This is a genomic window from Delftia sp. DLF01, from assembly GCF_014852125.1.
Classification (GTDB): domain Bacteria; phylum Pseudomonadota; class Gammaproteobacteria; order Burkholderiales; family Burkholderiaceae_C; genus Comamonas; species Comamonas acidovorans.
The window spans coordinates 173,015-628,309 of the sequence record NZ_JACVAZ010000001.1; the positions used below are offsets into that span (position 1 = coordinate 173,015).

Sequence of the window (455,295 nt, forward strand, 5' to 3'; positions counted from 1 at the left end):
GGCCGCCGTGGTCAGCAACAAGGCCGAGGCTTCGGGCCTTGTTTTCGCGCGCGAGCAAGGCATTGCCACCGAGGTGCTGGACCACCGCCCGTTCCCCAGCCGCGAGGCGTTTGACGCCGAGCTGGCCCAGGTGATCGACCGCCACGCGCCTTCGCTGATCGTGCTGGCCGGCTTCATGCGCATCCTCACGCCGGGCTTCGTGGCGCATTACGAGGGACGCATGATCAACATCCACCCCTCGCTGCTGCCCGCCTTCACGGGTCTGCACACGCACCAGCGGGCGATCGATGCAGGCTGTCGCTTTGCCGGCTGCACCGTGCACCGCGTTACGGCCGAGCTGGATGTGGGCCCCATCCTGGAGCAGGCCGTGGTGCCCGTGCTGCCCGGCGACACGGCCCAGACGCTGGCCGCGCGCGTGCTGGTGCAGGAGCACCTCATCTACCCGCGCGCCGTGGCGCAGTTGATGCGGGGCTAGGGTCTGCTCACAGGCCTTCGCTCTGAAAGGCCTGCTGCTCCGGCTCGGGGCAGCGTGCAAAGCGGGGCTGCTTCACGCCGTCGATGACCACGGTTTCATTGAACATGGCGGCAGGCCGCACCCACAGGCCGCGCTCGCCATAGAGCGCGCGATACAGCGTCATGGACTCGCGCGTCTCGCTGTGGCGCACGGTGGCAAGCACTTCGTAGAGGGCGCCCTTGTAGTGGCGGTACAGGCCCGGGGGCGTGGGGATCAGGGGTGGCAGGTCGTCGTCGGTCATGGTGCGCCATGGTAGCTGCGCCAGCCGGGGGCTGCTGCGGGTTCCGACCTGTGGCCCTCTCGGATTTGCAAGGCGGTGGGACAATTGCGCCCATGCATCCCAAACAGCTTCTCGACGCCTGCGCCGAACTGGTCAAGCGCACCCTGACTTTCGAACACCCGGCAGACGCCGTGGTGTCACGCTTTTTCCGTGAAAACCGCAACCTGGGCCCGCGCGAGCGTGCCGCGCTGGCCGAAACCGCCTACACCGTGCTGCGCAAGAAGCTGCTTTTTGAGAGCCTGGCACGTTCTGGCAGCGGCTCGCGCGAGCGCAGGCTGGCCATCCTGGGCTTTGCCCATAGCCAGGAAGCCCTGGCCCGCGTGGCCGGCAAGTCCGAGCAGGGCGTCAAGGAGGCGCTCGGCTTTGCGCGCGCAGCGCTGTCGCCCCAGGAACTGCAATGGCTGGACGCCTGCGATGCCGTGCGCCCCGATGAGCTGATGGAGCCGCACCGCCACAACCTGCCCGAGTGGCTGGTCGCGCCGCTCAAGCAGCAGCTGGGCGAAGATTTCTGGGCCTTTGCCCAGAGCATGGAACAGGCCGCACCGCTGGATCTGCGCGTCAATGCGCTCAATGCCAAGCGTGCCGATGTGCAAAAGGAACTGGCCGTTGCCGGCATCGCCGCCGAAGCCACGCCGTACTCGCCCTGGGGCCTGCGCGTGCAGGGCAAGCCTGCGCTGGCCCGGCTGGACGCCTTCACGCGCGGCGCCATCGAGGTGCAGGATGAAGGCTCCCAGCTGCTGGCGCTGATGCTGGACGCCAAGCGCGGCGAAATGGTGGTCGATTTCTGCGCCGGCGCAGGCGGCAAGACCCTGGCCATTGGCGCGTCCATGCGCAGCACGGGGCGCCTGTACGCCTTCGATGTGTCCGGCCACCGGCTCGAAGCCCTGAAGCCGCGCCTGGCGCGCTCGGGTCTGTCGAACGTGCACCCCGCGGCCATCGCCCATGAGCGCGACGACCGCGTCAAGCGTCTGGCCGGCAAGATCGACCGCGTGCTGGTCGATGCGCCCTGCTCGGGCCTGGGCACGTTGCGCCGCAATCCCGACCTCAAGTGGCGCCAGTCGGCCAAGGCCATCGAGGAGCTCACGCAAAAGCAGGCGGCCATCCTGGCCAGTGCAGCGCGTCTGGTCAAGCCGGGTGGGCGCCTGGTCTATGCCACCTGTTCGGTCCTGCCCCAGGAAAACGAAGCCATCGCCGAGGCCTTTGCAGCGGAGCACTCTGACTTCGTAGCCATGGATGCCGGCGAACTGCTGGCCCAGCTTAAGGTGGAGCAGGGCGATGCGCTGTGCAGCGGCGGCGAGACCGGCACGCAGTACCTGCGCCTGTGGCCGCAGCGCCATGAGACGGATGGCTTTTTCGCCGCCGTTTGGACCCGGAAGCCGTAACTTGCAGACGCAATAAGCTGTAAATCGCAGGAGATTGCCGAATGCCTTTGTAGGCGCATCGCCTAAAATTGAGGCATCGGTGCCACTGGGCGCCGCCTTGCCAAAGGCTTCGGTTATGTCGCTGGATTTCGGATCGGTTTGGAACCTCGCCGTGGATTGGATGGCCCATGGCCTGTGGCAGCTGTCGTGGTGGCAGCTGCTGCTGTACGCCCTGGTCACCACCCACATCACCATTGCGGGCGTCACCATCTTCCTGCACCGCTGCCAGGCCCACCGCTCGCTGGACCTGGGGCCGGTTCCTTCGCACTTCTTCCGGTTCTGGCTGTGGCTGGGCACGGGCATGGTCACCAGGGAGTGGGTGGCCATCCACCGCAAGCACCACGCCAAGTGCGAAACCGAGGACGACCCCCACAGCCCGCAGACACGCGGCCTGGACACCGTGATGCGCCAGGGTGCGGAGCTGTACCGCGAAGAGGCGGCGAACGCCGAGACACTCAGGAAGTTCGGCCACGGCACGCCCGACGACTGGATCGAGCGTCATCTCTACAGCCGGCATTCGATCTGGGGCCCTTCGCTGATGCTGATCATCAATGTGCTGCTGTTCGGCGCCATCGGATTGACGATCTGGGCCGTGCAGATGGCCTGGATTCCGTTCTGGGCTGCCGGCGTGGTCAACGGCCTGGGCCATTTCTGGGGCTACCGCAACTTCGAGGCCCAGGATGCCAGCACCAACCTCGTGCCCTGGGGCCTGATCATTGGCGGCGAGGAACTGCACAACAACCACCATACCTACCCGACCTCGGCGAAGTTCTCGGTCAAGCGCTATGAGTTCGACGTGGGCTGGGTCTACATCAGCGCCATGCAGAAGCTGGGCTGGGCCAAGGTCAAGAAGACGGCGCCGCGGCTGGTCATGGGCGCCGTCAAGCCCGTGGCCGACGAAAAGACGCTGGAGGCCGTGATCGCCAACCGCTACGAGGTCATGGCCCGCTATGCGCGCGGCGTGCGCGCCGCCGTGCAGATCGAGCTCGATGCGCTCAAGCAGCGCAAGGCCCGGCAGGCCGACCTGTCCCTGCTCAAGACGGCGCGCCGCTGGCTGCACCGCGATGCCGACAAGGTGCCCGCCCAGGCGCAGGGGCAACTGGCCCAGGCGCGCGCAGCCCACCCCGTGCTCGACCAGATGCTGGTCATGCGCGAGGAGCTGCGCCAGCTGTGGCTGAACACCTCGCTGTCGCGCGAGCAACTGACAGCCCATCTGCAGGCCTGGTGCCATCGCGCCGAGGCCAGCGGCATTGCCGCGCTCAAGGAGTTTTCCGTCAAGCTGCGCGCTGCCCACGCCTGAAGCCGCGAAGCCAGCCGGCAACCGACCATGCCCGGGGCCGCATCCCCTCTTCGGAGGCGATGCGGCTTTTTGCTGTGGGGCTCTGCCGCAGTTCCAGGCTTGCCATGGCCTGGGACAAGGAGCGGACCCGTATCTGCAGATCGGCGCCCGCACGCCAGCCCTGGCCCGGCTGCAGCCTGAGGGCCGGCGCGGGCACCCCATCCGCCCAGGCCTGTTGCGGGGCGGTGATTTCCAGCGGGCCGTGGCGGCAGAACAGTTCACTGCCCTCCAGCACATGCAGGTGAATATCGTTGCCGGGGGCAAGATGGCGCAGTTCGAAGGAGCGGGTGTCGGCGTTGTGCATGGTCTGTGTCCTGTGATTCCAGGCCCTCAAGCGTAGGCATGCGGCCTTCATCGGCACAGGCACAGCCCGCGGCTTGTTGCATCGCAGCAGTGCAGATGGCGGTGGATCTGTTCTGCTTTGTGGTCGATGGATCTGTATCTGTTGCGTAACAGCGTCTTGGGGCAAGATCGCGGGCAAGTCCTCTCGTCCCTGATTCGTTCTCCATCTGTTCCATGACCCTTGCAAGCGCCTCGCCGACCCTGTACCGCCGCCTGGCGGCCGACTACAGCCTGGCCATGGAACTGGGCACGCTCAAGGCGGGCGAGCGCATGCCTTCCGTGCGCGAGCTGATGCGCCGCCATGAGGTCAGCCTGTCCACGGCGCTGCAGACGCTGCGGCATCTGGAGGACCTGGGCCAGCTCGAAGCCCGCCCGCGCGTGGGCTACTTTGTGCGCGATGCCCGGCCTGCAGGCCTGGCCCCGGCCAGCGAGCCCGACCTGAGCCAGCCGGTGCAACCGCTGCCGCAGCCGCACTTCGCAGGCATCAATGAACACATTTCCCTGATGCTGGAGCGCGGCCGCCAGGCCGATGTGCGCGTGGACCTGGGCGGTGCCACGCCGCCGCCCGAACTGTTCGATCGCGGCTACCTGAACCAGGCCGCCGCCCGGCTGCTGCGCGAGCAGCCTGACCTGTTGGTACTGGGGCGCTCCATGATGGGCAGCCACCCTGATTTCCAGCGCGCCATGGCGCGGCGCGCGCTGGCGGCGGGCATCCATGTGGCACCGGCCGACGTGCTGGCGACCACGGGCAATTCCGAGGCCGTGAGCCTGGCGCTGGCCGCCGTGGCCTCGCCCGGCGACGTGGTGGCCGTGGAGTCGCCGACCTACTACGGCCTGCTGCAGGTGGTGGAGTCCTTGCAGATGCAGGCGCTGGAGATTCCCTGCAGCCCGCGCACCGGCCTGTCCATCGAGGCGCTGGAGCTGGCCCTGCAGACCCAGCCGCGCCTGAAGGCCGTGGTGGTCGTGCCCGAGCTGCAGATGCCGCTGGGTACGCGCATTCCCGATGAGCACAAGGCCAGGCTGGTCGATCTGTGCGGCGCCCACGGCGTGGCATTGATCGAGGACGACTCCTATGGACTGTTCGTGGAAAGCAGCCAGCCCGTGCGCCCCATCAAGGCCTGGGATCGCCTGCCGGGCCATGTCATCTATTGCGAGGCCTTCAACAAGAGCATGGCGCCGGGCCTGCGCCAGGGCTGGATGAACGCTGGCCAGTGGCATGGGCGGGTGCAGATGCTCAAGTTCGCGCGCAGCCGGGGCACCCAGACCCTGGCCCAGTTGCTGGCGGCCGCCTGCGTGGGCTCGCCCGCGCATCTGCGCAATCTGCAGCGCCTCAAGCAGCAGTTGCGGCGCCAGCGTGAAGGCATGGCGCAGCTGGTGGCGCGGTTTTTCCCGCTGGGCACGCGGCTGAGCCTGCCGCCCGGCGGGCTCAGCCTGTGGCTGGAGTTTCCGGCTGGCGTGTCCACGTCCGCGCTGTTCACGCAGGCGCTGGCGCGCGGCATCCGCACGGCGCCGGGCAGCATGTTCTCGAACTCGGGGCGCTACGAGCACTGCATGCGCCTGGGCTGCACCCTGCCGGTGGATGCCGTGATCGAGCAGGCCTGCCGCGAGCTGGGTGCCATGGCCTGTGCGCAGCTGGGTCAGCCGGCGCGCAGTGGGTGACAGGCGAAAAACAGACGAAAAACGGACGCAAAGCGGGCACAAAGCCAACACAAAGCGGACGCAAAAAAACCGCCGGGCTTGCGCCGGGCGGTTTTTTGTCGGTACCGGGAACAGGCTGAATTACTTCAGCTTGATTTCCTTGTACGTGACGTGCTTGCGAGCCTTGGGATCAAACTTCATGATCGCCATCTTCTCGGGCATTGTCTTCTTGTTCTTGGTCGTGGTGTAGAAGTGGCCGGTTCCTGCAGTGGATTCCAGCTTGATCTTTTCGCGTCCGCCTTTAGCAGCCATGGTGTTTCTCCTTGAGGGATTTAGGCTTGGCCACGGGCACGCAGGTCTGCGAGCACGGAGTCGATACCGTTCTTGTCGATCAGGCGCAGAGCAGCGCTGGAAACGCGCAGGCGCACCCAACGGTTTTCGCTCTCAACCCAGAAACGGCGGTATTGCAGGTTGGGCAGGAAACGACGCTTGGTCTTGTTGTTGGCGTGGGAAACGTTGTTTCCCACCATGGGCTTCTTGCCCGTTACTTCACATACGCGTGCCATGAGGACACTCCGATAGTTGTACAGCCGCCGACGCTGATGCCCTGCATTTGCTGCATGGCTTGCCGGCAACCTCACCTCGCCATAAAGGGTGGCGGTAACCCCATGCTGAAAGTGTCCTGGCCATGCAAGCAAGGCGCGCTTCAAATTCAGCAAAGCCACGGATTATAGCGTCTCCATGAGAAAAGCCCCTGGGCCAGCCAAACACGGCTGCAGCCAGGGGCTTTTGCCACCCTGCGGGAGAGCAGGGCGGGCGGGGTGGCGTCCTGCTTATTCCTGTTCGAGGAAGCGCTGGGCGTCCAGCGCGGCCATGCAGCCCGTGCCGGCGCTGGTGATGGCCTGGCGGTAGACATGGTCCTGCACGTCGCCGGCCGCGAACACGCCGGGCACGCTGGTCTGCGTGGCAAAGCCCTTGAGGCCGCCCTGGGTGATGATGTAGCCGGTCTCGTCCATCTCCAGGTGGCCCTTGAAGATCTCGGTATTGGGCGCATGGCCGATGGCGATGAAGCAGCCCTGCAGCTGGATATCCTCGGCATGGCCGTCCTGGGTGCTCTTGATGCGGATGCCGGTCACGCCGGACTGGTCGCCCAGCACCTCTTCGAGCACGAAGTGGGTCTTGAGCTCGATCTTGCCGGCCCGGACCTTGTCCATGAGCTTGTCCACGAGGATGGGCTCGGCCTTGAACTTGTCGCGGCGGTGCACCAGGGTGACCTTGCTGGCGATGTTGGACAGGTACAGGGCTTCCTCGACGGCCGTGTTGCCGCCGCCGACCACGCACACGGGCTGCTCACGGTAGAAGAAACCGTCGCAGGTGGCGCAGCCGGAGACGCCGCGGCCCATGAAGGCCTCTTCGGAGGGCAGGCCCAGGTACTTGGCCGAGGCGCCGGTGGCGATGATCAGGCTGTCGCAGGTATAGGTGCCGGAGTCGCCGGTCAGCGTGAAGGGGCGCTTGGAGAAATCGACGCTGTGGATGTGGTCGAACACCACCTGGGTCTTGAAGCGCTCTGCGTGCTCCAGAAAACGCTGCATCAGCTCGGGGCCCTGCACGCCGTTCACGTCTGCAGGCCAGTTGTCCACCTCGGTCGTCGTCATCAGCTGGCCGCCCTGGGCCATGCCGGTCACCAGCAGCGGGTTGAGGTTGGCGCGCGCGGCATAGATGGCGGCCGTGTAGCCGGCAGGGCCGGAGCCGAGGATCAGGACTTTGGCGTGTTGGGTAGAAGACATGGATGCAGTTCTTGAAAAAGGCGCACGCCGGCAGTCGGCGTGCAGAAAAAAGATACATCGGGAACAGCAATGGAGTATCGCTCCGCAGTCAGGTTCCCGTTGCCATATGGATCAATGGCCCGGATTGTCAAAAATGATCGACGTGGCGCCGTCATGCGGCGGTGTCATGCTCTGTTGCAAGTGCTTGCATTACGCTTGCGGGTCGCCCTGGCTGTTTTTGCGGCCAGTCCGAGGGGGCTGGGGTAAGCTCCCGCCTGCGTATGACTTACTCATTGAACGCTCTGAACGCTTCCACATCCGCCAAGGGCAAATCCAGGTCTGCGGCGCGCCCCGGCATGGTGGCGCGCTTCGGCCACGAAATGCTGCTGCTGGCCGGGCTGCTGGCCCTGGTGTTCTGGCTTGCCTCCATGCTCAGCTACTCGCCCCAGGATCCAGCGTGGTCCACCTCCGGGGCGGGACACGCGCGCCTGGTCGCCAACTGGATGGGCCGCGTCGGAGCCTGGCTGGCCGACGCCTGCTATTTCGGTTTCGGCATGTCGGTCTGGTGGCTGGTGCTGGCCTCGCTGCAGACCTGGCTGTCTTCCTTTGCGCGCTGGCTGCGCGGCGGCGTGCCGCGCGACGGTGTGCCACTGCCGCCCCTGTGGCGCCGGCGCCTGCGCTTTTGGGGCGGGCTGCTGCTGCTGCTGGGTGCGAGCTGCGCACTGGAGTGGACGCGCCTGTACCGCTTTGAGAGCGTGCTGCCCGGCCCGGCCGGCGGCGTCTTCGGCTACATGCTGGGGTACCACAGCCTGCAGTGGCTGGGCTTCATGGGCTCGGGCCTGATCGGCATCTGCGTGGCCGTGATCGGCCTGGCCATGGTGTTCCGTTTTTCCTGGGGTCATCTGGCCGAATCCATGGGCGCACGCCTGGACGGCTGGGTGCTCTTTCTTTTTGCGCGCCGTGAAAAGGCCCGGGACGAAGCCGCTGGCCGCCGCGCTGCGCGCGAGCGCGAGGAAGTGGTGCAGGAAGAGCGCACGGAAAGCGCCGTTCAGCATCCGCAGCCCGTGCAGATCATCGAACCCGTGCTCCAGGAGGCAGCGCTACCCAGCGTGCGCGTGGTCAAGGAGCGCCAGAAGCCCCTGTTCTCCGAACTGCCCGACAGCAAGCTGCCCCAGGTGGATCTGCTCGATGCGGCGCAGCAGCGCCAGGAAAGCGTCTCGCCCGAAACGCTGGAGATGACCAGCCGGCTGATCGAAAAGCGCCTCAAGGACTTTGGTGTCGATGTGCATGTGGTCGCCGCCATGCCCGGCCCCGTGATCACGCGCTACGAGATCGAGCCGGCCACGGGCGTCAAGGGCTCGCAGATCGTGAACCTGGCCAAGGATCTGGCGCGCTCGCTGTCCCTGGTGTCCATTCGCGTGATCGAGACGATTCCCGGCAAGAATTTCATGGCGCTGGAGCTGCCCAATGCCAAGCGCCAGTCCATCCGCCTGTCCGAGGTGCTGGGCTCGCAGGTCTACCACGACGCCAAGAGCATGCTGACCATGGGCCTGGGCAAGGACATCGTGGGCAATCCGGTCGTGGCCGATCTGGCCAAGATGCCGCACGTGCTGGTGGCCGGCACCACGGGTTCGGGCAAGTCGGTGGGGATCAACGCCATGATCCTGTCGCTGCTGTACAAGGCCGAGGCCCGTGATGTGCGCCTGCTGATGATCGACCCCAAGATGCTGGAAATGTCGGTCTACGAAGGCATTCCGCATCTGCTGTGCCCCGTGGTCACCGACATGAAGCAGGCCGCCAATGGCCTGAACTGGTGCGTGGCCGAGATGGAGCGCCGCTACAAGCTCATGAGCAAGCTGGGCGTGCGCAATCTGGCGGGCTACAACACCAAGATCGACGAGGCCAAGGCGCGCGAGGAATCCATTCCCAACCCCTTCAGCCTCACGCCCGAGGAGCCGGAGCCGCTGCAGCGCCTGCCGCACATCGTCATCGTCATCGACGAGCTGGCCGACCTGATGATGGTGGTCGGCAAGAAGATCGAGGAGCTGATCGCTCGCCTGGCCCAGAAGGCCCGCGCGGCCGGCATCCACCTGATCCTGGCCACCCAGCGCCCCAGCGTGGACGTGATCACCGGCCTGATCAAGGCCAACATCCCCACGCGCATCGCCTTCCAGGTCAGCAGCAAGATCGACAGCCGCACCGTGCTTGACCAGATGGGCGCCGAATCCCTGCTGGGCATGGGCGACATGCTCTACATGGCCAGCGGCACGGGCCTGCCCGTGCGCGTGCACGGCGCCTTCGTGTCGGACGAGGAAGTGCACCGCGTGGTGGGCTACCTCAAGGAGCAGGGCGAGGCCGACTACATCGAAGGCGTGCTCGAAGGCGGCACGGCCGAGGGCGACAGCGAGTTCGGCTCGGAGTCCGGCGATGGCGGCAACGGCGAGAAGGACCCCATGTACGACCAGGCCGTGGAAGTGGTCCTCAAGGACCGCAAGGCCAGCATCTCGTATGTGCAGCGCAAGCTCAGGATTGGTTACAACCGCTCGGCGCGCCTGCTGGAAGATATGGAAAAGGCGGGCCTCGTCAGCGGTCTCACGGCCAGCGGGCAGCGCGAAGTGCTGGTGCCCGCGCGCGCCGGGGAATGAGCCCGCTTCCCCGCAATCATGGAGAAAGAATGAAACGTCTGTTGACTGCAGTTGTGATCGCGGCAAGCGCGACGGCCTCGTGGGCCGATGGCCTCAAGAGCCTGGAAGCATTCATGAAGAATTCCCAGGCCGGCCGCGCCGAATTCACCCAGGCCGTCACGGCCCCGTCCAAGGATGGCCAGCCGCCGCGCACCAAGAACTCCAGCGGCCAGTTCGAATTCCAGCGTCCCGGCAAGTTCAGGTTCGTCTACACCAAGCCGTTCGAGCAGACCATCGTCGCCGACGGCAAGACGCTGTGGCTCTATGACGCCGACCTCAACCAGGTCACGCAGCGCCCCCAGGCCCAGGCCCTGGGCAGCACGCCGGCCGCCATCCTGGCGTCGGCCAACGATCTCAAGGCGTTGAGTGCCGACTTCGATCTGCAATCCGCGCCCGAGCAGGATGGCCTGCAATGGGTCCAGGCCAGCCCCAAGGACAAGAACGGCCAGCTCAAGAGCGTGCGCGTGGGCTTTGCGGCCGATGGCCAGCTTTCGGCGCTGGACATCCTGGACAGCTTTGGCCAGCGTTCGCTGATCCGCTTCAGCCAGCTGCAGACCCAGGCGTCCCTGCCGGCCTCGACTTTCGATTTCAAGGTGCCAGCGGGCGCCGACGTGCTCAAGCAGTAAGCCGCGCTGCTGCGCGGGGCAACCCTTCAGGCCGGTCACAGCTGCAGTGCGCAGTTTGTGAGGTTTTGTAATGGTTTTGCCTAATATCGTCGAGACAATGGCGGCCTGCGGCCAGCGATTGTTTCGACGTCCCTCCGAGGACATGCTGGCCGGCTCTCGCATGCCTTTATGAACCTCAGTCGCAAGTTGCCGCTCGCCATTGCCATGGCGCTGCTATTTACCCTCGCTGCCGGATTCTTCGGACTCTGGTCGGCCCATCGATCCCTAGGCGTCTTTCACGGCGATGTCCAGCGCCACATGGCGGCGGAACGCCTTGCCGCCGAGGTGGAAGGCCACTTCAAAACCCAGGTCCAGGAATGGAAGAACGTGCTGCTGCGCGGCTCGGACAACGCGCTGCGCGAGCAGCACTGGAAGGGCTTTCTGGCCGATGAGCGCGCCGTGCAGGACAAGACCGCGGCCTTGCTGGCCCTGGTGGACGATGCCTCCCTGCGCGAGATTGCCCAGGGCTTTGTGGCGCAGCACCGCAAGATGGCCGAAGGCTACCGCGTGGGGCTGGACAAATTCGAGGCCACGGGCTTCGACCCCTCCGTGGGCGACATGGCCGTGCGCGGCGTGGACCGCGAGCCGGCCGAGCTGCTTTCCCAGCTCAAGGCCGGCATTGCGGCGCAGAGCAAGGCGGTGGCCGACGATGCCTACAGCAGCGGCAAGCACGCCACGGAGCTGAGCCTGGTGCTGATGCTGGTGGCGGCCGTGGCCGGCGTGGCCATTGGCTGGCTCATCACACGTGCCGTGGTGGCACCGCTGCGCAGCGCGGTCCAACTGGCCGAGAAGGTGGCCCAGGGCCATCTGACCAATGCCATAGCGAGCGGCGGGCCAGACGAACTGGGCCAGCTGCTGCGGGCGCTGGGCGCCATGCAGGAGCAGCTGCGCAGCATCGTCGTGGAAGTGCGCGGCAATGCGGAGCAGGTGGCATCCGCCAGCTCGCAGATCGCGGCCGGCAACAGCGACCTGGCCCAGCGCACCGAGCAGCAGGCATCGGCCCTGCAGATGACGGCGTCGTCCATGGACCAGCTCGACTCCACCGTGCGCGGCAATGCCGATCACGCAGAGAAGGCCAACCTGCTGGCTTCGTCCGCCAGCGACATCGCCACGCGCGGTGGCGATGCCATCTCGGCCGTCGTGGGCACCATGCGCAGCATCCAGGATGCGTCCGAGCGCGTGGTCAGCATCATCGAGGTGATCGACGGCATCGCGTTCCAGACCAATATTCTTGCGCTCAATGCGGCCGTGGAGGCCGCGCGGGCCGGCGAACAGGGCCGGGGCTTTGCCGTGGTCGCCGCCGAGGTCCGCACGCTGGCCCAGCGCAGCTCGGGCGCTGCGCGGGAAATCCGTGACCTGATCCAGGCCAACGCCCAGCGCGTGGCCCTGGGGGCCGAGGAGGTGGACAGCGCGGGTGCGACCATGGCCTCGGTGCAGGAGGTGATTGCGAAGGTCTCGCGCATGATCGGCGCCATCAGCCACTCCAGCGGCGAACAGAGCGCTGGCGTGAGCCACGTCAACAGCGCCATCGTCCGCATCGAGGAGGGGACCCAGCAGAACGCCGCGCTGGTGGAGCAGACCAGTTCGGCCGCCGAGAGCCTGCGCAAGCAGGCCCATCAGCTGGTCGAACTCATGGCGCGTTTCAGGACGGCCTGAACGCGGTGGCCGGGGCCGGGCGCAGCCGGTCGTGGAGCGCCGCCAGCACCAGGGTGGCTGCCACGGGCAGGGCCCAGCCCATGCCGTTGCCCGGCAGGCTGTTCAGGAAGGCCGGCAGCCAGTCCTGCCAGCCGGCCGCCTTGGCGGCATCGACAAGACCGAACACCAGCGCCACGGCCAGCACCGGCGCGAACACGCGCTGCGCATTGCGCCACAGGCCTGACAGCAGGCTCAACACCACCAGGGCGATGGCCAGCGGATAAATGCCCACCAGCACGGGGCCGGACAGGGCGATCAGCTGGGCCAGGCCCTGGTTGGACACCAGGATGCACGCCAGGCCAATGGCCACCACCACCGCGCGGTAGGGCAGGCGCAGCATCTCGCTGAAGTAGGCGCCACAGGCGCTGACCAGGCCCACGGCCGTGGTCAGGCAGGCCAGGGAAATCACCACGGCCAGCAGCAGGCTGCCGATGGGGCCGAAGGTGTGATCCACATAGCGCGTGAGGATGAGCACGCCGGTCTGCGCCTGCGGGGCGATGGACTGGCTGGTGGCGCCCAGATGGATCAGCGACAGATACACCAGGCCCAGGCCCACGGCCGCGATCACGCCCGCGATGATGGCGTAGCGCGTCTGCAGCCCGGTGTGGGAGATGCCCCGGTCCCGGATGGCGTTGACGATGACGATGCCGAAGGCCAGGGCGCCCAGCGCGTCCATGGTCTGGTAGCCCTCCAGAAACCCTTCGGTCAGGGGCGCGACCAGGTAGTCGCCGCTGGCGCTGGTGGCGGCACCGGCCGGCAGCAGCACGGCGGCGGCACCCAGCACCACCAGGGCCAGGATCAGCACGGGCGTGATCAGCTTGCCGATGGTGTCGATCAGCTTGCCGGGGAACAGGGACAGGCCCATGACCAGCACAAAGTACACCGCCGAGTAGATGAACAGCGCAGTGCTGCTGTGGCCCACGAAGGGCGCAAAGCCCATCTCGAACGACACGGTGGCCGTGCGCGGCGTGGCAAACAGCGGGCCGAGGATGAGATAGATCAGCAGGCCCAGCACCATGCCGGCCTTGCGGCCCACGGGCGAGGTCAGCGCATCGAGCCCGCCGCCCACGCGCGCCAGCGCCACCACGGTGAGCAACGGCAGGCCCACGCCCGTGAGCAGAAAGCCCGTGGCCGCAGCGGCCGCGTGCTCGCCGGCGCCCTGGCCGACCATGGGCGGAAAGATGATGTTGCCCGCGCCGAGGAACAGCGCAAAGGTCATGAAGCCTAGGGCGATAAGGTCCCGGGTCTTGAGTGTTTGCATGGATGTAGAAATGAAAAGGTCCCGCCTTGCCGCATGGCAGGCAGTTCCGGAAACGGTGGGAGGCGCGGAGCGATGGGGCAGCAATGGCGCAGGCCCTATGGCCGCGCATGCCGCGCGGCCGGCTCCGCAAAGGGCAGCATTTTAGGGCGGCGGCCCGAAGCGGGTGAAAAATGTCAGTGATTGCTCTTTATGAGATGCATGCAAACCATTCATGTCATGTGAGTGACATGCCTGCAGGCGATGGCCAGGCTCCCGGCTGGCGATCCATGGCTTCATCCCCCGCGGCCAGGTACAGGCATCAGGGGCCGGCGCACCCGCTGCCGCCATGGCGTGGACAATGGCGTCATGGTTTTGCAACTGCATCTGTTCCCCTCGGCAGCGAATCCGGCACATGGGCTGCCGAACGCCTTCTGCGCGGCGCTGCCTGCGACGGAGCTGGCCCATGGCTGATCTGTTCACCCAGGAGCCCTCCGCACCACTGGCCGAAGCCCTGCGGCCCAAGACCCTGGACGAGGTCGTGGGCCAGTCCCATCTGCTGGGCGAGGGCAAGCCGCTGCGCCTGGCCTTCCAGTCAGGCAAGCCGCATTCCATGATCTTCTGGGGGCCGCCCGGCGTGGGCAAGACCACGCTGGCACGGCTCACGGCCACGGCCTTCAAGTGCGAGTTCATTGCGCTGTCGGCGGTGTTCTCCGGGGTCAAGGACATCCGCGCGGCCATGGAGCAGGCGCAGCAGAACCTGGCCATGGGCCGGCACACCATCCTCTTCGTGGACGAGATCCACCGCTTCAACAAGTCCCAGCAGGATGCGCTGCTGCCCTATGCGGAAAGCGGGCTGGTCACCTTCATCGGTGCCACCACGGAGAACCCTTCCTTCGAGGTGAACTCGGCCCTGCTGTCGCGTGCGCAGGTCTATGTGCTGCAATCCCTGACCGACGATGAACTCCGGCAACTGCTGCTGCGGGCGCAGGAAAAGGCCCTGGGCGGGCTGGAGTTCGACGACCTGGCGCGGGACACCATCGTCGGCTATGCCGATGGCGATGCCCGGCGGTTCCTGAACCTGCTGGAGCAATGCCAGACGGCGGCCGGTGCTGCGGGCGTCACGCGGATCGATGCCGAGTTCGTGCAGAACGCGCTGACCTTGAATGCCAGGCGCTTCGACAAGGGCGGCGACAACTTCTACGACCAGATCTCTGCCCTGCACAAGTCCGTGCGCGGCTCCCATCCGGATGCTGCGCTCTACTGGCTCACGCGCATGCTCGATGGCGGCGCCGATGCGCGCTACCTGTCGCGGCGCATCGTGCGCATGGCCTGGGAGGATATCGGCCTGGCCGATCCGCGTGCCATGCAGATCGCCAACGACGCAGCCCTGACCTATGAGCGCCTGGGCAGCCCCGAGGGCGAGCTGGCGCTGGGCCAGGCCGTCATCTACCTGGCCATGGCCGCCAAGAGCAACGCCGGCTACAACGCCTACAACAAGGCCCGGGCCTTCGTGAAGCAGGACAGGAGCCGCGAGGTGCCCGTGCACCTGCGCAACGCTCCCACCAAGCTCATGAAGGAGCTGGGCTACGGCCATGAATACCGTTACGCGCACGATGAGCCCAACGCCTACGCGGCCGGCGAGACCTATCTGCCCGAAGGCATTGCGGAGCCGGGCTGGTACCAGCCCGTGCCCCGGGGCCTGGAGATCAAGATCGGCGAGAAGCTGGCCGTGCTGCGCAAGTGGGACGAAGAGGCTGGCGGCGCATAGCCGAAGCCGGTGAGGGCAGGCCGGTGCCGGGGCTAGGCGCCCGGGCCGGGCTCCACCGCCACGTCCCGCGCGTGCAGGGGGGCGTGGCACTCCGAGCAGACGACCAGGGGGTCGAACGTGTGGCCGCACACCGTATGCCGGTGCAGCAAGGGCCGGCCTTCCTCGCCGGACATGTGTACATCGCCCCAGTGCACGATGGCCATGACCACGGGATGCAGGTCCAGCCCCTTGGGCGTGAGGCGGTACTCGTGCCGTACCGGCGCCTCCTGGTAGGCCACCTTCTTGAGCACGCCTGCCTCGACCAGCCTGGCCAGCCTGTCCGACAGCATGGGGCGTGAAATGCCCAGGCGCCCCAGGAATTCATCAAAACGGCGTACGCCCAGAAAGCAGTCGCGCAGCACCAGCAGTGTCCAGCGGTCGCCGATGACCGAGACCGTGCGTGCGATGGAGCAGCGCTCCTCTTCCAGTTCGTTCCATTTCATTGGGCAGTTCCCCGCTTGACGAGTTCAGATTTTAAACCTACCGTGAATAAAGTTCAAAAAATGAACTGACTTCTTCATCCACGGAGATTCCATGACCGACAAGAAAGCCATCCTCGTCATCGGTGCCGGTGACGCCACGGGCGGTGCCATCGCCCGGCGTTTTGCGCGCGAAGGCTATATCGCCTGCGTCACGCGCCGCGACGCGGACAAGCTCCAGCCCCTGGTCGAACAGATCCGCGCCGCCGGTGGCCAGGCCCATGGTTTTGGCAGTGACGCGCGCAAGGAAGAGGAAATGGTGGCCCTGGTGCAGAAGATCGAGGCCGAGATCGCACCCATCGAGGTCGCCGTCTTCAACATCGGCGCCAACGTGCGCTTCGGCATCACCGAAACCACGGCGCGCGTCTACTTCAAGGTCTGGGAGATGGCCTGCTTCGCCGGCTTCCTGATGGGGCGGGAGGCGGCCAGGGTGATGCTGCCGCGCGGCCGGGGCACCATCATCTTCACGGGCGCCACCGCCAGCCTGCGCGGGCGCGAGGGCTTTGCGGCGTTTGCCGGCGCCAAGCACGGCCTGCGTGCGCTGGCCCAGAGCATGGCGCGCGAGCTCTGGCCCAAGGGCATCCATGTGGCCCACCCCGTGATCGACGGCGCCATCGACACGGAGTTCATCCGGAGCAACTTTCCCGAGCGCTATGCCCTCAAGCAGCAGGACGGCATCCTCAATCCCGACCACATCGCCGACCTCTACTGGCAACTGCACCAGCAGCCGCGCGATGCCTGGACGCATGAAACCGAAATCCGCCCCTGGATGGAGTCCTGGTAGGCCCTTCAGCCATTTGCGTCCCTTCAGCCCCTTCGCTTCGATGTTCCATCCCATTTGATGCAGGCCGCGCCATGAACCCCAACGTGCAATTCCTCTTCGACTTCGGCAGCCCCAACGCCTATCTCTGCCACCAGGTCATCCCCGCAATCGAGGCGCGCAGCGGCATCCGCTTCGACTATGTGCCGGTCCTGCTGGGCGGCCTGTTCAAGCTGGCCAACAACCGCTCACCGGCCGAGGCGAATGCCGATATTCCCAACAAGCGCGCCTATGAGGCGCTGGAACTGCAGCGTTTCGTGCAAAGGCATGGGCTCACGCGCTTCCGGATGAATCCGCACTTTCCCGTCAACACCCTGCAAATCATGCGCGGGGCCGTGGCGGCGCAGGGCCTGGGCTGCTTCGAGCGTTATGTGGATGCGGTGTTCTCCAGCATGTGGGAGAAGGGCTGCAAGATGGACGATGCCCAGGTGATCGGCACCGAGCTGTCCGGGGCGGGCCTGGACGCCCCAGCCCTGATCGCCGCAAGCCAGACGCCCGAAGTCAAGGCCCGGCTGCTGGCAAAGACCGAGCAGGCCTTCCATCGTGGCGCTTTCGGATCGCCCACCTTTTTTGTTGGCGACGAGATCTACTTCGGCAAGGACCGCCTGCGCGATGTGGAGGAACAAGCGCTGCGGGCCTGAAGCCAGCCTCAGGCCGATCGCCCGTCGTAGCGCGTGATGCGTAGCGCCTCGGGGTCCACGCCTTCCAGGCAGCGCACGTTGACGGCCGCCATGTGCCGGCCCTGGGGATCGATGGCCTCGCCGAACGGATGGATGCCGCAGGTCGGGCAGAAGCGGTGCTGGATCAGGTGCCGGTGGAAGGTGTAGGTCCGCATCTGTTCATCGGGCGTCTGCAGCTGCAGCTGTTCGCGGGGAACGAACCACATGAGCGCGCCCTTGCGCGCGCAGATGGAGCAGTTGCAGGCCATGGCCTGCGTGAGTTCGCCTTCCACATCGAAAGCGATGCCGCCGCAGTGGCAGCTGCCGTGGTATTTCATCGGGGTTCTCCGTGGCCACCGCGGGCTGGCGGCACTGCCGCTGATGGTAGGAGTTCATGCTGGCTACGGCAAATTGCTGCAGTGCTACATAAGAGCACGTGGCTTGTAAAGCCTCGGGAAACCCCCCTGCAACAAGGCGTTGCAGGCCACCGGGGGGTGCCTAGAATCGCCAATCCCCTGCGGTTTCCGGGCCACAAGCCAGGATGCGGCGGGAGAGCTTCCACCACCATGGCATTGCTGGCTCCGTTCGTTTGGATGCGAGGCACGCTGAATGTCTCCATCCTGGACTAAAGGGGAGAGCGCATATGGACATACTGCTTCAGCAGGTCATCAACGGATTGGTCCTGGGCAGCATGTACGCCCTGATCGCCCTGGGCTACACCATGGTGTACGGCATCATCCAGCTCATCAACTTCGCCCATGGCGAGGTGCTCATGGTCGGCGCGCTGACCAGCTGGAGCTGCATAGGCCTGATGCAGGAGGCCATGCCCGGTGCGCCGGGCTGGCTGATCCTGCTGCTGGCGACCGTGATCGCCTGCGTGGTGGCCGCGGCACTGAATTTCGTGATCGAGAAAGTGGCCTACCGCCGCCTGCGCAGCAGCCCGCGCCTGGCGCCGCTGATCACGGCCATCGGCGTCTCGCTGCTGCTGCAGACGCTGGCCATGATCATCTGGAAGCCCAACTACAAGGCCTATCCCACGCTGCTGCCGAGCACGCCCTTCGAGATCGGCACGGCGGTGATCACGCCCACCCAGATCCTGGTGCTGGTGGTCACGGCGATCGCGCTGGCATCGCTGACCTATCTGGTCAACTACACCAAGCTCGGGCGCGCCATGCGGGCCACGGCCGAGAATCCGCGCGTGGCGGCCTTGATGGGCGTCAAGCCTGACGTGGTGATCTCGGCCACCTTCATCATCGGCGCCGTGCTGGCGGCCATCGCTGGCATCATGTATGCCTCCAACTACGGCACGGCCCACCACACCATGGGCTTTCTGCCGGGGCTCAAGGCCTTCACGGCGGCCGTGTTCGGCGGCATTGGCAACCTGGCCGGCGCCGTGGTCGGCGCCATGCTGCTGGGGCTGATCGAGTCCATAGGCTCGGGCTACATCGGCGACCTCACGGGCGGCGTATTGGGCAGCCACTACACCGATATCTTCGCCTTCATCGTGCTCATCATCATCCTGACGCTGCGCCCCTCGGGTCTGCTGGGTGAGCGTGTGGCCGACCGCGCCTGAGGAGAACCGCATGAACAGCAAGAAGACCGTGCAATGGATTCTGGGCGGCCTGGCGCTGATGGTGCTGCCGCTGGTGCTGCAGTACTTCGGCAATGCCTGGGTGCGCATCGCCGACCTGGCCCTGCTCTATGTGCTGCTGGCACTGGGCCTGAACGTGGTGGTGGGCTATGCAGGCCTGCTGGACCTGGGCTACGTGGCGTTCTACGCCGTGGGCGCCTACATGTTCGCGCTGATGGCCTCGCCGCATCTGGCGGAGACCTTCGAGGGCTTTGCCGCCATGTTCCCTGACGGGCTGCATACCTCCATCTGGCTGGTGATACCGCTGGCGGCGCTGCTGGCGGGCATCACGGGAATACTGCTGGGCATCCCGGTGCTCAAGCTGCGCGGGGACTACCTGGCCATCGTCACGCTGGGCTTCGGCGAGATCATCCGCATCTTCATGAACAACCTGGACCAGCCGGTCAACATCACCAACGGCCCCAAGGGCATAGGCCAGATCGATTCGGTGAAGATTCTGGGCCTGGACCTGGCCAAGCGCCAGGAGATCTTCGGCTACGACATCAGCTCGGTCACGCTGTACTACTACCTGTTCCTCTTCCTGGTGCTCGTCAGCATCGTGATCTGCTGGCGCCTGCAGGACTCGCGCATCGGCCGCGCCTGGATGGCCATCCGCGAGGACGAGATCGCCGCCAAGGCCATGGGCATCAACACGCGCAACATGAAGCTGCTGGCCTTCGGCATGGGCGCTTCCTTCGGTGGTGTCTCGGGCGCCATGTTCGCTGCCTTCCAGGGCTTCGTCTCGCCCGAGTCGTTCAGCCTCATGGAGTCCATCATGATCGTGGCCATGGTGGTGCTGGGCGGCCTGGGCCATTTGCCGGGCGTGATCCTGGGGGCGGTGCTGCTGTCGGCCCTGCCCGAGGTGCTGCGCTATGTGGCCGGTCCCTTGCAGCAGATGACCGACGGGCGGCTTGACGCCTCCATCCTGCGCCAGTTGCTGATCGCGCTGGCCATGATCGTCATCATGCTGATGCGTCCGCGTGGCCTGTGGCCGTCGCCCGAGCATGGCAAGAACCTGCCGCACCAGTCCTGAGCATGGAGACAACGCAGATGGCGAACACGGCAGACAACGGCTCCACCTCCCCGGTGCTCAGGGTTTCGGGCATTTCCAAGCGCTTTGGCGGACTGCAGGCCCTGTCCGATGTGGGCATGACCATTGGCCGTGGCCAGGTCTACGGCCTGATCGGTCCCAACGGCGCGGGCAAGACCACTTTCTTCAACGTGATCACGGGCCTGTACACGCCCGACAGCGGCAGCTTCGAGCTGGCCGGCAAGGCCTACGAGCCCTCGGCCGTGCACAAGGTGGCCAAGGCCGGCATTGCGCGCACCTTCCAGAACATCCGGCTGTTTGCCGAGATGACGGCCCTGGAGAACGTGATGGTCGGGCGCCATGTGCGCACGCATTCGGGCCTGATCGGCGCGGTGTTCCGCACGCCAGGCTTCAAGGCCGAGGAAGCCGCGATCCGCGCGCGGGCCCGCGAACTGCTGGACTACGTGGGTATTTCCAAATACGCCGACTTCAAGGCCCGCACGCTGAGCTACGGCGACCAGCGCCGCCTGGAGATCGCGCGGGCGCTGGCCACCGACCCGCAACTGATCGCGCTGGACGAGCCGGCCGCCGGCATGAACGCCACCGAGAAGGTGCAGCTGCGCGAGCTGATCGACCGCATCCGCCGGGACCAGCGCACCATCTTGCTGATCGAGCACGACGTGAAGCTGGTCATGGGCCTGTGCGATCGCGTCACCGTGCTGGACTATGGCAAGCCCATCGCCGAAGGCACGCCGGCCGAGGTGCAGAAGAACGACAAGGTGATCGAAGCCTATCTGGGCACCGGAGGACACTGAACCATGGGTGAGCAAGTGCAAGACAAGGGCGTGTCCGCGCCGGTGCTGTTGAAGGTCCATGGACTGAAGGTGGCCTATGGCGGCATTCAGGCCGTCAAGGGCGTGGACTTCGAGGTCCGCCAGGGCGAGCTGGTCTCGCTGATCGGCTCCAACGGTGCGGGCAAGACCACGACCATGAAGGCCGTCACGCGCAGCCTGCAGATGGCGGATGGCGACGTGCACTACCTGGGCCGCAGCATCCGCAACGTGGGCGCCTGGGATCTGGTGGCCCAGGGCCTGGTCATGGTGCCGGAGGGGCGCGGCGTATTCGCGCGCATGACCATCACCGAGAACCTGCTCATGGGCGCCTACACGCGCAACGACAAGGCCGGCATTGCCGCCGACATCGAGCGCATGTTCGGCATCTTCCCGCGCCTGAAGGAGCGCCGCGACCAGCTGGCCGGCACCATGTCGGGTGGCGAGCAGCAGATGCTGGCCATGGCGCGCGCGCTGATGAGCCAGCCCAAGGTGCTGCTGCTGGACGAGCCCTCCATGGGCCTGTCGCCCATCATGGTGGACAAGATCTTCGAGGTGGTGCGCGATGTGCATGCGCTGGGCGTGACGCTGGTGCTGGTCGAGCAGAACGCCAGCCGTGCGCTGGCGCTGGCCGATCGCGGCTATGTGATGGAGTCCGGCCTGATCACCATGACCGGGCCCGGCCAGACCCTGCTCAGCGATCCGCGCGTGCGGGCCGCCTACCTGGGCGAGTGATCACCGGAGTCGCCGCCTGCGCACAGGTTGCTGGAATGTCCCGTGCCATCGACGGGATATGGCAAAAATATGACGATTTGATGAAGATTCATCGAATGCCTATTGATGCGGGATGTTGCGTATCTGTGCGATGAAGCAGGTTTTTCAAGAAAATTCGCGCAAAAAAGCAATTTTTGGAAAGCAATCGAAAACCCGGCTTCTGGCACTGCGGGCGCGATAATTCAGGCCTTCCAGCACCCGGGCGCACCTCAGATGAACTGGCTCCAACACATCCCCGTCGGGCTGCAGACCGTGGTCCTGCTGGCCATGAGCAATGTCTTCATGACGTTTGCCTGGTATGGGCACCTGAAGAACCACGCCTCGTCGCCCTGGTACGTGGCAGCCCTTGTCAGCTGGGGCATTGCGCTGTTCGAGTACCTGCTGCAGGTGCCCGCCAACCGCATAGGCCACACGCAGTTCAGCGTGGCGCAGCTCAAGATCATCCAGGAGGTGATCACGCTGTCGGTGTTCGCGCCTTTTGCCGTGCTCTATCTGAACCAGCCCCTCAAATGGGACTTCCTCTGGGCCGGCCTGTGCATGGTGGGCGCGGTGTATTTTATTTTTCGCAGCGGCTGACAAGACGGCGCGCCGGCGCGCAAAAACGCGCTTGGGACTCAAGAGTACACTTCGCCCCGTTCAAGCCGGGAAGCCATGCCAAGCATCCGCAATGTGACGCAGTGAGTCGCCTGGTTCCCACTTTTCCCGGTAAGGAGCATTCATGCTTTTTGGCAAACTATTGCCACGCGAAGGCAATTTCTTCGAGATGTTCAACCAGCATGCCGACCGCATCGTCGATGCCGCGCATGCCTTCTCGCAGCTTGTCGCCAACTACAACGATCCTCATCTTCGCGAGAAGTACAACGAGGACGTGAACAACGCCGAGCGTGCCGCCGACCGCGTGACGCATGACGTCACCAAGGCGCTGCACAAGACCTTCATCACGCCGCTGGACCGCGAGCAGATCCACTCGCTGATCAACACCATGGACGACGTGGCCGACCTGATCCAGGACTCGGCCGAGACCATGGCGCTGTACGACGTGCGCCACATGACGGATGAGATCACGCGCCTGACCGACCTGTGCGTGCGCTGCTGCGAGCGGCTGCGCGATGCGGTCAAGCTGCTGTCGCGCATCTCCGATCCATCGGTGGTGGACGCGGCGATGAAGACTTGCGAGGAAATCGACCGCCTCGAATCGGACGCCGACCGCGTGATGCGCTCGGCCATGAGCAAGCTGTTCCGCGAAGAGCCCGATGTGCGCGAAGTCATCAAGCTCAAGGCCATCTACGAGCTGCTGGAGACGGTGACCGACCGCTGCGAGGACGTGGCCAACCTGATCGAGGGCATCGTCCTCGAGAATTCCTGAGCCCTCGCGGAGTCGTTTCGTTATGGAATCCGTACAAGCGGCCCTGTGGGTCGTGATCCTGCTGGTGGTGCTGGCCTTGCTGTTCGACTTCATGAACGGCTTCCACGATGCTGCCAACTCGATCGCCACCGTGGTCTCCACGGGCGTGCTCAAGCCCACGCAGGCCGTGGCCTTCGCGGCCTTCTTCAACGTGGTGGCGGTCTTTGTCTTCCACCTCAGCGTGGCGGCCACCGTGGGCAAGGGGATCGTCCAGCCCGGCATCGTGGACACGCACGTGGTCTTCGGCGCCCTGGTCGGCGCCATTGCCTGGAACGTGATCACCTGGCACTACGGCATCCCCAGCAGCTCCTCGCATGCGCTGATCGGCGGCATCGTGGGCGCCGTGATCGCCAAGGCCGGCGCGGGCGCACTGATCGCCAGCGGCATCTGGAAGACCGTGGCCTTCATCTTCGTCTCGCCGCTGCTGGGCTACCTGCTGGGCTCGCTGATGATGGTGCTGGTGGCCTGGATCTGCCGCCGCGCCGCTCCCAACCGGGTGGACCGCTGGTTCCGTCGGCTGCAGCTGGTCTCCGCCGGTGCCTACAGCCTGGGCCACGGCGGCAATGATGCGCAAAAGACCATCGGCATCATCTGGCTGCTGCTGATCGCCACCGGCTATGCCAATGCCGGCGACGCGGAGCCGCCGCTGTGGACCATCGTCAGCTGCTACCTGGCCATCGGCCTGGGCACCATGTTCGGCGGATGGCGCATCGTCAAGACCATGGGCCAGAAGATCACCAAGCTCAAGCCCGTGGGAGGCTTCTGCGCAGAAAGCGGTGGCGCGCTGACGCTGTTCTTCGCGACCTTCCTGGGCGTGCCGGTCTCGACCACGCACACCATCACGGGCGCCATCGTCGGCGTGGGCTCCACCCAGCGTGCCAGCGCCGTGCGCTGGGGCGTGGCAGGCAACATCGTCTGGGCCTGGGTGCTGACGATCCCTGCCAGCGCCTTCGTGGCTTCCATTGCCTACTGGATCAGCCTCCAGCTGTACTGAGCTGCGACAACTGCCCCAAAAAGAAAGACCGCCATTGGCGGTCTTTCTTTTTGGGTGGAGGCACGCGCTGGCGCACCACAGCGAAAACTTCACTGCGAAATCTTGCGCGCTTCCTCCACCTGGTGCTCGAAGTAGTGCTGGAAGCTGTAGGCAATGCTGGCCATGAGCACGGCGGCACCCAGCATCAGGGACAGTGCAATGGCAAAGATGGTTGACCAGCCCGTGCGCCCGGCCTGCGCCTGCACGTCAATGCCGGGGTTGTGGCGCCGGTTCCAGGCTTCAGTGTCGGTCAGCCCGTAGAGGATGGCGCGCAGCGCGCAGCCGGCGATGGTGAAGCCCAGCAGCGGAATCAGCAGCCAGCTGAGCTGGTCGTCCTGCCCCAGTTGCTGGACGCGCTCGATGCCGTATACGCCCAGCGCCGTGGGCACGGGCAGCAGCCAGCCCAGCCAGTCGCCGAAGCCATGCAGATAGAAGCGGTGCAGCCCCAGCGGCCCGCCGACAAAGGCCAGCCAGGCCGTCAGGGTCTTGCTTTTGGAGCGCGCAGCCCCCTGCTGTGCTTGGGCGGGCTGAGGCAATGGCGTGCTGGGTCGGTTCATGCGCCCATTATTCGGGCGAACTGCGGTTGCCGTCTCCCAGGGTCTTCTCCATGAGAACGATGTTCAGCCAGCGGCCGAACTTCCATCCCATGGAGCTCAGCGTGCCCGCCGGGGTGAAGCCCGCGGCGCGGTGCACGCCGATGGAGCCGGCATTGGCCGAGTCGCCGATCACCGCCAGCAGCTTGCGCACGCCGGCCGCCTCGCATTCGCGCGACAGCGCATCGAGCAGCAGGCGGCCCACGCCCTGGCCGCGCGCCGCGTCATGCACGTAGATGGAATCCTCGGCGGAGAAGCGATAGGCCGGGCGCGGCTTGAACCAGTTGGCGTAGGCAAAGCCCAGCACCTGGCCCTGTTCGTCCACGGCGACCAGATAAGGCAGGCCCTTGGCCAGCACGTCCGCGCGGCGCGTTGCCATGTCCGATTCGGCAGGGGGATCGGTCTCGAACGTGCCCGTGCCGTGCAGCACGTGGTGGCGGTAAATGGAGGTGATGGCGGCGAGATCGCCGTCCAGGCTTGAGCGAATGGTAGGCATGGAAAGGGAAGTTGGATATAATCGCTGGTTTTACGGCGTGTCGCTGGCCGGGTGGCCATGTCGCGTGTCTCAAACGCCGCAAAACATGTGCAGCCATTCATTGTCTAGTTAATTGTGTGGTGGCTGCGCCCACCCGAAGGAAAATCATGGTCGTCATTCGACTCTCTCGCGGCGGTTCCAAGGCCCGTCCGTTCTACAACATCGTTGCCGCCGACAAGCGCGTGCGCCGCGATGGTTCGTTCATCGAACGCCTGGGCTTCTACAACCCCAACGCCCGTGGCGGCGAAGAGGGTCTGCGCGTTGCTCTGGACCGCGTGAACTACTGGAAGGGCGTTGGCGCGCAGGCTTCCGAGACCGCAGAGCGCCTGATCAAGCAGGCCACCCAGAAGACTGCTGCCTAATCCAGCATCCCTTCTGAAATCGGGTTCCGTTGGCTTGTCTGACGGAGCCCGTTTTTGTTTTCCCCTCTGGATCGCCTTGCACGGATCTGCAACGATCTGCATTGACTGTCCATCTACTGCCTACCGACTGCCATGAGCCACATGCCTGAACTCGAAGCCAGCGTCCTGCCCGCCGATGCCGTGGAGGTCGGGCGCATCGCCGATGCCTGGGGCATCAAGGGCTGGTTCAAGGTGGCCGCCTTCAGCGCCGACCCCGAGGCCCTGTTCACCGCAAAGCAGTGGTATCTGCAGCCCCCCGATAAGGGTGCGCGGCAGTTCGCCGGAACCGTGCTGCTGCCGGTCAAGCAGGCGCGCGTCCACTCCGATTCCGTCGTCGCCACATCGCCTGTCGTGAACGACCGCAATACCGCCGAGGCCCTGCGTGGCGCGCGCATCTTCGTGGCGCGCAGCGATTTCCCGCAGCCCGAAGATGGCGAGTATTACTGGGTCGATCTGCTGGGCCTGTCCGTGGTCAACCGCGAGGGCGTGGCCCTGGGCGTCGTCCGCGACCTGCTGTCCACCGGCCCGCAGACCGTGCTGGTGCTGGCCTATGAAGAGGATGGCAAGGAGCGCGAGCGCATGATTCCCTTTGTCGATGCCTATGTGGACAAGGTGGATCTGCCGGGCAAGACCATCGTTGCCGACTGGCAGCCCGACTATTGATCGCCGACCTCCATGCGCTTCGACATCATCACGCTGTTCCCTGAGCTGTTCACGCCGTTTCTTGAAAGCGGCGTCACGCGCCGTGCCTATGCCTCGGGCCAGGTCGGCGTGCACCTGTGGAATCCGCGCGACCATGCCCAGGGCAACTACCGGCGCGTGGACGATCGCCCCTTTGGCGGCGGTCCGGGCATGGTGATGATGGCCGAGCCGCTGCAGCGCTGCCTTGAGACGGCGCAGCAGGCGCGCCGCGAGGCCGGCGAGCCCGAGCCGGCTCCCGTGGTGCTGTTCTCGCCGATCGGCACCACGCTGCGCCATGCCGTGGTGGCCGACTGGGCGCAGGGGCAGGGCGCAATCTTGCTGTGCGGCCGCTACGAGGGCCTGGACCAGCGCTTCATCGATACCCATGTCACGCACCAGTTGAGCCTGGGCGACTTCGTGCTGTCTGGCGGCGAGATCGCTGCCATGGCCCTGCTGGATGCCGTCGCACGGCTGCAGCCCGGCGTGCTCAATGACGAAGGCAGTTTCCAGCAGGACAGCTTCAATCCGGCGCTCGACGGCCTGCTCGATTGCCCGCACTACACCCGTCCCGAAGTCTGGGAAGGGCGGGAAGTGCCGGCGCCACTGTTGTCCGGCCACCACGCGCAGATCGAGCGCTGGCGGCGCGACCAGCGCCTGTCCATCACGGCCAGGCACCGGCCCGAGCTGATAGAGCAGGCGCGCGCCCAGGGCCTGCTCAACGCCAAGGACGAGGGGTTTTTGGCAAAAAACGTCTCCGGGCTATAATCCGCGATTCTTCGATCCTCTATCCGGCCGCTGCTACGAACAAAGCAGCCATGGCGCCAATCCCGGCGCTTGCCAATCCTGGCGCGGACAAGATCGATTGGATGTTGACCATGAATCTGATCCAGATCCTCGAGCAAGAGGAAATCGCCCGTCTGAACAAGACCATCCCCCAGTTCGCCCCCGGTGACACCGTCATCGTGAGCGTGAACGTGGTCGAAGGCAGCCGCAAGCGCGTGCAGGCTTACGAAGGCGTGGTGATCGCCAAGCGCAACCGTGGCCTGAACAGCGGCTTCACCGTGCGCAAGATCTCCAGCGGTGAAGGCGTGGAGCGTACGTTCCAGACCTACTCGCCCCTGATCGCCGGCATCGAAGTCAAGCGTCGCGGTGATGTGCGTCGTGCCAAGCTGTACTACCTGCGTGAGCGCAGCGGCAAGTCGGCCCGCATCAAGGAAAAGCTGCCGTCGCGTGTCAAGGTTTCTGCCGAAGCCTAAGCACCTGCGTCACAGCTGGAAAGCCGCTACAGTCGCCTGTAGCGGCTTTTTTGTTGTCCGGCCGTTTCCCATCACAAGCCTTCATTCGTGTCCTCTCTGCCCGATACCGCCATTCCCGTGCCGACCGGCGGGCCAGTGCCCGCAGCCGTGCCGTCGATCGCAGACCCGCGCATGGCGCAACTGATTGGCAAGGACAGCCACCTGCCTGCCGTGCCCCCCGAAGCCCGCACGCCCGAGGCCCTGCGCCAGCGCTTTGCGCTGCCGCCCCAGTGGGCTCCCGAGGTGGTGCGCGAGAAGCGCTTCAGCGATCGCCAGCCCACAGATGCCGCCGTGCTTGTGCCCATCGTGATGCGCCCCGAGCCCACGGTGCTGCTGACCGAGCGCACGGCCCACCTGTCCACGCATTCGGGGCAGGTGGCATTTCCGGGCGGCAAGCGCGATCCGGAGGATGCCTCTGCCCAGGCCACGGCCCTGCGCGAGGCGCATGAGGAAGTCGGACTGGCCGCCAGTGATGTGCAAGTGCTGGGCACGCTGCCCATCTACATCACGGGCACGGCCTTCCTGATCACGCCGGTGGTGGCCCTGGTCGATCCCCGGGCGCACCTCAATCCCAATCCCTACGAAGTGGCGGATGTGTTCGAGGTGCCGCTGGCCTTCCTGCTCGATCCTGCCAACCATGAGCGCCACTCCATGGTCTGGAACGGCGTGCCGCGCGAATGGTTTGCAATGCCCTACCAGGATGGTGATCGCCAGCGCTACATCTGGGGCGCCACGGCCGGCATGCTGCGAAATCTTTACCGATTCCTGTCGGCCTGACGCCCGGATCGCGGGCCGTGCCACCCCGGGGTCACTGACCTGTCTGCATGCGCCAGTATGATGGCCGGATGAGTTTCTTTGCCATTCTGATCGCCTTGCTGATCGAGCAGGCGCGCCCGTTGACGCCGGCCAATCTCGTGCACACAGGCTACAGGGCCTGGACGGTTTCGGTGCGCCGCAACTTCGATGCCGGCCAGGCGCACCATGGCTGGCTGGCCTGGACCGTGGCGGTGGCATTGCCCTGCGTGCTGGTGACGGGCATCTATCTGCTGCTGCTGTGGGGCGTGGGCTGGCCGCTGGCCATGGTCTGGAATGTGGCCGTGCTCTATGTGACGCTGGGCTTTCGCCAGTTCAGCCACCACTTCACACGCATCCGCGATGCGCTGGATGCAGGCGATGAGTATGCCGCGCGCGAGGCGCTGGCTCACTGGCAGCAGGTCGATGCCAGCGAGGTGCCGCGCAGCGAGGTTGTGCGCCATGTGATCGAGTACTCGGTGCTGGCCGCGCATCGCCATGTGTTTGGCGTTCTGTTCTGGTTCTCTGCGCTGGCAGCGCTGGGGCTGGGTCCGCTCGGCGCCGTGTTCTACCGCATGACCGAGCACCTGTCGCGCTCCTGGTCGCGCAAGGGCCTGGTGGGCGGCACCCAGGTCAGCCCCCAGTTGCAGCACACCTCCCGGCTGGCCTGGACCGTGATCGACTGGTTGCCTGCACGGTTGACGGCGCTGTCCTTTGCCGTGGTCGGCAGCTTCGAGGAAGCCATCGAAGGCTGGCGCTTCCATGCCCAGCGCTTTCCCAACGACAACGATGGCGTGATCCTGGCCGCCACCTCGGGTGCCATCAACGTGCGCCTGGGCGGCGAGGCGCTCAAGCGCCGCGAAGGCATCTCGGTGACCCGCGACGACGGCGAGGAGATCGATCTCGATGTGGACAGCGAAGCCACGCCGGGCCGCGAGCCCGAGATCGGCCATCTGCGCAGCGTGGTCGGCCTGGTCTGGCGTTCGGTCGTGGTCTGGCTGCTGCTGCTGGCCCTGCTGTCGCTGGCGCGTTTGCTGGGCTGATCGCTGCGCCGCAGAAGGCGAGCCCTGCCTGTCTTGCCAGGCAGCAGCCCGCCCTTCCTGATGCAGCCGGGTCGTTGTTTTGAGGAGGTCAGTACTTCTGCGCCTGGCTCAATTCATCGAACAGCTCGGCGTAGATGTAGTAGCGGTTGGCGCTGATGTCGTGGTCGGTATCCATTCCGGTTTCCTCGTCTTCCACGCGCGGCATGACGGCGCATCCCGGCTCGTGCAGGTGGGTGCAGTTGTAGAACTTGCATTCCTGCGCGTGGGCGCCGATGTCGGGCATGCAGCGGGGCAGGTCCGTGGGCTCTATGTGGCGCAGGCCGAATTCCTGGAAGCCCGGTGAGTCGATCAGCGCCGTGGTGCGCTCTTCGTCCATCCAGTACCAGCTGGTCGTGGTGGTCGTGTGCTTGCCGGAGTTCAGCGCCTGCGAGATCTCGTTGGTGGCCGCGCGTGCGCCGGGCACCAGCAGGTTGATCAAGGTGCTTTTGCCCGAGCCGGAGGGTCCCAGGACCAAGGTGGCCTTGCCCTTGAGGTGTTGCATCAGCAACTGCCGGTCGGCCTCGCCTTCGTTGGCCAGCGACAGCGACAGCACCTCGTAGTGCGGCGTTTCCTGGCCCAGGTACATCTCGCGATAGGGCTTCAGGCGCTCCCAGGCATCGGCGAAGGGCTCGGCCAGGTCACGCTTGTTCAGGGCGATCAGGGGCTTGATGTGGGTGGCTTCGGCGGTGATGAGGGCACGGGCCAGCTGGCTTTCGGAGAACACCGGCTCGGCCGCGATCAGGATCAGCACCTGGTCGATGTTGGCCGCAAAGGACTTGGTGCGTATCTCGTCCTGGCGGTAGAACAGGTTGCGCCGTTCCAGCACCTTCTCTATGGTGCCTTCCTCGCCCTGGCCGGCGGGTGGCAATTGCCAGCGCACGCGGTCGCCGACCACGGTCTGGCTCTTCTTGCCGCGCGGATGGCAGATGTGGCGTGCGCCTTCTTCGGTCTCGACCACGCAGTGGCGGCCATGGCTGGAGACGACCAGGCCTTCTCGCAATGCGGAGCGCTCAGCCATGGGATGCCGGGGTGGGATTCATGGACGCTCCAGCAGCGCATCGATGCGCCGGGCGCACTCGATGTCGGTGGACGAGATGCCGTTCACGTCATGCGTGTTCAGGCGCACGCCGCAACGGCCGTAGCTCACGGTCAGGTCGGGGTGGTGGTCCTGCTGGTGGGCGATCAGGGCCAGTGCGTTCACGAAGGCCATGGTCTCGTAGTAATTGGCAAAGGCGTAGCTCTTGGCGATGGCATCGCCATCGAGCTGCCAGCCCGGCAGGGCCGCCAGTGCGGTGCGCAATTCGTCCGGCGTCAGCGCGCGGCGCTGCTGCGTGGACCAGTCCTGTTGTTGCAAGCGTTGTGTGCTCATGGTGGATGTGAAAGGGTCAGGTCGGAGAAGGCATGCGCGCCAGCCGGGCGAGGGCGGGCGGATGCGAGTAGTAAAAGCCCACGTACCAGGGATCGGGCGTGAGCGTTGAAGCATTGTCCTCGTACAGCTTGAGCAGGGCCGAGGCCAGATGGGCGCCGCTGGCCTGTTGCATGGCATAGGCATCGGCTTCGAACTCATCGCGGCGCGACAGGGCCGAGAACAGCGGGGTGACAAAGAAGCTGAACACCGGCACGGCCAGCAGGAACAGCAGCAGTGCCACGGCTTCGTTGCCGGCGCCTATTCCGCCATGGCCCAGCGCAAGGTCCAGGCCGGGGCGCACGCCCAGGCCCAGGTAGAACCACAGCTGCTGCGACAGCCAGCCCAGCAGTGCGAAGCCGGCCAGGCTGGCAGCGAACATCAGCAGCATGCGCTTGAGGATGTGGCGGTGCTTGAAGTGGCCCAGCTCGTGCGCGAGCACGGCCTCCACCTCGTCGGCGTCGAGCTGCTTGAGCAAGGTGTCGAAGAACACCACGCGCTTGGAATGGCCGAAGCCCGTGAAATAGGCATTGGCATGGGCCGAGCGGCGGCTGCCATCCATCACGAACAGGCCTTTGGCCGTGAAGCCGCAGCGCTGCATCAGCGCGCTCACGCGCTCCTTGAGCGTGCCTTCGGCCAGCGGTTCGAACTTGTTGAACAGCGGTGCGATGAAGGTCGGAAAGATCCACATCAGCAGCAGGTTGAACGCCGTCCACACGGCCCAGGCCCACAGCCACCACAGGTCGCCGGCCGAGCCCATGAGCCACAGGATCAGGGCCGCCAGGGGAAGGCCGATGGCCGCGCCCATGGCGGTGGACTTGATGGCATCGGTCAGCCACAGCCGCAGCGTCATCTGGTTGAATCCAAAGCGCTGCTCCAGCACAAAGGCCTGGTAGAGCGACAGCGGCAGCTCCACCAGCCCGGAGATCAGGGCAAAGCCGGCCAGCAGTGCCAGTTGCTGCCACAGGCCGGCACCCATCAGTTCCAGCAGCCACTGGTTGAGCGCGTCGAGCCCGCCCAGCAGCGTCCATGCGAGCAGCACCACGGCGCCCAGCGTCATCTCGATCAGGGCGATGCGGGCCTTGGCCAGCGTGTAGTCGGCGGCCTTTTGATGGGCCGCGAGGCTGATGCGTTGCGCAAAGGCCTCAGGCACCTCGGCCCGATGGCGGGCCACATGGCGGACCTGGCGCGAGGCCAGCCAGGCGCGCAGCAGCCACTGGGCGAGCACGGCTGCGGCAAACAGCAGGGACAGCGTCGAGGAAAAATCGGGGTTGAAGGCCATGTGGCCGCAGTGTAGGCGACAATTTGGGCCATGTCCGAAGCCTCCGAAGCCGCCAGCGCTTGCATTCCCGTCCCCGCCGAACCCGGCACGTCCATCACCCTGGCCAAATCCGATCTCAACCTCGTCTGGCTCGACTGCGAGATGACCGGGCTGCAGCCCGATACCGATCGCATCATCGAGATCGCCGTGGTCGTCACCAGTCCGGACCTGGCCATTCGCATCGAAGGGCCGGTATTTGCCATCCATCAGGCAGATGCGCTGCTCGATGGCATGGATGCCTGGAACAAGGGCACGCATGGCAGGAGCGGCCTGATCGATCGCGTCAAGGCATCGACCACCAGCGAGGCCGATGCGGAGGCTGCGCTGATCAAGTTCCTCTCGCAGTACGTTCCCAAGGCCAAGGCCCCGCTGTGCGGCAACAGCATCGGGCAGGACAGGCGCTTCATGGAGCGCTACATGCCCAAGCTCAACAACTTCTTCCACTATCGCAATGTCGATGTCAGCACCCTCAAGGAATTGGCCAGGCGCTGGAAGCCCGACGCCTATGCTTCCTTCAAGAAGGCCCAGCGCCACACCGCATTGGCCGATGTGCACGAGTCCATCGATGAGCTGGCGCACTATCGCGCGCGCCTGCTGAGCGTCTGAATCTGGCGGCCCCGGCCATTTTTTGTGCCAGGGGCTTGCGGGAAAACCCGGGGAGTGCGACAATCTACAGCTTGCCCCCATCAACAAGGGGCAATTTGCACATCTCCATCACACAAGGGCCCCTGCGCTATGTGTCTGCGGTCGGTGTCCATAGACCACCATGAAGGCTTTCATGGATGGCGGGACCACCGGTTTCGGACCAGCCGAAAATGCCCATCCGCCCTTTTGCGAAGGGCCGGTTAAGTCTGACGGTGGATGTTGACCCAACCGTCGAGAAAAGCGTGCCAGATCGCTGACTGCGCGTGCTTTTCGTTAGAGCCATTCATGAACGATATCTCTCAAGAGCAGGGCATCATTGCCGCTGCCGATTCCTCTTTTGCTTCCGCCGCTGAAGCATCTTCCGTGCTGAACGCCGCCGTTGCCAGCGCCGAGCAGGCCGCCGAATCCCTGGCCGCCGCCGAAGTCGTGGAAATCGCCGAAGGCGCCGAGGCTGTTGAAGCAGCCCCCGAACTGCCCAATGCCTTCATCGAGCTGGGCCTGGCTGAAGAACTGGTCCGTGCCGTTGCCGATCTGGGCTACACCCAGCCCACGGCCGTGCAGGCGCAAGCCATTCCCCTGGCCATGGGCAGTGATGACCAGGCCTTCATCGACCTGATGGTGTCCAGCCAGACCGGCTCGGGCAAGACCGCTGCCTTCCTGCTGCCCGTGCTGCACACGCTGATCCAGCAAAAGGCTGACGAAGAAGCCGCCATCCGCGCCGAATATGACCGCCAGTGCGCCGAAGCAACGGCCAGCGGCCAGCCCACGCCCAAGCGCAACAAGCGCAAGGACCCCACGAATCCCCGCAATTTCAAGGCAGCCGTTCCCGGCGCCCTGATCCTGTGCCCCACGCGCGAGCTGGCACAGCAGGTGGCGCATGACGCCATCGAGCTGGTCAAGCACTGCCGCGGCATCCGCATCGCCAACGTGGTGGGCGGCATGCCCTACCAGCTGCAGATCGCCAAGCTGCAGAACGCCAACCTCGTGGTGGCCACTCCCGGCCGTCTGCTGGACCTGCAGCGCTCGATGCAGATCAAGCTCGACCAGGTGCAGTTCCTGGTGGTGGACGAAGCCGACCGCATGCTGGACCTGGGCTTCTCGGACGATCTGGCCGAAGTCAACGACCTGACGGCACAGCGCAAGCAGACCATGATGTTCAGCGCCACCTTCGCGCCCCGCATCCAGCAACTGGCCATGCGCGTGATGCATGACGGCGGCTCCGGCGTGAAGAAGGTCACCATCGACACGCCTCAGGAAAAGCACGCCAGCATCAAGCAAGTGCTGTTCTGGGCCGACAACTCCCAGCACAAGCGCAAGCTGCTGGACCACTGGCTGCGCGACACCACGATCAACCAGGCCATCGTTTTCGCATCGACCCAGGTCGAGTGCGACGGCCTGGCCAATGACCTGCAGCAAGACGGCTTCTCCGCCGTGGCACTGCACGGCGCCCTGAGCCAGGGCCTGCGCAACCGCCGCCTGATGGCGCTGCGCAGCGGTCAGGTGCAGGTGCTGGTGGCTACCGATGTGGCGGCACGCGGCATTGACGTGCCCACCATCACCCACGTCTTCAACTACGGCCTGCCCATGAAGGCAGAGGACTACACCCACCGTATCGGCCGCACGGGCCGTGCCGGTCGCGAAGGTGTGGCCGTCACGTTCGCGGAATTCCGTGACCGTCGTCGCATTTTCGATATCGAGGCCTACAGCCGCCAGCAATTCAAGGCCGAAGTGATTCCTGGCCTGGAACCTGCACAGCGCGCACCCAGCAGCAACGAAGGCCGTGGCGGCCGTCGTGGCGGCGGTGGTTTTGAAAGCCGTGGCGGCGATCGCCGCGGTGCCGGCGGCGGTGGCCGTGGCGGTTTCGGTGGTGATCGTGGCTTTGGCGGCGATCGCGAGCGCAGCTTCGGTGATCGCGGTGGCGATCGTGGCTTCGGCGCACGCCGTGATTCCGAAGGCTATGGCCGCAAGGCTGGCTTCGGTGGCTTTGGCGGTGGCCAGCGCGAAGGCGGCTTCGGCCAGGGCCAAGGTCAGCGCGAAGGCGGCTACAGCCAGGCTCCGCGTGAAGGCGGCTACAGCCAGGCCCCGCGCGAAGGCGGCTTTGGCCGTGGCGGTGAAGGCCGTGGCTTCAGCGGCGACCGTGGTGCTCCGCGTGGCGGCGATCGCCGTGACGGCGCTCCCCGCGAAGGCGGCTTCCGTGGTGCATCCGGCGAGTCGCGCGGCTTTGGCGGTGGCGAATCCCGTGGCGGCTTCGGCGGCGGCGAGCGCCGTCCTGCCTTCGGCAAGAGCGCTCCCAAGCCTTACTCGCCCCAGGGCGGTGATCGCAAGCGCGTCGTGCGCTGATCGATCTCGGCATTGCATGCAGACCGGCCCTTCGGGGCCGGTTTTTTTTCGGCCATCTGCGTCCTCGCGTGGTGCGGCCTGTCCTTGATGGTGCAGAACCTGCTGTCTGGCGGGCTCTGTGACTGCCATAATCGCGGCGCGGAGGTGCCCTGTGGAGTCTTTGATCGCGTCCAGTGTGGATTTTGAACACATGTTCGAACTGGCCCCCGTCTCGCTATGGCTGGAGGACTACAGCGCGCTCAAGCGGCTGCTCGACCAGTGGCGTGCACAGGGCGTGACCGATCTGCAGGCGCATTTCCTGGCCCACCCTCAGGCGCTGCAGCAGTGCAGCGCGGCGCTCAAGGTGGTGCGCGTCAACCAGCGCACGCTGGACCTGTTCGGCGCCAGTGACCAGCAGACCTTTCTTGCCAGCCTGGGTCAGGTGTTCCGCGATGACATGCATGCGGGCCTGGCCTGCGAGCTGGAGGATCTGTGGCAGGGCTCTCTGAGCTTTGCCAACCGCACCGCCAACTACACGCTGGACGGGCGACGGCTCGATGTGCAAATCCGTGGCCGCATCCTGCCCGGTCATGAAGCGCTTTGGGACTGCGTGCTGGTGTCGCTGGAAGACGTGACGGCCGAGATGCGCAGCGCGCGCCAGCTGCACCGCAGCGAACAGTACTCGCGCGACCTGTTCGAGTACTCGCCTGTGTCGCTGTGGGTCGAGGATTTCAGCGCCATCAAGCGCCTGCTCGACGATGTGCGCGCCCAGGGCATCAGCGACTTCGCCACCTTCCTCAAGGTGCACCCGGAATTCGTCTCGCGCTGCATGCAGGAGATTCGCGTCGTGGACGTGAACCGCCAGACGCTGCGCATGTTCGGCGCCACCGACAAGCTGCAACTGCTGAGCCGGCTGGGCCGCATCTTCCGTGACGAGATGATCGACTCCTTTGCCGATCAGTTGCAGGACCTTTGGAGCGGCAAGCTCGTGCAGCACCGCGAAGTGGTGAACTACGCCCTGTCAGGCGACGCTCTGCACATCCACATGCAACTGGCTGTGCTCGATGGCCATGCCGATGACTGGGGGCTGGTGCTGCTGTCGCTAGTGGACATCACGGCGCGCAAGAAGGCCGAGGCCTACCTCGAATACCTGGGCAAGCACGATGTGCTGACCCAGTTGCGCAATCGCGCCTTCTATATCGAGGAACTCAATCGCCTGGCACGCAAGGGGCCCTGGCCGCTGGCGGTGATTGCCATCGACATGAATGGCCTCAAGGAGGCCAATGACGAGCATGGCCATGCTGCAGGTGACGACATGCTGCGCCGCGTGGGCGAAGTGCTGACCAAGGCCGTGGATGCGCCTGCCTGCGCGGCGCGCATAGGCGGCGACGAATTCATGGTGCTTTTGCCGGCTTCGGACGAGCGCGGCGCCGAGGCGGTCAAGGAGCGCATCCTCTCGCTGCTGGAGCTCAACAACCAGTTCTATCCGGGCCAGGCGGTCAGCCTGTCCATGGGCGTGGCCTGCTGCGATTCGGGCAGCCAGGTCGAGGCCACCGTCTCGCGCGCCGACCAGGCCATGTATGCCGAAAAGGCGCGCTACTACAAGGAAAGAATGCTGGACCGCCGCGCGGGCCGCGCTTAGCGGTCTTGCACCGCAGTGCCTGTCAGGTCTCCGAGGCGTGCCGCCCGATTTCGGGCCAGCGGTGGTGCAGGTAGATCCAGGACGCCAGCCCGATCAGCATCATGCTGATCGAGCCCAGGGCCAGCAGTACGGTCGAATGCATCACCAGCGGCGCAATCATGCCGGCCACGATGCCATTGGCCGTGGAGCCGACCACGGCCTGCAGCGATGAGGCCAGGCCGCGCCGCTCCGGGTGGATGTCCAGCACCAGCAGCGTGACCACGGGCACCATCATGGCCCAGCCGAAGGCGAACACCCCCACGGGAATCAGCGCCCAGCTCACGTGGGCGGGCCAGATCAGGTTGGCGACCAGGTTGATGATGGACACGACGAACATGATCAGAAAGCCATGGCGGATCTGGTGCTTGGGCGGAATGCGCCCGGCCAGACGGCCGCTCACCCATGCGCCGCCCATGATTCCCGAGATCGAGATCACGAAGAACCAGAAGAACTGCTGCGGCTGCAGGTGCAGCAGGTCGCCCAGGAAGGCGGGCGCCGACAGCACATACAGAAACATGCCGTTGAACGGCACGCCGCTGGCAAAGGCCAGCAGCACAAAGCGCGGATCGCTGCACAGCTCCTTGTAGCCGTGCATCAGAGGCTTGAAGCGGAAGGGCTGGCGCTGCGCCTGTGGCAGGGATTCCGGCAGGAATCGCCAGTTGATGCCCCACAGCAGCACGCCCACCAGGGTCAGGAACCAGAACACTGCCGCCCAGCCCAGGTGTATGAACAGCCAGCCGCCCATCACAGGGGCCAGGGCTGGCGCGATGCCAAAGAAGATGGTGATCTGCGCCATCACGCGCTGGGCCTGGGCGGGTGGAAACAGGTCGCGCACCACGGCGCGCGACACCACGATGCCGGCACCCGTGGACAGGCCCTGCAACGCGCGAAACAGCACCAGTTGCGTGATGTTCTGCGACAGCGCACAGCCCGCCGATGCCAGCGTGAATACGGCCAGCCCCCACAGCACCACGGGGCGGCGGCCAAAGCTGTCGGCCATGGCGCCGTGGAAAAGGTTCATGAAGGCAAAGCCGAACAGATAGGCCGACAGCGTCTGCTGCATCTGCAGCGGCGTGGCGTTCAGGGCCTGGGCGATGCCGGAGAAGGCGGGGATGTAGGTATCGATCGAGAATGGCCCCAGCATGCCCAGGATGGCAAGCAGGACGGCCAGGGCCCAGCGCGGGCCCTGCCAGAGCGGGGAAACATTTTGTGGCATGCAGGCGAGGCGGTTGTGCGCTGCGGGAGACCGCAGGCGCAGAAAAAGGCCGCGCGCCCTTGCGCCTGCGGCAGGGTGACACTGTAGCGGCTTGGCTGGAATCCGGTGTGACGGATGGCTTGGCGAATGACCTGGGCGATGGAATGGGTCGATAGTTTGTATCTAAATGATGTAAATATCGATAGAATTTATCTTTTGCGCCAGCATGCACAGGTCCGCCGTGGGGGGATGGCATGGTTCTGGGCGCTCTCGCCAAGGATCTTTCATGACTGTTTCTCGCCGCACGTTGATATCGGGCCTGGCCCCGGCTGCGTTGCAACTGACCGCCGGCGCTGCCTGGTCCAAGGGCCGCCGACTGCAGCTCTCGGCGGCCTATGGCGATGGCATCTTTCACACGCAGAATCTGCGCAACTTCGCGGCGCGCGTGGGTGCCGATACCCAGCAGGCGCTGGAGATCGATGTGGTGTCCAACTCTGCGCTCAAGCCCATGGCGCAGGTGCTTCCTGCGCTCAAGCGCAATGAAATCCAGTTCGGCGAAGTTCTCATGTCGTCCTATGTGGATATCCATCCGCTGCTGGCCATGGACTCGCTGCCTTTCATCGTGCGTGGCTTTGACGAGGCTGCGCACCTGTGGCAACTGACCCGCCCCGTGCTGCAGGAGTTTTTGCTGGCTCAGCAGGGTGTGCGCCTGCTGTTTGCCGTGCCTTGGCCGGCGCAGGGCCTGTTCTGCCGGCGCCCGGTCAACAGCATCGTGGATCTCAGGGGGCTCAGGCTGCGGGTGCAAAGCGATGCGACCAAGCGGCTGGCGGAACTCTGGGGAGCGCAGCCGGTGGTGCTCGCGGCCGGTGATCTTGGCATGGTGCTGGAGCAGGGAGGTATTGACGCCATGGTTTCATCCAGTGCCACCGGCGTCGACAGCCAAGCTTGGAAGACCATGAAGGTGTTTCTGGACATCAAGGCCTGGATTCCCAAGAACATGTTGTGCGTCAGCGAACTTGCCTGGAAGGGCTTTGCCGAGCCGGAACGCCAGGCCATCAGCCGCGCCGCCGCGCTGGCCGAGAAAGAAGGCTGGGCGCTGGCCCAGCAGGCCGATGAGCTGGGCAAGAAGGTTCTTGTCGACAACAAGATGTCCGTGGCCGCGCCATCGGCGGACCTGCGCCGCATGCTGGATTTGATGGGGGAGCGCTTTGGCCGGGAGTGGGTGGCCAAGGCTGGCAGCAGCAATATGTCTGTGCTGATGGAATACAACAAGAAAAGGCACTGAGCGCTGTCGCGCCGAGTGCCTTGTTCTGGGTATTGGTGGTGGGCCCTGAGTGATTCGAACACTCGACCAACGGATTAAGAGTCCGCTGCTCTACCAGCTGAGCTAAGAGCCCACGTATTTCTGCGTGGATGCCTGATGAGATCAGGCAAAAAAATTCTTGGTGGGCCCTGAGTGATTCGAACACTCGACCAACGGATTAAGAGTCCGCTGCTCTACCAGCTGAGCTAAGAGCCCCCTCGGGTATTCCGAAGGAATCAGCCTGGATGAATCCAGGCTGAAAAGGAATTTTTGGTGGGCCCTGAGTGATTCGAACACTCGACCAACGGATTAAGAGTCCGCTGCTCTACCAGCTGAGCTAAGAGCCCCAAAAACAAGTCTGCGCTGCAAACGAGACCGCAATTATGCGGCATTTTTTGTGCGCTTGCAGGAAGACGCGCCAAATTTTTAGTTCATGGCCTGGTGGCACTGAGCCGGGCCCGCGTGCCACGCGGTGCGCAGCCGCAAAAAAGGCGGCCGAGGCCGCCTTTGGGGTGCTGGCGCGCAGCGCGCTTACATCAGCAGATGTTCGCCTGCGTTGTCACCGCCCAGGATCACGTAGTTGACCTTGCGGATGTCCATCAGCTTCTTGCCGCCGGAGTAGCTGATCGAGCTTTGCACGTCCTGCTCCATCTCGATCAGGGTGTTGGCCAGAAGGCCCTTGACGGGTTCGAGGATGCGCTTGCCCTCCACGTGCTTGTACTCGCCCTTGTTGAAGTCCGAGGCCGAGCCGTAGTACTCCTTGAAGCGTTGGCCGTTTTCCTCGACGGTCTGGCCCGGCGATTCCTCGTGGCCCGCGAACAGCGAGCCGATCATCACCATGGTGGCGCCAAAGCGCACGCTCTTGGCGATGTCGCCGTGGCTGCGGATGCCGCCATCGGCAATGATGGGCTTGGTCGCCACGCGCGCGCACCACTTGAGCGCCGACAGCTGCCAGCCGCCCGTGCCAAAGCCCGTCTTGAGCTTGGTGATGCAGACCTTGCCGGGGCCGATGCCGACCTTGGTGGCGTCAGCGCCCCAGTTCTCCAGGTCGATCACGGCTTCGGGCGTGCCCACGTTGCCGGCGATCACGAAGGACTTGGGCAGCTTTTCCTTGAGGTAGCCGATCATGTTCTTCACGCTGTCGGCATGGCCGTGGGCGATGTCGATGGTGATGTATTCGGGGCACAGGCCTTCGGCGACGAAGCGGTCCACGGTGTCGTAGTCGGGCTTCTTGACGCCCAGCGAAATGGAGGCGAAGCAGCCCTTGCCCTGCATCTCGCGCACGAATTGCACGTTGTCCAGGTCAAAGCGGTGCATCACGTAGAAGTAGCCGTTCTGGGCCAGCCAGGTGCAGATGCTCTCATCCACCACCGTCTTCATGTTGGCCGGCACGGCCGGGATGCGGAAGGACCGACCGCCCAGCTCCACGCTGGCATCACACTCCGAGCGGCTTTCCACGCGGCACTTGCGCGGCAGCAGCAGGATGTTGTCGTAGTCGAAGATTTCCATTTGATTCCAAGCTCCATGAAAGGTCGCGGCAGGAACATCCCTCCGCGATGGGGCGCTTGGCTTGGAGGCCGGTCTTGCGGGCGGCGCGGGCGGGCCGCGTCGCCAGGGCGGCTGTGGCCCGGGCACAAAAAACCGGACCGCAAGAAACTTGGGCCCGGTGATTGATTCTATACGTTGCCGGCGACGGGCCTGGGCACCCTGTCGATATAGCGGTTATAGGGATGGCGTTATGAACCTGCAAGGGCGCGCCGCGCGGGCCTATTGTGGGCAGATCGCGGGCAGATTTCGGGCCGATTGCGGGAAATGCGGCATCGGTTTCCCTGGGGAGCGAGGTGCTTTCTACAATGCCAGGATGTTCCCGATCGATCTGCTCGACGGCGCCTCCGGTGCCGCGCCCGCCCCCAACTCCCCTTTGCTGACCCACCTCAATGAGGAGCAGCTCGCTGCCGTCACGCTTCCGGCCGGCCACGCGCTGATCCTGGCCGGCGCGGGCTCGGGCAAGACGCGGGTGCTGACCACGCGCATCGCCTGGCTGCTGCAGACGGGCCAGGCCACGCCGGGCTCCATCCTGGCCGTGACCTTCACCAACAAGGCGGCCAAGGAAATGCTGGCCCGCCTGTCGGCCATGCTGCCCTACAACGTGCGCGGCATGTGGATCGGCACCTTCCACGGCCTGTGCAACCGGCTGCTGCGCGCCCACCACCAGGCGGCAAAGCTGTCGTCCACCTTCCAGATCCTGGACACGCAAGACCAGCTGTCGGCCGTCAAGCGCCTGTGCAAGCAGTTCAACGTGGACGACGAGCGCTTTCCGCCCAAGCAGCTGCAGTACTTCATTGCCGGCTGCAAGGAAGAGGGCATGCGCCCCGGCGACGTGGTGGCCAATGACCCGGACACGCGCAAGAAGGTCGAGATCTACCAGCTCTACGAGGAGCAGTGCCAGCGCGAAGGCGTGGTCGATTTCGGCGAGCTGATGCTGCGCTCCTACGAGCTGCTGCGCGACGATGCCGCGCTGCGCGCCCACTACCAGCGGCGCTTTCGCCACATCATGGTGGACGAGTTCCAGGACACCAACAAGCTGCAGTACCAGTGGCTCAAGCAGCTGGCGGGCGACATGGTGGATGGCCGCCTGCAGGCCACGGGCAGCGTGATCGCAGTGGGCGACGACGACCAGAGCATCTACGCCTTTCGCGGTGCGCGCGTGGGCAACATGCAGGACTTCGTGCGCGAGTTCGACGTGCGCCAGCAGATCAAGCTGGAGCAGAACTACCGCTCCTACAGCAACATCCTCGACTGCGCCAACGCGCTCATCAGCCACAACAGCCAGCGCCTGGGCAAGAACCTGCGCACCACCCAGGGCCCGGGCGAGCCCGTGCGCATCTACGAAGCGCCCACCGACATGGCCGAGGCGCAGTGGATGGTCGAGGAAATCCAGCAGCTTGTGAAAAAGGACGGCTGGCAGCGCCAGGAAATCGCCGTGCTCTACCGCAGCAATGCGCAAAGCCGGGTGATCGAATCGCAGCTGTTCAATGCCGCCATTCCCTACCGCGTGTATGGCGGGCTGCGCTTTTTCGAGCGCGCCGAAATCAAGCATGCGCTGGCCTACCTGCGCCTGCTGGAGAACCCGCACGACGACACCAGCTTTCTGCGCGTGGTGAACTTCCCGCCGCGCGGCATCGGCGCGCGCAGCGTGGAGACGCTGCAGGACGCGGCGCGCAGCGCGGGCTGCTCGCTGCACGATGCCGTCTCGGCGGTGCCGGGCGCGCCGGGCACCAAGCTCGCAGGCTTTGTCGCCAAGATCGACGTGCTGCGCGAGCAGACCCAGGGCCGCACGCTGCGCGAGATCATCGAGGCCATCGAGGAAGAAAGCGGCCTGCTCGAGCACTACCGCAACGAAAAGGAAGGCGCCGACCGCATCGAGAACCTGCAGGAACTCGTGAACGCGGCCGAGAGCTTTGTCACCCAGGAAGGCTTTGGCCGCGATGCCGTGGCCCTGCCGCTGGACGAGCACGACGGCGCCAGGGCGCTGACGCAAAGCCCCGCCAGCCAGGGCCTGGACCCTGCGCTGCCGCTGCTGGACACGCCGCTCACGCCGCCGGCCGGCACCGTGGCCGGCATGGTCGATGCCGATACCGGCGAGACACTGTCGCCGCTGGCCGCCTTCCTGACGCACGCGGCGCTGGAGGCTGGCGACAACCAGGCCCAGGCCGGCCAGGACGCCGTGCAACTGATGACCGTGCATGCCTCCAAGGGGCTGGAGTTCGACGCCGTCTTCATCGGCGGCGTGGAAGAGGGCCTGTTCCCACATGAGAACGCCATGATGGACCGGGGCGGCCTGGAGGAAGAACGCCGCCTGGCCTATGTGGCCATCACCCGCGCACGCAAGCGCCTGTACCTGAGCCATTCGCAGACGCGCATGCTGCACGGGCAGACGCGCTACAACGTCAAGAGCCGCTTCTTCGACGAGCTGCCCGATGAGGCGCTCAAGTGGATCACCCCCAAGCAGGGCGGCTTTGGCAGCTACGCGCCCCGCCCCGGTGGCGGCGGTGGTGGCGGCTACGGTTCACGCGATCGCGGCGGCTTCGGCAACAAGGCCGAAGGCTGGCGCAGCGAGGTCTTCGCCAGCCCGCCCGTGCCGCCGCAAAAGGCCGCTCCGGGCCACGGCCTGCGCGTGGGCCTGAACGTGTTCCACAACAAGTTCGGCGAAGGCAAGGTGCTGGCCCTGGAAGGCACGGGCGACGACGCGCGCGCCCAGGTCAGCTTTGGGCGCCACGGCACGAAGTGGCTGGCGCTGTCCATTGCCAAGCTCACGGTCGTTGAGTGAGGCGCGGGCTGCCGCGCCCGGCGCTCAGGGCTTGACTTCGAAGCTCAGCGTGGTGGTGTGGCGCACGTCGGTGTACTTCTTGCCGTCCAGCGTGACCGAGCCGTTGTCCACGCGCGCCGTCACCTCCAGCACGTACAGGCCCGGGAAGTAGGGCTTGAAGCTCACCGTGCCGTCCTGCGATGGCGTGAGCGTGCGGTACCAGCCCTCGCTGGTCTGTACGTTGACCTGGCTGGCTGCGACCTTGCGGCCCTTGAACACCAGCTGGAACGTATCGCCGCCCGCCGTGGTCGGCACCAGCTCCAAGTCGTTCACGGCCTTGGTGTCGTTGCGGCCGAAACGGGCCTGGTAATAGGTCAGCACGCCATTGGCGCCGGGGCGCGTGGCGGCGATGCGCACATCGCCCTGGCCTGCGTCCGCGGTGAAATGATTGGCGTCGGCCTTCAGGGGGAGGCTCTTGCCGTCGGGCAGGACCTGCTTGGCGTCTTCTAGGGCCGGCAGCTGTTCCAGCGGCTTGCGCAGCTCTCCGGCATAGGCCCGGGCCTGTCCTGCGTCCTGCTGCAGCCAGAGATAGTCGGCATGCGCGGCCGGCACCGCCAGTGCGGCGGCGGCGGCCAGCCATGCGGCGGTGCTGCGAAGGATGCGGGAAGGTTCGGTCATGGAGTCTCTCCTGTGGTGTGGCTCTGCGTGCGCCTGCCGGGCCTTGAGGGGCGTGATCCGGCGGAGCTGAAGATGGTGCGATGGCGGGCGAGCGACGCCGCAATGCATCAGAAATTATAGCGATCAGGTGAGAATGACTCTTGTTTTGCACGCTAAGAGTCGGGTTCATGACATCCATGCAATTGCGGCGCAGACATGCAAAAAGGCCATGGAAATCCATGGCCTTTGTGTGGCGGCGTCACTCGCCGCAGGGCGGCGGGGCGACGGGGCGCTATGGCGGCGGTCAGGCCGACAGCTTGGGCTGGGCAGCGGAGCCGGTCAGGTAGCCGACGGCGGCGCCGAACTTGCCGCGATAGTTGGCGCTGATCAGTGGGTCCAGCGTGGGCTTGACCACGTTGTGGATGGCGCCCCAGTCACCGGCGTGCTGGAAGTTGCTCATGATGTAGGTCCAGCCGTTGATCTCGTCCACGGCATGCAGGCCGGTGGATTCGCCGCCGGCGGGAATCGACATCAGGCGCGACAGCTGCTTGGTGTCGATGTTGTAGGCCCACAGGAAGTTATTCACGTGCTGGCCGCTGTCCTCGCCGATGAACAGGGTGCGCATCTTCTCCGAGAACTTGAGGTTGTCGGGGTTGCAGATCTTGTTCGGGTTACCGGTGTTGCCCAGCGCGTCGGCGCTGATGTCTTCGCCGGCCAGCAGGGCCTTGGTGTCCACGGGCATCCACTCGCTGTTGATGGCGGCGCCTGCCGTGTCCTTCTGGCCGCCGCGCAGGTTCAGTGCCATCACGGCGCCGGCCTTGAGCTGCTTGGGGATGGACACGCCGTTGCCGGCCACGTTCAGCGCATCACCGGCCACCATGGACTTTTCGCAGTTCTGCAGGGCCGAGTAGGCCACCTTGTCCTTGGCGTTGACGGTCGTGCCTTCCATCTTGGTGAAGCCCATGCTTGCGCCCTTGAAGGCGGCGTAGCGGTGGGTTTCCAGGAAGGCGGCGGCCTTGTCCATGCCGGGGTTGATCTTGATCCACTCGACCTTGCCGTTGGCCGTGATCTTGGTGTAGCTGGCGTCGCCCGGATCGGTCTTGGCCACGGTCATGATGTCCGTGGGCTTGAGCGTGTTGGCCAGTTGCTCGATCTCGGCGCTGGTGGCCGAGCCCAGCTTGATCCAGGTCAGCGCGGCGGCGCTGCCCGATGCGGGGTCGATGGAGAAGCCCGCGCCCACCTTGGCCACGTACAGCGAACCCGAGGACAGGTCCTTTTCCTTGTCGGCCACGAAGACGAAGTAGCCGCTGTTGGTAGCGTCGTCGCCCATCAGCGCCGTGCGCTGGTCGGGCATGACCTGGACCAGCTCGTGCGAGATGCGGCCCATGCAGAAATGCTTCTTGATGCTGGCCGTGCCGTCCGCGTTGACCGTCACTTCGGGCATGTGGCCGTAGTGGTAGGGGTTGGCCTTGTTCTGGTCGCCATACAGGTTCTGGCTGAAGGCCAGCAGCTGGGCATTGCCGGTGGTGAAGGCGTCGGGCTCGTACTCTTCGCTGGACAGGTGGGTGCCCCAGGGCGACAGGCTGGCGCCGCAGGTGATCCACAGGCCGTGCACCTTGGAGGTGTCCACGTTGTGGTACTTGACCAGGCTGAGCTTGCCGGTGGTCTGGTCCTGGTCGAGCGTCAGCACGGCGATGGGCGAGGGCAGCTTGCCGTACATGTCGGTCTTGCCGTCCTGCGCCCAGGTGGTGTATTCGAACTGCACCACGGCGAACACGGGCTTGCCCTTGACGCCGTCCACCTTGGCATTGGGCACGGTCAGCAGCGAGGTGCCGTCGGGCGAATCGGAGAAGAAGTGGCGCTCGCTGCCGGCCACGGTGCGGTCGATGATCTTGTTGTTGTTGATGTCGTAGTAGCCGCCGGCCAGGATCTTGCCGCCCTTGCCGTCGGACACTTCATCGCCGGTGACGAAGAACGGCTGGTAGCCCAGGTCGAAGCTCTGCTCGCTGTTGTCGCTGAACTGCACCTTGAGCTGCGAGGCCACGGTCATCCTGGCCATGGCCTGGGGGTTGGCCAGCGTGGGCGCTGCCATGGAGGTGAAGCTGGCCGCCACATAGTTCTTCGCGGGGCCGTCGTCACCGCCGCCGCAGGCGGTCAGCAGGCCGGTGGCGGACACGGCGGAGCCGAGCGGCAGCAGGGGGGCGCCGGTCAGGAATTGCAGCGCCTTGCGGCGGGAGAGCATCGTGGATTGGGACATGGGGCTTCCGTTATGGGTTTGTCAGCGTCAACCCATCGGGGGCGGGATGGGCCGGGATGCCGCCGCGCACTCGCTGGCTTGACATCCGCACGGCATGCTAGGCAGCCGGTGTGACAGAGCGATGGCATCCGCATGACGGAACCGTGACAGCGTCATGTGACAGCCGCCAGGCGAGGGGTGCCAGGCGATACGGCCAGTCAAAAAACCAAAGAAGAGGCGCGAAGAAGGGCTGAAGAAAGGTCCAAAGAAAAAGCCCCTTGAAAGGGGCTTTGTGGGGTGCAGTGGCGAAGCGCTCAGCCGGACAGTCCGGGCGGCGCAGGCGGCTCGGTGCCGATGGCGTCGCTGCCATCGCTTTCATCGGGCGCTGCAAAGCAGTCGCGGAAGGTGAAGACGATGGAGGTGAAGAACATGGCGGCCAGCAGCATGGCCGTGCCGATCATCAGGCCGTTGGCAATGCTGCCCAGCACCTGGGCCAGCACGGCCGAGATCAGGGCCATCACGATGCCGGCCACGATGAACACGCCCATCCAGCTCAGGCCGAAGACCACCAGCGCGCCGATGTTGCGCACACAGGCCACCAGGCTGAAGAACACGGCCTTGACCGGGGGCACGTTGTGCCAGTGCACCAGCCCCGGCGCGTGCCAGAACAGCAGGGACAGCGGCAGGTACAGGCCCATGCTCAGCCACATGGCGGCCTGGAAGTCGGGCGACTCGGCGATCTCGCGCGTCAGCGGCTCGCCGCCCAGGTAGACATTGGCAAACTGGCCGTCGTCCACCAGCATGGACAGGCCCATGATCAGCAGGAAGCCTGCCGCATACATGGCGCCCAGCGTGAGCATGGAGTTCAGGCGCTGGCGCCCGGTACGAAAGGCCACCAGCAGCAGGGCCGGCGTGGGCGCACGCCCGTGCGATGCCTCGGCCGCCGCCACCATCATGGCCAGCGAGGTGGCCGGCAGCAGGCCCAGCGCGATCACGGGGCCGATCAGCGGCAGCACCGTGACCAGCGACATGGCCGCCATCGACAGAAAGAACAACGCCGCCAGTGCCAGCGGCTGCTGGCGGAAGGTGCGGATGCCCTGCTGCACCCATTGCAGGCCGGTACGGGCGGGAACGATGAGAAGTTTCATGGGGTGAGGAAGTCGGGGCGCCTGGATGGGGCATGGCCTCTGGCATGGGCCGCGCCGCTGGCGCCCGAACGGGGACTGTACCCGAGGACGCGCGGCCCGTGGACCGCAAAGCCCTCTGTCGGCCGCGCTGTGGCGGTCTTCGGACGTCAGTCCAGCGCCACCGGGTGGGCCAGGCGCTGGCGCAGCACGCGCTCGAAATGGGTGGGGTCGTGGGGCACGAGCATGGAGGCCTCGCGCGGCAGGTGGAAATCCCACAGGCGGGAAATCCAAAAGCGCAGCGCGCCCGCGCGCAGCATGGGGTTGAACAGCTCGCGCTCGGCGGCGGTCAGGGGGCGCACCGACTGGTAGGCGTCGATCATGGCCTTGGCCTTGGTGGCGTCATGGGCGCCGGTGGCGTGTTCGATGCACCAGTCGTTGAGGCACACGGCCAGGTCGAACAGCCAGCTGTCCACGCCTGCGAAGTAGAAGTCGAAGAAGCCGGTCAGGCGCTCGCCATCGAACATCACGTTGTCGCGGAACAGGTCGGCGTGCACGGGGCCGCGCGGCAGCGCCGCATAGGCGGGCGAGGCGGCCACATGGTTCTGGAAGGCCAGCTCGGAGCGCAGCAGGTCGGCCGTGGGTGCGTCTATGTGCGGGATGACCGTGGGCACGGTCTCGTTCCACCAGGGCAGGCTGCGCAGATTGGGCTGCTGGCGATCGTAGTCGCGTCCGGCCAGGTGCATGCGCGCCAGCATCTCGCCCACGGCGGCGCAGTGCGCGGGCTGGGGCGCCAGCTCGCTCTTGCCGGGCAGGCGGTTGACGATGGAGGCCGGCTTGCCGCACACGCTCAGCAGGATGTCGCCGCTGCGCGTCTCGGCCTGCGGGTCGGGCACGGGAATGCCGGCCTGCGCCAGGTGCTTCATCAGGTACAGGTAGAAGGGCAGTTGCTCGGCCGTCAGGCGCTCGAACAGCGTCAGCACCCACTCGCCCTGTTCGGTGGTGAGAAAGTAGTTGGTGTTCTCTATGCCGCCCTGGATGCCGCGCAGCTCCTTGAAGGAACCCAGGGACATGCGGCGCAGCAGCTCGCGCGCGTCTTTGTCGGAGACTTCGGTGAAAACGGCCATGTTGCATTGCCGGCCTTCAGGGCGCGGCGGAAATCGTTGTCGTCAGATATGGAAAGAGGGCAGCGCCGTCAGGTGCTGCCCCCTGGGATGCCGCCGGGCCGGGGGCCCGGACAGTCCGGTGAGGATCAGAACTTCTTGAGGTTCCAGACGCGCGTGCCATTGGTGCCGTCGCCATCGCCGCGGTTGCGCGAGGAACGGGCGCCGTCGTTGGACTGCACTTCATAGGAGGGCATGTCGCCGACCTTGGGCTGCACGGTGATGCTGCGGGTCTGGCCGCCCACGCGCAGCTCGTCAACGCGGCTGCCGCCATCTTCCACATGGATGTGTTCCACGCGTTGGTTGGTTCGGTCGCGGCCCTCGGGCTTGGCCGTGTCCGGCGCGGTCTGCTCGGTCGCCGTCGCAGGAGCGGTTGAGGCAGCCGGGGCAGGCGTGGGGTTCTGGGCCAGCACGGAGCTGGCGGCCAGGGTCAGGAAGATGAAAAGTGGAGCGGCGCGCATAGGCTCCATTGTAGAACTTGCAGCGGGCGCTGTCCCGCCCTGTCACCCTGCCGGCGCGTGCACAATCGGCGCATGAGCAATTCCAAGACCCTGGTGCTGATCGACGGCTCCAGCTACCTCTACCGCGCCTACCACGCCATGCCGGACCTGCGCGCCGAGCCCGGCAACCCGGAAAGCCCTGCCACGGGCGCCATCCGCGGCATGATCAACATGCTCCAGGCGATCAGGAAGGAAGTGGCGGCCGACTACGCCGTCTGCGTGTTCGATACCAGCGGACCCACCTTCCGCGACACGCTCTACCCCGAATACAAGGCGCACCGCTCGCCCATGCCCGACGATCTGCGCTCGCAGATCGAGCCCATCCATGAAGTGGTCCGCCTGCTGGGCTGGCCCGTGCTGGCCATCCAGGGCGTGGAGGCCGACGACGTGATCGGCACCCTGGCCAAGACGGCCGCCGCCCAGGGCGTGAACGTGGTGATCTCCAGTGGCGACAAGGACCTGTCCCAGCTGGTGGACTCCCACATCATGGTGATGGACACCATGAGCGGCAAGCGCCGCGACGTGGCCGGCGTGACGGCCGAGTTCGGCGTGCCGCCCACGCAGATGATCGACTACCAGGCCCTGGTCGGCGATGCCGTGGACAACGTGCCCGGCGTGTCCAAGGTGGGCCCCAAGACGGCCGTCAAGTGGCTGGCCGAGCACGGCTCGCTCGACGGCCTGATTGCTGCGGCCGACGGCATCAAGGGCGTGGCCGGCCAGAACCTGCGCGATGCCATCGCCTCGGGCCAGCTGGCGCTGAGCCGCCAGTTGGTCACCATGAAGACCGACTGCGACCTGAGCGCCGAAGTGCCCACCCTGCCGGTGCTCGACGCGCTGGCGCCGCGCGAGCCCGATACCGCGCCGCTGCGCGACTTCTATGAGCGCTACGGCTTCAAGGGCCTGGCGCGCATGCTCGGCGGTGCCGCGCCCGAGCCCGATGCGCTGGAAGCCGTCAAGGCCGGCCGCAAGCCAGCGGCCAAGCCGCGTGCCGACCAGTCCACGGGCGACATGTTTGCCCAGGAGCAGGCCGAATCCGACGACGCCACCACCGAGGCCGAGGCCGTCCAGCAGCGCCCGCTGGACTATGACGTGGTGCTGACCTGGGAAGCGTTCGACCAGTGGCTGGCCAAGATCAACGCCGCCGAACTCACGGCCCTGGATACCGAAACCACCTCGCTGGACGAGATGCGTGCCGAGATCGTGGGCATCTCGCTGAGCGTGGAGCCCGGCGCCGCTGCCTACATCCCCCTGCGTCATGCCGGCCCCGATGCGCCCGAGCAACTGCCGGCCGACGAAGTGCTGCAGCGCCTCAAGCCCTGGCTGGAGGATGCGGCCCGGCCCAAGCTGGGCCAGCACGTCAAGTACGACCGCCATGTCTTCGCCAATGCCGGCATCGAGGTGCAGGGCTATGTGCACGACACCATGCTGCAAAGCTATGTGCTGGAAGTGCACCGCCCGCACGGCCTGGCCAGCCTGGCGCTGCGCCACACCAACCGCACGGGCATCAGCTATGAAGACCTGTGCGGCAAGGGCGCCCACCAGATCCCGTTCGCCCAGGTGCCCGTGGACAAGGCTGCCGCCTATGCCTGCGAAGATGCCGACCAGGCCCTGGACGTGCACCGCGTGCTGTGGCCGCAGCTGCAGGCCAACGACGGCCTGCGCGGCGTCTACGAGCTGGAGATCGCCACCAGCGAGGCCCTGTTCCGCATAGAGCGCAACGGCGTGCTCATTGATGCCGCCACGCTGGCCAGGCAGAGCAACGACCTGGGCCAGCGCATCGTGCAGCTGGAGCAGGAGGCCTATGACATCGCGGGCCAGCCCTTCAACCTGGCCAGCCCCAAGCAGCTGGGCGAAATCTTCTTCGACAAGCTGGGCATGCCCGTGGTCAAGAAGACGGCCACCGGCGCACGCAGCACCGACGAAGAGGTGCTGGAGAAGCTGGCCGAAGACTATCCGCTGCCCGCCAAGCTGCTGGAGCACCGCAGCCTGTCCAAGCTCAAGGGCACCTATACCGACAAGCTGGCCCAGCTGGCGCTGCCGCGCACGGGGCGCGTGCACACGCACTACGCCCAGGCCGTGGCCGTGACGGGGCGCCTGTCCAGCAACGACCCCAACCTGCAGAACATCCCCATCCGCACGCCCGAAGGCCGGCGCGTGCGCGAGGCCTTCATTGCCGCGCCCGGCCATGTGATCGCCAGCGCCGACTACTCGCAGATCGAGCTGCGCATCATGGCCCACCTGTCGGGCGACGAGTCCCTGCTGCGCGCCTTCCACGAAGGCCGCGACGTGCACCGTGCCACGGCATCGGAAGTCTTCAACGTGGAGCTGGAGCAGGTCAGCAGCGAGCAGCGCCGCTATGCCAAGGTCATCAACTTCGGGCTGATCTACGGCATGAGCAGCTTTGGCCTGGCCAAGAACCTGGGCATAGAGACCAAGGCCGCGGCCGCCTACATCGACCGCTATTTCCAGCGCTATCCGGGCGTCAAGCGCTACATGGACGAGACGGTGGAATTCGCGCGCGACCACGGCTATGTGGAAACCGTCTTCGGCCGCCGCCTGTACCTGGTGGACATCAACGGCGGCAGCGGCCCGCGCAAGAAGGCGGCCGAACGGCAGGCGATCAACGCGCCCATGCAGGGCACGGCGGCCGACCTGATCAAGAAGGCCATGGTGGCGGTGCAGGCCGAGCTCGATGCCAGACAGTCCGAGGTCCGCGTCATCATGCAGGTGCACGACGAACTGGTGTTCGAGCTGCCCGAAGGCGAGTCGGACTGGGTGCGCACAGAAATCCCGCGCCTGATGGCCGGCGTGGCCGACCTGAAGGTGCCGCTGCTCGCCGAGGTGGGTCTGGGACCCAACTGGGACAAGGCACATTGAGCTTCACTCAGGCATCGTAGACTTGGCCGGTTCTCAACCACCACCAAGGAGAGATGCATGCGTGATGATCAGCAGCAAGACCTGAAGGCCCTGGTTCCGGGGCGCAGCAGCGAAGAGGGGCCCACGCGGCGCCTGGCATTGCAGACGGCCCTGGGCCTGGGCTATGCCGCAGCGGCCACGCCGCTCATGGCGCAGACCGCCATCTCCACGCCGGCCGACGGCCTGACGGCCGGCGAGGTGCATTTCACCGTGAACGGCTTCAAGGTGCCCGCCTACCGCGCCGCGCCCGCGGGCAAGAAGAATGTGCCCGTGGTGCTGGTGATCTCCGAGATCTTCGGCGTGCACGAATACATTGCCGACACCTGCCGCCGCCTGGCGCGTGCCGGCTACCTGGCCATTGCCCCCGATCTGTATGCGCGCCAGGGCGACCCCAAGACCTATACCGACATCGCCAAGCTCATGAGCGAGCTGGTCTCCAAGGTGCCCGACGAGCAGGTCATGGCCGACCTGGACGGCGCCGTGCAATGGGCCGGCACCCAGGGCGGCGACACGGCGCGCGTGGCCATCACGGGCTTTTGCTGGGGCGGGCGCATCACCTGGCTGTATGCGGCCCATGGCCCGGTCAAGGCCGGCGTGGCCTGGTACGGCCGGCTGGAAGGCGCCAAGACGGCGCTGCAGCCACGCCATCCGCTGGAGCTGGTCTCCAGCCTCAAGGCGCCGGTGCTGGGCCTGTATGGCGGGCAGGACACGGGCATTCCGCTGGAATCCGTGGAGCGCATGCGCGAGGCGCTCAAGCAGGGCTCGGCAGCGGCCAAGGCCTCGGAGTTCGTGATCTACCCGGAGGCGCCGCACGCCTTCCATGCCGACTACCGGCCCAGCTACCGCGAGCAGGCTGCGCGCGATGGCTGGCAGAAAATGCTGGCCTGGTTCAATAAGCATGGGGTGACCCCCTGAGCGGCTGCGCCGCTTCCCCCGTTGCACGGCGCCCTCTCTCGCTTCGCGGGAGGGGGGCGTCCGGGCAACCGGCGACACCCTCGGTGCGGGGCGGCGCGGCCGGCGTAGGCCCTTCCTCGGTGTCCCTGGTGTGAGGACGCGCCAGTTTTTAAGGTATTGCTGACTGGCTTTCAACTTTATTCGCGCAGGGGGGCTTGACAGCTTCTGTAGGCTGAAACCGAGGGCACCCGACACCGTGGCCTGCTTCCTTCATGGGATCGCAGGCCACGGCTGCGATGGGTCCTGTCTTTCTGCGAGAATTCGCGGGTTTCGCCTGCAAGGGCATACGGTTGAAGCACAAATCGCTATGACATTGGTAGCAATCATTCTGGCCACCCTGGCCGCCGGTATTGGCAGCGTCTGGGTGGCCGCGTTGTTGATGGGGCTGGGAGGCAATCGCTCGCCGGGCATGATGCCGCAGCGGCTGTTGAGCCTGGCGGCGGGCGCGCTGCTGGCCACGGCCTTCATGCACCTCTTGCCCGAGGCCTTCGAGAGCGAGGCCGGGGCGCATGACCTGTTCGTGACGCTGCTGGTGGGCCTGGTGTTCTTTTTCCTGCTGTCCAAGGCCGAGCTGTGGCACCACGGGCATGAGCACGGCGCACCGCCGGCCCATGAGCACGATCACCACGGCCACGATGGCGACCATGGCCATTCCCACGAACACCACCACGGCCACCGCCACGGCGGCTGGGCCGTGCTGACCGGCGACAGCGTGCACTGCTTTGGCGATGGCGTGCTGATCGCCTCCGCCTTCATGGCCGACATGCGCCTGGGGCTGATCGCGGCGGTGTCGGTGCTGGCCCACGAAGTGCCGCACCACATGGGCGACATCGTGGTGCTGCGCCAGTCCAGCTCCAACCGGCGCGTGGCGCTGATCAAGGTGTCCATGGCCGGGGCCGTGACCACGCTGGGTGGCATTGGCGGCTATTTCCTGGTGGGACAGCTGCAGGAACTGCTGCCGTACTTCCTGGCCGTGGCCTCCAGCAGCTTCATCTACGTGGCGCTGGCCGACCTGATTCCCCAGCTGCAAAAGCGCCTGAGCGCGCGAGAGACCGTGGCCCAGGTGGGCTGGCTGATGCTGGGCATCGTGCTGGTCACCGTGGTCAGCCGCGCGGCGCACGCGCACTGAGGCTGAGGCGCGGGTCCTAGCCTGCGCGGGCCTCCTGGGGTGCCGGCCCCAGCAGGTCGGCGTAATCCACCGCGTACTTGATGAAGGCCGCATGGCCGTCGATGCGCAGCTTGCGGCGCAGGTGCAGGCGGTGGGTTTCCACGGTACGCACCGAGGTGCCCATCAGCGCCGCAATCTCCTTGTTGGAGCGGCCCTCCGAGATCCACTGCAGCACGCTGGCCTCGCGCGGCGTGAGGGCGCGCCGGGGCCCGGACGCGCTGCCGTCGTCCTCGGCCACGGGCTGCAGGCCGGGGCTGAAATACAGGCCGCCGGCGTAGACCCGGTCTATGGCCTCGATGAGCTGCTGCGCAGGCGCGTCCTTGAGCACATAGCCGCGTGCGCCCAGCGCCACGGCGCGCCGCACGTATTCGGGATCCTCATGCATGGACAGCACCAGCACGCGCACCAGCGGGAACTGATCGCGGAACAGCGCGGCCAGGTCGATGCCGCTGGCGCCCGGCATGCGGATGTCGGTGACCACCAGGTCAGGCGACAGCTCGCGGGCCAGCGGCAGGGCCTGGTCCACGCTGGCGGCCTCGCCCACCACACGGATATGGTCCGTGGCCTGCAGGCGCATGGACACGCCGTCGCGCACGAGAGGGTGGTCGTCCACCAGGAGGATGCGGATCATGGGGTTCATGCAGCGGCCCGTGGGAGTTCGAATTCCGGTGAGGGAGACAGCGGCATGCCGCCATCGCGGTAGAGCACGGCGACCAGCCGGGTGCCCCGGCGCCCCGAACTGATGGACAGGTGGCCGCCCAGGCCTTCGATGCGCTCGCGCATGTTGCGCAGGCCGATGCCGCCCTGGCGGTCGCGCTGCACGCGGCGCATGTCGAAGCCCTGGCCGTCATCGCTGACCTGCAGCACCACGCGGCGGCGCTGAAAGTGCAGGCTGACATCGATGCGCGTGGCCTGTGCATGGTTTTGCGCATTCGTCACGGCCTCCTGGGCCACGCGGAACAGGGCCGTGGCGTGGCTGGGCGGGAGAAAGCGGGTCTCGCCGCGGCAGCCGAACTGCATGCGCAGGCCGTCCTCGGCCTGCATCTGCTGGCTCATCAGCGCCAGGGCCGGGGCCAGGCCCAGGTCGTCCAGCAGGGCGGGGCGCAGGCCGTGGGAGACGCGCCGTATCTCCACCAGCGCGTGGTTGAGCTGCTCCAGGCCCTGGTCCACCATGCGCTGGGCCGTGGCCGGGTCCTGCGCGGCCAGCCGCCTGAGCTGGGCCTGGGCCGTCTCCAGCAGGAACTTGGAGGAGACCAGCACCTGCACCACGCCGTCATGCAGGTCGCGCGCCACGCGCGTGCGTTCCTCTTCCTGCGAATGCACCACGCGCTGGGCCAGCCGCTGCAGCTTGTTGCTGGACACGCGGTGATCGCTGAGATTGAAGACCAGCCCCGCCACGCCGATGAGAACGATGCACAGCGCCGCAATGCCGAAGATGCGCCAGCGCGTGGCCGCGATGTTGGCCTGGGCGCTTTCGTCGATCTGGCGCAGCGCCTGCTCCACATCGTCCAGGTACAGGCCCGTGCCCAGCGACCAGCCCCATTCGGGCACCGTGGCCACATAGGCAAGCTTGGCCTCGGTACGCAGCGATGACGGTTTTTGCCACTGGTAGCGCACCAGGCCGCCGCCGCTGCGCGCGGCGTCCAGGATGATCCTGGCGGGTCCTGCGCCGCCCGGGCTGTTGGGATCGCACAGGTCCACGCCCGACAGGCCCATCTGGCGCGCATCCAGCAGCACGTTGCCGTGTTCGTCGTAGACAAAGAAGTAGCCGTCCTCGCCGAACTGCATGCGCGACAGCATCTCCAGCGCCTGGCGCCGCTGCACGGATTGCTCCTCGCCGCTGGACTTGATGCGCGTCAGCGCCGTGGTCGCCAGCTGGACGTAGTGGCGCAGCTCCGTCTCCTTGCTGTGCAGGTATGCGGTCTCGACCAGTTCCCGTTCCTGGTGGGCCAGCTCCAGGGTCTGGTGCTGCACGGTCGCCGCGACCAGGCCCAGGGCGAGCGCGATGGCGGCAATCGACAGAAGTGCAAGTTTCAGCGGAAGTTGCATGGAAGCCTGTGTGGGATGCACCGACGATCTTTTCCGCCCAGTGGCCGGGCCTTGTCAACAGGGCTTGCGCGCATGCCGCCAGCGCCAGGGCGGCGGCCTTTGAATGGCAGGCGCTGTATTTTCCAATGGCCTGCGCGCCCCGTATATCCACACGGATTCACGCGCGCGTGAAAAGGCGTTTGAATATCCCAAGGGAAACACCATGGAAAATAGTTTTTGGGTGCGAAACAATATCCCATGGATACTGGAAATCCGAGATGCATTTTCTTGGTGCGTACTCCCCTTTTTGGGGTTTTGGATAATCGTTTTGCCGTATTGTGGTGCGCCGTCCCTCTGATGCCTGATGTGCTGCTTGTTGTTGAGCAGATTCCGTGCCAAACCATTGTTTTCAAAGAATGTTGAAGGGCTGCGTAGCACTGCGTGGGTCCGTGTGCGTAGTGGTGCGTAGGGGAAAATTCATTATCGAATGCTCCAGATCCCTGCCTAGAATTTCTCCGTGAAATCACGAATTCGAATCATTTTGTATCGATGATTCAGGTCACCTCTGAGGACTGGGTTAATGGTGACAAAGTGTTTCCATAACGCCAATGCAGTAATGCGTGGCACGGCAGTGGCAGCTTGTATTTTTGTTTGAGAAGGGCAATACCATGGATATTCGAACGAACCTGGGGCGCATGGCGCTGGCATGCGGGGTGGCGGTGACGGCGGCGGCGCTGGTGGGTTGCGCTGCGCCCAACAAGCGCGAGGTGCTGTCCACCACGCAGATCTACCCGGCCATCGGCCCGTACTCGCAGATGGTGGCGCATGGCAACACCATCTACTTCTCGGGCGTGCTGCCGCTGAACGCACAGGGCACGGCCATCCAGGGCGCCACCATCGAAGAGCAGACGCGTGCCGTGCTCGACCACATCGGCGCCAAGCTCAAGTCCCAGGGACTGGGCTACGAGGATGTGCTCTCGACCTCGGTCTTCATGAAGGACCTCAACGAGTTTGCCGCCATGAACAAGGTCTATGGCGAGTACTTCAAGACCGGCGCCCCCGCTCGGGCCACGGTGGAGGTGGCGCGCCTGCCGCGCGATGTGAAGATCGAAATCTCGGCCATCGTCGGCCGCCGCTGACCGCTTGCGCAACGACAGGAGGACCGCATGAACGCACGACACCCCCAGATCGCGGCCGAGCAGGCCACATCCCTGACCGCCACTGCGGCCGCCGGCGAATCCGGCTATCCCGCGCGCTGGACTTCCAAGCGCCGCGACTTCCTGCGCATGCTGGGCTACGGCACCGGCGCCGCCACGCTGGGCCCGCTGCTGGCCGCCTGCGGCAGCGGCAACGCCCAGACCTCGGCCGCCGCGCTGCGCGAGCAGCTCATGCGCGACGAGGCCTTCTGGACTGACGTGCAGAGCATGTTCATCCTCAAGCCCGAGAAGACCTACATGAACATCGGCACGGCCGGCTCCATGCCCAAGCTGGTGCTCGATGTGTTCGATACCGAAAACCGCAAGAAGGCCGCCGACTCGGGCAACGGCTACAGCAACCTGCTGGACCTGCGCAAGCAGGTGGCGCCGGGCTTTGGCGTGGATGCCGATGAGCTGGCCTTCTCGGCCAACACCTCCTCGGGCATGTGCCATGCCATCCTGGGCATCGACTGGCAGCGTGGCGACGTGGTGGTCACCACCAACCACGAGCACGGCGGCGGCGACACGCCGCTGAAGATCGCCCAGGACCGCTACGGCATCGAGGTCTCGCGCATTGCGCTGCCCGTGGGCAACAACCAGACGGCAGCCACCTACGTGAACCTGTTCGACGAGCGCATCCGCGCGCTCAAGGCCCAGGGCAAGCGCGTGCGCGCCATGATGTGGTCCTCTCCCACCTACAAGACCGGCACCATGCTGCCCATTGCCGACCTGATGGGCGTGGTCAAGGCGCATGGCCTGATCAGCATCGTGGACGGCGCCCACCTGCCGGGCATGATGGCCTACAACTATGCGGAGCTGGGCATGGACTTCATGTCCGGCGCGGGCCACAAGTGGCAGTGCGGCCCGGGCTCGACGGGCATCCTCATCATCCGCAACAAGATGCGCGCCTCCAACCCGCTGCCCCTGCCCAAGTGGTACCCGGTGCACACCAGCGCCTACCCGGCGCTGGAGCGCACGACCACGGCCAAGGAGACCTACGACATCGCCGCCTCGGTCACCTCCTGCGGCAGCGTGCACACGCCCATGTTCATGGCGCTGGCCCAGGCCTGCGCGCAGTGGGACAGCATCGGCCGCAAGAAGATCGAGACCTATGACCTGACGCTGTCGTCCTACCTCAAGGAAAAGATCGTCGAGCGCTGGGGCGTGGACTCGCTGTACTCGCCCAAGGACGATCCCAAGCTGCTGTCGGCGCTGACCTGCTTCAACCCGTTCCAGAACAAGGACGACGTGATGAGCGGGACCAAGTCCTCGACCTTCGTGGCGCGCATGCTCAGCGACTATCCGCAGGGCTTTGTGATCCGCAACTCCAACTTCCCCGTGATCGGCGCGGCGGCAGACCACTACGGCGTGCGCGTGTCCACGCACCTGTGGCATGACGCGCGGGACGTCGATCTGCTGGTGGATGCGATGTGGGATCTGTCTAGAAAGATGGCTTGACCCCCTGAGCCGCTTCGCGGCTTCCCCCTTCTCGCTTCGCGGAGGGGGACGACACCCTCGCTGCGGGGCGGCGCGGCCGGCATAGGCCCTTGCTCGGTGTCCCTCGCGTTGGGCCATGCTTGTGTTGGGGGCGCGCTCTCTGGCGCGGAGCGCTGTCCTCAGCCTTTCATCGTCAGCCGGGCTGTCCTTCGTCGCGGATGGCGGCGCGGACCTGGGGGAGCTGGCGGCGGGAGACCATGAGCAGTTCGGGGATGCCGTGCAGGCGCAGGGCCCAGCCTTCGCCTTCGGTGGGGTCGTCGTGGCGTTCCAGGGCGCGCAGGGCGCTGCGGGCCACCAGCGCGTTGCGGTGCACGCGCAGCAGGTGGTCGGCGTGGCGGGTTTCCAGGTCGGCCAGGGCGCCGTCGAGGATGTAGCTGCGGCCCACGGTGCGCACGGTCACGTACTTCTGTTCGGCCTTGAGGTAGAGCACTTCGGACAGGGGTAGGCGCACGGTGGTGCCCCGGTCCTGTATCAGCAGCACGGGGCCGCTGTCGCGCTCGGCCGTCTGGTGCACCGCCGTGCGTGCGGCCTTGGCCAGGGCCTGCTGCAGGCGCTCGCGGCGCACGGGCTTGGTCAGGTAGTCGGCGGCGTCCAGGTCGAAGGCCTCGACCGCATGGCCGGCATGGGCGGTGACGAAGACCACGGCAGGCGGCAGCGGCAGGCGGCGCAGTGCGTGCGCCAGGGCCAGGCCGTCCTGGCCCGGCATGTGGATGTCCAGCAGCGCCAGTTCCACGGCGCGCGGGCCCGGCGCCTGCAGCACGGCCATGGCCTGGCGCGCGTCTGCCGCTTCACTGACTTGGTGCGGGCCGGTGCCCGTGCAGGCTTCCACATCGGCCAGCAGGGTGCGCAGTCGCGCGCGGGCCAGGGCTTCGTCGTCAACGATCAGGATGTGCATGGTCCTTCTTCTTCGATACGGCCTTCGTGGGGTGGCTGGCAGGCGCAGCCAGCGGCAGGCTGATGCGCACCACGAAATGGCCCTTGAGCGTGCGCGCCGTGAGGTGGGCCTGCAGGTCGTGCAGCAGCGACAGCCGGGCGCGCACATTGGCCAGCGCAATGCCGTTGCCGCGCGTGCCAGCTGCGCTGGCGGAATCGATCTCGGTGGGCAGGGTGTTGGTGATGCGCACCTCCACCAGATCGCCACGGCGCTCGGTGCGCACCTGCAGCTTGCCGCCGCGTGCGCTGGGCTCCACGCCATGGCGTATGGCGTTTTCCACCAGCGGCTGCAGCAGCAGCGGCGGCAGCAGGGCGCCGTGGGCGGCAGGGTCCAGTTGCCAGCGCACCTGCAGCCGTTCGCCGAAGCGCACTTGCTCGATGGCCAGGTAGCGCTGGGCCAGCTCGATCTCCTCGGCCAGCGTGGTCGTGCTGTGCGGCTCGGCCAGCGCGTAGCGGAACAGGTCGCTGAGGTCTTCCAGCAGGGCCTCGGCCTTGGCGGGCTCGGCACGCACCAGGGCGATGGCGCTGTTGAGCGTGTTGAACAGGAAATGCGGACGTATGCGCGACTGCAGCTCGGCCAGCCGCGCCTGCGTGTCGGCGGGGGTGTGGCCGCGTGCGCGCAGCACCAGGGCGGCCACCAGCAGGGCCGCCAGCAGTCCGCCGGACATGGCGCTGGCCAGCCAGGGGGCGCTGGTGCCGCCGGCCAGTTGCAGCATGGCGCAGGCATACAGCCCGGCCGCCATGCCCAGCAGCACGCCGGCCGCGTACTGCCCGGTGGACGGCAGGCGCTGCAGCGGATGCTTGAGCAGGCAGGCCGCCACCAGCCAGACCAGGGTGCCGGGCAGGCTGGCGCCGGTCAGCAGGGCCATGTTCTCCAGCCACTGCAGCAGCGAGTCGGCGCCGAACATCGCAGCCGTGGCCGCCACGGCCTGCACGAAGAGCACGGCGCGCAGTACCACGCCGACGTTGCAGGCGTCGAAGACCAGCGCCGCAGGCAGGGGCGGCGGGGCGGCGGAGGTGGATGGCTGGGGCGGCAAGGGGCGGGTGATGGGGTGTTGTGGCGAAAATGCGGCGGAGTTCGGCGGGCATTCGGCGGAAATGGGCGGAAATTGGCGGAAATGAGCGTAATGGCTCCGCGTCGCATGCCCGGATTATGGTCATGCCGGGCCGGCCTGCACAGCCGCTGCCCGGCCCCTGCACGGGCGTGGCGCCGCCCAGGTCGATAGAATCTTCGCTTCCTGCCCGCGCGGGGGCGTGCCGCCCGCCGCCTGCACCGCCTAATCGAAGATCGCGTCCTCACATGTCTGCCAATCAACCAACGTCCGCCTCGCACAACCAGCTCGACACCAAGGCCCAGGCCTGGTCCGCTCTCTTTGAAGAGCCGATGAGCGATCTGGTCAAGCGCTATACCTCCAGCGTGTTCTTCGACAAGCGCCTGTGGCAGGCCGACATCACGGGCAGCCTGGCGCATGCCGAGATGCTGGCGGCCCAGGGCATCATCGCCGCCGCCGACCACGAGTCCATCCGCAAGGGCATGGCGCAGATCACGCAGGAAATCGAGTCCGGCCAGTTCGAGTGGAAGCTCGACCTGGAAGACGTGCACCTGAACATCGAGGCCCGCCTGACCCAGCTGGTGGGCGACGCCGGCAAGCGCCTGCACACGGGCCGCAGCCGCAATGACCAGGTGGCCACCGACGTGCGCCTGTGGCTGCGCGGCGAGATCGACCTCATCGAAGGACTGCTCGGCGAGCTGCAGCTGTCCCTGGTCGAAGTGGCCGAGAAGAACGTGGACGTGATCCTGCCCGGCTTCACCCACCTGCAGGTGGCCCAGCCCGTGAGCTTTGCCCACCACCTGCTGGCCTATGTGGAAATGTTCAAGCGCGACGCCGAGCGCATGCTGGACCTGCGCCGCCGCGTCAACGTGCTGCCGCTGGGCAGCGCGGCCCTGGCCGGCACCACCTACCCGCTGGATCGCGAGCGCGTGGCCCGCACCCTGGGCATGGAAGGCGTCTGCCAGAACTCGCTGGACGGCGTCAGCGACCGCGACTTCGCCATCGAATTCACCTCGGCCGCCAGCCTGTGCATGGTGCACGTGAGCCGCCTGTCCGAAGAGCTGATCATCTGGATGAGCCAGAACTTCGGCTTCATCCGCATCGCCGACCGCTTCACCACGGGCTCGTCGATCATGCCGCAGAAGAAGAACCCCGACGTGCCCGAACTGGCACGCGGCAAGACCGGCCGCGTGGTCGGCCACCTGATGGGCCTGATCACCCTGATGAAGGGCCAGCCCCTGGCCTACAACAAGGACAACCAGGAAGACAAGGAGCCGCTGTTCGACACCGTGGACACCCTGAAGGACACGCTGCGCATCTTCGCCGAGATGATCGGCGGCCAGGCCGACCCGGCCACGGGCGGCAAGAAGGGCGGCATCACCGTCAACGCCGAAGCCATGCGTGCCGCCGCACTCAAGGGCTACGCCACCGCCACCGACCTGGCCGACTACCTGGTCAAGAAGGGCCTGCCCTTCCGCGACGCGCACGAGACCGTGGCCCATGCCGTCAAGCTGGCCTCGCAAAAGGGCGTGGACCTGACCGAGCTGCCGCTGGCCGAACTGCAGGCCTTCAACCCCGGCATCGAGGCCGATGTCTTCGAGGCGCTCAGCCTGGAAGGCTCGCTCAATGCGCGCAACACCCTGGGCGGCACGGCGCCGGCCCAGGTGCGCAAGCAGCTCGCAGGCCACCAGGCGCGCTTGAATGCACGCCTGAACGCACGCCTGGGCTGATCCCCCCGTTCGCCGGAGCCGCGCCATGACATCTTCCCGCCGCCAACTGCTGACCGGGGCGCTGCGCGCCGCCGGCGCAGTGACTGCCGTTGCCGCCTCGTCGGCCCTGGCTCCGCTGGCCTGGGCACAGCCCGGGCAAGCCATACGCATCCTGGTGGGCTTTCCGCCGGGCGGCGGCACGGATGCCATCGCACGCCTGCTGGCCGACCGGCTCAAGGACGTGCTGGGCACCACGGTGCTGGTGGACAACCGCCCCGGCGCGGGCGGGCAGATCGCGGCGCAGCAGCTCAAGGCGGCTGCGGCCGATGGCCACACGCTGTTCCTCACGCACGACCACACCATCTCCATCCTGCCCCAGGTGGTGAAGAAGCCGGGTTTCGACCCTGGCCATGATTTCGTTCCCGTGGCCGGCTTTGCCACCTTCGTGAACGCGCTGGCGGTCTCCGCCAACACGCCGGCGCGCAACCTTGCCGAGTATGTGGAGTGGGTGCGCCAGGGCGCAAAGCGCGGCAGCATCGGCATTCCCGCGCCCGCGTCCACGCCGGAATTCCTGGTCAGGCTGCTGGGCGAGCACTACAAGCTCGACCTGGTGGCCGCACCCTACCGGGGCAGCGCGCCCATGCTGGCCGACATGCTGGGCAACCAGATTCCGGCCGGCATCGCCTCGGTGCAGGACTTCATGGAAAACCACAAGGCCGGCAAGCTGCGCGTGATCGGCGTGCTGGGTACGCGCCGCCAGGCCACCATGCCCGAAGTGCCCACGCTGGCCGAGCAGGGCGTCAAGGGCTTCGAGGACACGCCCTACTACGGCATCTACGCGCCGCGCGGCACGCCCCAGGCCTTCATCGACCGCTTCTCCGCCGCCGTGGCCACCGTGCTCAAGCAGCCCGATGTGCACGAGCAGCTCACCGCCCTGGGCCTGACCGTGGGCCACATGCCACCCGCGCAACTGGCCGAGCGCGAGCAGGCCTATACCCAGGTCTGGAAACGCATCATCCAGACCAGCGGCTTCCAGCCGCAGTAAGCGCGCGTCCAGCGGTCCCGCATGTTCTACGCGATTCCGCTGGAGGACCGGCCCCGCTGGAGCAATCCGCCGTGGATGACGCTGCTGATCATCCTCGTGAACGTGCTGGTGTTCTTCGGGCCGCAGCGCTCCGAGGAGCGTGCCCAGCAGGCGGCGTCGCAGTTCTATGCCGCCAGCGCGCTGCCGGGCATCGAGTTGCCGCGCTTCGTGGACTGGCTGCAGCGCACGGATTCGCCGATGGCAAAGCAGGCAAAGGCGCTGCAGAAGAGGGGCCTGGTCGAGCCGCTGTTGCAGCGCATGGAGCGGGAGCCGAAATTCCTGGCGCTGCTGCGCAGCGGGCAGATCGTGCCCGCAAGCGATCCCCTGCACGAGCGTTGGCAGACCGACCGTAGCCGCTACGAGGCGTTGCAGCCGGAACCTTTCACCACGCGCTGGGCCAAAAACTATGCGCTGGACGCGCCGATGCGCCCGGTGACCTGGATCACCGCAGCGTTCCTGCATGTCGACACCAGCCACCTGGTGGGCAATATGCTGTTTCTCTTCATGTTCGGCTTCTCGGTCGAGTTGATGCTGGGGCGCGGCACCTATCTGTTGTTTTATCTGCTGGGCGCCGTGGGTGGCTCGGTGCTTTCGGGCTGGGCCTATGCAGGCACAGGCAGTTACGGCTTGGGCGCCTCGGGCGCCGTGGCGGCCCTGATGGGCATGTACGCCGTCATGTACCGGCTGCGGCGTGTCCGTTTCTTCTATCAGCTGTTTTTTTATTTCAACTACGTCACTGCGCCCGCCTTGATCCTGCTGCCAGCCTGGATCGCCAATGAAGTGCTGCAGCATTTTTTCAGTGGCCAGAGCGCAGGCTACATGGCCCACCTGGGCGGCCTGCTCACAGGAGCGACCCTGATGGCCCTGCATCTGCGCCGCAAGCCACGGGCGGCGTTGGCGGGCCGCCATTCGGCGCCGGACGATGGCTTCGACGCACATGTCGCCAACGCGCGACGCCTGGGCCAGGCGCTGGACATGGAGGGCGCCCTGCGCGCCTGGCGCGCCGCCGCCCAGCTGCGGCCTGCCGACACCGAGGTGCTGCGGGCCTGGTTTGCCGCGGCCCGCTATGCGCCTGCCAGCGAGGACTTCCACCGGGCGGCCCGGCGCATCTTCAGGCTGCCGGCCCGTGATGCCGCCACCCTGGCCTGGCAGCACGACAGCTACCGCATCTACCTGGACCTGGCCCGCCCAGGCGCCAGGATCGCGCCCGAGGACATGGCCAGGCTGGTGCGCCGTTTCACGCGTGCCCGTGCGTTCGACGATGCCGAGAAGCTGTGCCACGCGCTGCTGCAGGCAGCACCCGGCCAGCCGGGCCTGGGCGAGACGCTGTGCCTGCTGGTCAACGGCCTGCTGCAGCAGGGGCTGGCACAGCGCGCCCGCGCCTGGCTGCCACAACTGCAGCGCTGGGCGCCCGATGAGGCCGTGACCCGGCTGTTGCTCGACGGGCAGGCCCGGTCCCAGGCCACGGCGTGATCAGTGCGGGGCCGGGCGCGGGTCCGGTCCCTGTTCCGGTTCCGGTTCCGGTTCCGGTTCCGGTTCCGGTTCCGGTTCCGGTTCCGGTTCCGGTTCCGGTTCCGGTTCCGGTTCCGGGTCACGCAGCAGCCACCGCACCTCCTGCGTGGCCTCGCTGTCGGGATGGCGCGCCTGCAGCGTGGCCAGGATGCCCTGGGCCATGTCCCGGCGCCCGAATCCCTGCAGCATCAGGCGCGCCGCCAGTTCATAGGCATGGGGCACGGCGGCATGGCCCTTGAAGCGTTTGTCGAAGCCCGAGATCAGGGTCAGCGTCGCCTGTGCATCGCCCGCGCGCCAGGTGCTGCGCGCCAGGGCCAGTGTCTGGTCGGCATCGTCCAGCGCAAAGGTCGATTCCTTGGCGCGGCAGGCCTGGAACACCTTGAGCGCCTCGGCGGTCTGGCCCTGGCGCAGCAGCAGGGCGATGAAGCGCCGGCCGTGGTCCAGCAGCGTGGCCGTCTTGTCCGACAGCAGCAGCAAGCGGTGGTAGCGGCGCTGGGCATGCGTGTCGTCGGGGTGGGTGCGCTGGTCCTCGTAGGCCAGGCCCAGCGCGGCGGCCAGGTCGCCAGCGGCCACATGCTCGGCCACGTCCTCGTCCAGCTGCTGGCGGGCGATCTGTTCGGGCGTGCGCGCAGGCGCCCCGTCGGGGCCGCTGTCTGCCTGGGGCACGGCGTCGATGCCCAGAGCCTCATGGTGCTGGTACATCACATAGCCCAGCAGGCTGGCCATGACCCAGCCGAAATAGATCATGGCGAAGTTGAACAGCGGCAGCAGGATCAGCCCGCTGAACAGCGGCAGCAGCAGCGACATGGCAATCTGCGCACCGCTGCTCAACAGGAACAGAAAAAAGCACAGCAGCGCATAGGGCTTGCCGATGATGCGCACCGTGTCCAGGATCAGCAGCGGATTGAGTGCGGAGAAAAAGCCCGTCGTCTGCACCAGCACGATGATGCTGGCCGGCAGCAAAAAGGACAGCAGCAGCAGGGCCAGCTGCGCCATGCCCAGGCTCACCCGCGCACACCAGCCGACGATGATGCCGTGCACCACCAAAATGGCGAACAGCTTCCAGGGCAGATGGGTCCAGTCCGGGTCCAGGTGGCGAGGATAGTCCGCAGCGCGCGATATGCCCTGCGAACCCAGCGCTGCCACCTTGAAACCATAGCGGCTGGCGGCCAGCAGGATACCGATCTGCACCAGCCCGATGGCCAGGGGTGCGGGCAGGAAGAACAGCGCCTTGAACAGCAGGCTGCCCAGCGACAGCAGCAGCGCATAGCCCAGCGGCTGTGACTGGAACGGAAAGGCGAAGAACTGGTTGATCCGGTGCCAGAACGGCTGAGGCACGGCAACGTGGTTCGGCTTCATGGACGGACTCTCTCCCTGTGTTGTATCCGCGCAGTATAGGCAGCACGCTGTATGTAGTCTGACGGGACCTGTGGTGGGAGGTGAGCCCTGTGATCGCACGGATATGACGCGTTGATGCGCCGATGTCTTACAGATGGATACACCGCAGACCCGGTTCCGGGCACCCGCAGCAGGGCCTGCAGCGGATGCGGCCCGGTATCATCCCGCGCAGTGGTTTTCAGCCGCAGCGGATGCGGCCCTGCATTCGGTGCATGCGGGCGACAGGCCTGCGCCTTGTTCCAGCCCTTGCCGCCGAGCCCTGCCTGCAGCGCAGGGTTTTTCATTTGCAGCGTGTCATGCGGACAGCTCGCGTCGCAGTGCTGAAAGCCTGCTCATTCCAAGAAAACAGCGGGCCATCTGAGCCCGACAGAAGGGATTGCCATGGGGGTGCTTCGCACGAAAGCGATCAGTGGGTTGCAGGGGGCTCCGGCGCACAGCCGGCCCTGGAGCCGGTGGGGGTTGGGGCTGCTGCTGGGATCGGCGGCGCTGACGGCGCAGGCCGTGGGCGTGCGCCAATTCAGCCCGCAGGGAGAGGTGGCCAAGGTCGAGCAGGTGGTGGTGCAGTTCGATGGCACGGCCGTGCGCTTTGGCGACCCCAAGGCGGCCGCGCCGGTCACGCTCAGCTGCAGCGATGCGGCGGCCACCCAGGGCACGGGCCGCTGGAACAGCGACCGGGAATGGGTGTTCGACTTCAAGCAGGCCCTGCCGCCCGGCGTGCGCTGCACGGCCCAGCTGGTGGCCAGCTACAAGTCGCCTGCGGGCACGGCCGTGACGGGCGCTGCCAGCTACCAGTTCCAGACCGGCGGCCCGGCCGTGCTGGACATGGCGCCCGACACCTATGAACAGATCGACGAGGAGCAGTACTTCGCGCTGCGCCTGTCGGGCCCGGCCACCGTGCAAAGCCTTCAGCAGCACATGTGGTGCACGGCCGAAGGCGTGGGCGAGCGCATACCCGTGCGCCTGATCGACGGCAAGGAGCGCGACGAGCTGCTCAAGCACCGCGGCTGGGACAAGGCCGCCGCCAAGAACCCGCTGCAGTACGCCACGCTGGCCTGCAACCGCCGCCTGACGGCGGGCACGACCATGAAGCTGGTTTTTGGCGCCGGCATCGCCACGCCCAATGGCGTGGCCAGCCGCCAGGACAAGCGCTTCGAGTACCGCGTGCGCGAGCCCTTCGCGGCCGAGTTCAGCTGCGAGCGCGAGAACGCCCAGGCCGCCTGCCTGCCGATCCGCCCCATGCGCCTGAGCTTCAACGCACCCGTGCCGCGCAAGCTGGCCGAGGGCATTCGCCTGAGCAGCGGCGCCTCCAAGGTGGCGCCCGTGATCGACGGCGAATACGGCGAAAAGCTCAGCGAGGATTCGCTGGTGCAGAACCTGAGCTTCCCGGCCACCATGCAGGCCCAGGCGCGCTATACGGTGGAGCTGCCTCCGCAGTTCAAGGACGCGGCAGGCCGCAGCCTGAGCAATGCCGACATGTTCCCGCTGCAGGTGGCCACGGGCGCGCTGCCGCCGCTGGCCAAGTTCGCGGCTTCGCCCTTCGGCATCGTCGAGCGCTATGCAGAGGGACCGGACGGCCCGGCCCTGCTGCCCGTGACGCTGCGCAATGTGGAGTCCGAGCTGGCCACCAAGTCCCTGGATGCCAGCCGCGTGAGCACCAAGCAGCCCGGCAGCGATGCCGAGATCATCGCCTGGATGCGCCGCGTGGCCGACTACGAGTCCTCCGACATGGACCGCAAGCGCGCCTCGCGCGACATCAAGGGCCCGCTGCCGCCCGTGATCGACAACGAAAACCGCGACTATGTGCAGACGCGCATGCTGTCGCTGCTGGCCGGCCAGGGCGACGTCAAGACGCTGGAGCTGCCCAAGCCCGTCAAGGGCGATCCGCGCCCCTTCGAGGTGGTGGGCATTCCGCTCACGCCGGGCTTTCACGTGGTCGAGATCGCCTCGCCGCTGCTGGGCCAGTCGCTGCTCGATGAGCGCTACGGCTCGGCGCGCAGCATGTATGTGCGCACCTCCGCCCTGGTGACCAATCTGTCCGTGCACTTCAAGCTCGGCCGCGAGAACGCGGCCGCCTGGGTGACCACGCTGGACAAGGGCCAGGCCGTGGCCAATGCCAAGATCCAGGTCTCCGACTGCAATGGCAAGGTGCTGACCTCGGCCACCACCGACGCCAGTGGCGTGGCGCGCCTGGACGGCCTGTCGCCCGAGCCGCCCCAGTGCACGGGCGGTGTCGGCTACCGCTCGCCGGCCTACTTCGTCAGCGCACGCGCCCAGGGCAAGGACGGCCAGCAGGAGCTGGCCTTCACCTGGAGCGACTGGCAGCGCGGCATCGAGTCCTGGCGCTTCAACGTGCCCACCAGCCGCAGCGCCCAGCGCGACGAGGTGGCCCACACCATCTTCGACCGCACGCTGCTGCGCGCCGGCGAGACCGTGTCCATGAAGCACCTGATGCGCACCCAGACCGGCATCGGCCAGGGGCAGGGCGGCTTTGCGCTGCCCGAGCAGCGGCCCACGCAACTGGTCATCACCCATGAAGGCAGCGGCCAGCAGTACACGCAGCCGCTGCAGTGGCGTTCCACGGGCACGGGCGGCCTGAGTGCGGAAAACAGCTTCTCTGTGCCCAAGGGCGCCAAGCTCGGCTCGTACTCCGTGGAGCTGCGCGGCGATGGCAATGGCTCGCGCGGGCGCAACAACCGCTTCGGCACGGGCAGCTTCCGTGTCGAGGAATTCCGCCTGCCCGTGCTCGAAGGCCGTGTGGGCCCCGAAAGCAAGCAGGCCCTGGTCGGCGTCTCCAGCCTGCCGGTGCAGGTGCAGGTGAACTACGTCTCCGGCGGCCCGGCCGCCAACCTGCCGGTGCGCGTGTCCGCCCTGGTGCGCTCCACCTGGATGGACCGCAGCGACTGGCAGGGCTTCAGCTTCTCGGCACCGCGCAGCGCCCAGGAGACGGGCCAGAGCGATGACGAGGAGGCCACGGCCTCCCAGGACAGCAAGGTGGTGGCCGACAAGCTGCCCGTGACGCTGGACCGTGAAGGACTGGGCAAGCTCAAGATCGAGAACCTGCCCAAGCTGCGCGAGCCGCGCGAGCTGCTGATCGAGGCCACCTATGCCGATCCCAACGGCGAGGTGCAGACCCTGCGCAGCACGCAGATGCTGTGGCCCGCGGCCATCGTGGCCGGCGTGCGTGCCGAAAGCTGGATCACCACGGGCCGCAAGCTCCAGTTCCAGGCGCTGGCCCTGGGCGTGGACGGCAAGCCCCAGGCCGGCGTGCCGGTCAAGGTCGAGGCCATCTCCCGCGTCACCACCAGCAGCCGCAAGCGCCTGGTGGGGGGCTTTTACAGCTACGACAACCAGACCACGCTCAAGTCCATGGGCACGGTGTGCACGGGCAACAGCGATGCCCAGGGCATGGTGCAGTGCGAGGCCCAGCTGTCGCAGCCCGGCGAGGTGGAACTGATCGTCACCGCCTCCGACAAGGACGGCCGGCCCGCCCAGGCCGCCTCCAGCGTCTGGGTCACGCGCCAGGGCGAGTTGTGGTTCGGCGGCGAGGACCATGACCGCATGGACGTGCTGCCCGAAAAGCGCAGCTACGAGCCCGGCGAGACTGCGCGCTTCCAGGTGCGCATGCCCTTCCGCTATGCGACGGCCCTGGTCGCCGTGGAACGCGAAGGCATCGTCAGCACCCAGGTCATGCAGCTCAATGGCCAGAACCCCACCGTGGAGCTGAAGGTCCAGCCCGACTGGGGCCCCAACGTCTACGTGAGCGTGCTGGCCCTGCGCGGGCGACTGCGCGAGGTGCCCTGGTACAGCTTCTTCACCTGGGGCTTCAAGGCGCCGCGCGAGTGGTGGAACGCCTTCTGGCACGAGGGCAAGGAGTACATCGCGCCCACGGCCCTGGTCGACCTGTCCAAGCCCGCCTACCGCCTGGGCATGGCCGAGATCCGCGTGGGCACCAAGGCCCATCGCATCGACGTCAAGGTCACGGCCGACCAGGCCAGCTACCAGGTGCGCGGCACCGCCAAGGTCACCATCAGCGCCACGCTGCCCGACGGCAAGCCCGCCGCTGGCGCCGAGGTGGCGCTGGCGGTCGTGGACCAGGCCCTGCTGGAGCTCATGCCCAACACCAGCTGGCAGCTGGCCGACGCGATGCTGCGCCGCCGCGAGTGGGGCGTGCAGACCTCGACCGCGCAGATGGAGGTGATCGGCAGGCGCCACTACGGCCGCAAGGCCGTGGCCGCTGGCGGCGGCGGTGGCCGCAGCCAGACGCGCGAGCTGTTCGAGACGCTGCTGCTGTGGAATCCGAGCGTGGTGCTCGATGCCCAGGGCAAGGCCCAGGTCAGCGTGCCGCTCAACGACTCGCTGACCACCTTCCAGGTGGTGGCGGTGGCCGACCATGGCGTGTCGATGTTCGGCACGGGCCAGGCGCCCATCCGCACGGCCCAGGACCTGCAGATCATCAGCGGCCTGCCGCCGCTGGTGCGCGAGGAGGACCAGTTCCGTGCCATGGTCACGCTGCGCAACACCTCGGCCAAGGCCATGAAGGTGCAGGTCACGCCGCGTGCCACGCTGCTGGAGCTGGCAGCGCAGACCGTGGAGATTCCCGCGGGCGAGGCGCGCGAGGTGACCTGGAACGTCACGGCCCCGGCCCAGCTGGGCCAGACCCGCGCCGAGGCGCTGATCTGGGAGATCGAAGCCCGCGACACCGCAGGCGGTGACAAGCCGGCCAGCGACAGGCTGAAGGTCAGCCAGCGCATCATCCCGGCCGTGCCGCTCACGGTGCAGCAGGGCACGCTGATGCAGGTCGATGGCAGCATCAACCTGCCCGTGCAACTGCCGGCCGATGCACTGTCCGGCCGCGGCGGCCTGCGCATGTCGCTGGCGCCCAAGCTGGCCGAAGGCCTGCCGGGCGTGCGCGACTGGTGGGCGCGCTATCCCTACAGCTGCCTGGAGCAGGTCACCAGCAAGGCCGTGGGCATGAGCGACGCCACGCTGTGGCAGTCCACCATGGGCCAGCTGCCCAGCTACCTGGACGGCGACGGCCTGGCCAGCTACTTCCCGCTGGCAGGCGACGGCTCGGGCCGTGCGGCCCGCGGCAGCGATACGCTGACGGCCCACCTGCTCAACCTCTCGGCACTGGCACAGGGCGTGGACAAGCGCTTCGTACTGCCGGCGGCCGAGCGCGAGCGCATGGAAAACGGCCTGATCGCCTTCGTCGAAGGCCGCATCCAGCGCAGCTTCTGGAGCCCGCGCAAGGATCTGGACATGCGCAAGCTGGCCGCCATCCAGGCGCTGGCGCTGACGGGCCGCGCCAATCCGCGCATGCTCGACAGCATCACCATTGCGCCCAACGACTGGCCCACGCATGCCGTCATCGACTGGGTGGCCCTGCTCAAGCACATGCGCGAGCTGCCCCAGCGCGAACAGCAACTGGCCCAGGCCCAGCAGATCCTGCGCGCCCGCCTGAGCTACCAGGGCACGCGCGTGGCCTTCAGCAACGAGCAGGACGACCAGTGGTGGTGGCTGATGCAGGGCCCCGAGGTCAACCTGGCCCGCCTGATGCTGGTCAACATGGACGACCCGACGTGGAAGGAAGAGCTGCCGCGCCTGGCCAATGGCTTCATCTCGCGCCAGAGCAACGGCGCCTGGGGCACGACCACGGCCAACCTGTGGGGCGCGCTGGCACTGCAGCGCTTCTCGCAGCAGTTCGAGGCCACGCCCGTGACGGGCGCCACCCAGGCGGCTTTGGGCGCGTCCCAGGCCCGCGTGGAGTGGAGCCAGGTCACGCGCATGCGCGCCAGCGACACCGAGGGCGCGGCGCACCAGGCGTCCAGCTTCGGCGCGACCACGGTGGTCGGCGGCCTGCGCAACAACACCATGTTCCTGCCCTGGAGCGCGGTGGGTGATGCCCGCAAGGGCCAGCTGACGGTGACCCAGCAGGGCACCGGCAAGCCCTGGCTCACGCTGCAGTCTGTGGCGGCCGTGCAGCTCAAGGCGCCGTTCAGCGCCGGCTACACCGTCACGCGCACGGTCAAGCCCGTGGAGCAGGCCGACAAGAGCCTGCCCGCAGGCCAGTACTCGCGCGGCGACGTGCTGCGCGTCACGCTGGAGGTGCAGGCCCGCACCGACATGACCTGGGTGGCCATCACCGACCCCGTGCCCACGGGCGCCACCATCCTGGGCGGCGGTCTGGGGCGCGACTCGGAGATCGCCTCGGGCGGCGAGCGCGCGGAAGGCGCGGGCTGGCTGGCTTATGAAGAGCGCAGCTTCGAGGCCTACCGCGCCTACTACCAGTACCTGCCCAAGGGCAATACGCGCGTGGAGTACACCGTGCGGCTGAACAATGCCGGCGACTTCGCGCTGCCGCCCACGCGGGTGGAGGCGCTGTATGCGCCCGAGATGTTCGGCGAGGTTCCCAACGCCCGCATCAAGGTGAGCGACAAGCGCTGATGCAGCGTTGATGGCGCCCTGACAAGGGGGCGGCCCTGCGGCCTATGATGGCTGCAGGACCGCCCCCTTTTTTCATCACCCTCCGCTCCATGGCACAAGTCATCCTCTCCCCGGTTCCCGCAGGCAGCGCCCTGCAGGACCGCCTCAAGACCGCCTATTTCCACGACAGCTACCAGCTGCAATTGCCGGACGACGGCAGCAGTCCCATGGCGTTGTACCTGCGCTGCGTGGGCCGCACACCGGGCTGGATCGACTTTCTGATGCGCCTGCGCAACCGCGTGGTGGCGCCCTTCGGCATCAAGGACCTGGGCACGCTCAGCGGCGTCGATGCGCAACGCCAGCCATCGAGCTACCGCGTGGGCGACCGCGCCGGCATCTTCCGTGTCCATGCCCTGAGCGACAGCGAAGTGGTCCTGGGCGACAGCGACAGGCATCTGGACGTGCAGGTCTCCCTCATGCGGCTGCCCAGCCCCGAGGGCGCGCCGTCCGGCACCTTCACCGCCGCCATGTCCACTGTGGTCCATGTGCACAATGCCTTGGGCCGTATCTACATGCTGGGCGTGGCGCCGGCCCACCGCGTCATCGCCCCGGCCGTGGTGGCCAAGCTGGCCGGCTGAAAGCTGCGGATGGAGCCGTCGGCTGTCCAGGCCATCAAAATGGCCGTCGTGGGTGCCTCGGGGCTGTCCAAGGACGCCTTGCATATCTACGTGGGCCTGACGGTGGCGCTGGCCGCCTGCGCCGTGCTGCGCAGACCCCTGGGCAGCTGGACGCCCCTCCTGGCGGCCCTGGCGGTGGCCATGACGGGCGAGCTGCTAGACATGCGCGACGATATCGCGAGCCTGGGGTATTGGCGCTGGGGCGCCAGCCTGCACGACATTGCCAATACCGTGTTCTGGCCCTCCGTACTGGCTGCGCTGGCGCGCTGGAGCAGCGTGCTGGGGCGTCGGCCCTGAAGTCAGCAAATCGGAAGCCTTTGGCGTTGGCGTCCGACGCCTGCTTCCACGCCGCCCTTGCATACTTGCGGCCTTTGCCCGGCGGACATCCCCCGAGCAGGGAACGCGGCCCGCCCCACAAGGGCAGGGCCGCCACCATTGCGAATCGGTTCCCGGGCACACCATTGATCACAAGAGAGAGGGTATATGCCAGACACGACCACCGATCCCCGACCGGCGCCACCCGCGCCACCAGTGGCTCCGCCACCGGATGCACCGCAGGCGGCCACGCCATCGCCTGCCGAGCCTGCACCGCGCATCACGTTCTCGGGCCCCGTTGTCATTCCTTCCCTGCTGGTGCTGGGCCTGTTGCTGCTGTACTGCGGCCTCATGCCCGACAGCGCCGACCGGCTGTTCTCCAGCGCCCAGGACTGGGTGGTGGGGCACATGGACTGGTTCTATGCCGTCTCGGTCACGCTGTTCCTGGTCTTTCTGATCTTCGTCGCGTCCAGCCGCTTCGGCGATATCCGCCTGGGTCCCGATGATGCCGAGCCCGAGTTCAGCTTCATCTCCTGGACCGCCATGCTGTTCGCCGCCGGCATGGGCATCGGTCTGATGTATTTCGGCGTGGGCGAGCCGCTGCAGCATTTCCTCAAGCCGCCCACGGCCGTGCCTTCCACGCCGGCCGCCGCACGCGAGGCGCTGCAGTCCACCTTCTTCCACTGGGGCTTTCACGCCTGGGCCGTCTACGGGACCATGGGCCTGGTACTGGCGTACTTCGGCTTTCGCTACAACCTGCCGCTGACCATGCGCTCGGGCCTGTACCCGCTGCTGGGCAAGCGTATCAACGGCCCCATCGGCCACAGCGTGGATGCCTTCGCGCTGGTGGGCACCATCGCGGGTATCGCCACCACGCTGGGCTATGGCGCGCTGCAGCTGGCCGCCGGCCTGCACACGCTGACGGGATGGGACACCTCCACGGCGCTGTTCCGCATCTCGGTCATTGTCATCGTGGTCTGCCTGGCCGGGTTGTCTGCCGTCTCGGGCCTGGACAAGGGCGTGCGGCGCCTGAGCGAGTTCAATCTCGTGCTGGCCTTCATCCTGCTGGCCTTCGTCATTGTGGCGGGGCCCACGGTCTTCCTCTTCGAGGCGCTGAGCGAGAACATCGGCAACTACCTGTCTGGCCTGGTCCAGCTGTCGTTCCGCACCTTCGCCTACGAGCCGCCCAGCCAGGAAGGCTGGTTCGGCGGCTGGACCATCCTCTACTGGGCCTGGTGGATCTCCTGGTCGCCCTTCGTGGGCATGTTCATCGCGCGCATCTCGCGCGGGCGCACCATCCGCCAGTTCGTGACCGGCGTGCTGCTGGTGCCCACGGCCTTCAACCTGCTGTGGATGACGGCCTTCGGCAACAGCGCCATCTGGATAGACACCCACGTGGCCATGGGCGCGTTGGGGCAGACGGCCTCGAACGTGGATGCGCTGCTGTTCCGCTTCTTCGAGTACCTGCCCTGGTTCAAGCCCGTGGCCTGGCTCACCATCGTGCTGATCGCGGTGTTCTTCGTCACCTCGGCGGACTCCGGGGCCTTCGTGGTGGACAACATCGCCTCGCGCGGCCATGCGCGTTCGCCGGTCTGGCAGCGGCTGTTCTGGGCTGCCGTGCTGGGCGTGACGGCCATGGTGCTGATGCTGGCCGGCGGCCTCAAGGCGCTGCAGGCCATGACCCTGGTGGCGGCCCTGCCGGTGGCGGTCATCATGCTGGCGCTGTGCTACGGGCTGTGGCGCGGGCTGCAGGCCGACCGCGCGCACTTCTCGCCCGACCTGGCTCCGGCCACCAGCTTCTGGAGCGGCCAGCATTGGCGCAAGCGCCTGGAGCAGATCGTGCATCAGCCCTCGCGCGCCGACGTGCGCAGGTTCCTGGCCGGCGTGGTGCTGCCGGCCATGAACGAGGTGGCCGCCGAGATGCAAAGGCGCGGCGTGCAGGCCGTGGTCACCGAGGACCTGGATGGCGAGGGCGCCGTGCGCCTGACCGTGCCCGATCCCTCGCTGCGCGACTTCGTCTACGGCGTGCGCGCCACGCGCCGCACGGTGCCCACCTTCCTGGTGAGCGAGGCGGCCAGCGAGCAGGAGCGGCGCCATGTCTACGAGCCCATCACCTTCTTCGAGGACGGTCGCCTGGGCCACGACATCCAGTACCTGCGCAGCGAGGAAGTCATCGCCGACATCCTGCGCCACTACGAGCGCTACCTGTCGCTGAGCGCCGACCAGCGCACGCATCTGCTGAACCGGGCTCCGGGCCACAGCTGAGCCGTGCTGCGCAGTGCCGCCGTCGCGGCACCCCGGGCCTTTGGGTAAACACCGGGGTGCCAGCCGGCGGCCGCCTGCGGATACTGGGCGCTGCCATGCAGCTCGAATACTCTACCCATTCGCAGGAGCCACGCCATCGTTTCGACTACTGGCACGAGGTGGTCTGCCGCCACTGCATCCCGGCCGACAGCCACCGCGCGCAGGGGGATGGTGCAGGTCCCGGCGGCTTCGGGGCCACGCTGTCCGTGCGGTCCCTGGGACTGCTGGAGATCAGTGCCATGTCGGCACCCAGCCACCGCTGGGTGCGCAACGCGGCCCACCTGCGCCTGCATGCCCGCGACGAGCTGTGGCTGGGCTATCTGCTCCAGGGCCAGGCCGAGGTGCGCCAGGGCGGGCAAGTGGCCCGGCTGAGCGCGGGCAATCTGGTGCTTTATGACGCTGCGCAGCCTTTCGAATTCTCGGTGGCGCCCCGCGATATCCTGCTGATGCGCATTCCGCGCAGCGAATTGTTGAATCGCTTTGCCCGTGCACCCTTGCACGCGGGCCGGGTGCTGCATGGCCATGCCCCGGCCGTGGCGCCGCTGCGGGCCATGCTCGGCGAGGCCATCGCCATGCCGCCTGCGCCGCACGGTGATGCCTTGGCGCAGCGCTTCGGCATGGCGCTGCTCGACGTGCTGGCCCTGGCGCTGGAGATGCAGGAGATGGCCGTGCAGCCCCGCTCGGAAAGGGACCTGCACGGCCGCATCCAGGCGTTCATCCAGGACAACCTGGGCTCGCCCGAGCTGTCGCTGCAATGGCTGGCGCAGCAGCACAACGTCTCGCCGCGTACTGTGACGCGGGCCTTTGCGCGGCGCAACCAGACGCCCATGGGCCTGGTATGGCAGCTGCGGCTGCAGGCCAGCCGCCAGGCCCTGATGCAGGGGCGCTGCTCCAGCGTGACCGAGGCGGCCTTCGCGCATGGGTTCTCCGATGCGGCGCACTTCAGCCGAGCCTTTCGCAAGGCGTTCGGCTGCACGCCCCGCAGCCTGCTGGCCGCCTGAGCAAGGTCGCTGTCCCTCACGAACAAGCGTCGGGGCTGCCGGCTCCCTAGCATGGATCTGCCGTGCGTCCCGTGCGGCTTTTCCAGTGCAACAACGGTGGCGCCCCGGAGCCGGGCGCCGGGAGACATGCCATGAACGACAGCGAACTGCACCATCTCGAACTGCTGGAGGTGGGGCGCGAGATCCAGTCCCGCCGTATTTCCTCGGAAGAGGTGACCCGCCACATGCTGGCGCGCATCGAGGCCGTGGACGCGCGGCTGCACAGCTACGTGACGGTGATGGCGCAGCAGGCGCTGGAGGACGCCCGCCGCGCCGACGCCGAGATCGCGCAGGGCCGCCGCCGCGGTGCGCTGCACGGCGTGCCGCTGGCGCTCAAGGACCTGCTGTGGACCCGGGGCGTCCCCACCACGCATGGAATGACGCTGCACCGCGACCATCGCCCCACGGAAGATGCCACCGTGGTGCGCAGGCTGCGCGAGGCCGGCGCCGTCATCCTGGGCAAGCTGCAGCAGACCGAAGGCGCCTTCGCCGACCACCATCCCGAGATCACTGCCCCCGTCAACCCCTGGGGCGCCCAGCTGTGGCCCGGGGCCTCGTCCAGCGGCTCGGGCGTGGCCACGGCGGCGGGGCTGTGCTTCGGATCGCTGGGCACGGACACCGGGGGCTCCATCCGCTTTCCATCGGCCGCCAACGGCATCACGGGGCTCAAGCCCACCTGGGGCAGGGTGAGCCGCCACGGCGCCTTCGAATTGGCCGCGTCCCTGGACCACATAGGCCCGATGGCGCGCAGTGCTGCCGATGCCGCAGCCATGCTCGCGGCCATCGCCGGGGCGGACCCGCTGGACCCTACAGCCAGCCAGTGCAGCGTGCCCGACTATCTGGCCATGATGACGCGCGGATTCTCCGGCCTGCGCCTGGGCATGGACCGGCAATGGGCACTGGACGGCGTGGATGCCCCCTCCCGCCAGGCGGTGGAGCAGGCCCTGGCGGTGGCGCAGCGCCTGGGGGCCAGCGTGCAGGAGGTCCGCTTTCCCGATGCCACCCAGGCGGTGGAGGACTGGCCGGCGCTGTGCGCGGTAGAGACCGCCGTGGCGCACGGCGCCACTTTCCCTGCACGGCGCGAGGCCTATGGCCCCGGGCTCGCCGGGCTGATCGACCTGGGGCTGGGCCTGTCCGCCACCGACTACCAGCGGCTGCTGCTGCGCCGCGCGGACTTCACGGGCCGGGTGCGTGCACTCTTCGCGCAGGTGGACCTGCTGCTGGTCCTCGCCACGGCCTTTGCGGCCCCCACGCTGCAACGCATGGCGCATTTCGGCTCCGATGCCGAGCTGTTCTCGGGCATGCTGCGCTACACCTGCCCGTTCGACCTGACGGGCAGCCCCACGATCACGCTGCCCGGCGGACGCACTCCTGAGGGCGCGCCCGTGGCCTTCCAGTTCGTGGCCCCCGACTTCCGCGAAGACCTGCTGGTGCGCGCGGGCTGGGCGTTCCAGCAGGCCACGGACTGGCACAGACAGCACCCTGCTGCCTGAGCTGCATGGGGCGCCAGTCCGGTGGCGCGACACGGGCCTGTCACACAGCCTTCCTAGACTGGCGTGATGTCCTTGATCGAGATGGAAGGTGTCGCCAAGTCCTGGGGCGGCACCACGGCACTGCAGGCGCTGGATCTGCGCATTGAACCCGGATCCTTTTGCGTGCTGCTCGGTCCCTCGGGCTGCGGCAAGTCCACCACGCTGCGCATCATCGCGGGCCTGGAAAGCGCCACGGCGGGCCGCGTGCGCATCGATGGGCAGGACGTCACCCAACTGCCGCCCGCACGGCGCGGCATTGCCATGGTGTTCCAGAACTACGCGCTGTTCCCGCACCTGACGGTGGCGCAGAACATCGGCTTCGGCCTGTCCGTGCGCAAGGTCCCGGCGGCCGAGGCGCGACGGCGCATCGACGAGGCCGCCGCGCTGCTGGGCCTGGACGCGCTGCTGGCACGCCGGCCCGGCCAGCTGTCGGGCGGCCAGCAACAGCGCGTGGCCTTGGGCCGCGCCCTGGTGGCCCGCGCCCGGGTCTGCCTGATGGACGAGCCGCTGTCCAACCTCGACGCCCAGCTGCGCCAGGAAATGCGCATCGAGCTGCGCGAGCTGCAGCGGCGCCTGGGCCTGACCGTGGTCTATGTCACGCACGACCAGGCCGAGGCCATGGGCATGGCCGACCAGGTGGTGCTGCTCAGCCAGGGGCGCGTGGAGCAGTGCGCTGCGCCCCAGGAGATCTACAGCCGGCCCGCCACCACCTTCGCCGCGCGCTTCATCGGCACGCCGGCCATGAACATCGCACGCCTCGACGGCCTGCACATCGCGGGCAGCCATGCCAGCGCCGCGCCCGCCGGCCTGCAGCAGCCGGGCCAGGCGCGCTGGCTGGGCGTCAGGCCCGAGGACATGCGCCTGTCGCTCCATGGCGATGTCGGCAGCGGCCCCGTGGTGGCTGCCGACATCGAAAGCCTCGAATACCTGGGCGCCGACCTGGTGCTGCGCTGCCGCGTGGGCAGCGAGCAACTGATGGTGCGTACCGCTGGTAGCCAGCTCGGCGGCCTGCAGCCGGGCCAGCTCGTGGGCCTGTGCTGGGCGCGCGAGGCCACGCATTTCTTTGACGAAAAGGGGCGGCGCTGCACGGCCTGAGGCCGAGGCACCGGCCCCCAATTCCTTCGCCATCCACCGTTTCAGCCGTTCCGGCTTTCGCACCCGAAGCACCTTCCAGGAGAGTCCGCCATGCAACGCCATGCCTTCCTCAAAACCCTCGCAGCCGCTGCCGCCGTGGCCGCCACGGGCCTGCTGAACACCGCCAGCGCGCAGACGCCGCTGGAGGTGCCGTTCTACTACCCCGTGGCCGTGGGCGGCCCTATCACCAAGGTGATCGACGGCTATGCGGCCGAGTTCAACAAGGCCCATCCGCAGTACCGGATCACGCCCGTCTATGCGGGCACCTACCAGGAGACCATCGTCAAGGCGCTGACGGCCCACAAGTCGGGCAAGCCGCCGGCCAGCTCGGTGCTGCTGTCCACCGACATGTTCACGCTGATCGACGAGGACGCCATCGCCCCCATCGACGACTTCGTGAAGACCGATGCCGACCGGGCCTGGCTCAAGGGCTTCTACCCGGCCTTCATGGCCAACAGCCAGACGGGCGGCAAGACCTGGGGCGTGCCCTTCCAGCGTTCCACCGTGGTCATGTACTACAACAAGGAAGCCTTCAAGGAAGCCGGCCTGGACCCGAACAAGGCGCCGCAGAACTGGAAGGAACTCAAGGAAGCCGCCCACAGGCTGACGAAGAAGGACGCCAGCGGCAAGGTCGTGCAGTACGGCATACAGATCCCGTCCACCGGCTTTGCCTACTGGATGCTGCAGACCCTGACCACGCCCAATGACGTGCTGCTGGCCAACGAGGCCGGCACCCAGGTCACGCTGGACAGCCCCAAGGTAGTGGAGGCGCTGGACTTCTGGGTGGGCCTGGTCAAGGAGGGCGTGCACCCGGCCGGCGTGGTGGAGTGGGGCACTACGCCCAAGGACTTCATGGAAAAGAAGGCCGCCATCATCGTCACCACCACGGGCAACCTGACCAATATCCGTGCCAATGCCAAATTCGACTTCGGCGTGGGCCAGATCGCAGGCAACGTGCGCAAGGGCTCGCCCACGGGCGGCGGCAATTTCTACCTGTTCAAGAAGGCGCCCCGGGAGCAGCAGGAGGCGGCCTTCCAGTTCATGAAGTGGGTCACCCAGCCCCCGCTGGCCGCGCAGTGGAGCATGGACAGCGGCTACGTTGCCGTCTCGCCCGCCGCCTATGACACGCCCGCGCTCAAGAAGTACGGCCAGGACTTCCCGCAGGCCCTGGTGGCGCGCGACCAGCTGCCGGTATCGGTGGCCGAGTTCTCCACGCATGAGAACCAGCGCGTGACCAAGGTGCTCAACGACGCCGTGCAGGCCGCCCTCAACGGCAGCAAGACCTCGGCCCAGGCCCTGCAGGATGCGCAAAAGGAAGCAGACCGCATCCTGCGCCGCTACAAGTGATGGCGCAGTGCCGCTGACCGCATGAGCTCCGCTCCCGCCTCCCTTGTCCGCGGCCGCCAGGCTGTCCACGCCTGGCTGATGCTGCTGCCGGCGCTGGTGCTGCTGGTGGCCTTCACGCACTGGCCGGCCGTGGCCACGCTGATCGACAGCCTGCATGCCACGCCGCGCGGCGGCCAGCCGGGGCCATGGGTGGGGCTGGAGAACTACGCCGTCATGGTGGACGACCCGGTGTTCTGGCAGGCCGTGCGCAACAACCTGTGGTTTGCGGCGGCCACGATTCCGCTGTCCATGGCGCTGGCGCTGGCCATGGCGCTGTGGGTCAACGAGAGGCTGGCCGGCCGCGCCTTCGTGCGCATGGCGTACTTCACGCCCACGGTGCTGCCCATGATTGCCGTGGCCAACATCTGGCTGTTCTTCTACACCCCGCAGTACGGGCTGCTGGAGCAGCTGCGCGGCGCACTGGGCCTTCCCGCGCACAACTGGTTGGGCGACCCGTCCACGGCGCTGGCCTGCGTGACCGTGGTGGCGGTGTGGAAGGAGGCGGGCTTTTTCATGATCTTCTACCTGGCCGCGCTGCAGACGCTCAATCCCAGCCTCAGGGAAGCTGCGGCCATCGAAGGCGCCTCGCGCTGGTACTTCCTGCGCCGCGTGCAGTGGCCGCTGCTGATGCCGACCACGCTGTTCGTGCTGGTCAATGCGGTGATCAATGCCTTCCGCCTGGTGGACCATCTCTTCATCCTCACGCGCGGCGGGCCGGACAACGCCTCCACGCTGCTGCTCTATCACCTGTACGAAGTGGGCTTCAAGTTCTGGGACACGGGCTATGCGGCGGCCCTGACCGTGGTGCTGGTCGCCGTGCTGGCGGCCGTGGCGCTGCTGCAGTTCTTCGTGCTCGACAAAAAGGTGCACTACCAATGAGCGCCGCACCCATTGCCCCGCGCCATGCGCCGCCCGGGCTGTACGGCGCCACCTGGCTGGATACGCTGGCCGCCTGGCTGCTGGCCCTGCTGTGGATACTGCCGCTGGCCTATGCGTTCTGGACGGCCTTCCATCCGCCCGAATACTCGGCACGCTTCGACCTGGCCGCGCCCTGGACGCTGGAGAACTTTCGCCGTGCCTGGCAGGCCGCGCCCTTTGCGCGCTATTTCCTGAACACGGCCGTGCTGGTGGTCATGATTTTGGCGGCCCAGCTGGTGCTGGGCACGCTGGCCGCCTATGCCTTTGCGCGCTACCGCTTTCGCGGCCAGGGCCTGGCCTTTGCCCTGGTGCTGGTGCAGCTGATGATCATGCCGGACATCCTGCTGGTGGCGAACTACCAGACCCTGTCGCGCCTGGGCGCCGTCGATACGCTGCTGGGCATAGGCCTGCCGTACTTCGCATCGGCCTTTGCGATCTTCCTGCTGCGCCAGACCTTCCTGGGCATTCCCCGGGAGCTGGACGAGGCCGCGCGGGTGGAGGGCGCCAGCACCCTGCAGATCCTGTGGCGCGTCTACGTGCCGCTGGCGCGGCCCGTGTACCTGGCGTTCGCGCTGGTGTCGGTGAGCTTTCACTGGAACAACTTCCTGTGGCCGCTGATCATCACCAACAGCGTGCAGGCGCGCCCGCTCACCGTGGGGCTGCAGGTGTTCTCCAGCGTGGAGTCTGGCGTGGAATGGGCCACCATCACGGCCGCCACGCTGATGAGCTCGGGCCCGCTGCTGGTGGCCTTCGTGCTGTTCCAGCGCCAGTTCGTGCAGAGCTTCATGCGTGCGGGGATCAAGTGAGGGCGGTGCTAAAGTTCCTTGTCCCAGCCTTTCACCCCGAGGTCCACCATGTCCGGTCCCGCATCCGCAGGTCTGTTCATCTACGCCAAGCAGCCTGACCGGCTGGCGCTGTTCTACATGGAGGTGCTGGCCATGCGCATGCTGCACCACACGAGCGAGCTCATGGTGCTGCAGTCGCCGGACCTGCAACTGGTGCTGCACGCCATTCCCGAGGCGATTGCGCGGCACATCACCATCACCGAGCCACCCCAGCCGCGCGAGAACGTGGCCCTCAAATTCTTTGCCACCGTGACCAGCTTCGCGGCCGTCCGTCCCCTGGTCATCGCCCATGGCGGCCAGCTGTGGGAGCAGTCCTGGCAGGGTCCGGGCTTTCGCGTCTGCAACGCCATGGACCCCGAAGGCAACCTGTTCCAGCTGCGCGAGCCGCTGCCCGCATGATGCAGATCCTCACGTGGAACACCCAATGGTGCCTGGGCCTGGACGGCCGCATGGACCCGGCGCGCATCGTGGCGCATGCGCTGTCCATGGCCGATATCGACGTGCTGTGCCTGCAGGAAATCGCCGTCCACTATCCCGGCCTGCAGGGCGCGCCCGGCGACCAGGTGGAGCAGGTGCGTGCGGCCCTTCCCGAAGGCTGGAAGGTCTTCTTCGGCGCCGCCGTGGACGAGTTCACGGCCATGGGCCGGCAGCGCTTTGGCAACCTGGTGGCCACGCGCCTGCCGGTGCTGCAACTGGCCCACCACCGCCTGCCGTATCCGCACGATGGCGGCGTGCGCAGCATGCCGCGCTGCTGCACGGCAGTGACCGTGATGGATGCCGCACTGGGCCCCGTGCGGGTGATGAGCACCCACCTCGAATATTTCTCGCGCCGCCAACGCATGGCCCAGGCGCTGGCGCTGCGTTCCCTGCAGATCGAGGCCCTGGGCCAGGCCGAGGCGCCGCCCCAGCCCGCCAGCGACGGCTCGCCCCAGCAGACCAAGCCGCACACGCCGCATGCCGTGCTCTGCGGCGACTTCAACTTCGAGCCGCATGAGGACGAATACGCCGGCCTGTCCGCCCCCTGGGCGGCCGGCGAGCAGGGAGCCCTGAGCGCCGGCCAGTGGCACAACAGCTGGAGCGTGCTGCACCCGGACCAGCCCCAGCCACCCACCTTCCGGTTGTTCGACCGCCAGTGGGGTCCCGAGCCCGGCGCCTGCGATTTCGCCTGGGTCAGCGACAGCCTGCGCGGCCATGTGCGTGGCTGGGCCGTGGACAGCGACACAAGGCTCTCCGACCACCAGCCCGTGCTGCTGCAACTGGATTGATCCAGGTCAGGGTCCGCCGCCAAGCCGGCCTTCGCCTACAGACAGTGTGGCGGGCCTGCTCCAAGGTCATGGGGACTGTTTTGAAGGAGCATCCATGAGCCCCAATCCGCTGTCCACGATTCTTCACCGCACCTGGTGGGTGCTGCTGCTGCGCGGCCTGGTCGCCATCGCCTTCGGCGTGCTGACCTGGGCGCAGCCGGCGGTATCGCTGGCGGCGCTGGTGCTGACCTTCGGTGCCTTCACCTTTGTGGATGGCCTGCTGGGCGTGTATTCGGCCATCCAGGGGCGCGACCAGATGCGCCATTGGTGGGTGCTGCTGCTGTGGGGCCTGGCCGGCGTGGTGGTGGGCGTGCTCACCGTGGTCGCGCCCGGCGTCACGGCGCTGGTGATGACGCTGTACATCGGCGCCTGGGCCCTGGTCACGGGCCTGCTGCAGATCGTGGCGGCCGTGCGGCTGCGCAAGGAGATCACGGGCGAGTGGCTGCTGATCCTGGGCGGCGTGCTGTCCGTGCTGTTCGGCGCCTTCGTGCTGGCCCAGCCGGGCGCGGGCATGATGGCCATGCTCTGGGTGCTGGCCACGTATGCGGTGGTCTTCGGCGTGCTCATGGTGCTGCTGTCCTTCAAGCTCAAGAAGGGCATACGCCATTCTTCCTGAGCCGCTGGTGCAAAGGCGGACAATGCCGGCTCCATGATCGAATCCCGGCGACCTTCTCCCTTCATGCGTCTTCCCCGCGCGGCCCTGGCGGCCGCGCTGCTGTTCGCGGCGGCAGGTGCCGCCCAGGCGCTGCCCAGCTTTTCCGAGGTCCGCGAAGGCCACCGTTCCTCCGAGACAGAACTGCTCTCGCGTGAGGGCGAGGTGCTGCAGCGCCAGCGCACCGACGCCAGCGTGCGCCGTGGCGACTGGGTGGCCCTGGCCGACATCTCGCCCGCGCTGCGCACGGCCCTGGTGCTCAGCGAGGACAAGCGCTTCTACGAACACAGCGGCGTGGACTGGACTGCAGTGTCCTCCGCCGCCTGGGGCAACCTCTGGAACCAGCGCACGCGCGGCGCCAGCACCATCACCATGCAGTTGGCGGGCCTGCTCGACGGCGACTGGCGCCAGGGCCCGGGCGGGCGCAGCGTAGTACAGAAACTGGGCCAGACCGTCTCGGCCCAGGTGCTGGACCGGCGCTGGCGCAAGGACCAGATCCTGGAGGCCTACCTGAACCTGGTGCCCTTCCGGGGCGAGATCGTGGGCATCGATGCGCTGTCGCGTACCCTGTTCGGCAAAGCCGCGCACGGGCTGGACGCGCGCGAGGCCGCCATTGCCGCCGCCCTGGTGCGTGCCCCCAACGCCTCGCCCGATCGCGTGGGCCGGCGCGCCTGCGGCGTGCTGCAGTCGCTGGCGCCCGAGGATGCGGCGGCGCGGGATTGCACGGCCATGGAACTGCTCACCGCCAGCGTGCTGCTGCGCCGGCAATGGGCGGCCAGCGAAGGCCAGGCCCCGCATCTGGCGCGCCGCCTGCTGGCCGAGCCGCAGTCCAAAGGCCAGGCCCGCGTGCGTTCCACGCTGAGCGCGCCCGTGCAGCGCTTTGCCGTGCAAAGCCTGCAGCAGCAACTGCGCGAGCTGCAGGGCCGCAACGTGGAGGACGGCGCCATCGTCGTGCTGGACAACGCCACGGGCGAGGTGCTGGCCTGGGTGGGCTCATCGGGCGAATTGAGCCAGGCGGCCGAGGTGGACGGCGTCACGGCCATGCGTCAGCCCGGCTCCACGCTCAAGCCCTTTCTCTATGCCCAGGCCATTGCCGAGCGGCGGCTGACGGCGGCCTCGCTGATCGAGGATTCATCGGCCCACATTCCCACGCAGAACGGGCTCTACATTCCGCAGAACTACGACCGGCGCTTCAAGGGCTGGGTCTCGGCGCGCACGGCGCTGGCGTCGTCGCTCAACGTGCCTGCCGTGCGCACCCTGGTCATGGTTACGCCCGATGCCTTCTTCTCGCAACTGCAGCGCCTGGGCCTGCCACTGCGCGAAAGCGGCGGCTACCACGGCTTCAGCCTGGCGCTGGGCAGCGCCGAGGTGCCGCTGCTGCAGCTCACCAATGCCTACCGCGCCCTGGCCAACGGCGGGCAACTGACGCCCGTGCGCTGGGCGGCGCAGCCCACGGGCGCGGGGTCCGCAGCGAAAAAGTCGGCTGCGCCCGTGCAGGCCATCGACGCACGCGCGGCCTTCATCGTGGGCGACATCCTGTCCGATCCCATGGCGCGCGCGCCCACCTTCGGCACGGACAGCGTGCTGGCCACGCGCTTCTGGTCGGCCGTCAAGACCGGCACCAGCAAGGACATGCGCGACAACTGGGCCGTGGGCTGGTCGCAGCGCTACACCGTGGGCGTGTGGGTGGGCAATGCGCGCGGCGAGGCCATGCACTCGGTCAGCGGCACCAGCGGCGCGGCACCTGTCTGGGCCGCCGTGATGGGTTTCCTGCATGCCCGCACGCCCAGCCGCGCGCCCAAGGCGCCGGCGGGCGTGCTGCAACAGGCGGTGCGCTTCGGTCCCGATGCCTCGGGCCTGCCGCTGGAGAGCGCGCGCAGCGAATGGTTCGTGGCGGGCACGCAGCAGAGCCTGTTCGCCATGGCGGGCAGCGGCCTGCCTGCCGCATCCGCATCGGCACGCGGGACTTCGGCGGCCTCGCCCGTGCGCATTGCGCGCCCGGCCAACGGCACCATCCTCGCGCTGGACCCCGACATTCCGCCGGACCGCCAGCGCGTGCAGCTGTCGGCCCGGCCCTCGGGCACGGCAGCCACGCAGGAATGGCAGGACGCCAGCCTGCGCTGGCGCATGGTCAGCGCCGCCCCGCCCGGCGCGGCCGAGCCTGCGCCCAAGGAGATCGGCCGGGGTGCTGCCGCTGCCTGGATGCCCTGGCCCGGCCGCCACCGGCTGGAGCTGGTCGATGCCAAGGGGCAGGTGCTGGACAGCGTGCAGGTGGAGGTGCGCGGCGCCGGCGTGGTGGCTTCGCGCGCGGGCGGGCGCTGATCAGGCGCCGGTCGTGATCACTGCGCCGCGCGGGTGCCCGCCGCGCGGATGCCCGCCGCACGGAAGCCCGCCGCAGTGAAGGCCACCAGCTCGTCGATCACATGCTCCACGGGGTCGGCGCGGTGGCCGCCGCCCAGCATGCGGCTGACTCGGCCGTTGTCGGAGCGGATGTACATCATGGCGCCGTACATGCATTCCAGGCGCCACTGGAAATCGTGCTGCGACAGCTGCGGCAGAGCCTGGCGCAGCAGGGCCGCAAAGCGTTTGGCAGCCTCGTCGTAGGCGGCAAACACCACCTCCCTGACTGCCTGGTCGGGATCGACCGAGCACAGGGCCGTGACGCGGTTGAAGTCGGCCTCGCCCTCGCTATGGGCGGCGCGCAGCGCAGGGGCGATGAAGGCCCGAAGAATGTCCTCCACGGCGGGCTGCGGCGACTGCTGCTCCAGCCTTTGCAGCAGCGCATGGCGCTGTCCGTTGACGGCCATCACGCGCTGCTCGAACAAGGCCTTGAGCAGGCCCAGCTTGTTGCGGAAGTGGTAGTGGATGGCGCCCGTGTCCACATCGGCCAGCGCCATGACGGCGCGCAGCGACGTGCCCGCGTAGCCATGCCGCGCAAACAGCTGCTCGGCGGCTTGCAGAAGGCGTTCGCGGGCCTGGGCGCGGGGTTCCTCGGCCGCGGTGTCATCGGTGCTGGACGTCATGGCTGCGGATCATAGACAGCGCCAGGCCCTTGCCGCACCAAACCATGGCATGGTGGTGACATGGATTGATTCAGTCGACTGACTGAATTAACATGCGCAGCCATCACACAACGACAAGGAGACACAGCATGACCACCCGCAAGTGGCTCGGCGCCCTGATGGCGCTGGGCTGCACCCTGGCCACCGCGCAGGAGCCGTTCCCGTCGCGGCCGCTGACCCTCATCAACCCCTGGGCGGCGGGCAGCTCCACCGATGTGATGGCGCGTACCTTGGCCGAGGAGTTCCGCAAGCAGCTGGGCCAGAGCGTGGTCGTGGTCTCGCGCGACGGGGGCTCGGGCGTGATCGGCATGAATGTGCTGGCCCAGGCGCCGGCCGACGGGCTGACGCTGGCCTTCACGCCCATGACCCCCATCACCGTGCAGCCCCACTACGTCAAGGGCCTGAAGCTGGGGCCCGACAGCGTGCAGCCGCTGTGCGGCGTGACGGAGAACATCCTGGGCGTCAGCGTGCGCGCAGACAGCCCTTTCAAGACGATAGGCGAGCTGGTGGCGGCGGCGAAGAAAGGCTCGCTGAGCTACGGATCGCCGGGACCGAACTCGGCGCCCTTCCTGGCCATGGACCAGCTGGAGCGCGACCAGGGCCTCAAGCTTGTGCATGTGCCCTACAAGGGCGATGCGGGCTCGATACAGGAATTGCTGGCCGGGCGGCTGGACTTCGTCAGCAGCATCGCGGCCTCGGCTGCGCCCCAGATACGCGCGGGCAAGCTGCGCCTGCTGGCCGTGGCCTCGGAGCGCCGCCACCCTGCCTTCCCCGAGGTGCCTACCTTCAAGGAACTGGGCATGGCGGTGCAGGAGGAATCGTTTGCGGGCCTGTTCGTGCCGCGTGGCGTGCCCGAGGCGGTGCTGGGCCGGCTGGACGCCGCCTGCGCCGCCGCAGCTCGGTCCGATGCCGTCAGGCAGGTGGCCCAGCGCGGCGACCAGGTGGTCTTCCACCAGGACCGCCGCCAGTGGGACCGGCGCATCCACGACGAATTCCGCAAACAGGGCGCAGCGGCCGAACGCCATGCGCAGTGACCTCCTTTCCGCCATCTCTTCATCCATGACCGATTCCAGCCTGCCCCCCATCCGCCGCGTGATCACGGCCAACGACGCACAGGGCCGCTCCTTCATCGCCGAGGACGGCGCCTCGCCCGCCGTGCGCCTGGTCGAGGAACGCCCCGGCTACCGCATAACCAACCTGTGGCGCACCGATGCCTCACCCGCGCAGATCAATGCGCCCGACACCATTGCCATCCACCAGGGCGTGGCACCGCCGCCCTATGGCACGGTGCTGCGCATCCTGGACATTCCGCCCGAACCTGCCGATCCGCAGGAGCTGGCGCGCGCCCTGCATGCCACCTTTACACGCATGTACGGCGACGCCCACCGCAACGTGCAGCCCGGCGAGCATCCGGGCATGCACCGCACGGATACCGTGGACTACGCGCTGATGCTGGAGGGCGAGCTGGTCGCCATCCTGGACCGCCAGGAAACCGTGCTGCGCGCCGGTGACGTGCTCATACAGCGCGGCACCAACCATGCCTGGGCCAACCGCTCGGGCCGGCCTGCGCGCATTGCCTTCGTGCTGGTGGCGGGCGAGCAGGGCTCCTGACTCAGGGGGCCTGGCCAGCCCATGCCGCCACGGCAGGGCGTGGCCGCACGAACCGCTGCTCGATCACTGGCTCGCCCCATTGCTGGCCCGGCCATTCCTCGGCCAGGGTGAAGCCTGACGATTCGTAGAGCCGGCGCGCTGCATCCAGGCCCCGGAAGGTCCACAGCTGGGTGGCCTCGAAGGCCTGCTGGTCGCAGAACGCCAAGGCCTGCTGCAGCAGCTGGCGCCCCGTGCCGGCGCCGCGCAGGCCGTCTTCCAGGATGAACCAGCGCAGATGCGCCTGGCGGTCCTCGGGGTGCTTGCCCAGGTCCTCTCCATCGATGGCCACGGAGCCCACGATGCGGTCGCCGTCCAGCGCCGTCCACAGCTGGTTGCAGGGCTTGTCCAGCCGGCCTGCGAACTCGGCCAGGCCGCTGGCCACGCGGCTTTCGAAGAAGACGCCAAAGCCTGCGTGGCGCGCATAAAAGCGCGCATGCATTTCCACGATGCGGCCCAGGCAGCCGGGCCGGTATCCGGGCAGGACCTGTATCTGTGCGGGTACGGGAACGGGCAGGGGCAGGGGCTCCTCCTGCCGGTGCGCCTGCAGCGCCCGGGCGTACAGTGCCAGCCCTTGGGCGACGGCCTGCTGCTGCGGCGCCTGCATGCGGTCCAGCGCCGCCGTCACCTGCTGGCGCCCGAAGGCCTCGATGGCGGCCAGCGTGCGCCGGCCCTTGGCGGTCAGGGCCAGCTGCTTGACGCGGCCATCCTCGCCATCGGCGGCTTCCTTCAGCTCGCCCGCCTCCACCAGCTTGCGCACCATGCGGCTGACGCTGGATTTCTCCAGCCCCAGGACCAGGGCCAGCTGCGAGGCCGGCATGCGCCCCTGCGCGCCGATCTCCAGGATGGCATGCACGGCCGAGGGCGGATAGTCCGTGGCCGCCAGCGTGGCCTGCATGAAGCCCAGCTCGCGCACCATCAGGCGCGAGGCGGCGCGGATGCCATCCACCAGGGAAAGATCGTGCTGCGGCATGGGTGCTCCTTGGGGCCGTGCAGGGTTTGAATATGGTTGCATGGTACAACCATAAATGCCGCTGCGCATCTGTTGATGCAGCGATGCGTACCCCAGGCGTAAAAAAGCCGCCCGGCGCATGCGGGCGGCTGGGGCCTGGCGCAGATGCGCAAGGCTCAATTGACCATCAGGCGGAACGGCCAGACATAGGCCTGCAGCGTCACGAAGATTCCCATCAGGCAGGCCAGGGCGACGGAGTGGAAGAACACGTAGCGCAGGATGTCGCCCTCATGGTTGAACCAGCGCGTGGCCGTGGAGGCGACGACGATGGACTGCGCATCGATCATCTTGCCCATCACGCCGCCCGAGCTGTTGGCCGCGCCCATGAGGTTGGGCGACAGGCCCAGCTGCTCGGCCGCCACCTTCTGCATGCCGCCGAACAGCACATTCGATGCCGTGTCCGAACCCGTCAGCGCCACGCCCAGCCAGCCCATCAGGGTGCCGAAGAAGGGGTAGAACACGCCCGTGTTGGCGAAGGCCAGGCCCAGCGTGGTGTCCGTGCCCGAGTAGCGCGTCAGCGTGCCCAGGGCCAGCATCAGCACGATGGTGATGAGCGAATAGCGCACCAGCCAGATGGTGCGCACGAACTGGCTGACCAGTTGCACGGGGTTGTACTTCATGACCAGGCCGCCCACGATGGCCGACAGCAGGATGCCCGTGCCTGTGGCCGACAGCAGGTTCAGCGTGTAGATGGCGCCTTCCTTGGTGGGCTGGCGCACGACGGGCGGCACCTTCTCGATCAGGTTGTGCAGGCCTTCCATGGGAAAGGCCGGGGCGAACAGGCCGTTGAGCGCGGCCTTGACCGAAGGCAGGCCCCAGATGAAGACGAAGACCGTGAGGATGGCCCAGGGCGTCCAGGCGCGGATCACGTCGGCGCGCGGGTGCTGGGTCACGGCGCGGGGCGCCTGGGCCTCGCCGCCGCTGTTCTCATGGCCCTTGAGCGAGGTCGAGCGCCAGATGGTCCTGGGCTGCCACATGCGCAGGAAGCCGACCGTGCAGACCATGGAGACGATGGCCGCGATGATGTCCACCAGCTCGGGGCCGATGAAGTTGGACACCAGGTACTGCGGAATGGCGAAGGACACGCCGGTCACCAAAATGATGGGCCAGATCTCCATCATGGCCTTGCGCCCGGCAAAGGCCCAGATCAGCCAGAACGGCACCAGCACCGAGAAGAACGGCAGCTGGCGGCCGACCATGGCGGTGACCTCCATCAGGTCGTAGCCGTGCACCTTGGCCAGCGTGATCACCGGCGTGCCCAGCGCGCCGAAGGCCACGGGCGCGGTATTGGCGATCAGCGACAGGCCCGAGGCGGCCAGCGGCGAAAAGCCCAGCCCGATGAGGATGGCCGCCGTCACGGCAACGGGCGTGCCGAAGCCGGCCGCGCCCTCGAAGAAGGCGCCGAAGGCGAAGGCGATCAGCAGCAGCTGGATGCGCCTGTCCTCGGTGATGCCGGCAATGGAGTCCTGCAGGATCTTGAAGCTGCCGTTCTTCTCGGTCAGCTGGTGCAGGAAGATGATGTTCAGAACGATCCAGCCGATGGGCAGCAGCCCCGTGAAGCCGCCGAACAGCGCCGCGCGCCCGGCCATGCCTGCCGGCATGTTGTAGACGAAGACCGCGATCACCAGCGCCGCAATCAGCCCGGCGCCGGCCGCCAGGTGGGCCTTCATGTGCAAAAAGCCCAATCCCACCAGCATGACCACGACCGGGATGGCCGCGAGCAGTGTGGACAGCCACATGTTGGAAAGAGGGTCGTAGACCTGCTGCCAAACCATAGGAGCGTCTCCTGAAGAGTTTTTAGGATGTTGTGCGGGGCGGATCGTCGCTCTCATGGCTGGTTGGCACACTAGCGTTAGCCCTCGGTTGGGCTGCGAGAGAGAAAATTTCAATCGGCGCACAAATCACTTCAAACCCGAACGGGTGACTGGAACGCGCACTGCGCACTACCATGCTCGGCAGTCCCGCGGCATGCGGGTTCCAGAAAGCCAGAAAACGTGTCCACCGACCTTTCCAAAATCACCTGCATCGAAGACCTGCGCGTCGTGGCCCAGCGCCGCGTGCCGCGCATGTTCTATGACTACGCCGACTCGGGCTCCTACACCCAGGGCACCTACCGCGCCAACGAGGACGACTTCCAGAAGATCAAGCTGCGCCAGCGCGTGGCCGTGAACATGGAGGGGCGCAGCACGCGCACCACCATGATCGGCCAGCAGGTGGCCATGCCCGTGGCCATTGCGCCCACGGGCCTGACCGGCATGCAGCACGCCGACGGCGAGATCCTGGGCGCGCGCGCGGCCCAGGCCTTCGGCATTCCGTTCACGCTGTCCACCATGAGCATCTGCTCCATCGAGGACATTGCCGAACACACGGCCCGCCATCCGTTCTGGTTCCAGCTCTATGTGATGCGCGACCGCCGGTTCATGGAGCGCCTGATCGAGCGTGCCCGTGCCGCCAACTGCTCGGCCCTGGTGCTGACGCTGGACCTGCAGATCCTGGGCCAGCGCCACAAGGACATCAAGAACGGCCTGTCCACGCCTCCGAAGCCCACGCTGCGCAACCTGGCCAACCTGGCGACCAAGCCGCACTGGTGCCTGGGCATGCTGGGCACCAAGCGCCGCACCTTCGGCAACATCGTCGGCCATGTGGATGGCGTGGCCGACATGAGTTCGCTGTCGTCGTGGACCGCCAGCCAATTCGACCCCAGCCTGAACTGGGGCGATGTGGAGCGCATCAAGAAGCTCTGGGGCGGCAAGCTCATCCTCAAGGGCGTCATGGACGCCGAGGACGCGCGACTGGCGGCCGACAGCGGCGCCGATGCGCTCATCGTCAGCAACCACGGCGGCCGCCAGCTCGACGGCGCACCCTCGTCCATCGAGGCGCTGCCCGGCATTGCCGAGGCGGCGGGCAAGGACATCGAGGTCTGGATGGACGGCGGCATCCGCAGCGGCCAGGACGTGCTCAAGGCGCGTGCCCTGGGCGCCCAGGGCACGATGATCGGCCGCAGCTTCCTCTACGGCCTGGGCGCCTATGGTCAGGACGGCGTGACGCGTGCACTGCAGATCATCCAGAAGGAGCTGGAGACCACGATGGCCTTCTGCGGCCATACGCAGATCGATACCGTGGACCGCAGCATCCTGCTGCCCGGAACCTATCCGGGCGCCGTGCGCTGAACCGGCAAAAGCCGCACGAGAAAAGGACCGCCTCGGCGGTCCTTTTTCCTTTCAGGCTGCGCCTCAGGCTTGGGCAGGTACGCGCCGGCTTTCCGGCTGCGCCGCCACCAGCCGGCCCGCCGCATGCAGCACGGCCAGGATGGACGCGGTCACGATGTTGGCATGGCGCCCCGCACCGAAGCGCGTGCCCGCCACGCCGGGCAGGGCGGCCTCGACGATGGCCAGCGCCATGGCCCCGGCGCCCTGGCCCAGGCTGCGCTCCTCGTAGTGGTCAATGCGCAGCGCCACGCCCAGGTGCTGGCCGAGGGCGGCGGCCACGGCATCGATGGGGCCGCTGCCTTCGCCATACAGCTGCAGTCGAAGGCCGTCTGGCCGCACCACTTCCAGCGCAATGCCCTGGCCCTGGGCGCTGTCGAACAGGTGGTGGCTGCGGTAGTGCCAGGGAAGCTGCAGGGGTGCGAGGTAGGTCGCCTCGAACAGCTTCCACAGGTCGTCGCTGGCCAGCTCGGCCTCGCAGGCGTCCGCCTGTTTTTGCACCACGGCGCTGAACTCCACCTGCATGCGGCGCGGCATGGTCACGCCATGGTCGCGCTGCAGCAGAAAGGAAATTCCGCCCTTGCCCGACTGGCTGTTGACGCGAACGATGCTGTCGTAGGTGCGGCCCAGGTCCTGCGGGTCGATGGGCAGGTAGGGAACGCGCCAGGGCGCATCGGGCCGCTGCGCCGCAAAGCCCTTGGCGATGGCGTCCTGGTGCGAGCCCGAGAACGCCGTGAACACCAGGTCGCCCACATAGGGGTGGCGCGGGTGGATGGGCAGGGCCGTGCATTCCTCCGCAATGCGCGCCACGGCGGCGATGTCCGAGAAGTCCAGTCCCGGCGCGATGCCCTGCGTGTAGAGGTTGAGCGCCAGCGTCACCACATCGAGGTTGCCGCTGCGCTCGCCATTGCCGAACAGGCAGCCTTCCACGCGCTGGGCGCCGGCCAGCAGCGCCTGCTCGGCGCAGGCCACGCCCGTGCCCCGGTCGTTGTGCGGGTGCACGGACAGCACGATGTGCTCGCGCCGTTCCAGGCGGCGGTGCATCCACTCGATCTGGTCGGCGAAGACATTGGCCGTGCTCACCTCCACCGTGGTCGGCAGGTTGATGATCATGGGCCGCGCGGGGCCTGCATCCCAGGCGCGGATGGCCGCGTTGCACACGGCCAGCGACACGTCGAGCTCGGCCATGCAGAAGGTCTCGGGCGAGTACTGCAGCACCCATTCGGTCTCGGGGTGGGCATCGGTCAGTTCGCGCAGCAGGGCGATGTGGTGCTCCACCATGGCGATGATCTCGGGCACCTGCATGCCGAAGACGATCTCGCGCCAGGCCGGGGCAATTGCGTTGTAGAAGTGCACGATGGCGCGCCGCGCTCCGGCCACGCTGTCCACCGTGGCGCGGATCAGGTCCTCGCGCAGCTGGGTGATGACCATGGGCGTCACGTCGCCGGGGATCAGCCCGTTGTCGATCAGGTGGCGCACGATGCCGTAGTCGGTCTGCGAGGCCGAGGGAAAGCCCACCTCGATCTCCTTGAAGCCTATGCGCACCAGTTCGTGGAACAGGCGCAGCTTGCGCTCGCGGTTCATGGGCTCGAACAGGGCCTGGTTGCCATCACGCAGGTCGGTGGACAGCCACACGGGCGCCTGGCTCAGCTGGCGTGAGGGCCATTGGCGCTCGGGCAGGTCGATGGCAGGGAAGGGAAGGTATCTGGACGCGGGATTCTTCAGCATGCGGGCCTCGCAGGAAACGCTGGGGTTTGCAGCCACCGGATCGGCCGGCGGCCCCGCTCTCCTGGCTTCCCGGTGTGGGGAAGCTGCGCCAGGCCGGGATCAGGGAGAGTCGGTGCGAAATGCGGCGCCTGCGCAGGCGCCCGGACCCCGGCCATGGGCCAGGGGTGGTAGGGAGGGCGAGGGCAGGCGGTGCATGGTGCGATGGCGGTGAATCACAGGGAACAGGTGCCAGTTTGCGGGCAGGGTGCTTGTCTGTCTTTATAGAATTTCTCATTTTCTATATGAATCTGGACAATATGCGCACGACCCATGTCCCGGCTTCTGCAGCCGCCGTTCCCTGCAGCCATGCCGGGCTGCCCGAGCTGCAGGCCGCCGCACCGCTGCCGGTCACGGGCGTGGCCGCCGACTATCCGGCGGGGCTGGAGGTGGAGGAACACTCCCACGAATGCTGCCAACTGCTCTACGCCGTGCAGGGGGTGCTGGAGGTGCGCGCAGGCAGCGGGCGCTGGGTGGTGCCGCCCACGCGCGGCGTCTGGCTGCGATCGGGTGTGCCCCACGGCCTGCGCATGCGCGGCGCGGTACAGGTGCGCAGCCTGTTCGTCGATGCGCAGGCTGCTGCAGACCTGCCGGGTACGGACTGCGTGATCGAGGTCTCTCCCCTGCTGCGCGAGCTCATCAGCGAGGTGGCGCGCTGGCCTGCATCGGCACCGCCGGGGCGGCGTGAATCCATGGTGGTCGAGCTATTGCTGCAGGAGCTGCGCCAGCCGCCCGTGGTGCCGTTTCACCTGCCCTGGCCGCAGGATGCGCGCATGGCTGCTGTCTGCCATGCGCTGGCCGACGGAGACGGGGCGGATGGCTTTGCCGCCACAGCCGCCGCAACTGCCACAGCCGCCGACTGGGCCGCACGGCTGGCCATGGGCGAGAAGACCTTCCACCGCCATTTTCTGCAGGCCACGGGAATGAGTTTTGGCCGCTGGCGTCAGCGCGCACGGCTGCTGTCATCCATGCAGGCGCTGCTGGCCGGAAGGCCCATCGTGCAGGTGGCGCTGGAGGCCGGCTATGAAAGCCACAGCGCCTATTCACTGGCCTTCAGGCGCCAGTTCGGCATGCCGCCCTCGGCCTTCGGGGCCAGGGGCGACAGGCTGTAGGGGGCCGGGCCGTGTCAGGCAGCCTTCCAGATGATGTAGTCGGCCTGGTACTGGACGACCTGCTTCTGGCCCAGCGTGGAGCTGTTGCAGGCCATGGCAGGGGCCACGCCGCCGCGCGTGGCCACGCGCTGGATATAGGTCACGCCCTGCATGGCGCCCATGCCGGTGGCGGGTTCGGCCTTGACCAGTTGCATGGGGATGTTGCCCGCGCTGGACGGCGCCACGGCGACCTGGGTGGCCGTGACCTTGGAGCCATCCTGGTGCGCCCAGGTGGCGGGCGGGCCGAAGTAGCGGCCGATGACGCGGCCCTGGCGGTCCGTCAAACGCGCATCGGGGCCGACAAAGGCCCATTCCTGCTCCATCGCCTGGTCCTTCTTGGCGCGGCATTCATAGGTGATCTGGCCTATGCCCACCGTCTCCATGGCAACCTTGTGGCCTGCGGGCACCTGCACGGCGGCCGGCAGGTCGGACTGGGAATAGCTCTTGCCCATGTCCATGGAGGAGCAGGCGCCAAGGGTCAGTGCGGCCATGGTGGCCAGGCCGAGGGGGAGGATGTAGCTCATGAAGGTCTCCAGGTCGATGGGTTGAGGGGTGTCGCCTTGGACCGCTTTCCGGGGCGCGACACAGGGAATACGCAGCAAGGCAGCGGCTGGATTCACCTGAATGGAAAAAAAATTTATCCGCATCCGGTTCGCAATGCGCTGCGTATTGCTCACGGAGGGCCGGTGCAAGCCGGGAGACCCCCGCCAGACCTTCTGCAACCCCCCGGCTGAGCACCGATATGCCCCTTGAATCCGATCGAAAGACAGAACAAGCCCCCGGGCGGCCACGCAACAGTGCGGGCCACGGGGCCGCCCGCTCGCCCACAATGCGTGCATGGGCACCACACCAACCGACCAAGAGCTGATGGACCTTCTGGACCGCATCGCAGCGCAGGACGAGCCCGCGCTCCGCAGCCTTTACGAGGCCACCTCGTCCCGGCTGTACGGGCTGGCGTTGCGCATCCTGCGGCACAAGGACTGGGCCGAAGACGTGCTGCAGGACAGCTACCTGCACATCTGGCGCAGCGCCTCGGGCTACCGGGGCACGCTCAGCCCGCCGCTGGCCTGGATGGGCCTGGTGGTGCGCAGCCGGGCCCTGGACTTTCTGCGCCGGCGCCGCGCCGAACGCCTGCACCTGAACGAAGAGTTCGACGAGGCGCAACTGGCGGCCCATGGCGGTGGGGACGATGAAAGCCAGGGCCCGCTGCAACTGGCCGAGGCCAGCGAACAGGCCGTGGCGCTGTACCAGTGCCTGGAGCGGCTGGAAGGCCGCCAGCGCGAGGTGGTCAGCCTGGCCTATCTGCGCGACCTCAGCCATGGCGAGCTGGCGGGCCAGCTGCAACTGCCGCTGGGCACGGTCAAGACCTGGATACGGCGCGGCCTGGAGCAGCTGCGCCGCTGCCTGTCACGCCATGCGTGAAGCAGTTGACATGCTCTGAGCGGCCAAAGGATTTGCCATGAATATTTCCCGACACCCCGAACTGCTGGACCGGCTGGCCGCCGCTTACGCCCTGGGCACGCTGCGGGGCGCGGCACGCCGCCGCTTCGAGCAACTGGCCCGTGACCAGGCCCCGGTGCGCGCCGCCGCCCTGCTGTGGCAGGGCCGCTGGTCGGCCCTGTCCGAAATGCAGGCGCCCGTACGCCCTGACGATGCGGTCTGGGTCCGTATCGACAACCTGCTGCAGGCCGAAAAGGCCCGCGCCGCCCAGGCGCACCGGCGGCGCGCCGACGATGCGCCTGGCATGGCCCGGCGCACGGAATCCGCCGTGGGCCGCGCCCTGGCCTGGTGGCGCGGCGCCGCCGTGCTGGGCGCCTGCGCCACCGTGGCGGCCGTGGCCGTGGGGCTGTGGTCGCACCAGGACCTGCGCCAAAGCGGCGAGCGCCAGCTGGCCGTGCTGAACAACCAGTTGCAGGCCACCCAGGCAGCGCTGCAGGCCGCGCCCCAGATCCAGTACGTGGCCGTGCTGGCCGACGACAAGGCCGATGCCTCCATGCTCGTGACCTTCGACCCCGGCAAGAACACCCTGGTGCTGCAGCGCGTGGGCGACTTCCATGAGGCCTCCGACAAATCACTGCAGCTGTGGGCCCTGCCGCCCCAGGGCGGCCCGCAATCGCTGGGCGTGCTGGGACGCGACAAGCTGGTCAAGCTGACCGCCGCGGCCGCCGAGGTTCAGGGCGTGCCTGCCCTGGCCATCAGCCTGGAGCCCAAGGGCGGCGTGCCCAGCCAGACCGGGCCCACGGGGCCGGTGCTGTTCAAGGGCGCTCTGATCCGGCGCGACCTGTAGCGCGCAGCGCAGGCCCGCTCGCCATTGGCGACGGCCGTGCTGCTGCACAACGCAGCCTGCTTGCCCTGGCCAGAGCAGGGCGCGCGTGCAGCGCTGGCTGGCCGGCCTCTGTTTCGCTGCCGGGCGCGGCAGCCTTCTCCAAGCGCGTGCGCCTGGTGCCCGACCGGCGGCTATGCTGGCCGGCACTCAGTCGCCCGCGCCTTGCCGGCGGTGCCTTCCCCTTTTTGCCGACATGCTTTCTTCCCTCCAAGACCTGACCTGGCTGTGGGTGCCCGTGGTGCTGTTCGCCGCAGCCGCCCAGACCGTGCGCAACACGGCCCAGCGCTCGCTGACCGCCGAGCTCGGCACCCTGCCGGCCACCCTGGTGCGCTTTCTGTACGGCCTGCCGTTTGCCGGCATCTACCTGCTGGCGCTGTACCTGGGAGGCGATGGCGCCTGGTCGCTGCCCCGATTCTCATGGGCCTACCTGGGCTGGATCGCACTGGGGGCCTTCTTCCAGGTCGCGGCCACGGCGGCGCTGCTGCTGGCCATGAAGGAGCGCAACTTCGCCGTGGCCGTCACCCTGTCCAAGACCGAGGTGCTGCAGGTGGCCCTGTTCGCCGGCATCTTCCTGCATGAGTTGCCCACCGCCGTGGCGCTGGCGGCCATGGCGCTGGCCACCTTCGGCGTGCTCATCCTGTCGCTGCCGCCGCGCGGCCAGATGCTGTCGCTGTCGGCCTGGGCCAGCCGATCGGCGCTCTACGGCCTGGCCTGCGGTGCCTGCTTTGCCATCGCCACCGTGGGCTACCGGGGCGGCGCCGTGGAACTGGCGCGCCTGGGCGAGATATCTCCCTGGCTGTCGGGCGCCTGGGGCGTGCTGATCGCCCAGCTCATGCAGACCCTGGGCCTGGGCGCCTGGATCGCGCGCACCCACGCGCAGGGCCTGCGCCCCATCTTCCGCGCCTGGCGCGTCTCGCTGCTGGCCGGCGGCATGGGCGCGGCCGCCTCGCTGGCCTGGTTCACCGCCTACGCCATGCAGGGCGCGGCACCCGTGCGCACGCTGGGCATGGTCGAGGTGGTGTTCAGCTACATCGTCTCGCGCCGCGTGCTCAGCGAAAGCCTTAGCCGCCAGGAAATGATCGGCATGGGCCTCATGGTGCTCGGACTGGTGCTGATCTGCCTGCAGGGATGAATGGTCCAGGGCCTGTGTGAACAGGCCCTGCAGGCTGTATGAATGCACAGTTGCCGCAATAATGGCGGCGTGCCTGAAACGACACCCACGACACCCCCGACACCCGCAAGCCCTGCCGATGCTGCGCCCCCGCGCCGCATCGCCCACCTGGACATGGACGCCTTCTATGCCTCGGTGGAGCTGCTGCGCTATCCGCAGCTCAAGGGACTGCCCGTGGTCATCGGCGGCGGACGCCGCGCGCACGACGAGGCGCTGGACGCACGCTACGCCGGCCGGCTGCACGAGATTCCGGTGGACGAGTTCTCGCGCCTCAAGGACTACGTGGGCCGGGGCGTGATCACCACGGCCACCTACCCGGCGCGGCAGTTTGGCGTGGGCTCGGCCATGGGCATGATGAAGGCCGCGCGCCTGTGCCCCCAGGCCATCCTGCTGCCCGTGGACTTTGCCGAGGTGCGGCGCTTCTCGCGCATGTTCAAGGAAATCATCGTCTCCATCGCCCCGCTGATGGAGGACCGCGGCGTGGACGAGGTCTACATCGACTTCACCGACGTGCCCGGCGGCCAGCGCGAAGGCGGGCGCGTGCTGGCGCGGCTGATCCAGAAAACCATCACCGACGCCACGGGCCTGACCTGCTCCATCGGCGTGGCGCCCAACAAGCTGCTGGCCAAGATGGCCAGCGAATTCAACAAGCCCAACGGCATCTCCATCGTCCAGCCCGACGATCTGCAGGCCGTGATCTGGCCGCTGGCCTGCCGCAAGATCAACGGCATAGGTCCCAAGGCCGATGCCAAGCTGCAATCGCTGGGCATACAGACCATTGGCGAGCTGGCCAAGCAAAGCCTGCCCCAGCTCGTGCAATGGTTCGGCCGCGCCTACGGCAACTGGCTGCATGGCGTGTCCTGGGGGCGCGACGAGCGGCCCGTGGTGACGCACAGCGAGCCCGTCTCCATGAGCCGCGAAACCACCTTCGAGCGCGACCTGCACGCCGTACGCGACCGGGCCGAACTGAGCGCCATCTTCACCGACCTGTGCGAACGCCTGGCCCAGGACCTGCAGCGCAAAGGCTACATGGGCCGCACCGTCGGCATCAAGCTGCGCTACGACGACTTCAAGACCGCCACGCGCGACCACACGCTGGAGCTGCCCATGGCCGATGCCGCCACCCTGCGCCGCGCCGCAGGCCAATGCCTCAAGCGCGTGCCCCTGGCCAAGCGGCTGCGCCTGCTGGGCGTGCGCGTGGGCAACCTCGTTCGCACGGCCGACTGGAATGCCACCGCCCACGACCCGCTGGCGCGCGAGCAACTGCTCAGGGGACCGGCCCAGCCCGCGCCGGACAGCGATCCCTTTACACCTCAACTGTTCTGAATCATCACCACAAATCTGGCGCACACGCTGTAAAACCATGCACCAGTTCCGAGCATGAGACTGCGGTTGCCGTGCTGTGAGATGATTTGGAAATGTGAATTTGTGTTTCCGTTTGATGGATTCCGGTGGCTTCAGAGCGTTTCGCCATGCCATTTCACAAGAACAAGAGACATCCCAAAGGAGTGGTACCCATGCGCGTGAATTTGCCCGTCAGCCAGCTCAACTACGACTTTCCGGGCGATGAGCTGCTGGTATCCGTCACCAACACCAAGGGCGAGATCACCCATTGCAACCCGGCCTTCGTGCGGGTCAGCGGCTATTCCTACGAGGAGCTGATCGAGCAGCCGCACAACCTGATCCGCCACCCGGACATGCCGGCCGCCGCCTTCAAGGACATGTGGCGCACCATCGCCCACGGCTACCCGTGGACTGCCCTGGTCAAGAACCGGCGCAAGAACGGCGACCACTACTGGGTGCGCGCCAACGTCACGCCCATCATGGAAGGCGGCCGGCCGCGCGGCTACCTGTCGGTGCGCACCAAGCCCCGGCCGGACGAGATCGAGGCCGCCGAAGCCCTCTATGCCCGCATGCGCGCCGAAGCCGATGCCGGCCAGGAAACCCTGCGACTGCGCGGCGGTGAACTGCGCCGCCTGGGCCTGGCAGGCCTGTGGGACCGCCGCAGCGACCTGGGCCTGACAGCCCGCATGGCGCTGATGCTGGGCGGCGTGGGCCTGGCCGCCATGCTGCCCGACCTGCTGGGCTGGCAGGGCGCCGCAGCCTGGGGCACGCGCCTGGCCGCCTTGCTGGCGGGGGGCAGTTTTGTGGTGTGGCGCTTCCAGCAGCGCTGCGTGGCGGGCCTGGAGCAGGCCAGCGGCTTTGCCGCCGACATTGCCAGCTGCCAGCTGGGCACGGACATGCAGCACGACTACAGCGGCCCCATGGGCGCCCTGATGCAGCGGCTGCAGCAGATCCAGATCAACCTGCGCGCCGTGGTCGGCGACGTGCGCACCGAAATGCGCGGCTTTGCCACGACGGCCCACGAGATCGCCCAGGGCAGCTTCGACCTCGCGCAGCGCACAGAATCCCAGGCCACCAGCCTTCAGCAGACGGCGGCCTCGATGGAAGAGATATCAGGCACCGTGGCGCAGACCGCCGACACGGCCCAGCTCATGGCCCATGAAAGCGACCAGAGCCGTCAGGTCGCGGGCAAGAGCGGCGCCGCCATCCAGGAAGTGGGCTCTGCCATGGAGCACATCCGCGGCTCCTCGCGCCGCATGGGCGAGATCATCGGCGTCATCGAAAGCATTGCCTTCCAGACCAACCTGCTGGCCCTGAATGCCGCCGTCGAAGCGGCACGCGCAGGCGAGCAGGGCCGCGGCTTTGCCGTCGTGGCCGGCGAAGTGCGCGCCCTGGCCCAGCGCAGCGCCTCCGCCGCCAAGGAAATCAGCGGCCTCATCAACCGCACCGTGGACGGCATCAACGACGGCAACGCCCGCATGGACGCCGCAGGCCGCACCATTGACGGCATGGTCGACGCCGTGGGCCGCGTCAGCGACCTGGTCCACCAGATCAGCATCGCCACGCGCGAACAATCCGTAGGCATCGCCCAGGTCAACGACGCCGTGGCCCAGCTGGACTCCGTCACCCAGCAAAACGCCGCCCTGGTCGAACAATCGGCCGGCGCGGCGGGCTCGCTGCGCGCCAGCGCCCAGTCGCTGGAGCGGTCGCTGGAGGTGTTTACGTTGCGGTGAGGGGAAGGGCCGGCCGCCTCTTTTACTGCCGCGCCGAGCGCACGTTGGCCGGCAAGGCGCCAGGATGGCTGGTGCGGAATGGGTTGATGTCCAGGCCGCCACGGCGCGTGTAGCGTGCGTAGACCGAGAGCTTGAGGGGGCGGCAGCGCCTCCAGATGTCCATGAAGATGCGTTCCACGCATTGCTCATGGAATTCGTTGTGGTTGCGGAAGCTCACCAGGTATTGCAGCAGGCCTTCCTGGTCGATCTGCGCGCCGCTGTAGCGGATCTGCACGCTGCCCCAGTCGGGCTGGCCCGTGACCAGGCAGTTGCTCTTGAGCAGGTGGCTGACCAGGGTTTCGGTGACGGGGCCTTCTTCATGGTTGGCGCGCAGCAGCTCGGGGGCGGGCTGGTAGTGCGTGCACTCCACATCAAGGCGGTCCAGCAGCAGGCCGTCGAGCTCCTGCACCATTTCCTGGTCGAAGCGGTCCAGGCCGATGATCTTCACGCCGATGCTTCCCTTTTGCTCGCTGCCGCGCCACAGCGCTTCGGCCAGGTCGGTGCGCAGGCGTGCCTGGACTTCGGCCGCGTCGGCCAGGCGGGTGTTGTTGAAGCTGTTGAGGTAGAGCTTGAAGGACTTGCTTTCGATGAGATTGGGGGTCTCGCAGGGAATCGTGAAATGCACAAGCGCCACCTGCGGCTTGCCGCGCAGGTTGAGCCAGGACAGCTCGAAGGCCGTCCACAGGTCGGCGCCGAAGAAGGGCATCTGTCTGCCCTGAATGCCGATTTCTTCGCGCTTGGGCGCGCGGGGCAGGGGAAACAGCAGCGAGGGGGCGTACTGGTCGATGTAGGCGGAGCTTTTGCCCAGCTGGGATTGTTCGGGAGTGTTCATGGAAAAAGGGCCGGCCGTGCCGGCGCTGGTCAGGCCTGGACGGTCCGCGCGGAGCGCGTGGACCCAGGCTTTGAAGCTAACTGAATTTCCATGCCCGCAGGCATGGGCGGCCATATAAGGTCAATAAGGGTCGGGGCGCCCGGGTTCGCTGGCTCTTCAGTGGAACTCGCGCTCGCGCAGCCATTTGGTGGCGATCCATTTTTCGCCGGCCAGCACGGGCGCGCCGCCGTGCAGGGTACGCGTCGAGGGGTCGGGGCGCTCATAGCTGAAGAAGACGGCGTTGCCCCGGCGCGGCACGACCTGCAGCGGCACTTCGGGAAAGATGGTGGCGCCACCGCGCTCGGGCTCGTTCAGGTAGATGACCAGCGTGCCCACGCGCTGGCCGCCGCGCTTGAGGATGGTGGGCGTGCCGGGTTCGCCAGGCGCGAAGTAGTCGTGGTGGGGCTTGTATTCGGCGCCCGGGCCGTAGTGCAGCACCTGCAGGCCTTCGCCATGGTCCAGCGGCCAGCGCAACAGGCGGGCAATGCGTTCTTCCAGCTGGCTGACGATGCCGGTTTCCCCGCGCTGGAAGAACATGCCGTTGCTGGTTCGGTCGTCATTGATCTCTTCGCCGCCGCTTTGCGTGGCCACGGTGAGCGAGCGCGCCATGCGCGGGCGTGCGGCGGCGATGATGGCGTCGCACTCCTCGTGCGAGAGCAGGTTGCCAAAGACCACGATGCGCGGGTTGCGCATGCTGACCAGCACCTGGACCTGGCGGTCGCCGACATCGATGCTGCTGGGGTCCTGGGCAAGGTCCGGTTCGGGCAGGCTCGAGGCCGAGACGACGACGGCCGGTGGCGACACCTCGCCCTGTTCGGGCAGGTCCAGCGCCCGCCTTGCCAGTTCTTCGCTCCAGCCCACGTCGCGCATGGAGCGCAGCAGGGCTGCAGGCCCTATGCCGGATGCGCGCTGGTCGCGCACCCATTGCATGAGTTCAGGCGTGAGACCGACGGGCAGGTCCTGCGCGGCGGTCTGGGAATCTGGTGAGGATTTGAGGCTCATGGCGTGCAGTGCGGCCCTTGCCGCAGTGAATGGACTCCAAAGGCATCGAGGCCGGGGCCGGCCGGTGGGGCCGGCGAGGCTCAGTCAGCGGTCTTGCGGCGGAACACCAGGCGCGCAGGCGTCGAGGAAGCTGGTGCCAGCGCGTAGCCCTCCAGATCGAAGGCTTCGAGTTCAGCCGCGCTGCGAGCGCGTCGTTGTATGGCAAATCGTGCCATCAGCCCGCGCGCACGTTTGGCATGGAAGCTGATGATCTTGTAGGCGCCGTTCTTGTAATCCTCGAATGCGCATTCCACCACCGGGGGCTTGAGGTGCTTCAAGTCTACCGATTTGAAGTATTCCTGCGAAGCCAGGTTGACGATGACGCGCTCGCCCGCCGGCTGCTTGGCCGCGCGCTGGTTCAGGTGCTCGGCAATGCGACTGCCCCAGAACTGGTAGAGGTTGCTGCCATGCGCGGTTTCCAGCCGCGTGCCCATTTCCAGGCGGTAGGGCTGCATGCGGTCCAGCGGACGCAGCACGCCGTACAGGCCGCTGAGGATGGCCAGGTGCTGCTGTGCCCAGTCCAGGTCCTCGGCATCCAGGCTGCGTGCCTGCAGGCCCTCGTAGACATCGCCGTTGAAGGCGAGCAGCGCCTGCCGGGCGTTGGTGGCCGTGAAGCGCGGGCTGAAGGCCTCGTAGCGCGCCACGTTGAGCGCGGCCAGCTTGTCGCTGATACCCATCAGTTCCGACAGTTGCTGGGGCGACTGGCGGCGCAGCACTTCGATCAGCTCCAGCGGCTGTTCGGAGAAGACGGGCAGCGTGTGCGGCAGTTTCGGGGGCAGTGGCGTGTCGTAGTCCAGCGATTTGGCGGGGGAGAGCAGCAACAGCATGGCGGGACGGAAGCTCCTGGAAAGAGGTGGACGGAAGGCGTGGGGAGACGTATGAGGTGAGGGCGGAGGCGGAAACAAACAGGGGCCGCGAGGGCCCCTGTGTTGTCACTGTCTGTGGTCAGACCTGGGCCGCGCCCTGTGGCTGCGGCTGCTGCTCGAACGGCAGTTGCAGCTCGCTGAGGTCCTTGCGTGTTTCCACGAGGATCAGCGGGCCGTCATCCAGAGCGACCACGGGCGGGCGCTCGCGCACGACGCGCTCGGGCTGCGGTTCGGCGGCGATGGCCGCCTGGGCTGCCGCCACCTTGTCGGCATCGGAGCCCACCCATTGCAGGCCCGAAGCGGCGGCCAGCGCCTGCAGCTCGGACATGGGCAGCTGGTAGGCCTGGACCTTGGGCAGGCCGCGTTCGGCGGTTGCTTCAACGGCCTTGGCTGCTGCGGGCGCGACTGCCACTGCGGCAGGAGCGGCCACGGGTGCAGGTGCTGCCACGGGTGCCACCACGGGGGTGGGTGCGACCGGCGCGGGGGTCACCGCAGCCACGGGCACGGGAGCGGCAACCTGCTGCTCGGGCACGGGGGCCGCGACGGGTTGCTGCACCGCTTGGGCTGCTGCGGCTGCTGCGGGCTGCGCAGGCACTTGCGCTTCGGCCATGGCTTCAGGAGCCTGGGCTTCGGCGGCAGGGCTGGCTGCGTTGAAGTAGCTGCGGCGGGCAGGCTGGTCCTGCTCGGGAGCGGCGGCTTCGAAGGATTGGACGGCTTCGCCCTCCGCTTCGCGCGGTGCGCGCTCTGCACGGTCACCGCGATCGCCACGCTCGCGGCGGTCACGACCATAGCGGTCGCGCGAACGGCGCTGGCGCGGCTGCTCTTCACCGGAGGCGGGGGCAGCGTTGTCCAGGGACGGGTCCTGTTGCTGGGCCTGGTTGTCCAGGTTCTCTTCGGTCTCGGGAGCGACTTCGAACTGGCGGGGCTGGCGCTCGCTGCGTTCGGCGCGTTCACCACGTTCACCGCGCTCGCCACGTTCGCGGCGGCCTTCACCGCGCTCCTGGCGCTCGCCACGCGGGGCGCGCTCGGGACGCTGCTCGATGGTGCTGCCATCTGCAGCGACAGCGGCCACGCCGTTCACGGCTTCCAGCGGCTGGCGGCTTTCACCGTCACGGCTGCGTTCGCCACGGCCACGGCGTTCGCCGCGGTCGGCGCGCTCACCACGGTCGGCGCGCTCGCCACGATCCGGGCGCTCTCCACGCTCCGGGCGTTCACCGCGTTCAGTGCGCTCGCCACGCTCGGCATTGCGGCGGTTGCGGTCACCGTTGCCGGCCTGGCGTTCGGCATTGGGGGCGCCAGCGCGCTCGCCATTGCGCTCCGAGCGTTCGCCACGCTCACCATTGCGTTCGTTGCGGCGGCCACGGTTGTCGTTGCGGCCGTCACGGCGTGCTTCGCGAGCGGGGGCTTCGGCGGCCGGAGCGGGCGCTGCGACCGGCGCAGGTGCCGCGCTAAAGCCGAACAGGCTCTTGAGCCAGGCAAAGAAGCCTTGCTCGCGGACCACGACGGGGGCGACGGCCGGTGCGGGTGCTGCAGCGGTTGCAGCGGGCTTGGCATCGCGCTGCTGGCCGTTGGCCGGGCGGTTGCGGCTGCCTTCGGGACGGGGCTCGGCGATGGGGGCCGGCATGTCGGGCAGCACGCCCTTGATCATGGGCGTCTGCTTGTTGGTGGGCTCCTGCGAGCGGCGCGTCACCGTGGTTTCCGCGTCCAGCTCCTCGGCCAGCTTGTAGCTGGCTTCCATGCTTTCCAGGCGCACGTCGTCGTGCTTGAGGCGCTCGAGCTTGTAGTGCGGCGTGTCCATGGACTTGTTGGGAACCATGATCACGTTGACGCGCTGCTTGAGTTCGATCTTGGTGATCTCGCCGCGCTTTTCGTTGAGCAGGAAGCTGGCCACTTCCACGGGCACCTGGCAGTGCACGGCGGCCGTGTTGTCCTTCATGGACTCTTCCTGGATGATGCGCAGGATCTGCAGCGCCGAGCTTTCCGTGTCACGCACGTGGCCGGAGCCACCGCAGCGCGGGCAGTTGATGTGCGCGCCTTCGGACAGGGCCGGCTTGAGGCGCTGGCGGCTCATCTCCATGAGGCCGAACTTGCTGATGGTGCCGAACTGCACGCGGGCACGGTCCTGGCGCAGCGCGTCACGCAGGCGGTTCTCGACCTCGCGGCGGTTCTTGCTCTCCTCCATGTCGATGAAGTCAATGACGATCAGGCCGCCCAGGTCACGCAGGCGCATCTGGCGCGCGACTTCGTCGGCGGCTTCCAGGTTGGTGCGGGTGGCGGTTTCCTCGATGTCGCCGCCCTTGATGGCGCGGGCCGAGTTCACGTCGATGGAGACCAGCGCTTCGGTGTGGTCGATGACGATGGCGCCGCCCGAGGGCAGGGTCACGGTGCGCGCGTAGGCCGATTCGATCTGGTGCTCGATCTGGAAGCGGCTGAACAGCGGGGCGTCGTCACGGTAGCGTTTGACGCGGGCGGCATGCTCGGGCATGACGTGCTGCATGAACTGCTGCGCCTGCTCGTAGATGTCGTCGGTGTCGATGAGGATGTCGCCGATGTCGCCATTGAAGTAGTCGCGGATGGCACGGATCACCAGGCTCGATTCCTGGTAGATCAGGAAGGCGCCCTTGGCCGACTTGGCGGCGCCGTCGATGGCGTTCCACAGCTTGAGCAGGTAGTTCAGGTCCCACTGCAGCTCGGGCGCGGTGCGGCCGATGCCGGCGGTGCGCGCAATGATGGACATGCCCTTGGGGTACTCAAGCTGGTCCATCGCCTCCTTGAGTTCGGCACGGTCCTCGCCCTCGATGCGGCGCGAGACGCCACCACCGCGCGGGTTGTTGGGCATCAGCACCACGTAGCGGCCGGCCAGCGAGATGAAGGTGGTCAGGGCCGCGCCCTTGTTGCCGCGCTCTTCCTTCTCGACCTGGACGATCAGTTCCTGGCCTTCGCGGATGACTTCGTTGATGCGGGCCTGGCTGGGGGAGACGCCTTCGGCGAAATACTGCTTGGAGATTTCCTTGAAGGGCAGGAAGCCGTGACGGTCCTCGCCGTAGTCGACGAAGCAGGCCTCGAGGCTGGGCTCCACGCGCGTGACCACGGCCTTGTAGATGTTGCCCTTGCGCTGCTCGCGCCCTTCGATTTCGATTTCGTAGTCGAGCAGCTTCTGACCATCGACGATGGCAAGGCGACGTTCTTCCGACTGCGTGGCGTTGATGAGCATCCGTTTCATGATGCGTTTCCTTTATTCGTTTTCTCTGGGGCGCGCCGGAGTGCAGCCTCTGCTGCCAGACCGTCACGCCTTTGACTTGTAATCAAAGACAGGCTCGCGAGGGAGCCGAGATGCCGGACTGACGCGTCGAAACGAAAGGAATCGCCGGATGCCTTGATGCTTGAGACCTGGCTCAAGTCAGCAATGGGGGCAAGGGCAGGGGGACGAGAGCGATGAGAGAGGCACGCCGTCCAGCTTCAAGCGAAGCTGCTGCACGTGCGGGGCAGGCGGGAGGCTTGGGGGCGGCAATGATCCTGGGCGCAGGCGTTTTCCTGCTCCACAGCGTGACCATCCATGCCCAAAAGATCCACATGCTCGCTTTTGATCCGCTGGCAGCGGTGGACGCCGGGTCCGACCCCTTCTGCCAGCTTGAGATTCCGTATCAGTGTTTCAATTCGTCAGCCACAACCGATGCAACGACGAACTTCGCAGGCCATCTTTTCCTGCTGTTTCGCGTGCATGACACCGGATGGCATCGACCTGCCTGTGCGGGGAAATGGTTGTTTGGACTAAACTCCATGAGAATCAACCACTTATAAATAGTTCGGCACAGGTGAAACACATTATAGAGGGCAAACCGGCAGACGACCGTTCCCTGAACGCAGCCACTGCCGCAGTGCGGCTGATCGAAGTCGATGACGATTCGGCCGGACAGCGGTTGGACAACTTTCTCATACGCCATCTCAAGGGCGTTCCCAAGACCCATGTCTATCGCATCATCCGCAGTGGAGAAGTGCGCATCAACAAAGGGCGCGTCAGTGCGGAGACCCGCGTTTCTACCGGCGATATCGTCCGCATACCGCCCGTGCGCATTTCCGAAAAAGTCGCCGAAAAGGCCGAGCGGCCAGCGCCAGCCAGGGATTTCCCCAGTCTGCTGGAAGACGAGCACCTGATCGCCATCGACAAGCCCGCCGGTGTGGCCGTGCATGGCGGCTCGGGTGTGAGTTTTGGTGTCATCGAGCAACTGCGCCAGGCGCGGCCGCAAAGCCGTTTTCTGGAGCTGGTGCATCGGCTAGACCGAGAGACATCCGGCATCTTGCTGGTGGCCAAGAAGCGCTCGGCGCTGACGCATCTGCAGGACCAGTTCCGCGAGCGCGAGACCGGCAAGACCTACCTGGCCCTGGTCCAGGGCACCTGGCCGGCCAACCACAAGGTGATTGATCTGCCGCTGCACAAATACCTGCAGGCCGACGGCGAACGCCGCGTGCGGGTGACCACGGCCGATGATCCTGACGGCATGCGCTCCGTCACGCTGGTGCGCGTTCGCAGCACGCTGGCGCCCCAGCCCCTGCTGGGACTGCCGGCCATGAGCCTGCTGGAGGTGACCATCAAGACCGGGCGCACGCACCAGATCCGCGTGCACCTGTCCAGCCAGGGGCACCCGATTGCGGGCGATGACAAATATGGCGACTTCGACCTGAACCGACGCCTGCAGAAACAGGGGCTCAAACGCATGTTCCTGCACGCATGGCGGCTACAGTTCACCCACCCGGCCAGTGGCGAGCGGGTGGAGCTGCGCGCCGAGCTTCCCGAAGAACTGGCCCGTTTCGCCGGCTGATGCTGGCTCCGACTCCTTGTAGATATGACAAATCCTGGTTCTTCCGAGATGCACCGTGCGCGCCGCTTCGATCTCATTGCCTTCGACTGGGATGGGACGCTGTCGGATTCCACCGCGGTGATCGTCAAGTGCATTCAGGCGGCCGTGGCCGATGTGGGGGGCACGCCTCCCAGCGATGAGGCGGCGTCCTATGTGATCGGCATGGCGCTGATGCCCGCATTGGCGCGTGCAGCGCCCGATGTGCCTCCCGAAAAATACCCCGAGTTGGGCAACCGCTATCGCCACCATTTCATCAAGCACCAGGACGACATCAGCCTGTTCGCCGGCGTGCTGCCCATGCTGGCGGCGCTGCGCGAGCGAGGGCACCTGCTGGCCGTGGCCACGGGCAAGAGCCGCCGTGGTCTGAACGATGCGCTGCAGGACCCGCAGTTGCGCGGCATGTTCGACAGCTCGCGCACGGCGGACGAGACCGCCGGCAAGCCGAATCCGCTGATGCTGCAGGAGCTGATGGCCGAGTTTGGTGCGGATCCTTCGCGGGTGCTGATGATCGGCGACACCACGCACGACCTGGAACTGGCCCGCAATGCAGGCTGTGCCAGCGTGGGCGTGGGCTATGGCGCGCATCCCACCGACGGCTTTGGCGTGCTGAAGCCGTTGCATGTGGCGCAGAGTGTTGCGGATTTGCATCAGTGGCTGTTGGCCCATGGCTGAGTCGTCATGCCCGCGTCAGCGCGTGGATTCATGCTCGTGAGGTGTGCCGTTGACCGTTGAACGCATCGTTCTGTGCGCCAGCGATGCCCTGCAGGAAGGGGCGAATGCCGTGCCTTTCGACGTGGTCTACGCGGGTCATGCCTGCCGCGCATTCGCCATCCGCTTCGAGGGACAGGTGCATGCCTATCTGAATCGCTGCACCCATGTGGCCATGGAGATGGACTACCAGCCGGACCGCTTTTTCGATGACACCGGACGCTGGCTGCTGTGCGCCACCCATGGAGCGGCCTACGCGCCCGACAGCGGCGCGTGCGCTGGCGGACCCTGCCGTGGCGGCCTTGTGAAAATCTCCCTGAGCGAAAGCGCGGGGGTGGTGCACTGGCATACTGCCGATAACCTGAAACCCGTCGAGTTCTGACATGACTTCCCCCATACCTCCGGAAAATCCTGGCTCCGCATCGCACCCATCCCCGGGGGCGGACCTGTGGGCCCGGGCCACGCCCGCCACGGCGGCTGCCGATGCGCGCACGGCGGCATCGAGCGGCTGGGAGCGGGAGGTGCTGGAAAAGCTGGTCTTCGCCACCATCAACGAGCAGCGTGCCTCGCGCCGCTGGCGCCTGTTTGGCCGCCTGCTGTGGACGGCGCTCATCCTCGTGGTGCTGTGGGTGCTGTTTGCCAAGGACACGGCGACCACGACCAGTTCCTCCCCGCACACGGCCGTGGTCGAGGTCAAGGGCGAGATCGCCGCAGGTGCCGACGCCAGTGCGGAATTCGTGGTGGCCGCCATGCGCAGTGCCTTCGAGGATTCGGGCTCGCGCGCCGTGGTGCTGCTGATCAACTCGCCGGGCGGCAGCCCTGTGCAGGCCGGCATCATCAATGACGAAATCGTGCGGCTCAAGGGCAAGTACGACAAGCCCCTGTATGCCGTGGTGGAAGAAACCTGCGCTTCGGCCGCCTACTACATTGCCGCCGCCGCCGATGAGATCTTTGTGGACAAGGCCAGCATCGTGGGCAGCATAGGCGTGCTCATGGATGGCTTTGGCTTCACCGGCGCCATGGAAAAGCTCGGCGTGGAACGCCGCCTGCTGACGGCTGGCGAGAACAAGGGTTTCCTGGACCCGTTCAGCCCCATGTCCGAAGGACAGCGCGAACATGCCCACAAGATGCTGGGCCAGATCCACTCGCAGTTCATCAACGTGGTCAAGGCTGGCCGTGGTGACCGCCTGCATGAGACGCCCGAGACTTTCAGCGGCCTGTTCTGGACCGGCCAGCAGGCGGTGGAGATGGGCCTGGCCGACAAGCTGGGCAGTCTTGACTATGTGGCCCGTGAAGTGGTCAAGGCGGAAGAGGTGGTGGATTACACGCGCCGCGACAACGTGGCCGAGCGCCTGGCCAAGCGTTTCGGCGCGGCCTTTGGCGGCGGTGCGGTGCAGGCACTGCGTTCCAGCCTCCCGGCTCTGCGCTGATTCTTGCGGGGTCTCCCGCTCGGTCTGCCAAGACGAAAAAGCCCGCCTTCCTGTCGAAGGCGGGCTTTTTCGCTGGTGGGCGGCTTCAGCGGCCGATGGAGAACACCACCGGCGTGCGGTTGTCCGGCGCTTCCTTGTGCTGGCGCCATTCGCGCACCAGCCGGCTTTCGATGCGGGCGCTCTCCAGTGTCAGGCCGCAGGCCAACGCCAAACGGGTATGGGGTTGCAGCGTCTGCAGCAGGGCTTGCCAAAGCGCGGCGTTGCGGTAGGGCGTCTCGATGAACTGCTGGGTCTGGCCTTGGCGCAATGCCAGTGCTTCAAGCTCCTTGATGCGCTGCACCCGTCCGCCGGCATCCTGGGGCAGGTAGCCCACAAAGGCATAGTTCTGTCCGTTGAGCCCGCTGGCGGCCAGTGCCAGCAGCAGCGATACGGGTCCGATCAGCGGCACGACGCGTATGCCCAAATCGTGCGCGGCGCGCACGATGGAGCTGCCGGGGTCGGCCACGGCGGGCATTCCGGCCTCGCTGACCAGTCCCATGTCGTGTCCGGCCAGCAAGGGGGCGAGCAGTGGCTTGGCGTCAAAGACGGCGGCACCCTTGTCGCCATGGTCCCCCTTCTTGTGGGCCTCGCGCGGCAGCTCGGTGATCTGCTGGGTCTGCAAGGGCTGGGCCAGTGCATGCAGCGCGTCGATGCGCTTGAGATAGGCGCGTGTGCTCTTGGCGTTTTCGCAAATCCAGTGGGTCAACCGTGCAGCGGTGCGCAGTGTCCCATCGGGCAGGACCTGCGTCAGCGGCGTTTGCTCATCGCAGCCGAAGTCCAGCGGCGCGGGCACCAGGTAGAGCGTTCCTGTCAGGGGCTTGGTAATGGCATCACTCATGGCAGCACGGCTCCTGCGGCGCGCAGCAACTGGCATGTGCGGATCAGCGGAAGGCCGATCAGTGCCGTGGGGTCGTCGCTGACGATGGCGTCGAGCAGGGCAATGCCCAGGCCCTCACTCTTGGCGCTGCCTGCGCAGTCATAAGGCTGCTCGGCGCGCAGGTAGCGCTCGATTTCCGCATCGTTGAGATCGCGAAAGCGCACCTGAACCGTCACCACGTCGGTCTCGGAAAAGCCGGTTTCCTGGCAGACCACGCTCACGGCAGTGTGGAAGTTCATCTGGCGCCCGCTCATCTGGCGCAACTGTTCGGTGGCGCGTTCATGGTTGCCGGGCTTGGACAGCGGCAGGCCATCGAGCTCGGGCACCTGGTCGGAGCCGATGACAACGGCGCCGGGGTGCAGCGCAGCCACGGCCTGGGCCTTGGCCAGGGCCAGGCGCAGGGAAAGGGCGTGCGGTGTCTCTCCGGCCAGAGGTGTTTCATCGACTTCCGGGGAGACGGTCTGGAATGGCAGCCGCAGCCGTTCCAGGAGTTCGCGGCGGTAGCGTGAGGTGGAGCCAAGGATCAGGGCACGCGCCAGGCCGGGAGCCTGGGCTAAGGCGGGGTGGGGAGCTTGCATGCCCGGATTCTCTTACACTGCCCGCATGAGCAAGGAATTTTCTGCGGCCCGCCTCGATGTTCGCGCTTTCGCGCAATCGCAGGGCCATCTTCAGGACCAGACAACACTGTCAGTCTTTCCGCGTCTGGCCCAGGATGCGCAGCCGGATGCCGGTGACACGCACGGCCAGGTGCACTGGCAGGCGGACGGCGAGCTGGTCGAGCAGACCGGCGGCCCCGGTCAGGTGTGGCTGCATCTGCAGGCCGATGCCGTCGTGCCCATGGTGTGCCAGCGCTGCCTGGCCCTGGCGCCCATCACCCTGCAGGTTGATCGGTCTTTTCGCTTTGTTGCGGATGAAGCCACAGCCGAGTCCGAGGACGATGAAAGCGATGAGGACCTGCTGGTGCTCAGCCGCGAGTTCAATCTGCTCGAGCTCATAGAGGACGAGTTGCTCATGGAACTGCCTGTGGTGCCGCGTCACGATGTCTGCCCCGAGACTGTGAGCTTGCAGTCCAGCGACGCGGACTTCGAGCAGGCCATCGAGGACAAGCCCAACCCGTTCGCCGTCCTTCGCGGCCTGGATGTGGGCAAATCCGCAGACTGATCGAGATGCCCGGAAAAAAGGTCGAGGCCGGGAAAAGCGATTGCGCTATAATCAAGGGCTTCGCGCGAAACCCCCTCGTGTCTTTAATGGGCTGATCGCGTTTTTTACCAACCCTTTTCAGATACACAGGAGCCATCATGGCTGTTCAGCAGAACAAGAAGTCCCCCTCCAAGCGCGGTATGCACCGTTCGCACAATGCACTGAATGTGCCTGGCATCGCCGTGGAACCCACCACGGGTGAAACCCACCTGCGTCACCACATCAGCCCCAACGGCGTGTACCGCGGCCGTCAAGTGCTGAAGAACAAGTCCGAAGCCTGACCTTCGACCGTTCCCGCAGAGCCCGCGGCTACAGTTTTCGTAGCGCGGGCTTTTGTTTTTTCTGATGGCCGTTCCTATCTTTCCAGGCCTTGCAACAGGCTTGCCAGTCGCTCATGATCACTTTGGCCGTTGACTGCATGGGGGGTGATCACGGCCCCCGCGTCACGCTCGCGGCGTGCCGCCAGTTCCTCGATTCCCATTCCGACGCCCGGCTGCTGCTGGTCGGTCAGCCCGATGCGCTGGCTGGCTTTGCGCATGAGCGCGCCAGCGTGGTGCCGGCCTCGGAAGTCGTCGGCATGGATGACCCGATCGAGGTGGCGCTGCGCAGGAAGAAGGATTCCTCGATGCGCGTCGCCATCCAGCAGGTCAAGGATGGCCAGGCTGCTGCTGCCGTGTCGGCTGGGAATACGGGTGCGCTGATGGCCATCTCGCGCTACCTGCTCAAGACGCTGGATGGCATCGATCGTCCCGCCATCGCTCCCCAGTTGCCCAACGCCAAGGGTGGTGCCACCACGGTGCTGGACCTGGGTGCCAACGTGGATTGCTCGGCTGAGCATCTGCTGCAGTTCGCCGTCATGGGCTCGGCTCTGGTGTCTGCGCTGAACAACGAAGAGGCGCCTTCGGTGGGCCTGCTCAATATCGGCGAAGAGCAGATCAAGGGCAGTGAAGTCATCAAGCGTGCGGGCGAACTGTTGCGTGCGGCCGGCAAGGCCGGTCACCTGAACTTCTACGGAAACGTCGAAGGCAACGATATCTTCAAGGGCACGACCCAGGTCGTGGTCTGTGACGGCTTTGTGGGCAACGTGGCCCTCAAGTCTTCCGAGGGGGTGGCGTCCATGATCTCCAATGCCCTCAAGCAGGAGTTCAAGCGCAATATCTTCACCAAAATGGCTGCAATCGTTGCCTATCCGGTGCTAACTGCGCTGATGAATCGCGTGGACCATCGGCGTCACAACGGTGCGGCGCTGCTGGGCCTTCGTGGGCTGGTGTTCAAAAGCCATGGGTCAGCCGATGCCTTGGCTTTCGAGCACGCGCTGAACCGCGCGTATGATGCGGCCCGCAACAACCTGCTCGACCGTGTCCGTACCCGCATCTCCGCAGCCCTGCCTCTTTTGCTGGCTGCGCAGTCGGAATCAGGACCGTCGGCGCCCTAATACAGATGAGACGCTACGCACGCATCACCGGCACGGGCAGCTACCTGCCACCCCGCCGACTCACCAATCACGATCTGGCAGCCGAACTGGCCCAGCGTGGCATCGAGACCTCGGACGAGTGGATCGTCGAGCGCACCGGCATCCATGCCCGTCACTTTGCCGCGCCCGACGTGGCCAGCAGCGATCTGGCCCTGGAGGCGTCGAAGAAGGCGCTGGAGGCCGCTGGCTGCCAGCCACAGGACATCGACCTGATCATCGTCGCCACCTCGACGCCCGACATGGTCTTCCCGTCCACTGCCTGCATCCTGCAGAACAAGCTTGGCGCCAATGGCTGCGCGGCCTTTGACGTGCAGGCTGTGTGCAGCGGCTTTGTCTACGCTCTCACGGTGGCCGATGCCATGATCCAGTCCGGCGCCGCAACCCGCGCGCTGGTGGTGGGTTCCGAAGTCTTCAGCCGCATTCTTGATTTCAACGACCGCACGACCTGCGTGCTGTTCGGCGACGGCGCCGGCGCGGTGGTGCTGGAGGCGTCCGAGCAGCCTGGGATCCTGGCGTCCGACCTGCATGCCGATGGCAAGCATGTCGGCATCCTCTGCGTGCCGGGCAATGTGTCCGGCGGACAGGTGCTCGGCGATCCGCTGCTGAAGATGGATGGACAGGCCGTGTTCAAGCTGGCGGTCGGCGTGCTGGAAAAGGCCGCCCGCGCGACGCTGGACAAGGCCGGGCTCACCGATGCCGACATCGACTGGCTGATCCCTCACCAGGCAAACATCCGCATCATGCAAAGCACGGCGCGCAAGCTCAAGCTGTCCATGGACAAGGTGGTGGTGACCGTGGACCAGCATGGCAATACCTCGGCTGCCTCGATCCCGCTGGCGCTGGACCACGGCGTGCGCAATGGCCAGGTCAAGCCCGGGCAGACCGTGCTGCTGGAAGGCGTGGGCGGTGGCTTCACCTGGGGTGCGGTGCTTCTCAAGATGTGATGCGGGATGCCTGCCTGTCGGCAGGCTCCCATGGCGCGGCTTTTATTTTTGAAAATATGAAGAAGTTTGCATTCGTCTTTCCCGGCCAGGGTTCGCAATCGGTAGGCATGCTCGACGGATGGGGTGACCATCCTGTCGTGGCGCAGACGCTGGCCGAAGCGTCCGAGGCGCTGGGTGAAAACATCGGCCAGCTGATCCAGCAAGGACCGAAGGAAGCCCTGGCGCTCACCACCAACACCCAGCCCGTGATGCTGGTGGCCGGTGTGGCCGCCTGGCGCGTGTGGCAGGCCGAAGGCGGCGCGCTGCCCGATGTCGTGGCAGGCCATTCGCTGGGCGAGTATTCCGCCCTGGTCGCCTCGGGCGTGCTGACGCTGGCCCAGGCTGCCCCGCTGGTGCGCCTGCGTGCTGCAGCCATGCAGGAGGCCGTGCCCGTGGGCACGGGCGCCATGGCGGCCATCCTGGGCCTGGACGCCGACAAGGTGCGCGCAGGATGCGCCGAGGTCACGGCTGCCCTGGGTGGCGCTGAAGTCGTCGAAGCCGTCAATTTCAACGATCCTTCGCAGACCGTGATCGCCGGCAGCAAGGCTGCTGTCGAAAAGGCCTGCGAAGCCCTCAAGGCCGCGGGCGCCAAGCGTGCCCTGCCGTTGCCCGTGTCGGCGCCTTTCCACTCCAGCCTGATGAAGCCTGCGGCCGAAAAGCTCAAGGCGGCGCTGGCTGCCACGGCGCTGGCTGCGCCGCAGATTCCCGTGCTCAACAACATCGACGTGGCGGTCGAGCAAGACGCCGACGCCATCCGCGATGCGCTGTATCGCCAGGCCTTTGGCCCGGTGCGCTGGGTGGAATGCGTTCAGGCCATGAAGGCGCGCGGCATCGTGCATCTCGTCGAATGCGGTCCCGGCAAGGTGCTCATGGGCCTGACCAAGCGGATTGACGCGGACCTGACGGCCGCTGCCCTCTATGATCCGGCCACGCTGGCCGACGTGAAAGAATCCCTCGCATGACTGACAACCAGAACAAGCCCCAGGTTGCCCTGGTGACGGGCGCCTCGCGTGGCATTGGTGCTGCCATTGCCCAGGAGCTGGCAGCGCGCGGCTATCGCGTGATCGGCACGGCCACCACCGACGGTGGCGCGGAAAAGATCGGCCAGGCCCTGTCGGCCCATGAGGGCTGCCGCGGCGTGAACCTCAATGTCACGGATGGGGCGGCCGTCGATGCCTTGATCGACAGCATCGTCAAGAATGACGGCGGCCTGCATGTGCTGGTCAACAACGCCGGCATCACACGCGACACCCTGGCCATGCGCATGAAGGACGACGACTGGGATGCGGTGATCGACACCAATCTCAAGGCGGTTTTCCGAGTCAGCCGTACGGCCATTCGGCCCATGATGAAGCAGCGTTTTGGCCGCATCATCAACATCACCAGCGTCGTTGGCGCCTCCGGCAACCCCGGTCAGGCCAACTATGCAGCCGCCAAGGCCGGCGTTGCCGGCATGACGCGCGCGCTGGCCCGTGAACTGGGCAGCCGCGGCATCACGGTCAACTGCGTGGCGCCTGGCTTCATTGCCACCGACATGACGGCGGAGCTGCCCGAAGAGCAGAAGAACGCGCTCAAATCGCAGATCGCCATGGGCGATCTGGGCCAGCCCAGCGACATCGCCCATGCCGTGGCCTACCTCGCATCTGCGGGTGCGGGATACGTCACCGGCCAGGAATTGCACGTCAACGGCGGCATGTACATGTAAGTGCTGCGGCGGCTGCGGGCAGACCCCTGCCAGAAGCCGGCGTTGCTTGCAACAGAAGAGGCCGTTTCCTCGCGACGGCCGGCTGAAGAGGGCCTGAGGCCCGAAGCAGCTAGAATCGCGGGTTCATTCACAACCCCCAGAGGGAAACCATGAGCGATATCGAAGCACGTGTCAAAAAAATCATTGCCGAACAACTCGGCGTTGAAGAGTCTCAAGTCACCAACGAAAAGGCCTTCGTGGCTGATCTGGGTGCTGACTCCCTGGACACGGTGGAGCTGGTGATGGCCCTGGAAGATGAATTCGGCATCGAGATCCCCGACGAAGACGCGGAAAAGATCACGACGGTGCAAAACGCCATCGACTACGCCAACACCCACCAGAAGGCCTGATAGGGCCCTGACCCGAGCGATCAGCAGAAGGTTTTACGCATGAGCCGTCGTCGCGTTGTCGTGACCGGCCTGGGTTGCATCTCCCCCGTGGGTAACACGGTGGGCGACGCCTGGGCCAATCTTTTGGCCGGCCAGTCCGGCATTGACCTCATCACCAAGTTCGATGCCTCGAACTTTGCCTGCAAGATTGCGGGTGAGGTCAAGGGATTCGATGTGGAGTCGTACATGAGCGCCAAAGATGCGCGCTCCATGGACACCTTCATCCATTACGGCATCGCTGCTGCGGCGCAAGCCGTGCAGGACTCAGGTCTGCCCACGGGCGAGGCCTTGTCGGATGATCTGGCCACGCGCATCGGCTGTGTGATCGGTTCGGGCATCGGCGGCTTGCCGCTGATCGAGAACACCCACGCGGAACTGGCTGCGCGCGGACCGCGCCGCATCACGCCGTTCTTCGTGCCTGCCTCCATCATCAACATGGTGGCTGGCCATGTGTCCATGCGCTTCGGCTTCAAGGGGCCGAATCTTGCTGTTGTGACTGCCTGCACGACCGGGCTGCACTGCATAGGCGAGGCGGGACGCATGATCGAATACGGCGATGCCGATGTGGTGGTGGCTGGTGGCACGGAAGCCACGGTCTCCCCCCTGGGCGTCGGCGGCTTTGCCGCCATGCGCGCCCTGTCCACGCGCAATGATGATCCCAAGGCCGCTTCGCGCCCCTGGGACAAGGACCGCGACGGCTTCGTGCTGGGCGAAGGCGCGGGCGTGCTGGTGCTGGAAGAGTACGAGCATGCCAAGGCCCGCGGTGCCAAGATCTACGCCGAACTGTGCGGCTACGGCATGAGTGCCGACGCCGGCCACATGACGGCACCCAACATGGACGGCCCGCGCCGCGCCATGCTGGCAGCTTTGCGAAATGCCGGCATCAATGCCGACCAGATCGACTATCTGAATGCGCACGGCACTTCCACGCCGCTGGGCGACCTCAACGAGACCAACGCCATCAAGGCGGCTCTGGGCGATCACGCCAAGAAAATCGTTGTCAGTTCGACCAAGTCCATGACAGGTCACCTGCTGGGCGGTGCTGGCGGCATCGAGAGCGTCTTCACCGTGCTGGCACTGCACGAGCAAAAGATTCCTCCGACCATCAACCTGGACAACCAGGACCCGGAGTGCGATCTCGACTACTGCGCCAATACGGCGCGGGACGCGACGATCGAGGTGGCGGTGAAGAACAACTTCGGCTTCGGAGGCACCAACGGAACGCTGGTGTTCAAGCGGATCTGAGGCCTGCGCAACGCACATGAAAAGCCCGCCCCGCAAGGGAGCGGGCTTTTTTATTTCGCGCATGTGCCAGGTGAAAGCAGGATAAATGTCGGTCATGCTGCGGTTTTGCGACACTGCAGGCATGCCGTCTCGCCATGCGCCGCCCGCAGTTCGCCATCCGCTGAAGCCATCGCGCACCGTGGCAGTGTGTCTTTGTGCGCTTTGGCTGCTGGCCGCCATGCTTTTGCTGGCATGGGCCTTGAATCTCCAGTCAGGGTGGTGGCCTGCAGCCGTGGCCGTTGCGGTTTGCCTGGTTGCTGCTGCAGGCATGTGGCATGGATGGCACAGCCTGGGTAAAGGTTTCATCGCCTGGGATGGCGTGCAGTGGTCGATCTGCGAGGCGGACCCAGGCCAAGCTGCGCAGCCGGTGCTGCTGCAGGTGCGAGCCGATGGTGGATCGTGGTTGTGGGTGCAGGTCCGTCCCCTGGTTTCCATGGTGCCGGCGGGGCCCTTGCGTTGGCGCAGCTCCCGCTGGCTGCTCCTGTTGTGCAGGCAGAGTCCGGAAACCTGGGGTGATTTGCGGCGTGCTGTATATTCCCCGGCCAGACCTACAGAACGGGCGCAATGACTGCGCCAGGGCCGCCGCGGCCCGTCTTCACCGATTTCATGACGCCTCCCGAATTCCCGCCTTCTTCTGCCGATAGCGACCTGGCTCTGGTCGAGCGCACCAACGCAGGAGACATGCGGGCCTTCGAGCTACTGGTCATCAAGTACCAGCGCCGCATCGAGCGCCTCATCGGCCGCATGGTGCGCGATGTGGACCTGGTGCCGGACATTGCGCAGGAAACCTTCATTCGCGCCTATCGGGCCCTGCACCAGTTTAGGGGCGATGCCCAGTTCTATACCTGGCTGTACCGCATTGCCGTGAATACTGCCAAGAAGGCGCTGCTGGACATGAAGCGCTCGCCGCTGATCACCGAAAGCGCGTTACACAACGGGGATGACGATGATGAAACTTCCCGGGTCAGCCAGGAACTAACCACCGAAGAAACGCCCGAAACGATCCTGGCAGCCCAGGAAATTGCCCAGGCAGTCAACGCCGCCATGGAGGCTTTGCCCGAGGATCTCCGACAGGCTGTCACGTTGCGGGAAATCGAAGGCCTGAGCTACGAGGAAATCTCGAACGCCATGGGTTGCCCCATCGGCACCGTGCGCTCACGGATTTTTCGCGCACGGGAAGCGATTTCAGCCAGGGTCAAGCCTTTGCTGGAGCGCCAGTCGGGCAAGCGTTGGTAGGCGTGATGGGTTGTGGCCGCCGGTGGCGCATTTTTTGGGTACAGGGTCTCAAAGCAGACAAGCAGGTGATTGATCATGAATGACGATCTGACGAAGCGCGAACAATTGTCGGCATTGGCTGATGGTGAACTCTCTGCCGCAGAGTTGCAGGCCGTGCTGGCCTATGCGGAAAGCGATGCAGGCCAGCAGGAGTGGCGCATGTATCACCTCGTGGGCGATGTGCTGCGTTCCCCGGAATTGGCGCATCACAGCCGGCACGATGTGCTCTCAGGAATCCGCGCCCAACTGGCCAACGAGCCTCGCCGTCCGCTGGTTTCCGTGGCCACTGAAGAGCTGGCGCAAATTGCGCATCCGGCGCAGGACCGCGCTGTGATCAATGGCGCGCCGCTGCGCGATGCGGCCAATGCCTCGGTATTTCGCTGGAAGATGGCGGCGGGCTTTGCCTCCGTGGCAGCCGTAGCTGCCATTGGTTGGAGCGTGATGCTGGGCGCGCCTGCCGGTCCCGGCGCGGCGCCGGGCCGGGCTCTGGCTGCTCTTGAGACGGGTGCTCCGTCGGCGCCGGTTGCGGTGGCTGGCAATGCCCAGGACTTCCCGCTTGGCGATACGGCCCAGTCTTCCTCGGTCGTGGCGGTGGCCGGACCCTACGGGCAGAGCGTGATGCTGCGTGATCCGCGCCTGGATGCGCTGCTGGCCTCCCATCCGCAATACAGTGGCCCGGCCACGTTGCAGATGCCTGCCAGCTTCTTGCGCAACGCCAACTTCGCCTCGGCACCGCGCGCCAACCAGCGCTGAATCTCACAGGAGAGCATTGCTCTCCTGCCTTCTTTTGCACCCGCGTCCAGCCTTTCGGCATTGAAATGGACGCGGGTGCAGTCATTTGTGCTCCATGCACGGCGGCTCGCGCCCCATGCATGCTGCCGATTCGGGAACTAACCGCGTCTTTCAGGCTTCTGAGCCATCGTCTGGCCGATGCTCGCCAGGACTGCGCCAGAATGTGACGTTCGTCCGAAAGCAAGTCGGCTGCCATGTGTCCGAACAAACCGCCTGGGCGCGATGGCGTCGGGGCAACGTAATGATTGAGATGGAAAGGATGACCATGACCACTGTTCGATGGAAGACGCTGCAGTCCTGCACACTGGCCGGCGTTCTGGCGCTGGCTGCAGGCAGCGCAGGAATGCTGGTGCCGGTGAGTGCCGCCCATGCGCAAAGTGGCGCCGTGGTGCGGGGGCTGCCGGACTTCACCGATCTGGTCGAGCAGGTCGGCCCTTCCGTGGTCAACATCCGCACGTTGGAGAAGGTGTCCGCCAACTCTGCCGAGGCGCTGGGCATGGACGAGGACATGCTCGAATTCTTCCGCCGCTTCGGGCTGCCCGTGCCCAATGTGCCGCGCCAACGTCCCCAACCGCGTTCACAGCCTGACGAGGAGCAGCCGCGCGGCGTGGGTTCCGGCTTCATCCTGACGGCCGATGGCTTTGTGATGACCAATGCCCACGTGGTCGAAGGCGCTGACGAAGTCATCGTCACGCTGACCGACAAGCGTGAGTTCAAGGCCAAGATCGTGGGCAGCGACAAGCGCACCGACGTTGCCGTGGTCAAGATCGACGCCACAGGGCTGCCGGCCGTGAAGATCGGCGATGTGAACCGCCTCAAGGTCGGCGAGTGGGTGATGGCCATCGGCTCGCCCTTCGGCCTCGACAACTCCGTCACGGCGGGCATTGTCAGTGCCAAGCAGCGCGACACGGGTGACTATCTGCCCTTCATCCAGACCGATGTGGCCATCAACCCCGGCAACTCGGGCGGCCCGTTGCTGAATATGCGCGGCGAGGTCGTGGGCATCAACAGCCAGATCTATTCGCGCTCCGGCGGCTTCATGGGTATCAGCTTCGCGATTCCGATCGATGAGGCCGTGCGTGTCAGCGATCAGCTGCGCGCCACCGGCAAGGTCACGCGAGGCCGCATTGGCGTGCAGATCGGTCCGGTCACCAAGGACATTGCCGAATCCATTGGCCTGGGCAAGGCGCAGGGCGCACTGGTGTCGGCGGTCGAGCCGGATTCGCCCGCTGCAAAGGCGGGCGTCGAGGCCGGTGACGTGATCATCAAGTTCGACGGCAAGGCCATCGACAAGGTGGCCGACCTGCCGCGCCTGGTGGGCAATACCAAGCCCGGCACACGCAGCACCATCACCGTGTTCCGGCGCGGCGCAGCCAAGGATCTGACCATGGTGATCGCCGAGGTCGAGCCGGACGGCGCGGCTCCGCAGGCCAAGGCCACCGGCAAGGGCAGCACCCTGGTTTCCCAGCCCCTGGGCCTGACGCTGGCCGAGCTCACGGATGCCCAGAAGAAGGAGCTGGGCATCAAGGGCGGCGTGCGGGTGACGGCGGCCGTCGAGGCTGCGGCACGTGCGGGCCTGCGCGAAGGCGACGTGATCCTGCAGCTGGCCAATGTCGAGATCACGGGGCTCAAGAGCTTCGAGGCCACGCTGGCCAAGGTGGACAAGAGCAAGCCGGTGAACCTGCTGGTGCGCCGTGGGGAATGGGCACAGTACGTGCTGATCCGTCCGACGCGCTGAGGCCGCAGGGGAGGGCGGTTTTCCGGATCCTGGGGAATACCCTCGGAATCCTGACCCGGAGCCGCCCATGCCCCTTGGGGCATTGGGTAAAATGCCCCACCAAAGCGTGACGGCTCAAGGCGTCAGAAACCTGTTTTCAAAGGGGATTGTTGCGGTGCAAAAGCACCGCACTATCCGGTGATCGACGGGCGAGAAATGGCTCGGCGGTTCTGTTGATAAACTGTTGATAAATAATTGTGACAGATCAAGCCCGGACCTTTGCAGGCCTTGTCAGGGCTTGGTTTTCAGCCCGTTTTGCCTACAATAAAGTCCCAACTATCGCAGTTGCCAGAGATTGTTGGTTCGGGGCGCGTCGTTCATGGACGCGCCCTTTTTTCTTGCGCGCCGGCCCTGTCGTTTTCCACTTTCACTAGCAGTCCTTCCCGTTGATGAACCACATCAGAAATTTTTCCATCATTGCGCACATCGACCATGGCAAGTCGACGCTGGCTGACCGCCTCATCCAGCGTTGCGGAGGCTTGGCTGACCGTGACATGGAAGCCCAGGTGCTGGACTCGATGGATATCGAGAAAGAGCGCGGCATCACCATCAAGGCGCAGACCGCAGCCCTGCAGTACAAGGCCAAGGATGGCCAGGTCTACAACCTCAACCTCATCGACACGCCCGGCCACGTGGACTTCTCGTATGAAGTCTCGCGTTCGCTGTCGGCCTGCGAGGGAGCGCTGCTGGTGGTGGACGCCTCGCAGGGCGTCGAGGCGCAGACCGTGGCCAACTGCTACACCGCGCTGGAACTCGGCGTGGAAGTGACGGCTGTTCTCAACAAGATGGATCTGCCCCAGGCCGATCCCGAAAATGCCAGGGCCGAGATCGAGGATGTCATCGGCATCGATGCCAGCGACGCCATTCCCTGCTCGGCCAAGACCGGCATGGGCATCGATGAGATCCTGGAGGCGGTGGTCGCCAAGGTGCCGCCGCCAAAGGGCGATCCCAATGGCCAGCTGCGCGCCATGATCATCGACAGCTGGTTCGACACCTATGTCGGCGTCGTGATGCTGGTGCGCGTGGTCGATGGTGAACTCAAGCGTGGCGAGCGCTTCAAGATGATGGCCTCGGGCGCTGCCTATGAAGCCAACAACCTGGGCGTGTTCACCCCGGCCGACGTACCGCGCGACGCGCTGCGCGCAGGCGAGGTGGGCTACATCATTGCCGGCATCAAGGAGCTCAAGGCAGCCAAGGTGGGCGACACCATCACGCTGGAAAAGAAGCTTCCCAACAATCTGGGTCCTGCCACCGAGGCCCTGCCCGGCTTCAAGGAAATCAAGCCCCAGGTGTTCGCTGGCCTGTATCCCACCGAAGCCAGCGAGTACGACCAGCTGCGCGATGCGCTGGAGAAGCTGCAGCTCAACGATTCGTCCCTGCAGTTCGAGCCTGAAGTCTCGCAGGCGCTGGGCTTTGGCTTTCGCTGCGGCTTCCTGGGCCTGCTGCACATGGAAATCGTGCAGGAGCGCCTGGAGCGCGAATTCGACCAGGACCTGATCACCACCGCGCCCAGCGTGGTCTACGAAGTGGTCAAGGGCGATGGCGAGGTCATCCAGGTCGAGAACCCGTCCAAGATGCCCGATGCCGGCCGTATCGAGGAGGTGCGCGAGCCCATCGTCACCGTCCACCTGTACATGCCCCAGGACTATGTGGGCCCGGTGATGACGCTGGCCAACCAGAAGCGCGGCGTGCAGATCAACATGCAGTACCACGGCCGCCAGGTGATGCTCACCTATGAGATGCCGCTGGGCGAGATCGTGCTGGACTTCTTCGACAAGCTCAAGTCGGTCTCGCGCGGCTACGCCTCCATGGACTATGAGTTCAAGGAGTACCGCGCCTCCGACGTGGTGAAGGTGGACATCCTGCTCAACGGCGAGAAGGTCGATGCGCTGTCCATCATCGTGCACCGCTCCCAGGCCACGTATCGCGGCCGGGCCGTGGTGGCCAAGATGCGCGAGATCATCAGCCGCCAGATGTTCGATGTGGCCATCCAGGCCGCCATCGGCGCCAACATCATTGCGCGGGAAACCGTCAAGGCCATGCGCAAGAACGTGCTGGCCAAGTGCTACGGCGGCGACATCACCCGCAAGCGCAAGCTGCTGGAAAAGCAAAAGGCCGGCAAGAAGCGCATGAAGCAGATCGGATCGGTGGAAGTGCCCCAGGAGGCCTTCCTGGCCATCCTGCAAGTGGAGGATTGATGCAAGCCATGCAATGGATTACGGCCGTCGTACTCGCGGCCTTCGTGGGCTATATCGGCGCCTGGTACACAGGCTTCATCGAGGGCAACTTCGCGCTGCTGCTGTTCCTGGCCACCGTGGTCACGGGCCTGTACTGGGTGGCCGAGCGGCTGTACTTCCTGCCGCGCCGACGCCGTGCTGCCGTGGCCATCGAGGAGGCTGCCGTGGCACGCCGCGCAGAACTCGACCGCATGGGCATCGCCAAGACCGACATCGAGGTGTCGGAGGAGGCCAAGGGCCGCATCCTCATGCAGCCCTGGTGGCTGGACTGGACGGCAGGCCTGTTCCCGGTGATCGCGATCGTCTTCGTGCTGCGCTCGTTCCTGTTCGAGCCGTTCAAGATCCCGTCTGGCTCCATGATCCCCACGCTGCTCGTGGGCGACCTGATCCTGGTGAACAAGTTCACCTATGGCGTGCGCCTGCCGGTGATCAACACCAAGATCACGCAGGGAACGCCGCTGCAGCGTGGCGATGTGGTGGTGTTCCGCTACCCGCCCCAGCCCAGCCTGGACTACATCAAGCGGGTGGTGGGCCTGCCGGGCGACGAGATCGCCTACCTGAACAAGCGGCTGACGATCAATGGCAAGGAAGTCCCGGTCAATGCACTGCCCGACTTCTTCGACAAGGATGCAATGCGCTACTTCAAGCAGTACGAGGAGTCGCTGGGCGACAAGCCGCACCGCATGATCGTGAACCAGGACGTGCCCGCCTTCATCCAGGGCGCCAGCGGCTTCGAGTTCCGCGAGAACTGCCGCTACAGCGTCGAAGGTATCACCTGCAAGGTGCCGGAGGGCCAGTACTTCATGATGGGCGATAACCGCGACAACTCGCTGGATTCCCGCTACTGGGGCTTTGTGCCCGACAAGAACATCGTGGGCCGGGCTTTCTTTGTCTGGATGAACTTCGGGGATTTCAAGCGCATCGGCAGCTTCCATTGATCAGGTGCATGCCTGGAGACCGGATCGGACCGGGCATGCGCGAGGGATTCGCATCGGAGGAGGAAAAAGCATGTTGACATCGAACAACCGGCGTTCGCGCCAGCGCGGCCTGTCCTTTCTGGGACTGGTGTTTGTGATTGCCCTGGGCGTGGGCGTGGTGGCCGTAGGCGCACAATCCGTGCCTGTCTTCCTGGAATACCAGGCCATCGTCAAGGCCGCCAACAAGGCGGCCCGCGAGGGCAATTCCGTGGCCGAGGTGAAAGCCAGCTTCGAGCGTTCCGCTGCCATCGATGACTTCACGTCCGTCAAGGGTGGCGATCTCGAAGTGACCAAGATCAATGACCGCGTGGTGGTGGGGTTCGAATATTCGCGCGAGATCCATCTCGTGGGCCCCGCGTACCTGACTTACCGTTTTAAGAAGCAGACCCAATAGGTGCCTCCCTTACTGAATGCGCTGCAGCTGAGGCTGCAGCATCAATTTGCCGAGCCTGCATTGCTGCAGCGTGCCGTCACGCACCGCAGCTTCTCGGCAGACAACAACGAGCGCCTGGAATTCCTCGGTGACTCGGTGCTGAACCTTGCCATTTCCAGCCTGCTCTACCAGCGGCTCAGTTCCATGCCCGAGGGCGATCTGTCCCGCGTGCGCGCCAACCTGGTCAAGGAAGGCACGCTGCACCAGATCGCGCTGAGGCTGCAGTTGCCCGATCTGCTGCGCCTGGGCGAGGGTGAATCCAAGTCGGGCGGCAAGCAACGCCCCTCCATCCTGGCCGATGCGGTCGAGGCCCTGATCGGCGCGGTCTATCTGGATGCCGGCTACGCGGCGGGCGAGAAGGTGGTACACCATCTTTTCGAGGGCGTGGACATCAATCCCCACATGCGCGCAGCCGAAAAGGATGCGAAGACGGCCCTGCAGGAATGGCTGCAGGGACGGCGCATGAAGCTGCCGCAGTACGAGGTGGTCGCCACCACGGGAGCCGCCCACCGCCAGACCTTTGAAGTGGCCTGCGCGATTGCCGAGCTGCAATTGCAGGCCCGGGGAACGGGTGCCTCGCGCAGAGCCGCAGAGCAGACGGCTGCCACAGCCATGCTGGAACTATTGAAAGCAAGACACGCATGAACCAAGACAAACCTCCGGCGCCGGCACAGACCGCCGCCGAACTCGATGCCCTGCTGGCTGCGGCCAAGCCCGGCGCCGGCGCAGCACGCACGGCATCCGCCCCTGATGAAGCCCAGGCGCCCGAGGTGCCGACGGGCCCGCAGCGCTGCGGCCTGATCGCCATCGTCGGCAAGCCCAATGTGGGCAAGTCCACGCTGATGAATGCGCTGGTGGGCCAGAAGATCAGCATCACCTCGCGCAAGGCGCAGACCACGCGCCACCGCATCACGGGCATTCGCTCGCGTGCCGCGACGCAGTTCATCTTCGTCGATACACCGGGCTTCCAGACCAAGCACAGCACGGCGCTGAACAAGTCGCTCAACAAGACCGTGATGGGCGCCATCGGCGACGTGGACCTGATCCTGTTCGTCGTGGAAGCCGGCCAGTTCACGCTGGCCGATGCCAAGGTGCTGTCGCTGTTCAAGCCCGGCATTCCCACGCTGCTGATCGCCAACAAGCTCGATACCGTGGGCCGCCGTGCCGAGATCGCCCCCTGGCTCAAGAGCATGCAGGAGCGCCATCCGTTTGCCGAGTTCGTGCCCATGTCGGCCAAGAGCAAGGGCGACATCGAGCGCCTGTTCGGCATCTGCGAGAAGTACCTGCCCGAGCAGGACTGGATGTATGCGCCCGACGAGCTGACCGACCGCAGCGAGAAGTTCCTCGCCTCGGAAACCGTGCGCGAGAAGCTGTTCCGCTTCACGGGCGACGAGCTGCCCTACACCTCCACGGTGGTCATCGACAAGTTCGAGGAAGAGGCCAGCAAGCAGCACAAGCGCTTCATCCGCGTGGCGGCGACCATCGTGGTCGAGCGCGACGGACACAAGGCCATGATCATCGGAGAGAAGGGCGAGCGCCTCAAGCGCATCAGCACCGAGGCGCGCCAGGAGCTGGAAAAGCTCATGGATGCCAAGGTCTTCCTCGAAGTCTGGGTCAAGGTGCGCTCCGGCTGGGCCGACGACGAGGCCCGCGTGCGCTCCTTCGGCTACGAGTGAGAAACCTTCCCGCAAGGCCCTCTGTCCATGGCTAGCGCCAAGCGTGTCTCGGATGAGCCGGCCTATGTGCTGCACAGCTATGACTGGAGCGAGTCCAGCCTGATCCTCGAGGTCTTCACGCGGCACCGGGGCCGCGTGGCGCTGGCGGCCAAGGGCGTCAAGCGCCCGACCTCGAACTTTCGCCCCGTGCTGCTGCCGCTGCAGCCACTGAGCCTGAGCTACAGCCTGGGCGGCGAGGGCAATGCCGAGATCCACACCCTCAAGGGTGCCGAATGGGTGGGCGGGCATGTCATGCCCCAGGGCGACGCCCTGATGTCGGGCCTGTACCTCAACGAGCTGCTGATGCGCCTGCTGGCGCGCGACGATCCCTATGCGGCGCTGTTCGACATCTATGCCGGCGTGGTGCGCGTGCTGGCGGGCCAGCATGGCGATGCCATCGAGCCCGTGCTGCGCACCTTCGAGCTGCTGCTGCTGCGCGAACTGGGCCATCTGCCCGCCTTGAATGAGGAAAGCGCCACGCTGGCGCCGCTGGCCGAAGGCCGCCGCTATGCGCTGGTGGCCGAAGGCGGCCTGCGCCCGGCGCTGCAGGGCGAGCGCGCCGTGCTGGGCGCTGCGCAATGGCAGGCCATTGAAAGCGCGCTGCAGGCCCGGCAGGCCTTCAATGCCACGCTGCATGTGGTGGCCCAACCCGAGCAGGCGCTCGCCCTCAAGCCCCAACTGAGGGCCCTGCTGCAATACCATTGCGGCAGTCCCATGCTGCGCACCCGCCAGCTGATGATGGATCTGCAATCGCTATGAATCTTTCCCACGCTTCGCAGCGCACGGCGCTGTCGGTCAATGTCAACAAGGTTGCGCTGCTGCGCAACACGCGCCACCTGGGCATTCCCAGCGTGACGCGCGCCGCGCGCATCTGCCTGGAGGCCGGTGCCCAGGGCATCACCATCCATCCGCGTCCCGACCAGCGCCATATCCGCAGCGAGGATGTCTATGAACTGCAGGCGCTGATGACACAGTGGCCGCAGGCGGAGTTCAACATCGAGGGCAACCCGACGCAGAACCTCATGGACTTCATCCGCGACACGCGCCCGCACCAGGCCACCTTCGTGCCCGACAGCGAGGACCAGTTCACCAGCGACCATGGCTGGAACTTCCCGCAGGACGCCGAGCGCCTGAAGCCGCTGATTGCCGAATGCCGCCAGCTGGGCGTGCGCGTCAGCCTGTTCATGGACCCCGTGCCCGCCCAGATGGCCGCTGCGCGCGCCGTGGGCGCCGACCGGGTCGAGCTGTATACCGAACCCTACGCAGCTGCCTGGGGCACGGCAGACCAGGAAGCGCAGCTGCAGGCCTATGCGGCGGCGGCCCAGGCGGCTTTGGATGCCGGGCTGGGCATCAATGCCGGCCATGACCTCAGCCGTGACAACCTGGCCGCCTTCGTGGCGCGCGTGCCGGGCCTGCTCGAAGTCTCCATCGGCCATGCGCTGATCGCCGACGCGCTGGAGCTGGGCTACGCCGAAACCGTGCGTGCCTACCAGCAGTGCATAGACCAGGGCATGGCGGCGCGCGCCTGAAGCTTTCGCGGAGCGAATCCATGATCTACGGCATCGGTACCGACATCTGCGACGTGCGCCGCATCCGCGCCAGCCTGGAGCGCCATGGCGACCGTTTCGCCGAGAAGGTGCTGGCCGAGGGCGAGCTGGCCACCTGGCGTGCCCGCCGCGCGCGCTGGCCTGAGCGCGGCATCCGCTTCGTGGCCACGCGCTTTTCCGCCAAGGAGGCCTTTTCCAAGGCCATAGGCATGGGCATGGTCATGCCCATGACCTGGCGCAGCTGCGAGGTCATCAAACTGCCCAGTGGCCAGCCTGCCATCGTGCTGCACGGCGCGCTCAAGGAATGGTTCGAGGCGCGCAACCTGCAGGTGCACCTGTCCGTGACCGACGAGAGCGACTACGCGGCCAGCTTCTGCGTGGTCGAGCGCCGCGCCTGATACCCGGCCAGCGTGACGCTGGCTTTTTTGACTCCACAGGATTCATAGGAACTCCCGGCATGACCGAGCACGCACCCCTCATCATCGACATCGCCGGCAAGGCACTCACCGATGTGGATCGCCAGCGCCTGGCGCATCCGCTGGTCGGCGGCATCATCCTCTTTGCCCGCAACTGGGAAAGCCGCGACCAGCTGGTGCAGCTGTGCGCCGATATCAAGGCGGTCAAGCCCGATTTGCTGATCTGCGTGGACCATGAGGGCGGGCGCGTGCAGCGTTTCCGCGCTGACGGCTTTACGCACCTGCCGCCCATGCGCGCCTTCGGCCAGATGTGGATGGACGACGGCAAGGGCGGCAAGCACCGTGAAGGCAGCGGCGCCCTGGCCGCCATGAATGCCGCCACGGCGGCCGGCTACGTGCTGGGCACCGAGCTGCGTGCCTGCGGCGTGGATTTCAGCTTCACCCCGGTGCTGGACCTTGACTACGGTGCCAGCAGCGTCATCGGCGACCGCAGCTTCCACCGCGACCCGCGCGTGGTGGCCGCGCTGGCCCGCAGCCTCATGCACGGCCTGCTGCAGGCCGGCATGGGCAACTGCGGCAAGCACTTTCCCGGCCACGGCTTCGTCAAGGCCGATTCGCATGTGGACATTCCGGTCGATGGCCGCAGCCTCACCGCCATCCTGGGCGAGGACGCCGCGCCCTATCCCTGGTTGTCCAGCGTGCTCACGGCCGTGATGCCGGCCCATGTGATCTACCCCAAGGTCGACAAGCGCCCGGCCGGTTTTTCTGCCAAGTGGCTCAAGGACATCCTGCGCAGCCGCCTGCGCTACGACGGCGCCATTTTCAGCGACGACCTGAGCATGGAGGGCGCGCGCCGCATCGACGGCGAGCTCATCGGCTATACCGACGCGGCCCTGGCCGCGCTGGAGGCGGGCTGCGACATGGTGCTGCTGTGCAACCAGAGCCTGGGCCTGGGCGAGCATGTGGACGAGCTGCTGGCCGGCATGGAGGCCGCGCAGCGCAGCGGCCGCTGGCAGCCCGATGCCGACAGCGAATCGCGCCGCGTGGCCCTGCTGCCGGAGACCGTGCCCCAGCCCTGGGACGACCTCATGCGCCAGCCTGCCTATCTGCAGGCGCTGGACCTGCTGTCTTGATGGATTGAAGAATGCCGCCGCTGGCCGCTCCGAGGGCCAAGGCGGGCTTTGCAAAGGCATGTGCGTGTCGTAAAGGGCGCGTCGGCCGGTGTTTCACAGGAGAGTTTTTCCATGCGCGTTGGCGTGCTGACCGGAGGTGGCGACTGCCCCGGCCTGAATGCGGTGATCCGTGCGGTCACCAAGTCCCTGATCAACCACGGCCAGTGCGAGGTGCTGGGCATTGCCGACGGCTTCGAGGGCCTGATGCTCGACCCGCCCGGCGTCAAGCCGCTGGGCTGGGACGAGGTCTCGGGCATTCTGCATGTGGGCGGCACCATCCTGGGCACCAGCAACAGCGCCAACCCCCTGCGCGATGCGGCCACGCTGGAGCATGTGGGCCGCAATGTCCGGGCGCTGGGCCTGGACGTGGTGGTGGCCATCGGCGGCGACGGCACCATGAGTCTGGCGCATGGCCTGGCCGAACAGGTGGGACTGACCTGCGTGGGCGTGCCCAAGACCATCGACAACGACATTGCCAATTGCGAGCGCAGCTTCGGCTTCGACACCGCCGTGGCCACGGCCACCGAGGCGCTGCGCCGCATCGAGAGCACGGCCAACAGCCACCACCGCGTGATGATCGTCGAGACCATGGGGCGCCATGCCGGATGGCTGGCGCTGGAGGCCGGCATTGCCGGTGCGGCCGATGTCATCCTGCTGCCCGAGATCGATTACGACCTGCAGGCCATCGTCGATTTCTGCCGGGGCCGCGAGCAGCGCCAGCGCTACACCATCATCTGCATCGGCGAGGGCGCCAAGGAAAGCGGCGCCAGCCTCACGGTGCGCGAGCGCATCGAGCAAAGCCCCGACCCGGTCCGCCTGGGCGGTGTCGGCCATGTGCTGCGCGAGCGCCTGCAGCCCCACCTCAGGAGCGAGGTGCGCACCACGGTCCTCGGCCATGTACAGCGCGGAGGCGACCCCACGCCCTTTGACCGCGTGCTGGCCACGCAGTACGGCCACCATGCGGCGCAACTGGTGCTGTCGGGGCGCTTCGGCCGCATGGTCACGCTGCAGGGTGGCGAGATCGGCAGCGTGGAAATCTCCCGCGTGGCCAACACCCAGCGCACCGTGCCCCTGGACCACGGCCTGCTCACCATGGCGCGCGACATAGGCATTTGCCTGGGCGAGCCATGCAAGCAGGATGCGCGGCCGGCCGCAGCCGGCAGCCACTGAGCCCGCCATGCGGCAGCAGGGACGTCTCACCGGCTGGAAGGACGAGCAGGGCTTCGGCTTCATCGAACCCGATGGAGGCGGCGCGCAGGTCTTTGTCCATATCAAGTCCTTCACCGATCGCCGCCGCAGGCCCGAGGGCGGAGAGCGCGTCAGCTACGTGCCCAGCCGCAACGCCCAGGGAAAATGGCGCGCGCAGGATGTGGCCTTCATTGACGAACCAAGGACCGGCCGCCCGCAGCCTGCGCGGCGAAGCCGTGCCGGCACGCCTTCGCGGCCTCTGCCGCCTGTGCGAGGCCCGGTGGCGGTAGGCCTGGCCGCTGCCTTCTTCTGCGTGCTGCTGGCTGTTGCCTGGAGCGGCCGCATGCCCTGGACACTGGTCGGCCTGTATGCGGCGGCAAGCTTTGTGACCTTCATGGTCTATGGATTCGACAAGTCCGCCGCCAGGCACGACCGCTGGCGCACCAGCGAAAGCCGTCTGCACCTGCTGGCACTGCTGTGCGGCTGGCCCGGCGCATTGCTGGCGCAAGGGCTGCTGCGGCACAAGTCCAGCAAGGCCTCGTTCCAGTTGGTGTTCTGGATCACCGTGGTGCTCAACTGCGGCCTGCTGGCATGGCTGCTGTCATCGGCAGGTGCGCCGCTGCGGGCGCTGGCGCCCGGCATCTTCTGAAAATTGAAGGAACTGGCGATGACCCATGCTGGACCACGGCCCCAAATGCCCTCCGCAAACGGTGCATCGCTGCAGACCTGGCAGGCGTATTGGGAGAGCGCCTGGTCCGCACTGGGTGCCAGCGCTCCGCAGCCTGTGCTGGCCGAGCTGCTGCAAAGCTACAGCGAGCCCCAGCGCCACTACCACACGCTGCAGCACCTGGGCGAGGCCATGGCCTTGTTGCAGCCGGCGCTGTCTCTGGCCGAGCACCCCGGCGAGGTGGCACTGGCGCTGTGGTTCCATGACGCTGTCTACCAAACGCAAGCCAAGGACAACGAGGCGCGCAGCGCCGACTGGGCCGCCGCCGTGCTGCGCGGGCAGGGTCTGCCTGCCGATGTGGCCGGGCGCGTGCACGGCCTGATCATGGCGACCTGCCACGCTGCACAGCCGTCCGGAATCGACGCCCAACTGCTGGTGGATGCCGACCTGGGCATTCTCGCGGCCGACCCCCTGCGGTTTGCTGAGTACGAAGTGCAGGTGCGGGCCGAGTACGAATGGGTGCCCTTGCCGCTGTACCGCGCCAAGCGCCGCGAGGTGCTGCAGGGCTTCATGCAGCGCGAGGCCATCTACTGCACCGACTGGTTCCGGCAACGGCTGGAGGCGCGGGCGCGGCGCAACCTCGCGCAGGCGCTGGGTTTGTAGGCGGCGCCTGCGTCGGCGTCCTATGATCGGGGGCTGCTGCGGGCCGTGCAGGCCTGCCTCCCTCTCTTTCTTATCTTGCCCAGGCTCCGCCTGGCTCACAGGACGCGCAGATGACCACCCTTGGAACCCCTTACTCCCCCCATGCCACCAAAGTCATGCTGCTGGGCAGCGGCGAACTCGGCAAGGAAGTGCTGATCGCGCTGCAGAGACTGGGCGTGGAAACCATTGCCGTGGACCGTTACGAGAACGCGCCCGGCCAGCAGGTGGCCCACCACGCGCGCACCATCACCATGAGCGATCCGGCCCAGCTCAAGGCCTTGATCGAGGCCGAAAAGCCCGACCTGGTCGTGCCCGAGATCGAGGCCATTGCCACGCCCATGCTCGAAGAGCTGGAAGCAGCCGGTGTGGTCACTGTGATCCCCACGGCTCGCGCCGCGCGCCTGACCATGGACCGCGAAGGCATCCGCCGCCTGGCCGCCGAGACGCTGGGCCTGGCCACCAGTCCCTACCGTTTCTGCGACTCGCAGCAGGAGCTGCAGGCCGCCATCGACGGCACGGATGGCCAGCCCGCCATCGGCTTCCCTTGCGTGGTCAAGCCCGTGATGAGCAGCTCGGGCAAGGGCCAGAGCAAGCTGGACGGCCCGGACGACGTGGCCAAGGCCTGGGACTACGCCATGGCCGGCGGCCGCGTGAGCCATGGCCGTGTGATCGTCGAAGGCTTCATCGACTTCGACTACGAAATCACCCAGCTCACGGTGCGCGCCAAGGGGCCGGACGGCCAGGTGCAGACGCATTTCTGCGATCCTATCGGCCACATCCAGCAGTCTGGTGACTATGTGGAGAGCTGGCAGCCCCATCCCATGCACCCGGCGGCGTTGCAGAAGTCGCGCGACATCGCCAAGGCGGTGACCGATGACCTGGGCGGCCTGGGCCTGTTTGGCGTGGAGCTGTTCGTCAAGGGCGAGCAGGTCTGGTTCAGCGAAGTCTCGCCACGCCCGCACGACACGGGGCTGGTCACGCTGGCCACGCAGTGGCAAAGCGAGTTCGAGCTGCATGCGCGCGCCATCCTGGGCCTGCCCGTGGATGCCTCGCTGCGCAACCCCGGCGCCAGCGCCGTGATCTATGGCGGGCAGGATGCCGAAGGCCTGGTGTTCGACGGCGTGGACGAGGCCCTGGCCGTGCCGGGCACGGACCTGCGCCTGTTCGGCAAGCCAGAGAGCTTCGTCAAGCGCCGCATGGGCGTGGCCCTGGCGCGCGCCCAGGACGTGGAGCAGGCGCGAACCAACGCCAAGCTGGCCGCCGGCAAGGTCCAGCCGCGCAAGCCCTGAAGCGCTGCTGAACGACAAAGCCGCCGTCCCTGCACCGGGCGGCGGCTTTTTTCATGCGGTGCCGGCTTTAGTTGGTCGTGTGCATGGGAGGCTGCGAGGGCTGGGCATCATGCGGCGTGGTCAGCCGGATGGCGCGCTCCTCCTCGCCATGGCTGGCATGCTCGCCATCCACACCCAGGCCGCCCTTCCAGCGCCGGACCACGCGCTGGAAGATCAGCGAGTTGGGGATCTGCAGCAGGTTGGGTGAGCCATCGGGCGCATGGGCGTCCTGCAAGGTGGTGTAGAGCATGTTGATGTCGATCACGCGGCCCTTGGCACCGGGCTTTTCGGCCGTGTCCAGCACCTCGATGTAGTCACCCAGGCGAAAAGGCCCGACGATGACGATGAGCAGGGCGCAGAACAGGTTGGACAGCACGCTCCAGGCCGCGAAGAAGGCCACGGCGCCCACGGTGGCAAAGCCGGTGAAGGCCGTCCACAGCACGGTGGCCGAGACGCCCAGGCGCTCCAGTACCAGGGGCACGGTGGCGGCGATGAGAATCCAGCGGAACACGCCGCGCAGCGGCACCAGCAGCTCCGGCGGCAGGCCGTAGTGCCGGCCCGCGCGTGCGATCAGCCGGCGAACCAGGCGATTGAGCAGCCAGGCCGCACCGATGATCAGCAGGATCTGGGCACCGGGGATGATGAACTCCAGCCAATCCTGCATCCAGGTGGGCAGGTGCGCTTGAAAACGACGCATAACTTCAAACATTCAGGAAACAGGAATCCGCTTTCGGGACCCGGATGCGCAGCTCGCGCGCGCCCGGCATTGAGCTGCGATCGTAAGCGCAGGCGCAAGGCCCGGCAGTCAGGTGCGGCGCTGCTCCACCGTGTCCATCTGCATCTCGAAGCTGAAGAAGCGGTCGCGCCCCTGCGCCTTGGCCGCGTACAGTGCCTGGTCGGCGCGCATGAGCATGGCTTCGGCGCTGGTGTATTCGTCGGGAATGCAGGTGGTGATGCCGCCCGACAGCGTGAGACCCGATTCATGGGGCGAATCGGGGTGGCGTATGCGCAGCACGCGCAGCATCTGGCCCACGGCGCGCGCAAACGTCATGGCGCCCGAGCGTGGCGTGCGCGGCAGGATGAGCGCGAATTCCTCGCCGCCATAGCGCGCCGCCACGTCACGGGGGCGTACGCAGACCTCGCGCAGCAGGCGTCCGATCTGTTTCAGGCATTCATCGCCATGCACGTGGCCATAGGTGTCGTTGTAGCGCTTGAAATGGTCCAGGTCGCAGAGCATCAGCGTCAGCGGCTGGCCTTCGCGGCGGGCCGAGGCGATCTCTGCATGCAGGATGCGGTCGAAGCCTCGGCGGTTGACCAGGCCCGTGAGCTGGTCGAGCTCGACCATTTCGTTGAGCTTCTGGTTGGCCTCGTGAAGCTCGGCCGACAGCGATACCAGGCGCCGGCGCATGTCCAGCAGGCGGCGCATGGCGCGCAGCTTGGCCACGAGCACGATGGGCTTGACGGGCTTGACCAGGTAGTCGTCGCCTCCGGCCTCGATGCCGCGCCACACATCCAGGTCATTGTCCAGGCCGGACAGGAAGATGACGGGCGTCCACTCGCCGGGCTCGGCCTCGCGCAGCTGGCGGGCAACCCAGTAGCCATCCTCGCCGGGCAGTCGGATGTCCAGCAGCACCAGGTCGGGGCGCTGCTCGCGGAACAGGACCAGGGCGCTGGGGCCATCGGCGGCCTCCAGCACGCGGGTCACGCCCGCGTGCAGCAGCTCGCTGACCAGGCTGGTGCGCACCGAGGCCTGGTCTTCCACGACCAGCACGCAAAAGGGCGCGGACTCGTCCGTCGGCTTGGCGAAGCGTGCTCCGCTGGGCTCGATGGCGGGGGAGTCGGCGCTGTCGGTGGGCAGGGGAGGTGGGGCGGGGGGCATGGCCTTCATGGTTGCAAAACCAGGAATGGATCAAGGGGCCGCGCAGTGCGCGGCGGGGGATGGCGCCAGTGTAAGTCGGGTGTCGCGTCCGTGTGCGATTGTGTGCAACGGGGCTTTTGCTAGGCCAGCGGCAGATCCGTGCGGGCGCGGCTGGCCTCGTCATGCCACTGCACAAAGGCGTCGGCAGCCGGGCAGATGCGCGGGTTGCCCAGTTGCTGCAGCAGCCTGCAGGCAGCAAAGCCCTGGGCTTTGCTGTCATAGGCAAGTGCCCACTGGCGGCGCTCCTCCTGCCGGTCTTCGGGAACGGGCCAGCTGCGCAGCGAGGTGGATAGGCCGGTCAGGCCCATGCGCCAGGGCTTGCCGGAGACACGTGCGCGAAAGCATTGCTGGCGCTCGCACAGCAGGGCATAGAGCGGGTCCACCTGCAGGGCGTCGAACAGCCGCCCGACGGCCGGATCGTCCGATGCGAAATCGGCATGCGTGACGATGACGCGCAGGCCCTTGGGTGTTTCGTAGACGCGCAGTCCCCAGTCGGGGTGGCTTTGGTGGAAGGTCTGCACGCGCTTCATGGCGCGCGTGGCCGGCGAGTCCGTGGACGCACGCTGGCGCGCCTGGCGAGCTTCCCACCAGCGCTGCACGCGCCGCATGGCCAGGAACAGCAGCAGCACGACCAGTGCCGTGGCCACCATCCGCGAATTGTTCTTGTGCGGTGCCAGCCGGGCCAGCCAGATGGCGACCGAAGCCAACAACAGCAGGGTCACGACGGGAAAGCGCACGGCGCTGGGCGGCTCGGGCAGGTCGATATCGGCGATGGCCACGCGCTCGGTGTTCAGGCAGTGGGCGCCGTAGCTGTTGCGCGTCATCACCGTGCCGTCGCGGCGCTGCAGGACTTCTTCGCGGATGGGGGTGGTGAAGCCGTCGAGCGCGTACTCGTTCTTCCATTCCATGCGGGGCTCGCCCTTTGGAAGCGCCGCATTGCGGGCGGCTTCCAGGGCCTGGCCAGCACGCTCCTGTGCGTGGGCCTGGGCGGCTTCCTGGCTGGTGTCGGACCATCCCCAGCGCTGGACGGTGATGCCGTGGGTGGGGCGGCTTTCATGCCGCAGGCGCGCCTGCGCCCAGTAGGTGGGGATGTGCATGGCGAGCCAGTATAGGGAAAAGCCGCCTGGCTCCCAAGGGAACGCAGGCGGCTTCGGTTGGCAACGCGCGCAGGCGCTGGATGCCGTGGGTTTTACTGTTCGCGGCGCAGGGCGGGGAACAGGATGACGTCGCGGATGCTGGCGCTGTCGGTCAGCAGCATCATCAGGCGGTCGATGCCGATGCCGCAGCCGCCTGTGGGGGGCATGCCGTACTCGAGGGCACGCACGAAGTCGTGGTCGAAGTACATGGCTTCGTCGTCGCCACCGTCCTTGGCCTGGACCTGGGCATTGAAGCGCGCGGCCTGGTCCTCGGCGTCGTTGAGCTCGGAAAAACCGTTGCCGAATTCGCGGCCCGTGATGTACAGCTCGAAGCGCTCGGTGACCTCGGGGCGCTCGTCATTGGCGCGCGCCAGCGGCGAGATCTCGGTGGGGTGCTCCATGATGAAGGTGGGCTGCCAGAGCTTTTCTTCCACCACTTCCTCAAAGTACAGCACCTGCAGGCTGGCCAGGGTGCGTGCGGACAGGCGGTCCTTTTCTTCCGTCATGCCCAGCTTGCGCAGCGCATTGGTCAGCCATTCGCGGTCGGCCACCTTGTCACCGGCCTCGGTGAACTTGACGATGGCCTCGGGAATGGTCAGGCGCTGGAAGGGTTGGGACAGGTCCACGGGCTTGCCGCCGTAGGTCAGCTGCAGCGTGCCCACGGCCTTTTGCGCGGCGTCGCGCACCAGGGCCTCGGTGTAGTCCATCAGGTCGCGGTAGTTCCAGTAGGCCGCGTAGAACTCCATCATGGTGAACTCGGGGTTGTGGCGAACCGAGATCCCTTCGTTGCGGAAGTTGCGGTTGATCTCGAACACGCGCTCGAAGCCGCCGACCACCAGGCGCTTGAGGTACAGCTCGGGCGCGATGCGCAGGTACATCTCCTGGTCCAACGCGTTGTGGTGGGTGACGAAGGGCTTGGCGTTGGCGCCGCCGGGAATGGGGTGCAGCATGGGCGTTTCCACTTCCAGGAAGCCGTGCTCCACCATGAATTCGCGGATGCCCGAGACGGCCTTGCTGCGTGCGATGAAGCGGCGGCGGGCCTGCTCGTCCATCATCAGGTCCACATAGCGCTGGCGCACCTTCTGCTCCAGGTCGGCCATGCCGTGGAACTTGTCGGGCATGGGGCGAAGGCTCTTGGTGAGCAGGCGCAGCGTCTGCACCTTGACCGACAGCTCGCCGGTCTTGGTCTTCATCAGCGTGCCCTCGGCTCCCAGGATGTCGCCCAGGTCCCAGCGCTTGAAGGCCGCATAGACCTCCTCGCCCACGGTGTCGCGCGTGATGTACAGCTGGATGCGGCCGTGCGTGGGGCCCAGCGATCCGTCCTGGATGGTGGCAAAGCTGGCCTTGCCCATGACGCGCTTGAGCATCATGCGGCCGCCCAGGCTGACCTGCACGGCTTCGGCGTCCAACTGCTCGGCGCTCTTGTCGGCATGGGCCTGCTGCAGCGCCTCGGCGCGGTCGGCGGGCTTGAAGTCGTTGGGGAAGGCCACGCCGCCCTGTTCACGGACCTGTTCGCGCAGGGCCTTGAGTTTTTCGCGGCGCTCGGCGATGAGTTGGTTTTCGTCCTGGGGAGCGGTCTGGTCCGCTGCGGATGGGGTGTTGTGTTCGGTCATGACAATGAGCGCCAGCGCAAAACGCCGAGGGGCCGGAAAAAAGCCGGAGGAAAAAAAGCGGGAAAAGCCGAAAAAAGCCAGGCGCAAAGGGCTGGAGGGCGCAGAGGCGGCAGCAAATGCCACCGGCAAGCCCCGCAGCTGGCGGGCTGAATCCGCGATTTTAAGTTTTTTGGCGCGCTTTCGGTGCGCGGTGCTGCCAATGTGCCGGACGCCGCTGCGGTATGACGCCGCAGTCCTGCCAAATCGTCAGTGCCCGGCGGAAGGGGAGCCGGGTGCCGGGCCCTGGGCATGGCCTATGCCGCTGCGCTCCAGCACATCGGCCACGAGCTCCAGCCGCACCAGCGGGCTGTCCAGCGCCATCAGTTGCTGCTTGATGGAGACCGGCATGGGCAGCAGCTCGGTCCAGCGGTTGGCCACCCAGCCGCAGTCACCCATCTGTTCGGCGCTGGGCAGTCGGGCATGGTCGGCGTCTGTGGAGCGCGCGTGCAGCTGCATCAGCACCTGGGCCAGGGCCTGGGCGGTGGCGAGCAGGTGGCCGGGGATGGGCACGGCGGCATCGGCAGGCAGCATCTGCACATCGGCCACCCACAGGCCGTGGGGCAGCTGGCGGTGCTCCTGCATGCGAAAGCGCTGCGTGCCTTCGCACTGCAGGTGCAGCAGGCCGGGCTGGGGCTGCTGCAACTGGACGATGCGGGCCAGCGTGCCCACGGCGTGCAATTGCTCGGCGGCCGCGCCGGCCTTGCGCACTTCGCTGCCGGCCTGCAGCGCCACCACGCCGAAGGGAGCGCCCGTGCGCTCGCACTTGCGGATCATGTCCAGGTAGCGGACTTCAAAGACGCGAAGGCTCAGCAGGCCTTGGGGAAAGAGGACGCTGCCCAGGGGGAACAGCGGCAGGGAGTGCAGTGCGGTAGGGGCGGTCATGTGATGGGCGGGATGCGGCAGCTATCATCCCATGCTGTGCCAAGGCCGGATGGCCGTGGTCCGATCTTCCTCCCGCAGTCCTACAACGCCATGCTTTTTCAGATCGTTTCCTTTTTGCTCGACGTGGTCGTTGGCCTGTTGACCGGCGTCTGCCTGCTGCGCATGTACATGCAGGCCCAGCGCGTGCCCTTCGGCAACCCTGTGGGGCAGCTGGTGTTTGCGCTGTCCGACTGGATCGTGATGCCGCTGCGCCGCATCATCAAGCCGGCCGGGCGCTGGGACATGTCCAGCCTGATCGCCGCCTTCCTGCTGCAGCTGCTGCAGTTCGTGCTGCTGTGGCTGTTGATGGGTGGGCAGTCCACTGTGGTTGCCCTGCCCTGGCTGGCGCTGTGCGGCCTGGCGCGCGTGGCGCTGTCGGGCATGGTGGGCGTGCTGCTGATCTATGCCATCTTGTCGTGGGTGCAGCCGCAGTCGCCGATGTATGGCGTGCTGCAGCGCCTGTCCGAGCCGATGCTGCGGCCCATCCGCCGTGTTGTTCCGCTGATCGGCGGTATCGATCTGTCGGCACTGGTGGCTCTGGTGCTGCTGCAGATCGCGCTGATGGTGCTGGGGTATATCCAGGGATCGGGCCTGATGCTGCTGGCCTGATTTCCCTGGTTTCCTGGACGTGAAAAAGCCGCCGCAGGCATCAACCTGCGGCGGCTTTTTTGTGTCTGCGCGAGGCTTTACTGGACCGCGTCGGCCGGCAGGCGCTGCAGCATGGCAAGCGAGGCGGCGATGCGGTCGCGCAGCTCGCGGCGGTCCACGATCATGTCCACGGCGCCCTTGTCCTGCAGGAACTCGGCGCGCTGGAAGCCTTCAGGCAGCTTCACGCGCACGGTGGTCTCGATCACGCGCGGGCCGGCGAAGCCCACCAGGGTCTTGGGCTCGGCAATGACGATATCGCCGACGAAGGCAAAGCTGGCGGAGACGCCACCGAAGGTGGGATCGGTCAGCACCGAGATGTAGGGCAGGCCCTTCTTGGCCAGGCGCGTGAGCGCTGCATTGGCCTTGGCCATCTGCATCAGGCTCAACAGGCCTTCCTGCATGCGCGCACCGCCCGTGGCGGTGAAGCAGATGAAGGGGACCTTCTGCTCGATGGCGGTCTCGACACCGCGCACGAAGCGCTCGCCGACCACGGAGCCCATGGAGCCGCCCATGAACTCGAACTCGAAGCAGGCTGCGACCACGTTGACGCTCTTGATGGCGCCGCCCATGACGACCAGGGCATCGGTCTCGCCGGTGTTCTCCAGCGCTTCCTTGAGGCGCTCAGGGTACTTGCGGCTGTCCTTGAACTTCAGGGCGTCGACGGGAATGACTTCCTGGCCGATTTCATAGCGGCCTTCGGCATCCAGGAAATGGTTCAGGCGGGCGCGGGCGCCGATGCGGTGATGGTGGCTGCAGCTGGGGCAGACGTTCTGGTTTTTCTCCAGATCGGCCTTGTAGAGCACGGTCTCGCAGCTCGGGCACTTGATCCACAGACCCTCGGGGATCTGCTGGTGGCGATCCGTGGGGTTGGTTTGCTGGATTTTGGCAGGCAGGAGTTTTTCAAGCCAGGACATGGTGTTTCCTTTTCAGGCGCAGGGCATGCGGCACCGGGCCGCATGCAAGGGCTGCATTATGCGACCTACGCGTCGAGTGCCTTGCGCACGCCGCGCAGGAAGTCGATGGTCAGGGGGACGATCTTTTCGTGGGGCTGGCCGTCCAGCATCTCGATGATGCGGCTGCCGATGACCACGGCATCGGCCACCCGGCCAATGGCCTGGGCCGTGGCCGCGTCGCGGATGCCGAAGCCCACGCCCACGGGAATGCTCACATGCTCGCGGATGCGCGGCAGCATGGCTTCCACGGCCGCCGTGTCGAGCGTGCCTGCTCCGGTCACGCCCTTGAGCGAGACGTAGTAGACATAGCCGCTGGCCACGCGCGCCACCTGCTGCATGCGCTCGGTGGTGGAGGTGGGCGCCAGCAGGAAGATGAGGTCCATGTCGCGTGCGCGCAGTTGCGCTGCGAATGCCTCGCACTCCTCGGGCGGGTAGTCCACGATCAGCAGGCCGTCGACGCCGGCCTCGGCCGCATCGTCCACGAAGCGGTCATTGCCGTGGATCTGGTCGTAGCGCTCCACCGGGTTGGCGTAGCCCATCAGCACCACGGGCGTGGTCTGGTTCTTCTGGCGGAACTCGCGCACATAGGCGAGCACCTGCACCAGGCCCACGCCATTGGCGATGGCGCGGTCGCCTGCCTTCTGGATGGTGGGGCCGTCGGCCATGGGGTCCGAGAAGGGCACGCCCAGCTCGATCACGTCGGCGCCGGCCTCCACCATGCCGTGCATCAGCGACGGCGTGATGGCCGCGAACGGGAAGCCTGCGGTGATGTACGGGATCAGGGCCTTGCGGCCTTCTTCCTGGAGTTTGGCGAAAGTCGTGGTGATGCGGCTCATTGAGCTGCTCCTCCCTTGACCGTGAGCCCGCGCATGGAGGGACGGTCGTAGTAATCGGCGCCCGAGAGGTCGGCCACGGTGCCGATGTCCTTGTCGCCGCGACCGGACAGGTTCACGAGGATGGACTGGTCGGCGCGCATGGTCTTGGCCAGTTGCATGGCATAGGCCACGGCATGGCTGGACTCCAGGGCGGGAATGATGCCTTCGGTGCGGCACAGGTAGTGGAAGGCGTCCAGCGCCTCCTGGTCGGTGATGCCCACGTACTGAGCCCGGCCCAGTTCCTGCAGCCAGGCGTGCTCGGGGCCGACGCCGGGGTAGTCGAGGCCGGCGCTGATGCTGTGCGTCTCGGTGATCTGGCCGTTCTCGTCCTGCAGGATGAAGGTGCGGTTGCCGTGCAGCACGCCGCTGCTGCCGCGCTGCAGCGAGGCCGAGTGCTTGCCGCTGTCCAGGCCTTCGCCGGCCGCCTCCACGCCGATCAGGCGCGTGTTCTCGAACGGGATGTAGGGGTGGAAGATACCCATGGCATTGCTGCCGCCGCCCACGCAGGCGACCACGGCATCAGGCTGGCGGTCGGCGCCCAGGAATTCGGGCATCTGCGTCAGGCATTCCTCGCCGATGACCTTCTGGAAGTCGCGCACCATCGCCGGGTAGGGATGGGGGCCGGCCACGGTGCCGATGATGTAGAAGGTGTTGTCCACGTTGGCCACCCAGTCGCGCATGGCCTCGTTGAGCGCGTCCTTGAGCGTGCGGCTGCCCGACTCCACCGGCACCACGGTGGCGCCCAGCAGGCGCATGCGGTAGACGTTGGGGCTTTGGCGCTTCACGTCCTCGGCACCCATGTAGACGATGCATTCAAGGCCGTAGCGCGCGCAGATGGTGGCCGTGGCCACGCCGTGCTGGCCGGCGCCGGTCTCGGCAATGATGCGGGGCTTGCCCATGCGCCGGGCGAGCATGGCCTGGCCGATCACGTTGTTGATCTTGTGCGCACCCGTGTGGTTGAGGTCTTCGCGCTTGAGGTAGATCTGCGCGCCGCCCATCTCGCGCGACATGCGTGCCGCGTGGTAGACGGGCGAGGGACGGCCGACGAAGTGGGCCAGCTCGGACTGGAATTCGGCAACAAATTCCGGGTCGTTCTGGTACTTGGCGTAGGCGTCGCGCAGCTCGGTCAGAGCGTGTGTCAGGGTTTCGCTGGCAAAGCTGCCGCCGAAGCGGCCGAAGTGGCCGGATGCGTCAGGGTACTGGTATTCGAACATGGCTTGTCTGCAAAAGTTGGTCATCGGCCGCGCGCACGGCGGCGATGAATCGGTGTATCTTGCCGGCGTCCTTGATGCCCCTGAGGGGCTTGCCGTCGGGACCATCGGCCTCGACGCCGGAACTGACATCAACGGCCAGCGAGAGTCCTCGCGGGCGCACTTGCAAGATGCCATCGGTCACGTTTGCAGGCGTGAGTCCACCAGACAAAACGAGGTGAGAGGCGACGTTTGGTGGAAGGAGTGACCAATTGAATGCTTTTCCGCCACCACCATAGCCGTCGACATGGGCGTCGAGCAGTATGGCCTGGGCTTTCGAGTAACGCTGGGCATATTCTACGAGGTCGAAGCGCGCGGCGTCGGGACCAAGGGGAATGCGTGCGGCGCGCAGGAAGGCGCGGGTGCCGCCGGATGTGGCGGCAAGGCAGTCCTCGGGGGACTCGTCGCCGTGGAACTGCACGCAGGCGCCCGGGATGGCGGCGCAGGCAGCCATCACGTTGGCGGCGCTTTCATTGACGAACAGCAGCACCGGGGTCACGAAGGGCGGCAGGCGCCGCGCCAGTTCTGCAGCGCGCTGCACCGTCACGGCGCGCGGACTGGGGGCGTAGAGCACAAAACCCACGGCATCGGTGCCCGCAGCCACGGCGGCGTCCACGTCCTGTTCGCGGGTGAGTCCGCAGATCTTGATTCGAGTGCGCTGCATGGGGGCTGAAGAATGGGGGAGGGCTTGTCCGTTCAAGGGAGCCAATCATAGGCCGGGCTGCGCGAAGGAAGGCCCCATGAAGGATCGTATACGGGGCCCAGAAAGTACAGGCCGTCGGGCGAGAAGGTGGGCGCGGCGGCATCGCGGGAACGGGCGTCCAGTACCTGCTGCATCCACTGCGGCGCATATGCGCCCTGGCCGATGGCGATCAGGCAGCCCATGATGTTGCGCACCATGTGGTGGAGGAAGGCGCTGCCTTCGAACTCGAAGCGCCAGTAGCAGCATTCCATGGCCGCATCGCCGGGCCGCATGGAGCTGGCTGCGGCCATCTGGGCGCCATCGCCTGCCATGCGGCGGGTGATGGACAGGCGGTGCAGCGTCTTGACGGGGGACTTGGCCTGGCAGCCCGATGCGCGGAACGAGCTGAAGTCGTGCTCGCCCAGCAGGTGCTGGGCGGCGGCCTGCATGGCATCACCATCGAGCGCATGGAACACCCAGCCCACGCGCCCGGCCTCCACGCTGGGGCGCACGGGCGATTGCAGCAGCACATAGGCATAGCGCCTTGCCGTGGCACAGGCGCGCGAATGGAAGGCATCGGGCACGGGCTGGGCCCATTGCACGGCAATGTCCGGCGGCAGGAAGGTGTTGGTGCCACGGACCCAGGAGAACGGGGCCCTGTCCAGCGGCGTGTCGAAGTGGACGACCTGCATGAGGCCGTGCACGCCGGCATCGGTGCGGCCCGCGCAGAGGGTGTGCACCTCCTGAGCGGCAAAGCGGCCCAGGGCCGCTTCGAGATGGTCTTGAATGGTGTTGCCAGACAGCTGGCTTTGCCAGCCGCTGTAGCGCTGGCCGTTGTAGGCGACGCCGAGGGCTACGCGCATTGCGAGGCCTCCGGCATGGGTTGGGTGTGCATCAAGTTGTCAGTTTTCCATGGCGGCTTGCGCCACCCTGTCACGCGAAACCGGTGCGGCGCCTGGGCAGACGCCGCCGGGCTTCAATCTATCTCGGCCAGCAGGCGCTGGGCCTTGGCCTTGAGATCGCCGTGGGCCTCGGCGATCACTTCCTCGATCAGTGTACGGGCTCCGTCACTGTCGCCGATGGCGTTGAATTCCTGGGCCAGCGCGAGCTTGGTGGCCAGCGGGTCTTCAGGAGCCGAGGGCGGGGTTGCCACGGCAGGGGTGTCGTTGCCCAGGTCCAGGGACAGGCTGCCCAGGTCGAACTCCAGCGACTCGGCCGGTTCGGGCTTGGCCTTGGCCGCCGTCTCCAGCACGCCGCCTGCCTGGGGTGTTGCCGGCGTTGGGGCGGGTGCCTCCGTGCTCAGGCCTTCCAGGTTGAACTCCATGGCGTCCAGCGACAGCAGCTCGGTCTTGGCATGGCTGTCGTCCGTGGTGGAGCTGGTCAGGGGCGAGGGCTCGGTGGCCGGGAAGCTGTCGGACGCCTGCGTGCCGGGCATGTCCAGCGACAGCATCTCGGTCGGCTGCATGCCGTCCATGGCGTTGCTGTGGTTCAGGGCGTCCGTCAGCGAGGCGTGGGCCGTGGGCTGGAAGCCGGGCATGTCCAGCGATGCAACGGGTGGCTCGACGTGGGGCTCGATGCGAGGTGTGTCGTCCTTTGCGGAGGGCGTGGCTTCCAGCGGCGCGCGCAGCGTGGGCTCCAGCGCTGCGAAGTCCTGTTCGCTGGGCATGGGGGCCGGTGCGGGCAGGGGGCTGGCGTGCTGCGCGGGCAGGCTGGCATCGGCCAGGCCGCCGGGCAGGTCCATGTTGAGGTCCATGTCCAGGTCCATGGGCAGGGTGGCAGGGCCTTCGCGGTGCGCATCCATGTCCAGGGGGCGGCTGGCCAGCGAGGCGGCAGCCAGTCCGGCAGCAGCCACTGCGGCGCCACCGGCAACGGCGGCACCGGACAGGGGCGCGGCGCCTGCAGGCTGGTAGAGGGCGTTTTCCGGGTCCAGGATGCGGCCCTGGTCGGCCAGGCGCTGCCAGTCCACGCCCTTGCCCTGGGTCAGGCCATGCAGGGTCTGCGCGACGGCCTCGAAGGCCTTGCGGTCATGGCGCTTGGCGTAGATGTCGGCCAGCTTCTGGTGCAGTGCGGTGCGGTTGGGGTCGGTGCGCAGCGCTTCCTTGAGGATTTCCTCTGCCTGCAGGTCGCGGCCATAGGCCAGGTAGACATCGGCCTCGGCCACGGGGTCCACATCGCCCGCATCAAGCTGGCTGGGCGAGTAATGCATGGAGGTGCCGGACAGCTGGCTCGATGTGCCGGTGTCCACGCGTTGGCCGCCGCTGGCGCCAAAGAAGGAGTCGGCTGCAAGCTGGCTGTCGCCAAAGGCGCTTTCGCTGGAGGCGGCAGCGGCGCGGCGGCGCTGCATGACGCGGTAGCCGCCATAGCCCAGCAGCAGGGCCAGCAGGGCAGCACCGGCCAGCGGGATGGTGGGGTCTTCCAGCAGCGTATCGATGAAGCTGGGCTCGGCGATCGGTGCTGCGGGGGCGGGTGCCGGCTTGGGCTTCGGCGGCTCGGCCGCAGCAGGCGTGGCGGGCGCGGCTTCTGCTGCGGGCGCTGCCGAGCCGGCTGCATTGGCTGCGGCGTCTGGAGCAGCGGTGGGCGCAGCGGCCGCAGCAGCTGCATCGGCAGGCGCTGCCGGGGCCGCGGGAGTTGTCTGGGGTGCTGCAGCTTCAGGCGCTGCAGGCACGGTCGGCGCGCCCGGCACAGCGACGCCGTTTGCCGTGCCGCTGGCTGCCGGGGCAGGTGCTGCAGCAGCACCTTCGGCGGGCTTGGTGGCGGCGGCGATCTGGCTCAGCTCGGACATGTTGCGCTGCAACTCGGCCGTGCGCGATGCCTGGTCGTCCGACTGCTTTTGCTTGGCCAGGCGCTCGTCGGCCTCCACGCCCTTGACGGCGCCCTTGGACAGGGTGAGCTTGTCGGGTGCTGCGGTGGACGGCTTGCGGTCTTCGACCTGGGCCTGGACGCTGCCCGATGCTTCGCGGTTGGCGGAGGCCACGGGCGCGGCCGGCGCGGCGCTGGCCAATTGGCGGCGGAACTGGTTGAAATCGCGGGACTGGGCGGCAACGATCTGGCGCGCTTCGCGCGGCGAGGTGGCCTGGGCCGTGGCTTCGTCCGGCACGGTGAGCACGGCACCGGAGCGCATGCGGTTCACATTGCCGTTGATGAAGACCTTGGGATTGGTGCGCAGCATGGCCACCAGCATCTGGTCCAGCGAAACGCCGGCTGGCAGGTGGGCGGCGGCGATGCGGCCTGCCGTGTCCCCGGCCTTGATGCGGACTTCGGAGGCCTCGGACGACGCGGGAGCCGCTGCAGCGCGCTCGCGGGCTGCCGGGGCGGCACGGCGCGCGGCTGCTGGCGCGGGGCGGCTTTCCTCGGTGTTGCCTTCCGCGGCTTGCGATACAGCTTGCGATGGGGTGGGGGCTGCGCGGCGCGGCGCGGCGGCGGGCTCGGGTGCCGAGGCCTGGGCTGCAGCCGTCACGGCAGGCGGGAGCTTTTGCAGGGTGGGCGGATCCAGCAGCAGGGTGTAGTTGCGCTGCAGGTTGCCCGAAGCCCAGCTGGCGTCGATCACCAGATCGACAAAGGGTTCGTTGACGGGCTGTGTGCTTGTGAGGCGCAGCACGGCCGAGCCATCCGCGCGGCGCTGCACGCTGACGCGCACCTGGCTGGCGGTGGCGTTGTACTCCATGCCCTGGGTGCGGAAGACGCCGGGAGAGGCCACGCCCACGCGCAGGCCTTCGGCTTCAGCGGCGGTGATCTGGGGGATTTCGACTTCGGCACGCAGGGGCTCGCCCAGGGCCGATTGCACGTTCACCCGGCCCAGAGCCAGTGCCCAGGCCTCGGAGGCGGGCAGTGCGACCGAGACGACGGCCGCAGTGGCCAGCACAGAGAGTTTCCAACGATGCATAAAGCGTCAAACCTGTGTGGATGCAATTGGGCAGGCACTATTGTTATTGTGGGAATGCCCGCGCTTGCACATGTAATTGAAATTTACCCGGGGATAGATGGCACGCCATCTACCAAGGTGCTTGGGTCGCATTGTCGGCCACGCTATAGGATCGCAAGCGTCTGGTTGCCGGCGAACGCCAATAGTTGTTGTCGAACGGCAACGAGAAGAAACACAATGTATCTTTGGTGATTGTAGGCAACCACCTACAGCCAATGGACAAGAGACCTGGGCATTGTGCCCAATTGCCCAGGGCTTAAAGCCGAAAAAAGCGCCATGTCCCGGCCCGGGACATGGCGCTTTTTGTGTTGGCTCAAGCCGGCGATGCTCAGGCGGCGAGCAGGATGCGCAGCATGCGGCGCAGCGGCTCGGCGGCGCCCCACAGCAGCTGGTCACCGATCACGAAGGCCGACAGGTACTCGGGGCCCATGTTCAGCTTGCGCACGCGGCCCACGCCGACTTCCAGGCCGCCGGTGATGGCGGCAGGGGTCAGTTCCTTGACGGTGATGGCACGGTCGTTGGGAACCCACTTCACCCAGGGGTTGCCGGACTTGATGATGGCTTCCAGCTCTTCCAGGGGCAGGTCCTTCTTGAGCTTGAGGGTCAGCGCCAGGCTGTGGCAGCGCATGGCGCCGATGCGCACGCACAGGCCATCGACAGGGATGGTCTGCTCGGTGCCCAGGATCTTGTTGACCTCGGCCTGGCCCTTCCACTCTTCCTTGGACTGGCCGTTGTCCAGCTGCGCATCGATCCATGGGATCAGGCCACCGGCCAGCGGTGCGCCGAAGAATTCGGTGGGCACGTCGGTGCGGATGGTCTGGGCCACCTTGCGGTCGATGTCCAGGATGGCGGATGCGGGCGTGGCCAGTTCGTCGGCCACGGCAGCGTGCACCACTCCCATACCCTTGAGCAGTTCGCGCATGTGGTTGGCGCCGCCACCGGAGGCTGCCTGGTAGGTCATGGAGCTGACCCATTCCACGAGACCGGCCTTGAACAGGCCGCCCAGGCCCATCAGCAAGATGGAGTTGGTGCAGTTGCCGCCAATCCAGTTCTTGCCGCCCGCGGCGAGCTTGGACTGGATCAGGCCTTCATTGACGGGGTCGAGCACGATGACGGCATCGCCTTCCATGCGCAGCGACGAGGCGGCATCGATCCAGTGGCCGTTCCAGCCCGAGGCGCGCAGCTGGGGGAAGACTTCCTTGGTGTAGTCGCCGCCCTGGCAGGTGATGATGATGTCGCACTTGGACAGCTCGGCAATGTCGTTGGCATTGCGCAGCTCGGTGTGGGTCTTCGCCATGGCCGGGGCCTTGCCGCCGGCGTTGGAAGTGGAGAAGAACACGGGCTCGATCAGGTCGAAGTCGCCCTCTGCCTGCATGCGGTCCATCAGCACGGAGCCGACCATGCCGCGCCAGCCGACGAGGCCTACCAATTGCTTGCTCATTTTTGAAACGCCCTTTCAGTGTGAAAACAGTGCTTGATCAAGACTGTTGTCGCCCGGCTCGTCTAGGCCAGGTGAGGGCGCACGACGAACCGGGCTGGGTCAGCCTTTGATTGTCGTAATGGTTGTGGAGGTGATTGCGCGCGCAGCCACACCAGCCAGGGCGGCGGGTGCAATGTTCAGCAGGAGGAACGGGCGGGCGGCAAACATAAGAGACGTCATTCTATCGAATACGCCAGGAAAGAGAATGTCTGTTTTGATGAATATCTTCGTCGAATCGGCGAAAACTGGACGTCTATTTTGACGTTTTGCCATGTTGCGGCGAAGCAGGGCAGTGCCTGCCCGCCACAGGGACAGCCGCAAGCCGGGAGGCTGGCGGCCGTCATGGACTTCAGGCCAGTGCGGCCACCACGGCATCGCCCATCTCGCGGGTGGAGACCTTGGTCGTGCCTTCGCTGTAGATGTCAGCCGTGCGCAGGCCCTGGGCCAGCACCTTTTGCACGGCGGCTTCGATGCGCTGGGCGGCGGCTTCCTGGTTCAGCGAGAAGCGCAGCATCATCGCGGCCGACAGGATGGTGGCCAGCGGATTGGCAATGCCCTTGCCGGCGATGTCGGGGGCCGAGCCGTGGCTGGGCTCGTACAGGCCCTGGCCCCTGGAGTTGAGCGATGCCGAGGGCAGCATGCCGATGGAGCCGGTCAGCATGGAGGCTTCGTCGGACAGGATGTCGCCGAACATGTTGCCTGTGACCACCACGTCAAAGCGCTTGGGTTCCTTGACCAGCTGCATGGCGGCGTTGTCCACGTACATGTGGTCCAGTTGCACATCGGGGTACTGCTGGCCCACTTCGGTGACCACGTCCTTCCAGAACTGGAAGGTTTCCAGCACGTTGGCCTTGTCCACGCTGGTCACGCGCTTGCTGCGCTTTTGCGCGGCCTGGAAGGCGACATGGGCGATGCGCTCGATCTCGGGCTTGGAATAGCGCATGGTGTCGAAGGCTTCCTCGGCACCGGGGAAGTGGCCGTCGGTGGCCACGCGGCGGCCGCGCGGCTGGCCGAAGTAGATGTCGCCGGTCAGCTCGCGGATGATGAGGATGTCCAGGCCCGCGACCAGCTCGGGCTTGAGGCTGGAGGCGTGGGTCAGTTCCGCATAGCAGATGGCCGGGCGGAAGTTGGCGAACAGGCCCATGTGCTTGCGCAGGCCCAGGATGGCCTGCTCGGGGCGCAGCGGGCGGTCCAGCGTGTCGTACTTCCAGTCGCCCACGGCGCCGAACAGCACGGCGTCGGACTCCATGGCCAGCTTCAGCGTGGATTCGGGCAACGGGTGGCCGGCAGCTTCGTAGGCAGCGCCGCCCACGGGGGCCGTCTGCATGTCGAAGTCCAGGCCCAGGGCGCCCAGCACCTTCACGGCTTCCGCAACGATTTCGGGGCCGATGCCATCACCGGGCAAGACTGCGATTTTCATGGTGTTCCTTTTGAGAGACTGTTCGGATGGTGGAAGGCCGCCGGCGGCTGGTTCAGCAACGCCTGCGGCCCATTGATGCGCGCAAGTGGAGATCGATCAGCGCTGCACCAGCGTGTGTGCCAGCCAGGGCTTGGTGGCCAGGCGCTCGACCTCGTAGGCGCGGATCTTGTCGGCGTGGCGCAGCGTCAGGCCGATATCGTCAAAGCCGTTGAGCAGGCAGAACTTGCGAAAGGCGATGACATCGAAAGGGATCTCCTCGCCCTGCGGGCGCACGATCACCTGGCGATCCAGATCAATGGTCAGCTCGTAGCCGGGGAAGGCCGCGATCTCGTTGAACAGCGTGTCGATCGTGGCCTCGGGCAGCACGATGGGCAGCAGGCCGTTCTTGAAGCAGTTGTTGAAGAAGATGTCGGCAAAGCTGGGCGCCAGGATGGCGCGAAAGCCGTACTGGTCCAGCGCCCAGGGCGCGTGCTCGCGGCTGGAGCCGCAGCCGAAGTTCTTGCGTGCGACCAGGATGGAGGCGCCCGCATAGCGCGGCTGATTGAGCACGAAGTCGGGGTTGGGCTTGCGCGAGGCCGGGTCCTGGCCGGGCTCGCCATGGTCCAGGTAGCGCCATTCGTCGAACAGGTTCACGCCGAAGCCGGTCTTCTTGATCGACTTGAGGAACTGCTTGGGAATGATGGCGTCGGTATCGACGTTTTCGCGGTCCATGGGGGCGACAAGGCCCTTGTGCACGGTGAATTGTTGCATGGCTGTATCGGATTCAGGGTTCAGCGGGCGGCGCGTTCGATGGCGCTGCCCGCGCTTTGCACGTCCTGGCCAATGCCCTTGACGGTATTGCAGGCGGCCAGGGTGAAGGCCAGGCCGATCAGGAGGATCGAGAAGGAGGGCTTCATGGTGTGCAGGCGGGGCAGTTGCGGGATCGGATCAGGAGAACCTGCGGATGTCCACGAAGTGGCCGTGGATGGCGGCGGCTGCAGCCATGGCCGGGCTCACCAGGTGGGTGCGTCCGCCCGCGCCCTGGCGGCCTTCGAAGTTGCGGTTGCTGGTGGAGGCGCAGCGCTCGCCGGGCTCCAGACGGTCGGCATTCATGGCCAGGCACATGGAGCAGCCGGGCTCACGCCATTCAAAGCCTGCCGCCTTGAAGATCTGGTCCAGGCCTTCGCGCTCGGCCTGTTCCTTGACCAGTCCGGAGCCGGGCACGACCATGGCCAGCTTGATGTTGCGCGCCACCTTCTGGCCCAGCTTCTTGACCACGGCGGCGGCCTCGCGCATGTCTTCGATGCGGCTGTTGGTGCACGAGCCGATGAAGACCTTGTCCACGAAGATGTCATCGATCGCCTTGCCGGGCTCCAGCGCCATGTAGGTCAACGCGCGTTCGATGGCGCCGCGCTTGCTGGCATCCTTTTCCTTGTCGGGGTCCGGCACGCGGGCATCCACGCCCAGCACCATCTCGGGCGAGGTGCCCCAGGTGACCTGCGGCACGATCTCGCTGGCCTGCAGCTCGACCACGCGGTCGAACTTCGCATCAGCATCGGAGTGCAGCGTCTTCCAGTAGGAGACGGCGGCATCCCATTCGGCGCCAGTGGGGGCCAGCGGGCGGCCCTTGACGTACTGGATGGTCTTGTCGTCCACCGCCACCAGGCCTGCGCGCGCGCCGCCTTCGATGGCCATGTTGCAGACCGTCATGCGGCCTTCCATGCTCAGGTCACGGATGGCTTCGCCGGCGAACTCGATGGTGTAGCCCGTGCCGCCGGCCGTGCCGATCTTGCCGATGATGGCCAGCACGATGTCCTTGGCCGTGATGCCGGGGGCCGCCTTGCCGCTGACGTTGATCAGCATGTTCTTGGCCTTCTTGGCCAGCAGGGTCTGGGTGGCCATCACGTGCTCGACCTCGGACGTGCCGATGCCGTGGGCCAGTGCGCCGAAGGCGCCGTGCGTGGACGTGTGGCTGTCGCCGCAGACCACGGTCATGCCGGGCAGGGTGGCGCCCTGCTCCGGACCCATGACGTGGACGATGCCCTGGCCCTTGTCCATGAAGGGAAAGAAGGCCGCAGAGCCGAACTCGCCGATGTTGGTGTTCAGCGTGGTGATCTGTTCCTTGCTGATGGGGTCGGCAATGCCGTCATAGCCGCGCTCCCAGCCGTCGGTGGGGGTGTTGTGGTCGGCCGTGGCGACCACGGAGCTGATGCGCCACAGCTTGCGGCCGGCCATGCGCAGGCCTTCGAAGGCCTGGGGGCTGGTGACTTCGTGCACCAGGTGGCGGTCGATGTAGAGGACGGCGGTGCCGTCATCCTCGGTGTGGATGACGTGCTCGTCGAAGATCTTGTCGTAGAGGGTGCGTCCCATGGCGTTCTCGAATGGTTGGTGTCGTGGGGAAATTTTTGGGGGCATCCAGCGGCCAAGTGGCCTTCAGGATGCGCTGGCCGGCGGGCTCAGGTGCTCGACCAGCAGGCGGGCCGTGACGGGTAGCGCGTCGAAGTCACGCGCCACGATGCTCAGCTCGCGCCGAGCCCAGTCGTCGCTGAGCTCCAGTGCGCGCAGATGGCCCACGCCGTGCATGAGCTCGAAGGCGCGGTCGGGGATCAGTCCCACGCCCAGGCCGTTGTCGATCATGCGGCACATGGCATCCAGGCTGGTGACCTGGATGCGCTGGTGCAGCGCATGCCCCGCCTGTGCGGCGGCCGCACGCATGGCCAGGCTGATGGAGGAGCCGGCCTGCAGGCTGACGATGTCCCATTCGAGCACATCGGCAAAGGCCACGCTGTCGCTGTGCGCCAGCGCGTGCTGCTCGGGCACCACGACGACCAGACGATCCTCGCGGTAGGGGCGGTGCTGCAGTACGGGAGTGGCCTGGCCGTTGCCCAGCGGCATGTACGCCATGGAGCAGATGCCGATGTCGGCCGTGCCTTCCTGTACGGCAGCCAGTACGGCGGGGCTGAGCTGCTCCTGCAGGTCGATCTTGACCTGGCCGTGCTTGCGCGCGAACACGCCCAGGTCTTCCGGTAGGAACTGCACGATGGCAGACATGTTGGCGTGGATGCGCACATGGCCGCGCACGCCATCGGCGTACTCGGACAGCTCGCCCTGCATGCGCTCCAGGCCGTACAGCACGTTGCGGGCATGGTGCAGCAGGCTTTCGCCGGCCGGCGTCAAGGTCACGCCACGGCTGTGTCGGTACAGCAGGGCTGTGTCCACCGTGGCTTCGAGATCGGACAGGCGCTTGCTCACCGCCGAGGCTGCAATGAACTCACGCTCGGCCGCGCGGCCGATGCTGCCAAGTTCGCAGACAGCCACGAACAGCTGCAGGGAGGTAAGGTCTATGCGCCGTGCAAAACTGCGCTCTGAATTCTTCATGTGGTGGGGTTCAGGCTTCTCATTAGGAGAAGTTGGATGGATTTTCTCGCACAAGTCATCGATCTGTCATCTTCAAGCGCGATGTCTTTGGTGATGTCGCGCGATTTCATGGAGATGGGGGTCATGCCTCGTGGCGATGGCTGTGGGCAGCCATGCCCGCCGGAACGCCGGTTGCATACTGAAAGAATTTGTCAATCTTTGCGCCAGTCGCCTGCATGGATTGCTGCAAAAATAAGAGCATATGAACGATCGATACCCGACGGGCCTGCGAGCCCTGCCTGCAGGCCTGTCATTGCTGCTGGCCGCAGCCCTGTCCTGCATGGCCGTCCCGGCGTCTGCCAAGCCGCAGCCCCAAGCGAAGAACACGGCCAAGAGCGGTGCGAAGGCACCGGCCAAACCTGCAGCCAGACCTGCAGCCAAAGCGACAGCCAGGCCAGCGGGCAAGGCCGCCGTCAAGACCGGGGGCAAGTCGGCGCCCTCTCCAACCCGCAATGCGCCGGCCAAGGCCGCCGCCGCTGGCGTGGCGGCAGGGGCCGTTGCGGCCGGAACTGCCGCAGCCGCAGTGGGCCATGCCCCCAAGGGCGAGCCCGGCCTGAGCGCGGCCGAGGTCGCAGCGCTGCACCAGCATGCCGAGCAGGGCGAGGCCAGCGCCCAGTACGCGCTGGGTTCGCTGTACAAGCGCGGCCAGGGCGTTGCCCTGAGTGCCGAGACGGCGGCCCAGTGGTATGAGAAGTCTGCGCAGCAGGGCTATGCGCCAGCCCAGTCCGACCTGGGGTTGATGTATGCGAATGGCCGTGGCGTGGCGCGTGACGATGCCCAGGCCGTGCAGTGGTATCGCAAGGCTGCCGAGCAGGGCGATGCCGTGGCCCAGAACAACCTGGGCCTGATGCTGGCCGAGGGGCGCGGAGCCGCCAAGGACCCCGCGCAGGCCGTGCAGTGGTTCCAGCGCTCGGCCGAGCAAGGCGAAGCGGCCGGCCAGTACAGCCTGGGCGTGATGTATGCCACGGGCCGGGGCGTGGCCGAGGACGTGGCGCAGGCGCTGCGCTGGTTTGTGGCGGCGGCAGGCCAGGGCCATGCCGATGCGCAATTCAATGCCGGCATGCTCTATGCCGAGGGTGGCGTGGTCGATCGCGACATGGCGCAGGCCGCCCACTGGCTGGAGAAGGCGGCCGAGCAGGGCAATGCCGCAGCCCAGTCCAACCTAGGCGTGCTGTATGCCAATGGCCAGGGCGTGCCCGCCAGCGACGAGAAGGCCGCGCGCTGGCTGGAGCGTGCCGCCCAGCAGGGCGATGCGCTGGCGCAGTCCAATCTCGCCAGTCTTTATGCGTCGGGCAAGGGCGTGGAGCGCAGCCCGTCCCAGGCCTATTTCTGGATGCTGCTGGCGGCGGGCAGGGACACCTCGCTGGCCGCCAAGCGTGACAGCATGGCCCAGCCGCTGAGCGCGGCCGAGCGTGCACGCACCGAGCGCCAGGCGGCGGCCTGGAAGGCCAAACCCGCTCCCTGAGTCCTGTTGAGCATGCACCAATGAAAAACGCCTCGGAAGAGGCGTTTTTGTTGGGGGCTCAGTGCTGCATCAGCTGAAGAAGCTCTTGAGCCTGTCGGTCCAGCTCTCGCCGCTGGGCGAATGCTTGGCGCCGCCCTTCTTGAGCGATTCCTCCAGCTCGCGCAGCAGCTTGCGCTGGTACTCGGTCAGCTTGACGGGCGTCTCGACCACGATGTGGCAGTACAGGTCGCCGGGATAGCTGGAGCGCACGCCCTTGATGCCCTTGCCGCGCAGGCGGAACTGCTTGCCGGCCTGGGTGCCTTCGGGGATGTCGATGGCCGCCTTGCCCGACAGGGTGGGCACCTCGATCTCGCCGCCGAGCGCCGCCGTGATGAAGCTCACGGGCACGTTGCAGTGCAGGTCGTCGCCGTCGCGCTCGAAGATGTCGTGGTCCTTGATGCGGATCTCGATGTAGAGATCGCCCGCAGGCCCGCCATTCGTGCCGGGTTCGCCATTGCCGGAGGAGCGGATGCGCATGCCGTCGTCGATGCCGGCAGGAATCTTCACTTCCAGTGTCTTCTGGCGCTTGACCTTGCCCTGGCCGCCGCAGCTGGTGCAGGGCTCGGGAATGATCTTGCCCGTGCCCCGGCAGTGCGGGCAGGTCTGCTGCACGCTGAAGAAGCCCTGGCGCATCTGCACGCTGCCCATGCCGTTGCAGGTGGTGCAGGTCTTGGCGCTGGTGCCGGGCTTGGCGCCGCTGCCGTGGCAGGTGTCGCAGCCATCCCAGCTGGGGATGCGGAGCTGCGCATCCTTGCCGTGGGCGGCTTCCTCCAGCGTGATCTCCATGGCGTAGCTGAGATCGTTGCCGCGGTAGACCTGGCGGCCGCCACCGGCGCCGCCGCGTCTTCCGCCACCCTGGTTGAACATGTCGCCAAAGATGTCGCCAAAGGCTTCGGCAAAGCCACCAAAGCCTTCGGCGCCGCCGCCCATGCCGCGGTTGGGGTCCACGCCTGCATGGCCGTACTGGTCGTAGGCCGCGCGCTTGTTGCTGTCGGAGAGCATCTCGTAGGCCTCCTTGGCCTCCTTGAATTTCTCTTCCGCCCCGCTTGCGGCATCCCCCTGGTTGCGGTCAGGGTGGTACTTCATCGCCAGCTTGCGATAAGCCTTCTTGATGTCGTCGTCCGAGGCGTTCTTGGCAACGCCGAGGACCTCGTAAAAATCGCGTTTGGACATGGTGTTTGCTAGCCAGTCAGTGAGAACAGGAACGCCGCGTCAGCCCCTTGGCAGGGCCGAGCGCGGCGGCAAGCGGTCGTCAAGGGACCACGCGCTGGGTTCAGTCCTTCTTGACTTCCTTGACTTCGGCGTCAACGACGTTGTCGTCAGCGGCTGCTGCACCGGCCGAGGCGCCTGCTGCACCGGCCGCTGCGGCGGCTGCTGCTGCCTCGGGGCCGCCGGCTGCCTGCGCATCGGCGTACATCTTCTCGCCGAGCTTCTGGCTGGCCGTCATCAGCGCCGTGGTCTTGGCGTCGATGGCGTCCTTGTCCTCGCCCTTCAGGGCCTCTTCCAGGTCCTTGACGGCGCTCTCGATGGCGGTCTTCTCGCCAGCGTCGAGCTTGTCGCCATGCTCGCCCAGGCTCTTCTTGACGCTGTGCACGGCAGCTTCGCCCTGGTTGCGGGCCTGGACCAGTTCCAGCTTCTTCTTGTCGTCGGCTGCGTTCAGCTCGGCGTCCTTCACCATCTTCTGGATCTCGTCCTCGGACAGGCCCGAGTTCGCCTTGATGGTGATCTTGTTTTCCTTGCCCGATGCCTTGTCCTTGGCGGACACGTTCAGGATGCCGTTGGCGTCGATGTCAAAGGCCACTTCGATCTGGGGCACGCCACGCGCTGCGGGCGGAATGCCTTCGAGGTTGAACTCGCCCAGCATCTTGTTGCCCGAAGCCATCTCGCGCTCGCCCTGGAACACCTTGATGGTCACGGCAGGCTGGTTGTCGTCGGCCGTCGAGAAGGTCTGTGCGAACTTCGTCGGGATGGTGGTGTTCTTGGTGATCATCTTGGTCATCACGCCACCCAGCGTCTCGATGCCCAGCGACAGCGGCGTCACGTCCAGCAGCAGCACGTCCTTGCGGTCACCCGACAGAACCTGGCCCTGCACGGCGGCGCCCACGGCCACGGCTTCGTCGGGGTTCACGTCCTTGCGGGGTTCCTTGCCGAAGAATTCCTTGACCTTCTCCTGCACCTTGGGCATGCGGGACATGCCGCCGACCAGGATCACGTCATCGATGTCGGACACGGACACGCCTGCGTCCTTGATGGCCGTGCGGCAGGGCGCAATGGTGCGCTCGATCAGGTCTTCGACCAGGCTTTCCAGCTTGGAGCGGGTCAGCTTGATGTTCAGGTGCTTGGGACCCGAGGCATCGGCCGTGATGTAGGGCAGGTTGATGTCGGTCTGGGCCGAGTTCGACAGCTCGATCTTGGCCTTCTCGGCGGCTTCCTTCAGGCGCTGCAGGGCCAGCACGTCTTTGGCCAGATCAACGCCCTGGTCCTTCTTGAACTCGGTGATGATGTAGTCGATGATGCGCTGGTCGAAGTCTTCGCCGCCCAGGAACGTGTCGCCGTTGGTGGACAGCACTTCGAACTGCTTTTCGCCGTCCACATCGGCGATTTCGATGATGGACACGTCAAACGTGCCGCCGCCCAGGTCATACACCGCGATCTTGCGGTCGCCCTTGTCGATCTTGTCCAGGCCGAAGGCCAGGGCCGCCGCCGTGGGTTCGTTGATGATGCGCTTGACTTCCAGGCCGGCGATGCGGCCGGCATCCTTGGTGGCCTGGCGCTGGGCGTCGTTGAAGTACGCGGGCACGGTGATCACGGCCTCGGTCACGGGCTCGCCCAGGTAGTCCTCGGCGGTCTTCTTCATCTTGCGCAGCACTTCGGCGGAAATCTGCGGCGGGGCCAGCTTCTGGCCGCGCACTTCCACCCAGGCGTCGCCGTTGTCGGCACGCGAGATGGTGTAGGGCATCAGGTCGATGTCCTTTTGCACTTCCTTCTCGTCGAACTTGCGGCCGATCAGGCGCTTGGCGGCGTAGATGGTGTTGCGGGGGTTGGTGACGGCCTGGCGCTTGGCCGAGGCGCCGACGAGGATCTCGCCGTCTTCCTGGTAGGCAATGATCGAAGGCGTGGTGCGTGCACCTTCGCTGTTCTCGATCACGCGCGTGGTGTTGCCGTCCATGATGGCCACGCAGCTGTTGGTGGTGCCCAGGTCAATACCGATGATTTTTCCCATTTTGAGTTCTCTCCGCGTTCTGTGAAATGTTTGAATGACTGCTAACTTGTGGCCGGCAGGCGCTGCTTCAAGGGGCTTTGCCTCTTTTTTGTCAGCGATGCCGTGAGCGCACGCTTACTGGGGCTGGGCCACGGTCACGAGGGCCGGGCGCAGGATACGGTCGGCAATCAGGTAGCCCTTTTGCAGCACCGACACCACGGTGTTGGCTTCCTGCTGGGCAGGCACCATGCTGATGGCCTGGTGCAGGTTGGGGTCGAATTTCTCGCCGGCTGCCGGGTTGATGGTCACGACCTTGTTGCGCTCCAGGGCCGAGGTCAGCTGGCGCAGCGTGGCGTCGGCGCCTTCGCGCAGCTGCTCCGGCGTGGCCTGCTGGATGGCCAGTGCGGCATCCAGGCTGTCGCAGACGGGCAGCAGGCTTTCGGCAAAGCTCTCGATGCTGAACTTGCGGGCCTTGGAGACTTCGTCTTCCGCGCGGCGGCGCACATTCTCTGCCTCGGCCTTGGCGCGCAGGAACTGGTCGGCCAGCTCGGCGCTCTTGGCCTTGAGTTCGGCCAGCTCGGCCTGCAGGCGCTGCAGCTCGTCGGCGGCGTTGGCCGCCATGGCGGCTTCGATTTCTTCCGGGGCTGCGTCTTGAAAGGAGTTGGAGTTTTGTTCGGACATGGATGGAGACTTCAGCTACAAAACAAAAAGATCGCCGCGCTGGAGGCCAGGCTTGGCGATTGCACGATCTTGAATCGAGATGCGAGCGGATCGGTGTATTTTCAAGGGCTTTTTGCCTGTGCATGCGCACTGCAGGTGCACACGGTGGGGGCAAAAGCCGGGCGAAGGGGCAAAAGCCCCACACGAATCCGGGGTCTCGGGCAGTGCGGAGTGTACAGATGGAAGAGGGCTGCGCTAGAATCCAATGCTTTGCCTTGCCGCACCGCTACAAGACGCAGTGGGCGGCGTTTTCCCAAAAGGAGTCGATATGCGTCATTACGAAATCGTTTTGTTGATCCACCCGGATCAGAGCGAGCAGGTTCCCGCCATGCTGGAACGCTACAAGGGCATGATCACCGCTGGCGGTGGCAAGGTCCATCGCGAAGAAGACTGGGGCCGTCGCCAACTGGCTTACATGATCAACAAGCTCGCCAAGGCCCACTACCTGTGCCTGAACATCGAAGCCGACCAGGCTGTGATGGCTGAGCTGGAGCATGCCTTCAAGTTCAACGATGCCGTGCTGCGTCACCTGACGGTTCAGAAGAAGAAGGCCGACACTGCGCCTTCCTCGATGATGAAGACCGTCGAGCGTGAAGAGGCCCGCAAGGCTAGCCAGACCGAACAGGCCTGAGCCCAGCCCTTTCAGAACCTGAAGGAGTGGAGAACCACGTTGCACTGACGGCCGCCATCGCAGAGCTTCAAGCACTGCGCTACACGCCGGCAGGGCTGCCCGCCCTTGAACTGCGACTCGAACACGCGTCGCGGCAAAAGGAAGCAGGAAGCGAACGCAGCGTGACGGCATCTGTCAAGGCGGTGGCCTTTGGCGCGCTGGCTGAAAAGCTGGCCCGCCAGGCGCTCGGCAGCCAGTGGAAGTTCCAAGGCTTTCTGGCAACGCCCCGCAACGGCAAATTGCTGGTTTTCCACATCCAGGACATTCAACAAAACTAATTTTCAAGAGGTCCAGAAATGGCCACGTTCAAGAAATTCAACAAGGACAAGCGCCCCAAGCGCAACACGCAGTCGCTGCTGTTCAAGCGCAAGCGCTTCTGCCGCTTCACCGTCGCCGGCGTCGAAGAAATCGACTACAAGGATGTGGACACCCTGCGTGACTTCATCGGTGAAAACGGCAAGATCGTGCCCGCTCGCCTGACCGGCACGCGCGCCATCTACCAGCGTCAGCTGAACACGGCCATCAAGCGCGCCCGCTTCCTGGCTCTGGTTCCTTACTCTGACCAGCACAAGATCTAAGGAATACAACCATGCAAGTCATTCTGCTCGACAAGGTTGTGAACCTCGGTGGCCTCGGCGACATCGTCAAGGTCAAAGACGGCTACGCCCGCAACTTCCTGATCCCCACGGGCGCTGCCCGTCGTGCCACGGCTTCCGCCAAGGCCGAGTTCGAAGCCAAGCGCGTCGAACTGGAAAAGCAAGCGGCTGAAAAGCTGGCTGCTGCTCAGCAACTGGGCGAAAAGCTCAACGGCGCAAACGTCAAGCTGACCCAGAAGGCTGGCGTTGACGGCCGCCTGTTCGGCTCGGTGACCAATGCCGACATCGCCGAAGAACTGACCAAGGCCGGCTTTGCCGTCGCCAAGTCGCAAGTTCGCCTGGTCAACGGTCCCATCAAGACCGTGGGCGACGCCACCGTGGTCGTGGCACTGCACACCGACGTCAGCGTCGAAGTGACGGTGTCGGTCTACGGCGACCACTCCTGATCCGGGGCTTGTCCCGTATCACCAAAAAGCCGCCTTAGGGCGGCTTTTTGCTTTGCCGTGCCAGGGTGATGACGCCGGGTGGCGCGGCCTTTTGCCAGCCGCTACGATGGCGGGCTCATCTCCAGGAATTCCATGTCGTCCGTAATGCCCCCGCTCGATCTCGATGATGCGTTCGCACCGCTGCCTGCTGGCGACCAGCAGGTGGCCCAGTTGCGCGTGCCGCCGCATTCGATGGAGTCCGAGTCCAGCGTTCTAGGGGGGCTGCTGCTGGACAACAACGCCTGGGAGCGTGTTGGTGATCTGCTGGTGGATGGTGATTTCTACCGCCATGAGCACAAGCTGATCTACGAGGCCATCGGCAAGCTGATCAACGGCAGCAAGCCGGCCGATGTGATCACGGTCTACGAGCATTTGCAGAGCATGGGCAAGGCCGAGGAAATCGGCGGCCTGCTGTACCTGAACCAGCTGGCGCAGTACGTGCCCAGCGCCACCAACATCCGGCGCTATGCGGAGATCGTGCGAGAGCGCTCCATCCTGCGCAAACTGGTGACCGCCAGCGACGACATCGCCACCAATGCCTTCAATCCGCAGGGCAAGACGGTCGATCGCATTCTGGACGAGGCCGAGCAGAAGATCCTGGCCATCGGCGAGGAGGGTGCGCGCAACAAGCAGGGCTTCCAGTCGCTCGACACGCTGGTGGTGGACCTGCTGGACCGTGTCCAGGAGATGGCCGACAACCCCATGGACGTGACCGGCGTGCCCACGGGTTTCGTCGATCTGGACCGCATGACCAGCGGCCTGCAGGCTGGCGACCTGGTGGTGCTGGCTGCCCGTCCCTCGATGGGCAAGACCTCGTTTGCGGTGAATATCGCTGAGCATGTGGCGCTCAACGAGGGCCTGCCGGTTGCCATTTTCTCCATGGAAATGGGCGCGGCCCAGCTGGCGGTTCGTATCGTCGGCTCCATCGGCCGCGTCAACCAGGGCAATCTGCGCACGGGCAAGCTCAACGACGACGAGTGGCCGCGCCTGACGGAAGCCATCGAGCGGCTGCGCACGGTGTCCCTGCACATCGACGAGACACCGGGCCTGTCCCCCACGGAGCTGCGCGCCAATGCGCGGCGCCTGGCGCGCACCTGCGGCAAGCTGGGCCTGATCGTGGTGGACTATTTGCAGCTGATGAGCGGCTCGGGCTCGGCTGCCAGTTCCGACAACCGTGCGACCGAGCTGGGCGAGATTTCGCGGGGCCTGAAAATGCTGGCCAAGGAACTGCAGTGCCCGGTGATTGCCCTGTCCCAGCTCAACCGCTCGGTGGAGCAGCGCACCGACAAGCGTCCCATGATGTCCGACCTGCGCGAATCGGGCGCCATCGAGCAGGATGCCGACATCATCATGTTCATCTACCGTGATGACTACTACAACAAGGACAGCAAGGAGCCGAACATTGCCGAAGTCATCATCGGCAAGCAGCGTAACGGTCCCACGGGGACGGTGAAGGTGTTCTTCCAGAAGAACCAGACGCGCTTCGAGAACCTGGCTGTGGGCTACGGTGGCGGCGACGAGTATTGAACGGGATACCCGGGCTTTGTGCCCGCAATGAAAAACGGCCCCGAGGGGCCGTTTGCTTTGGGTGGTTGGCGATCTACATGCGCCAGACCTGGATCAGCAGGCCCGCCACGCAGACGCCAAGGATGGCGCATGCCCAGGCCAGCCGCTGGGCGCCCGTGCGCAGCGCGCCCACGGTGGCCACGATCTGGGCGTTCTGCTCCGCCAGCTTTTCGATCAACTCCAGCGACTGGCGCTGGGATTGTTCCAGTTGCACGATGCGTGCGTCCTGGGCCTGGATCAGCTGCAGCGCCTGTTCGCCAGCCGAGCGCGGCGGTGCCAGCGGCTCGACGGCCGCAGGATGCTGTGCATCGAGCTCCTGCGCAGCGTCCTTCTTGCGCAGCAGGTTCTTGGCGGCCTTGACGACCTGGGGCGTAGCCTCGATGACATCGCCCCAGGGCACCAGCTTCAACGCGGTGATCCAGCTGATCGCCATGGCTTAGAGCACCTCGCTGGCGAAGTCTGCCAGGCGCGAACGCTCGCCGCGCGCCAGCGTGATGTGGCCGCTGTGCGGCCAGCCCTTGAAGCGGTCCACGGCGTAGGTCAGGCCCGAGGAGCCTTCGGTCAGGTAGGGTGTATCGATCTGCGCCAGATTGCCCATGCAGATGATCTTGGTGCCGGGGCCGGCGCGCGTGATCAGGGTCTTCATCTGCTTGGGCGTCAGGTTCTGGGCCTCGTCGATGATGACGTACTTGTTCAGGAAGGTGCGGCCGCGCATGAAGTTCATGCTCTTGATCTTGATGCGGCTGCGGATCAGCTCATTGGTGGCCGCGCGGCCCCATTCGCCGGCATTGCCGCCATCGCCCTTGGCCAGGAATTCGAGGTTGTCGTCGAGGGCGCCCATCCAGGGGCCCATCTTCTCTTCCTCGGTGCCGGGCAGGAAGCCGATGTCCTCACCCACGCTCACCGTGGCGCGCGTCATGATGATCTCGGTGTAGCGGCGGTCGTCCAGCACCTGGGACAGGCCGGCGGCCAGGGCCAGCAGGGTCTTGCCGGTGCCGGCCGTGCCGGTCAGCGTGACCAGGTCGATGTCCGGGTTCATCAGCAGGTTCATCGCGAAGTTCTGTTCGCGGTTGCGTGCCGTGACGCCCCAGACGGCGTACTTGGGATTGCCGAAGTCCTTGAGCGTCTTGAGCACGGCCGTCTTGTCGCGGATCTCGGTCACGCGCATGAACAGGCTGGGCTCGCCCGGAGCCTCGTGGTAGACGAACTGGTTGATCATCAGCTGGTCGACGATGGCGCCGCTGATGCGGTAGTAGGTGATGGCGCCTTCCTGCCAGCTCTCGACGTTCTTGCCGGCCTTGGCCCAGAAGTCCTGGGGCAGGGCCAGGGCGCCTGCGTACAGCAGGTCGCCGTCGTCCAGTACCTTGTCGTTCTGGTAGTCCTCGGCCGCCAGGCCCAGCGCGCGTGCCTTGACGCGCATGTTGATGTCCTTGGACACCAGCACGACTTCGCGCTCGCTGAACTTCTTGCGCAGCGCGGCGACCACGCCCAGGATCTGGTTGTCCGCCTTGCCCTGGGGCAGGCTGTCGGGCAGCGAGGTTTCCAGCGGTTCCGTCTGGAAATACAGCATTCCCGTGGCGCTGCGCTGGCCCGTGGCATTCAGTGGCAAGCCCTTGTCCAGCGTTTCGGAGGGCTGGGAGGCGACCAGCGAATCCAGCGTGCGGCTGACCTGGCGGCCGTTGCGCGCCACTTCGGTCATGCCCTTCTTGTGGCCGTCGAGTTCTTCCAGCACCACCATGGGCAGGAAGATGTCGTGTTCCTCGAAGCGGAACAGGCTGGTCGGGTCGTGCAGCAGCACGTTGGTGTCGAGCACGAACAGCGTCTTCGGTCCTGTACGCGTGCGGCGTGGGCGAACCGGCGCTGCCAGCAATGCTGCCGGCTTGGCTTCTGTGGAGGACCTGTTGGCCGAGCGGGTGCTGGACGGCGCTGCCGTTGCTTTGGAATTGTCGGTTGCGCGGCGCTGCCGATTGGCAGGGGCTGCAGTCGCGGCCGCAGGAGCCGGTGCCGGTGATGCGGGCTTGGTGTTGCGGCCGCGCGCTGGTGTGGGCTTTGTGGCTGTGGCGGTGTTGTTGGAGGCGGCGGCTGGGGCCGGCTTGCGCTTGCGCGTCGCGGCGGCAGCTACGGCCTCGGCTGCATCGGGAAGATCGTCAGCGGGCAGGGGGTCTGCGTGCTGGGCACCGCGCACGGGAAGAAAGGCTTCGGGGGAGAGCTTGGCGGCACGGCGGCCGGGTGCGGGGGGCAGGGGCATAGTGGACGAACCGTTCCTCAACAGGGATCAAAAAGCACAAAGCCGCCTGGAAACCGAGGCGGCTTTGGTGGGGTGACAGGGAAAAGCGTCTTTGCTAAGAGGCATCGTCCCATTATGCATAGGCTGATGGCCTGAATATGTCGGCCGGCGCTTTGTCGCCTGTCAGATTGTCGCTATCAGGCGGCCTGCTTCAGTGCCTTCAGGGTCTTGACAGCCTTGAGCACCTCGTCAACGTGGCCGGGGACCTTCAGGCCGCGCCATTCCTGCACCAGCAGGCCATCGGTGCCCACCAGGAAGGTGGAACGCTCGATGCCCTTCACCTTCTTGCCGTACATGATCTTGTTCTTGACCACGCCGAACATGTGGCACATCTTCTCTTCCGTATCGGCGATGAGCTCGAACGGCAGTTCCAGCTTTTCCTTGAAGTCGTCGTGCGACTTCATGTTGTCGCGCGAGACGCCAAACACGGTGGCACCAGCTTTCACGAAGTCCTTGTACTTGTCGCGGAACTGCATGGCTTCAGTGGTGCAGCCAGGCGTATTGTCCTTTGGGTAGAAATACAGGATCAGAATCTGGCCCGTGTGGGAGGTGTTGGTCACCTTGATCCCGCCGGTAGCGTTGGCTTCAAATTCGGGAAGGGGTTTGTTGACAACGATCGCCATGCGCTTATATCTCTCGGGTGTAGTCGTTGAAATGCCGAGGGCCGTGTTTGTGTTTTTGCTTTTATCGGAAATGCCCCCAACCGCAACCTGCAATTTTACCCTGAAAACGGGATTTCACCCAATCAGGGGGGCAGGAGTCTACTCCAAGAGTAGGGCCGCGACGACGTTACGGCCTTCGCTGGCAAGGATGTTGTAGGTGCGACACGCGGCCTGCGTGTCCATGCTTTCCAGGCCTATGCGCCGGGCCATAAGGGGGCGCAGCCAGGCCGCCGGCGGGAAGCGGTTGCGCTGGCCGCTGCCCAGGATGATGACCTCGGCATCCAGTTGGGACAGCGCCTCGAAGTGCTCGGGCGTCAGGTCCTCGAAGCGGACGCAGTCCCAGGCCTGGCGCAGGCCCTTGGCGCCTACCAGCAGGCTGTGCTCGAATTTTTCCCTGTCCACGGCGACCCAGCCGGGGCCATAGCCCGTGATGCTCTGTGCTTCGGATTTGTCGGCGTGGAATTTCATGGATGAGGGTGGCGCGGTCTGCGCGATGGGGGTGGCCGCCACATGGCCGGGGCCAGGGCGATGCTGCATTGCGGAACTGTGGTCAAATTATAGGTTTCACCAGGGTGCATGGGGCACTTTGGCGTGCATGAAGGCCGCAAGCCCGCGCCGGCCACTTTCATATTCTCAGCATGAAAACCGTTCTCAAATCCGCAAAACTAGCCAACGTCTGTTATGACATCCGCGGGCCCATCATGGACGCGGCGAAGAAGATGGAAGAGGACGGGCAGAAGATCATCAAGCTCAATATCGGCAACCTGGCCGTGTTCGGCTTCGATGCCCCCGAGGAAGTGCAGCAGGACATGATCCGCAACCTGCCCAATTCGGCAGGCTACTCGGACAGCAAGGGCATCTTCGCGGCGCGCAAGGCCGTGATGCACGAGACCCAGCGCCAGGGCATCCTGGGCGTGACGCTGGACGATATCTACCTGGGCAATGGCGCATCCGAGCTGATCAGCTTGGCCACGAACGCGCTGCTGGACGACGGCGACGAGATGCTTCTGCCGGCGCCCGACTATCCGCTGTGGACCGCCGTCACCAGCCTGTCGGGCGGCACGCCCGTGCACTATATGTGTGACGAGTCCAACGGCTGGATGCCCGACCTGGACGACATCCGCGCCAAGATCACGCCGCGCACCAAGGGCATCGTCGTCATCAATCCCAACAACCCCACGGGCGCCCTGTACAGCAAGCAGCTGCTGCAAAGCATCGTGGCGCTGGCCCGCGAGCATGGCCTGGTGATCTTTGCCGACGAGGTCTATGACAAGGTGCTGTACGACGACGTGGTGCACACGCCGCTCGCCAGCCTGTCCACCGATGTGCTGACGCTGACCTTCAACTCGCTGTCCAAGGCCTATCGCAGCTGCGGCTACCGCGCCGGCTGGATGGTGGTCTCGGGCGACAAGAAGGCGGCCCGGGACTATATCGAGGGCCTGAACATGCTCTCCAACATGCGCCTGTGCGCCAATGTGCCCGGCCAATGGGCCGTGCAGACGGCGCTGGGCGGCCACCAGAGCATCGACGAGCTGGTGCAGGAGGGCGGCCGGCTGCGCGTGCAGCGCGATCTGGCCCATAAGCTGATCACCGAAATCCCCGGCGTGAGCTGCGTCAAGCCGCAAGCCGCGCTGTACATGTTCCCGCGCCTGGACCCCGAGATCTACCCGATCAAGGATGACCAGGCGTTCTTCCTGGAAGTGCTGCAAGAGACCAAGGTCATGCTGGTGCAGGGAACAGGCTTCAACTGGCCGCACCCCGACCATTTCCGCATCGTCTTCCTGCCGCACGACACCGACCTGCGCGAGGCCATCCGCCGTCTCGCAGTGTTCCTCGAGAAATACCGCAAGCGCCACGGCACGGACCGCGGCTGAGCTGTGCGGGCCGGTGGAGGAGAGGGCCTTCCGCCGGCCATTGCTTTTTACCGGCTGCCGGCGCGCACCCTCTGGGCGCCGCAGCGTTTTTTGACTGGCAAGTAGTTTATGAAACCGATCCAAGTAGGCCTTCTGGGCATTGGCACCGTGGGCAGCGGCACCTTCAACGTGCTGCAGCGCAATCAGGAAGAGATCCGCCGCCGTGCGGGCCGCGGTATTGAGATTGCCATGGTGGCCGACCTGGATACGGAACGCGCCCGCTCCGTCGTGGGCGACACGGCCAAGGTGGTCGGCGATGCGCGCGAGATCATCGCCAATCCCGAGATCGATGTGGTGATCGAGCTGATCGGCGGCTACGGCATTGCCAAGGCCCTGGTGCTGGAAGCCATTGCCGCCGGCAAGCATGTGGTCACGGCCAACAAGGCCCTGCTGGCCGTGCATGGCAGCGAAATCTTCAAGGCCGCCGCCGAGAAGGGCGTGATGGTGGCCTACGAAGCGGCCGTGGCCGGTGGCATCCCCATCATCAAGGCGCTGCGCGAAGGCCTGACGGCCAACCAGATCCAGTGGGTGGCCGGCATCATCAACGGCACGACCAACTTCATCCTGTCCGAAATGCGCGACAAGGGCCTGGACTTCGACGTGGTGCTCAAGGAAGCCCAGCGCCTGGGCTATGCCGAAGCCGATCCGACCTTCGACATCGAAGGCGTGGACGCCGCCCACAAGGTCACGCTGATGAGCGCCATCGCCTTCGGCATTCCCGTGCAGTTCGACAAGGCGCATGTGGAAGGCATCACCAAGCTGTCTGCGGCCGACATCAAGTACGCCGAGCAACTGGGCTACCGCATCAAGCTGCTGGGCATCACCAAGCGCACGGACAAGGGTATCGAGCTGCGCGTGCACCCCAGCCTGGTGCCGACCAAGCGCCTGATCGCGAACGTGGAAGGCGCGATGAACGCCGTCGTCGTCCATGGCGATGCCGTTGGCACCACGCTGTACTACGGCAAGGGCGCGGGCTCCGAGCCCACGGCCAGCGCCGTGATCGCCGATCTGGTGGACATCGCCCGCCTGCACACGGCCGATCCCGAGCACCGCGTGCCCCCGCTGGCCTTCCAGTCGAACACGCTGGTCGCCGCAGGTGGCGAGCTGCCCGTGCTGCCCATGAGCGAGGTGGTCACCAGCTACTACCTGCGCATCCGCGTGGCCGACGAAGCCGGTGTGCTGGCCAAGATCACCAGCATCCTCGCGGGCATGGGCATCAGCATCGACGCCCTGCTGCAGCGAGAGGCCGGCGAAGTGAGCGGCGACAGCGAAGGTAGCCAGGGCGTGCCGCAGACCGACCTGATCATCCTGACCCATGCCACGCGCGAAGGCGATATGGACACGGCCCTGGCCCAGATCCAGCAACTGCCCACGGTGCTGGCTCCTATCAACCGCATCCGCAAGGAAGAGTTGAACTAAGACACCCCCTGAGCGGCTGCGCCGCTTCCCCCTCTCTCGCACGCGGGAGGGGGACGACGCCCTCGCTGCGGGGCGGCCCTTGCTCGGCATCCCTGGCATCGGCCGCGCCCCGTCTCACAGAATACTGACGAGGAAGCGACATGCTTTATCTTTCCACGCGCGGCCACGCGGACCGCAAGCGCTTTTGCGACATCCTGCTCGAGGGCCTGGCGCCCGATGGCGGGCTGTACCTGCCCGAGCACTATCCGCAGATCGATGCCGCCCGCCTGGGCGAGCTGCGCAGCATCTACAAGGAGCAGGGCTACGCGGCCCTGGCCTTCGAGATCCTGAGTCTGTACATCGACGACATCCCGGCCGAGGATCTGCGCGCCCTGTGCGCCAAGACCTATACGCAGCAGGTGTTCGGCACGGCCGAGATCACGCCGCTGCGCCCGCTGGAAGACGGCCTGTGGCTCGAAGCCCTGTCCAACGGCCCCACGCTGGCCTTCAAGGACATGGCCATGCAGCTGCTCGGCAACCTGTTCGAGTACGAACTGGGCCGCCGTGGCGAGGAACTCAACATCCTGGGGGCCACCAGTGGCGATACCGGCAGCGCGGCCGAGTACGCCATGCGCGGCAAAAAGGGCGTGCGCGTGTTCATGACCAGCCCGCGCGGCCGCATGAGCCCCTTCCAGCAGGCCCAGATGTTCAGCCTGCAGGATGCCAACATCCACAACATCGCCATCGAGGGCGTGTTCGACGACTGCCAGGACATCGTCAAGGCCGTCTCCAACGACCACGCCTTCAAGGCGAAGTACAAGATCGGCACGGTCAACTCGATCAACTGGGCCCGCCTGCTGGCCCAGGTCGTCTACTACTTTGCCGGCTACCTGCAGGCCACGCAGAGCAATGACCAGAAGGTCAGCTTCACGGTGCCCAGCGGCAACTTCGGCAACATCTGCGCCGGCCACGTGGCGCGCCAGATGGGCCTGCCGATAGCGCGCCTGGTGGTGGCAACCAACGAGAACGACGTGCTCGACGAGTTCTTCCGCACAGGCGCCTATGTGGTGCGCGGCAGCGAACATACCTACGAGACGTCGAGCCCCTCGATGGACATCTCCAAGGCCAGCAACTTCGAGCGCTTCGTGTTCGACCTGCTGGGCCGTGATGGCCAGGCCACGCGCGAATTGTTCGCCGAGGGCGTGGCGCGCCAGGGCCGCTTCGACCTGGGCGGCAATCCGCTGTTCCAGGAAGCTGCTGCCCGCTACGGCTTTGTCAGCGGCAAGAGCACGCATGCCGACCGCCTGGCCACCATCCGCGATACCTTCGAGCGCTTCGGCACCATGATCGACACGCACACGGCCGACGGCGTCAAGGTGGCGCGCGAGCAGCTGCAGTCCGGCGTGCCCATGATCGTGCTGGAGACGGCACTGCCCATCAAGTTCGCCGCCACCATCGAGGAGGCCCTGGGCCGCCTGCCCGATCGCCCGGCCAAGTTCGAAGGCATCGAGGACCTGCCCAAGCGCGTGACCGACTTGCCGGCCGACGCCGAGCAGGTCAAGGCCTATATCGCCCGGCATTGCGACTGATGCGGCAGCCGGGCTGCCCAAAGGTCCGCAGCAGGAGTGCATGGCGATGAAGGTCATCGGCTTCGCCGGCTACTCGGGCTCGGGCAAGACCAGCCTGGTGGAGCCCCTGATCACGCTGATGCGTGCGCAGGGGCTCAGCGTTTCGGTGGTCAAGCATGCCCACCACCATTTCGATGTCGATCACGAGGGCAAGGACAGCTGGCGCCACCGCAAGGCGGGCGCCTATGAAGTGGTGCTGGCCTCGGATCGCCGTCTGGCGCTGATGCGCGAATTTCCCCGTCCCACGGAGCTGTCGGTGCACGACATGCTGGCCGAACTCGATCCGCGCGTGGATTGGGTGCTGGTCGAAGGCTTCAAGCACGCCGACCTGCCCAAGATAGAGATCTGGCGCGACCAGCCCGAGCGCGCCAGCGCCGGCAAGACCCAGGCGCCCCTGTATCCGCACGACCCCCATGTGCTGGCCATTGCCACCGACGCACCGCAGCGCCTGCCAGAGCCGCCGCGCCAGCCCGTGCTCGATCTCAATGCGCCAGGGCAGATACTGCAATGGCTGCTGGAGCATGCGCAGCAACTGCGCTACCGTGCCCCAGGCCTCCCTCGAAATTAGGAAAACACCATGCGAGCCCCGCTCAAGCCCCTTGACGAAGCGCTGGCCGAATTGCTGGCCCAGGCACTGCCGCTGGCCGGCGATGACACCGTGGACAGCTTCGATGCCGATGGCCGTGTGCTGCTGGCCGATGCCGTCTCTCCGCTGCAAGTGCCGCCCCAGGACAACAGCGCCATGGACGGCTACGCCGTGCGCAGCGCCGAATGCACCCAGGGCAATGCCGAGCTGCCCGTCTCGCAGCGCATCCCGGCAGGCGCCGTGGGCCAGCCGCTGGCCGTGGGCACGGTGGCGCGCATCTTCACGGGCGCCCCGGTGCCCGAAGGTGCCGATGCCATCGTCATGCAGGAAGACTGCGAAGTCCTGGAAGACGGTCGCGTGCGCATCAAGGCGCGGCCCGAGGCCGGGCAATGGATACGCCGCTCTGGCGAAGACATCCGGCGCGGCGCCACCGTCATCGCGGCCGGCACGCGCCTGTCGCCGGCCGAGCTGGGCCTGGCGGCCAGCATCGGCCTGGCCTCTTTGCGCGTGGCGCGCAAGCCGCGCGTGGCCCTGTTCTCCACAGGCGACGAGCTGGTCATGCCGGGCACCGTGGCGCCCGAGCAGATGCCGCCCGGCAGCATCTACAACAGCAACCGATTCTTCCTTCGCGCCCTGCTGCAGCGCATGGGCTGCGAGGTCACCGACTTCGGCATCGTCCCCGACCGGCGCGAAGCCACTGTGGATGCTCTGCGCGAGGCGGCCCGCGCGCATGACCTGATCCTGACCAGCGGCGGGGTGTCTGTCGGCGAAGAAGACCATGTCAAGCCCGCCGTGCAGGCGCTGGGCCAGCTCGACCTCTGGCAGATCGCCGTCAAGCCCGGCAAGCCCTTCGCCTATGGCCGCGTGAACCGCGATGGCGAAGGCTTTGCCCACTTCATCGGCCTGCCCGGCAATCCGGTCTCCAGCTTCGTCACCTTCCTTTTGCTGGTACGCCCCTTCGTGCTGCGCCTGCAGGGCGTGCAGCAGGCGCTGCCGCGCTCGGTCGAGGTGCGCGCCGACTTCCATTGGCCGCGCGGGGACAAGCGCCGCGAATTCCTGCGCGTGCGCTACAACGACAGCGGCGGGCTGGAACTGTTCCGCAACCAGAGTTCGGGCGTGCTGACCTCGGCGGCCTGGGGCGATGGCGTGGTGGACAACCCGCCGGGCCAGGCCATTGTGCCGGGCGACCGGGTGCGCTTCATCGCCTTTTCGGAGCTGCTGTCATGAGCCAGGCCGTCCCCATCGCCATCACCATCACCGTGCGCTATTTCGCCTCCATCCGCGAAGCCCTGGGCACGGGCAGCGAAACCCTGTCCACCGAGGCCGCCACCGTGGGCGCGCTGCGTGAGGAACTGATTGCGCGTGGCGGTGCAGCCGCCGAAGCGCTGGCCCCTGGCAAGGCCGTGCGCATGGCGCTGAACCAGGTCCTGTGCGATGCCGGTGCCGCCATTCACCAGAGGGACGAGGTGGCTTTCTTCCCTCCCGTGACCGGAGGTTGATCCAAATGACCACCGACAAGCCCGTGGACCAGGCCATCAGCGCGCGCACGCGCAAGGCCCTGTCCGAAGCCAAGGCGCGCGGCGTGCAACTGGGCCGCGCAGGCGCAGACAACCTGCGCGCCACCGTGGAAAAGCGCAAATCCACGGCCGATGCCTTCGCCCAGCAGCATGAGGCGCTGTTCGCCGAACTGCAGGCGCGCGGCCTGACGCACCGCGCCATGGCCGCCGAACTCAATGCGCGCGGCATTGCCGCGGCCCGGGGCGGCGAGTGGACGCACGGTCAGGTGCAACGCATCCTGAACCGCTATGCCGACCTGCGCTCGGCAATACCGTCTGCAGACGACAGCAGCGGCAGCTGAATCCCGGCCAGCCGTTGCGCCAGCGCGGCCGATGCAGCCTGCATGGGCGCCCGCAGCGTTGCCCGCATTCGGCCCTGCTGCGCCAGCAAGGCCTTGATGGGTGCGGGATTGGGCTCGGCAAAGCAGGCGGCGATGTGCGGCTGCAGCGGCTGCCACAGCGCACGGGCAGCGGGCAGGTCGCCACGCTCCAGGCATTGCATCAACTCAACGAAGTGCCGTGTATGCGCGTGCGCGCTGGCAGCAATCGCTCCCGCACCGCCCAGGGCCAGCGTGGAAAAGATCTGCGCGTCTTCTCCAGCCAGCACCTGCAGTTGCCCATCGGCGATCAGTGCCTGGGTCTTGGCGGCATCGCCCCCGCAATCCTTGATGGCCACGATGCGCTCATGTGCGGCCAGCGCACGCAGCGTGGCCAGCTCCAGCACCACGCCGGTGCGGTAGGGAATGTCGTAGACGATGACCGGATGGGCGCTGCGCTCGGCAATCGCCGTGAACCACTGCAGCAGCCCCGCCTGCGACGGGCGTATGTAATGCGGCGCGGGCACCAGAATGCCGGCCAGCGGCAGGGCGTTCAGTGCCTGAACGCGGGCCAGCGCATGCCCCAGGTGGCAGTCGGAAACTCCCATGACCACGGGCATGCCCTGGGCCGCTGAGAGGATGGTGGACAGGGCGGCATCGTGCTCCGCTTCGCTCAGCGCGGCCGCCTCGGCGGTCGAGCCGCAGGCCACGTAGCCGGCGATGCCGGTGGCGTTGTAGTGCTGCACCAGGGCGCGCAGCGCCCCGTGGTCCACCGCCGCCTCATCTCCAGGAAGAAAGGGCGTGACCAGCGGAAGCCACAGCCCCTGGAATCGGGCTTGCGGCGAGGTGGTGGAAGGCAAAGACATGGAAGATCCCTTCGGGTGATTCAAACAATGAACGACCGGACGCAGCCACCGGCCAGACCGAGGGCGGAAAGGCAGGCGCCTGAAGGGATGCGGGAAGGGGAGATGGAGGCTGCCGGGCCGGTTCCGTCGCTCATCTGGACGGAACCTCAGCTCCGGTCAGACGAGCTGGGGTTTGCAGGCTTTGCCCAGGCACAGGCGCACGGCATCACCGTGGCATGTGGGGAAGGCAAAGATTGCAGGCATGGCGCGCAGTGTAGCGCGCCTGAGCGCCTGGGTGGTGGCCCTCAGGCTGCGCCTTCGGCGCCGGGAGGGGGTGATGCATCGGGCAGCAACGGTGCCTGCCACTCCAGCAGCTCGGCCAGGCGCTGCACGATCCAGCGCGCCTCGCCAGGGCTGACGATGGAGCCCTCGGCCGCCAGGCCCGCGTGTATGCCCAGCAGCACGCCTTGCTCCGAGGAGTTGCCGGAGTGATAGAGCGTCTGCGCCTGCTCGACCAGGTGGCTGGCCAGGTCCTCGCACAATTCATAGCGCCCGACCACGTCTGCAATCGATGCCTTGAGCCGGCCGTGCCGGTCGGCATACAGGGCGGCAAAGCTCGGCGGCGGCTGTATCTGGCTGGTCTCGTCCATGGCGCGCCTCAATCGGGTTCGAACAGGCGCTCGAAGCGAGCAAGGTCCTCGGCCAGCTCGCAGCTCACGAGCTGGCCCATCTTGCCGTCGGCCAGGCGGTGGGCTGCGAACAGCGTGGCCTTGCCGCGAAAGTTGTAGTCGGGCAGATGGATGATGGTGTAGGGATGGGACACGAACAGCTGATGCTCGTAGACCACGCGCTGCTCGTTGCGCGGCGACGGGTAGAGCGTGTATTCGGGGGTGGTGATCGTGAGTGTGGCCATGCATGGCCCGCTGCAGCAAAAGGCCGGCGGCGGGGGAGGGCAATGCTACCGCGTTCATCACACCCTGGTGCGTCGCCGCCCTGCGACAATGCGGGCATGCAAGCAGCCCGTGTATCCATCCAGACCGAGGATTTCGACGTATCGGCCGAACTCGCCGCCCTGCGCGGCGGCGACGCGCGCGTGGGCGCGGTCTGCAGCTTCATCGGCACGGTGCGTGACCGCAACGAGGGCGCCGCCGTGGCCAGCATGGAGCTGGAGCACTACCCGGGCATGACCGAGAAATCCATCGAGGCCATCATCGACGAGGCGGTCCAGCGCTTCGGCATCCATGGCGCGCGCGTCATCCACCGCATCGGCCCGCTGCAGCCCCTGGACCAGATCGTGCTCGTGGCCGTCACCGCATCGCACCGGGGCATGGCCTTCCAGGCCTGCGAATACATCATGGACTACCTCAAGTCGCTGGCGCCTTTCTGGAAGAAGGAACAGACGCCCGAGGGCGCGCGCTGGGTGGATGCGCGCGTCAGCGACGAAGAGGCGCTGGCGCGCTGGCGCCAGTGAGGCGGCGGGCCTTCAGGCCTTGAGCGCAGCACCCCGCAACCATTGCGGCGGGCGGAACACCAGAAGGTTTCCGAGCATCACCAGCAGCAGCCCGCCCACGGCCAGCGGCGTCCAGACATAGCCCTCGAACAGGGCCGAGATGCTGAGCGCAACAATGGGGAATAGCACCGTCGCATAGGCCGCCTTCTCCGGACCCAGCCGGCCCACCAGGGTCAGGTAGGCCGTGAACGCAATCACCGAGCCTGGAATGGCCAGGTACAGCCAGGAGCCCACATAGGTCCAGCTGGTATCGAAGCGCCAGGGCAGGCCTGCCACCAGCGCATAGCCGGTCAGCAGCAGCGTGCCGGCCAGCATGCCCCAGGCATTGGTCTGTGCGGGTCGCCAGCCCATGGACTGCAGCGAGGCAGACAGCATGTTCCCGCAGGAAAAGCACAGCGTGCCCAGCACCGCCCAGGCCAGGCCAGGCGGGCTGGCATGCCGACCTGCGCGCAGCTCGGGCCAGAACAGCGCCACCAGGCCTGCAAGGCCGAAGAGGCTGCCGGCCAGCACATGGGGTGCCAGCCTGCGGCCGTGGATGATGCGCGCCAGCAGCGCGTTCCAGAGATTGGCGCTGGAGAACACCACGGCGGCCAGGCCGCTGGCCAGCGTCTCGCTGGCATGCATGAAGCACACGAAGTTGAAGCTGAACAGGCACAGGCCCTGGGCCAGCACGCGCGGCAGCGCCGGGCCGCGGGGCACGCGCAGCTGCCGCGACCAGGCCAGCCAGGCGAACATCAGCACGGCGGCCAGCGCAAAGCGGTAGGCAATGGACAGCTCCACGGGCACGGCGCCCAGCTGCAGCTTCAGGGCGATCCAGGTCGAACCCCAGATCAGCACGACCAGGGCATAGAGGGTGGCAGTCATGGCCGGTGATGATGGCGCCGCAGGCTGGGCGGGCATGGCAGATTCCTGCGGTTTGATGGCCTGGCGCCATGCGTCGGTATGGCTGCGGGACCACAATCGCTGCCATGACGCCCACGCCGCTGCCCGAGCTGCCCTCCAGCCACCTGTGCCAGGTGCTGTCACGCTCCAAGGCCCGGCTGCAGCGGCGCGTGCGCCTGAGCGAGGGGGTGGAACTGGCCGTCTGGGCCAATGTGGACGACGAGGTGCGCTACTGCCAGCCCGGGCACCACACGCTGTCGGTCTACCTGGCCGGGGGCGAGGGTTCGCAGCTCAAGGCGCGGCCCGAGGCCATGGGGGCGCCGGGGCGCATCTGCATCTTCACGCCAGAGGACGAATCGCACTGGCTGGTGCGCTCGCCCGTGCAGTTCCTGCACCTGTATGTGTCCGACCTGGCCTGGGCGGGGCGCGTGGTCCGCATGCTGGATGCCGAGCCCCGCTCGCGCACCTTGCGTGCGCAGATCTACGGGGATGATCAGGCCTTCCACGCCGGTGCCCGTGCGCTGATGCAGCTGGACTGGCATGACCCGCAGCAGCAACTGGCGGCCGATGCCATTGGCCAGCAGCTGGTGGACCGGCTGGTGCTGCAGTCCGCCACGCCGCGCCAGCTGCAGGCGCTGCAGCGGCCGCTGGGCGGGCTTTCTGCGGCCATGCGGCGCAAGGTGCTGGCCCATGTCGAGGCGCATCTGCATGACTCCAAGGCCGTGTCGCTGCCGGCATTGGCGAGACAGGCCTGCCTCTCCGAATTCCATTTCGCACGCATGTTCCGCCAGAGCATGGGCTGCACGGTGCACGAATGGGTGCTGCAGCAGCGCCTGGCCCGGGCACGGCGCGCTCTGTCTGCGCGCAACGTGCCGCCGCTGGCCGAGCTGGCGCTGGATTGCGGCTTTTCCAGCGCCAGCCACTTGGTGCGCAGCTTCCGGGCGCATTTGGGCGTTACGCCTACGCAGTTCTCGATCTTTCAGCGCAATGCTTGAATAGGATGGCCGGCCTCGCCGGCCTTGATCTGGCGCAAGCGTCTGTCCTTGCGGGCCGGGCATGGCTTGAAATTTGCCCTGCCGGTATCAGATAAATCGCAATGACCCTGTTTCAGGAGCGAAAAGAAACACCATGCGAATCGACAAACTGACAACCAAGTTCCAGGAAGCCCTGGCCGACGCGCAAACGCTGGCCCTGGGCGGTGACCAATCCAATATCGAACCCCTGCACCTGCTCGTGGCGCTGCTGCGCCAGGACGATGGTCCGCGCTCGCTCTTGCAGCGCGCCGGCGCCAACGTGGGCCAGCTGCAGGCCGCAGCCGAGAAGGCCCTGGCCGATCTGCCGCGCGTGCAGCACCAGGACCAGGTGCAGGTCGGCTCCGAGCTGGGCCGGCTGCTGCAGGCGACCGAGAAGGAAGCCCTGAAGCGCGGCGACCAATTCATTGCCAGTGAGCTGTTCCTGCTGGCGCTGACCGACAGCAGCGGCTCTTCCACGCGCGCAGGCCAACTGCTCAAGGAAAGCGGCGTGACGCGCTCCAGCCTGGAGTCGGCCATCAACGCCGTGCGCGGCGGCCAGACCATGGACAGCGCCGAAGGCGAAGGCCAGCGCGAGGCCCTCAAGAAATACACCATGGACCTGACCGAGCGCGCGCGCATCGGCAAGCTCGATCCGGTGATCGGGCGTGACGACGAAATCCGCCGCTCCATCCAGGTGCTGCAGCGCCGCAGCAAGAACAACCCCGTGCTCATCGGCGAGCCAGGCGTGGGCAAGACCGCCATTGTCGAGGGGCTGGCCCAGCGCATCGTGGCCGGCGAGGTGCCCGAAAGCCTCAAGAACAAGCGCGTGCTGTCGCTGGACATGGCGGGCCTGCTGGCCGGCGCCAAATACCGTGGCGACTTCGAGGAACGCCTGAAGTCCGTGCTCAAGGAAGTGGCGCAGGAAGAGGGCCGCATCATCCTGTTCATCGACGAGATCCACACCATGGTCGGTGCCGGCAAGGCCGACGGCGCCATGGACGCGGGCAACATGCTCAAGCCGGCCCTGGCGCGCGGCGAGCTGCACTGCATCGGCGCGACCACGCTCGATGAATACCGCAAGTACATCGAAAAGGATGCGGCGCTGGAGCGGCGCTTCCAGAAGGTGCTGGTCGAGGAGCCTTCCGTGGAGGACACCATTGCCATCCTGCGCGGACTGCAGGTGCGCTACGAGGCCCACCACGGCGTGGACATCACCGACCCGGCCATCGTGGCTGCGGCCGAGTTGAGCCACCGCTACATCACCGACCGCTTCCTGCCCGACAAGGCCATCGACCTGATCGACGAGGCGGCGGCCAAGATCAAGATCGAGATCGACTCCAAGCCCGAGGTCATGGACAAGCTCGAGCGCCGCATGATCCAGCTCAAGATCGAGCGCGAGGCCATGAAGAAGGAAAAGGACGAGGCCTCGCAAAAGCGCCTGCAACTGATCGAGGAGGAACTCGGCAGCCTGGAGCGCGAGTACGCCGACCTGGAAGAGGTCTGGAAGAGCGAGAAGGCCAGCGCCCAGGGCTCCGAGCAGATCCGCAAGGAGATCGACCAGATCCGCATCCAGATCGAGGAGCTCAAGCGCAAGGGCGACTTCAACAAGGTGGCCGAGCTGCAGTACGGCAAGCTGCCCTCGCTGGAAAAGCAGCTCAACGAAGCCCAGGCCAACGAGCAGGGGCAGGGCGGCGCGCCCGCCCACAGGTTGCTGCGCACCCATGTCGGCGCCGAGGAAATTGCCGAAGTGGTCAGCCGTGCCACGGGCATTCCCGTGGCCAAGATGATGCAGGGCGAGAAGGACAAGCTGCTGCGCATGGAAGACCGGCTGCATGACCGCGTCGTCGGCCAGGACGAGGCCATCTCGGCCGTGGCCAATGCCATTCGCCGCTCGCGCTCGGGCCTGTCCGATCCCAACCGGCCTACCGGTTCCTTCCTGTTCCTGGGCCCCACGGGCGTGGGCAAGACCGAGCTGTGCAAGGCGCTGGCCGGCTTCCTGTTCGACAGCGAAGACCATCTGGTGCGCATCGACATGAGCGAGTTCATGGAAAAGCATTCCGTGGCCCGCCTGATCGGCGCGCCGCCCGGCTACGTCGGCTACGAGGAAGGCGGTTACCTGACCGAGGCCGTGCGCCGCAAGCCCTACAGCGTGCTGCTGCTCGATGAGGTGGAAAAGGCCCATCCCGACGTGTTCAACGTGCTGCTGCAGGTACTGGACGATGGCCGCCTGACCGATGGCCAGGGCCGCACCGTGGACTTCAAGAACACGGTCATCGTGATGACGAGCAACATAGGCTCTTTGCTGATCCAGGCCATGGTCGGCGAGGATTACGATGATGTGAAAGATGCGGTCTGGGGGGAACTCAAGAACCATTTCCGACCCGAATTCCTCAACCGCATCGACGAAACCGTGGTCTTCCACGCGCTCGACGCGAAGAATATCGAGTCGATCGCAAGGATTCAGCTCAAGCTGCTGGAGCGTCGTTTGGAGAAAATGGACCTTGCGCTGCAGGTGTCCGACCAGGCACTGGCCGAACTGGCCAAGGTGGGCTTCGATCCCGTTTTCGGGGCCCGGCCGCTCAAGCGCGCGATACAGCAGCGGATCGAGAATCCGCTGTCGAAACTGCTGCTCGAAGGGCGCTTCCCGCCCAAGAGCACGATTGCGGTACATGTGGACCCGGTACTGGAGCCGGGCGTATTCCGGTTCGATGCGGCAGACCCCGCCTGACGCACCGGGCCAGCCAAGAAAGGCTTTGCTTTGAACGATTTTGTCGCCACCCTGACCCGCTGGGCCGTTCGCATCCTGCTGATGCTTGTGGGCCTGGTCTTCTTTGTCAGCCTGCTGACCGCCGCGGCGCTGCTGGCCCTGGTCTGGGCCGTGCGGGCGCTGTGGGCCAGGCTCACCGGCCAGCCGGTGATGCCCTGGGCCATGCGCATGAGCCCGCGGGCGGGCTGGCAGACCGTGTACCGCTCCGGCTCCGAGTGGATGGCACAGCGTCCCCAGCGCGCCTATGGCGCTGCCGAGGGCGGTGGCCGCCGCGCCGGTGCTGGCGTACTGCCGGGTGCGGGCGAGGTGACCGACGTTCAGCCCCGTGAAGTGCGCGAGCCCTGAAGCGTCTTGCTGCAGCCTTTACGCGGCCTGTGCATCTTCGTGCCCAGGCCGCGCGTGTCGGCCCGTATAGTCTGAAACCCTCGGGAGCCCGTGCAAGGCTCCCTTTTTTTTCCTGCCGCTGCATGCCAACATGTGCCGCGCCGCATCCTTGGAATGCGGCGCATGCAAGTGTCTTCTTACCATTGAGCCTATGACCCAGCTGGATCTCCACCGCGTCTTCGACCTTCAGTACCAGGCCAGCCGGGCGCAGGTGGACGTGCCCCTGCTGGTACGCCGCGAGCGCCTGCTGCGCATGCAAAAGCTGCTGGACGAGCACGGCCCCGTGCTGGCTGCCGCCGTGCAGGCCGACTTCGGCATGCGCTCGCCACGGCTGACCGAGATGGTGGAGCTGTTCGTGCTGCGCAACCTGCTCAAGCACACGCTGCGCCATCTGGCGCGCTGGTCGGGGCGCCAGCGGGTGCGAACGCCGCTGATGCTCATGCCCGGCCGGGGCTGGATAGAGCGCCAGCCGCTGGGCGTGGTGGGGGTGATTTCCCCGTGGAACTATCCGGTGCAACTGGCGCTGGGGCCGGCCATCACGGCCCTGGCGGCGGGCAACCGCGTCATGCTCAAGCCCAGCGAACTCACGCCGCACACCTCGGCCCAGTTGGCAGCGCTGGTGGGGCAGTTTTTCGCGCCCGAGGAATTCGCCGTCATCGAAGGCGATGTGAGCATTGCCACGCAGTTCTCGGGCCTGCACTTCGACCATCTGCTGTTCACCGGCTCGACTGCCGTGGGCCGGCGCGTGGCCCAGGCGGCGGCGGCGCACCTGACGCCGACAACGCTGGAGCTCGGTGGCAAGTCGCCCTGCATCATCTCCACCGACTGCGACCTGAAGGAGGCCGCGCTCAAGATCGCGCATGGCAAGCTCGTCAATGCGGGCCAGACCTGCATCGCCCCCGACTACGTGCTGCTGCCGCGCGGGCAGGAGGCGGAGTTTGCCGAGGCCTTTCGCACCGCGGCGCGGCGGCTGTTCCCGCGCTTTGCCGGCAATCCGGACTATGCGGCCATCCTCACCAAGCGCCACCTGGCGCGCCTGCGGCAGATGCTGCGCCAGGCCCAGGGCATGGGGGCGCATGTCGAGTGGATGGAGGATGGCGGAGCCGGCCAGGAGAGCGCCGACATGGCCTGGGGCGATGCCGTGGAGCGCCAGATGGCGCCGGCCCTGGTCTTCAATGCCACCAGCCAGATGCAGCTCATGCAGGAGGAGATCTTCGGCCCCATCCTGCCCGTGATCAGCTACGACAGGCTGGATGACGTGGTCTCGGCCATCAATGCGGGGCCCAGGCCGCTGGCGCTGTACTGGTTCGGCCGCGATGAGAAAGTGCGTGATGCCGTGCTGTCACGTACCATCAGCGGCGGGGTGACGGTCAACGACACCCTGCTGCACTTCGCCCACGAGAACCTGCCCTTCGGCGGCGTGGGCGACAGCGGCTGGGGTGCCTACCATTCGGAGCAGGGCTTTGCACGGCTGAGCCATCAGAAGGCGGTGTTCGTGCAGTCGCGCTGGTCGGGGGCTCCAATGCTGTATCCGCCCTATGGCGCAAGGTTCGACCGCATCATGGAGTTGATGCGCCGCTGGCTGTGAGCGAGGGGGTGATTTCTCGCCGTTGCCGGGCTTGCCTGCATCGTGAGAAATTGTCAACTGATTCCTTGCCAAGCCTTGTGTCGCGTGCGCCAGCTGCTCTTTTTTGGAGAGCACATAGCACATCCCAATCCCGAGGGCAAGAAAACGAGCACAGCCGTACTTGCGTGCATGGCTAAGAGCCGCAACGCACGCAAAAAGCGCGATTCCTGTGAAAATCACGCCCTTCTATTTTCACCTGTTTTCGTTTCGGTTTTTCCATGTCTAGTATCCAGGTTCGTCCAGCCACTCTCCGCGATGCAAAAGCGATTGCCCAGATCCATACTGCTTCCGCCATGGAGGCTTATCGCGGTCTGGTTCCCGATGACCAGCTCAAGAGCATGTCGTCGGTAGAAAAACGCCAGGCCTATTGGCGCGAAGCCATCGAATTTTGCGAACCCCAGGTTCAGGTCGCCATCGATGGCGACAAGATCGTCGGCTTCGTCGGTTTCGACCGCTCGCGCGATGAAAAGTCGCGCCAGACCACCGGTGAAATTTGGGCCATCTATGCCTCTCCCACGCACTGGAATCAGGGTGTGGGCGTGGCCCTGTGGGACGCCGCACGCGACGGCCTGCTCGAAGAAGGCTGCACCAATGTCACCTCGTGGGTGCCGCTGCGCAATGAACGCGCGCTGCGCTTCCATGAGCTCGCCGGCTTCAAGCGCGAAATGTCCACCGCCAAGACGGCCCAGGTCGGCGCTCTCAAGATCGAGGAAGTGCGGCTCAAGCGCGCACTGAACTGATCGATTCGCCAAACCATCCACCCATCACTCACGGAGCAGCAGGCCTTGTCCTCTTCCCAGAACTGGTCCCTGCTGCAGTGGCAGGAGCACGAGGCCACCCAGGTTGCCCTGTGGCGCGCGGACAGCACCATGACCGCACCGCGCCGCATCGTCATCGCTGACGACAGCCTGGCCGCCGACAGCGCCTACCGCCTGGCCTGCGAAGGCCAGGCCATGCTGTGGCGCGGCGATTTCCAGAATGCCCGGCAGTTGCTGTCGGCCCTGGGCCGCCGCCTCGACAAGCCCGCCCGTGAGACTTCCGCCAAGGCGCGCCAGCGCCGCGCCGGCAAGGAAGACGCCAAGCCAGTCTTTCCCCACGCCTTCCACCTGCACCGCCAGGCACTGGCGCAGCGTGCGCGCATCCTGTCCAGCGTGATGATCGAGCTCGATACCCGCTGGCACTGCGCCCTGCGCCGCGCACCGGACTGGAGCGAAGCCTGCCGCGAAGCCTGGGGCGAGATTCCCGCCGACCAGGGTGCTCAAAGGGTGATCGTTCCCCTGCGTGAACTGCTGGGTGCCCTGGGCGCACATGAGTGGCGCAAGAAGGGCGTGGCCCTGGCCGTGCCGGGCATGCCGGAGTTCAGCATTCATCCGCACTACGGCGTGTTCTCCCCGGTGCGCGGCGAGTACCTGGATCTGGTGGCGCAGGCGCCCCTGCCGGCCGCAGCCCAGCAGGCCGACGCCGCCGTCTGGGATATCGGCACGGGCACGGGTGTGCTTTCCGCTCTCTTGCTGCACCGTGGCGTGCGGCAGGTGGTGGCCACCGACCTGAGCGACCGGGCACTGGCCTGCGCGCAGGACAACCTGCAGCGGCTGGGTCTGGCGCAGCGCGTGAGCCTGCGCAAGGCGGACCTGTTCCCTGAAGGCCGGGCCGCCTTGGTGGTCTGCAATCCGCCGTGGCTGCCGGGCAAGGCCAGCTCCTTGCTGGAGCAGGCCGTCTATGACGAAGGCAGCCGCATGCTGCGCGGTTTTGTCGAAGGCCTTGCTGCACATCTGCTGCCGGGCGGCGAAGGTTGGCTGATTCTGTCGGATCTGGCCGAGCACCTGCAGTTGCGCTCGCGCGAGGAACTGCTGGGCTGGATCGATGCCGCAGGCCTGCAGGTCCTGGGCCGCGAGGACATCCGCCCGCGCCATGGAAAGGCTGCGGACTCCACCGATCCGCTGCACGCGGCACGCGCCGCCGAGCTCACCTCGCTGTGGCGCCTGGCGCCGCGCTGATCGCGCGCGCGCGTCCACCCTTCGATTCGTCTAGGCGCCCTGTGCCGTCGCTGCCTCCTGGGGCAGCAGATGCCGCAGGCGCTCGCGCAGGGCATCGGCGCGCTCGTCGCCCGCATGTTCCTGCACGGTCTGCAGCAGCTGCAGGGCGGCCGCCTGCAGTGCCTCAAGATCGCGCGCCTCGCGCAGCAGATGGCGCAGCACCTGGGCCTTGTCCTCATGGCGGTTGGCGAACATGCGCTCGCACATATCGAACAGGTACATGCGTGTGCCGGCAAGATTCAGCGTGGCGGCGGGGCTGGGCGGGTTGGATTCCTTCGCAGCGGCCGGTGCCATGGAGGCGGCCTGGGGCGATGACGCGGCGGCTTGGCCAGCCAGGCGCTGCAGGTGGCCGCTGGCGATCAGTTGCTCGATCAGTTCGCCGGCCTGTGCGCCCAGGACCTGCTGCAACTGCTCCTCGGTGCGGCCATCGGCCATCAGCAGCACCGAGCGCTCGCGCAGCGGCAGGCTGCGGCGGCCGGGCTGCAGCTCTTCAAGGGCCTTGGCAGTTTTTTGCAGCAGCATGGTGGGGGCAGGGAGTCCGACAAGCCACGATTGCACGTTACATGAATGACCGTGGCGTGAAGAAGCCATGACAACTGGTCCGACCGATGCTCTGCGGCAAGGGCACAATCGCCTGCCATCGCATGGGCGGGCGCTGATTTCCAGGGGCTGGCGGCCGATGCCGATCGCAGAAATATTGTTTGATCTGTAACAGGAAGACGGGGCGCAGGCCCCGCGACATAGGTGATGAGACTGTTGCTGGCGCCCATGGAGGGCTTGCTTGATTTCGTGCTGCGCGATGTGCTCACGCGCGTGGGCGGCGCAGACCGCTGTGTCTCGGAGTTCATCCGCGTCACGGGGACCGTGCTGCCCGACAAGGTGTTCCTGCGCACCATGCCGGAGCTCAACAATGGCAGCCGGACGCTGGCCGGTGTGCCCGTGCGTGCGCAACTGCTGGGCTCGGACCCGGACAGCATGGCGGCCAATGCGGCCAATCTGGCGCGCCTGGGTCCGGAGGGAATCGATCTGAACTTCGGCTGCCCCGCCAAGGTGGTCAACCGCCATGGCGGCGGTGCTGCGCTGCTGCAGGACCCTGAGCAGATCGCGCGCGTGGTGGGTGCCGTGCGTGCTGCCGTGCCGGCGGCCATGCCTGTGTCGGCAAAGATGCGCCTGGGTTTCAACGACACGACCCTGATGACCGAATGCGCCCAGGCCATGCAGGCCAGTGGCGCCTGCGAAATCGTCGTCCACGCCCGCACCAAGCTCGACGGCTACCGTCCGCCTGCCTACTGGGACATGATCCCGCGCATCCGCGAGTCCGTGACCGTGCCCGTGGTGGCCAATGGCGAGATCTGGACGGTGGAGGATGCGCTGCGCTGCCGCGAGCAATCGGGCTGCGGCGATCTGATGCTGGGCCGGGGAATCGTTGCCGACCCAGGCCTGGCGCTGGCCATTCGCGCTGCAGTGGAAGGCGGGCAGATGTCAGCAGAGCATGTTGAAGCACAGGTGTTCTGGAGCGATCTGGTGCCGCAGGTCCAGCGTTTCTGGGACATGGTCTGCGAGGATCTGGAGCCGCGCCAGCGCGCAGGCCGCCTCAAGCAATGGCTGAACCTGCTGCGCCGCCGCTTTCCCGAAGCCGAGCAGGCTTATCAGGAAGTGCGCACGCAGACTGACCAGCGCGAGATCACGCTGTGGGTGCAAGCGCTGGCGCGGCGCCAGGAGTGGGCCGGGCTTTAGCGCGATCGGCCGGTCACAGCAGATGGTCGGGCGCCAGCGGGCCAATGAGCTTGAGCATCAGGCGCAGGCCCCAGCTGGCATCGGGCTCGCTGTGCTCGTCACCGCGCTCACTGTCTTCCGAAGCCCGCCACACCAGCTCGCCATCCTTGTCGAGCTCGACGCGCCAGCTGCCATCCTGCAGGCCCTCGTCAATGCTTTGCGTGGCCAGGCGGCCGAACTCGCGGCTGGCGATGAGCAGGGCAATCTCGGTGTTCTGCAACTGGGAGCGCAGATCCAGGTTCATCGAGCCGACTGCCACCAGATGCCCGTCCACCACCAGCAGCTTGGAGTGCAGCATTGCACGCGATGCGCCTGTGGAACCCGAAGGACCGCCGCCACCCGTGCTGCCCGAACCGAATGCAGAGCGGACGCTGGCCGCCGTGCTGCGCATCTCGTAGAGTTCGACGCCCATCTCCAGCAGCGCCTTGCGGTGGCGCGCATAGCCGGCATGGGCCAAGGGTGCATCGTTGGAAGCCAGCGAATTGGTCAGAATCCGCACGCGCACTCCGCGTTGCCGCGCGCCACGAAACGCCTCCATCATGTCCGGGCCCGGCACGAAGTAGGGCGAGACCACCAGCAGATCGCGCCGGGTCTTGCGCACGAGGGCCAGCAGACCATCGACCACCGAATCGGCCTCCAGCACCGGACGCGCCGCCTGGCGCAGGGTGCCAGCCGGCTGGCCCATGGGCAGCGTGCCGGCAGGCCTGGCCTGCGGGCTGTGCGGAGCGGGGCTGGCCTGTGCAGACGCATCCGTGCCAGCGCCTGTGATGGAGCCTGGGCCTTCATCCCTGTCCAGCGGAATCTTGGCGGGCTCATCCACCAGCACGGCGGCCGATGCCCAGGTCCAGCGAGCTTTGCGCAAATCCATGGGCTGCTGGTCCCAGATGATCCGGCGCTGCTCGGCCGTCTGGTCATCTGCCTTTGCCTCCTTCGGAGGAACGGCTGGCGTGGGGTCATCCTCCTGCGCCTGGTCATCATCGTCCGCAAAGCGCTCGCGCAACTGTTTGAGCTCCTTGAGGCTGATCAGCGACTGGACGGGATAGGCGCGCTGGTTGTTCCAATAGCTGTCGAAGCTGCGTGACAGATCGCCGACCACCGGCCCCGCCGCCAGCACGTCGAGGTCCACGAAATTGCTGGCGCTGTCCGCATCGAAATACGCATCGCCCAGATTCCGCCCCCCGATCACGCCCATGGCGTTGTCGGCGATGAACAGCTTGTTGTGCATGCGCTGCTGGGCCCGCTGGAAATCCGTCAGCAGCGTATAGGCCCGGCCCAGTGCCGAGCTGCGCGCGCCTGCCAGGGGGTTGAACATGCGCATCTCGATACCCGGCACAAAGGCCAGGCGCATGACCTGCGCATTCGCGCCCGTGCTGTGGAAATCGTCCAGCAGCACGCGCACGCGCACGCCACGCCGTGCTGCCTCGACCACGCCGCGCAGCAGGCGCTGCGTGCTCTCGTCGGCATGGATGGCGTAGTACTGCAGGTCCAGCGTCTGCTGCGCTCCCTCGACCAGTGCCAGCCGGGCGCCATAGGCCGCCTGGGCACCGGACAGGAGGGTGAAGGCGGAGGTCTGCTTGCTTCCCGCTTCGGAGCGCTGCTGTTGGATCAACTGGCCCAGGGGGGTGACAGAGGAGTTGGTTAGCGCCCGGGTCACGGGTCTTTCCACCTGACTGGGCAAGCCCGCGCAGCCGGTAGACGCAAGAAGCGCCAGCAAGACCATGCCCATCAGCGACTGACGCAACCGGTTCAGGGGTAAGGGCAAGTCGCTCATGGTGATTGAAACTGGTAGGTGGGCTGATCTGTGCGAATGCGGAGCTGTTGAATTCTTGCATGACACATCTGCGGCGGATGTGGCCGAAAACGCGGCGTGCCTGCCGGACCAGTCTGGCGCAATGACAGGCGGCGTCGTGTGGCCGCCGAACGGTTCCATCCTTGCGCGATCACAAAGCAATAATCAAATATGTCCTTTTGCAAGTTTTTGTTTCCGCGCGCAACGCGGGTCCGAGGCTTCACCTTGATTGAACTCATGGTGACGCTGGCCATTGCCGTAGTGCTGGCGATGCTGGCTGCGCCTTCGATTGGCGACTACATCGTCAAAAGCAAGATGAACGGCGTGGGCGGCGAGTTCTCGGGCTCAATCCTGCGTGCCAGGAGTGAATCCGTAAGCCGCAATACCTGCGTCACCATGTGCATGAGCAGCAAGGCGGCTGATGCGGCACCTGTATGTACGACGACGGGCAGTGACTGGCAGGTCGGCTGGATTGCCTTTTTGAACACCAGTTGCGATGCCACCGCCACCAAGCCTGCGGTGGATGGCGATCTGATCTTCGCCCGGGTGGCCAACGGCAGCGACGTGCTCCTGTCTGCTGCGGGCACCACTCCGGTCAGGTCCATCATGTTCAATTCCTCCGGTTCGCCGTCCTTGCCCAGCTCTTCCCAGTTTGGCCTTTTCTACAAGGACAAGGACAGCTCCTACACCCAGAGGTATGGCTCCAATATCTGCATTGATGCCCAGGGACGTTCCAGGAGCATCCCAGGCGACAAGTCCTGCTGAGGGCCAAGAATGAAATTCGCTCATGCCATGACACGCCGCACTCATAAAGGCGTAACGCTGATTGAGATGATGGTCGCGCTGATCATTATGTCCATCGGCCTGCTGGGCTTGGCTGGGCTGCAGGCGGCCACGACGAAATACCGGATCACCACCATGTCGCGCGCCGCAGGGACCGGCCTTGTATTCGACCTGTCGGAACGCATTCGCATCAACGCCGATGCTGCGGGCCCGAGCTTCATGCAGAGCGGCAGCGAAGTTGCCTCTCTGTATACGATCGCCTCTGACTGGACCGCGCAGCAAAAGGACAGTTTCTCCGTGAGCAAGAACTGCAACACGGCGGCCTGCACTTCCAGCGAGCGGGCCACTTTCGATCTGCTGACCTGGCGCCAGAAGGTCCGCGACAGCATGCCGCAGGGCGGTGCCATGCTTTCAGGCAACAAGCGCGATGGAATTACCGTGACCCTCATGTGGTTCGACAAGGAGTTCACCGACGGCAGCTCGGATGCCACGTTGCAGAAGGCACCCACCTGCAATGCTGACCAGAGCGGCATGGCTCGGCAGACCTGTTGTCCGGCAGAGGCCAAGGCGGTCGAAGGGGTGCGCTGCTCCCGTTTTTCTTTCGTGCCCTGAGCTATGAAAACGCACATCCAGCCACAGCGTGGCATGACTCTTGTGGAGCTGATGGTGGCACTGGCCATCAGCATGGTCATCATACTTGCCGCCGTTTTTGTGTACACGGCATCAGTGGATTCCCAGCGCGCCCAGGACCGCAGTACTGTCAGCAGCGAGACGGGGGCATTTGCCATGCAGATGATGGGGCGCGCCATCATGAATGCCGGCTTCTATCCGGCGCCAGCGTTGCCCATCCCGGTGGATGTAAGCCAGACTGGTATGTATGACACTTATCCGCCCATCCCTGCTACTTCGCGGGTGTCTACCGATTGGGCGGATCCCGCCAGCGGCTGGCCTCCCACGGCCTTTCAGACCGGGATCTATGGCTGCGATGGTGCAAAGCTTGACGTTGCCACCAGCCTCTGCGGGACGGAGACCGCCAATGACCCCGACACCCTGGTGATCAATTACTTCACCAGCGATTCGATGGGTGGCGCAACGGGTTCGCGTTTCGACTGCACGGGGCGGGACGTGGCTTCCGATCCCAGCAACAGCGAGCGCAACAAGGATGCCAAGGGTGTGACCATCGCAGATGGCAAGCCACCCCGCCTGCCGCTGTTCGGCTCCAACCGCTATGCACTCAGTGCAGGCACGGTGTATGTGGGGCGAAGTGAGGTGAGCACCAAGAGCCTGGTTTGCAGCGGCAATGGCAAAAGCCCGCATGGCACGGCGGACAGCACAGCCTACCAGCCACTGCTGGCGGGCATCGAGGACATGCAATTCACCTATGGCATCTATTCGACGAATCAGACGCTTTCCCCGGATCGCTTCTATACGGCCAAGGAGGTCAATGGACTGTCAAGTACCGTCATCGACGGTGTCACCATGACTGGCTGGCAGCGCGTTGTCTCCATTCGGGTCTGCATTCTGACCAAGACCCTCAATGGCAGAACCCGTATCGCCGACAAATCCGGCAGTGAGCGGAAGTATGTGGATTGCCAGGAAGTGGAAAAGAGCCAGCCGACAGGAGAGACCTATACCCGGCTTGTCCAGGTTTTCGGCGCTCGCAATGGCCTGAAGCAAAGTTACTAGATCGCGTGATCATGTCGTCGCAACAAAAAATCAATCATCAACGTGGCGTGGCGCTGGTTGTCGTGATGCTGCTGTTGGTTGCCATCACGGGTATCACGCTGTGGATGGTCAAGCAATCGACTCTGTCCGAAGGATTGGCGCGCAACCAGCAGGATCAGGAGGCTGCACGCCAGGCGGCCGAATCCGCGCTGCGCGATGCGGAGCGGGACATCCTGAATGCCGAGGCCGCGCTGCGCACCAATGCGTCCTGCTCTCGCGGCGTGCAGGAGCTCAACCCCAACGACTTTTCGGCCACGTGCAAAGGTGGGCTTTGCTATATGGCCGATGCCAGCTATACGACCACAGACTGGTCCACCGCCGCCAAGGACAACAAGACTGTTGCCGAGCCCTGGTGGCCTACAGGCAAGGGGGGGCTGTGGAATGACGACTTTGACTCCAAGCCCGGCCGAATGCCTGTCACCAGCAAGAACTGCGACTTCTCCGGCGGTGTGCCGCTGGGAACCTATACAGGTGTGGCTGCCATCACGGGCGTGGCCGTGCAGCCCGAATACCTGATCGAGATCTTCCGCAGAAAACATGTGCGGATGAATCTCGACGAAACCCTGGTCACATCGCGGGGAGAGAACGCGAACCAGTGGTCGTATATGTACAGGGTGACGGCCCGTGGCTTTGGCTACTCGCAACGCACGCAGGTGGTGCTTCAGACCATCTACTTTCCTTGAGGTGAGGGAAAAATGAATACAAGAAAATCATTGCTGGTCTTTGTGGGCGGTCTGGTCGCCGCGCTCGCCTGCGCTGCCGTGGGCGCGACGCCGCTGGAGGTCTCCAGGCCACGCCAGGGCGTTCCGCCAAACATCGTCACATCGGCCAACAAGCCGATGATCATGTTGACGGCCTCGAAGGACCACACCCTGTTCGGGCCGGTCTACACGGACTTCGAGGACCTCGATGGCGACGGCGTGATCGACACCACGTTCAAGCCCGACTTCAAGTACTACGGCTATTTCGATGCCACGAAGTGCTATGCCTATGAAAGCGGCATCTTCGTCCCCAAGGTGCTGGCGACGAAAACAGAGATCACCACCGGGACCGTCAAATCCAACAAGTTCAGCTGTCCTGCCACGCAGTCTTACTGGAGCGGCAATTTCCTCAACTGGGCAACGATGACGCGCCTGGATACCGTGCGCAAGATGCTCTATGGAGGCTTTCGCAGCGAGGACAAGAACGAATCCACGGTGCTGATGGGCTCCAGGCTGGTGCAGGATGCGCACTCCTTCGTCAAGTACTACCGTGGCACCGATATCCGGGAGTTCACGCCTTTCAACCGGAACGATCTGAACAGGACCAAAGATGGTGTTACCTACTATGCGGGCCTGAGCATGTGCGTCACCGGCAGCAGCGAAGACCCTGCCGCGTCGGTGCCCAACATCCGGATGGTCAGGGGCAATGTGCGGTTCTGGTCCACCGTGGAAGTCAAGCTCTGTCGCTGGAGAGATGATCCGGACAACTACAACCTTGGCACCTTCGGCCCCAAGCTGGCGCGCTTCTATTCCGATGTGAACAAAGGCAACGGCGGGGTCCCGCATGAAGAGAAAATTCCATCCAGGACAGCGGATGGAGCCACCTATTCGGGCATAGGCCCTGACCTGGTCGTCAAGGTGAAGGCCTGCGTTCCCAGCCTGCTGGGAGATGAACGCTGCCAGGCCTATCCGTCGGACTCCACGTCCAACTACAAGCCCTATGGCCTGCTGCAGGAATTCGGCTATCCGAGCACCAGCAACGCCGCGGCGCGCGTGGAATTCGGCCTGATCACAGGCAGCTACGACAACAACCATACGGCTGGCGCATTGCGCAAGAACATCCGCGACCTGGACGATGAAATCAACCGCAGCAACGGGGTGTTTTGTCACAGCGACTCCTCGGGATGTGCCAAGAAACTGGACGATCTCCGAGACACGGGCAAGGGCGCCATCAAGACCTTCGACTCGATCATTCTGTTCGGGCGCAATGGCACCTCGTATGGCAACGGCAAGACACCTAGCAATTCTCCCGATGGAGATTTGCCGGCATGGGGCAACCCCATAGGCGAGATGGTGGTGCAGGCCCTGCAGTACTACGCCTACAACGGCAGCAGTCCAACGCCCAACAATCCCTCATCCAGCAAGAACGACACGACGGCGGGCATGCCCGTGGCGGCCTGGGCCGACCCGCTGGCCACGACGGACGCCCGTGCAAAGTATGGCAATGCCATTTGCAGGCCGCTCAATATCCTGGCGTTCTCGGCCAATTCGCTGAGCTTTGACGGCCAGGCTGCAACGTCCTTCGCTACCTTGTCCAATACCAGCGGAAACCTGGATTCCTACGTCAACAAGATCGGGGATGCCGAAGGGCTGACAGGAACATCACGCTCCGTGGGCTCGGTAAGCGGCAAGGGATTGACGGCGGCTGACGACAAGAATGCCTGTTCCGCGAAAACGGTGGGCACGCTTTCGGACGTCAATGGCATCTGCCCTGAAGCGCCGGCCATGGGCGGAACCTACCAGGTGGCAGGCGCCGCGCTCTATGGCAATACCGCCAAGATCCGCAATGTCTCCAACCCGCCTTCGGACCTGGGTACGGTGGAGAACGCCCTCAAGGTCCGGACCATGGCGGCCTCGCTGACCGGGGGGTCTCCACGCATTGATGTGCTGATCCCTGGAAGCAACCCCAAGAAATATGTCTACATCACACCCGAGAGCGTGCAGAACAATGGAAATGTCAGCGCGCCGCTGACCTTTGCCTCCATCAGTTCCGGCGAGCGCTATGGATCATTCATCGTCACCTGGAATGACATTTTGATGGGCGGTGACTATGACATGGACATCACCGGCTTCCTGCGTTACGACTTGACCGAGAATGCCAAATCGCCTTCCGGCTGGGATATCACCATCACCACCGACATCCCGGCGGTCTGCGGAGGCAGCCCGGGAACGCATGGCTTTAGCGTCATTGGCGTGCAAACTGGCGGCAAGTCAGCCAACGGGCGGTACCTGACCCATCAGCACTACAGCAGCGGCAAGCTCAGCGGCATGCCCGAGACATCCCAATACCTGTGCGGTGATGACAGCTATCGCAACAAACGGCTGGTAAGCGGGAAGACCTACGACGGCACAGTCTGCAATGTCACCGGCAATGGCACGGTCAGCTTTTCTGATGGCTCCAGCAGCAAATTCTCCGACTATTGCACGGTCAAGAACGAGGACTATCTGGTGCCCATGACCTTCAACATGGTCGGCGAGACGGATGCCCTGATCAGGGACCCGCTGTGGTATGCCGCGAAATACGGCTACTTCCGGTCCAGCGAGAAGCTGTCCAACGGCACCTACAGCACACTGACCATGCCGCCCAACCAGGCTAGCTGGGACAGCCTGAGCAGCGATGGAAACTCGGGCTCGGATGGTGTTCCGGACGGCTACTTCCTCGCACGCCGTCCTGAAATTCTCGAGGCCCAGTTGCGTCGGGTGCTGGATGCCGTGGCGAAGGACTCGAATGCGGCTCCCGCCATTTCGTCCTCTCAGTTCGTGTCAGGCAGCTACAAGTACGTGGCCAAGTTCGACAATGCGACCTATTCGGGCGCGCTGGAGGCCTACAAGATCGATGCGGACGGCAATGTCGGGGCCAATTACTCGTGGGAAGCCGGGCTGCTGCTCAAGACCGCCGCGGCGGGTGGCACACGCGCCATCATCACCAACAGCGGCAATGGCAGCAATGCGGGTATCGCCTTGCGCTGGGACTCCCTGACCGACGCCTATAAGGAGCAGATGACCACGGCTTCAGCCAACAAGCTCAGCGTGGATAACGCCAAGCTGGCCTTGAACTATGTGCGCGGCGACCAATCTCTGGAGGGCGCCTCCGCTCTGCGCCAGCGTGGCAATAGTCTGTTGGGCTCCATCGTGAACGGTACACCCTGGATACAGGATCGCCCCCAGGCGCTGATTCAGGGCAATTCCGACTACACCAAGTTCTATGGTGACAACCGCAGCCGCAAGAAGCTGCTGTGGGTGGCTGCCAATGACGGCATGCTGCACGCCTTCGATGCGGAAAATGGCAATGAGCTGCTGGCCTATGTGCCGGGGGTGCTGGCCAATCGCCTGCCCGAGCTGCCGCTGCAGCGCGACACTTCCAGTCGCACCAAGCTCAACAACGCCAATTTCACACTGGATTCCACCGAGACCTTGCCGCAGGGCACGATCTGGCCCTATGTGGACGGCAATCCTTTTACGGCTGACGTATTGGTGACATCGGGCTCCAAGTCGGTGTGGCGGTCTTATGTCTTCGCATCGCTGGGTCGCGGTGGACGCGCCGTGTTTGCTCTCGATGCGACTGACCCTTCGAGCTTCTCGGAGTCCAATGCATCCAGCATCTTCAAATGGCAATTCACGTCGGACGATGATGCGGATCTCGGCTATATCACCGGCGATGTGGGTATCCATACCACCAGCAATCAGGCCACACCCGTGGCAAAGATGAACAACGGCCAGTATGCGCTGCTGCTGGGCAATGGCAACAGGTCTCCCGGTGGCAAGGCGGTGCTCTATATCCTCTACATGGATGGCCCTTCGAGCGGCAGTTGGAGCGGGCGCTATACCAAGATCGTCGCCGATGCCGGCACCGGCAATGGCATGGCCATGCCACGCTGGGAGGACTACAACGGCGACGGTACGGCCGATGTGATCTACGCAGGGGATCTCAAGGGCAATCTGTGGAAGTTCGATGTGTCCAGCACGACGGCAGACAACTGGGGTGTAGCCTACAAATCCACGTCGTCCGCCAATCTTCCCTTGTTCCGAGCCCAGTACACCACGGGTACCGGGCCCTCGGCTGTCACGACGCAACTGCCCATCACAACGGCGCCGCAGACCTTGTTCATGGGGCGTGGCGGCATGCTGGTCACCTTCGGTACTGGCAATGCATTTGAAACCGGGGACTTTCCCGCGACTGGCACCACGCAACGCGTCTATGGCATCTGGGATCGCCCTGGTATGCCCACGACAAGGGCGTTGCCGGCCTGGTCGGGCAGCACGCTGGTGTCCCGTGCCTACACGCGGGACAGTGCAGGCAATGTCTATGTGTCTTCCGATGGAACGGCGCTGGATTGGTCACAGCATGATGGCTGGTTCATCGCTCTGCCTGGCTCGGCAGAGGCCGTGATCGCTGATCCGTCGCTGGATGCGGGCGTGCTTTCCCTGGTGGGAGTCAGGCCGAAATCGGATTCCAACCAATGCTCGGACACACCCAATACGACCCTCTACACCATCGACCCCATTTCTGGACGTGCCGAGCGCAATGTGCAAGGCACGATGGTGGTGAGTTCCAAGACGGTCATCATCGCGGGCAAGGACATTGGCGGTGACCAGCGCGTGCGTGTGGTCAATGACCGCTCGAAGAAGCCTTTCACCAAAACCTGCAAGGCGGGCGAGCCCGGATGCACGTGCACGGGCAGTACTTGCGAGAAGGCCTCTCCCACCTGCGGCCCGGGCATGGGCGCCAAGCGCGTGGTGGGCCGCAACGCGGACGCTATCATGTGCTTCAGCTCGTCACCCCGCATGCAGTGGCGCGATGTGCCGGGCTTGAGGACCAACCAATGAAAAAAGCTCCTCGATTGATGGCTGGCTTCACCTTGATCGAATTGATGATCACGGTGGCCATCGTCGCCATACTGGCCTCGGTGGCCTACCCGTCCTACAAGGAATACGTGGCCAAAAGCCGACGGTCTGAAGCCAGGACCGTTCTCGCGTCCGCGCAGCAATGGATGGAACGGTTCTATTCGGAAAATTTCCGCTATGACAAGAACAGCGCTGGAACTGCCGTGACCAATTCTGCGCTGTTTCCTGCATATTTCTCGGTATCTCCCCCCAAGGGGCAGGGCACGGCGGTCTATGACATTTCGGTTGTGGTGACTGAGGATGTGCGGGATGCCTACTCCATCAAGGCCGTGCGAAAAGCCTCTGCAGGCATGGCCTCGGATCGCTGCGGCGATTTCTACCTGGACCAATACGGCCGCAAGGACTTGAAGGAGTACAGTGACAAGTATTTCGCCAACAAGCAGGCGGCCATGGACTACTGCTGGCGATAGTCGGCGGATGGGCGGGGGCTGCCGCTGACTACCTGAAATGGTCTCCAAATTGTCCTCGCAATGGATGGCACAAGCCATCGGGCTTGCCACGCAAGCCCTGTTCATAACCTCACCCAACCCCCGGGTTGGCTGCGTCATCGTCGACTCCCGGGGGCAGTTGCTGGGTCAAGGTGCCACCCAGCGAGCAGGTGGTCCGCATGCCGAAATCATGGCCTTGCGCGATGCCCAGTCCCGGGGGCACTCCGTGCGAGGCGCCACTGCCTATGTGACCCTGGAACCCTGCGCCCACCATGGCCGCACGGGACCTTGCTGCGATGCGCTGGTCGAGGCGGGCATTGGCAAAGTGGTGGCGTCGTTGACGGATCCCAATCCCCGCGTGGGCGGACAGGGCTTTGAGAGGCTGCGCGCCGCAGGTGTCGAGGTTGAGATTAGTGATGGCGCAGACCAGGCGTGGGAACTGAATCTGGGATTTTTCAGCCGCATGCTTCGGGGTAGGCCTTGGGTGCGCGCCAAAGTGGCAGCTTCTCTGGATGGCATCACTGCATTGAGCAATGGGCAGAGTCAGTGGATCACCTCTGCCGAAGCCCGACATGATGGCCATGCTTGGCGCGCTCGCTCCTGTGCGATTCTCACGGGCATAGGCACGGTGCTTGCCGATAATCCTCGCCTGGATGTCAGGGAGGTCGAAACGTTTCGGCAGCCTACCCTCATCGTGGCGGATAGCCAGCTTCAGACACCTCCGGATGCAGTCTTGTTTGCGGCGCAACGCAAGGTGGTCATCTACACAGCAGTCAGTGATCTGACGTCAGACCGTGCGCTTGCGCTGGTGGAGCGTGGAGCGCAGTTGTTGTCTATGCCTGATGGGCAGGGGCGTGTGGATGTTCGGGCCATGATCCACGATCTGGCGAGGCTGGAAGTGAATGAACTGCACGTCGAGGCGGGTCATCGACTCAACGCAGCGCTTGTCGAGGCCGGGCTGGTGGATGAGTGGTTGGCCTATCTGGCCCCCAAGCTTCTGTGGGGCGGGGCTGGTTGGGCCGATACGCCCTCTTTGAGCAGGCTCGCCGATGCGCAGGCCATGTCATTCCAGTCGGTCGCAAGCGTGGGCGACGACTTGCGGGTGATTCTTCGGAAGGTAGGAGCGGATCGGCTTGGTGTGGACGGCTCCACCTGAGGCATCTCACGCGGTCGCAGCTACCGTCCCCAGCACTCTATCGCTTTGGTATTCGCGCCCAGGTTCCGTGCATCGCGCTCGCCCGTATGGGTCAGTGTGAAATCGCCGCATCGGTCGTTGAGCTGGGAGCCACGGCGCGTGGCGATCAGGGTGTAAGTGTCGTCGTCGTGGCCGCTGGTTGCCAAAAAGTCGATGGTGTAGCGCTTGCTGGAGTCGCGGGTCCAGGTCAGATCGACGGGGAGCTTGGTGGGGTAGACCCCGTTGGCCGTGGCTGCGCGCTCCAGCCATTGCTGGGCCTGCAGCAGGCCGGCGCGGGCATCGGCGCGGTGGACTCCGCGGATGTATTCGTTGTAGCTGGGCACGGCGACGGTGCCGAGGATGACTATGACGGCTACGACGATCATGAGTTCTATGAGTGTGAAGCCCGGGGGAGGAGGGTGGCGCATTGTGCGGCTCATTTCATTTGGCGCCAGCTGGGGCGCAGGGATTGCTCGGGCATGCGGGCGAGGACGTTGCGGCGGCCATCGGTGTCGTAGCCAATGGCGTGATGGCCTTTGTTGAGCAATGTCTGGGATCCCCCGGAGACCGTTGCGCGCGAGGCCTCCTGATCTGCCGTGTCGTAGACGCCGTCGCCGTTGCTGTCTATCAATGGAACACTGGGCCGCTTGCCATCCATGATGTTCATGAGCGTCAGAAATTGGCTTTCCTCGCTCACATTGCAGGCATCAGCGGGGTGGCTTATGGCTTCACCAGGACGTTTGGAGGATCTGGCGGGTATCTGGCTGTAGATCGCGAGGAGGTTGCTGCCATCGTAGAAGCTCATCGGCTTGAGCAGGCGCTCGCCTGACAGGGGAAGGTCCACGTACCAGCCTTTGTGCCGCGTCCAGTCGAGGTCGGTGGTGGAGTCCACTCGCCAAGTGCCACGGCCTACGATCCCTTGCGTCTGGGGGGGCACCGAGCGTTTGGCCAGCTCACCGATGCCGGATAAGGGGGCTGGACGCTGCCCTGCAGGCAGCTTGCACTCAGAGTCCGAGTCACCCGTGCAAGGCTGTACACGGCCGTCCGCGAGCAGCTTGTAGCGGGTGTTGTCGAGGATGGAATAGATGCTCTGCACCGCCGTATTGCCGGTGTCCTGCTGGTTGATGTTGCGTCCTGTGCCGAATGCCACCAGCATGCCGCCCACAGTCACGCGTTCATTGCTTCCCGAGGGTTCTGTGGTGACGCTGTACCGGTCATTGGCGCGTACGGACGCAGGGGCGGTAATGGGCTGGCGCAGTGCGCGAGAGGCCGTTGGCGAACTGCCACCCATGGCGGTGTACAGCGGCCGGCCGTTGAAGGCCATGCCCCAAGCGGAGGAGGCATCGCTGGCGATGATGAATTTCCACAGATTGCCCTGGAGGTCGCCCGCATAGACCACATCGGGCCGGCCATCGCCATTGATGTCCACGAGGCGTGGGGCGGAGAGCCCATTGTTGGTGGTATCCGGTATGGTGCCGGTGGGGATGTCTCCTGTGGCCACGATGCGCAGCAGCTCCTGGTTGCCATCGAGGTACTGGATCAGCAGCACGGGTCGCTGGTTGATGCTGTGGTAACCGTTGCCTGTCACCAGAGCCCAGCGGTTGTTGTTCAACTGCGTGATCTGGATGCTGCGTTGCGGGTTGGCATCGTCCCGCACGGGGGCTGCAAGGATATGGCCCAGGTCCTTGTCTTCCTGGCAAGTGGTGCGCTGCCAGAGGTCGGCGGAGATGGCGCAGTCACCGGGATCGCTGTTGCGGGTCTGGGTGCGGTCCAGCAGGACCAGCGTGCCGGCGCCGTGCTCGTTGAAAGCCTCTGGGTGCGTGATGTCCAGCACAAAGTAGCCTTTGGCACCGGCGCCCGGCATGCCTGCCAGCACGGTGCGCCACTGTGGGGATGCATGGCTGCCTGAGTTGATGTCGCCGCTCATGGCAGAGCCATCCACGAAGTAGCGATGCCGGGTGTCGTAATCGAGGTCGGAAAGGCGGGCCAGCCCCGAAATCACGCCACGGGGGATGTAGGCGATCTTCTCGCTGCCGTCAGTGGCAGAAAAGCCGTGCAGCATGCCGTCGTTGCCGCCCGCGTAAATCATGGGCTGGCGCTTCTGCTGGGCGAGCGCATAGGCCGCATAGCCCGGCAAAGGCGAGTTGTCCACGGGGTGGCCGGTGTGCCAGATCTGGGAGTTGACGATATCGCCCTGGCGCGAGCCGCGTTGGCGAAAAGGGTGGGCTGGGTCAGGGCGCGGCGGTTGTCCCGCAGCTTCCATGCGGCGGTCGCCACGTATGAAGTTGAACCTGTGCTTGCCCAGTTTGTCTGCCCTGCCTTCGGCATCGACGCCGAAAGACGCCTTCTGGGGGCGGTCCAACTTATGCCATTGGAAAGGCACGCCCCTTTGCAGTCTGTCACTCCAGGTCAGGATCAGGCGTTCATTGAGTACCTGTTGATCACTGAGTGCATCCAGGTGGTCAGCCGTGCTTTTGCCTTGCCAGCCGGCTGCTGCGGTGATGCTCCCGTCGGCTTGGACCGTTTCTGCGTTGATCCAGCCGCTCCAGGCGGCTTTGGCGCTGTAGCGTGCCGTGAATATGTCCACGCCTGCTTGTGCAATCACGCTGCCGTTGGAGGTGGCGGAGCTGCTGCGGCCCTTGGCATCGGCTGTCCGGCCTGTCGGACAGTCTTCAATGGGCGTGGCAAATTCGTTATCTTTTCTTTGTGCCAGGGAAACTGGCGTACCTGCCTCAGAGAAGCGTTCGGCCTGGCTGTTTTGCGCGGCCAGGAGTGCGGCGATCACGGCTGGCAGCAGGAGGGGGCGGAACCCAGGGTGGAAGAAATAAGGCATGTCAGACGTTCTGAATCAGTCCCGGCGTTTCTGGCGGACATAGGTCTGTTGCAGCACCACCTGGGTGCCGCTCTTGCGGCCGTGAGCGATGGCTGTGATGCGATAGATCACCTGGGGCTGCATGTAGAGGGCCAGACGTGGAGAGTCGTTGGCGATGAGACCTGAGTTCCCTGCGCTGGCGTCATAGGGCAGGATCTCTATCCAGTACCAACCCCCCTTTCCTGTCTCACGGCTTGCCAGGATGGGATTGCTCTTGCCTTCAGAAATGGCGCCCGTGAACTGGCCGTAGCGTGCGGCTACGTCGGTGGCGGTCATCTGGCTCAGCGTGATCCCTTTGGTCTCGTCCACGTTGTTCCAGAAGTCCTGAGGCCCTGTGCGCTTGGTGCACAGGGCGTCTCTGCAGCTTGTGGGGGTGGCTTGGTTCAGGTTGGCCAGCAGCAGACCTACCTGCTGGCTTTCCTGGGGAAACTGGGTGATGGTTGCAGCGTTGCGGCAGACGGATGGCTGGCTGCTGTTGGCGATGCAGGCGGCGCCGTTGGCCTGTTCGCCTCGAATGTCCAGTTCGGCATCCTGCAGCAAGGCCTGAGCAGCTTCGAGGGCGCGTTGGTAGTCGGCATCGTTGCCCACGAACATTTCGTTGAACAGGGCGCTGCGCGATGCCCAAAGTGCCAGCAGCATGGAAAGCATGACCAGGGCGATCACGATGAACAGTGCGACGCCTTTCTGGCGCCGCGCGGCACAGGTGTGGGCATGCCGCATGCCTGCTGCTTTGGCGGTCATCCAGTCATCCCCTGGCTGCGCAACTGATACACGCTGCGAAAGACCATGTGCAGGCGCCGGGTCCTGGGCGCCGGCAGCGTGGTCATGTCGATGGATTCGGCTGTGCCGTCACTGCTTGCGCAATCGGTGTAGCGGCTGTCGGCGGGCATGTTGATGACTTCGATCCCGAAAAGCACCAGACAGACCTCCGCGGCAACGACGCGTGACCAGTCCTGGCCCACGGCGGCTGCGTTGACGTACTGCAGGCGTGCATCACCTTTCGGCGACTGGATCAGATAGCGCACCTGGAAGTTGGCAACGTTCTGGGCCAGTGGCTGGGCTCCCGCAGAGGGTGCTCCGGTGCAGCGCAGGGTGTTTTTGCGGGCGTCCAGCGCAAAGCGGCTCAGGATCAGGTTGTGGCTGTTGGCCTGGCCCAGGCAATTGCGCTGCAGTGAAGTTTCTATGGCCGAGCCGTGCAGCGGTTGCGTGTAGTTGCTGTAGCCCACGGTGAGCTTGTATTGAGCGCGGCCTGGCGCATCAAGGCCCAGGATGGTGTCGTGCGCAGGGTTGAAATCTTGTGCGCTCGCCTCGAATGCAACGGGGTCCGCCACGTCAACGGTGTCTGTTCCCTGTTTTGCAGACGAGAGAAGCAGCCGAAGAGACCCCGCCTGCCGGATCTGCCGGCCCATGACGCGGAAGATGTGGGATGCCTGCTGCTGCAGCTGGCTGGCATCGCTGACGGTACCGGAGACGGCGCGTGATGCCATGAGTGCGCCCAGGGCCACCGCGATGATCAACAGTCCCAGGAGAAGGCCCACCAGCAGTTCGACCAGGCTCAGGCCCCGTTGACCAGGCTGCACCAGCGTTGCGGCGGCGATGTGGGTGTGCTTCATGGGCTTGCGCAGAAGAACTGGACTGCGTTGTTGGCAAGATATGGCGCGCAACGAGCGCTGAGCGCTATGTATTGCAGGTGGCAGGTTCTGCCGGTGGGGCAGGCCATGGCTTCGTCGCCGTGTGTGCCATCGCTATGGAGTCCGATGGGTTTTTTGTAGCCGGCTTTGCTGGATTTCTCGTTTTCACGCCAGCTGATCACGATGCCCAGGTGGCGTCCGTTGCTGGTGTCGTCTGCTGCAGGGAAGACCTTGGCGGCTCCGCCTGGCAGCAGTTGGTGCACGGAAGCCTTCCACAGCGCGAGGTTGTAGCTGGCCAGCGTTTCCGGGTCGCATGGTGTGGCGCTGCAGTCGGCGGTGGATTCAGGGGTGTGATCCCAATCGGATTCGTAGTTGCCCATCTGTCCGAGAGAATTGGGGTTGGCGTGGGTGCGCTCGCTGAAGTCTTCGATCAGCCGGATGGCCTGAGCGCGGCGCACGCCGCTTTGGGTGTCGGCCAGGGTGCGCATCTGCAGGCTCAGGATTCCCAGAACACCCAAGGCCGTGACGACGGTGGCAACCAGGGTTTCGATCAGGGTGAAGCCTTTGGCGTGCCGAGCGTGGGTACTTGTCAGGCGCATGGAATGCCCTCCCGGCCGACCACCCGGATGCGTCCGCCGGACGAAACGCAGATGCCTTTCGCTGCAGCAGAGACGAGGCCGGCGGAAGACGGGGCGACAGCGAAGCCCATGGCCGTGAATCCACCCATTTGTCCCCATCGGTCCACACTGATGATGGCGGCGGATCTGGAGCGGATGACAAGGGTGCGAGCGGGAGTGTCGAAGCGCTGTAGTTCTTCCCGGGGATCCCAGCGCTTGTTGCCATTGCGGTCAACGAACACTACCCAGCCACAGCCCCAGTCCGCGTGACGTGCAGCCAGAGTGCAGCCGTTGGTGCCTTGGGGTAGTTTCTGGATGAAGACGCCGCCCCCGCGCCGGACGGCTTCGGAGCGCGCGTATTGCAGCGTCGACTGCAGGCCCTCCACGGTCTGGCGAACGCGCCATCGCTCGATGATGAGGTGGAAGCTGGGTGCTGCCAGCGTGGTGAGCGCGGCGAGGATGGCGACGACCACCATCAGTTCGATGGCCGTGAAGCCTTTTGCGACCGGGTGGGCCTGAGGCCAGGTCGATGACATGTCTTGAATCCCTCCCCGTCGATCTGCTTGCGAAGCGCTGGTTGTTTTTGCGCGCTGCTCAATCTATTGGGGTTCTTCGTACATGTCTTTCAGACAAATCTGTTTCTGTCCTCAATAATTAGGAGTCGTACCGTTGGTGCAGGGTCATCCGGCATGACGATGCGTCAAAAAATCCAATGGTGACAAGGTGTTGTTGGCTTTGCCGCTATCGGACTCCGGGGTAGGACTGTTTTTTGTGGGGGGAACGCTCAGCGCTGTTGTCTGCCGGGTGGTGGCCGGGTATATCCGGCGCATGCCCCGGCGTTGTGCCGGCCCTGGCATTCGCGGTACAGCCGCTTGTCGCGTTGTTCGGGCGATTCCTCGGAGCTGCTGCGGTGGGTTGGAACACGGACCCGCTGTCCGCCTTTTTTGAGCTTGGCGCCTTGCGCGGCCGATGTGTCGGAGCGGTGAGGGCTCGCCTGGGCCGGCAGGGCCAGGCATAGGGCCGCGACCAGGCTCAGCAGGGCGCATTGCTGCCGATGTGCGCGCCAGGTTGCAGTCGTGAATGAAAAACGCGTTGCCATGGTGTTGCCCTCCCGTGATCTATGAATGTCTGCAGGCTTTGCGGCATTCTGGGCGGGCTGTCGGCCGGCGCGGTGTGGGGCCACAAAGCATGTGTGAATGCTGGACAGGGCGCGCTTGTTATAATCCCAGGGTTTTGCATGGTGCAAGACGCACGTCGGGGCCTTTCCAGTCCCGGCGCAAGTAACCAAGGCTGCCTCCCTGCTTTTGTCTGTGAGGGGCCAATTTCAAAGGAAAAAAAATGATCGCATCTTCCGTGAAGGCTGAAGTCGTCAAGTCCAACGCACGCTCTGCCAACGATACTGGCAGCCCAGAAGTGCAAGTGGCCCTGCTGACCGCACGCATCAACGAGCTGACCCCTCACTTCAAGCAACACGCCAAGGACCACCACGGTCGTCGCGGCCTGCTGCGCATGGTGAGCCGTCGTCGCAAGCTGCTGGACTACCTCAAGTCCAAGGACGCTGATCGCTACACCGCACTGATCGCCAAGCTGGGCCTGCGCAAGTAAGCACGGTGGGAGATCAAAACGCCTGAGTTAGCCTGTCTAGCTCAGGCGTTTTTTACTTCGGAGAATGCAAGACAGAGCGAAGCTGTGTCATTCCAGTGCTGCTGATTTGATAGCAGTGAATCCAGCACTGGAATGGCATCGTGTTCTGAATTGCTCTCCATCATGGCCCGATGAGTGCATCGGTCCACCCATTCCAAAGGAGCAACAATGTCCATCTTCAACAAAGTCACCAAGACCTTCCAGTGGGGCCAGCACACGGTCACCATGGAAACCGGCGAGATCGCCCGCCAGGCTTCCGGCGCCGTACTGGTCAACATCGATGACACCGTGGTGCTGGCCACCGTGGTGGCGTCCAAGCAGGCCAAGTCCGGCCAGGACTTCTTCCCGCTGACCGTCGATTACATCGAGAAGACCTACGCCGCAGGCAAGATCCCCGGCAGCTTCTTCAAGCGCGAAGCCAAGCCCAGCGAACTCGAAACCTTGACCAGCCGCCTGATCGACCGCCCGATCCGCCCGCTGTTCCCCGAAGGTTTCTACAACGACGTGCACGTGGTCATCCACACCGTGTCGTTGAACCCCGAAGTCGATGCCGACATCGCCGCCCTGATCGCTACCTCGGCTGCCCTGTCCGTGTCGGGCATTCCCTTCAATGGCCCCATCGGTGCTGCCCGCGTGGGTTACATCAATGGCGAGTACGTGCTCAACCCCGGTCAGACCCAGCGCAAGGATTCGCAGATGGATCTGGTCGTGGCCGGTACCGAAGCCGCTGTGCTGATGGTGGAGTCCGAAGCGCAGCAACTGCCTGAAGACGTGATGCTGGGTGCCGTGGTCTTTGGCCACGAGCAAGGCCGCATCGCCATCGAAGCCATCCATGAGCTGGTGCGCGAAGCCGGCAAGCCCGTCTGGGACTGGGTCGCTCCCGCCAAGGATGAAGAGCTGATCGCCAAGGTGGCGGCACTGGGCGACGAAGCCCTGCGCACGGCCTACCAGATCCGCAACAAGCAAAGCCGCACGCAAGCCTGCCGCGAAGCCTACGCCGCCGTGAAGGCTGGCCTGACGGCCCAGGGCGTGGAGTTCGACGGCGTCAAGGTCGAAGGCATGCTGTTCGACATCGAGGCACGCATCGTTCGCAGCCAGATCCTGGCCGGCGAGCCGCGCATCGACGGCCGTGACACGCGCACCGTGCGCCCCATCGAAATCCGCAACTCCGTGCTGCCCCGCACGCACGGCTCGGCCCTGTTCACGCGCGGCGAGACGCAGGCCCTAGTCGTGTCCACGCTGGGCACCGAGCGTGACGCGCAGCGCATCGACGCGCTGGCTGGCGAGTTCGAGGACCGCTTCCTGTTCCACTACAACATGCCTCCCTTTGCCACCGGCGAAGTGGGCCGCATGGGCTCGACCAAGCGCCGCGAAATCGGCCACGGCCGTCTGGCCAAGCGCGCCCTGGCGGCCTGCCTGCCCAGCAAGGAGGAGTTCCCCTACACCATTCGCGTGGTGTCGGAAATCACCGAGTCCAACGGTTCCTCGTCCATGGCTTCGGTCTGCGGCGGCTGCCTGTCGATGATGGATGCAGGCGTTCCGATGAAGGCCCACGTGGCCGGCATCGCCATGGGCCTGATCAAGGAAGACAACCGCTTCGCCGTGCTGACCGACATCTTGGGCGATGAAGATCACCTGGGCGACATGGACTTCAAGGTGGCCGGCACCACCAGCGGCATCACTGCGCTGCAGATGGACATCAAGATCCAGGGCATCACCAAGGAAATCATGCAGGTCGCCCTGGCCCAGGCCAAGGAAGCGCGCATGCACATCCTGGGCAAGATGCAGGAAGCCATGGGCGAAGCCAAGGCCGAGATCTCGTCCTTCGCTCCCAAGCTGTACACGATGAAGATCAACCCCGAGAAGATCCGTGACGTGATCGGCAAGGGCGGCTCCACCATCCGTGCACTGACCGAAGAGACCGGCACTCAGATCGACATCGGCGAAGACGGCACCATCACCATCGCCTCCAGCGATGCCGCCAAGGCCGACGAGGCCAAGCGCCGCATCGAAGAGATCACGGCCGAAGTCGAAATCGGCAAGATCTACGAAGGCCCGGTCACCAAGATCCTGGACTTCGGCGCTCTCGTGAACCTGCTGCCCGGCAAGGACGGTCTGCTGCACATCAGCCAGATTGCCCACGAGCGCGTGGAGCGCGTCGCCGACTACCTGCAGGAAGGCCAGATCATCAAGGTCAAGGTCATGGAGACTGACGAAAAGGGTCGTGTCAAGCTGTCGCTGAAGGCGCTGACCGAGCGTCCTGCCGGCATGGAGCGCAGCGAGCGCCCCGCGCCTGCCGAGCGTGAGTTCCGCCAGCCGCGTGAGCCCCGCCAGCAGCGCGAGTTCCGCGAGCCGCGTGAACCCCGCGAGCCCCGTGACGGTGGCCGTCCGGCTGCCGAGGGCGAGCAGCAACAGCAACAGCAGCAGTAATGCCCGGCAAGGCCATTCCCCAAAAGGGGGGTGGCCTTGCAGGTGCATGTGGTGACTGGCAAAAAGCGCTGACCTGTTCAGCGCTTGTGGCATTTTTGACAGGGATTGCGAGGTCGAAAGATGGAAAAGCAAATCATGCGTGCCGTGGAACTCACGGACTTTGGTGCTCCCGAGGTATTGCGCCTGGGCGAGCGTCCGCTGCCCGTTGCGGGTGCGCAGGAGTTGCTGATCCAGGTGTCGGCCAGTGGTGTCAATCGCCCTGATGTGTTGCAGCGCAAGGGGCACTATGCTCCGCCGCCTGGCGCCTCCGATCTGCCCGGGCTGGAAGTGGCTGGGGTGATCGTGTCGGGCGACGACGAAGCCATGCGGCTGGCAGGCCTGCGCGTGGGAGACCGCGTGTGCGCGCTGCTGGCCGGTGGTGGCTATGCGGAGTACTGCGTTGCGCCCGTGGCCCAGTGCCTGCCCATTCCGGCAGGGCTCAGCGAGGTGGAGGCTTCGGCATTGCCCGAGACCTTCTTCACCGTCTGGAGCAATGTGTTCGACCGCGGTGCCTTGCAGGCGGGTGAAACCCTGCTGGTGCAGGGTGGCAGCAGCGGCATCGGCGTGACGGCCATCCAGCTGGCCAAGGCGCGCGGCGCCACGGTCATCGTGACCGCTGGCTCCGATGCCAAGTGCGCCGACTGCCTCAAGCTGGGTGCCGACCATGCCATTAACTACCGTACGCAGGACTTTGCCGCGGAGGTGCAGCGCATCACCGAAGGCAGGGGCGTGGACGTGATCCTTGACATGGTGGCGGGTGGCTATGTGGCACGCGAAGTGCAAAGCCTGGCAGAGGATGGCCGTCTGGTCATCATTGCTGTGCAGGGTGGCATCAAGGCGGAGTTCGACGCGGGCCTGGTCCTGCGTCGCCGTCTGCTGGTGACGGGCTCCACACTGCGTCCGCGGCCTGTGGCTTTCAAGGCGGCCATCGCCCAGGCCCTGCGCCGCGAGGTCTGGCCGCTCATCGAGGCAGGCGGCATTCGTCCTGTGATCCATAGCACCTTTGCCGCCGCTGATGCCGACAAGGCGCACGCGCTGATGGAGTCGAGTCAGCACACCGGCAAAATCGTTTTGACGTGGTAACCATGAAGAAGAAACTCATCGTCGGCAACTGGAAGATGAATGGCAGCCTGGCTGCCAATGCCGTTTTGCTCAAGGCCCTCAAGGAGGGTCTGCCCGAGGGGGGCAATGCGGGCGTGGCTGTGGCCGTGCCTGCCGTCTATCTGGCCCAGGCCCAGGCCGAGCTTGAAGGCTCGGCCATCGGCGTGGCTGCGCAGGACGTGTCGCAGCATGAATCGGGTGCCTATACGGGCGAGCTGTCGGCCGCAATGCTTCGGGATTTTGGCGTGCGCTATACGCTGGTGGGGCACTCGGAGCGTCGCCAGCACCATGGCGAAACCGATGCCGTGGTGGCGCTGAAGGCGCAGGCTGCGCTGGCCAAGGGCGTCACGCCCATCGTCTGTGTGGGTGAAACGCTGGCGGAGCGCGAGGCGGGGCAGACCGAAGAAGTGGTCAAGCGCCAGCTGGCGGCCGTGATCCACCAGGTGGGCCAGTGCATCAATGAGCTGGTCGTGGCCTATGAGCCCGTTTGGGCCATTGGCACCGGCAGGACCGCCACGCCGGAGCAGGCCCAGCAGGTGCATGCCGTGCTGCGCGCCCAGCTGGCGGCTGCCAGCCAGCAGGCCGATCGCATCGCCTTGCTGTACGGCGGCAGCATGAATGCCTCCAATGCGGCCCAGCTGCTGGCCCAGGCCGACATTGATGGTGGCCTGGTGGGCGGAGCCTCGCTCAAGGCAGCCGATTTCCTGACCATCATCGCTGCGGCCCAGTAAGCCGGGGCGGTTTTTCCATTCGCTTTTTTAGCTCTCGCGTTACTAGCAGGTACAACCAATGAATGCATTCGCAAGCGTGATCCTCGCCGTTCAGATGCTGTCGGCTCTCGGCATGATCGGCCTGATCCTGATTCAACACGGCAAGGGTGCCGACATGGGCGCCTCGTTCGGCAGTGGCAGCTCCGGCAGCCTGTTCGGCGCCTCGGGCAGCGCCAACTTCCTGTCGCGCTCCACGGCAGGCCTGGCCACGGTGTTCTTCGTGGCCACGCTGGCGCTGGCCTATCTGAGCAATGCGCGTCCCGTCAGCTCGGGCAGCGTGCTGGAAGGTGCTGCACCCATCACGGCGCCGGCTCCTGCGGCCTCTGGCGCTGCTGGCGAAGTGCCTGCTCCTGCTGCAGGCCAGGCGCCTGCTGCCGGTGCTGAAGGCGCTGCCCAGATCCCCACGAAATAATTTCGAACAAAGTCCTCGGTCCTCCGGGTCCGAGGGTTTTTCAGAGTAGAATCTAGAGATTGTTCGGTAGGCGGAATCTTTGCAACGGAGATAAAGAGCCAGCCGAAATCAAGACTTGCCGTCGTGGTGAAATTGGTAGACACGCTATCTTGAGGGGGTAGTGGCGAAAGCTGTGCGAGTTCGAGTCTCGCCGACGGCACCAAGATATAACTAAGAGCCTGCCCTGCTGATCAGGCTGATCGGTGCGGGCATGCCTTTCAAGGTAGCCGCACACGATGAACATCGACCAGTATCTTCCCGTTCTTTTGTTCATTCTCGTCGGCATGGGTGTCGGCGTAGTCCCCCTGGTACTGGGGTATGTGCTGGGTCCGAACCGGCCCGATGCCGCCAAGAACTCCCCCTATGAATGTGGCTTCGAGGCCTTCGAAGACGCGCGCATGAAGTTCGATGTGCGCTACTACCTCGTCGCCATCCTGTTCATCCTGTTTGATTTGGAAATCGCCTTTCTGCTGCCCTGGGCCGTTGCGCTTCGGGACGTGGGTGGGGCTGGTTTCGCCGCTGTCCTTATTTTCCTGACCGTTCTCGTCGTGGGCTTTGTCTACGAATGGAAGAAGGGTGCGTTGGACTGGGACTGAAGCGGGTTCACTAAGGAAACACGATGATCGAAGGCGTGATGAAAGAAGGCTTCATCACCACGAGTTACGACTCTGTGGTGAACTGGGCCAAGACGGGCTCGCTGTGGCCCATGACATTTGGTCTGGCCTGCTGCGCGGTGGAGATGATGCACGCTGCGGCGGCGCGTTACGACATCGGTCGCTTTGGCTCGGAAGTCTTCCGTGCCAGCCCGCGGCAGTCGGACCTGATGATTGTGGCCGGCACCCTGTGCAACAAGATGGCGCCCGCCATGCGCAAGGTCTATGACCAGATGTCCGAGCCCCGCTGGGTCATCTCCATGGGCTCGTGCGCCAACGGCGGCGGCTACTACCACTACAGCTATTCCGTGGTGCGCGGCTGTGACCGCATCGTGCCGGTCGATGTCTATGTGCCTGGCTGCCCCCCCACGGCGGAAGCCCTGATCTACGGCATCATCCAGCTGCAGCAGAAGATCCGCCGCACCCATACCATCGCTCGCGTCTAAGGGCTAGATGATGACTGCTATTGCGATTCACCCCGAAGTGCTTCGGGATGTGGTGGCTGCTGCCTTGGGCGACAAGGCGCGCAGCGTGACCGTGGCCCTGGGCGAGGTGACGGTCGAAGTGTCCGCCGCCCAGTATCTGGAGGCCATGCAGGTTCTGCACACCGCCCCGGATTGCCGGTTCGAGGTCCTGGTGGACCTGTGCGGCGTGGACTACTCCACCTATGCAGAAGTCGGGCGTGAAGGCCCGCGCTTTGCCGTGGTATCCCACCTGCTGTCGATCAGCCTGAACCAGCGCCTGCGCGTTCGTGTCTTTTGCACCGACGACGATTTCCCGGTGGTGGCCTCCGTCACTTCCGTCTGGGCGGGTGCGAACTGGTTCGAGCGCGAGGCGTTCGACCTGTTCGGCATCGTCTTCGACGGCCATGACGACCTGCGCCGCATCCTGACCGACTACGGCTTCATCGGCCATCCCTTCCGCAAGGACTTCCCGCTGTCGGGCCATGTGGAAATGCGCTATGACCCCGAGCAACAGCGCGTGGTGTACCAGCCGGTCACCATCGAGCCCCGCGAGATCACGCCGCGGATCATCCGCGAAGACAACTACGGGGGCCTGCACTGAAGGCGCTCCAGGCGCCTTTTTGATGGACGACCATGGCTGAAATCAAGAACTATTCCCTGAACTTTGGTCCGCAGCACCCGGCAGCGCACGGCGTGCTGCGCCTGGTGCTGGAGCTCGACGGTGAAGTGGTGCAGCGCGCAGATCCGCACATCGGTCTGCTGCACCGTGCGACAGAAAAACTGGCAGAGAGCAAGACCTATATCCAGTCGCTGCCCTATATGGACCGGCTGGACTACGTGTCCATGATGTGCAACGAGCACGCCTACTGCCTGGCCATCGAGAAGCTGCTGGGCATCGAGGTGCCCATCCGCGCCCAGTACATCCGCGTGATGTATTCGGAGATCACCCGCATCATGAATCACCTGATGTGGCTGGGCTCCAGCGGCAACGATGCGGGCAGCTCCACGACGCTGATCTACACCTTCCGTGAGCGCGAAGACCTCATGGACATGTACGAGGCGGTTTCGGGCGCGCGCATGCACGCGGCCTACTTCCGTCCGGGCGGCGTCTACCGCGACCTGCCCGACACCATGCCGCAGTACAAGGCCAGCAAGGTGCGCAATGCGCGCTCGGTCGAGATCATGAACCGCAACCGCCACGGCTCGTTGCTGGACTTCATCGACGACTTCACGCAGCGCTTCCCCAAGTGCGCGGACGAGTACGAGACCCTGCTGACCGACAACCGCATCTGGAAGCAGCGCAACGTGGACATCGGCGTGGTGACGGCCGAGCGTGCCATGAACCTGGGCCTGACCGGCCCCATGTTGCGTGCCTCCGGCGTGGCCTGGGACATGCGCAAGTCGCAGCCCTACGAGGTCTATGACCGCATGGATTTCGACGTGCCCGTGGGCAAGACCGGCGACTGCTACGACCGCTACCTGGTGCGCGTGGCCGAAATGCGCCAGTCCAACCGCATCATCAAGCAGTGCGTGGACTGGCTGCGTGCCAACCCGGGCCCGGTGATCGTGGACAACCACAAGATTGCCCCGCCGCCGCGCGAAGGCATGAAGTCCAACATGGAAGAGCTGATCCACCACTTCAAGCTCTTCACCGAAGGTTTCCGCGTGCCCGAAGGCGAGGCTTACGCGGCCATCGAACACCCCAAGGGGGAGTTCGGCATCTACATCGTGAGCGATGGGGCCAACAAGCCCTACCGTCTGAAGATCCGTCCGCCGGGATTCGCCAATCTGTCCGCCATGGACGAAATGTGCCGAGGCCACATGCTGGCCGACGCCGTGATGGTGCTGAGTACCCTGGACATCGTGTTTGGAGACGTTGACCGATGATTACCGAAGCGACCAAGGAGCGCTTTGCGCGCGAGGTGGCCAAGTACCCGGCCGACCAGAAGCAGTCTGCCGTGATGGCCTGCCTGTCCATCGTGCAGCAGGAGCAGGGCTGGGTCAGCGCCGAGAGCGAGGCCGTGATTGCCGAGTTCCTGGGCATGGCCGAGATCGCGGTGCATGAAGTCACCACGTTCTACAACATGTACAACCAGCGCCCCACGGGCACGTACAAGCTGAACGTCTGCACCAACCTGCCTTGCCAGCTGCGCGACGGCTACAAGGCGCTGCACCATCTGGAATCCCGCCTGGGCATCAAGATGGGCGAGACCACGCCTGACGGCATGTTCACGCTGCAGCAGTCCGAGTGCCTGGGCGCCTGCGCGGATTCGCCGGTGATGCTGGTGAACGACCGCTGCATGTGCAGCTTCATGAGCAACGAAAAGCTCGACGAATTGATCGACGGCCTGCGCGCCGCGGAGGGCAAGGCATGAACGCCGCCGCACAATCGGTCCTGGCCAAGTTTGCCTCTTCGGGCAGCGAGACCTGCTTTCACGACCGCCACATCAATCCGCAGATCTACGCCGACCTGACCGGCGCCAACTGGTCCATCAAGGACTACGAGGCACGCGGCGGCTACCAAGCGCTGCGCAAGATCCTGGGCAAGGATGGCAGCGAAGGCCTGACCCAGGACCAGGTGATCGCCACCGTCAAGGAATCGGGCCTGCGCGGCCGCGGCGGCGCAGGTTTTCCCACGGGCCTGAAGTGGAGCTTCATGCCCCGCCAGTTCCCGGGCCAGAAGCACCTGGTCTGCAACTCGGACGAAGGCGAGCCTGGCACCTGCAAGGACCGCGACATCCTGGTGCACAACCCGCACATCGTGATCGAGGGCATGATCATCGCCGCCTACGCGATGGGCATCTCCCTGGGCTACAACTACATCCACGGCGAAATCTTCGAAGCCTATGAGCGCTTCGAGGCCGCGCTGGAGGAAGCCCGCGCCGCCGGCTACCTGGGTGACAACATCATGGGCAGCAGCTTCAGCTTCCAGCTGCACGCGCACCATGGCTTCGGCGCCTACATCTGCGGCGAAGAGACGGCGCTGCTGGAGTCGCTGGAAGGCAAGAAGGGCCAGCCGCGCTTCAAGCCGCCGTTCCCGGCCAGCTTCGGCCTGTACGGCAAGCCCACCACCATCAACAACACCGAAACCTTTGCGGCCGTTCCCTGGATCATCCGCAACGGCGGCGCTGCGTACCTGGAGTGCGGCAAGCCCAACAACGGCGGCACCAAGATCTTCTCGGTCAGCGGCGACGTGAACCTGCCCGGCAACTACGAAGTGCCGCTGGGCACGCCCTTCAGCAAGCTGCTGGAGCTGGCAGGTGGCGTGCGCACGGGCCGCAAGCTCAAGGCGGTGATCCCCGGTGGATCGTCCTCGCCCGTGCTGCCGGCTGACATCATCATGGAATGCACGATGGACTACGATTCCATCGCCAAGGCCGGCTCCATGCTGGGCTCGGGCGCCGTGATCGTGATGGACGACTCGCGCGACATGGTCGAGAGCCTGCTGCGCCTGTCCTACTTCTACCAGCACGAGTCCTGCGGCCAGTGCACTCCCTGCCGCGAAGGCACGGGCTGGCTGTGGCGCGTGGTCAACCGAATCGAGCACGGCGAAGGCCGTCCTGAAGACATCGAGCTGTTGGACTCGGTGTCCGTGAACATCATGGGGCGCACGATCTGTGCGCTGGGCGATGCGGCAGCGATGCCGGTGCGCGCCATGATCAAGCACTTCCGCCACGAGTTTGAAGCGAAGATCCAGAACGCTTCCAAGCAGACGGTCCACGCCGCCTGATCGCGAGAAAAGCATATGGTTGAAATTGAACTGGACGGAAAAAAGGTGGAGGTCGCCGAAGGCTGCATGGTCATGCATGCAGCCGAGAAGGCAGGCACCTACATCCCGCATTTCTGCTATCACAAGAAACTTTCCATCGCCGCCAACTGCCGCATGTGCCTGGTGGATGTGGAAAAAGCCCCCAAGCCCATGCCCGCCTGCGCCACGCCCGTGACGCAGGGCATGATCGTGCGCACCAAGAGCGAGAAGGCGATCAAGGCACAGCAATCGGTGATGGAGTTCCTGCTCATCAATCACCCGCTGGACTGCCCGATCTGCGACCAGGGCGGCGAATGCCAGCTGCAGGATCTGGCCGTGGGCTACGGAAGCTCCGCCTCGCGCTACGAGGAAGAAAAGCGCGTGGTCTTCCACAAGGACGTGGGCCCGCTGATCTCCATGCAGGAGATGAGCCGTTGCATCCACTGCACCCGCTGCGTGCGCTTCGGACAGGAAGTGTCCGGCGTGATGGAGCTGGGCATGATCAACCGCGGCGAGCACTCCGAGATCACCACGGTGGTGGGCGATACGGTGGACTCCGAGCTGTCGGGCAACATGATCGACATCTGCCCCGTGGGCGCGTTGACCAGCAAGCCCTTCCGCTACAGCGCCCGCACCTGGGAGCTGTCGCGCCGCAAGTCGGTCTCGCCCCATGATTCCACGGGTGCCAACCTCATCGTCCAGGTCAAGAACCACAAGGTTCTGCGCGTCGTGCCCTTCGAGAACGAAGAGGTCAACGAGTGCTGGATCGCCGACCGCGATCGCTTCTCCTACGAAGCCCTGAACAGCGACGAGCGCCTGACCCGCCCCATGCTCAAGCAAGGCGGCGAGTGGAAGGAAGTCGATTGGCAGACCGCCCTCGAATACGTGGCCAACGGCCTGCGCCAGATCAAGAACGACCATGGCGCCTCCGCCATCGGTTCGCTGGTCAGCCCGCACAGCACGCTGGAAGAGCTGTACCTGGCAGGCAAGCTGGTGCGTGGCCTGGGCAGCGAGAACATCGACTACCGCCTGCGCAATGCCGAGTTCACCGCCGCCCAGGGCGTGCAGTGGCTGGGCACGCCCATCGCGTCGCTGTCCAAGCTGCAAGGCGTCCTGGTGCTGGGCTCCAACCTGCGCAAGGACCATCCGCTGTTCGCGCAGCGCATCCGCCAGGCTGCCAAGCAGGGCTGCGCCGTGCTCGCCATCAATGAGCGTGTCTACGACTGGGCCATGCCGGTGACGGCGTCCATCGTGGCTGCCCCGGACTGGGCCCAGGCGCTGGCCGATGTGGCCGCCGCCGTGGCGCAGGAAAAGGGCGTTGCCGCTCCCGTGGCCGCCGCCGACGTGCACGCCGAGGCCCAGGCCATCGCCGCCGCGCTGCTGCGCGGCGAGCGCAAGGCCATCTTGCTGGGCAATGCCGCTGCGCACCACGCACAGGCATCGACCCTGCTGTCGCTGGCCAACTGGATTGCCGAGCAGACCGGCGCCTCGGTCGGCTACCTGACCGAAGCCGCCAACACGGTGGGCGCACAGTGGGTGGGCGCACAGCCTGCCGCCTCGGGCCTGAACGCAGGCCAGATGCTGGCCGGCGGCCTCAAGGCCGTGCTGCTGCTGAACAACGAACCCGTGTTCGACTCCGCTGCCGGCGCCCGCGCCGCAGAGGCACTGGGCAAGGCCGAGATGGTCGTGACCCTGAGCCCCTTCAAGGCCAACATGGAATTCAGCGACGTGCTGCTGCCCATCGCCCCGTTCACGGAAACCTCGGGCAGCTTCGTCAACGCCGAAGGCCGCCTGCAGAGCTTCCACGCCGTGGTCAAGCCGCTGGCCGAAGCCCGTCCGGGCTGGAAGGTGCTGCGCGTGCTGGCCAACCTGCTGGGCGTGCAGGGCGTGGACTACGAGACGTCGCAGGACGTGCTCGCAGCCGCCACGGCCGCTGCCACCAGCGTGCCTGCCAACCTGCTGGGCAACGGTGCTCCTGCCGTGAATTCCATCGCCAACGGTGCCGGCCATGCCGCGCCCGTGGTGGCCAGCATTTATCAGCTCGACAGCATCGTGCGCCGCGCGACATCGCTGCAACTGACGGCAGATGCACGTCAGGCTCGTGAGGGAGGCGCCGCATGATTGACGCACTCAAGACGGCCGGTGCCGGCCTGATCGCCGCACCCTGGTGGACCGACGTGGCCTGGCCCGTGCTCTGGATCCTGCTGGGCATCGTTGCCATCGTCGCCCCGCTGATGGGAGCCGTGGCCTACCTGACGCTGTGGGAGCGCAAGCTGCTGGGCTTCATGCAGGTTCGCATGGGTCCCAACCGCGTGGGTCCCTTCGGTCTGCTGCAGCCTCTGGCCGACGGCCTGAAGCTGCTGACCAAGGAACTGATCCAGCCCACGGCTGCTGCCAAGGGCCTGTTCTACGTGGGCCCGGTGATGGCCATCATGCCCGCCCTGGCGGCATGGGTGGCGATCCCCTTCGGTCCCGACGTGGCCCTGGCCAACGTCAATGCCGGCCTGCTGCTGATCATGGCCATCACGTCCATCGAAGTCTATGGCGTGATCATTGCGGGCTGGGCCTCCAACTCCAAGTACGCCTTCCTGGGCGCGCTGCGCGCCTCGGCACAGATGGTCAGCTATGAAATCGCGCTGGGCTTCTGCTTCCTGGTGGTGATCATGGTCACGGGCAGCATGAATCTGACGCAGATCGTGCTGAGCCAGGGCCAGGGCCAATTCGCCAGCATGGGTGTCAGCGTCCTGTCGTGGAACTGGCTGCCGCTGCTGCCGATCTTCGTGGTGTACCTGATCTCGGCCGTGGCCGAGACCAACCGCCACCCCTTCGACGTGGTCGAAGGCGAAGCCGAAATCGTGGCCGGCCACATGGTCGAGTACTCGGGCATGGGCTTTGCCATCTTCTTCCTGGCCGAATACGCCAGCATGTGGCTGGTGTCCATCCTGGCCGTGGTGATGTTCCTGGGCGGCTGGCTGCCTCCGTTCGACTTCCTGTCGTTCATCCCCGGATGGATCTGGCTGGCGGCGAAGACTTTCCTGGTCGTGTCCATGTTCATCTGGATCCGTGCCACCTTCCCGCGCTTTCGCTATGACCAGATCATGCGTCTGGGCTGGAAGATCTTCATTCCCGTCACCCTGGTGTGGCTGGTCGTCGTGGGTGGCTGGATGCACTCGCCTTGGAACATCTGGAACTGAGCGGAGCAAGAATGTCTGCGGTTGCTGCTACCCCATTTTCGATCAAAGATTTCCTCAAGAGCTTCATGCTCTGGGAACTGGCCAAGGGCATGGCCCTGACTGGCCGCTACACCTTCCGCCGCAAGGTCACGGTGCAGTTCCCCGAGGAAAAGACACCCCTGTCGCCGCGTTTTCGCGGACTGCACGCCCTGCGCCGTTATGACAACGGCGAAGAGCGCTGCATTGCCTGCAAGCTGTGCGAGGCGGTGTGCCCGGCCATGGCCATCACCATCGAGTCCGATGTGCGTGACGACGGCTCGCGCCGCACCACGCGCTACGACATCGACCTGACCAAGTGCATCTTCTGCGGCTTCTGCGAGGAAAGCTGCCCGGTGGACTCGATCGTCGAGACGCATATCTTCGAATACCACGGAGAAAAGCGCGGCGACCTGTACTTCACCAAGGACATGCTGCTGGCCGTTGGCGATCGCTACGAACCCGAGATTGCCGCCGCCAAGGCTGCGGACGCCAAGTACCGCTGAAGCGGCTCCTTGATCACTTGAAAAGATTCGATCCATGGACGCCAAAACTGGTTTCTTCTATCTGTTCTCGGTCGTGCTGCTGTTTGCAGCCTTCCGGGTCGTCACGGCGCGCAACCCCGTGCATGCCGTGCTCAACCTGATCCTGGCCTTCTCGCAGGCTGCCGGCATCTGGCTCCTGCTCAAGGCCGAGTTCCTGGGCGTGACCCTGGTGCTGGTCTACCTGGGCGCCGTGATGGTGCTGTTCCTGTTCGTGGTGATGATGCTGGACATCCGCATCGACGCCGTGCGCCAGGGGTTCTGGAAGCATTTCCCCTTCGCTGCCCTGATCGGTGCACTGATTGCCTTTGAAATGGGCATGGTGCTGATGGGCGGCTTCAGCGGCGTCGAGGAGCCCAAGGCCATTGCGGCCACGGTCAACGCTGCCGGCCAGACCGTGCAGTACTCCAACACCCAGGCCCTGGGCAAGCTGCTGTACACCGAATACCTGTACCCCGTCGAGATCGCTGCCGTGATCCTGCTGGTGGCCATGATCGCCGCCATCGCCCTGACCCTGCGCAAGCGCAAGGACAGCAAGGCAGTGAACCCGGCCCAGCAGATCCGCGTGCGCGCAAAGGATCGCCTCGAGCTGGTCAAGGTGCCGGTCACCCAGGCGCCGCAGGCACCGGCCGCCGAGGCAACCCCCGCCGTGGAGACAAAAGCATGACGTTGACTTTGGGCCATTATTTGACGCTGGGCGCCATGCTGTTCGCGCTCTCCGTCGTTGGCATTTTTCTGAACCGCAAGAACCTGATCGTGCTGCTGATGGCCATCGAGCTGATGCTCCTGGCCGTCAACACCAACTTCGTGGCGTTCTCCAGCTATCTGGGTGACATGCACGGCCAGGTGTTCGTGTTCTTCATCCTGACAGTGGCAGCCGCCGAGTCGGCCATCGGTCTGGCGATCCTGGTGCTTCTGTTCCGCAACAAGACCAGCATCAATGCGGAAGATCTCAACTCCCTCAAGGGTTGAGTCCGCCGTAACTTGCAAGGTTCTTAAGAATGAGTCAAACACTCTCTGCATCCATGCTCCTGGCGGTGCCGCTGGCACCGCTGGCGGGCTCCGTGCTCGCGGGCATCTGGGGCACGGCCTTCGGCGGCAACAAGATCGGTCGCGGCGGCAGCCATACCCTCACCATCGCGGGCGTGCTGATCGCCTTCATCCTGTCGGCCATCACGTTCAACAGCGTGATCTTCGACGGCGCGCGTTTCGACCAGTCCATCTACACCTGGATGGAAATCGGCGGCCTGAAGATGGAGGTCGGTTTCCTGATCGACAGCATCACGGCCATGATGATGTGCGTGGTGACCTTCGTGTCGCTGATGGTGCACATCTACACCATCGGCTACATGCAGGAAGATGACGGCTACAACCGTTTCTTCTCCTACATCTCGCTGTTCACCTTCTCCATGTTGATGCTCGTCATGAGCAACAACCTGCTGCAGCTGTTCTTCGGCTGGGAAGCCGTGGGCCTGGTGTCCTACCTGCTGATCGGCTTCTACTACAACAAGCCCACGGCCATCTTCGCCAACATGAAGGCCTTCCTGGTCAACCGTGTGGGTGACTTCGGCTTCATCCTGGGCATCGGCCTGATCGCTGCCTACACCGGCACCATGAACTACGGCGAAATCTTCGCCAAGCTGCCCGAGATCCAGAACACCCTGCTGCCGGGCACCGGCTGGCTGCTGGTGACGGTGACGGCCATCTGCCTGTTCATCGGCGCCATGGGCAAGTCGGCACAGTTCCCGCTGCACGCCTGGCTGCCCGATTCGATGGAAGGCCCGACCCCCATCTCGGCACTGATCCACGCCGCCACCATGGTGACGGCCGGCATCTTCATGGTCTCGCGCATGTCGCCGCTGTACGAGCTGTCCGACACCGCACTGAGCTTCATCCTGGTGATCGGCTCCATCACGGCGCTGTTCATGGGCGTGCTGGGCATCATCCAGAACGACATCAAGCGCGTGATCGCGTACTCCACGCTGTCGCAGCTGGGTTACATGACCGTGGCCCTGGGAGCCTCCGCCTACTCGGTGGCTGTGTTCCACCTGATGACCCACGCCTTCTTCAAGGCCCTGCTGTTCCTTGGCGCCGGCTCGGTGATCATGGGCATGCACCACAACCAGGACATCCGCTGGATGGGTGGCGTGCGCAAGTACATGCCCATCACCTGGATCACCTTCCTGCTGGGCAACCTGGCTCTGATCGGTACGCCGTTCTTCTCGGGCTTCTACTCGAAGGACGCCATCATCGAAGCCGTGCACGCCACGAACCTGCCGGGCGCAGGCTTCGCGAACTTCGCGGTGCTGGCCGGCGTGTTCATCACGGCCTTCTACTCCTTCCGCCTGTACTTCATCGTCTTCCACGGCAAGGAGCGCTACGACCAGAACCCGGACGCGCACCACGATGACCACCACGGTCACGATGACCATCATGCCCATGACGACCACCACGGCCATGGCCACGATGCCAAGCCGCACGAGTCGCCCCTGGTCGTGACTGGCCCGCTGATGCTGCTGGCCATCCCCTCGGTGGTGATCGGTGCCATCGCGCTGATGCCCATGCTGTTCGGAGACTTCTTCAAGGGCGTGATCCACGTCGATGGCGCAAAGCACGGCGCCATGGCCGAACTGGCCGAGAAGATCCACGGCTGGGTGCCCATGGCACTGCACGGCTTCACGGCCGCGCCGTTCTGGCTGGCACTGGCAGGCGTCGTCGTCTCCTACCTGTTCTACATGGTCAAGCCCGAAGTCCCTGCGGCCATCAAGTCGGCCATGCAGAAGATCGGTGTCTACCAGGCACTGGAAGGCAAGTACGGCGTGGACTGGGTCTACGAAAACATCTTCGCCCGTGGTGCTCGCGCCTTCGGCAGCTTCTTCTGGAAGGTCGGCGACCAGGCCATCATCGATGGCGCCATCGTCAACGGTTCGTGGAAGCTCATCGGCCGCATCGGCCAGTGGGTGCGCAAGCTGCAGTCGGGCTATCTCTATCACTACGCGTTGGTCATGCTGCTGGGCGTGTTCGCTCTCATGACGTATTTCGTGTGGCTCAACAAGTAGTAGAGGAAGAACAAAAATGCATTGGTTGAGTCTTTCAATCTGGGTGCCGATCGCATTCGGCGCCCTCCTGCTGGCCCTGGGCCGCGAGGACCAGGTCAAGGCAGTGCGCTGGCTGGCCCTGGTCGGCGCGCTGGCCGGCCTGGCGGTCACGCTGCCGCTGATCCAGCAGTTCGACAACAGCACGGCTGCGATGCAGTTCGTGGAGAAGGCGCTGTGGATCGAGCGCTTCAACATCTACTACCACCTGGGCGTGGATGGCATCTCGTTCTGGTTCGTGCCGCTGACGGCCTTCATCACCGTGATCGTCGTGATCGCGTCGTGGGAGAACATCACCGAGCGCGTGAACCAGTACATGGGCGCGTTCCTGATCCTGTCCGGCCTGATGGTCGGCGTGTTCAGCGCACTGGACGGCCTGCTGTTCTACGTGTTCTTCGAAGCCACGCTGATCCCGATGTACCTGATCATCGGTATCTGGGGCGGCCCCAACCGCATCTACGCGGCCTTCAAGTTCTTCCTGTACACGCTGATGGGTTCGCTGCTGACCCTGATCGCGATCATCTATCTGTACACCCAGTCCGGTGGCAGCTTCGAGATCCTCGACTGGCACAAGCTGCCGCTGTCCATGACGGCACAGACGCTGATCTTCTTCGCCTTCTTCGCGGCCTTCGCCGTGAAGGTGCCGATGTGGCCGGTGCACACCTGGCTGCCCGACGTGCACGTGGAAGCGCCCACCGGCGGCTCCGCCGTGCTGGCCGCCATCATGCTGAAGCTCGGTGCCTACGGTTTCCTGCGCTTTTCCATGCCCATCGCCCCTGATGCATCGCACAAGTGGGCCTGGCTGGTCATCGCGCTGTCGCTGGTCGCCGTGATCTACGTGGGCGTGGTCGCCCTGGTGCAAAAGGACATGAAGAAGCTGGTGGCCTACTCGTCCGTGGCCCACATGGGCTTCGTGACCCTGGGCTTCTTCATCTTCAACCCGCTGGGCGTTGCCGGCGGCATCGTGCAGATGATTGCCCACGGCTTCGTGTCGGGCGCCATGTTCCTGTGCATCGGCGTGCTCTACGACCGCGTGCACTCGCGTGAAATCGCCTCCTACGGCGGCGTGGTCAACACCATGCCCAAGTTCGCGGCCTTCGCACTGCTGTTTGCCATGGCCAACTGCGGCCTGCCCGCAACGGCCGGCTTCGTGGGCGAGTGGATGGTGATCCTGGGTGCCGTCCAGTACAACTTCTGGATCGGCCTGGGCGCTGCCACGGCGCTGATCTTCGGCGCCGCCTACACCCTGTGGATGTACAAGCGCGTCTACCTGGGTCCGGTCACCAACGACAATGTGCGCGGCCTGACCGACATCGGCAACCGCGAGTTCCTGGTGCTGGGTCTGCTGGCCATCGCCGTGCTGTACATGGGTCTGTATCCCAAGCCCTTCACTGACGTGATGGATGTGTCCGTGGCCGAGCTGCTCAAGCATGTGGCCATGAGCAAGCTGCAGTGACCAGACTGAAACGAGAGAATCGAGATGATTGACAACATCAGCTGGCTGGCCATCTATCCGGAGATCCTTCTCCTGGTCATGGCCTGCGTGATCGCCCTGGTGGACCTGGGCGTCAAAAGCCCGCGCCGCACGGGCACCTATGTTCTGACGCTGCTGACCCTGGGCGTGGTGGCCGTGCTGCAAGGCATGTACGCCTCCAGTGGCAACACCTTCTATGGCTGGGGCAACATGGTGGTCTCCGACGCCATGGGCAACTGGCTCAAGTGCTTCGCCACCGTGGCCATGATGGTCACCCTGGTCTACGGCCGCCCCTACGCCGCCGACCGCGACATGCTGCGCGGCGGCGAGCTGTTCACGCTGGCCATGCTTGCGCTGCTGGGCATGTTCATCATGATCTCGGGCAACAACTTCCTGGTCATCTACCTGGGCCTGGAGCTGCTGACGCTGTCCAGCTACGCCCTGGTGGCCCTGCGCCGCGACCACACGGCGTCGGTCGAGGCCGCGATGAAGTACTTCGTGCTCGGCGCCATGGCCAGCGGCTTCCTGCTGTACGGCATGTCCATGCTCTACGGAGCGACCGGCTCGCTGGACATTGGCCAGGTCTTCAAGGCCATCAACTCGGGCGAGATCAAGCACCAGGTGCTGGTGTTCGGCCTGGTCTTCGTGGTCTCCGGCCTGGCCTTCAAGCTGGGCGTGGTTCCCTTCCACATGTGGGTTCCCGACGTCTACCAAGGCGCTCCCACGGCCATCACCACCATGATCGGTGGCGCGCCCAAGCTGGCCGCCTTCGCCATCGTCATCCGCCTGCTGGTGGACGGCCTGCTGCCGCTGGCCATCGACTGGCAGCAGATGCTGGCGGTGCTTGCCATTGCCTCGCTGCTGGTCGGCAACCTGGCCGGCCTGCAGCAGACCAACCTCAAGCGCATGCTGGCCTACTCGACCATCTCGCAGATGGGCTTCGTGCTGCTGGGCCTGATGTCGGGTGTGGTGGATGGCAAGGTCGATCCGGCCACCATCGAGAACGCCTACAGCTCGGCCATGTTCTACGTGGTGACCTACGTGCTGACCACGCTGGCCGCCTTCGGCGTGATCCAGCTGCTGGCCCGCGAAGGCTTCGAGAGCGAAGAGGTCGCCGACTTTGCCGGCCTCAACCAGCGCAGCCCGCTGTATGCCGGCGTGATGGCGATCTGCCTGTTCTCCATGGCCGGTATCCCCCCCCTGGTGGGCTTCTACGCCAAGCTGTCGGTGCTGCAGGCGCTCGTGGCATCGGGCCACAGCCTGTACATCGCGCTGGCCGTGTTTGCCGTGGTCATGTCGCTGATCGGCGCCTTCTACTACCTGCGCGTCGTCAAGGTCATGTACTTTGACGAACCCATCACCGCCACCAGCGTTTCCGCTTCGCTGGACGTGCGCGTGGTGCTGACCCTCAACGGCGCCCTGGTGCTGGGGCTGGGCCTTCTGCCGGGTGGCCTGATGGCCCTGTGCGCCGACGCCGTCGTGCGCGCCCTGGCTTCCTGATCCACTTTCCCGATGCGGGGCCCTGCACGCAGGGCTCCGCGGTGAGGACATCGGCTTGTCGCAAACCGCTTCGATCTGGCTCGTGATATTGGCTGCCCTTGTGGCAGCCAATTTGCCTTTCTTCAACGCCCGCTGGCTTCAGCTGGGGCCGCTGCGCGCCCAGCGCAAGCCGCTGGCCATGTGCCTGCTGGAGATGGTGCTGCTGTACTTCATCGTCGGCGGCGTGGCGCTGCTCCTGGAGCGCCGCGTGGGGCAGATCGCGCCCCAGGGCTGGGAGTTCTATGCCGTCACGGGAGCGTTGTTCCTGACGCTGGCCTTCCCCGGTTTCGTCTATCGTTTCCTGATTCACCGCCGCGGCTGAGGCTGCGGTGCCGGTTGTCTCATGGGTGGGGGTGCGTGATGAAAGTGCTCGACCTGCATTGCCCGCACGGCCATCTGTTCGAGGGCTGGTTCGCCTCGGAAGATGATTTCCAGGGCCAGCTGCAGCGCCAGCTGGTGCTGTGCCCCGTCTGCGGCCACAGCGACATCACCAAGCGACTGAGCGCCCCCCGCATCAATCTTGGCGCCAAGCCCGCAGCCACGCCCCCGACTGCAGCGGCTGAGCCTGTTGCAGCCGCCTCGGCTGCCAGTGCGGCAGCCGTTCCCTCACCGTCCATGCCGCCCCAGGCGCGCGAGCAGCTGCAGGCCATGCAGGCCGCCTGGCTGAAATGGTCGCGCCAGGTGGCGCAGCAGACCGAGGACGTGGGCGAGCGCTTTGTCGATGAAGCCCGCCGCATGCACTACGGCGAGACGGACGAGCGTGCCATCCGCGGCAAGGCCAGTCCCGAGCAGGCCATGCAATTGCTGGATGAAGGCATTACCGTCCTTCCATTGGCCTTGCCCGAAGGCAGCAAGGAAACGCTGCAGTAAGTGGCGACTGGCACGTGCTGTCTTGGCGACGACAATTGCGCCCATTGCAATGGATCGGCAATTTCCAGGCCAGGCCTTTGCTTGTTGCTATTGATTGAGTAGCGATTCGGCTGACTTTGTCGCCCTTCAATTGAAGAGGCGACAAACTCAAGCATATCCGCGGCTTTTCGCATAGTGACTGAGCAGGCCACAGGGAGATTGCCGACCTGGGTGTTTCCCGTAAGGCAGCGGACATTGGCCGCTGCCCTGTAAGTCGCAAAAAGGGTAGTTTGCTATCGCTTTGGAAGCGCTCTGGCCTTCCGTGCGGGCCGCGTTGGGCCTAGATGCTGGAGAACCCTAGGCCCTGCCTGCCGCCGCGGCACCTTACAGCCCCGTGTGTGCTTGATTATTTCAAGTGTGAGTGGTTGCTTCTATTGATTGCGAAGACCAGGCTTGATGCGCCATGCTGCAGTGCGGGGCAGGGCCTGTGCTTAGGAGCACCTACGTAGGCGTTTTCCCGCTGCGGTGCACAACGTCGGCAAGCCTACGATGCGTCCGACCCTGCACAACGCCCGCCAGAGCCTCTGGCGACGCGTTGGGGGCTGGCAGCATCAACGGAGCAGGCGAAGCGCACATGAGCGACGTTATTCTCGAAACCCGGAACCTGACCAAAGAGTTCAAGGGATTTACGGCGGTGAGCAAGGTGGACCTTTCGGTGCGCCGTGGCTCCATCCATGCCTTGATCGGCCCCAATGGCGCAGGCAAGACCACCTGCTTCAATCTGCTGACCAAGTTCCTGGAGCCCACCTCCGGCACCATCCGTTTCAATGGCGAGGACATCACGCGGGAAGCACCGGCGCAGATTGCGCGCCGTGGCGTGATCCGGTCCTTCCAGATCTCGGCCGTGTTCCCGCATTGCACGCTGCTGGAGAACGTGCGCATCGGCCTGCAGCGCAAGCTGGGCACCGAGTTCCATTTCTGGCGCAGCGAGAAGAGCCTGTCGCAGCTCGATGACCGCGCCATGCAGTTGCTGGCCGAAGTGGGCCTGCAGGATCTGGCCGACGAGGTCACGGTCAACCTGCCCTATGGCCGCAAGCGCGCGCTGGAGATTGCCACCACGCTGGCCATGGAGCCCGAGCTGATGCTGCTGGACGAACCCACGCAGGGCATGGGCCACGAAGACGTGGACCGCGTGACCCAGCTGATCAAGAAGGTCTCGGCCGGCCGCACGATTCTCATGGTGGAGCACAACATGAAGGTGATCTCCACCATTGCCGACCGCATCACGGTGCTGCAGCGCGGCGCCGTGCTGGCCGAGGGGCCGTACGAGGAAGTTTCGCGCAACCCGCAAGTGATGGAAGCGTATATGGGCACCACCGACGGCCAGTTGCAGGGAGCGCATTGAGATGACTGCACCGGCATTGGAAATCAAGGGCCTGCAGGCCTGGTACGGCGAATCCCATGTGCTGCACGGCATGGACCTGGTGGTCCAGCCCGGCGAGGTGGTCACGCTGCTGGGGCGCAACGGCGCGGGCCGCACGTCCACGCTGCGCGCCATCATGGGTCTGACGGGCGCGCGCAAGGGCTCCATCCGGATCAATGGCGTGGAGGCCATCCACCTGCCCGCGCACCGCATTGCCCACCTGGGCGTGGGCTACTGCCCTGAAGAGCGCGGCATCTTCTCCAGCCTCTCGTGCGAAGAGAACCTGATGCTGCCGCCGCCGCTCAAGACCGGCCAGCCGGGCATGAGCGTGGATGAGATCTACGCCATGTTCCCCAACCTGGCCGAGCGCCGCCACAGCCAGGGCACGCGCCTGTCGGGTGGCGAGCAGCAGATGCTGGCCGTGGCGCGCATCCTGCGCACGGGCGCGCGGCTGCTGCTGCTCGACGAAATCTCGGAAGGCCTGGCACCCGTCATCGTGCAGGCGCTGGCCCGGATGATCACCATGCTGCGCACCAAGGGCTACACCGTGGTCATGGTGGAGCAGAACTTCCACTTCGCGGCGCCGCTGGCCGACCGCTTCTACGTGGTCGAGCACGGCCATGTGGTCGAGCGTTTCGGCGCGTCCGAGCTGCAGGCCAAGATGCCCGTGCTCAACGAGCTGCTGGGCGTTTGACCCGGATATCCATCGTGGCCGGCGCCTGGGGCTCGCCGGCTGCATTCCTGCCATGGCCCTGTGACAAAAACCCAAGACATCAACGCGAAGGAGACACCAATGAAAGCAAAACTGACCGCACTGTCGTGCATGCTGGCTGCGGCCGGCCTGGCCAGCCCGCTTGCCATGGCACAGGAGAAGGTGAAGATCGGCTTCGTGACCGACATGTCCAGCCTGTATGCGGACGTGGAAGGCAAGAACGCCGTCACCGCCATGCAGATGGCCATCGATGACTTTGGCGGCAAGGTGCTGGGCCAGCCCATCGAGCTGCTGAGCGCCGACCACCAGAACAAGGCCGACATCGCCGCCTCCAAGGTGCGCGAGTGGGTGGACACGCAAGGTATCTCGCTGGTGTTCAGCGGCACCAACTCGGGCACGGCCCTGGCGGTGTCGCAGGTGGCCAATGAGAAAAAGCGCGTGCACTTCAACAGCGGCGCGGGTTCCTCGGCACTGACCAACGAGCAGTGCAACGCCTACACCGTTCACTACGCCTATGACACCGTGGCCCTGGCCAAGGGCACGGGTACGGCCGTGGTCGAGCGCGGCGGCAAGGACTGGTTCTTCCTGACGGCCGACTACGCCTTCGGCCACGCGCTGGAGAACGACACCACGGCCGTGATCAAGGCCAAGGGCGGCAAGGTGGTGGGCGGCGTCAAGCACCCGCTCAATGCCTCGGACTTCTCGTCCTTCCTGCTGCAGGCGCAGGCCTCCAAGGCCCAGATCCTGGGCTTGGCCAATGCCGGTGGCGACACCATCAACGCCATCAAGGCGGCCAAGGAATTCGGCATCAACAAGAGCATGAAGACCGTGGGCCTGCTGGTGTTCCTGACCGACATCCACAGCCTGGGCCTGAAGAACACCGAAGGCATGCAGTTCACCACCAGCTGGTACTGGGACCAGAACGATGCCACGCGCAAGTTCGGCGAGCGCTTCTTCGCCAAGACCAAGCGCATGCCCACCTCCATCCAGGCTGCCGACTACTCGGCCGTGACCAGCTACCTCAAGGCCGTGCAGGCCGTGAAGTCCACGGATGCCGACAAGGTCATGGCCTACCTCAAGAGCACGCCCATCGACGACTTCTACGGCAAGGGCTCGATCCGTCCCGATGGCACCTTCGCCCACGACATGTACCTGGTCGAGGTCAAGAAGCCCGCCGAGTCCAAGAAGCCCTGGGACTACCTGAAGGTCGTGGCCACGCTGCCCGCCGACCAGGTCTGGACCACCAAGGCCGAGACCAAGTGCGCGCTGTGGAAGTAACGCTGCGCCGCCACTGACCCCCAACCGCCACCCGGCCAACCACGACAGCTGCATCCCATGGAAATCTTTGGTGTTTCCCTGCCAGGCCTGATGAGCCAGCTCCTTCTGGGGCTGGTCAACGGCTCGTTCTACGCCATCCTCAGCCTGGGGCTGGCGGTGATCTTCGGCCTGCTCAACGTGATCAACTTCGCCCACGGCGCGTTGTTCATGCTGGGCGCCATGGTCACCTGGATGGCCATGAGCTACTTCAACATCAACTACTGGGTGATGCTGGTGCTGTCGCCGTTGCTGGTGGGCCTGCTGGGCGTGCTGATCGAGCGCTTTTTATTGCGCTGGATCTACAAGCTCGACCATCTCTACGGCCTGTTGCTGACCCTGGGCCTGTCGCTGCTGATCGAGGGCCTGTTCCGCTCGGTCTACGGCGTCTCGGGCCTGGGCTACGACACGCCCGAGCTGCTGGAAGGCGCGACCAACCTGGGCTTCATGATCCTGCCCAACTACCGCGCCTGGGTGGTGCTGGCCTCCATCGTGGTCTGCGTGGCCACCTGGTTCATGATCGAGAAGACGCGCATCGGCGCCTACCTGCGGGCCGGCACCGAGAACCCGCGCCTGGTCGAGGCCTTCGGCGTCAACGTGCCCGTGATGATCACGCTGACCTATGCCTTCGGCGCGGCGCTGGCGGCGTTTGCCGGCGTGCTGGCGGCGCCCGTCTACCAGGTCACGCCGCTGATGGGGCAGAACCTCATCATCGTGGTCTTCGCCGTGGTGGTGATCGGGGGCATGGGCTCCATCATGGGCTCCATCCTCACCGGCCTGGGCCTGGGCGTGATCGAGGGCCTGACCAAGGTCTTCTGGCCCGAGGCTTCGTCCACCGTGGTGTTCTTCATCATGGTCATCGTTTTGCTCATCCGCCCCGCCGGCCTGTTCGGCAAAGAGAAATAACAAGAACGAGGACAAGGGGCCGACCACATGAAATCCAAGACTCTCGTTCAACGCATCGCCCCCTGGGGCTATGGCCTGCTGCTGCTGGGCCTGCTGGCGGCGCCCATGTTGGGTGCCTACCCGGTGTTCGTGATGAAGCTCATGTGCTTCGCACTGTTCGCCTCGGCCTTCAACCTGCTGCTGGGCTACACGGGCCTGCTGTCCTTCGGCCACGCGGCCTTCCTGGGCGGCGCGGCCTATGTGACGGGCTACGCCATCAAGGGCTGGGGCTTCACGCCCGAGCTGGCCATGCTGGCCGGCACGGCCGGCGGCGCGCTGCTGGGGCTGATCTTCGGCTGGCTGGCCATCCGCCGCCAGGGCATTTATTTCTCGATGATCACGTTGGCGCTGGCCCAGATGCTGTTCTTCGTGTGCCTGCAGGCGCCCTTCACGGGCGGCGAGGACGGACTGCAGGGCGTACCGCGCGGCAAGCTGTTCGGCCTCATCGACCTGACCAGCGACCTGACCATGTACTACGTCACGCTGGTCATCGTGGTCCTGGCCTTCCTGCTGATCGTGCGCACCATCCACTCGCCCTTCGGCCAGGTGCTCAAGGCCATCAAGGAGAACGAGCCGCGCGCAACCTCGCTGGGCTATGACGTGGCGCGCTTCAAGCTGCTGGCCTTCGTGATCTCGGCCGCGCTCACGGGCCTGGCCGGTTCGCTCAAGACCGTGGTGCTGGGCTTTGCCACGCTGTCGGATGTGCACTGGACCACCTCCGGCCACGTGATCCTGATGACGCTGATGGGCGGCCTGGGCACGCTGTCCGGCCCCATCCTGGGCTCGGCCGTGGTGGTCATGCTGGAGAACAAGATCGGCGAGTTCGGCAGCTTCCTGCAGCGCCTCACGGGCGTGGAGTGGTTCTCCACGCTGGGCGAGTCGGTGACCATCGTCACCGGCCTGATCTTCGTGGTCTGCGTGCTGCTGTTCCGCAAGGGCATCATGGGCGAGCTGATCGCCTGGCTGCAGAAAAAGCGTACTCCTTGAGAGCCGGGTTGGGAGGGTTTCAAGGGGGTGGGCTACGTGCCCATGCTCTTGACTGCCATAGCTACAACTGCAGCGGCCGGGCGTAGCCCGTCATCTCCAGGTATCCCTGACCGGCTCGCGCCTCCTGGCCCGGGCCGGTGGGCTTTTGGAGGCTGCACAGGCCCTCCCAGTAGATGGCGCCGGTGGAGGCGCTGCTGTCCAGCTCCTGGTCATCGACCAGGGCGTTCACGGTGAAGCGGCCAGCGGGCGTGTCCACCTGCCATTGCACGGGGTAGCGCGCGCCGCTGGCGGGGCTGCTCCAGTGGCGCAGCGGTGTGAACCGAACGGCATCGTGGGCGAAGACCTGTACCTTGCCATCGGCGCCGCGCAGCGAGCCTCCGGCCCACAGCGCGCTGCCATCGCTGCGGCGTACTCGGAAGGCCGTGAGTGCACCGCCGTCGAACAGGTTCATGCCTATCCAGTCCCAGCCCACGGCCTCGGGGTGCATCAGGGCCTGGCTCCATTCATGGTCCAGCCAGGCGCGGTTGTCACCGGGTTCGCGCGCGGCTTCGATCTCCATGCGCTGGCCTGCCAGCTCCAGCGTGCCGCTCACCTGCAGTTGCGGGCGGCTGTAGTAGTAGCTGGCCTGATCGGGTTCCGGCCCCTTGCGCGACAGGCCGGCGCGGCCCTGCAGCAGCGGGTGCTCGCGTGTTTCGAAGCGCAGGTCCAGTGCGAATGCGGTGCTGCGTATGCGGGTGGTGTAGCGTTCGGCAGGGCCTTCATCGGTGCGCTGCAGCGACCAGTCCTGCAGCCGCACGTCGGCATCGGCCTCGCTGGCCTGGGCAATGCCAAAGCCTGCGCGCGCGATGCGCTGGTCGTGGTGCAGGCGGGCGCCCTGCACATCGCACAGCGCCGCATGGGCAAACAGCAACTGGCGCGCCGCAAAGGCGGAGCGCAGCTCCTGCGTGGCCTGTACGCGGGATCGGAAGAAGGTGATCTGGAAACCCCAGGCCCGGCCCGCCGCGCGTGCCTGGCCGGTGATGTACCACCACTCGGTGCGCAGCCCGGGGTGGCTGCCATGGTCGCGCGGGAAGACCAGCGTGCGTGGCGGCAGTGCCCGGGCGGGCAGTCCTGCCGCCCCCAGGCCCAGGCCGGCAGCCAGGCCCAGCAGATGGCGGCGGGGCAGGGGCATCATGGATCAGCTTTGCAACTGCGCGATGCGCGCCTGGGCCGGCCCGCAGTCGCCGATGCGCTGCATCACCCAGTCCGCATCATGGTAGGTGGGCAGGTAGCGCTCGCCCGCATCGCACAGCAGCGAGAGGATGGAGCCCTGCTCTCCGCGCTGGCGCATCTCGCTGGCCAGCCTGAGCATGGCCACGTAGTTGGTGCCCGTGGACGGCCCCACGCGCCGGCCCAGCAGTGCGGACAGGCTGCGCATGGCGGCCAGGGAATCGCAGTCCGCCACCTCCTCCATGCGGTCCACCAGGGTGCGCACAAAGCTGGGCTCCACGCGCGGGCGGCCTATGCCTTCGATGCGCGAGCCCGGCGCGGTGAGGGTGGCATCGCCCGTGCGGTGGTAGGCGGCGAACACCGAGCCCTCGGGGTCGGCCACGCAGATGCCCGTGGCATGGCGCTGGAAACGCACGTAGCGGCCAATGGTGGCGCTGGTGCCGCCCGTGCCCGCGCCCACCACGATCCAGCGCGGCACGGCATGGCGCTCGCGCCGCATCTGGGTGAACATGCTCTCCGCAATATTGTTGTTGCCACGCCAGTCTGTGGCGCGCTCGGCATAGGTGAACTGGTCCATGTAGTGGCCGCCGGTCTGCGCGGCCACGGCGCGTGCCTCGTCGTAGACCTGGCCTGCGCTGTCCACGAGATGGCAGCGGCCGCCGTAGAACTCGATCAGCGCAATCTTCTCGGCCGAGGTGCTGCGCGGCATCACGGCCACGAAGGGCAGGCCCAGCAGGCGCGCGAAATACGCCTCGCTCACGGCCGTGGAGCCGCTCGATGCCTCGACGATGGTCGAGCCCTCATGCACCCAGCCATTGCACAGCGCATAGAGAAACAGCGAGCGCGCCAGCCGGTGCTTGAGGCTGCCCGTGGGATGGGTGGATTCGTCCTTGAGGTAGAGGTCGATCCCCAGGCCGGCAAAGCCGGGCAGGGGCAGCGGGATCAGGTGCGTGTCGGCACTGCGCTGGTAATCGGCCTCGATGCGGTTGATGGCCTCATGCAGCCAGGAAGAGGTGGTGTGCGGCATGGCGGCCATTGTCGCAGGCTGCCCTGCCCACGCGGCTACAGGCCGTAGAACGGGCGGTTGGCCTCGATGCGGGCCTGCTCGCTGGCGGGGTAGCGGCGTTCGGCCAGCAACTGCTGCAGCGCGGCGCGGCCCAGGTCGCGCAGCGGTGTGTAGAAGGCGCTGACGGCCAGCTCGTCCAGCGCGCGCCAGGCATAGACCTGGGCGTCGATGAACAGGATGTCCTCGGCCGGGCGCGGCAGCGCGGCGGCCTGGCGCGCATAGAGGCAGGCCAGGGCGAACTCGGACCGCTCGCGGTGGTAGCGCGCCAGCTCGCACAGGGGCTCGGCCCGCTGTGGTCGCGCGGCATAGGCGGTGAGATAGGCCTCGCGCACGGCGGCCGGCTCGGCGCCCGAGCGCTCCAGCAGCACGCCGATCTGGAACAGAGCAAACCACTGCTCCTCGGCCCAGCCGCCCATGGCGGCGCGCTGCCGGTACCAATGCAGGCTGGACTCGATCTGGCCCGCATCGCGGTGGCTTTGCGCCAGATAGAACACGTTGCGCGTGTTGCCGGGCTGCTCGCGCACGGCCTTCTCGAGCACGGCGATGTCGCGCAGGTAGGTCTGCGGATCACGCGCCCGCGCGCCGTCGTGCGAGACATCGATGAACGGCCCGGCCAGCATCTGCCAGGGCTGGTGCGCCGGGGCGGTCAGGTACTCGTGCAGCACGCCCTCCCAGCGCCAGTCCACGCGCGTGGCGATCAGCGCATTGCGCTGGTATTCGGTGCCCGCCATGTGGCAGGACAGCATGCAGCCGTCCGCCTCCAGCGCCGGCCATGCAAAGCCTTCGGGCACGCGCAGCTGCTCGTCGGCATCGATGAACAGCAGGTAGTCGCCGTGCGGCCGCGCCAGCTCCAGCGCCTCGTTGCGGTTGTGGGCAAAGTCCACCCAGGGCCGCTCATGCAGGCTGCCGGGCACGCCCTCCATGCACTGGCGCACCAGGTCCTGCGTGCCGTCGCTGGAACCCGTGTCTACGATCACCCAGTAGTCCACCCAGGGCCTGACCGAGGCCAGGCAACGCGCGATCACCGGGGCCTCGTTCTTGACGATCATGTTCAGGCAGATGCGTGGGCGCGTGCCGGGCCGTGCTGGTGCGATGGAGTCGGCCATGTCTGATCAGCCGCCTGTGGGCTGGTGTAAACCGATGGCTCCCGCCAATCCACGGCCCACGGCTGGGCTGGCCGGCATCGTGGAACCTGCGAGGCGGAAGATGCCTGCGCTGATGCACAGGGTCCAGAAAGGACGGGGAGGAATGAGCGAAGTGCAGCGGTCCATGGTTCAGGAGATGCTTGGATGGATACGCGCAGAAGGCTGGCACCAGCGTTGCTGGTGCCAGCTTGGAAGGAAGTGGCTGTTGCTCAGGGCGACGAGAACTGCAAGGGCCAGGAGATAGTGGCAGGCAGACCCATGCTGGTGAGCGGTGTCTCGACGAGCGGGAAGACGGTCTGGGGAGAAGATGAGGCTATGCAGGCGCCTGTCGAATAATCTTCAGCCGATTGGATGGTGCCGTTGATGCCCAGGCTCAACTGCGTCTTGGCCTGCACCACGCCATTGGCGTCTGCTCCACCCAGTACATAGAATTTGCCGGCATTCTTCGCATACACCAGCGTCCTGGCAAAGCGCGGATACAGCTGCGTCGAGTTGAGTGACGCCAGGTACGGCTGTCCCGTGCAATCGGTGCTGGCAAAGAGCAGGTTGGTGTCGTTCTGATAGCCGCCTTCGGGGCGGAACTTGACGAGATGGAAGGTCGAGGTGAGCACGCTGATTGTGCTGTAGTTGGTGGTAGCGAGGCCGACCACCGTACCCAGTGCTGCGCCGCCGCTGTCCCTCAGCGTGACACCGCCCCCGCCTGCTGGGCCGGTCGCTCCGGTGGAGCCCGTATTGCCTGTGGCGCCCGTGACACCTTGCACGCCCTGGATGCCTTGGGGACCCGTGGGACCCGCCACCCCCGCCCCTGTGGGGCCGGTAACTCCGATAAGGCCCTGAACCCCCTGCGGACCGGTCGGCCCTGTGACTCCGGCACCCGTGGGGCCTGTGGCACCCGTGATGCCGGTGGCCCCAGTGGGGCCGGTGGGACCGGCTGCGCCTGTGACTCCCGTGGCGCCTGCAGGGCCGATGGCACCTGTCGAACCTGTGGCCCCCGTGGCGCCTGTCGCTCCCGTGGCACCTCCACCCACGCCCGCCGCGCAATGCGTGAGCTGACCAGAGACGCCATCAAAACACAGCAACTGGTTGCTGGTGGCCGTATCGGCCGGCAAGGCCGGCACCAGTACCTCGCCGGTACGCTGCACGCGCAGGCGCTCGGCGCCCACGGAGTTCTTGATCACGAAATCGCCATTGGCTGGCAGGGTGATGGAGACATCGGCCGCGAGTGCTGCGGAGGTGTGCAGGCCTGCGCCCGCAAACATCGCAAGCAGCAGGGCCGGGACAGGGAGACGGTTCTGGTGCATGTCCGCTCCTCAGATGCGTGTGTTGCGGCGCTGGCGGTGCAGGGCCATGCCGCCGAGCAGCAGGCTCATCAGCATCAGCCCGTAGGTGCTGAGCGTGGGGATGCTGGCTGGAGCCACCACCACCGGTGCGCCAATCTGCACGTTGCCAGGGATCCCGCTTCCGCTGGGGTTGGACACTGTGGCCAAGGGGCCCAGCGTGACCACGGCAGTGCCGGGACCGGACGAGGCCAGCACCACCGGCTTGCCGGGAGAGCCCAGCGTGAGCGTGCCCAGCACGGTGAGGTTGGTACCTGCGGGAAGAACGATGGTCGGGGGTGTCGGGCCGGTGCTGATCAGTGTCAGATCCTTCACGACGATATTGCCGCTGAGTGTCAGGGTCGTTCCGGGTGCACAGGTGTCTGAAAGCACAACGCTGCTGGTGCCGAGATTCAGTGCCGCCGCGCTCGTCAGGTCGCCGCCGATGTTGAGCTGGCCGCCCGTGCCGGTCACCGTGGAGCCCGCGTCAAAGGCAAAGGACCCCGAATCGAAGGTGCCCGTGCCCAGGGCCAGTTCCCCGCCCATCGAAACGGGGACGCAAAACGAATTGAACGAACCGCCAGCCAGATCGATGCCGGAGCCTGGAGGAAAAACAATCTGCCCCCAGGCCGAGCCGCACATTGCCGCGCCCAGGGCCAGCGACGCCGCCCAACGTTTTCCGAAACCTGCCATGAGTCCGATCTCCCGAGTACAGGCGGTGGTGCGCCTGCTGTTTTGTTGAGGCAGGGCGCTCCTGTAGATGGGAAGCGCTCCTGCCGAAGTCGGGCAAATGATCAGATAGAAAATGATTCTCTTGTAAGAAAAATTAACAATTGATTATGCGTTTTCATTTTTAGCAAGCTATCGGTTTGCGCGGAGGGATGGGGTTTACCAATCCTCCTTGACCGCCAGCACTGCCTCGCGCCCTGCAGCCGCACGCCCGGCCAGCCAGGCCGTCAGCGTGCCTGCTGCGATCACGCTGGCAGCCAGCGCCAAAAGGCGGGACCACGGCAGGGACAGCTCCATGGTCCAGTGAAAGCTTTGCGGATTCACCACGTGCACCAGGATCACGGCCACGCCCAGGCCCAGCAGGCTGCCGGCGATGGCGCCCGCCGTGGTCCAGGCCATGCCCTCGCCAGCCACCACGGCCAGGATGTCGCGCCGCGTCAGGCCCAGGTGGGCCAGCAGGCCGAATTCCTTGCGCCGCGCCAGAACCTGGGCGCTGAAGCTGGCGGCAATGCCGAACAGGCCGATGCCGATGGCCACGGCCTGTAGCCAGTAGGTCACGGCAAAGCTGCGGTCGAAGATGCGCATGGAGCGCTCGCGCAGCGCGCCGCTGCTGGCGAACTCCAGTGCCTGCGCGGCGCCCGGCCCGGTCAGCAGGGACTGGATGCGCGCCTGAAGCTGCTGCGCCGTGGCTGTGTCGTCGCCGTCCGGCCAGATGGCGATTTCGGTGGGGCCTGCCGTGGTGGCGCTGCCGTCGGCAAGCCGTTGGTAGTCGTCCCAGTCCATGGCGATGGCGCCGAACTGGCGCACATAGTCGCGCCAGATGCCGGCCACAAACACGCGGGAATCTTCGGACGGCAGGGCCTGGGCCAGCAGCGGCCACTCCTGGCCGGGCCGCACGCCGTACAGCTGGGCCACGGCTTCACTGACATAGACGGGCGTGCTGCCAGCGGGCGCTTGCACGGGGCCTTGTATCCACGGCAACTGCTGGCCCTGGGGGCCATGCAGCGGACGCAGCAGCAGGCTGACGGCGGGGCGATCCGGGCTGAGCCACAGGCTGGTGCTGCGCATGGGCTGGGCGCGCTGCACGCCAGGCAGGGCGGCAATGCGCGCGGCCAGATCGGCAGGCAGGGGCGCGGCATCGGCACGGCCTGCGCTGCCGGCGGTGCGCAGGTACAGCGGGGCGGGCAGCACGGCGTCCAGCCAGGCGATCATGCTGTCCCTGAAGCTGGCCACCATCACGGTCAGCGCCACGGCCAGGCTCAGGCTGGCCACCACGCCGCCCACGGCCACGGTGGTGCTGCGGCGCATGCGCCGCGCACGCTCCACGGGCAGCAGGGCCAGCGGCTGGCGCAGCAGCGATTGCGGCACCAGGCGCAACAGCTGGCCCAGCAACCAGGGCAGGGCGGCCATGCCGCCCAGCAGCAGCAGGGCCACGGCGGCATAGGCGGCCAGGGGAATGCCGGCCACGGGCGGCACAAAGGCCAGGGCCACGCTGGCTGCCATCAGCAGCAGGGCCGGCAGGCCGCGCGCCGCGCGTTCGGAGCCCGCGCCCTGGCCCTTGAGCGTGGCGGCGGGCGGCAACTCCATGGCCTGGCGCGCCGGCCACCAGCCGCCAGCCACGGTGGCGGCCACGCCGAGCAGTCCAAAGGTCAGCGCGGCGCCGGCGCTCCACTGCAGCGCGGGCTGCACGCCGGCAAAGTAGCCGCCGCCCAGGTCACCGCCCAGCAGGTGCAGGGCCAGCCAGGCCAGGCCCGCGCCCAGTGCAATGCCGGCCGCGCTGCCCACAATACCCAGCAGCAGCGATTCCAGCAGCACCAGGCCTAGGCGCTGGCGAGGCGTCAGTCCCAGCACGGCCAGCAGGGCGAACTGCGGCGCGCGCTGGGCCACGCTGAGCGCCAGCACCGAGAACACCAGGAACGCCCCCGTGAACAGCGCCACCAGGGCCAGCACCGTGAGGTTGACGCGGTAGGCGCGCGACATCTCGGCAATTCGCTGCTGGTCGTCGCCGGGGCGGCTGGCCAGGGCCTGGGCGGGCCAGTCGGGCAGGCGGCGCAGCTCGGCCAGCAGGGACTCGCGCGTGGCGCCTTCGGCCAGCAGCACATCGATGCGGTCCACCTGGCCCCAGCGCTGCAGGCTGTCCTGCAGCGCGCCGATGTCCATCACGGCCAGCGGCGGGCCGGATGCGGCCACCGTGCCCGCGATGCGCAGGGTCTGCGCGCGCCCGCCGAGTTGCCATGGCAGGGGCGTGTGCCGAGCCTGCTCCGGCGTCAGGCCCAGGGCTTCGAGTGCCGTTGCATTGAGGAAGACCGCATCGGGCGCGAACAGGTCCAGCCGCCCGCCGCCATCGAACAGCCGGGGCATGAGCGCAGGCGCCACGGGCGCCAGCCGCAGCGCATCGCCGCCCAGCACGCGCAACTGCACCGGCGTGGCGGTGCCGGCCAGGGCCGTGGCTTCGATCCAGGGTGCGGCCAGGCTGACCTGGGGCTGCTGCGCAACATGGCCAAACAGCGATTCGGGCAGGCCGCCCTGCATGGCACGCAGTTCCAGGTCCGGCTGGCCGCTGACCGTGCGCACGGCGCGCGAGAACTCATCGAGCGCGGACTGGTTGATCACATGCACGGCAAAGCCCAGCGCCACGCCCAGCATGATGGCCACCAGGGCGGTGGCCGTGCGCCAGGGATGCTGGCGCAGCTCCTGCCAGGAAAAGGTGCGAAGCAGGGCGAGCATGGGCGGGCAATCTTTGGCGCTAGGCGGGCTGCATGCCCTGTGCGGTCAGGCGCAGCACGCGGTCGGCACGGCGCGCGGCCTCGATGGAGTGCGTGACCAGCACCAGGGCGGCCTGGTGTTCCCGGGTCTGCTGCAGCAGCAGTTCCATGACCTGTGCGGCCGTGCCGGGGTCCAGGTTGCCGGTGGGCTCGTCGGCCAGCAGCAGGGCCGGTCCGTGGACCAGGGCGCGTGCAATGGCCACGCGCTGCAGCTGGCCGCCGCTGAGCTGCCAGGGCAGGCGCTGCTCCAGCCCCTGCAGCCCGACGGCCTGCAGCAGTTGCTGCACGCGCTGGCGGCCCGCCGCATCCAGCCGCTGCAGCAGCATCAGCGGCAGGGCCACGTTGTGCCAGACATCCAGATGGGGCAGTACATGGAAGGCCTGGAACACGAAGCCCACATGGCTGCGCCGCCACAGTGCGCGGCCGGTTTCATCCAGGGCCGACAGGTCCTGGCCTTCGTGCAGCACGCGGCCCTGCTGCCACTCATCGAGCCCGGCCAGGCAGTTGAGAAAGGTGGACTTGCCCACGCCCGAGTCACCCACGATGGCCACGAACTCGCCGCGCGCCACGCTGCAGTCCACGTTCTCGAAGACGGCGGTTTCCGTGCCGCCGTCGTTGCGGTAGCGCCGCGCCAGGCCCTGGACCTGAAGCAGCGGCGGCTGAGTCAGTGGCGTGTTGTCCCGGGGCGCGGCAGTCATGAAGGCGGTTTCCTGTTCAGCCGTTGCGGGCCTGGGTTGCTGCGGCCACCACGGCCATCGCTGCCTGCAGCAGTTGCTGCAGGGCATCGGGCGCATCGCAGGCAATGGCATGGCGGGCGGGCATGCTGCGCAGCCAGGTGATCTGGCGCTTGGCCAGCTGGCGCGTGGCGGCAATGCCGCGTTCGCGCAGCGAGTTCATGGAGTACAGGCCGTCCAGCGATTCCCAGGCCTGGCGGTAGCCCACGCAGCGGATGGAGGGCAGGTCCAGGTGCAGGTCGCCGCGCGCGCGCAGTTGCTGCACTTCGTCGATGAAGCCGGCGCTCAGCATGGCGTCGAAGCGCTGGGCGATGCGTGCATGCAGCCAGGCGCGGTCCTGCGGCTCCAGCGAGAAGAAACCGCCGGGGCTGACCAGTCCCTGTTCGGCATTCTTGCCACTGCGCGTATGAAAGCTGGACAGCGGCTTGCCCGACACATGCCAGACCTCCAGCGCGCGCTGTATGCGCTGGCTGTCGGCCGGCGCCAGACGCGCGGCCGTGGCGGGATCGACCTGGGCCAGCAGCGCATGCATGGCGGGCCAGCCGATCTGCGCGGCCTGTGCGTCCAGCCGCTCGCGCACGGCGGGGTCGGCGGCCGGCATGTCGTCAATGCCATCCTGCAGGGCCTTGAAATACAGCATGGTGCCGCCCACCAGCAGCGGCAGGGCGCCGCGCGCGCGGATCTCGGCCACCAGGCGCTGCGTGTCCTGCACGAACTCGGCCGCACTGTAGGCCTGCAGCGGGTCGCGGATATCGATCAGGTGATGGGGGCAGGCAGCCAGTTCTTCGGGCGTGGGCTTGGCCGTGCCGATGTCCATGCCGCGATAGACCAGGGCCGAGTCCACGCTGATGATTTCTGCGGCCTGGCCGCGTTCGGCCAGCAGCCTGGCCAGGGCCAGGGCGGCAGCGGTCTTGCCGGAAGCGGTGGGGCCGGCGATGGCCAGGCAGGGGAGCGTGGAAGCGGTGGACATTCGAGAAACGGGAACGCAGGAAAGTGGAATCAGCGGTGGCCATCGACTCGGCCATGGCGGCGCACCAGCCCCCAGGCGACCAGGGCCGTGCACACGCCCCAGAACCAGATGCCGAAGGCCATGGGCCGGGTGGACTGGCCGTCCAGGTGCAGGCCCAGCCAGTGTCCCATGGCAAAGGCGATGAGCATCATGGTGAAGCCGTTGAGCGCCGAGGCCGTGCCCGCCGACTGCGGGAAGGGCGCGATGGCATTGCTCTGGCCGCAGGGCATGTGCACGCCATGGGCGATCTGGAAGATATAGAAGGGCAGGGCATAGGCCCAGAGGCTGCGCGCATCGGCCAGCGCCGCAATGCCGATGGCCGTGGCCGAAAGCAGGCTTGCCAGCCCGGCAATCTGCACGGCGCGCCGCACATCCATGCGCTGCAGCAGCCAGCGGCACAGGAAGGTGCCCGCGATGTAGCACAGCGCGTTGCTGCCCATCAGCAGGCCGTACCCCGTGCGGCTCACGCCCAGCACATGGATATAGGTGAAGGAAGATGCGGCCAGGTTGGTGAACAGGGCCGCATAGGTGCAGCAGGTCAGCAACTGGTAGGACTGGAATCCCGGGTGGCGCACGATGGTGATCCAGTTGCGCGCCAGGGCCAGCGGCTGCAGCGCCGTGGGATTGGTGCGGGCCAGTGTCTCCGTGAAGCGCAGGGCCACCAGCAGCAGGGCCAGCGCGCCCATCACGGCCTGGGCCAGCATGGTCGAGCGCCAGCCCAGCGAATCCACCAGCAGGCTGCCGCTGACGGGGCTCAGGAAGGCGATCACGCCCAGCCCGGTCAGCGCCTTGGACATGACCTGGGCGCCCAGGTGCGGCGCGAACAGGTCGCGCACCATGGCGCGTGCACACATCACGCCGGCGCCCAGCGATGCCCCCTGCAGCGCGCGCCAGGCGATCAGCGACTCCATGGTCTCGGCACTGGCGCTGCCCAGCGCGGCCAGCACGTAGATGGACATGCCCGCCAGCAGGATGGGCCGGCGCCCGAAGCGGTCGGACAGCGGCCCCCAGGCCAGCTGCGAGCAGCCGAAGGCCAGCAGGAACGCCGTCAGCGTGAGCTGCACCTGGGACACCTGGGTGGAGAAGGCCGCCTGTATCGACGGCAGGGCCGGCAGGTACAGGTCGGTGGCCAGCGGCTGCAGTCCCAGCAGCAGGCCGAGCAGGACGACGACCAGGACGGGGGACATGGCCGGCTGCGCTTGCGCGGCGGCGGGAGACAGGGGCGCTGACATAGGCGACCGAGGGTAGCAGAGAACAAGGGGTGTCGCTGTCCATGTTCGGGCGGTGCATATCCATCTGCGGATTGCGCAGTTGGGAACCGGCCGGGCCCTGCCTACATTGCATTGCAGAGGAATCAACCCGATCAACGCAACTGTGAACAAAGGACCGCAATGGCAACGCTGACCGCTTTCTCCTCCCTTCCCGCCGCGCTGCGCCAGGGGGCGTGCACCCTGCTGTGGGGCGTGGCCCTGGTCGGTGGTGCGGCCCATGCCAATGCGCCTGTGCCCGAAGGCCCGCTGGTCAGCACCGAATGGCTGGCGGCCAACCTCAACCGCGCCGATGTGCGCATCGTCGAGGTCAGCGTCAACCCCGGCCTGTACGAACGCTCCCATGTGCCGGGGGCCGTCAACTTCTCTTGGCACAACGACCTCAATGACAAGGTGCGCCGCGACATCGTGGGCAAGGAGCAGTTCGAGAAGCTGCTGTCCCAGGCCGGCGTGAAGGAAGGCAACACGGTCGTGCTGTACGGCGATACCAACAACTGGTTCGCGGCCTGGGGGGCCTGGGTCTTCGACATCTATGGCGTGCAGAACGTCAAGCTGCTGGACGGCGGCCGCAAGAAGTGGGAGGCCGAGAACCGCCCCCTCAACAACCGCGCCCCGGAATATGCGGCCACCACCTACCGCGTGGGCAAGGTCAACACCGCGCTGCGCGCGCGCCTGACCGATGCGCTGGCCTCGGCCGAGGGACGCAGCGACGCCAAGCTCGTCGACATCCGCTCGGCCGACGAATACCAGGGCAAGGTCTTCGCCCCGGCCGGCGTGCCGGAGCTGGCCATCCGCGCCGGCCACATCCCCGGCGCCGTCAACGTGCCCTGGGGCCAGGCCGTGCGCGAGGACGGCAGCTTCAAGTCCGCCGAAGAACTCAAGAAGCTCTATGCGGGCGTGGGCATCGACGGCAGCAAGCCCGTCATCACCTACTGCCGCATTGGCGAGCGCTCCAGCCACACCTGGTTTGCGCTGTCCAAGATCCTGGGCTACCAGGTGCGCAACTACGACGGCTCGTGGACCGAATACGGCAACTCCGTGGGTGTGCCGATCAACAACCCGGCCGGCACGGTCTGGGCCGCGAAATGATCCTGCAGTCGATCAACCTGTCTTGAAGGCGGGGGCCGGGCGAGGGGTGTCGGTGCTCTTGGTTTGACGGATCAGGGGTGGTGACGAGTGGCTTTGGCAAAAGCTCGGCTCCTTTGGGGCCCGCAGACTGCGGGCCCCTTTTTTTATGCGTGGGATGGCAACAAAGGGGGCAGGAATGACAAGCGTGACCGGTGAGCACACGCAGAACGTGAATGGCAGGCACAGGGCAAGGGACTGGACCAGATGGCTGCCCTTGGCCGCCGTGCTGGCCGCAGCCTGGCCTGTGGCGGTGCAACTGCAGCTGCAAGGCGGCGGGCGCACCCTGGTCTTTGCGCTGGCGCTGGGCCTGCTGCTGGGGCTGGTGCTGCAGCGCTCGCGCTTTTGCTTTTACTGCCATGCGCGCGACTGGTTCGAGTTCGGCGACCCGCGCGGCGTGCTCTCCATCCTGCTGGCGCTGGCCGTGGGATCGGCGGGCATGACCGTGGTGCTGGGCAGCTGGGTGGCCGTGCCCCAGCCGGGCCAGTTGCCGCCCGACATGCACATAGGTCCCGTGAGCTGGGTGCTGGTCCTTGCGGGCCTGGCCTTTGGCGCGGGCATGTCGGTCTCGGGCTCGTGCATCAGCGCCCACTGGTATCGGCTGGGCGAGGGCTCGCCCGTGGCGCCGTTTGCCCTGGTCGGCACGGGCCTGGGCTTCGTGCTGGGGTTTCGCAGCTGGAACCCGCTGTACAGCCTGGCCATTGCCGATGCGCCCGTCATCTGGCTGCCGGCCCATCTGGGCTATGGCGGCGCGCTGGCGCTGCAACTGGCCGTGCTGGGCCTGCTGGCGGCCTGGGTCTGGCGCATTCATGGGCGCTCGGGCCGCGCACAGCCCCGGCCTGCGGCAGAACCGGCGCAGCCACCGGGCCTGCGCCAGCTGTGGCTGTCGCTGTGGCAAGGCCGCTGGAATGCCGCTCTGGGCGGCCTGGCCGTGGGCCTGATCGCGGCCGCCGCCATCGTGCGCATGCGGCCGCTGGGCGTGACCACCACGCTGGGCAGCACCGTGCGCGGCTGGGCCCAGGCGGGCGGCTGGGTGCCCGAGCGCCTGCACGGCCTGGACACCCTGGGCGGATGCGCCACGGCCGTACTCAACAGCCTGCTTACCCCCCATGCCGTGCTGCTGCTGGGCCTGGTGGCCGGTGCCTGGGGCGCTGCCGTGGCCAGCCGCCAGTGGACGCCGCGCCGCCCCACCTGGCGCGATGCGGCACGCGGCCTGGCCGGTGGCGCCTTGCTGGGATGGGGCGCCATGACGGGGCTGGGCTGCACCATCGGCACGCTGCTGTCGGGCAGCATGGCGGGCGCGCTGTCGGGCTGGGTCTTTGGCGCGGCCGTGTTCACGGCGCTGTGGGCGGGTTTCGTGCTGCGGCGCTGGCAGGCCAGCCGGGACTGAGGGCCTTCAGCCGGCAGCCACCCCCAGCAGCAGATCCGCGATCTCCTCCGGATACCGCTGCCGGCTTCCGTCGATGAGCACGCAGCCGGGCGCCTCGGGGTCGGGCCTGGCCAGGGGCATGCCATGGTCGATGAGGGCCTGGGCGCAGCCCAGCCAGTCGCCACCGCCGGGTTCCGTGGATTCGGGCCGGTTCAGCGATGCCCAGCACAGGGTGCCTGCGCAGTTGTCGCCATAGGCGTGGCGTTCGGTCCACTGTGCGCCGTGCTCCAGCAGGAAGCGCGCCATGGCGGCATCGCCACGGAACACGGCCTGGTTCAGTGCGGATGCATCCCAGTCGCCGCCGCGCGCGGCGATGGGCCAGCCCAGTTCCACCATGCAGCGCACGGCGTCCATGCAGCCCAGGGCCGCCAGTTCGGGCAGCATGCGCAGTTGTTCGGGCGCCAGGCCCTCGAGCAGCCCGGGGTGGGCTGCGGCAAGACGGCGGGCCTGTGCTGCGTCGCCCACGGCGCAGGCGGCCAGGAGCTGCTCCTGCGGCGTGGTGGGCTCGCTGCCCGCCGCCTGTTCCAGCAGGGCGGCCACGTCGGCCAGGCCAAAGCGCCGCGCCAGTGCAGCGGCACTCAGGCCCTGCGGCGTGCGGACCGACGGATCGGCGCCGGCATCCAGCAGCGCCTGCACATGGGCGGGCGAGCGGCGCCGGCGGATGGCCCACAGCAGCGGGCGGCCCCATTCGCCCTGGCCGTTGTCCTCGTTCGGATCGGCGCCGTGGTCCAGCAGCAGGCGCAGGGCCTGCACATCGTCCAGGTCCAGCACGCGGAACAGGGCATTGCTGCCGTCCACGCGTGCGCCGGCTTGCAGCAGCAGCCGCGTGCATTCGCGGCTGGCGGGCGTGCCTTCCAGCGAGTGGTAGAGCGATTCGCCGTCGTTGGGGTCGGCGCCGGCCTGTAGCAGCATCTGCGTCAGTTGCGCATCATGGTTCTGGCCTGCTGCGCCATAGAGGGCCGACAGCCGCTCGGTATCGGAGGGGGACTGCAGCGAAGAGGGTGGCCAGCGGTTGCCTATGGTCTGCAGCGGGTCGGCGCCCGCGTCCAGCAGCCAGCGCGCGCATGCGTGCAGGTGCTCGGTGAATTCAGGCAGGCGCAGCAGGCAGGAATGGGTGACGGCCATCAGCGGCAGCAGCGCCAACGGCCCGCCTGCACGGCGAAGCCAGCCGGGGTCGCTGCGCCCGGCCTCGCGCAGCACGGCCAGATTGCCGGTGGCGCAGGCCACCCAGGGATCACTGCCATCACTGCCCGCAAGTTCCGGCAGCTCGTCCAGCAGGCGCCGGGCCAGCGCGGGCTGCGCGCGGTGCGTGCCGCCCGCCACATCGCCGGCATAGACCAGGGCCAGCCAGTGCAGCCGGGATTTCTCGGGGTCCGCCGCCAGGCGCTGGCATGCCTCGACGTAGCCTGACAGCTCGCTCCATGAAGCGAAACCGTGCTCGCGCGCCACGCAGGACTGGGCGTCGTGCAGCCGCAGGTCCTTGGCGGCGAGCGCCTCATCGGCAAGGCCTTTGGCTGCTGGCAGGTGGGAGCGCAAGGACTCCATGGCCTGGGCCGAGCCTGCGCGATAGGCGGCCAGCAGTTGCTTGGCCTGTTTCTTGAGATGGCCCATGTCGGGCCGGGCGGGAATGCGTTTCACAGGGATACCTCCGTGCACGAAGGCCAATGACCTGCAGCTTGGCGCACAAAGGCATGTGGCAAGAGAAAAACGCCGGAAGGCGCATACAGGTGGGTTCAACCCTTCCCGCAGGTCCGGGTGCGGCCTGCACCGCAAGCGCGGATGTTAGCGCAAGGCGACAGTCATCTGGGTGACAGCCGGCAGCCCCTGCTTGCGGGTTCCTACCCGCATGGCGGGCCAGTTGTCTGGCATAGGCTGCGTCGGCAATCCCGCTTGAACCTGATTTTTTGCGCGCGTTTCCCTCAACACCTTCATCCCAAGGAGACAGTCTTATGCGAGCCCTGCGTTGGAATCGTTGGAAGTATCTCGGTCTGCTGGCGGCCACGGGCCTTGCGGCCTGCGGCGGGGGGGACGGTGATGCGCCCGAGGAGACGCGGGCACAGGACAGCCGCAGCTTTGCGCCGGCCAATCCTTCGGCCACCAGCTTCGACGCGCTGGCCGCCGCTTCGGGCGATGTGGTCGACAACGCCAGCACCAGCCGCTGGGCCGGTGTGCTGGAAGGCGCGGCCTACCGCATCGAGGTGCCGGCCAACTGGAATGGCCGCCTGGTGATGTATGCCCACGGCTATGCGGGTGAGGGCAGTGCGCTCAACGTCACCAATCCGTCCATACGCCGGTACCTGATCCAGAACGGCTATGCCTGGGCGGCGTCCAGCTACAGCAAGAACTACTACGACGTGCGCGCCGGCGTGGAGGACACGAATGCGCTGGCGCTGGCCTTCAACCGCCTGGCCGCATCCCACGGCCGGCCGCTGGCGCAGCCGCAGCGCCTGTACATCACCGGCCATTCCATGGGCGGCCATGTCACGGCGGCGGCCATCGAGGCCGAGGCCCAGGCCACCGCGAGGAACAAGGTGCGCTACCAGGGCGCCGTGCCCATGTGCGGCGTGACGGGAGATACCGAACTGTTCGACTACTTCGCCGCGGCCCAGGTCACCGCGCAGGCCATGGCCGGCGTGGCCCAGCGCCCTGTCACCGAGTGGGCCGCCATCCAGGGCCAGGTGACCTCGGCCCTGTTCACCACCTTTCCGTCGGCTCCCACCGCGACGGGGCGCGCCTATCTGTCGGTCATCCAGAACCTCACGGGTGGCCCGCGCCCGCTGTTCGATCTGGGCGTGGCCGTGGGCGGCTCGTTCGCGCCGGTCTGGGGCGTGTTCGGCAGCGACGGCTCGGTCAACGGCATCCTGAACCGCAACGTGGCCGATACCAACCGCTTCACCTACCGCATCGACGGGGATGCCGCGGCCTCGGCCGCGCTCAATGCCGCCGCGCAAAAGCGCACGGCCGCGCCCGATGCCAACCGGCCGCGCCGCGACGGCCTGCGCTGGATTCCCGTGACTTCCGGCGATATCAACATCCCCGTGGTGACCCTGCATACGCTGGGCGATCTGTATGTGCCCTTCAGCATGGAGCAGATCTACCAGCGCCGCGTGGCCGACAAGGGCCGGAGCCAGTGGCTGGTGCAGCGCGCCATCCGCGGCGCATCGCACTGCGACTTCACCGTGGCCGAACAGGTGGAAGCCTTCGATGCCATGGTGCAGTGGGAGCAGGGCGGCGCCAAGCCGGGCGGTGACGATGTGCAGACGGCCGCCACGGTGGCCGCGTCCACCTATGGCTGCCGCTACACGCGCAACACGCTGGGCCCGGATGACAGCACCACCACGCGGCAGTTGCGCGCCGTGATCTCGCAGAACGCGGCAAGCTGCCCGTAGCGCGGAAGGCGGCGCAGGCTGCGCCGCTCAGCGCGGGCTTGCTGGCGCTGTGGGCGCCTGTGCGAGCAGGCGCAGCCCGAACAGCTCGTCCAGCGCCTGCCGGTATTGCTCCATGGCGCGCGACTGGGTGTTGTGGTGGTTGCCGCCTTCGATGAGCACGAAGCGCTTGGGCTCGCTGGCCGCGTCGAACAGCTGGCGGCCCAGCGTGGCGGGGATCAGCGGATCGGCGCTGCCGTGCACGACCAGCAGCGGCGAGCCTATGCCGGCCACCTTGTCGATGGAGGCAAAGCGCTGCGTGATCAGCGGCCCCACGGGCAGCCAGCCCCAGCGGAAGCTGCGGACCACATCGGGAATGCTGGTGAAGGTGGCCTCGACCATGACGCCGGCCTCATCCTGGACGCTGCGCGCCAGGTCGATGGCGATGGCACCGCCCAGTGAATGGCCGAAGATGAAGCGCGGCCGGTCCGGAGCGTGCCGGCCCAGCCAGTCCCAGCCTGCGCGTGCGTCCTCGGCGGCCGATTCCTCGGACGGCAGGCCGGCGCTGCTCTTGCCAAAGCCCCGGTAGTCGATGGCCAGCACCGAAAAGCCCAGTTCGTGCAGCCGCCGGATGCGCGGCGAGGAGCCGGCAACGTTCCAGCGCGCGCCATGCAGGTACAGCAGCACGGGGGCGTTGCTGGCCGTGGCCGGCTGGGGCAGCCACAGCGCATGCAGGCGGGCGCCGTCCTGCGCTGGCATGTCGATCCAGACATCTTCCATGCCGGCCGTGTTGGCGCCGGGCCAGCTGCGGTCGCTGGGCTGGAAGATCCATTCGCGCTGCTTGGTGTCCAGCACGGAGCAGCCGCTGGCCGCCAGCAGCGCGGCCGCGCCCAGCGCCGCCGTGATCCGGTGCAGGCGCCTTCGGGGCCACAGAAAGGGAAGCATTGAGGGCATGACGCAACAATGGATGCACGGGCCGGCCAAAAGTTCAGCGCCGCTGCCCTGCGGGCCGGCGCTGTCATGGATTGGCGCTATTCTTGCCGCTGGTTCGCGGGCCGACAAGGCGATGCGGACCTCTCCCCACTGTTGATGAGTGAACCTGTATGCCGATACGCCTGGGCCTGGCCGCCAACCGAATCCACCACCAAACCGAGGATGCCGCACTGTTCGGCTGGCTGCGTGCCTGCGAGTCCGGCATCCGCGAGCTGCAGCTGGGCCTGCATGCCGTGGGCCGTACCTTCGACGCCATCCAGGCCGCCGGCATGCTGGCGTCCTACCGGGGCCTGCGCCGCTATCCCTATGGCCGCGAAGGCGGGCTGATGAAGCTGGTGGCCGAGGTGGTGGGCGTGGAAGGCGACGAGCGCACGATTGACGGCGCCATTTATCTGACCGACCCGGTCGATCCGTCCTCCATCTTCCCCGAGGCCGTGGCGCTCAAGCGCCAATGCGTGATCCACGGCAAGCCCTTCCTGTCCACCGTGGCCTCGGCGCGCGACTGGATCGAGATGGAGCGCATCCATGCCGGCCTTCCCAGGGATGCGGGCGCGCAGCGCTTCCATGACTATGCGCAGCAGACGCTGGCGCTGATCGCCCACGATGCGCTCAAGCCCACCATGCTGGATTTCGCGGCGCGCAACTTCGAGCTGCTGTCGCGCTTTGGCCGGCGCGTGGGCACGGGCACCACGGGCCAGCGGCTCAACGAAATGGCCTGGAGCCGTGGCTGGCCCGAGGACCGGCCCTGGGTGGACCGCTACAACAGCGGCCCGCTGGGCGGCGATGCGCAGATCGCCGACCTGGTGCTGGACCGCCGCTGCCAGCGCGTGATCTTCTTCGAGGACCCGCATGTGGCGCGCCAGCACGAGGCCGACATCCAGCTGCTGGAGCGCGCCGTGACCACGGTGACGCACGACACGGTCTGCATGACCTCGCCCCAGGTCGCCCAGCGCTGGTGCGATTCCGCCCTGATGCGCCGCTGAAACCTTCGTCGCGCAGACGACAGCCTTGCGGCCTGCGGGCGGGCGAACACCCGTGACCGGCCGAGGGCTTTCTGCAAGACTGGCCGTTTCCAAAACCAAGGAGACAGCGATGGTCAGTCAGCTCTTTCGGCGTTCCCGGCATGCCATGGCCTTGCTGGCGCTGCTGCCCGGCTGGGCTGCAGCCCAGGCCCCGGCAGCACCTGCGCTGCCGCCGCCCGACAGCGTGCGCCTGGAGCAACTGGGGCTGATGCAGGGCTTTCCTCCGGCCGCCGACAAGCGAGTGGACGTGTCCAACGGCTACCGCTATCCGCAACTGCGCTGGGTGGTGCAGCACCTGCGCGAAATCCAGCCCACGCAGAACATCCGGCGCGGCGCGGCGGCGCCCTCGGCCCTGCCCGAAGCGCCCATGGCCCTGGGCGGCCTGCGCTTTGACGACGACAAGGGCCAGCCCGTCACCGTGGACCAGTGGCTGGACCGCACCTATACCGACGCCATCGTGGTGCTGCACAAGGGGCGGGTGGTCTTCGAGCGCTACCAGAACCAGATGCAGGCCAGCTCGCCGCACCTGCTGTTCTCGGTCACCAAGTCGTTCACCGGCCTGATGGCCGCGCAACTGGCCCACGAGGGGCGCATCGACCCCCAGGCGCTGGTGACGAAGTACGTGCCCGAGCTGGAAGGCTCGGCCTGGGGCGACATGACGGTGCGCCAGGTCATGGACATGACGGGCGCAGTGCGCTTTCGCGAGGACTACACCGACCCCAAGACCGAGATCTTCGGCTACTCCTGGGCCTCGGGCATGCTGCCGCGTCCGCCCGGCTACGCGGGGCCGACCAATGTGTACGACTTCCTCAAGACGCTGCCCAAGGAAGGCACGCATGGCGAGGGCTTTGTCTACCGCACCGTGCACTCCGAGGTGCTGGGCTGGATCGTCTCGCGCGTCACGGGCCGGCGCTGGAGCGATCTCATGAGCGAGAACATCTGGCAGAAGCTGGGCATGCAGGAAGACGCCTATGTGATGGTGGACAGCACCGGCACGCCGCTGCAGGGCGCGGGCCTGAACGCCACGGCGCGTGACCTGGCGCGCGTGGGCGAGATGCTGCGCCTGGGCGGCAGCTTCAACGGCCACAAGATCTTCGACAAGGCGGTGCTGGACGACATTGCGCGCGGCGGCGACCGCGAGCAGTTCAAGTTCCGCGGCATCCAGGCCGCGCGGCCCGGCTACAGCTACCGCAACCAGTGGTGGGTGCTGCACAACGCCGATGGCGCCTACGAGGCCGCCGGCATACACGGCCAGTTCATCCACGTGAACCCGGCCGCGCAGATGGTGGTGGTCAAGCTGTCATCGCACCCGGTGGCGGGCGCGGCCTTCACGCATGCGCTGACGCTCAAGGCCTGGGCGGCGCTGGCCGATGCGGTGCGCGACAGATAGCAGGAACAGGCAGCAGGAACAGGTCGCAGGCAGGAAAAAAGGCAGCGTGCGCAAACACGTTGCCTTCGGCCCGTGGGCAGGCCGGGCCGGTTTCTGACCGCCTGGCACGGCCCGCAATGGAGCGCACGCGTCAGACCTGGCGGCGCCGCATCCGGGTCATGCCGAACAGGGCCAGCAGGGCCGACATGGCTATCAGGCACCACTGCGACAGGGTGGGCACCGCGGTGGTGGTGGCGGCTGCCGCAGGCATGGCCACGACCACGGGGTCGAGGATGGCGCCGTCCTGGGCTCCGTCATCGTCGCCATCGCCGCCGTCCGTGACGGTGTAGCTGGCAGTGCCACCATTGAAGCTGGAAATCTTCACCCACTGGGCAGGCGTTGCCAGCGGCTTCCATTTCAGCAGAACGGCACCTGCGGGCACGTCTGCATGCGTCACCTGCATGGTCAGCGTGTCGCCGACGGTGCAGTCCCGGGTCTCAAACTCCAGCACGGGCCTGGGCATGTCGGGAACGGCCGTGAAGCCGGCGGGCAAGGGGCCGGGCAGGGCGCTGGTGAATGCGACATGGCGGAAGGTGCAGGTGCCATTGGGCTGGCCTTGCGTGAACTGTGTCCTGCTCGTTCCATCGGCGTGCTGTGTGAGGCCGAGAACAGTCACGGAGACGGTGCCGGTTGCGGCTGCGTAGTTCAAGGGATCGCTGCTGGCCTTGGTCCCCCGCACGACGCAGGTGCCCGTGGCCGTGCCGGTCAGCTGGTTGCCGCTGACCGTGCATGGCCCGCTCAGGAGCTCGAAGGCGGGGGGGGCATTGCCGATGCCGCCGCTCAGGGCCAGGGTGGTGGTTTCGCCCACGGCGACGGCTGTCGGCGTCGCGGTCACGGTGGCTGCCTGGGGCTCGGGGATCTTGATGGGATTGAGCGTGTAGCTGCGGTCCAGCGTATTGGCTTTGCTGTCGGTGACCCGGACCGTGAACGAGGTGCTGCCTGCGGCCGTGGGCGTGCCGCTGATCGTGCCTGTGGCGGGGTCCAGTTCAAGGCCTGCAGGCAGCGCTCCGCTTTGCAGTGCAAACGTGTAGGGTGCGCCCAGGCCACCGGTTGCCGTCAGCGTCCGGGAGTACAGGCTGCCGACCTGGGGGCTGGGCAAGGTCGAGGGGCTGATGCTCAGGGGAATGAAGGGCTCGACGGAAACGGACTGCAGAGCCGCACCCACAATGTCGGCGGCCGAGAAAGTGATTTTCACGGTGCTGCTGTTGGTGATGGGCTCGTCCAGCGCAATGGTGGAGATGCCCACCGGTGCCGTCTTGGTGTACGTCACGGCGCCCGATGTGATGGTCAGTTGCAACGGATTGGCCGTGCTGTTGCGCATCACGAATGATTGGAAATTGATCTTTCCGGTGAGAGCCGACACCGACCAGGATGCAAAGGGATAGGCCGAGCCGCTGATTCGAAAGCTCATCCAGCCGTTGCTGTCGGTGCCGCAGCGGGTGGTGCCGCCGACCATCTGTGCGGAGAAAAAATAGTAGGGCGATGAAGGCGTCGTGTCAGTCGTGGATCTGCAGTTGCCGTTGACATCCAGATTGGGTTTGAAGCCGAGGGATTCGTAGGCGAAGGCATTGCCCAGCGACAGGGCAGCGGCGCCGACGAGCAGCGCTTTGGTGATGGGTCCAGGGAGCATGGGGGAACGGGAGTGGAGACAGGGCGCGCTGAGTGTCCTCTCCCGTTGGCCGGCGAATCTGAGCAATTCTGAGAATTGGCTTTCAATAGCGAAGGCCGTCGCGCTTTCTGTGTGCGGGCCAGCCATGAAAAAAGCCCATGCAGCAGGCTGCATGGGCTTTCGTCAGGGATGGGGAGCGTTGATGCTCAGATCACGCCCTGGGCCAGCATGGCGTCGGCCACCTTGACGAAACCGGCGATGTTGGCGCCGTCGATGTAGCTGACCGTGCCGTCCTCGCGCTTGCCGTACTTCAGGCAGGCGGCGTGGATGCCTTGCATGATCTGCAGCAGGCGGGCGTCGACTTCCTCGGCGGGCCAGGACAGGCGGGCCGCGTTCTGGCTCATCTCCAGGCCCGAGGTGGCCACGCCACCGGCGTTGCTGGCCTTGCCCGGTGCGTACAGCACGCCGGCCTTCTCGAAGGCCTTGGCGGCTTCGATGGTCGAGGGCATGTTGGCGCCTTCGGCCACGCAGACCACGCCGTTGGCGATCAGCACCTTGGCGTCTTCCTCGGTCAGTTCGTTCTGCGTGGCGCAGGGCAGGGCCACGTCCACCTTCAGGTGCCACGGCGTCTTGCCGCGCAGGAACTCGGCGCCCACCAGCTTGGCGTACTCGTCCACGCGGCCGTAGCGGTGGTTCTTCACGTCCATCAGGATGGCCAGCTTCTCGGTGGTGAAGCCGTCCTGGTCATACACGGTGCCCGAGGAGTCGGAGACCGACACCACCTTGGCGCCCAGTTGCAGGGCCTTCTCCACGGCGTACTGGGCCACGTTGCCCGAACCCGAGACGGAGACGGTCTTGCCTGCGAAGGACTGGCCGCGCGTGGCCAGCATTTCCTGGGCGAAGTAGACGGTGCCGTAGCCGGTGGCTTCGGGGCGGATCAGCGAGCCGCCGAAGGACAGGCCCTTGCCCGTGAACACGCTGGCGGCGCTGTTGGACAGCTTCTTGTACATGCCGGCCATGAAGCCCACTTCGCGGCCGCCCACGCCGATGTCGCCTGCCGGCACGTCGGTGTCCGGACCCACGTGGCGGAACAGCTCGGTGACGAAGGCCTGGCAAAAGCGCATGACTTCAGCGGGGCTCTTGCCCTTGGGATCGAAGTCCGAGCCGCCCTTGCCGCCGCCCATGGGCAGCGTGGTCAGCGCGTTCTTGAAGGTCTGCTCGAAGGCCAGGAACTTGAGCACGGACAGCGTGACCGAGGGGTGGAAACGCAGGCCGCCCTTGTAGGGGCCGATGGCCATGCTGTGCTGGATGCGGAAGCCGCGGTTGACCTGCACATGGCCCTTGTCGTCGGTCCAGCTCACGCGGAACATGACCACGCGCTCGGGCTCGACCAGACGCTCCAGCAGGCCGAGTTCGGCGTACTTGGGGTTCTTCTCGATGAAGGGCCACAGGCTTTCCATCACTTCGGTGACGGCTTGCAGGAATTCGGGCTGGCCGGGGTTGCGTTGCGCCACTTCTTCAAGGAATTGGCCGACGGACTCGTACTTCATGGAAAAACCTCTGACTAAAAACGGCTGCGGGAAGGGGTGAGTGCAAACCAAAATTATGCCAAAAAGTTATGCCGTCATGCATCGTTTTGGTGAGCGGTGCCCGTGCTTGGTGCCTGAATGCCGTTTTTCGGTGCATTTCCAGAGAGGTGCCGACGGTATTTGGTGCATGGGCAGGGCCTGCGTGCCGCAGTGAGCGGGCAGGCCGCGGCCTGGATCAGCCGTATCCGGTGGCGTGCATGGCCATGGCGAATGGGAATGGCTGGCGCCATGCCAGCTGACATGAAGAGTGGCTAGGAAGGCCTTGCAGCCGGACGGGGCTTGGGCCCGCCCGGCCATCCCATCGACGGCCTTTCAGCTGCGCTGCAGCTGGGGATGGCGCGCGAACAGGTCGGCCGCCCAGTCCACGAAGGCCCGCACCTTGGCGCTGAGGTGGCGGTTGGGCGGATAGACCACGTGAATGGGCAGCGGCGGCTGGGTCCATTCGGGCAGGACCTCGACCAGTTCGCCGCTGTCGATCAGCGGCTGGGCAAAGGCCGTGACCAGCTGCGCGATGCCAAAGCCCGCCAGCACGGCGGCCGTGTAGGCATTGCTGTCGTTGGCCGCGATGCGGTAGTTGCCCGCCACCTCGATGGATTCATCGCCCCGCTGGAATTCCAGCGGGTACATGCGCCGCGTATGGCCCGAGAAGAAGGCGACGATCTGGTGCTTCGTATCCAGCTCGGACGGATGCTGGGGCACGCCATGGCGTGCCAGGTAGGCGGGCGAGGCCACGGTGATCCAGTTCATGGAGCCGATGCGCCGCGCCACCAGAGATTGGTCGCTGAGCTCGCCCCCGCGGATCACGCAGTCCACGTTGTCGCTGATCAGGTCCACCAGGCGGTCGCCCACGCCCAGGTCGATCTGTATGTCGGGGTAGCGTTCGCAGAATTCGGTCAGCGCCGGAATGATGATCAGCCGGGCCATGGAGCTGCCCACGTCCAGCCGCAGTCGCCCGCTGGGCGCGGTCTGGGTGTTGACCATGCTGGCTTCGAGATCGTCGAAGTCATTGAGCAGGCGTGCCGCGCGTTCGTAGTAGGCCGCGCCATCGGGCGTGACGGTGACGCGCCGCGTCGTGCGGTTGAGCAGCTTGACGCGCACGCGCGCCTCCAGCGCCTGTATCTGTTTGGTGACCGTGCCCTTGGGCAGGTCGAGCGAATCGGCGGCGCGGGTGAAGTTGCCGGCTTCCACCACGCGAACGAAGACACGCATGGCCTGGATCTGGTCCATGGAAAGTTGCTCCTGCAGCGCCCGGCAAGGGAATGCCGGCTCGGCGGAATTCTCACATGCGCGGTATCGGGCGATTGTTCGTGAAACGGAAACAGAGCGATGGCTGCGTTGCTATTTCAGACATGGCCGGCGCCGCCTATATTCCAACCATCGACCATTGCCGCAGGTTCGCGCCATGTCCACTTCCCCGTCGCTTCCGAACGGCCCCGCCGCCGGGGCGCAGATTGCCGAAACAGAATTCTCCATCGAGCTGCCCGAGCATGGCACCGTGGCTGCGCGCGCCTATGGCCAGCGCAGGCCCGGCACGGTCTCGCCGCTGGTGCTGCATTTCCATGGCGGCACCTTTGTCTGCGGCACGCTGGACAACGGGCGCTACATCGGCCGGCTGCTGGCCGAGGCGGGCGCCGTCGTGGTGTCGCTGGCCTACCCGCTGGCGCCCGAGCATCCGTTTCCCCAGCCCATCGAGGTGGGCTACGCCGTGCTGCAGTGGCTGTACAAGCACCGCGTGAAGATGGCGGGCAAGGGCGCGCCGCTGTTCCTCGCGGGTGAAGAAGCCGGCGGCAACCTGGCCGCCGCCGTGGCCGTGATCTCGCGCGACCGGGGCCATCCGCCGCTGGCGGGCCAGATCCTGGTGTCGCCCATGCTCGATCCCTGCACCGGCACCGCCTCGCAGCGCGAGGCCACGCCCGAGGCCGGCGAATGCCGCTGGGCCACGGGCTGGCGCGAGTACCTGAGCTGCCCCAAGGACGCCATGCATCCCTATGCCGTGCCCGGCAGCTCGCTGCGCCTGGCCCAGTTACCGCCGGCCCTGGTGCTGGTGGGTGGTGACGACCCGCTGCGCGACGAGGCCCAGGCCTATGCGGCCCGCCTGCGCGCGGCCGGGGTGACGGCCAGCAGCCATGTGCTGCCCAGCGCGTCGAACTGGCCGCAGGCCCTGTCCGAGGCCGAGGCCTGTACGGCCTGCAGCGCCGCCGTGTCCCAGCATGTGCATGACTTCTTCGAGGCCACCATGAACAAGCCCGCAGCACCGGGCTAGGCCCCGCGCCGCTGCAGCCGGCGACACCTGCTGCCCCGTTTTCCCCTTCCGCCTTCCCGGCGCGTTCAGGCGCCGGGCGGGCATCGTGTTCCCTGAATTTCGCAAAAAAACACCATGTCCACCGAATCCACCTCATCCTCTTCTTCCGTCTCGGCCCAGCGCAAGGGCTGGAGGCTGCCTGCCGCCGCTGCGGCCATCCTCGCCGTCAGCGCCGGCCTGTTCGGCCTGCATGGCTTCGAGGCCAAGGCCGATGACGCGCCCGCCAGCGCCCAGCCCGCCGCCACGCCCGTGTCCGTGGCCACGGTCGCCGAAAGCGAAGTCACCGCCTGGGACGAGTTCTCGGGCCGCCTTGAAGCCGTGGAGCGCGTGGACATCCGCTCCCGTGTGGCCGGCGCCGTGCAGGCCGTGCACTTTCGCGAGGGCGCGCTGGTCAAGCAGGGCGATCTGCTGATCACCATCGATCCCGCACCGTATGCGGCCGAGGTCGAGCGTGCCGAAGCCCAGGTGGCCTCGGCCCAGGCACGCCAGTCCTATGCACGCAGCGAGCAGGAGCGCGCACGCCGCCTGTGGGACGAGCGGGCGATTGCCCAGCGCGAGCTGGACGAGCGCATCAACGCAGGCAGCGAGGCCGAGGCCAATCTGCGCGCGGCCCAGGCGTCCCTGCAATCGGCGCGGCTGAACCTGGGCTACACCCAGGTGCGCGCCCCCGTGTCGGGCCGCATCGGCAAGCGCGAGATCACCGTGGGCAACCTGGTGGCCGCAGGCCCGGGCGCGCCGGTGCTGACCACGCTGGTCTCGGTCAGCCCCATCTATGCGAGCTTCGATGCCGATGAGCAGGTCATCACGCGCGCGCTCAAGGAGCTCGGCGGCGGCGCGGGCAACCGCGCCAAGATCGACAGCATTCCCGTGCAGATGGGCACGGCCACGGCCGGCAGCACGCCCTTCGAGGGCCGGCTGCAGCTGATCGACAACCAGGTCGATGCCCGAAGCGGCACGGTGCGCGTGCGCGCGGCCTTCGACAACAAGGACGGCGCCCTCATGCCCGGCCAGTTTGCCCGCATCCGCATGGGCCAGGCGCGCGACAGCAGCATGCTGCTGGTCAGCGAGCGCGCCATCGGCACGGACCAGAGCAAGAAGTACGTGATGGTGGTGGGCGGCGACAACAAGGCCGTCTACCGCGAGGTGGCCCTGGGCGCCTCGGTCAACGGCCTGCGCAACGTGACCCAGGGCCTGCAGCCCGGCGAGCGCGTGGTGGTCAACGGCCTGCAGCACATCCGTCCCGGCGCCCTGGTCGCGCCCAAGGAGGTGTCCATGGATGCGCGGGCCGATGCCCGCCAGCCGGGCACCCGGCAGGCAGCCGAACAAGTGGCTGACGCAACCAAGTCCTGATCTAGCCGCACACCTTTCCTGCCTCTGAAATGCCGCCTGACCGCAGGCGGCATGGGCCGCGCTTTGCCGTGGCGGAGCCAAACACCATGAACCTATCCAAATTCTTCATTGACCGGCCGATCTTCGCAGGCGTGCTTTCGCTGCTGATGCTGATCGCCGGCCTGATCGCCATGGGCGGGCTGCCGATCTCGGAATACCCCGAGGTCGCGCCGCCGTCCGTGGTGGTGCGCGCCCAGTACCCGGGCGCCAATCCCAAGGTGATCGCCGAGACCGTGGCCACGCCGCTGGAAGAGCAGATCAACGGCGTCGAAGGCATGCTCTACATGGGCAGCCAGGCCACCAGCGACGGCGTGATGACGCTGACCGTCACCTTCCGCCTGGGCACCGACCCCGACAAGGCGCAGCAGATGGTGCAAAACCGCGTCTCGCAGGCCGAGCCGCGCCTGCCGGAAGAGGTGCGCCGCCTGGGCATCACCACGGTCAAGAGCGCACCCGACCTGACCATGGTGGTGCACCTGGTCTCGCCCAACCAGCGCTATGACATCAACTACCTGCGCAACTACGCGGTGCTGAACGTGAAGGACCCGCTGGCGCGCATCGAGGGCGTGGGCCAGATCCAGATCTTCGGCGGCGGCGACTACGCCATGCGCGTGTGGCTGGACCCGCAGAAGGTGGCGCAGCGCGGCCTGTCGGCCAGCGATGTGGTGGCTGCCATCCGCGGCCAGAACGTGCAGGCTGCGGCCGGCGTGGTCGGCGCCTCGCCGGGGCTGCCGGGCGTGGACATGCAACTGTCCATCAACGCCCAGGGCCGCCTGCAGAGCGAGGAGGACTTCGGCGACATCATCGTCAAGAGCGGCTCCGACGGCGCCGTGACCCGCCTGCGCGACATCGGCCGCCTGGAGATGGGCGCGGCCGACTATTCGCTGCGCTCGCTGCTGAACAACGACCCGGCCGTGGGCATGGGCGTGTTCCAGGCGCCGGGCTCCAATGCGCTGGAAATCTCGGCCAACGTGCGCAAGACCATGGAGGCCCTGAACAAGAACATGCCCGAGGGCCTGGAGTACCGCATCGCCTACGACCCCACGCAGTTCGTGCGCGCCTCCATCGAATCGGTGGTGCACACGCTGCTGGAGGCCATCGTGCTCGTGGTGCTGGTGGTGATCCTGTTCCTGCAGACCTGGCGCGCCTCCATCATCCCGCTGCTGGCCGTGCCGGTGTCGGTCATCGGCACCTTCGCCGTGCTGCATCTGCTGGGCTTTTCCATCAACGCGCTGAGCCTGTTCGGTCTGGTGCTGGCCATCGGCATCGTGGTGGATGACGCCATCGTCGTGGTCGAGAACGTGGAGCGCAACATCGAGGCCGGTCTCACGCCGCGCAACGCCACCTACCGCGCCATGCGCGAAGTGTCCGGGCCCATCATCGCCATCGCCCTGGTGCTGGTGGCGGTGTTCGTGCCGCTGGCCTTCATCAGCGGCCTCACGGGCCAGTTCTACAAGCAGTTCGCGGTGACCATCGCCATCTCCACGGTGATCTCGGCCATCAACTCGCTGACGCTGTCGCCCGCGCTGGCGGCCCTGCTGCTGCGCGGCCACGATGCGCCCAAGGACGCGCTGACGCGCGGCATGGACCGGGCCTTCGGCTGGCTGTTCCGCGGCTTCAACCGCATGTTCCACCGGGGCTCCGAGGCCTACAGCGGCGGCGTGGGCCGCGTGATCTCGCGCAAGGCGCTGATGCTGGCCATCTACCTGGCGCTGATCGCCGTGACCTTCGGCCTGTTCAAGGCCGTGCCTTCGGGCTTCGTGCCCGCGCAGGACAAGCAGTACCTGATCGGCTTTGCCCAACTGCCCGACGGTGCCACGCTGGACCGCACGGACGAGGTGATCCGCCGCATGGGCGAGATCATGAAGGACAACCCCAACGTGGAGGACACCATCGCCTTCCCGGGCCTGTCCATCAACGGCTTCACCAACAGCTCCAACTCGGGCATCGTCTTCGCCACGCTCAAGCCCTTTGACGAGCGCAAGCGCGCCGACCAGAGCGGCGGCGCCGTGGCCGGCCAGCTCAACCAGGCCTTCGCAGGCATCCAGGACGCCTTCATCGTCATGTTCCCGCCGCCACCCGTGGCGGGCCTGGGCACGACGGGCGGCTTCAAGCTGCAGCTGGAAGACCGCGCCTCCCTGGGCTATGACCAGATGGACGCGGCCGTGAAGGCCTTCATGGCCAAGGCCTACCAGACGCCCGAGCTGACCGGCATGTTCACCAGCTGGCAGGTCAACGTGCCCCAGCTGTATGCCGACATCGACCGCACCAAGGCGCGCCAGCTCGGCGTGCCGGTGACGGACATCTTCGACACCATGCAGATCTACCTGGGCAGCCTGTATGCGAACGACTTCAACAAGTTCGGCCGCACCTACAGCGTCCGCGTGCAGGCCGACGCGCCCTACCGCGCGCGTGCCGAGGACGTGGGCATGCTCAAGGTGCGCTCCAGCTCGGGCGAGATGATTCCGCTGTCGGCGCTGATGAAGGTGGACTCCAGCTTCGGCCCCGAGCGCGCCATGCGCTACAACGGCTACCTCACGGCCGACATCAACGGCGGTGCCGCACCGGGCTTCTCTTCGGGCCAGGCGCAGGACGCCATCAAGCGCATCGCGGCCGAGACCCTGCCCAAGGGCATCGATTTCGAATGGACCGACCTGACCTACCAGGAAATCCTGGCCGGCAATTCGGCGGTGATCGTGTTCCCGCTGGCCCTGCTGCTGGTCTTCCTGGTGCTGGCCGCGCAGTACGAGAGCCTGACCCTGCCGATTGCCATCATCCTGATCGTTCCCATGGGCCTGCTGGCGGCCATGACCGGCGTCTGGCTGTCGGGCGGCGACAGCAATGTCTTCACGCAGATCGGGCTCATCGTGCTGGTGGGGCTGAGTGCGAAGAACGCCATCCTGATCGTGGAGTTCGCACGGGAGCTGGAGTTCGAGGGCCGCACGCCCATACAGGCCGCCATCGAGGCCAGCCGGCTGCGCCTGCGCCCCATCCTGATGACCTCGCTGGCCTTCGTCATGGGCGTGCTGCCCCTGGTGCTGTCCACGGGCGCGGGCTCGGAAATGCGCCGTGCCATGGGCGTGGCCGTGTTCTCGGGAATGATCGGGGTGACGGCCTTCGGCCTGTTCCTGACGCCCGTGTTCTACGTGCTGATGCGCCGCCTGGCAGGCAACCGGCCGCTCAAGCAGCATGGGCCCGAGATGGAGGAAGAGGCCCCTGCACATGCACCCGCCCACGGCCATGCCTCGGGTGGCGGCGCGCTGCCCATGCCCTCTGCTGCGCGTGGCGAGCATGAATGAGCCCACACCACAAGAACAGGAACCGATCATGAAGATCCCATCGCTTTCGAAACTGTCCAGGCGTCTGCTGCCCCTGGTGGCGGCGCTGGCCCTGGCCGGCTGCGCCAGCGTGTCCCAGAGCCTTCCAGAGCTGCCGGCCGCCCCCGCCTTCAAGGAGCAGGGCGCCGCGCCGCAGGCGGGCTGGACCCAGGCCCTGCCCGCCGAAGCCCAGGCACGCGGCCAATGGTGGCTGGCCTTTGCCGACCCGGCGCTGAACGCGCTGGTGGACAAGGCCACGCTGGACAACCAGAGCATCCAGGCCGCGGCCGCACGCCTGGCCGAGGCCCGCGCCCTGGCGCGCAGCGCCAATGCCGAGCGCATGCCCCAACTGGGCCTGGGCGCAGGGGCCACGCGCGGCGCGGGGCTGGACAAGGCCTCGGGCACGCGGCCTGCCACCCTGGTCAATGCGGGGCTGAACCTGTCGTATGAGGTCGATCTGTTCGGCCGCATTTCCCAGGCGGCCGACGCATCGCGGCTGGACGCCGAGGGCCGCGAGGCCCTGCTGCAAAGCACGCGGCTGGCCGTGCAGGCCGAGGTCGCGCAGACCTATCTGCAGCTGCGCGCACTGGACGCCGAGCGCGCCCTGATGCGCGAGACCGTGGAGGCCTACCGCGACACGCTGCGCCTGTCGGAGCGAAGGCTGCAGGCCGGCGACATTGCCGAGCTGGACGTGGCGCGCATCCAGGCCGAGCTGTCGGCCACCGAATCGGATGCGCTGGCGCTGGACCGCCAGCGCGCCCAGGTCGAGCATGCGCTGGCCGTGCTGGTGGGTGACTCGGCCTCGCGCTTCGGCCTGGGCGAAGGTGCCTGGACCACGGCTCTGCCTTCTATTCCAGCCGGCGTGCCGGCCACGGTGCTGATGCGCCGGCCCGACATCTCGGCCGCGCAGCGCGCCGTGTTTGCGGCCCAGTCGCGCGTGGGCGTGGCGAAGACGGCATGGTTCCCCAGCATCTCGCTGACCGGCGCGGCCGGCCACGCCTCGCCCGAGGTCGGTGACCTGTTCAAGTGGTCCATGCGCTCCTGGGGCGTGGGGGCCCTGCTGTCGCTGCCGCTGTTCGACGGCGGCCGGCGCGAGGCCGGCGTGCAGGCCGCAGGCGCGCAGCTCGATGCCGCGCTGGCCGCCTACCGCCAGCAGGCGCTGGTGGCCTTCCAGGAGGTGGAGGACCAGCTGTCGTCCATCCGCATCCTGCAGGAGCAGTCCACCGTGCAGGGCCAGGCCGTGGTGGCCGCCCAGCGTGCCACCAGCCTGTCGGACACGCGCTACCGCAATGGCTATGTCAGCCAGCTGGACCTGCTGGATGCCCGCCGCAGCGAACTGCGCAACCGCCGCCAGGCGCTGCAGGTGAAGTCCGCGCAGTACCAGGCCGCCGTGGGCCTGATCCGGGCGCTGGGCGGGGGCTGGGATGTTCCGGCTGACGCGCCGGTGGCCCAGGCCGCGCTGCGCTGAGGCTCCCTCAGGCTAGTACGTCAATGGAGCGGAACACGCGCTGCAGCACCGGGTCCGGGCTGTGGCGGCAGGCGTGGACCTGCTCCATGAGGTGGTGCACGAAGCGCTCGGCCACCCAGGGCAGGGGGCCGTGGCCGCGCTGGACCACGCCCACCGTGTGGGGCTCGAACTGTTCGCGCAGGGACAGCGGCACCAGGGTGCCCTGGGGCACGCCCGATTCGATCAGCGGCCAGGGGCACAACGAGAGCATGTCGCTGTGCGCGATCAGGTGCAGCAGCAGCGATGCCGAATGCACCAGGTGGATGTGGCCCACGGGCACGGGCAGGCCGTGGCGCAGGAACAGGCGCCGCACCAGGTCGTCCTCTTCGGGCGGGGTGTAGTTGAGCAGCCAGTCGCAGTCCATCAGCTCGGCCAGCGAACGGGCGCTTGCCAGCGGATGGCCGGTGCGGGCCACGACGGTGGCGTCGTAGCGGAACAGCGGCGTGCCATGCAGGTCGCCGCCCGAGGGGCCCGAGGGCACGCGGCCGATCAGCAGGTCCAGCGTGCCTTCGCGCAGGCGCGGATGGGCCACGGCCGACAGGCCCTCGAACAGCTCCAGCCGCACCTGGGGCAGTTCGGCGCGGAAGGCGCGCAGCACATGGGGCAGCAGGCTCTGGCCCACCCAGGGCGTCACGCCCACGGACAGGCGCGCCACGGCGCAGGTGTCGCGCAGGCGGGCCATTTCATCCTCGGCCTGGGCCATCTGCCCGGTGATCAGCTGGGCGTGGCGCAGCAGCGTGCGCCCGGCCGGCGTGAGGACGATGCCGCTGCTCTGGCGCTCGAACAGCGCAAGGCGGTGGCCTTCCTCCAACTCGCGCAGGGCCTGGGTGATGGCCGACTGCGTGATGCCCAGCGCGCGTGACGCGGCGCGCACGCTGCCGCAGCCGGCCACGGCGACGAGGTAGCGCATCTGGTGCAGCTTCATGGCGGGACCGGCATCGGTGTGGGGCTGGGAATTCATGGGCCGATCTTGCAGGTTTCGTGCCATGTGTGCCATGCCCGTGATTGGCGCGTGCAGGTGTTCAGGGGATGACAGGCAATGCCTGGCAGGGCAGGCGCTGGTGGTCTTCCACCCGCTGCCCACGCTTCCTAGACTGCGGGCATGAACATTGACCCGCCCGTTTCCACCACGGCCGAAGCCGCCGATCCGGTGCTTGCCGGCATACGCGCCACGCAGGCCGAGATGGTGGCCCTGCGCCATCACCTGCATGCCCATCCCGAGCTGGCCTTCGAGGAGTTCGCCACCAGCGACTTGGTGGCCGAGCGCCTGGCCTCCTGGGGCTATGAAGTGCACCGGGGCCTGGGAGGCACGGGCGTGGTCGGCACGCTGCGCTGCGGTACGGGCACGCGCCGGCTGGGCCTGCGTGCCGACATGGACGCGCTGCCCATCCACGAGCAGACCGGCCTGCCCTACGCCAGCCGCCACGCGGGCCGCATGCATGCCTGCGGGCATGACGGCCACACCGCCATCCTGCTGGCCGCCGCGCGCGAGCTGGCCCAGGCGCACGGCTTCGACGGCACGCTGCACCTGATCTTCCAGCCGGCCGAGGAGGGCCTGGGCGGGGGCCGCAAGATGGTGGAGGATGGCCTGTTCGATCTGTTCCCCTGCGATGCCATCTTTGCGCTGCACAACATGCCGGGCTTTGCCGAGGGGCAGTTCGGCTTTCGCGAGGGCTCGTTCATGGCTTCGTCGGACACGGTGATCATCACCGTGCGCGGCAAGGGCGGCCATGGCTCGGCCCCGCACCTGTCGGCCGACCCGGTGGTGGCGGCGGCCCACCTGGTGCTGGCGCTGCAGACCGTGGTCTCGCGCAATGTCGATCCCCGCGACATGGCCGTGGTCAGCGTGGGCGCCATCCATGGCGGCGACGCACCGAATGTCATCCCCGGCGAGGTGGAGCTGCGCCTGTCCGTGCGCGCCTATCGGCCCGAGGTGCGTGCCCTGCTGCGCGAACGCATCACCGCGCTGGCCCATGCCCAGGCTGCCACGCTGGGGGCCGAGGCCGTGGTGGACTACCGCTGGCGCTATCCGGCCCTGGTCAACGACGCGGCCAGCACGGCCTTCGCCCGCGAGGTGGCGCGCGACTGGCTGGGCGAGCAGGCGCTGATCCCTGACCTGCAGCCACTGACGGGCAGCGAGGACTTCTCCTTCATGCTCGAACAATGCCCGGGCAGCTACCTGATCGTGGGCAACGGCGTGGGCGACACGCATGGCACGGGCGGCTGCATGGTCCACAACCCCGGCTACGACTTCAACGACCGCATCCTGCCGCTGGCAGCCACCTACTGGGTGAAGCTGGCCCGGCGTTTTCTGTCCGCCGCCTGAGGCGCCGCGCCCGCACCGGATTCCTTTCACGACTTCACCTGCGATTGCCACCATGCGCACTGCATTTCCTCTCTCCTCCGAGGCCCGCCAGGTCCTGAGCCGCCGCAGCCTCCTGGGCGCCGCCGCGCTGGGGCTGGCCCTGCCGGCTGCTGCACAGGTCGGCTTTCCTGCCAAGCCATTGAAGCTGGTCGTCGGATACCCGGCCGGTGGTTCGGTGGACCTGGCCGCCCGCGTGGTGGGCGATGCGCTGGCCGCGCGGCTGCGCGGCACGGTGGTGGTGGACAACGTGGGCGGGGCGGCGGGTGCCATTGCGGCACAGCGCGTGGCCTCGGCACCGGCCGATGGCTACACGCTGCTGGTGGGGGCCAGCAACGAGCTGGTGGCCACGCGCATCGTCAACCCCGCGCAGCGCTACGACGGCCGCCGCGATTTCACGCCGCTGGGCCTGGTGGCCACCGGCCCGCTGATCCTGGCCGCACGCCCGGGCCTGGGCGTGAAGAGCATGGCCGACTTGCTGGAGCTGGCGAAGCGCCAGCCCGGCAAGCTCAGCTACGGCAGCTCGGGCGTGGGGTCGACCCTGCATTTCGCGGGAGAGCTGTTCAAGCAGCGCGCGGGTGTTTCCATCACCCATGTGCCCTACCGCGGCGTGGCGCCGTTGACCAGCGACCTGGCGGGCGGCAGCCTGGACCTGGCCATGCTCTCGCCCACGGCGGCGCAACCGTTTCTGCAGAGCGGGCGCATCGTGCCGCTGGCGGTCACCAGCGCGCAGCGCCTGTCCGCCTTGCCCCAGGTTCCGGCCATGGCCGAGCTGGCGCCGCTGCGCGGTTATGAATTGGTGGGCTGGTTTGCGCTGATGGCGCCGCGCGGGCTGCCCGCCGCCACCGCGCAGCACATCACGGCGGCCCTTCAGGAGGCGCTGGCCGAGCCCGCCGTGCGCAAGCGCCTGGAAGATGCAGGCATGGTGCCCGCCTCGGGCCGCGAGGACCTGGCGCGCCTGATCGCCGAGGAAGACCGCAAGTACGAGCAGCTGGCGGCCTTCGCGAACATGCGCGACTGACGGCGTTGACGGTGCTGACGGCAGCCGCGCAGGTTCAGCGACCGCGCAGGAACAGCGCGTCCAGCTCCTTCATGCTCATCTGCCGCCAGGTGGGGCGGCCGTGGTTGCATTGGTCGGAGCGCTCGGTGACTTCCATCTGGCGCAGCAGGGCGTTCATCTCGTCCAGCGTCAGGCGGCGGTTGGCGCGCACGGCGCCGTGGCAGGCCATGGTGGCCAGGATTTCATTGCGCGCGCGCTGCACCACGGTGCTGGCGTCGTGCTGGGCCAGCTCGGCCAGCACGCTGCGCGCCAGCTCCACGGCATCGCCCTGGGCCAGGGTGGCGGGCACGGCACGCACGGCCAGCGTCTTGGGCGAGAAGGGCGAGACTTCCATGCCCAGGGCCTGCAGCGTGTCGCCATGGGCCTCGGCCGTGGCCACTTCCTCGGGCGTGGCGGCGAAGGTGGCGGGAATCAGCAGCGGCTGGCTGGGGATCTGCTCTGCCGCGTTGACGGCATTCTTGAGCTGCTCGTAGACGATGCGCTCGTGCGCCGCATGCATGTCCACCACGACCATGCCCTGGGCGTTCTCGGCCAGGATGTAGACGCCGTGGATCTGGGCGACGGCGCGGCCCAGGGGCCAGATGGTTTCCTCAGCAGCGGCAGGGGTGTCCGCTGCCGGGGGCGTGAAGTTCGCAGGTGAAGGCTCGGAGAGGGTGACGGTGACGGTGACCGGCTGGGGCTGTGCAGCGGGTGCATAGCTGGCGGGTACATCGCCGGCAGGCCATTGCACGCCGGGCCTGTCCACCGGGTCTTCGGCAGCACCGGCAGTCTGCATGGCCGTCTGTGCGGGAAGCGCCACCGGGGCCGGCGCGGCTTCGCGCATGGGTGCCCACAGGCCCGCCATGTTGCTGACCTTGTGGCCGCCCTGTTCATCGCCAAAGCTCATGCGCGCCTGGGGCCAGGCGGGAGCCGCCACCTTGGGCGCGGTGGCCGGTGCGGCAGGGGCCAGCTCCGGGGTGCGGGCGGCTTCCTCGGCGGCAGCGGCGGCGGCGGCGGCCGCGCGCGGGGCGGCCAGCGCGTTCTCTATGGCGTGGCGCACGGCCTGGTGCACCTCGCGGCTGTCGCGAAAGCGCACCTCGATCTTGGTGGGGTGCACGTTCACGTCCACGCGCGCAGGGTCGATCTCCACATACAGCGCATAGACGGGCTGCTTGTGGCCGTGCAGCACATCCTCGTAGGCGCTGCGCGAGGCGTGGGTCAGCACCTTGTCGCGCACGAAGCGGCCATTGACGTAGCAGAACTGGTGGTCGGGCCGGGAGCGCGCCGCATCGGGAATGCCCGCGCGGCCCGTGACGTGGACGGCGCCCGACCAATGCTCCACCGCCACGGAGTTCTGCACGAAGGCGTCGCCCAGCACATCGCCCAGGCGGCGCGCAAGGGCTTCATCCGACATGCTGCCGGCGGCACGCCACTGCTCGACCAGCTTGCCTTCGTGCCAGATGGCAAAGCCCACGTCGGGCCGGGCCAGCGCATGGCGGCGCACGGACTCGATGCAGTGGGCCAGCTCCGTGGCGTCGCTCTTGAGGAATTTGCGGCGGGCCGGCGTGGAGAAGAACAGCTCCTTGACCTCGACCGTCGTGCCCTGGTTGCGGGCGGCGGGGCGCAGCTCGCCGCTGCGCGCATCGAGCAGATAGGCCGAGTCCTGGCCCGCAGGGCGCGAGAGGATGGATGCCTCGGACACCGAGCAGATGGCCGCCAGCGCCTCGCCGCGAAAGCCCATGGTGGCCACGGTCTCCAGGTCGTGCAGGTCGGTGATCTTGCTGGTGGCATGGCGGCGCAATGCCACGGGCAGCTCGTCGCGCGGGATGCCGCCGCCGTCGTCCTCCACCGAGATCAGCCGCACGCCGCCGGCCAGCAGCCGCACGTTGATCTGGCGGGCGCCCGCATCCAGTGCGTTGTCCACGAGTTCGCGCACCACCGAGGCAGGGCGCTCGACGACTTCGCCGGCCGCGATCTGGCTGATCAGCTCGTCGGGCAGGTCGCGGATGGGGCGGCGGGGGAGGGTGTCGGAGGATGGGATGGATGCGTTCACGCGGCAATTCTAGGGGCTCGCATCCACCGCTTGCGGGCTGTGGGAATGGGGTGTGCGGCGCCGGCGCCCGCAAAAAAAAGGAGCCGCGAAAGCGGCTCCAAGAGGCGTCCCCGGCAACAAAGGCCGGAGCCGGGGGCACTCTTTAAATGAGGGTGGCTGCAGGGTCAGCGGCGGCGGCCTGCGCGGTCGCTGTTGCTGCCCATCTGGTTGCCGACCAGCGCACCGGCCGCGGCGCCGCCCACGGTGCCCAGCGTAGTGCCGAACAGCGCGCTGCCCAGCACGCCACCGGCCACGGCGCCCACGCCCGTGCCCAGTTGCGCATTGTTGGGGCGGTGGGCGCAGCCGCCCATCGCGAGCGCGCCGGTCAGCAGGGCGGCGATGGCCAGGGTGCGGCCCATCGTGGAGCCGGACTGGCGTTCGGACTTGTGCGCGAAAGTGCGAAGGGTCTTGTTCATGGCTTGCTTCCTTGTGTCTTGGCGATGGTGGTGAGGCCGGGCCGGCATTGCCGACGGCATGGAAGCACTTTGCCTGCAAAAAGCTGACGCACTCATGAGTTTTTCGTAGAGTTTTATCAAGTTGTGTAACAAAACAAGCTTGATTTCAAGCATTTGTAGATTCCTGCAAGCGCCGGTGTGTGCGATGGCGTGACCGGCTCCGGCTCGGCCGTGGGGGCATGTCGGCGAAGTACAGTACGGGCCGGTGCGGCGCCCGCCGCGGAGGACTCTCTTTTGGAAATCATTCAGTTCCTGATCGACTTCATCCTGCACATCGACAAGCATCTGGAGGCCTTTGTCGTGGCCTATGGACCCTGGGTGTATGCGCTGCTGTTTCTCATCGTCTTCGTGGAGACGGGCGTGGTGGTCATGCCCTTTCTGCCTGGCGACTCGCTGTTGTTCATCGTCGGCGCGCTGTGCGGCGTGGGGCTCATGGACTATTCGATCGCCTGCACCGTGCTGCTGGTGGCGGCCGTGTTGGGCGACCAGTGCAACTACACCATCGGCCGCTACATAGGGCCCAAGGTGTTCCAGTGGGAGGACTCGCGCTGGTTCAACCGCCGCGCCTTCGACCAGGCCCACGCGTTCTACGAGCGCTATGGCGGCATCACCATCGTGCTGGCCCGCTTCATGCCGTTCATCCGCACCTTTGCGCCCTTCGTGGCCGGGGTGGCCGCGATGAACCGGGGCAAGTTCACGGCCTTCAATGTGGGCGGGGCGATTGTCTGGGTGTTCGGCATCAGCGCAGCCGGCTATTTCTTCGGCAACCTGCCCTGGGTGCGCGAGAACCTGGAGAAGATCATCTGGGGCCTGATCCTGGTGCCGGGCCTGATCGCGATCTTTGGCGCCTGGCGCGCAGGGCGCGCGCCCAAGACGGCCGCCTGAGCTTTCAGCGCACAGAAAAAAACCCCTTGCACCGTCATGGCGCAAGGGGTTTTTTCATGGAGCGGGAGTGAGGATCAGCGGCGGTCGTTGCGCTTGCCCACCTCGTTACCGATCAGTGCACCGGCGGCTGCACCGCCCACGGTGCCCAGCGTGCTGCCGAACAGGGCATCCCCCACGACACCACCGGCCACGGCGCCTACGCCGGTACCGATCTGTGCACTGCTGGGATTGGTGGAACAGCCGGCAGAGAACAGGGCAATGGCTGCTGCGGCGGCAATGGAATAAAGGCGTGTCTTCATGTTCATCTCCTGTGATGGCCTGCCTTGTCGCCGTAAGTGGCGTGTGGCGCAAGCACTGTGTGGAACATGTTTGCATGCTCTCATTCAGGGCTTGCGGCAGCGGTAGGAGATCTGCCCGAGCTGCCGCCGGGCGGCTCGGAAGTGTCGCGTCTTTGCCGTCCGACAGCGGCTGCGGGCGGCATCGCCCGCGGCCTTCGCCCGTGCCCTGCGCCCATGCCTTTTGGCTCTGTCAGACGGAGCGGCTGCGTGCCAGCGGCGGGTTGTGCGCGAAGTAGTTGCGGATGCCGCGCATCAGCGCGTCGGCCAGTTGCACCTGGTAGGCGCTGCTGCGCAGCCGGGCCTCTTCCTCGGGGTTGCTGATGAAGGCGGTTTCCACCAGCACGCTGGGAATGTCGGGCGCCTTGAGCACGGCAAACCCGGCCTGCTCCACGCGCGGCTTGTGCAGCTTGGCCATGTTGCCGATCTCACCCAGCAGGGCGCCGCCGAGCTTGAGGCTGTCCTTGATCTGGGCCGTGGTGCTCATGTCCAGCAGCATGCGCTGCACATGCTGGTCCTGCGAGCCCATGTTCAGGCCACCGACGATGTCGGACTGGTTTTCCTTGTTGGCCAGCCAGCGCGCGGCCGTGCTGGAGGCGCCCTTGTCGCTGAGCGCAAAGACGCTGGCACCACGCGCGGCCGGCGTGGTGAAGGCGTCGGCGTGGATGCTGATGAACAGGTCGGCCTGCACGCGCCGGGCCTTTTCCACGCGCGTGGCCAGGGGCACGAAGAAGTCGGCATCGCGCGTCATGAAGGCACGCATGGGGCTGCCGCCGATGCGGGTGTCGTTGATGCGGTCGCGCAGCAGGTGGGCGATCTTGAGCACCACGTCCTTTTCGCGCGTGCCGCTGGGGCCGGTGGCGCCGGGGTCCTCGCCGCCGTGGCCGGGGTCCAGCGCCACGATGATGATGCGGTCGGTCTGGCGCGAGGTGGCGATATTGGGCGCGGCGATGGGGGCAGGGGCCGGAACGGGCGCAGGCGCGGGAGGGCGAGGCGCCGGGGCCGGAGCGGCAGGGGAAGGGGCCTGTGCCACCACGGCGGGCGGTGCAGGCGTCTTGCCGCCGGAGCCGCTGCTGTGCTGGGCGATCAGGTCGCCCAACGGGTCGGGGGCTGGCGCCGTGGGGCCTGAGGGCCGGGGCAGCGGTGGTGGAGGCGGCGGGGGTGCCGATGCGACAGCGGTATCGTCGCCGGAGGCATCGCGCAGGCGCTCGCTGATCAGCGCCTCCAGCGGGTCCACGGCCTTGGCGGGGTACAGGTCGAACACCAGCCTGTGCTTGTAGGCCGCCACGGGCTGCAGCGTGAAGACCTGGGGCTTGGCGGGCTGCTTGAGATCGATGACCAGGCGCACCACGCTGGGCGAGTTCTGGCCCACGCGGATGGAGGCGATGTTGGGATCGTCGGAGCGGACCTTGGCCACCAGTTCACGCAGCGCGGGATTGAGGTCGATGCCCTCGATGTCCACGGCCAGCCGCGGGGGCTGGTCCACGAAGAACTGCTTGGCAGCCAGCGGCCGGTCGGACTCTATGGTCACGCGCGTGTATTCGGGCGCGGGCCAGACACGCACGGCCACGATGGTGGCGCCGTGCGCGATGTGCTGGCGGCCCAGCAGCAGCACGATGGAGCCCGCCTGCAAAAGATTGCGGCGCGACAGGCCGGACGGATAGGAGGAGGAGTTGGCGTCGCTCATGCCTTGAGTGCTTGGATCACGGCGCGTCCGACGGGCGTGCCGGCGAGCAAGGTCACCTGGCGCTGCGTCTCGTCGATTGCTTCGATATGAATAGCTATATCTGCCGCAGGCGTAAGCGCTGCAGCCTTTTCGGGCCATTCTGCCAGCTTGAGGCCGGGGCTGGCGAAAATATCGCGAAATCCTGCATCCTCCCACTCGCGCGGATCATCGAAGCGGTAGAAGTCGAAGTGCCAGATGGCCAGGTCCGGCGCCTCATGCGGCTCCACCACGGCATAGGTGGGGCTTTTGATGCGGCCCTGTACGCCCAGTGCGCGCAGCCAGTGCCGCACCAGCGTGGTCTTGCCTGCGCCCAGGTCGCCGTGCAGCGTGACGTAGGCGTTGCGCAGCGCGGGATGGTCTGCAAGCTGCTGCGCAAACCGCTGCGTGTCTTCCTCGCTGCCCCATATCCAGCGACGGCCCGCAGTTTCCGCATCCTGCGGCTGGGCGCTTTCTACAATCGAGGGAGTATGTTGTGCAGCAGTCAATTGGTTCCTTTGATGCAAGGCTGGGCCCGCGAGCTGGGATTTTCCCAAATTGGCGTGGCCGGCGTGGATTTGTCTTCTGCGGAGCCGGGTTTGATGCAGTGGCTGGCCCAAGGGTTCCATGGCGAGATGGACTATATGCAGGCCCACGGCCTGCGCCGCGCCCGGCCTGCCGAACTGGTGCCGGGCACGGTCAGCGTGATCACGGCGCGCATGGACTACCTGCCGCGCGACACGCCTGCCGATGCGCCGGGCGCCTGGCAAGCGGTGGAGTGGGCGCGGCTGCAGCGGCCCGACGAGGGCATTGTCTCCGTCTATGCCCGGGGGCGCGACTATCACAAGGTGCTGCGCAACCGGCTGCAGAAGCTGGCCGAGCGCATTGCACAGGAAGTCGGCCCCTTCGGACACCGCGCCTTCACCGATTCCGCGCCCGTGCTGGAGGCGGAGCTGGCCCGGCGCAGCGGCCAGGGCTGGCGCGGCAAGCACACGCTGGTGCTCAATCGCGAAGCGGGCTCCATGTTCTTCCTGGGCGAGATCTATGTGGACCTTGCGCTGGAGCCCACGGAGCCGGTGACCGCGCACTGCGGCAGCTGCGCGGCCTGCATCACGGCCTGCCCCACGGGCGCCATCGTGGCGCCGCACCGGGTGGACGCGCGGCGCTGCATCTCCTATCTGACCATCGAGCATGCGGGCGCCATTCCCGAGGAGCTGCGGCCGCTGATGGCCAATCGCATCTATGGCTGCGACGACTGCCAGCTGGCCTGCCCCTGGAACAAGTTCGCCCAGCCCAGCCGCCTGCCCGACTTCGATGCGCGCGAGGCCCTGTCCGGCGGGCAGCTGGTGCACTTCTTTGCCTGGGACGAGCCGACCTTTCTGCGCCTGACCGAAGGCAGTCCCATCCGGCGCATAGGCCATGCGCGCTGGCTGCGCAATGTGGCCGTGGCGCTGGGCAATGCCTGGCGCGAAACCGGCAACGCGGCATTGCAGCAGGCGCTGGCCAGCCGCGCCGAACATCCAGACGCTCTGGTGCGCGAGCACGTGGCCTGGGCGCTGTCGCAAAGATCGGATTGAGCTGATAAGACCAGGGCGCTTGTGTGTGAAACAATTGTTGCGCTCTGTCGGAGTGCCCCCCGGCGGCCTGTTGCGGGCCACTGCCCTTGAAGGCGCGGGGCCTGTGTGACTCAACATGATGTTTGATATGCGCGCAAAGCCTCCCCGCAGCCTGTCCCGCCTGCTGAACGCAGAACCGCTGACCCAGACCACTGTGGCCGTCTGGGTGGGCCTGTGCTGCGTGCTGCTGGCCACGGTGGCGTACTGGACGGTGCTGGTGGACAGCCACCGCACGCAGCGCAGCTTTACCGAGTCCCAGTCCTGGCTGCGGGTGGGGCAAATGTCGCATGCGGTATCGGTGCAGGTGCAGACCCTGCTGTCCGGCCTGGACTACACCATGCGCGGGCTGGAGTCCGACTTTGCCGATGGCGATGTCGACGGGTTCCGGCGTGCCGTGCAGACCACGTTCGACGCCTACCCGGCCGGCACCTTCCTGCAGATCGCCGTGGCCGATGAGAAAGGGGACATCGTGTACTCCAACCTCCAGCAGGAGGCGCAGACGCGGTCTGCCAAGGTCTCCATCCGGGACCGCGAGCATTTCCAGGTGCATGCCAACCGCGAGAACATGGGCATGTTCATCGGCCGCCCCGTGCAGGGGCGTGTCTCCCACAAATGGACCATACAGCTGAGCCGCGCGCTGTACCGCCAGGGGCAGTTCTCGGGCGTGCTGGTGCTGTCGCTGTCGCCCGAATACATCTCGCGCTATTTCCAGTCCATCTTCGATGGCGCCAACGACGTCATCCTGCTGCTGCGCACCGATGGCGCCTACCTGGCGCGCTCGCAGGGGCAGGAGCAGGTGATGGGCCGCTCGGTCTCCGATGTGCGCGTGGCGCTGTTCGCACCGGCCCTGGAGCGCGGCACCTACGAGGCCGAATCGTCCGTCGATGGCGTGCAGCGCATGTATGCCTGGAGCCGGGTGGAGGGTTATCCGCTGATCGTCAGTGCAGGGCTGGACAAGAAAGCCATCTTCGAGTCGCTGGAGGCATCGCTGGAGCGCGGCCTGCTGCGCAACGGCATAGGCACGGCCGTGCTGCTGCTGGGCATGCTGCTGACGCTGTGGCTGGCGCGCCAGCGCCAGCTCAGCGAGCGCATGCGGCTGCAGGGTGAGCGGCGCTTCGCGCGGCTGGCGCAGGAGGTGCCGGGCGGGCTGTTCCAGTTCCGCATAGGCGCGGATGGACAGTTCCGGTTCCCTTTCACCAGCCCCGGATTCTTCGAACTGCATGGCGCCAAGGCCGATGCCGCCAGGTTTGCCGACCATGAACTGCTCAAGCGGGTCCACCCCGAGGATTTGCCGGCCCTGGCGGCCTCGGTGCAGGCCAGCGTGGGCAGCAAGGGTGTCTGGGAGCACAAGTACCGCGTCTACGGCTCTGCAGGCGAGCTGCGCTGGCTGCATGGCCATGCCCGGCCGCAGCAGGAGGAAGACGGCTCCCTGCTGTGGCATGGCTATGTGCACGATGTGACGCAGGACCAGGCCATGCAGGAATCCATACGCCACAGCGAGGAACGCCTGCGCCTGACCGTGGGCGCCGTGCGCGACGGCCTGTGGCAGTGGGACTGCCGCAGCGGCCATGTGGAATGGGATGCCCGCTGCTACCAGATGCTGGGCTTCGAGGCCGCGCAGTTCCCCATGAACTATGACGCCTTCTGCGCCATGGTCCATCCCTCGGACAGGGCGCGGATGCTGGCGCGGCTGCAGCGCCATGCCGAGGCCGGGGCCGATTTCCGCGTGGAGATGCGGCTGCGCAGCTCGGCCGACAGCTGGCTGTGGGTGGAGTCGCGCGGCGAAATCACCCAGCGCGATGCCGACGGCAAGCCCGTGCGCATGCTGGGCACGCACACCGACATACAGCAGCGCGTGGAGCAGTCCCGGCTCATCAAGGCCTTGCTGGACCGGGGAAGCGCCCTGATCGTCATGGCCGGTCCCCAGCGCGAAATCCTCTATGCCAACGAGCGCGCGGTGCAGACCTTCGAGATCGAGACAGACCGGCTGCCCGGCGGCGTGAACTTTCGCTCCCTGCATGTCAGCGACGAGAGCTTCGAGCGCTTCGGCCAGCTCTACGCACAGCTGAACGCACGCGGCACGGTGCGCACGGAATGGATTTTGCGCATGCCTTCGGGCTCGGGCCACTGGTTCGACATGCAGGGCTCGCTGCTGGACCCCGACGAGGACGACGGCCGCGTCATCTGGACCATGATCGATACCGACGCGCGCCGGCGCGCCGAGACCGCGTTGGCCGAGACCCAGCACCGGCTGGAGGCCATCATCGACCGCTTTCCCGCAGGCATTCTGGTCACCGACGCCCAGGGCCGCCAGGTGCTGGCCGCCAACCGCATGCTGGCGGCCGCGCTGCGGCTGGACATGGCGCCTGCCGCCCTGGTGGGGCTGGGCATGCCGGCGCTGATCCAGCTGCTGCCGCCTTCGGTGGCTGGCGTGCTCAGCGCGGGGGCCGTGGCTGGCCGGTCCCTGCATGCGCTGCCCGACGACCACTATGTGGAGATCGAGGGCATGCAGCTGCGCGACGGTGACCGCTCCATCGGCCACTGCTGGGTCTTCCACGATGCGACGGAGCGGCAGCAGCGCGAATCCCAGCTGGAGACCCTGGCGCTGACCGACGCGCTGACCGGCATTCCCAACCGCCGCGCCTTCATGGAGCGGCTGGCGATGGAGCTGGACCATCTGCGCAGCGGACTGGTGGCGCACTCCACGCTGATCATGCTGGACATAGACCACTTCAAGCAGGTGAACGACGGCTACGGCCATGCGGTGGGCGATATCGTGCTCAAGGAGCTGCTGGCCTCGGTGGCGCAGGAAATGCGCAAGGAAGACATGGTGGGCCGGCTGGGCGGCGAGGAGTTTGCCGTGCTGCTGTCCGACACCGATGCCGAGGTGGGCCTGCGCCGCGCCGAAAGCCTGCGCGAAACCGTTGCCGCGCGCGCCATCGATGCGGGCCTGGCCGGCGACCTGCGCATCACCATCAGCCTGGGCGTGTACGAGCTGCAGCGCAGCGATGCCTCGGCCCAGGGCTGCCTGGAGCGTGCCGACGCCGCGCTGTACTACTCCAAGCGCAACGGCCGCAACCAGTCCACGCTGTGGAGCGAGCGGCTGCCTGCCATCGCGCGCTGATACGCGCTGATCCGGGCTGGTGCGGCGCACAGGCCTAGGAATTCACCCCGGTGAATTTTCAGAATCATCCAATGGCCTGATCGGGCCGCAATCCCGAAAATCCTGGGTTCATGCTGTCGCGTGGACCTGCCGCCTCTTGCCTGGCCCCAACACTCGGGTGCGGCCGACTCTCCGTGCAACCCATCACAAAAGGAGGCTGCGCGCCGAGCGCAGGGCGAGGAATGTATGACGTACAACCGCTGGTCCACGGTGCATATCGCGCCGCTTTCGCGAGCGCAGTTCTGGAGCGATGCCAGCCGCGAGGCGCAGATGCCGCACACGCCCTTGGTCGCTCAGCCCGAGCGCTTCGAGGCCGTGCTGACATCGCGCGGCGTGGGCGCGGTGGTGCTCAACCGCATCCAGATGGCGGCCGAACATGGCATGGAGCGCCTGCATGACGATGGCCAGCGCGCAGGCCCGCCCTGCCTGCTGTGCGTGCTCTATGCCAAAGGTGGAGCCCAGGTATTCGCACCGGATGCACCTGACGTACCTGACCTGTCGGACGTGCCGGACGTACCGGATGCCTCGGCGTCATCTGGGAAACCGGGCATGGCGGTTGCGAGCAGGGGGCTGCAGGCGCAACCCGGCCAGCTGTTCCTGCTGGATGAGCGGCGCGGCTACCGCATCTGGCAGAAAGAGGCCGTGGACCTGGTGGTGCTGGCCGTGCCGCTGGCACTGATCGATTCGCGTGGCGGCCTGGCTTCGCAACTGCTGGCACGCAGCCTGCCCGACTGTGCATCGCTTCAACTGCTGGTCCAGCAGATGCAATTGCTGGCCGCGTGGCAGGACCCCTTGCCCGAGGCCGAATCCGCCAGGCTGTCCGACTTGGTCATCAACACCGTGAAGACCGTGCTGCAGGCCAGCGCCGACATGGCGACGGCCCGACCCGGCGCGCCCATGCACGTGCTGTTGCGCAGGGTGCGCCAGCTCATTGCCCGCCAGTACCCGGACCCGGCGCTGGGGCCCGAGCGCGTGGCGTCCAGGCTGGGGCTGTCCGTGCGCTCGCTGCAATCCCAGCTGTCGCGCGAAGGCACCAGCCTCAGCGCCGAACTCATGGCCTATCGCCTGGAGCGCGCCCATGCGCTGCTGCGTGGCACGGAGCCGGGAACGCTGGGCATTGCGGAGATCTCGCAGCACTGCGGTTTCAGCTCACCCGCGCATTTTTCCCGGCGGTTCAGGGCACGCTACGGCAGCACGCCGCTGGGGCTGCTGCGGGATGCGGAGGGCGGGCAGGGGGGCTAGGCAGGCTGGGCGGCGCCGCGCCCGGCGTGGCGTGCGCAGATCAGGCCGAGGATTTCGAACATCATCTGCGCGCCTGCGTGGGCGGTGTTGGTGGTGGCGTCGTAGGCTGGCGACACCTCCACCACATCGCCGCCCACGATGTGGATGCCGGCCAGGCCGCGCACCATGGCCTGTGCCTCGCGCACGGTGAGTCCACCGACCTCGGGCGTGCCCGTGCCGGGCGCAAAGGCCGGGTCCAGGCAGTCGATGTCGAAGGAGACGTAGACGGGCGCATCGCCCACCACCTCGCGTGCGCGGGCAATGACGCCGTCCACGCCCAGCGCGGGAATGTCTTCGGCATGGATCACGGTCATGCCCGACTCATAGGAAAACTCCCAGAGATATTCGGCCGCGCCGCGTATGCCGATCTGAATGGTCCGCGTGGGGTCGAGCACGCCGTCCAGCACGGCCTGACGAAACGGGCCGCCGTGGTGAAAGCGGCTGCCGTCGAAGGGGCCCCCGGTGTCGCAGTGGGCGTCGAAATGCACCAGGGCCAGTGGCCGCTCGCGGCCCAGTGCGCGCAATATGGGCAGGGTGATGGAATGGTCTCCGCCAGCGGCCAGCGGAATCACGCCGGCCGCATGGATCTTCGCGAAGGCCGACTCTATGTCGCGGTGCGACTGCTCCAGGCTGTAGCGGCTGGACAGCGGCACGTCGCCGATGTCCGCCACGCGCAGCTCGCGTGTGGGAGCGGATCGAAGCACATGGTTGTAGGGGCCCACGCGTTCGATGGAACGCAGGGCCCGGGGGCCGAAGCGGCAGCCGCTGCGGTTGCTGATGCCCAGGTCCATGGGCACGCCGATCAGCGCGGCCTGGAGGTCGCCAAAATCCGGGCGGCTCCAGTCCATGGGACGCATGGGCGCGTCCAACAGCGTGGGCATGCCTGCGTAGGGCGCGTTGCGCGTGCCGCTGGCATCGATGATGTGGGCGGCCACGGCGCGGAAATGCGGGTCGTGTATCACGGACTCGTTGGCGCCGCCGAAGCGTGCGCGCAGCGCCTGCAGCCTGTCTGGTGTGAAAAGCGTCATGTCGTCTCCGATTCAGTGCCGGGATCAGGATTGAATGCCCGACAGCGAGCGCTGCCGCGTGCGCTGCGCCAGGCTGATGAGGATGAAGCTGGCCGTGCTCACGGCCAGGCTGGCATAGATGGGCGTGTTGGCGGCCAGGCCGTCCCTGACCATGAAGGCGACGGCCGTGGTGCAGCCCAGCAGCATGCTGGCGATGGCGCCCGCCGTGGTGGCCCGGCGCCAGTAGATGGCGCCGATCAGCGGCACCAGCATGCCGCCCACGAGCAGGTTGTAGGCGGTGGTCAGGGCATTGAGCACATCGTCAACCACCAGGGCGATGCCGAGCACGGCCAGCCCCACCAGCAGCGTCAGCAGCCGGTGCCAGCGCACATCGAACAGCGGCCGGCCGCCCCGCAGCAGGGGCACGAGGTCCTCGGCCAGCACGGTGGAGCCGGCCAGCATGGCGGCGCTGGCGGTGGACATCATGGCTGCCAGTGCGGCAGCGATCACCAGGCCGCGGATGCCGTCCGGCAGGCTGGCCTGCACGATGGCGGCAAAGGCATTGTTGGCGTTGTCCAGGTCCGGCAGCAGCACGCGCGCTGTCATGCCCACCAGGGCGCCGACCAGTCCGTAGACCACGCAGTACACGCCGGCGAGGCTGCCCGCCACGGCGGCCACCCGTTCGCTGCGGGCCGTGAACACGCGCTGCCACACGTCCTGGCCGATCATGATTCCGAAGAAATAGATGACGAAGTAGGTGGCGATGGTGTCCCAGCCGATGTGTGTGACATCGAAGCTGGACGCAGGCAGCCGTGCAACCAGCTGGTCCCAGCCGCCCACGCGGTACAGGCAGATGGGCAGCAGGATCAGCATCAGGCCCGCGGTCTTGATCACGAACTGCACGATGTCCGTCAGCGTCAGCGACCACATGCCGCCCACGGCCGAGTAGATGACCACGACGCCCCCGCCCACCAGGATGGAGATCCACAGCGGCAGGTCGAACAGCACCTGCATCACGGTGCCGATGGCGATCACCGACGTGGCCGCCAGCATCAGCGAGTAGGCCAGCATCACCAGGGCGCTGGCCTGCTTGGTACGGGCGCTGTAGCGCCGCTCCAGCACCTGGGTCACGGTGCAGATGCGCAGCCTGAGAAGGGGCTTGGCCAGGAACAGGTTGAGCACCAGCAGGCCCGCGCCCAGCGCCGCGCACAGCCAGAATCCGGAGATGCCGTACACATAGCCCAGGCGCACCGTGCCCACGGTGCTGGCGCCGCCTATCACCGTGGCGGCCATGGTGCCCATGTACAGGCCGGGCCCGAGGTTGCGGCCGGCCACGAGAAAGTCCTCCTGCGTCTTCGCGCGGCGCATGCCGTACCAGCCCAGCAGCAGCATGGCTGCCGCGTAGATCACCACGACCGAGATATCGAGCAACATGGTTTGTCTCCCTTTTGTTGCGGCCCTGTTGGCAGGGGCCTCTTGAAACAGCGGTATCCATGGAAGTGAATTCCCTGGCCCGCCCCTCTTGTTCTGTATTGCAGTCCCTCTTTGTTCAATCCAGATGTGCTGCAACAGCCGTGGATGCTAGACAGCAGCCCGGATTGCATCCATTTCAAGTTCCATTTACAAACATCGACAAGAATCGATCTTTTCCGAGTGAAAACCCCATGCTCCATACCGTTTCAGATCTGGACCTGCGGCTGCTGCGCGTGTTTCTGGCCATCGTTGACGCGGGCGGCGTGTCGGCGGCGCAGGCCAGCCTTGGCGTAGGGCAGTCCACGCTCAGCAGTCAGCTGTCCACACTGGAGACGCGGCTGGGTTTCAGTTTGTGCGAACGGGGGCGCGGCGGCTTTCGCCTGACGGCCAAGGGCCGGCGCTTCGTCGATATGGCTCGCACGGCCCTGCAGGGACTGGAAGGCTTCAGTGCGCAGGCGCGCAACATGCACCGGCAGCTGGTCGGCAGCCTGGCCATCGGCCTGATCGGCAATGCACCCATGGAATACAACGCGCTGATGGGGCGGGCCATACAGCGCTTTCGCCAGCGCGACGAGGCTGTGCGCCTGTCGGTGCTGGTGCGCGGGCCGCGCGAGCTGGAGGAAATGCTGCTGCGCGACGAGCTGCAGGTCGCCGTGGGCTATTTCCTGCACCGCGCGCCAGCGCTGGAATACACGCTGCTGTTCAGCGAAAGGCAGGTGGCCTATTGCAGCGCCAGCCATCCCTTTGCCGCACGCGCGGGTCGCATCGGCGCGCAGGAGGCGGGCGAAGCCGACTGGACCTGGCGCACCTATCCGCTGCCGCAGGCACCGCTGACGGGGCGTCCGCGCCATGTCACCTCAGAGGCGGACAACATGGAGGCGGCCGCCATCCTCATCCTGTCAGGCGCCCACCTGGGCTACCTGCCCGAGCACTACGCGGCGCCCTATGTGGCTGCCGGCCTGCTGCATGCGCTGGACGAATCCCTCTTCAGCTATGACGTGGACATCACCATGGTGGCCAAGAAGCGCGCACGCCAGGATGACATCACGGCCGCCTTCACGGACGACATGCGTGCTGTGCTGTAGGGGCGCCGTGGCACAGCGGCATCAGTACTGCAGCAGGCTCAGAGCAAACGGCAGGCTGAGCACGCCCAGCAGCGTGGACAGCGTGACCAGCCCCGCCACATACGAGCCGTTGTAGCCCATGCGCGCGGCCAGCACATAGCACGACGATGCGGTGGGCAGGGCAGAGAAGGCCATGAGGATCAGAGCCTGCGCACCGCTCAGGCCAAACGCCCGCACCATGGCATAGGCGATCAGCGGCTGCACCAGATGCCGCACGGCCAGCAGGCACACGGCCAGCAGCTTGCCGGCGGCCAGCGCGCCGAACTGCATGCCGGCGCCGGCCGACATCAGGCCCAGCGCGATGGAGGCTGCGCCTATGCGGGAGATCGACGGCTCGATCAGCGCCGGCAGCTTCAGCCCCAGCGCGCTGAACACCAGGCCCGACAGCGTGCCCACGATCAGCGGATTGCGCACCAGCTGGCCCAGGAAATGCTGGTTGCTGCCGCGCGCCATGGGCCAGACGGCCGCGATATTGCACAGCGGCACGCTCACGCCGATCAGCACCGAGATGAACAGCAGGCCCTCAGGCCCGGCCAGCCGGCTGGCCAGCGCCAGGCCGATGAAGGAGTTGAAGCGAAACGCCACCTGCACGGCGCCGGCATGTTCGCGCACATCGATGCGGCCGCGCAGGCCCGGCCACCAGGGCAGGCTGTAGGCCAGGCCGATGCCCACCAGGGCCGCGCACACGCCAGCGGCCAGCAAGTGGGAGGTGGCACCCCAGTCCACCGGGCTCTTGACGATGGAGTGGAACAGCAGCACCGGGAAAAGCAGGTAGTACACCAGCGCCTCGACTGCCTGCCAGACCGTGCGGTTGAGCTGTGTGAAGCGGCACAGCACGTAGCCAAGCACGATGAGCGAAAAATCGGGGAAGAGCAGCACGGCGTAGTTCACGGGGGCAGAGCATAAGCGCAACCCCGCAGTCGCCGCGTCTCCCGAGAAACCATGGCGCGAGGCTAGGGGTAAACACCGGGAAATCAGTGCTGCGACAAACTGTGACAACCGGGCCCCGGGCCTTAGCATCGCTGGGGTCCACACAGCCGATCCGAAAGCGCAGGTCCTGACGACCGTCAAGCGCGCAGCGGGCTCCAGGCCCCACCATGGCTGTTCCGTGGCAGCGTTTGCGAGCCTTCGTTTCGCAGACCATCCATCCGCAGGCACGGCCTTGCGGATGTCCATGAAACCTTCTTCGTCAACACGACCCCCAAAAGGAGATCTTGTATGAATCGTCGCAGCTGGATGGGCCTGACCCTGGTCCTCGCAAGCACCGGAGCCCTGGCCCAGGCCTATCCCACCAAGCCGATCAAGCTGGTGGTGCCCTTCGCCCCCGGTGGCACGACCGACATCATCGCCCGCGTGATCGCCGAACCCCTGACCAAGGAACTGGGCCAGCCCGTGGTGGTGGACAACCGCGGCGGTGGCGGCGGCGTCATCGGCGCCATGGAAACCGCGCGCTCGCAGCCCGATGGCTACAGCCTGGGCATTGCCACGGTCTCGACCACGGCGACCAACCCCGCGATCAATCCCAAGATCTCGTACAACACACTGACGGACTTCACGCCCATCATCAACGTGGCGGCCACGCCCAACGTGATCGCGGTGAACCCCAAGTTCCCCGCCAAGGACTACAAGAGCTTCGAGGCCGAACTCAAGAAGTCCCAGGGCAAGTACTCCTATGCCTCCTCGGGCACGGGCGGCATCCAGCACATGCTGATGGAGCTGTACAAGAGCCTGACCAACACCTTCGTCACCCACATCCCCTACCGCGGTGCGGGCCCGGCGCTCAACGACGTGGTGGCGGGCCAGGTGCCCATGGTGCTGGACAACCTGCCCTCGGCCCTGCCGTTCATCAAGGACAACCGCCTGGTGCCCATCGTGGTGGCCGCGCCCCAGCGCCTGGCCGTGCTGCCCAATGTGCCCACCTTCAAGGAAGTGGGCCTGGAGCCGGTGAACCGCATGGCCTACTACGGCATCCTGGGCCCCAAGAACATGCCCAAGGACGTGGTGGACAAGATCAACGCCGCCGTGCGCAAGGTGCTGCAGGACCCGGCTGTGCGCAAGCGCATCGAGGACACGGGCTCCCTGGTCATCGGCAACTCGCCTGAAGAGTTCGCCAAGCAGATCAAGGACGAGTACGAGACGTACAAGAAGGTGGTTGCTCAGCAGAAACTCACGCTGGAGTAAGCACCGCATTGAGCGGTTGGCTCAGAACCCGAGGCTCCTTGCGGACCTCGGGTTTTTTCGTTGTAGGCTTGATGGGATGTCCCAAGTGCCTGTTGCTTCCATCGCTTCCCCATCGGCTGCCGAATCCGAATCTGCTGCCGATCCTGCATCCTGGCCGGCGCCGCTGCCGGCCAGCCTGGATGCGCTGGACCTGTTCATGGATGCGCTGCTGCTGGAGGACGGGCTGTCGCGCAATACGCTGGCGGCCTATCGCCGGGATCTGACGGCCTGGGGGCGGTGGCTGGCGCACCAGCAGCCGCCGCTGGCGCTGGATGCGGCGGGCGAGCTGGAGCTGCAGGGCTATTTCGCGGTGCGGGTGGAGCAGACCAAGGCCAGCTCTTCCAACCGGCGGCTGACGGTGCTGCGCCGCTACTACCACTGGGCGCTGCGCGAGCAGCGCATTGCCGCCGATCCCACGGCACGCATGCTGGCGGCCCGGCAGCCGCCGCGCGTGCCGCATACGCTGACGCAGGCGCAGGTGGAGGCACTGCTCAGGGCGCCCGATGTCGATACGCCGCTGGGCCTGCGTGACCGCGCCATGCTGGAGCTGATGTATGCCAGCGGCCTGCGCGTGAGCGAGCTGGTGGATCTGCCCTTGCATGGCATCGATCTGCGCTCGGGCGTGTTGCGCGTGACGGGCAAGGGGCAAAAGGAAAGGCTGGTGCCCTTCGGCCAGGAGGCGCACTGGTGGCTGGAGCGCTACCTGGCCACGGCGCGCGGTGCCATCCTGGGCGGGCAGCGCAGCGATGCGGTCTTCGTGACCCAGCGCGGAGCGGCCATGAGCCGCGTGATGTTCTGGGTCATCGTCAAGCGCTGCGCGCAGGTTGCGGGCGTCACGGCACCGCTGTCGCCGCACACGCTGCGCCATGCCTTCGCCACCCACCTGCTCAACCATGGCGCAGACCTGCGCGTGGTGCAGATGCTGCTGGGCCATGCCGACATCTCCACCACCACCATCTACACCCATGTGGCGCGCGAGCGGCTCAAGGCATTGCACGCTTTGCACCATCCGCGTGGTTGATTGGGTGTGGATGGTTCGCCGGTTTGGGTGTTTCTGCCGTTGAAATCGTCGAAGTGGCAAAGCCTGTCCCGGGGATATGCGCTTTGCAGAACAATCACCGCCGTGTTCGATGTGTTTCTGCGGAGTTTTCGATGACTGATTTCCTGCGCCGGCATGTGCTGGTGACTTCCATGCTGGCGGCGACGGTCGCTGCTGCGGCCTTGCCGATGTCCGCGTCGGCCGCCGATGCCGCCTGGCCCAGCCGGCCCATCCGGGTGGTGGTTTCCTATCCGGCCGGTGGCGTCAGCGACGTGGTGGCGCGCGCCCTGGGCGAGAAGCTGGCCGCCCGCCTGGGCCAGCCCGTGGTGGTGGACAACAAGGCCGGCGCCGGCGGCGCCATCGGCCTGGACCTGGTGGCCAAGGCCGCACCTGATGGCTATACGCTGGGCTTTTCCTCCATCAGCCCGCTGACGCTGAGCCCGCACCTGGGCAAGCCGCTGTTCGATCCGCAGCGCGATCTCGTGCCCGTGACCAGCGTGATGTATTCGCCCGTGCTGCTGCTGGGCACGGCCCGCTCCACGGCGACCGATTTCAAGGCACTGGTGGCGCAGGCCAAGGCCCAGCCCGGCGAAGTCCGCTGGGCCACGGCCGGCCTGGCCTCGCTGGGCCACATCATGCTCGAGCAGATCATGTATGCCTCGCAGGCCAGGATCACGCACATCCCCTACAAGGGCGGCGGCCAGCAGCTCAATGATGGCCTGAGCGCCCAGTTCGAGGTGCTCTCCACCAACGCCGGGCCGGCCGTGCTGCAGCACATCAAGGCGGGCAAGTTCAAGGCCCTGGCCGTGGGCGCCCCCCAGCGCCTGGAGTCGCTGCCCGGCGTGCCCACGCTGGCCGAGCTGGGCTACAAGAGCGCCAACATGACCTCGGTGTTCGGCATCTTCGCGCCCGCAGGAACGCCCGCGCCCGTGCTGCAAAGGCTCAATGCCGAGATCAACCAGGTGCTGACCCAGCCCGACATGCGTGCCAAGCTGGAGGCCACCGACAACGTGGCCACGGGCGGGAAGGCCGAGGATTTCGCGCGCCAGATCGAGGCCGAGTCCCAGTCCAACGCACGCATCATCCAGGCTGCAGGCATCAAGCTGAACTGATACCGCTGCGGCGCGCGGCATGCAAAAAGGGCTTGCGGCTTCCCGGCCGCAAGCCCTTTGCCAGGGTGGCTGACCCGTTCAGACTGAGGGGTCGTCCGCCGTGAGGTTGTCGGCCCAGGCCAGGGCCTGCAGGTGCGCCCAGTTGACCTGGTGGTTGGACAGCTGCAAGGCGTTGGCGGCGCGCGCAAAGCCTTCGTCGTCGCCGCTTTCGCAGGCGCGTGTCAGCTCCAGGAAGGGCGCGAACACGCCCTTGTTGTGCACCAGCGCATCGATCACGGGCTGGGGCAGGGCGATGGATTCCAGCGCCTTTTCCATGGGCTGGCCCAGCATCACGTCCAGCAGCGAGAAAACGCCCACCACGAAGGCGTTGTCGCATTCCTCGGGCGAGAGCAGCTCGGCCGTCAGCAGCTCCATCAGGCGTCCGCGCACCACGGCGGTCTGGCCCACGGCAGGCGGCGTGCCGCCCGCGCGCGAGGTGGTCAGCAGCAGCGCGGCCCAGCGGAACAGCTTCTTGAGGCCCAGGATCATCACCGCATGGCGGAACGAAGTGATCTCGCAGGACAGGCCGAATCCCGAGGAGTTGATGAAGCGCAGCAGGTTGAAGGACAGCGTGGGGTCCTTCTTGAGCAGGGCCTCGATCTCGTCCGTGCTGGCCTGCTGGCGCACCAGGTTGATCAGCTGGATGATGGTGGCCTGCGTGGGGCGGATGGTGCGTGCCTGCACGAGTTGCGGCTGGGCGAACCAGAAGCCCTGGAACAGCCGCACGCCCAGGTCGCGCATGCGCTCGAACTGCTCGGCCGTCTCCACCTTCTCGGCCACGATCTGGGCATTGGTATGGGCGCGCGCGAAATTCACCAGGGTCTCGGCATCGGCCAGCGCAAAGGTCTGCATGTCCAGCTTGATGAATGCGGCCGCAGGCAGCCAGCTGGCATAGGCGCGGCGCAGCAGGTGCTGGTTGAAGGCCAGGCGGAAACCGCGCTGGCGCAGGGCCTGGAAGGTGGGCAGGCGCTCTTCGATATCGGCTGTGGTGGCGTTCTCGCCCAGCGTGGTCACTTCCAGCACCACCTTGTCGGGGTGGATCAGTTCCAGGTGGCCGCCGGCCAGGCTGTCATGCGTGCAGTTGATGAAGACCGTCTTCTTGCCCACCAGCGCCTCGGCTCCCGCATACGACAGTGCGTTGAACAGCAGGGCGGCATCGGAGGCCGCCGTGTGCGCATGCTGGGCTGTGGAGCGATCGAAGAGTTCATAGCCGAAGACATCGCGCGCCTCGTTGACGATGGCCTGGCGCGCAATGACGGCCACCTGTCCGTCCTCCACTCCTTCTGGCAGGGGTGGTGGCGGAGCGGAGGAGTTGTCGTTGGTAGTCATTTGGAAGCTGAGAAAGATGAAGGAGCGGCGGCGTTGAGTTGCATGCGATAGCTCATGACTATAGCGAGCTGTCTGCCAGTTGATCGGTCCAGGCCAGGGCCTGCAGATGGGCCCAGTTGATCTGCTGGCTGCTCAGGCGCAGTGCGTCTGCGCTGCGGTTGAAGGCTGCGTCGTCGCTGGCTTCGCAGGCCTGGGCCAGGATCAGCAGCTCGCCCAGCACGCCTTCGTGGCGCAGCACGGCGGCGGAGACGGCATCGGGCACGGGGATCAGGCTCATGGCCACGTCCTGCGGCAGGTCCAGCATGCTGCCCAGCAGCGAGAAGATGCCGACGACGAAGGCCTGGTCGGAGTCTTCCTCGCTCAGCGATTCCTGGGCCAGCAGCTCCATCAGCCGCCCGCGGATTACGGCGGTCTGGCCGATGGCCGGCGGCGGGCCGCCGTTGCGCGATGCGGTCAGCAGCATGGCCGCCCAGCGGAACAGCTTCTTGAGGCCCATGAGCATCACGGCCTGGCGGAAGGAGGTGATCTCGCGTTGCACGCCAAAACCCACGGAATTGATCAGGCGCATCAGGTTAAACGCCAGGCCCGCATCCTTCTTGAGCACATCCTCGATGGCATCGGTGCTGGCCTGCTGGCGCACCAGATTCAGCAGCTGGACGATGCTTTGCTGCGAGGGCGACAGCAGCTTGGTGCGCACCACCGTGGGCCGCGCAAACCAGAAGCCCTGGAACAGCTGTATGCCAAGGCGGCCCACCTGCTCGTACTGCTGGGCGCTTTCCACCTTCTCGGCGATCAGCTCGGCGCGCGTGTGGCGGCCAGCGAAGTTGACCAGCACGGCCAACTGGTCAGGGGCCAGCACGGACAGGTCGAACTTGATGTAGTCGGCCAGGGGCAGCCAGGCCGCATAGGCGGACTCCAGCACCGTGTGATTGAAGGCCAGGTTGAAGCCGCGCGCGCGCAGATTGCTGAGGATGGGCAGGCGGGCCTGCACCTCTTGCTGTGCGGCCAGGCCCAGCGGCGGGATCTCCAGCACCACCTTGTCGGGGTTGAGCAGCTCCAGATGCCCGCCGGCCAGGCTTTCATGCGTGCAGTTGACGAACATCAACTTGGTGCCGACCAGGTCCTCTTCGCCGGCATGCGACAGGGCCGTGAATACCAGGGACACGTCCGAGGCCGCCGTATGGTCCGGGTAGGCGCGCGAACGGTTGAAAAGCTCATAGCCGATGATCTGCTGCACCCCGTTGACGATGGCCTGGCGCGCGATCATTCCCCGGTCTGTGGACGCGGGGCTGGCCGCAGGGGCATCGTTGAAGAGATGGACAGGCAATTCGGTCATGGAGTGTTCGGTCGAAGAGGCACGGTAAGCAGCAGATCTGATTGTAGGAATGTTCTGAATAAATATGCCGACAGGCAGTGTCTGCTGGGACAAGTCCGATTGCGGAGTCGGACCCATCCTAGTTTGTAAACCATTGTGCGGCCATGCGGACGGGACGGGCCTGTCCGCGCGGCTGCGGCAGTCTTTCTTCAGACCTGCTGCAGCCAGGCCAGTTCGGTATCGGTGAAGCCAGCGGCGCGGCGCGCGCGCTCGTTGAAGGGCGGGCGCAGGCGCGGTGCCTCGTAGCGCTGCGTCAGGTGCTGGTAGTGCGCCTCCGGCTCCAGGCCTTCCCGTTCGCACAGCCAGCGGTACCAGTGGTTGCCTATGGCCACGTGGCCCACTTCCTCGCGCAGGATGATGTCGAGGATGTCCACGGCCGCCAGCGCATCGGGCGCGCGCGTGTTGCGCAGCTTGTTCTGTATCTGGGGCGTGGCGTCCAGGCCCCGTGCCTCCAGCGTGCGTGGCACCAATGCCATGCGGGCCACCACGTCATGCGCGGTTTTCTCGCACATGGTCCACAGGCCCTGGTGGGCCGGGAAGTCGCCATAGTCGTGGTCCAGGTGCACGCGCAGATGCTCGCGCAGCAGGCGAAAGTGCTTGGCCTCCTCGGCGGCCACCTGCAGCCAGTCCAGGTAGTACTGCTGCGGCATGCCGTCAAAGCGCCATACGGCATCCAGCGCCAGATTGATGGCGTTGAACTCGATGTGGGCAATGGCGTGGATCAGCACGGCCCGGCCTTCGGGCGTGGCCGGCGAGCGCCTTGCAACGGCGGTGTGGTGGCGCAGCTCGGGCCGCAGCGGGCGGCCCGGCAGGTCCGGTGCGGGATCGGGCAGGGCCGGTGCCTGCGCTGCTATTGAATAAAGCGCCTGCCGTGCATACATGTCCAACGCGGCGGCGGCCTTTTCTTCGGGGTCCGGGAGGCACAAAACCTCAAGGGCGCGGTGACGTAACTCCATCCCTACAATTCTAGGTTTCCTGCCATCACCAATAATTGACGGAGACAAAGACCCATGGCGATTTATGAACTGGATGGAGTGGCCCCTGAAGTGGCGGCATCGGCCTGGGTGGCCGACAGCGCCGAGGTCATGGGCAATGTGCAGCTGGCCGAAGACGCCAGCATCTGGTTCGGCGCCGTGCTGCGCGGCGACTGCGAGAGTATCTCCATCGGCGAGGGAAGCAACATCCAGGACGCCAGCGTGCTGCATGCCGACCTGGGCAAGCCGCTGGTCGTGGGGCGCCATGTGACCGTGGGCCACCAGGTCATGCTGCATGGCTGCACCATCGGCGACGAATCGCTGATCGGCATCGGTGCCGTGGTGCTCAACGGCGCGAAGATCGGCAGGAACTGCCTGGTCGGCGCAGGCGCTCTCATCACCGAGGGCAAGGAGTTTCCCGATGGCTCGATGATCATCGGCAGCCCGGCCAAGGCCGTGCGCCAATTGACGCCCGAGCAGATCGAAGGCTTGCGCCGCAGCGCCCAACACTATGTCGATAATGCGCGCCGGTTCAAGACCGGGCTGCGCAAGCTGGGCTGAGCGAGGCCCGGCACTTTTTTACGGAATCCATCAGCGTGTCTGAACTGCATAAATTCATCTTCGAAGGCCTGCCCGTGCGCGGCTCCATCGTCCGCCTTACCGACGCCTGGCAGGAAATCCTGCAACGCCGCGCGGGCAACGGCGAGACCGGCGCCTACCCCGCTGCCGTGCGCGAACTGCTGGGCGAAATGGCGGCTGCCGGCGTGCTCATGCAGTCCAACATCAAGTTCAACGGCGCCCTGGTCTTCCAGGTCATGGGCGACGGCCCGGTCAAGCTGGCCGTGGCCGAGGTGCAGTCCGACTTCGGCCTGCGCGCCACCGCCACCCTGATCGGGGAGGCGCCCGAAGGCGCCACGCTGGAGCAATTGCTCAATGTGAACGGTGGTGGCCGCTGCGCCATCACGCTGGACCCCAAGGGACGCCAGCCGGGCCAGCAGCCCTACCAGGGCGTGGTGCCGCTGCAGGATGCGCAAGGCCGCAGGTTCTCCCAGGTGTCCGATGCTCTGCAGCACTACATGCTGCAGTCCGAGCAGCTGGACACCGTGCTGGTGCTGGCCGCCAATGACCAGTTGGCTGCCGGCCTGCTGATCCAGCGCATGCCGGTCAAGGGCGAGGCCAACCTGGCCTCCGCCACCGAAAGCGAGCAATCGGGCCAGGACGCCATCGGCCTGAACGAGGACTACAACCGCATCGCCACGCTGGCCGCCAGCCTGACGCGCGACGAACTGCTCACGCTGGATGTGGAAACCATCCTGCGGCGCCTGTTCTGGGAAGAAAAGCTGATGCGCTTCGTCCCCCAGCAGGACGAAGAGCGCCCGCGCTTTGCCTGCACCTGCAGCCGTGAGCGCGTGGGCGCCATGCTGGTGTCGCTGGGCATTGAAGAGGTGGACAGCATCCTGGAGGAGCGCGGCAATATCGAGGTGGGCTGCGACTTCTGCGGCAAGCAGTACGAATTTGATCCCATCGATGCCGCCCAGCTGTTCACCGAGGCCGGCAAGCAGCCGCCGACCTCGACGAACGTCCAGTAAATACGCTCGGAGTCAGTCTCGCCCGCTGCGCAGCGCGTCGAACAATCGCCGCTCGCAGTCCGGGTCGCTGCATTGCTCGCAGCCGTAGGGGCGAAGGCGCGCGCTGCGTTGCGCGGGGCTTGCGGGCAGCCAGGACCAGTCCATTTGCGGAGCCTTGAGCCTGAGCGACTCGGCCAGCTGTTGCCATTGCCGGGCGGTATTGCCGTAGAGCACCACGTAGTCGCGCGACTGGCCTTGCAATTGGTCGCGCCAATGCTGGAGCTGGGCGGCAGGGCCATTGCTCACTCCTTCGTGCTCGGTGACGGAGGCTCTCCAATCCAGTCCCAGCAGGTAGACGGTCCCATGTTCCGGCAGAGACTGCCCCGGCTCGGCCGCCAGGCATTGCCAGTCAGCAGGAGATGCTCCGTGGTGCCGCCAGGCCTGGCGCAGTGCATGTGCCATGGAAAGCGCGAGCGCGGGCGGCGATCCCAGAAGAATCACCGGGGGCGGGGGCAAGCGGTCTGTGTCCAAGTACCTGTCTCGGCTTGAGCGCGGGCCCGGTAACGGGCGCAGGCGCCTTGTTGCAAAAGCACAAGGCCGGCATGAAGCCGGCCTTGGTGCAAAAAATCCCAACCTTCAGCGCCGCACGATCTGCACGAAGATCTCGTTGGGCTTGACCATGCCCAGCTCGCTGCGGGCCTTTTCCTCGACCATGGCCAGGCCGTCCTTGAGGTCGTTGACCTCGGAGGCCAGGCGGTCGTTCTCGGCCTTTTCCAGGGCATTGGCCACGTTCTGGTCGTGGATCTGCTGCTGCAGTTCCTTGACGTAGGCCACGCTGCCATGGCCCAGCCACAACTGCGCGTGCACGGCGGCGAGCAGGGCGAGCAGGACAAGGGGGACGACGCGGTTGACCATGGCAGCAGATGTTGCGGAAAGGAAAAAGGCTTGCAGGCCCGATGGCTTGCAAGCCTAACGCTTTTCAGCGCAGGTTGTAGAAAGCCTCGCGGCCGGGGTAGTGGGCGATGTCACCCAGGTCTTCCTCGATGCGCAGCAGCTGGTTGTACTTGGCGATGCGGTCCGAACGGCTCAGCGAGCCGGTCTTGATCTGGCCGGCATTGGTGCCCACCGAGATGTCGGCAATCGTCGAATCCTCGGTTTCACCCGAGCGGTGCGAGATCACGGCCGTGTAGCCTGCGCGCTTGGCCATTTCGATGGCGGCGAAGGTTTCGGTCAGTGTGCCGATCTGGTTGATCTTGATCAGGATGGAGTTGGCGATCTTCTTGTCGATGCCTTCCTTCAGGATCTTGGTGTTGGTAACGAACAGGTCGTCGCCCACCAGCTGGACCTTGGCGGCCAGGCGGTCGGTCAGGATCTTCCAGCCATCCCAGTCGCCTTCGGCCATGCCGTCCTCGATGGAGATGATGGGGTACTTGTCGCACCAGCCGGCCAGCATGTCGGTCCACTGGGTGGCGGTCAGCGTCAGGTTGCCTTCACCGGCCAGCACGTACATGCCGTCCTTGTAGAACTCGCTGGCGGCGCAGTCCAGGCCCAGGGCGATCTGTTCGCCGGCCTTGTAGCCTGCGTTTTCGATGGCCTGCAGGATCAGCTGGATGGCGGCTTCGTGGTTTTCCACGGAAGGCGCAAAACCGCCTTCGTCGCCCACGGCCGTGCTCATGCCCTTGTCGTGGATGATCTTCTTGAGCGCGTGGAAGACTTCGGCACCCCAGCGCACGGCTTCGCGGAACGACGGCGCGCCCACGGGGATGATCATGAATTCCTGCAGGTCCAGGCTGTTGTTGGCGTGCGCGCCGCCGTTGATGACGTTCATCATCGGCACGGGCAGCTGCATGCCGCCCATGCCGCCCAGGTAGCGGTACAGGGGCAGGCCGGCCTCTTCGGCAGCGGCACGGGCCACGGCCATGGAGACGGCCAGCATGGCGTTGGCGCCCAGGCGGCCCTTGTTGTCGGTGCCGTCCAGGTCGATCAGGGTCTTGTCCAGGAAGGCCTGCTCGGAGGCGTCCAGGCCTAGAACGGCTTCGGAGATCTCGGTGTTGATGTGCTCGACGGCCTTGAGCACGCCCTTGCCCAGGTAGCGGCTCTTGTCGCCGTCACGCAGCTCGATGGCTTCGCGCGAGCCGGTGGACGCGCCCGAAGGCACGGCGGCGCGGCCCATCACGCCCGATTCCAGCAGCACGTCGCATTCGACGGTGGGGTTGCCGCGGCTGTCCAGCACTTCGCGGCCTACGATGTCAACGATTGCACTCATGGCATTTCCTTTGCGGTTTTTGAAATCGGTGTGCAGGCGGGTTCCGGTGAGGTTGCGCCCTGGTGCTTGCCGGGCAAGCGGTATGGGTGGTCGATGGCGTGGCAGGCTGCCGCGCCACCGGGCACAGCCGTGCTCCGCGGCGCAGTATCTGCGATCGGGCGGCGGCTATTGTGCACAAATTGGTTGTATGGCTTTGTATGCGCTGCGCTCTTGACGAGCCGGGGTGGCTGGCCGTCAGACGCCTTCCACGCAGACCATGCGCATGATGGATGCGCCTTCACGCGCCTCGCGGGCACGCAGGTACTCGGGCGTGTCGTAGAAGGCCCGGGCTGCCTCGAAGCTGGGGAACTTGAGGATCACGGTGCGGCCGGGGTTCCAGTCGCCTTCGAGCACTTCGACCTTGCCGCCGCGCACGCAGACTTCGGCGCCATGCACGCGCATGGCCTCGGTGCTCCACTTGCGGTATTCCTCGTACTGCTCGGGCTTGGTGACGGTGACGGACGCAATGATGTAGCCGCTGGCCATGGGTCAGACTCCAAAGTCGTTTTCGAGGAAGCCGTTCTTCTTGGTCACGTCGTCGAGCGCGACCAGGGTTTCGAGCAGGGCCTTCATGTGCTTGAGCGGCACGGCGTTGGGGCCGTCGCTGAGGGCGCAGGGAGGGTTGGGATGGGTTTCCATGAACAGGCCCGCCACGCCCACCGCCACGGCCGCGCGCGAGAGCACGGGCACCATCTCGCGCATGCCGCCGCTGCTGGTGCCGTTGCCGCCGGGCAGCTGCACGCTGTGCGTGGCGTCGAAGACGACGGGCGCGCCGGTCTCGCGCATGATGGACAGGCTGCGCATGTCCGAGACCAGATTGTTGTAGCCGAAGCTGGCGCCGCGCTCGCAGGCCATGAAGCTGTCCTCGGGCAGGCCGGCTTCCCTTGCAGCCGCACGGGCCTTGTCAATGACATTCTTCATGTCATGCGGGGCCAGGAACTGGCCCTTCTTGATGTTCACCGGCCGGCCCGACTGGGCGACGGCGCGGATGAAGTCGGTCTGGCGGCACAGGAAGGCCGGCGTCTGCAGCACGTCCACGACCTGGGACACGGCCGGGATTTCGGACTCGGTGTGCACGTCGGTCAGGATGGGGACCTGCAGGTCCTTCTTCACCTTGGCGAGGATCTCCAGGCCCTTGTCCATGCCCGGGCCGCGAAAGCTGGCGCCCGAGCTGCGGTTGGCCTTGTCGTAGCTGCTCTTGAAGATGAAGTGGATGCCCAGGGCCGCCGTGATTTCCTTGAGATGCCCCGCCACGTCCATCTGCAGCTGTTCGGACTCGACGACGCAGGGTCCTGCAATGAGAAAGAAGCGCCGGTCGAGGCCGACATCGAAGCCGCAGAGTTTCATGGTGGGGATTCCTTGGGAAATGGTGGGCGGCGTTGCGGGGGTCAGGGCTTGCGCGGCGCCTTCTGGCGTTCGATCGCAGCCTTCACGAAGGCATTGAACAGCGGGTGGCCGCTCCACGGCGTGGACTTGAACTCGGGGTGGAACTGCACGCCGATGTACCAGGGGTGAACTTCCTTGGGCAGCTCGACGATCTCGGTCAGCTGCTCGCGCTGCGTCAGCGCCGAGATCACCAGGCCCGCTTCGCGCAACTGGTCCAGATACTGGACGTTGGCTTCGTAGCGGTGGCGGTGGCGCTCGGTGACCACATCACCGTAGATGCTGTGGGCCAGCGTGCCGGCCTGCACGTCGGAGGACTGCGCGCCCAGGCGCATGGTGCCGCCCAGGTCGGAGTTCTCGTCGCGGGTCTTGACCGTGCCGTCGGCGTCCTTCCACTCGGTGATCAGGGCGATCACGGGGTTGGCAGACTTGGGGTCGAACTCGGTGGAGTTGGCGCCTTCGAGGCCGGCCACGTGGCGGGCGTATTCGATGGTGGCCACCTGCATGCCCAGGCAGATGCCCAGGTAGGGCACCTTGTTCTCGCGGGCGTAGCGGGCCGTGGAGATCTTGCCTTCCACGCCGCGCGAGCCGAAGCCGCCGGGCACGAGGATGGCGTCGTACTGCGAGAGCTTGTCGCGCGCATTGGCGTCGCTGATGGTCTCGGAATCGACGTGGGTGATCTTCACTGCCACATGGCTTTGCATGCCGGCGTGCTTGAGCGCCTCGTTGACGGACTTGTAGGCGTCCGACAGCTCGACGTACTTGCCGACCATGGCGATCTTGACCTCGCCCTGCGGGTGCTCGGTCTCGTGGACCAGGTCGTCCCAGCGCTTGAGGTTGGTGGGCGGCGTGTTCAGGCGCAGCTTGTCGCAGATCAGGCCGTCCAGGCCCTGCTCGTGCAGCATGCGGGGCACCTTGTAGATGGTGTCCACGTCCCACATGGAGATCACGCCCCACTCGGGAACGTTGGTGAACAGCGAGATCTTTTCCTTCTCCTCTTCCGGCACCTGGTGCTGCGCGCGGCACAGCAGGGCGTCGGGCTGGATGCCGATCTCGCGCAGCTTCTGCACGGTGTGCTGCGTGGGCTTGGTCTTGAGCTCGCCGGCCGTGGCAATCCAGGGCAGGTAGGTCAGGTGGACGAAGGCCGTGTTGTTGGGGCCCTGCTTGAGGGCCAGCTGGCGAACGGCTTCGAGGAAGGGCAGGGACTCGATATCGCCCACCGTGCCGCCGACTTCGCAGATGGCGACATCGACAGCGTCAGGCGTGCCCAGGCCGGCGCCGCGCTTGATGTACTCCTGGATTTCGTTGGTCACGTGCGGGATCACCTGCACGGTCTTGCCCAGGTAGTCGCCGCGGCGCTCCTTTTCCAGAACACTCTGGTAGATGCGGCCGGTGGTGAAGTTGTTGGACTGCTTCATGCGCGTTTCGATGAAACGCTCGTAGTGGCCAAGATCCAGATCGGTCTCGGCGCCATCATCGGTCACGAACACTTCACCGTGCTGGAAGGGCGACATGGTGCCCGGGTCCACGTTGATGTAGGGATCCAGCTTGATGAGGGTGACTTTGAGGCCGCGCGATTCGAGGATCGCAGCAAGGGAGGCTGAGGCGATTCCCTTGCCCAGGGAAGACACCACACCGCCTGTGACGAAGACAAATTTGGTCATGTCTTTTATTGGTGGTGGTAAAGCAGGATTATAGATGCGCCGCCGAATTCGCCGCGCCGCGCGGGGCTGCTCGGATGCTCCGGCTCTGCTAAATTGCGCGCCATGACTGAAGTGTTCGCAGGTAAACATCTGGTGCTCGGCCTCTCCGGAGGCGTGGCTTGTTACAAATCTGCCCAGCTGGTGCGCCTGCTGGTGCAGGCCGGGGCCACCGTGCAGGTGGTGATGACCGAGGCGGCAGAGCAGTTCATCACGCCGGTGACCATGCAGGCGCTGTCGGGCCGCCCCGTCTATGGTTCGCAGTGGGACGCGCGCGAGCCCAACAACATGCCCCACATCAACCTCAGTCGCGAGGCCGATGCCATGCTGATCGCGCCCTGCAGCGCCGACTTTATCGCGCGCCTGGTGCAGGGCCGCTCCGATGAGCTGCTGAGCCTGATGTGCCTGGCGCGCCCCATGGACCGCGTGCCCCTGTTGCTGGCGCCTGCCATGAACCGCGAGATGTGGGCGCACCCGGCCACGCAGCGCAACCTGGCGCAGGTGGCGGCCGACGGTGCGCTGGTGCTGGGCGTGGGAACGGGCGACCAGGCCTGTGGCGAGGTGGGCGACGGCCGCATGCTGGAGCCCGAGGAAATCATGGAGGAGCTGGCTGCCTTCTTCACGCCCAAGCTGCTGCAGGGCCGCCAGGTGCTGGTCACGGCGGGCCCGACCTTCGAGGCCATCGACCCCGTGCGCGGCATCACCAACCATTCCAGCGGAAAGATGGGCTTTGCCATTGCGCGCGCCGCGCGCGAGGCGGGCGCCCAGGTGACCCTGGTGGCCGGGCCCGTGCACCTGCGCACGCCGCGCGGCGTGCAGCGCATCGACGTGCAATCGGCGCAGCAGATGTTCGATGCCGTGCAGCAGCAACTGCCCCAGGCTGGCGTGTTCATCGCCACGGCGGCCGTGGCCGACTGGCGCCCGGCCACGGCGTCAGACCAGAAGATCAAGAAGGACGGCTCGGGCCAGACCCCCACGCTGACCTTCGTCGAGAACCCCGACATCCTGGCGGCCGCCGCGCAGTCCGAGCCTGCGCGCAGCGGCCGGCTGTACTGCGTGGGCTTCGCTGCAGAAAGCCATGACCTGCTGCAGCACGCCAGCGCCAAGCGCCTGCGCAAGCAGGTGCCGCTGCTGGTGGGCAATATCGGTCCCGCAACCTTTGGGCGGGATGACAATGCCCTGCTGCTGATCGACGAGGCTGGCACCATGGAGCTGCCGCACGCCTCCAAGTCCCTGCTGGCGCGCCAGCTGGTGACCGAGATCGCCCGGCGCCTGCCGCCCGTCCGTTGACACCACCGAAGGCCCGCATGTCACAGAACACCTACGAAGGCCCCCGCCACGGCGACTATGTGCGCTATGTGGACGAGCTGCTGCGCGCCAGTCCCCTGTACCGCTCTGCGGCCCACGGCTGGATGGCGCAGGGACGCAGCGATTTCACCGATGCGGTGGCCACGCCGGGCGCGCAGTCCCAGTCCGTGGTCGAGCGCGTGCGCGAGCAGGTGCAGGCTGCTGCCGAGAAGGCGCGCATCGCCGCGCAGCAGGCTTCGGTGCCTGCCCTGCCGGGGCGCCAGCCGTCTGCAGGCGACAGGCATGGCGACAGGAACGGCGATAGAAATGGTGGCAGGGCCGATCGCGGCCGGCAGGCGGCGCGGGCACAGCAAGCCCAGGCCTCCTCCGCCGCCAAGGCTGTCAAGAAGACGGTCTTCAAGATAGGTCCGGGCCAGTTGCTGGGTATCGTGATCGGCCTGATCCTGGCCGTGGTGATTCCGGGCATCGGCCCTTTCATCCTGCTGCTCACCATCATCAATGCCATCGTCAAAGGCTTTCGCAGCGGGCTCAAGTCGTCCGGGTGACGGCGCGGGGCACAATGCGCGCTTTGCTTTTCAAGAGAGCCTGCCGTGAGGCGCTCCCCAGATTGTTTCCATGAACGTTGATATCAAGATCCTTGACGCGCGCCTGCGCGAGAACATGCCCGCCTACGCCACGCCGGGAAGCGCGGGCCTGGACCTGCGCGCCTGCATCGATGCGCCTTTGATGCTGGAGCCCGGCCAATGGCAACTGGTGCCCACGGGCATGGCCATGTACCTCAAGGACCCCGGCTACGCGGCCATGATCCTGCCGCGCTCGGGCATGGGCCACAAGCACGGCATCGTGCTGGGCAACCTGGTCGGCCTGATCGACAGCGACTACCAGGGCCAGCTCATGGTCAGCGCCTGGAACCGCTCGACCACGGCCTTCACGCTGCAGCCCATGGACCGCCTGGCCCAGCTGATCATCGTGCCCGTGGTGCAGCCCAGCTTCAATGTGGTCGAGGAGTTCGAGTCGGCTTCCGAGCGCGGCGCCGGCGGCTACGGCTCTACAGGCAAGCAATAAGGCGCTCAGCCAGAAAACGCCCGCAGCCGCGCTGCCCGGGCATCGCTCCAGGGAGGAATCCGCATGGCCAGGCCATCCCGGCGCACGCGCCACCGCCCATCCGCGTCATGGACGCGCGTGATGCTGACGCAGGAAGACCGCATGCGCCGCCGCCTGCAGCAGCGCCACTGGCTGCGGCTGCATGCGGCACTGACGGGCGGGTTGAGCCTGGCCGGCATGTCGCTGTTGAGCCTGGGCCTGCTGCACGCGGGCATGCACAGCATGGCGCTGCGCTATGGCGTGGCCCTGGCCTGCGGCTATCTGCTGTACCTGCTGCTGCTGCGCCTGTGGGCCGAATGCATGCTGCGCCGCGACTGGGAGGTGTCCGATGTTCCCGATGTGACGCCCGGCGGCAGCGGTTCTTCACCGGCCCGCACGCCGGAGGCTGGCGGATTCGACAGCGGGCAGGGCGGCTCGTATGGCGGCGGTGGCTCCAGTGGCAGCTGGGATGACGGCGGCGCCATGTCCGAGGCCGCTTCCTCGGCCTCGCAAGGCTTTGATCTGCCGGGCATCGATGGGCTGGACGACGGAGCCGTCGTCCTGGTTCCCGTGCTGCTGGTGTTTGCGGCGCTGCTGGTCGCGGTCACGGGGGCAGGGTCGTTGCTGTGGCTGGTCTTTGGGGCCGACCTGTTCCTGGCCGTGGCGGTGGAGGTGGCCTTTGCGCTGCTGATGGCGCGCACGCTCTATGTTGTGGAGCGCGAGGGCTGGCTGCTGGCCGCGCTGCGCCTGAGCTGGAAGCCGGTGCTGGGCGCACTGGTGGCCGCCGTGGCGCTGGGCGCGCTGGCCGACTGGCTGTTTCCCCAGGCAGACACCCTGGTGCAGGTGCTGCGTGCGCTGAGAGGACACTGAAAGGCCCCTGAGAGGGCACTGAGCCGCCGCTGCGCGGCTCCTGCCGTCACGCCTGTCTTTTTGCCCCCGGCAGGCGCAGCTGCATGCGCAGGCCGCCCAGCGGCGAGCGGCTGGCTGCGATGCTGCCGCCATAGGTCTGCACCAGGTCACGCACGATATCCAGGCCCAGGCCTGCGCCGGGCCTGCGTTCGTCCAGGCGCTCGCCGCGCTCGAAGATGCGGCCAAGGTCGGCGTCTTCGATGCCGGGGCCGTCATCGTCCACCGTCAGCAGCAAGGGGCCGCTGGCCTGATCGTGCTCCAGGCCCTGGACTTCCAGGCTCACGGCCTGGGTCGCCCACTTGCCGGCGTTGTCCAGCAGGTTGCCCAGGATTTCCATCAGGTCCTGGCCATCGCCCAGAAAGTCCCAAGGCTGCGCATCGCCCTTCAGCGCGAAGCGGATGCCGCGGCCGGCGTGCAGCCGCTCCATGGTGCGCACCAGCGAGGCCAGCGGCGGCTCCAGCGGCGTGCGCAGGCCTGTGGCCTGGCGGGCCGCAGCGCGGGCGCGTGCCAGATGGTGGTCCACCTGGCGGCTGGCGCTGGCGACCTGCTCGCGGACCAGTTCGGCCAGCGCCCCGCCTTCCTGCGCGGCGGCATTGCCGAGGATGGACAGCGGCGTGTTCACCGCATGGGCCAGGTTGCCGGCCTGCGTGCGCGCGCGCTGCACCATGTCGGCGTTCACATCCAGCACATGGTTGAATTCCTGCACCAGGGGGCGCAGTTCCTGCGGGAACCGGCCTTCGAGGCGCGGCGTTGCCCCCTTGCGCACGTCGGACAGGCCCTTGCGCAGCAGCTGCAGCGGCCGCAGCGCCAGGCGCAGCTGCAGCACCACGGCCAGCACCAGCCCGGCCGCCAGCGTGCCCAGTGCGGCGATCAGCATGGTGGTGAAGCGCTGCATGGGTTCGGCCAGCAGGGCGCTGTCGGCCGCAACGATCAGGCGCAGCGGCGGCGCGTCGGCTTCGGGCAATTGCAGGGGGCGTGCCACGGCCACGAGCTGGTGGCCCTGGCCATCGGGCAGCATGCCGGTGTTCAGCGCCGTGTCCTCGTGGTGCTCATCCGGGCGGCCGGCATCGGCACGGAACTGGTGCCAGTCCAGCGTCTGGTCCCACAGCGAACGAGAGCGCAGCAAGCCGGCCTTCTCGGGTGGACCCGCGCCATCGCTCACCTGGTCGATCTGCCAGTACAGGCCTGACAGCGGCTGCGCCAGGCGCGGATCGCCCACGGCCAGTCCGACTTCGATGCGCCCGCCGGGCAGGCTGTTGACGGCTGCGCTGAGCTGGTCGAGCTGCAGCACCAGCTGCGCCTGCAACTGCTGCGCGATGTGGTCGCGGAACAGGCCGCGCAGCCCCCAGCCGGCCAGCAGCACGGCCGCCAGCACCCAGGCCAATGTGCCGGCCAGCAGGCGCAGGCGCAGCGAATCGCCAAGCCGGGATACCTGTCTTTCCTGTGGCGCGTTCATGCAGCGGGCGCGCCTTCCACCAGCCGGTAGCCCAGGCCGCGCACGGTCTCTATGCTGCCGGCCGGCAGCTTCTTGCGCAGGCGGCCGACGAAGACCTCGATGGTGTTGGAGTCGCGGTCGCTGTCCTGCGGGTAGATGTGTTCTGACAGTTCGGTGCGCGATATCACCTGCCCCACGCGCTGCATCAGCAGGGCCAGCACCTTGAATTCATGGCTGGTCAGCGTGAGCGGCTGGCCGGCGACGCTCACGCGGGCATGGCGCGAGTCCAGCACGATGGGGCCGCATTGCCACTGGGCGCTGGCGTGCGGGCTGAGCCGGCGCAGCAGGGCGCGCAGGCGGGCCATCAGCTCTTCCATGTGGAAGGGCTTGGCCAGATAGTCGTCGGCGCCGGCATCCATGCCGGCCACCTTCTCATGCCAGGCGCCGCGCGCCGTGAGGATCATCACCGGCATGACCCGGCCCTGCGCACGCCAGGCGCGCAGCACGGTGAGCCCGTCGCGCACGGGCAGGCCCAGGTCCAGCACGGCGGCGTCGAATTCCTCGACCTCGCCCAGGTACTGGGCCGTTGCGCCGTCCGCGGCCGTCTCCACCGTATGGCCTGCCTGCTGCAAGGCCTGTACCAGTTGCCCGCAGAGCGTGGGCTCGTCTTCCACCACGAGGATTCGCATCTGCGTCTAGTCCTTGCGCTTGAAACTCAGCACCTTGCCATCGCGTGCATCGATCTTGAGCTTGGCTACGCGGCCGCCCGATTGCAGCAGCCGGATCTCGTAGATGAAGCGGCCGTCGTCATGCTCGAACTCGACCTTGATGACCTGGCCCTGGTAGTCGCGCTCGACCTGATCGAGCACGGTGCGCAGCGGCAGCACGCGGCCTTGCTGCAGGGCCTGGCGAGCGAGTTCATGGTCGCTGTCGCCGGCGTCCGAGGGCGTGGTCCAGGAGGCCAGGGCCGCCGCCATCAGCAGCAGTGCGGCCAGCAGCATCCAGGACCTGCGAGGAATGGAGAAGGATGGAGTGGGCATGGAAAACTTTATAGCCCAGCGTGGATGAACCTCGGATGAACGGCTGCTTCAGCTTGCGTTCATGGCCTGCATCGAACAATGGCTGCACGCCGTCGCAATTCAACGGAAACGAAGGCGCAGCAGCCGGCAGATGCGGCCTTTTCAGATGCATCGCCAGCCCAATCGCCGACCCAATCGCCGACCCAATCGCCGGCCCAGTCGCCGTCCTTCACATGCCAAGGAGAACCTCATGCCTTCCATCCCACAACTGATTTCCCGCGCTGCACGCCATGGCCTGACGGGCCTGGGCATTGTTCTGATCGCCACTGCCGGGCTGGTCGCCCAGGTGCAGGCCCAGGCAGCCGCCACGGGCGGGCCATCCGTGACCGTACAGGCCGGCGAGGCCGTGGCCACCACGGTGGCCTCCGTGCGCGGCGCCTTCCAGGGGCCGGGCCTGAGCATCCGCGAAGTCTTCGAGCGCATGGAAGTCCTGGGCTACCGCGACCTGCGTGAGATCGAGTGGGAGGACGGCCTCTACCAGGTCAAGGGCCAGACCGGCGATGGCCGCCCTGTGAAGCTCTACGTCGATGGCAACAACGGCAACGTGCTCAGCATCCGCGCACGCAATTGAGGCCTGGCGGGCAGGCTGATTTTTGTCAGCAAGTGTTCTGTCCGGTCGGCAGGCATGCGGCCTGGGACGTTGAAGCGGTATGCAGCCGCCGGCCGGGCCGGTGGCTGCCCTTGATCGATCCACGGACAGTACACAGGAGATTCTCATGCCTTCCATTCATCGCTTGAGCGCCTTGGGCGCCGGCTGCATTGCCGCGCTGCTGCTCAGCGCCTGCGCGGGCTACCCCCAGCAGGGCGGATACCCGGGTGGCGGCTACCCTGCCGGTGGCTATCCGGCTGGCGGCTATCCAGCCGGAGGCTATCCGACCAGCGGCTACCCCAGCGGTGGCTATCCCAACGGCGGCCAGCCCGGCACGGCCTACCCGGGCGGCGGTGGCTATGTGCAGCAGGGGCGCGTGACCAATGTGCAACTGGTGCAGATCCAGCAGCCCAGCGGCATAGGCGGCTCGGGCATAGGCGCCGGGGCCGTGGTGGGCGGCGTGGTCGGCGGGGTGCTGGGCCGCCAGGTGGGCAAGGGCAGTGGGCGCGACATCGCCACCATTGCGGGCGTGGTGGGCGGTGCCATGGCGGGCAATGCCATCGAGAAGAACACCGGCCCTGGCGACCTGCGCGATGTCTACCGCGTCACCGTGCAGTTGAACGACGGCAGCACGCGCGTGTTCGATTACCAGAACAATCCGCAGCTGCGCATAGGCGAGAGCGTGCGCGTGGACAACAACCAGCTGATTCGCTGAGTACCAGGCTCGCTCCATGCAAAAGGGCTCCCCGCAGGGAGCCCTTTGCCATTTCAGCGCGGCAATTTCAGTGCAGCGTGTCGTTGCCCGGCGCCATGGGCTGGATGCGGAAGAAGCCGGTGCCGGCCGAGCCACGGCCGATTTCCTCCTCGGTAGCTTCGCGCACGCCTTCGACCTTCAGGTGCAGGCGCAGCGCAATGCCGGCCAGCGGGTGGTTGCCGTCCAGCACCACATGCTCGGGATAGATTTCCGTGACGGTGTAGAGCAGGTCGGGCTGCACGGCGCTGCAGCCCTTGGGCAGGGCGCTGGCCTCGAAGCTCATGCCTTCCTCCAGCTCGGCCGGGAACAGGGCGCGCGGCTCCAGGAAGATCAGGCTTTCGTTGTAGTCGCCAAAGGCTTCCTCGGGCTCCAGGTGCAGGTCCAGGGTCTTGCCCTGGCCGTGGCCCTGCAGGGCTTCCTCGATGCGCTTGAGCAGATCGTCGCCGCCGACCAGGAACTCCACGGGCTCATCGAGCACGTCCAGTTCCTCGCCCAGGGTGTCCTTGAGGGTCCAGGTCAGAGCGACCACGCATTGTTCTGTGATTTCCATGGTGTGCAGCTTGTGCGGCCCATGCCGCGGTGGGGAAAAAGAAAGACCGCCGCGTGCGCCCGTGTTTGACGAAGGCGTGCCGGCGGCCGCGTTGGCGCGATTTTCCCACGGCTGCCCGGCTGCTGCGCAGGCCGGGCGGCGAGTCCTGCCGATCAGAACGGATAGTGGCGGGGGGTGGTCTGCATGGTGATCCAGCGCGTCTCGGTGAAGGCATCGATGCCTGCCTGGCCGCCGAAGTGGCCGTAGCCCGAGTTTTTCACGCCGCCAAAGGGCATCTGTGCCTCGTCATGCACGGTGGGGCCGTTGACGTGGCAGATGCCGGCCTCGATGCGCGCGGCCACGCGCCAGCCGCGCGCGGTATCGCGGGTGTAGACGGACGAGGACAGGCCGAATTCGTTGTCATTGGCCATGGCGATGGCCTGCTCCTCGCCGCGCACGCGCACGATGGCCTTGACGGGGGCGAAGGTTTCCTCGCGGAAGATGTCCATCTCGGGCGTGACGCCGTCGATCAGCGTGGCCGCCATCAGCGTGTTGGTGGCCTTGCCGCCGCACAGCAGTTTTGCGCCCTTGGCCAGCGCGTCGTCGATCAGGCGGTTGGCGCGCTCCACGGTGGCCATGTCCACCACCGAGCCCAGCACCACGGGGCCCTTGCGCGGATCGCCCAGCGGCAGCGAGGTGGCGCGGGCCACCAGCTTGTCCAGGAAATCGCCGGCCACGGACTCATCCACGATGATGCGTTCGGTGGACATGCAGATCTGGCCCGAGTTGGCGAAGGCACCGAAAGTGCAGCCGGCCACGGCGGCGTCGATGTCGGCATCGTCCAGCACCACGAAGGGCGCCTTGCCGCCCAGCTCCAGGATGGCGGGCTTGAGGTACTTGGCGCAGGTCTGGCCGAGGATGCGGCCCACGCGCGTGGAGCCGGTGAAGTTCACTCGGCGCACGGCCGGGTGGGCCACCATGGCTTCGACCACGGCACCGGCATCTTCGGGCGCATTGGTCACGAAGTTGACCACGCCGGGCGGCAGGCCGCCTTCCTGCAGGGCCTCGATGATCAGGCCGTGCGTGGCGGGGCACAGCTCCGAGCCCTTGAGCACCACCGTATTGCCGCAGGCCAGCGGCGTGGCAATGGCGCGCACGGCCAGGATGACGGGCGCATTCCAGGGAGCAATGCCCAGCACCACGCCAGCGGGCTGGCGCACGGCCATGGCCAGGCTGCCGGGCACGTCAGAGGGAATGATCTGGCCGTTGATCTGGGTGGTCAGCGATGCGGCCTCCAGGAACATGTTGGCAGCCAGGTGCACGTTGAAGCCGGCCCAGATGCCCGATGCGCCGGTCTCGGCGGCCATGGCGGCGGCAAACGCCTCGGTCTTGGCTTCCAGCGCCTGCGATGCCTTCATCAGCATCTGGCGGCGTTCGGTCGGGCCCAGTGCGGCCCAGGCGGGGAAGGCCTTTTGCGCGGCCTCGACGGCGCGCACGGCATCTTCGGGCGTGGCGGCCGGGGCGCGCGTGGCCACCGATCCGTCCAGCGGATTGCGGCGCTCGAAGGTGGCGCCATTGCCGGCCTTTGCGGCCTGGCCTGCGATGAGCATGGTTTGTTCGATCATGACTGTCTCCTTGGTATGTGGTTGTGGCGTTGGCATTGGCATTTGCGTTGGCATAGCCGGGCGTGCCGGTCATCGTAGAAGCAGGCGATGGCGCAGGCAGCCCGCTGCGCGCACAAAGCGCATGACGGATCGTGCACAGGCTCCGGGGTTTACCCTTGTCCTGGCTGTCCGCGGGGAAAGCCATGGGGCGCGACGGGCCTGCACTTTCCCATAATCACGTCCATGGCCGCACACAGATCCTTCACCCGTGCGGCGAGCAGGAGAGACCGCACATGACCGATGCCATGGTGTTGAGCACCGACGGACTGCCGCCCGGCGAGACGGCGTCGGCCTGGCACGCCTGGATGTCGCGCCTGTTTGCGGGCCTGGATACCGATGTCTATGGCGATCGCCTGTTCGAAGGCCATGTGCGCGTGGCCAATGCCGGCGATGTGGTGCTGACCCGTCTGGAGGCGGGCCGCCACCGCGTCATGCGCAGCATGCAGGGCCTGCGCGCCCATGAGTCCCCCTATCTGAAGATCGTCGCGCCCTGGGAGGGTGTGGCCAGCGTGCGCCAGCACAACCGCGAGGCCAGCGTGCGCAAGGGCAGCTGGGTGATCTATGACACGGCGCAGGAGTACGAGGTCACCAACCCCGAATGGTCCGAACACCTCATCGTGATGCTGCCGCGCCAGGCCATCGTGGAACGGGGCATCCGGCTGGAAGGGCTGATGGGGCGCAATGTGGGCGGCAGCTCGGGCATTGCCCGCATCGCGCTGGAAACCATGCGCAGCACCTACCAGGAGCTGCCCGGCATGGCGCCGCATCTGGCGCGCCGCGCGGGCGAGCTGCTGGTGGACATGGTCCATCTGTCGCTGCAGGAACTGGCCGGGCAGGGCACGGCAGGCACGCAGCAACTGGCGCTGCAGGACCGCATCCGCGCCCATGTGGCGGCCCATCTGCGCGACCCGGGCCTGTCGGTGGAGTCCGTGGCCGCCGCCCTCAACTGCAGCAAGCGCCATCTGCACAACGCCTTTGCGGACAGCCAGACCAGCCTGGGCGCCTTCATACAGCACAGCCGCCTGGAGCTGTGCATGCGCGAGCTGCTGCAGCCCGCCCAGGCGCAGCGCACCATCACCGAGGTCGCCATGGATTGCGGCTTTGGCAGCACCGCGCATTTCAGCCGCGCTTTCAAGATCTATACGGGTCTGTCGCCCTCGGATTTCAGGGCCATGCGCAAGCCGGCCGGCTGACTGCCGCGAAGCCATTGCGGGGCAGCTTGCGCTGGCGCCAGGACAGGGCAATGCCCGCATAGGACAATGCCGCCCTGTCTCTTCGCTCACTTCGGACCATTTCATGGACACCAACACACCGCTTGCCCTGCTGGGTGGGCTTACCGCTTCCCAATTCATGCGCCGCCACTGGCACAAGAAGCCCTTGCTGGTGCGCCAGGCAATCCCGGGCTTCAAGCCCCTGATTCCCCGCGCCAGGCTGCTGGCCATGGCAGGCGAGGACGGTGTGGAATCGCGCCTGATCCAGCAGCAGGACGGTGGCCATTGGAAGCTCAGCCACGGCCCGCTGTCGCGCCGCAGCCTGCCCTCGCTGCAAAAGCCCGGATGGACCGTGCTCGTGCAGGGCGTGGATCTGCACGACGACGGCGTGCACCAGCTGATGCAGCAGTTCCGCTTCGTGCCTGAGGCGCGGCTGGACGATCTGATGATCAGCTTTGCCACCGACCAGGGCGGCGTCGGCCCGCATTTCGACAGCTACGACGTCTTCCTGCTGCAGGCGCATGGCCGTCGGCGCTGGCGCATCGGCCGCCAGAAGGACCTGTCGCTGCAGCCCGATGTGCCGCTGAAGGTGCTCTCGAATTTCGAGCCCGAGGAGGAGTTCGTGCTCGAGCCCGGCGACATGCTCTACCTGCCGCCCAAGTGGGCCCATGACGGCATCGCCGAGGGCGAATGCATGACCTACTCCATCGGCTTTCGCTCGCCCGCGCGCGACGAACTGGCCCGCGAGCTGCTGCTGCGCATGTCCGATGAGCCCGATGAACCCGAAGCGCCCATGGTCTACCGCGATCCCGACCAGCCCGCCGTCGAGGCCCCGGGCGAGATTCCGTCGAGCCTGCACGACTTCGCGCGCAAGGCGCTGGAGCGCGCGCTGGCCGAGCCGCTGGCGCTGGAGCGCGCGCTGGGCGAGTACATGACCGAGCCCAAGGCCAATGTTTGGTTCGAGCATGGCGAGGAACACGGCATGTTCGAGAGCGTGGTCCTCGACCGCCGCACGCGCATGATGTATGACGCAAAACACATCTTCATCAACGGCGAAAGCTATCTGGCCGGTGGCCGCGATGCCACCCTGATGCGCAAGCTGGCCGATACGCGCGCCCTGTCACGCGCCGATCTGGCCAAGGCCAGCGATGACGCGCTGGAGCTGCTGTCCTCCTGGTTTGACGCCGGCTGGGTGCGAGGCGGGCCGCTGTCCTGAACCGGGTAGACGCTGTGGCGCAGTCATGCTAAGTTCGGGCATTCACCGTTGACAGCGTTCTGCTGATTCAAGGCGGACTCCGATAGATTTGTAAAGAATTGTCTTGGGTTCGTCAGTAAATTGACAGCAACCTGGTTTTGTTACACAGTGGACGCCAAGGCAGCTTCTTGCTGCCGCATTCGGACTTGGCAAGAGGATTTGTGCGGAATTGTTCAGAGGTTGTCAGTTTCAGTCAGCCTCGAAAAAATCTCCCTATAATTCGCTCCAAGTCGAATGAATGTGTTTGACGTGGCCTGGCTGCCGCGTACCGGTTGCCCGCATCCGGTGGCGCAAGTGGCGGGGCCCCTCCTGTGTACTGTCTTCTTACCTACTCTCTAGGAAACTGTGATGAAGAACTCTCTGATCCTGGCTACCGTGATCGCTGCTGCAGCTCTGGCCGCTTGCGGCAAGAAGGAAGAGGCTCCGGCCCCCGCTCCCGCACCCGCCGTTGAAGCTCCCGCACCGGCAGCTCCCGCTCCCGCAGAAGCTCCTGCTGCTCCCGCCGCCGACGCTGCTGCTCCCGCAGCGCCTGCCGCTGACGCTGCAGCACCTGCTCCCGCTGCTGACGCTGCCGCTGCAGACGCCGCCAAGGCTGCTGCCGACGCTGCCGCCAAGGAAGCCACCAAGCAGTAATTCGGCCCTCGCCGATGGCAGAGGTTTCGGCCTCTGCCGCGAAAGAACCGCATCCTTCGGGCTGCGGTTTTTTTTCGTCTTCGCTTTGCTTTGGTCCAGTAAAAAAGCCACCGGCAAATGACTGCGCGGTGGCTGCAAGCCAAGGGCGGACGCTGCCGCCCCAAGGCCCGAAAAGAGGCTTGCTTACTTCATGTCGTCGGTGATGACGCGCACGATGCGCTGGGCATTGGCCGATGTCTCGGGCTGGCCCTGGGTGTTGAGCACGGTGACGGTGGACTTGTCGCCTTCGCTGCGCACCTGGATCTGGTACTTGACCGGCGCGGCCGCATCGGGCGAGCGGCTGAACAGCTTGCCGAAGAAGCCCTTGGGCTCGACCTTGGCGTCAGGCGCGACATAGCGCACGAAGTAGATGCCGCGGCTGCGGTCACGGTCCTCCACGGTGAAGCCCGTGCGGTCCAGGGCCACGCCGACACGGCGCCATGCGCGGTCAAAGCCTTCGTCGATCTGCAGCACGGGCTGTCCGTTGGCGGATTCCATGCGCACGCTGCCGGTGGCGGCTGCCGTGGTGGTGTTGGCCTTGGCCACGGCATCGGCCTGCTCCTGGCTCACGCCTAGCTTGACCATCAGGCGGCGCAGGAATTCGGTTTCCAGTTCCGGGTCGGAGGGGCGCGGCTGCCAGATGGTCTGGTCCTTCTGGGCGCTGGTGTAGACCTCCTGCATGCCGCGGTGCGTGATGTAGACCTCGGTGGAGCCGTCGGCCGAGCGCTCCAGGCGTGTGCGGAAGCGGTCGCGCTCGCTGGTGGAGTACAGGCCGTCGAAGACCTTGCCCAGCGTCTTGCGGATCACGTCCTGCGGGATCTTGGCGCGGTTCTCTGCCCAGTCGGTCTCGATGATGCCCAGCTGGCGGTCTTCGGTGGTGAAGATGAAGCCGTTTTCCAGCCAGAAGTCGCGCACGGGCTCCCACAGCTGGTCGGCCGGGCGCTTGATCACCAGCCAGCGCTGTTCGCCATTGCGCTCGATGCGCACATCGCCCATTGCAACGGTGGCCGTGCGGCCTTCGCTGGGCTTTTGCGCCTTGGAGTTGGCTTCCATGGCTGCGGCGGAGACCACGCCGCCGGGCACGGCATAGCGGGAATCCGTGGACAGCTGGGTCAGATCCGGGGGGACTTCCAGGGTGGGCGCCTGCTGCTTGCCGGCGCTCTTGTAGTCGATCTTGCTCTCTTGGAACGTGGTCGTGCAGGCTGTCAGGCCGATGGCCAGGCTCAGCAGGCTCAGACGTGCAATGGGCTGTTTCACGCGAATATCCTTGGTGCGTTCGGTCGGTGGGGCGGGGCGCCTCACAGCAGGCCAGCGGAGCCCAGGGCGGCTTCCACGGTGGCTTCCAGGTTCTTGCTCAGAGGTGTCATCGGCAGGCGCATGGCCGGGCCGCACAGGCCCAGGCGCGCTGCGGCCCACTTGACGGGAATGGGGTTGGCCTCGACGAAGAGGTTCTTGTGCACGGGCATCAGGCGCAGCTGGATGTCCATGGCAGTGCGCACATCACCGGCCAGGGCCGCCTTGCACAGATCGCTCATCAAGCGCGGTGCCACGTTGGCCGTGACGCTGATGTTGCCGTGGCCGCCGCACAGCATCAGGGCCACAGCGGTCGGATCATCGCCGGAGTACACGCCGAAGTCCTTGGGCACTTCACGGATCAGCCACTGGGCGCGCTCGATGTTGCCCGTGGCCTCCTTGATGCCGATGATGGCGGGGATCTGCGCCAGGCGCAGCACGGTGTCGTGCTGCATGTCGGCCACGGAGCGGCCGGGCACGTTGTAGAGCACCACGGGCAGGTCGCCCACCGCTTCGGCAATCGCCTTGAAGTGCTGGTACTGGCCTTCCTGCGTGGGCTTGTTGTAGTAGGGCACGACCTGCAGCTGGCTGTCGGCGCCGACCTTCTTGGCGTAGCGGGCCAGCTCGATGGCTTCGTGCGTGCTGTTGGCGCCGCAGCCGGCCATCACGGGCACGCGGCCTGCGGCCTGCTCGACGGACACGCGGATGATTTCGCAGTGCTCCTCCACGTTGACGGTGGGGGATTCACCTGTCGTTCCCACCACGCCGATGCAGTCCGTGCCTTCGGCCACATGCCAATCGATGAGTTTTCGCAGCGCCGGGTAGTCAACACTACCGTCCTCGTGCATGGGCGTGATGAGGGCAACGATGCTGCCAGTGAGAGCGACGGAGGAGGATGTCATGTCCGCAAGAAAAAACGGGAAAGGATCATTCTAACGAGTGTCGGAGGCAGGCCCAAGGCGGGCGCCTGTAGGGATTCAGGCGATTGCAGAGCCTGACGCCTTCTGATGCGCCAGCATGGCCACGGGTTCCCGGCCTGTTGCATCGGGGCGCAGTGCCGCAATGCGCTGGACCATGCGATCGGGCTCGCCCAGCTGGCCGTGCTCGTAGGCCACGATGTGCCAGCCCGCGCAGGCCTGCAGCAGCTCGCCGGGCGCCAGCAGGAAATCGGGGCGGGAAGGCTTGCCGAAAGCCTCGTTGCCCTGGGCAAAGGTTTCGTACAGCAGCACGCCGCCGGGGGCCACGCTGTCCAGCAGTGCCGGCCACAGCGGGCGCCACAGATAGTGGGTCACGACCACGGCGCCGAACTGCCGGCCGGGCAGGGGCCAGGGGCCGTTTTCGATGTCGGCGCACAGCAGCTCGCCCACGCCCTGCAGGCCGGCCAGGGCCTGGGCGTCGCGGTCCACGCCGGTGACGGCGTGGCCACGCGCATGGAACCAGCGCATGTGCCGGCCGGGGCCGCAGGCCACGTCAAGCACCGAGGCCTGGGGCGCCAGAAGGTGTGACCAGCGTTGGATCCAGGGCGAGGGTGGCGTGGCTGCGTGCATGTGCAATTTTGGAAATAAAGTGAAAGCGGCCGACATTGTGCCGGCAGGCCTTCGCAGCTGCCGCTTCCATTTCAGAAGCAGGCCCAGATCTGGTCTGCCATGCCCAGCATGAACTGCGGCTGCAGGTAGAGCATGAAGACCAGGCCCAGCACCAGCAGCACGGCGGCCCACAGCGCCAGCCTGCGCAGGATGCGTGGGCGGGGCCTGGTGGATGTGGTCATGGATGTCGTCATCTCAGGCAGCGGCCTGGGCCGCGCGCAACCGTGCCACGGGGGCTTCGCGGATGGGCAGGTTCAGCAGGCCGGCGGCCACGCCCAGGCCGATGGCCAGGTACCAGACCACCTGGTAGCTGCCCGTGTGGTCATAGAGATAGCCGCCCAGCCAGACGCCCAGGAAGCTGCCCACCTGGTGGCTGAAGAACACCATGCCGCTCAACATGGACAGATGCTGCACGCCGAAGATCTGGGCCACGGTGGCGTTGGTCAGCGGCACGGTGGACAGCCACAGCAGGCCCATGGCGGCAGAGAAGATGTAGACCGACCAGGGCGTCAGCGGCGCCAGCAGGAAGAGCACGATCACCACCGAGCGCGTGAAGTAGATGGTGGACAGCAGGTAGCGCTTGGGCAGGCGCTGGCCCAGGTTGCCGGCCACGTAGGTGCCAACGATGTTGAACAGCCCCACCAGCGCCAGCGAGATGCTGGCCACCTGCGGTGCCAGGCCGTAGTCCTTGAGGTAGCTGGGCATGTGCACGCCGATGAACATCACCTGGAAGCCGCAGACGAAGTAGCCGGCCGTCAGCAGCACGAAGCTGGGCGTGCGCAGCGCTTCGGCGACGGCCTGGCCCGCGCTCTGGTCGCGCACGGGACGGGCGTTGCCGGCCTGGAAGCCGGGCTCGCGCAGGCCAAAGGCCAGCGGAATGATCATCAGCGCGCACAGCGACAGCAGCAGCAGGGCGTTGGACCAGCCGAAGTTCGCGATCAGGCTGCCTTCCACGGGCACCATGAAGAACTGGCCGAAGGAGCCCGCCGCCGCCGTCACGCCCATGGCCCAGCTGCGCCGCGCCACGGGAATCTGGCGGCCCAGCACACCGTAGATCACGGCATAGGTGGTGCCTGCCTGGGCTGCGCCGATCACCACGCCGGCCGTCAGGGCGAACCAGGTTGTCGTGGGCGCCATGGCCATGCCGGCCAGGCCCAGCGCATACAGCAGCGCGCCCACCAGGAGCACGCGGAAGGCGCCGAAGCGGTCGGCCAGCATGCCGCCGAAGATGCCGAGCACGCCCCAGGACAGGTTCTGGATCGCGATGGCCAGCGCGAAGGACTCGCGCGTCCAGCCCATCTCCTGGGTGATGGGCTGCAGCCACAGGCCGAAGCCATGGCGGATTCCCATGGACAGCGTCACGACTGCGCCCCCGCACAGCAGTATCTGCACCATGGACATGGGTTGGTTGTTTTTTTGCATGCGGCAAACTTTAGCGAAACTCCGGGTTTTGCGCTGTGCCGCTTGGGTCGCCCATGCGCCAGCGCGGCCCTTGATGGCAGCGGCTTTTTCGGGATAGTCAATGTCAATGACTGTGAATGCATCCAGCACTGAGCCGGGCCGCGCACTACAATCCGCCCCCATGGCAGTCAAACCATCTCCCACTTCCGCCAGCGAATACTCCGAAGGCTCGATACGCGTGCTCAAGGGCCTTGAGCCCGTCAAGCAGCGTCCCGGCATGTACACGCGCACCGACAACCCCCTGCATGTGCTGCAGGAGGTGATCGACAACGCGGCCGACGAGGCACTGGCCGGCTTCGGCAAGAAAATCCGCTTCACCCTGCATTCCGACGGCTCCTACAGCGTCGAAGACGACGGCCGGGGCATCCCCTTCGGCATGCATCCCGAGGAAAAGGCGCCCGTGGTGGAGCTGGTCTTCACGCGGCTGCATGCGGGCGGCAAGTTCGACAAGGGCAAGGGCGGCGCCTACAGCTTCTCGGGCGGCCTGCACGGCGTGGGCGTCTCGGTCACGAATGCGCTGGCCACGCGCCTTGAGGCCTGCATCCACCGCGAGGGCAAGGTGGCCACCATCGCCTTCTCGGGCGGCGACGTGGTCGAGCCCCTGCAGTCGCGGCCGCTGGCCGCGGGCGAACGCAAGCAGGGCACGACCGTGCGCGTGTGGCCCGATGCCCGCTATTTCGAATCGCCCCAGCTGCCCATGGGCGAGCTGATGCACCTGCTGCGCAGCAAGGCCGTGCTCATGCCCGGCGTCTCGGTGACCCTGGTCAACGAGAAGACGCGCGACACCCAGACCTGGCAGTTCAAGGGCGGCCTGCGCGACTACCTGCAGCAAAGCCTGCATGGCGAGGCGGTCATCCCCCTGTTCGAGGGCGAGGGCTTTGCCGACCGCCACCACGACAGCTTTGCCGAAGGCGAGGGCGCCGCCTGGTGCGTGGCCTTCACCGAGGATGGCGCACCGCTGCGCGAAAGCTATGTCAACCTGATCCCGACCACCGCCGGCGGCACGCATGACAGCGGCCTGCGCGACGGCCTGTTCCAGGCGGTCAAGGCCTTCATCGAGATGCACTCGCTGCTGCCCAAGGGCGTCAAGCTCATGCCGGATGACGTCTTTGCGCGCGCCAGCTATGTGCTCAACGCCAAGGTGCTGGACCCGCAGTTCCAGGGCCAGATCAAGGAGCGCCTGAACTCGCGCGATGCCGTGCGCCTGGTCAGCGGCTATGTGCGCCCCGCGCTAGAGCTGTGGCTCAACGAGCACGTGGAATGGGGCCGCAAGCTGGCCGAGATCGCCATCAAGGCCGCCCAGACCCGCCAGAAGGCGGGCCAGAAGGTCGAAAAGCGCAAGGGCTCGGGCGTGGCCGTGCTGCCGGGCAAGCTCACCGATTGCGAAAGCCGCGACCTGAGCCTGAACGAGGTCTTCCTGGTCGAGGGCGACTCGGCCGGCGGCAGCGCCAAGATGGGCCGCAACAAGGAAACCCAGGCCGTACTGCCCCTGCGCGGCAAGGTGCTCAACACCTGGGAAGTGGACCGCGACCGGCTGTTCGCCAACAACGAAATCCATGACATCTCGGTGGCCATCGGCGTGGACCCGCATGGCCCCAACGACACGCCCGACCTGTCGGGCCTGCGCTACGGCAAGGTCTGCATTCTTTCGGATGCCGACGTGGACGGCTCGCACATCCAGGTGCTGCTGCTGACGCTGTTCTTCCGCCATTTCCCCAAGCTCATCGAGGCCGGCCACATCCATGTGGCGCTGCCGCCGCTGTTCCGTGTGGACGTGCCTGCGCGCGGCAAGAAGCCTGCGGCCAAGATGTACGCGCTGGACGAGGGCGAGCTGACCGCCATCCTGGACAAATCGGCAAAGGACGGCGTGCCGCGCGAGAAATGCCAGATCAGCCGCTTCAAGGGCCTGGGCGAGATGAATGCGGAGCAGCTGTGGGAGACCACGCTCAACCCCGACACGCGCCGCCTGCTGCCCGTGCAGTTCATGAACCTGGACTTCGCGGCGGCCGAGCAGGTCGTCACCAAGCTCATGGGCAAGGGCGAGGCCGCAGCGCGCCGCGAGCTCATGGAGCTCCATGGCGACGCCATTGAAGTCGACATCTGACCCATGACTGTGCTCCGCGCCGCCCCGAAGCACCGCCCGCACCTGGCGCGCGGCGCCGGGGTGCGCGCGCTGGCGGCGCTGGGCCTGGCCCTGGCGCTGTGGGGGCTGGCGCGGCCGGCGCATGCCGATCTTTGGGCCTTCGTGGACGAGCGCGGCATCACGCACTTCGCTGCCGAGGCGCTGGACGAGCGCTACAGGCTGTACTTTCGCGGCTCGGTCTACGACAGCGCCGAGCAGGGGCTCAAGCCCCCGATGGTGCAGGCCGAGGCTGCTGCCGACGCTGACGGCAGCGGCGATGCCGGTCGCAGGCTGCAGGCGCATACGCGGCTGCAAAGCTTCTTCGACATCTCGCCGCGCTACAAGAGCGTGCGCGTCCATCTGCGCAAGGCGGCGGACCACACGGGCGTGGACTACGACCTGCTCAAGGCCGTGATCGCCGTCGAGTCGGGCTTTGACGCGCAGGCCATCTCGCCCAAGGGGGCGGTCGGCCTGATGCAGCTGATGCCGGCCACGGCCCAGCGCTTCGGCGTGGAGGCCAGCCGCCAGCGCAGCGTGCAGCAGCAACTGGCCGATCCGGCCGTCAACGTGCCGGCCGGCGCGCGCTACCTCAACCATCTGATGGGGCTGTTCCCCGGCCGGCTGGACCTGGTGCTGGCCGCCTACAACGCAGGCGAGGGCGCCGTGCGGCGCGCGGGCCAGGCCATCCCTCCCTTCCAGGAAACCCGCAATTACGTGAAGGCCGTGCTCGGCATCTACGAGCAGTTGCAGGGCGGGCGCGAGCGCGCGGGCCCTGCAGCGCCTGCAGCAGCGGCGTTGCCGGGCACCACGCCCCGGGTGCGCATGACGCTGCCCACAGGACTGCCCACGCCGCAATGAGCGGCATTCATTGCATTTTTTGAGATCACGAATTTCTTCATGAGCGACCAAACCTCTCTGGATCTGGCACAACAGGCGGCCGGCGATGCACTGGACCTGGGCCAGTACGCGCAACGGGCCTATCTCGAATACGCACTGTCCGTGGTCAAGGGCCGGGCACTGCCCGATGTGACCGACGGCCTCAAGCCCGTGCAGCGGCGCATTCTGTACGCCATGGACCGCATGGGCCTGAGCTACAGCGGTCCCAACCACAACACGGCAGCCAAGCCCGTCAAGAGCGCACGCGTGGTCGGCGATGTGCTGGGCCGCTTTCACCCGCACGGCGACCAGTCGGCCTACGACGCGCTGGTGCGCATGGCGCAGGACTTCAACCAGCGCTATCCGCTGGTCGATGGCCAGGGCAACTTCGGCAGCCGCGACGGCGACGGCGCAGCCGCCATGCGCTACACCGAGGCGCGCCTGTCCAAGATCACGGGCCTGCTACTCGACGAGATCGACATGGGCACGGTGGACTTCGTGCCCAACTACGACGGCAGCACGCAGGAGCCGCAGCAACTGCCCGCGCGCCTGCCGTTCGCCCTGCTCAATGGCGCCAGCGGCATTGCCGTGGGCCTGGCCACGGAAATCCCCAGCCACAACCTGCGCGAGGTGGCCGACGCCTGCGTGGCCCTGATCAAGCGGCCCCAGCTCAGCGACGAGGAACTGTTCCAGATCATCCCCGGCCCCGACTATCCGGGTGGCGGGCAGATCATCAGCAGCGCCTCCGACATCCAGGACGCCTATCGCACGGGCCGTGGCAGCCTCAAGCTGCGCGCGCGCTGGAAGATCGAGGAACTGGCGCGCGGCCAGTGGCAGATCGTGGTGACCGAGCTGCCGCCCGGCGTCTCGGCGCAGAAGGTGCTCGAAGAGATCGAGGACATCACCAATCCCAAGGTCAAGACCGGCAAGAAGGCCTTGAGCCAGGAACAGACCCAGCTCAAGGCCAGCATGCTGGCCGTGCTCGACGGCGTGCGCGACGAGTCCAGCAAGGATGCGCCGGTGCGCCTGGTCTTCGAGCCCAAGACCGGCAAGGTGCCGCAGCAGGAACTGATCACGGCGCTGCTGGCGCATACCAGCCTGGAGTCGTCCAGCTCCATCAACCTGACCATGATCGGCCTCGATGGCCGCCCGGTGCAGAAAAGCCTGCGCCTGATGCTCGAGGAATGGATCGCCTTCCGCCAGACCACGGTCACGCGGCGCAGCCAGCACCGGCTGGCCAAGGTGCTGGACCGCATACACATCCTCGAAGGCCGCCAGGCCGTGCTGCTGAACATCGACAAGGTCATCGCCATCATCCGGGCCAGCGACGAGCCCCGGCAGGCGCTGATCGATGCCTTTGCGCTGTCCGAGCGCCAGGCCGACGACATTCTGGAAATCCGCCTGCGCCAGCTGGCGCGGCTGGAAGCCATCAAGATCGAGCAGGAACTCAAGGAGCTGCGCACGGAGCAAGGCAAGCTCGAAGACATCCTGGGCAGCGAAAGCACCATGCGCCGCCTGATCTGCAAGGAGATCGAGGCCGATGCCAAGCAGTTCGCCGATGCGCGCCGCACGCTGATCCAGGAGGAAAAGAAGGTCGTCGCCGAAGTCAAGGTGGTCGATGAACCCACCACGGTCATCATCTCGGACAAGGGCTGGGTGCGCACGCGCCAGGGCCATGGCGTCGATGCGGGCACGCTGAGCTTCAAGGCCGGCGACAGCCTGCACGGCACCTTCGAATGCCGCACCGTGGACCAGTTGCTGGCCTTTGGCAGCAACGGCCGCATCTATTCGGTGCCGGTGGCGCAATTGCCTGGCGGGCGCGGCGATGGCCAGCCCGTGACCACGCTCATCGAGCTGGAGGCCGGCACCCAGATCCTGTACTACTTCGCCGGTGCCGAGGGCACGGCGCTGCTGCTGTCGGGGTCGGGTGGCTACGGCTTCGTGGCCATGGTGAGCGACATGGTCTCGCGCCAGAAGGCGGGCAAGGCCTTCGTCACGCTGGCCGACGGCGAGACGCTGTGCGCCCCGTCCACGGCCTACGGCGTGCCCATGGGCGCACGTGCGGAGCCGCAGGAAGGCGAGCAGGGCGCGGGCCTGCTGCTGCCGGCCACGCATGTGATCTGCGCTTCCACGGGTGGCCGCATCCTCACCTTCGAGATCGCCAGCCTCAAGCACATGGCCAAGGGTGGTCGCGGGCTGATGCTGCTCGATCTGGAGGACAAGGACACGCTGGCGGGCGCTGCCGCCTACACGCGCAGCATCCGCATCGATGGCGTGGGCCGCGGCGGCAAGGAGCGCAGCGAGACGCTGGAGATCCGCAGTCTCAACAATGCCCGTGGCACGCGCGGCCGCAAGGGCAAGTCGGCCGACCTGGGCTTCAAGCCGCAGAGCGTGACGCGCGTGGAGTAAGAGCGCGGCCGCCCCTGCAATGCCCTCCGCGAAAGGGGCGGATCAGGGGTTTCCTCTGGGTTTTTCCGCCCACCAGGCCTTCTTCCAGGCCTCAACATGGAGTCTTCCAAAATGAGGGAGACTGGATATGCTGCGACTTCGCATGGCACACAAGCTGTGGCTTGCAGTGGCCGCCATCGTGGTGGCGCTGGTGGGCGTGGTCGGCTTGTCGGGCTATCGCTCGGCCCAGGTCCAGGCCCGGTCCGAGGCGGTGACCCAGGAGATGCAGGCGCGGGTCCAGGCCGCCGTGCGTTGGATGGGGCTGACCGAAACCAACGCGGCCCGCACCCAGGCCGTGGTGGTCAGCAGTGATGCCGCCGTCGAGGCCGAGTTCAAGGACGTGATCTCCGCCACCTCGGCGCGGATCACCGAGGTGCAGAAATCACTGGAAGCCATGCCCCTGTCCGACGCAGACAAGGCGCAGATGGCCAGGATTGCGGCAGCCCGCAAGACCATGATCGAACTGCGTGCCCAGGCACGCCAGCTCAAGGCCGATGGCCGGCAGGAGCAGGCATTGGTCCTGGTCAAGCAGTCCTACAACCCTGCCGTGGATGCCTACCTGCAGTCGCTGCGCGACTTCGTGCAGATGCAGGAGCAGGTGGCGCGCAGCAGCCAGGAAGAGACGGCAGCCTCGCGCAGGCTCACCGTGGGTTTTGCCGCTGCGGCCGTGGGCGTGCTGCTGCTGTGCATCGTCATCGGCGCCCATTTCCTGATTGCCAGCATCCGCCGGCCCCTGGCCGAGGCCAGCGAACTGGCCGAACGCATTGCCGCAGGCGACCTGAGCGCAGGCGTGCAGGGACAGGCACAGCGTGCTGATGAATTCGGCGACCTGCTGCGCTCGCTGCAGGCCATGAGCGAATCGCTGTCGGGCATGGTGCAGCAGGTGCGCCAGAGCACGGACAGCATCGCCATCGCCAGCGCCGAGATCGCCACCGGCAACCAGGACCTGTCCTTGCGCACCGAGCAGACCTCCAGCAACCTGCAGGAGACTGCGGCCGCCATGGAGCAGTTCACCAGCACGCTGCAGCAAAGCGCCAGCAGTGCGCAGCAGGCCAGCAGCCTGGCGGCGGGCGCGTCACAGGTGGCGCAGCGCGGCGGTGAGGTCGTGGCCCGGGTGGTCGAGACCATGAAGGGCATCAACGACAGCAGCCGGCAGATTGCCGACATCGTCGGCGTCATCGACTCCATTGCCTTCCAGACCAACATCCTGGCGCTGAACGCCGCCGTGGAGGCGGCCCGCGCAGGCGAGCAGGGCCGGGGCTTTGCCGTGGTGGCCAGCGAGGTGCGCACGCTGGCACAGCGCAGCGCGGCGGCTGCCAAGGAAATCCGCCAGCTCATCGGCGCCTCGGTGGAGCGGGTGGAGGACGGCGCCCGCCTGGTGGGCGACGCGGGCACCACCATGGAGGGCATCGTGCAGTCCGTGCAGCGCGTGGCCGACACCATCGGCGAGATCACGGCGGCCTCTTCGGAGCAAAGCGCGGGCGTGGCCCAGGTCAACCAGGCTGTGGGACAGCTGGACCAGATGACGCAGCAGAACGCGGCCCTGGTCGAGCAAAGCGCGGCTGCAGCGCAAAGCCTGCGGGAGCAGGCCGAGCAGCTGTCGCGCACGGTGGCGGTGTTCAAGGTGGCGCACCTGGCGCCTTCGCCGACGACGCTCGCAAGGCAGGCTGCGCCGGCGGCGCGCACTGCGCACAGCGCTGCCGCAGCGCCAAGGCGGCCGGCAGCAGCCGTGGCGCCTGCGGCTGTCGGGCCGGCTGTCGCGCGGCCTGCCGCAGCAAGGGCGGCGGCGCCCAAGCTGGCCTCGGCGCCCCGGCCTGCCGCACCGGCAGCCGAGGATGGCCAATGGGAGAGCTTCTAGCCGCCTGCGAGCACGGCGGCGCCGTGCGGCGGCATGCTGCCGATCAGGCCAGTTCGGCGATCAGCTCGATTTCCACGCAGGAGCCCAGCGGGATCTGGGCCACGCCGAAGGCGCTGCGCGCATGCGTGCCGGCATCGCCGAAGACCTGGCCCAGCAGCTCGCTGCAGCCGTTGGCCACCAGGTGCTGCTCGGTGTAGTCGCCCGTGGAGTTGACCAGGCACATCAGCTTGACAATGCGGCGCACGCGGCCGAGGTCGCCGCCGGCGGCGTGCTGCAGCGTGCCCATCAGGTCGATGGCGATGGCGCGCGCGGCCTGCTGGCCGTCGGCAGTCTGCAGATCACGGCCCAGCTGGCCGGCCCAGACCTTGCCGTCCTTGCGCGCGATATGGCCGCTCAGGAACACCAGATTGCCCGTCTGCACATAGGGCACGTAGGCCGCCGCCGGGATGGCAGGCGACGGCAGTTCGATGTTCAGGGCCTTCAGTTGTTCGTAAACGCTCATCGTTGATTCCTTCGAGACAAGAAAAATCCGGCACCAGTGCCGGGGTGGCGGACAGTGTGACACAGCCCCTTGCACCCTGGCTTGTCAGGGCCTGGGCTTCCGCCAGTCTGATTGTTGTCTGAATCCGAGGCGCTGCATGGTGGCTGCGCGGCATCCGCTCCTAGCATGTGTGGATGCACCCTGCGGCAGCTGCCCCAACCCTCTCGCCGTCTTCCTGGACGCCCCTGCTGCTCGGCTGCGTGGCCGGTGCGGCCTGGCAGGTCACGCAGCCGCGCCTGTGGCCGCTGTGGATGTATCTGCTCTTGGCGGGCATGGGGCTGGCAGGCCTGGCCTGGAGGGCGTGGCGGGCATGGGCAGGCCGGCGCTGCCGTGGTGTGCACCGCCTGTGGGCCGCCGTCTGCGCCGCCTTGCTGGTGGGCGGGTTGACCGGCTGGCGGGCCCAGGACTTTGCGGGCCAGGCGCTGTCTGCGCCGTTGGAGGGGCGTGACCTGCGCATCGTCGGCGTCGTGGCATCGCTTCCCCAGAACATCGCCCAGGGCATGCGCTGGCGCATGGAGGTGGAGCAGGCTCGGATCGTCGGCAGCGAAGAGGTCTTGGCGCCGTTTCCTGCACTGATCGAACTGTCCTGGTACGCCCCCCGGGGCCGGCAGTCCAGGGGTGTTGCCATGCTGCCCGATCTGCGGCCAGGCCAGCGCTGGGCGCTGACCGTGCGGCTCAAGCGCCCGCATGGCGCGCGCAATCCCCATGGCTTCGACTATGAGCTGTGGCAGTGGGAGCAGGGCGTGCAGGCCACGGGCCATGTGCGCGAACAGCCCGCTGCACGCCAACTGGCCGACACCGGCAGCCATGCCCTGCAGCGCTGGCGCCAGCAGATGCGCGACGCCATCCTGGGCCGCACATCCGCGCTTGCGGCATCCCTGCAGCGCATCGGCCTGGACCCTGCCCATGCGCCGCGCATGCTGGGTGTGGTGGCCGCCCTGGCCATGGGCGATCAACAGGCCATTGCGCGGGATGACTGGGCGCTGTTTAGGCATACCGGCGTGGCCCATCTGATGAGCATTTCCGGCCTGCACATCACCTTGTTCGCCTGGCTGGCAGCACTGGTGATGGGGAGGCTTTGGCGCTGCAGCGCACGGGCCTGCCTGTGGTGCCCGGCGCCGCAGGCGGCCCTGCTGGCCGGCGTGCTGCTGGCGGGCGGCTATGCGCTGTTCAGCGGCTGGGGCCTGCCGGCACAGCGCACCGTCTGCATGCTGGCCAGCGTGGCTGCGTTGCGCGGCGCCGGACTGCGCTGGCCCTGGCCCGCCGTGTGGTGCCTGGCGCTGGCCGTGGTCGTGGTGCTGGATCCCTGGGCCCTGTGGCAGGCCGGCTTCTGGCTGAGCTTTGTGGCCGTGGGCGTGCTGCTGGCCACCGATGCGCGCATGCAGGGCGCGCAGCGGCCTTCGCTGCCTGCCCGTGCGCTGGCCCTGTGGGGCGAGCAATGGCGCATCTCGCTGGCGCTGGCGCCGCTGGGCCTGATGCTGTTCGGCCAGCTGTCGCTGTCGGGGCTGCTGGCCAATCTGGCGGCCATTCCCTGGGTGACCTTCGTGGTCACGCCGCTGGCCCTGCTGGGGGCCTTGTGGCCTCCCTTGTGGACAGGCGCGGCGCTGGCGCTGGCCCCGCTGCTGGAGCTGCTGCAATGGCTGGACCAGTGGGCATGGGCCGTGGTGCAACTGCCGCAGCCGCCGCTGTGGGCAGGGCTGGCTGCGCTGTGCGGTGGCCTGGCGCTGGTGGCTCCGGTGCCTGCCGGATGGCGCTGCTGGGGCCTGGCCATGTGCCTGCCGGCCCTGTGGTGGCCGTCGCCATCACCGGCGCATGGCGAGTTCGATCTGATGGCAGTGGACATAGGCCAGGGCAACGCAGTGCTGGTGCGCACGGCGCGGCATGCCTTGCTGTATGACACGGGGCCGCAGTACGGCCTGGACAGCAATGCCGGCGACCGGGTGCTGGTGCCGCTGTTGCAGGCTCTGGGTCTGAGGCTGGATGCCCTGTGGCTCAGCCACCGCGACAATGACCACACGGGCGGTGCATTGGCCGTGCATGCCGCGCAGCCGCAGGCGGAGGTCTGGGGATCGGATTCCGTGATCCTCGACCCTGCGCTGGCCGGCCTGGGCGCTGTGCGCCGCTGCCAGGCGGGCCAGCACTGGGAATGGGATGGCGTGCGGCTGGAGGTGCTGCATCCGTCTGCCGGCGAACGGTTGCCCTCCGCACGGGCGCTGGCCCAGGCCAATGCGGGCAGCTGCGTGCTGTTGCTGAGCTCGGCATCTGGCGTGCAGGCCTTGCTGGCCGGTGACATCGAGGCTGCGCAGGAGCGGTCACTGGCAAGGGCCGGCGCCCTCAGGCCCGTGCAGTGGCTGCTGGTGCCCCATCACGGCAGCCGCACTTCATCGAGCACCGCCCTGGTGCAGGCCCTGGCACCGCGCTGGGCCATGGTGCAGGCGGGATATCGCAGCCGCTATGGCCATCCTGTCCCCGAGGTGGTGCGCCGCTATGAGGCCCATGGCGCCGGCGTGGTGCAGTCGGCCCGCTGCGGCGCGGCGCACTGGCGCTCTTCGGACCCCGTGCACCTGGTCTGCGAGCGGGAAAGGGCGCGCCGCTATTGGGATGTGCACGTCACGCAGGGGCAGGGCGGATAGGGCGTGCGCCGATGGCGGAGCAGGATGCATATGCTGGATACCGCTTGTCCGGATTGAGGTTACCTATCGCTACACTGGTGCGATACGAGGGCTGGCCCGTAGCTTGCTAGACCCCGTACACATGCAGCGACAGGAGGTGACGAATGCATCCATTTGACGAGATGTACACGATGACGCCGTTCGACGGCAGCGATGTGCGCCTGCACTACAAGGACTACGCGCAATGGCTTGCGCGCCAGTCCGAACAGACGCTGCGAGCGCGCAGCGCCGAGGCCGAGATCATCTTCCGGCGCGTCGGCATCACGTTCGCCGTCTACGGCGACAAGGACGAAAGCGGCGCCGGCAACGAGCGCCTCATCCCCTTCGACCTGATACCGCGCGTCATTCCCGCACATGAGTGGTCGCGAATGCAGGCGGGCCTGGTGCAGCGCGTGACGGCGCTCAACCGCTTCCTGCACGATGTCTATCACGACCAGGAGATCCTGCGCGCGGGCCTGGTGCCGCGCGAACTGGTGCTGAACAACAGCCAGTACCGGCCCGAGATGCGGGGCCTGGCGGTGCAGGGCGGCATCTACGCCCACATTGCCGGCATCGACATCGTGCGCGCCGCCAATGCCCAGGGCGAGGGCGTGTACTACGTGCTGGAGGACAACCTGCGCGTGCCGTCGGGCGTGTCGTACATGCTGGAGAACCGGCGCATGATGATGCGGCTGTTCCCGGACCTGTTCTCGCGCCATCCCGTGGAGCCCGTGGCCCACTATCCCGACATGCTGCTGGAGACGCTGCGCGCCAGCGCGCCGGCCGGCACGCCCGAGCCCACGGTGGTGGTGCTGACGCCCGGCATGCACAACAGCGCCTACTTCGAGCATGCCTTCCTGGCCCAGCAAATGGGCGTGGAGCTGGTCGAGGGCCAGGACCTGGTGGTGGACAAGGACGTTGTCTACATGCGCACCACGCGCGGCCCGCAGCGCGTGGACGTGATCTACCGGCGCGTGGACGATGATTTTCTCGACCCCGAAGTCTTCCGCCCCACCTCCACGCTGGGCTGCCCCGGCCTCATGCGCGCCTACCGTGCCGGCAACGTGAGCATCTGCAATGCAGCGGGCACGGGTGTGGCCGATGACAAATCGGTCTACCCCTATGTGCCGGAGATGATCCGCTTCTACCTGGGCGAGGAGCCCATCCTGCAGAACGTGCCGACCTGGCTGTGCCGCAAGCCCGATGACCTGCGCTACGTGCTCGACCACCTGGACGAGCTGGTGGTCAAGGAAGTCCACGGCGCCGGTGGCTACGGGATGCTGATCGGGCCTGCCGCCTCGCGCGGCGAGATCGAGGATTTCCGCCGCGCGCTCATCGCCAATCCCGGCGGCTATATCGCGCAGCCCACGCTGGCGCTGTCCACCTGCCCCACCCTGGTGGAGCAGGGCATCGCACCAAGGCACATCGATCTGCGGCCCTTCGTGCTCAGCGGCAACCAGGTGCGCATGGTGGCCGGCGGCCTCACGCGCGTGGCGCTCAAGGAGGGCTCGCTGGTGGTCAATTCATCACAGGGCGGCGGCACCAAGGACACCTGGGTGCTCGGGGCCGGTGAGTCAAACGAGGGAGGACATTGAATGCTCAGCCGTACTGCCGATCATCTGTACTGGATGTCCCGCTACACGGAGCGTGCGGAGAACACCGCCCGCATGCTCAACGTCTCCTATGACACCTCCATGCTGCCCCAGGCGCCGCAGGTGGCGCGCAAGGCCTGGCAGGGCGTGCTGTCCATCAGCGAGCTGATCCCCTCCTACGCCGCCCGCCACGGCGAGGTGCAGCGCGAGGCCGTGCTGCACTTCATGGTGCGCGACGAGAGCAACTCCTCGTCCATCGCCTCCTGCCTGCGCGCTGCGCGGGAGAACGCGCGCGCCGTGCGCGGCGCGCTGACCACCGAGGCCTGGGAGACCCAGAACCAGACCTGGCTGGAGCTCAAGCGCCTGCTGGCCGAGGGCGACTGGGAGCGCGATCCGGGCCAGTTCTTCGAATGGGTCAAGCACCGCTCGCACCTGTCGCGCGGCGTGACGCTTGGCACCATGCTGCAGGACGAGGCCTTCCACTTCCTGCGCCTGGGCACCTTCATCGAGCGCGCCGACAACACGGCACGCCTGCTGGACGTGAAGTTCCACGCCATCGAGCGCGACTACCACGGCAGCGCACGCAACGGCGCATCGGGCAAGGCGGCCACGCCGTTCGACTTCTACCACTGGAGCGCGCTGCTGCGCAGCGTCTCGGCCTTCGAGGTCTACCGCAAGGTCTACCGCGACGTGATCACGCCCGAGCGCGTGGCCGAGCTGCTGATGCTGCGCAGCGACATGCCGCGCTCGCTGCTGGCCAGCATGCTGGAGGTGGTGGCCAACCTGGAAAGCGTGGCCAACGCCCAGTCGCGCGAGACCCAGCGCAAGGCAGGCCGACTGCTGGCCGACCTGCGCTATGCGCGCATCGACGAAATCCTGGCCACGGGCCTGCACGCCTATCTCACGCAGTTCCTGGACCGCGTGCACGACCTGGGCCAGGGCATCAGCCGGGACTTTCTGGTGCCCGCCTGAGTCCGCCGGCCGCCATGCAGCACAAAGCCGCCCTCGGGCGGCTTTGTTCATTGGTTCATTGGGTGGGCCGAATTCAGGCCTGCGCGCTGTCCAGGTCCAGCACAACGCCCTCGGCGCCGCCGATGGGCAGCACGTCGCAGTTGTTGCCAGGGCCGCCACGGTCGATCACGATGAAGCGCGCCGGCGCATTCAACGCGATCAGCGAGTGGTGCCAGACACCGCGCCGGTAGTTCACGCCCTGGCGGCCGTTGGTGATGAAGGCGCGCAGGTCGGCGGTAGCCACCTGTTCGCCCAGGGGGGCCACCACCACGATGAAGGGCTGTGCATCCAGCGGCATGAAGGCCTGGCTGCCCAGGGGGTGGCGCTCCATGCTGGTCAGCCGCAGGGGCAGCGCATAGGGCCGGGCATGGAACAGGTTGATCAGCCCATGGCCTTCGCTGCCGCCCGTGTCCACGCGGGCCAGGGCGTGGTAGCGCTCGGTCATGCCATCGTTGATGAGCAGCGGTGTGTGGCCTGTGCTGTCCAGGACCTCGCCAAACTCGGCAAAGGCCTCGGCGGTCAGCGGCTGGGCGCGCAGACAAAGGCTGGCGGGGCGGGTCTCTGACAAGGTGTTCACGAAGTTTTGCCTCTTGTTTTCATACTGGTAATACCAGTTTGCAGTTGGACCGGATTTTTGTCAAACCTCGGGGAATTGGTTTTGCTTGCGTTGAATTGGGGTAAATGCGAGTGCACATGGCAAAGCGCTGGGGGTACCGTTCGCTTCGTAATTTCATACCGGTAATACCAGTTGGTCGCAACTCCTCAACCAAGGACTCCCTGATGTCATCTTTTCCCGCATCTGCCGAGGTCGCCGGCGCGGCGCCGGCGCTGGCCAGCGAAACGCCGGCCGAGGCCGCCGTCTACCGCAAGGTGGCCTGGCGCCTGCTGCCCTTCATCATGGCCTGCTATGTGGCGGCCTACCTGGACCGGGTGAACGTGGGCTTCGCCAAGCTGCACATGCTGGCCGACCTGCAGTTCAGCGAAGCCATGTACGGCTTGGGTGCGGGGCTGTTCTTCATCGGCTACTTCTTCTTCGAGGTGCCCAGCAACATGCTGATGCACCGCATAGGCGCCAAGGCCACCATCTCGCGGATCATGATCATGTGGAGCCTGATCTCGGCGGCCATGATGTTCGTGAGCACGCCCACGCAGTTCTACGTGCTGCGCTTTCTGCTGGGCGCGGCCGAGGCAGGCTTCTACCCCGGCATGATCCTGTACATGACCTACTGGTTTCCGTCGTACCGGCGCGCCCGCATGGTGGCGCTGTTCATGTGCGCGATTCCGGTCTCGGGCATCCTGGGCGGCCCGCTGTCGGGCGGCATCATGGACCTGATGCAGGGCGTGGCGGGCCTGCGCGGCTGGCAATGGCTGTTCCTGCTCGAGGCCATCCCCTCGATGATCCTGGGCCTGGCCGTGCTCTGGTACCTGGACAACGGCATCCGCGCCGCACGCTGGTTGACCGAGGCGGAAAAGACCCTGCTGGAGCGCAACATCGCCCGCGAGAACGCCAGCAAGAGCGATAGCCATGTGACGCTGCGCGCGCTGTTCTCCGACCCGCGCATCATCAAGATGGCCCTGATCTGCTTTTGCACCGTCATGGGCCAGTACGGCCTCACGTTCTGGCTGCCCAGCCTGATCCGCCAGTCGGGCGTGGAGGGGGCCTTTCACATCGGCCTGCTGACGGCCGTGCCGTTCTCGGTGGCCGTGGTGTCCATGAATCTGGTCAGCCGCAGTTCGGACCGCATGCGCGAGCGCCGCTGGCACCTGATCGTGCCGTTCTGCGTGGGCGCAGCGGGCCTGATGCTGTCGGCCATCTTCAGCGGCAACGTCTATCTGTCGCTGGCCGCCCTGGCGCTGGCCGCGGGCGGCAGCCTGGCGACCTCTCCGCTGTTCTGGAGCCTGCCCACGGCCATCCTGTCCAGCGCGGGTGCGGCAGCCGGCATTGCGCTGATCAACTCCTTTGCCAACCTGGCCGGCTTCATCAGTCCCTACATGATCGGCCTCATCAAGGATGCGACACAGAGCACCAATGCCGCCATGTTCGTGCTGGCCGGCGTGCTGCTGTTCGGGGCCTTCCTGACCTATACGGTGCCGGCCAAGCTGGTCAACAAGTAGAGGCACCAACGCTGCACGACCCACGACCACACGACCCACGACCATGCGGCAGCGGTGCGCAGTCGCTAAGATCAGCGCACCTGCCGCCCCCGACCCCGAGACCTGCCAACGCATGGAACCCAGCACCGCTTCCAGTCCTTCCGCCAGCACCGCCGTTGCCGGCAATGCCGCCCGCGTGATCCGCGAGTGGATCGAGGGCGGCGTGTATCCGGTGGGCGCGCTGCTGCCGTCGCAGCGCGACCTGTCGGAGCAACTGGGCATCAGCCGGACCTCGCTGCGTGAGGCACTGTCCACGCTGCAGGGGCTGGGCCTGGTCGTGGCGCGGCCCGGCAAGGGCATGTACGTGACCGAGGCCACCGACGCCCCGGCCTCCGCCGCAGAGGCCTGGCGCTTTGCCGACTCGCATGCGCTCACCGATGTCTATCAGCTGCGCTATGCGCTGGAGGGCTTTGTGGCACGCCTGGCCGCCCTGGTGGTGCAGCCCGAAGACGTGGCGGCCCTGCAGGCCAACCTGCAGGCCATGCAGCAAAGCATCGAGCTGGCCGATTTCGTGCAGGCCACGCGCCTGGATTTCGAATTTCACCTGCAGATCGCCACCATCTCGGGCAACCATGCGATTGCCGACGTGCTGCGCGGCAGCGGCGAGGTCATGCAGGAAAGCCAGCGCCTGCCGTATTACAAGCGCGGCGCGCGCCATGCGACCGCCGAGGAGCATGCCGCCATCATCGAGGCCCTGTCCCAGGGGCGGCCCGAACTGGCGCAGCAGGCCATGGCCACGCACATCGTGCAGGCTGCCCAGCGCGCGGGCGTGCACTTTCCCACCGGCCTGTAGGCGCGCCGGCACGAGCCCGATCGGCCGGGTTTTTGGCCTTACCATCCTTGGCGCAACGCATTTTTTCCCTCTCTACAGACCGCCACGGATGCCGATCCATGACAAGCCAAGGAAATGAACTCTGCATACTGGCAGACGCCCTCGCGGCGCAGCGCGAAGGACTCTTGCAGACATGGCGCAAGGCCGTCAGGCGGGACCCGGCACTGACCGCCGGCGAGGCGCTTCCCCGCACCCAGTTGAACGATCACATTCCGGCCGTGCTGGCCGCGTTCGAGCAGCAATTGCGAGCCCTCGGCGGTGCCCCGGCAGGCGCTGCCGAGCCGCCGGGCGATGGCGAGCAGGCCGCCGCCCACGGCCTGCACCGCTGGCAACAGGGCTATGACCTGCATGAAGTCGTGCGCGAGCTGGGCCTGCTCAACGAAGTCATGGTGGCGCAACTCGAGGCCTATGCCGAGGAGCATCCCGATGCGCATGGCGCCATGCCCGTTGCGCGCAAGGCCTGGGCCGCCACCTACACGCGCGACGTGCAGGACAGCAGCACCCAGTATTTCCGCCTGCAGCAGCAGGAGGCCGAGGGCCATGTCCGGGACCTGGAAGCGGCGCTGCATGACGTGAGCACGCTGGACCTGCAGCGCTCGCAACTGTGGGAGCAGGTCGCGCATGACCTGCGCAGCAACGTCGGCGTGGTGGCCAATGTGACGCATGGCCTGGGCATGCAGCATGCGCCGGCGCAGTCGCGCGAGAAACTCCTGCGCATGCTGGACCGCAACGTCCAGTCGCTGCGCCATCTGCTGGATGACGTGACGGAACTGGCCAAGCTGCACGCCGGGCGCGAGCATCGCCAGCTGACCTCCTTTGACGCAGCCGAGGTGATCACCCATCTGTGCGAGGGACTGCAGGCCCTGGCCAACGATCGCGGCCTGTACCTGCACCTGCAGGGGCCGGGGACGATGCCGGTGGAAGGCGATGCCTTGAAACTGCGCCGCATCGCGCAGAACCTGATACTCAACGCGCTCAAGTACACCCAGGAGGGCGGTGTCACGGTGAAGTGGGCTCTGGGCGATGGGGAGGACCGGCGCCGCTGGATGCTCTCCATCGGGGACACGGGCCCTGGCATGGCGCCTGCGGCGCCTTTGGTTGCCGCCCTCAAACAGGCCACGGACATGGACCCTTCGGGCCACCTGGGAACGGCGGCGTCCGGGGAGGTCCGCACCGGGGGCGCGCCGCAGCAAGGCGGTGCGGCGGCCAGCTACCGCAGCGGCGCAGGCGAGGGGATCGGCCTGTCCATCGTCAAGCGGCTGGCGGAATTGCTGGACGCCACGATCGAGGTGCAGTCGGCCGCGCAGACCGGCACGACCTTTCTTCTGTTGTTTCCGCTGCGATACGCTGACGAGTGACCGATAGCCGGGCCAGAAGATGAAAAAACGGGCACACAGGCCCGTCGTTTCGAGTGGGGGGTGCGGCCTGTGCCGCCGCCCCTTAGTCCGATGCTCAGGACTCTTCGTCCATCTGCGACTGCAGGTAGTTCTGGATGCCGACCTTGTCGATCAGGTCCAGCTGGGTTTCGAGGTAGTCGATGTGCTCCTCGGTATCGTCCAGGATCTTTTGCAGCAGGTCGCGCGAGACATAGTCGCGCACGCTTTCGCAGTGGGCGATGCCGTCCTTGATGGTCTGCTGCGCGGTTTTCTCGCTGCTCAGGTCGCAAGCCAGGGCTTCGGGCACGTCCTCGCCGACTTGCAGCTTGCCCAGGTCCTGCAGGTTGGGCAGGCCGTCGAGCACGAAGATGCGGTCCATGAGCCAGTCGGCGTGCTTCATCTCGCCGATGGACTCCTTGTATTCCTTCTTGGCCAGCCTGTCGAAGCCCCAGTGCTTGTACATGCGGTAGTGCAGGAAGTACTGGTTGATGGCCGTCAGCTCGTTCTTGAGCTGGGCTTGCAGCCAGGTGATGACTTGTGCGTCGCCTTGCATGGGGAACTCCTTTGTTGTACGTGGGGGACCGCGCCGATCGCCGGCCGCTATAGGGGTGGATTGTCTAGGGTTTCTGCGTCAGATCAAGCAAACCCCTGTTATCGCGCATTGGCTGCTTATGAGGCGCGTTCTCGTTTGCGGGCCGGCTGCCGACGCGGCTGCGGGGTTGCTGCATTGCCTTGTCATATTTCGGCCCAAAATAGCCTCTTCAGGCCGGTGGCAGGCTGGTCAAGCCCGCAGGCCTGGAGACCAAGGATGTTCACATAGTTTTTGGCAATCGGATGAATTCAATCAATTCATTGGATCAATCGATTGCCTGGGCCTAGACTTCGTCCTGTGTTCACTCACCAACCACAAAGGAAACAGCAATGTCCGTGATCAACACCCAAATCAAGCCCTTCAAGACGCAGGCCTTCAAGAATGGCAAGTTCATCGAAGTGACCGAAAAGGACGTCCTGGGCAAGTGGGCCGTGTTCTTCTTCTACCCCGCTGACTTCACCTTCGTGTGCCCCACCGAACTGGGCGACGTGGCCGACCACTACGACGAACTGCAAAAGCTGGGCGTGGAAGTCTTCTCCGTGTCCACCGACACCCACTTCGTGCACAAGGCATGGCACGACACGTCGGACACCATCCGCAAGATCAAGTACACGATGCTGGGCGACCCCACCTGGGAAATCAGCAACAACTTCGAAGTCCTGCGTCCCGGCCAGGGCCTGGCTGACCGCGGCACCTTCATCGTCGATCCCGATGGCGTGATCCAGGCCGTGGAAATCACCGCCGAAGGCATTGGCCGCAACGCCGTCGATCTGCTGCGCAAGGTCAAAGCGGCCCAGTACGTCCGCAACCACCCCGGTGAAGTCTGCCCCGCCAAGTGGGAAGAAGGCGACAAGACCCTGGCTCCTTCGCTCGACCTGGTCGGCAAGATCTAAGCGGTACACCGCTTCCTGTTCACAGTTGAACTGTTGAAGACGCCCGGGTGCCTGGCGCCCGGGCTTTTTTTTCCGAAAATTCGTATTTCCCTAGGAGTCCGACATGCTTGACAACAACCTGAAAGCCCAATTGCAGGCCTACCTGGAGCGCCTGCAGCGTCCGGTGGAGCTGGTGGCTTCGCTGGATGACAGCCAGGGTGCGCGCGAGCTGAAGGAACTGCTGCTGGAAATCCGCGAGCTGAGCGACAAGATCACCGTCGTCGAGCACAACGACGCCGAGGTGCGCAAGCCCTCGTTCCTGATCACCAATCCCGGCGTGGACAGCGGCGTGCGTTTCGCAGGCGTCCCCCTGGGCCATGAATTCACCTCGCTGGTGCTGGCCCTGCTGCAGGTCGGCGGCCATCCGTCCAAGGAATCGGCCGAGCTGCTGGAGCAGGTGCGCAATATCGACGTGCCGCTGCACTTCGAGACCTATTACTCGCTGTCCTGCCACAACTGTCCCGACGTGGTGCAGGCGCTGAACCTGATGTCCGTGCTCAACCCCAAGATCAGCCATACCGCCATCGACGGCGGGCTGTTCCAGAAGGAAGTCGAGCAGCGCGAAGTCATGGGCGTGCCCACCGTCTTTGTGAACGGCGAGCGCTTCGGCCAGGGCCGCATGGAGCTGGCCGAGATCGTGGCCAAGGTCGATACCGGCGCCGCTTCGCGTGAAGCGGCCAAGATTTCCGCCAAGGATGCCTTCGACGTGCTGATCGTCGGCGGCGGCCCGGCCGGCGCCGCTGCTGCCATCTATGCGGCACGCAAGGGCATCCGCACCGGCATCGCCGCCGAGCGCTTCGGTGGCCAGGTGCTGGACACCGTGGACATCGAGAACTTCATCTCGGTCTCCAAGACCGAAGGCCCGCAACTGGCCGCCGCCATGGAGCGCCATGTGCGCGACTACGAGGTGGACATCATGAACCTGCAGACGGCGTCCAAACTGATTCCGGCCGCCACGGAAGGCGGGCTGATCGAGGTGCAGACCGCCTCGGGCGCCAGCCTCAAGGCCAAGACCGTCATCCTCTCGACCGGCGCGCGCTGGCGCAACATGAACGTGCCGGGCGAGGACAAGTACCGCACCAAGGGCGTGACCTACTGCCCGCACTGCGACGGTCCCTTGTTCAAGGGCAAGAATGTGGCCGTCATCGGCGGCGGCAACTCGGGCGTGGAAGCGGCCATCGACCTGGCCGGCATCGTGCGCAGCGTGACGCTGCTGGAGTTCGCCAGCGAGCTCAAGGCCGACGCCGTGCTGCAAAAGAAGCTGCGCAGCCTGCCCAACGTCACGGTCATCCTCAACGCCCAGACCACCGAGGTCAACGGCGATGGCAAGAAGGTCACCGGCCTGACCTACAAGGACCGCACGACGGAAGAGGTCAAGACCGTGGCGCTGGAAGGCATCTTCGTGCAGATCGGCCTGCTGCCCAACACCGACTGGCTCAAGGGCACGGTGGAGCTGACACGCTTCGGCGAGATCGTGATCGACGCCAAGGGCCACACCAGCGTGCCCGGCGTGTTCGGCGCAGGCGACTGCACCAACGTGCCGTACAAGCAGATCATCATTGCTGCCGGTGCCGGCTCCACGGCTGCGCTGTCGGCCTTCGATCACCTGATCCGCCACTGATCAGCCATTGACCAGTTGCTGCTCCGCCATGGTGCGGAGCAAGCCGGAGAAAGGGCCCGGATGCCATGGCATCCGGGCCCTTTTTTCATCGCCCTGCCAGGGGCAAAACACCTGGCGCAGCAAGGGGAGGGTGGGGCTGTTTTTCATGCCCGCGTCTTCAGGCGCGGGCCTTGTCGCTGTGGGTGTCGCACAGATAGCTGCCTGGCGGCACGCGGCGCCAGCAGGGTTTGTTCCGGGGACCATGCGCCAGATCAAACCAATAAATGAGAACTATTCGCATATAATTTTTCTTCATCCAGCCAGCACATGACGCGCCAACGGCTGGCGGGCCACCCGCCAGCCGCTGCAAGCAGAAGCCAGCTCTCGCACATCCATGTTGATCAGAGAGAGAGGGCTTCGCAATGGCTTACGACTTCGCAATGCAATCAAGCGCCCGGCGGGCGCGCCATCCCCTGGCCGCCGCCTGCGCGCTGCTGTGCGCCTCCGCTGCCCTGGCCCAGGATCCGGGGCAGGCCGCCGCAAACGTTGCAAATGCCGGGGATGCCGACACGCAATTGCTGGCGCAGGCCGCGTCCGGGGTACGGACCCGTGCCCCGGCCCTCAAGGAGATGGTGATCAGCGCCTCGCGCGAGGTGCAGGACCCTGACACCCTGCCCATGAGCATCGACGTGATCGACGCCGGCCGCATGGAACGCGAGCAGGCCAGCGACATCCGCGAGATGGTCAACCTCCTGCCCAATGTCGAGGTGCCGCGTGCCCCGGCCCGCTTCTCGCTGGCGACCTCTCCGGCCGGGCGCGATCAGAACAGCGGTTTCAACATCCGTGGCCTGGACGGCAACCGCGTGCTCATGCTGGTCGATGGCGTGCGCCTGCCGCGCAGCTACAGCTTCAGCGCCAACAGCTTCGGCCGCGACTACCTGGACCTGGGCCTGGTGCAGCGCGTGGAAATCCTGCGCGGCTCCACGCCCGCGCTGTATGGATCGGACGGCATGGGCGGCCTGGTCAACTTCGTGACCGTGCAGCCGGACGATCTGCTGGGCAAGGACAAGCGCATCGCCGGCCGCGTGGCTGCCGGCTATGACGGCTCGGACAACGGCCGCAAGCTGGGCGCCACCGTGGCGGGCCGTGCCAGCCCCGAATGGGCATGGCTGCTGTCGGCGGGCCTGGGCCGCTCGCACGCGCTGGAGAACATGGGCACGAACAACGTGACGGGCGCGGCGCGCACCACGCCCAATCCCGAGAAAGACCGCAGCGAATCGCTGATGGGGCGCCTGGTCTTCACGCCCAGCGCCGTGCAAAAGCATGTCTTCACCTTCGAGAACGTGGACAAGCGCGCCGACTACGCCCTGCTGTCCGCGCGTTCGGCCACCGTGGCCAATTCCGACTCGCGTACCGACATGAAGCGCTGGCGGGCCAGCTGGCAGGGCCAGTGGCAGCAACTGGGCACGGCGCTGGCCGACGAACTGCAGCTGATGGCCAGCTACCAGAAGTCCGACGCGCGCGAATTCGTCACCGAGACGCGCATCGGCCTGCCCTACCGCGAGCGCGACGTGACCTATGACGAGGACGCGATCCAGCTGCACGCCCAGGCCAGCCGCCTGCTGCGCTGGAGTTCTTCGGCCAGCGGCAAGTTCACCTACGGGCTGGACTACCTCCGCAACAAGGTGGTCAACGCGCAAAACGGCATCACGCCGCCCGTGGGCGAGAGCTTTCCGCTCAAGCGCTTCCCCGACACCACCGAAAGCGCCACCGCCCTGTTCGCCCAGGCCGAACTGCACAACGGCCCCTGGAGCGTGACCCCGGGCCTGCGCGCCGAGCACTACAGCATCAAGCCCCGGCAGAACGGCTTTGTGCCCACCGTGGTCAGCAACTCCGACTCCGCGCTCTCGCCCAAGCTGGGCGTGATGCTGCAGGCCAGCCCGGCCTGGTCCGTCTATGGCAACTATGCGGCGGGCTTCCGGGCGCCCAATGCCGGCCAGATCAACGCCTTCTTCGAGAACCCGGTGGCGTTCTACCGGAACATTCCCAACCCCAATCTGCGGCCCGAAAAGAGCCAGACCTTCGAGCTGGGCCTGCGCGGGCGCATGGACAGGCTGCGCCTGGACGCCGCCGTGTTCACGGGGCGCTACAAGGACTTCATCGTCGACCAGCAACTGGTTGCGGGCCAGCCCGGCAACGCGGCCAACCCCGCCATCTACCAGTCCATCAACGTGGGCCGTGCCCGCATCAGCGGCTTCGAACTCAAGGCCGACTACGACTGGGGCCGCTGGGCCGGCGGCGACTGGCAGACGCGCCTGGCCTACGGCTATACCGACGGCAAGGACACGCAGTCCGACAAGCCGCTGGACACCATCTCGCCCCAGCAACTGGTGCTGGGCGTGCGCTATGAGCGCTCTGCCGTGGGCGTGCAGTTCAACGTCTCGCACTGGAGTGGCAAGAAGGCCGGCGACGTGTCCAACGGCAACGCCGCCTGGCTCAGCCCCTCGGCCACCGTCGCCGACCTGAGCGCCCAGTGGCGCATACGCCCCGACCTGCGCCTGAACGCCGGCATCTACAACCTGACCGACAAGAAGTACTGGCGCTGGGCCGATGTGCGCGGCCTGGCTGCCAGCACGGCGATTGCCGACGCCTACAGCCAGCCCGGCCGCCATGTGCGGGTGTCGATGGTCAAGGATTTCTGAAGCATGCGCCTGTGGCGCGGGCGCATGCATGTGCAACGCTGCCAACTGAAACGCAAGGAGAACCCCATGCATCCATCCAAGAGTGAGAGCCTTGCCCAGGACGAGGAATACCTGCTGCCCGAGAACGAGGCCGCGCTGGCTGCCACGCTGGCCCTGATGACCGGCTTCGGCCACGGCTGCTGCGATACCCATAGGCCGGCCATGGCCGCCCGGGTGGCCGAGCAGCTCGAAAACCTGGCCTGCGCGGGCGGCTTGTCCCATGACATGCGCGCCCTGCTGGGGCGGCTGCAGCAACGCTGGCAGGCAGTGGCCGATGCGGGCGCGCCGTCGCGCTCGCACCGCGCCGTGCCCGATGCCGGAGTGTCCCTGCCTGGAGCCCATGCAGCCCATGCAGCCCAGCCGGTGCCCCATGCGCTCTGGCACGCACCGCTGGACACCCTGCAATGAGCAGCGCCGTCCACGATGCCGAGGAGGGCGGGCTCCTGATTCCCGTCGATGCTCCCGCAGTCCGCCAGCGCTTTGCGCGGGCGCGCCAGGGTGGCCTGCGCGCCAAGGAGGCAGCCGATTCCCTGGGCCTGCCGGAAGGCGCCGCCATTGCCGCGCATGCGGGCCAGCATGAGGGCAGCCTCCAGGCCGTGCCGCTGCGCGCCGAATGGCTGGCCATCCTGAAGGGTTTGCAGGACTGCGGCCCCGTGATGGCGCTGACGCGCAATGAGTCCACGGTCCACGAAAAGACCGGGGTCTACCAGAAGCTTTCGGCCAACGGCGGCGTGGGCCTTGCCCTGGGCCGCGACATCGACCTGCGAATGTTCTTTGCCCAATGGCATGCCGGCTATGCCGTGACCGAGCAGCCTGCCCATGCCGGCAGGCCGGCCATGCGCAGCCTGCAGTTCTTCAATGCGCAGGGCCGTGCCGTGCACAAGGTCCATGCGCGCGAGTCCACCGACCTGCAGGCGTGGGAGGCGCTGGTGCAGCGTTTCGCCGAGCCCAGCGCTGGTTACCTGTTCCGCCATGCCCGCCCGCGTGCGCTGCCGCAGGCCGACGAGGCCATCGACGTGCCCGGCCTGAGCACTGCCTGGGCCGCCATGCAGGACACGCATGAATTCTTCGATCTGCTGCGCCGGTTTGGCGCCGAGCGCCAGCAGGCCTTCCGCCTGGTGCCCGGCCACTGCGCGCGGCTGGCGCCCGAGTCCGTGGCCCAGTTGCTGGGCGATGCGGCCATGGACGGCCTGCCCATCATGGTCTTCGTGGACAGCGGAGGTTGCATACAGATCCACACCGGCCCCGTGCACAACATCCAGCCCATGGACACGCCCGGCGGCGCGCAATGGATCAATGTGATGGACCCGAATTTCAACCTGCATCTGCGCTGCGACCTGATCGCCAGCGTCTGGGCCGTGCAAAAGCCCACGGCCGATGGCGTGGTCACCTCGGTCGAGGCCTTCGATGCCCGGGGCGACCTGATGGCCATGTTCTTTGGCGAGCGCAAGCCGGGCCGGGCCGAGCTGCCGGGCTGGCGCGAACTGGTGGCGGGCCTGCCGCGCCTGGCAGCGCAGGCGCTTGCCTGAGCGCACCCAGGCCCTGAAAACAAAGATCCGGCCCTGCGACGGGCCGCGTCAGAGATGCACGGTGGCGGCCACCAGCTTGCCCACCAGCGGACGCACCACCATCACGCAGACAAAGGCCACGGGCATGGCCAGCACATAGGCCTGTATCACGCGCCGCAGGTAGTCGGCGCCCAGGCCGCTGTTGGCGCCGACGATGGCGCAGCACATCAGAAACGCCATGATGGCCGACATGTAGAAGGCAAAGACGATGGGTGCGAAGCGGCGGTGCAGCTTGCGGCTGCGGGGGGCTGCAGGGGAAATGGAGGCAGAGGTGGATGCGGAGGTAGGAGGCATGGACACGGTCCGGTCAGGCCGCTTGTCGATTCGGCGCGGCAAGTGCAGGACTGTAGGCAAGGCCCGTGCTGCCGTGTAGAGGGCTGCAGCTTGGTGCACTCGTAAGCTATATTGATGAATTGATTTTTCATCCATAGTTTTTTGTGCCTAATCTGCGTTCCATCGAGACCTTCGTCAAAGCCCTGGAAGGCGGCTCCATTGCCTCGGCTGCGCGCCAGCTGGGCATTTCTCCGGCGGCGGCCAGCCAGAACATCGCCCGGCTGGAGCGCGAGCTGGGCACGCGGCTGATCACGCGCACCACGCGATCCATGGCGTTGACCGAGGCGGGCGAGCGCTATCTGGCGCGCGTGGGCCCCGTGCTGCAGGAGCTGGAAAAAGCGCAGTCCGACCTGTCCCAGCTGCACGGCGAGTTGCAGGGCCGGCTGCGCATCGCCTGCATGGCAGCCTTTGGCCGCCATGTGCTGGCGCCGCTGCTGCCGGCCTTTGCCGCGCAGCATCCCCGGCTGGAGCTGGAGTTACTGGTGGTGGACCGGCAGGTGGATGTGCTCAAGGAAGACGTGGACATCAGTGTGCGTTACCGCGATGTGCTGGAGCCCGGCATGGCCGTGCGCCAGCTGGCGGCCGTGCCGCGCGTGCTGTGTGCATCACCGGCCTATCTGCAGGCCCATGGCAGGCCACGGACGGCCCAGGATCTGCTGGACCATGCCTGCCTGCTGTACCGGCGCGAGGCCGATGGCCGCTTCATGCGCTGGCCGTTTTCACGCGACGGCAAGCGCGTGGACCCGCAGCTGCGCGTGACCGCCATCGCCAGCGATGTCGATGCACTCACCGAGATGGCCGTGGCCGGTGGCGGCATCGTCTGGATCGGCAGCTTCATTGCCCACCGCTACATGCGCGAAGGACTGCTTCAGCCGCTGGCCCTGGGCCCGGCGCGCAAGGGGCAGCTGCATTTCGAGGACACCACGCTGGATTTCTTCGCCTGCTTTCGCGACCGCCAGTACGTGCCGACCAAGGTGCGTGCCCTGGTGGACTACCTGGTCGAGACGCTGCCGCAGCAGCCCATGCTGCGCTGGAACGTCCCGGCCTGAGCAGCGCAGGGGCGGCTAGTGCCCCAGGTGCTGGGGCAGCACCTCCTGCAGGATGGTGGTGGCGATTTCCTCGATGGACTTGGTCGTGCTCGACAGCCACGGTATGCCGCTGCGGCGCATCATGGATTCGGCCTCGGCCACCTCGTAGCGGCAATTGACGAGGCTGGCGTACTTGGAGTCGGGCCGGCGTTCGTTGCGGATGCTGGACAGGCGCTGCGGATCGATGGTCAGGCCGAACAGCTTCTTGCGCGAGGGAACCAGGGCGGGCGGCAGCTGCTTGCGCTCGAAATCCTCGGGGATCAGCGGGTAGTTGGCCACCTTGAGGCCGAACTGCATGGCCAGGTACAGGCTGGTGGGGGTCTTGCCGCTGCGCGACACACCGACCAGGATCACGTCGGCGCCCGTCAGGTCCTGGTGGGTCTGGCCGTCGTCATGGGCCAGCGTGTAGTTGATGGCCTCCATGCGCTCCAGGTATTCCTTGCTCTCGCTGATGTCGGCGAAGCGGCCCACGCGGTGCAGCGATTTCTGGCCCAGCTCCAGCTCCAGCGGCCGCACGAAGGTGCCGAACATGTCGAACACCTTGCCCTTGCACTGGCTCTCGATCAGGTCGAGCATGTCCTGGTTGACCAGGGTGGTGAAGACGATGGGCTTGTGGCTTTCCGACTCGGCCACATGGTTGATCTGGCGCACGGCCTGGTGCACCTTGTCCATGGTGTCCACGAAGGGGATGCGGACCAGGCGCGACTTGGTGTCGAACTGGGCCATGATGGCCGTGCCGAAGGTCTCGGCTGTAATGCCAGTGCCATCGGAGATGACGAAGATGGTGTGGGTGTGCATGGTGGTCGGACTCTGGACAGGGGGGCTGCCGTCGGTTCACGGCAAACGCCTACAATGGCGCCCATTATTCCCAATTTCCCATCCATGCTCGCTGCCGGCCTCCAACCAGAACAGCAAAGCCTCGCGCATGCCTGCGTGGATGGATCGACCGTGCCCGGCTTTGGCAGCCGGGGCGGCGCACGACGGTTTTCAACTTCTGGAGCTTTCCCATGTCTCAACTGTTCGAGGCCACCGCCCTCGTCGTTCCGTTTGAACAACTGAGGATGACCGATGTCGAGTCCGTAGGCGGCAAGAACGCCTCGCTCGGCGAAATGATCTCGCAGCTGCCGCAGGGCGTGCGCGTTCCCACGGGCTTTGCCACCACGGCCCACGCCTTCCGCCAGTTCCTGGCCCACGACGGCCTGGCCGACAAGATCAGTGCCAAGCTGGCCGCCCTGGACGTGGAAGACGTCCGCGCCCTGGCCCAGGTCGGTGCCGAAATCCGTGCCCTGGTCGAGAACCAGCCCTTCCCGGCCGATCTGGAGCAGGCCATCCGCGAGGAATTCGTGCGCCTGCAGGGCGGCAACGAGGCAGCCTCGTTCGCCGTGCGCTCCTCGGCCACGGCCGAAGACCTGCCCGACGCTTCGTTCGCCGGCCAGCAGGAAACCTTCCTGAACGTGGTGGGCATCGAGTCGGTGCTGCACAAGATGAAGGAAGTGTTCGCCTCGCTGTACAACGACCGCGCCATCTCCTACCGCGTGCACAAGGGCTTTGCCCACGACGTGGTGGCCCTGTCGGCCGGCGTGCAGCGCATGGTGCGCTCCGACCTGGGCGCGGCCGGCGTGATGTTCACCATCGACACCGAATCGGGCTTCGAGGAAGTCGTCTTCATCACCTCCAGCTACGGCCTGGGCGAGACCGTGGTGCAGGGCGCCGTCAATCCTGACGAGTTCTATGTGCACAAGCCCATGCTCAAGGCCGGCAAGAAGGCCCTGATCCGCCGCAACCTGGGCTCCAAGCTGATCCAGATGGTCTTTGCCTCGCCCGAGGAAAAGGCCGCCAGCGGCAAGCTGGTCAAGACCACCGACGTCGCCCATGAGCTGCGCAACCGCTACTCGCTGTCCGACGAGGACGTGCAGCAGCTGGCCCACTATGCCCTGGTCATCGAGCAGCACTATGGCCGCCCCATGGACATCGAGTGGGGCAAGGACGGCACGGACGGCCAGCTCTACATCCTGCAGGCCCGCCCCGAGACCGTGAAGAGCCAGGCCAAGGGCCAGGCCGAACAGCGCTACGCCCTCAAGGGCACGGGCAATGTGCTGGCCGAAGGCCGCGCCATTGGCCAGAAGATCGGCACGGGCCCCGTGCGCCTGGTCAATGACATCGCCAACATGGACCAGGTCCAGCCCGGCGACGTGCTGGTGACCGACATGACCGATCCCAACTGGGAGCCGGTGATGAAGCGCGCCTCGGCCATCGTCACCAACCGTGGCGGCCGTACCTGCCACGCGGCCATCATCGCGCGCGAACTGGGCATTCCGGCCGTGGTCGGCTGCGGCAATGCCACCGACCTGCTCAAGGACGGCACCCTGGTCACCGTCAGCTGCGCCGAAGGCGATACCGGCAAGATCTACGACGGCCTGATCGAGACCGAGATCACCGAAGTGCAGCGTGGCGAGATGCCCGCCATCAAGACCAAGATCATGATGAACGTGGGCAACCCCCAGCTGGCCTTCGACTTCGCCCAGCTGCCCAACGAGGGCGTGGGCCTGGCCCGCCTGGAGTTCATCATCAACAACAACATCGGCGTGCACCCCAAGGCCATCCTGGACTACCCCGCCGTCGATGCCGACCTCAAGAAGGCCGTCGAGTCCGTGGCCCGCGGCCATGCCTCGCCGCGTGCCTTCTATGTGGACAAGGTTGCCGAAGGCGTGGCCACGATTGCCGCCGCCTTCTGGCCCAAGCCCGTCATCGTGCGCATGTCGGACTTCAAGTCCAACGAGTACCGCAAGCTCATCGGCGGCAGCCGCTACGAGCCCGAGGAAGAGAACCCCATGCTGGGCTTCCGTGGCGCCGCGCGCTACATCTCCGAGGACTTCGGCGAGGCCTTCCGCATGGAGTGCGAGGCACTGCGCCGCGTGCGCGAGGACATGGGCCTGACCAACGTGCAGATCATGATTCCCTTCGTGCGCACGCTCAAGCAGGCCGAGCGCGTCACCCAGCTGCTGGCGGCCAACGGCCTCAAGCGCGGCGACAACGAACTCAAGCTCATCATGATGTGCGAGGTGCCCTCCAACGCCATCCTGGCCGACGAGTTCCTCGAGTTCTTCGACGGCTTCTCCATCGGCTCCAACGACCTGACCCAGCTGACGCTGGGCCTGGACCGCGACTCCGGCCTGGAGCTGCTGGCTGCCGACTTCGACGAGCGCGACCCCGCCGTGCGCAAGATGCTGTCGCGCGCCATCAAGGCCTGCCTGGACCAGGGCAAGTACGTGGGCATCTGCGGCCAGGGCCCTTCGGACCACCCGGACTTCGCCCAATGGCTGGCTGACGAAGGCATTGCCTCCATCTCGCTGAATCCCGACAGCGTGGTCGCCACCTGGCAGCGCCTGGCGCAGTAAGGGCTGGCAGCGTCGCCATGCATACGCCGAAAGCGCACTTGCATGACGACGCGGTCGGGGGACCGTCCGAAGGCGAGACCTTCGCCCCCGACCTGCACGACATCCGCCATCTGTGGCTCAAGGCCGTGCTGTTCGCGGTCTGGGTGGCCGTCTCCTTTGGCGCCTGCTACTACGCGCGCGACCTGCAGGCGCTGATGCCGGACTGGCCGCTGGCCTACTGGTTCGCGGCCCAGGGGGCAGTCCTGATGTTCCTGGCCATCGTCATCGTCTATTGTCTGTCCATGGACCATTTCGAGCGCCGCGAGGCCCGGGCCGCTTTTGCGACGGCACCGGCTCCCGCATCCCCATCGGCCGATACGCAACCGTCCGCACCGCCATCGCCTCCCGGCCATGGCTGAGCGAGCACCGCTGACGGCGGCCTCCCACTGGCGGCTGCACCGCATCGTGGCCCTGTACACGCTCGGCGTGCTGGGTTTTCTGGCCCTCATGTTCTGGGCCGAGCAGCAAGGCCTGTCGCGCCACTGGATAGGCCCCATCTTCCTGTTCTTCACCGTCATGGTCTATGCGGCCATCGGCGTGTACCTGCGCACCAGCGACCCCGAGGAGTACTACGTCGCGGGCCGGCGCATTCCGCCCTTCTACAACGGCATGGCGGCTGCGGCGGACTGGGTCAGCGCGGCCTCGTTCATCAGCCTGTCGGGGGCGCTGTACCTGCAGGGCTTTGCCGGCGTGCCGGGCCAGGCCGGCGGACTGGCCTACCTGCTGGGCTGGACGGGCGGCTTTTGCCTGGTCGCCATGCTGATCGCGCCGCACCTGCGGGCGATGAAGCTCTACACCATTCCCGATTTCTTCCAGCAGCGCTACGGCGGGCGCTGGCCGCGCGTGATCGCGGCGCTGGCGGCCGTGATCTGCTCGTTCACCTATGTGGTGGCGCAGATCTACGGCGTGGGGCTGATCGCCTCGCGGCTGACGGGCGTGCAGTTCGAGATCGGCATCATGCTGGGCCTGGGCGGCGTGCTGCTGTGCTCCTTCCTGGGCGGCATGCGCGCCATCACCTGGACCCAGGTCGCGCAGTACGTGGTGATCCTGCTGGCCTTTCTGATCCCCGTGTCCTGGCTGGCCTATCGGCAGATGGGCAATCCCGTGGCGCCGCTGGCCTATACGGCCCAGCTCAGCCAGATTGCGGAGATGGAGCAGCGCCTGCTGGACTCGCCGGCCGAGCAGGAGGTGATCGCCGCCTACCGCCTGCGCGCCGAGGTGCTGGAGGACAAGCTCAAGGACGTGCCGCGCGTTCTGGCCGCCGAGCGCCAGGCGCTGGCCGAGCGCATACGCGATCTGCGCACGCGCAGCGGCGATATCGGCGCCATCATGGCCGCCAGCCGCGAACTGGCCGCCATGCCGCGCGACGAAGCGGCCGCGCGCGCGCTGTGGACACGCCAGCTGCAGGAAATGCGCGAGCGCGAGAAGCCGCTGGGCGGCATTCCGCTGCACAGCCTGCCATTCGCCGGCAACCCCGACGGATCCCCCCAGGAGCAGCAGATCTACGAGGACAGCCGGCGCAACTTCCTGGCGCTGATGTTCTGCCTCATGGCCGGCACGGCCGGCCTGCCGCACCTGCTCACGCGCTACTACACGGCGCCCTCGGTCTCGGGGGCGCGGGCCTCGGTGGGCTGGACGCTGTTCTTCATCGGCGTGCTGTACATGAGCGCGCCGGCCCTGGCCGTGCTGGTCAAGTTCGAGGTCATGAACAACCTCGTGGGCATCCGCTTTGACGAACTGCCCAACTGGATGGCGCAGTGGGCCCGGGTGGATGCCTCCTTGCTGGCCGTGGAGGATGTCAACGGCGACGGCGTGCTGCAGTTCGGCGAAATCCGCATGGGCGCCGACCTCATCATGCTGGCCACGCCCGAGCTGGGCGGCATGCCCTACGTGGTCTCCGGCCTGGTGGCGGCCGGCGGCCTGGCTGCGGCGCTGTCCACGGCCGATGGACTGCTGCTGACCATCAGCAACGCGCTGGTGCGCGACCTGTACTTTCGCGAGCGCCGCCGCCGCGCCTCGCCCGAGCAGCGCGTGATCCTGTCCAAGTTCGCGCTGCTGGTGATGGCGCTGTCGGCCGCCTTCGTGGCCTCGCGCCGTTCCTCGGACATCCTGCCCATGGTCACGGCATCGTTCTCGCTGGCGGCCTCGGCCTTCGTGCCGGCCATGGTACTGGGCATCTTCTGGCGTGGCACCACGCGCCGGGGCGCCGTGGCCGGCATGCTGGCCGGGCTGGGCGTCACGCTGTACTACATGGTCTCGCATGTGCCGGCACTGCAGCCCGTGCTGCCCGAAGCGCTGCACGCGCGCCTGTGGTGGGGCATACAGCCGATTTCGTCGGGCGTCTTCGGCGTGCCGGCCGGCCTGCTGGTGACCTGGCTGGTCAGCTGCCTGGACCCGCGCCGCCGGGCACCGGCGCGTTCCGTGCCCGCAAAAGCGTCCTGACGGGCAGAGGCCGCCGGGCGGGAGGATAGCCATTTTCTGCCCCGTTTTTGCGCTTTTGGCAGATCTGGATCATTGCCGGCCCCACTGAAGCCCGTGCGTGCTGGAAAACCCGCTTTTGGGAGCCGGAGGCTCATGACACGCTGCGAGCCGTGTCCGATCCGATCCCTTGCAGAGAATCCCGTCCGCCATGCATTTTGTGAAAACGTCCGCCGGCCAACAGGCATTCAAGGAACGCCATGCCGATCTCTCGCCCCGGTTGCGCTCGGCCTTTTTGCTGTTTGACGGGCAACGCAGCCTGGCGCAGGTGCTGCAGGCCGTCGCCGGCATGGGCGTGACGCAGGACGAGATCCTGGCGCTGGTGGAGCGCGAATGGCTGGCACCGCGCGACGCGGCCGAGCCCCGGCTGGGCGTGGTGGCCGTTGCAGTGCCTTCGGTCCCTGCCGCGCCTGCTGCAGCGGCTTCGTCCACGGATTCGGCTGGCGATGCCCCCGCGCAGTCCGAGCCTTCGCTGGCCGTGCGCTATCGCAACGCCTATCCGCTGGCCGTGGCCATCACGGCCAACCTGGGCCTGAAGGGGTTCCGGCTCAACCTTGCCGTGGAAGCGGCCATGGGCTACGACCAGCTGGTGGCGCTGGCGCCGCGGCTGCGCGAGGCGGCCAGTCCTGCCAGCTACCTGCCGCTGCACGAGGCGCTGTTCGGCAAGGCACCTTGAATGAGGAATGGCCCGCACGCGTCCCGAGAGGGTTTGGGGCGGACCGTCCATGAAAAAGGGCAAGGCGCCTTCGCGCCTTGCCCTTGCATGAATCCGTGGGTGCAGGCTCAGACGGCCAGCAGCTCCACGTCGAACTTCAGCGTGGCGTTGGGGGGGATCACGCCGCCGGCGCCGCGGGCGCCATAGCCCAGCTCGGCCGGGATGATCAGGGTGCGCTGGCCGCCCACCTTCATGCCTTGCACGCCTTCGTCCCAGCCCTTGATCACCATGCCGCCGCCCAGGGGGAAGACGAAGGGATCGTTGCGGTCCTTGCTGGAGTCGAACTTGGCGCCCTGCACGCCGTTGTTGTAGAGCCAGCCCGTGTAGTGCACGGTCACGCTGCGGCCGCGCTGGGCTTCGGCGCCGTCGCCCACGACGGTGTCTTCATACTGCAGGCCGGATGCGGTGGTGGTGAAAGCCATGGTGGTATTCCTTGAGAGAGAAACGGTAGGGGAAAGGAGACGACCCGGCGGGCCGGTGGCCCTGCGCGGGAAGAGGCCGTGGCGCCTGGTGCCGCGCCCGGCCTGACATCACTTCTTGGCGCGCGCGGCCACCCAGCGGTTGGCAAAGGCCTGCACATCGGACAGGCGCTTGAGCAGGTCCTGGCCGGCCAGCGTCACGGTGTAGCCGTCGGAGCCATGCTCCAGCAGCCCGCACTCGCGCAGCTCCTTGATGCGGGTGTTCAGCGTGTTGGGCGTGATGCCGCCCACGCTGTCTTGCAGCAGTCGAAAGGTCTGAGGATGGCCGTCCCGCAGCGCCCACAGCACGCGCAACGCGTAGCGGCATTCGAGTTTCTCGAACAGCTGGTTGATGGCGGCGTTTTCCTTGGAGCTCATGACGCTTCTCCTTGCGCAATGGTGTGGGTGAGCCGGCGGGTGCGTCCGGGTGGGACGCGCGCCGAGCCAAGTCCCGGGGAACTATAGCTCTGGATCCATTCTGCTACAAGTTTGGTAGCTCAAAACCCACAGCGGCAATGCCCCACGCTAGAGGAATACGCGTATGACCAAGCCAGTGTTGCAGGCCCGCCACGTGGCCTGCCCGCTGCGCGGCGGTTTCTCAGCTCTTGAGTTTGAGCAGATAGGTCATCACGCTGGCCGTGGTGTGCTCCAGCTCCAGAAAGCCGTTGAAATCGCGGCCCGCCTGCCAGGAAGGCTCCCAGCGGTTCTGGCGCAGGGCGCGTTGCCAGCTCTCGTGCTGTGTGGCCTGCTCCACGGCGCCCAGCAGGGCCTGGGCACGTGCGGCGCTGACCTGCTTGCCGGTGAAGACGGCGCGCCAGTTGGCCATGTCAGCATCCAGCCCCTGCTCGCGGAACGAGGGCAGGCCGAACAGGCTGCGGCGCGAGGACACGCCGATGGCGCGCAGCTTGCCGCTGGCCAGCGCCTCGCTGAACTCGCTGTAGCCGGACACGCCCATGCGCGCATCGCCCTTGAGCAAGGCCTCCACCACCTGGGCGCCGCCAGGAAAGGGCTTGTAGACCAGTTGCTCGGGCGCCGCCTTGGCCGCGCGCGTGAGCAGGCCGGCGAACATGTGGTCCACGCCACCGGCCGAGCCACCCGCAAACGACTGGTGGGCCAGGTCGCTGCGCAGCGCGGCCACCAGGTCCTTGGCATTGCGGATGGGGGAGTCGGCCGGTACGGCCACGACGAGGTAGTCGCTGGTCAGGCGGGCAATCGGCTGCACATGCGACATGTTGACGGCCGGCTTTTGCAGTGCCACCGCACCGACCATCACCATGCCACCGATCAGCAGGGCGTCGGGGTCCTTGCCATGGCGCTCGGCAAACTGGGCCAGGCCGATGGTGCCTCCCTTGCCGCCCACGTTTTCATACTCCACGCGCTCGGCCGCGCCGCTGGCCACCAGCGCCGCGCCCAGCGCGCGGCCGGTCTGGTCCCAGCCGCCGCCGGCATTGGCCGGAATGACGATGCGCAGGCTGGTCGCCACGCGCTGGGCGCTGCCGGCAGCCCGTGGCGCATGGGCTGCAGGTGCTGCCGCTGGCGGTGCGGCCTGGGCCAGAGGAGAGCACAGCATGGCCAGGGCAGCGCCCTGGACCAGCATCTGGCGGCGGTTCTGGCGCGTTCCATCGGCGGTATGGGCGACGGTATGGGCGGCGTTGGCGGCGGTTTGCGAAAAGCTCGGAAGGCGCATGCAGTCTCCAATCGGGTTCGCGCGCCATTGTGGGCGCAAATGAATCAGAAAAGCAGATTATGTAAGCATGTGCGTCAGCTGCTTGACACAACACAGTACAGCGCAGTCCGGCCCGCGCGGCTCTGTGATCTCCGGGCCGGTGCGGTCCCTCAGCGCTCAGAAGTCGTAACGCATGCTCACGTTGACGCTGCGCGGCGCGCCCCAGGTGTAGTACAGGCCCTGGGCATTGAAGTTGGTCACGCCCGAGAAATAGTGCTTGTCGAACAGGTTGTTGACGTTGGCCGCGATGCTGAGATGGCGGTTGATCTGGTAGCGCGCCATCAGGTCCATCACCCAGTAGGCGTCCTGGCGCAGCGTGGCGGCGCCGCGGCTGGTGGAGATGGCGCTCTGCCAGCGCGCGGCGCCACCCACGGTCAGGCCGGACAGCGCGCCCTGCGCGAAGCGGTAGGTGGTGCCCAGCTTGAACTGGTGGCGCGGGCTGGTGGCGGCGTTGTCCAGATTGCTGTTGATGGTCACGTAGCTGCCCTGGGCCTGCCAGCCCTTGGCCAGCTCGCCGGACAGTTCCAGTTCGAAGCCGCGCCTGCGCGCGCCCTGGACCGCGCGGTAGGCCGTGTCGCCATTGGGCATGAGCCCGTCTTCCACGGCCGTGTTGTCGGTGCGCATCCAGAAATGGGCGACGCTGGCGTTCAACCGCTTGTCGAAGAATTCGCCCTTGGCGCCGATCTCGTAGGTCAGGCCCTCCTCGGGCGGCAGGGTGCGTTCCTGCAGATCCTTGGCGCTTTGCGCCTTGAAGATGCTGGCGTAGCTGCCATACAGCGAGATGTTCGGGCTGACGTCATATACCAGGCCCGCATAGGGCGTGACCACGCCGTGCTCGCGCATGTTGTAGTTGTACCAGCTGATGTCGGTCACATCCTTTTGGTCGTAGTTGGTCACGCGCAGGCCGGCGATCAGCTTCAGCGGATCGGCCAGATTGAGGCGTGCCGCGCTGTAGAGATAGCTGCGCTTGTTGCTGAACAGGTCGTTGGAATAGGGGATGTTGTCCGCTGGCGCCGGGATGGCTGCGCCGCCCTGGCTGAAGTCCACCTGCGGCAGGTCCAGGCCGGGGCGCGCGCCGCGCAGCAGCGTGGTGCGGTTGCGTGCGGCGCCCGCGCCCACCAGCAACTCATGCTGGCGGCCGAACAGCGTGAACGGGCCTTGCACGTCGATGCTGATGTTCTGGTTGCGGGACTCGATGTCCTTGTAGGCCGCGAACTGGGCCGAACTGGGCAGGGCGTAGCGCAGCAGGCCGATCTGCATGTCGGGCGTCTTCACCTCTTCATGCGACATCTGCAGCTTGGCCTTCCAGCCGCTGGCAAAGCGGTGCTCCAGGCGCGCGAAGCTGTTGAGCGACTCCTGCTCGTAGCCCGACCAGGGCGCGGCGATGTTCAGCGAGCGCGGCATCCAGCCGACGAACTGGCCGGTGCCCGTGTAGCCCTGGATGGGCGTGGTGCCGCCCGAGCCGCGCAGCTCGCGCTGGCGGTAGGTGATGCCGGCGCTCAGCAGGGTGTCGGGGGTGAGGTCGTATTCCAGCGTGCCGTACAGCATGGAGCTGTTGCTGTGCTGGTGGTCGCGGAAGCTGTCGCCGCTCTTGCGCGAGGCCACCAGGCGGCCGCGCAGGCTGCCTTCCTGGTTCAGCGGACCGGCAATGTCGGCATCGGCACGGTAGGTGCCCCAGCTGCCCGCGCTGGCCATTGCGCTGGCCTGGAAGTCGCGCGTGGGGCGCTTGCGGATCAGGTTGACCGTGGCTCCGTAGGCGCCGTCGCCATTGATCAGGCCCGACGAGCCCTTGAGCACTTCAACGCGGTCGATCTCGGCCAGATCGTCCAGCGAGTACATGATGTGCGTGTTCCAGCCCCAGCCATTGGTGAGCTGGCGGCTGCCATCGGTCTGCAGGTTGACGCTGGAGCCGCGCACGTTGAAGGTGGTCATCTCGCTTTGGCGGACCACGGCCACGCCGGGCGTCTGCTCCAGCACGTCGGTCAGCGTCTCCAGCTTGAAGTCGTCCATGCGCTGGCGCGTCATCACGCTCACCGACTGCGGCGTCTCGCGCAGCGACAGGCCCAGGCCCGTGGCCGTGCTGCTGGGTCCGGTCGCGGTGTAGGCGCCCGTGCCTTCCGTGGCGCTGCCGACCTCGGCCTTGGCGGTGACGTGCACCTCGCCCAGCGTGGTGGCGCCCACGGCTGATGCGGCAGGCGCTGTCGAGGACGCAGGCGATGCCTGCGAGCGGCGCAGCGTATAGCCGCCGTTGCCCGAGGTCGCGGCCGCCAGGCCCGAGCCCGCCAGCAGGCGGGTCAGCGCCTCGGCCGGCGCATGGCTGCCCTGCAGGCCCGGGCTTTGCAGATCGCGCACCAGCTCAGGCGTATAGGCCAGCAGCACTCCCGAGGCCTTGGCGAAGCGCGTGAGCGCGGCCTCCAGCGGTCCTGCCGGAATGTCGTAGGCCTGGACGCGCTCGGTACCTGTCTGGGCCTGGCCCTGGGCCTTCGCGGGCAAGGGCAGGGCGGACAGGCTGGCCAGTGCGGCGGCCAGGGCCAGGGTCAACGCGGACAGGTGGAACACGGGCGCAGGCTGCGCGGGGCGGAGGACGCGTGCCGCCGCGGTAGCGAGGCGGCGCTGGTGATGGAGGTCGGACATGTTGGTGCGGTCTTTGGATCAGGGAGGAAACATGGCGCCGCAAAGCGCCTCTCCCCTGCTTGTCACGCGAGATGGGAAAAGGTACAGACCGATGTCACCGGGCCGGGTTGTCCCGCCGCCTTCTCTTCATGCCGGACCTATGCGCACCCAGTAGCGCACCGGCACATGGATGCGCACGGGCAGCACCTGTACCAGGGACTGCAGGATCCGGTCCGTATCGGCGAGCGGGAAGACGCCCGACAGGCGCAACCCGGCCACCTCGGGTGCCAGCGTGATCAGCCCGGGTCGGTAGCGGCGCAGTTCGTCGATGAAGCGGTCCAGGCGCATGTCCGAGGCCACGAGCACGCCTTCATCCCAGCCCGGCCCCTCGCCGGCCGCGCCGGCCGCCAGGGCCTGCGTGGCACTGAGCCTTGCGGCTTCGCCGCTGTCGACACGCAGCAACCCGCCCGTGCGGCTGCGGGCCTCGACCGCGCCCTCGAAAACGGCCACGCGCGTATCCGCAGTCTCCATGTCATGGCGCACCGTGAAACGCGTGCCCAGGGCGCGCAGCCTGCCCGCGGGCGTGTCCACCACAAAGGGGCGCGCGGGCTGGGTCGTGTCATGGGCGGTGGTGACCATCAGCTCGCCGCGCAACAGCAGCACGCGGCGAAGCTGGTCGTCGAAGGCAAGGTCCACGGACGTCTCGGTGTTGAGCAGCAGCTGCGTGCCATCGGGCAACTGCAGGGATCGCCGCTCGCCCTTGGCGGTGCTGACATCGGCATTCCAGGCCTGCCAGGGCAGGCGCTCATGCGCAGTCCATGCCGCAGCACCTGCGCCGGCCAGGCCAGCGACGCTGGCCAGCAGGCGGCGGCGTGACTGGGCGGTCTTGAGGCTGCGCGCCAGCGTGGCCGTGGCAAGGGGTCCATTGAGGGGGCTGCTGTGCGGGCGTGCGTCAGGCAGCCTGAGCTGCGCATTCGTGGCCTCGATGCGCTGCCAGGCCCGCTCATGCAGCGGATGGGCCGCGCGCCAGTCCAACCATTGCGCGCGTTGTTCCTCTGTGCAATCGCCTGACCACAACTGCACCAGCCAGTCCACGGCGCTGTGGACCACGTCAGGCGGCAGCGCGGGGTCGGCACTATGGGTGGAGCCATCGGCGCCATGGACGCGCCCGGCAGCGCAGCGCTGCGTCATGCCGCATGTTCCGGGAAGTAGCAATGCCGGATGGCGCGCGCCATGTACTGCTTGACCGAGCTGACCGAGACCTGCAGCAGCAACGCGATCTCGGCATAGGCCATGCCGTCCAGCTGGGCGTGCAAAAAGGCCGCGCGCACCTTGGGCGGCAGGCCGTCGAGCAGGCGGTCCAGCTCGCACAGCGTCTCCAGCACGATGGCCCGTTCCTCGGGCGAGGGCGCCAGCGGCTCGGGCTGCAGCGCCAGCGTGTCCAGATAGGCACGTTCAATTTCTCGGCGGCGCAGGTGGTTGGCCATCACGCGCTTGGCCACCGTGGTGAGGAAGGCGCGGGGCTCCCGGATCTCGGACAGTTCGGTGCGGGACTCCATCACGCGCACGTAGGTGTCCTGTGCGAAATCTGCCGCATCGCCTGCATGGCCCAGCCGGCGCTGCAGCCAGGTGCGCAGCCAGCCATGGTGCTGCCGGTAGAGATGGGCAAGGGCCTGGTGGGGAGTCACGGCGGGACAGGACACGAAGGGTGAAGAGGGGGAGATGCAAGTGATAAGCATTCTTATTTTACTTTGAGTGATGCTGGCACCGCCTTGGCGTGGCGCACGATTAAGCCGGTAAAGCTTGTGTAAATGCGATCAATTCTTATTTGTGGGCGGTAGAATCCCCGGGCCTTTCCTTTCCTGGGCTCCCGTGCCCGCCATCCGTGATGGTTGACGCCGCGTGGCGCTGCCGCCTTTTTCTGTTGCGATGACACCCCCCAAACCGGACCCTCGGCGCCGTTCCTACTGGCTCAAGACACTGCACGAGTGGCACTGGGTCAGCTCCGCGCTGTGCCTGATCGGCATGCTGCTGTTCGCCGTCACGGGGTTCACGCTCAACCATGCGGGGCAGATCGAGTCCAGGCCGCGCATCGTGCGGGGCGAGGCGGCATTGCCCGATGCGCTGCGCGTGCAGTTGGTCCAGCAGCAGGCCAGCCAGCCGCGCGACCGGGCGCCCGTGCCTGCGCCGTTTGCGGACTGGGTGCGCGGCCAGTGGGGCCTTGAGGCCGAGGGCCGCGAGGCCGAATGGACGGCCGACGAACTCTATGTCTCCCTGCCACGCCCCGGCGGCGATGCCTGGGTGCGCGTTGCCCTGGCCGATGGCGAGGCCGAATACGAGCGCACCGACCGGGGCTGGATCGCCTATCTGAACGACCTGCACAAGGGCCGCAACACGGGCGCCGCCTGGAGCTGGTTCATCGACATCTTTGCCGCAGCCTGCCTGGTGTTCACCGTCACGGGCCTGTTCATCCTGAAGATGCATGCAGGCAACCGCCCCTTCACTTGGCCCATGGTCGGCATGGGGCTGGTGATTCCCATGCTGCTGGCCCTCCTGTTGATCCACTGAGAACCGAAAGAGCCTTGCCAATGAATCCGCACTTCTCTCTGCGCTACACCATGGCGCTTGGCGCCTGCCTGGGCGCGGTCCCGGTCTTTGCCGCCGGCCTGAACGTGGGCGTGGAAATTCCGCGCCTGGATGTCGCCGAATACCACCGCCCCTACGTGGCCGTGTGGATCGAGCGCGCCGACGCCTCGGTGGCCTCCACGCTGTCGGTCTGGTACGACGTGAAGATGCGCAATGCCGAAGGCACGAAGTGGCTCAAGGACATGCGCCAGTGGTGGCGCCGCACGGGCCGTGACCTGACCCTGCCGATCGATGGCGTGACCAGCCCCACGCGTCCCGTGGGCAAGCACCAGCTGAGTTTCACCGAAGGCGCCAATCCCTTCGCCAAGCTGCCGCCCGGTGAATACAAGCTCGTGGTCGAGGCCGCGCGCGAAGTCGGCGGCCGCGAAGTGGTCACCGTGCCCTTCAAGTGGCCCGCGGCCAAGGCCGAGCAACTGAGCGCCAAGGGCAGCAGCGAGCTGGGCGAGATCAGCGTCGAGCTCAAGCCTTGAAATTGAAAGCCGCTGAGGCGCTGTGCGCGTTCCCCCTCACGAGGGGGACTACGCCATCGCTGCACGTGCCAGACCCATCCACGAACCAAGGAGATTTTTCATGAAGTCCAAGACCCGCTTTGCCGTCCGTCTGGCTGCCAGCCTCGCCATTGCCTGCGGCGCCTTCCAGGCCGCGCAGGCCCACAACCTGTGGCTGCTGCCCTCGACCACGGTGCTGTCCAAGGCCGAATGGATCACGGTGGATGCCGCTGTCTCCAACGACCTGTTCTTCTTCAACCACGTGCCGCTGGGCCTGGACAACCTCGTTGTCTCGGCGCCGGACGGCTCGGCCGTCGCGCCGCAGAATGCCCATCGCGGCAAGCTGCGCAGCGTGTTCGACCTGGACCTGCAGCAAAGCGGCACCTACCGCCTGGCCATCGTCAACGACGGCCTGTTTGCCTCCTGGAAGGACAAGGCCACAGGCCAGAACCGCCGCTGGCGCGGCTCGCCCGAGAAGTTCGCCGCCGATGTGCCCGCCGACGCGCAGGACCTGAAGGTGACCCAGTCCGTGGGCCGCATCGAGACCTTCGTGACCGTGGGCAAGCCCAGTGCCGTCAAGCCTTCCGGCAAGGGGCTGGAGCTGGTGCCCGTGACCCATCCCAACGACCTGGTCAAGGGCGAGAAGGCCACCTTCGCCTTCCATGTGGACGGCAAGCCCGCCGCCAACCTGGAAGTCGTGCTGGTGCCCGGCGCCACGCGCTACCGCGACAACAAGGGCGAGATCAAGGCCACGACCGACGCCAAGGGCGAGTTCAGCGTGACCTGGCCCACCGCCGGCATGTACTGGGTGGATGCCGACGCGCAGGACAGCAAGACATCGCTGCCCCAGGCCAAGGAGCGCCGCCTGTCCTACGTGGGCACGTTCGAGGTGCTGCCCTGAGCCTTGCGTCCCCACCCGGGGCTCCGTCTGCGCCCGCGCCCGTGCGCGTGAGCTTCGCGCCCGCCCTGTTGCAGGGCAGCGCAGGCCGGGGCCTTGCCGCGCCTGTGTCCACAGGCGCGGCGTCCTTTGCCGTCTCCGGCTACGCGCCGCAGGCGGTGCGGCGGTCAGATCCGGCCGCGCTGCAAACACTCACCGGCGAGGCCATGGGCACGACCTGGAGCGTGCGCCTGCACAACCCGGATTTCCGCCCGCTCGATGAGGCGCGCCAGGCCATAGAGGCTGCGCTGGCCCTGGTCGTGCGCCAGATGAGCAACTGGGAAGCCGGCTCCGACATCTCGCGCTTCAACCGCGCCGAGCCCGGCAGCTGGCATGCACTGCCGCCAGAATTCTTCACCGTGCTGACCTGTGCACTCGAGTGGGCACAGGTCAGCGGCGGCGCCTGGGACCCTACCGTGGGGCCGCTGGTCGATCTGTGGGGCTTCGGCCCGCGTGCGGAAAAGGCGCAGGGCGCCGGCATCCCCGATGCCGATGCGCTGCGGCGGGTGCGCGAGCGCGTGGGCTACCAGCGCATCGTGCTGGACCTGGCGGGCCGGCGCGCGCTGCAGCACGGCGCCGTCCATGTGGACTTCAGCGGCATTGCCAAAGGCTATTCGGTGGACCTGGTCGCCGAGCGCCTGCAGGCGCTGGGCCATACCGATTTCCTCGTCGAGGTGGGCGGCGAGCTGCGGGCCTGCGGTCAGCGCCCTGGCAACCAGCCCTGGCGCGTGGCCGTGGCCAGCATGGCGGACCCGTCCACGCCGCTGGCGCTGCCGTTGCGCGACATGGCCATCGCCACCTCGGGCGACCACTGGCATGCCTTCGAGCAGGGCGGGCGCCGCTACTCCCACACCATCGATCCGCGCAGCGGCGAGCCCGTGGCGCATGGCCTGACCAGCGTCACCGTGCTGCATGCCGAATGCATGCAGGCCGACGCCCTGGCCACTGTGCTCACCGTGCTGGGGCCGCGCGAGGGCCTGGCCTTTGCCGAGCGGCGCGGCGTGGCGGCGCTGCTTTGCGAGCGCACTGCCCAAGGCCCTGCCATGGCGATGACAACGGCTTTTGCCGCGCTGCTGCCGTGAGCGCTTCCTTCACTTTTTCCGCCGTGTAGATTCCCGGTCCTGCCATGACCTTGTCCGACCCTGGGCTGCGCGTACTCGCAGCCGCCGTGCTGGTCCTGCTCTATGCGGCCATGTGCGCCGCCATCTGGTGGCGCGAGCGCCGCCAGCGCATGCGGGCCCGGCAGGAAGCGGCTGCGCTGACCAGCGCACGCGAGGGCGCGCTGCCCCTGCTCGTGGCCTATGCCAGCCAGACCGGCCAGGCCGAGGAACTGGCGCGCGAAACCGCCCGACTGCTGCACACAGCCGGAGAAAGCGTGCACCTGTGCGCCCTGGACGCTGTGGATGCCGACCTGCTGGCGCGCACGCAAAGGGCGCTGTTCATCGCCAGCACCTATGGCGAGGGCGACCCGCCCGACAACGCGGCGCTGTTCCTGGCGCACGCCATGGCCGATGCACGGCCGCTGTCCCATCTGCAATACGGTCTGCTGGCGCTGGGCGATCGGCAGTACGCGCAGTTCTGCGGCTTTGGCCGCGCGCTGGACAGCTGGCTGCGTGCCGGTGGCGCCAGGCCCTGGTTCGAGCGCATTGAAATGGACAACGGCGCGCCGCAGGCGCTGACCGCCTGGCAGCACCAGCTGACCCAGATCAGCAGCCTGGGCGACATGCCGGCATGGGAGCAGCCGGTCTTCAGCGAATGGACGCTGGCCGCGCGCCGGCACATGAACCCGGGCAGCGCAGGCGAGCCGGTGTTCCACATCGAGCTGCAGCCCCCTGCAACGGAGCCCGCGCTGTGGGAGTCCGGCGACCTGGCGCAGGTCTGCATTCCTGCGGACCCGCAGCATCCGCGCGAGTACTCCATCGCCTCCATCGCCCAGGATGGCTGCGTGCACCTGCTGGTGCGCCAGGCGCGGCGCGAGGATGGCTCGCCGGGCCTGGCCTCGGGCTGGCTCACTCAGGGCGCCCCCCTGGGGGCAGCCATCACCCTGAGGCTGCGTGCGCACCGCAATTTCCGACTGGAAGACAACCTGCAGCGCCCGCTGGTGCTGATCGGCAACGGCACGGGCCTGGCGGGCCTGCGCAGCCACCTGCGCGCGCGTGCTGCGGCGGGCCTGGGTCCCAACTGGCTGCTGTTCGGCGAGCGCAATGCGGCGCACGACCGGCTGTACGGCGACGAGCTTCAGGCATGGCGCGATGGCGGCGTGCTGCAGCGCCTGGACCTGGCCTTCTCGCGCGACCGCAGCGAAGGCGCGCCGCGCGCCTATGTGCAGGACCTGCTGGCGCAGTCCGGCGATGTCTTGCGCCAATGGGTGGCGCAGGGCGCAGCCGTCTACGTGTGCGGCAGCCTGCAGGGCATGGCCCAGGGCGTGGACCAGGCGCTGCACGCCGTGTTGGGCGAGGCGCAGATGGAGCTGCTGGTGCGCAGCGGCCGATACCGGCGCGATGTGTACTGAACCCCGCTTGCGCGAGCGCAAAGATGGGCCGGTTTGCTCCTAGGAACGTAGCATCGGTACGACAGATAAATCCTATTGTGCTCGTGAGAATGGAAATGATTCTCAATGTTCATATAATTTCGTTACATATCCCCATCCCATCGCATAACCAAACATTTCAAAGCGAGTTTCACGGGCCCCACAGCCCGTTTTCCGTTTCTGGAGTGTTTGCATGTCGTATCGCGATCTGCGCGGAGTTCTTCCGTCGCGTCCTTCCCATCTGGCCCTTGTGGTGGCTGCCGTCTGCGCTTCGGGCGCCGTCTGTGCACAGACGGCAACAGGCAATGCCGCGCCCGCCACGGAGCTGCGCGAAGTCGTGGTCTCCGCCTCGGGTTTCGAGCAGGACATCAAGGAGGCGCCGGCCTCCATCACCGTCATCCCGCGTGAGGAACTGGCCAAGGGCCGCTTCGGCAGCCTGACCGACGCGCTGGAAAGCGTGGAAGGCATCGACGTGGGCGCCCCCGCAGGCAAGACCGGCGGCCTGAACATCAGCATCCGCGGCATGCCCAGCGACTACACGCTGGTGCTCATCGACGGCCGCCGCCAGAACTCGGCCGGCAACGTCACGCCCAACGGCTTTGGCGAGACGCAGACCAGCTTCATGCCGCCCATCGGCGCCATCGAGCGCATCGAGGTCATCCGCGGCCCCATGTCCACGCTCTACGGCTCCGACGCCATGGGCGGCGTGATCAACATCATCACCCGCAAGGTCGGCAAGACCTGGACGGGCAGCGTCAGCGCCGACTACACGCTGCAGCAAGAGTCGGAGTTCGGCGACATCAAATCCGGCAAGTTCTACCTGAGCGGCCCCATCAAGGAGGACCTGCTGGGTCTGTCGATCCGCGGCAGCACGCAGCGCCGGGCCGCTTCGGACATCACCTATGCGGGCGCCAACGGCCAGCCCGCCGTTCCCCTCATGGGCGGCAACCCCGTCAAGTCCGAGATCAACAACTTGGGCCTGCGCCTGGCGCTCACGCCCAACAGGTACCACGACATCACGCTGGACCTGGACTCGGGCCGCCAGACCTATGACAACTCGCGCGGCCAGCTCGGCACGCTGGGGCTGCAGGGCGGCTACGGCCCCGAGCAGAAATACAACCGCGACCAGCTCACGCTGGCGCACACGGGCCGCTTCGGCTTCGGAACCTGGGACACCAGCTTCATGGTCAACCGCACCGAAACCATGGGCCGCACCGTTCCCCCGGGAACGCCGGGCGCGACACCGGGCGCTGCGCGCACGCTGGAGGTGGAAAGCAAGGTGCTGGACAGCAAGCTGGTCCTGCCCTGGGGTGCCCACCTGACCATGCTGGGCGGCCAGTGGTGGGATGCCGAGATGAAGGACGGCGTGGCGCCGAACAAGTTCGCCTTCACGCAGAAGGCCCTGTTTGCCGAGGACGAATGGAGCCTGACCGACGCCTTCAAGCTCACGCTGGGCGCGCGCTATGACCGCCACAGCCTCTTCGGCGGCAAGCTCAGCCCGCGCATCTACGGCGTGTGGAATGCCGCGCCGCAGTGGACCGTGAAGGGCGGTATCAGCAACGGCTACAAGACGCCGCGCGTGGAACAGCTGGCGCCCGGCATCAACGGCTTTGGCCAGCAGGGCCGCCTGCCGCTGGTGGGCAGCCCCAACCTCAAGCCCGAAACCAGCCGCACCACCGAACTGGGCGTCTATTTCGACAGCCCCACGGGCTTTGCAGGCAGCGCCACGGTGTTCAACAACGAGTTCAAGGACAAGATCACCAGCGGCCCGGGCCTGATCAACTGCGACTTTGCGGCAGCGCCCAACCGCCCCGGCTGCGTGAGCTTCGGCAACTGGCCCCTGGTGGATGCCTTCGGCCAGTCCATCAACGTGGACGAGGCCGTCACGCGCGGGCTGGAGTTGAGCGCGCGCATGCCGCTGGCGCGCGGCTGGAATGCCAGCGCCAACTACACCTTCACCAGGAGCGAGCAAAAGAGCGGCCCCAACCGGGGCAACCCGCTGAGCGACACGCCCAAGCATGCGCTCAACGCCCGCCTGAACTGGGAGCCGGGTGCCCAGTGGAACCTGTGGCTGCGTGCCGAATACCGCAGCGAGCGCTTCCGCGACCCCGGCACCAGCGCCAGCTCCCAGGCCGCCAAGGCCGCGCTGGGCAACTACAAGGCCTATACCCAGTTCCACCTGGGTGGCAGCTACCGCGTGAGCAAGCAGTTCACCATCAACGCGGCCATCTACAACCTGTTCAACAAGGATTTCGTGGACTACCAGCCCTACAACGTACCGGGCCAGGTCCAGGGTACCGTGATCTTTGGCAACCGCTACGCGAACAACCAGGAAGGCCGCCGCCTGTGGGTGTCTGCCAACTACGAGTTCTGAGGCGGGTTCCGGGGCGCCTGGCTGGCCTGCATGCGTGAAGAGGCCAGCCTGATCAGCACCTGCAGCGTGCGGTTCAGCGGCACGGGCACGCCCAGGGCCTCGCCGCGCCGCACCACATAGCCGTTCAGGTGGTCGATTTCGCTGGGCTTGCCCAGCGCCAGATCCTGGGCGGTGGATGAGAACTGACCCGGCATGGTGGCCGGCAGGCCCCGCACGGCAGCGGGCACGTCGCCGGGCAGGGCCACGCCGTCTGCCCTTGCCACGGCCAGGCATTCGGCCACCACGTCGTCCACCACGTGCGCCACGCCGGGCGCCTGCACCAGCGGGCCGTAGGGCAGCTGGCACAGCGCCGACAGCGCGTTGTAGGCGCAGTTGATCACCAGCTTGGCCCACAGCGCGCCGCGCACATCGGGCGAAACCTGCACGGCAATGCCTGCCTTGCCAAACTGCAGGGCCACCTGTTCGCTGAGTGCAGAGGGCGCGATGACCAGCTCGCCACGCCCGAAGTGGCGCACATGGCCGGGACCGGCCATGGCCGTGGCCACATAGACCACGGCGGCCGCCACGGCCACGGACGGGCCCAGCACGGCGCGCACGCGCTCGTCGTTGTCCACGCCGTTTTGCATGGTCAGCACCAGGGCGCCCGGCGCCAGGTGCGGCTGCATCTCGCGGGCCGCTTCCTCGGTGGCCGTGGACTTGACGCAGAACATCACCACATGGGCATCGCGCACGGCGCTGGCCTCGGTCGATGCCTGCATGGGCACCTGGATGTCCAGCGCCGCCGTCTCCAGCCGCAGGCCATGCTGCTGCACGGCCTGCACATGGGCGGGACGGCCGATCAGCCTGACCTGGTGGCCGGCGCGTGCCAGCAGTGCGCCGAAATAGCAACCCACGGCGCCTGCGCCCATGACGGCGATGCGCAGTGGCGCGGTGGGGGAGGAGGGGCTGGCGGAAGAAGCGTCCATGGTGCGAATCGGATAGGCCTTTGATGGCGCCCAGTCTAGCCAGGCTGCCGTCAAGGGCCCATGCTGTCTTCCCTGCCGGGGGGCACTGCGGACTTCAGGCCGTCCTCATGCCGTCCTCATGCCGTGCTCATGCCGTCTGCAGGCACAGGTACTTGGTTTCCAGGTATTCCTCGATGCCGTGGCGCGAGCCCTCGCGGCCCAGGCCGGACTGCTTGACGCCGCCGAAGGGCGCGACCTCGTTGGAGATCAGGCCGGTATTGATGCCCACCATGCCGTACTCCAGCGCACGCGATACGCGCCAGATGCGGCGGTTGTCGTTGGTGAACAGATAGGCGGCCAGGCCGTAGATGGTGTCGTTGGCGCGGCGCACCACTTCGTCCTCGTCGTGGAAACGGAACAGCGGCGCCAGCGGGCCGAAGGTCTCTTCCTCGCAGACCCGCATGCTGTCGTTCACATCGGCCAGCAGCGTGGGCTCGAAGAACAGCTTGCCCGGCACCGGGCGCCTGCCACCGGCCAGCAGGCGTGCGCCCTTGGACAGCGCGTCGGCCACATGGCTTTCCACCTTCTGCACGGCGGCCTCGTTGATCAGCGGGCCATGCGTCACGCCGGGCTCCAGGCCGTTGCCGACCTTGAACTCCGCCATGGCCCGCGCCAGGCGGCGGGCCAGTTCGTCGTGGATGCCGTCCTGCACATAGATGCGGTTGGCGCATACGCAGGTCTGGCCCGCGTTGCGGAACTTGGAGGCCAGGATGCCGGCCACGGCCTGGTCGATATCGGCATCGTCGAACACGATCAACGGCGCATTGCCGCCCAGCTCCAGCGACAGCTTCTTGACCGTGTCGCTGCACTGGCGCATCAGCAGCCGCCCGGTGGCCGTGGAGCCTGTGAAGCTGAGCTTGCGCACCACGGGGCTTTGCGTCAGCGCCTGGCCGATGTCCTGCGGGTGGCCGGTCAGCACCTGGAAGACGCCGGCGGGAATGCCGGCCTCCTGGGCCAGCACGCCCAGGGCCAGGGCCGTGAAGGGCGTGCTTTCGGCCGGCTTGACCAGCATGGTGCAGCCGGCGGCCAGCGCCGGGCCGGCCTTGCGCGTGATCATGGCGGCCGGGAAGTTCCAGGGCGTGATGGCGGCGCACACGCCAATGGGCTCGCGCAGCGTCAGCAGTTGCTGGCCGGCCGTGGGCGACTGCAGCAGTTCTCCGTCCACGCGCTTGCCTTCCTCGGCAAACCATTCGATGAAGGAGGCCGCGTAGGCGATCTCGCCGCGTGCCTCGGCCAGGGGCTTGCCCTGCTCCAGGGTCATCAGCCGCGCCAGATCGTCCTGGTGCGCCAGCATCAGGTCGAACCAGCGGCGCAGGATGCCTGCGCGCTGCTTGCCCGTCAGCGCGGCCCAGGCGGGCAGTGCACGCTGTGCGGCGGCAATGGCGGCTTCGGTTTCGCCGGCCTGCAGGGCAGGCACCTGGCCCAGGCGCTCGCCCGTGGCGGGGTTGAAGACGTCAATGGCGGGGCCGGAGCCCACGGGGTGCCAGCCCTGGGCAAGCAGGCAGGCCTGGCGGAACAGATCGGGACGTTGCAGTGAAAGACTCATGGTGCGGCAGGGTATGGCTGGGATGGGATTCAGGCGGCGACTGGCTGGGACGCGCTCTGGGTGATGGCGCTGTCGATGATGTCCAGGGCCCTGGCGAACAGCGGCTGTGGAATCGTCAGCGGATAGAGAAAGCGGATGGCGTTGCCGTACAGGCCGCAGGTCAGCAGCAGCAGGCCCTGCTCCTGCGCGTGCCGGACGACGGCGGCCACGCGCTGCGCATCGGGCTCGCCGCTGCCGGGAAGGCGGAACTCCACGGCCAGCATCGAGCCCAGTCCGCGCACGTCGGCAATGCCGGCATCCTGCGCCTGCAGGGCTTGCAGGCGCGCGCGCAGCTGGTTGCCCAGTGCGTGGGCGCGCTCGCACAGCCGTTCTTCATCGATCACGTCGAGCACGGCATGGGCCGCGGCCACGGCCAGCGGGTTGGCGGCATAGGTGCCGCCCAGGCCGCCGGGGTGGGGTGCGTCCATGATGGCCGCGCGGCCCACCACGCCCGAGATCGGCAGGCCGCCGCCCAGGCTCTTGGCCATGGTGATCAGGTCGGGCTGCACGCCGTAGTGCTCCATGGCGAACAGCTTGCCCGTGCGAGCGAAGCCGGTCTGCACCTCGTCGGCGATCAGCAGCATGCCGTGCTGGTCGCACAGCTGGCGCAGGCCGGTGAACAGGGCGGCAGGCACGGGGTGAAAGCCCCCTTCGCCCTGGACGGGCTCCACGATGATGGCGGCCACGCGCTGCGGGTCCACCGAGGTCTTGAGCAGCATGGCAATGGCGTCCAGCGACTGCTGCACGCTCACGCCCGCCTGCTCGCCGGGGAAGGGCGCGTGGAAGACTTCGCCCGGCATGGGGCCGAAGCCCTGCTTGTAGGGCGCCACCTTGCCCGTCAGTGCCATGCCCAGCTGGGTGCGGCCATGGAAGGCGCCCTGGAAGGCGATCACGGCCGAGCGTCCCGTGGCATGGCGCGCGATCTTGACGGCGTTCTCCACGGCCTCGGCGCCCGTGGTGAAGAAGGCGGTCTTGGCCGGGCCGGCGATGGGCGCCAGCGCATTGATGCGCTCGGCCAGCGCAATCGCGCTTTCGTAGGGAACGATCTGGAAGGCCGTGTGCGTGAAGCGCTCCAGCTGCTGCTGCACGGCCTGGACCACGCGCGGATGGCGGTGGCCCGTGTTGAGCACGGCAATGCCGGCCGCGAAATCGATGTACTGCCGGCCCTCGGCATCGGTCAGCAGGGCGTTGTCGGCCTGCACGGCATGGAAGCCGCACATCACACCCACGCCGCGCGGCATGGCGGCGTTGCGCCGGTTCTGGAGTTGCTGGTTCGGGGAAGAGGCGGTGGCGCTGGACATGAGAGGGTTCTCCGTTGATGGGGATGCAAGGCTTCCCGTTATAGTGGTCATTGGTTCCATGACTGGAGCCATCTTTTGAAAAGATGGTGGTGCCAATTGAGAGCGCCTCCACTTCCACCTCTATCTCACTCCCCCAAGGCAGGCATGGCAAAACCCTCCGTGTGCGCGGATCTCATCCTCCAGATGGACTGGCGCGGGCTGGGCGGCGACCGCACCCATCTCAATCGGGGCCTGTACCTGGCCATCCGCCAGGCCATAGACAGCGGGGCCCTATTGCCGCGCAGCCGTCTGCCTGCCTCGCGTGACCTGGCGCGCGAGCTGGGCGTGTCGCGCAACACCGTCAACCACGCCTACGAGCAGCTGCAGGTGGAGGGCTATGTGCGCAGCCAGGTGGGGCGGGGCACGCATGTGGTGGACACCCTGCCCGCGGCCTTGCTGCTGAGCGGCGGGCGTGCGCCCGCACGCCGCGCCACCGCCGCGGCGCCCGCACCGGGCGGCGGCCTGTCTGCACAGGCGCAGGCCCTGCTGAAAACGGCCCAGGCCTCCGAGCAGCAATGGGGCGCCTTCATGCCCGGCGTGCCCGATGTGACCGAATTTCCGCGCGCCACCTATGCGCGCATCCACAACCGCCTGCTGCGCCACGCCGGGCCGCAACTGCTGACCTACGGCACGCGCGGCGGCGTGGACACGCTCAAGCAGGCCCTGGCCGAGCACCTGCGCGTGGCGCGCTCGGTGGACTGCGGGCCGGGCCAGGTGCTGATCACCGAAGGCGTGCACCAGGCCATCGACCTGGTGGTGCGCAGCCTTGCCGATCCCGGCGACTGCGTGTGGATGGAGGAGCCCGGCTACTGGGGCATTGCCAACGTGCTGCGCATGCAGCACGGGCTGCACCTGCACAGCGTGCCCGTGGACGAGGAGGGCATGCAACTGCCCGAAGGCCTGCCCGCGCCCCGGCTGATCTTCGTCACGCCCTCGCACCAATATCCCCTGGGCGCCGTCATGAGCATGGCCCGGCGCCGTGCGCTGATTGCCTATGCACGCCGCGTGGGCGCCTGGATCGTGGAGGACGACTACGACAGCGAATTCCGCTTCTCCGGCAGTCCCGTGCCCAGCATGCAGGGCATGGAGGAAGGTGCGCCCGTGATCTACATAGGCACCTTCAGCAAAACCCTCTATCCGGGGCTGCGCATGGGCTACATGGTGCTGCCACCGGCGCTGGCCGAGCCCCTGCGGCGCATCCATTCCGAGCTGTACCGCGAGGGGCACCAGCTGCCCCAGCAGGTGATTGCCGAGTTGATCACCGAAGGCCACTACGCCGCCCACATCCGCAAGATGCGCCTGCTCTACGGCAAGCGCCGCCGCATGCTGCTGTCCCTGATCGAGCGCTACCTGGGCGTCGACCACCTGCCCTGGGTGGAAAGCAGCGCAGGCCTGCATTTCGTGATGCAGCTGCCGGGCCAGGACGACGATGTGGCGCTTGCCGAGGATCTCCGGCAGGCGGGCATCTTCGTCAAGCCGCTGTCGCGCTATTACGCAGGCCCGCACAAGCGGCGCGGCCTGCTGCTGGGATACGCCTGCGTCTGCGAGGAGGAGATCGGTGCCGCCTTCTTCCGTATGCTGGCGGTGCTCGCAGCCCGGCATGGCCGGGGCTGAGGTTCTCTTTCCCAACCCCTTTGTCCGACGCAGAAAGCTCCATGATCTCCATCCGCCCCGTTGATCCCCATGAATGGCCGCAGTACCGCGATATCCGCCTGCGTGCCCTGCGCGATGCCCCCGACGCCTTCGGCAGCACCTGGGCGGCAGAGGCTGCAAGGGCTGACGCGGACTGGGCTGCACGGCTGCAGGCCGCTGCTGCCGGGGGCAGGGACAGGGTGCTCTTCGCCGTCAACGGCGAACAGGCCTGCGGCCTGGTCTGGTGCAAGCTGTGTGCCGACGAGCCCGGCATGGCCGACCTCTTTCAGATGTGGGTCGATCCTGCCGCGCGTGGCCGGGGCGCGGGCCAGGCGCTGCTGGCGCAGGCCGTCGCCTGGGCCTGGCAGATGGGCATGCGGCGTGTGCGGCTGGGCGTGACCGCAGCAGACTCTCCCGCCATGCGGCTGTATTTGGCGCATGGCTTCCGGGCGCAGGGCGATCTGCAGCCGCTGCGCGAGGGCTCCGGATTGCAGGTGCAGGCCATGGCCCTGGACCGGGCCGGCGGCTGAACTGCCGCGGCACAGGCCGTCCTGGCGCGGCAACAGGGCCGTTTTGCTTCAACCCGGCAGCAGGGCCGGCGAAGGCAGCTGCCGGGTCTTGGCCAGTTGCGAATTGCTGTAGCGCAGGTCGGAGGTGACCTCCGCGCCCAGCCAGGCGGGCGATGGCGGCTGGATATCCTCGCTGGCCAGCTCGATCTCGGCCGTGACCAGGCCGGCCAGGGGGCCTTCGAACACATCGACCTCGAAGTCGAAGCCGTCCACCGGCACGATGTAGCGGACCTTGTCGATGGCGCCATGCGCGCAGTGCTGGGCCAGCAGCGTCTCGGCATCGGCCAGCGGGATCCGGTATTCGAATTCGGCCCGGCTCATGCCGCGTGCCGGGCCCTTGAGCGTGAGAAATCCGGTGTCTCCGGCGATGCGCACCCGCACCCACATGCCGTTGTCGGCGATGTATCCCTGCGCCATGCGCACGCCCGTCAGGCCTGCCACGATGCCAGGGTCGGCCACCAGGTATTTGCGTTCGATTTCGAGAGCCATGCTGTTGCCCGTGCAGACAAAGGCGGCAGTCTATCGCGCCACCACCGCCCTGCCCGGCAGATGGCCCGTCACAAACAAAAAGCCCCGCAGGGGAGTGCGGGGCTTTCCAGGGGGCGGTTGCCGGCCCGGGGGCCGGCATCCACAGCGCCTTACAGCGAGTCGATGAAGCTGCGCAGCTTGTCCGAGCGGCTCGGGTGCTTGAGCTTGCGCAGGGCCTTGGCCTCGATCTGGCGGATGCGTTCGCGCGTGACGTCGAACTGCTTGCCCACTTCTTCCAGCGTGTGGTCGGTGGACATTTCGATGCCGAAGCGCATGCGCAGCACCTTGGCTTCGCGCGGGGTGAGGCCGTCGAGGATGTCCTTGACCACGTCGCGCAGGCCGGCCTGCATGGCGGCGTCCACGGGAGCGGTGTTGTTGGTGTCCTCGATGAAGTCGCCCAGGTGCGAATCGTCGTCGTCGCCGATCGGCGTTTCCATGGAGATCGGCTCCTTGGCGATCTTCATGATCTTGCGGATCTTGTCCTCGGGGATCTCCATCTTGGCCGCCAGGATGGACGCATCGGGCTCGAAGCCGAACTCCTGCAGATGCTGGCGCGAGATGCGGTTCATCTTGTTGATGGTCTCGATCATGTGCACCGGGATACGGATGGTGCGCGCCTGGTCGGCGATCGAGCGCGTGATGGCCTGGCGGATCCACCACGTGGCATAGGTCGAGAACTTGTAGCCGCGACGGTATTCGAACTTGTCCACCGCCTTCATCAGGCCGATGTTGCCTTCCTGGATCAGATCCAGGAACTGCAGGCCGCGGTTCGTGTACTTCTTGGCGATGGAGATCACCAGGCGCAGGTTGGCTTCGATCATCTCCTTCTTGGCGTCACGGCTGGCGCGCTCGCCATCGTTCATGCGCTTGTTGATGCGCTTGAGCTCGTCCAGCGGCACGACCACGCGCGATTGCAGGTCGATCAGGTTCTGCTGCAGCTCCTGCACGGGCGGGATGTTGCGCTCGAGCACGTTGCTCCAGGGCTTGCCGGCCGCGACCTGCTGCACCACCCACTGCAGGTTCAGCAGGTTGGGCGGGAACTGGGCGATGAAGGTCTCCTGCGGCATGCCGCACTTGTCCACGATGATCTTGCGCAGCTCGCGTTCCTTCTTGCGCACGTCATCCACCTGGGCGCGCACGAGGTCGCATAGCTTCTCGATGGTCTTGGCCGTGAAGCGGATGGTCATCAGCTCTTCGGTCAGGGCCTTCTGCACCTTCATGTACACGGGCGTGCCGTAGCCGTCCTTGTCGTACACCTTGTGCATCTTGTCGAAGTTCTCGCGCATGGCGTCGAAGCGGCGCAGCGCCTCGTTCTTGAGCTCTTCGAGCTTCTTGGTCAGCGCCTTGGAGCCGCCCTTGCCGTCGTCGTCGTCCTCTTCGTCGTATTCGTCGAAGTCTTCTTCGGCCACGTAGTCGTCGTTCTCATTGGCGTTGACGAAGCCGTCGACGATGGTGGAGATGACGACCTTGCCTTCGCGGATTTCCTCGGACATGGCCAGGATCTCGGCGATGGTGGCAGGCGAGGCCGAGATGGCCTCCATCATGTCCATCAGGCCGCCTTCGATGCGCTTGGCGATTTCGATTTCGCCTTCGCGCGTCAGCAGCTCGACCGTGCCCATTTCGCGCATGTACATGCGCACGGGGTCGGTGGTGCGGCCGAACTCGGAGTCCACCGTGGACAGGGCGGCTTCGGCCTCTTCCTCGGCTTCCTCTTCGGTGGTGGCGGACTGGCCCGTGTTGTTCAGCAGCAGGGTTTCCGCATCGGGAGTCTGCTCGTAGACGGCCACGCCCATGTCGTTGAGCATGGAGATCACGACTTCCAGCGTCTCGGCATCGACCAGCTTGTCGGGCAGGTGGTCGTTGATTTCGCTGTGCGTCAGGTAGCCGCGCGTCTTGCCCAGCTTGATCAGCGCCTTCAGGCGCTGGCGGCGGGTGGACATTTCCTCTTCGGTCAGGACGGTTTCGTCCAGGCCGAATTCCTTCATCAAGGCGCGTTCCTTGGCCTTGCTGATCTTCATGCGCAGGGGCTTGACCTTTTCGGCCGGGGCCGAAGTGGTCTCGACCTCGACTTCCACTTCGGTCTCGACCTCGGACTCGCCTTCACCTTCGCCATCGATGTCGCCATCGATGTCGGACAGGTCGGCATCATCGATGTCGTCGCCGCCTTCCTTGGCCTTGGGCTTGCGGCCGCGCTTGGCGGGGGTCTTGGCAGCGGCGGTGGAGCTTGCGGCTGCCTTGGCCGGCGCCTTCTTGGCGGCGGCAGGCTTCTTTTCGGTCTGTGCGGGGGCGTCGTCGCCTTCGGCTGCCTTCTTGCGGCCGCGCTTGGGGGTCGCGGCGGCGAGCAGCTCGTCGGCCATGGCTTTGAGTTCGGCTTGGGACTTGGTTACCACGTCGGTATCTTTCTTTGCTTTGGCCGCAGATGCGGCGCTCTTCGGTCCTGCAGCGGCTTTGCCGGCACCGGCCTTGGCCGGGGCTGAAGAGGTTGTCGAAGTCTTGGGCTTCGCTGGAGCTTCGGGGGCCTGCTTGGACTTCACGGACTTTGAAACGGGCATGAACACCTCACGGTCAGGAGCGAACACACACAAAGGGAAACTCAAACAAGCGCCGCCTAGGCGCACGCGCGGACGGACTAGGTCCGCCAGGGAAGCGAAAAACGTTCCAGGCAAGATGTCTGGGCGAACATTTGGTGTGCAGTCCTTGCGGGAAATTGGGCCGTGCAGTTGCTGCAATCACGTGAGTTCTTCACGGGGCCCGGTCCGGAGGTGCTGCTGTCGCTCTTGCCGATAGCCCCTAATTATATCTGCTTACCTCGATTTCAAGAGGAAGTGCGCATCTGGTTTTCCAGGACCTGCTGTCGGGCAAAGAGATCGCGATAGCGCTGGGCGGCGCTGGGGTCCCGTGCCATGTCGCGCACGGCTTCGTCGATCTGGGCCTTGATGTGGTCGATGACGATGCGGTTGAGCACGCCGCGCAGCTCGCGGCGCAGCTCGGACAGCTCGCCTTCGGGATGGGCGTGGGGGCCGCTCATCAGCTTGTCCGCCAGCACCTCATGGGGCAGGCCGCGCAGTTGCTCGCGCAGCACGGCGAAGGGCCGGGGGCCGGATTCCTGGAACTGTGCTTCCATCCAGCGGAACAGCGCGCCGTGCCCGGCGGCGCAGCGCGCCAGCGCCTCGAAGTCCTCGTGGGTGAGTTCTTCCATGAACTCCATGTGCGCCATGAGCAGGCGCGCCGCCTGGTCCGTGCGTGTGGCGGGGGCTACGCGCGGCCCCATGGGCGGCGGGTTGAAGTCGCTGCGGCCATTTTTGTCCCAGGGCTTGCGCGGCCAGGGCTTTTTGCCGCCGCGCCCGGGCTCGCCGCCACGCCAGCCGCCTGTGCCGCCGCCCTGGCTGCTCCCCTCGGGCCAGCCCGAAGGGGCGTTGTATTCGGCCGGCTGGCCCCAGTCGGGCGCGGCCGGTGCATGGCTGGCCTGGCCCGGATGGTGGGCGCCACCGGCCATGGAGCCCCGTGCGGGGCCGCTGCGGGCGGCTTCCTGCGACCACAGGTCCGAGAGATCGCGCGCATCCAGCTGCACGAGTTCGGCGATCTCGCCCAGCAGCTGGCGCTTGAGGGCGCCGTCGGGCAGTGCCGTCCACAGCGGGCGGGCATTGCTGGCCATGTGGGCACGGCCTTCGGCCTGGCCCAGGTCGCAGCCTTCGCTGGCCGCCTCGATGAGAAAGCGGCTCAACGGCAGCGCGTCGCCCACGTAGCGGGCAAAGGCTTCGCTGCCGTACTCGCGGATGAAGCTGTCCGGGTCGTGCTCGGCGGGCAGGAAGAGGAATTTGACGCTGCGCGTGTCGCTGGCATAGGGCAGGGCCGCATCGAGCGCCTTGCGCGCGGCGCGCCGGCCCGCCGCGTCGCCGTCGAAGCTGAAGACGACGGCTTCGGTAAATCGAAACAGTTTGTGAATATGGTCGGGCGTGCAGGCCGTGCCCAGCGTGGCGACGGCGTTGGCAAAGCCCAGCTGGGCCAGGGCCACCACGTCCATATAGCCTTCGGTGACCAGCGCATAGCCCATGTCGCGCAGGGCGGTGCGGGCCTCGAAGAGGCCGTAGAGCTCGCGCCCCTTGTGAAAGACCGGGGTTTCGGGCGAATTCAGGTATTTGGGCTTCTCGTCGCCGAAGACGCGGCCGCCGAAGCCGATGCACTCGCCCTTGACGTTGCGGATGGGAAACATCAGCCGGTCGCGGAAGCGGTCGTAGCGCTTGTCGTCGCCCTCGCCAACGATGACCAGGCCCGATTCTTCGAGCTGCGGATCGTCGTACTGCGGGAACACGCTGGCCAGCGACCGCCAGCCCGCAGGCGCGTAGCCCAGGCCGAAGCGCTTGGCGGTCTCGCCCGAGACGCCGCGGCGCTTGAGGTAGTCGATGGCCTGGGGCGATGCCTTGAGGTGCTTGCGGTAGGCGTCGCCTGCCTTCTCCAGCACGTCGGTGAGGGTGGCCTGTTTCTGCTTTTGCGCGGCCTGGCGCTCGCGCTCGGCGGGGCTGATGTCGTCCTGCGGCACCTGCAGGCCGACCTGGCCGGCAAGATCCTGCACGGCTTCGACGAAGCCCATGCCGGCATGGTCCATCAGAAAGCCGATGGCGTTGCCATTCTTGCCGCAGCCAAAGCAGTGATAGAACTGCTTGCTGGGACTGACGGTGAAGGAGGGCGACTTCTCGCTGTGGAACGGGCACAGGCCCATGAAGTTGGCGCCGCCCTTCCTGAGCTGCACGTAGCGTCCCACGATATCGACCACGTCGACGCGCGAGAGCAATTCCTGGATGAACGATTGGGGAATGGACACCCGCGTATTGTGCCTTCGCGGGGCCATCCGGCCGTGCCCCGGGGGCACTGGCCGGCGGTGCCCGGCCCTCAGCCCAGGCGCTGGAAGGTCAGCGTGAAGGCCACGCCATCGCGCGTGTTGTGCGCCTTGATCGTGCCGCCCATCTTCGCCATATAGGTCCTGGCCACGAACAGGCCCTGGCCCCGGTGCTCGGCGCTGCCGGCGGCGGCCGGCTCCTGGGGGGCGGACACGCCCAGCTCGAAGATGCGCTCCAGCAGGTCCTCCGCAATGGTGGCGCCCTGGTTGTGCAGCGTGGCGCTGGCGGCGGACTCCGAGGCCGACAGCGACAGCGTGATGGCCGTGCCCGCGGGCCGGTAGCTGTCGGCATTGCGCAGGATGTGGGTGACCACGTCTTCCAGCGCAAACTCGTCGGCGCGCACGATCACGGCGCCCGTGACGTCCCTGTTCCCGCCCCCGCTCCCTTCCCCGCTCCCGCCTTCGTAGACCACGTTGGCAATGCCCGCAAAGTGCGCGTTGGCGGCCACGTGGGACAGGAAGGCATTCAGGTCCAGCCGGCCTTCGGGCACGTTGGCGGCCTGCAGCGCCTCGGCCGGCGATGCCGTGCCGTAGAGCACATGCACGGCCTGCTGCATGCGCTGCACGTAGCGGTGGCCGGGGTCGTCGGGCCCGTAAAGCACCATCAGCGATTGCAGGGGCGACATGATCTCGTGGCCCACGGCATGCCACATGTCGCGTTCCTGCTGGGCGCGCAGTTGCTCGCGCTGCAGGTCGTCCTTCACGCGCTGCAGCAGGTCGGCCAGTCCGCCGGCCAGAATGCCCAGCTCGTCGGAACCACGAAGGTCCGATACTTCGAGGTCGCCCAGGCGCGGGCCGACATGGCCGTCCTGCACGTTGTAGGACACGGCGGCGGCGCGCCGGGTGAGGGCGGTCACGCGGCGGATCAGCCCCAGCTCGACGATCAGCCAGGCCAGCGCAATGGCGGCCAGCATGGCGCCCAGGTACCAGGACAGGCGCGTGGCCACGGCGGCCAGGCCCTGTTCCACATCGCGCGGGTGGCCGGTGAAGCTGACGGTGTAGTTGCCCGTGGGCGTGTCCAGAATGTCCTGGCCCGTGGGCACGGCCGGGGTCATGGTGGCGGCGGAGACGCCGGCCGCATCCAGCGGCAGCCAGCTGATCAGGCGCAGCAGCCAGGGCGCCGACGGCGCGGCCTGCACATCCACGCCCTTGAGGGTGATGGCGCTGGCCTCGTCGGCACCCACCTTGCGGATCTGCACGCGCTCGCCCGGCAGCAGGCTGCGCGAGATGTCGTTGAGCGAGGCCGCAAGCTGCGCCCCGGGCGCATTGCTGTCGAACAGCGGCGGCTCCGTGTCCCCGGGGGCCAGCATTTCCACGCGCACACGCATGCTGCCCAGGTCTTCAGGCGGCCAGACGGGGCGCACGTCCCTGCGGAACAGGGCTTCGCGGAACAGCTCGACCGGCAGGCGGATGGAGTAGTGCGTGCGGCGCAGGCAGTCGGCTGCAGGGGGTGTCTTGTCATTGCCCGCATGACCCTGCACGCCAGGCGGCAGGTCGCGGCAATGGCCGTTCTGCCAGAGCCAGCCACGGAAATCGCGCACGGGCCGCGCGCGGGCCTCAAGCTGGGGCGTGCCGTTGTCCACAAAGCCGGTGAGCCGGCCGTGCTCGCCGTTGCCGGACTTGTTGCCCTGCTGCGGCATGGCCTCATAGGGCGCGATCCAGCGGTAGGTGCTGCCGCGCATGTCGAGCGTGATGCGGGCGCGGTGCGCCTGGGCGGGCTCGCGCGAGCCGCGTTCGCGCGGTGTCAGCTCGCCTGCGAAGAAGCTGCCCACCAGATAGATGAATCCGCCTGCGTAGGGATTGTTGCCAATGGCTGCGCACAGCGAGGCGCCATCGGAGTACTGGACCGAGCAGCCGGCCATCTCCACGGCCTGCTGGGACTTTTGCGGATCGTCGAAGTCGATGGCCGCGTAGGGCAGCAGCAGCGGCGCCAGCGGCGTCACGCCCTGGCCCAGGTGGCCGGCGTTGAGCAGGGCCAGCCGGCCCGAAGGATGGCGCAGCCGCGCCATGACCTCGGCCTGGCTGCGCACAAAGCCGTGCTGGTAGGCCTGCCAGGCGCGTTCCTTCTCGTCCTTGAGCACCACCACGCTCAGCGCCACCGTGGCCACTGCCAGCAGCACGAACACGCCGCGCAGCAGGATGCGCTGGCGGAAGGCGGCCAGGCCCAGGCGAGGCACCTCCAGCCGGGGCAGCTCCAGCCTGGGGTTGAGCAGGCGCTTCATGTGCGGACGGCGGCGCCGGCCTGGCCCACCCAGCGAAAGCCGCGCATGGGCACGTTCTCTATGCCTTCGAAGCCCGGGTCCACCTCGCGCAGGGCCTCGCGGATGGTGCTGACGTGCTTGCGCACGTTGTCGCGGTTACGGCCGCTTTTGACCACCTCGAACAGCTCGTCGTAGGACACCACTTCGCCGCTGCGCTGGTGCAGCGTGGCAAGGATGCGCTGGGCAGTCAGCGGCAGGTTGATGCGCTCGCCGCGCCAGGTGGGCGTGCGCTGCCACAGCGGGTCCAGCACCAGGGCGTCGCCTGCGGGCGCTGCGGCGGCCTGCGCGGCCACGGGCGCCGCGCGCTGCGTGGTGCGCAGGATGTCCAGGAAGGTCTCGATGAAGTCCGCCTCCTCGAAGGTGGTCTTTTGCAGGTAGTCCCAGGCGTCCAGCGCTTTCATGATGCTGCGGTAGATGGCGGCCGGCATGGCCGAGACCACCAGCACCGGCGTGCCCTGGCCCAGCTTGTTGATGGCGTTGATCAGGGCCACGCCCGCATGGCGCTCGCGGCCCAGCTCGATGTCCAGCACCACGGCGTCGTAGTGTTCGCGGGCCAGGGCGGCCTCGGCCTCGTCGCGCGTGAACCACTGGTCGATCACGATGCCGCTGCGCGCACTGCGTATCCATCCCGCCAACTGGTTGCTGGTGGGCAGGTCGTCTTCGATCACGGCGATACGGGTCATGGGGCTGTGCAGTGGTGGGGTCGGGGGAGGCCGCCGTGGCGGTGTTCGCGGGATTATCTCGGCCCTGCGCCGGCCCGGGTGTGAGTTTTTCTTCCGGGGCCGGAGCGTTTGCGCTGCCGGTGTGAGCGCTTTGGTCCGTGCGCCGCGTTGTTGCTTCCGGGGTGGATCCGAACAATCGGTTCTCAATGAGCCACCCCGGTTTCCGGTGCCTCAGAAACAGCCAACAACAGCCATCACAGCCGAGAGAGAGAACACCATGAAAGCCACCTGGAACCGCATCATGCAGGCCCTGACGGGCCGCAAGTCCGCCCGCCTGGACGAAGCCGGCTCTGCCGATTCCTCCGAGCCTCCAGCCGACGCCGGCACGCTGCCGGGCAACGCGCCTCGCCGCCAGCCCGTGGACTGGGCAGTCCTGCTGCCCACGGCACGTACCGTGCGCTGGCTGGCCATCGGCGCCGTGGTGGTGGTGGCAGGTCTGGTGGTGGTGCGCAACCCGCCCGTGCAGCACCTGGAGCAGGGCACGCTGGGCGTGCGCCTGAACCAGTTCACGGGCTCGGTCAGCCTGTGGCGCGATGGCAGCGTGTGGGTGGTGCCGGGCCTGCACACGGTGCGCGTGTTCTCCCTGCGCGACCAGAGCTACCGCCCGGAGGCCATGCGCCAGGCCAATGGCAGCGCACCCCTGCAGTCGGTCGAGGGCCTGTCCCTGGGCCTGGACCTGAACGTGCGCTATGCGCTTGATCCCGCATCGCCCGCCGTCAAGGCCGGCAACCTGCCTCTGGACATAGGCGGCGACATCGTGGAGCCCGCCGTGCAGGGCCTGGTCTACAAGGTGTTTGCGCGCTACACCGTGCGCGAAATCTTCTCGACCAAGCGCGCCGAGATCGCACAGATCATGGAAACCGAACTGCGCACGCGCCTGGCGGCCGACGGCGTCACGCTGCGCAGCATCCAGATCGGCAAGGTGGACCTGCCCGCCGAGTACCGCCGCGGCATGGACAGCCTGCTGGCCGAGGAGCTGGCCTCGGAGAAAATGCGCTACACGCTGGAACTCAAGGACAAGCGCGTCAAGGAAACCGAGCTGGACGCCAATGCCGACAAGGTGCGCCGCGAAGTGGCCGCCGAAGCCGCCGCACGCGAGCAGGTGATTGCGGCGCGTGCCCAGGAAGAGGCCATGAAGCATGTGCTGCCCTTCAAGCAGCGCCAGATCGAGCAGCGCCAGCTGGAGGCCGAGGCCGAGCGCGTGGCCCGCGTGAAAGCCGCCGAGGGCAGCGCCCAGGCCCGCCGCATCGAGGCCAATGGCGAAGCCGATGCGCGCCAGAAGCTGGCCGAGGCCGAGGCCTTCCGCATGGACCGCCTGGGCAAGGTCAACGCCGAGCAGATGGCGCGCGAAGGCACCCTGGTCACGCGCTACCCGCTGCTGATCCAGAAGACGCTGGCCGACAAGCTCTCGGACAAGATCCAGGTCATCATCGCGCCCCCGCCGGCCAATGGCGACTTCATCGGCGCGGCCCTGCTGGGCGGCAGCCGCAATGCACAGGCCGGCGCAGCCTCCGTGGCGGCCGAAGATGCCAACGCAGCCGTTCAGGAGCAATAAGCCATGCTGACCGTATCGACCTTGGCCGCCGCAGCGCTGGCCACCGGCATGGGCAGCGCCATCGTGGTGCAGGATCAGGCCAGCCTGCGCGCCGCGCCGCGCGACGGCGCCCAGCAGCAGGCCAGCCTGTGGCAGGGCGAAGTGCTGGAGATCAGGGGCGAACGCCTGGACTACCTCCAGGTCTGGGACCACAAGCGCGAGCGCGGCGGCTTCATCCGCGCCGGCGATGTGCGCCGCGTGGCCATGACCGAGGCCGATGCCCCCGCCTTGCTGGCCGTGCTGCGCTTCGTGCAGGACACGCCCGGTGCCGAGGCGCTGGGCATTGGCCTGGCGGCCGCCTACCTGCAGGCCGCGCCCGCCAGGACCCTGGCCGGCGCCGAAGGCGCGCAGGCCTTCGACGCACTGGGCGGCTTTGCCGACCGGCTGGCGCGGCGCGCCTCCGCCGCTGCGCCTGGCAAGGCCTCGGGCGCCACGCTGTCGGCCCACCTGGATGTGGCCAACGGCTACGGCCTGCGCTTTGCGACCTATGAGGTCGAAGGCCGCATGCAGGTCTGCTATGAAGGCGAATTCTTCCGCCGCGTGCTGGCCATGCCCGCCGCCGACGCGCCGCAGCGCGCCCGCGCCGCCCTGGCGCTGACACGGCCCGAATGCGTGGACCCCGATCTGCCGGCCCATGAGCGCGCCCGCATGCATGCCTGGCAGGCTGATGTGCTGGAGCGCGTGGACGTGACCGGCCTGCCGCCCTACCTGCGCGGCCGCGTGCAGATGCGCCGCGCCAGCGTGTGGGCGGCGCTGGCCTTTCAGCAGGCGCGCAAGAGCATGGCCGACCCTGCCGTGGCGGCATCGGCCGCCCGGGCGCTGGCCGAGTTCACGGGCGTCAGCAAGTCCGAGCTGCCCGATGAAGACCAGAGCGCCTACAACGACGCGGCCATGCGCGTGAGCGCCGTGCGCTGGGCGCTGTCGCCTGTTGCTGCTGCGGCTCCTGCTGCCGGAGCCCGCCCGACGCTGCTGACCGAGCCCGGTGCTCCCGGCGAAACCTGCGTGCTGCTGGTGGACGCCCAGCACGGCGCCAAGGCCCCTTTGTTGCGCCGCTGCACCTATGGCGTGGTGTGGGCCGCATCGGCCAGCACCAACCGCGAGGGCACGGCCGTGGCCCTGGCCGTGCAGCCGCTGGAAGGCTGGCGCGAACTGTGGGTGCTGCGCAAGACCGAAGGCGGCTGGCTGGCCGACGTGCTGCCCCCGGCCGCCACCGCCCCGGAGACCGGCGTGGCCGAATGGGCGGGCTGGGTGCCTGGCGGCCAGCTGATGCTGGTGGCGCGCGAGGCCCGTGGCCAGGGCCGCTACCGCAAGAGCTTCGAAGTGGTGCGGCTGGACGGCCTGGCCACCGAGCGCGTGACCGGCGATGTATCGGCCCTGCCGCTGTTCCAGCGCTGGCAGGACCCGGCCTGGAAGCGCCAGTCCCTGAGCCTGCGCTGAAGCAAAAAAAAGCCTGCACCGGTGGGGTGCAGGCTCGTCTCCAACGATGCCTGGAGCGTTGCCAGGCGACTCCTCTAGGAACTCCTTGTTCGCCTTCCAGCGGTGCTGGCCGGCGAATCCAAGCGGCGATTCTACGAGTGAAGCCGGGGCCGTGCGGCCGAGTCATCTGATAAATGATGTCTTATAGAGGACTGTGGTTGTGCAGTCGCCTGGGGGACAGTCGCAGGCGCGCCTGCAGGCAGGTCAAGTGATTGTTCTGCATAAGTATTTTCAGTTTCCATGAAATTCTGAAAGTTTTGATGCCCTGCAAAGACCATGCATGCCGCTTTGGTTATCCGGGCCTGTGCGGTGGCGAGCCGGGTGGATGCGCATCAAGCTTGTGTAAGCCTGTCTTGCTATATCTTCAGGTTTCGCCAGCCTGCGGCGGCAGGCGGGCATCTCACCAGAAAACCCAGCGAACCGGAGACCACGATGACCCACATTTACGACCAGCATCTGGAGCGCAACAGCGCCAACCATGCGCCGCTCAGCCCCTTGGGCTTCATCGCCCGCACGGCCGAGGTCTATCCCGAGCGGCTGGCCGTGGTCCACGGCACGCTGCGCCGCAGCTGGGGCGAGACCTATGCGCGCTGCCGCCAGCTGGCCAGCAGCCTGCACAAGGCGGGCGTGGGCAAGAACGACACCGTGGCCGTGATGCTGCCCAATACGCCGCCCATGGTGGAGGCGCATTTCGGCGTGCCCATGGCGGGGGCCGTGCTCAATGCGCTGAACACGCGGCTGGATGCGGAAACCATTGCCTTCATGCTGGACCATGGCGAGGCCAAGGTGCTGATCGTGGACCCGGAGTTCACGGGCGTGGTGGCCAAGGCGCTGAAGCTGCGCCAGCGCAGCGCGCCTCTGCTGGTGATCCAGGTCGAGGACGCGCTGTACGGACCGGCCGCCGAGCAGGTGGGCAGCCTGGACTACGACGACTTCGTGGCCGGTGGCGATGCCGGTTTCGACTGGCAGCTGCCTGCCGACGAGTGGGATGCCATCGCGCTGAACTACACCAGCGGCACCACGGGCAACCCCAAGGGCGTGGTCTACCACCACCGGGGTGCGGCCATCAATGCCATCAGCAATGTGCTGGAGTGGGACATGCCCAAGCACGCCGTCTACCTGTGGACCCTGCCCATGTTCCATTGCAACGGCTGGTGCTTTCCGTGGACGGTGGCGGCGCGCGCGGGGGTCAATGTCTGCCTGCGCCGGGTGGAGGCACAGGCCATCTTCGACGCCATCCGCAACCACGGCGTCACGCATTACTGCGGCGCGCCCATCGTGCACGGCCTGCTGGTCAATGCGCCGGCCGCCATGAAGGAGGGAGTGCCCGCCGGAGTCAAGGCCATGGTGGCGGGCGCCGCACCACCGGCCTCGATGATCGAGGGCATGGAGCAGCTGGGCTTCGACATCACCCATGTCTATGGCCTGACCGAGGTCTACGGCCCGGCCACGGTCTGCGCCAAGCACGCAGCCTGGGATGCGCTGGACATCGGCGAACGCGCGCGCCTCAATTCCCGCCAGGGCGTGCGCTACCACCTGCAGCGCTCGGCCAGCGTGCTCGATCCGGAGACCATGGAACCCGTGCCCCATGACGGCCAGACCATGGGCGAGATCATGTTCCAGGGCAACATCGCCATGAAGGGCTACCTGAAGAACCCGCAGGCCACGGACGAGGCCTTCCGCGGCGGCTGGTTCCACACGGGCGACCTGGCCGTGCAGCATCCGGACGGCTATATACAGATCAAGGACCGCAGCAAGGACATCATCATCTCGGGCGGGGAGAACATCTCGTCCATCGAGGTCGAGGACGTGCTCTACCGCCACCCGGCCGTGCTGGCCGCCGCCGTGGTGGCCAAGCCCGATCCCAAGTGGGGCGAGACGCCCTGCGCCTTCATCGAGCTGAAGGCCGGCGCGCAGACCACGGCCGAAGACATCGTGGCCCACTGCAAGAAGCACCTGGCCGGCTACAAGGTGCCGCGCGCCGTGGTCTTTGGCGAACTGCCCAAGACCAGCACGGGCAAGATCCAGAAGTTCGAGCTGCGCCGGCAGGCCGGATCGGTCCAGGCCATCACGGGCTGATGGCCGGGCCGCGGCGCGGGCAGCGGCTCAGTGTCCGGCCGTCTTGGAAAACAGCTGGATGACCAGCACGCCCGCCACGATCAGGCCCATGCCCGCCAGCGCGGGCAGGTCCAGCGTCTGGCCCTGCCAGAGCCATCCGACCAGGGAGATCAGCACGATGCCCGCGCCGGACCAGATCGCATAGGCCACGCCCGTGGGCACGGTGCGCAGCGTCAGCGACAGGAAGTAGAAGGCCAGCGCGTAGCCCAGGACCGTGACCACGCTGGGCCACAGCCGCGTGAAGCCTTCGGACTGCTTGAGGCAGGACGTGGCCGCCACCTCGGCGACGATGGCCAGGCCCAGGTACAGGTAGTTGGACGCCATGCTCAGATGGCCGCGTAGCTGCCCGTGCCCTCGGGCCAGCGCGTGAGCACGTCGAAGCCCGTGTCGGTCACCACCACCATGTGCTCCCACTGGGCGGACAGCGACTTGTCGTTGGTGATCACCGTCCAGCCGTCGGCCAGTTCGCGCGTGGCCGCCTTGCCGGCGTTGAGCATGGGCTCGATGGTGAAGATCATGCCGGCCTCCAGCACCATGCCCTGGCCGGGCTGGCCGTAATGCAGCACCTGGGGGTCGTCGTGGTAGACCTTGCCGATGCCGTGGCCGCAGTACTCGCGCACCACGCTGAAGCGCTCGCGCTGGGCCACGGTCTGGATGGCATGGCCGATGTCGCCCAGCGTGGCGCCGGGGCGCACGGCGCGGATGCCGGCCAGCAGGGCCTCGTAGGTGGTCTCCACCAGGCGGCGCGCCTGGTTGGAGGGCTGGCCCACGTAGTACATGCGGCTGGTGTCGCCGATCCAGCCCTCGGGCGTGGTCACGGCCACATCGACATTGAGGATGTCGCCCTCGCGCAGGATCTGCCGGGCGTCGGGGATGCCGTGGCAGACCACGTGGTTGGGCGAGGTGCAGACCGTCTTCGGAAAGCCGTGGTAGCCCACGTTGGTTGGCACGCAGCGCAGTTCATCGACGATGAAGTCATGGCAGAGCTTGTCCAGGTGCTCGGTGCTGACGCCCGGCTGCACGTGGGGCACCAGCATCTGCAGGACACGGGCGGCCAGGCCACCGGCCTTGCGTGATTGCCCGATATCGAGGGCGTCGTGCAGCGGAACGCTGCGCAGCTTGGCGCCCCTCATTGCAGGCCTCCCGACAGGCGCACGGGGCGCGGGCGGCGTGCTGCCGTATCGGCGGGAGCCGGTGCCGCCTCGGGCTCGCCCAGCTTCAGCGTGGCCGCGGCCTCTTGCAGCAGCAGGGCGCAGATGCCTGCGTAGTCGAGATGGGGATGGTGTTCGGCCAGCTGGCCGACACGCAGCCAATGCTCGGCCTGGGCGTTGATGGATCGACCCAGGGCCGCGCTGGACAGGCGGATCTGGTCGTGCAATTGGTCGGATATTTTGACGATTCCCATGGGGTGGCGATCATACGGGGAATATACGTTTCGTATATTGACAATCGCAAATCGCGGGCCCGGCGGCGGGGCATTCGTGCAGGCCTGCAGATGCAGGCCGTCATGTCGTCGTCCATGCTGCGTGACGGACAGGGCGGATGCTCTTGTGTTGATAGCGCAATGATCACGTCCGGCTGGCCATCCGGCAGGGACGATGTTTTTCCTGCAGCGCGGTCCTGTACAAGACTGGGCCTTGCGCGATCGGCGGTCTTCTATCAGATATCTGTTGCAGATCTGGGGCTTACCCCTAGCAAGTCGCCTGCTACCCAAACTGACAAGAATCAAGACTGTCTGGAAGCGAATGTCCTGCAAGCCGGCGCATGGTGCGGCCGGCCGGGCCTTCCGGCAGGGAGCAGCAATGGGCAAGGAACAAGAAGCGGGTTCGGCAACGGGATCGGGCGGGGCGCGCATCGTCGTCGTGGGCGGTGGCGTGGCGGGGCTGGAGATTGCCACGGCGCTGGGCAAGGGGCGCACGGACGCCATCGGCTCGGTGACCCTGGTGGACAGCGATTCGGCCCATGTCTGGAAGCCCATGCTGCACACCATTGCAGCCGGCACGCGCGACCTGGCCCAGCAGCAGACCACCTACCTGGCCCAGGCCAGCGACGCCAGCTTTGCCTACCAGCCCGGCGAAATGTGCGGCCTGGACCGCGAGGCCCGCGAGGTGCTGCTGGCCCCCATCGAGGCGCCCGATGGCCGCGAGATCGTGCCGGGCCGGCGCATTGCCTACGACAGGCTGGTGATCGCCGTGGGCAGCGGCGCCAATGATTTCGGCACGCCGGGCGTGGACGAGCACTGCTTCATGATCGACTCACGCCGCAAGGCCGATGCCTTCAACAGCGAGATCCGCCTGCGCATGGTGCGCTGCATGACCAGCGGCGAGCAGCTGCGCGTGGCCATCGTGGGCGGCGGCGCCACGGGCGTGGAGCTGGCGGCCGAGCTGGTGCAGCTGGCCGAGAGCGCCCGGGCCTACGGCGCGCTGGGCGAGGCCGCGCGCTTCGGCATCGTGCTGATCGAGGCCGGGCCACGCCTGCTGCCCGGTTTTCCTGAAGAGATTTCCGAAGCCACGCGCCTGCGCCTGCAGGCCCTGGGCGTTTCGGTGATCGTCAACGGCCGCGTGCAGTCGGCCAGCGAAGAGGGGTTCGTGCTGGCCAGCGGCGAGTTCGTCCCCGCAGGCCTGCGCGTCTGGGCAGCGGGCGTGAAGGCCCCGGCCTTCCTGGCGCAGCTGGGACTGGAGACCACGCAAGGCAACCAGCTCAAGGTCAACGGCCAGCTGCAGACCAGCGACCCGAACGTCTACGCCGTGGGGGATTGCGCCAGCTTCACCCTGCCCGGCGCCAGCGTGCCGCTGCCGCCCACCGCCCAGGTGGCGCACCAGCAGGCCCGCTATCTGGTGGAGACGCTGCCGCGCCTGCTGAAGGAGCCGGGTTTCCGCCCCGAAGGCTTTGCCTACCGCGACTTTGGCGCCCTGGTGTCATTGGCCCATTACGACGCCTATGGATCGCTGGGCAAATTCGGCCTGTTCAACGGCGGCGTGATCCGCGGGCGCATGGCCATGCTGAGCCACATCATGCTGTACCGCTCGCACCAGGCCCGCATCTACGGCTTTTGGCGCGGCGGGCTGCTGTGGCTGATCGATTTGATGAATTCGCGCCTGCGCCCGTCGATCCGGCTGGACTGAGCGGCGGGGCCGTGCCAGACCGGGCTGCGCTGGGCTAGGCTGGGCTTGTCAGAGCAGCCCCTCGATGGGCAGCCAGCCCAGCACGCGCAGCATCAGGCGCTTGAATGCACTGCTGCCGGGCTCGGTGGTGGTGGTGAGTGGCTCAGGCGGCGTGCCGCTTTCCGTGGTCCAGCTCAGGCGGCCCTGTGCATCGATCTGCACATGGTAGGCGGCCGCTGGCAGGCTCTGGTCGAGCATGCGGCTCATCTGCGAAGCCATCTCGGGGCTGTCGATCAGCAGGCCCATCTCGGTGTTGAGGTGGGCCGAGCGCGGGTCGAAGTTGAACGAGCCCACGAAGATGCGCTCGCCATCGACCGCAAAAGTCTTCGCATGCAGGCTGGAGCCCGAGCTGCCGGGGCGGCTGCCCGAACCCACGCCCGACTTCCCGCCCGAGGACGCGGCGGGCGACGGTAGCCCCTGCCGGGGCACGCCTGCATCGGCGGCGGGCGTGTCCGGCTCGCCGATCTGGCGGCGCAGTTCGTACAGCTGCACGCCTTCCTCGATCAGCGGGCGCCGGTACCGGGCATAGCCGGCGTGGACCACGGCCACGTCGGTCGCCTCCAGGCTGTTGGTGAGTACGCGCACGGCAATGCCCTGGCGGCGCAGGCCGGCCAGGGCACGTACGCCGGCCTCGGTGGGCACGAAGTAGGGCGAGACCAGGTCCAGCTGGCGCTGCGGCTGGCCGATGGCGGGGGCCAGCTGCGTGATCAGCAGCCCCTGCCTGGGCACCTGGCCCAGCACCTTGGCCGGGTCGTCGCTGACCAGGGTGGCGCGGGCCCAGCGCAGCGGCAGGCGGCCGGCCAGCAGCTCTTGCGTGAACGGGCTTTGCGCCACGGCGCGCACATAGGCCTGGGCCTCGGGCCGCTGCACCTCGGTGGCCAGGGCCTCGCTGGCGCGCGCCACCGCATAGTCGGGCAGCGGCGGCAGCAGGCTGGCCACGGGGTAGGCCGAGGCGCTGGCCCAGTACTGGTCGAACGAGTGCGCGATATCGGCCACCACCGGCCCCATGGCGACCACGTCCAGGTCGGCGAACAGCACGCCGTCGGTGGCCGCGAAGTACTCGTCGCCGATGTTGCGTCCACCCACGATGCTGGCCTGGCTGTCGGCCGTGAAGCTCTTGTTGTGCATACGCCGCTGCGTGCGCGAGAAATCCGTCACATAGCCCAGCGCCTTGGGCGTGCGCTGCGCAAAGGGGTTGAACAGCCGCACCTCGATCTGCGGATGCCGGTCCAGCGCGCTGAGCTGCGTGTCCAGCCCCGCCGTGCCGCCGTCGTCCAGCAGCAGGCGCACGCGCACGCCCCGGTCGGCGGCCTGGCGCAGTTCGTCGAGCAGCAGGTGGCCCGTGGTGTCGTCACGCCAGATGTAGTACTGCACATCCAGTGTGCGCTGGGCCACGCGGGCCAGCAGGGCACGCGCCGCGTAGGCGTTGCGTGCATCGGAAAGCGCGTGGATGCCGGTAAGCCCCGGATGCTGGTCCAGCAGCGGTGCCAGCGCCTGGCCCAGCAGCGTGGCCTGTGCGGCCTCGGGCGGCAGCGCCGTGGATTCGCTGCGGCCAGCCAGCGGCGGCAGGCTGCAGCCTGCCAGCAGCAGGGTCAGGACGAGCGCCTGGGTGGTGGCAAGGGCGCGGCGCAGCAGGGGCATGGTGCGTTCGGTGTTTGCGATGGTCAGTGCAGCCAGCGGATGAACAGCTGGATCACCGTGGCATTGACGATGTCGACGAAGAAGGCGCCCACCATCGGCACGATGAGGAAGGCCTTGTGCGAGGGGCCGTACTGGTTGGTGATGGCCTGCATGTTGGCCACGGCCGTGGGCGTGGCACCCATGCCGAAGCCGCAGTGGCCGGCGGCCAGCACGGCCGCATCGTAGTTGCTGCCCATGATGCGGAAGGTCACCAGCGCGGCATACAGGCCCATCACCAGGGTCTGGGCCGCCAGGATCACCATCAGCGGCGCCGCCAGCCCCGCCAGCTCCCACAGCTTGAGCGACAGCAGGGCCATGGCCAGGTAGATGGACAGCGAGGCATTGCCGAAGACGTCGATGGCCCGGTCGAATACCTGGAAGTGAAAGACATAGTCCAGCGTATTGCGGATCACGACGCCGCCTGCCAGCGCCCAGACGAAGGTGGGCAGGGAGAACAGGGTGCCGGCGGTGAACTGCGCCATGAACTCGGCAAAGCCCAGGCAGCCTGCGAACAGGGCCAGTGTTTCTATGGCCGCGCTGGTGGTGATCAGGCGCGTCTGCTCGGGGTTCTCAAAGCCGCCGTGGCTTGCACTTTCGCCCAGCGGGGGCTGTTTTTCGGGGGCGGCTGCAGGGTCGTGCACGGCAAGCCTGCGGCGCGTGATCAGGGCCTTGGCCAGGGGGCCGCCGATCAGGCCGCCGATCACCAGTCCGAAGGTGGCACAGGCAATGCCCAGCGTGACCGCGCCCTGGATGCCGTACTCGCGCTCGAAAACCTGGCCCCAGGCGCCTGCCGTGCCATGGCCGCCCGTCAGGGTGACGGAGCCTGCGATCAGCCCGAACAGCGGATCGAGCCCGAGCATCGTGGCCAGGCTCACGCCCACCAGGTCCTGCAGGCCGATGAAGACGGCGACCACGGCCAGGAACAGCAGCAGCGAACGGCCGCCTTCGCGCAGCTTGGCGAAATTGGCGCTCAGCCCGATGGAGGAGAAAAACACCAGCATGAAGGCCATCTGCAGCTCGCTGCTGAAGCTGAAGGTGTAGCCCAGGGTCTGGTTGAGCACGAACAGGGCGACGGCGACGACCAGACCGCCGGCCACGGGCTCGGGGATGTTGAATTCGCGCAGCAGGCGCAGGTGCTGCACCAGCCATTTGCCCAGCAAAAGGACGAGGGCGGCGAAGATCAGGGTGTAGTAGGCGCTGAAAGTCAGGTGCATGGCTTCCGTGTTCTGGTGGGCGGGGCAAGGCAGCTCACCATACGATAGGCGGCATGCCGGGTGGCGATGTCAGGATAGCCACTGATTCCGAGGCCTGCTGAAAGTGCCCTTCGGTCGTGCCCTGCGTCAGTGCCCTGTCAGCTGGCTACGGGGCCGGGCCGCCTGTCCTCGACGGTGAAGCGGGCCAGCGTGTAGATGCGGCTGTCGGCGCGCATGGGGTTGGCCACGGCACGCAGCTCGCTGGTCCAGCGTTCGGGCGTGATGTCTGCCAGGCCATAGCCGCGTTCCTCGCAGCGTGCGTACAGCACCTGCGGGTTGTGGGCGACGATGGCATCGACCTTGGCCTGTGTGGTGCCGCTGCGCGAGGTGATCGAGGTGCTGCAGAACTCGCTGGCCACGATGGGGTTGCGCCGTTCGGGCGCGGCCTCGGGATCGGCGTGCACGGCACAGACGTAGTTCTGGTGCAGGTCGCCGCCCAGCAGCACGCTGTTGCGCGGCGTGGGCTGGGCGCCCGGCGTGAGGTGGCGCACCAGGCGCTGGCGCGCGGCCGGGTAGCCGTCCCAGCTGTCCGTGGCCTGCGATCCCGAGGGCGGCCGGTGCGCCGACAGCAGGGTGGGCTGGGCCAGGATGCTCCAGCGCGGCCCCTCGCTGCCCTGGTGGCGTGCGTCCTCGGCCAGTTGGCGGTACAGCCACTGCTCCTGGGTCCAGCCCAGGAAGCTGCGCGCCGTGTCCGACAGGGCGGCACATTGCGCAGGGCGCACGCTGCCCTTGTCTGCCTCGCCCTCGATGCGGCAGGCCTGGGCGCTGCGGTACTGGCGGCCGTCCAGCAGATGCAGCCGGGCCAGCCGGCCCCATTGCAGGCTGCGGTACAGCTGCAGTCCGCCGCCGCCATGCGATGCCCCGGCGCCCGTCAGCGCGCTGGCGCGCAGCGGCATGTTTTCGTAGAAGGCCTGCCAGGCGGCCATGCGCCGGGCCAGGAAACGCGCGGCATCGCCCTGGCCCTGGTCGCCCGCGTAGTTGTTCTCCACCTCATGGTCGTCCCAGCCCACGGACCAGTTGCACAGGGCATGCGCGGCCTGCAGCAGCGGGTCGCTCTTGTGCAGGGCGTAGCGGTCGCGGTAGTCCTGCAGGGTCTGTGCGGCGCGCAGGCTGTGCGTGCGGGCCAGGCCCAGCGTCATGGCGGGCGTTGCGTATTCGTAGATGTAGTCGCCCAGGAAGATCACCAGGTCCGGCGCATCCTGCACCACCTGGCGCCAGGCCGCGTAGTAGCCGTGCTCCCAGCGCTGGCAGGAGGCATAGGCCAGGCGCAGGCGCTGCGGCATGCTGCCGGGGGCGGGCGCCGTGCGGCAGCGGCCCGTGCCGCTGACCGCCTGTCCCAGCATGAAGCGGTAGTGGTACCAGCGGTCGGGCGCCAGTCCTCCCACCTGCACATGCACGCCGTGGCCCCATTCGGGCTGGGCCATGGCCTCGCCGCTGCGCACGATCTGGCGGAACAGCGGGTCGTGCGCCAGCTCCCAGCGGATCTTGAGCGCAGGCATGGCCGTGGTGTCGGTCTCGCCCAGCTGGGCCAGCGGTGGCGTCAGCCGCGTCCACAGCAGCACGTTGTCGGGTTCGGGGTCGCCGCTGGCCACGCCCAGCGTGAAGGGGTTGTGCGCAGGCCGCTCGCCCAGCCGGGCCCAGGCAGGCAACTGGCCCAGCGCCGTGGCCAGGCCCGAGCCGACCAGAAACTGGCGCCGCGGTGCAGGGACGGAGGCGCGGAAGGGCAGGTGCATGGCGGTTCGGGGCAGGTGGCGCAAAAAAGCGGGGAAAGACGGGGCGTGGCCCTGGGTGGATCAAAGGCCGGCGCCTGCATTTCCAACTGGCTGCCATTGTGCGCCTGATGCCGTGGCAATGCAGTGCTTGCCGCGCTCCTTGGCCTGCAGCATGGCGGTGTCGGCGCGGCGCAGCACGTCCATGCCGTTTTCGTGGCTTTGCAACTGGGCCACGCCCGCGCTGAAGCTCAGGGGCCGGGGCGCGGGCTGGCCTGGGGTCTGCGCAGATGCTGGCAAAGGCGCCTGCTCCAGCAACTGCAGAAGGCGCTGCAGCGCCTGGGCGCCTGCTGTCTCCGGGGTCTGCGGCAGCAGCAGCACGAAGGCCTGGCCTTCATAGCGGCCCACCACGTCTTCCGGGCGCAGCCCTTGGCGCGCCAGCTGGGCCACATGCACCAGCGCGGCATCGCCCATGGCATGCCCCAGCTCGGCATTGAGGGCCTGCATGCCGTCCATATCGACCAGGGCAACGCTCAGCGGCTGGCCATGGCGCTGTGCGCGTGCCACCTCGCGGTCCAACGCCTCGCTCACGCCCAGGCGGTTGAGCTGGCCGGTCAGCGGGTCGTGGCGTGCGCGGCGCGCGGCCTCGTCCAGCTCCTGCTGCAGTGTTGCGATGCGGGCCTCGCAGGCATCGACATGGGCGCGCAGCGCCTGCAGCTCCTCCTGGGCCACGCGGCTGCCGGCGGCCATGGTGCGCGTGGCCTCCAGCACCTGCTGCAGCAGCGGGGCTGCGTCTTCCAGGCGCTGGATGCCGTCCAGCTGGCGTGCCGCCTCTTCCATGCGGGCGCCCAGCGTTTCGTTGCTGCTCGTGATCTGCGCCAGGTGCTGGACGAAGCCGCCCAGCATGTCCCTGAGCGCCTGCTGCGCGGCGGCCATGCCGTCCTGCAACTGCAGGCGCCGGTGGATCACGGTCTGCAGCTCGCGCCGTGCATCGGCCAAAGGCGCGGGCGACAGCGGCGGGGTGATGGCCTGCTCGATGGCCGTGAGCTGCTGCACCAGCCAGCTGCCATGCGTGGGGTCCTGGGCCAGGTGCTGCACCAGGGTCTGCAGCAACTCCTGCATCAACTGCAGGACCTGAAGCTGGTCGGCGATGGCGAACGACAGCTGGTAGTGCTGGTCGTGCAGGCGCCGCGCCAGGGCCTTGGCATCCACGGGCGGCGATTGCAGCTGCTCCATCAGCTGCTGGTGCAGTTGCCCGGTTTTGGTGTCCTGGGTGTCCAGCAGCGTGGACAAGGCCTCGAAGCGCCGTGCCAACTGCTGGGTCAGGTCGTCGGGCAGGGCCTGGACGGGCGGCGGCACGGGCAGCTCCACGGGCCTGGCCTCATGGGCAGGCGGCTGCAAGGCCGCGTTGGCATAGGCGGTGATGACCTGCTGCAGCCCTTGCCAGTCGCTGCGCTCTATGGCGGCGCCCAACTGGTCGCGCAGGCGCTTCTGTCCGGGCGTCTGCGCAGGCAGCAGCGCGTGGACATGGCGCAGCGGGCCCTGGGGAAAGCTGGCGGGGCCGGGCTCGCCGGCCGCCTGTTCATAGAGGCGGGTGTAGTTTTCCGGGGTGGGCGGCAGGCGGTTCAGCGCCAGTTGCCGCAGGGTTTCGCGTGCCAGTTCGGAAGCGGAGCGCTCGGCCATGGGTGGGCAGTTGTTTCAGAATGCAATGCCCTCCAGTGTGGCATGGCCAGCGCCCGGTTCACTGCTCGTTGACCATCACCAGCTTGCCCTGCACCTGGCGCGATCCCATGCGCGCATAGGCAGCGTGCAGCTCGGCCATGGGCATGGTGCGGTCGATCACGGGCTTGATCTTTCCCTGGCCGTACCACTGCGCCAGCTCCTGCATCATGGCCGCATTGGCCTTGGGCTCGCGCCGGGAGAACTCGCCCCAGAAGACTCCCACCAGCGATGCGCCCTTGAGCAGCGGCAGGTTCAGCGGCAGGGCAGGAATCGGGCCAGCGGCAAAGCCCACGATCAGATAACGGCCGCGCCAGGCGATGGAGCGGAAGGCCGGCTCGGCGAAGTCGCCGCCCACGGGGTCGTAGACCACGTCCGGGCCCTTGCCGTCGGTGGCTTCCTTGATGGCGGCGCGCAGATCGCCCTGGCTGTAGTTGATGGTGGCATCGGCGCCCTGTGCCTTGCACAGTGCGCATTTCTCGTCGGTGGAGGCCGCTGCGATTACACGCGCACCCGCCGCCTTGGCGATCTGGATGGCGGCCGTGCCCACGCCGCCCGCTGCGCCCAGCACCAGCACGGTCTCGCCCGCGCGCAGCTGGCCGCGGTCGATCAGCGCATGGTGCGAGGTGGCATAGGTCATGATGAAGGCCGCCGCATCGACGAAGCTGAAACCGTCTGGCAGCGGCATGCACAGCGCGGCCGGCGCCAGCGTATGGGTGCCGAAGCCCCCCGTGCCCGACAGGCAGGCCACGCGCTGGCCCACGGCCAGGTGGCTCACGCCTTCACCCACGGCCTGGACCACGCCCGCGTACTCCGAGCCCGGCACGAACGGCAGCTCAGGCTTCATCTGGTACTTGTTCTGCACGATCAGCAGATCGGGAAAGTTCAGGCTGGCCGCCTTCACTTCGAGCAGTACCTGCCCCGGGCCCGGCGTGGGCGTGGGCAGCTGCGTCCACTGCAGTTGATCGACGCCTGTGGGCGTGGTGCAAAGCCAAGCATGCATGGTGGTTGTCTCCTGTGATTGAATGCCTGGCCGATGATAGGAGTGTGGTGGGAATGCCTCCTGTCCCTCGGGCGACGAGACGCCCGCCTACAATCGCCCGCAATCCCTGCTGTATCCATGAAGATTCTCATTTGTAACGACGACGGCTACCAGGCGCCCGGCATCCAGGCCCTGTACGAGGCGCTGCGCACGGTGGCAGACGTCGAGGTGGTGGCACCGGAGCACAACAACAGTGCCAAGTCCAACGCCCTGACGCTGAACGCGCCGCTGTATGTGCACCAGGCCCACAACGGCTTTCGCTATGTCAATGGCACGCCTGCGGACTGCGTGCACATCGCCCTGACCGGCCTGCTGGGCTACCGGCCCGACCTGGTGGTCTCCGGCATCAACAACGGCGCCAACATGGGCGACGACACCATCTATTCCGGCACCGTGGGCGCCGCCATGGAAGGCTTTCTGTTCGGCATTCCCTCCATTGCCTTCTCGCAGGTGGACAAGGGCTGGTCCGAGATCGAGGCCGCTGCCGCCGCCGCGCGCCAGCTGGTCATGGACATGCAATCGCAGGAGCTGATCGGCCTGTCGCCCTGGCTGCTCAACGTGAACATTCCCAACATGCCCTTGTCCGCGCTCAAGCCCCTCAAGCTGTGCCGGCTGGGCCGCCGCCATGCGGCCGAACGCGTCATCACCCAGGAGAGCCCGCGCGGCGAAATGATGTACTGGATAGGCAGCGCAGGCGCGGCCAAGGATGACTCGGAGGGCACGGACTTCCATGCCACGGCGCACGGCCATGTGTCCGTCACGCCGCTGAAGGTGGACCTGACCGACCACGACAACCTGGGCTACTGGGCACAGACGGCGGCCAGGCTGGCGTCGGCCGGCCAGGGCGTGCAGGCAGCCCAGGGCGGGGCGGTGCAACCGTGAGCGAGCGCCGTCCCGGAGTTCCCTCGTGGGTGGCGCGCTCGGTGCAGACCCCTGCGCCGGCCTCGCGCGCGGCGCCTGCGCGCTCTGCGCTGGCGCCGGCCGGTGCCCGTGCCCCGCAACAGCCTTCGGGCATCGGCCTGGACTCGGCCGCCGTGCGCGCTCGCATGGTGCAGCGGCTGGCTGCCACCGGCATACAGTCGCCGGCCGTGCTGGCCGCCATGGGATCGGTGGAGCGCCACCGTTTTGTGGACAGCGCCCTGGTCAACCAGGCCTATGAAGACACCAGCCTGCCCATTGGCCTGGGCCAGACGATCTCCAAGCCCAGCGTGGTCGCCCGCATGACCGAACTGCTGCTGGGTTCGGAAGCCGCGAAGTCGGGCCTGGGCCGCGTGCTGGAAATCGGCACGGGCTGCGGCTACCAGGCGGCGGTGCTGGCGCGCGTGGCACGCGAGGTCTATTCGATCGAGCGCCTGCGCGGCCTGCACGAGAAAGCGCGCAGCAACCTGCGTCCCTGGCGGCTGACCAATGTCCATCTGATCTTTGGAGATGGCATGGAAGGCTATGGCAGCGGCGCGCCGTATGCGGGCATCATCTCGGCCGCTGGTGGCGAGAGCATGCCCTCGGCCTGGTGCGACCAGCTGGCCGTGGGCGGGCGTCTTGTCGCCCCCATGGTGGTTACGGGTGGTAAGCAGGCACTGCTGGTGATTGACAAGAGTTCACACGGGTTTACGCAGTCGATTTTGGAGGCCGTGAACTTTGTCCCCCTAAAATCGGGCATCGCCTAGAAGGGAATAACTTATGTTGGTATCGCGAAGTCTTGGGGCTTGGGGAACGGTGGTGCTGGCCGGCATGGTTCTGGCAGGCTGCACATCCCAAGTGAACAGGGCTCCCGTGGAGGACCGTGGAACGACCACCACCTCCTCCACCTCTTCCTCGCCATCGGCAGCCGTCAAGCCGCTGCCCGGCGTCGAAAACGCCGGCAAGCCCGGCTACTACACGATCAAGCCCGGTGACACGCTGATCCGCATCGGCCTGGAAACCGGCCAGAGCTGGAAGGACATCGCGCGCTGGAACAATCTGGAGAACCCCAATCTGATCGAAGTCGGTCAGGTGGTGCGCGTCGTGCCGCCGACCAGCTCGGACAGCGTCGGCACGCGCCCGTCGTCCACTGCCTCCTCCACGCCCAGCGGCTCGCCCGTGGTGGCAACGCCGCTGCCACCCGTGGCATCGTCGGGCGGCTCCACGGCAACGCCTGCGCCCGCACCGACCCCGGCACCCGCCCCTGCACCCGCAGCCGGCAAGGGCGCCGACGATGTGGACTTCATCTGGCCTGCATCGGGCAGCCTGATCGCCGGTTTTGACGAGGCGCGCAACAAGGGTTACGACATCGCAGGCAAGGCCGGCGATCCCGTGATGGCCGCTGCCGATGGCCGCGTGGTCTATGCCGGGGCCGGCCTGCGTGGCTATGGCAACCTGATCATCCTCAAGCACAACAACACCTACCTCACGGCCTACGCGCACAACCAGACGCTGCTGGTCAAGGAAGACCAGACCGTGCGCAAGGGCCAGAAGATCGCCGAGATGGGCAGCACCGACGCGGACCGCGTGAAGCTGCACTTCGAGGTGCGTCGCCAGGGCAAGCCTGTCGATCCTTCGCGCTACCTGCCTTCTCGCTGATGAGCCGCAGCACCAGGCAAACCGGACAAGCCCCTGCCCCGCAGGGGCTTGTTTCTTCTGCGCCCGGCGAATCGCCGTGGGAGCCGGTCGAGGACGAGGCCGAAGGCGGTGAGGTCGAGGCTGCCGCAGCCGAGCTGCGCGAGATCACCGTGCCGCCGGCCCAGCACGGCCTGCGCGCCGACAAGGTGCTGGCCGAATGCGTGGCCGAGTTCTCCCGCAGCTATCTACAGCAACTGCTGGCGCAGGGCGCGGTCACGCTCAATGGGCGTGTGCTGGTCAAGCCGGCCACCAAGGTGGCCGCCGGCGACCGGATGGTGCTGGAGATGCGGCCCACGCAGCAGAGCATGGCCTTCCAGCCCGAGGACATGGCGCTGGACGTGGTGTATGAGGACGAGCACCTGCTGGTCGTCAACAAGCCGGCTGGCCTGGTCGTGCACCCGGCTCCGGGCAATTGGACGGGAACCCTGCTCAACGGCCTGCTGGGGCGCGACCCCAAGGCGCGCGAGGTGCCGCGCGCCGGCATCGTCCACCGCCTGGACAAGGACACCAGCGGACTCATGGTGGTGGCGCGCAGCCGCGCCGCCATGGACGCGCTGGTGGCCATGATCGCCGCGCGCGATGTCAGCCGCCAGTACCTGGCGCTGGCCCACAAGGCCTGGGGCCCGCGCAAGCGCCGCGAGGTCGATGCGCCCATCGGCCGCGACCCGCGCAACCGCCTGCGCATGGCCGTGGTCGATCTGGCACAGCATGCAGGCAAGACCGCGCGCACCGACATCGACCTGCTGGCCGGCAACGAGGAAGTCAGCCTGGTGCGCTGCACGCTGCACACGGGCCGCACCCACCAGATCCGCGTGCACATGGCATCGCTGGGCCACCCGCTGGTGGCCGATGCCGTCTACGGCGGCAAGGAGGCTGGCGGCATGGCGCGCCAGGCGCTGCACGCCTTCCGGCTGGCCTTCACCCATCCCATGACAGGCCAGGCCCTGGTGCTGCGCGCGCCGCTGCCGCCCGATATGGCACAGGCGCTGGAAAATTGGGGGCTGAGCTACAATCCCGCCGAAAGCCTCTGACCATCTCTCGCATGGCATCCGTGGAGCGCTTGCTTCCTCTTCTTTGATTCGGCGCACCCTGGCTGCCACCTCTGGTGGCACGCGCGCCTTTGTTCCCGAGACGCTGAGCCATGAATACGGTAGATGCCAAGCGGGTCCTGGAAACTGCATTGATCTGTGCGCCGCAGCCTGTCACGCTGCGTGAGCTGCGCTCGCTGTTCGATGACGTGCTGGGCTCCGACACGCTGAAGGACCTGCTGCTGGACCTGCAGAAAGACTGGGCGCAAAAGGGTGTGGAGCTGGTGCAGGTGGCGTCTGGATGGCGCTTCCAGAGCCGGCCCGAGATGCGGGTCTATCTGGACCGGCTGCATCCCGAAAAGCCGCCACGCTACACCCGTGCGACCCTGGAGACGCTGGCGATCATCGCCTACCGCCAGCCAGTGACGCGCGGCGACATCGAGGACATACGCGGCGTGACGGTCAACAGCCTGCTGATCAAGCAACTGGAAGACCGGGGATGGATCGAGGTCATTGGCCACCGGGAAACCGTGGGCCGGCCCTCGTTGTTCGCCACCACGCGCCAGTTTCTGGACGACCTGGGCCTGCAGTCGCTGGACCAGTTGCCCATGCTCGAGGAGCCCGAATCCCAGCAAAGCCTGTTCAAGGCGCTGGAAGAGTCGGGTGCGCAGGAATTGGCAGCGGACGAGGCCGCGCCAGTCGGTGACGCTCCCTTGCCCGAAGAGCCCCAGGGCGAGACAGATGCCCCGGAATCGGACGGGGCAGATGCCGCAATGGCCGCAGATACGGCTCAAGCAGATACAGCAGACCTGGCGGATGCGGCAGACGCAGCGGATGCGACAGAGGCAACAGACGCAACGGATACAGCGGATACAACGGATACGGACGGCGCTGCAAAGCAGGCCGAAGAAGGAAAGCCATGACGGGTAGTGATATCTCCAAAGACCAGGACGCCCAGCCGGCGTCCGATGAGGCCGGCGCGCAGCGCAAGGCCCGCCCTGCGCGCTCGCGCGCTCCCAAGGCCGGGGCGCGGCCCGGCGCCAAGCCTGTGCGCAAGCCGCGTCCGGCCGCCGAGGCGGTGCATGCCGAAGACACCGTGCAAGAGCTGGTGACGGCTGATGCATCAGAGCCGACCGACTCAGGGTCTGTCGAAGGCTACGATTTTGCGGACGTCATCTCGGGCGAGCTCGACGCCGCCGAAGAACGCGACGATGCCGCGCCTGCCAAGCGCGTGCTGCTGCCCCAGGTCGATTCGCCCAAGCTGCACAAGGTGCTGGCCCAGGCCGGGCTGGGATCGCGCCTCGAAATGGAGCAGCTCATTCTTGAAGGCCGCATCTCGGTCAACAACGAGCCTGCCCACGTGGGCCAGCGCATCCAGTTCGGCGACCAGATCAAGGTCAATGGCCAGCCCATCCGCTTTCGCATCGACCCGCCGCCGGCGCGTGTCATCGCCTATCACAAGCCCGTGGGCGAGGTCGTCACGCATGACGATCCGCAAAACCGTCCCACGGTGTTCCGCAAGCTGCCTCGCCTGCAGCATGGCAAATGGCAATCGGTGGGCCGCCTGGACCTGAACACCGAAGGCCTGCTGCTGTTCACCAGCTCGGGCGAGCTGGCCAACTCCCTGATGCACCCGCGCTTCGGCCTGGAGCGCGAATACGCGGCCCGCGTGCTGGGTGCGCTCAGCAAGGAAGAAAAGCAGCGCCTGACCGACGGCGTGCAGCTGGAAGACGGCGTGGCCGCCTTCGGCTCCATTGAGGACGGCGGTGGTGAAGGCGCCAACTGCTGGTACCGCGTGACCATTTCCGAAGGCCGCAACCGCGAAGTGCGCCGCATGTTCGAGGCGGTGGGCCATGCCGTGAGCCGGCTGATCCGCATCCGCTACGGCGCCATGGTGCTGCCGCGCGGCCTCAAGCGCGGCGCCTGGGTGGAGCTGGACCAAGCCGATATCCAATCCCTGGCTTCGGCAGCCGGCATGCAGGCGCGTGCGCCCGCTGCACCCAAGCCCCCGGCCGGAGGCCGCCGTGGTGGCCCGGCCGACCGCAACACCGTTCGCCGCGAAGGCGGCGGCCGCTACTTCGACGGCAATCGCCCGGCGCCCAACGCCATGCTCGACGGCCCGCGTGCCAAGCCTGCCGCCAAGGGCGGCAAGGCTGACGGCGGCCAGGGTCAGGGCAAGGGGCAGGGCGGCGCAGGCGGGCGGGGCAAGGGCGGCGGCAGCCAGCAGCCCGATCCGATGCGTACATCGGTGGGCTACATCGGCTCCGACAGCCTCTCGCGTGCACGCCAGAACGCCAAGCGCAAGCCGGGAGGACGCCGCTGAAAGGCGGCCGGGCCGTCCGCCTTCTGGTTCATCCAGAGGTGGTCGGCCCGCCCTGTAAGCCTGCCATTTGGCAGCACCATGTCATCAAGGACTTTGATGGCACAGCTAGAATCAACGGTTTTGTCCAATTGACAAAAATCCATAGTAACCCTGATTAGGAACCATTCAAATGGCCATCGAACGCACTCTTTCCATCATCAAGCCCGACGCCGTTGCCAAGAACGTGATCGGCCAGATCTACGCACGCTTCGAAGGCGCTGGCCTGAAGGTCATCGCTGCCAAGATGGTGCACCTGTCGCGCGGCGAAGCCGAGCAGTTCTACGGCGTCCACAAGGAGCGTCCTTTCTTCAAGGACCTGGTGGACTTCATGGTCTCCGGCCCCGTGATGATCCAGGCTCTGGAAGGCGAGAACGCCATCCTGAAGAACCGTGAACTGATGGGCGCCACCGACCCCAAGAAGGCTGAGAAGGGCACGATCCGCGCCGACTTCGCCGACAGCATCGACGCCAACGCCGTGCACGGCTCTGACGCCGCTGAAACTGCAGCCGTGGAAGTGGCTTTCTTCTTCCCCGGCATGAACGTCTACTCGCGCTAATCCCCGCGTCTTCCGCGGCCGTCATGGTCTGTCCGGTGCAGGCCGTGCCTGCCGCGGAAGAGCCGAGAGCGGCGTGGCACCGGCCTGCCGACATGAATACCAATTTGCTAGATTTTGATCTCGACGGACTTGCCGCTTACTGCGAGCAACTCGGCGAGAAGCGTTTCCGCGCGACGCAGCTGTTCCGCTGGATCCACCAGCGAGGCGCCAGCGACTTCGACCAGATGAGCGATCTGGCCAAGTCCCTGCGCGAAAAGCTCAAGGCGTGTGCCCACATCACGGCCCTGCCGGTTCTGACCGAGCATGTGTCTGCCGATGGAACAGTCAAGTGGCTGTTCGACGTGGGGGGCGGCGATGCCGTCGAAGCCGTTTTCATTCCCGAAGATGACCGGGGCACGCTGTGCGTGTCGTCCCAGGCGGGCTGCGCCGTGGGCTGCCGCTTCTGCTCCACGGGTCACCAGGGCTTCAGCCGCAACCTCAGCACGGGCGAGATCCTGGCCCAGCTGTGGTATGCCGAGCATGCGCTGCGCAAGCGCCTGGGCACGGGCGGCGAGCGCGTCATCTCCAACGTGGTGATGATGGGCATGGGCGAGCCGCTGCAGAACTACACGGCCCTGGTGCCGGCGCTGCGCGCCATGCTCGATGACCATGGCTATGGCCTCTCGCGCCGCCGCGTGACGGTGTCCACCTCGGGCGTGGTGCCGATGATCGACCGGCTGTCCCAGGACTGCGCCGTGGCCATGGCCGTGTCGCTGCATGCGCCCAATGACGAGCTGCGCGACCCGCTGGTGCCGTTGAACCGCAAGTACCCCATCCACGAGCTGCTCGATGCCTGCGAGCGCTACCTGGAATTCGCGCCCCGTGACTTCATCACGTTCGAATACTGCATGCTCGATGGCGTCAATGACCAGCCTGAGCATGCGCGCCAACTGATAGAGTTGGTCCGCGCGCGTGGCGATGGCCGCAGCTGGTGCAAGTTCAACCTGATTCCGTTCAATCCGTTCCCGGCCTCGGGGCTGCTGCGTTCACCCGCAGCGCGGGTGACGGAGTTCGCCAGCCTGCTGAGCAATGCCGGCATCGTGACCACGGTGCGCAAGACACGTGGCGACGACATCGATGCAGCCTGCGGACAGCTGGCTGGCGATGTCAAGGACCGCACGCGCGCTGCCGAGCGCATGGCCAGGCAGCGCACCATTGTTCTCAAGCAGGTGCCTTGAGAAGACCTGGGGCATGCCTGGCATGCCCCGACGGAACAAAGGACAGTTCATGAAGTCAGTGGCTCGGCGGCTGCGAACGGGGGATTTCGGTACAGGCATGCGCTGGGCAGTGCCCGCGCTGGTTCTTTTCTTGGCGGGCTGCGCAGGCAAGCAGCCTTTGGTGCCCCCGACGAATTCTGGCTCCGGCAACGCTTCCTCCGTCTCCAATGCCTCGATGGCTTCTGCCGCCGAGGCCGATCCCCGCCGCCGCGCAAGCATCCGCCTGGAGCTGGCGGCTTCCTATTTCCAGGCCGGCCGCATCGATGTGGCCCTGGAAGAGGTGAACCAGGCGCTGGCCGCTGACCCCAGTTCCGCCGACGGCTACGGCCTGCTGGCCCTGATCTACATGCGCAACCAGGACTGGGACCAGGCCGACGCCAGCCTGCGCAAGGCGATGTCGCTGCGTCCCCAGGACGGCGACCTGCAGCACAACTACGGCTGGCTGCTGTGCCAGCGCAAGCAATACGCGCAAGCCCAGGAATGGCTGGACAAGGCCCTGGCCCAGCCCGGCTACCTGGAGCGCCCCAAGACCTGGATGGCCAAGGGCCTGTGCCTTCAGCAGGCCGGCCTGCTGGTCGAGGCCCAGCAGGCGCTGCTCAAGGGCTATGAACTCGATCCCGCCAACCCGGTGATCGCCTACCACCTGAGCAACGTGATGCTGCAGGGCGGCGACGCCAAGAGGGCGCAGTTCTACATCCGGCGCCTGAACAGCAGTCCCCAGTCCAATGCGGAAAGCCTGTGGCTGGGGATCAAGATAGAGAGGGCGCTGCAGCAATCTGCAGCGATGCGGCAGCTGGCTGACCAGCTGCACCAGCGCTTCCCCGAGTCCCGCCAATGGCTGGCCTACGAGCGTGGAGCATTCAATGAGTGAGGTGTTGGCGGTGCATGACGAAGCAGGTACGCAAGGCGAGAACGCACAAACTTCCATGACGGCGGGCACGCTGCTGCGCCAGGCGCGCGAGGCGGCGGGTCTGTCTCTGGCCGGGCTGGCGGCGGCACTCAAGGTGCCAGCCCCCAAGCTGGAGGCGCTGGAGGCGGATGACTACGCCGCATTCCAGGACCATGTCTTCATGCGGGCCCTGGCGCAAAGCGTCTGCCGCACGCTGCGCATGGACTCGGCATCGGTGCTGGCCCTGCTGCCGCGCACCCAGCTCAAGAGCCTGGCCGATGATCGCGGCAGCATCAACGCCACGTTCAAGGAGCGCTCCTTCAAGGCCACAGGAACATCGCTGGGACGTGAAAACGGCTCGCGCAAGGTGGCCATCATCGTGCTGCTGCTGCTGGCCGCTGCCGCTGCCGTCTACTTCCTGCCCAAGCATGAAGGCGACGCCGAAGAGCCGCAGGCCGGCGCTTCCGATGCCGCTGCCCTGGTGCAGCCAGCAGGGACTGTGTCCGAGCCCGTGGCCGCCCAGGAGCCCGTTGCGCCTGCGGCGACGACGCCGGTCGATGTGCCGGCTGCATCTGCCCCCGCATCCGCATCCGCACCTGCATCTGCACCGGCAACTTCAGCGCCTGCAGCGGCAGCCGTTCCGGCTCCTGCGTCCACCACAACGTCTGCTGCCCCTGCCGCCGATGCGCCTGCCGAGGGCGCAGCAGCGACATCGGCAGCCACTGCGGCGCAAACGCCTGGTGGCGTGCTGGTCATGAAGGCCAACGCACAATCGTGGGTACAGGTCAAGGATTCCAGCGGCCGCGTGGTGCTGCAAAAGACGCTGGCGGCCGGTGAATCCATTGGCGCCGAGGGCGCGCTGCCGCTGTCGGTCATCATCGGCAATGCCAGCGGCACCGAGGTGCGTGTGCGTGGCGAATTGCTGGAAGTCGCCAAGACCACCCGCGACAATGTGGCCCGCTTTGAGGTGAAGTGACCGTGCAAGATCTCCCCATCACGCAGCAGCCGATAGCGATTGCCTCGCCGCTGCCGCGCAAGTCCCGCCAGGCCCGTGTGGTCTGGCGCAACAACGTCGTCACCGTGGGCGGCGATGCGCCTGTGCGCGTGCAGTCCATGACCAACACCGATACGGTGGACGCGGTCGAGACGGCCATCCAGGTGCGCCAACTGGCCCAGGCCGGCTCGGAGATGGTGCGCATCACCGTCAACACGCCCGAGGCGGCCGCCGCCGTGCCCTATATCCGCGAGCAGCTGGACCGCATGGGCGAGTACGTGCCGCTGGTGGGTGACTTCCACTACAACGGCCACCGCCTGCTCACCGAATACCCGGCCTGCGCCGAGGCACTGTCCAAGTACCGCATCAACCCCGGCAACGTGGGCAAGGGCGACAAGAAGGACAAGCAGTTCGGCCAGATGATCGAGGCGGCGGCCCGCTACGACAAGGCCGTGCGCATCGGTGTCAACTGGGGCTCGCTGGACCAGGAACTGATGGCCCGGCTGATGGACGAGAACTCGCGCCGCGCCCAGCCCTGGGACACGCGCCAGGTCATGTTCGAGGCGCTGATTTCCTCGGCCGTCGATTCCGCGCGCCTGGCCGAGTCCATGGGGCTGAACGGCGACAACATCATCCTGTCGTGCAAGGTCAGCGGCGTGCAGGACCTGATCTCGGTCTACCGGGCCCTTGCGCAACGCTGCGACTATGCGCTGCACCTGGGCCTGACCGAAGCCGGCATGGGCACCAAGGGCACGGTGGCCTCGGCCGCCGCGCTGTCCGTGCTGCTGCAGGAAGGCATTGGCGACACCATCCGCGTCTCGCTCACGCCCCAGCCCGGCGAGGCGCGCACGCAGGAAGTGGTGGTCGCCTCCGAAATCCTGCAGGCCCTGGGCCTGCGCATCTTCGTGCCCAGCGTCACGGCCTGCCCGGGCTGCGGCCGCACCACCAGCACCACCTTCCAGGAACTGGCCAAGCAGATCGATGACTATCTGCGTGGCCAGATGCCGCTGTGGCGCATGAAGTATCCCGGTGTCGAGGCGATGAAGGTGGCCGTGATGGGCTGCATCGTCAACGGTCCCGGCGAGAGCAAGCACGCCAACATCGGCATCAGCCTTCCCGGCACGGGCGAGGCGCCCGCCGCCCCCGTCTACATCGACGGCGAAAAGGCGCTCACGCTGCGCGGCGAGCGGATTGCCGAGGAATTCCAGGCACTGGTCGAAAATTATGTGGCGCGCACCTATGGCGCCACCGCCGCTGCGCCCGCCTGAGCGGCTGCACCGAGCATTGCAGTTATTGCAAAATAGATAGCGCACCACGCTTTGCCTCATTGGCTCTCACGCGAAACAGGCGTTGAGAGCATGGGGCGAAAAAGCGGGGTCAGCGCCTGTTTCCGAGCATTCATCGAACGAGAACAACGTGGCCAAACCCGAAAAACTTTCCGCCGTCAAAGGCATGAACGACATTCTTCCCGCCGAGTCCGCTCGCTGGGAATGGCTGGAAGCGCAGGTGCGTGAATTGATGGCGCGCTTTGCCTACCGCAATGTGCGCACGCCCATCGTCGAGCATACGCAGCTGTTCGTTCGTGGCATCGGCGAGGTGACGGACATTGTCGAGAAGGAGATGTACTCCTTCGAGGACAAGCTCAACGGCGAGCGCCTGACGCTGCGCCCCGAAGGCACGGCCAGCCTGGTGCGCGCCACCATCGAGAACAACCTGCTGTACGACGGCGGCAAGCGCATGTGGTACATGGGCCCCATGTTCCGCCATGAGCGCCCGCAGCGCGGCCGTTACCGCCAGTTCCACCAGATCGGCGCCGAGGCCCTGGGCTTTGCCGGCCCCGATGTCGATGCCGAACTCATCATGCTGGCCGTTTCCCTGTGGAAGCAGCTGGGCCTGACCCAGTGGCGCCTGGAAATCAACAGCCTGGGACAGCCCGAGGAGCGCCAGGCACACCGCCAGGCCCTGATCGCCTACCTGGAGCAGCACCAGGACGTGATGGACGAAGAGGCCAAGCGCCGCATGTACAGCAACCCGCTGCGCGTGCTGGACACCAAGAACCCCGCCATGCAGGAAATGGTCAACGGCGCGCCGCGCCTGCTGGACTTCCTGGGCGAGGGCTCGCTGGCCCACTTTGACGGGCTCAAGGCCATCCTGGACGCCAACGGCGTGCCCTGGACCGTGAACCCGCGCCTGGTGCGCGGCCTGGACTACTACAACCTGACGGTGTTCGAGTTCATCACCGACATGCTGGGCTCGCAGGGCACCATCTGCGCGGGCGGCCGCTACGACTACCTGATCGAACAGGTAGGCGGCAAGAGCGCGCCTGCCGTGGGCTGGGCATTGGGTGTGGAGCGCGTGCTGGAACTCGTCAAGGAGCTCGGCACCGACATTCCCGCGCCCACGCTGCATGCCTACGCCATCGTCCCCGATGTGGCGGCCATGCCCGTGGCGCTGCGCACCCTGCAGCAGCTGCGCGAGGCCGGTGTGCGCGTGCAGATGCACGCGGCCAGCGCCGAAGGCATGGGCAGCATGAAGTCGCAGTTCAAGAAGGCCGATGCCAGCGGCGCACATTTCGCGCTGATCTTCGGCTCCGATGAGCTGCAGCAGGGCCTGGTCACCGTCAAGTCGCTGCGCGACGGCGCGGGCCAGCAGGTGCAGCAAGCCCTGGCTGATGCGGCCCAATGGGCTGCCACCCTACAATCGGCGGTTTGACCAGCATCCGCAGCTTTTCAAGCGACCGCTCCAGCGGCGACCTCCATACATAAAGCGACACAGGCGATCCATGGCAAACCATTTCGATCTCGAAGAACAAGAGCAGATAGAGCAGCTCAAGCATTTCTGGAATACCTGGGGCACGTTGATCACCGGCGTGCTCGTGGTCATCTTCGTCGGCTTTGCCGGCTGGAATGGCTACCAGTACTGGGAAAAGCGCCAGGCCACGCAGGCTGCCGCTCTGGCGCATGCCGTTGACGTGGCGCTGGCTGGCAAGGACGCGGCGCGCGCCGGCCAGGCCTTCGCCGATCTCAAGGACAAGTACGCCGGCACCACGCAGGCGGCCCAGGCCGGCCTGCTGCTGGCCAAGGCTGCAGTGGACGAAGGCAAGCTCGATGACGCCAAGGCAGCCCTGAGCTGGGTGGCAGACAAGGGCGACGAAGGCTACAAGGCCCTGGCCAAGCTGCGCCTGAGCGCCGTGCTGGAGCAGCAAAAGCAATACGACGAAGCCCTCAAGGCGCTGGAAGGCAGCATGCCCGAATCCTTCGCCGGCATCGTGGCCGATCGCCGTGGCGACATTCTTGCGGCCCAGGGCAAACAGGCCGAAGCCATTGATGCCTACCAGCGCGCCCATGCCGCCCTGGATAAGGGCGTGGACTATGGCCGTCTGATCGAGTTCAAGCTCAATGCGCTGGGTGCTGAACCCACCGTGCTGGCACAGGCCAAGACGTCGACTTCGGAGAAGCAACCTTGAAAACCTCGGCTGATCAATTGATGGCGATTTCGCGCCCGCGCGGCGTTGCGCGCTGGATGGCTCTGGGCCTGCTGGCCGGTGCCCTGGGTGGCTGCTCCACCGTGTCCTCGTGGTTCAGCAGCGACACCAAGCCCAAGCCCCAGGAGCTGGGTGCCAACCCCGGCCTGCTGGCCGTGCACCAGGCCTGGACCGCCAAGCTCGGCGCCGAAGTGCCGCTGGCCACCGACATCCATGTGCAGGGCGACACGCTGCTGATCGCTGCCAAGGATGGCAGCGTCACGGCCCTCGATGCACGCAACGGCAGCCAGCTGTCGCGCTTCACTGTTGGCGAGCCGCTGACCGCAGGCGTGGGCGGTGACGCCGAGCGCCAGGCCGTGCTCACGCGCAGCAACCAGGTCATCGTCTACTCGCAAGGCAAGCAGCTGTGGAAGCAGCCGCTGCCCGCAGCCGCCTACACGCCGCCGCTGGTGGCGGGAGGCCGCGTCTTCGTGCTGGCAGCCGACCGCTCGCTGGCCGCTTTCGATGCCGCCAACGGCCGCAAGCTGTGGACCGCACAGCGCCCGGGCGAGCCCCTGGTGCTGCGCCAGCCCGGCGTGCTGATCGCCGTGGGCAACACGCTGGTGGCCGGCCTGTCGGGCCGCATGGTGGGTATCGATCCCGACACCGGCGCCGTGCGCTGGGAGGCCCCGCTGGCAAGCCCGCGCGGCACCAATGACGTGGAGCGCCTGGTGGACCTCGTGGGCCGTGTCAGCCGTGTCGGTGACAGCGTCTGCGCGCGTGCCTTCCAGGCTGCCGTGGGCTGTGTGGATACGCAAAACGCATCGGTGCGCTGGACCCAGCCGTCCAAGGGTGCCGATGGCATCGACGGCGATGGTGATTCCGTGTTCGGCGCCGAGAGCAATGGCACCGTCCAGGCCTGGCGCCGCGGCGACGGCTCGCGCGTGTGGTCCATCGACCAGCTGCAGCACCGCCGCCTGACGGCGCCGTTGATGCTGGGCCGCTCGGTGGTGTTTGGTGATGACTATGGTGTGGTGCACCTGCTGTCCAAGACGGACGGACAGGCGCTGGCACGATTGAAGACAGACGACTCCGGCGTGGCCTCGCCCCCGGTATCGGCTGCCAATACGCTGGTGGTGGTAAGCCGCAGCGGAACTGTGTACGGCTTCAGGCCGGATTGATAGGTATTTTCGGGAATGAAGCCAGTTATTGCCCTGGTAGGGCGACCCAATGTGGGCAAATCGACGCTGTTCAATCGGCTGACCAAGTCGAGGGATGCAATCGTCGCGGATTTCGCGGGCCTCACGCGTGACCGCCACTATGGACAGGGCCGCCAGGGTAAGCACGAGTACATCGTGATCGATACCGGCGGTTTTGAGCCAGATGCATCCAGCGGCATCTTCAAGGAGATGGCGCGCCAGACGCAGCAGGCTGTTGCCGAGGCTGACGTCGTGGTCTTCGTTGTCGATGCGCGCCTGGGCATGTCCGCCCAGGACCACGACATCGCCAAGTACCTGCGCCGGCTGGGCAAGCCCTGCGTGCTCGTGGCCAACAAGGCCGAGGGCATGAAGGAAGGCGTGCAGCTGACCGAGTTCTACGAACTGGGCCTGGGCGATGTGCTGCCGGTTTCCGCAGCACACGGGCAGGGCGTGCGCGACCTGCTCGACCTGGCCCTGGGCCAGCTCAACCTGCCCGAGCCCGAGGAAGACGACCCCTTCGACGATGTGGCCCAAAAGCCCATCCGCCTCACCGTGGCAGGGCGCCCCAACGTCGGCAAATCCACGCTGATCAACACCTGGCTGGGTGAGGAGCGACTGGTCGCCTTCGACATGCCGGGCACCACGCGCGACGCCATCTCGGTGCCTTTCGAGCGCGCCGGGCAGAAGTTCGAACTGATCGACACGGCAGGCCTGCGCCGCAAGGGCCGGGTGTTCGAGGCGATCGAGAAGTTCTCCGTGGTCAAGACGCTGCAGGCCATCGAGAGCGCCAACGTCGTGCTGCTGCTCATCGATGCCACGCAGGGCGTGACCGACCAGGATGCTCACATTGCCGGCTACGTGCTGGAAAGCGGCCGTGCCGTGGTGCTGGCCGTGAACAAATGGGATGCGGTGGACGACTACCAGCGCCAGATGCTGGAGCGCTCGATCGAGACGCGCCTGTCCTTCCTCAAGTTCGCTCCCATGCATTTCATCTCGGCGGAAAAGCGCCAGGGCCTGGGTCCGCTGTGGAACTCCATCATCCAGGCGCACAAGGCTGCCACCTGCAAGATGCCCACGCCGGTGCTCACGCGCCTGCTGATGGAGGCCGTACAGTTCCAGACGCCCAAGAAGACGGGCATCTACCGCCCCAAGATGCGCTATGCGCACCAGGGCGGCATGAACCCTCCGGTCATCGTCATACACGGCAATTCGCTCGAGCATGTGACGGAGGCCTACAAGCGCTTCCTCGAAGGGCGATTCCGCAAGGAATTCAATTTGGTTGGCACGCCGTTGCGGATCGAGTTGAAAACCTCTCATAATCCTTTTGCCGACAAGGACAAGTAACAAGCCACGGGATTTCGGGAAAACCCTTGTGCGAACAAGGGCCCCAAAACACTGTGGTAAGGTGTCGGTTTACAACAACACTCTTCGAACACGGAGAATATCGTGAGCAACAAAGGCCAACTCCTCCAAGACCCGTTCCTGAACGCGCTTCGCCGCGAACATGTTCCGGTGTCCATCTACCTCGTCAACGGCATCAAGCTGCAAGGCCAGATCGAATCCTTCGACCAGTACGTGGTTCTGCTTCGCAACACCGTCACGCAGATGGTTTACAAGCACGCCATCTCCACCATTGTTCCCGGCCGCGCCGTGAACTTCTCCACGGCCGAAGCTGCCGGCAGCGACGCCAGCGCTTGAGCTCGCTGCGCCCTGATGCCTCCCCGCACCGCCGGGGAGCTTCCTCACCCTTCGGGAGAGGTTTTTCTTGAGTTCTGAATCTTTTGACCGGTCCACGCCAACGCCAGTGCTGCTGGTGGGCGTGGATTTCGGCTTTCCCCATTTCGATGGCGAGTTGGAAGAGCTGGGCCTGCTGGCCGGCACGGCCGGCCTGTGTCCCGTTGCACGCCTGACCTGCAAGCGCAAGGTGCCCGATGCGGCGCTGTTCGTGGGCAGCGGCAAGGCCGACGAAATCCGCATGCTCGCCCAGATGCACGGTGCCCAGGAAGTGCTGTTCGACCAGGCCCTGAGCCCGGCCCAGCAGCGCAACCTGGAACGCCATCTGCAGATGCCGGTCAACGACCGCACTTTGCTTATCCTGGAGATCTTCGCCCAGCGCGCGCGCAGCCATGAAGGCAAGCTGCAGGTGGAGCTGGCGCGCCTGCAATACGTGGCCACGCGCCTCGTGCGGCGCTGGACTCACCTGGAGCGGCAGATGGGCGGTATCGGCGGCCGTGGCGGCCCTGGCGAGAAGCAGATCGAGCTGGACCGCCGCATGATCGACGAGTCGATCAAGCGCACCAAGGAGCGGCTGCAGAAGGTCAAGAAGCAGCGCGCCACGCAGCGTCGGCGGCGCGAGCGCCACGGCATCTTCAATATCTCTCTGGTTGGCTACACCAACGCCGGCAAGTCCACGCTGTTCAATGCGCTGGTCAAGGCGCGCGCCTATGCGGCCGACCAGCTGTTCGCCACGCTGGACACGACCACGCGCCAGCTGTACCTGAATGAAGCCCAGCAATCGGTGTCCCTGTCGGATACCGTGGGGTTCATCCGCGACCTGCCGCACGGCCTGGTCGATGCATTCCAGGCCACGTTGCAGGAGGCGATCGATGCCGATCTTCTGCTGCATGTGGTCGACGCCTCCAATCCGAATTTCCCAGAGCAAATCCAACAAGTCCAGAAAGTTCTGAAGGAAATCGGTGCCCAGGAGGTGCCTCTGGTACTGGTTTTCAACAAATTGGACGCCGTCGATTCGGAGCGGCTTCCAGCGCAGTTGCAGGACCAGTACGAGCTTGACGGGCTGCCTGTTTCACGGGTGTTCGTCAGCGCCCGCTCCGGCGAGGGGCTGCCGCAGCTGCGGCAGTTGCTGGCCGAGCATGCGCTGCGCGCGGAGGCGGAACACGCCGAAGCGCACGGTGGTGATGAGCGGGATCAGGAGGAGGTGGATGGCGCGATGCCCCCTGGGCAGGACGCCGAATACTAGGGGCTAGCGCCCTGATTGGGCAAAATGCCGATTGGGTCCCTGTCTTTACCGAAGAAACCGAGACTTCTCGCATGAATCTTTCACAACGCGCCCATCGCTGGGCGATGCTGCCGCAGCGCCTTCGCGGGATGTTCAACCTGAATGATCCGCGATGGGGACGTGGCGACGACAAGAACGACGATGCTTCGCGCCCCGATGCCGACCGTCCCGCGCCGCCGCCCCCGCCTGCGGAGCCTGCACGCGACAACCGCGACAGCCGTGACAACCGCCCCTCGTCGGGCGGCGGCCAGCCGCCTGATCTGGATGAGCTGTGGCGTGACCTCAACCGCAAGCTCTCGGGCCTGTTCGGCGGCAAGCCGGGCGGCGGCCGTGGCCAGCCGCCCATCCGCAATGGCGGCGGCAGCCAGCCGCCGGACATGCGCAGCGCCGGCATGGGCGTGGGCCTGATCGCCGGCATTGCCTTCATCATCTGGATGGGCACGGGCATCTTCATCGTCCAGGAAGGCCAGCAGGCCGTCATCACCCAGTTCGGCAAGTACAAGAGCACGGTGGGCGCCGGCATCAACTGGCGGCTGCCGTACCCGATCCAGCGCCATGAACTGGTCTTCGTGACGCAGATCCGCTCGGCCGACGTGGGGCGCGACACCATCATCAAGAGCACGGGCCTGCGCGAGTCGGCCATGCTCACCGAGGACGAGAACATCGTCGAGATCAAGTTCGCCGTCCAGTACCGCCTGAGCGACGCGCGCGCCTGGCTGTTCGAGAGCAAGAACCCGTCCGAGGCCGTGGTCCAGGCCGCAGAGACTGCCGTGCGCGAAGTCGTCGGCAAGATGAAGATGGACACGGCGCTGGCCGAGGAGCGCGACCAGATCGCCCCGCGCGTGCGCGACCTGATGCAGACCATCCTGGACCGCTACAAGGTGGGCGTGGAAGTCGTGGGCATCAACCTGCAGCAAGGCGGCGTGCGTCCGCCCGAGCAGGTCCAGGCGGCCTTCGACGACGTGCTGCGTGCCGGCCAGGAGCGTGAGCGTGCCAAGAACGAAGCGCAGGCCTACGCCAACGACGTGGTGCCGCGCGCAGCCGGCTCGGCAGCGCGCCTGCTGGAAGAGTCCAACGGCTACAAGGCCCGCATCGTGGCCCAGGCCCAGGGTGATGCGCAGCGCTTCAGCTCGGTGTTCACCGAGTACCAGAAGGCTCCCCAGGTCACGCGCGACCGCATGTACCTGGAAACCATGCAGCAGATCTACGGCAACGTGACCAAGGTGCTGGTGGAATCGCGCCAGGGCTCCAACCTGCTGTACCTGCCGCTGGACAAGATCATGCAAGGCGTGAGCGGCAATGTGCCGGCAGCCGACAGCTCGGCGGCCCCCAGCACCCAGGCGCCTGCGCCTGCCGCCATTCCCGGCCTTTCGAACGATGCGCGCAGCCGCGACAGCAGTCGCAGCCGTGACCGCGAAGCACGCTGAGGAGCAGCCCAAGTGAACCGAGTTGGATTTTTCATCACCAGCATTCTTCTGGCGCTCGCGCTGCTCAGCTCCATGCTGTTCGTCGTCGATCAGCGCCAGTTCGGCGTGGTCTATGCCCTGGGTCAGATCAAGGAAGTGATCACCGAGCCGGGCCTGAACATCAAGATGCCGCCGCCGTTCCAGAACGTGCGCTACATCGACAAGCGCCTGCTCACGCTGGACAGCACCGACACCGAGCCCATGCTCACTGCCGAAAAGCAGCGCGTGGTCATCGACTGGTACGTGCGCTGGCGCATCTCCGATCCGTCGGAGTACATCCGCAATGTGGGCCTGGACGAGTCGGCCGGCGCCATGCAGCTCAACCGCGTGGTGCGCAATGCCTTCCAGGAGGAAATCAACCGCCGCACCGTGCGTGAGCTGCTGTCCAGCAAGCGCGATGCGCTGATGAACGACGTCAAGCGCGAAGTGCTGGAGACAGTGCGCGGCGCCAAGCCTTGGGGCGTGGACGTGGTCGATGTGCGCATCACGCGCGTGGACTATGCCGAGACGATCACGGAATCGGTCTACCGCCGCATGGAAGCCGAGCGCAAGCGCGTGGCCAACGAGCTGCGCTCCACCGGCGCCGCCGAAGGCGAGAAGATCCGCGCCGAGGCCGATCGCCAGCGCGAGATCACCATCGCCAATGCCTACCGTGACGCCCAGAAGATCAAGGGCGAGGGCGATGCCGAGGCCGCCCGGACCTACGCCGAGGCCTTTGGCAAGGACCCGCAGTTTGCGCAGTTCTACCGCAGCCTGGAGGCCTACAAGGCCAGCTTTGCCAAGAAGAGCGATGTGCTCGTGCTCGATCCTTCGCAGACCGATTTCTTCAAGGCCTACCGCAGTGGTGGAAGCTCTGGAAAATAAGCGCGCCTGAGCGGCAATGCCGCCCGGTCCCTGCACGGCGCCCCTGTTGGGGCGCCGTTTTTTCTTGCGCCGCAGCTGTCGCCCGTGCACCGAATCGATTCGGAATACCGAACACCCGCCGTGGGCCTTGGGTCACCCCCAATTTGGGCTGGCCCGCAACAGCCGGTAGAATCACGTTTTTAACAGCCTCCCCCTTTTCCATGTCTGCTTGGGTCCTGCCGGATCACATCGCCGATGTCTTGCCTTCCGAGGCCCGGCACATCGAAGAATTGCGTCGAGGCCTGCTCGATACAGCGCGTGGCTATGGCTATGAACTGGTCATGCCGCCCATGCTGGAGTACCTCGAATCCCTGCTCACCGGCACAGGGGAGGCGCTGGACCTGCAGACCTGCAAGCTCATCGACCAGCTGACAGGCCGCACCATGGGTCTGCGTGCAGACACCACGCAGCAGGTGGCCCGCATCGACGCCCATCTGCTCAACCGCAAGGGCCTCACGCGCCTGTGCTACTGCGGCCCCGTCGTCCATGCCCGCCCTGACCGCCCCCGCGCCACGCGCGAGCCGCTGCAGTTCGGTGCCGAGATCTACGGCCACCAGGGCATGGAAGCCGACCTGGAGGCTCTGCACCTGGCGCTGGACTGCCTGCGCAGCGCAGGCGTCACCAACATCAACGTCGATCTGGCCGATGTGCGCATCGTGCGCAGCCTGCTGGCTGGCGTGATGGTGGACATGCAGGTGCTGCGCGGCGTGCACGCTGCGCTGGCCGCCAAGGATGCGAGCGAACTCGAGCGCCTCACGTGCGACTTCCCTGCCGCATCGCGCGAAGGCCTGATGGCCCTGCTGCAGCTGTACGGCGGCATCGAGGTGCTGGACCGCGCCGAGAAGCTGCTGGCCCGCACCGCAGGCGTGCAGCCGCTGCTGGACCAGCTGCGCTGGCTGGCGCAGCGCCTCGAAGGCGTGAGCGTGAGCTTCGATCTGGCCGATCTGCGCGGCTATGCCTACTACAGCGGCACGCGCTTCGCCATCTATGTGCCGGGTGCCAGCGATGCGCTGGTGCGCGGCGGCCGCTATGACGAGGTGGGTGCGGTCTTTGGCCGCAACCGGCCCGCCGCCGGCTTCAGCCTGGACATCAAGCAGCTCGTCGCCGTCGTGCCCGAGCGCCCGCTCAAGGCTGCCATCCGCGCGCCCTGGGGCGACGATCCCCAGGTTGCGGCTGCCATTGCTGCATTGCGCCGGCAGGGCGAGACCGTGGTCTGCGTGCTGCCAGGGCATGAAAGCGAAGTGGACGAATTCCACTGCGACCGCGAGCTCGTGCAGGTTGCCGGGCAGTGGGCCGTGCAAGCCATCTGACGCATTTGTCAATTTCTTCGGATTTCATCGGATTTCATCGGATTTGAATATGAAAGCTACCAAAGGTCGCAACGTGGTCGTGGTCGGCACCCAGTGGGGTGACGAAGGCAAGGGCAAGCTGGTGGACTGGCTGACCGAAAGCGCCCAGGGCGTGGTCCGCTTCCAGGGTGGCCACAACGCTGGCCACACGCTGGTCATCAACGGCGTGAAGACCGCACTGCACCTGATCCCCAGCGGCATCATGCGCCCCGGCGTGAAGTGCTATATCGGCAACGGCGTGGTGCTCTCTGCCGCCAAGCTGTTCGAGGAAATCGAAGGCCTGGAGAAGGCTGGCGTGCAGGTGCGTGACCGTCTGCGCGTGTCCGAAGCCTGCCCGCTGATCCTGCCCTTCCACTCGGCGCTGGACGTGGCGCGCGAAGCTGCGCGCGAGCAGGGCGGCACCGAGAAGATCGGCACCACGGGCCGTGGCATCGGCCCCGCCTACGAAGACAAGATTGCCCGCCGCGCACTGCGCGTGCAGGACCTCAAGTACCCCGAGCGCTTCGCCACCAAGCTGCGCGAACTGCTGGCCCTGCACAACCACATCCTGGTCAACGTGCTGGGTTCGAAGAACTTCACCTTCGGTGACGCGCTCAAGCCGTACATCAAGGATGGCGAAGTGCAATTCGACGAGGTGTACGAAGAGGCCATGCGCCATGCCGAGCTGCTCAAGCCCATGATGGCCGACGTCTCCCGCGAGCTGAACGCCGCGCACGCCGAAGGCGCCAACCTGCTGTTCGAAGGCGCGCAGGGCACGCTGCTGGACGTGGACCACGGCACCTATCCCTATGTCACCTCGTCCAACTGCGTCGCCGGCAATGCGGCTGCAGGCTCGGGCGTGGGCCCCGGCATGCTGCACTACATCCTGGGCATCACCAAGGCCTACTGCACCCGCGTGGGCGGCGGTCCTTTCCCCACCGAACTGGATTGGGAAAAGGAAGGCACGCCGGGCTGGCACATGAGCACCGTGGGCGCCGAAAAGGGCGTGACCACCGGCCGCTCGCGCCGCTGCGGCTGGTTCGACGCCGCGCTGCTCAAGCGCAGCGCCCAGGTCAATGGCCTGTCGGGCCTGTGCATCACCAAGCTCGACGTGCTCGACGGCCTGCAGGAACTGCTGCTGTGCGTGGGCTACGAGCTCGATGGCGAGAAGATCGACCTGCTGCCCATGGGCGCCGACGAGATCGCCCGCTGCAAGCCCATCTATGAGTCCATCCCCGGCTGGACCGATTCCACCGTGGGCGTGACCGACTACGACAAGCTGCCGGCCAATGCCCGCCGCTATCTGGAGCGCATCGAGGAAGTGACGGGCGTGCCCATCGCCATGGTTTCGACCAGCCCCGACCGGGATCACACCATCCTGATGCAAAACCCCTACGCCGCCCAGTGAACTGCTGGCGGCTGAACCCCAAGATTGAACCAGGAGCCATTCCATGCTGACGGAAGACGGTCAACACCTGTATGTGAGCTACGACGAATACCACGGACTGATCGAAAAGCTCGCGATCAAAGTGCACCAGTCCGGCTGGGAATTCGACACCATTCTCTGCCTGGCCCGTGGCGGCCTGCGTCCCGGTGACATGCTCAGCCGCATCTTCGACAAGCCGCTGGCCATCATGTCCACCAGCTCCTACCGCGCCGAAGCCGGCACGGTGCAGGGCCATCTGGACATCGCGCGCTTCATCACCACGCCCAAAGGCGAGATCGCCGGCCGCGTGCTGCTGGTCGATGACTTGGCCGATTCGGGCCACACGCTGAACGCCGTGATCGCCATGCTCAAGACCAACTACCCGCCGATCACCGAGCTGCGCAGCGCCGTGATCTGGACCAAGGGCCTGTCGGCTTTCACGCCCGACTACTCGGTGGACTACCTGCCGACCAACCCCTGGATCCACCAGCCCTTCGAGCACTACGACACCCTGCGTCCCGAAAAGCTCATGGAGAAGTGGAAGATCTGATCGCCACTGCGCCTTCGGGTGCATGCCAGCGAGAAGGGAGCCTGTCGGCTCCCTTTTTCGTTGTGGCGGGTATTTCCATGCGCCGTTGTCATGCCTTGATGCAAGTCATGGATTGGCGCGCTTGCCGCGATATCTCGGGCCAACGTCGCGCAAATGTCGGTTTTTTGCACAGCAGCAAAAGCCGATGCCCCAGAGCGTCCGAGGGGCTGATTGGCGCAGCTACACTGCGCAGATTCTCAGAAGGTGGTGCTTTGTGAAACGTCTTTCCGTCGGGCGCTTGAGCGCGGCTGTGGCTTTGGTTGTGGGCGGCGGTGCGCTGGCCTGGCTGGCCGTGGCATCCCTGCCCGGATCCAAATCGGCCCGCGCGGCCTCGGCCACGTCTGCTGCCGTGCAGGCGCAAGCCGCATCGGCCCAGGCGGCCGCCGTTCCTGCCGCGCCTTCCGTTCCCTCGGCTACGGCCGCTCCCGCGGCCCCGGTCGCGCGTGTCACGCCGCCACCGCAGACCCAGGGCCCCACGCCCATCTTTGTGCTCAACTCGCTTGATGCCAACATCAGCATCGTGGACCCGGTCACCTGGCAGGAGACTGCACGCATTCCCACGGGCAAGGAGCCGCATCACCTGTACCTCACGCCGGACGAGAAATCGCTGGTCGTGGCCAATGCGCTGGGCGACACCCTGACCCTGGTCGATCCGCGCACGGGCGAGGTGCAGCGCGTGATCCGCGACATCATCGATCCCTATCACCTGCGCTTCAGCCCGGACATGAAGTGGTTCGTCACGGCAGCCAACCGTCTCAACCACATCGACATCTACCGCTGGGATGGCCAGAACCCGCAGCTGGTCAAGCGCGTGCCCACGGGCAAGACGCCCAGCCATCTCTGGATCGATGCCAAGAGCACGACCATCTATTCCACCATGCAGGACAGCGATGCCCTGGTGGCCATCGACATCGCCACCCAGGCCATCAAGGCCCGCGTGCCCACCGGCCCCATGCCGGCCGATCTCTATGGCAGCCCGGACGGCACCAAGCTGTTCATCGGCCTGACCGGCAGCGATGGCGTGGAAGTGTTCGACATCACCGGCCCCGAGCCGCGCAGCGTGGCCCGCATCAAGACAGCCGCTGGCGCCCACGCCATGCGCGCGGCCGGCGACGGCCGCCACCTGTATGTGAGCAACCGCGTGGCCAACACCATCAGCAAGATCGACATGCAGACCAACCAGGTCGTGGCCAACTACCCGGCACCGGGCGGTCCCGACTGCATGGACGTCTCCGCCGACGGCCGCTACCTGCTGGTCAGCTCGCGCTGGGCGCGCAAGCTGTCGGTGATCGACACCGTGGAAAAGAAGGTGGTCCAGCAGGTCAAGGTCGGCAAGTCGCCGCACGGCGTGTGGACGCTGGCCCACGCGCAACGCTGATGGACCGCCGTCTCTTTGCGCAATCGCTGGCCGGTGCGGCGGCTTTCGGCCTGCTGCGCCCCGCGCTGGCGGCAGGGCAGCGCACAGGCTGTGCCAAGACCGTGTATCTGACCTTCGACACGGGCCACATGGGCATTGCTGACCTGGTGGCCGATGTGCTCAAGCGCCATGCGGTGCCAGTGACGTTTTTCGCAGCCAACGAGCCCACCCAGCAAGGCGATGGCAGCCTGGGCGAGACCTGGGCGCCCTGGTGGCGCGCACGCGCTGCCGAAGGCCATGAGTTCGCCTCGCACACCTACGACCACATGTACTGGCGCGGTGATCTGCGCGCCTCGAAGAACGGGCCGGTCACGGGTTTTCGCGTGCGCCCCTCGGCAGGGCCTCGCGCCAACGAGAACTTCACGGTCGATGCGGCAGGCTATTGCGACGAGATCCGCCGATCCGCACAGCGGCTGCAGCAGATCACGGGGCGCAAGCCCCTGCCGCTGTTCCGTGCGCCCGGCGGCAAGACTTCGCCCGCGCTGCTGGATGCCGCGCGGCAGGGCGGCTACATGCATGTGGGCTGGGCCAGCGCGGGTTTTCTGGGCGATGAGCTGCCCAGCGACCGCTATCCGAATGCGCAGCTGCTGGCCCAGGCGCTCAAGAACATCCGCAGCGGAGACATCCTGCTGGCCCATCTGGGCATCTGGTCACGCAAGGACCCCTGGGCACCTGCCGTGCTGGAACCTTTGATCACGGGCCTGCTCAAGCAGGGGTTCTGCTTCCGCACACTGCGGGAGCATCCCGACTATCGGGATTGGGTAGCAAAATTCGCATAGTGTCCGCGCGCGCAGCGCGGCGGGCGATGGGAGCGTGGTGTGGACTGGTGGATTCAGTGGTTCGGTAATGCGCAGCAGCGCCTGTTCGAGGGCGTTGTCCAGCCCCTGCTGTTCGGCCTGGGGCAGGCCAGCCTGCTGGAGGACGCCTATGGCGCCACGGGCTGGCTGCTGGTGGGCCTGCTGCAGATCTTCATCATGGTGGCCGTGATCGCGCCGCTGCAGTACTGGCGGCCCGTCGAGCCCGTCACCGACCGGCGCGCCATCCACGTGGACATCATCTACACCGTGGTCCACCGGCTGGGCCTGTTCCGGCTGGCCCTGTTCTTCACGCTGGACCCGCTGTGGGACGAGCTCATGGGCCGCCTGCATGTCTGGGGGCTGCCGAGCTTTCACCTCGACGGCGTGTGGCCCGGCGTCACCGACCTGGCCTGGGTCAGCCTGATCATCTACCTGCTGGCCTTCGACTTCCTGGACTACTGGATACACCGCGGCCAGCACAGCATCGGTTGGTGGTGGAAGCTGCATGCGCTGCACCACTCGCAGCGCCAGATGACGGTGTGGAGCGACAACCGCAACCACCTGCTCGACGATGTCATCCGCGACACCATCATCGTGCTCGTGGCCCAGCTCATCGGCGTGGCTCCAGGCCAGTTCGTGGCCATCGTGGCCTTCACCCAGCTCAGCGAGAGCTTCCAGCATGCCAACCTGCGCGTCTGGTTCGGCACCATCGGCGAGCGGCTGTGGATCAGCCCGCGCTTTCACCGCCGCCACCACGCCATCGGCATAGGCCATGAGCCCATGGCGCCCGTGCGCAACAAGAAGGCGCATGGCAACAACTTCGGCGTGCTCCTGCCCTGGTGGGACATGCTGTTCGGCACCGCCAACTTCGAGCTGCGCTTCGATCCCACCGGCGTGCGCGACCAGGTCCAGCCCAATGCCCAGGGCCAGCTGCGCGACTACGGCCAGGGCTTTTGGGCCCAGCAATGGCGTGGGTTCCTAAGGTTGATGGGTCGCGCTTGAGGCTGGGCTCGGGGTATGCTTGCCGGCATGGGCTTGCTACTCGATTCCTTCTGGCGTGCGACGGCGTATTGCCTGCATAAGCGGGTGATTGCATGGTCGCTGTTTCCCTTGCTGTTCATGGCCATCACGGCTTGGCTGCTGGGCTATTTCTTCTGGGCCGATGCCGTCGTCTGGACGGAAGGGGTCCTGCAGGGCGTGGGCTGGCTGCACACCGTATGGTCCTGGATGGGCGTGCAATCGCTGCCCGAGCTGGTGGCGCCGGTGCTGGTCGTGCTCTCGGTCACGCCGGTGCTGGTCGTGGTCTCGCTGCTGCTGGTGGCGCTGTTCATGACGCCGGCCCTGGTCGAGCTGGTGGCCCAGCGGCGTTTTCCCGCGCTGGAGCGCAGGCAGGGCGCCACCCTGGTCGGCAGCCTGGTGTGGTCCGCAGGCTCTTCGCTGATTGCCTTGATCGCGCTGCTGGTGTCGGTGCCGCTGTGGTTCGTGCCGCCCCTGGTGGTGGTGATCCCGCCGCTGATCTGGGGCTGGCTGACCTACCGCGTCATGGCCTTTGACGCGCTTTCTGCCCACGCCAGCAAGCCCGAGCGCCGCAGCCTTTTCCTGCGCCACCGCCTGGCGCTGATGCTCATGGGCGTGGTCTGCGGCTATCTGGGCGCGGCGCCGGCCATTGTCTGGGCCTCCGGCGTGGTCTTCATCGCGGCCTTCTGGATACTGATTCCGGTGGCCATCTGGATCTATGCGCTGATCTTCGCTTTCTCCTCGCTGTGGTTTGCCCACTTCTGCCTGGCCGCGCTGCAGCGCATGCGCGAGGAGGAACCGGCGCTGCCCGACACCCCCATCGTGCCCTACGCTCCCGACGCGCCGCTCGGAGCCGGCGCGGCCTCTGCCCCCTCCACCCCGCAAGAAAAGACCTCATGACCCTTCAAGTAGGCGCACTCATCATCGGAGACGAAATCCTGTCGGGCAAGCGTGCCGACAAGCACCTTCCCAAGCTGATCGAGCTGCTGGGCGCGCGCGGCCTGTCCCTGGCCCATGCCGAGTACGTGGGCGATGACAGGGCGCGCATCACCGACGCCCTGCGCCGCGCCTTCGCATCGCAGGCCGTGGTCTTCAGCTTTGGCGGCATAGGCGCCACCCCCGACGACCACACGCGCCAATGCGCGGCCGAGGCCCTGGGCGTGCCGCTGGCACTGCACCCGGAAGCCGTGGCCCTGATCCGCGAGCGCATGCGCGATGTGGCCACCGAAGAAGGCAAGCCCTACGAACCCCAGCGCGCCGACAACCTGCACCGGCTGCAGATGGGCAACTTCCCCGAAGGCGCGCGCATCATCCCCAACGTCTACAACAAGATCCCTGGCTTTTCCTGCTCGGGTGCAGCGGGCACCGTGCACTTCGTGCCCGGTTTCCCTGTCATGGCCTGGCCCATGGTCGAGTGGGTGCTGGAGCAGCGCTACGCCAAGCATTTCCACAGCACGGTGCAGCGGGAGCATTCGGTCATCGTCTACGGCGGCATGGAGGCCACGCTGACGCCGCTGATGGTGGCCATAGAGCGCGACCACCCGGGCGTCAAGGTGTTCAGCCTGCCCAGCGTGGATGATTCCAAGCACGGCCGGCACATAGAACTTGGTGTCAAGGGCGAAGCTGGTGCCGTCACCAAGGCCTGGCCCACGCTGCTGGAAGGTCTGCACTCATTTGGTGCAAGTCTTGGCCCTGAATTGGTGCGCAATATCTGATTTACGGGCCGGTCCCTGAATCTGCACCGATTTGGTGAAGATGCCGGGCGGTGGATCGAATGCCGGCAGAGGCCTCAATGTCATCCACAAGCCCTTCCCAAGGCGGCAGAATCACGGGGCTGGCGCGCCAAGCAGGTGCCAGTCTGCAGGCATGCACTCAATGGATGCAGCCTGGCACGCAAACTGCTTAAGAGTATTTATCTTTTTTGATCAGCCAGATTGGCAGGAGAGATCTGATGGCAAAGACCGTTGCAGACGTGTTGAACATGGTGAAGGAGAACGAGGTCAAATTCGTGGACCTTCGTTTTACGGACACCCGTGGCAAGGAGCAGCACGTCACGGTGCCGGTGTCGCACTTCGACGAAGACAAGTTCACCTCGGGCCACGCCTTCGACGGCTCGTCGGTGGCAGGCTGGAAGGGCATTGAAGCATCTGACATGCAGCTGATGCCCGATCCCGCTACCGCGAACATCGACCCCTTCTTTGAAGAGACCACGCTGTTCCTGCAGTGCGATGTGATCGAACCCGGTGATGGCAAGGCCTACGACCGCGATCCCCGCTCCGTGGCCAAGCGCGCCGAAGCCTATCTGAAGGCATCGGGCCTGGGCGACACTGCCTACTTCGGACCCGAACCCGAATTCTTCATCTTCGACGGCGTGCGCTGGAACACCGAACCCGGCAGCACCTTCTACGAAATCGAAGAGTACGAAGCACCCTGGAATTCGGGCGCCAAGTTCGAATCCGGCAACCGCGGCCACCGTCCGCGCAACAAGGGCGGCTACTTCCCCGTGCCCCCCGTGGACAGCACCCAGGATCTGCGCGCCGAAATGGTGCTGCTGCTCGAACAGCTGGGCATTCCCGTCGAAGTGTTCCACCACGAAGTGGCAGGCGCCGGCCAGAACGAGATCGGCACCCGCTTCAGCACCCTGGTGGAGCGCGCCGACTGGACACAGGTCATGAAGTACGTGATCTGGAACGTGGCCAACACCTACGGCAAGACCGCCACCTTCATGCCCAAGCCCTATCCGGGCGACAACGGCTCGGGCATGCACGTGCACCAGTCCGTCTGGAAGGATGGCAAGAACCTGTTCGCAGGTGACGGCTACGCCGGCCTGTCCGACTTCGCGCTGTACTACATCGGCGGCATCATCAAGCACGCCCGTGCCCTGAACGCCATCACCAACCCCGGTACCAACAGCTACAAGCGCCTGGTGCCCGGCTTCGAGGCTCCGGTCAAGCTGGCCTACTCGGCCAAGAACCGCTCGGCATCGATCCGCATCCCCTACGTGGCCAACCCCAAGGGCCGCCGCGTCGAGGCACGCTTCCCCGATCCGCTGATGAACCCCTACCTGGGCTTCTCGGCCCTGCTGATGGCAGGTCTGGACGGCGTGGAAAACAAGATCCATCCCGGCGAAGCCGCGACCAAGGATCTGTACCACCTGCCCCCGGAAGAGGACAAGCTGGTGCCCACGGTCTGCCACAGCCTGGACCAGGCCCTGGAAGCGCTGGACGCGGACCGCTCGTTCCTGACCAAGGGCGGCGTGTTCTCGGACAGCATGCTCGATGCCTACATCGAGCTGAAGATGGGCGAAGTGACCCGTTACCGTCAGGCCGTGCATCCGGTCGAGTACGACATGTACTTCTCGCTGTAAGGCGAGTCGGCAAAAAGGCGGCGCAAGCCGCCTTTTTTGCTTTCGGCCAGGACCTGGGTATGCTGGGCGCGGAACCAAAAGAGGTTGGCCCGCTCAAGAAATGACGTCCAGCCCGGAAGATGGAGCGATACTTGCCCGGATAAGCCGGGCCCTTCCGATCTGGCTACCCGAGGGAATGGAATGAAGAAACTGTTTGTGTCACTGCTGCTGCCCCTGCTGTCGGTGGGAGCCTGGTCCCAGGATGTGATCTACCGCTGCGGCAACGAGTACACCAACAACGTCAGCCAGGCCAAGGCCAAGGACTGCAAGCCGGTGGACGGCGGGCATGTGACGGTGATCCATGGCGGCAGCAAGCCGGCGGCCTCGGGCGGCAGCCAGGCACCGCGCACCTCCGCCGCTCCGGCCGCAGGATCGCCCGCTCCGGCCAAGGTCAACAGCAGCGCCCAGAAGGCCCGCGACTCCGACGCGCGGACCATTCTGGAAAGCGAGCTGGCCCGCGCCCAGGAGAAGCTGACACAGCTGCGTCAGGAGTACAACGATGGCAATCCCCAGCGCACCGCATTGGAGTTGCGCAATCCCCAGGGCTATCTGGAACGTGTCGAGCAGCTCAAGAGCAGCATCTCGCGGCAGGAAGGCGATGTCGCCGGCATCCGCCGTGAGCTGGATCGACTTCCCAAGAACTGACGGGCCCGCGCGGCCCACCGGAGCCCGGCCATGATCCAGGACGACCGGCCGGCGCCCCCGGCCTCCTATCAGGCGCTTGACCTGCTGTGCACGCTGATGACCGTGCTCGACGAGCAGGGTGCCGTGCTTTTCGCCAACGCCGCCCTTGAAAACGCACTGGGCCTGTCGCGCCGCATGCTCGAAGGCAGCGAGCTGGCGGCCTGCTTCACCGAGCCGGCCTTGCTGGACAAGGCCTTGCGTGGCGCCCAGGACAACGACTTCGCGGCCCTGCGCTTCGAGGCCAGCCTGCACCGCGTGGGCGGCGATGCGCTGCCCGTGCACGTCACGGTCTCGCTGGCCGAGCGGCCCGGCCATGTGCTGGTCGAGTTCTGGCCGCTGGAGCAGCAGGCCCGCCAGGACCGCGAGGAGCGGCTGCGCGAGCAGGCCCAGGCGCACAAGGAACTGATCCGCAACCTGGCCCACGAGATCAAGAACCCGCTGGGCGGCATCCGTGGCGCAGCCCAGCTGCTGCAGATGGATCTGGACGCCCCCGAGCTGCGCGAGTACACCGAAGTCATCATCCACGAGGCCGACCGGCTGCAGGCGCTGGTGGATCGGCTGCTGGCGCCGCACCGCCATCCGCATGAGGTGGGCGACGTCAACATCCACGAAGTCTGCGAGCGCGTGCGCTCGCTGGTGCTGGTCGAGCACCCTGCCGGGCTGACCATCACGCGCGACTACGACATCTCCATCCCGGAGTTTCGGGGCGACAGCGCCCAGCTGATCCAGGCCGTGCTCAACATCGTCCAGAACGCGGCGCAGGCGCTGCAGGAGCGCATCGCCGCCGGTGATGCCGAGATCATTTTGCGAACGCGCGTGGCCCGGCAGGTAACTTTTGGTCGCCAGCGCTATCGGTTGGCATTGGAATTGCATGTGATCGACAACGGGCCAGGCGTTCCCGATGCCATCAAGGAGCGGATCTTCTATCCGCTGGTATCGGGAAGGGATGGCGGTTCGGGACTGGGGCTGACGCTGGCGCAGACCTTCGTGCAGCGCCACCAGGGGCTGATCGAATGTGAAAGCCAGCCGGGCCGCACGGATTTCCGCATCCTCATTCCCCTGCCTTGAGGCCCACGGAAGTCAACACTGCAACAAGGGAAGGATGCACCACCAATGAAACCGATCTGGATCGTGGATGATGACCCTTCCATCCGCTTCGTGCTGGAAAAGGCACTGGGCCGGGAAGGCTGGGCAACGCGCAGCTTCATCCAGGCGCGCGATGTGCTCACGGCACTGTCCGATGTCGATGCCGGCGACCCGGCGCGCCAGCCACCCCAGGTGCTGGTGAGCGACATTCGCATGCCCGGCGGCTCGGGGCTGGAGCTGCTCGAGCAGATCCGCGCCCAGCAGCCGGGCCTGCCCGTCATCATCATGACCGCGTACTCCGACCTGGACAGTGCCGTCTCGGCCTTCCAGCGCGGAGCCTTCGAGTACCTGCCCAAACCCTTCGACCTGCCCAAGGCCGTGGAACTCATCCGGCGCGCCGTCGAGGAAAGCCTGCGCGAGGATGTGGCCGAGGCCCAGGCCCCGCTGCAGGCCGAGATGCTGGGCCAGGCGCCTGCCATGCAGGACGTGTTCCGCGCCATCGGCCGGCTCAGCCAGAGCCAGGTCACGGTGCTGATCACGGGCGAGTCGGGCTCGGGCAAGGAGCTGGTGGCGCGCGCGCTGCACAAGCACTCACCCGTGGCGGGCGGCCCCTTCGTGGCCATCAACACCGCCGCCATCCCCAAGGACCTGCTGGAGTCCGAACTGTTCGGTCACGAGCGCGGCGCCTTCACGGGCGCCCAGACGCAACGGCGCGGACGCTTCGAGCAGGCCGAGGGCGGCACGCTCTTTCTCGATGAAATCGGCGACATGCCCTTCGACCTGCAGACGCGCCTGCTGCGTGTGCTGTCGGACGGGCACTTCTACCGCGTGGGCGGCCACCAGGCCGTCAAGGCCCATGTGCGCGTCATCGCCGCCACCCACCAGGACCTGGAGCAGCGCGTGCGCAACGGCGGCTTCCGCGAGGATCTGTTCCACCGCCTCAACGTCATCCGCCTGCGCCTGCCCGCGCTGCGCGAGCGCAATGAAGACGTGCCCATGCTGGCTCGCCACTTCCTGCAGCAAAGCGCGCGGCAACTGGGCGTGGAGCCCAAGCGCATGGGGGTCGATGCCATGCAGCGGCTGCAGACCTTCGCCTTCCCCGGCAACGTGCGACAGCTGGAGAACATCTGCCACTGGCTGACCGTCATGGCCCCTGCCCAGGTCATCTCGGTCAAGGACCTGCCCCCTGAGGTGCTGGGCGAAGCCGCCCCGCCCGCGGGCGGTGGCAACGGCGGCGTGCCTGCACCGGCCACGCTGCCGCATGCGCCGGCACCGCTGGCGGAAGAGGGCCTTGGCCGACTGGCCGTGCCCGTGTCCGCGCTGGCCCCGCCGCATGACACCGCCCTGGCCGCTTCCGACCTGGACTGGGTCCATCTGCTGGGGCAACAGGCGCGCCAGCTGCTGGAGCACACCCACGCCCAGGGGCATGGTGAAGTCTGGGACCAGCTGTCCCGCCGCTTCGAGGCGCAACTGATCCGCTCGGCCCTGGCCGTCACCCACGGCCGCCGGGTCGAGGCCGCCCAGCGCCTGGGCATTGGCCGCAACACCATCACCCGCAAGCTCCAGGAACTGGGCATGGACGAGGACGCCTTCGAGTAAGGCAAGCCGGCGGGCGGCCGGGCCCTTGCCTCGGCAAGGGTCCGGCTCCTACAGGCCGGCGCCCGGGGTGCTGACGGGCCGGGCCGCCCGGGCTTGGGACAATGGAGTCCTCTTCGCTGGAACGGCCTACGTCCCGACCTATCGTGCCCACAGTCCTCTCCAACCTCTGGCAAAAAGCCAAGCCCGCTCGTCCGGGCCTGATGTACCCATCGACACCGCGCACGCTTGGCGAGCCGGTCGATGCGTACTGGCATGACCGCTACTTCCTGGAGCCTTACTTCGTTGCAGGGCGTGGTTACGACCAATACCGTCCCGCCTACGCACTGGGCTGGAAAGCGTCACTTGAACCCGAGCACGCGCAGCAGGATTTCGACGATGTCGAATTCGAGCTCGAGGAGCGCTGGGAGCAGGTTCGGGGCAGCAGCCTGCTGCGCTGGAGCCAGGTGCGCGAGGCCGTGGAGGCCTCATGGCTGCAGGCGCGCCAGCGCACGCCCACACAGCCAGTGGCCACCACGCTGGAATTGCAGAGCACGGCCCTGCTCAATGCCGTGCTGGCCCTGGGCCGCCAGGCCCATGCACGCCTGGGTGAATGCATGAATCCCATGCCCCAGGGGCTGATCGGACAGGTGCTGGCGCGGCACTTCAATGCCAGCCAGATCCTGGTCGAGGACCTGGAACGTGCCATCGGCTCCAGCGGCGGCGTGGTCCTGCCCGTGCGCGACAGCCGTGCCGCACTGCGTCGCAACGCCTTCTGGGACGGGCTGCTGGGCAGGGAAGAGGGCGCGGACTACGTGCTGGACCAGGCCGAGTCCTGCCAGCAGCAATGGCTGAGCGCCTATGAGGCTGCCGAGCAGGTACGTCTGCCCAGGGCGCTCAGCGAGATTCTTCACCGCCAGTCCCTGATGCTGCGCGGCCATATCGAGGCCATCCACTGGCTGCGCCGGTACATGCTGTAGCCGGCTGGCTGCAATTCAGCCCAAGGTCACAACCACGGGCGCATGGTCGCTGGGCTGCGGGTTCTTGCGCGGCGCACGGTCCACGCTGCAGGCGGTGACGCTGGGGCGCAATGCCTCACTGACCAGGATATGGTCGATGCGCAGGCCCCGGTTCTTCTGGAAACCCAGCATCCGGTAGTCCCACCACGAATAGCTTTTCTCGGGCTGGTCGAACATGCGGAAGGCATCGGTCAGGCCCAGCTGCAGCAGCGCCTGGAAATGCGTGCGCTCTTCCACCGTGTGGTGGATCGTGTCCTTCAGGCCGATGGGATCGTAGGAGTCGCGGTCCTCGGGCGCCACGTTGAAGTCGCCCACCAGCACCAGGCGCGGGTGGGCCGCCATTTCGCTTTTCACCCAGTCCTGCAGCGCCTGCAGCCAGCGCATCTTGTAGGCGAACTTGTCGGTGCCCGGCGCCTGCCCATTCACGAAGTAGCCATTGATCAGGCGCACCGGGCCGCCTTCGGCATCGAGGGTGGCGGCAATGATGCGGGCCTGCTCGTCATCCAGGCCCGGAATATTGCGCACCACGTCGCGCACCGGCGTGCGCGTCAGCCAGGCCACGCCGTTGTAGGTCTTCTGTCCATGGCTGACCGCGTGGTAGCCGGCCTCCTGCAGCGCCTGCAGCGGAAACTTGTCGTCGGTGAGCTTGAGTTCCTGCAGCGCCAGCGCATCGACAGGGTTGGCCTGCAGCCAGGCCAGCACCTGCGGCAGGCGCACGGACAGGGAGTTGACGTTCCAGGTGGCGATTTGCATAAATAAATCCAATTAAATCAAATGATTGCGTGATTTTTCGATGGTTGCTCTTGTGGTGGTTGCCAGCCTGTTCACCCGAAAAATCATGCCCTTGCCGCAGCAGTCAGCCCCTATTTTGATGCGCGATTGCACTTGGGTGTTTTTCAGGCGATTCGGCAGCGCGACTGTCAGCCCTGGCTTCGGCCAGCGTATCGGCATGCGGGGCCGTTGACGTGATGGGGCCGGCCTCGCCACGACCTTCATGGCACCGGGCAGACCTTGAATCAGATTGATCTGATTTCATCTCGGATGAAAGATGTCTACGATTGAAAATTTTCCAAGGAAATGCGGCCTTGGAATTTTTTCATTATCCGAAGGTATTCAAAATGCATATATTCATAGGCGTTTTTTGCAGAATAAACAAGGCTGTCATGATATTTATTTTGGCAATGATGGCCACCTCCGCATGGTCCGCATGCGCAATTGAAAATACAACTGATGGGTCAGGCTATTACAAGTATGTGTTCAGTAATTTCAATCCTCCAGAATTCAATTCCAATGTGGCCAAGAATACGGTGATTTACTCAAAAACCGCTGTAGCGGTAATAAGTAATGGGCTTGGCGCTAGATTGATGAATTGTGTTCCATCGGTCACGGGCTATATTTTAGGTAAATCTACACCAGTCAATAATATATATCCGACGACAGTCGAGGGTATTGGCATGAGGGTTTCGACTAGATATGGTGCTGCGCCTGTAAGTGGTTTGGGGTATTCCAATCACAACGGATCTTTTGCATATCCACTTATCGATGTCACAGTTGAGTTGATCAAGACCGCAGATGGCGATATCACTGCAGGTGGCGTGCTGGACAGCGATTTCCTGTACGAACGCGCGAATGATGCATTTGGCCAGATTCTCGCTCAATACAACTTTTCCTCGCCCGTCGTCCTCCGGCCCAAGGTGCCCACCTGTACCCCACAGACGCCGGAGCCCGTGCGCATGGCCCAGACTGTCACTCAAAAACTCACCTCAATCGGCTCAACCGGTGCTCCCCGCTCCTTCCTCATCTCGTTGTTGTGCAAGGGCGGCATCCCAGGTTCGTTGACCAACGCCTATGTCACGCTGACGGATGTGGCAAATCCTGCAAATATCGGGAATGCTCTGACCCTGTCCAAAACCTCGGTGGCAAAAGGTGTGGGTGTGCAGATCCGCAAGGATGACCAGATACTGGGCTTTGGCCCGGACTCCAATGCCGCCGGCAACAGGAATCAATGGTTTGCAGGGGCTGTTGCCTACGGGCAGGAGCGGTTGGATATCCCGCTGACGGCGCGCTATGTCAAGACCGAAGAGAACGTGACCATAGGCAGTGCCAATGCGGCGGCGACCTTCACCATCAGCTACCAGTAGTTCCCCCTGATCCCTTGCGCTTTCGGTCTGATCGCTGGCAGGCCATTCAGCGTGGTCAGGCAAGTCTGCGGGTGCGCGGCCATGCCCGCAGAATACGCAGATGCTTGATCTACTCGTCATTCACGCCACGCTGCCCGACGGCCGCCAGGACATGTCCATCGCTGTGCAGGGCGGGCGCATCGTCGAGGTCGCAGCGGGCCTTTCAGCGCCTGCCCACCAGGTGGTCGATGCGCAGCACCAGCTGGTGTCGCCGCCCTTCGTCGATCCGCATTTCCACATGGATGCCACGCTGAGCCACGGTCTGCCGCGCGTCAACCGCAGCGGCACGCTGCTGGAGGGCATAGCGCTGTGGGGCGAGCTCAAGCCGCTGCTCACGGCCGAGGCGCTGATCTCGCGCGCGCTGGAGTATTGCGACTGGGCGGCGGCCAAGGGGCTGCAGGCCATCCGCAGCCATGTGGATACCAGCGACGCCCGCCTGCTGGCCGTCGATGCGTTGCTGGAGGTCAAGCGCCAGGTGGCTCCCTATATCGACCTGCAGCTGGTGGCGTTTCCGCAGGACGGCGTGCTGCGCTCGCCCGGCGGCGTCGCCAACCTGCGGCGGGCGCTGGACAAGGGCGTGGACGTGGTGGGCGGCATTCCCCACTTCGAGCGCACCATGGCCGAGGGTGCCGACAGCGTCAGGCTGCTGTGCGAGCTGGCGGCCGAGCGCGGCCTGCTGGTGGACATGCACTGCGACGAGTCCGACGACCCGCTGTCGCGCCACATCGAAACCCTGGCCTTCGAGGCGCAGCGCCTGGGACTGCAGGGCCGCGTCACGGGCTCGCACTGCACCTCCATGCACAGCATGGACAACTACTACGTGAGCAAGCTGCTGCCGCTGATCGCCGAAAGCGGCGTGGCCGTGATTGCCAATCCGCTGATCAACATCACGCTGCAGGGCCGCCAGGACAGCTATCCCAAGCGCCGCGGCATGACGCGCGTGCCGGAGCTGCTGGCCGCAGGCGTCAACGTGGCTTTCGGCCATGACTGCGTGATGGACCCGTGGTATGGCATGGGCTCGGGCGACATGCTGGAGGTCGCCCACATGGGCCTGCATGTGGCGCAGATGACCAGCCAGGACGGCATGCGCGACTGCTTCGACGCCGTGACCACGCGCGCGGCGCGTGTGATGCACCTGGACGGCTATGGCATCGAGGTCGGCTGCGATGCCAGCTTCGTGCTGCTGCAGGCGCGCGATGCGGCCGAGGCGATACGGCTGCGCGCCACGCGCCTGAAGGTGTTCCGCAAGGGCCGGTTGCTGGCCGAGGCGCCTGCTGCAACGGCTGCGCTGCATCTGCCGGGCCGCCCGGCAAGAATCGACTGGCGCCGCTGAACCGGCGCTGAACTGCCGCTGCGCTGGCGCCGGCCTCAGGCGCCGGCCAGGCTGGCCTCGCGCACGATGGTCTGCAGGGCCACCAGGTCCCTGACCACCAGGCCCTGGGCTTCCACGCGAATGCAGGCGTCGCGCTCCATGCGCTTGAGCTCCTGGTTCACGCGCTGGCGCGAGGCGCCCAGCAACTGGGCCAGCTCCTCCTGCACCAGTTGCAGGCCTATGCGCAGCTCGCGCGGGTCGTCCAGCACCTGTGTGCCGTAGCTGCGCGACAGGTGCAGCAACTGCTTGGCCAGGCGTGCGCGCAGGGGCAGGGTGTTGAGGTCTTCCACCAGCCCGTAGGTCTGGCGTATGCGGTGGGCCTGCAGGCGCAGCAGGGCGTCGTAGAACTCCACATGCGTGGCCAGGATGGCGTGAAAGCTGTCCTTGTCCACGCACAGCAGCGTGGTGTCGCCATGGGCATAGGCATCGCGCGTGCGGGGCTCGTCAAGAAAGGTGGACATGGCACCGAACCAGGCACCCGGCTCCACATAGGCCAGCGTGGTCTGCCGACCCGACAGGCTGGTCGAGCTCATGCGCACGGCGCCCTGCGCACAGGCATACCACCTGTGCGGCACATCGCCGCGTGCATAGATCAGTGCCCCGTCCTTGAGCCGCCGGACCGTGGTCTGGCGCAGGATGTCATGGCGCAGCGAGGGCGAAAGGCTGCAGAACCACTGGCCGGAATTGATGGCCTCGCGCTCGGCGGGGGTGAGCATGGGCTCGTGGGTACTCGTTTGCAAACCGCTTGTCTCCAATCGGCCGCAATTTTAGGGCGTGCGGGCCTGCGGATAGGCGTGCAATTGCTCGCGCAGCAACTGCACGAAGCAGTCGGCCCTTTCGGTGGGCGCGTATTGGGGCGGCAGGGCCAGCACCACCTCCACCGCGCAGGCTGGAAGCAGTGGCAGCACACGCAGGTCGCGCGCGAACACCGACGCCACGTAGGGGTTGACCACGCCCAGCCCCAGCCCCTGTGCAGCCAGGCTGCAGATGGTGGAGGAGTAGGTGGTCTCCATGGTGGAGCCGGCTTCTATTCCGTGTTCCTGCATGGTGTGGCGCAGTTGCAGGCAGATATCGTCATCGGCGTTGAGGGTCAGCAGCAGCTGGCCCTGCAGGTCGCGCACATGCAGCCGCGTGCGCGTGGCCAGCGCATGGTCCGGGTGCATGACGCAGACGGCGCGGCTGCGGTGCAGCACGGTGGCATCCAGCTCGGGCGTGCTCAGCGCCATGGTGCTGACCACCAGGTCGAAGTGGCCATGCAGCAGGCCCTCGCGCAAGGGCGTGGAGCCCAGGGTCTGCAGGCTGATGTGGGTGCCCGGGTAGCGCTGCGCGAAGCTGCGCACCACGGCCGGGATCACGCTCAGGCCCAGGGCCGGCGTGCAGCCTATGCGCAGCGTGCCGGCGCCGGACTGGCGCAGTGCGGCCAGGTCGCGCTCTATGCGCTCGCGCCCCAGGAAATGCTGCTGCACGGTGGCGAACAGTTCCACGGCCTCGGCCGTGGGGCGCAGGCGGCCCTTGTGCATGTCGAACAGCTTGAGCCCTGCGGCCGCCTGCATCTGGGCCAGCAGCCGGCTGACCGAAGGCTGCGTGGTGTGCAGCAGCCGCGCGGCGGCCGTGGTGGTGCCGGTCTGCATGACGGCACGGAAGGCCTCGATCTCTCGGGCGCTCAGGGGTCTGGACATGGCGATTCGGTCCTGCTCGGGGTGGCTGGCAATGTATATCTTTTCTGTATAGAGGCCACGGAAAAATGCATTTTTCCAAAGATGACAGGCTTTCTACACTGCCTCCATTGCATCGATTTCCCAGGCGCGGCAGCGCCGTCGAAAGGATTCCATGAACAAGACAACAGCACGCCGCACGGCCGCCGCAGTAATCGCCGCCGCCGTGGCGGGCATGGTGCCGGCAGCCGCCCAGGCACAGGACGGCTTTCCCCAGCCCGGCCGGCAGATGCGCATCATCGTGCCGTTCACTGCAGGCGGCAGCTCCGACGTGCAGGCACGCATGCTGGCCGACCGCCTGAGCAGGCTCTGGGGCCAGCCGGTGGTGGTGGAAAACAAGCCCGGCGCGGGCGGTCATCTGGGAGGCCGATATGTGGCCGATCAGCCGGCCGACGGCTACACGCTGATGGTGGGCTCCATCGGCCTGCATGCCGCCTATGGCGTATACGGCAAGCTGGCCTATGACCCCGCAAGGGATCTGCGCGTGGTGACCGTGCTGGCCGAGATGCCGCATGTGGTGGTGGCCACGCCCAGCCTTGCCGCCAGCAACATGGCCGAGCTGACGGCGCTGGCCAAAAAGGCGCCTGGAACGGTCAACTTCGGCTCGGCCGGCGTGGGCTCGTCCGTGCACATGATGGGCGAGCTGTACAAGCTGCAGGCGGGCGCGCCCATCGTGCACGTGCCTTATCGCGGCAGCTCGGCCGCGCTCAACGACCTGCTGGGCGGCCAGATCCAGCTCATGTTCGAGAACCCGCCCACGGTGCTGTCGCACATACGCGGCGGCAAGCTCAAGGCGCTGGCCGTCACGGGCAGCCAGCGACTGCCGGCCCTGCCGGATGTGCCCACGGCGGCCGAGTCCGGGCTCAAGGACTTTGTGGCCACCTCCTGGACCACGGTGGCCGTCTCCTCCAAGGTGCCCGAGGCCATCGTCAAAAAGCTCAATGACGACATCCGAAAGGTCGTGGCCACGCCCGAGTTCCGCAAGGGCCTGCAAGAGCAGGGCATGAGCGCCGTCGCCAACAGCCTGCCTGAGGCGCAATCCTTCGTTGCCCGCGAAAAGCAGCGTTGGGACCGCGTGATCGCAGAAGGCCACATCTCCGCTCAATGAAACGCTCCATGACTTCGAACCCCCCCGCATCCTTCGTCCCCTGCCGCCGCCTGGGCGATGGCCGCCAGAACCACTTCTTCGGCTACTACAACAAGTCCAGCTGGGACCGCAGCAACCGCCTGGTGCTGGCGCAGCAAACGCCGTGGATGGACCAGTACCTCACGCCCCAGGCGCGGGCGTCCATCGGCTACTTCGATACCGAAAACGGCGACCGCTTCCACGCCGTGGGCGAGACCGGCGCCTGGAACTGGCAGATGGGCAGCCAGCTGCAGTGGCTGGACGGACTGGCGGGCCGCCAGCTGATCCACAACGACAGGACGGCAGATTCCGGGGGGCGCTATCCGGGGTTCGGCTCCGTGGTCATCGATGTGGACAGCGGCGAGCGGCGCACCCTGCCCATGCCCGTCTATGTGGTGGCGCCCAGCAGCGCCTGGGCGCTGTGCGTGGACTACCGTCGCCTTTACATCACGCACGAAACCATTGGCTACAGCGAAGAGGGTGGTCCCTTCGCGTTGCCCTTGGCGCCCGAGGACGACGGCATCTGGCGCATGGAGGTCGCGACGGGCGAGGCCAGGCTGCTGGCCAGCTATGCGCAACTCAAGGCCTTTCATCACCGTACATCGATGGACAAGGCCATCCACTGGGTCAGCCATATCGAGGTCAACCCGTCGTCATCGCGCATCCTGTTCCTGCACCGCTGGACCGAACGCGTCAAGGACGAAACCTGCTTTCTGCACCGCCTGATCACCATGGCGCCCGACGGCTCCGACATGCGCCTGCTCGAATGCTCGGACCATCCGCTGCCCCAGCTGGCCGACGACTTCGACCCGATGGCCGTGGGCACGTTCGACTACGAAAAGTCCGAATACCAGATCTCGCATCCGCTATGGCAGGACGACAGCCACATCATTGTGTGGGGCCCGCATGCCGGGGAGATCCACTATCACCTCTATGACGATGTGGAGGGCGGTGACGTGCAAGTGGTGGGCGCAGGCGTGCTGGTGGAGAACGGCCACATGAGCTTCTCGCCCGTGGACACGCGCTGGCTGCTCAGCGATACCTACCCCGACGACCGCACGCACGAGCGCTTCCTGTTCCTGTACGACATGCACACGGGCGAGCGCCACGACCTGGGCAGCTTCTACGCCTCGCCCGATCTCAGCAAGGAAAACCGCTGCGACCTGCACCCGCGCTGGAGCCGTGACGGGCGCCAGGTCTGCATCGACTCCGTGCACGAGCACCAGCGGCAGATGTATGTGCTGGATGTGTCGGGGATCGTGGAGGCCCCGAGATAGCTATTTGCGGAGCCTTGGAACCTCAGCGCCCCCAGCGCAGCACCAGCGGATCGAGCCGCCGCGCAATGTCCAGCAGCTGGCGGCGCACCTCGGGGTGCATGGGCGGCCAGGGCGCGCGCGGCGCGTCGCAGGCGATCACGCCGCCGGCCTTCATCAGCGCCTTGGCGGCCAGGAAGCCGGCCTGGCGGTTTTCGTGGTTGATCAGGGGCAGCCAGCGCTGGTAGAGGGCGAATGCGGTGTCGGGGTCGCCGTTTCTGTGCGCTTCGATGATGGGGCGTATGCCGTCGGCAAAGCCGCCGCCTGTCATGGAGCCCGTGGCGCCGGCCTCCAGGTCGGCCAGCAGGGTGATCGCTTCTTCGCCATCCCAGGGGCCTTCGATGGCGTCGCCGCCCAGGGCGATGAGTTCGCGCAGCTTGCCGGCGGCGCCTGCGGTTTCCATCTTGAAGTAGCAGACCTGCTCGATCTCGCGGGCCATGCGCGCGAGGAAGGCGGGGGACAGCGGCGTGCCTGCGGCGGGCGCGTCCTGCACCATGATGGGAATGGCGATGGCATCGGACACGGCCTGGAAGAAGCCCTGGATCTGGGGCTCGCCGAAGCGGAAGGTGGCGCCATGGTAGGGCGGCATGACCATCACCATGGCCGCGCCCATGTCCTGCGCGCGGCGGCTTCGCTCGGCGCACACGCGCGATGAGGTGTGCGTGGTGGTGACGATCACGGGAACGCGGCCCGCCACATGCTCCAGCGCCGTGCGCGTGAGGATCTCGCGCTCGTCATCGGCCAGCAGGAACTGCTCGGAGAAGTTGGCCAGGATGCACAGGCCATCCACGCCCGAGTCGATCATGAAATCCAGGCAGCGCTTCTGGCTGGCCAGGTCCAGCGTGCCGTCCTCGTGGAAGGTGGTGGGGACCACGGGGAAGATGCCGCTGTAGCGCGGCCGAGAAATTCCGGGCATGGCGTGCTCCCTCATTCGACGATGCGGAACTGGTCCAGGTGCTCGGTCTTGAGCGTGAGGCCCAGGCCCGGCACATCGTCCCTGAGCTGCAGGAAGCCGTTCTCGGCCACGGGCTCGCCGTCGAAGATGTACCAGAACAGCTCGTTGCCCACTTCCACGTCGAAGATGGGGAAGTACTCGGCCATGGGCGAGGCCAGCGTGCTCATGGTCAGGTGGTAGTTGTGCATCTGGCCCGCATGCGGGATCACGGGCACGCTGAACGCCTCGCACAGCGCATTGATCTTGTGCGCGGCCGTGATGCCGCCCACGCGGTTGGTGTCGTACTGCACGACGCTGACGGCCTTTTTGTCCAGCAGCTGCTTGAAGCCGTAGAGGCTGAACTCGTGCTCGCCGCCCGAGATCGGAATGCTGGTGAGCCGGTTGAGTTCGGCGTAGCCGTCGATGTCGTCGGCGATCACGGGCTCCTCCAGCCAGCGCGGCTCGAACTTCTCCAGCTTGGGCAGCATGCGCCTGGCGTACTCCAGGTTCCAGCCCATGTAGCACTCCAGCATCAGGTCGCAGTCGTAGCCTATGACCTCGCGCACGGCCTCGACCGAGCGCAGGTTCTCGCGCACGCCTTCCTGCAGATGGGCCGGGCCGTAGCCGAAGCGCATCTTGAAGGCCTTGAAGCCCTGGTCCAGGAATTTTTGCGCCTCTTCCTGCATGGCCTTGAGGTCGGTGCGGTAGAGCTTGCTGTAGTAGCAGGGAATCCTTTCCTTGGTGCGCCCGCCCAGCAGCTTGAACACAGGCTTGTTCACGCTCTTGCCCAGGATGTCCCAGATGGCCAGGTCCACGGCCGAGATGGCTGCCATGGTCACGCCCTTGCGGCCCCAGGCGTGCGTGGCGCGGTACATGCGCTGCCACAGGTATTCGTAGTCCCATGGGTCGTGGCCGATGACCAGGGGCGCCAGGTACTCGTCGATGATGGCCTTGGCGATGCGCGGCGCCAGCGCCACGTTGCCCAGGCCGACGATGCCGTCGTCGGTCTCGATCTCCACCACCGTCCAGGAATGGAAGCGGAAGGTGGACATGGTCTCCTGCGGCGCATAGAGCAGGTCCATGGCGTTGGAGCAGAAGTTGCCCTGGGGCGGCACGGTCTTGCCTTGCCATTCGTAGACGCGGGCGCGGACGGATTTGATTTTCATGATGGTGATGGCGAGGGAGTGAAGTCAGTCAGCACAGGCGCGCGGCGCCCATGCGGCAGGCGATCAGAAAGGCCTGCCAGGTGGCCTCCACGCTGGCCCGGCCCTGGCCCGCGATGTCATAGGCCGTGCCGTGGGCCGGAGTGGTGATGGGTATCGGCAGGCCGCCCTGCACGGTCACGCCGCGCGAGAAGCCCAGCAGCTTGATGGCGATCTGGCCCTGGTCGTGGTACATGGTCACGATGGCCTGGTACTCGCCCGCCTGGGCCTTCAGGAAGATGGTGTCGGCCGGGAAGGGGCCGTGGAACGGATCGGGCGTGGGCCAGTCGCGGGCCTGCAGCGCGCGCACGGCCGGCGCGATGATGTCGATCTCCTCGCGCCCGCAGGTGCCGCCGTCGCCGTTGTGCGGGTTGAAGCCCGCCACCGCCACCTTGGGGGCCGCCATGCCGCTGGCCAGCAGCGCGCGGTAGATCAGCTCGGCCGCCTGCGCGATGCGCTCCTGGCTCAGATAGCCGGCCACGTCCCTGAGCGGCACATGCGACGAAATGCGCGAGGTCCACAGATCGCCCAGCGTATTGAATTCGCAGAAATAGCCGGTGACGCCCAGGTACTCGGCAAAGTGGTGCAGCTCGTCCTCATGGCGCAGGCCGCCCAGCTTCATGGCCTGCTTGTTGAGCGGCGCAAAGCAGATGGCGTCGATCTGGCCGGCCTGGGCCGCGTCCATGCACCGGTCCAGCACCTGCAGCACCGAGCGCCCGCCTGCGGCTTCGGCACGGCCCTGGTGCACGGCATCGGGGGCTACCGTGTCCAGGGCCAGGAAGGCGGGCAGGGCGGTATCGGTGCGGCCCCGTGCATGGGCCATGCTGGCGATGGGCGCGGTGGCCACCTGCAGGCCCGCGATGCGCTGGCCCTGCTGCCACAGCCAGGGGTCGCCGGCCAGCACGATGTTGGCCTTTTGCATGGCCTCGGGCCGCGCCAGCAGGCGTGCGATCAGTTCGGCGCCTATGCCGGCGGGATCGCCCAGGGTCAGGGCGACGACGGGAAGTTCGGATGCGGGCATGTGCGGCTCAGTCGATCTTGATGTGGTTCTTGCGGATGATTTCGCCAAAGCGCTGGTACTCGGCGTTGTGCAAGGCGATGAACTCCGCCTGGCCCATGGGCTGCAGCTCGGCGCCCACGGCCTCCAGGCGCGTGCGCGTCTCGGGCATGGCCAGCACCTTGTTGACCTCGTCGTGCACCCGGGCCTGCACGGCGCGGGGTGTGGCCGCTGGCATGTAGATGCCGTACCAGGCGCCTATCTCCACGCCGGGCAGGCCGGCCTCGGCCAGCGTGGGCACCTGGGGCAGCTGGGCGTTGCGCCGGGGCGATGTCACGCCCAGGGCGCGCAGCTTGCCGGCCTTGATCTGGCCGATCACCGAAGGCATGGTGTCGAAGCTCATCTGCACCTGGCCGCTGACCAGGTCCACCAGGGCGGCGGCGCTGCCCTTGTAGGGCACGTGGGTCAGTTCGATGCCGGCCGCGTCCTTGAACATCTCGGCCGCGATGTGCTGGGTGCTGCCCGTGCCGCTGCTGGCGAAGTTGATCCTGCCGGGCTCCTTGCGGGCCAGGGCGACCAGTTCCTGCACCGAGTTGGCGGGCAGGTTGTTGCCCACCACCAGCACATTGGGCACTGCGCCCACATAGGCCACGGGCACCAGGTCGCGGTTGCTGTCGTAGCCCAGCTTGAGCAGGTGCGGGGCAATGGCATGGGCCGTGACCACGCCCATCACCATGGTGTGCCCGTCCGTGGACTTGGCCGTCATGTCCACGGCCAGGGTGTTGGAGACGCCGGGGCGGTTTTCCACGATCACCGGCTGGCGCAGCAGCGGCGCCAGCCGGTCGGCCACGGCGCGTGCCATGGCGTCGGTGCCGCCGCCCGGGGCCGAGCCCACAAGCATGCGCACGGGCCGCGTGGGCCAGTCCGGCGGGGTTTGGGCCAGGGCGATGGCGGGCAGCAGGGCAGCTGCGGCCAGCAGCAGGGGGCGGCGTTGCATGTCTTGTCTCCGGTGCTTTTGTTGTGGACCCATGCTAGGCAGATGATTGATTGCCGTAAACTGAAAGTTGCTGATGAATCAATAACCTTGGGTAATCAATTCACGGGATATTCCTATGGGCTCCATCGACCGCAAGGACAGCACGCCGCAACTGCTCAACCGCCTGCGCATGCGGCAGGTGGCGCTGATGCTGGCCATCGACCAGAAGGGCACGCTGCGCGGCGCCGCAGCCGAGCTGGGACTGAGCCAGCCGGCCGCCACCAAGATGCTGCATGAGCTGGAAAGCGCGCTGGGCCTGCCCCTGTTCGACCGCGTGGGGCGCGGCCTGCAGCTGAACGCGGCGGGCGAGCGCGTGACAGGCTACTTCCGCCACCTGCGCGGCGGCATGGAGGCGCTGAACCGCGAGCTGCAGGAACTGCGCGAAGGCAGCGCGGGGCGGCTGGCCGTGGGCAGCATCATGGCGGCCTCGCCGGGGCGGCTGACAAAGGCGCTGCTGGCGCTCAAGCGCCAGTGGCCGCTGCTGGCCATCGAGGTGGCCGTGGACACCAGCGACCGGCTGCTGGCGCAGTTGCAGGACGGCGTGCTGGAGGTGGTGGTGGGCCGGCAGACCGGGCAGGCCGATCCCGCCCATCTGTTCCGCACGATTGATGACGAGGCCCTGTCCATCATCGTGGGCTGCGGCCACCCGCTGGCGCGTGCCCGCAGCGTGGGCTTTGCGCAGCTGCAGGCCCATGGCTGGGTGCTGCAGCCGCCCGGCAGTCCCATGCGCGCACTGATCGACCAGGAATTCCAGGCCCACGGCCTGCCGCTGCCGCGCGGCCTGATCGAGACGGGCTCCATCCTCACCACCATGAACCTGGTGCGCAACTCCGACCTGATCGCCGTGATTCCGCAGGCCGTGGCCCGGGACAGCGCCGCGCACGGCATGGTCCGCATCCTGCCCTATCGCATGCGCCGCAACCTGCAGGCCTACGGCAGCCTGGTGCGCCGCGACCGGCCGCTGAGCCAGGCGGCCGACAGCTTTCTGGCGCTGTTGCACGGGCAGGAGCCGCCGCCGGCATCCGCGCCCTAGCCGATGTACCGCGCCAGATGCGGGCTGACCCGCTTGCAGTAGCTCTTGCAGACGCGGCGCAGCACTTGTGCGGTGTCGGTGACGCCGGGCGACGGGCTCTTGGGGTACCAGGTGGTGATGCGAAAGGAGGGCGGCGTGGGCAGTTCCAGCTCCACCAGTTCACCGCTTTCGAGCTGCGGCGCCACCAGCATGCCGTGCATGATGGCGACGCCCAGGCCCTCGCGCACCAGCGAGACCAGAGCCGCCAGCGAGGGCGATCCCGAGATGCGCAGATCGCTGGAGACCATGCCGCTTTGCACGGCCAGCTGCTGTGCCATGGCCACGGCCTGCTCGTAGGGGCCGGTGCCGCGCATCTGGGTCAGCAATTGCTTGCCCAGCGCCTTGTGCAGTCCATCCTTCCTGGGTACCAGGCCCCGCCTGGCAATCCAGTGCACGGGCACTTCCAGCAGGTTCTCGACCACGGCGAACTGGGGGTCCACGCCGCTGCCGGTGCGCACGATCAGGTCCAGGTCGCGCCGCATCATCTGCTCCGACAGGTGGGTGCTCAGATCGACGGTCAGGTCCAGCTCGATGTGCGGCAGGCTGGCGCCCATCGCCTTGACGAATTCGGGCAGGAAGGTGTGTACCGCCGTCTCCAGCACGCCGACCCGCAGGCGGCAGCCGATGGCGTCGTCGGACCTGGCGGCACGCTCCAGGGTGCGTGTGGCTTCGATGACGGCTTCCGCATGCCGCAGCAAGCGGGCGCCGGCATCGGTGATCTGCAGCGTCTTGCGGTCCCAGTGGAACAGGGTCACGCCCAGGTCCGACTCCAGCCCGCGGATGCGCATGGAGACGGCGCCGGGGCTGGCATGCACCAGTTCGGCCACGCGGCGCACGCTGCCGATGCGTGCCAGCAGCACAAAGGTTTCAAGAAAACGGATGTTCATGGGGGGGCTGCGCGGGCTGCAGTGGCTGTTCAGTTTTCCTGGGGGAGGCTGCGCACAATTCCTGAGTGGACCGGTGGCCTGCTGCTTTTTACATTGGGGGGCATCTCCATTCAATAGAGGCTCCCCCATGACGCATTGGACCCATCCGACCGAATTCCGCCAGGAGGTGCGCGCCGGACGCTTTCGCGGGCAGACGGCCGGGCAGTGCCCCGGCTACACCCAGGGCAACCTGGCGATACTGCCGCGCGAGTGCAGCGAGGAGTTCCTGCGCTTTGCCCGGCTGAATCCCAAGTCCTGCCCGCTGATCGGCGTGACCGAGCCCGGCAGCAGCCGCGTGCCCGAGCTCGGCGATATCGATCTGAAGACCGATCTGCCCTCGTACTGGGTGTTTCGCGATGGTCACAGGGCCGAGCAGGTCAATGACCTCACGGAGCTGTGGCGCGACGACCTGGTGGGCTTCGTCATCGGCTGCTCCTATTCCTTCGAGGACGCGCTGCGCGATGCGGGCGTGCCCGTGCGCCATATCGACGAGGGCCGGGGCGCTCCCATGTTCATCACCGACATTGCCAACGGCCAGGCGGGCCGGTTCGGTGGCCGGATGGTGGTCAGCATGCGGCCCATGACGGCCGCCCAGGCCATCCGTGCGATCCAGGTGACTTCGCGCTTTCCCAGCGTGCATGGGGCGCCCGTGCACCTGGGCGACCCCGCGCAGATCGGCATTGCCGATATCGAGCGGCCGGACTTCGGCGAGCCCATGGCGCTCAAACCCGGGGAGATCCCCGTGTTCTGGGCCTGCGGCGTGACGCCCCAGCAGGCCATACGCTCGGCGGCCCTGCCATTCGCCATCACGCACGAGCCGGGCCACATGCTGGTGACGGAGTTGCGCAACAGCCATCTGGCCGCGTTCTGACGGCCTGCCTGCCTGGCTGCCTGGCTTGGGGCCCGCTTCGGCGGGCCTTTTTCTTTGCATCGCCGGCCGGCAAGGGGCCGCTCCTGTTCAGTTTTCGTGAACAGAGGGGGCGAAAACTTCTCGATGGACGCGGTCCAGGGTCACTTTTAGATTGGACGCCAGTGGTGGGCACCGGCGGAGGGCCGTGCTCCAGGCCACGGTTTTCCTGACTTCAACTTCGAGACAAACGGGTTCCGACACCATGCAAGAACGCTCCACTCCCCATGACAGGCGCTGGCAATTCTGGATAGACCGCGGCGGCACTTTCACCGACATCGTGGGCAAGCGGCCCGATGGCAGCCTGGCCACGCACAAGCTGCTGTCGGAAAACCCCGAGCAGTACCGTGATGCGGCCGTGGCCGGCATCCGCCACCTGCTGGGCCTCAAGCCCGGCGAGCCGGTCACGCCGGACCTTGTGGAGTGCGTGAAGATGGGCACCACGGTGGCCACCAATGCGCTGCTGGAGCGCAAGGGCGAGCCCACGCTGCTGGTGACCACGCGGGGCTTTCGTGATGCGCTGCGCATTGCCTACCAGAACCGCCCGCGCCTGTTCGACCGGCATATCCAGCTGCCCGAGCTGCTGTACAGCGAGGTGGTGGAGGCGCTTGAGCGCGTGGATGCCCATGGGCAAGTGCAGCAGGAACTGGACGTGCTGCACCTGCACACCGCGCTGCTGCAGGCCCATGCACGGGGCCTGCGCAGCGTGGCCATCGTCTTCATGCATGGCTACCGCTACATGCGGCACGAGCAGATTGCGGCGCGCATTGCGCGGCAGGCGGGATTCACGCAGATCAGCACCTCGCACGAGACCAGCCCGCTGATGAAGTTCGTGAGCCGGGGCGACACCACGGTGGTCGATGCCTACCTCTCGCCCATCTTGCGCCGCTATGTACAGCAGGTCGCTGGCGAGATGCCGGGCGTGCGGCTGTTTTTCATGCAGTCCTGCGGCGGGCTGGCCGATGCGGGCAGCTTCCAGGGCAAGGATGCCATCCTGAGCGGGCCGGCCGGCGGCATCGTGGGCATGGCCCGCACGGCGGGGCTGGCCGGGCACGACAAGGTCATCGGCTTCGACATGGGCGGCACCTCCACCGATGTCAGCCACTACGCTGGCGCCTTCGAGCGCGAGTTCGAGACCCAGGTGGCCGGTGTGCGCATGCGCGCGCCGATGATGAGCATCCACACGGTGGCCGCCGGTGGCGGCTCGGTACTGGCCTATGATGGCTCGCGCTTTCGCGTGGGCCCGGAGAGCGCGGGCGCCAACCCCGGCCCCGTGAGCTACCGCCGTGGCGGGCCCCTGGCCGTGACCGATGCGAACGTGATGGTGGGCAAGGTCCAGCCCCGCTACTTCCCCAGCGTGTTCGGCCTGGCCGCCAACGAGCGGCTCGATGGCGAGGCCGTCCGGGCGCGCTTCGATGAGCTGGCGGTGCAGACGGGGCGCAGGCCCGAGGAAGTGGCCGAAGGCTTCATCCGCATCGCCGTGCAGCAGATGGCCAACGCCATCAAGAAGATCAGCGTGGCGCGCGGCTATGACGTGACGCGCTACACGCTGCAGTGCTTTGGCGGCGCGGGCGGCCAGCATGCCTGCCTGGTGGCCGATGCCCTGGGCATGACCCGTGTGTTCGTGCATCCGCTGGCCGGCGTGCTCAGCGCCTACGGCATGGGCCTGGCGGACCAGACCGTCATCCGTGAACAGGCGATGGAGGTGGCGCTGTCTGCGGCGGCCTTGCCGCTGATCGCGGAGTCGCTGGATTCGCTGGGCGACGCGGCCAAGGCCGAGCTTGAGCGCCAGCAGGTCGGCGCCAGCCCCGTGCAGGTACGCTACAACGTGCATGTGCGCTATGAGGGCACGGATTCCGCCCTGGCCGTGCCCTTCGGCGGGCTGGACGACATCCAGGCGGCCTTCGAGTCGGCCTATCGCCAGCGGTTCGCCTTCCTGATGGCGGGCAAGGGCCTGGTGGTGGAAGCCGTTTCCGTCGAAGCCGTGATTGCGGGCGATGCGCCCAGCGAGCCGGTGCTGCAGGAGCATCCGCCGCGCGAGCATCCGCGCCGCGAAACCGTGCGCATGTACTCCGACGGTGCCTGGCATGACGCGGCCCTGGTGGTGCGCGAGGACCTGCGGCCCGGCGACGCCATTCCCGGCCCGGCCATCATCGCCGAGCGCAATGCCACCACGGTGGTCGAGCCCGGCTGGCTGGCGCGGCTCACGGCGCTGGATCATCTGGTGCTGGACCGCGTGGTCGCGCGCAAGGCCGGGTACGCGGCCGGCACCTCGGTGGACCCGGTGCTGCTGGAGGTCTTCAACAACCTGTTCATGAACATTGCCGAGCAGATGGGCCTGCAGCTGCAGAACACGGCCTACTCGGTGAACATCAAGGAACGGCTGGACTTCAGCTGCGCGCTGTTCGATGCCGAGGGCCACCTCATCGCCAATGCGCCGCACATGCCCGTGCACCTGGGCTCCATGGGCGAGAGCATCCAGACGGTGATCCGCAAGAACGCCGGGCGCATGGCCCAGGGCGATGTCTATGTGCTCAACGACCCCTACCAGGGCGGCACCCACCTGCCCGACATCACGGTCATCACGCCCGTTTACGTGGCCGACGAGGCCTCCCCCACCTTCTACGTGGGCAGCCGGGGCCACCATGCCGACGTGGGCGGCATCACGCCCGGTTCCATGCCGCCGTTTTCCACGCGCATCGAGGAAGAGGGCGTGCAGATCGACAACTTCAAGCTGGTCGATCGCGGCGTGCTGCGCGGCCAGGAGATGGTCGAGCTGCTGCAAAGCGGCGAGTACCCGAGCCGCAACCCGCACCAGAACCTTGCCGACCTGAAGGCCCAGATCGCGGCCAATGAAAAAGGCGTGCAGGAGCTGCGCAAGATGGTGGCCCAGTTCGGCCTGCCCGTGGTGCAGGCCTACATGGGCCATGTGCAGGACAACGCCGAGGAGTCGGTGCGCCGCGTCATCACGCGGCTCAGGAACGGGCAGTTCACGCTGCCGCTGGACAACGGCGCGCAGATCCGCGTGGCCGTCACCGTGGATACGGCGGGCCGCAGCGCGGTCATCGACTTCTCGGGCACCAGCGCCCAGCAGACCAACAACTTCAATGCGCCGCGCGCCGTGTGCATGGCGGCCGTGCTGTACGTGTTCCGCACGCTGGTGGACGACGACATCCCGCTCAACGCGGGCTGCCTCAAGCCCTTGAAGGTCATCATTCCCCAGGGCTGCATGCTCAACCCCAATGCACCGGCCTCGGTGGTGGCGGGCAATGTGGAGACCTCCACCTGCATCACCAATGCGCTGTTCGGCGCGCTGGGCGTGATGGCGGGCAGCCAGCCCACCATGAACAACTTCACCTTCGGCAATGCGCGCCACCAGTACTACGAAACCATTGCCGGCGGCAGCGGCGCGGGCGCGGTGCTGGACGCCGAGGGCCGGGTGGAGCGTGGGTTCAACGGCACCAGCGTCGTCCAGACGCACATGACCAATTCGCGCCTGACAGATCCGGAGGTGCTGGAGTTCCGCTTCCCCGTCATGCTGGACAGCTATGCCATCCGCGAAGGCTCGGGCGGCAGTGGGCGCTGGCATGGGGGCAGCGGCGGTGTGCGGCGCGTGCGCTTCCTGGAAGCCATGACGGCCAGCATCCTGTCCAACGGGCGCCTGAACCCGGCCTTCGGCATGGCGGGCGGCCAGCCGGGGCAGCCGGGCATCAACCGTGTGCTGCGCGCCGATGGCCAGGTCGAGGCGCTGGAGCACATCGGCGCCGTGCAGATGCAGCCCGGCGATGTGTTCGAGGTCTGCACGCCGGGGGGCGGCGGCTACGGAACGGCGGCCTGACACGCCGCCTGCAGGGGTCTGTCCGGGTGGTGGATGAGGGCCGCCCGGCCAGGCCTGGTTCATCACCGATGCAATGCCATTGAAGGCAAGACGCTTCTCCATACCGAAGCGCAAGGAGACTGAAAAATGACAAGCCTTGACAATGCCAAGCCCCTGGCTGGCGAACAGTCGCAGGGCAGCTGGCTGGGCCAGCTCGAACCCCGGGAAAAACGCGCACTGACGGCCTCGTTCGGCGGCTACGCGGTCGATTCCTTCGACTACTACACGCTGCCCCTGGTCACGCCCATCCTGCTGTCGCTGTGGGGCATGAGCAAGACCGAGGTCGGCCTGATCGGCACCTCGACCCTGGTGGCCTCGGCCATCGGCGGCTGGATGGCCGGCATCCTGGCGGACCGCTACGGGCGTGTGCGCGTGCTGCAGTGGACCATCCTCGTGTTCGCGCTTTTCACCTTCGCCTGCGGCCTGGCGCAGACGCCGGGCCAGTTGCTGCTGGCCCGCACGCTGCAGGGGCTGGGCTTTGGCGGCGAATGGGCCGTGGGCTCGGTGCTGATCGCCGAGACCATACGGCCGGCTTTCCGTGGCAAGGCGGTGGGGCTGGTGCAAAGCAGCTGGGCCATAGGCTGGGGGGCGGCCGTGCTGGTGTCCATGGCGCTGTTCTCGTTTCTGCCGCCCGAGATCTCATGGCGGGCCATGTTCCTGCTGGGCCTGCTGCCGGCCTTGCTGATCCTGTTCATCCGCCGTTCCGTCAAGGACCCCGAGGTCTACCTGAAGACCCGCGCCGCCGTGGGCCGGGGCGAGCGCAGCGGGCACTTCCTGGACATCTTCAAGGGCGGCATGCTCAAGACCACGGTGCTGGCCAGCCTGATGTTCACGGGCATGCAGGGCGGCTACTACGCCATTGCCGTGTGGCTGCCCACCTTCCTGAAGAACGAGCGCCACCTGACGGTGCTGGGCTCTGGCGGCTACCAGTTCATGTTCATCTTTGGCGCCTTTGCAGGCTACCTGTGCGGTGCCTACGCCTCCGACCGGCTGGGCCGGCGGATGGCCTTCACGCTGTTCGCCATCGGCGCCGGCAGCCTGGCCTATGCCTATACGCTGCTGCCCATCACCGATGCCTGGATGCTGGTGCTGGGCTTTCCGCTGGGCTTTTTCATGTCGGGCATATTCAGCGGCGCCGGAGCCTTCCTGGCCGAGCTGTTCCCCAACGAACTGCGTGGCTCCGGCCAGGGCTTTTGCTACAACTTCGGCCGCGGCATCGGGGCCACATTCCCCGCGCTGGTGGGCGTGTTCAGCGACCGGCTGGGCCTGTCGCTGGGCACGGCCATCGGCATCTGCGCCACGGCCGGCTACGTGATGGTGGTGATGTTCGCCATGTGCCTGCCGGAGACGCGGGGCCGGGATCTGGCGGCGCAGTGAAGCGCAGGCCAGACCGGCCACGGCACGCTCAGTAGCTGCCCATGTAGTCGCGCTTGCCGACTTCGACACCGTTGTGGCGCAGCAGGGCATAGGCGGTGGTCACATGGAAGAAGAACTGCGGCAGGCCGTAGTGCAGCAGGTAGGCGCTGGCGCTCAGCTTCTTTTCCTTGGGCGTGCCGGGGCGCAGCACGATCTCGCGGGACTCGCTTTGCGCGAACTGCTCGGGCGCGAACGAGCCCACATGGTCCAGCGCCTTGGTGATCAGCGCCTGCAGGTCGGCAAAGCTGGTCTGCGTGTCGGGCCACGAAGGCACCTCGGCGCCGGCCAGGCGCGAGGCGATGCCCTTGGCGAAGTCCGCAGCAATCTGCACCTGGCGCACCAGCGGGAACATGTCGGGGAACAGGCGGGCCTGCAGCAGGGCGTCGGGATCGATGTTCTTCTGCGCGGCGTGTTCCTCGGCCTTTTTGAGCACGTCGGACAGGGCTTTCAGCATCTGCTGCAGGACGGGAATGGAGGCGGTGTACAGGGGGCTGGTCATTGCGGGCTCGCTAAGGATTGTGAAGGGCTGGCAATCGCATGCATCTGCATCCATCGCCAGCCGGCACAGGCTAACAGCAACTGCTTTCACTTGCCGCCTGCGCTAGCATGCGCGCCATGCAAATCCCTGAAGCCGCTCCCTCGTTCGCAGGTCTTGGCCAGGCCGGATTCGGTGCCGCCATCTTCGACATGGACGGCCTGCTCATAGACTCCGAGCCCTTCTGGAAGCGTGCCGAACGCGAGTCCTTTGCCGAGGTCGGCATCGACATCACGGCCGAGATGTCCCGCGTGACGGCGCCCATGACCACGGCGCAGGTTGCCGCGCACTGGTACGCCCACCGGCCCTGGCAGGGGCCCAGCCAGCGCGAGCTGGAGAGCCGCGTGGTCGCGCGCGTGGCGGCCCTGGTCAGCGCGCATGGACAGGCCCTGCCCGGCGTGCGCGAAACACTGAGCGCCTGCCGCGCCCTGGGCTGGCGCGTGGCGCTGGCCTCGAACTCTCCTTTGTCTTTGTGCCACCACACCCTGGATGCGCTGGGCCTGCGGCCGGCGTTCGACGCCATCGTCTCGGCCGAGCAGGTGGTGCGCGGCAAGCCCGCGCCCGACATCTACCACTTCGCGGCGCAACGCCTGGGCGTGCCGGCCGGGCGCTGCCTGGTGTTCGAGGACTCCGTCACGGGAACACATGCGGCGCGGCAGGCCGGCATGACCGTCATCGCCGTGCCGTCCGAGGACCAGTGCTTCGACGGGGCGCAGCCTGCGCCGCACTGGGTGGTGCCCACGCTGGTGGCGCTGCATGGGGCAGCGGGCCGGTAAGGCATCCGCAGCACCCGCATCGCATGGCGCGTGCCGGCCGCAAAGGTGTTGATGAGAACCATTCTCAGTACAATCGCCGCCCGTGCCGTCCTTCTTCGTCCTGTCCGTTTCCCATGCTGGCGTGCCTGCCCGCGTCCAGACCGCCGTGCCGGGAGCCTGCCCGTGAGCGCGCGCGTGCCTGGTGCGGACGATGATGCCGCTCCCTCGCTGCTGGCCCGCGTGTATGCGCGCTGGCACCAGCCTCTGCGCCGCCTGCTGGGCCGGCAGATGCGCAACCGCGAGGATGCCGAGGATGCGGTGCAGGAGGTCTTCGTGCGCTATGCGGCCTCGGGCAAGGCCCTGCCGCCCGAGGAGCAGGAACCCTATCTGCGCGTGATCGCCCGCCATGTCTCGCACGATGCCTGGCGCCGCTCGGCGGGCGCGCCGGGGCGCGAATCGGTCTCGCTGGATGAACACATGGAACTGGCGCAGCAACTGCCGGCCGGCGAGGGCTCGGACCCCCTGCAGGCGGCGCACCACCGCGAACGCCTGGGCCGGCTGGAGCAGGCCATGGCCGAGCTGCCCGAGCGCCGCCGCGAGGCCTTCGTTCTGCACAGCATCGACGGGCTCACGCAGACCGAGGTGGCGCAGCGCATGGGCATTTCGCGCCGCATGGTGCACAACCATGTGACGCTGGCCATGGCCTATTGCGAACTGCGCGTGCAGTACGGCAGCGCCGAAGACATGCGCCTGATGCAGGGCCTGCTGGCGCAGGCCGCGACGGACGGGGAGGGCCGGGAATGACGCTGACCCCGCAACGCCTGCAACTGCACGCCCGCGCCGCCGACTACTTCGCCCGCCGCCGTGAAGCCGACTGGACCGGCGCCGACGAGCGCGAACTCGACGCCTGGCTGGCCGCCGACCCGCAGCACCGCAGCATCTTCGAGAGCCTGGGGCGCACGGTGCTGGACCTGCAGCAGTTGCCCAGGCCGGCGCTGGCCTGCGACGCGGCTGCTGCGCCGCAAGCCAGGGCGAGCGGGCCGCGTGCGCAGACACAGGCCCACTTGCCCGCGCCGGCACGTCAGCGCACACGCCGCGGCCTGATGCCTGCGTTGCTGTCGGTGGCTCTGGTCACGACGCTGGCCGTGGGCGGGGGCTGGTATGCCTGGGACAACCACGCAAGCCATGTGATCGAGATGGCCACCGGCCCCGGCGAGGTGCGCGAGGCCGAACTGCCCGATGGCACGCGGGTCACGCTGAATTTTTCCTCCAGGCTGCAGGTACGCTACTACCCGCGCCGCCGCGAGACGGTGCTGGACCAGGGCGAGGCCTTCTTCCAGGTCGCCGCCGACCGCTCGCGGCCCTTCACCGTGGACAGCGGCGCCAGCCAGGTCCGCGTGGTGGGCACGGCCTTCAATGTGCGCGCCGGGCCGCCCGCGCTGGTGGTGAAGGTGCTGGAGGGCAAGGTGGAACTGCGTCCCGACCGCCATGCTGCGGACGGCAGGCGCCTGCTGCTGGGCGCGGGTGCCGGCATGTCCGTCGATGCCCGTGACGGCACGCAGCATCCGCTGGCGGCCGGCGCGGACACGGTGGGCGACTGGCGCAGCGGCCAGATGGTGTTCCAGCAGGCAACGCTGGCCGAGGTCGCCGCCGATCTGTCGCGCTACCTGGGCCAGCCCGTACGGGTGGATGGCGATGCGCGGCTGGCCGCGCTGTCCGTGTCCGGCGTGGCGCTGACGGGCAAGCCCGAGGTGTTTCTGCGCTCGTTGCCGCACTTGTTGCCGGTGCGTGTGCAGGCCGAAGCGCAGGGCGGCTGGCGAATCTCGGCGCATTGAGTGCCTTGTCTATTTGTAAATTAATGTAAACAACCCGCTTTCTCGGTTCGGCCACGTTCCCACTTTGGCGCGGTAGCGGGTTTTACCTTCATGGAGGCCGGGTTTTCTCGCGCCTCCATGGTTGCCAGCCAGGCCGCTGCCCAGTGCACAGCTCAGCCAACAACCGCGACGGCCGCGCACGCGCGTGGCGGGTGGAACGCTCAACTGTCTGCCTGCCACCCACCGCGCACACCGCGACAGCGGGCAATGGACACAGTGCAGCAGGAGCAGGGATGCAAGCAGGAAAAGAACACGGCAGCGCCGCCATGGGCGCGGGCATTTGGGGAGGAGAGTTTCAGCACAGGGGCAGGCCATGGCGGCGGGCAAGGATGCCGTCGCTGGTGGCCGCAGCCCTGGTTGCGCTGGCGCAGCCGGCGGTGCAGGCGCAGCAGCCATCGTCCGTGCAGGCGGGGCAGGCGGGCCAGGCAGGGGAGCTGGCCTTCAGCATCGCGCCCCAGCCGCTGGCCGGCGCGCTGCGCCAGTTCACGCAGCAGGCCCAGCACCAGGTGCTGTTCGATCCGCAGATCGTTGCAGGCCGCACTTCGCCGGCCTTGCAGGGCCGCTTCACGCCGCGCCAGGCGCTGGACCGGCTGCTGGCCGGCACGGGCGTGACCGTGATCGATGCCGTACCGGGCGCCTACACGCTGAAGGCACCCGCCAGGGAGCCGTCGCCGGCAGCCGATGCTGCGCTGGGCACGGTGCTGGTCACGGCCCAGGCACACGCTGGCGATACCACGGAGGGTTCGGGCTCCTATGCTGCCTCGCGCGTGTCGCTGGGCAAGGGGCAGAGCGTGCGCGAGACGCCGCAGTCCATCTCCGTGGTCACGCGCCAGCGCATCGAGGACCAGGGCCTGGTCTCCGTGGGCGACGTGATGCAGCAGACCACGGGCGTGACGGTGGACTACGCGGGCTCGGGTGGCCTGGGCGGCACGGCCAACAGCTTCTACGCGCGGGGCTTCCAGATCAGCAATGTCCAGATCGACGGAGCGGCGGTGGATGCCTTCAGCCAGGGCACCTTCGACCCCAACATGGCCATGTACGACAGCGTGCAGGTGATCCGCGGCGCGGACGGCCTGTACAGCGGCAATGGCGAGCCCGGCGGCTCCATCAACCTGGTGAGAAAGCGCCCCACGGCCCAGCCCCAGGTGCTGGCCTCGGCCTCGGTGGGCAGCTGGAACCAGCGCCGTGCAGAACTTGATGTGGCGGGCCCCCTGGCTGCCGATGGCCGGGTGCGCGGCCGCGCCGTGCTGGCGCACAGCGACCGCGAGTTCTTCTATGACTACGCCGATGCGCGCAACACCTTGCTCTACGGCATCGTGGAAGCCGATCTCACGCCGGCGACCAAGCTGACCCTGGGCGGCAGCTACGACAAGTCGGCCAGCCTGCCTTGGCGCGGTGGCCTGCCGCGCGCGGCCAATGGCGACGATCTGCACCTGCCGCGCCATACGGCACTCATGGCGGGCTGGGGCCATTACGACAGGACCAACAAGGAGCTGTTTGCCCAGCTGGAACAGAAGCTGGAGGGCGACTGGCGCGTCCGCGCCCATGCCAACTATGTCAAGGTGGACAGCGATAGCCGGTTGGCCGACGTCACCGGCGCGGTCGATCCGACGACGGGCCTGGGAGCCACGCTCAACGGCTTCTCCAACGACTTCTATTCCACCAAGAAGGCGCTGGATGCCAACGTCAGCGGAACGTTCTCCCTGCTGGGGCGCAGGCACCGGCTGCTTTTGGGCGCGGACTGGGCCAAGATCCGTGACACGCAGGACACCTTTCTGTCCGAGGTGGACATGCCGGGGGGCATCAACGTGTTCGGCTTCGACCCGGGCGCCATTCCCCTGCCCAGCTTCGTCTGGAAGACGCGCAGCTTCGCGGGCTATGGCGCCACGCAGAAAGGCCTGTACGGCCGGCTCAACCTGAGCCTGACGGACCGGCTGACGGCCATCGTCGGCGCACGCCGCGCCAGCTATGCAACGCAGACACCCTGGCTGCGCTTCGACCAGGCCGGCAATCTCACCAGCCGCATCGTGTCGTCCTATGGCGAGAGCGGTATCTTCACGCCCTATGGCGGCCTGGTCTACGACATCGACGACCGCTGGACGGCCTACGGCAGCGTCGCCGAGATCCACAAGTCCCAGGCCGACAAGCTGGGTGGGCCCTTGCCAGGCACGCCGCTGGACCCCATCAAGGGCCGCAATTTCGAGCTGGGAACCAAGGGCGAGTTCAACGAAGGCCGGCTGATGGCCTCCATGGCGCTGTATCGCATAGAGCGCAATGGCGAGGCCGTGGCCGATCCCTCCTACCCCAACACCGACATCGGCGACGCGGGCCTGAACTGCTGCTGGCTGAGCAAGGGCAAGGTGGTCAGCCAGGGCGTGGAAGGCGAGATCTCGGGCGAGCTGGCGCGCGGCTGGCAGCTGTTTGCCGGCTACACCTTCAACCGCAACCACAACAAGACGCCGGGCATCGAAGGCATCTACCACTCCGTCACGCCCAAGCATCTGTTCAAGCTGTGGAGCACCTACCGCCTGCCGGGCGAGCTGTCGCAATGGACGATTGGCGGCGGGGCCAATATCCAGAGCGCACATTTCGTCAGCGGCACGGCCAAGGCCTTCAATCCTGACTCGGGCAAGTTCGATGGCGCGGCCGTGCCCTTCAAGTTCAGCCAGGGTGGCTATGCCGTGTGGAATGCCAGCGTGCAGTACCGCATCAACCGCAACTGGCAGGCCGTGCTCAACCTGAATAACCTCTTCGACAAGGTCTACTACCGCACGGTGGGCACCAGCGGTGGCAACAACTGGTATGGCGAGCCACGCAATGTGATGCTGACGCTGCGCGGTAGCTTTTGAAGACCCCCTGAGGCGCTGCGCGCCTTCCCCCTGAAGGGGGACGACATCCTCGGTGCGAGGCGGCTCTTCCTCGGTGTCTCTGGTTCTGGAGCGCGCCGGTTTGCGAAGGGGAGGGCATCAAGGCCTAATCCTTATAGAATGAGAATCTTTCTCATTCATGTGGCGCACGCCTGCACGTGCTGCCGCACCAGGAGCCTGTCTTGCCCGCCGCCCCCGCCGCTTTGCACCAAGAGGTCGATACGCTGTACCGCGTCCACCATGGCTGGCTCCAGGGCTGGCTGCGGCGGCGATTGGGCAATTCCACGGAGGCGGCCGATCTGGCGCAGGACACTTTCATGCGCCTGCTCACGCGCAGCGAGCCCATTGCCGCACGCGAGCCGCGTGCCTTTCTGACCACGGTGGCGCAGGGCGTGGTGGCCAATTTCATGCGGCGCAGGCAGATCGAAGAGGCGTACCTGGCCACGCTGGCGCATTTGCCCGAGCCGCAGGTGCCGGGCCCCGAAACGCGCGCCATCCTGCTGGAGACGCTGGTCGAGCTGGACCGCCGCCTGGACACGCTGGCACCCCCCGTGCGCCGTGCCTTCCTGCTGTCGCAGCTCGACGGCATGAAGCAGGCCGACATCGCGGCCGAGCTGCAGCTGTCGCTGGCCACCGTGCAGCGCCATATCGCCAAGGCCGCGCACTGCTGCTTCTTCGGCGGCTGAGCGCCAGCCCATGACCGAATTCCGCCACGCATCCACCGGCCTGCCCGTTTTTGAAGGCCCGCCCGTTTCAGAAGCCGTGAGCCTGCAGGCCGTGCAATGGCTGGTGGCCTTGCAGGCCTGCGATGCCGGCGAGGACACGCAGGCCTCGTGGCGGCGCTGGCGTGCCGATCATCCCGACCATGAACGCGCCTGGCGGCACATCGAGGCCTGCGGCCTGCACCTGCGCGATCTGCCCGCACCGCTGGCGCATGGGGCGCTGCAGCCGCGCCACAGCCGTGCGCGCGGCCGGCGCCAGGCCATGAAGCTGCTGGCCCTGGCCGCGTTCACGGGCAGCAGCGCCTGGTGGATACAACGCGGCGATTGGCGCGAATGGTCGGCCGACCACCGCACGGCCACCGGCGAGCGCCAGGCACTGACCCTGGCCGATGGCACGCGCATCCACCTGAACACGGCCAGCGCCATCGACGTGCGCTTTGACGCCAGCCAGCGCCTGCTGCGGCTGCAGGGCGGCGAGGTGCTGGTCACCACGGCCAGCGACCCGCAGGCCCGCCCCTTTCTGGTTGAAACCGCGCAAGGGCGGCTGCGTGCGCTGGGCACGCGCTTTGCGGTGCGCCAGCGCGATGGCGCCAGCCATGTGGCCGTCTATGAGGGCGCGGTCGAGGTGCGGCCGGCCGACGCCCCGCAGGCCGTGCGCATTCTGGCCGCGGGCGAGCAGGCCGGCTTTGAC

At 66.7% G+C, this 455,295-nt stretch carries 403 protein-coding genes, 4 tRNA genes and 1 pseudogene (2 of these 408 only partly in view); 252 read left to right on the forward strand and 156 right to left on the reverse strand.

Annotation, left to right across the window (positions count from 1 at the left end):
- A protein-coding gene (purN, locus tag IB269_RS00760; protein WP_192366224.1) for a phosphoribosylglycinamide formyltransferase crosses the window boundary here: on the forward strand, positions 1-475 show its 3' portion. Its footprint begins 104 nt before the window's first position; 475 of the gene's 579 nt are visible here — the last part of the coding sequence; the start codon falls outside the window, past its left edge; its stop codon occupies positions 473-475.
- Positions 476-482: 7 nt separating this feature from the next.
- On the opposite strand, the gene IB269_RS00765 is transcribed toward purN, so the two are convergent.
- The gene (locus tag IB269_RS00765; RefSeq protein WP_192366225.1) at positions 483-755 is read right to left on the reverse strand and encodes a DUF1653 domain-containing protein; all 273 of its coding nucleotides are present in this window, start codon (positions 753-755) and stop codon (positions 483-485) included.
- A 92-nt stretch (positions 756-847) separates the two neighbouring features.
- Here IB269_RS00765 and IB269_RS00770 point away from each other — a divergent pair, with 92 nt between their 5' ends.
- Together IB269_RS00770 and IB269_RS00775 are read left to right on the forward strand one after the other, a co-directional pair.
- Positions 848-2,176 (forward strand): RsmB/NOP family class I SAM-dependent RNA methyltransferase, encoded by a 1,329-nt coding sequence (locus IB269_RS00770; RefSeq protein ID WP_192366226.1) that lies wholly within the window; start codon positions 848-850, stop codon positions 2,174-2,176.
- A gap of 115 nt (positions 2,177-2,291) precedes the next feature.
- Positions 2,292-3,515 carry a fatty acid desaturase gene (locus IB269_RS00775; protein ID WP_043825050.1) on the forward strand — a complete coding sequence of 408 codons (1,224 nt, stop codon included), beginning with the start codon at positions 2,292-2,294 and terminating at the stop codon, positions 3,513-3,515.
- Here the strand turns inward: IB269_RS00775 and IB269_RS00780 are convergent.
- A complete protein-coding gene (locus IB269_RS00780; protein WP_192366227.1) occupies positions 3,490-3,858 on the reverse strand; it encodes a hypothetical protein in 369 nt (122 codons plus the stop codon). The genes IB269_RS00775 and IB269_RS00780 overlap by 26 nt on opposite strands.
- A gap of 212 nt (positions 3,859-4,070) precedes the next feature.
- On the opposite strand from IB269_RS00780, the gene IB269_RS00785 reads away from it, so the two are divergent.
- Positions 4,071-5,555: a PLP-dependent aminotransferase family protein gene (locus IB269_RS00785; protein WP_012207165.1), complete on the forward strand. Its 1,485-nt coding sequence runs from the start codon at positions 4,071-4,073 to the stop codon at positions 5,553-5,555.
- A 120-nt stretch (positions 5,556-5,675) separates the two neighbouring features.
- Here IB269_RS00785 and rpmG read toward each other — a convergent pair whose 3' ends face one another.
- The 3 genes from rpmG to trxB all read right to left on the reverse strand — a co-directional run bounded on the left by rpmG (position 5,676) and on the right by trxB (position 7,321).
- On the reverse strand, positions 5,676-5,846 hold the full coding sequence (rpmG, locus tag IB269_RS00790; protein ID WP_012207164.1) for a 50S ribosomal protein L33: 171 nt from the start codon (positions 5,844-5,846) through the stop codon (positions 5,676-5,678).
- 20 nt (positions 5,847-5,866) lie between these two features.
- Positions 5,867-6,100 carry a 50S ribosomal protein L28 gene (gene rpmB, locus IB269_RS00795; protein WP_012207163.1) on the reverse strand — a complete coding sequence of 78 codons (234 nt, stop codon included), beginning with the start codon at positions 6,098-6,100 and terminating at the stop codon, positions 5,867-5,869.
- A gap of 267 nt (positions 6,101-6,367) precedes the next feature.
- Positions 6,368-7,321: a thioredoxin-disulfide reductase gene (trxB, locus tag IB269_RS00800; RefSeq protein ID WP_034396780.1), complete on the reverse strand. Its 954-nt coding sequence runs from the start codon at positions 7,319-7,321 to the stop codon at positions 6,368-6,370.
- A gap of 260 nt (positions 7,322-7,581) precedes the next feature.
- Here trxB and IB269_RS00805 point away from each other — a divergent pair, with 260 nt between their 5' ends.
- The 3 genes from IB269_RS00805 to IB269_RS00815 all read left to right on the forward strand — a co-directional run bounded on the left by IB269_RS00805 (position 7,582) and on the right by IB269_RS00815 (position 12,305).
- On the forward strand, positions 7,582-9,945 hold the full coding sequence (locus IB269_RS00805) for a DNA translocase FtsK (RefSeq protein WP_100566215.1): 2,364 nt from the start codon (positions 7,582-7,584) through the stop codon (positions 9,943-9,945).
- Positions 9,946-9,974: 29 nt separating this feature from the next.
- A complete protein-coding gene (gene lolA, locus IB269_RS00810; RefSeq protein ID WP_043825056.1) occupies positions 9,975-10,610 on the forward strand; it encodes an outer membrane lipoprotein chaperone LolA in 636 nt (211 codons plus the stop codon).
- 168 nt (positions 10,611-10,778) lie between these two features.
- The gene (locus IB269_RS00815) at positions 10,779-12,305 is read left to right on the forward strand and encodes a methyl-accepting chemotaxis protein (RefSeq protein WP_013800918.1); all 1,527 of its coding nucleotides are present in this window, start codon (positions 10,779-10,781) and stop codon (positions 12,303-12,305) included.
- Here IB269_RS00815 and brnQ read toward each other — a convergent pair.
- The gene (gene brnQ, locus IB269_RS00820; RefSeq protein ID WP_013800919.1) at positions 12,292-13,605 is read right to left on the reverse strand and encodes a branched-chain amino acid transport system II carrier protein; all 1,314 of its coding nucleotides are present in this window, start codon (positions 13,603-13,605) and stop codon (positions 12,292-12,294) included. The two genes, IB269_RS00815 and brnQ, sit on opposite strands and share 14 nt — an antisense overlap.
- A gap of 442 nt (positions 13,606-14,047) precedes the next feature.
- Between brnQ and IB269_RS00825 the strand changes: the two genes are divergently transcribed.
- Positions 14,048-15,352 carry a replication-associated recombination protein A gene (locus IB269_RS00825; RefSeq protein WP_012207157.1) on the forward strand — a complete coding sequence of 435 codons (1,305 nt, stop codon included), beginning with the start codon at positions 14,048-14,050 and terminating at the stop codon, positions 15,350-15,352.
- 32 nt (positions 15,353-15,384) lie between these two features.
- Here IB269_RS00825 and IB269_RS00830 read toward each other — a convergent pair whose 3' ends face one another.
- Complete coding sequence (locus IB269_RS00830) at positions 15,385-15,834, reverse strand: winged helix-turn-helix transcriptional regulator (RefSeq protein ID WP_043825062.1); 450 nt, start codon at positions 15,832-15,834, stop codon at positions 15,385-15,387.
- Positions 15,835-15,925: 91 nt separating this feature from the next.
- Between IB269_RS00830 and IB269_RS00835 the strand changes: the two genes are divergently transcribed.
- Positions 15,926-16,654, forward strand: a complete 729-nt coding sequence (locus IB269_RS00835) for an SDR family oxidoreductase (protein WP_013800921.1) — start codon at positions 15,926-15,928, stop codon at positions 16,652-16,654.
- Between the two features lie 71 nt (positions 16,655-16,725).
- A complete protein-coding gene (locus IB269_RS00840; RefSeq protein WP_192366228.1) occupies positions 16,726-17,331 on the forward strand; it encodes a 2-hydroxychromene-2-carboxylate isomerase in 606 nt (201 codons plus the stop codon).
- A gap of 8 nt (positions 17,332-17,339) precedes the next feature.
- Here the strand turns inward: IB269_RS00840 and IB269_RS00845 are convergent, their stop codons facing one another.
- Complete coding sequence (locus IB269_RS00845; RefSeq protein ID WP_192366229.1) at positions 17,340-17,687, reverse strand: GFA family protein; 348 nt, start codon at positions 17,685-17,687, stop codon at positions 17,340-17,342.
- A gap of 305 nt (positions 17,688-17,992) precedes the next feature.
- On the opposite strand from IB269_RS00845, the gene IB269_RS00850 reads away from it, so the two are divergent.
- The 7 genes from IB269_RS00850 to IB269_RS00880 all read left to right on the forward strand — a co-directional run bounded on the left by IB269_RS00850 (position 17,993) and on the right by IB269_RS00880 (position 24,012).
- Positions 17,993-18,922 carry a branched-chain amino acid ABC transporter permease gene (locus IB269_RS00850; protein WP_012207152.1) on the forward strand — a complete coding sequence of 310 codons (930 nt, stop codon included), beginning with the start codon at positions 17,993-17,995 and terminating at the stop codon, positions 18,920-18,922.
- A gap of 10 nt (positions 18,923-18,932) precedes the next feature.
- Complete coding sequence (locus tag IB269_RS00855) at positions 18,933-20,012, forward strand: ABC transporter permease subunit (RefSeq protein WP_013800924.1); 1,080 nt, start codon at positions 18,933-18,935, stop codon at positions 20,010-20,012.
- A gap of 17 nt (positions 20,013-20,029) precedes the next feature.
- The gene (locus IB269_RS00860; protein ID WP_012207150.1) at positions 20,030-20,824 is read left to right on the forward strand and encodes an ABC transporter ATP-binding protein; all 795 of its coding nucleotides are present in this window, start codon (positions 20,030-20,032) and stop codon (positions 20,822-20,824) included.
- 3 nt (positions 20,825-20,827) lie between these two features.
- Positions 20,828-21,574: an ABC transporter ATP-binding protein gene (locus tag IB269_RS00865; protein ID WP_096913852.1), complete on the forward strand. Its 747-nt coding sequence runs from the start codon at positions 20,828-20,830 to the stop codon at positions 21,572-21,574.
- Positions 21,575-21,826: 252 nt separating this feature from the next.
- Complete coding sequence (locus IB269_RS00870) at positions 21,827-22,189, forward strand: DMT family protein (protein WP_012207148.1); 363 nt, start codon at positions 21,827-21,829, stop codon at positions 22,187-22,189.
- 142 nt (positions 22,190-22,331) lie between these two features.
- Entirely contained in the window at positions 22,332-22,979 is a 648-nt protein-coding gene (locus IB269_RS00875; protein WP_013800926.1) for a DUF47 domain-containing protein, read from the forward strand.
- Positions 22,980-23,001: 22 nt separating this feature from the next.
- Positions 23,002-24,012, forward strand: coding sequence for an inorganic phosphate transporter (locus IB269_RS00880; RefSeq protein WP_012207146.1), 1,011 nt, complete (start codon positions 23,002-23,004; stop codon positions 24,010-24,012).
- An 89-nt stretch (positions 24,013-24,101) separates the two neighbouring features.
- Here IB269_RS00880 and IB269_RS00885 read toward each other — a convergent pair whose 3' ends face one another.
- Positions 24,102-24,608: a TM2 domain-containing protein gene (locus tag IB269_RS00885; protein WP_192366230.1), complete on the reverse strand. Its 507-nt coding sequence runs from the start codon at positions 24,606-24,608 to the stop codon at positions 24,102-24,104.
- A 7-nt stretch (positions 24,609-24,615) separates the two neighbouring features.
- Positions 24,616-25,140 carry a GNAT family N-acetyltransferase gene (locus IB269_RS00890; protein WP_192366231.1) on the reverse strand — a complete coding sequence of 175 codons (525 nt, stop codon included), beginning with the start codon at positions 25,138-25,140 and terminating at the stop codon, positions 24,616-24,618.
- A gap of 146 nt (positions 25,141-25,286) precedes the next feature.
- On the opposite strand from IB269_RS00890, the gene rpsP reads away from it, so the two are divergent.
- The 6 genes from rpsP to IB269_RS00920 all read left to right on the forward strand — a co-directional run bounded on the left by rpsP (position 25,287) and on the right by IB269_RS00920 (position 29,391).
- The gene (rpsP, locus tag IB269_RS00895; RefSeq protein ID WP_012207143.1) at positions 25,287-25,541 is read left to right on the forward strand and encodes a 30S ribosomal protein S16; all 255 of its coding nucleotides are present in this window, start codon (positions 25,287-25,289) and stop codon (positions 25,539-25,541) included.
- Between the two features lie 132 nt (positions 25,542-25,673).
- Positions 25,674-26,243 carry a ribosome maturation factor RimM gene (rimM, locus tag IB269_RS00900; RefSeq protein WP_192366232.1) on the forward strand — a complete coding sequence of 190 codons (570 nt, stop codon included), beginning with the start codon at positions 25,674-25,676 and terminating at the stop codon, positions 26,241-26,243.
- A gap of 12 nt (positions 26,244-26,255) precedes the next feature.
- Positions 26,256-27,026 carry a tRNA (guanosine(37)-N1)-methyltransferase TrmD gene (gene trmD / locus IB269_RS00905; protein ID WP_063328174.1) on the forward strand — a complete coding sequence of 257 codons (771 nt, stop codon included), beginning with the start codon at positions 26,256-26,258 and terminating at the stop codon, positions 27,024-27,026.
- A 110-nt stretch (positions 27,027-27,136) separates the two neighbouring features.
- Positions 27,137-27,517 (forward strand): 50S ribosomal protein L19, encoded by a 381-nt coding sequence (gene rplS, locus IB269_RS00910; protein ID WP_013800930.1) that lies wholly within the window; start codon positions 27,137-27,139, stop codon positions 27,515-27,517.
- 87 nt (positions 27,518-27,604) lie between these two features.
- Positions 27,605-28,333, forward strand: coding sequence for a CoA pyrophosphatase (locus IB269_RS00915; RefSeq protein WP_012207139.1), 729 nt, complete (start codon positions 27,605-27,607; stop codon positions 28,331-28,333).
- A 68-nt stretch (positions 28,334-28,401) separates the two neighbouring features.
- Positions 28,402-29,391, forward strand: coding sequence for a CobD/CbiB family protein (locus IB269_RS00920; protein WP_034398910.1), 990 nt, complete (start codon positions 28,402-28,404; stop codon positions 29,389-29,391).
- Positions 29,392-29,479: 88 nt separating this feature from the next.
- On the opposite strand, the gene rsgA is transcribed toward IB269_RS00920, so the two are convergent.
- From rsgA to IB269_RS00935, 3 genes are read right to left on the reverse strand one after another with little or no spacing between them, the layout of a single operon-like run.
- Positions 29,480-30,448: a ribosome small subunit-dependent GTPase A gene (rsgA, locus tag IB269_RS00925; protein WP_192366233.1), complete on the reverse strand. Its 969-nt coding sequence runs from the start codon at positions 30,446-30,448 to the stop codon at positions 29,480-29,482.
- A gap of 18 nt (positions 30,449-30,466) precedes the next feature.
- Positions 30,467-30,799, reverse strand: a complete 333-nt coding sequence (locus IB269_RS00930; RefSeq protein WP_034396758.1) for a 4a-hydroxytetrahydrobiopterin dehydratase — start codon at positions 30,797-30,799, stop codon at positions 30,467-30,469.
- A gap of 16 nt (positions 30,800-30,815) precedes the next feature.
- Complete coding sequence (locus tag IB269_RS00935; protein ID WP_192366234.1) at positions 30,816-32,117, reverse strand: M48 family metallopeptidase; 1,302 nt, start codon at positions 32,115-32,117, stop codon at positions 30,816-30,818.
- A 30-nt stretch (positions 32,118-32,147) separates the two neighbouring features.
- On the opposite strand from IB269_RS00935, the gene orn reads away from it, so the two are divergent.
- The 3 genes from orn (at position 32,148) to IB269_RS00950 (ending at position 36,762) form a co-directional block, all read left to right on the forward strand.
- Positions 32,148-32,762: an oligoribonuclease gene (orn, locus tag IB269_RS00940; protein ID WP_063328171.1), complete on the forward strand. Its 615-nt coding sequence runs from the start codon at positions 32,148-32,150 to the stop codon at positions 32,760-32,762.
- A gap of 324 nt (positions 32,763-33,086) precedes the next feature.
- Positions 33,087-35,141, forward strand: a complete 2,055-nt coding sequence (locus IB269_RS00945) for a DEAD/DEAH box helicase (RefSeq protein ID WP_065345610.1) — start codon at positions 33,087-33,089, stop codon at positions 35,139-35,141.
- Between the two features lie 151 nt (positions 35,142-35,292).
- The gene (locus IB269_RS00950; RefSeq protein WP_330873353.1) at positions 35,293-36,762 is read left to right on the forward strand and encodes a sensor domain-containing diguanylate cyclase; all 1,470 of its coding nucleotides are present in this window, start codon (positions 35,293-35,295) and stop codon (positions 36,760-36,762) included.
- 22 nt (positions 36,763-36,784) lie between these two features.
- Here the strand turns inward: IB269_RS00950 and IB269_RS00955 are convergent, their stop codons facing one another.
- The gene (locus IB269_RS00955; RefSeq protein ID WP_063328169.1) at positions 36,785-38,017 is read right to left on the reverse strand and encodes a multidrug effflux MFS transporter; all 1,233 of its coding nucleotides are present in this window, start codon (positions 38,015-38,017) and stop codon (positions 36,785-36,787) included.
- 265 nt (positions 38,018-38,282) lie between these two features.
- Here IB269_RS00955 and IB269_RS00960 point away from each other — a divergent pair, with 265 nt between their 5' ends.
- The gene (locus IB269_RS00960; protein ID WP_043825080.1) at positions 38,283-39,281 is read left to right on the forward strand and encodes a TRAP transporter substrate-binding protein; all 999 of its coding nucleotides are present in this window, start codon (positions 38,283-38,285) and stop codon (positions 39,279-39,281) included.
- Between the two features lie 36 nt (positions 39,282-39,317).
- Here the strand turns inward: IB269_RS00960 and IB269_RS00965 are convergent.
- From IB269_RS00965 to IB269_RS00980, 4 genes are all read right to left on the reverse strand, one after another.
- Positions 39,318-39,393 (reverse strand) — tRNA-Lys (locus tag IB269_RS00965).
- Positions 39,394-39,439: 46 nt separating this feature from the next.
- Positions 39,440-39,515: transfer RNA gene (locus IB269_RS00970), tRNA-Lys, on the reverse strand.
- Between the two features lie 55 nt (positions 39,516-39,570).
- A tRNA-Lys gene (locus tag IB269_RS00975) sits at positions 39,571-39,646 on the reverse strand.
- Positions 39,647-39,830: 184 nt separating this feature from the next.
- The gene (locus IB269_RS00980; protein ID WP_013800939.1) at positions 39,831-40,808 is read right to left on the reverse strand and encodes a GMP reductase; all 978 of its coding nucleotides are present in this window, start codon (positions 40,806-40,808) and stop codon (positions 39,831-39,833) included.
- 352 nt (positions 40,809-41,160) lie between these two features.
- Here IB269_RS00980 and IB269_RS00985 point away from each other — a divergent pair, with 352 nt between their 5' ends.
- The gene (locus tag IB269_RS00985; RefSeq protein ID WP_071956674.1) at positions 41,161-43,629 is read left to right on the forward strand and encodes a UvrD-helicase domain-containing protein; all 2,469 of its coding nucleotides are present in this window, start codon (positions 41,161-41,163) and stop codon (positions 43,627-43,629) included.
- Between the two features lie 24 nt (positions 43,630-43,653).
- Here IB269_RS00985 and IB269_RS00990 read toward each other — a convergent pair whose 3' ends face one another.
- The 5 genes from IB269_RS00990 to IB269_RS01010 form a co-directional block, all read right to left on the reverse strand.
- Positions 43,654-44,286 (reverse strand): hypothetical protein, encoded by a 633-nt coding sequence (locus IB269_RS00990; RefSeq protein ID WP_013800941.1) that lies wholly within the window; start codon positions 44,284-44,286, stop codon positions 43,654-43,656.
- Between the two features lie 283 nt (positions 44,287-44,569).
- Positions 44,570-46,522: a PhoX family protein gene (locus tag IB269_RS00995; RefSeq protein ID WP_192366235.1), complete on the reverse strand. Its 1,953-nt coding sequence runs from the start codon at positions 46,520-46,522 to the stop codon at positions 44,570-44,572.
- A gap of 293 nt (positions 46,523-46,815) precedes the next feature.
- The gene (locus IB269_RS01000) at positions 46,816-47,649 is read right to left on the reverse strand and encodes a BPSS1780 family membrane protein (RefSeq protein WP_012207126.1); all 834 of its coding nucleotides are present in this window, start codon (positions 47,647-47,649) and stop codon (positions 46,816-46,818) included.
- 146 nt (positions 47,650-47,795) lie between these two features.
- The gene (locus IB269_RS01005; RefSeq protein WP_097201524.1) at positions 47,796-48,752 is read right to left on the reverse strand and encodes a homoserine kinase; all 957 of its coding nucleotides are present in this window, start codon (positions 48,750-48,752) and stop codon (positions 47,796-47,798) included.
- A 125-nt stretch (positions 48,753-48,877) separates the two neighbouring features.
- A complete protein-coding gene (locus tag IB269_RS01010; protein WP_043825094.1) occupies positions 48,878-49,249 on the reverse strand; it encodes a hypothetical protein in 372 nt (123 codons plus the stop codon).
- A gap of 72 nt (positions 49,250-49,321) precedes the next feature.
- Between IB269_RS01010 and polA the strand changes: the two genes are divergently transcribed.
- The 3 genes from polA (at position 49,322) to IB269_RS01025 (ending at position 54,287) form a co-directional block, all read left to right on the forward strand.
- A complete protein-coding gene (polA, locus tag IB269_RS01015; RefSeq protein WP_192366236.1) occupies positions 49,322-52,165 on the forward strand; it encodes a DNA polymerase I in 2,844 nt (947 codons plus the stop codon).
- A 57-nt stretch (positions 52,166-52,222) separates the two neighbouring features.
- Complete coding sequence (locus IB269_RS01020; RefSeq protein WP_043825097.1) at positions 52,223-53,119, forward strand: dienelactone hydrolase family protein; 897 nt, start codon at positions 52,223-52,225, stop codon at positions 53,117-53,119.
- A 346-nt stretch (positions 53,120-53,465) separates the two neighbouring features.
- Complete coding sequence (locus tag IB269_RS01025; protein WP_126310856.1) at positions 53,466-54,287, forward strand: ZIP family metal transporter; 822 nt, start codon at positions 53,466-53,468, stop codon at positions 54,285-54,287.
- A gap of 16 nt (positions 54,288-54,303) precedes the next feature.
- On the opposite strand, the gene IB269_RS01030 is transcribed toward IB269_RS01025, so the two are convergent.
- Complete coding sequence (locus IB269_RS01030) at positions 54,304-54,966, reverse strand: response regulator (RefSeq protein ID WP_192366237.1); 663 nt, start codon at positions 54,964-54,966, stop codon at positions 54,304-54,306.
- Positions 54,963-56,375, reverse strand: a complete 1,413-nt coding sequence (locus IB269_RS01035; RefSeq protein WP_012207119.1) for a cache domain-containing protein — start codon at positions 56,373-56,375, stop codon at positions 54,963-54,965. Before IB269_RS01035 ends, IB269_RS01030 begins: the two co-directional genes overlap by 4 nt.
- A 647-nt stretch (positions 56,376-57,022) precedes the next feature.
- Between IB269_RS01035 and IB269_RS01040 the strand changes: the two genes are divergently transcribed.
- A complete protein-coding gene (locus tag IB269_RS01040; protein ID WP_012207118.1) occupies positions 57,023-57,493 on the forward strand; it encodes a Rid family detoxifying hydrolase in 471 nt (156 codons plus the stop codon).
- A 27-nt stretch (positions 57,494-57,520) separates the two neighbouring features.
- On the forward strand, positions 57,521-59,008 hold the full coding sequence (locus IB269_RS01045; protein ID WP_192366238.1) for an aminotransferase class V-fold PLP-dependent enzyme: 1,488 nt from the start codon (positions 57,521-57,523) through the stop codon (positions 59,006-59,008).
- Between the two features lie 172 nt (positions 59,009-59,180).
- Here IB269_RS01045 and IB269_RS01050 read toward each other — a convergent pair whose 3' ends face one another.
- Both IB269_RS01050 and IB269_RS01055 read right to left on the reverse strand, forming a co-directional pair.
- Positions 59,181-59,942, reverse strand: a complete 762-nt coding sequence (locus tag IB269_RS01050) for a LytR/AlgR family response regulator transcription factor (protein WP_012207116.1) — start codon at positions 59,940-59,942, stop codon at positions 59,181-59,183.
- Positions 59,923-61,017: a sensor histidine kinase gene (locus tag IB269_RS01055; protein ID WP_192366239.1), complete on the reverse strand. Its 1,095-nt coding sequence runs from the start codon at positions 61,015-61,017 to the stop codon at positions 59,923-59,925. Before IB269_RS01055 ends, IB269_RS01050 begins: the two co-directional genes overlap by 20 nt.
- A gap of 263 nt (positions 61,018-61,280) precedes the next feature.
- On the opposite strand from IB269_RS01055, the gene argH reads away from it, so the two are divergent.
- The 3 genes from argH to IB269_RS01070 are packed head-to-tail and all read left to right on the forward strand — an operon-like array spanning position 61,281 to position 65,298.
- The gene (gene argH, locus IB269_RS01060) at positions 61,281-62,762 is read left to right on the forward strand and encodes an argininosuccinate lyase (protein WP_012207114.1); all 1,482 of its coding nucleotides are present in this window, start codon (positions 61,281-61,283) and stop codon (positions 62,760-62,762) included.
- 25 nt (positions 62,763-62,787) lie between these two features.
- Entirely contained in the window at positions 62,788-63,786 is a 999-nt protein-coding gene (locus tag IB269_RS01065; protein WP_013800951.1) for a Bug family tripartite tricarboxylate transporter substrate binding protein, read from the forward strand.
- Between the two features lie 21 nt (positions 63,787-63,807).
- Positions 63,808-65,298, forward strand: coding sequence for a rhomboid family intramembrane serine protease (locus IB269_RS01070; protein ID WP_097201530.1), 1,491 nt, complete (start codon positions 63,808-63,810; stop codon positions 65,296-65,298).
- Here the strand turns inward: IB269_RS01070 and IB269_RS01075 are convergent, their stop codons facing one another.
- Positions 65,299-66,696 (reverse strand): tetratricopeptide repeat protein, encoded by a 1,398-nt coding sequence (locus tag IB269_RS01075; protein ID WP_225613933.1) that lies wholly within the window; start codon positions 66,694-66,696, stop codon positions 65,299-65,301.
- 420 nt (positions 66,697-67,116) lie between these two features.
- Between IB269_RS01075 and IB269_RS01080 the strand changes: the two genes are divergently transcribed.
- The 14 genes from IB269_RS01080 to pbpC all read left to right on the forward strand — a co-directional run bounded on the left by IB269_RS01080 (position 67,117) and on the right by pbpC (position 87,587).
- The gene (locus tag IB269_RS01080; RefSeq protein WP_192366240.1) at positions 67,117-73,179 is read left to right on the forward strand and encodes an alpha-2-macroglobulin family protein; all 6,063 of its coding nucleotides are present in this window, start codon (positions 67,117-67,119) and stop codon (positions 73,177-73,179) included.
- 89 nt (positions 73,180-73,268) lie between these two features.
- Positions 73,269-73,796: a DUF2867 domain-containing protein gene (locus IB269_RS01085; RefSeq protein WP_013800955.1), complete on the forward strand. Its 528-nt coding sequence runs from the start codon at positions 73,269-73,271 to the stop codon at positions 73,794-73,796.
- A 39-nt stretch (positions 73,797-73,835) separates the two neighbouring features.
- On the forward strand, positions 73,836-74,132 hold the full coding sequence (locus tag IB269_RS01090) for a hypothetical protein (protein ID WP_225613934.1): 297 nt from the start codon (positions 73,836-73,838) through the stop codon (positions 74,130-74,132).
- 186 nt (positions 74,133-74,318) lie between these two features.
- Complete coding sequence (locus tag IB269_RS01095) at positions 74,319-76,415, forward strand: BCCT family transporter (protein WP_192366242.1); 2,097 nt, start codon at positions 74,319-74,321, stop codon at positions 76,413-76,415.
- 95 nt (positions 76,416-76,510) lie between these two features.
- On the forward strand, positions 76,511-77,455 hold the full coding sequence (locus IB269_RS01100) for a helix-turn-helix domain-containing protein (RefSeq protein WP_192366243.1): 945 nt from the start codon (positions 76,511-76,513) through the stop codon (positions 77,453-77,455).
- Positions 77,456-77,586: 131 nt separating this feature from the next.
- Positions 77,587-78,987, forward strand: a complete 1,401-nt coding sequence (locus IB269_RS01105) for an amidase (protein ID WP_192366244.1) — start codon at positions 77,587-77,589, stop codon at positions 78,985-78,987.
- A 66-nt stretch (positions 78,988-79,053) separates the two neighbouring features.
- Positions 79,054-80,121, forward strand: coding sequence for an ABC transporter ATP-binding protein (locus IB269_RS01110; RefSeq protein WP_192366245.1), 1,068 nt, complete (start codon positions 79,054-79,056; stop codon positions 80,119-80,121).
- Positions 80,122-80,211: 90 nt separating this feature from the next.
- Positions 80,212-81,507 carry an ABC transporter substrate-binding protein gene (locus tag IB269_RS01115; RefSeq protein WP_192366246.1) on the forward strand — a complete coding sequence of 432 codons (1,296 nt, stop codon included), beginning with the start codon at positions 80,212-80,214 and terminating at the stop codon, positions 81,505-81,507.
- 21 nt (positions 81,508-81,528) lie between these two features.
- Positions 81,529-82,425 (forward strand): carbohydrate ABC transporter permease, encoded by an 897-nt coding sequence (locus tag IB269_RS01120; RefSeq protein ID WP_133072965.1) that lies wholly within the window; start codon positions 81,529-81,531, stop codon positions 82,423-82,425.
- Positions 82,422-83,270 (forward strand): carbohydrate ABC transporter permease, encoded by an 849-nt coding sequence (locus IB269_RS01125; RefSeq protein WP_192366247.1) that lies wholly within the window; start codon positions 82,422-82,424, stop codon positions 83,268-83,270. Before IB269_RS01120 ends, IB269_RS01125 begins: the two co-directional genes overlap by 4 nt.
- Positions 83,271-83,318: 48 nt before the next feature.
- Entirely contained in the window at positions 83,319-83,708 is a 390-nt protein-coding gene (locus tag IB269_RS01130; protein WP_012207101.1) for a VOC family protein, read from the forward strand.
- The gene (locus IB269_RS01135) at positions 83,705-84,574 is read left to right on the forward strand and encodes an endonuclease/exonuclease/phosphatase family protein (RefSeq protein WP_192366248.1); all 870 of its coding nucleotides are present in this window, start codon (positions 83,705-83,707) and stop codon (positions 84,572-84,574) included. The genes IB269_RS01130 and IB269_RS01135 overlap by 4 nt, the downstream gene beginning before the upstream one ends.
- A gap of 94 nt (positions 84,575-84,668) precedes the next feature.
- Positions 84,669-85,229, forward strand: a complete 561-nt coding sequence (locus tag IB269_RS01140) for an HdeD family acid-resistance protein (protein ID WP_012207099.1) — start codon at positions 84,669-84,671, stop codon at positions 85,227-85,229.
- Positions 85,230-85,262: 33 nt separating this feature from the next.
- Positions 85,263-87,587, forward strand: coding sequence for a penicillin-binding protein 1C (pbpC, locus tag IB269_RS01145; RefSeq protein WP_192366249.1), 2,325 nt, complete (start codon positions 85,263-85,265; stop codon positions 87,585-87,587).
- A 17-nt stretch (positions 87,588-87,604) separates the two neighbouring features.
- On the opposite strand, the gene IB269_RS01150 is transcribed toward pbpC, so the two are convergent.
- Positions 87,605-88,288, reverse strand: a complete 684-nt coding sequence (locus IB269_RS01150; protein ID WP_192366250.1) for a TetR/AcrR family transcriptional regulator — start codon at positions 88,286-88,288, stop codon at positions 87,605-87,607.
- Between the two features lie 128 nt (positions 88,289-88,416).
- On the opposite strand from IB269_RS01150, the gene IB269_RS01155 reads away from it, so the two are divergent.
- Together IB269_RS01155 and IB269_RS01160 are read left to right on the forward strand one after the other, a co-directional pair.
- On the forward strand, positions 88,417-89,361 hold the full coding sequence (locus IB269_RS01155) for a tripartite tricarboxylate transporter substrate binding protein (RefSeq protein WP_012207096.1): 945 nt from the start codon (positions 88,417-88,419) through the stop codon (positions 89,359-89,361).
- 25 nt (positions 89,362-89,386) lie between these two features.
- The gene (locus IB269_RS01160; protein ID WP_012207095.1) at positions 89,387-89,938 is read left to right on the forward strand and encodes a cupin domain-containing protein; all 552 of its coding nucleotides are present in this window, start codon (positions 89,387-89,389) and stop codon (positions 89,936-89,938) included.
- 1 nt (position 89,939) lies between these two features.
- Here the strand turns inward: IB269_RS01160 and IB269_RS01165 are convergent, their stop codons facing one another.
- A complete protein-coding gene (locus IB269_RS01165) occupies positions 89,940-90,947 on the reverse strand; it encodes a helix-turn-helix domain-containing GNAT family N-acetyltransferase (RefSeq protein ID WP_192366251.1) in 1,008 nt (335 codons plus the stop codon).
- Positions 90,948-91,102: 155 nt separating this feature from the next.
- A complete protein-coding gene (locus IB269_RS01170) occupies positions 91,103-92,761 on the reverse strand; it encodes an L-lactate permease (protein ID WP_013800968.1) in 1,659 nt (552 codons plus the stop codon).
- A 219-nt stretch (positions 92,762-92,980) separates the two neighbouring features.
- Here IB269_RS01170 and IB269_RS01175 point away from each other — a divergent pair, with 219 nt between their 5' ends.
- Positions 92,981-94,156 (forward strand): alpha-hydroxy acid oxidase, encoded by a 1,176-nt coding sequence (locus tag IB269_RS01175; RefSeq protein WP_034396710.1) that lies wholly within the window; start codon positions 92,981-92,983, stop codon positions 94,154-94,156.
- A 63-nt stretch (positions 94,157-94,219) separates the two neighbouring features.
- Here the strand turns inward: IB269_RS01175 and IB269_RS01180 are convergent, their stop codons facing one another.
- Positions 94,220-95,920 carry a 2-isopropylmalate synthase gene (locus IB269_RS01180; protein WP_192366252.1) on the reverse strand — a complete coding sequence of 567 codons (1,701 nt, stop codon included), beginning with the start codon at positions 95,918-95,920 and terminating at the stop codon, positions 94,220-94,222.
- 281 nt (positions 95,921-96,201) lie between these two features.
- On the opposite strand from IB269_RS01180, the gene IB269_RS01185 reads away from it, so the two are divergent.
- On the forward strand, positions 96,202-97,068 hold the full coding sequence (locus tag IB269_RS01185) for an AraC family transcriptional regulator (protein WP_225613936.1): 867 nt from the start codon (positions 96,202-96,204) through the stop codon (positions 97,066-97,068).
- A 14-nt stretch (positions 97,069-97,082) separates the two neighbouring features.
- Here the strand turns inward: IB269_RS01185 and IB269_RS01190 are convergent, their stop codons facing one another.
- On the reverse strand, positions 97,083-97,631 hold the full coding sequence (locus IB269_RS01190; protein WP_013800972.1) for a DUF3455 domain-containing protein: 549 nt from the start codon (positions 97,629-97,631) through the stop codon (positions 97,083-97,085).
- 313 nt (positions 97,632-97,944) lie between these two features.
- Between IB269_RS01190 and IB269_RS01195 the strand changes: the two genes are divergently transcribed.
- From IB269_RS01195 to IB269_RS01215, 5 genes are all read left to right on the forward strand, one after another.
- The gene (locus IB269_RS01195; protein ID WP_012207088.1) at positions 97,945-98,529 is read left to right on the forward strand and encodes an RNA polymerase sigma factor; all 585 of its coding nucleotides are present in this window, start codon (positions 97,945-97,947) and stop codon (positions 98,527-98,529) included.
- Between the two features lie 37 nt (positions 98,530-98,566).
- Positions 98,567-99,394, forward strand: a complete 828-nt coding sequence (locus IB269_RS01200) for an anti-sigma factor domain-containing protein (RefSeq protein WP_043821459.1) — start codon at positions 98,567-98,569, stop codon at positions 99,392-99,394.
- 232 nt (positions 99,395-99,626) lie between these two features.
- Positions 99,627-100,565, forward strand: coding sequence for a DMT family transporter (locus IB269_RS01205; RefSeq protein ID WP_123690593.1), 939 nt, complete (start codon positions 99,627-99,629; stop codon positions 100,563-100,565).
- A gap of 42 nt (positions 100,566-100,607) precedes the next feature.
- The gene (dinB, locus tag IB269_RS01210) at positions 100,608-101,930 is read left to right on the forward strand and encodes a DNA polymerase IV (RefSeq protein ID WP_097201541.1); all 1,323 of its coding nucleotides are present in this window, start codon (positions 100,608-100,610) and stop codon (positions 101,928-101,930) included.
- 191 nt (positions 101,931-102,121) lie between these two features.
- Entirely contained in the window at positions 102,122-103,681 is a 1,560-nt protein-coding gene (locus IB269_RS01215) for a methyl-accepting chemotaxis protein (RefSeq protein WP_192366253.1), read from the forward strand.
- Between the two features lie 22 nt (positions 103,682-103,703).
- On the opposite strand, the gene queF is transcribed toward IB269_RS01215, so the two are convergent.
- The 4 genes from queF to IB269_RS01235 form a co-directional block, all read right to left on the reverse strand.
- Positions 103,704-104,552: an NADPH-dependent 7-cyano-7-deazaguanine reductase QueF gene (gene queF / locus IB269_RS01220; RefSeq protein WP_192366254.1), complete on the reverse strand. Its 849-nt coding sequence runs from the start codon at positions 104,550-104,552 to the stop codon at positions 103,704-103,706.
- 156 nt (positions 104,553-104,708) lie between these two features.
- Positions 104,709-105,593, reverse strand: a complete 885-nt coding sequence (locus IB269_RS01225) for a 2OG-Fe(II) oxygenase (protein ID WP_012207082.1) — start codon at positions 105,591-105,593, stop codon at positions 104,709-104,711.
- A gap of 80 nt (positions 105,594-105,673) precedes the next feature.
- Entirely contained in the window at positions 105,674-106,459 is a 786-nt protein-coding gene (gene yaaA / locus IB269_RS01230) for a peroxide stress protein YaaA (RefSeq protein WP_013800980.1), read from the reverse strand.
- 118 nt (positions 106,460-106,577) lie between these two features.
- Positions 106,578-109,721 carry an Rne/Rng family ribonuclease gene (locus tag IB269_RS01235; protein WP_192366255.1) on the reverse strand — a complete coding sequence of 1,048 codons (3,144 nt, stop codon included), beginning with the start codon at positions 109,719-109,721 and terminating at the stop codon, positions 106,578-106,580.
- Between the two features lie 212 nt (positions 109,722-109,933).
- Between IB269_RS01235 and IB269_RS01240 the strand changes: the two genes are divergently transcribed.
- Genes IB269_RS01240 through IB269_RS01260 form a run of 5 tightly spaced genes read left to right on the forward strand, consistent with a single transcriptional unit; the run spans position 109,934 to position 113,495 of the window.
- Entirely contained in the window at positions 109,934-110,299 is a 366-nt protein-coding gene (locus IB269_RS01240; RefSeq protein WP_224986162.1) for a hypothetical protein, read from the forward strand.
- A complete protein-coding gene (locus IB269_RS01245) occupies positions 110,257-111,318 on the forward strand; it encodes an RluA family pseudouridine synthase (RefSeq protein ID WP_034396692.1) in 1,062 nt (353 codons plus the stop codon). Before IB269_RS01240 ends, IB269_RS01245 begins: the two co-directional genes overlap by 43 nt.
- 24 nt (positions 111,319-111,342) lie before the next feature.
- Entirely contained in the window at positions 111,343-112,029 is a 687-nt protein-coding gene (locus IB269_RS01250) for an HAD family hydrolase (RefSeq protein WP_012207078.1), read from the forward strand.
- Between the two features lie 49 nt (positions 112,030-112,078).
- Positions 112,079-112,447, forward strand: coding sequence for a Rieske (2Fe-2S) protein (locus IB269_RS01255; RefSeq protein ID WP_013800985.1), 369 nt, complete (start codon positions 112,079-112,081; stop codon positions 112,445-112,447).
- A 1-nt stretch (position 112,448) separates the two neighbouring features.
- A complete protein-coding gene (locus IB269_RS01260; protein WP_012207076.1) occupies positions 112,449-113,495 on the forward strand; it encodes a S49 family peptidase in 1,047 nt (348 codons plus the stop codon).
- Positions 113,496-113,580: 85 nt separating this feature from the next.
- Here the strand turns inward: IB269_RS01260 and IB269_RS01265 are convergent, their stop codons facing one another.
- Positions 113,581-114,372: an SAM-dependent methyltransferase gene (locus tag IB269_RS01265; RefSeq protein WP_013800987.1), complete on the reverse strand. Its 792-nt coding sequence runs from the start codon at positions 114,370-114,372 to the stop codon at positions 113,581-113,583.
- The gene (locus IB269_RS01270; RefSeq protein ID WP_192366256.1) at positions 114,369-114,989 is read right to left on the reverse strand and encodes a Maf family nucleotide pyrophosphatase; all 621 of its coding nucleotides are present in this window, start codon (positions 114,987-114,989) and stop codon (positions 114,369-114,371) included. Before IB269_RS01270 ends, IB269_RS01265 begins: the two co-directional genes overlap by 4 nt.
- Positions 114,990-115,014: 25 nt before the next feature.
- Between IB269_RS01270 and IB269_RS01275 the strand changes: the two genes are divergently transcribed.
- The 24 genes from IB269_RS01275 to purT all read left to right on the forward strand — a co-directional run bounded on the left by IB269_RS01275 (position 115,015) and on the right by purT (position 137,672).
- A complete protein-coding gene (locus IB269_RS01275) occupies positions 115,015-115,572 on the forward strand; it encodes a YceD family protein (protein ID WP_192366257.1) in 558 nt (185 codons plus the stop codon).
- Positions 115,573-115,709: 137 nt separating this feature from the next.
- Positions 115,710-115,892 carry a 50S ribosomal protein L32 gene (gene rpmF, locus IB269_RS01280; protein WP_012207072.1) on the forward strand — a complete coding sequence of 61 codons (183 nt, stop codon included), beginning with the start codon at positions 115,710-115,712 and terminating at the stop codon, positions 115,890-115,892.
- A gap of 113 nt (positions 115,893-116,005) precedes the next feature.
- A complete protein-coding gene (gene plsX / locus IB269_RS01285; RefSeq protein ID WP_013800990.1) occupies positions 116,006-117,046 on the forward strand; it encodes a phosphate acyltransferase PlsX in 1,041 nt (346 codons plus the stop codon).
- Positions 117,047-117,051: 5 nt separating this feature from the next.
- On the forward strand, positions 117,052-118,029 hold the full coding sequence (locus IB269_RS01290) for a beta-ketoacyl-ACP synthase III (protein ID WP_192366258.1): 978 nt from the start codon (positions 117,052-117,054) through the stop codon (positions 118,027-118,029).
- 56 nt (positions 118,030-118,085) lie between these two features.
- A complete protein-coding gene (fabD, locus tag IB269_RS01295; protein ID WP_043796600.1) occupies positions 118,086-119,030 on the forward strand; it encodes an ACP S-malonyltransferase in 945 nt (314 codons plus the stop codon).
- Complete coding sequence (fabG, locus tag IB269_RS01300; protein ID WP_013800993.1) at positions 119,027-119,773, forward strand: 3-oxoacyl-ACP reductase FabG; 747 nt, start codon at positions 119,027-119,029, stop codon at positions 119,771-119,773. Before fabD ends, fabG begins: the two co-directional genes overlap by 4 nt.
- Positions 119,774-119,922: 149 nt before the next feature.
- Entirely contained in the window at positions 119,923-120,162 is a 240-nt protein-coding gene (acpP, locus tag IB269_RS01305; RefSeq protein WP_003058049.1) for an acyl carrier protein, read from the forward strand.
- Positions 120,163-120,201: 39 nt separating this feature from the next.
- Positions 120,202-121,446, forward strand: coding sequence for a beta-ketoacyl-ACP synthase II (gene fabF, locus IB269_RS01310; RefSeq protein ID WP_013800994.1), 1,245 nt, complete (start codon positions 120,202-120,204; stop codon positions 121,444-121,446).
- Positions 121,447-122,091: 645 nt separating this feature from the next.
- The gene (gene rpoE / locus IB269_RS01315; protein WP_043783676.1) at positions 122,092-122,721 is read left to right on the forward strand and encodes an RNA polymerase sigma factor RpoE; all 630 of its coding nucleotides are present in this window, start codon (positions 122,092-122,094) and stop codon (positions 122,719-122,721) included.
- A 75-nt stretch (positions 122,722-122,796) separates the two neighbouring features.
- Entirely contained in the window at positions 122,797-123,513 is a 717-nt protein-coding gene (locus IB269_RS01320; RefSeq protein WP_013800997.1) for a sigma-E factor negative regulatory protein, read from the forward strand.
- 304 nt (positions 123,514-123,817) lie between these two features.
- Positions 123,818-125,290 carry a DegQ family serine endoprotease gene (locus IB269_RS01325; RefSeq protein WP_063328587.1) on the forward strand — a complete coding sequence of 491 codons (1,473 nt, stop codon included), beginning with the start codon at positions 123,818-123,820 and terminating at the stop codon, positions 125,288-125,290.
- Positions 125,291-125,718: 428 nt separating this feature from the next.
- A complete protein-coding gene (lepA, locus tag IB269_RS01330) occupies positions 125,719-127,527 on the forward strand; it encodes a translation elongation factor 4 (RefSeq protein ID WP_034396681.1) in 1,809 nt (602 codons plus the stop codon).
- Complete coding sequence (gene lepB, locus IB269_RS01335) at positions 127,527-128,504, forward strand: signal peptidase I (protein ID WP_012207062.1); 978 nt, start codon at positions 127,527-127,529, stop codon at positions 128,502-128,504. Before lepA ends, lepB begins: the two co-directional genes overlap by 1 nt.
- A 70-nt stretch (positions 128,505-128,574) precedes the next feature.
- Entirely contained in the window at positions 128,575-128,937 is a 363-nt protein-coding gene (locus IB269_RS01340) for a DUF4845 domain-containing protein (RefSeq protein WP_012207061.1), read from the forward strand.
- Complete coding sequence (gene rnc / locus IB269_RS01345) at positions 128,938-129,621, forward strand: ribonuclease III (protein WP_012207060.1); 684 nt, start codon at positions 128,938-128,940, stop codon at positions 129,619-129,621. It begins immediately after the preceding gene.
- Positions 129,618-130,652, forward strand: a complete 1,035-nt coding sequence (gene era / locus IB269_RS01350; protein WP_012207059.1) for a GTPase Era — start codon at positions 129,618-129,620, stop codon at positions 130,650-130,652. Before rnc ends, era begins: the two co-directional genes overlap by 4 nt.
- Positions 130,653-130,679: 27 nt before the next feature.
- Complete coding sequence (recO, locus tag IB269_RS01355; protein WP_012207058.1) at positions 130,680-131,450, forward strand: DNA repair protein RecO; 771 nt, start codon at positions 130,680-130,682, stop codon at positions 131,448-131,450.
- Positions 131,447-132,220, forward strand: coding sequence for a pyridoxine 5'-phosphate synthase (locus IB269_RS01360; protein ID WP_043821481.1), 774 nt, complete (start codon positions 131,447-131,449; stop codon positions 132,218-132,220). Before recO ends, IB269_RS01360 begins: the two co-directional genes overlap by 4 nt.
- A gap of 20 nt (positions 132,221-132,240) precedes the next feature.
- Complete coding sequence (gene acpS / locus IB269_RS01365) at positions 132,241-132,636, forward strand: holo-ACP synthase (RefSeq protein WP_012207056.1); 396 nt, start codon at positions 132,241-132,243, stop codon at positions 132,634-132,636.
- A gap of 59 nt (positions 132,637-132,695) precedes the next feature.
- A complete protein-coding gene (gene nagZ, locus IB269_RS01370; RefSeq protein WP_192366259.1) occupies positions 132,696-133,787 on the forward strand; it encodes a beta-N-acetylhexosaminidase in 1,092 nt (363 codons plus the stop codon).
- Between the two features lie 111 nt (positions 133,788-133,898).
- Positions 133,899-134,996, forward strand: coding sequence for a 6-phosphofructokinase (locus tag IB269_RS01375; protein ID WP_063328133.1), 1,098 nt, complete (start codon positions 133,899-133,901; stop codon positions 134,994-134,996).
- 7 nt (positions 134,997-135,003) lie between these two features.
- On the forward strand, positions 135,004-135,663 hold the full coding sequence (locus tag IB269_RS01380) for a DUF1294 domain-containing protein (protein WP_192366260.1): 660 nt from the start codon (positions 135,004-135,006) through the stop codon (positions 135,661-135,663).
- Between the two features lie 18 nt (positions 135,664-135,681).
- Positions 135,682-136,344 carry an N-methyl-D-aspartate receptor NMDAR2C subunit gene (locus IB269_RS01385; protein ID WP_192366261.1) on the forward strand — a complete coding sequence of 221 codons (663 nt, stop codon included), beginning with the start codon at positions 135,682-135,684 and terminating at the stop codon, positions 136,342-136,344.
- A gap of 110 nt (positions 136,345-136,454) precedes the next feature.
- Positions 136,455-137,672, forward strand: a complete 1,218-nt coding sequence (gene purT / locus IB269_RS01390; protein ID WP_192366262.1) for a formate-dependent phosphoribosylglycinamide formyltransferase — start codon at positions 136,455-136,457, stop codon at positions 137,670-137,672.
- 67 nt (positions 137,673-137,739) lie between these two features.
- Here purT and IB269_RS01395 read toward each other — a convergent pair whose 3' ends face one another.
- The 5 genes from IB269_RS01395 to IB269_RS01415 form a co-directional block, all read right to left on the reverse strand.
- Positions 137,740-138,408 (reverse strand): mechanosensitive ion channel family protein, encoded by a 669-nt coding sequence (locus tag IB269_RS01395; RefSeq protein ID WP_013801006.1) that lies wholly within the window; start codon positions 138,406-138,408, stop codon positions 137,740-137,742.
- A gap of 108 nt (positions 138,409-138,516) precedes the next feature.
- On the reverse strand, positions 138,517-139,599 hold the full coding sequence (locus IB269_RS01400; RefSeq protein ID WP_012207049.1) for a diguanylate cyclase domain-containing protein: 1,083 nt from the start codon (positions 139,597-139,599) through the stop codon (positions 138,517-138,519).
- Between the two features lie 110 nt (positions 139,600-139,709).
- A complete protein-coding gene (locus IB269_RS01405) occupies positions 139,710-140,726 on the reverse strand; it encodes a hypothetical protein (protein WP_192366263.1) in 1,017 nt (338 codons plus the stop codon).
- Positions 140,727-140,818: 92 nt separating this feature from the next.
- Positions 140,819-142,378, reverse strand: a complete 1,560-nt coding sequence (gene lysS / locus IB269_RS01410) for a lysine--tRNA ligase (RefSeq protein ID WP_013801009.1) — start codon at positions 142,376-142,378, stop codon at positions 140,819-140,821.
- 246 nt (positions 142,379-142,624) lie between these two features.
- Positions 142,625-143,299, reverse strand: coding sequence for an LON peptidase substrate-binding domain-containing protein (locus tag IB269_RS01415; protein ID WP_012207046.1), 675 nt, complete (start codon positions 143,297-143,299; stop codon positions 142,625-142,627).
- Positions 143,300-143,389: 90 nt separating this feature from the next.
- Here IB269_RS01415 and IB269_RS01420 point away from each other — a divergent pair, with 90 nt between their 5' ends.
- Positions 143,390-143,947: a YggT family protein gene (locus tag IB269_RS01420; RefSeq protein ID WP_192366264.1), complete on the forward strand. Its 558-nt coding sequence runs from the start codon at positions 143,390-143,392 to the stop codon at positions 143,945-143,947.
- A 77-nt stretch (positions 143,948-144,024) separates the two neighbouring features.
- Here IB269_RS01420 and accD read toward each other — a convergent pair whose 3' ends face one another.
- From accD to IB269_RS01485, 13 genes are all read right to left on the reverse strand, one after another.
- Positions 144,025-144,900 carry an acetyl-CoA carboxylase, carboxyltransferase subunit beta gene (gene accD / locus IB269_RS01425; protein WP_013801012.1) on the reverse strand — a complete coding sequence of 292 codons (876 nt, stop codon included), beginning with the start codon at positions 144,898-144,900 and terminating at the stop codon, positions 144,025-144,027.
- Between the two features lie 65 nt (positions 144,901-144,965).
- Positions 144,966-145,775, reverse strand: a complete 810-nt coding sequence (gene trpA / locus IB269_RS01430; RefSeq protein WP_013801013.1) for a tryptophan synthase subunit alpha — start codon at positions 145,773-145,775, stop codon at positions 144,966-144,968.
- Positions 145,772-147,028, reverse strand: a complete 1,257-nt coding sequence (gene trpB / locus IB269_RS01435; protein ID WP_012207042.1) for a tryptophan synthase subunit beta — start codon at positions 147,026-147,028, stop codon at positions 145,772-145,774. The genes trpA and trpB overlap by 4 nt, the downstream gene beginning before the upstream one ends.
- A complete protein-coding gene (locus tag IB269_RS01440; protein WP_013801014.1) occupies positions 147,006-147,728 on the reverse strand; it encodes a phosphoribosylanthranilate isomerase in 723 nt (240 codons plus the stop codon). The genes trpB and IB269_RS01440 overlap by 23 nt, the downstream gene beginning before the upstream one ends.
- 32 nt (positions 147,729-147,760) lie before the next feature.
- Positions 147,761-148,609 carry a tRNA pseudouridine(38-40) synthase TruA gene (gene truA, locus IB269_RS01445; RefSeq protein ID WP_013801015.1) on the reverse strand — a complete coding sequence of 283 codons (849 nt, stop codon included), beginning with the start codon at positions 148,607-148,609 and terminating at the stop codon, positions 147,761-147,763.
- A gap of 113 nt (positions 148,610-148,722) precedes the next feature.
- Positions 148,723-151,629 carry a FimV/HubP family polar landmark protein gene (locus IB269_RS01450; RefSeq protein ID WP_192366265.1) on the reverse strand — a complete coding sequence of 969 codons (2,907 nt, stop codon included), beginning with the start codon at positions 151,627-151,629 and terminating at the stop codon, positions 148,723-148,725.
- A 367-nt stretch (positions 151,630-151,996) separates the two neighbouring features.
- On the reverse strand, positions 151,997-153,109 hold the full coding sequence (gene asd, locus IB269_RS01455; RefSeq protein WP_013801017.1) for an aspartate-semialdehyde dehydrogenase: 1,113 nt from the start codon (positions 153,107-153,109) through the stop codon (positions 151,997-151,999).
- Between the two features lie 99 nt (positions 153,110-153,208).
- Entirely contained in the window at positions 153,209-153,421 is a 213-nt protein-coding gene (locus tag IB269_RS01460; RefSeq protein WP_141441563.1) for a hypothetical protein, read from the reverse strand.
- Between the two features lie 76 nt (positions 153,422-153,497).
- Entirely contained in the window at positions 153,498-154,568 is a 1,071-nt protein-coding gene (gene leuB, locus IB269_RS01465; protein ID WP_012207037.1) for a 3-isopropylmalate dehydrogenase, read from the reverse strand.
- 96 nt (positions 154,569-154,664) lie between these two features.
- Positions 154,665-155,318, reverse strand: a complete 654-nt coding sequence (leuD, locus tag IB269_RS01470) for a 3-isopropylmalate dehydratase small subunit (RefSeq protein WP_192366266.1) — start codon at positions 155,316-155,318, stop codon at positions 154,665-154,667.
- Between the two features lie 20 nt (positions 155,319-155,338).
- Positions 155,339-155,464 carry an entericidin A/B family lipoprotein gene (locus tag IB269_RS01475; RefSeq protein ID WP_012207035.1) on the reverse strand — a complete coding sequence of 42 codons (126 nt, stop codon included), beginning with the start codon at positions 155,462-155,464 and terminating at the stop codon, positions 155,339-155,341.
- A 31-nt stretch (positions 155,465-155,495) separates the two neighbouring features.
- A complete protein-coding gene (gene leuC, locus IB269_RS01480; protein ID WP_034396655.1) occupies positions 155,496-156,917 on the reverse strand; it encodes a 3-isopropylmalate dehydratase large subunit in 1,422 nt (473 codons plus the stop codon).
- Positions 156,918-156,980: 63 nt separating this feature from the next.
- Positions 156,981-157,925: a LysR substrate-binding domain-containing protein gene (locus IB269_RS01485; protein ID WP_012207033.1), complete on the reverse strand. Its 945-nt coding sequence runs from the start codon at positions 157,923-157,925 to the stop codon at positions 156,981-156,983.
- 241 nt (positions 157,926-158,166) lie between these two features.
- Between IB269_RS01485 and IB269_RS01490 the strand changes: the two genes are divergently transcribed.
- Positions 158,167-159,429: a tetratricopeptide repeat protein gene (locus IB269_RS01490; RefSeq protein WP_192366267.1), complete on the forward strand. Its 1,263-nt coding sequence runs from the start codon at positions 158,167-158,169 to the stop codon at positions 159,427-159,429.
- Between the two features lie 69 nt (positions 159,430-159,498).
- Here the strand turns inward: IB269_RS01490 and dnaJ are convergent, their stop codons facing one another.
- From dnaJ to grpE, 3 genes are all read right to left on the reverse strand, one after another.
- On the reverse strand, positions 159,499-160,641 hold the full coding sequence (dnaJ, locus tag IB269_RS01495; RefSeq protein WP_192366268.1) for a molecular chaperone DnaJ: 1,143 nt from the start codon (positions 160,639-160,641) through the stop codon (positions 159,499-159,501).
- 100 nt (positions 160,642-160,741) lie between these two features.
- Complete coding sequence (gene dnaK, locus IB269_RS01500) at positions 160,742-162,691, reverse strand: molecular chaperone DnaK (RefSeq protein ID WP_034396649.1); 1,950 nt, start codon at positions 162,689-162,691, stop codon at positions 160,742-160,744.
- Positions 162,692-162,805: 114 nt separating this feature from the next.
- Positions 162,806-163,351, reverse strand: coding sequence for a nucleotide exchange factor GrpE (gene grpE / locus IB269_RS01505; protein ID WP_192366269.1), 546 nt, complete (start codon positions 163,349-163,351; stop codon positions 162,806-162,808).
- A 307-nt stretch (positions 163,352-163,658) separates the two neighbouring features.
- Between grpE and rpsF the strand changes: the two genes are divergently transcribed.
- The 5 genes from rpsF to dnaB all read left to right on the forward strand — a co-directional run bounded on the left by rpsF (position 163,659) and on the right by dnaB (position 166,668).
- Positions 163,659-164,021 carry a 30S ribosomal protein S6 gene (gene rpsF, locus IB269_RS01510; RefSeq protein ID WP_012207028.1) on the forward strand — a complete coding sequence of 121 codons (363 nt, stop codon included), beginning with the start codon at positions 163,659-163,661 and terminating at the stop codon, positions 164,019-164,021.
- A 26-nt stretch (positions 164,022-164,047) separates the two neighbouring features.
- Positions 164,048-164,338: a primosomal replication protein N gene (priB, locus tag IB269_RS01515; RefSeq protein WP_012207027.1), complete on the forward strand. Its 291-nt coding sequence runs from the start codon at positions 164,048-164,050 to the stop codon at positions 164,336-164,338.
- Positions 164,339-164,356: 18 nt separating this feature from the next.
- The gene (rpsR, locus tag IB269_RS01520; RefSeq protein ID WP_012207026.1) at positions 164,357-164,638 is read left to right on the forward strand and encodes a 30S ribosomal protein S18; all 282 of its coding nucleotides are present in this window, start codon (positions 164,357-164,359) and stop codon (positions 164,636-164,638) included.
- An 11-nt stretch (positions 164,639-164,649) separates the two neighbouring features.
- Positions 164,650-165,102: a 50S ribosomal protein L9 gene (rplI, locus tag IB269_RS01525; RefSeq protein WP_013801023.1), complete on the forward strand. Its 453-nt coding sequence runs from the start codon at positions 164,650-164,652 to the stop codon at positions 165,100-165,102.
- Positions 165,103-165,234: 132 nt separating this feature from the next.
- Positions 165,235-166,668, forward strand: coding sequence for a replicative DNA helicase (gene dnaB, locus IB269_RS01530; RefSeq protein ID WP_012207024.1), 1,434 nt, complete (start codon positions 165,235-165,237; stop codon positions 166,666-166,668).
- Between the two features lie 73 nt (positions 166,669-166,741).
- Here dnaB and IB269_RS01535 read toward each other — a convergent pair whose 3' ends face one another.
- The 4 genes from IB269_RS01535 to IB269_RS01550 all read right to left on the reverse strand — a co-directional run bounded on the left by IB269_RS01535 (position 166,742) and on the right by IB269_RS01550 (position 170,124).
- The gene (locus tag IB269_RS01535; protein WP_013801024.1) at positions 166,742-167,140 is read right to left on the reverse strand and encodes a hypothetical protein; all 399 of its coding nucleotides are present in this window, start codon (positions 167,138-167,140) and stop codon (positions 166,742-166,744) included.
- Between the two features lie 3 nt (positions 167,141-167,143).
- Positions 167,144-168,955: a PhoH family protein gene (locus IB269_RS01540; protein ID WP_192366270.1), complete on the reverse strand. Its 1,812-nt coding sequence runs from the start codon at positions 168,953-168,955 to the stop codon at positions 167,144-167,146.
- A 176-nt stretch (positions 168,956-169,131) separates the two neighbouring features.
- Positions 169,132-169,617, reverse strand: coding sequence for a peroxiredoxin (locus IB269_RS01545; protein ID WP_013801026.1), 486 nt, complete (start codon positions 169,615-169,617; stop codon positions 169,132-169,134).
- Positions 169,618-169,755: 138 nt separating this feature from the next.
- Complete coding sequence (locus IB269_RS01550; RefSeq protein ID WP_012207020.1) at positions 169,756-170,124, reverse strand: Mth938-like domain-containing protein; 369 nt, start codon at positions 170,122-170,124, stop codon at positions 169,756-169,758.
- 170 nt (positions 170,125-170,294) lie between these two features.
- Between IB269_RS01550 and IB269_RS01555 the strand changes: the two genes are divergently transcribed.
- From IB269_RS01555 to IB269_RS01585, 7 genes are all read left to right on the forward strand, one after another.
- Positions 170,295-171,530 carry a pyridoxal phosphate-dependent aminotransferase gene (locus tag IB269_RS01555; protein ID WP_013801028.1) on the forward strand — a complete coding sequence of 412 codons (1,236 nt, stop codon included), beginning with the start codon at positions 170,295-170,297 and terminating at the stop codon, positions 171,528-171,530.
- 108 nt (positions 171,531-171,638) lie between these two features.
- Positions 171,639-172,988: a homoserine dehydrogenase gene (locus IB269_RS01560; protein ID WP_012207018.1), complete on the forward strand. Its 1,350-nt coding sequence runs from the start codon at positions 171,639-171,641 to the stop codon at positions 172,986-172,988.
- Between the two features lie 140 nt (positions 172,989-173,128).
- Positions 173,129-174,556: a threonine synthase gene (gene thrC / locus IB269_RS01565; protein WP_192366271.1), complete on the forward strand. Its 1,428-nt coding sequence runs from the start codon at positions 173,129-173,131 to the stop codon at positions 174,554-174,556.
- 46 nt (positions 174,557-174,602) lie between these two features.
- A complete protein-coding gene (gene mobB, locus IB269_RS01570; RefSeq protein WP_034396637.1) occupies positions 174,603-175,163 on the forward strand; it encodes a molybdopterin-guanine dinucleotide biosynthesis protein B in 561 nt (186 codons plus the stop codon).
- A gap of 9 nt (positions 175,164-175,172) precedes the next feature.
- Positions 175,173-176,408, forward strand: coding sequence for a gephyrin-like molybdotransferase Glp (gene glp / locus IB269_RS01575; protein ID WP_192366272.1), 1,236 nt, complete (start codon positions 175,173-175,175; stop codon positions 176,406-176,408).
- Positions 176,405-176,680 carry a molybdopterin converting factor subunit 1 gene (gene moaD, locus IB269_RS01580; protein WP_192366273.1) on the forward strand — a complete coding sequence of 92 codons (276 nt, stop codon included), beginning with the start codon at positions 176,405-176,407 and terminating at the stop codon, positions 176,678-176,680. The genes glp and moaD overlap by 4 nt, the downstream gene beginning before the upstream one ends.
- A 5-nt stretch (positions 176,681-176,685) precedes the next feature.
- A complete protein-coding gene (locus IB269_RS01585) occupies positions 176,686-177,039 on the forward strand; it encodes a recombinase family protein (RefSeq protein ID WP_097201556.1) in 354 nt (117 codons plus the stop codon).
- Here IB269_RS01585 and dapA (IB269_RS01590) read toward each other — a convergent pair.
- From dapA (IB269_RS01590) to IB269_RS01600, 3 genes are all read right to left on the reverse strand, one after another.
- Complete coding sequence (gene dapA / locus IB269_RS01590; RefSeq protein ID WP_192366274.1) at positions 176,985-177,920, reverse strand: 4-hydroxy-tetrahydrodipicolinate synthase; 936 nt, start codon at positions 177,918-177,920, stop codon at positions 176,985-176,987. The two genes, IB269_RS01585 and dapA (IB269_RS01590), sit on opposite strands and share 55 nt — an antisense overlap.
- Before the next feature lie 284 nt (positions 177,921-178,204).
- Entirely contained in the window at positions 178,205-178,549 is a 345-nt protein-coding gene (locus tag IB269_RS01595; RefSeq protein WP_192366275.1) for a hypothetical protein, read from the reverse strand.
- Positions 178,550-178,557: 8 nt separating this feature from the next.
- Entirely contained in the window at positions 178,558-178,812 is a 255-nt protein-coding gene (locus IB269_RS01600; protein ID WP_012207010.1) for a hypothetical protein, read from the reverse strand.
- A 96-nt stretch (positions 178,813-178,908) separates the two neighbouring features.
- On the opposite strand from IB269_RS01600, the gene IB269_RS01605 reads away from it, so the two are divergent.
- Complete coding sequence (locus IB269_RS01605; protein WP_034396618.1) at positions 178,909-179,370, forward strand: molybdenum cofactor biosynthesis protein MoaE; 462 nt, start codon at positions 178,909-178,911, stop codon at positions 179,368-179,370.
- A 12-nt stretch (positions 179,371-179,382) separates the two neighbouring features.
- On the opposite strand, the gene IB269_RS01610 is transcribed toward IB269_RS01605, so the two are convergent.
- Positions 179,383-180,273 carry a DMT family transporter gene (locus IB269_RS01610; RefSeq protein ID WP_225613937.1) on the reverse strand — a complete coding sequence of 297 codons (891 nt, stop codon included), beginning with the start codon at positions 180,271-180,273 and terminating at the stop codon, positions 179,383-179,385.
- 104 nt (positions 180,274-180,377) lie between these two features.
- Here IB269_RS01610 and IB269_RS01615 point away from each other — a divergent pair, with 104 nt between their 5' ends.
- From IB269_RS01615 to IB269_RS01640, 6 genes are all read left to right on the forward strand, one after another.
- Positions 180,378-181,286 (forward strand): AraC family transcriptional regulator, encoded by a 909-nt coding sequence (locus IB269_RS01615; protein ID WP_192366277.1) that lies wholly within the window; start codon positions 180,378-180,380, stop codon positions 181,284-181,286.
- A 133-nt stretch (positions 181,287-181,419) separates the two neighbouring features.
- Positions 181,420-184,032, forward strand: a complete 2,613-nt coding sequence (clpB, locus tag IB269_RS01620; RefSeq protein ID WP_012207006.1) for an ATP-dependent chaperone ClpB — start codon at positions 181,420-181,422, stop codon at positions 184,030-184,032.
- A gap of 30 nt (positions 184,033-184,062) precedes the next feature.
- A complete protein-coding gene (locus tag IB269_RS01625; RefSeq protein ID WP_012207005.1) occupies positions 184,063-184,416 on the forward strand; it encodes a hypothetical protein in 354 nt (117 codons plus the stop codon).
- 130 nt (positions 184,417-184,546) lie between these two features.
- Positions 184,547-186,043: a coniferyl aldehyde dehydrogenase gene (locus tag IB269_RS01630; RefSeq protein WP_192366278.1), complete on the forward strand. Its 1,497-nt coding sequence runs from the start codon at positions 184,547-184,549 to the stop codon at positions 186,041-186,043.
- Between the two features lie 257 nt (positions 186,044-186,300).
- Positions 186,301-186,822 carry a GNAT family N-acetyltransferase gene (locus IB269_RS01635; protein WP_013801040.1) on the forward strand — a complete coding sequence of 174 codons (522 nt, stop codon included), beginning with the start codon at positions 186,301-186,303 and terminating at the stop codon, positions 186,820-186,822.
- Between the two features lie 45 nt (positions 186,823-186,867).
- Complete coding sequence (locus tag IB269_RS01640) at positions 186,868-188,079, forward strand: N5-glutamine methyltransferase family protein (protein WP_192366279.1); 1,212 nt, start codon at positions 186,868-186,870, stop codon at positions 188,077-188,079.
- Positions 188,080-188,109: 30 nt separating this feature from the next.
- Here IB269_RS01640 and IB269_RS01645 read toward each other — a convergent pair whose 3' ends face one another.
- Positions 188,110-188,640 (reverse strand): hypothetical protein, encoded by a 531-nt coding sequence (locus tag IB269_RS01645; protein WP_192366280.1) that lies wholly within the window; start codon positions 188,638-188,640, stop codon positions 188,110-188,112.
- Between the two features lie 225 nt (positions 188,641-188,865).
- Between IB269_RS01645 and IB269_RS01650 the strand changes: the two genes are divergently transcribed.
- Positions 188,866-189,855 carry a tRNA dihydrouridine synthase gene (locus tag IB269_RS01650; RefSeq protein ID WP_192366281.1) on the forward strand — a complete coding sequence of 330 codons (990 nt, stop codon included), beginning with the start codon at positions 188,866-188,868 and terminating at the stop codon, positions 189,853-189,855.
- A 13-nt stretch (positions 189,856-189,868) separates the two neighbouring features.
- Here IB269_RS01650 and IB269_RS01655 read toward each other — a convergent pair whose 3' ends face one another.
- Positions 189,869-191,665: a phospholipase D family protein gene (locus IB269_RS01655; RefSeq protein WP_192366282.1), complete on the reverse strand. Its 1,797-nt coding sequence runs from the start codon at positions 191,663-191,665 to the stop codon at positions 189,869-189,871.
- A gap of 189 nt (positions 191,666-191,854) precedes the next feature.
- Between IB269_RS01655 and IB269_RS01660 the strand changes: the two genes are divergently transcribed.
- From IB269_RS01660 to ribD, 7 genes are read left to right on the forward strand one after another with little or no spacing between them, the layout of a single operon-like run.
- Positions 191,855-192,448, forward strand: coding sequence for a GspH/FimT family pseudopilin (locus IB269_RS01660; protein WP_052155255.1), 594 nt, complete (start codon positions 191,855-191,857; stop codon positions 192,446-192,448).
- A gap of 27 nt (positions 192,449-192,475) precedes the next feature.
- Complete coding sequence (gene pilV / locus IB269_RS01665; RefSeq protein WP_225613938.1) at positions 192,476-193,078, forward strand: type IV pilus modification protein PilV; 603 nt, start codon at positions 192,476-192,478, stop codon at positions 193,076-193,078.
- A gap of 3 nt (positions 193,079-193,081) precedes the next feature.
- On the forward strand, positions 193,082-194,152 hold the full coding sequence (locus IB269_RS01670) for a PilW family protein (protein WP_043819245.1): 1,071 nt from the start codon (positions 193,082-193,084) through the stop codon (positions 194,150-194,152).
- An 11-nt stretch (positions 194,153-194,163) separates the two neighbouring features.
- Positions 194,164-194,874, forward strand: a complete 711-nt coding sequence (locus tag IB269_RS01675; RefSeq protein ID WP_192366284.1) for a PilX N-terminal domain-containing pilus assembly protein — start codon at positions 194,164-194,166, stop codon at positions 194,872-194,874.
- Between the two features lie 12 nt (positions 194,875-194,886).
- Positions 194,887-199,779: a pilus assembly protein gene (locus tag IB269_RS01680; RefSeq protein ID WP_225613939.1), complete on the forward strand. Its 4,893-nt coding sequence runs from the start codon at positions 194,887-194,889 to the stop codon at positions 199,777-199,779.
- Complete coding sequence (locus IB269_RS01685) at positions 199,776-200,267, forward strand: type IV pilin protein (RefSeq protein ID WP_192366285.1); 492 nt, start codon at positions 199,776-199,778, stop codon at positions 200,265-200,267. Before IB269_RS01680 ends, IB269_RS01685 begins: the two co-directional genes overlap by 4 nt.
- A 37-nt stretch (positions 200,268-200,304) precedes the next feature.
- Entirely contained in the window at positions 200,305-201,441 is a 1,137-nt protein-coding gene (gene ribD, locus IB269_RS01690) for a bifunctional diaminohydroxyphosphoribosylaminopyrimidine deaminase/5-amino-6-(5-phosphoribosylamino)uracil reductase RibD (protein WP_192366286.1), read from the forward strand.
- A 20-nt stretch (positions 201,442-201,461) separates the two neighbouring features.
- On the opposite strand, the gene IB269_RS01695 is transcribed toward ribD, so the two are convergent.
- From IB269_RS01695 to IB269_RS28985, 7 genes are all read right to left on the reverse strand, one after another.
- Positions 201,462-201,887, reverse strand: a complete 426-nt coding sequence (locus IB269_RS01695) for a type IV pilin protein (RefSeq protein ID WP_192366901.1) — start codon at positions 201,885-201,887, stop codon at positions 201,462-201,464.
- An 8-nt stretch (positions 201,888-201,895) separates the two neighbouring features.
- Complete coding sequence (locus IB269_RS01700) at positions 201,896-204,292, reverse strand: pilus assembly protein (RefSeq protein ID WP_192366287.1); 2,397 nt, start codon at positions 204,290-204,292, stop codon at positions 201,896-201,898.
- A gap of 15 nt (positions 204,293-204,307) precedes the next feature.
- Entirely contained in the window at positions 204,308-205,072 is a 765-nt protein-coding gene (locus IB269_RS01705; RefSeq protein ID WP_192366288.1) for a pilus assembly protein, read from the reverse strand.
- Positions 205,069-205,944, reverse strand: coding sequence for a PilW family protein (locus tag IB269_RS01710; protein ID WP_192366289.1), 876 nt, complete (start codon positions 205,942-205,944; stop codon positions 205,069-205,071). Before IB269_RS01710 ends, IB269_RS01705 begins: the two co-directional genes overlap by 4 nt.
- Positions 205,941-206,561 carry a type IV pilus modification protein PilV gene (gene pilV / locus IB269_RS01715; protein WP_097201574.1) on the reverse strand — a complete coding sequence of 207 codons (621 nt, stop codon included), beginning with the start codon at positions 206,559-206,561 and terminating at the stop codon, positions 205,941-205,943. Before pilV (IB269_RS01715) ends, IB269_RS01710 begins: the two co-directional genes overlap by 4 nt.
- A complete protein-coding gene (locus IB269_RS01720) occupies positions 206,552-207,115 on the reverse strand; it encodes a GspH/FimT family pseudopilin (RefSeq protein ID WP_192366290.1) in 564 nt (187 codons plus the stop codon). Before IB269_RS01720 ends, pilV (IB269_RS01715) begins: the two co-directional genes overlap by 10 nt.
- A gap of 248 nt (positions 207,116-207,363) precedes the next feature.
- Complete coding sequence (locus IB269_RS28985) at positions 207,364-207,678, reverse strand: hypothetical protein (RefSeq protein WP_225613940.1); 315 nt, start codon at positions 207,676-207,678, stop codon at positions 207,364-207,366.
- A 239-nt stretch (positions 207,679-207,917) separates the two neighbouring features.
- Between IB269_RS28985 and rpsO the strand changes: the two genes are divergently transcribed.
- The 27 genes from rpsO (at position 207,918) to IB269_RS01855 (ending at position 233,968) form a co-directional block, all read left to right on the forward strand.
- Positions 207,918-208,184 (forward strand): 30S ribosomal protein S15, encoded by a 267-nt coding sequence (rpsO, locus tag IB269_RS01725; protein WP_012206984.1) that lies wholly within the window; start codon positions 207,918-207,920, stop codon positions 208,182-208,184.
- Between the two features lie 207 nt (positions 208,185-208,391).
- On the forward strand, positions 208,392-210,653 hold the full coding sequence (gene pnp / locus IB269_RS01730; protein WP_013801059.1) for a polyribonucleotide nucleotidyltransferase: 2,262 nt from the start codon (positions 208,392-208,394) through the stop codon (positions 210,651-210,653).
- Between the two features lie 120 nt (positions 210,654-210,773).
- A complete protein-coding gene (locus tag IB269_RS01735; RefSeq protein WP_012206982.1) occupies positions 210,774-211,775 on the forward strand; it encodes an NAD(P)H-quinone oxidoreductase in 1,002 nt (333 codons plus the stop codon).
- A gap of 2 nt (positions 211,776-211,777) precedes the next feature.
- Positions 211,778-212,524: a triose-phosphate isomerase gene (tpiA, locus tag IB269_RS01740; protein WP_192366291.1), complete on the forward strand. Its 747-nt coding sequence runs from the start codon at positions 211,778-211,780 to the stop codon at positions 212,522-212,524.
- A 58-nt stretch (positions 212,525-212,582) separates the two neighbouring features.
- A complete protein-coding gene (gene secG, locus IB269_RS01745) occupies positions 212,583-212,975 on the forward strand; it encodes a preprotein translocase subunit SecG (RefSeq protein ID WP_012206980.1) in 393 nt (130 codons plus the stop codon).
- Positions 212,976-213,092: 117 nt separating this feature from the next.
- A tRNA-Leu gene (locus tag IB269_RS01750) sits at positions 213,093-213,177 on the forward strand.
- 73 nt (positions 213,178-213,250) lie between these two features.
- Positions 213,251-213,610 carry an NADH-quinone oxidoreductase subunit A gene (locus IB269_RS01755; RefSeq protein ID WP_012206979.1) on the forward strand — a complete coding sequence of 120 codons (360 nt, stop codon included), beginning with the start codon at positions 213,251-213,253 and terminating at the stop codon, positions 213,608-213,610.
- A 23-nt stretch (positions 213,611-213,633) separates the two neighbouring features.
- Positions 213,634-214,113, forward strand: a complete 480-nt coding sequence (locus IB269_RS01760; protein ID WP_012206978.1) for a NuoB/complex I 20 kDa subunit family protein — start codon at positions 213,634-213,636, stop codon at positions 214,111-214,113.
- Between the two features lie 10 nt (positions 214,114-214,123).
- Positions 214,124-214,732 (forward strand): NADH-quinone oxidoreductase subunit C, encoded by a 609-nt coding sequence (locus tag IB269_RS01765; protein WP_043783660.1) that lies wholly within the window; start codon positions 214,124-214,126, stop codon positions 214,730-214,732.
- A gap of 32 nt (positions 214,733-214,764) precedes the next feature.
- Entirely contained in the window at positions 214,765-216,018 is a 1,254-nt protein-coding gene (locus IB269_RS01770; protein WP_013801061.1) for an NADH-quinone oxidoreductase subunit D, read from the forward strand.
- A complete protein-coding gene (gene nuoE, locus IB269_RS01775) occupies positions 216,015-216,506 on the forward strand; it encodes an NADH-quinone oxidoreductase subunit NuoE (protein ID WP_012206975.1) in 492 nt (163 codons plus the stop codon). The genes IB269_RS01770 and nuoE overlap by 4 nt, the downstream gene beginning before the upstream one ends.
- Positions 216,503-217,861 carry an NADH-quinone oxidoreductase subunit NuoF gene (gene nuoF, locus IB269_RS01780; RefSeq protein ID WP_034396578.1) on the forward strand — a complete coding sequence of 453 codons (1,359 nt, stop codon included), beginning with the start codon at positions 216,503-216,505 and terminating at the stop codon, positions 217,859-217,861. The genes nuoE and nuoF overlap by 4 nt, the downstream gene beginning before the upstream one ends.
- 15 nt (positions 217,862-217,876) lie before the next feature.
- The gene (gene nuoG / locus IB269_RS01785; RefSeq protein WP_013801063.1) at positions 217,877-220,000 is read left to right on the forward strand and encodes an NADH-quinone oxidoreductase subunit NuoG; all 2,124 of its coding nucleotides are present in this window, start codon (positions 217,877-217,879) and stop codon (positions 219,998-220,000) included.
- Positions 219,997-221,073: an NADH-quinone oxidoreductase subunit NuoH gene (nuoH, locus tag IB269_RS01790; RefSeq protein WP_013801064.1), complete on the forward strand. Its 1,077-nt coding sequence runs from the start codon at positions 219,997-219,999 to the stop codon at positions 221,071-221,073. Before nuoG ends, nuoH begins: the two co-directional genes overlap by 4 nt.
- A gap of 11 nt (positions 221,074-221,084) precedes the next feature.
- The gene (gene nuoI / locus IB269_RS01795; RefSeq protein ID WP_012206971.1) at positions 221,085-221,594 is read left to right on the forward strand and encodes an NADH-quinone oxidoreductase subunit NuoI; all 510 of its coding nucleotides are present in this window, start codon (positions 221,085-221,087) and stop codon (positions 221,592-221,594) included.
- A gap of 34 nt (positions 221,595-221,628) precedes the next feature.
- Positions 221,629-222,297, forward strand: coding sequence for an NADH-quinone oxidoreductase subunit J (locus IB269_RS01800; protein ID WP_012206970.1), 669 nt, complete (start codon positions 221,629-221,631; stop codon positions 222,295-222,297).
- A complete protein-coding gene (gene nuoK / locus IB269_RS01805; protein ID WP_012206969.1) occupies positions 222,294-222,602 on the forward strand; it encodes an NADH-quinone oxidoreductase subunit NuoK in 309 nt (102 codons plus the stop codon). The genes IB269_RS01800 and nuoK overlap by 4 nt, the downstream gene beginning before the upstream one ends.
- 29 nt (positions 222,603-222,631) lie before the next feature.
- Positions 222,632-224,689 carry an NADH-quinone oxidoreductase subunit L gene (gene nuoL, locus IB269_RS01810; RefSeq protein ID WP_174549351.1) on the forward strand — a complete coding sequence of 686 codons (2,058 nt, stop codon included), beginning with the start codon at positions 222,632-222,634 and terminating at the stop codon, positions 224,687-224,689.
- A gap of 16 nt (positions 224,690-224,705) precedes the next feature.
- The gene (locus IB269_RS01815; protein ID WP_012206967.1) at positions 224,706-226,181 is read left to right on the forward strand and encodes an NADH-quinone oxidoreductase subunit M; all 1,476 of its coding nucleotides are present in this window, start codon (positions 224,706-224,708) and stop codon (positions 226,179-226,181) included.
- A gap of 24 nt (positions 226,182-226,205) precedes the next feature.
- Positions 226,206-227,699, forward strand: a complete 1,494-nt coding sequence (gene nuoN, locus IB269_RS01820) for an NADH-quinone oxidoreductase subunit NuoN (RefSeq protein WP_012206966.1) — start codon at positions 226,206-226,208, stop codon at positions 227,697-227,699.
- Positions 227,700-227,754: 55 nt separating this feature from the next.
- A complete protein-coding gene (locus IB269_RS01825) occupies positions 227,755-228,060 on the forward strand; it encodes a DUF2818 family protein (RefSeq protein WP_012206965.1) in 306 nt (101 codons plus the stop codon).
- A gap of 38 nt (positions 228,061-228,098) precedes the next feature.
- On the forward strand, positions 228,099-228,608 hold the full coding sequence (locus IB269_RS01830; protein ID WP_192366292.1) for a DUF1178 family protein: 510 nt from the start codon (positions 228,099-228,101) through the stop codon (positions 228,606-228,608).
- A 613-nt stretch (positions 228,609-229,221) separates the two neighbouring features.
- Positions 229,222-229,992, forward strand: coding sequence for an ABC transporter ATP-binding protein (locus IB269_RS01835; RefSeq protein ID WP_012206963.1), 771 nt, complete (start codon positions 229,222-229,224; stop codon positions 229,990-229,992).
- A gap of 1 nt (position 229,993) precedes the next feature.
- Complete coding sequence (locus IB269_RS01840; protein ID WP_192366293.1) at positions 229,994-230,704, forward strand: ABC transporter ATP-binding protein; 711 nt, start codon at positions 229,994-229,996, stop codon at positions 230,702-230,704.
- A 99-nt stretch (positions 230,705-230,803) separates the two neighbouring features.
- Positions 230,804-232,000, forward strand: a complete 1,197-nt coding sequence (locus tag IB269_RS01845) for an ABC transporter substrate-binding protein (protein WP_012206961.1) — start codon at positions 230,804-230,806, stop codon at positions 231,998-232,000.
- Between the two features lie 57 nt (positions 232,001-232,057).
- Positions 232,058-232,942, forward strand: coding sequence for a branched-chain amino acid ABC transporter permease (locus tag IB269_RS01850; RefSeq protein ID WP_012206960.1), 885 nt, complete (start codon positions 232,058-232,060; stop codon positions 232,940-232,942).
- A gap of 27 nt (positions 232,943-232,969) precedes the next feature.
- A complete protein-coding gene (locus IB269_RS01855; protein WP_012206959.1) occupies positions 232,970-233,968 on the forward strand; it encodes a branched-chain amino acid ABC transporter permease in 999 nt (332 codons plus the stop codon).
- Between the two features lie 61 nt (positions 233,969-234,029).
- Here the strand turns inward: IB269_RS01855 and IB269_RS01860 are convergent, their stop codons facing one another.
- The 9 genes from IB269_RS01860 to IB269_RS01900 form a co-directional block, all read right to left on the reverse strand.
- On the reverse strand, positions 234,030-235,142 hold the full coding sequence (locus tag IB269_RS01860) for a lipocalin-like domain-containing protein (RefSeq protein WP_192366294.1): 1,113 nt from the start codon (positions 235,140-235,142) through the stop codon (positions 234,030-234,032).
- A gap of 3 nt (positions 235,143-235,145) precedes the next feature.
- Entirely contained in the window at positions 235,146-236,213 is a 1,068-nt protein-coding gene (locus IB269_RS01865) for a PLP-dependent cysteine synthase family protein (RefSeq protein ID WP_043819214.1), read from the reverse strand.
- 26 nt (positions 236,214-236,239) lie between these two features.
- The gene (locus IB269_RS01870; protein WP_192366295.1) at positions 236,240-237,349 is read right to left on the reverse strand and encodes a glycosyltransferase; all 1,110 of its coding nucleotides are present in this window, start codon (positions 237,347-237,349) and stop codon (positions 236,240-236,242) included.
- Positions 237,350-237,597: 248 nt separating this feature from the next.
- Positions 237,598-238,689, reverse strand: a complete 1,092-nt coding sequence (locus tag IB269_RS29240; RefSeq protein WP_217491970.1) for a collagen-like protein — start codon at positions 238,687-238,689, stop codon at positions 237,598-237,600.
- Between the two features lie 9 nt (positions 238,690-238,698).
- Positions 238,699-239,397, reverse strand: coding sequence for an IPTL-CTERM sorting domain-containing protein (locus IB269_RS01880; protein ID WP_063328094.1), 699 nt, complete (start codon positions 239,395-239,397; stop codon positions 238,699-238,701).
- A gap of 195 nt (positions 239,398-239,592) precedes the next feature.
- Positions 239,593-242,160, reverse strand: a complete 2,568-nt coding sequence (locus IB269_RS01885) for an FtsX-like permease family protein (protein ID WP_192366296.1) — start codon at positions 242,158-242,160, stop codon at positions 239,593-239,595.
- Positions 242,161-242,179: 19 nt separating this feature from the next.
- Positions 242,180-242,896, reverse strand: coding sequence for an ABC transporter ATP-binding protein (locus tag IB269_RS01890; protein ID WP_013801071.1), 717 nt, complete (start codon positions 242,894-242,896; stop codon positions 242,180-242,182).
- 16 nt (positions 242,897-242,912) lie between these two features.
- The gene (miaA, locus tag IB269_RS01895; protein WP_192366297.1) at positions 242,913-243,902 is read right to left on the reverse strand and encodes a tRNA (adenosine(37)-N6)-dimethylallyltransferase MiaA; all 990 of its coding nucleotides are present in this window, start codon (positions 243,900-243,902) and stop codon (positions 242,913-242,915) included.
- A gap of 29 nt (positions 243,903-243,931) precedes the next feature.
- A complete protein-coding gene (locus IB269_RS01900; protein WP_043795801.1) occupies positions 243,932-245,128 on the reverse strand; it encodes a multidrug effflux MFS transporter in 1,197 nt (398 codons plus the stop codon).
- 204 nt (positions 245,129-245,332) lie between these two features.
- Here IB269_RS01900 and IB269_RS01905 point away from each other — a divergent pair, with 204 nt between their 5' ends.
- Positions 245,333-246,298: a sulfurtransferase gene (locus IB269_RS01905; protein WP_034396528.1), complete on the forward strand. Its 966-nt coding sequence runs from the start codon at positions 245,333-245,335 to the stop codon at positions 246,296-246,298.
- 175 nt (positions 246,299-246,473) lie between these two features.
- A complete protein-coding gene (locus IB269_RS01910) occupies positions 246,474-247,724 on the forward strand; it encodes a YeeE/YedE family protein (RefSeq protein WP_192366298.1) in 1,251 nt (416 codons plus the stop codon).
- Between the two features lie 6 nt (positions 247,725-247,730).
- Here IB269_RS01910 and IB269_RS01915 read toward each other — a convergent pair whose 3' ends face one another.
- Complete coding sequence (locus tag IB269_RS01915; protein WP_192366299.1) at positions 247,731-249,401, reverse strand: ankyrin repeat domain-containing protein; 1,671 nt, start codon at positions 249,399-249,401, stop codon at positions 247,731-247,733.
- Between the two features lie 311 nt (positions 249,402-249,712).
- Here IB269_RS01915 and IB269_RS01920 point away from each other — a divergent pair, with 311 nt between their 5' ends.
- Positions 249,713-251,152 (forward strand): alpha/beta hydrolase, encoded by a 1,440-nt coding sequence (locus IB269_RS01920; protein ID WP_192366300.1) that lies wholly within the window; start codon positions 249,713-249,715, stop codon positions 251,150-251,152.
- A gap of 27 nt (positions 251,153-251,179) precedes the next feature.
- On the opposite strand, the gene IB269_RS01925 is transcribed toward IB269_RS01920, so the two are convergent.
- Positions 251,180-252,082 carry an alpha/beta hydrolase gene (locus IB269_RS01925; protein WP_192366301.1) on the reverse strand — a complete coding sequence of 301 codons (903 nt, stop codon included), beginning with the start codon at positions 252,080-252,082 and terminating at the stop codon, positions 251,180-251,182.
- A 149-nt stretch (positions 252,083-252,231) separates the two neighbouring features.
- Between IB269_RS01925 and IB269_RS01930 the strand changes: the two genes are divergently transcribed.
- Entirely contained in the window at positions 252,232-253,104 is an 873-nt protein-coding gene (locus IB269_RS01930) for a methylglyoxal synthase (RefSeq protein ID WP_043819204.1), read from the forward strand.
- Positions 253,105-253,213: 109 nt separating this feature from the next.
- Positions 253,214-254,533, forward strand: a complete 1,320-nt coding sequence (locus IB269_RS01935) for a serine hydrolase domain-containing protein (RefSeq protein ID WP_192366302.1) — start codon at positions 253,214-253,216, stop codon at positions 254,531-254,533.
- A 130-nt stretch (positions 254,534-254,663) separates the two neighbouring features.
- On the opposite strand, the gene IB269_RS01940 is transcribed toward IB269_RS01935, so the two are convergent.
- The 3 genes from IB269_RS01940 to IB269_RS01950 all read right to left on the reverse strand — a co-directional run bounded on the left by IB269_RS01940 (position 254,664) and on the right by IB269_RS01950 (position 258,997).
- Positions 254,664-256,202, reverse strand: coding sequence for an IPTL-CTERM sorting domain-containing protein (locus tag IB269_RS01940; protein WP_192366303.1), 1,539 nt, complete (start codon positions 256,200-256,202; stop codon positions 254,664-254,666).
- Between the two features lie 185 nt (positions 256,203-256,387).
- Complete coding sequence (gene gdhA, locus IB269_RS01945; protein ID WP_013801081.1) at positions 256,388-257,731, reverse strand: NADP-specific glutamate dehydrogenase; 1,344 nt, start codon at positions 257,729-257,731, stop codon at positions 256,388-256,390.
- A 351-nt stretch (positions 257,732-258,082) separates the two neighbouring features.
- Positions 258,083-258,997 (reverse strand): LysR family transcriptional regulator, encoded by a 915-nt coding sequence (locus IB269_RS01950; protein ID WP_065347717.1) that lies wholly within the window; start codon positions 258,995-258,997, stop codon positions 258,083-258,085.
- Between the two features lie 175 nt (positions 258,998-259,172).
- Here IB269_RS01950 and IB269_RS01955 point away from each other — a divergent pair, with 175 nt between their 5' ends.
- The 4 genes from IB269_RS01955 (at position 259,173) to IB269_RS01970 (ending at position 266,246) form a co-directional block, all read left to right on the forward strand.
- Positions 259,173-260,033, forward strand: a complete 861-nt coding sequence (locus IB269_RS01955; protein WP_043819199.1) for an alpha/beta hydrolase — start codon at positions 259,173-259,175, stop codon at positions 260,031-260,033.
- A 114-nt stretch (positions 260,034-260,147) separates the two neighbouring features.
- The gene (locus IB269_RS01960) at positions 260,148-261,422 is read left to right on the forward strand and encodes an efflux RND transporter periplasmic adaptor subunit (RefSeq protein ID WP_034396497.1); all 1,275 of its coding nucleotides are present in this window, start codon (positions 260,148-260,150) and stop codon (positions 261,420-261,422) included.
- Positions 261,423-261,508: 86 nt separating this feature from the next.
- Positions 261,509-264,760: an efflux RND transporter permease subunit gene (locus IB269_RS01965; protein WP_013801083.1), complete on the forward strand. Its 3,252-nt coding sequence runs from the start codon at positions 261,509-261,511 to the stop codon at positions 264,758-264,760.
- Positions 264,761-264,788: 28 nt separating this feature from the next.
- Complete coding sequence (locus IB269_RS01970) at positions 264,789-266,246, forward strand: efflux transporter outer membrane subunit (protein WP_192366304.1); 1,458 nt, start codon at positions 264,789-264,791, stop codon at positions 266,244-266,246.
- A gap of 7 nt (positions 266,247-266,253) precedes the next feature.
- On the opposite strand, the gene IB269_RS01975 is transcribed toward IB269_RS01970, so the two are convergent.
- The gene (locus tag IB269_RS01975) at positions 266,254-267,273 is read right to left on the reverse strand and encodes a LysR family transcriptional regulator (protein WP_192366305.1); all 1,020 of its coding nucleotides are present in this window, start codon (positions 267,271-267,273) and stop codon (positions 266,254-266,256) included.
- A gap of 114 nt (positions 267,274-267,387) precedes the next feature.
- Here IB269_RS01975 and IB269_RS01980 point away from each other — a divergent pair, with 114 nt between their 5' ends.
- Together IB269_RS01980 and IB269_RS01985 are read left to right on the forward strand one after the other, a co-directional pair.
- The gene (locus IB269_RS01980) at positions 267,388-268,611 is read left to right on the forward strand and encodes a M20 aminoacylase family protein (protein ID WP_065347714.1); all 1,224 of its coding nucleotides are present in this window, start codon (positions 267,388-267,390) and stop codon (positions 268,609-268,611) included.
- 52 nt (positions 268,612-268,663) lie between these two features.
- On the forward strand, positions 268,664-269,668 hold the full coding sequence (locus tag IB269_RS01985) for a Bug family tripartite tricarboxylate transporter substrate binding protein (protein ID WP_192366306.1): 1,005 nt from the start codon (positions 268,664-268,666) through the stop codon (positions 269,666-269,668).
- A gap of 34 nt (positions 269,669-269,702) precedes the next feature.
- On the opposite strand, the gene mutL is transcribed toward IB269_RS01985, so the two are convergent.
- Together mutL and IB269_RS01995 are read right to left on the reverse strand one after the other, a co-directional pair.
- Complete coding sequence (gene mutL / locus IB269_RS01990) at positions 269,703-271,739, reverse strand: DNA mismatch repair endonuclease MutL (protein WP_192366307.1); 2,037 nt, start codon at positions 271,737-271,739, stop codon at positions 269,703-269,705.
- Between the two features lie 164 nt (positions 271,740-271,903).
- Positions 271,904-272,194 carry a glycine zipper 2TM domain-containing protein gene (locus IB269_RS01995; RefSeq protein ID WP_013801089.1) on the reverse strand — a complete coding sequence of 97 codons (291 nt, stop codon included), beginning with the start codon at positions 272,192-272,194 and terminating at the stop codon, positions 271,904-271,906.
- Between the two features lie 273 nt (positions 272,195-272,467).
- Between IB269_RS01995 and IB269_RS02000 the strand changes: the two genes are divergently transcribed.
- Positions 272,468-273,118, forward strand: coding sequence for a DedA family protein (locus IB269_RS02000; RefSeq protein ID WP_043782650.1), 651 nt, complete (start codon positions 272,468-272,470; stop codon positions 273,116-273,118).
- Positions 273,119-273,192: 74 nt separating this feature from the next.
- Here IB269_RS02000 and IB269_RS02005 read toward each other — a convergent pair whose 3' ends face one another.
- The 3 genes from IB269_RS02005 to tsaE all read right to left on the reverse strand — a co-directional run bounded on the left by IB269_RS02005 (position 273,193) and on the right by tsaE (position 275,664).
- Complete coding sequence (locus IB269_RS02005; protein WP_012206927.1) at positions 273,193-273,417, reverse strand: glycine zipper domain-containing protein; 225 nt, start codon at positions 273,415-273,417, stop codon at positions 273,193-273,195.
- Positions 273,418-273,646: 229 nt separating this feature from the next.
- Positions 273,647-275,140 carry an N-acetylmuramoyl-L-alanine amidase gene (locus IB269_RS02010; RefSeq protein WP_013801091.1) on the reverse strand — a complete coding sequence of 498 codons (1,494 nt, stop codon included), beginning with the start codon at positions 275,138-275,140 and terminating at the stop codon, positions 273,647-273,649.
- The gene (tsaE, locus tag IB269_RS02015) at positions 275,137-275,664 is read right to left on the reverse strand and encodes a tRNA (adenosine(37)-N6)-threonylcarbamoyltransferase complex ATPase subunit type 1 TsaE (RefSeq protein WP_034396474.1); all 528 of its coding nucleotides are present in this window, start codon (positions 275,662-275,664) and stop codon (positions 275,137-275,139) included. Before tsaE ends, IB269_RS02010 begins: the two co-directional genes overlap by 4 nt.
- A gap of 12 nt (positions 275,665-275,676) precedes the next feature.
- Here tsaE and queG point away from each other — a divergent pair, with 12 nt between their 5' ends.
- From queG to IB269_RS02030, 3 genes are all read left to right on the forward strand, one after another.
- Positions 275,677-276,732 carry a tRNA epoxyqueuosine(34) reductase QueG gene (gene queG / locus IB269_RS02020; RefSeq protein WP_097201598.1) on the forward strand — a complete coding sequence of 352 codons (1,056 nt, stop codon included), beginning with the start codon at positions 275,677-275,679 and terminating at the stop codon, positions 276,730-276,732.
- Positions 276,733-276,847: 115 nt separating this feature from the next.
- Complete coding sequence (locus IB269_RS02025) at positions 276,848-279,895, forward strand: diguanylate cyclase (RefSeq protein WP_192366308.1); 3,048 nt, start codon at positions 276,848-276,850, stop codon at positions 279,893-279,895.
- A 225-nt stretch (positions 279,896-280,120) separates the two neighbouring features.
- Positions 280,121-281,176, forward strand: coding sequence for a helix-turn-helix transcriptional regulator (locus tag IB269_RS02030; protein WP_192366309.1), 1,056 nt, complete (start codon positions 280,121-280,123; stop codon positions 281,174-281,176).
- Here IB269_RS02030 and speB read toward each other — a convergent pair.
- Positions 281,173-282,243 (reverse strand): agmatinase, encoded by a 1,071-nt coding sequence (gene speB, locus IB269_RS02035; protein ID WP_192366310.1) that lies wholly within the window; start codon positions 282,241-282,243, stop codon positions 281,173-281,175. The genes IB269_RS02030 and speB overlap by 4 nt on opposite strands.
- A 24-nt stretch (positions 282,244-282,267) precedes the next feature.
- A complete protein-coding gene (locus IB269_RS02040; protein ID WP_192366311.1) occupies positions 282,268-283,656 on the reverse strand; it encodes a sodium:solute symporter in 1,389 nt (462 codons plus the stop codon).
- Positions 283,657-283,886: 230 nt separating this feature from the next.
- On the opposite strand from IB269_RS02040, the gene IB269_RS02045 reads away from it, so the two are divergent.
- Positions 283,887-284,780, forward strand: a complete 894-nt coding sequence (locus IB269_RS02045; protein ID WP_012206919.1) for a LysR family transcriptional regulator — start codon at positions 283,887-283,889, stop codon at positions 284,778-284,780.
- Between the two features lie 21 nt (positions 284,781-284,801).
- Here IB269_RS02045 and IB269_RS02050 read toward each other — a convergent pair whose 3' ends face one another.
- Complete coding sequence (locus IB269_RS02050) at positions 284,802-285,710, reverse strand: AEC family transporter (protein ID WP_192366312.1); 909 nt, start codon at positions 285,708-285,710, stop codon at positions 284,802-284,804.
- Between the two features lie 327 nt (positions 285,711-286,037).
- Between IB269_RS02050 and IB269_RS02055 the strand changes: the two genes are divergently transcribed.
- From IB269_RS02055 to IB269_RS02065, 3 genes are all read left to right on the forward strand, one after another.
- Positions 286,038-287,000, forward strand: a complete 963-nt coding sequence (locus IB269_RS02055; RefSeq protein WP_012206917.1) for a tripartite tricarboxylate transporter substrate binding protein BugE — start codon at positions 286,038-286,040, stop codon at positions 286,998-287,000.
- Positions 287,001-287,076: 76 nt separating this feature from the next.
- A complete protein-coding gene (gene xerD / locus IB269_RS02060) occupies positions 287,077-288,060 on the forward strand; it encodes a site-specific tyrosine recombinase XerD (protein WP_099733030.1) in 984 nt (327 codons plus the stop codon).
- Between the two features lie 131 nt (positions 288,061-288,191).
- Positions 288,192-289,190, forward strand: a complete 999-nt coding sequence (locus tag IB269_RS02065; protein WP_192366313.1) for a Bug family tripartite tricarboxylate transporter substrate binding protein — start codon at positions 288,192-288,194, stop codon at positions 289,188-289,190.
- 78 nt (positions 289,191-289,268) lie between these two features.
- Here the strand turns inward: IB269_RS02065 and IB269_RS02070 are convergent, their stop codons facing one another.
- The 3 genes from IB269_RS02070 to IB269_RS02080 form a co-directional block, all read right to left on the reverse strand.
- Entirely contained in the window at positions 289,269-290,558 is a 1,290-nt protein-coding gene (locus IB269_RS02070) for an EAL and HDOD domain-containing protein (protein ID WP_192366314.1), read from the reverse strand.
- 58 nt (positions 290,559-290,616) lie between these two features.
- Positions 290,617-291,894, reverse strand: coding sequence for an EAL and HDOD domain-containing protein (locus IB269_RS02075; RefSeq protein ID WP_013801100.1), 1,278 nt, complete (start codon positions 291,892-291,894; stop codon positions 290,617-290,619).
- 188 nt (positions 291,895-292,082) lie between these two features.
- On the reverse strand, positions 292,083-292,889 hold the full coding sequence (locus tag IB269_RS02080) for a ferritin-like domain-containing protein (RefSeq protein WP_192366315.1): 807 nt from the start codon (positions 292,887-292,889) through the stop codon (positions 292,083-292,085).
- Positions 292,890-292,943: 54 nt separating this feature from the next.
- Between IB269_RS02080 and IB269_RS02085 the strand changes: the two genes are divergently transcribed.
- A complete protein-coding gene (locus IB269_RS02085; RefSeq protein ID WP_012206911.1) occupies positions 292,944-293,468 on the forward strand; it encodes a gamma carbonic anhydrase family protein in 525 nt (174 codons plus the stop codon).
- A 35-nt stretch (positions 293,469-293,503) separates the two neighbouring features.
- Positions 293,504-294,496, forward strand: coding sequence for an Hsp33 family molecular chaperone HslO (locus tag IB269_RS02090; protein ID WP_192366316.1), 993 nt, complete (start codon positions 293,504-293,506; stop codon positions 294,494-294,496).
- A 12-nt stretch (positions 294,497-294,508) separates the two neighbouring features.
- Here IB269_RS02090 and IB269_RS02095 read toward each other — a convergent pair whose 3' ends face one another.
- The 6 genes from IB269_RS02095 to IB269_RS02120 form a co-directional block, all read right to left on the reverse strand.
- The gene (locus tag IB269_RS02095; RefSeq protein ID WP_063328075.1) at positions 294,509-294,937 is read right to left on the reverse strand and encodes a hypothetical protein; all 429 of its coding nucleotides are present in this window, start codon (positions 294,935-294,937) and stop codon (positions 294,509-294,511) included.
- Positions 294,938-295,111: 174 nt separating this feature from the next.
- Complete coding sequence (ftsB, locus tag IB269_RS02100; RefSeq protein ID WP_012206908.1) at positions 295,112-295,390, reverse strand: cell division protein FtsB; 279 nt, start codon at positions 295,388-295,390, stop codon at positions 295,112-295,114.
- A 64-nt stretch (positions 295,391-295,454) separates the two neighbouring features.
- Complete coding sequence (gene eno, locus IB269_RS02105; protein ID WP_012206907.1) at positions 295,455-296,741, reverse strand: phosphopyruvate hydratase; 1,287 nt, start codon at positions 296,739-296,741, stop codon at positions 295,455-295,457.
- A gap of 234 nt (positions 296,742-296,975) precedes the next feature.
- On the reverse strand, positions 296,976-297,266 hold the full coding sequence (locus IB269_RS02110) for a DUF1330 domain-containing protein (protein ID WP_012206906.1): 291 nt from the start codon (positions 297,264-297,266) through the stop codon (positions 296,976-296,978).
- A gap of 3 nt (positions 297,267-297,269) precedes the next feature.
- Positions 297,270-298,127 carry a 3-deoxy-8-phosphooctulonate synthase gene (gene kdsA / locus IB269_RS02115; protein WP_013801105.1) on the reverse strand — a complete coding sequence of 286 codons (858 nt, stop codon included), beginning with the start codon at positions 298,125-298,127 and terminating at the stop codon, positions 297,270-297,272.
- Between the two features lie 41 nt (positions 298,128-298,168).
- Positions 298,169-299,827, reverse strand: a complete 1,659-nt coding sequence (locus IB269_RS02120; RefSeq protein ID WP_012206904.1) for a CTP synthase — start codon at positions 299,825-299,827, stop codon at positions 298,169-298,171.
- A 102-nt stretch (positions 299,828-299,929) separates the two neighbouring features.
- On the opposite strand from IB269_RS02120, the gene coaBC reads away from it, so the two are divergent.
- The 4 genes from coaBC to IB269_RS02140 all read left to right on the forward strand — a co-directional run bounded on the left by coaBC (position 299,930) and on the right by IB269_RS02140 (position 303,124).
- Positions 299,930-301,153 carry a bifunctional phosphopantothenoylcysteine decarboxylase/phosphopantothenate--cysteine ligase CoaBC gene (gene coaBC, locus IB269_RS02125; RefSeq protein ID WP_192366317.1) on the forward strand — a complete coding sequence of 408 codons (1,224 nt, stop codon included), beginning with the start codon at positions 299,930-299,932 and terminating at the stop codon, positions 301,151-301,153.
- Positions 301,154-301,170: 17 nt separating this feature from the next.
- Entirely contained in the window at positions 301,171-301,716 is a 546-nt protein-coding gene (locus IB269_RS02130) for a hypothetical protein (RefSeq protein WP_013801107.1), read from the forward strand.
- Between the two features lie 70 nt (positions 301,717-301,786).
- Positions 301,787-302,236 carry a dUTP diphosphatase gene (gene dut / locus IB269_RS02135; RefSeq protein WP_071956572.1) on the forward strand — a complete coding sequence of 150 codons (450 nt, stop codon included), beginning with the start codon at positions 301,787-301,789 and terminating at the stop codon, positions 302,234-302,236.
- Between the two features lie 63 nt (positions 302,237-302,299).
- Positions 302,300-303,124 carry a hypothetical protein gene (locus IB269_RS02140; RefSeq protein WP_192366318.1) on the forward strand — a complete coding sequence of 275 codons (825 nt, stop codon included), beginning with the start codon at positions 302,300-302,302 and terminating at the stop codon, positions 303,122-303,124.
- A 46-nt stretch (positions 303,125-303,170) separates the two neighbouring features.
- On the opposite strand, the gene IB269_RS02145 is transcribed toward IB269_RS02140, so the two are convergent.
- The 3 genes from IB269_RS02145 to IB269_RS02155 are packed head-to-tail and all read right to left on the reverse strand — an operon-like array spanning position 303,171 to position 305,599.
- On the reverse strand, positions 303,171-304,619 hold the full coding sequence (locus IB269_RS02145; RefSeq protein ID WP_192366319.1) for a sensor histidine kinase: 1,449 nt from the start codon (positions 304,617-304,619) through the stop codon (positions 303,171-303,173).
- The gene (locus IB269_RS02150; RefSeq protein ID WP_012206898.1) at positions 304,616-305,287 is read right to left on the reverse strand and encodes a response regulator transcription factor; all 672 of its coding nucleotides are present in this window, start codon (positions 305,285-305,287) and stop codon (positions 304,616-304,618) included. Before IB269_RS02150 ends, IB269_RS02145 begins: the two co-directional genes overlap by 4 nt.
- A 6-nt stretch (positions 305,288-305,293) precedes the next feature.
- Positions 305,294-305,599, reverse strand: coding sequence for a PepSY domain-containing protein (locus IB269_RS02155; RefSeq protein ID WP_012206897.1), 306 nt, complete (start codon positions 305,597-305,599; stop codon positions 305,294-305,296).
- A gap of 268 nt (positions 305,600-305,867) precedes the next feature.
- On the opposite strand from IB269_RS02155, the gene IB269_RS02160 reads away from it, so the two are divergent.
- Together IB269_RS02160 and IB269_RS02165 are read left to right on the forward strand one after the other, a co-directional pair.
- Entirely contained in the window at positions 305,868-306,248 is a 381-nt protein-coding gene (locus IB269_RS02160; RefSeq protein ID WP_192366320.1) for a PepSY domain-containing protein, read from the forward strand.
- A 145-nt stretch (positions 306,249-306,393) separates the two neighbouring features.
- Positions 306,394-306,981, forward strand: coding sequence for a glycine zipper 2TM domain-containing protein (locus IB269_RS02165; RefSeq protein ID WP_192366321.1), 588 nt, complete (start codon positions 306,394-306,396; stop codon positions 306,979-306,981).
- Positions 306,982-307,048: 67 nt separating this feature from the next.
- On the opposite strand, the gene IB269_RS02170 is transcribed toward IB269_RS02165, so the two are convergent.
- Both IB269_RS02170 and IB269_RS02175 read right to left on the reverse strand, forming a co-directional pair.
- A complete protein-coding gene (locus IB269_RS02170) occupies positions 307,049-307,570 on the reverse strand; it encodes an FKBP-type peptidyl-prolyl cis-trans isomerase (protein WP_012206894.1) in 522 nt (173 codons plus the stop codon).
- A gap of 152 nt (positions 307,571-307,722) precedes the next feature.
- Complete coding sequence (locus IB269_RS02175) at positions 307,723-309,174, reverse strand: aldehyde dehydrogenase (protein WP_192366322.1); 1,452 nt, start codon at positions 309,172-309,174, stop codon at positions 307,723-307,725.
- 272 nt (positions 309,175-309,446) lie between these two features.
- Here IB269_RS02175 and IB269_RS02180 point away from each other — a divergent pair, with 272 nt between their 5' ends.
- The 3 genes from IB269_RS02180 (at position 309,447) to IB269_RS02190 (ending at position 312,312) form a co-directional block, all read left to right on the forward strand.
- Positions 309,447-310,406, forward strand: a complete 960-nt coding sequence (locus tag IB269_RS02180; RefSeq protein WP_013801114.1) for a helix-turn-helix domain-containing protein — start codon at positions 309,447-309,449, stop codon at positions 310,404-310,406.
- Positions 310,407-310,509: 103 nt separating this feature from the next.
- Positions 310,510-311,640: a cupin domain-containing protein gene (locus tag IB269_RS02185; protein ID WP_013801115.1), complete on the forward strand. Its 1,131-nt coding sequence runs from the start codon at positions 310,510-310,512 to the stop codon at positions 311,638-311,640.
- A 387-nt stretch (positions 311,641-312,027) separates the two neighbouring features.
- Positions 312,028-312,312, forward strand: coding sequence for a hypothetical protein (locus IB269_RS02190; RefSeq protein ID WP_012206890.1), 285 nt, complete (start codon positions 312,028-312,030; stop codon positions 312,310-312,312).
- A gap of 183 nt (positions 312,313-312,495) precedes the next feature.
- Here IB269_RS02190 and bamC read toward each other — a convergent pair whose 3' ends face one another.
- The 5 genes from bamC to IB269_RS02215 all read right to left on the reverse strand — a co-directional run bounded on the left by bamC (position 312,496) and on the right by IB269_RS02215 (position 316,652).
- The gene (gene bamC, locus IB269_RS02195) at positions 312,496-313,608 is read right to left on the reverse strand and encodes an outer membrane protein assembly factor BamC (RefSeq protein ID WP_013801116.1); all 1,113 of its coding nucleotides are present in this window, start codon (positions 313,606-313,608) and stop codon (positions 312,496-312,498) included.
- Positions 313,609-313,649: 41 nt separating this feature from the next.
- Positions 313,650-314,546: a 4-hydroxy-tetrahydrodipicolinate synthase gene (gene dapA / locus IB269_RS02200; RefSeq protein ID WP_012206888.1), complete on the reverse strand. Its 897-nt coding sequence runs from the start codon at positions 314,544-314,546 to the stop codon at positions 313,650-313,652.
- A gap of 75 nt (positions 314,547-314,621) precedes the next feature.
- Positions 314,622-315,191: a class I SAM-dependent methyltransferase gene (locus tag IB269_RS02205; protein WP_034396418.1), complete on the reverse strand. Its 570-nt coding sequence runs from the start codon at positions 315,189-315,191 to the stop codon at positions 314,622-314,624.
- A 71-nt stretch (positions 315,192-315,262) separates the two neighbouring features.
- The gene (locus IB269_RS02210) at positions 315,263-315,412 is read right to left on the reverse strand and encodes a hypothetical protein (protein ID WP_013801118.1); all 150 of its coding nucleotides are present in this window, start codon (positions 315,410-315,412) and stop codon (positions 315,263-315,265) included.
- A 13-nt stretch (positions 315,413-315,425) separates the two neighbouring features.
- Positions 315,426-316,652, reverse strand: a complete 1,227-nt coding sequence (locus IB269_RS02215) for an MFS transporter (protein WP_412523740.1) — start codon at positions 316,650-316,652, stop codon at positions 315,426-315,428.
- A gap of 160 nt (positions 316,653-316,812) precedes the next feature.
- Here IB269_RS02215 and IB269_RS02220 point away from each other — a divergent pair, with 160 nt between their 5' ends.
- From IB269_RS02220 to IB269_RS02235, 4 genes are all read left to right on the forward strand, one after another.
- Positions 316,813-318,795, forward strand: a complete 1,983-nt coding sequence (locus IB269_RS02220; RefSeq protein WP_012206884.1) for a DNA topoisomerase IV subunit B — start codon at positions 316,813-316,815, stop codon at positions 318,793-318,795.
- A gap of 3 nt (positions 318,796-318,798) precedes the next feature.
- Positions 318,799-319,671 (forward strand): lytic transglycosylase domain-containing protein, encoded by an 873-nt coding sequence (locus IB269_RS02225; RefSeq protein WP_192366323.1) that lies wholly within the window; start codon positions 318,799-318,801, stop codon positions 319,669-319,671.
- A gap of 39 nt (positions 319,672-319,710) precedes the next feature.
- The gene (gene parC / locus IB269_RS02230; RefSeq protein ID WP_065347955.1) at positions 319,711-322,098 is read left to right on the forward strand and encodes a DNA topoisomerase IV subunit A; all 2,388 of its coding nucleotides are present in this window, start codon (positions 319,711-319,713) and stop codon (positions 322,096-322,098) included.
- Between the two features lie 127 nt (positions 322,099-322,225).
- Entirely contained in the window at positions 322,226-323,995 is a 1,770-nt protein-coding gene (locus tag IB269_RS02235) for a methyl-accepting chemotaxis protein (protein ID WP_192366324.1), read from the forward strand.
- Between the two features lie 43 nt (positions 323,996-324,038).
- Here the strand turns inward: IB269_RS02235 and IB269_RS02240 are convergent, their stop codons facing one another.
- Positions 324,039-324,497 (reverse strand): RidA family protein, encoded by a 459-nt coding sequence (locus IB269_RS02240; protein WP_012206880.1) that lies wholly within the window; start codon positions 324,495-324,497, stop codon positions 324,039-324,041.
- A gap of 173 nt (positions 324,498-324,670) precedes the next feature.
- Between IB269_RS02240 and IB269_RS02245 the strand changes: the two genes are divergently transcribed.
- From IB269_RS02245 to IB269_RS02255, 3 genes are all read left to right on the forward strand, one after another.
- On the forward strand, positions 324,671-327,169 hold the full coding sequence (locus IB269_RS02245; RefSeq protein ID WP_192366325.1) for a DNA internalization-related competence protein ComEC/Rec2: 2,499 nt from the start codon (positions 324,671-324,673) through the stop codon (positions 327,167-327,169).
- Between the two features lie 143 nt (positions 327,170-327,312).
- On the forward strand, positions 327,313-328,782 hold the full coding sequence (locus IB269_RS02250) for a circularly permuted type 2 ATP-grasp protein (protein WP_012206878.1): 1,470 nt from the start codon (positions 327,313-327,315) through the stop codon (positions 328,780-328,782).
- Positions 328,783-329,751 (forward strand): alpha-E domain-containing protein, encoded by a 969-nt coding sequence (locus IB269_RS02255; RefSeq protein WP_012206877.1) that lies wholly within the window; start codon positions 328,783-328,785, stop codon positions 329,749-329,751. It abuts the gene before it with no gap.
- A gap of 73 nt (positions 329,752-329,824) precedes the next feature.
- Here IB269_RS02255 and IB269_RS02260 read toward each other — a convergent pair whose 3' ends face one another.
- Entirely contained in the window at positions 329,825-330,367 is a 543-nt protein-coding gene (locus IB269_RS02260) for an ureidoglycolate lyase (RefSeq protein ID WP_192366326.1), read from the reverse strand.
- A 203-nt stretch (positions 330,368-330,570) separates the two neighbouring features.
- On the opposite strand from IB269_RS02260, the gene IB269_RS02265 reads away from it, so the two are divergent.
- The 3 genes from IB269_RS02265 (at position 330,571) to IB269_RS02275 (ending at position 334,134) form a co-directional block, all read left to right on the forward strand.
- Positions 330,571-331,905 carry an MFS transporter gene (locus IB269_RS02265; protein WP_192366327.1) on the forward strand — a complete coding sequence of 445 codons (1,335 nt, stop codon included), beginning with the start codon at positions 330,571-330,573 and terminating at the stop codon, positions 331,903-331,905.
- 112 nt (positions 331,906-332,017) lie between these two features.
- Complete coding sequence (locus IB269_RS02270; RefSeq protein ID WP_043795813.1) at positions 332,018-332,737, forward strand: FadR/GntR family transcriptional regulator; 720 nt, start codon at positions 332,018-332,020, stop codon at positions 332,735-332,737.
- A 98-nt stretch (positions 332,738-332,835) separates the two neighbouring features.
- Entirely contained in the window at positions 332,836-334,134 is a 1,299-nt protein-coding gene (locus IB269_RS02275) for a sensor histidine kinase (protein WP_043819164.1), read from the forward strand.
- Between the two features lie 94 nt (positions 334,135-334,228).
- Here IB269_RS02275 and bfr read toward each other — a convergent pair whose 3' ends face one another.
- On the reverse strand, positions 334,229-334,705 hold the full coding sequence (gene bfr / locus IB269_RS02280) for a bacterioferritin (protein WP_012206872.1): 477 nt from the start codon (positions 334,703-334,705) through the stop codon (positions 334,229-334,231).
- A 368-nt stretch (positions 334,706-335,073) separates the two neighbouring features.
- Between bfr and ahpC the strand changes: the two genes are divergently transcribed.
- Together ahpC and ahpF are read left to right on the forward strand one after the other, a co-directional pair.
- Positions 335,074-335,637 carry an alkyl hydroperoxide reductase subunit C gene (gene ahpC, locus IB269_RS02285; protein ID WP_012206871.1) on the forward strand — a complete coding sequence of 188 codons (564 nt, stop codon included), beginning with the start codon at positions 335,074-335,076 and terminating at the stop codon, positions 335,635-335,637.
- A gap of 103 nt (positions 335,638-335,740) precedes the next feature.
- On the forward strand, positions 335,741-337,297 hold the full coding sequence (gene ahpF, locus IB269_RS02290; protein ID WP_012206870.1) for an alkyl hydroperoxide reductase subunit F: 1,557 nt from the start codon (positions 335,741-335,743) through the stop codon (positions 337,295-337,297).
- Here the strand turns inward: ahpF and IB269_RS02295 are convergent, their stop codons facing one another.
- The gene (locus IB269_RS02295) at positions 337,298-337,444 is read right to left on the reverse strand and encodes a hypothetical protein (RefSeq protein ID WP_192366328.1); all 147 of its coding nucleotides are present in this window, start codon (positions 337,442-337,444) and stop codon (positions 337,298-337,300) included.
- Between the two features lie 254 nt (positions 337,445-337,698).
- Here IB269_RS02295 and IB269_RS02300 point away from each other — a divergent pair, with 254 nt between their 5' ends.
- From IB269_RS02300 to IB269_RS02310, 3 genes are all read left to right on the forward strand, one after another.
- Positions 337,699-339,978: a TonB-dependent hemoglobin/transferrin/lactoferrin family receptor gene (locus IB269_RS02300; protein ID WP_192366329.1), complete on the forward strand. Its 2,280-nt coding sequence runs from the start codon at positions 337,699-337,701 to the stop codon at positions 339,976-339,978.
- A gap of 66 nt (positions 339,979-340,044) precedes the next feature.
- Positions 340,045-340,425: a hypothetical protein gene (locus IB269_RS02305; protein WP_225613945.1), complete on the forward strand. Its 381-nt coding sequence runs from the start codon at positions 340,045-340,047 to the stop codon at positions 340,423-340,425.
- A complete protein-coding gene (locus IB269_RS02310) occupies positions 340,422-341,546 on the forward strand; it encodes a hemin-degrading factor (RefSeq protein ID WP_192366331.1) in 1,125 nt (374 codons plus the stop codon). The genes IB269_RS02305 and IB269_RS02310 overlap by 4 nt, the downstream gene beginning before the upstream one ends.
- A gap of 48 nt (positions 341,547-341,594) precedes the next feature.
- On the opposite strand, the gene IB269_RS02315 is transcribed toward IB269_RS02310, so the two are convergent.
- On the reverse strand, positions 341,595-341,879 hold the full coding sequence (locus tag IB269_RS02315; protein WP_192366332.1) for a DUF2798 domain-containing protein: 285 nt from the start codon (positions 341,877-341,879) through the stop codon (positions 341,595-341,597).
- A gap of 143 nt (positions 341,880-342,022) precedes the next feature.
- Between IB269_RS02315 and IB269_RS02320 the strand changes: the two genes are divergently transcribed.
- A complete protein-coding gene (locus IB269_RS02320) occupies positions 342,023-342,967 on the forward strand; it encodes a LysR family transcriptional regulator (protein ID WP_043819159.1) in 945 nt (314 codons plus the stop codon).
- A gap of 15 nt (positions 342,968-342,982) precedes the next feature.
- Here the strand turns inward: IB269_RS02320 and IB269_RS02325 are convergent, their stop codons facing one another.
- Entirely contained in the window at positions 342,983-343,804 is an 822-nt protein-coding gene (locus tag IB269_RS02325; protein WP_012206864.1) for a pyruvate, water dikinase regulatory protein, read from the reverse strand.
- A 209-nt stretch (positions 343,805-344,013) separates the two neighbouring features.
- Between IB269_RS02325 and ppsA the strand changes: the two genes are divergently transcribed.
- The 4 genes from ppsA (at position 344,014) to IB269_RS02345 (ending at position 349,597) form a co-directional block, all read left to right on the forward strand.
- Positions 344,014-346,404, forward strand: a complete 2,391-nt coding sequence (gene ppsA / locus IB269_RS02330; protein WP_012206863.1) for a phosphoenolpyruvate synthase — start codon at positions 344,014-344,016, stop codon at positions 346,402-346,404.
- 17 nt (positions 346,405-346,421) lie between these two features.
- A complete protein-coding gene (locus IB269_RS02335) occupies positions 346,422-346,802 on the forward strand; it encodes a DUF4212 domain-containing protein (RefSeq protein WP_012206862.1) in 381 nt (126 codons plus the stop codon).
- Entirely contained in the window at positions 346,795-348,885 is a 2,091-nt protein-coding gene (locus tag IB269_RS02340; protein WP_034396370.1) for a VC_2705 family sodium/solute symporter, read from the forward strand. The genes IB269_RS02335 and IB269_RS02340 overlap by 8 nt, the downstream gene beginning before the upstream one ends.
- Before the next feature lie 187 nt (positions 348,886-349,072).
- Positions 349,073-349,597, forward strand: coding sequence for a hypothetical protein (locus IB269_RS02345; protein WP_012206860.1), 525 nt, complete (start codon positions 349,073-349,075; stop codon positions 349,595-349,597).
- 107 nt (positions 349,598-349,704) lie between these two features.
- On the opposite strand, the gene IB269_RS02350 is transcribed toward IB269_RS02345, so the two are convergent.
- From IB269_RS02350 to IB269_RS02375, 6 genes are all read right to left on the reverse strand, one after another.
- Positions 349,705-350,058 carry an FKBP-type peptidyl-prolyl cis-trans isomerase gene (locus tag IB269_RS02350; RefSeq protein ID WP_012206859.1) on the reverse strand — a complete coding sequence of 118 codons (354 nt, stop codon included), beginning with the start codon at positions 350,056-350,058 and terminating at the stop codon, positions 349,705-349,707.
- A 108-nt stretch (positions 350,059-350,166) separates the two neighbouring features.
- Positions 350,167-350,472, reverse strand: coding sequence for a winged helix-turn-helix transcriptional regulator (locus IB269_RS02355; RefSeq protein WP_012206858.1), 306 nt, complete (start codon positions 350,470-350,472; stop codon positions 350,167-350,169).
- A gap of 220 nt (positions 350,473-350,692) precedes the next feature.
- Positions 350,693-351,781: a Bug family tripartite tricarboxylate transporter substrate binding protein gene (locus tag IB269_RS02360; protein WP_192366333.1), complete on the reverse strand. Its 1,089-nt coding sequence runs from the start codon at positions 351,779-351,781 to the stop codon at positions 350,693-350,695.
- A 156-nt stretch (positions 351,782-351,937) separates the two neighbouring features.
- Positions 351,938-354,454, reverse strand: a complete 2,517-nt coding sequence (locus IB269_RS02365) for a TonB-dependent siderophore receptor (RefSeq protein WP_192366334.1) — start codon at positions 354,452-354,454, stop codon at positions 351,938-351,940.
- 126 nt (positions 354,455-354,580) lie between these two features.
- Entirely contained in the window at positions 354,581-355,624 is a 1,044-nt protein-coding gene (locus IB269_RS02370; protein ID WP_192366335.1) for a FecR domain-containing protein, read from the reverse strand.
- Positions 355,621-356,172 (reverse strand): sigma-70 family RNA polymerase sigma factor, encoded by a 552-nt coding sequence (locus IB269_RS02375; RefSeq protein ID WP_225613946.1) that lies wholly within the window; start codon positions 356,170-356,172, stop codon positions 355,621-355,623. Before IB269_RS02375 ends, IB269_RS02370 begins: the two co-directional genes overlap by 4 nt.
- 190 nt (positions 356,173-356,362) lie before the next feature.
- Here IB269_RS02375 and IB269_RS02380 point away from each other — a divergent pair, with 190 nt between their 5' ends.
- From IB269_RS02380 to IB269_RS02405, 6 genes are all read left to right on the forward strand, one after another.
- A complete protein-coding gene (locus IB269_RS02380) occupies positions 356,363-357,001 on the forward strand; it encodes a PepSY-associated TM helix domain-containing protein (protein ID WP_192366336.1) in 639 nt (212 codons plus the stop codon).
- Positions 357,002-357,021: 20 nt separating this feature from the next.
- The gene (locus tag IB269_RS02385) at positions 357,022-357,549 is read left to right on the forward strand and encodes a DUF2271 domain-containing protein (RefSeq protein WP_034396360.1); all 528 of its coding nucleotides are present in this window, start codon (positions 357,022-357,024) and stop codon (positions 357,547-357,549) included.
- Between the two features lie 100 nt (positions 357,550-357,649).
- On the forward strand, positions 357,650-358,468 hold the full coding sequence (locus IB269_RS02390) for a DUF4198 domain-containing protein (protein WP_012206854.1): 819 nt from the start codon (positions 357,650-357,652) through the stop codon (positions 358,466-358,468).
- 41 nt (positions 358,469-358,509) lie between these two features.
- Entirely contained in the window at positions 358,510-359,586 is a 1,077-nt protein-coding gene (locus tag IB269_RS02395; protein WP_192366337.1) for an FAD:protein FMN transferase, read from the forward strand.
- Positions 359,587-359,630: 44 nt separating this feature from the next.
- Positions 359,631-361,016, forward strand: coding sequence for a sulfite reductase subunit alpha (locus IB269_RS02400; protein ID WP_192366338.1), 1,386 nt, complete (start codon positions 359,631-359,633; stop codon positions 361,014-361,016).
- Positions 361,017-361,227: 211 nt separating this feature from the next.
- Positions 361,228-363,408, forward strand: coding sequence for a TonB-dependent receptor domain-containing protein (locus tag IB269_RS02405; protein ID WP_192366339.1), 2,181 nt, complete (start codon positions 361,228-361,230; stop codon positions 363,406-363,408).
- Here the strand turns inward: IB269_RS02405 and IB269_RS02410 are convergent.
- The 3 genes from IB269_RS02410 to gabT form a co-directional block, all read right to left on the reverse strand.
- Positions 363,396-364,373, reverse strand: a complete 978-nt coding sequence (locus IB269_RS02410) for a ketopantoate reductase family protein (protein ID WP_192366340.1) — start codon at positions 364,371-364,373, stop codon at positions 363,396-363,398. The two genes, IB269_RS02405 and IB269_RS02410, sit on opposite strands and share 13 nt — an antisense overlap.
- Positions 364,374-364,500: 127 nt before the next feature.
- Positions 364,501-365,958 (reverse strand): NAD-dependent succinate-semialdehyde dehydrogenase, encoded by a 1,458-nt coding sequence (locus IB269_RS02415; RefSeq protein WP_192366341.1) that lies wholly within the window; start codon positions 365,956-365,958, stop codon positions 364,501-364,503.
- Positions 365,959-365,987: 29 nt separating this feature from the next.
- Entirely contained in the window at positions 365,988-367,298 is a 1,311-nt protein-coding gene (gabT, locus tag IB269_RS02420; RefSeq protein ID WP_192366342.1) for a 4-aminobutyrate--2-oxoglutarate transaminase, read from the reverse strand.
- Between the two features lie 144 nt (positions 367,299-367,442).
- Here gabT and IB269_RS02425 point away from each other — a divergent pair, with 144 nt between their 5' ends.
- Both IB269_RS02425 and IB269_RS02430 read left to right on the forward strand, forming a co-directional pair.
- Complete coding sequence (locus tag IB269_RS02425; RefSeq protein WP_192366343.1) at positions 367,443-368,951, forward strand: PLP-dependent aminotransferase family protein; 1,509 nt, start codon at positions 367,443-367,445, stop codon at positions 368,949-368,951.
- Positions 368,952-368,992: 41 nt separating this feature from the next.
- Entirely contained in the window at positions 368,993-369,499 is a 507-nt protein-coding gene (locus IB269_RS02430) for a GNAT family N-acetyltransferase (RefSeq protein WP_192366344.1), read from the forward strand.
- Between the two features lie 48 nt (positions 369,500-369,547).
- Here IB269_RS02430 and IB269_RS02435 read toward each other — a convergent pair whose 3' ends face one another.
- From IB269_RS02435 to IB269_RS02455, 5 genes are all read right to left on the reverse strand, one after another.
- Entirely contained in the window at positions 369,548-370,027 is a 480-nt protein-coding gene (locus IB269_RS02435; protein WP_043819133.1) for a CYTH domain-containing protein, read from the reverse strand.
- Between the two features lie 149 nt (positions 370,028-370,176).
- Positions 370,177-372,618 (reverse strand): RNA polymerase sigma factor RpoD, encoded by a 2,442-nt coding sequence (rpoD, locus tag IB269_RS02440; protein WP_013801152.1) that lies wholly within the window; start codon positions 372,616-372,618, stop codon positions 370,177-370,179.
- Positions 372,619-372,881: 263 nt separating this feature from the next.
- The gene (gene dnaG, locus IB269_RS02445) at positions 372,882-374,915 is read right to left on the reverse strand and encodes a DNA primase (RefSeq protein ID WP_192366345.1); all 2,034 of its coding nucleotides are present in this window, start codon (positions 374,913-374,915) and stop codon (positions 372,882-372,884) included.
- Between the two features lie 41 nt (positions 374,916-374,956).
- Complete coding sequence (locus tag IB269_RS02450) at positions 374,957-377,185, reverse strand: sensor histidine kinase (RefSeq protein WP_192366346.1); 2,229 nt, start codon at positions 377,183-377,185, stop codon at positions 374,957-374,959.
- Entirely contained in the window at positions 377,182-377,907 is a 726-nt protein-coding gene (locus IB269_RS02455; RefSeq protein ID WP_012206841.1) for a response regulator transcription factor, read from the reverse strand. The genes IB269_RS02450 and IB269_RS02455 overlap by 4 nt, the downstream gene beginning before the upstream one ends.
- A gap of 256 nt (positions 377,908-378,163) precedes the next feature.
- On the opposite strand from IB269_RS02455, the gene IB269_RS02460 reads away from it, so the two are divergent.
- The 3 genes from IB269_RS02460 (at position 378,164) to IB269_RS02470 (ending at position 383,095) form a co-directional block, all read left to right on the forward strand.
- Positions 378,164-379,501: an SPFH domain-containing protein gene (locus tag IB269_RS02460; protein WP_192366347.1), complete on the forward strand. Its 1,338-nt coding sequence runs from the start codon at positions 378,164-378,166 to the stop codon at positions 379,499-379,501.
- 3 nt (positions 379,502-379,504) lie between these two features.
- On the forward strand, positions 379,505-380,977 hold the full coding sequence (locus IB269_RS02465; protein WP_192366348.1) for a hypothetical protein: 1,473 nt from the start codon (positions 379,505-379,507) through the stop codon (positions 380,975-380,977).
- 471 nt (positions 380,978-381,448) lie between these two features.
- Positions 381,449-383,095 carry an acyl-CoA synthetase gene (locus IB269_RS02470; protein ID WP_192366349.1) on the forward strand — a complete coding sequence of 549 codons (1,647 nt, stop codon included), beginning with the start codon at positions 381,449-381,451 and terminating at the stop codon, positions 383,093-383,095.
- Between the two features lie 27 nt (positions 383,096-383,122).
- Here IB269_RS02470 and IB269_RS02475 read toward each other — a convergent pair whose 3' ends face one another.
- The 3 genes from IB269_RS02475 to IB269_RS02485 are packed head-to-tail and all read right to left on the reverse strand — an operon-like array spanning position 383,123 to position 384,539.
- Positions 383,123-383,458 (reverse strand): SMR family transporter, encoded by a 336-nt coding sequence (locus IB269_RS02475; protein WP_012206837.1) that lies wholly within the window; start codon positions 383,456-383,458, stop codon positions 383,123-383,125.
- A gap of 2 nt (positions 383,459-383,460) precedes the next feature.
- Complete coding sequence (map, locus tag IB269_RS02480; RefSeq protein WP_034396318.1) at positions 383,461-384,267, reverse strand: type I methionyl aminopeptidase; 807 nt, start codon at positions 384,265-384,267, stop codon at positions 383,461-383,463.
- Positions 384,264-384,539, reverse strand: a complete 276-nt coding sequence (locus IB269_RS02485) for a ParD-like family protein (protein WP_012206835.1) — start codon at positions 384,537-384,539, stop codon at positions 384,264-384,266. The genes map and IB269_RS02485 overlap by 4 nt, the downstream gene beginning before the upstream one ends.
- A 397-nt stretch (positions 384,540-384,936) precedes the next feature.
- Between IB269_RS02485 and IB269_RS02490 the strand changes: the two genes are divergently transcribed.
- A complete protein-coding gene (locus tag IB269_RS02490) occupies positions 384,937-386,259 on the forward strand; it encodes an NAD(P)/FAD-dependent oxidoreductase (RefSeq protein WP_096913714.1) in 1,323 nt (440 codons plus the stop codon).
- Positions 386,260-386,307: 48 nt separating this feature from the next.
- On the opposite strand, the gene IB269_RS02495 is transcribed toward IB269_RS02490, so the two are convergent.
- From IB269_RS02495 to IB269_RS02515, 5 genes are all read right to left on the reverse strand, one after another.
- On the reverse strand, positions 386,308-387,939 hold the full coding sequence (locus tag IB269_RS02495; protein WP_192366350.1) for a phospholipase D family protein: 1,632 nt from the start codon (positions 387,937-387,939) through the stop codon (positions 386,308-386,310).
- A gap of 23 nt (positions 387,940-387,962) precedes the next feature.
- Positions 387,963-389,192 (reverse strand): sodium/glutamate symporter, encoded by a 1,230-nt coding sequence (gltS, locus tag IB269_RS02500; protein ID WP_012206832.1) that lies wholly within the window; start codon positions 389,190-389,192, stop codon positions 387,963-387,965.
- Between the two features lie 137 nt (positions 389,193-389,329).
- Positions 389,330-390,964 (reverse strand): alkaline phosphatase D family protein, encoded by a 1,635-nt coding sequence (locus IB269_RS02505; protein ID WP_043819117.1) that lies wholly within the window; start codon positions 390,962-390,964, stop codon positions 389,330-389,332.
- A gap of 60 nt (positions 390,965-391,024) precedes the next feature.
- A complete protein-coding gene (locus IB269_RS02510) occupies positions 391,025-392,623 on the reverse strand; it encodes a GGDEF domain-containing protein (RefSeq protein ID WP_192366351.1) in 1,599 nt (532 codons plus the stop codon).
- A 58-nt stretch (positions 392,624-392,681) separates the two neighbouring features.
- Positions 392,682-393,662: an NADPH:quinone oxidoreductase family protein gene (locus IB269_RS02515; RefSeq protein WP_012206829.1), complete on the reverse strand. Its 981-nt coding sequence runs from the start codon at positions 393,660-393,662 to the stop codon at positions 392,682-392,684.
- A 117-nt stretch (positions 393,663-393,779) separates the two neighbouring features.
- Here IB269_RS02515 and surE point away from each other — a divergent pair, with 117 nt between their 5' ends.
- From surE to IB269_RS02675, 32 genes and pseudogenes are all read left to right on the forward strand, one after another.
- Positions 393,780-394,583: a 5'/3'-nucleotidase SurE gene (gene surE, locus IB269_RS02520; RefSeq protein WP_013801165.1), complete on the forward strand. Its 804-nt coding sequence runs from the start codon at positions 393,780-393,782 to the stop codon at positions 394,581-394,583.
- The gene (locus tag IB269_RS02525; protein ID WP_065346020.1) at positions 394,580-395,368 is read left to right on the forward strand and encodes a protein-L-isoaspartate(D-aspartate) O-methyltransferase; all 789 of its coding nucleotides are present in this window, start codon (positions 394,580-394,582) and stop codon (positions 395,366-395,368) included. The genes surE and IB269_RS02525 overlap by 4 nt, the downstream gene beginning before the upstream one ends.
- A 13-nt stretch (positions 395,369-395,381) precedes the next feature.
- Positions 395,382-396,260: a peptidoglycan DD-metalloendopeptidase family protein gene (locus tag IB269_RS02530; RefSeq protein WP_012206826.1), complete on the forward strand. Its 879-nt coding sequence runs from the start codon at positions 395,382-395,384 to the stop codon at positions 396,258-396,260.
- On the forward strand, positions 396,260-397,330 hold the full coding sequence (locus tag IB269_RS02535; RefSeq protein ID WP_034396294.1) for an RluA family pseudouridine synthase: 1,071 nt from the start codon (positions 396,260-396,262) through the stop codon (positions 397,328-397,330). The genes IB269_RS02530 and IB269_RS02535 overlap by 1 nt, the downstream gene beginning before the upstream one ends.
- Before the next feature lie 110 nt (positions 397,331-397,440).
- Positions 397,441-398,250 carry an SMC-Scp complex subunit ScpB gene (gene scpB / locus IB269_RS02540; protein WP_192366352.1) on the forward strand — a complete coding sequence of 270 codons (810 nt, stop codon included), beginning with the start codon at positions 397,441-397,443 and terminating at the stop codon, positions 398,248-398,250.
- Between the two features lie 383 nt (positions 398,251-398,633).
- Positions 398,634-399,209 (forward strand): annotated as a pseudogene (locus IB269_RS29295) (pseudouridine synthase); the annotation flags it as partial.
- A gap of 610 nt (positions 399,210-399,819) precedes the next feature.
- Complete coding sequence (gene ndk / locus IB269_RS02550; protein ID WP_012206822.1) at positions 399,820-400,245, forward strand: nucleoside-diphosphate kinase; 426 nt, start codon at positions 399,820-399,822, stop codon at positions 400,243-400,245.
- A gap of 92 nt (positions 400,246-400,337) precedes the next feature.
- A complete protein-coding gene (gene rlmN, locus IB269_RS02555; protein WP_034396288.1) occupies positions 400,338-401,462 on the forward strand; it encodes a 23S rRNA (adenine(2503)-C(2))-methyltransferase RlmN in 1,125 nt (374 codons plus the stop codon).
- A 49-nt stretch (positions 401,463-401,511) separates the two neighbouring features.
- Positions 401,512-402,372, forward strand: a complete 861-nt coding sequence (gene pilW, locus IB269_RS02560) for a type IV pilus biogenesis/stability protein PilW (protein WP_232245236.1) — start codon at positions 401,512-401,514, stop codon at positions 402,370-402,372.
- Entirely contained in the window at positions 402,365-403,366 is a 1,002-nt protein-coding gene (locus tag IB269_RS02565; RefSeq protein ID WP_192366354.1) for a RodZ domain-containing protein, read from the forward strand. The genes pilW and IB269_RS02565 overlap by 8 nt, the downstream gene beginning before the upstream one ends.
- A gap of 2 nt (positions 403,367-403,368) precedes the next feature.
- On the forward strand, positions 403,369-404,652 hold the full coding sequence (gene ispG / locus IB269_RS02570) for a flavodoxin-dependent (E)-4-hydroxy-3-methylbut-2-enyl-diphosphate synthase (protein ID WP_012206818.1): 1,284 nt from the start codon (positions 403,369-403,371) through the stop codon (positions 404,650-404,652).
- Positions 404,653-404,836: 184 nt separating this feature from the next.
- On the forward strand, positions 404,837-406,096 hold the full coding sequence (hisS, locus tag IB269_RS02575) for a histidine--tRNA ligase (protein ID WP_212739077.1): 1,260 nt from the start codon (positions 404,837-404,839) through the stop codon (positions 406,094-406,096).
- Positions 406,097-406,166: 70 nt separating this feature from the next.
- On the forward strand, positions 406,167-406,850 hold the full coding sequence (locus tag IB269_RS02580; protein WP_012206816.1) for a YfgM family protein: 684 nt from the start codon (positions 406,167-406,169) through the stop codon (positions 406,848-406,850).
- 20 nt (positions 406,851-406,870) lie between these two features.
- The gene (gene bamB, locus IB269_RS02585) at positions 406,871-408,028 is read left to right on the forward strand and encodes an outer membrane protein assembly factor BamB (protein WP_043782580.1); all 1,158 of its coding nucleotides are present in this window, start codon (positions 406,871-406,873) and stop codon (positions 408,026-408,028) included.
- 15 nt (positions 408,029-408,043) lie between these two features.
- Entirely contained in the window at positions 408,044-409,390 is a 1,347-nt protein-coding gene (gene der / locus IB269_RS02590; RefSeq protein ID WP_012206814.1) for a ribosome biogenesis GTPase Der, read from the forward strand.
- A 102-nt stretch (positions 409,391-409,492) separates the two neighbouring features.
- Positions 409,493-409,744 (forward strand): RNA chaperone Hfq, encoded by a 252-nt coding sequence (hfq, locus tag IB269_RS02595; RefSeq protein ID WP_012206813.1) that lies wholly within the window; start codon positions 409,493-409,495, stop codon positions 409,742-409,744.
- A gap of 67 nt (positions 409,745-409,811) precedes the next feature.
- A complete protein-coding gene (hflX, locus tag IB269_RS02600) occupies positions 409,812-411,026 on the forward strand; it encodes a GTPase HflX (protein ID WP_225613947.1) in 1,215 nt (404 codons plus the stop codon).
- A gap of 71 nt (positions 411,027-411,097) precedes the next feature.
- A complete protein-coding gene (gene hflK, locus IB269_RS02605; protein ID WP_012206811.1) occupies positions 411,098-412,492 on the forward strand; it encodes an FtsH protease activity modulator HflK in 1,395 nt (464 codons plus the stop codon).
- A gap of 12 nt (positions 412,493-412,504) precedes the next feature.
- Entirely contained in the window at positions 412,505-413,395 is an 891-nt protein-coding gene (gene hflC, locus IB269_RS02610) for a protease modulator HflC (RefSeq protein ID WP_012206810.1), read from the forward strand.
- Between the two features lie 200 nt (positions 413,396-413,595).
- Positions 413,596-414,744 carry an ATP phosphoribosyltransferase regulatory subunit gene (locus IB269_RS02615; RefSeq protein ID WP_097201645.1) on the forward strand — a complete coding sequence of 383 codons (1,149 nt, stop codon included), beginning with the start codon at positions 413,596-413,598 and terminating at the stop codon, positions 414,742-414,744.
- Between the two features lie 49 nt (positions 414,745-414,793).
- Complete coding sequence (locus tag IB269_RS02620) at positions 414,794-416,170, forward strand: adenylosuccinate synthase (RefSeq protein ID WP_192366355.1); 1,377 nt, start codon at positions 414,794-414,796, stop codon at positions 416,168-416,170.
- 43 nt (positions 416,171-416,213) lie between these two features.
- Positions 416,214-416,738: a phosphoribosyltransferase gene (locus tag IB269_RS02625; RefSeq protein ID WP_012206807.1), complete on the forward strand. Its 525-nt coding sequence runs from the start codon at positions 416,214-416,216 to the stop codon at positions 416,736-416,738.
- Positions 416,739-417,027: 289 nt separating this feature from the next.
- Entirely contained in the window at positions 417,028-418,155 is a 1,128-nt protein-coding gene (locus IB269_RS02630) for a YncE family protein (RefSeq protein WP_412523741.1), read from the forward strand.
- The gene (locus IB269_RS02635) at positions 418,155-418,973 is read left to right on the forward strand and encodes a polysaccharide deacetylase family protein (protein WP_192366357.1); all 819 of its coding nucleotides are present in this window, start codon (positions 418,155-418,157) and stop codon (positions 418,971-418,973) included. Before IB269_RS02630 ends, IB269_RS02635 begins: the two co-directional genes overlap by 1 nt.
- A gap of 39 nt (positions 418,974-419,012) precedes the next feature.
- Positions 419,013-419,993, forward strand: a complete 981-nt coding sequence (locus IB269_RS02640) for a sterol desaturase family protein (RefSeq protein ID WP_012206804.1) — start codon at positions 419,013-419,015, stop codon at positions 419,991-419,993.
- 15 nt (positions 419,994-420,008) lie between these two features.
- Positions 420,009-420,908 (forward strand): EI24 domain-containing protein, encoded by a 900-nt coding sequence (locus tag IB269_RS02645; RefSeq protein ID WP_192366358.1) that lies wholly within the window; start codon positions 420,009-420,011, stop codon positions 420,906-420,908.
- Positions 420,905-421,723 (forward strand): competence/damage-inducible protein A, encoded by an 819-nt coding sequence (locus IB269_RS02650; RefSeq protein WP_012206802.1) that lies wholly within the window; start codon positions 420,905-420,907, stop codon positions 421,721-421,723. The genes IB269_RS02645 and IB269_RS02650 overlap by 4 nt, the downstream gene beginning before the upstream one ends.
- A 236-nt stretch (positions 421,724-421,959) precedes the next feature.
- Complete coding sequence (gene glnA, locus IB269_RS02655) at positions 421,960-423,375, forward strand: type I glutamate--ammonia ligase (protein WP_012206801.1); 1,416 nt, start codon at positions 421,960-421,962, stop codon at positions 423,373-423,375.
- A gap of 180 nt (positions 423,376-423,555) precedes the next feature.
- Positions 423,556-424,059, forward strand: a complete 504-nt coding sequence (locus tag IB269_RS02660; RefSeq protein WP_013801180.1) for a hypothetical protein — start codon at positions 423,556-423,558, stop codon at positions 424,057-424,059.
- Positions 424,060-424,089: 30 nt separating this feature from the next.
- The gene (gene glnL / locus IB269_RS02665) at positions 424,090-425,166 is read left to right on the forward strand and encodes a nitrogen regulation protein NR(II) (RefSeq protein ID WP_012206799.1); all 1,077 of its coding nucleotides are present in this window, start codon (positions 424,090-424,092) and stop codon (positions 425,164-425,166) included.
- Positions 425,167-425,211: 45 nt separating this feature from the next.
- Positions 425,212-426,783, forward strand: coding sequence for a nitrogen regulation protein NR(I) (gene ntrC, locus IB269_RS02670; protein WP_123690808.1), 1,572 nt, complete (start codon positions 425,212-425,214; stop codon positions 426,781-426,783).
- 143 nt (positions 426,784-426,926) lie between these two features.
- Entirely contained in the window at positions 426,927-427,739 is an 813-nt protein-coding gene (locus tag IB269_RS02675; RefSeq protein ID WP_224986152.1) for a hypothetical protein, read from the forward strand.
- A 15-nt stretch (positions 427,740-427,754) separates the two neighbouring features.
- Here the strand turns inward: IB269_RS02675 and xth are convergent, their stop codons facing one another.
- The gene (xth, locus tag IB269_RS02680; protein WP_099733076.1) at positions 427,755-428,531 is read right to left on the reverse strand and encodes an exodeoxyribonuclease III; all 777 of its coding nucleotides are present in this window, start codon (positions 428,529-428,531) and stop codon (positions 427,755-427,757) included.
- A gap of 305 nt (positions 428,532-428,836) precedes the next feature.
- On the opposite strand from xth, the gene IB269_RS02685 reads away from it, so the two are divergent.
- Positions 428,837-429,919: a fimbrial protein gene (locus IB269_RS02685; RefSeq protein ID WP_192366359.1), complete on the forward strand. Its 1,083-nt coding sequence runs from the start codon at positions 428,837-428,839 to the stop codon at positions 429,917-429,919.
- A gap of 100 nt (positions 429,920-430,019) precedes the next feature.
- On the forward strand, positions 430,020-431,291 hold the full coding sequence (locus tag IB269_RS02690) for an amidohydrolase family protein (RefSeq protein ID WP_099750719.1): 1,272 nt from the start codon (positions 430,020-430,022) through the stop codon (positions 431,289-431,291).
- A gap of 35 nt (positions 431,292-431,326) precedes the next feature.
- Here the strand turns inward: IB269_RS02690 and IB269_RS02695 are convergent, their stop codons facing one another.
- On the reverse strand, positions 431,327-432,046 hold the full coding sequence (locus IB269_RS02695) for a Crp/Fnr family transcriptional regulator (protein ID WP_063325325.1): 720 nt from the start codon (positions 432,044-432,046) through the stop codon (positions 431,327-431,329).
- A 51-nt stretch (positions 432,047-432,097) separates the two neighbouring features.
- Positions 432,098-433,009, reverse strand: coding sequence for a LysR family transcriptional regulator (locus tag IB269_RS02700; RefSeq protein ID WP_063325324.1), 912 nt, complete (start codon positions 433,007-433,009; stop codon positions 432,098-432,100).
- A 151-nt stretch (positions 433,010-433,160) separates the two neighbouring features.
- On the opposite strand from IB269_RS02700, the gene IB269_RS02705 reads away from it, so the two are divergent.
- The gene (locus IB269_RS02705) at positions 433,161-434,153 is read left to right on the forward strand and encodes a Bug family tripartite tricarboxylate transporter substrate binding protein (protein ID WP_192366360.1); all 993 of its coding nucleotides are present in this window, start codon (positions 433,161-433,163) and stop codon (positions 434,151-434,153) included.
- Positions 434,150-435,448 (forward strand): hypothetical protein, encoded by a 1,299-nt coding sequence (locus IB269_RS02710; protein WP_192366361.1) that lies wholly within the window; start codon positions 434,150-434,152, stop codon positions 435,446-435,448. The genes IB269_RS02705 and IB269_RS02710 overlap by 4 nt, the downstream gene beginning before the upstream one ends.
- Positions 435,449-435,470: 22 nt before the next feature.
- Here the strand turns inward: IB269_RS02710 and IB269_RS02715 are convergent, their stop codons facing one another.
- From IB269_RS02715 to IB269_RS02730, 4 genes are read right to left on the reverse strand one after another with little or no spacing between them, the layout of a single operon-like run.
- Positions 435,471-436,400: a dihydrodipicolinate synthase family protein gene (locus tag IB269_RS02715; RefSeq protein ID WP_192366362.1), complete on the reverse strand. Its 930-nt coding sequence runs from the start codon at positions 436,398-436,400 to the stop codon at positions 435,471-435,473.
- 11 nt (positions 436,401-436,411) lie between these two features.
- Positions 436,412-437,584 (reverse strand): L-rhamnonate dehydratase, encoded by a 1,173-nt coding sequence (locus IB269_RS02720; RefSeq protein ID WP_192366363.1) that lies wholly within the window; start codon positions 437,582-437,584, stop codon positions 436,412-436,414.
- Between the two features lie 28 nt (positions 437,585-437,612).
- Entirely contained in the window at positions 437,613-438,641 is a 1,029-nt protein-coding gene (locus IB269_RS02725; RefSeq protein ID WP_192366364.1) for a 4-hydroxythreonine-4-phosphate dehydrogenase PdxA, read from the reverse strand.
- A gap of 7 nt (positions 438,642-438,648) precedes the next feature.
- Positions 438,649-439,614 carry a Bug family tripartite tricarboxylate transporter substrate binding protein gene (locus IB269_RS02730; protein ID WP_012206779.1) on the reverse strand — a complete coding sequence of 322 codons (966 nt, stop codon included), beginning with the start codon at positions 439,612-439,614 and terminating at the stop codon, positions 438,649-438,651.
- Positions 439,615-439,729: 115 nt separating this feature from the next.
- Here IB269_RS02730 and IB269_RS02735 point away from each other — a divergent pair, with 115 nt between their 5' ends.
- Positions 439,730-440,686 carry a LysR family transcriptional regulator gene (locus tag IB269_RS02735; RefSeq protein ID WP_192366365.1) on the forward strand — a complete coding sequence of 319 codons (957 nt, stop codon included), beginning with the start codon at positions 439,730-439,732 and terminating at the stop codon, positions 440,684-440,686.
- Here IB269_RS02735 and IB269_RS02740 read toward each other — a convergent pair.
- Entirely contained in the window at positions 440,683-441,612 is a 930-nt protein-coding gene (locus tag IB269_RS02740; protein ID WP_034396231.1) for a LysR family transcriptional regulator, read from the reverse strand. The genes IB269_RS02735 and IB269_RS02740 overlap by 4 nt on opposite strands.
- Before the next feature lie 127 nt (positions 441,613-441,739).
- Between IB269_RS02740 and IB269_RS02745 the strand changes: the two genes are divergently transcribed.
- The 3 genes from IB269_RS02745 to IB269_RS02755 all read left to right on the forward strand — a co-directional run bounded on the left by IB269_RS02745 (position 441,740) and on the right by IB269_RS02755 (position 447,812).
- Complete coding sequence (locus IB269_RS02745; protein WP_192366366.1) at positions 441,740-442,522, forward strand: putative hydro-lyase; 783 nt, start codon at positions 441,740-441,742, stop codon at positions 442,520-442,522.
- Positions 442,523-442,763: 241 nt separating this feature from the next.
- On the forward strand, positions 442,764-446,396 hold the full coding sequence (locus IB269_RS02750) for a hydantoinase B/oxoprolinase family protein (RefSeq protein ID WP_192366367.1): 3,633 nt from the start codon (positions 442,764-442,766) through the stop codon (positions 446,394-446,396).
- A gap of 126 nt (positions 446,397-446,522) precedes the next feature.
- Entirely contained in the window at positions 446,523-447,812 is a 1,290-nt protein-coding gene (locus IB269_RS02755) for an MFS transporter (RefSeq protein ID WP_192366368.1), read from the forward strand.
- 28 nt (positions 447,813-447,840) lie between these two features.
- Here the strand turns inward: IB269_RS02755 and IB269_RS02760 are convergent, their stop codons facing one another.
- Entirely contained in the window at positions 447,841-448,350 is a 510-nt protein-coding gene (locus tag IB269_RS02760; RefSeq protein WP_012206773.1) for a DUF1993 family protein, read from the reverse strand.
- A 116-nt stretch (positions 448,351-448,466) separates the two neighbouring features.
- Here IB269_RS02760 and hxpB point away from each other — a divergent pair, with 116 nt between their 5' ends.
- The 6 genes from hxpB to IB269_RS02790 all read left to right on the forward strand — a co-directional run.
- Entirely contained in the window at positions 448,467-449,162 is a 696-nt protein-coding gene (hxpB, locus tag IB269_RS02765; RefSeq protein ID WP_225613948.1) for a hexitol phosphatase HxpB, read from the forward strand.
- A 162-nt stretch (positions 449,163-449,324) separates the two neighbouring features.
- On the forward strand, positions 449,325-449,945 hold the full coding sequence (locus IB269_RS02770; protein WP_013801422.1) for an RNA polymerase sigma factor: 621 nt from the start codon (positions 449,325-449,327) through the stop codon (positions 449,943-449,945).
- Complete coding sequence (locus IB269_RS02775; protein WP_192366369.1) at positions 449,942-450,976, forward strand: FecR family protein; 1,035 nt, start codon at positions 449,942-449,944, stop codon at positions 450,974-450,976. The genes IB269_RS02770 and IB269_RS02775 overlap by 4 nt, the downstream gene beginning before the upstream one ends.
- Before the next feature lie 272 nt (positions 450,977-451,248).
- A complete protein-coding gene (locus tag IB269_RS02780) occupies positions 451,249-453,864 on the forward strand; it encodes a TonB-dependent siderophore receptor (RefSeq protein WP_192366370.1) in 2,616 nt (871 codons plus the stop codon).
- A 200-nt stretch (positions 453,865-454,064) separates the two neighbouring features.
- Complete coding sequence (locus IB269_RS02785) at positions 454,065-454,568, forward strand: sigma-70 family RNA polymerase sigma factor (protein ID WP_043819287.1); 504 nt, start codon at positions 454,065-454,067, stop codon at positions 454,566-454,568.
- A 10-nt stretch (positions 454,569-454,578) separates the two neighbouring features.
- Positions 454,579-455,295: the 5' portion of a FecR domain-containing protein gene (locus tag IB269_RS02790; protein WP_192366371.1), read on the forward strand. 291 nt of this gene lie beyond the right edge of the window; the window shows 717 of its 1,008 coding nt (coding positions 1-717); its start codon is at positions 454,579-454,581; its stop codon lies beyond the right edge, outside the window.

Coding starts and splice junctions, on each gene's coding strand:
- IB269_RS01460 (WP_141441563.1), bottom strand. CDS start 153,421: ATGGCAAAACGTCAAAATAGACGTCCAGTTTTCGCCGATTCGACGAAG.
- IB269_RS02700 (WP_063325324.1), bottom strand. CDS start 433,009: ATGTCCAGACCCCTGAGCGCCCGAGAGATCGAGGCCTTCCGTGCCGTC.
- IB269_RS01250 (WP_012207078.1), top strand. CDS start 111,343: ATGACAAATCCTGGTTCTTCCGAGATGCACCGTGCGCGCCGCTTCGAT.
- IB269_RS01235 (WP_192366255.1), bottom strand. CDS start 109,721: ATGAAACGGATGCTCATCAACGCCACGCAGTCGGAAGAACGTCGCCTT.
- fabD (WP_043796600.1), top strand. CDS start 118,086: ATGAAGAAGTTTGCATTCGTCTTTCCCGGCCAGGGTTCGCAATCGGTA.
- lepA (WP_034396681.1), top strand. CDS start 125,719: ATGAACCACATCAGAAATTTTTCCATCATTGCGCACATCGACCATGGC.
- rsgA (WP_192366233.1), bottom strand. CDS start 30,448: ATGGCTGAGCGCTCCGCATTGCGAGAAGGCCTGGTCGTCTCCAGCCAT.
- IB269_RS01980 (WP_065347714.1), top strand. CDS start 267,388: ATGAACATTGACCCGCCCGTTTCCACCACGGCCGAAGCCGCCGATCCG.
- IB269_RS02745 (WP_192366366.1), top strand. CDS start 441,740: ATGACGCATTGGACCCATCCGACCGAATTCCGCCAGGAGGTGCGCGCC.
- IB269_RS01400 (WP_012207049.1), bottom strand. CDS start 139,599: ATGAAGGCCATGCCCCCCGCCCCACCTCCCCTGCCCACCGACAGCGCC.
- IB269_RS02495 (WP_192366350.1), bottom strand. CDS start 387,939: ATGCCCCTGCTGCGCCGCGCCCTTGCCACCACCCAGGCGCTCGTCCTG.
- IB269_RS02150 (WP_012206898.1), bottom strand. CDS start 305,287: ATGCGAATCCTCGTGGTGGAAGACGAGCCCACGCTCTGCGGGCAACTG.
- IB269_RS01090 (WP_225613934.1), top strand. CDS start 73,836: ATGGCCGTCGTGGGTGCCTCGGGGCTGTCCAAGGACGCCTTGCATATC.
- glnL (WP_012206799.1), top strand. CDS start 424,090: ATGATCCAGGACGACCGGCCGGCGCCCCCGGCCTCCTATCAGGCGCTT.
- IB269_RS01325 (WP_063328587.1), top strand. CDS start 123,818: ATGACCACTGTTCGATGGAAGACGCTGCAGTCCTGCACACTGGCCGGC.
- IB269_RS00805 (WP_100566215.1), top strand. CDS start 7,582: ATGACTTACTCATTGAACGCTCTGAACGCTTCCACATCCGCCAAGGGC.
- IB269_RS02155 (WP_012206897.1), bottom strand. CDS start 305,599: ATGCTGCTGGCCGCACTGCTGCTGATGGCGGCGGCCCTGGCCTCCTGG.
- IB269_RS02055 (WP_012206917.1), top strand. CDS start 286,038: ATGAATCGTCGCAGCTGGATGGGCCTGACCCTGGTCCTCGCAAGCACC.
- IB269_RS01160 (WP_012207095.1), top strand. CDS start 89,387: ATGACCGATTCCAGCCTGCCCCCCATCCGCCGCGTGATCACGGCCAAC.
- gabT (WP_192366342.1), bottom strand. CDS start 367,298: ATGTCCAGCGCCACCGCCTCTTCCCCGAACCAGCAACTCCAGAACCGG.
- IB269_RS01190 (WP_013800972.1), bottom strand. CDS start 97,631: ATGAGCTACATCCTCCCCCTCGGCCTGGCCACCATGGCCGCACTGACC.
- truA (WP_013801015.1), bottom strand. CDS start 148,609: ATGCGCGTAGCCCTCGGCGTCGCCTACAACGGCCAGCGCTACAGCGGC.
- IB269_RS01630 (WP_192366278.1), top strand. CDS start 184,547: ATGTGCCGCGCCGCATCCTTGGAATGCGGCGCATGCAAGTGTCTTCTT.
- IB269_RS01115 (WP_192366246.1), top strand. CDS start 80,212: ATGCAACGCCATGCCTTCCTCAAAACCCTCGCAGCCGCTGCCGCCGTG.
- IB269_RS02750 (WP_192366367.1), top strand. CDS start 442,764: ATGCAAGAACGCTCCACTCCCCATGACAGGCGCTGGCAATTCTGGATA.
- glp (WP_192366272.1), top strand. CDS start 175,173: ATGCGAGCCCCGCTCAAGCCCCTTGACGAAGCGCTGGCCGAATTGCTG.
- IB269_RS01070 (WP_097201530.1), top strand. CDS start 63,808: ATGTTCTACGCGATTCCGCTGGAGGACCGGCCCCGCTGGAGCAATCCG.
- glnA (WP_012206801.1), top strand. CDS start 421,960: ATGGCAAAGACCGTTGCAGACGTGTTGAACATGGTGAAGGAGAACGAG.
- nagZ (WP_192366259.1), top strand. CDS start 132,696: ATGACCGAGCACGCACCCCTCATCATCGACATCGCCGGCAAGGCACTC.
- IB269_RS01710 (WP_192366289.1), bottom strand. CDS start 205,944: ATGAAGCACACCCACATCGCCGCCGCAACGCTGGTGCAGCCTGGTCAA.
- IB269_RS02410 (WP_192366340.1), bottom strand. CDS start 364,373: ATGGACGCTTCTTCCGCCAGCCCCTCCTCCCCCACCGCGCCACTGCGC.
- IB269_RS01260 (WP_012207076.1), top strand. CDS start 112,449: ATGACTTCCCCCATACCTCCGGAAAATCCTGGCTCCGCATCGCACCCA.
- IB269_RS01885 (WP_192366296.1), bottom strand. CDS start 242,160: ATGCTCGCCCTGCTTCGCACCTTTTCCTGGCAGGAGCTGCGCCAGCAT.
- IB269_RS00785 (WP_012207165.1), top strand. CDS start 4,071: ATGACCCTTGCAAGCGCCTCGCCGACCCTGTACCGCCGCCTGGCGGCC.
- IB269_RS01545 (WP_013801026.1), bottom strand. CDS start 169,617: ATGGCGATCGTTGTCAACAAACCCCTTCCCGAATTTGAAGCCAACGCT.
- IB269_RS00775 (WP_043825050.1), top strand. CDS start 2,292: ATGTCGCTGGATTTCGGATCGGTTTGGAACCTCGCCGTGGATTGGATG.
- IB269_RS02275 (WP_043819164.1), top strand. CDS start 332,836: ATGACAAGCCAAGGAAATGAACTCTGCATACTGGCAGACGCCCTCGCG.
- accD (WP_013801012.1), bottom strand. CDS start 144,900: ATGTCCTGGCTTGAAAAACTCCTGCCTGCCAAAATCCAGCAAACCAAC.
- xerD (WP_099733030.1), top strand. CDS start 287,077: ATGTCCCAAGTGCCTGTTGCTTCCATCGCTTCCCCATCGGCTGCCGAA.
- IB269_RS01045 (WP_192366238.1), top strand. CDS start 57,521: ATGAACGCACGACACCCCCAGATCGCGGCCGAGCAGGCCACATCCCTG.
- dnaB (WP_012207024.1), top strand. CDS start 165,235: ATGTCGTCCGTAATGCCCCCGCTCGATCTCGATGATGCGTTCGCACCG.
- thrC (WP_192366271.1), top strand. CDS start 173,129: ATGCTTTATCTTTCCACGCGCGGCCACGCGGACCGCAAGCGCTTTTGC.
- IB269_RS01095 (WP_192366242.1), top strand. CDS start 74,319: ATGCCAGACACGACCACCGATCCCCGACCGGCGCCACCCGCGCCACCA.
- IB269_RS01995 (WP_013801089.1), bottom strand. CDS start 272,194: ATGAACAAGACCCTTCGCACTTTCGCGCACAAGTCCGAACGCCAGTCC.
- secG (WP_012206980.1), top strand. CDS start 212,583: ATGAATGCATTCGCAAGCGTGATCCTCGCCGTTCAGATGCTGTCGGCT.
- nuoK (WP_012206969.1), top strand. CDS start 222,294: ATGACGTTGACTTTGGGCCATTATTTGACGCTGGGCGCCATGCTGTTC.
- IB269_RS02010 (WP_013801091.1), bottom strand. CDS start 275,140: ATGAGCGACGCCAACTCCTCCTCCTATCCGTCCGGCCTGTCGCGCCGC.
- IB269_RS02170 (WP_012206894.1), bottom strand. CDS start 307,570: ATGGAAATCACAGAACAATGCGTGGTCGCTCTGACCTGGACCCTCAAG.
- IB269_RS02325 (WP_012206864.1), bottom strand. CDS start 343,804: ATGCACACCCACACCATCTTCGTCATCTCCGATGGCACTGGCATTACA.
- IB269_RS02110 (WP_012206906.1), bottom strand. CDS start 297,266: ATGGCCAGCGGCTACATCATTGCGTCCGTCACCGTCACCAAGCCCGAG.
- purT (WP_192366262.1), top strand. CDS start 136,455: ATGACCACCCTTGGAACCCCTTACTCCCCCCATGCCACCAAAGTCATG.
- IB269_RS02005 (WP_012206927.1), bottom strand. CDS start 273,417: ATGAAGACACGCCTTTATTCCATTGCCGCCGCAGCAGCCATTGCCCTG.
- IB269_RS02710 (WP_192366361.1), top strand. CDS start 434,150: ATGAAACGCTCCATGACTTCGAACCCCCCCGCATCCTTCGTCCCCTGC.
- IB269_RS01890 (WP_013801071.1), bottom strand. CDS start 242,896: ATGACTGCCGCGCCCCGGGACAACACGCCACTGACTCAGCCGCCGCTG.
- IB269_RS02510 (WP_192366351.1), bottom strand. CDS start 392,623: ATGGCCGAGCGCTCCGCTTCCGAACTGGCACGCGAAACCCTGCGGCAA.
- IB269_RS01415 (WP_012207046.1), bottom strand. CDS start 143,299: ATGACCGCCCCTACCGCACTGCACTCCCTGCCGCTGTTCCCCCTGGGC.
- rplS (WP_013800930.1), top strand. CDS start 27,137: ATGAATCTGATCCAGATCCTCGAGCAAGAGGAAATCGCCCGTCTGAAC.
- IB269_RS01225 (WP_012207082.1), bottom strand. CDS start 105,593: ATGAGCCTCAAATCCTCACCAGATTCCCAGACCGCCGCGCAGGACCTG.
- IB269_RS02385 (WP_034396360.1), top strand. CDS start 357,022: ATGAATCCGCACTTCTCTCTGCGCTACACCATGGCGCTTGGCGCCTGC.
- IB269_RS02080 (WP_192366315.1), bottom strand. CDS start 292,889: ATGGAGTTACGTCACCGCGCCCTTGAGGTTTTGTGCCTCCCGGACCCC.
- IB269_RS01650 (WP_192366281.1), top strand. CDS start 188,866: ATGAGACTGTTGCTGGCGCCCATGGAGGGCTTGCTTGATTTCGTGCTG.
- IB269_RS01605 (WP_034396618.1), top strand. CDS start 178,909: ATGCAAGCAGCCCGTGTATCCATCCAGACCGAGGATTTCGACGTATCG.
- IB269_RS01970 (WP_192366304.1), top strand. CDS start 264,789: ATGAAGATCCCATCGCTTTCGAAACTGTCCAGGCGTCTGCTGCCCCTG.
- IB269_RS01910 (WP_192366298.1), top strand. CDS start 246,474: ATGACAAGCGTGACCGGTGAGCACACGCAGAACGTGAATGGCAGGCAC.
- IB269_RS02180 (WP_013801114.1), top strand. CDS start 309,447: ATGACCGATGCCATGGTGTTGAGCACCGACGGACTGCCGCCCGGCGAG.
- IB269_RS02725 (WP_192366364.1), bottom strand. CDS start 438,641: ATGCCCGCATCCGAACTTCCCGTCGTCGCCCTGACCCTGGGCGATCCC.
- IB269_RS02415 (WP_192366341.1), bottom strand. CDS start 365,958: ATGAGTCTTTCACTGCAACGTCCCGATCTGTTCCGCCAGGCCTGCCTG.
- IB269_RS01265 (WP_013800987.1), bottom strand. CDS start 114,372: ATGAGTGATGCCATTACCAAGCCCCTGACAGGAACGCTCTACCTGGTG.
- IB269_RS02435 (WP_043819133.1), bottom strand. CDS start 370,027: ATGGCTCTCGAAATCGAACGCAAATACCTGGTGGCCGACCCTGGCATC.
- IB269_RS02735 (WP_192366365.1), top strand. CDS start 439,730: ATGGGCTCCATCGACCGCAAGGACAGCACGCCGCAACTGCTCAACCGC.
- pbpC (WP_192366249.1), top strand. CDS start 85,263: ATGATCGAATCCCGGCGACCTTCTCCCTTCATGCGTCTTCCCCGCGCG.
- IB269_RS01195 (WP_012207088.1), top strand. CDS start 97,945: ATGGGCACCACACCAACCGACCAAGAGCTGATGGACCTTCTGGACCGC.
- IB269_RS01020 (WP_043825097.1), top strand. CDS start 52,223: ATGCGTGATGATCAGCAGCAAGACCTGAAGGCCCTGGTTCCGGGGCGC.
- IB269_RS01540 (WP_192366270.1), bottom strand. CDS start 168,955: ATGCCCCTGCCCCCCGCACCCGGCCGCCGTGCCGCCAAGCTCTCCCCC.
- IB269_RS01860 (WP_192366294.1), bottom strand. CDS start 235,142: ATGATGCCCCTGCCCCGCCGCCATCTGCTGGGCCTGGCTGCCGGCCTG.
- IB269_RS02370 (WP_192366335.1), bottom strand. CDS start 355,624: ATGACGCAGCGCTGCGCTGCCGGGCGCGTCCATGGCGCCGATGGCTCC.
- IB269_RS02405 (WP_192366339.1), top strand. CDS start 361,228: ATGTCGTATCGCGATCTGCGCGGAGTTCTTCCGTCGCGTCCTTCCCAT.
- trpB (WP_012207042.1), bottom strand. CDS start 147,028: ATGTTCGAATACCAGTACCCTGACGCATCCGGCCACTTCGGCCGCTTC.
- IB269_RS01380 (WP_192366260.1), top strand. CDS start 135,004: ATGCGGCAGCAGGGACGTCTCACCGGCTGGAAGGACGAGCAGGGCTTC.
- IB269_RS02210 (WP_013801118.1), bottom strand. CDS start 315,412: ATGACCACATCCACCAGGCCCCGCCCACGCATCCTGCGCAGGCTGGCG.
- lepB (WP_012207062.1), top strand. CDS start 127,527: ATGCAAGCCATGCAATGGATTACGGCCGTCGTACTCGCGGCCTTCGTG.
- IB269_RS02215 (WP_412523740.1), bottom strand. CDS start 316,652: ATGCAAAAAAACAACCAACCCATGTCCATGGTGCAGATACTGCTGTGC.
- IB269_RS02345 (WP_012206860.1), top strand. CDS start 349,073: ATGCATTTTGTGAAAACGTCCGCCGGCCAACAGGCATTCAAGGAACGC.
- brnQ (WP_013800919.1), bottom strand. CDS start 13,605: ATGCAAACACTCAAGACCCGGGACCTTATCGCCCTAGGCTTCATGACC.
- nuoG (WP_013801063.1), top strand. CDS start 217,877: ATGGTTGAAATTGAACTGGACGGAAAAAAGGTGGAGGTCGCCGAAGGC.
- IB269_RS01150 (WP_192366250.1), bottom strand. CDS start 88,288: ATGACGTCCAGCACCGATGACACCGCGGCCGAGGAACCCCGCGCCCAG.
- IB269_RS00980 (WP_013800939.1), bottom strand. CDS start 40,808: ATGGAAATCTTCGACTACGACAACATCCTGCTGCTGCCGCGCAAGTGC.
- IB269_RS02335 (WP_012206862.1), top strand. CDS start 346,422: ATGCATACGCCGAAAGCGCACTTGCATGACGACGCGGTCGGGGGACCG.
- IB269_RS00835 (WP_013800921.1), top strand. CDS start 15,926: ATGACCGACAAGAAAGCCATCCTCGTCATCGGTGCCGGTGACGCCACG.
- IB269_RS01840 (WP_192366293.1), top strand. CDS start 229,994: ATGACTGCACCGGCATTGGAAATCAAGGGCCTGCAGGCCTGGTACGGC.
- IB269_RS02390 (WP_012206854.1), top strand. CDS start 357,650: ATGAAGTCCAAGACCCGCTTTGCCGTCCGTCTGGCTGCCAGCCTCGCC.
- IB269_RS00880 (WP_012207146.1), top strand. CDS start 23,002: ATGGAATCCGTACAAGCGGCCCTGTGGGTCGTGATCCTGCTGGTGGTG.
- nuoE (WP_012206975.1), top strand. CDS start 216,015: ATGATTACCGAAGCGACCAAGGAGCGCTTTGCGCGCGAGGTGGCCAAG.
- IB269_RS01800 (WP_012206970.1), top strand. CDS start 221,629: ATGGACGCCAAAACTGGTTTCTTCTATCTGTTCTCGGTCGTGCTGCTG.
- IB269_RS01935 (WP_192366302.1), top strand. CDS start 253,214: ATGGTCAGTCAGCTCTTTCGGCGTTCCCGGCATGCCATGGCCTTGCTG.
- IB269_RS01000 (WP_012207126.1), bottom strand. CDS start 47,649: ATGAAACTTCTCATCGTTCCCGCCCGTACCGGCCTGCAATGGGTGCAG.
- IB269_RS00890 (WP_192366231.1), bottom strand. CDS start 25,140: ATGCCTACCATTCGCTCAAGCCTGGACGGCGATCTCGCCGCCATCACC.
- IB269_RS02085 (WP_012206911.1), top strand. CDS start 292,944: ATGGCGATTTATGAACTGGATGGAGTGGCCCCTGAAGTGGCGGCATCG.
- IB269_RS00765 (WP_192366225.1), bottom strand. CDS start 755: ATGACCGACGACGACCTGCCACCCCTGATCCCCACGCCCCCGGGCCTG.
- IB269_RS01135 (WP_192366248.1), top strand. CDS start 83,705: ATGATGCAGATCCTCACGTGGAACACCCAATGGTGCCTGGGCCTGGAC.
- IB269_RS02660 (WP_013801180.1), top strand. CDS start 423,556: ATGAAGAAACTGTTTGTGTCACTGCTGCTGCCCCTGCTGTCGGTGGGA.
- IB269_RS02650 (WP_012206802.1), top strand. CDS start 420,905: ATGACCCTTCAAGTAGGCGCACTCATCATCGGAGACGAAATCCTGTCG.
- IB269_RS01855 (WP_012206959.1), top strand. CDS start 232,970: ATGAAATCCAAGACTCTCGTTCAACGCATCGCCCCCTGGGGCTATGGC.
- IB269_RS02755 (WP_192366368.1), top strand. CDS start 446,523: ATGACAAGCCTTGACAATGCCAAGCCCCTGGCTGGCGAACAGTCGCAG.
- IB269_RS02130 (WP_013801107.1), top strand. CDS start 301,171: ATGTCACAGAACACCTACGAAGGCCCCCGCCACGGCGACTATGTGCGC.
- IB269_RS02165 (WP_192366321.1), top strand. CDS start 306,394: ATGCCTTCCATTCATCGCTTGAGCGCCTTGGGCGCCGGCTGCATTGCC.
- ahpC (WP_012206871.1), top strand. CDS start 335,074: ATGTCCGTGATCAACACCCAAATCAAGCCCTTCAAGACGCAGGCCTTC.
- IB269_RS02400 (WP_192366338.1), top strand. CDS start 359,631: ATGACCTTGTCCGACCCTGGGCTGCGCGTACTCGCAGCCGCCGTGCTG.
- IB269_RS02705 (WP_192366360.1), top strand. CDS start 433,161: ATGAACAAGACAACAGCACGCCGCACGGCCGCCGCAGTAATCGCCGCC.
- dnaK (WP_034396649.1), bottom strand. CDS start 162,691: ATGGGAAAAATCATCGGTATTGACCTGGGCACCACCAACAGCTGCGTG.
- IB269_RS00830 (WP_043825062.1), bottom strand. CDS start 15,834: ATGAAATGGAACGAACTGGAAGAGGAGCGCTGCTCCATCGCACGCACG.
- IB269_RS01965 (WP_013801083.1), top strand. CDS start 261,509: ATGAACCTATCCAAATTCTTCATTGACCGGCCGATCTTCGCAGGCGTG.
- IB269_RS02715 (WP_192366362.1), bottom strand. CDS start 436,400: ATGCCCGGAATTTCTCGGCCGCGCTACAGCGGCATCTTCCCCGTGGTC.
- trmD (WP_063328174.1), top strand. CDS start 26,256: ATGCGCTTCGACATCATCACGCTGTTCCCTGAGCTGTTCACGCCGTTT.
- IB269_RS02355 (WP_012206858.1), bottom strand. CDS start 350,472: ATGAGCTCCAAGGAAAACGCCGCCATCAACCAGCTGTTCGAGAAACTC.
- rpsF (WP_012207028.1), top strand. CDS start 163,659: ATGCGTCATTACGAAATCGTTTTGTTGATCCACCCGGATCAGAGCGAG.
- rpoE (WP_043783676.1), top strand. CDS start 122,092: ATGACGCCTCCCGAATTCCCGCCTTCTTCTGCCGATAGCGACCTGGCT.
- IB269_RS01960 (WP_034396497.1), top strand. CDS start 260,148: ATGTCCACCGAATCCACCTCATCCTCTTCTTCCGTCTCGGCCCAGCGC.
- IB269_RS02730 (WP_012206779.1), bottom strand. CDS start 439,614: ATGCAACGCCGCCCCCTGCTGCTGGCCGCAGCTGCCCTGCTGCCCGCC.
- IB269_RS01485 (WP_012207033.1), bottom strand. CDS start 157,925: ATGAAGAATTCAGAGCGCAGTTTTGCACGGCGCATAGACCTTACCTCC.
- IB269_RS02300 (WP_192366329.1), top strand. CDS start 337,699: ATGGCTTACGACTTCGCAATGCAATCAAGCGCCCGGCGGGCGCGCCAT.
- IB269_RS01560 (WP_012207018.1), top strand. CDS start 171,639: ATGAAACCGATCCAAGTAGGCCTTCTGGGCATTGGCACCGTGGGCAGC.
- IB269_RS02470 (WP_192366349.1), top strand. CDS start 381,449: ATGACCCACATTTACGACCAGCATCTGGAGCGCAACAGCGCCAACCAT.
- era (WP_012207059.1), top strand. CDS start 129,618: ATGAACCAAGACAAACCTCCGGCGCCGGCACAGACCGCCGCCGAACTC.
- IB269_RS01940 (WP_192366303.1), bottom strand. CDS start 256,202: ATGCTCCCTGGACCCATCACCAAAGCGCTGCTCGTCGGCGCCGCTGCC.
- IB269_RS01010 (WP_043825094.1), bottom strand. CDS start 49,249: ATGCGCGCCGCTCCACTTTTCATCTTCCTGACCCTGGCCGCCAGCTCC.
- dnaJ (WP_192366268.1), bottom strand. CDS start 160,641: ATGTCCAAACGCGATTTTTACGAGGTCCTCGGCGTTGCCAAGAACGCC.
- IB269_RS02190 (WP_012206890.1), top strand. CDS start 312,028: ATGAAGAACTCTCTGATCCTGGCTACCGTGATCGCTGCTGCAGCTCTG.
- IB269_RS01985 (WP_192366306.1), top strand. CDS start 268,664: ATGCGCACTGCATTTCCTCTCTCCTCCGAGGCCCGCCAGGTCCTGAGC.
- IB269_RS01645 (WP_192366280.1), bottom strand. CDS start 188,640: ATGCTGCTGCAAAAAACTGCCAAGGCCCTTGAAGAGCTGCAGCCCGGC.
- IB269_RS28985 (WP_225613940.1), bottom strand. CDS start 207,678: ATGGCAACGCGTTTTTCATTCACGACTGCAACCTGGCGCGCACATCGG.
- IB269_RS00850 (WP_012207152.1), top strand. CDS start 17,993: ATGGACATACTGCTTCAGCAGGTCATCAACGGATTGGTCCTGGGCAGC.
- IB269_RS01375 (WP_063328133.1), top strand. CDS start 133,899: ATGCGCGTTGGCGTGCTGACCGGAGGTGGCGACTGCCCCGGCCTGAAT.
- IB269_RS01880 (WP_063328094.1), bottom strand. CDS start 239,397: ATGGCAGGTTTCGGAAAACGTTGGGCGGCGTCGCTGGCCCTGGGCGCG.
- IB269_RS01075 (WP_225613933.1), bottom strand. CDS start 66,696: ATGAAGCCGAACCACGTTGCCGTGCCTCAGCCGTTCTGGCACCGGATC.
- IB269_RS01680 (WP_225613939.1), top strand. CDS start 194,887: ATGAATACAAGAAAATCATTGCTGGTCTTTGTGGGCGGTCTGGTCGCC.
- IB269_RS01845 (WP_012206961.1), top strand. CDS start 230,804: ATGAAAGCAAAACTGACCGCACTGTCGTGCATGCTGGCTGCGGCCGGC.
- pilW (WP_232245236.1), top strand. CDS start 401,512: ATGAAGTCAGTGGCTCGGCGGCTGCGAACGGGGGATTTCGGTACAGGC.
- miaA (WP_192366297.1), bottom strand. CDS start 243,902: ATGTCCACCGCTTCCACGCTCCCCTGCCTGGCCATCGCCGGCCCCACC.
- clpB (WP_012207006.1), top strand. CDS start 181,420: ATGCGAATCGACAAACTGACAACCAAGTTCCAGGAAGCCCTGGCCGAC.
- IB269_RS02310 (WP_192366331.1), top strand. CDS start 340,422: ATGAGCAGCGCCGTCCACGATGCCGAGGAGGGCGGGCTCCTGATTCCC.
- leuD (WP_192366266.1), bottom strand. CDS start 155,318: ATGCAACAATTCACCGTGCACAAGGGCCTTGTCGCCCCCATGGACCGC.
- ppsA (WP_012206863.1), top strand. CDS start 344,014: ATGTCTCAACTGTTCGAGGCCACCGCCCTCGTCGTTCCGTTTGAACAA.
- nuoI (WP_012206971.1), top strand. CDS start 221,085: ATGTCTGCGGTTGCTGCTACCCCATTTTCGATCAAAGATTTCCTCAAG.
- parC (WP_065347955.1), top strand. CDS start 319,711: ATGAGCGACCAAACCTCTCTGGATCTGGCACAACAGGCGGCCGGCGAT.
- IB269_RS02455 (WP_012206841.1), bottom strand. CDS start 377,907: ATGACCCGTATCGCCGTGATCGAAGACGACCTGCCCACCAGCAACCAG.
- map (WP_034396318.1), bottom strand. CDS start 384,267: ATGAGGGGCGCCAAGCTGCGCAGCGTTCCGCTGCACGACGCCCTCGAT.
- hflK (WP_012206811.1), top strand. CDS start 411,098: ATGAATCTTTCACAACGCGCCCATCGCTGGGCGATGCTGCCGCAGCGC.
- IB269_RS00960 (WP_043825080.1), top strand. CDS start 38,283: ATGACTGTTTCTCGCCGCACGTTGATATCGGGCCTGGCCCCGGCTGCG.
- IB269_RS02515 (WP_012206829.1), bottom strand. CDS start 393,662: ATGCATGCTTGGCTTTGCACCACGCCCACAGGCGTCGATCAACTGCAG.
- IB269_RS02145 (WP_192366319.1), bottom strand. CDS start 304,619: ATGAACGCGCCACAGGAAAGACAGGTATCCCGGCTTGGCGATTCGCTG.
- IB269_RS01340 (WP_012207061.1), top strand. CDS start 128,575: ATGTTGACATCGAACAACCGGCGTTCGCGCCAGCGCGGCCTGTCCTTT.
- dapA (WP_012206888.1), bottom strand. CDS start 314,546: ATGACATCCTCCTCCGTCGCTCTCACTGGCAGCATCGTTGCCCTCATC.
- IB269_RS00845 (WP_192366229.1), bottom strand. CDS start 17,687: ATGAAATACCACGGCAGCTGCCACTGCGGCGGCATCGCTTTCGATGTG.
- eno (WP_012206907.1), bottom strand. CDS start 296,741: ATGAGTGCAATCGTTGACATCGTAGGCCGCGAAGTGCTGGACAGCCGC.
- IB269_RS02255 (WP_012206877.1), top strand. CDS start 328,783: ATGCTCAGCCGTACTGCCGATCATCTGTACTGGATGTCCCGCTACACG.
- xth (WP_099733076.1), bottom strand. CDS start 428,531: ATGCAAATCGCCACCTGGAACGTCAACTCCCTGTCCGTGCGCCTGCCG.
- lolA (WP_043825056.1), top strand. CDS start 9,975: ATGAAACGTCTGTTGACTGCAGTTGTGATCGCGGCAAGCGCGACGGCC.
- IB269_RS01555 (WP_013801028.1), top strand. CDS start 170,295: ATGAAAACCGTTCTCAAATCCGCAAAACTAGCCAACGTCTGTTATGAC.
- IB269_RS00885 (WP_192366230.1), bottom strand. CDS start 24,608: ATGAACCGACCCAGCACGCCATTGCCTCAGCCCGCCCAAGCACAGCAG.
- IB269_RS02045 (WP_012206919.1), top strand. CDS start 283,887: ATGCTCCATACCGTTTCAGATCTGGACCTGCGGCTGCTGCGCGTGTTT.
- IB269_RS01180 (WP_192366252.1), bottom strand. CDS start 95,920: ATGCTGAAGAATCCCGCGTCCAGATACCTTCCCTTCCCTGCCATCGAC.
- dapA (WP_192366274.1), bottom strand. CDS start 177,920: ATGTCTTTGCCTTCCACCACCTCGCCGCAAGCCCGATTCCAGGGGCTG.
- IB269_RS02740 (WP_034396231.1), bottom strand. CDS start 441,612: ATGAACATCCGTTTTCTTGAAACCTTTGTGCTGCTGGCACGCATCGGC.
- ndk (WP_012206822.1), top strand. CDS start 399,820: ATGGCCATCGAACGCACTCTTTCCATCATCAAGCCCGACGCCGTTGCC.
- IB269_RS01670 (WP_043819245.1), top strand. CDS start 193,082: ATGAAAACGCACATCCAGCCACAGCGTGGCATGACTCTTGTGGAGCTG.
- IB269_RS00770 (WP_192366226.1), top strand. CDS start 848: ATGCATCCCAAACAGCTTCTCGACGCCTGCGCCGAACTGGTCAAGCGC.
- yaaA (WP_013800980.1), bottom strand. CDS start 106,459: ATGCTGTTGCTGCTCTCCCCCGCCAAATCGCTGGACTACGACACGCCA.
- rpmB (WP_012207163.1), bottom strand. CDS start 6,100: ATGGCACGCGTATGTGAAGTAACGGGCAAGAAGCCCATGGTGGGAAAC.
- IB269_RS02295 (WP_192366328.1), bottom strand. CDS start 337,444: ATGAAAAACAGCCCCACCCTCCCCTTGCTGCGCCAGGTGTTTTGCCCC.
- ftsB (WP_012206908.1), bottom strand. CDS start 295,390: ATGGTCAACCGCGTCGTCCCCCTTGTCCTGCTCGCCCTGCTCGCCGCC.
- IB269_RS01125 (WP_192366247.1), top strand. CDS start 82,422: ATGAGCGCCGCACCCATTGCCCCGCGCCATGCGCCGCCCGGGCTGTAC.
- IB269_RS02160 (WP_192366320.1), top strand. CDS start 305,868: ATGCCTTCCATCCCACAACTGATTTCCCGCGCTGCACGCCATGGCCTG.
- IB269_RS01635 (WP_013801040.1), top strand. CDS start 186,301: ATGTCTAGTATCCAGGTTCGTCCAGCCACTCTCCGCGATGCAAAAGCG.
- IB269_RS02565 (WP_192366354.1), top strand. CDS start 402,365: ATGAGTGAGGTGTTGGCGGTGCATGACGAAGCAGGTACGCAAGGCGAG.
- IB269_RS02380 (WP_192366336.1), top strand. CDS start 356,363: ATGACACCCCCCAAACCGGACCCTCGGCGCCGTTCCTACTGGCTCAAG.
- IB269_RS01385 (WP_192366261.1), top strand. CDS start 135,682: ATGACCCATGCTGGACCACGGCCCCAAATGCCCTCCGCAAACGGTGCA.
- IB269_RS01600 (WP_012207010.1), bottom strand. CDS start 178,812: ATGGCCACACTCACGATCACCACCCCCGAATACACGCTCTACCCGTCG.
- rplI (WP_013801023.1), top strand. CDS start 164,650: ATGCAAGTCATTCTGCTCGACAAGGTTGTGAACCTCGGTGGCCTCGGC.
- IB269_RS01955 (WP_043819199.1), top strand. CDS start 259,173: ATGTCCACTTCCCCGTCGCTTCCGAACGGCCCCGCCGCCGGGGCGCAG.
- IB269_RS01770 (WP_013801061.1), top strand. CDS start 214,765: ATGGCTGAAATCAAGAACTATTCCCTGAACTTTGGTCCGCAGCACCCG.
- IB269_RS01130 (WP_012207101.1), top strand. CDS start 83,319: ATGTCCGGTCCCGCATCCGCAGGTCTGTTCATCTACGCCAAGCAGCCT.
- IB269_RS02185 (WP_013801115.1), top strand. CDS start 310,510: ATGGACACCAACACACCGCTTGCCCTGCTGGGTGGGCTTACCGCTTCC.
- IB269_RS29240 (WP_217491970.1), bottom strand. CDS start 238,689: ATGCACCAGAACCGTCTCCCTGTCCCGGCCCTGCTGCTTGCGATGTTT.
- ribD (WP_192366286.1), top strand. CDS start 200,305: ATGGTCTCCAAATTGTCCTCGCAATGGATGGCACAAGCCATCGGGCTT.
- rpsP (WP_012207143.1), top strand. CDS start 25,287: ATGGTCGTCATTCGACTCTCTCGCGGCGGTTCCAAGGCCCGTCCGTTC.
- IB269_RS02350 (WP_012206859.1), bottom strand. CDS start 350,058: ATGGCTTTCACCACCACCGCATCCGGCCTGCAGTATGAAGACACCGTC.
- IB269_RS01420 (WP_192366264.1), top strand. CDS start 143,390: ATGCTTTTTCAGATCGTTTCCTTTTTGCTCGACGTGGTCGTTGGCCTG.
- IB269_RS02205 (WP_034396418.1), bottom strand. CDS start 315,191: ATGCACGCAGCCACGCCACCCTCGCCCTGGATCCAACGCTGGTCACAC.
- pnp (WP_013801059.1), top strand. CDS start 208,392: ATGTCCATCTTCAACAAAGTCACCAAGACCTTCCAGTGGGGCCAGCAC.
- IB269_RS02340 (WP_034396370.1), top strand. CDS start 346,795: ATGGCTGAGCGAGCACCGCTGACGGCGGCCTCCCACTGGCGGCTGCAC.
- IB269_RS02720 (WP_192366363.1), bottom strand. CDS start 437,584: ATGAAAATCAAATCCGTCCGCGCCCGCGTCTACGAATGGCAAGGCAAG.
- IB269_RS01865 (WP_043819214.1), bottom strand. CDS start 236,213: ATGGCCGCCATGCCGCACACCACCTCTTCCTGGCTGCATGAGGCCATC.
- acpS (WP_012207056.1), top strand. CDS start 132,241: ATGATCTACGGCATCGGTACCGACATCTGCGACGTGCGCCGCATCCGC.
- IB269_RS01155 (WP_012207096.1), top strand. CDS start 88,417: ATGACCACCCGCAAGTGGCTCGGCGCCCTGATGGCGCTGGGCTGCACC.
- orn (WP_063328171.1), top strand. CDS start 32,148: ATGTCCGAAGCCTCCGAAGCCGCCAGCGCTTGCATTCCCGTCCCCGCC.
- IB269_RS02235 (WP_192366324.1), top strand. CDS start 322,226: ATGCTGCGACTTCGCATGGCACACAAGCTGTGGCTTGCAGTGGCCGCC.
- rpsO (WP_012206984.1), top strand. CDS start 207,918: ATGATCGCATCTTCCGTGAAGGCTGAAGTCGTCAAGTCCAACGCACGC.
- IB269_RS02615 (WP_097201645.1), top strand. CDS start 413,596: ATGTCTGCTTGGGTCCTGCCGGATCACATCGCCGATGTCTTGCCTTCC.
- IB269_RS02620 (WP_192366355.1), top strand. CDS start 414,794: ATGAAAGCTACCAAAGGTCGCAACGTGGTCGTGGTCGGCACCCAGTGG.
- IB269_RS02460 (WP_192366347.1), top strand. CDS start 378,164: ATGAAAGCCACCTGGAACCGCATCATGCAGGCCCTGACGGGCCGCAAG.
- IB269_RS01765 (WP_043783660.1), top strand. CDS start 214,124: ATGACTGCTATTGCGATTCACCCCGAAGTGCTTCGGGATGTGGTGGCT.
- IB269_RS00875 (WP_013800926.1), top strand. CDS start 22,332: ATGCTTTTTGGCAAACTATTGCCACGCGAAGGCAATTTCTTCGAGATG.
- IB269_RS01200 (WP_043821459.1), top strand. CDS start 98,567: ATGAATATTTCCCGACACCCCGAACTGCTGGACCGGCTGGCCGCCGCT.
- moaD (WP_192366273.1), top strand. CDS start 176,405: ATGAGCCAGGCCGTCCCCATCGCCATCACCATCACCGTGCGCTATTTC.
- IB269_RS02450 (WP_192366346.1), bottom strand. CDS start 377,185: ATGAAGCGCCTGCTCAACCCCAGGCTGGAGCTGCCCCGGCTGGAGGTG.
- queG (WP_097201598.1), top strand. CDS start 275,677: ATGCAAGGCTGGGCCCGCGAGCTGGGATTTTCCCAAATTGGCGTGGCC.
- speB (WP_192366310.1), bottom strand. CDS start 282,243: ATGACGCTTTTCACACCAGACAGGCTGCAGGCGCTGCGCGCACGCTTC.
- nuoH (WP_013801064.1), top strand. CDS start 219,997: ATGATTGACGCACTCAAGACGGCCGGTGCCGGCCTGATCGCCGCACCC.
- IB269_RS01490 (WP_192366267.1), top strand. CDS start 158,167: ATGAACGATCGATACCCGACGGGCCTGCGAGCCCTGCCTGCAGGCCTG.
- IB269_RS02475 (WP_012206837.1), bottom strand. CDS start 383,458: ATGGCGTCCAACTACCTGTACCTGGGCCTGGCCATCGTCGCCGAGGTG.
- IB269_RS02360 (WP_192366333.1), bottom strand. CDS start 351,781: ATGCGCCTTCCGAGCTTTTCGCAAACCGCCGCCAACGCCGCCCATACC.
- IB269_RS01655 (WP_192366282.1), bottom strand. CDS start 191,665: ATGAGCGACTTGCCCTTACCCCTGAACCGGTTGCGTCAGTCGCTGATG.
- scpB (WP_192366352.1), top strand. CDS start 397,441: ATGAATACGGTAGATGCCAAGCGGGTCCTGGAAACTGCATTGATCTGT.
- pilV (WP_097201574.1), bottom strand. CDS start 206,561: ATGCGCCTGACAAGTACCCACGCTCGGCACGCCAAAGGCTTCACCCTG.
- kdsA (WP_013801105.1), bottom strand. CDS start 298,127: ATGAAACTCTGCGGCTTCGATGTCGGCCTCGACCGGCGCTTCTTTCTC.
- IB269_RS02690 (WP_099750719.1), top strand. CDS start 430,020: ATGCTTGATCTACTCGTCATTCACGCCACGCTGCCCGACGGCCGCCAG.
- IB269_RS02095 (WP_063328075.1), bottom strand. CDS start 294,937: ATGGCACATGCACTGCGCCAGGCCTGGCGGCACCACGGAGCATCTCCT.
- IB269_RS01475 (WP_012207035.1), bottom strand. CDS start 155,464: ATGAAGCCCTCCTTCTCGATCCTCCTGATCGGCCTGGCCTTCACCCTG.
- IB269_RS01035 (WP_012207119.1), bottom strand. CDS start 56,375: ATGCAACTTCCGCTGAAACTTGCACTTCTGTCGATTGCCGCCATCGCG.
- IB269_RS02250 (WP_012206878.1), top strand. CDS start 327,313: ATGCATCCATTTGACGAGATGTACACGATGACGCCGTTCGACGGCAGC.
- IB269_RS02780 (WP_192366370.1), top strand. CDS start 451,249: ATGCAAGCAGGAAAAGAACACGGCAGCGCCGCCATGGGCGCGGGCATT.
- IB269_RS01705 (WP_192366288.1), bottom strand. CDS start 205,072: ATGACCGCCAAAGCAGCAGGCATGCGGCATGCCCACACCTGTGCCGCG.
- argH (WP_012207114.1), top strand. CDS start 61,281: ATGTCTGCCAATCAACCAACGTCCGCCTCGCACAACCAGCTCGACACC.
- IB269_RS01535 (WP_013801024.1), bottom strand. CDS start 167,140: ATGGCGATCAGCTGGATCACCGCGTTGAAGCTGGTGCCCTGGGGCGAT.
- rpoD (WP_013801152.1), bottom strand. CDS start 372,618: ATGCCCGTTTCAAAGTCCGTGAAGTCCAAGCAGGCCCCCGAAGCTCCA.
- IB269_RS01245 (WP_034396692.1), top strand. CDS start 110,257: ATGGTTGTTTGGACTAAACTCCATGAGAATCAACCACTTATAAATAGT.
- IB269_RS00935 (WP_192366234.1), bottom strand. CDS start 32,117: ATGGCCTTCAACCCCGATTTTTCCTCGACGCTGTCCCTGCTGTTTGCC.
- der (WP_012206814.1), top strand. CDS start 408,044: ATGAAGCCAGTTATTGCCCTGGTAGGGCGACCCAATGTGGGCAAATCG.
- fabF (WP_013800994.1), top strand. CDS start 120,202: ATGAGCCGTCGTCGCGTTGTCGTGACCGGCCTGGGTTGCATCTCCCCC.
- IB269_RS02635 (WP_192366357.1), top strand. CDS start 418,155: ATGGACCGCCGTCTCTTTGCGCAATCGCTGGCCGGTGCGGCGGCTTTC.
- IB269_RS01675 (WP_192366284.1), top strand. CDS start 194,164: ATGTCGTCGCAACAAAAAATCAATCATCAACGTGGCGTGGCGCTGGTT.
- dut (WP_071956572.1), top strand. CDS start 301,787: ATGAACGTTGATATCAAGATCCTTGACGCGCGCCTGCGCGAGAACATG.
- IB269_RS02760 (WP_012206773.1), bottom strand. CDS start 448,350: ATGACCAGCCCCCTGTACACCGCCTCCATTCCCGTCCTGCAGCAGATG.
- surE (WP_013801165.1), top strand. CDS start 393,780: ATGAAGATTCTCATTTGTAACGACGACGGCTACCAGGCGCCCGGCATC.
- IB269_RS01085 (WP_013800955.1), top strand. CDS start 73,269: ATGGCACAAGTCATCCTCTCCCCGGTTCCCGCAGGCAGCGCCCTGCAG.
- IB269_RS01320 (WP_013800997.1), top strand. CDS start 122,797: ATGAATGACGATCTGACGAAGCGCGAACAATTGTCGGCATTGGCTGAT.
- IB269_RS02425 (WP_192366343.1), top strand. CDS start 367,443: ATGGCAAAACCCTCCGTGTGCGCGGATCTCATCCTCCAGATGGACTGG.
- fabG (WP_013800993.1), top strand. CDS start 119,027: ATGACTGACAACCAGAACAAGCCCCAGGTTGCCCTGGTGACGGGCGCC.
- tpiA (WP_192366291.1), top strand. CDS start 211,778: ATGAAGAAGAAACTCATCGTCGGCAACTGGAAGATGAATGGCAGCCTG.
- IB269_RS02225 (WP_192366323.1), top strand. CDS start 318,799: ATGACTGTGCTCCGCGCCGCCCCGAAGCACCGCCCGCACCTGGCGCGC.
- IB269_RS01240 (WP_224986162.1), top strand. CDS start 109,934: ATGAGAGAGGCACGCCGTCCAGCTTCAAGCGAAGCTGCTGCACGTGCG.
- IB269_RS02075 (WP_013801100.1), bottom strand. CDS start 291,894: ATGACCGAATTGCCTGTCCATCTCTTCAACGATGCCCCTGCGGCCAGC.
- IB269_RS01585 (WP_097201556.1), top strand. CDS start 176,686: ATGACCACCGACAAGCCCGTGGACCAGGCCATCAGCGCGCGCACGCGC.
- IB269_RS01170 (WP_013800968.1), bottom strand. CDS start 92,761: ATGGTTTGGCAGCAGGTCTACGACCCTCTTTCCAACATGTGGCTGTCC.
- IB269_RS01105 (WP_192366244.1), top strand. CDS start 77,587: ATGAACGACAGCGAACTGCACCATCTCGAACTGCTGGAGGTGGGGCGC.
- IB269_RS02695 (WP_063325325.1), bottom strand. CDS start 432,046: ATGCTCACCCCCGCCGAGCGCGAGGCCATCAATTCCGGCCAGTGGTTC.
- rlmN (WP_034396288.1), top strand. CDS start 400,338: ATGAATACCAATTTGCTAGATTTTGATCTCGACGGACTTGCCGCTTAC.
- dnaG (WP_192366345.1), bottom strand. CDS start 374,915: ATGGCCCCGCGAAGGCACAATACGCGGGTGTCCATTCCCCAATCGTTC.
- IB269_RS02375 (WP_225613946.1), bottom strand. CDS start 356,172: ATGCTTATCACTTGCATCTCCCCCTCTTCACCCTTCGTGTCCTGTCCC.
- IB269_RS02315 (WP_192366332.1), bottom strand. CDS start 341,879: ATGCCTCCTACCTCCGCATCCACCTCTGCCTCCATTTCCCCTGCAGCC.
- IB269_RS02775 (WP_192366369.1), top strand. CDS start 449,942: ATGACGCTGACCCCGCAACGCCTGCAACTGCACGCCCGCGCCGCCGAC.
- IB269_RS01695 (WP_192366901.1), bottom strand. CDS start 201,887: ATGCGCCACCCTCCTCCCCCGGGCTTCACACTCATAGAACTCATGATC.
- IB269_RS00860 (WP_012207150.1), top strand. CDS start 20,030: ATGGCGAACACGGCAGACAACGGCTCCACCTCCCCGGTGCTCAGGGTT.
- hxpB (WP_225613948.1), top strand. CDS start 448,467: ATGCAAATCCCTGAAGCCGCTCCCTCGTTCGCAGGTCTTGGCCAGGCC.
- IB269_RS02265 (WP_192366327.1), top strand. CDS start 330,571: ATGTCATCTTTTCCCGCATCTGCCGAGGTCGCCGGCGCGGCGCCGGCG.
- IB269_RS01140 (WP_012207099.1), top strand. CDS start 84,669: ATGAGCCCCAATCCGCTGTCCACGATTCTTCACCGCACCTGGTGGGTG.
- plsX (WP_013800990.1), top strand. CDS start 116,006: ATGATCACTTTGGCCGTTGACTGCATGGGGGGTGATCACGGCCCCCGC.
- dinB (WP_097201541.1), top strand. CDS start 100,608: ATGCACAGTTGCCGCAATAATGGCGGCGTGCCTGAAACGACACCCACG.
- coaBC (WP_192366317.1), top strand. CDS start 299,930: ATGACTGAAGTGTTCGCAGGTAAACATCTGGTGCTCGGCCTCTCCGGA.
- asd (WP_013801017.1), bottom strand. CDS start 153,109: ATGAGCAAGCAATTGGTAGGCCTCGTCGGCTGGCGCGGCATGGTCGGC.
- IB269_RS00930 (WP_034396758.1), bottom strand. CDS start 30,799: ATGAGCACACAACGCTTGCAACAACAGGACTGGTCCACGCAGCAGCGC.
- trxB (WP_034396780.1), bottom strand. CDS start 7,321: ATGTCTTCTACCCAACACGCCAAAGTCCTGATCCTCGGCTCCGGCCCT.
- IB269_RS01270 (WP_192366256.1), bottom strand. CDS start 114,989: ATGCAAGCTCCCCACCCCGCCTTAGCCCAGGCTCCCGGCCTGGCGCGT.
- IB269_RS01930 (WP_043819204.1), top strand. CDS start 252,232: ATGCCGATACGCCTGGGCCTGGCCGCCAACCGAATCCACCACCAAACC.
- IB269_RS01850 (WP_012206960.1), top strand. CDS start 232,058: ATGGAAATCTTTGGTGTTTCCCTGCCAGGCCTGATGAGCCAGCTCCTT.
- trpA (WP_013801013.1), bottom strand. CDS start 145,775: ATGAGCCGCATCACCACGACTTTCGCCAAACTCCAGGAAGAAGGCCGC.
- IB269_RS01450 (WP_192366265.1), bottom strand. CDS start 151,629: ATGCATCGTTGGAAACTCTCTGTGCTGGCCACTGCGGCCGTCGTCTCG.
- ntrC (WP_123690808.1), top strand. CDS start 425,212: ATGAAACCGATCTGGATCGTGGATGATGACCCTTCCATCCGCTTCGTG.
- IB269_RS01030 (WP_192366237.1), bottom strand. CDS start 54,966: ATGAACCCCATGATCCGCATCCTCCTGGTGGACGACCACCCTCTCGTG.
- IB269_RS01610 (WP_225613937.1), bottom strand. CDS start 180,273: ATGACTGCCACCCTCTATGCCCTGGTCGTGCTGATCTGGGGTTCGACC.
- rpsR (WP_012207026.1), top strand. CDS start 164,357: ATGGCCACGTTCAAGAAATTCAACAAGGACAAGCGCCCCAAGCGCAAC.
- IB269_RS01080 (WP_192366240.1), top strand. CDS start 67,117: ATGGGGGTGCTTCGCACGAAAGCGATCAGTGGGTTGCAGGGGGCTCCG.
- acpP (WP_003058049.1), top strand. CDS start 119,923: ATGAGCGATATCGAAGCACGTGTCAAAAAAATCATTGCCGAACAACTC.
- IB269_RS01110 (WP_192366245.1), top strand. CDS start 79,054: ATGTCCTTGATCGAGATGGAAGGTGTCGCCAAGTCCTGGGGCGGCACC.
- grpE (WP_192366269.1), bottom strand. CDS start 163,351: ATGTCCGAACAAAACTCCAACTCCTTTCAAGACGCAGCCCCGGAAGAA.
- IB269_RS01905 (WP_034396528.1), top strand. CDS start 245,333: ATGGCAACGCTGACCGCTTTCTCCTCCCTTCCCGCCGCGCTGCGCCAG.
- IB269_RS02070 (WP_192366314.1), bottom strand. CDS start 290,558: ATGACTACCAACGACAACTCCTCCGCTCCGCCACCACCCCTGCCAGAA.
- IB269_RS02140 (WP_192366318.1), top strand. CDS start 302,300: ATGGCCAGGCCATCCCGGCGCACGCGCCACCGCCCATCCGCGTCATGG.
- IB269_RS00955 (WP_063328169.1), bottom strand. CDS start 38,017: ATGCCACAAAATGTTTCCCCGCTCTGGCAGGGCCCGCGCTGGGCCCTG.
- IB269_RS02220 (WP_012206884.1), top strand. CDS start 316,813: ATGGCAGTCAAACCATCTCCCACTTCCGCCAGCGAATACTCCGAAGGC.
- IB269_RS02365 (WP_192366334.1), bottom strand. CDS start 354,454: ATGTCCGACCTCCATCACCAGCGCCGCCTCGCTACCGCGGCGGCACGC.
- IB269_RS01205 (WP_123690593.1), top strand. CDS start 99,627: ATGCTTTCTTCCCTCCAAGACCTGACCTGGCTGTGGGTGCCCGTGGTG.
- IB269_RS01550 (WP_012207020.1), bottom strand. CDS start 170,124: ATGAAATTCCACGCCGACAAATCCGAAGCACAGAGCATCACGGGCTAT.
- IB269_RS00825 (WP_012207157.1), top strand. CDS start 14,048: ATGGCTGATCTGTTCACCCAGGAGCCCTCCGCACCACTGGCCGAAGCC.
- IB269_RS02535 (WP_034396294.1), top strand. CDS start 396,260: ATGAGCCGCAGCACCAGGCAAACCGGACAAGCCCCTGCCCCGCAGGGG.
- IB269_RS02245 (WP_192366325.1), top strand. CDS start 324,671: ATGCACCCTGCGGCAGCTGCCCCAACCCTCTCGCCGTCTTCCTGGACG.
- mobB (WP_034396637.1), top strand. CDS start 174,603: ATGAAGGTCATCGGCTTCGCCGGCTACTCGGGCTCGGGCAAGACCAGC.
- IB269_RS02025 (WP_192366308.1), top strand. CDS start 276,848: ATGATGTTTGATATGCGCGCAAAGCCTCCCCGCAGCCTGTCCCGCCTG.
- IB269_RS01700 (WP_192366287.1), bottom strand. CDS start 204,292: ATGCCTTATTTCTTCCACCCTGGGTTCCGCCCCCTCCTGCTGCCAGCC.
- IB269_RS01925 (WP_192366301.1), bottom strand. CDS start 252,082: ATGCCCTCAATGCTTCCCTTTCTGTGGCCCCGAAGGCGCCTGCACCGG.
- IB269_RS00945 (WP_065345610.1), top strand. CDS start 33,087: ATGAACGATATCTCTCAAGAGCAGGGCATCATTGCCGCTGCCGATTCC.
- IB269_RS02465 (WP_192366348.1), top strand. CDS start 379,505: ATGCTGACCGTATCGACCTTGGCCGCCGCAGCGCTGGCCACCGGCATG.
- nuoL (WP_174549351.1), top strand. CDS start 222,632: ATGAGTCAAACACTCTCTGCATCCATGCTCCTGGCGGTGCCGCTGGCA.
- leuB (WP_012207037.1), bottom strand. CDS start 154,568: ATGAAAATCGCAGTCTTGCCCGGTGATGGCATCGGCCCCGAAATCGTT.
- IB269_RS00920 (WP_034398910.1), top strand. CDS start 28,402: ATGAGTTTCTTTGCCATTCTGATCGCCTTGCTGATCGAGCAGGCGCGC.
- IB269_RS00780 (WP_192366227.1), bottom strand. CDS start 3,858: ATGCACAACGCCGACACCCGCTCCTTCGAACTGCGCCATCTTGCCCCC.
- polA (WP_192366236.1), top strand. CDS start 49,322: ATGAGCAATTCCAAGACCCTGGTGCTGATCGACGGCTCCAGCTACCTC.
- IB269_RS01405 (WP_192366263.1), bottom strand. CDS start 140,726: ATGCACATCCCCACCTACTGGGCGCAGGCGCGCCTGCGGCATGAAAGC.
- IB269_RS02065 (WP_192366313.1), top strand. CDS start 288,192: ATGACTGATTTCCTGCGCCGGCATGTGCTGGTGACTTCCATGCTGGCG.
- IB269_RS00870 (WP_012207148.1), top strand. CDS start 21,827: ATGAACTGGCTCCAACACATCCCCGTCGGGCTGCAGACCGTGGTCCTG.
- IB269_RS01975 (WP_192366305.1), bottom strand. CDS start 267,273: ATGGCACGAAACCTGCAAGATCGGCCCATGAATTCCCAGCCCCACACC.
- IB269_RS01065 (WP_013800951.1), top strand. CDS start 62,788: ATGACATCTTCCCGCCGCCAACTGCTGACCGGGGCGCTGCGCGCCGCC.
- bfr (WP_012206872.1), bottom strand. CDS start 334,705: ATGCAAGGCGACGCACAAGTCATCACCTGGCTGCAAGCCCAGCTCAAG.
- rpmF (WP_012207072.1), top strand. CDS start 115,710: ATGGCTGTTCAGCAGAACAAGAAGTCCCCCTCCAAGCGCGGTATGCAC.
- IB269_RS01100 (WP_192366243.1), top strand. CDS start 76,511: ATGCAGCTCGAATACTCTACCCATTCGCAGGAGCCACGCCATCGTTTC.
- IB269_RS00855 (WP_013800924.1), top strand. CDS start 18,933: ATGAACAGCAAGAAGACCGTGCAATGGATTCTGGGCGGCCTGGCGCTG.
- IB269_RS02625 (WP_012206807.1), top strand. CDS start 416,214: ATGCTGACGGAAGACGGTCAACACCTGTATGTGAGCTACGACGAATAC.
- IB269_RS01720 (WP_192366290.1), bottom strand. CDS start 207,115: ATGTCATCGACCTGGCCTCAGGCCCACCCGGTCGCAAAAGGCTTCACG.
- IB269_RS01215 (WP_192366253.1), top strand. CDS start 102,122: ATGCGCGTGAATTTGCCCGTCAGCCAGCTCAACTACGACTTTCCGGGC.
- IB269_RS02490 (WP_096913714.1), top strand. CDS start 384,937: ATGGGCAAGGAACAAGAAGCGGGTTCGGCAACGGGATCGGGCGGGGCG.
- nuoN (WP_012206966.1), top strand. CDS start 226,206: ATGATTGACAACATCAGCTGGCTGGCCATCTATCCGGAGATCCTTCTC.
- IB269_RS02505 (WP_043819117.1), bottom strand. CDS start 390,964: ATGCACCTGCCCTTCCGCGCCTCCGTCCCTGCACCGCGGCGCCAGTTT.
- IB269_RS00815 (WP_013800918.1), top strand. CDS start 10,779: ATGAACCTCAGTCGCAAGTTGCCGCTCGCCATTGCCATGGCGCTGCTA.
- IB269_RS02645 (WP_192366358.1), top strand. CDS start 420,009: ATGCTTGCCGGCATGGGCTTGCTACTCGATTCCTTCTGGCGTGCGACG.
- pilV (WP_225613938.1), top strand. CDS start 192,476: ATGACACGCCGCACTCATAAAGGCGTAACGCTGATTGAGATGATGGTC.
- IB269_RS01185 (WP_225613936.1), top strand. CDS start 96,202: ATGAATCTGGACAATATGCGCACGACCCATGTCCCGGCTTCTGCAGCC.
- IB269_RS01920 (WP_192366300.1), top strand. CDS start 249,713: ATGCGAGCCCTGCGTTGGAATCGTTGGAAGTATCTCGGTCTGCTGGCG.
- IB269_RS01615 (WP_192366277.1), top strand. CDS start 180,378: ATGACGCCCACGCCGCTGCCCGAGCTGCCCTCCAGCCACCTGTGCCAG.
- leuC (WP_034396655.1), bottom strand. CDS start 156,917: ATGGGACGCACCCTCTACGACAAGATCTTCGACGAGCACGTCATCCAC.
- IB269_RS00990 (WP_013800941.1), bottom strand. CDS start 44,286: ATGACCGAACCTTCCCGCATCCTTCGCAGCACCGCCGCATGGCTGGCC.
- IB269_RS01595 (WP_192366275.1), bottom strand. CDS start 178,549: ATGGACGAGACCAGCCAGATACAGCCGCCGCCGAGCTTTGCCGCCCTG.
- ahpF (WP_012206870.1), top strand. CDS start 335,741: ATGCTTGACAACAACCTGAAAGCCCAATTGCAGGCCTACCTGGAGCGC.
- IB269_RS02040 (WP_192366311.1), bottom strand. CDS start 283,656: ATGTTGCTCGATATCTCGGTCGTGGTGATCTACGCGGCAGCCATGCTG.
- IB269_RS02485 (WP_012206835.1), bottom strand. CDS start 384,539: ATGGGAATCGTCAAAATATCCGACCAATTGCACGACCAGATCCGCCTG.
- IB269_RS01360 (WP_043821481.1), top strand. CDS start 131,447: ATGAATCTTTCCCACGCTTCGCAGCGCACGGCGCTGTCGGTCAATGTC.
- IB269_RS00840 (WP_192366228.1), top strand. CDS start 16,726: ATGAACCCCAACGTGCAATTCCTCTTCGACTTCGGCAGCCCCAACGCC.
- IB269_RS01395 (WP_013801006.1), bottom strand. CDS start 138,408: ATGCGTCGTTTTCAAGCGCACCTGCCCACCTGGATGCAGGATTGGCTG.
- recO (WP_012207058.1), top strand. CDS start 130,680: ATGGCTAGCGCCAAGCGTGTCTCGGATGAGCCGGCCTATGTGCTGCAC.
- IB269_RS00995 (WP_192366235.1), bottom strand. CDS start 46,522: ATGTCCCAATCCACGATGCTCTCCCGCCGCAAGGCGCTGCAATTCCTG.
- IB269_RS01050 (WP_012207116.1), bottom strand. CDS start 59,942: ATGCACATCCTGATCGTTGACGACGAAGCCCTGGCCCGCGCGCGACTG.
- nuoF (WP_034396578.1), top strand. CDS start 216,503: ATGAACGCCGCCGCACAATCGGTCCTGGCCAAGTTTGCCTCTTCGGGC.
- IB269_RS00985 (WP_071956674.1), top strand. CDS start 41,161: ATGTTCCCGATCGATCTGCTCGACGGCGCCTCCGGTGCCGCGCCCGCC.
- IB269_RS02175 (WP_192366322.1), bottom strand. CDS start 309,174: ATGATCGAACAAACCATGCTCATCGCAGGCCAGGCCGCAAAGGCCGGC.
- IB269_RS01120 (WP_133072965.1), top strand. CDS start 81,529: ATGAGCTCCGCTCCCGCCTCCCTTGTCCGCGGCCGCCAGGCTGTCCAC.
- bamB (WP_043782580.1), top strand. CDS start 406,871: ATGGCGATTTCGCGCCCGCGCGGCGTTGCGCGCTGGATGGCTCTGGGC.
- IB269_RS01835 (WP_012206963.1), top strand. CDS start 229,222: ATGAGCGACGTTATTCTCGAAACCCGGAACCTGACCAAAGAGTTCAAG.
- IB269_RS01025 (WP_126310856.1), top strand. CDS start 53,466: ATGACATTGGTAGCAATCATTCTGGCCACCCTGGCCGCCGGTATTGGC.
- rimM (WP_192366232.1), top strand. CDS start 25,674: ATGAGCCACATGCCTGAACTCGAAGCCAGCGTCCTGCCCGCCGATGCC.
- queF (WP_192366254.1), bottom strand. CDS start 104,552: ATGAACACTCCCGAACAATCCCAGCTGGGCAAAAGCTCCGCCTACATC.
- gltS (WP_012206832.1), bottom strand. CDS start 389,192: ATGCACCTGACTTTCAGCGCCTACTACACCCTGATCTTCGCCGCCCTC.
- IB269_RS02120 (WP_012206904.1), bottom strand. CDS start 299,827: ATGACCAAATTTGTCTTCGTCACAGGCGGTGTGGTGTCTTCCCTGGGC.
- IB269_RS02580 (WP_012206816.1), top strand. CDS start 406,167: ATGGCAAACCATTTCGATCTCGAAGAACAAGAGCAGATAGAGCAGCTC.
- IB269_RS01275 (WP_192366257.1), top strand. CDS start 115,015: ATGAGCAAGGAATTTTCTGCGGCCCGCCTCGATGTTCGCGCTTTCGCG.
- IB269_RS01440 (WP_013801014.1), bottom strand. CDS start 147,728: ATGCAGCGCACTCGAATCAAGATCTGCGGACTCACCCGCGAACAGGAC.
- IB269_RS02430 (WP_192366344.1), top strand. CDS start 368,993: ATGATCTCCATCCGCCCCGTTGATCCCCATGAATGGCCGCAGTACCGC.
- IB269_RS02530 (WP_012206826.1), top strand. CDS start 395,382: ATGTTGGTATCGCGAAGTCTTGGGGCTTGGGGAACGGTGGTGCTGGCC.
- IB269_RS02305 (WP_225613945.1), top strand. CDS start 340,045: ATGCATCCATCCAAGAGTGAGAGCCTTGCCCAGGACGAGGAATACCTG.
- lysS (WP_013801009.1), bottom strand. CDS start 142,378: ATGACCGAACACAACACCCCATCCGCAGCGGACCAGACCGCTCCCCAG.
- IB269_RS02030 (WP_192366309.1), top strand. CDS start 280,121: ATGACGTACAACCGCTGGTCCACGGTGCATATCGCGCCGCTTTCGCGA.
- IB269_RS01870 (WP_192366295.1), bottom strand. CDS start 237,349: ATGGCCGACTCCATCGCACCAGCACGGCCCGGCACGCGCCCACGCATC.
- IB269_RS01830 (WP_192366292.1), top strand. CDS start 228,099: ATGAAAGTGCTCGACCTGCATTGCCCGCACGGCCATCTGTTCGAGGGC.
- IB269_RS01815 (WP_012206967.1), top strand. CDS start 224,706: ATGCATTGGTTGAGTCTTTCAATCTGGGTGCCGATCGCATTCGGCGCC.
- IB269_RS02270 (WP_043795813.1), top strand. CDS start 332,018: ATGGAACCCAGCACCGCTTCCAGTCCTTCCGCCAGCACCGCCGTTGCC.
- IB269_RS01755 (WP_012206979.1), top strand. CDS start 213,251: ATGAACATCGACCAGTATCTTCCCGTTCTTTTGTTCATTCTCGTCGGC.
- IB269_RS01735 (WP_012206982.1), top strand. CDS start 210,774: ATGGAAAAGCAAATCATGCGTGCCGTGGAACTCACGGACTTTGGTGCT.
- IB269_RS01760 (WP_012206978.1), top strand. CDS start 213,634: ATGATCGAAGGCGTGATGAAAGAAGGCTTCATCACCACGAGTTACGAC.
- IB269_RS01660 (WP_052155255.1), top strand. CDS start 191,855: ATGTCCTTTTGCAAGTTTTTGTTTCCGCGCGCAACGCGGGTCCGAGGC.
- IB269_RS01290 (WP_192366258.1), top strand. CDS start 117,052: ATGAGACGCTACGCACGCATCACCGGCACGGGCAGCTACCTGCCACCC.
- IB269_RS01685 (WP_192366285.1), top strand. CDS start 199,776: ATGAAAAAAGCTCCTCGATTGATGGCTGGCTTCACCTTGATCGAATTG.
- IB269_RS01950 (WP_065347717.1), bottom strand. CDS start 258,997: ATGGACCAGATCCAGGCCATGCGTGTCTTCGTTCGCGTGGTGGAAGCC.
- IB269_RS01165 (WP_192366251.1), bottom strand. CDS start 90,947: ATGCCGCAGCACGATCTTTCCCTGGTGGATGGCATCCGCGCCGCCTCG.
- rpmG (WP_012207164.1), bottom strand. CDS start 5,846: ATGGCTGCTAAAGGCGGACGCGAAAAGATCAAGCTGGAATCCACTGCA.
- IB269_RS02240 (WP_012206880.1), bottom strand. CDS start 324,497: ATGAGCGTTTACGAACAACTGAAGGCCCTGAACATCGAACTGCCGTCG.
- IB269_RS01040 (WP_012207118.1), top strand. CDS start 57,023: ATGGATATTCGAACGAACCTGGGGCGCATGGCGCTGGCATGCGGGGTG.
- hisS (WP_212739077.1), top strand. CDS start 404,837: ATGAACGACATTCTTCCCGCCGAGTCCGCTCGCTGGGAATGGCTGGAA.
- IB269_RS01900 (WP_043795801.1), bottom strand. CDS start 245,128: ATGTCCCCCGTCCTGGTCGTCGTCCTGCTCGGCCTGCTGCTGGGACTG.
- IB269_RS01005 (WP_097201524.1), bottom strand. CDS start 48,752: ATGGCCGTTTTCACCGAAGTCTCCGACAAAGACGCGCGCGAGCTGCTG.
- gdhA (WP_013801081.1), bottom strand. CDS start 257,731: ATGAAGTACGAGTCCGTCGGCCAATTCCTTGAAGAAGTGGCGCAACGC.
- IB269_RS00865 (WP_096913852.1), top strand. CDS start 20,828: ATGGGTGAGCAAGTGCAAGACAAGGGCGTGTCCGCGCCGGTGCTGTTG.